This window comes from Pseudomonas sp. HOU2 (assembly GCF_040729435.1).
GTDB lineage: Bacteria > Pseudomonadota > Gammaproteobacteria > Pseudomonadales > Pseudomonadaceae > Aquipseudomonas.
In genome coordinates, this window is sequence record NZ_CP160398.1 from 749,040 (window position 1) to 1,207,962 (window position 458,923).

Annotated in this window: 422 protein-coding genes, 10 tRNA genes and 12 pseudogenes (2 of these 444 only partly in view); 223 read left to right on the forward strand and 221 right to left on the reverse strand. The window is 60.1% G+C overall.

Features of this window, described 5'->3' with window-relative positions; translation table 11 throughout:
* The 3 genes from ABV589_RS03145 to miaE form a co-directional block, all read right to left on the reverse strand.
* Positions 1–692, reverse strand: the 5' portion of a protein-coding gene (locus tag ABV589_RS03145) for an ATP-binding protein (RefSeq protein ID WP_367084820.1). Its footprint begins 595 nt before the window's first position; only the first 692 of its 1,287 coding nucleotides appear in the window; the start codon lies at positions 690–692; its stop codon lies off the left edge, out of view.
* Positions 693–1,400 (reverse strand): response regulator, encoded by a 708-nt coding sequence (locus ABV589_RS03150; RefSeq protein WP_367084821.1) that lies wholly within the window; start codon positions 1,398–1,400, stop codon positions 693–695.
* 147 nt (positions 1,401–1,547) lie between these two features.
* Positions 1,548–2,156 (reverse strand): tRNA isopentenyl-2-thiomethyl-A-37 hydroxylase MiaE, encoded by a 609-nt coding sequence (gene miaE / locus ABV589_RS03155; protein WP_367084823.1) that lies wholly within the window; start codon positions 2,154–2,156, stop codon positions 1,548–1,550.
* A 159-nt stretch (positions 2,157–2,315) separates the two neighbouring features.
* On the opposite strand from miaE, the gene ABV589_RS03160 reads away from it, so the two are divergent.
* Positions 2,316–3,179 carry a universal stress protein gene (locus ABV589_RS03160; protein WP_367084824.1) on the forward strand — a complete coding sequence of 288 codons (864 nt, stop codon included), beginning with the start codon at positions 2,316–2,318 and terminating at the stop codon, positions 3,177–3,179.
* Positions 3,180–3,407: 228 nt separating this feature from the next.
* On the opposite strand, the gene ABV589_RS03165 is transcribed toward ABV589_RS03160, so the two are convergent.
* Positions 3,408–3,878: a DUF1289 domain-containing protein gene (locus tag ABV589_RS03165; RefSeq protein ID WP_007965774.1), complete on the reverse strand. Its 471-nt coding sequence runs from the start codon at positions 3,876–3,878 to the stop codon at positions 3,408–3,410.
* 467 nt (positions 3,879–4,345) lie between these two features.
* Between ABV589_RS03165 and acnB the strand changes: the two genes are divergently transcribed.
* Complete coding sequence (gene acnB, locus ABV589_RS03170) at positions 4,346–6,955, forward strand: bifunctional aconitate hydratase 2/2-methylisocitrate dehydratase (RefSeq protein ID WP_027613175.1); 2,610 nt, start codon at positions 4,346–4,348, stop codon at positions 6,953–6,955.
* Between the two features lie 177 nt (positions 6,956–7,132).
* Here acnB and ABV589_RS03175 read toward each other — a convergent pair whose 3' ends face one another.
* The 4 genes from ABV589_RS03175 to ABV589_RS03190 form a co-directional block, all read right to left on the reverse strand.
* Complete coding sequence (locus ABV589_RS03175; RefSeq protein WP_367084825.1) at positions 7,133–8,785, reverse strand: SulP family inorganic anion transporter; 1,653 nt, start codon at positions 8,783–8,785, stop codon at positions 7,133–7,135.
* A gap of 142 nt (positions 8,786–8,927) precedes the next feature.
* On the reverse strand, positions 8,928–10,208 hold the full coding sequence (locus ABV589_RS03180) for an HAAAP family serine/threonine permease (RefSeq protein ID WP_367086166.1): 1,281 nt from the start codon (positions 10,206–10,208) through the stop codon (positions 8,928–8,930).
* A gap of 252 nt (positions 10,209–10,460) precedes the next feature.
* Complete coding sequence (locus tag ABV589_RS03185; protein WP_007965765.1) at positions 10,461–10,631, reverse strand: hypothetical protein; 171 nt, start codon at positions 10,629–10,631, stop codon at positions 10,461–10,463.
* A 46-nt stretch (positions 10,632–10,677) separates the two neighbouring features.
* Positions 10,678–10,872 carry a hypothetical protein gene (locus ABV589_RS03190; protein WP_367084826.1) on the reverse strand — a complete coding sequence of 65 codons (195 nt, stop codon included), beginning with the start codon at positions 10,870–10,872 and terminating at the stop codon, positions 10,678–10,680.
* Positions 10,873–11,102: 230 nt separating this feature from the next.
* Between ABV589_RS03190 and ABV589_RS03195 the strand changes: the two genes are divergently transcribed.
* The 5 genes from ABV589_RS03195 (at position 11,103) to ABV589_RS03215 (ending at position 15,340) form a co-directional block, all read left to right on the forward strand.
* A complete protein-coding gene (locus ABV589_RS03195) occupies positions 11,103–11,486 on the forward strand; it encodes a tautomerase family protein (protein WP_367084828.1) in 384 nt (127 codons plus the stop codon).
* A 207-nt stretch (positions 11,487–11,693) separates the two neighbouring features.
* The gene (locus ABV589_RS03200) at positions 11,694–12,218 is read left to right on the forward strand and encodes a cysteine hydrolase family protein (protein WP_367084830.1); all 525 of its coding nucleotides are present in this window, start codon (positions 11,694–11,696) and stop codon (positions 12,216–12,218) included.
* Between the two features lie 139 nt (positions 12,219–12,357).
* Positions 12,358–13,326 carry a 2-hydroxyacid dehydrogenase gene (locus tag ABV589_RS03205; RefSeq protein ID WP_007965759.1) on the forward strand — a complete coding sequence of 323 codons (969 nt, stop codon included), beginning with the start codon at positions 12,358–12,360 and terminating at the stop codon, positions 13,324–13,326.
* A gap of 156 nt (positions 13,327–13,482) precedes the next feature.
* Positions 13,483–14,550 (forward strand): phosphotransferase family protein, encoded by a 1,068-nt coding sequence (locus ABV589_RS03210; protein WP_367084831.1) that lies wholly within the window; start codon positions 13,483–13,485, stop codon positions 14,548–14,550.
* A gap of 22 nt (positions 14,551–14,572) precedes the next feature.
* Positions 14,573–15,340 (forward strand): SDR family oxidoreductase, encoded by a 768-nt coding sequence (locus tag ABV589_RS03215; RefSeq protein ID WP_007965755.1) that lies wholly within the window; start codon positions 14,573–14,575, stop codon positions 15,338–15,340.
* A gap of 201 nt (positions 15,341–15,541) precedes the next feature.
* Here ABV589_RS03215 and ABV589_RS03220 read toward each other — a convergent pair whose 3' ends face one another.
* The 6 genes from ABV589_RS03220 to ABV589_RS03245 all read right to left on the reverse strand — a co-directional run bounded on the left by ABV589_RS03220 (position 15,542) and on the right by ABV589_RS03245 (position 22,296).
* Positions 15,542–15,763, reverse strand: coding sequence for a hypothetical protein (locus ABV589_RS03220; protein ID WP_045122399.1), 222 nt, complete (start codon positions 15,761–15,763; stop codon positions 15,542–15,544).
* 877 nt (positions 15,764–16,640) lie between these two features.
* Positions 16,641–16,898 (reverse strand): DUF1652 domain-containing protein, encoded by a 258-nt coding sequence (locus ABV589_RS03225; protein ID WP_123588182.1) that lies wholly within the window; start codon positions 16,896–16,898, stop codon positions 16,641–16,643.
* A 134-nt stretch (positions 16,899–17,032) separates the two neighbouring features.
* Positions 17,033–18,529, reverse strand: coding sequence for a helix-turn-helix transcriptional regulator (locus ABV589_RS03230; protein ID WP_367084834.1), 1,497 nt, complete (start codon positions 18,527–18,529; stop codon positions 17,033–17,035).
* A 189-nt stretch (positions 18,530–18,718) separates the two neighbouring features.
* Positions 18,719–19,612 (reverse strand): LysR substrate-binding domain-containing protein, encoded by an 894-nt coding sequence (locus tag ABV589_RS03235; protein WP_367084836.1) that lies wholly within the window; start codon positions 19,610–19,612, stop codon positions 18,719–18,721.
* 6 nt (positions 19,613–19,618) lie between these two features.
* Complete coding sequence (locus tag ABV589_RS03240) at positions 19,619–21,832, reverse strand: molybdopterin cofactor-binding domain-containing protein (protein ID WP_367084837.1); 2,214 nt, start codon at positions 21,830–21,832, stop codon at positions 19,619–19,621.
* Complete coding sequence (locus tag ABV589_RS03245; protein WP_367084838.1) at positions 21,832–22,296, reverse strand: (2Fe-2S)-binding protein; 465 nt, start codon at positions 22,294–22,296, stop codon at positions 21,832–21,834. The genes ABV589_RS03240 and ABV589_RS03245 overlap by 1 nt, the downstream gene beginning before the upstream one ends.
* A gap of 118 nt (positions 22,297–22,414) precedes the next feature.
* Between ABV589_RS03245 and ABV589_RS03250 the strand changes: the two genes are divergently transcribed.
* The 9 genes and pseudogenes from ABV589_RS03250 (at position 22,415) to ABV589_RS03290 (ending at position 32,337) form a co-directional block, all read left to right on the forward strand.
* Positions 22,415–23,305 carry a LysR substrate-binding domain-containing protein gene (locus ABV589_RS03250; RefSeq protein ID WP_367084839.1) on the forward strand — a complete coding sequence of 297 codons (891 nt, stop codon included), beginning with the start codon at positions 22,415–22,417 and terminating at the stop codon, positions 23,303–23,305.
* A 337-nt stretch (positions 23,306–23,642) separates the two neighbouring features.
* Positions 23,643–24,572 (forward strand): amidohydrolase family protein, encoded by a 930-nt coding sequence (locus ABV589_RS03255; RefSeq protein WP_086792694.1) that lies wholly within the window; start codon positions 23,643–23,645, stop codon positions 24,570–24,572.
* 4 nt (positions 24,573–24,576) lie between these two features.
* On the forward strand, positions 24,577–25,482 hold the full coding sequence (locus tag ABV589_RS03260; RefSeq protein WP_003224037.1) for an amidohydrolase family protein: 906 nt from the start codon (positions 24,577–24,579) through the stop codon (positions 25,480–25,482).
* Positions 25,483–25,761: 279 nt separating this feature from the next.
* Entirely contained in the window at positions 25,762–27,147 is a 1,386-nt protein-coding gene (locus tag ABV589_RS03265) for a UbiD family decarboxylase (protein ID WP_367084840.1), read from the forward strand.
* 11 nt (positions 27,148–27,158) lie between these two features.
* Positions 27,159–27,774 (forward strand): annotated as a pseudogene (locus tag ABV589_RS03270) (UbiX family flavin prenyltransferase).
* Between the two features lie 75 nt (positions 27,775–27,849).
* The gene (locus tag ABV589_RS03275; protein ID WP_367084841.1) at positions 27,850–28,890 is read left to right on the forward strand and encodes a GTP-binding protein; all 1,041 of its coding nucleotides are present in this window, start codon (positions 27,850–27,852) and stop codon (positions 28,888–28,890) included.
* A 258-nt stretch (positions 28,891–29,148) separates the two neighbouring features.
* Positions 29,149–30,504, forward strand: a complete 1,356-nt coding sequence (locus tag ABV589_RS03280) for a nucleobase:cation symporter-2 family protein (protein WP_367084842.1) — start codon at positions 29,149–29,151, stop codon at positions 30,502–30,504.
* Between the two features lie 13 nt (positions 30,505–30,517).
* The gene (locus ABV589_RS03285; RefSeq protein WP_367084843.1) at positions 30,518–31,906 is read left to right on the forward strand and encodes an amidohydrolase family protein; all 1,389 of its coding nucleotides are present in this window, start codon (positions 30,518–30,520) and stop codon (positions 31,904–31,906) included.
* A 221-nt stretch (positions 31,907–32,127) separates the two neighbouring features.
* Positions 32,128–32,337, forward strand: a complete 210-nt coding sequence (locus ABV589_RS03290) for a hypothetical protein (RefSeq protein WP_007965250.1) — start codon at positions 32,128–32,130, stop codon at positions 32,335–32,337.
* An 8-nt stretch (positions 32,338–32,345) separates the two neighbouring features.
* Here ABV589_RS03290 and ABV589_RS03295 read toward each other — a convergent pair whose 3' ends face one another.
* The 3 genes from ABV589_RS03295 to ABV589_RS03305 all read right to left on the reverse strand — a co-directional run bounded on the left by ABV589_RS03295 (position 32,346) and on the right by ABV589_RS03305 (position 36,322).
* On the reverse strand, positions 32,346–33,260 hold the full coding sequence (locus tag ABV589_RS03295) for a DHH family protein (RefSeq protein WP_367084844.1): 915 nt from the start codon (positions 33,258–33,260) through the stop codon (positions 32,346–32,348).
* Between the two features lie 140 nt (positions 33,261–33,400).
* Positions 33,401–34,684 carry a Zn-dependent hydrolase gene (locus tag ABV589_RS03300; RefSeq protein ID WP_367084846.1) on the reverse strand — a complete coding sequence of 428 codons (1,284 nt, stop codon included), beginning with the start codon at positions 34,682–34,684 and terminating at the stop codon, positions 33,401–33,403.
* Positions 34,685–34,837: 153 nt separating this feature from the next.
* Entirely contained in the window at positions 34,838–36,322 is a 1,485-nt protein-coding gene (locus ABV589_RS03305) for an NCS1 family nucleobase:cation symporter-1 (protein ID WP_367084847.1), read from the reverse strand.
* Positions 36,323–36,957: 635 nt separating this feature from the next.
* Here ABV589_RS03305 and hydA point away from each other — a divergent pair.
* The 3 genes from hydA (at position 36,958) to preA (ending at position 41,247) form a co-directional block, all read left to right on the forward strand.
* A complete protein-coding gene (gene hydA / locus ABV589_RS03310) occupies positions 36,958–38,397 on the forward strand; it encodes a dihydropyrimidinase (RefSeq protein ID WP_367084849.1) in 1,440 nt (479 codons plus the stop codon).
* 207 nt (positions 38,398–38,604) lie between these two features.
* The gene (locus ABV589_RS03315) at positions 38,605–39,972 is read left to right on the forward strand and encodes an NAD(P)-dependent oxidoreductase (RefSeq protein WP_367084850.1); all 1,368 of its coding nucleotides are present in this window, start codon (positions 38,605–38,607) and stop codon (positions 39,970–39,972) included.
* Positions 39,973–41,247 carry an NAD-dependent dihydropyrimidine dehydrogenase subunit PreA gene (gene preA / locus ABV589_RS03320; protein ID WP_003224016.1) on the forward strand — a complete coding sequence of 425 codons (1,275 nt, stop codon included), beginning with the start codon at positions 39,973–39,975 and terminating at the stop codon, positions 41,245–41,247.
* A gap of 277 nt (positions 41,248–41,524) precedes the next feature.
* On the opposite strand, the gene ABV589_RS03325 is transcribed toward preA, so the two are convergent.
* The gene (locus ABV589_RS03325) at positions 41,525–42,145 is read right to left on the reverse strand and encodes a TetR/AcrR family transcriptional regulator (protein WP_007965266.1); all 621 of its coding nucleotides are present in this window, start codon (positions 42,143–42,145) and stop codon (positions 41,525–41,527) included.
* 138 nt (positions 42,146–42,283) lie between these two features.
* Between ABV589_RS03325 and copC the strand changes: the two genes are divergently transcribed.
* Both copC and copD read left to right on the forward strand, forming a co-directional pair.
* Positions 42,284–42,646 (forward strand): copper homeostasis periplasmic binding protein CopC, encoded by a 363-nt coding sequence (copC, locus tag ABV589_RS03330; protein ID WP_367084852.1) that lies wholly within the window; start codon positions 42,284–42,286, stop codon positions 42,644–42,646.
* A gap of 3 nt (positions 42,647–42,649) precedes the next feature.
* The gene (gene copD, locus ABV589_RS03335) at positions 42,650–43,507 is read left to right on the forward strand and encodes a copper homeostasis membrane protein CopD (protein WP_367084854.1); all 858 of its coding nucleotides are present in this window, start codon (positions 42,650–42,652) and stop codon (positions 43,505–43,507) included.
* A gap of 110 nt (positions 43,508–43,617) precedes the next feature.
* On the opposite strand, the gene ABV589_RS03340 is transcribed toward copD, so the two are convergent.
* From ABV589_RS03340 to ABV589_RS03360, 5 genes are all read right to left on the reverse strand, one after another.
* Positions 43,618–44,760, reverse strand: a complete 1,143-nt coding sequence (locus tag ABV589_RS03340) for an HlyD family secretion protein (RefSeq protein WP_367084855.1) — start codon at positions 44,758–44,760, stop codon at positions 43,618–43,620.
* Positions 44,757–46,412 carry an MFS transporter gene (locus tag ABV589_RS03345; protein WP_367084856.1) on the reverse strand — a complete coding sequence of 552 codons (1,656 nt, stop codon included), beginning with the start codon at positions 46,410–46,412 and terminating at the stop codon, positions 44,757–44,759. The genes ABV589_RS03340 and ABV589_RS03345 overlap by 4 nt, the downstream gene beginning before the upstream one ends.
* 180 nt (positions 46,413–46,592) lie before the next feature.
* Positions 46,593–47,393: a sulfite exporter TauE/SafE family protein gene (locus tag ABV589_RS03350; protein ID WP_367084858.1), complete on the reverse strand. Its 801-nt coding sequence runs from the start codon at positions 47,391–47,393 to the stop codon at positions 46,593–46,595.
* Positions 47,394–47,402: 9 nt separating this feature from the next.
* Entirely contained in the window at positions 47,403–48,647 is a 1,245-nt protein-coding gene (locus tag ABV589_RS03355; RefSeq protein ID WP_367084859.1) for an FAD/NAD(P)-binding oxidoreductase, read from the reverse strand.
* Positions 48,648–48,814: 167 nt separating this feature from the next.
* Entirely contained in the window at positions 48,815–49,156 is a 342-nt protein-coding gene (locus ABV589_RS03360; protein ID WP_003224002.1) for a metalloregulator ArsR/SmtB family transcription factor, read from the reverse strand.
* Between the two features lie 90 nt (positions 49,157–49,246).
* On the opposite strand from ABV589_RS03360, the gene ABV589_RS03365 reads away from it, so the two are divergent.
* Positions 49,247–50,110, forward strand: coding sequence for an MBL fold metallo-hydrolase (locus tag ABV589_RS03365; RefSeq protein WP_367084861.1), 864 nt, complete (start codon positions 49,247–49,249; stop codon positions 50,108–50,110).
* A gap of 86 nt (positions 50,111–50,196) precedes the next feature.
* Here the strand turns inward: ABV589_RS03365 and bkdR are convergent, their stop codons facing one another.
* On the reverse strand, positions 50,197–50,685 hold the full coding sequence (gene bkdR / locus ABV589_RS03370; RefSeq protein ID WP_016985245.1) for a Bkd operon transcriptional regulator BkdR: 489 nt from the start codon (positions 50,683–50,685) through the stop codon (positions 50,197–50,199).
* 185 nt (positions 50,686–50,870) lie between these two features.
* Between bkdR and ABV589_RS03375 the strand changes: the two genes are divergently transcribed.
* From ABV589_RS03375 to ABV589_RS03395, 5 genes are all read left to right on the forward strand, one after another.
* Entirely contained in the window at positions 50,871–52,106 is a 1,236-nt protein-coding gene (locus ABV589_RS03375) for a 3-methyl-2-oxobutanoate dehydrogenase (2-methylpropanoyl-transferring) subunit alpha (protein ID WP_367084863.1), read from the forward strand.
* Between the two features lies 1 nt (position 52,107).
* Entirely contained in the window at positions 52,108–53,166 is a 1,059-nt protein-coding gene (locus ABV589_RS03380) for an alpha-ketoacid dehydrogenase subunit beta (protein ID WP_003224000.1), read from the forward strand.
* Positions 53,167–54,447: a dihydrolipoamide acetyltransferase family protein gene (locus ABV589_RS03385; protein WP_367084864.1), complete on the forward strand. Its 1,281-nt coding sequence runs from the start codon at positions 53,167–53,169 to the stop codon at positions 54,445–54,447.
* A gap of 4 nt (positions 54,448–54,451) precedes the next feature.
* Positions 54,452–55,825 carry a dihydrolipoyl dehydrogenase gene (gene lpdA / locus ABV589_RS03390; RefSeq protein WP_367084865.1) on the forward strand — a complete coding sequence of 458 codons (1,374 nt, stop codon included), beginning with the start codon at positions 54,452–54,454 and terminating at the stop codon, positions 55,823–55,825.
* 319 nt (positions 55,826–56,144) lie between these two features.
* Entirely contained in the window at positions 56,145–57,164 is a 1,020-nt protein-coding gene (locus ABV589_RS03395; RefSeq protein ID WP_007965596.1) for a branched-chain amino acid aminotransferase, read from the forward strand.
* 169 nt (positions 57,165–57,333) lie between these two features.
* On the opposite strand, the gene ABV589_RS03400 is transcribed toward ABV589_RS03395, so the two are convergent.
* The 3 genes from ABV589_RS03400 to ABV589_RS03410 form a co-directional block, all read right to left on the reverse strand.
* Complete coding sequence (locus ABV589_RS03400) at positions 57,334–58,155, reverse strand: TIGR03915 family putative DNA repair protein (protein ID WP_367084866.1); 822 nt, start codon at positions 58,153–58,155, stop codon at positions 57,334–57,336.
* On the reverse strand, positions 58,152–59,372 hold the full coding sequence (locus tag ABV589_RS03405; protein ID WP_367084868.1) for a putative DNA modification/repair radical SAM protein: 1,221 nt from the start codon (positions 59,370–59,372) through the stop codon (positions 58,152–58,154). The genes ABV589_RS03400 and ABV589_RS03405 overlap by 4 nt, the downstream gene beginning before the upstream one ends.
* 136 nt (positions 59,373–59,508) lie before the next feature.
* Positions 59,509–60,267 (reverse strand): metalloregulator ArsR/SmtB family transcription factor, encoded by a 759-nt coding sequence (locus ABV589_RS03410; protein ID WP_007965601.1) that lies wholly within the window; start codon positions 60,265–60,267, stop codon positions 59,509–59,511.
* Between the two features lie 78 nt (positions 60,268–60,345).
* On the opposite strand from ABV589_RS03410, the gene ABV589_RS03415 reads away from it, so the two are divergent.
* Positions 60,346–61,449: a cytochrome P450 gene (locus tag ABV589_RS03415; RefSeq protein WP_367084869.1), complete on the forward strand. Its 1,104-nt coding sequence runs from the start codon at positions 60,346–60,348 to the stop codon at positions 61,447–61,449.
* On the opposite strand, the gene dmeF is transcribed toward ABV589_RS03415, so the two are convergent.
* A complete protein-coding gene (gene dmeF, locus ABV589_RS03420) occupies positions 61,446–62,375 on the reverse strand; it encodes a CDF family Co(II)/Ni(II) efflux transporter DmeF (protein WP_367084871.1) in 930 nt (309 codons plus the stop codon). The two genes, ABV589_RS03415 and dmeF, sit on opposite strands and share 4 nt — an antisense overlap.
* A 12-nt stretch (positions 62,376–62,387) precedes the next feature.
* Positions 62,388–62,663, reverse strand: coding sequence for a metal/formaldehyde-sensitive transcriptional repressor (locus ABV589_RS03425; RefSeq protein ID WP_367084872.1), 276 nt, complete (start codon positions 62,661–62,663; stop codon positions 62,388–62,390).
* Positions 62,664–63,285: 622 nt separating this feature from the next.
* On the opposite strand from ABV589_RS03425, the gene ABV589_RS03430 reads away from it, so the two are divergent.
* Together ABV589_RS03430 and ABV589_RS03435 are read left to right on the forward strand one after the other, a co-directional pair.
* On the forward strand, positions 63,286–63,663 hold the full coding sequence (locus ABV589_RS03430) for a DUF6124 family protein (RefSeq protein WP_367084873.1): 378 nt from the start codon (positions 63,286–63,288) through the stop codon (positions 63,661–63,663).
* A gap of 156 nt (positions 63,664–63,819) precedes the next feature.
* A complete protein-coding gene (locus tag ABV589_RS03435) occupies positions 63,820–64,089 on the forward strand; it encodes a hypothetical protein (protein WP_329697335.1) in 270 nt (89 codons plus the stop codon).
* A 122-nt stretch (positions 64,090–64,211) separates the two neighbouring features.
* Here the strand turns inward: ABV589_RS03435 and ABV589_RS03440 are convergent, their stop codons facing one another.
* Together ABV589_RS03440 and ABV589_RS03445 are read right to left on the reverse strand one after the other, a co-directional pair.
* Positions 64,212–64,550 carry an FKBP-type peptidyl-prolyl cis-trans isomerase gene (locus tag ABV589_RS03440; RefSeq protein WP_367084874.1) on the reverse strand — a complete coding sequence of 113 codons (339 nt, stop codon included), beginning with the start codon at positions 64,548–64,550 and terminating at the stop codon, positions 64,212–64,214.
* 189 nt (positions 64,551–64,739) lie between these two features.
* The gene (locus ABV589_RS03445) at positions 64,740–65,048 is read right to left on the reverse strand and encodes an RcnB family protein (protein WP_007965617.1); all 309 of its coding nucleotides are present in this window, start codon (positions 65,046–65,048) and stop codon (positions 64,740–64,742) included.
* 426 nt (positions 65,049–65,474) lie between these two features.
* Between ABV589_RS03445 and ABV589_RS03450 the strand changes: the two genes are divergently transcribed.
* Both ABV589_RS03450 and ABV589_RS03455 read left to right on the forward strand, forming a co-directional pair.
* On the forward strand, positions 65,475–66,767 hold the full coding sequence (locus ABV589_RS03450) for an MFS transporter (RefSeq protein ID WP_367084876.1): 1,293 nt from the start codon (positions 65,475–65,477) through the stop codon (positions 66,765–66,767).
* A 12-nt stretch (positions 66,768–66,779) separates the two neighbouring features.
* A complete protein-coding gene (locus ABV589_RS03455; RefSeq protein ID WP_367084877.1) occupies positions 66,780–67,547 on the forward strand; it encodes a substrate-binding domain-containing protein in 768 nt (255 codons plus the stop codon).
* Here the strand turns inward: ABV589_RS03455 and ABV589_RS03460 are convergent.
* Entirely contained in the window at positions 67,537–68,451 is a 915-nt protein-coding gene (locus tag ABV589_RS03460) for a LysR family transcriptional regulator (protein WP_367084879.1), read from the reverse strand. The genes ABV589_RS03455 and ABV589_RS03460 overlap by 11 nt on opposite strands.
* A gap of 249 nt (positions 68,452–68,700) precedes the next feature.
* On the opposite strand from ABV589_RS03460, the gene ABV589_RS03465 reads away from it, so the two are divergent.
* On the forward strand, positions 68,701–70,509 hold the full coding sequence (locus ABV589_RS03465) for a monovalent cation:proton antiporter-2 (CPA2) family protein (protein ID WP_367084881.1): 1,809 nt from the start codon (positions 68,701–68,703) through the stop codon (positions 70,507–70,509).
* Between the two features lie 174 nt (positions 70,510–70,683).
* Here ABV589_RS03465 and hcnC read toward each other — a convergent pair whose 3' ends face one another.
* From hcnC to ABV589_RS03485, 4 genes are all read right to left on the reverse strand, one after another.
* Positions 70,684–71,943 (reverse strand): cyanide-forming glycine dehydrogenase subunit HcnC, encoded by a 1,260-nt coding sequence (gene hcnC / locus ABV589_RS03470; protein ID WP_367084882.1) that lies wholly within the window; start codon positions 71,941–71,943, stop codon positions 70,684–70,686.
* Positions 71,936–73,345: a cyanide-forming glycine dehydrogenase subunit HcnB gene (gene hcnB / locus ABV589_RS03475; protein WP_367084884.1), complete on the reverse strand. Its 1,410-nt coding sequence runs from the start codon at positions 73,343–73,345 to the stop codon at positions 71,936–71,938. The genes hcnC and hcnB overlap by 8 nt, the downstream gene beginning before the upstream one ends.
* Positions 73,342–73,656, reverse strand: coding sequence for a (2Fe-2S)-binding protein (locus ABV589_RS03480; RefSeq protein ID WP_007965626.1), 315 nt, complete (start codon positions 73,654–73,656; stop codon positions 73,342–73,344). The genes hcnB and ABV589_RS03480 overlap by 4 nt, the downstream gene beginning before the upstream one ends.
* A 494-nt stretch (positions 73,657–74,150) precedes the next feature.
* Complete coding sequence (locus ABV589_RS03485) at positions 74,151–75,092, reverse strand: hypothetical protein (RefSeq protein ID WP_367084887.1); 942 nt, start codon at positions 75,090–75,092, stop codon at positions 74,151–74,153.
* A 307-nt stretch (positions 75,093–75,399) separates the two neighbouring features.
* Here ABV589_RS03485 and ABV589_RS03490 point away from each other — a divergent pair, with 307 nt between their 5' ends.
* Positions 75,400–76,083, forward strand: coding sequence for a response regulator transcription factor (locus ABV589_RS03490; RefSeq protein ID WP_007961935.1), 684 nt, complete (start codon positions 75,400–75,402; stop codon positions 76,081–76,083).
* Positions 76,061–77,455 carry a HAMP domain-containing sensor histidine kinase gene (locus ABV589_RS03495; RefSeq protein ID WP_367084888.1) on the forward strand — a complete coding sequence of 465 codons (1,395 nt, stop codon included), beginning with the start codon at positions 76,061–76,063 and terminating at the stop codon, positions 77,453–77,455. The genes ABV589_RS03490 and ABV589_RS03495 overlap by 23 nt, the downstream gene beginning before the upstream one ends.
* Before the next feature lie 231 nt (positions 77,456–77,686).
* On the opposite strand, the gene ABV589_RS03500 is transcribed toward ABV589_RS03495, so the two are convergent.
* Genes ABV589_RS03500 through ABV589_RS03510 form a run of 3 tightly spaced genes read right to left on the reverse strand, consistent with a single transcriptional unit; the run spans position 77,687 to position 79,944 of the window.
* Positions 77,687–78,097: an SRPBCC family protein gene (locus ABV589_RS03500; RefSeq protein ID WP_367084890.1), complete on the reverse strand. Its 411-nt coding sequence runs from the start codon at positions 78,095–78,097 to the stop codon at positions 77,687–77,689.
* A 30-nt stretch (positions 78,098–78,127) separates the two neighbouring features.
* Entirely contained in the window at positions 78,128–78,925 is a 798-nt protein-coding gene (locus tag ABV589_RS03505; RefSeq protein ID WP_367084892.1) for an SDR family oxidoreductase, read from the reverse strand.
* The gene (locus ABV589_RS03510; RefSeq protein ID WP_367084894.1) at positions 78,922–79,944 is read right to left on the reverse strand and encodes an aldo/keto reductase; all 1,023 of its coding nucleotides are present in this window, start codon (positions 79,942–79,944) and stop codon (positions 78,922–78,924) included. Before ABV589_RS03510 ends, ABV589_RS03505 begins: the two co-directional genes overlap by 4 nt.
* A 112-nt stretch (positions 79,945–80,056) precedes the next feature.
* Here ABV589_RS03510 and ABV589_RS03515 point away from each other — a divergent pair, with 112 nt between their 5' ends.
* The gene (locus ABV589_RS03515; protein WP_367084896.1) at positions 80,057–81,019 is read left to right on the forward strand and encodes a LysR substrate-binding domain-containing protein; all 963 of its coding nucleotides are present in this window, start codon (positions 80,057–80,059) and stop codon (positions 81,017–81,019) included.
* Positions 81,020–81,575: 556 nt separating this feature from the next.
* A complete protein-coding gene (locus ABV589_RS03520; protein WP_367084898.1) occupies positions 81,576–82,235 on the forward strand; it encodes an isoprenylcysteine carboxylmethyltransferase family protein in 660 nt (219 codons plus the stop codon).
* Between the two features lie 105 nt (positions 82,236–82,340).
* Here the strand turns inward: ABV589_RS03520 and ABV589_RS03525 are convergent, their stop codons facing one another.
* Both ABV589_RS03525 and ABV589_RS03530 read right to left on the reverse strand, forming a co-directional pair.
* Positions 82,341–83,009: an HAD-IA family hydrolase gene (locus ABV589_RS03525; RefSeq protein WP_367084900.1), complete on the reverse strand. Its 669-nt coding sequence runs from the start codon at positions 83,007–83,009 to the stop codon at positions 82,341–82,343.
* 78 nt (positions 83,010–83,087) lie between these two features.
* Complete coding sequence (locus ABV589_RS03530; protein ID WP_367084901.1) at positions 83,088–83,501, reverse strand: response regulator; 414 nt, start codon at positions 83,499–83,501, stop codon at positions 83,088–83,090.
* Between the two features lie 199 nt (positions 83,502–83,700).
* Here ABV589_RS03530 and ABV589_RS03535 point away from each other — a divergent pair, with 199 nt between their 5' ends.
* Positions 83,701–84,642, forward strand: a complete 942-nt coding sequence (locus ABV589_RS03535) for a class I SAM-dependent methyltransferase (protein WP_367084903.1) — start codon at positions 83,701–83,703, stop codon at positions 84,640–84,642.
* A gap of 187 nt (positions 84,643–84,829) precedes the next feature.
* Complete coding sequence (locus ABV589_RS03540; RefSeq protein ID WP_367084905.1) at positions 84,830–88,780, forward strand: hypothetical protein; 3,951 nt, start codon at positions 84,830–84,832, stop codon at positions 88,778–88,780.
* Positions 88,781–88,948: 168 nt separating this feature from the next.
* On the opposite strand, the pseudogene ABV589_RS03545 reads toward ABV589_RS03540, so the two are convergent.
* The 3 genes and pseudogenes from ABV589_RS03545 to ABV589_RS03555 all read right to left on the reverse strand — a co-directional run bounded on the left by ABV589_RS03545 (position 88,949) and on the right by ABV589_RS03555 (position 91,408).
* A pseudogene (locus ABV589_RS03545) lies at positions 88,949–89,309 on the reverse strand (DUF6124 family protein).
* Positions 89,310–89,446: 137 nt separating this feature from the next.
* Positions 89,447–89,818 carry a hypothetical protein gene (locus tag ABV589_RS03550; protein ID WP_367084907.1) on the reverse strand — a complete coding sequence of 124 codons (372 nt, stop codon included), beginning with the start codon at positions 89,816–89,818 and terminating at the stop codon, positions 89,447–89,449.
* Positions 89,819–90,628: 810 nt separating this feature from the next.
* Complete coding sequence (locus tag ABV589_RS03555; protein WP_367084909.1) at positions 90,629–91,408, reverse strand: LuxR C-terminal-related transcriptional regulator; 780 nt, start codon at positions 91,406–91,408, stop codon at positions 90,629–90,631.
* A gap of 111 nt (positions 91,409–91,519) precedes the next feature.
* On the opposite strand from ABV589_RS03555, the gene ABV589_RS03560 reads away from it, so the two are divergent.
* Entirely contained in the window at positions 91,520–92,635 is a 1,116-nt protein-coding gene (locus ABV589_RS03560; protein WP_367084910.1) for a polyamine ABC transporter substrate-binding protein, read from the forward strand.
* Positions 92,636–92,798: 163 nt separating this feature from the next.
* Complete coding sequence (locus ABV589_RS03565) at positions 92,799–93,917, forward strand: P1 family peptidase (RefSeq protein ID WP_367084912.1); 1,119 nt, start codon at positions 92,799–92,801, stop codon at positions 93,915–93,917.
* A gap of 91 nt (positions 93,918–94,008) precedes the next feature.
* Here the strand turns inward: ABV589_RS03565 and ABV589_RS03570 are convergent, their stop codons facing one another.
* The gene (locus tag ABV589_RS03570; protein ID WP_367084914.1) at positions 94,009–94,596 is read right to left on the reverse strand and encodes an NAD(P)H-dependent oxidoreductase; all 588 of its coding nucleotides are present in this window, start codon (positions 94,594–94,596) and stop codon (positions 94,009–94,011) included.
* Between the two features lie 86 nt (positions 94,597–94,682).
* Here ABV589_RS03570 and ABV589_RS03575 point away from each other — a divergent pair, with 86 nt between their 5' ends.
* On the forward strand, positions 94,683–95,321 hold the full coding sequence (locus ABV589_RS03575; RefSeq protein WP_367086167.1) for a TetR/AcrR family transcriptional regulator: 639 nt from the start codon (positions 94,683–94,685) through the stop codon (positions 95,319–95,321).
* A 192-nt stretch (positions 95,322–95,513) separates the two neighbouring features.
* On the opposite strand, the gene ABV589_RS03580 is transcribed toward ABV589_RS03575, so the two are convergent.
* On the reverse strand, positions 95,514–96,200 hold the full coding sequence (locus ABV589_RS03580) for a GNAT family N-acetyltransferase (RefSeq protein ID WP_367084916.1): 687 nt from the start codon (positions 96,198–96,200) through the stop codon (positions 95,514–95,516).
* A gap of 242 nt (positions 96,201–96,442) precedes the next feature.
* On the opposite strand from ABV589_RS03580, the gene ABV589_RS03585 reads away from it, so the two are divergent.
* A complete protein-coding gene (locus ABV589_RS03585; RefSeq protein ID WP_367084918.1) occupies positions 96,443–96,766 on the forward strand; it encodes a YXWGXW repeat-containing protein in 324 nt (107 codons plus the stop codon).
* Positions 96,767–96,807: 41 nt separating this feature from the next.
* Positions 96,808–97,020, forward strand: a complete 213-nt coding sequence (locus tag ABV589_RS03590) for a hypothetical protein (RefSeq protein WP_367084920.1) — start codon at positions 96,808–96,810, stop codon at positions 97,018–97,020.
* A gap of 15 nt (positions 97,021–97,035) precedes the next feature.
* On the opposite strand, the gene ABV589_RS03595 is transcribed toward ABV589_RS03590, so the two are convergent.
* Complete coding sequence (locus tag ABV589_RS03595) at positions 97,036–97,596, reverse strand: YceI family protein (RefSeq protein ID WP_367084921.1); 561 nt, start codon at positions 97,594–97,596, stop codon at positions 97,036–97,038.
* Positions 97,597–97,694: 98 nt separating this feature from the next.
* Positions 97,695–99,053, reverse strand: coding sequence for an MATE family efflux transporter (locus ABV589_RS03600; protein WP_367084923.1), 1,359 nt, complete (start codon positions 99,051–99,053; stop codon positions 97,695–97,697).
* Between the two features lie 126 nt (positions 99,054–99,179).
* Here ABV589_RS03600 and ABV589_RS03605 point away from each other — a divergent pair, with 126 nt between their 5' ends.
* The 3 genes from ABV589_RS03605 (at position 99,180) to ABV589_RS03615 (ending at position 102,147) form a co-directional block, all read left to right on the forward strand.
* Entirely contained in the window at positions 99,180–99,749 is a 570-nt protein-coding gene (locus ABV589_RS03605; protein ID WP_367084925.1) for a chorismate mutase, read from the forward strand.
* Between the two features lie 124 nt (positions 99,750–99,873).
* The gene (locus ABV589_RS03610) at positions 99,874–100,275 is read left to right on the forward strand and encodes a hypothetical protein (protein ID WP_367084927.1); all 402 of its coding nucleotides are present in this window, start codon (positions 99,874–99,876) and stop codon (positions 100,273–100,275) included.
* Between the two features lie 228 nt (positions 100,276–100,503).
* Positions 100,504–102,147, forward strand: coding sequence for a diguanylate cyclase (locus ABV589_RS03615; RefSeq protein ID WP_367084929.1), 1,644 nt, complete (start codon positions 100,504–100,506; stop codon positions 102,145–102,147).
* A gap of 49 nt (positions 102,148–102,196) precedes the next feature.
* Here ABV589_RS03615 and ABV589_RS03620 read toward each other — a convergent pair whose 3' ends face one another.
* The 3 genes from ABV589_RS03620 to ABV589_RS03630 form a co-directional block, all read right to left on the reverse strand.
* On the reverse strand, positions 102,197–102,892 hold the full coding sequence (locus ABV589_RS03620; RefSeq protein ID WP_367084930.1) for a hypothetical protein: 696 nt from the start codon (positions 102,890–102,892) through the stop codon (positions 102,197–102,199).
* Positions 102,893–103,009: 117 nt separating this feature from the next.
* Positions 103,010–104,095, reverse strand: a complete 1,086-nt coding sequence (locus ABV589_RS03625; RefSeq protein ID WP_367084932.1) for a polyamine ABC transporter substrate-binding protein — start codon at positions 104,093–104,095, stop codon at positions 103,010–103,012.
* Positions 104,096–104,146: 51 nt separating this feature from the next.
* A complete protein-coding gene (locus ABV589_RS03630; protein ID WP_367084933.1) occupies positions 104,147–105,448 on the reverse strand; it encodes an FAD-binding oxidoreductase in 1,302 nt (433 codons plus the stop codon).
* Positions 105,449–105,608: 160 nt separating this feature from the next.
* On the opposite strand from ABV589_RS03630, the gene ABV589_RS03635 reads away from it, so the two are divergent.
* Positions 105,609–106,493, forward strand: a complete 885-nt coding sequence (locus ABV589_RS03635; protein ID WP_367084935.1) for a LysR substrate-binding domain-containing protein — start codon at positions 105,609–105,611, stop codon at positions 106,491–106,493.
* On the opposite strand, the gene ABV589_RS03640 is transcribed toward ABV589_RS03635, so the two are convergent.
* Together ABV589_RS03640 and ABV589_RS03645 are read right to left on the reverse strand one after the other, a co-directional pair.
* On the reverse strand, positions 106,490–106,876 hold the full coding sequence (locus ABV589_RS03640; protein WP_367084936.1) for a cytochrome c family protein: 387 nt from the start codon (positions 106,874–106,876) through the stop codon (positions 106,490–106,492). The genes ABV589_RS03635 and ABV589_RS03640 overlap by 4 nt on opposite strands.
* A gap of 161 nt (positions 106,877–107,037) precedes the next feature.
* Positions 107,038–108,369, reverse strand: coding sequence for a PLP-dependent aminotransferase family protein (locus tag ABV589_RS03645; protein WP_367086168.1), 1,332 nt, complete (start codon positions 108,367–108,369; stop codon positions 107,038–107,040).
* A 94-nt stretch (positions 108,370–108,463) separates the two neighbouring features.
* Here ABV589_RS03645 and ABV589_RS03650 point away from each other — a divergent pair, with 94 nt between their 5' ends.
* Positions 108,464–109,357 carry a DMT family transporter gene (locus ABV589_RS03650; protein ID WP_367084937.1) on the forward strand — a complete coding sequence of 298 codons (894 nt, stop codon included), beginning with the start codon at positions 108,464–108,466 and terminating at the stop codon, positions 109,355–109,357.
* A 105-nt stretch (positions 109,358–109,462) separates the two neighbouring features.
* Here ABV589_RS03650 and ABV589_RS03655 read toward each other — a convergent pair whose 3' ends face one another.
* On the reverse strand, positions 109,463–110,908 hold the full coding sequence (locus tag ABV589_RS03655; protein WP_367084939.1) for a SulP family inorganic anion transporter: 1,446 nt from the start codon (positions 110,906–110,908) through the stop codon (positions 109,463–109,465).
* 157 nt (positions 110,909–111,065) lie between these two features.
* On the opposite strand from ABV589_RS03655, the gene ABV589_RS03660 reads away from it, so the two are divergent.
* Positions 111,066–111,368, forward strand: a complete 303-nt coding sequence (locus ABV589_RS03660) for a hypothetical protein (RefSeq protein WP_367084941.1) — start codon at positions 111,066–111,068, stop codon at positions 111,366–111,368.
* A gap of 6 nt (positions 111,369–111,374) precedes the next feature.
* Here ABV589_RS03660 and ABV589_RS03665 read toward each other — a convergent pair whose 3' ends face one another.
* Positions 111,375–111,833: a GNAT family N-acetyltransferase gene (locus ABV589_RS03665; RefSeq protein ID WP_367084942.1), complete on the reverse strand. Its 459-nt coding sequence runs from the start codon at positions 111,831–111,833 to the stop codon at positions 111,375–111,377.
* Between the two features lie 143 nt (positions 111,834–111,976).
* On the opposite strand from ABV589_RS03665, the gene ABV589_RS03670 reads away from it, so the two are divergent.
* Positions 111,977–112,618, forward strand: coding sequence for a TetR/AcrR family transcriptional regulator (locus tag ABV589_RS03670; protein WP_367084944.1), 642 nt, complete (start codon positions 111,977–111,979; stop codon positions 112,616–112,618).
* A 268-nt stretch (positions 112,619–112,886) separates the two neighbouring features.
* On the opposite strand, the gene ABV589_RS03675 is transcribed toward ABV589_RS03670, so the two are convergent.
* Together ABV589_RS03675 and ggt are read right to left on the reverse strand one after the other, a co-directional pair.
* Positions 112,887–113,420, reverse strand: a complete 534-nt coding sequence (locus ABV589_RS03675) for a cysteine hydrolase family protein (RefSeq protein ID WP_367084946.1) — start codon at positions 113,418–113,420, stop codon at positions 112,887–112,889.
* A 67-nt stretch (positions 113,421–113,487) separates the two neighbouring features.
* Positions 113,488–115,215 carry a gamma-glutamyltransferase gene (gene ggt / locus ABV589_RS03680; RefSeq protein WP_367084947.1) on the reverse strand — a complete coding sequence of 576 codons (1,728 nt, stop codon included), beginning with the start codon at positions 115,213–115,215 and terminating at the stop codon, positions 113,488–113,490.
* A 150-nt stretch (positions 115,216–115,365) separates the two neighbouring features.
* On the opposite strand from ggt, the gene ABV589_RS03685 reads away from it, so the two are divergent.
* The gene (locus ABV589_RS03685; RefSeq protein ID WP_367084949.1) at positions 115,366–115,881 is read left to right on the forward strand and encodes a methylated-DNA--[protein]-cysteine S-methyltransferase; all 516 of its coding nucleotides are present in this window, start codon (positions 115,366–115,368) and stop codon (positions 115,879–115,881) included.
* Positions 115,882–116,008: 127 nt separating this feature from the next.
* On the opposite strand, the gene ABV589_RS03690 is transcribed toward ABV589_RS03685, so the two are convergent.
* From ABV589_RS03690 to ABV589_RS03705, 4 genes and pseudogenes are all read right to left on the reverse strand, one after another.
* Positions 116,009–116,599: an NUDIX domain-containing protein gene (locus ABV589_RS03690; protein WP_367084951.1), complete on the reverse strand. Its 591-nt coding sequence runs from the start codon at positions 116,597–116,599 to the stop codon at positions 116,009–116,011.
* 153 nt (positions 116,600–116,752) lie between these two features.
* Positions 116,753–117,754 (reverse strand): annotated as a pseudogene (locus ABV589_RS03695) (chitinase); the annotation flags it as partial.
* A gap of 40 nt (positions 117,755–117,794) precedes the next feature.
* Positions 117,795–118,430, reverse strand: coding sequence for a lytic polysaccharide monooxygenase auxiliary activity family 9 protein (locus ABV589_RS03700; RefSeq protein WP_367084953.1), 636 nt, complete (start codon positions 118,428–118,430; stop codon positions 117,795–117,797).
* A 223-nt stretch (positions 118,431–118,653) separates the two neighbouring features.
* Positions 118,654–119,091, reverse strand: coding sequence for a hemerythrin domain-containing protein (locus ABV589_RS03705; RefSeq protein ID WP_108590489.1), 438 nt, complete (start codon positions 119,089–119,091; stop codon positions 118,654–118,656).
* A 148-nt stretch (positions 119,092–119,239) separates the two neighbouring features.
* On the opposite strand from ABV589_RS03705, the gene ABV589_RS03710 reads away from it, so the two are divergent.
* Complete coding sequence (locus tag ABV589_RS03710) at positions 119,240–119,665, forward strand: GNAT family N-acetyltransferase (RefSeq protein WP_367084955.1); 426 nt, start codon at positions 119,240–119,242, stop codon at positions 119,663–119,665.
* Between the two features lie 110 nt (positions 119,666–119,775).
* On the opposite strand, the gene ABV589_RS03715 is transcribed toward ABV589_RS03710, so the two are convergent.
* Complete coding sequence (locus ABV589_RS03715) at positions 119,776–120,126, reverse strand: hypothetical protein (protein ID WP_007966590.1); 351 nt, start codon at positions 120,124–120,126, stop codon at positions 119,776–119,778.
* 134 nt (positions 120,127–120,260) lie between these two features.
* Here ABV589_RS03715 and ABV589_RS03720 point away from each other — a divergent pair, with 134 nt between their 5' ends.
* The 8 genes from ABV589_RS03720 (at position 120,261) to ABV589_RS03755 (ending at position 125,008) form a co-directional block, all read left to right on the forward strand.
* The gene (locus ABV589_RS03720) at positions 120,261–120,590 is read left to right on the forward strand and encodes a DUF6388 family protein (RefSeq protein ID WP_367084957.1); all 330 of its coding nucleotides are present in this window, start codon (positions 120,261–120,263) and stop codon (positions 120,588–120,590) included.
* A gap of 25 nt (positions 120,591–120,615) precedes the next feature.
* The gene (locus tag ABV589_RS03725) at positions 120,616–121,320 is read left to right on the forward strand and encodes a YoaK family protein (RefSeq protein WP_367084959.1); all 705 of its coding nucleotides are present in this window, start codon (positions 120,616–120,618) and stop codon (positions 121,318–121,320) included.
* Positions 121,321–121,541: 221 nt separating this feature from the next.
* Positions 121,542–121,934 (forward strand): sulfurtransferase complex subunit TusD, encoded by a 393-nt coding sequence (gene tusD / locus ABV589_RS03730; RefSeq protein ID WP_367084961.1) that lies wholly within the window; start codon positions 121,542–121,544, stop codon positions 121,932–121,934.
* A gap of 1 nt (position 121,935) precedes the next feature.
* Complete coding sequence (gene tusC, locus ABV589_RS03735; protein WP_047295096.1) at positions 121,936–122,292, forward strand: sulfurtransferase complex subunit TusC; 357 nt, start codon at positions 121,936–121,938, stop codon at positions 122,290–122,292.
* Positions 122,292–122,585, forward strand: a complete 294-nt coding sequence (gene tusB, locus ABV589_RS03740) for a sulfurtransferase complex subunit TusB (RefSeq protein WP_007966599.1) — start codon at positions 122,292–122,294, stop codon at positions 122,583–122,585. The genes tusC and tusB overlap by 1 nt, the downstream gene beginning before the upstream one ends.
* Positions 122,582–122,917 (forward strand): TusE/DsrC/DsvC family sulfur relay protein, encoded by a 336-nt coding sequence (locus ABV589_RS03745; protein ID WP_367084963.1) that lies wholly within the window; start codon positions 122,582–122,584, stop codon positions 122,915–122,917. Before tusB ends, ABV589_RS03745 begins: the two co-directional genes overlap by 4 nt.
* Positions 122,914–123,915 (forward strand): glycosyl transferase family protein, encoded by a 1,002-nt coding sequence (locus ABV589_RS03750; protein ID WP_367084965.1) that lies wholly within the window; start codon positions 122,914–122,916, stop codon positions 123,913–123,915. The genes ABV589_RS03745 and ABV589_RS03750 overlap by 4 nt, the downstream gene beginning before the upstream one ends.
* Positions 123,916–124,006: 91 nt before the next feature.
* The gene (locus ABV589_RS03755) at positions 124,007–125,008 is read left to right on the forward strand and encodes a glutathione S-transferase family protein (protein ID WP_367084967.1); all 1,002 of its coding nucleotides are present in this window, start codon (positions 124,007–124,009) and stop codon (positions 125,006–125,008) included.
* 135 nt (positions 125,009–125,143) lie between these two features.
* Here the strand turns inward: ABV589_RS03755 and cysG are convergent, their stop codons facing one another.
* The 6 genes from cysG to ABV589_RS03785 form a co-directional block, all read right to left on the reverse strand.
* A complete protein-coding gene (gene cysG / locus ABV589_RS03760) occupies positions 125,144–126,538 on the reverse strand; it encodes a siroheme synthase CysG (RefSeq protein ID WP_367084969.1) in 1,395 nt (464 codons plus the stop codon).
* Complete coding sequence (serS, locus tag ABV589_RS03765; protein WP_003223852.1) at positions 126,539–127,819, reverse strand: serine--tRNA ligase; 1,281 nt, start codon at positions 127,817–127,819, stop codon at positions 126,539–126,541.
* Positions 127,820–127,834: 15 nt separating this feature from the next.
* Positions 127,835–128,209, reverse strand: a complete 375-nt coding sequence (gene crcB / locus ABV589_RS03770) for a fluoride efflux transporter CrcB (protein WP_007966609.1) — start codon at positions 128,207–128,209, stop codon at positions 127,835–127,837.
* On the reverse strand, positions 128,209–129,531 hold the full coding sequence (locus ABV589_RS03775) for a replication-associated recombination protein A (protein WP_003223849.1): 1,323 nt from the start codon (positions 129,529–129,531) through the stop codon (positions 128,209–128,211). Before ABV589_RS03775 ends, crcB begins: the two co-directional genes overlap by 1 nt.
* Positions 129,532–129,722: 191 nt before the next feature.
* Complete coding sequence (lolA, locus tag ABV589_RS03780) at positions 129,723–130,343, reverse strand: outer membrane lipoprotein chaperone LolA (protein WP_047601668.1); 621 nt, start codon at positions 130,341–130,343, stop codon at positions 129,723–129,725.
* A gap of 67 nt (positions 130,344–130,410) precedes the next feature.
* Positions 130,411–132,819, reverse strand: a complete 2,409-nt coding sequence (locus tag ABV589_RS03785; protein ID WP_081755236.1) for a DNA translocase FtsK — start codon at positions 132,817–132,819, stop codon at positions 130,411–130,413.
* 309 nt (positions 132,820–133,128) lie between these two features.
* On the opposite strand from ABV589_RS03785, the gene trxB reads away from it, so the two are divergent.
* The 4 genes from trxB (at position 133,129) to infA (ending at position 135,927) form a co-directional block, all read left to right on the forward strand.
* Positions 133,129–134,088 (forward strand): thioredoxin-disulfide reductase, encoded by a 960-nt coding sequence (trxB, locus tag ABV589_RS03790; RefSeq protein WP_367084972.1) that lies wholly within the window; start codon positions 133,129–133,131, stop codon positions 134,086–134,088.
* A gap of 62 nt (positions 134,089–134,150) precedes the next feature.
* Positions 134,151–134,831 carry a leucyl/phenylalanyl-tRNA--protein transferase gene (gene aat, locus ABV589_RS03795; RefSeq protein WP_045122183.1) on the forward strand — a complete coding sequence of 227 codons (681 nt, stop codon included), beginning with the start codon at positions 134,151–134,153 and terminating at the stop codon, positions 134,829–134,831.
* A 57-nt stretch (positions 134,832–134,888) separates the two neighbouring features.
* Positions 134,889–135,596 (forward strand): arginyltransferase, encoded by a 708-nt coding sequence (locus ABV589_RS03800; RefSeq protein WP_003223840.1) that lies wholly within the window; start codon positions 134,889–134,891, stop codon positions 135,594–135,596.
* 112 nt (positions 135,597–135,708) lie between these two features.
* Positions 135,709–135,927 carry a translation initiation factor IF-1 gene (gene infA, locus ABV589_RS03805; RefSeq protein ID WP_002553999.1) on the forward strand — a complete coding sequence of 73 codons (219 nt, stop codon included), beginning with the start codon at positions 135,709–135,711 and terminating at the stop codon, positions 135,925–135,927.
* A 1,002-nt stretch (positions 135,928–136,929) separates the two neighbouring features.
* Here the strand turns inward: infA and clpA are convergent.
* Positions 136,930–139,200, reverse strand: a complete 2,271-nt coding sequence (gene clpA / locus ABV589_RS03810; RefSeq protein WP_367084973.1) for an ATP-dependent Clp protease ATP-binding subunit ClpA — start codon at positions 139,198–139,200, stop codon at positions 136,930–136,932.
* A gap of 30 nt (positions 139,201–139,230) precedes the next feature.
* The gene (gene clpS / locus ABV589_RS03815; protein ID WP_027614670.1) at positions 139,231–139,614 is read right to left on the reverse strand and encodes an ATP-dependent Clp protease adapter ClpS; all 384 of its coding nucleotides are present in this window, start codon (positions 139,612–139,614) and stop codon (positions 139,231–139,233) included.
* Positions 139,615–139,838: 224 nt separating this feature from the next.
* Here clpS and ABV589_RS03820 point away from each other — a divergent pair, with 224 nt between their 5' ends.
* Complete coding sequence (locus ABV589_RS03820; RefSeq protein ID WP_367084974.1) at positions 139,839–140,120, forward strand: cold shock domain-containing protein; 282 nt, start codon at positions 139,839–139,841, stop codon at positions 140,118–140,120.
* A 61-nt stretch (positions 140,121–140,181) separates the two neighbouring features.
* On the opposite strand, the gene icd is transcribed toward ABV589_RS03820, so the two are convergent.
* Positions 140,182–141,438, reverse strand: a complete 1,257-nt coding sequence (gene icd, locus ABV589_RS03825; protein WP_003223831.1) for an NADP-dependent isocitrate dehydrogenase — start codon at positions 141,436–141,438, stop codon at positions 140,182–140,184.
* A 481-nt stretch (positions 141,439–141,919) separates the two neighbouring features.
* Here icd and ABV589_RS03830 point away from each other — a divergent pair, with 481 nt between their 5' ends.
* The 22 genes from ABV589_RS03830 (at position 141,920) to nuoN (ending at position 168,138) form a co-directional block, all read left to right on the forward strand.
* On the forward strand, positions 141,920–144,145 hold the full coding sequence (locus ABV589_RS03830) for an NADP-dependent isocitrate dehydrogenase (RefSeq protein ID WP_367084975.1): 2,226 nt from the start codon (positions 141,920–141,922) through the stop codon (positions 144,143–144,145).
* A 196-nt stretch (positions 144,146–144,341) separates the two neighbouring features.
* The gene (locus ABV589_RS03835) at positions 144,342–144,788 is read left to right on the forward strand and encodes an NUDIX hydrolase (protein ID WP_041073236.1); all 447 of its coding nucleotides are present in this window, start codon (positions 144,342–144,344) and stop codon (positions 144,786–144,788) included.
* Between the two features lie 59 nt (positions 144,789–144,847).
* On the forward strand, positions 144,848–145,972 hold the full coding sequence (mnmA, locus tag ABV589_RS03840; RefSeq protein WP_367084976.1) for a tRNA 2-thiouridine(34) synthase MnmA: 1,125 nt from the start codon (positions 144,848–144,850) through the stop codon (positions 145,970–145,972).
* A complete protein-coding gene (gene hflD / locus ABV589_RS03845; RefSeq protein ID WP_367084977.1) occupies positions 145,969–146,592 on the forward strand; it encodes a high frequency lysogenization protein HflD in 624 nt (207 codons plus the stop codon). The genes mnmA and hflD overlap by 4 nt, the downstream gene beginning before the upstream one ends.
* Before the next feature lie 127 nt (positions 146,593–146,719).
* Positions 146,720–148,090, forward strand: a complete 1,371-nt coding sequence (purB, locus tag ABV589_RS03850; RefSeq protein WP_027614666.1) for an adenylosuccinate lyase — start codon at positions 146,720–146,722, stop codon at positions 148,088–148,090.
* Between the two features lie 86 nt (positions 148,091–148,176).
* Positions 148,177–149,349: a cupin domain-containing protein gene (locus ABV589_RS03855; RefSeq protein ID WP_003223820.1), complete on the forward strand. Its 1,173-nt coding sequence runs from the start codon at positions 148,177–148,179 to the stop codon at positions 149,347–149,349.
* Positions 149,342–149,767 carry a GNAT family N-acetyltransferase gene (locus tag ABV589_RS03860; protein ID WP_003223818.1) on the forward strand — a complete coding sequence of 142 codons (426 nt, stop codon included), beginning with the start codon at positions 149,342–149,344 and terminating at the stop codon, positions 149,765–149,767. The genes ABV589_RS03855 and ABV589_RS03860 overlap by 8 nt, the downstream gene beginning before the upstream one ends.
* A 262-nt stretch (positions 149,768–150,029) precedes the next feature.
* Positions 150,030–150,767 (forward strand): secretin N-terminal domain-containing protein, encoded by a 738-nt coding sequence (locus ABV589_RS03865; RefSeq protein WP_367084978.1) that lies wholly within the window; start codon positions 150,030–150,032, stop codon positions 150,765–150,767.
* Between the two features lie 473 nt (positions 150,768–151,240).
* Positions 151,241–152,566, forward strand: coding sequence for an isocitrate lyase (gene aceA / locus ABV589_RS03870; protein WP_003223815.1), 1,326 nt, complete (start codon positions 151,241–151,243; stop codon positions 152,564–152,566).
* Between the two features lie 638 nt (positions 152,567–153,204).
* Positions 153,205–153,618, forward strand: a complete 414-nt coding sequence (locus ABV589_RS03875; RefSeq protein ID WP_003223812.1) for an NADH-quinone oxidoreductase subunit A — start codon at positions 153,205–153,207, stop codon at positions 153,616–153,618.
* A gap of 10 nt (positions 153,619–153,628) precedes the next feature.
* The gene (locus tag ABV589_RS03880; protein WP_003223809.1) at positions 153,629–154,303 is read left to right on the forward strand and encodes an NADH-quinone oxidoreductase subunit B family protein; all 675 of its coding nucleotides are present in this window, start codon (positions 153,629–153,631) and stop codon (positions 154,301–154,303) included.
* A gap of 69 nt (positions 154,304–154,372) precedes the next feature.
* A complete protein-coding gene (gene nuoC, locus ABV589_RS03885; protein WP_367084979.1) occupies positions 154,373–156,157 on the forward strand; it encodes an NADH-quinone oxidoreductase subunit C/D in 1,785 nt (594 codons plus the stop codon).
* Positions 156,158–156,159: 2 nt separating this feature from the next.
* On the forward strand, positions 156,160–156,657 hold the full coding sequence (nuoE, locus tag ABV589_RS03890; RefSeq protein WP_003223804.1) for an NADH-quinone oxidoreductase subunit NuoE: 498 nt from the start codon (positions 156,160–156,162) through the stop codon (positions 156,655–156,657).
* Positions 156,654–158,009, forward strand: coding sequence for an NADH-quinone oxidoreductase subunit NuoF (gene nuoF / locus ABV589_RS03895; protein WP_367084980.1), 1,356 nt, complete (start codon positions 156,654–156,656; stop codon positions 158,007–158,009). Before nuoE ends, nuoF begins: the two co-directional genes overlap by 4 nt.
* Positions 158,010–158,144: 135 nt before the next feature.
* The gene (gene nuoG, locus ABV589_RS03900) at positions 158,145–160,859 is read left to right on the forward strand and encodes an NADH-quinone oxidoreductase subunit NuoG (protein ID WP_367084981.1); all 2,715 of its coding nucleotides are present in this window, start codon (positions 158,145–158,147) and stop codon (positions 160,857–160,859) included.
* A complete protein-coding gene (nuoH, locus tag ABV589_RS03905) occupies positions 160,856–161,863 on the forward strand; it encodes an NADH-quinone oxidoreductase subunit NuoH (RefSeq protein ID WP_007964859.1) in 1,008 nt (335 codons plus the stop codon). Before nuoG ends, nuoH begins: the two co-directional genes overlap by 4 nt.
* Positions 161,864–161,874: 11 nt before the next feature.
* Positions 161,875–162,423: an NADH-quinone oxidoreductase subunit NuoI gene (nuoI, locus tag ABV589_RS03910; protein ID WP_003223795.1), complete on the forward strand. Its 549-nt coding sequence runs from the start codon at positions 161,875–161,877 to the stop codon at positions 162,421–162,423.
* Positions 162,424–162,432: 9 nt separating this feature from the next.
* A complete protein-coding gene (nuoJ, locus tag ABV589_RS03915) occupies positions 162,433–162,933 on the forward strand; it encodes an NADH-quinone oxidoreductase subunit J (protein ID WP_003223793.1) in 501 nt (166 codons plus the stop codon).
* A gap of 3 nt (positions 162,934–162,936) precedes the next feature.
* Positions 162,937–163,245, forward strand: coding sequence for an NADH-quinone oxidoreductase subunit NuoK (gene nuoK, locus ABV589_RS03920; protein ID WP_003180046.1), 309 nt, complete (start codon positions 162,937–162,939; stop codon positions 163,243–163,245).
* Positions 163,242–165,095 (forward strand): NADH-quinone oxidoreductase subunit L, encoded by a 1,854-nt coding sequence (nuoL, locus tag ABV589_RS03925; RefSeq protein ID WP_007964862.1) that lies wholly within the window; start codon positions 163,242–163,244, stop codon positions 165,093–165,095. The genes nuoK and nuoL overlap by 4 nt, the downstream gene beginning before the upstream one ends.
* Positions 165,096–165,134: 39 nt before the next feature.
* Complete coding sequence (gene nuoM / locus ABV589_RS03930; protein ID WP_027614661.1) at positions 165,135–166,667, forward strand: NADH-quinone oxidoreductase subunit M; 1,533 nt, start codon at positions 165,135–165,137, stop codon at positions 166,665–166,667.
* 7 nt (positions 166,668–166,674) lie between these two features.
* Positions 166,675–168,138, forward strand: coding sequence for an NADH-quinone oxidoreductase subunit NuoN (gene nuoN, locus ABV589_RS03935; protein ID WP_027614660.1), 1,464 nt, complete (start codon positions 166,675–166,677; stop codon positions 168,136–168,138).
* A 190-nt stretch (positions 168,139–168,328) separates the two neighbouring features.
* On the opposite strand, the gene ABV589_RS03940 is transcribed toward nuoN, so the two are convergent.
* Positions 168,329–168,793, reverse strand: coding sequence for a GNAT family N-acetyltransferase (locus ABV589_RS03940; RefSeq protein WP_367084982.1), 465 nt, complete (start codon positions 168,791–168,793; stop codon positions 168,329–168,331).
* 751 nt (positions 168,794–169,544) lie between these two features.
* Between ABV589_RS03940 and ABV589_RS03945 the strand changes: the two genes are divergently transcribed.
* Positions 169,545–170,870, forward strand: a complete 1,326-nt coding sequence (locus ABV589_RS03945) for an OprD family porin (protein WP_367084983.1) — start codon at positions 169,545–169,547, stop codon at positions 170,868–170,870.
* A gap of 184 nt (positions 170,871–171,054) precedes the next feature.
* Here the strand turns inward: ABV589_RS03945 and ABV589_RS03950 are convergent, their stop codons facing one another.
* The 4 genes from ABV589_RS03950 to ABV589_RS03965 form a co-directional block, all read right to left on the reverse strand.
* Positions 171,055–171,210, reverse strand: a complete 156-nt coding sequence (locus tag ABV589_RS03950; RefSeq protein WP_367084984.1) for a DUF2474 family protein — start codon at positions 171,208–171,210, stop codon at positions 171,055–171,057.
* Entirely contained in the window at positions 171,197–172,213 is a 1,017-nt protein-coding gene (gene cydB / locus ABV589_RS03955) for a cytochrome d ubiquinol oxidase subunit II (RefSeq protein ID WP_367084985.1), read from the reverse strand. Before cydB ends, ABV589_RS03950 begins: the two co-directional genes overlap by 14 nt.
* A 3-nt stretch (positions 172,214–172,216) precedes the next feature.
* The gene (locus ABV589_RS03960; RefSeq protein ID WP_367084986.1) at positions 172,217–173,620 is read right to left on the reverse strand and encodes a cytochrome ubiquinol oxidase subunit I; all 1,404 of its coding nucleotides are present in this window, start codon (positions 173,618–173,620) and stop codon (positions 172,217–172,219) included.
* A 106-nt stretch (positions 173,621–173,726) separates the two neighbouring features.
* The gene (locus ABV589_RS03965) at positions 173,727–176,051 is read right to left on the reverse strand and encodes an FdhF/YdeP family oxidoreductase (protein WP_367084987.1); all 2,325 of its coding nucleotides are present in this window, start codon (positions 176,049–176,051) and stop codon (positions 173,727–173,729) included.
* A gap of 354 nt (positions 176,052–176,405) precedes the next feature.
* Between ABV589_RS03965 and moaA the strand changes: the two genes are divergently transcribed.
* Positions 176,406–177,404 (forward strand): GTP 3',8-cyclase MoaA, encoded by a 999-nt coding sequence (gene moaA / locus ABV589_RS03970; protein ID WP_367084988.1) that lies wholly within the window; start codon positions 176,406–176,408, stop codon positions 177,402–177,404.
* A 36-nt stretch (positions 177,405–177,440) separates the two neighbouring features.
* Positions 177,441–178,340, forward strand: a complete 900-nt coding sequence (locus ABV589_RS03975; RefSeq protein WP_367084989.1) for a bestrophin family protein — start codon at positions 177,441–177,443, stop codon at positions 178,338–178,340.
* A 215-nt stretch (positions 178,341–178,555) separates the two neighbouring features.
* Here ABV589_RS03975 and glp read toward each other — a convergent pair whose 3' ends face one another.
* Together glp and moaB are read right to left on the reverse strand one after the other, a co-directional pair.
* The gene (gene glp, locus ABV589_RS03980) at positions 178,556–179,761 is read right to left on the reverse strand and encodes a gephyrin-like molybdotransferase Glp (RefSeq protein ID WP_367084990.1); all 1,206 of its coding nucleotides are present in this window, start codon (positions 179,759–179,761) and stop codon (positions 178,556–178,558) included.
* Positions 179,758–180,297 carry a molybdenum cofactor biosynthesis protein B gene (moaB, locus tag ABV589_RS03985; protein WP_007964888.1) on the reverse strand — a complete coding sequence of 180 codons (540 nt, stop codon included), beginning with the start codon at positions 180,295–180,297 and terminating at the stop codon, positions 179,758–179,760. Before moaB ends, glp begins: the two co-directional genes overlap by 4 nt.
* Positions 180,298–180,582: 285 nt before the next feature.
* Here moaB and ABV589_RS03990 point away from each other — a divergent pair, with 285 nt between their 5' ends.
* The 8 genes from ABV589_RS03990 (at position 180,583) to ABV589_RS04025 (ending at position 188,631) form a co-directional block, all read left to right on the forward strand.
* On the forward strand, positions 180,583–181,476 hold the full coding sequence (locus ABV589_RS03990) for a LysR family transcriptional regulator (protein WP_367084991.1): 894 nt from the start codon (positions 180,583–180,585) through the stop codon (positions 181,474–181,476).
* Positions 181,477–181,695: 219 nt separating this feature from the next.
* On the forward strand, positions 181,696–182,541 hold the full coding sequence (gene fdhD, locus ABV589_RS03995; RefSeq protein WP_367084992.1) for a formate dehydrogenase accessory sulfurtransferase FdhD: 846 nt from the start codon (positions 181,696–181,698) through the stop codon (positions 182,539–182,541).
* Positions 182,538–183,029, forward strand: a complete 492-nt coding sequence (gene moaC / locus ABV589_RS04000; protein ID WP_367084993.1) for a cyclic pyranopterin monophosphate synthase MoaC — start codon at positions 182,538–182,540, stop codon at positions 183,027–183,029. Before fdhD ends, moaC begins: the two co-directional genes overlap by 4 nt.
* Positions 183,020–183,271, forward strand: coding sequence for a MoaD/ThiS family protein (locus ABV589_RS04005; protein ID WP_367084994.1), 252 nt, complete (start codon positions 183,020–183,022; stop codon positions 183,269–183,271). The genes moaC and ABV589_RS04005 overlap by 10 nt, the downstream gene beginning before the upstream one ends.
* 2 nt (positions 183,272–183,273) lie before the next feature.
* Positions 183,274–183,735, forward strand: coding sequence for a molybdopterin synthase catalytic subunit MoaE (gene moaE, locus ABV589_RS04010; RefSeq protein ID WP_367084995.1), 462 nt, complete (start codon positions 183,274–183,276; stop codon positions 183,733–183,735).
* A gap of 240 nt (positions 183,736–183,975) precedes the next feature.
* Positions 183,976–185,319: a chromate efflux transporter gene (gene chrA / locus ABV589_RS04015; protein WP_367084996.1), complete on the forward strand. Its 1,344-nt coding sequence runs from the start codon at positions 183,976–183,978 to the stop codon at positions 185,317–185,319.
* 516 nt (positions 185,320–185,835) lie between these two features.
* Positions 185,836–187,200 (forward strand): glutamine synthetase family protein, encoded by a 1,365-nt coding sequence (locus tag ABV589_RS04020; RefSeq protein WP_367084997.1) that lies wholly within the window; start codon positions 185,836–185,838, stop codon positions 187,198–187,200.
* Positions 187,201–187,347: 147 nt separating this feature from the next.
* On the forward strand, positions 187,348–188,631 hold the full coding sequence (locus tag ABV589_RS04025; RefSeq protein ID WP_367084998.1) for an FAD-binding oxidoreductase: 1,284 nt from the start codon (positions 187,348–187,350) through the stop codon (positions 188,629–188,631).
* A 127-nt stretch (positions 188,632–188,758) separates the two neighbouring features.
* Here the strand turns inward: ABV589_RS04025 and ABV589_RS04030 are convergent, their stop codons facing one another.
* Positions 188,759–189,544, reverse strand: a complete 786-nt coding sequence (locus ABV589_RS04030; protein WP_367084999.1) for a DeoR/GlpR family DNA-binding transcription regulator — start codon at positions 189,542–189,544, stop codon at positions 188,759–188,761.
* A 252-nt stretch (positions 189,545–189,796) separates the two neighbouring features.
* Entirely contained in the window at positions 189,797–190,690 is an 894-nt protein-coding gene (locus ABV589_RS04035; protein ID WP_367085000.1) for a LysR family transcriptional regulator, read from the reverse strand.
* An 84-nt stretch (positions 190,691–190,774) separates the two neighbouring features.
* Between ABV589_RS04035 and ABV589_RS04040 the strand changes: the two genes are divergently transcribed.
* Positions 190,775–191,551: an NAD(P)H-dependent oxidoreductase gene (locus tag ABV589_RS04040; protein WP_367085001.1), complete on the forward strand. Its 777-nt coding sequence runs from the start codon at positions 190,775–190,777 to the stop codon at positions 191,549–191,551.
* Between the two features lie 158 nt (positions 191,552–191,709).
* Here ABV589_RS04040 and ABV589_RS04045 read toward each other — a convergent pair whose 3' ends face one another.
* The 3 genes from ABV589_RS04045 to ABV589_RS04055 form a co-directional block, all read right to left on the reverse strand.
* Positions 191,710–192,729 (reverse strand): AbrB family transcriptional regulator, encoded by a 1,020-nt coding sequence (locus tag ABV589_RS04045; RefSeq protein WP_367085002.1) that lies wholly within the window; start codon positions 192,727–192,729, stop codon positions 191,710–191,712.
* Between the two features lie 141 nt (positions 192,730–192,870).
* Entirely contained in the window at positions 192,871–193,293 is a 423-nt protein-coding gene (locus tag ABV589_RS04050) for an HD domain-containing protein (RefSeq protein ID WP_367085003.1), read from the reverse strand.
* Positions 193,294–193,307: 14 nt separating this feature from the next.
* On the reverse strand, positions 193,308–193,688 hold the full coding sequence (locus tag ABV589_RS04055) for a hypothetical protein (RefSeq protein WP_367085004.1): 381 nt from the start codon (positions 193,686–193,688) through the stop codon (positions 193,308–193,310).
* A gap of 168 nt (positions 193,689–193,856) precedes the next feature.
* Here ABV589_RS04055 and ABV589_RS04060 point away from each other — a divergent pair, with 168 nt between their 5' ends.
* The 4 genes from ABV589_RS04060 to ABV589_RS04075 all read left to right on the forward strand — a co-directional run bounded on the left by ABV589_RS04060 (position 193,857) and on the right by ABV589_RS04075 (position 196,461).
* A complete protein-coding gene (locus ABV589_RS04060) occupies positions 193,857–194,387 on the forward strand; it encodes a PAAR domain-containing protein (protein ID WP_367085005.1) in 531 nt (176 codons plus the stop codon).
* Entirely contained in the window at positions 194,384–195,277 is an 894-nt protein-coding gene (locus ABV589_RS04065) for a glycine zipper family protein (RefSeq protein ID WP_367085006.1), read from the forward strand. Before ABV589_RS04060 ends, ABV589_RS04065 begins: the two co-directional genes overlap by 4 nt.
* Positions 195,278–195,284: 7 nt before the next feature.
* On the forward strand, positions 195,285–195,815 hold the full coding sequence (locus tag ABV589_RS04070; RefSeq protein ID WP_367085007.1) for a hypothetical protein: 531 nt from the start codon (positions 195,285–195,287) through the stop codon (positions 195,813–195,815).
* 214 nt (positions 195,816–196,029) lie between these two features.
* A complete protein-coding gene (locus tag ABV589_RS04075) occupies positions 196,030–196,461 on the forward strand; it encodes a hypothetical protein (RefSeq protein WP_367085008.1) in 432 nt (143 codons plus the stop codon).
* A 77-nt stretch (positions 196,462–196,538) separates the two neighbouring features.
* Here ABV589_RS04075 and ABV589_RS04080 read toward each other — a convergent pair whose 3' ends face one another.
* Positions 196,539–196,823, reverse strand: coding sequence for a hypothetical protein (locus tag ABV589_RS04080; protein WP_007962462.1), 285 nt, complete (start codon positions 196,821–196,823; stop codon positions 196,539–196,541).
* Positions 196,824–197,399: 576 nt separating this feature from the next.
* Between ABV589_RS04080 and ABV589_RS04085 the strand changes: the two genes are divergently transcribed.
* From ABV589_RS04085 to ABV589_RS04100, 4 genes are all read left to right on the forward strand, one after another.
* Positions 197,400–197,690: a fructose-bisphosphate aldolase gene (locus tag ABV589_RS04085; protein WP_367085009.1), complete on the forward strand. Its 291-nt coding sequence runs from the start codon at positions 197,400–197,402 to the stop codon at positions 197,688–197,690.
* Between the two features lie 233 nt (positions 197,691–197,923).
* Positions 197,924–199,018 carry a pentapeptide repeat-containing protein gene (locus tag ABV589_RS04090; protein WP_367085010.1) on the forward strand — a complete coding sequence of 365 codons (1,095 nt, stop codon included), beginning with the start codon at positions 197,924–197,926 and terminating at the stop codon, positions 199,016–199,018.
* Positions 199,018–199,710 carry a nucleotidyltransferase domain-containing protein gene (locus tag ABV589_RS04095; protein ID WP_367085011.1) on the forward strand — a complete coding sequence of 231 codons (693 nt, stop codon included), beginning with the start codon at positions 199,018–199,020 and terminating at the stop codon, positions 199,708–199,710. Before ABV589_RS04090 ends, ABV589_RS04095 begins: the two co-directional genes overlap by 1 nt.
* Positions 199,711–199,988: 278 nt before the next feature.
* A complete protein-coding gene (locus ABV589_RS04100; RefSeq protein ID WP_367085012.1) occupies positions 199,989–200,810 on the forward strand; it encodes an FRG domain-containing protein in 822 nt (273 codons plus the stop codon).
* A gap of 174 nt (positions 200,811–200,984) precedes the next feature.
* Here the strand turns inward: ABV589_RS04100 and ABV589_RS04105 are convergent, their stop codons facing one another.
* The 4 genes from ABV589_RS04105 to ABV589_RS04120 all read right to left on the reverse strand — a co-directional run bounded on the left by ABV589_RS04105 (position 200,985) and on the right by ABV589_RS04120 (position 206,481).
* Positions 200,985–201,533: a cupin domain-containing protein gene (locus ABV589_RS04105; RefSeq protein ID WP_003226097.1), complete on the reverse strand. Its 549-nt coding sequence runs from the start codon at positions 201,531–201,533 to the stop codon at positions 200,985–200,987.
* Positions 201,534–202,022: 489 nt separating this feature from the next.
* On the reverse strand, positions 202,023–203,306 hold the full coding sequence (locus ABV589_RS04110) for an FAD-binding oxidoreductase (protein ID WP_367085013.1): 1,284 nt from the start codon (positions 203,304–203,306) through the stop codon (positions 202,023–202,025).
* Between the two features lie 51 nt (positions 203,307–203,357).
* The gene (locus ABV589_RS04115; protein ID WP_367085014.1) at positions 203,358–204,848 is read right to left on the reverse strand and encodes an aldehyde dehydrogenase; all 1,491 of its coding nucleotides are present in this window, start codon (positions 204,846–204,848) and stop codon (positions 203,358–203,360) included.
* Positions 204,849–205,104: 256 nt separating this feature from the next.
* A complete protein-coding gene (locus ABV589_RS04120; protein ID WP_027611689.1) occupies positions 205,105–206,481 on the reverse strand; it encodes a glutamine synthetase family protein in 1,377 nt (458 codons plus the stop codon).
* A gap of 282 nt (positions 206,482–206,763) precedes the next feature.
* Between ABV589_RS04120 and ABV589_RS04125 the strand changes: the two genes are divergently transcribed.
* The 5 genes from ABV589_RS04125 (at position 206,764) to ABV589_RS04145 (ending at position 212,075) form a co-directional block, all read left to right on the forward strand.
* Positions 206,764–207,525, forward strand: coding sequence for a gamma-glutamyl-gamma-aminobutyrate hydrolase family protein (locus tag ABV589_RS04125; protein WP_367085015.1), 762 nt, complete (start codon positions 206,764–206,766; stop codon positions 207,523–207,525).
* Between the two features lie 348 nt (positions 207,526–207,873).
* On the forward strand, positions 207,874–209,016 hold the full coding sequence (gene potA / locus ABV589_RS04130) for a polyamine ABC transporter ATP-binding protein (RefSeq protein WP_108591816.1): 1,143 nt from the start codon (positions 207,874–207,876) through the stop codon (positions 209,014–209,016).
* A gap of 29 nt (positions 209,017–209,045) precedes the next feature.
* Complete coding sequence (locus ABV589_RS04135) at positions 209,046–209,927, forward strand: ABC transporter permease subunit (protein ID WP_367086169.1); 882 nt, start codon at positions 209,046–209,048, stop codon at positions 209,925–209,927.
* Entirely contained in the window at positions 209,924–210,799 is an 876-nt protein-coding gene (locus ABV589_RS04140; protein ID WP_007962456.1) for an ABC transporter permease subunit, read from the forward strand. Before ABV589_RS04135 ends, ABV589_RS04140 begins: the two co-directional genes overlap by 4 nt.
* Before the next feature lie 178 nt (positions 210,800–210,977).
* Positions 210,978–212,075, forward strand: a complete 1,098-nt coding sequence (locus tag ABV589_RS04145; RefSeq protein ID WP_007962454.1) for a polyamine ABC transporter substrate-binding protein — start codon at positions 210,978–210,980, stop codon at positions 212,073–212,075.
* Between the two features lie 303 nt (positions 212,076–212,378).
* Here ABV589_RS04145 and thpR read toward each other — a convergent pair whose 3' ends face one another.
* Complete coding sequence (thpR, locus tag ABV589_RS04150; protein WP_367085016.1) at positions 212,379–212,918, reverse strand: RNA 2',3'-cyclic phosphodiesterase; 540 nt, start codon at positions 212,916–212,918, stop codon at positions 212,379–212,381.
* A gap of 105 nt (positions 212,919–213,023) precedes the next feature.
* Between thpR and ABV589_RS04155 the strand changes: the two genes are divergently transcribed.
* Positions 213,024–213,218: a hypothetical protein gene (locus ABV589_RS04155; RefSeq protein ID WP_367085017.1), complete on the forward strand. Its 195-nt coding sequence runs from the start codon at positions 213,024–213,026 to the stop codon at positions 213,216–213,218.
* Between the two features lie 698 nt (positions 213,219–213,916).
* On the opposite strand, the gene ABV589_RS04160 is transcribed toward ABV589_RS04155, so the two are convergent.
* Positions 213,917–214,270, reverse strand: coding sequence for a DUF1428 domain-containing protein (locus ABV589_RS04160; RefSeq protein ID WP_367085018.1), 354 nt, complete (start codon positions 214,268–214,270; stop codon positions 213,917–213,919).
* 2 nt (positions 214,271–214,272) lie between these two features.
* Positions 214,273–215,352 carry a hypothetical protein gene (locus tag ABV589_RS04165; protein WP_367085019.1) on the reverse strand — a complete coding sequence of 360 codons (1,080 nt, stop codon included), beginning with the start codon at positions 215,350–215,352 and terminating at the stop codon, positions 214,273–214,275.
* A 371-nt stretch (positions 215,353–215,723) separates the two neighbouring features.
* Between ABV589_RS04165 and ABV589_RS04170 the strand changes: the two genes are divergently transcribed.
* On the forward strand, positions 215,724–215,996 hold the full coding sequence (locus tag ABV589_RS04170) for a hypothetical protein (RefSeq protein ID WP_108589666.1): 273 nt from the start codon (positions 215,724–215,726) through the stop codon (positions 215,994–215,996).
* A 45-nt stretch (positions 215,997–216,041) separates the two neighbouring features.
* Here the strand turns inward: ABV589_RS04170 and ABV589_RS04175 are convergent, their stop codons facing one another.
* Positions 216,042–216,248 carry a hypothetical protein gene (locus tag ABV589_RS04175; protein ID WP_367085020.1) on the reverse strand — a complete coding sequence of 69 codons (207 nt, stop codon included), beginning with the start codon at positions 216,246–216,248 and terminating at the stop codon, positions 216,042–216,044.
* 240 nt (positions 216,249–216,488) lie between these two features.
* Between ABV589_RS04175 and ABV589_RS04180 the strand changes: the two genes are divergently transcribed.
* From ABV589_RS04180 to paoC, 4 genes are all read left to right on the forward strand, one after another.
* On the forward strand, positions 216,489–218,243 hold the full coding sequence (locus ABV589_RS04180) for an L-lactate permease (RefSeq protein WP_367086170.1): 1,755 nt from the start codon (positions 216,489–216,491) through the stop codon (positions 218,241–218,243).
* Positions 218,244–218,520: 277 nt separating this feature from the next.
* Positions 218,521–219,144, forward strand: coding sequence for an aldehyde dehydrogenase iron-sulfur subunit PaoA (gene paoA, locus ABV589_RS04185; RefSeq protein ID WP_367085021.1), 624 nt, complete (start codon positions 218,521–218,523; stop codon positions 219,142–219,144).
* Positions 219,141–220,097 (forward strand): xanthine dehydrogenase family protein subunit M, encoded by a 957-nt coding sequence (locus ABV589_RS04190; RefSeq protein ID WP_123588337.1) that lies wholly within the window; start codon positions 219,141–219,143, stop codon positions 220,095–220,097. Before paoA ends, ABV589_RS04190 begins: the two co-directional genes overlap by 4 nt.
* Entirely contained in the window at positions 220,094–222,289 is a 2,196-nt protein-coding gene (gene paoC, locus ABV589_RS04195) for an aldehyde oxidoreductase molybdenum-binding subunit PaoC (protein WP_367085022.1), read from the forward strand. The genes ABV589_RS04190 and paoC overlap by 4 nt, the downstream gene beginning before the upstream one ends.
* Before the next feature lie 181 nt (positions 222,290–222,470).
* On the opposite strand, the gene ABV589_RS04200 is transcribed toward paoC, so the two are convergent.
* Positions 222,471–222,893, reverse strand: a complete 423-nt coding sequence (locus tag ABV589_RS04200; RefSeq protein WP_367085023.1) for a cupin domain-containing protein — start codon at positions 222,891–222,893, stop codon at positions 222,471–222,473.
* 198 nt (positions 222,894–223,091) lie between these two features.
* Here ABV589_RS04200 and ABV589_RS04205 point away from each other — a divergent pair, with 198 nt between their 5' ends.
* The gene (locus ABV589_RS04205; RefSeq protein ID WP_367085024.1) at positions 223,092–223,985 is read left to right on the forward strand and encodes a LysR family transcriptional regulator; all 894 of its coding nucleotides are present in this window, start codon (positions 223,092–223,094) and stop codon (positions 223,983–223,985) included.
* A 360-nt stretch (positions 223,986–224,345) separates the two neighbouring features.
* Here the strand turns inward: ABV589_RS04205 and ABV589_RS04210 are convergent, their stop codons facing one another.
* Positions 224,346–225,305 (reverse strand): aldo/keto reductase, encoded by a 960-nt coding sequence (locus ABV589_RS04210; protein WP_367085025.1) that lies wholly within the window; start codon positions 225,303–225,305, stop codon positions 224,346–224,348.
* Positions 225,306–225,417: 112 nt separating this feature from the next.
* Between ABV589_RS04210 and ABV589_RS04215 the strand changes: the two genes are divergently transcribed.
* A complete protein-coding gene (locus ABV589_RS04215) occupies positions 225,418–226,191 on the forward strand; it encodes an alpha/beta fold hydrolase (RefSeq protein ID WP_367085026.1) in 774 nt (257 codons plus the stop codon).
* A gap of 348 nt (positions 226,192–226,539) precedes the next feature.
* The gene (locus ABV589_RS04220) at positions 226,540–227,406 is read left to right on the forward strand and encodes a CAP domain-containing protein (protein ID WP_367085027.1); all 867 of its coding nucleotides are present in this window, start codon (positions 226,540–226,542) and stop codon (positions 227,404–227,406) included.
* Positions 227,407–227,590: 184 nt separating this feature from the next.
* Here ABV589_RS04220 and ABV589_RS04225 read toward each other — a convergent pair whose 3' ends face one another.
* Both ABV589_RS04225 and ABV589_RS04230 read right to left on the reverse strand, forming a co-directional pair.
* Positions 227,591–228,037, reverse strand: a complete 447-nt coding sequence (locus ABV589_RS04225; protein ID WP_367085028.1) for an NUDIX hydrolase — start codon at positions 228,035–228,037, stop codon at positions 227,591–227,593.
* Between the two features lie 88 nt (positions 228,038–228,125).
* Positions 228,126–228,293, reverse strand: coding sequence for a hypothetical protein (locus ABV589_RS04230; RefSeq protein WP_367085029.1), 168 nt, complete (start codon positions 228,291–228,293; stop codon positions 228,126–228,128).
* 182 nt (positions 228,294–228,475) lie between these two features.
* Between ABV589_RS04230 and ABV589_RS04235 the strand changes: the two genes are divergently transcribed.
* Positions 228,476–228,931: a nuclear transport factor 2 family protein gene (locus ABV589_RS04235; RefSeq protein ID WP_367085030.1), complete on the forward strand. Its 456-nt coding sequence runs from the start codon at positions 228,476–228,478 to the stop codon at positions 228,929–228,931.
* Positions 228,932–228,985: 54 nt separating this feature from the next.
* Here the strand turns inward: ABV589_RS04235 and mqo are convergent, their stop codons facing one another.
* Positions 228,986–230,632, reverse strand: coding sequence for a malate dehydrogenase (quinone) (gene mqo, locus ABV589_RS04240; protein WP_007962427.1), 1,647 nt, complete (start codon positions 230,630–230,632; stop codon positions 228,986–228,988).
* 447 nt (positions 230,633–231,079) lie between these two features.
* The gene (locus tag ABV589_RS04245) at positions 231,080–232,693 is read right to left on the reverse strand and encodes a methyl-accepting chemotaxis protein (RefSeq protein WP_367085031.1); all 1,614 of its coding nucleotides are present in this window, start codon (positions 232,691–232,693) and stop codon (positions 231,080–231,082) included.
* 189 nt (positions 232,694–232,882) lie between these two features.
* Here ABV589_RS04245 and ABV589_RS04250 point away from each other — a divergent pair, with 189 nt between their 5' ends.
* Both ABV589_RS04250 and ABV589_RS04255 read left to right on the forward strand, forming a co-directional pair.
* On the forward strand, positions 232,883–233,197 hold the full coding sequence (locus ABV589_RS04250; protein ID WP_007962425.1) for a DUF2388 domain-containing protein: 315 nt from the start codon (positions 232,883–232,885) through the stop codon (positions 233,195–233,197).
* A gap of 80 nt (positions 233,198–233,277) precedes the next feature.
* Entirely contained in the window at positions 233,278–233,688 is a 411-nt protein-coding gene (locus tag ABV589_RS04255; RefSeq protein WP_367085032.1) for a hypothetical protein, read from the forward strand.
* Here ABV589_RS04255 and ligD read toward each other — a convergent pair whose 3' ends face one another.
* From ligD to ABV589_RS04275, 4 genes are all read right to left on the reverse strand, one after another.
* The gene (gene ligD / locus ABV589_RS04260) at positions 233,689–236,307 is read right to left on the reverse strand and encodes a DNA ligase D (RefSeq protein ID WP_367085033.1); all 2,619 of its coding nucleotides are present in this window, start codon (positions 236,305–236,307) and stop codon (positions 233,689–233,691) included. It abuts the gene before it with no gap.
* 17 nt (positions 236,308–236,324) lie between these two features.
* Positions 236,325–237,278, reverse strand: coding sequence for a class I SAM-dependent methyltransferase (locus tag ABV589_RS04265; protein WP_367085034.1), 954 nt, complete (start codon positions 237,276–237,278; stop codon positions 236,325–236,327).
* A gap of 10 nt (positions 237,279–237,288) precedes the next feature.
* Positions 237,289–238,668, reverse strand: a complete 1,380-nt coding sequence (locus ABV589_RS04270; RefSeq protein ID WP_367085035.1) for an iron-containing redox enzyme family protein — start codon at positions 238,666–238,668, stop codon at positions 237,289–237,291.
* 251 nt (positions 238,669–238,919) lie between these two features.
* Positions 238,920–239,696 (reverse strand): tellurite resistance TerB family protein, encoded by a 777-nt coding sequence (locus ABV589_RS04275; RefSeq protein WP_367085036.1) that lies wholly within the window; start codon positions 239,694–239,696, stop codon positions 238,920–238,922.
* A gap of 250 nt (positions 239,697–239,946) precedes the next feature.
* On the opposite strand from ABV589_RS04275, the gene pcsA reads away from it, so the two are divergent.
* Positions 239,947–240,669: a phosphatidylcholine synthase gene (gene pcsA, locus ABV589_RS04280; protein ID WP_095136599.1), complete on the forward strand. Its 723-nt coding sequence runs from the start codon at positions 239,947–239,949 to the stop codon at positions 240,667–240,669.
* Between the two features lie 137 nt (positions 240,670–240,806).
* Here the strand turns inward: pcsA and ABV589_RS04285 are convergent, their stop codons facing one another.
* Together ABV589_RS04285 and ABV589_RS04290 are read right to left on the reverse strand one after the other, a co-directional pair.
* On the reverse strand, positions 240,807–241,619 hold the full coding sequence (locus tag ABV589_RS04285) for a class I SAM-dependent methyltransferase (protein ID WP_367085037.1): 813 nt from the start codon (positions 241,617–241,619) through the stop codon (positions 240,807–240,809).
* A 30-nt stretch (positions 241,620–241,649) separates the two neighbouring features.
* Positions 241,650–241,922, reverse strand: a complete 273-nt coding sequence (locus tag ABV589_RS04290; protein ID WP_007962415.1) for a DUF4242 domain-containing protein — start codon at positions 241,920–241,922, stop codon at positions 241,650–241,652.
* Between the two features lie 228 nt (positions 241,923–242,150).
* Between ABV589_RS04290 and ABV589_RS04295 the strand changes: the two genes are divergently transcribed.
* Positions 242,151–242,612 (forward strand): GNAT family N-acetyltransferase, encoded by a 462-nt coding sequence (locus ABV589_RS04295; RefSeq protein ID WP_367085038.1) that lies wholly within the window; start codon positions 242,151–242,153, stop codon positions 242,610–242,612.
* Between the two features lie 42 nt (positions 242,613–242,654).
* Here the strand turns inward: ABV589_RS04295 and ABV589_RS04300 are convergent, their stop codons facing one another.
* Positions 242,655–242,918 (reverse strand): DUF2790 domain-containing protein, encoded by a 264-nt coding sequence (locus ABV589_RS04300; RefSeq protein ID WP_007962410.1) that lies wholly within the window; start codon positions 242,916–242,918, stop codon positions 242,655–242,657.
* Between the two features lie 297 nt (positions 242,919–243,215).
* Between ABV589_RS04300 and ABV589_RS04305 the strand changes: the two genes are divergently transcribed.
* From ABV589_RS04305 to ABV589_RS04320, 4 genes are all read left to right on the forward strand, one after another.
* The gene (locus ABV589_RS04305; RefSeq protein WP_007962407.1) at positions 243,216–243,956 is read left to right on the forward strand and encodes a response regulator; all 741 of its coding nucleotides are present in this window, start codon (positions 243,216–243,218) and stop codon (positions 243,954–243,956) included.
* Positions 243,953–245,254, forward strand: a complete 1,302-nt coding sequence (locus ABV589_RS04310; RefSeq protein WP_367085039.1) for an ATP-binding protein — start codon at positions 243,953–243,955, stop codon at positions 245,252–245,254. Before ABV589_RS04305 ends, ABV589_RS04310 begins: the two co-directional genes overlap by 4 nt.
* 197 nt (positions 245,255–245,451) lie before the next feature.
* The gene (locus ABV589_RS04315) at positions 245,452–246,498 is read left to right on the forward strand and encodes a class I SAM-dependent methyltransferase (RefSeq protein ID WP_367085040.1); all 1,047 of its coding nucleotides are present in this window, start codon (positions 245,452–245,454) and stop codon (positions 246,496–246,498) included.
* A 153-nt stretch (positions 246,499–246,651) separates the two neighbouring features.
* Positions 246,652–247,494 (forward strand): NAD-dependent protein deacetylase, encoded by an 843-nt coding sequence (locus ABV589_RS04320; RefSeq protein ID WP_367085041.1) that lies wholly within the window; start codon positions 246,652–246,654, stop codon positions 247,492–247,494.
* Positions 247,495–247,621: 127 nt separating this feature from the next.
* Here ABV589_RS04320 and ABV589_RS04325 read toward each other — a convergent pair whose 3' ends face one another.
* Entirely contained in the window at positions 247,622–248,497 is an 876-nt protein-coding gene (locus tag ABV589_RS04325) for a LysR substrate-binding domain-containing protein (protein ID WP_367085042.1), read from the reverse strand.
* A gap of 265 nt (positions 248,498–248,762) precedes the next feature.
* Between ABV589_RS04325 and ABV589_RS04330 the strand changes: the two genes are divergently transcribed.
* Genes ABV589_RS04330 through ABV589_RS04340 form a run of 3 tightly spaced genes read left to right on the forward strand, consistent with a single transcriptional unit; the run spans position 248,763 to position 251,335 of the window.
* Positions 248,763–249,461 carry a CoA transferase subunit A gene (locus ABV589_RS04330; protein WP_003226174.1) on the forward strand — a complete coding sequence of 233 codons (699 nt, stop codon included), beginning with the start codon at positions 248,763–248,765 and terminating at the stop codon, positions 249,459–249,461.
* A gap of 24 nt (positions 249,462–249,485) precedes the next feature.
* On the forward strand, positions 249,486–250,151 hold the full coding sequence (locus tag ABV589_RS04335; protein WP_367085043.1) for a CoA transferase subunit B: 666 nt from the start codon (positions 249,486–249,488) through the stop codon (positions 250,149–250,151).
* An 11-nt stretch (positions 250,152–250,162) separates the two neighbouring features.
* Positions 250,163–251,335, forward strand: a complete 1,173-nt coding sequence (locus ABV589_RS04340; protein WP_367085044.1) for an acetyl-CoA C-acetyltransferase — start codon at positions 250,163–250,165, stop codon at positions 251,333–251,335.
* 247 nt (positions 251,336–251,582) lie between these two features.
* On the opposite strand, the gene ABV589_RS04345 is transcribed toward ABV589_RS04340, so the two are convergent.
* Both ABV589_RS04345 and ABV589_RS04350 read right to left on the reverse strand, forming a co-directional pair.
* Positions 251,583–252,902, reverse strand: coding sequence for an Nramp family divalent metal transporter (locus ABV589_RS04345; protein WP_367085045.1), 1,320 nt, complete (start codon positions 252,900–252,902; stop codon positions 251,583–251,585).
* A 158-nt stretch (positions 252,903–253,060) separates the two neighbouring features.
* Positions 253,061–253,597, reverse strand: coding sequence for a chalcone isomerase family protein (locus tag ABV589_RS04350; protein ID WP_367085046.1), 537 nt, complete (start codon positions 253,595–253,597; stop codon positions 253,061–253,063).
* A 146-nt stretch (positions 253,598–253,743) separates the two neighbouring features.
* Here ABV589_RS04350 and ABV589_RS04355 point away from each other — a divergent pair, with 146 nt between their 5' ends.
* Both ABV589_RS04355 and ABV589_RS04360 read left to right on the forward strand, forming a co-directional pair.
* A complete protein-coding gene (locus tag ABV589_RS04355; RefSeq protein ID WP_367085047.1) occupies positions 253,744–254,526 on the forward strand; it encodes a hypothetical protein in 783 nt (260 codons plus the stop codon).
* 207 nt (positions 254,527–254,733) lie between these two features.
* Complete coding sequence (locus ABV589_RS04360; protein WP_367085048.1) at positions 254,734–255,300, forward strand: hypothetical protein; 567 nt, start codon at positions 254,734–254,736, stop codon at positions 255,298–255,300.
* A 3-nt stretch (positions 255,301–255,303) separates the two neighbouring features.
* Here the strand turns inward: ABV589_RS04360 and ABV589_RS04365 are convergent, their stop codons facing one another.
* The 4 genes from ABV589_RS04365 to ABV589_RS04380 form a co-directional block, all read right to left on the reverse strand.
* Entirely contained in the window at positions 255,304–256,020 is a 717-nt protein-coding gene (locus ABV589_RS04365) for a prolyl oligopeptidase family serine peptidase (RefSeq protein ID WP_367085049.1), read from the reverse strand.
* A gap of 176 nt (positions 256,021–256,196) precedes the next feature.
* The gene (locus tag ABV589_RS04370; protein WP_367085050.1) at positions 256,197–257,309 is read right to left on the reverse strand and encodes a succinylglutamate desuccinylase/aspartoacylase family protein; all 1,113 of its coding nucleotides are present in this window, start codon (positions 257,307–257,309) and stop codon (positions 256,197–256,199) included.
* Positions 257,310–257,508: 199 nt separating this feature from the next.
* Positions 257,509–258,288, reverse strand: coding sequence for an ABC transporter substrate-binding protein (locus ABV589_RS04375; protein WP_007968774.1), 780 nt, complete (start codon positions 258,286–258,288; stop codon positions 257,509–257,511).
* A 318-nt stretch (positions 258,289–258,606) separates the two neighbouring features.
* Positions 258,607–259,035 carry a rhodanese-like domain-containing protein gene (locus ABV589_RS04380; protein WP_367085051.1) on the reverse strand — a complete coding sequence of 143 codons (429 nt, stop codon included), beginning with the start codon at positions 259,033–259,035 and terminating at the stop codon, positions 258,607–258,609.
* A gap of 102 nt (positions 259,036–259,137) precedes the next feature.
* Here ABV589_RS04380 and ftrA point away from each other — a divergent pair, with 102 nt between their 5' ends.
* Positions 259,138–260,112 carry a transcriptional regulator FtrA gene (gene ftrA, locus ABV589_RS04385; RefSeq protein ID WP_367085052.1) on the forward strand — a complete coding sequence of 325 codons (975 nt, stop codon included), beginning with the start codon at positions 259,138–259,140 and terminating at the stop codon, positions 260,110–260,112.
* Between the two features lie 134 nt (positions 260,113–260,246).
* On the opposite strand, the gene cobF is transcribed toward ftrA, so the two are convergent.
* Together cobF and ABV589_RS04395 are read right to left on the reverse strand one after the other, a co-directional pair.
* A complete protein-coding gene (gene cobF / locus ABV589_RS04390; RefSeq protein WP_367085053.1) occupies positions 260,247–261,002 on the reverse strand; it encodes a precorrin-6A synthase (deacetylating) in 756 nt (251 codons plus the stop codon).
* Positions 261,002–261,592, reverse strand: a complete 591-nt coding sequence (locus ABV589_RS04395) for a histidine phosphatase family protein (protein WP_367085054.1) — start codon at positions 261,590–261,592, stop codon at positions 261,002–261,004. Before ABV589_RS04395 ends, cobF begins: the two co-directional genes overlap by 1 nt.
* Positions 261,593–261,907: 315 nt before the next feature.
* Between ABV589_RS04395 and ABV589_RS04400 the strand changes: the two genes are divergently transcribed.
* The 8 genes from ABV589_RS04400 (at position 261,908) to ABV589_RS04435 (ending at position 270,198) form a co-directional block, all read left to right on the forward strand.
* A complete protein-coding gene (locus ABV589_RS04400; protein ID WP_007968763.1) occupies positions 261,908–262,762 on the forward strand; it encodes a MurR/RpiR family transcriptional regulator in 855 nt (284 codons plus the stop codon).
* Positions 262,763–262,764: 2 nt separating this feature from the next.
* Entirely contained in the window at positions 262,765–263,409 is a 645-nt protein-coding gene (locus tag ABV589_RS04405) for an isochorismatase family cysteine hydrolase (protein ID WP_367085055.1), read from the forward strand.
* Complete coding sequence (locus tag ABV589_RS04410) at positions 263,406–264,737, forward strand: glutamine synthetase (RefSeq protein WP_367085056.1); 1,332 nt, start codon at positions 263,406–263,408, stop codon at positions 264,735–264,737. Before ABV589_RS04405 ends, ABV589_RS04410 begins: the two co-directional genes overlap by 4 nt.
* Positions 264,721–265,473: an N-formylglutamate amidohydrolase gene (locus tag ABV589_RS04415; RefSeq protein WP_367085057.1), complete on the forward strand. Its 753-nt coding sequence runs from the start codon at positions 264,721–264,723 to the stop codon at positions 265,471–265,473. Before ABV589_RS04410 ends, ABV589_RS04415 begins: the two co-directional genes overlap by 17 nt.
* A gap of 88 nt (positions 265,474–265,561) precedes the next feature.
* Entirely contained in the window at positions 265,562–266,911 is a 1,350-nt protein-coding gene (locus tag ABV589_RS04420) for an APC family permease (protein WP_367085058.1), read from the forward strand.
* A gap of 119 nt (positions 266,912–267,030) precedes the next feature.
* Positions 267,031–268,047 carry an arginine N-succinyltransferase gene (locus tag ABV589_RS04425; RefSeq protein ID WP_367085059.1) on the forward strand — a complete coding sequence of 339 codons (1,017 nt, stop codon included), beginning with the start codon at positions 267,031–267,033 and terminating at the stop codon, positions 268,045–268,047.
* Positions 268,048–268,108: 61 nt separating this feature from the next.
* Complete coding sequence (gene astA, locus ABV589_RS04430) at positions 268,109–269,143, forward strand: arginine N-succinyltransferase (RefSeq protein ID WP_367085060.1); 1,035 nt, start codon at positions 268,109–268,111, stop codon at positions 269,141–269,143.
* Between the two features lie 185 nt (positions 269,144–269,328).
* A complete protein-coding gene (locus ABV589_RS04435) occupies positions 269,329–270,198 on the forward strand; it encodes an oxaloacetate decarboxylase (RefSeq protein ID WP_007968750.1) in 870 nt (289 codons plus the stop codon).
* Positions 270,199–270,749: 551 nt separating this feature from the next.
* Here ABV589_RS04435 and ABV589_RS04440 read toward each other — a convergent pair.
* Both ABV589_RS04440 and ABV589_RS04445 read right to left on the reverse strand, forming a co-directional pair.
* The gene (locus ABV589_RS04440; protein ID WP_367085061.1) at positions 270,750–271,985 is read right to left on the reverse strand and encodes a M20/M25/M40 family metallo-hydrolase; all 1,236 of its coding nucleotides are present in this window, start codon (positions 271,983–271,985) and stop codon (positions 270,750–270,752) included.
* Between the two features lie 126 nt (positions 271,986–272,111).
* Positions 272,112–273,185: a diguanylate cyclase gene (locus ABV589_RS04445; protein ID WP_367085062.1), complete on the reverse strand. Its 1,074-nt coding sequence runs from the start codon at positions 273,183–273,185 to the stop codon at positions 272,112–272,114.
* A gap of 283 nt (positions 273,186–273,468) precedes the next feature.
* On the opposite strand from ABV589_RS04445, the gene ABV589_RS04450 reads away from it, so the two are divergent.
* The 6 genes from ABV589_RS04450 (at position 273,469) to ABV589_RS04475 (ending at position 281,301) form a co-directional block, all read left to right on the forward strand.
* The gene (locus ABV589_RS04450; RefSeq protein WP_367085063.1) at positions 273,469–274,920 is read left to right on the forward strand and encodes an NAD(P)/FAD-dependent oxidoreductase; all 1,452 of its coding nucleotides are present in this window, start codon (positions 273,469–273,471) and stop codon (positions 274,918–274,920) included.
* Between the two features lie 21 nt (positions 274,921–274,941).
* Complete coding sequence (locus ABV589_RS04455; protein WP_367085064.1) at positions 274,942–275,868, forward strand: alpha/beta fold hydrolase; 927 nt, start codon at positions 274,942–274,944, stop codon at positions 275,866–275,868.
* A gap of 184 nt (positions 275,869–276,052) precedes the next feature.
* Positions 276,053–277,552 (forward strand): glycolate oxidase subunit GlcD, encoded by a 1,500-nt coding sequence (gene glcD, locus ABV589_RS04460; RefSeq protein WP_367085065.1) that lies wholly within the window; start codon positions 276,053–276,055, stop codon positions 277,550–277,552.
* Entirely contained in the window at positions 277,552–278,601 is a 1,050-nt protein-coding gene (gene glcE, locus ABV589_RS04465) for a glycolate oxidase subunit GlcE (protein ID WP_367085066.1), read from the forward strand. The genes glcD and glcE overlap by 1 nt, the downstream gene beginning before the upstream one ends.
* Before the next feature lie 2 nt (positions 278,602–278,603).
* The gene (gene glcF / locus ABV589_RS04470; RefSeq protein ID WP_367085067.1) at positions 278,604–279,824 is read left to right on the forward strand and encodes a glycolate oxidase subunit GlcF; all 1,221 of its coding nucleotides are present in this window, start codon (positions 278,604–278,606) and stop codon (positions 279,822–279,824) included.
* Between the two features lie 88 nt (positions 279,825–279,912).
* Positions 279,913–281,301 carry a VOC family protein gene (locus ABV589_RS04475; RefSeq protein ID WP_367085068.1) on the forward strand — a complete coding sequence of 463 codons (1,389 nt, stop codon included), beginning with the start codon at positions 279,913–279,915 and terminating at the stop codon, positions 281,299–281,301.
* 109 nt (positions 281,302–281,410) lie between these two features.
* Here ABV589_RS04475 and ABV589_RS04480 read toward each other — a convergent pair whose 3' ends face one another.
* The gene (locus ABV589_RS04480; RefSeq protein WP_367085069.1) at positions 281,411–282,088 is read right to left on the reverse strand and encodes a type 1 glutamine amidotransferase domain-containing protein; all 678 of its coding nucleotides are present in this window, start codon (positions 282,086–282,088) and stop codon (positions 281,411–281,413) included.
* A gap of 405 nt (positions 282,089–282,493) precedes the next feature.
* Here ABV589_RS04480 and ABV589_RS04485 point away from each other — a divergent pair, with 405 nt between their 5' ends.
* The 14 genes and pseudogenes from ABV589_RS04485 (at position 282,494) to ABV589_RS04550 (ending at position 300,683) form a co-directional block, all read left to right on the forward strand.
* Positions 282,494–283,009, forward strand: coding sequence for an Hcp family type VI secretion system effector (locus tag ABV589_RS04485; RefSeq protein ID WP_003226246.1), 516 nt, complete (start codon positions 282,494–282,496; stop codon positions 283,007–283,009).
* 133 nt (positions 283,010–283,142) lie between these two features.
* Positions 283,143–285,185: a type VI secretion system tip protein TssI/VgrG gene (tssI, locus tag ABV589_RS04490; protein WP_367085070.1), complete on the forward strand. Its 2,043-nt coding sequence runs from the start codon at positions 283,143–283,145 to the stop codon at positions 285,183–285,185.
* The gene (locus ABV589_RS04495; protein WP_367085071.1) at positions 285,175–285,915 is read left to right on the forward strand and encodes a DUF4123 domain-containing protein; all 741 of its coding nucleotides are present in this window, start codon (positions 285,175–285,177) and stop codon (positions 285,913–285,915) included. Before tssI ends, ABV589_RS04495 begins: the two co-directional genes overlap by 11 nt.
* On the forward strand, positions 285,912–290,951 hold the full coding sequence (locus ABV589_RS04500; RefSeq protein ID WP_367085072.1) for an RHS repeat-associated core domain-containing protein: 5,040 nt from the start codon (positions 285,912–285,914) through the stop codon (positions 290,949–290,951). Before ABV589_RS04495 ends, ABV589_RS04500 begins: the two co-directional genes overlap by 4 nt.
* Complete coding sequence (locus ABV589_RS04505; protein WP_258675145.1) at positions 290,948–291,418, forward strand: hypothetical protein; 471 nt, start codon at positions 290,948–290,950, stop codon at positions 291,416–291,418. The genes ABV589_RS04500 and ABV589_RS04505 overlap by 4 nt, the downstream gene beginning before the upstream one ends.
* Before the next feature lie 176 nt (positions 291,419–291,594).
* Positions 291,595–292,800 (forward strand): annotated as a pseudogene (locus ABV589_RS04510) (RHS repeat-associated core domain-containing protein); the annotation flags it as partial.
* A gap of 561 nt (positions 292,801–293,361) precedes the next feature.
* Positions 293,362–293,760: pseudogene (locus tag ABV589_RS04515) on the forward strand (DUF2247 family protein); the annotation flags it as partial.
* A 27-nt stretch (positions 293,761–293,787) separates the two neighbouring features.
* Positions 293,788–296,213: pseudogene (locus tag ABV589_RS04520) on the forward strand (RHS repeat-associated core domain-containing protein); the annotation flags it as partial.
* Positions 296,214–296,638: 425 nt separating this feature from the next.
* The gene (locus ABV589_RS04525) at positions 296,639–297,259 is read left to right on the forward strand and encodes a hypothetical protein (RefSeq protein WP_367085073.1); all 621 of its coding nucleotides are present in this window, start codon (positions 296,639–296,641) and stop codon (positions 297,257–297,259) included.
* Positions 297,260–297,577: 318 nt separating this feature from the next.
* Positions 297,578–298,371: pseudogene (locus ABV589_RS04530) on the forward strand (RHS repeat-associated core domain-containing protein); the annotation flags it as partial.
* Between the two features lie 264 nt (positions 298,372–298,635).
* A pseudogene (locus tag ABV589_RS04535) lies at positions 298,636–298,827 on the forward strand (HNH/ENDO VII family nuclease); the annotation flags it as partial.
* 8 nt (positions 298,828–298,835) lie between these two features.
* Positions 298,836–299,282, forward strand: coding sequence for an SMI1/KNR4 family protein (locus ABV589_RS04540; RefSeq protein WP_367085074.1), 447 nt, complete (start codon positions 298,836–298,838; stop codon positions 299,280–299,282).
* Positions 299,283–299,685: 403 nt separating this feature from the next.
* Complete coding sequence (locus ABV589_RS04545) at positions 299,686–299,982, forward strand: Imm50 family immunity protein (protein ID WP_367085075.1); 297 nt, start codon at positions 299,686–299,688, stop codon at positions 299,980–299,982.
* Positions 299,983–300,185: 203 nt separating this feature from the next.
* Positions 300,186–300,683, forward strand: a complete 498-nt coding sequence (locus tag ABV589_RS04550) for a hypothetical protein (RefSeq protein WP_367085076.1) — start codon at positions 300,186–300,188, stop codon at positions 300,681–300,683.
* Between the two features lie 38 nt (positions 300,684–300,721).
* On the opposite strand, the gene ABV589_RS04555 is transcribed toward ABV589_RS04550, so the two are convergent.
* Complete coding sequence (locus ABV589_RS04555) at positions 300,722–301,534, reverse strand: VanW family protein (protein ID WP_367085077.1); 813 nt, start codon at positions 301,532–301,534, stop codon at positions 300,722–300,724.
* A 215-nt stretch (positions 301,535–301,749) separates the two neighbouring features.
* Between ABV589_RS04555 and ABV589_RS04560 the strand changes: the two genes are divergently transcribed.
* Positions 301,750–302,556, forward strand: coding sequence for a glycosyltransferase (locus tag ABV589_RS04560; RefSeq protein ID WP_367085078.1), 807 nt, complete (start codon positions 301,750–301,752; stop codon positions 302,554–302,556).
* 327 nt (positions 302,557–302,883) lie between these two features.
* On the opposite strand, the gene ABV589_RS04565 is transcribed toward ABV589_RS04560, so the two are convergent.
* The 7 genes from ABV589_RS04565 to ABV589_RS04595 all read right to left on the reverse strand — a co-directional run bounded on the left by ABV589_RS04565 (position 302,884) and on the right by ABV589_RS04595 (position 310,439).
* On the reverse strand, positions 302,884–303,468 hold the full coding sequence (locus tag ABV589_RS04565; protein ID WP_367085079.1) for a hypothetical protein: 585 nt from the start codon (positions 303,466–303,468) through the stop codon (positions 302,884–302,886).
* A gap of 85 nt (positions 303,469–303,553) precedes the next feature.
* Entirely contained in the window at positions 303,554–303,736 is a 183-nt protein-coding gene (locus tag ABV589_RS04570; RefSeq protein ID WP_367085080.1) for a hypothetical protein, read from the reverse strand.
* Between the two features lie 11 nt (positions 303,737–303,747).
* A complete protein-coding gene (locus ABV589_RS04575) occupies positions 303,748–303,990 on the reverse strand; it encodes a hypothetical protein (RefSeq protein ID WP_007961359.1) in 243 nt (80 codons plus the stop codon).
* 156 nt (positions 303,991–304,146) lie between these two features.
* Positions 304,147–305,217, reverse strand: a complete 1,071-nt coding sequence (locus ABV589_RS04580) for a lipocalin-like domain-containing protein (protein ID WP_367085081.1) — start codon at positions 305,215–305,217, stop codon at positions 304,147–304,149.
* The gene (locus ABV589_RS04585) at positions 305,207–307,678 is read right to left on the reverse strand and encodes an FtsX-like permease family protein (RefSeq protein ID WP_367085082.1); all 2,472 of its coding nucleotides are present in this window, start codon (positions 307,676–307,678) and stop codon (positions 305,207–305,209) included. Before ABV589_RS04585 ends, ABV589_RS04580 begins: the two co-directional genes overlap by 11 nt.
* On the reverse strand, positions 307,675–308,328 hold the full coding sequence (locus ABV589_RS04590) for an ABC transporter ATP-binding protein (RefSeq protein WP_367085083.1): 654 nt from the start codon (positions 308,326–308,328) through the stop codon (positions 307,675–307,677). The genes ABV589_RS04585 and ABV589_RS04590 overlap by 4 nt, the downstream gene beginning before the upstream one ends.
* Positions 308,329–308,741: 413 nt before the next feature.
* Positions 308,742–310,439 (reverse strand): sulfatase-like hydrolase/transferase, encoded by a 1,698-nt coding sequence (locus ABV589_RS04595; protein WP_367085084.1) that lies wholly within the window; start codon positions 310,437–310,439, stop codon positions 308,742–308,744.
* A gap of 389 nt (positions 310,440–310,828) precedes the next feature.
* Between ABV589_RS04595 and ABV589_RS04600 the strand changes: the two genes are divergently transcribed.
* The 18 genes from ABV589_RS04600 to ABV589_RS04685 all read left to right on the forward strand — a co-directional run bounded on the left by ABV589_RS04600 (position 310,829) and on the right by ABV589_RS04685 (position 330,151).
* Positions 310,829–312,181 carry a UDP-glucose/GDP-mannose dehydrogenase family protein gene (locus tag ABV589_RS04600; RefSeq protein ID WP_367085085.1) on the forward strand — a complete coding sequence of 451 codons (1,353 nt, stop codon included), beginning with the start codon at positions 310,829–310,831 and terminating at the stop codon, positions 312,179–312,181.
* Positions 312,178–313,215, forward strand: a complete 1,038-nt coding sequence (locus ABV589_RS04605; protein ID WP_367085086.1) for an NAD-dependent epimerase — start codon at positions 312,178–312,180, stop codon at positions 313,213–313,215. Before ABV589_RS04600 ends, ABV589_RS04605 begins: the two co-directional genes overlap by 4 nt.
* Positions 313,216–313,233: 18 nt before the next feature.
* The gene (locus ABV589_RS04610) at positions 313,234–313,980 is read left to right on the forward strand and encodes a sugar transferase (protein ID WP_367085087.1); all 747 of its coding nucleotides are present in this window, start codon (positions 313,234–313,236) and stop codon (positions 313,978–313,980) included.
* Positions 313,980–314,627: a CpsD/CapB family tyrosine-protein kinase gene (locus ABV589_RS04615; protein WP_007961335.1), complete on the forward strand. Its 648-nt coding sequence runs from the start codon at positions 313,980–313,982 to the stop codon at positions 314,625–314,627. The genes ABV589_RS04610 and ABV589_RS04615 overlap by 1 nt, the downstream gene beginning before the upstream one ends.
* A gap of 21 nt (positions 314,628–314,648) precedes the next feature.
* Complete coding sequence (locus ABV589_RS04620) at positions 314,649–315,674, forward strand: polysaccharide biosynthesis/export family protein (protein WP_258675161.1); 1,026 nt, start codon at positions 314,649–314,651, stop codon at positions 315,672–315,674.
* Between the two features lie 17 nt (positions 315,675–315,691).
* Entirely contained in the window at positions 315,692–317,284 is a 1,593-nt protein-coding gene (locus ABV589_RS04625) for a Wzz/FepE/Etk N-terminal domain-containing protein (RefSeq protein ID WP_367085088.1), read from the forward strand.
* On the forward strand, positions 317,281–318,372 hold the full coding sequence (locus tag ABV589_RS04630) for a glycosyltransferase family 4 protein (RefSeq protein WP_367085089.1): 1,092 nt from the start codon (positions 317,281–317,283) through the stop codon (positions 318,370–318,372). Before ABV589_RS04625 ends, ABV589_RS04630 begins: the two co-directional genes overlap by 4 nt.
* On the forward strand, positions 318,369–319,739 hold the full coding sequence (locus tag ABV589_RS04635; RefSeq protein WP_367085090.1) for an O-antigen ligase family protein: 1,371 nt from the start codon (positions 318,369–318,371) through the stop codon (positions 319,737–319,739). Before ABV589_RS04630 ends, ABV589_RS04635 begins: the two co-directional genes overlap by 4 nt.
* Positions 319,736–320,704, forward strand: a complete 969-nt coding sequence (locus ABV589_RS04640; RefSeq protein ID WP_367085091.1) for a glycosyltransferase — start codon at positions 319,736–319,738, stop codon at positions 320,702–320,704. The genes ABV589_RS04635 and ABV589_RS04640 overlap by 4 nt, the downstream gene beginning before the upstream one ends.
* Positions 320,697–321,833, forward strand: coding sequence for a glycosyltransferase family 2 protein (locus ABV589_RS04645; protein WP_367085092.1), 1,137 nt, complete (start codon positions 320,697–320,699; stop codon positions 321,831–321,833). The genes ABV589_RS04640 and ABV589_RS04645 overlap by 8 nt, the downstream gene beginning before the upstream one ends.
* A gap of 13 nt (positions 321,834–321,846) precedes the next feature.
* Positions 321,847–322,848, forward strand: coding sequence for a polysaccharide deacetylase family protein (locus tag ABV589_RS04650; protein ID WP_367085093.1), 1,002 nt, complete (start codon positions 321,847–321,849; stop codon positions 322,846–322,848).
* Entirely contained in the window at positions 322,845–324,149 is a 1,305-nt protein-coding gene (locus tag ABV589_RS04655) for an oligosaccharide flippase family protein (RefSeq protein ID WP_367085094.1), read from the forward strand. Before ABV589_RS04650 ends, ABV589_RS04655 begins: the two co-directional genes overlap by 4 nt.
* Positions 324,146–326,065, forward strand: coding sequence for a hypothetical protein (locus ABV589_RS04660; protein WP_367085095.1), 1,920 nt, complete (start codon positions 324,146–324,148; stop codon positions 326,063–326,065). Before ABV589_RS04655 ends, ABV589_RS04660 begins: the two co-directional genes overlap by 4 nt.
* 176 nt (positions 326,066–326,241) lie before the next feature.
* Positions 326,242–326,931, forward strand: a complete 690-nt coding sequence (locus tag ABV589_RS04665; protein ID WP_285375832.1) for an N-acetyltransferase — start codon at positions 326,242–326,244, stop codon at positions 326,929–326,931.
* Positions 326,932–326,935: 4 nt separating this feature from the next.
* Positions 326,936–328,120, forward strand: a complete 1,185-nt coding sequence (locus tag ABV589_RS04670; RefSeq protein WP_367085096.1) for a GNAT family N-acetyltransferase — start codon at positions 326,936–326,938, stop codon at positions 328,118–328,120.
* Positions 328,092–328,883 (forward strand): ChbG/HpnK family deacetylase, encoded by a 792-nt coding sequence (locus tag ABV589_RS04675; RefSeq protein WP_367085097.1) that lies wholly within the window; start codon positions 328,092–328,094, stop codon positions 328,881–328,883. Before ABV589_RS04670 ends, ABV589_RS04675 begins: the two co-directional genes overlap by 29 nt.
* Positions 328,884–328,996: 113 nt before the next feature.
* Positions 328,997–329,689 (forward strand): N-acetyltransferase, encoded by a 693-nt coding sequence (locus ABV589_RS04680; RefSeq protein WP_367085098.1) that lies wholly within the window; start codon positions 328,997–328,999, stop codon positions 329,687–329,689.
* A 261-nt stretch (positions 329,690–329,950) separates the two neighbouring features.
* The gene (locus tag ABV589_RS04685) at positions 329,951–330,151 is read left to right on the forward strand and encodes a hypothetical protein (protein WP_007961298.1); all 201 of its coding nucleotides are present in this window, start codon (positions 329,951–329,953) and stop codon (positions 330,149–330,151) included.
* 115 nt (positions 330,152–330,266) lie between these two features.
* On the opposite strand, the gene ABV589_RS04690 is transcribed toward ABV589_RS04685, so the two are convergent.
* Positions 330,267–331,073 (reverse strand): class I SAM-dependent methyltransferase, encoded by an 807-nt coding sequence (locus tag ABV589_RS04690; RefSeq protein WP_367085099.1) that lies wholly within the window; start codon positions 331,071–331,073, stop codon positions 330,267–330,269.
* A gap of 350 nt (positions 331,074–331,423) precedes the next feature.
* A complete protein-coding gene (locus ABV589_RS04695) occupies positions 331,424–332,326 on the reverse strand; it encodes a LysR family transcriptional regulator (RefSeq protein WP_367085100.1) in 903 nt (300 codons plus the stop codon).
* Positions 332,327–332,455: 129 nt separating this feature from the next.
* Between ABV589_RS04695 and ABV589_RS04700 the strand changes: the two genes are divergently transcribed.
* Positions 332,456–333,472 carry an alpha/beta hydrolase gene (locus tag ABV589_RS04700; protein WP_367085101.1) on the forward strand — a complete coding sequence of 339 codons (1,017 nt, stop codon included), beginning with the start codon at positions 332,456–332,458 and terminating at the stop codon, positions 333,470–333,472.
* A gap of 207 nt (positions 333,473–333,679) precedes the next feature.
* Entirely contained in the window at positions 333,680–335,107 is a 1,428-nt protein-coding gene (locus tag ABV589_RS04705) for a mechanosensitive ion channel family protein (RefSeq protein WP_367085102.1), read from the forward strand.
* Between the two features lie 199 nt (positions 335,108–335,306).
* Here the strand turns inward: ABV589_RS04705 and ycaC are convergent, their stop codons facing one another.
* The 5 genes from ycaC to ABV589_RS04730 form a co-directional block, all read right to left on the reverse strand.
* On the reverse strand, positions 335,307–335,930 hold the full coding sequence (gene ycaC, locus ABV589_RS04710) for an isochorismate family cysteine hydrolase YcaC (protein WP_007961287.1): 624 nt from the start codon (positions 335,928–335,930) through the stop codon (positions 335,307–335,309).
* 67 nt (positions 335,931–335,997) lie between these two features.
* Positions 335,998–337,836 carry an amidohydrolase gene (locus ABV589_RS04715; RefSeq protein WP_367085103.1) on the reverse strand — a complete coding sequence of 613 codons (1,839 nt, stop codon included), beginning with the start codon at positions 337,834–337,836 and terminating at the stop codon, positions 335,998–336,000.
* Between the two features lie 30 nt (positions 337,837–337,866).
* Entirely contained in the window at positions 337,867–338,493 is a 627-nt protein-coding gene (locus tag ABV589_RS04720; protein WP_367085104.1) for an antibiotic biosynthesis monooxygenase, read from the reverse strand.
* Positions 338,486–338,902, reverse strand: coding sequence for a DoxX family protein (locus ABV589_RS04725; protein ID WP_367085105.1), 417 nt, complete (start codon positions 338,900–338,902; stop codon positions 338,486–338,488). The genes ABV589_RS04720 and ABV589_RS04725 overlap by 8 nt, the downstream gene beginning before the upstream one ends.
* A gap of 161 nt (positions 338,903–339,063) precedes the next feature.
* On the reverse strand, positions 339,064–339,987 hold the full coding sequence (locus ABV589_RS04730; RefSeq protein ID WP_367085106.1) for a LysR substrate-binding domain-containing protein: 924 nt from the start codon (positions 339,985–339,987) through the stop codon (positions 339,064–339,066).
* A gap of 181 nt (positions 339,988–340,168) precedes the next feature.
* Here ABV589_RS04730 and ABV589_RS04735 point away from each other — a divergent pair, with 181 nt between their 5' ends.
* Complete coding sequence (locus tag ABV589_RS04735) at positions 340,169–340,600, forward strand: AraC family transcriptional regulator (RefSeq protein ID WP_367085107.1); 432 nt, start codon at positions 340,169–340,171, stop codon at positions 340,598–340,600.
* A gap of 134 nt (positions 340,601–340,734) precedes the next feature.
* Positions 340,735–343,560, forward strand: a complete 2,826-nt coding sequence (locus ABV589_RS04740) for a winged helix-turn-helix domain-containing protein (protein WP_367085108.1) — start codon at positions 340,735–340,737, stop codon at positions 343,558–343,560.
* Here the strand turns inward: ABV589_RS04740 and ABV589_RS04745 are convergent.
* Complete coding sequence (locus ABV589_RS04745) at positions 343,516–344,973, reverse strand: winged helix-turn-helix domain-containing protein (protein ID WP_367085109.1); 1,458 nt, start codon at positions 344,971–344,973, stop codon at positions 343,516–343,518. The two genes, ABV589_RS04740 and ABV589_RS04745, sit on opposite strands and share 45 nt — an antisense overlap.
* Positions 344,974–345,133: 160 nt before the next feature.
* Positions 345,134–346,084 carry a GlxA family transcriptional regulator gene (locus tag ABV589_RS04750; protein ID WP_367085110.1) on the reverse strand — a complete coding sequence of 317 codons (951 nt, stop codon included), beginning with the start codon at positions 346,082–346,084 and terminating at the stop codon, positions 345,134–345,136.
* 212 nt (positions 346,085–346,296) lie between these two features.
* On the opposite strand from ABV589_RS04750, the gene ABV589_RS04755 reads away from it, so the two are divergent.
* Positions 346,297–347,019, forward strand: coding sequence for a pirin family protein (locus ABV589_RS04755; RefSeq protein ID WP_367085111.1), 723 nt, complete (start codon positions 346,297–346,299; stop codon positions 347,017–347,019).
* Between the two features lie 49 nt (positions 347,020–347,068).
* Here the strand turns inward: ABV589_RS04755 and ABV589_RS04760 are convergent, their stop codons facing one another.
* Both ABV589_RS04760 and ABV589_RS04765 read right to left on the reverse strand, forming a co-directional pair.
* Entirely contained in the window at positions 347,069–347,554 is a 486-nt protein-coding gene (locus ABV589_RS04760) for a hypothetical protein (protein WP_367085112.1), read from the reverse strand.
* A gap of 180 nt (positions 347,555–347,734) precedes the next feature.
* Positions 347,735–348,610 (reverse strand): LysR family transcriptional regulator, encoded by an 876-nt coding sequence (locus tag ABV589_RS04765; protein ID WP_367085113.1) that lies wholly within the window; start codon positions 348,608–348,610, stop codon positions 347,735–347,737.
* A 173-nt stretch (positions 348,611–348,783) separates the two neighbouring features.
* Between ABV589_RS04765 and ABV589_RS04770 the strand changes: the two genes are divergently transcribed.
* Together ABV589_RS04770 and ABV589_RS04775 are read left to right on the forward strand one after the other, a co-directional pair.
* Positions 348,784–349,782 carry an NAD(P)H-quinone oxidoreductase gene (locus ABV589_RS04770; protein WP_367085114.1) on the forward strand — a complete coding sequence of 333 codons (999 nt, stop codon included), beginning with the start codon at positions 348,784–348,786 and terminating at the stop codon, positions 349,780–349,782.
* Between the two features lie 109 nt (positions 349,783–349,891).
* A complete protein-coding gene (locus ABV589_RS04775) occupies positions 349,892–350,836 on the forward strand; it encodes an alpha/beta fold hydrolase (RefSeq protein WP_367085115.1) in 945 nt (314 codons plus the stop codon).
* Here ABV589_RS04775 and ABV589_RS04780 read toward each other — a convergent pair.
* Positions 350,833–352,644: an ABC transporter ATP-binding protein gene (locus tag ABV589_RS04780; protein ID WP_367085116.1), complete on the reverse strand. Its 1,812-nt coding sequence runs from the start codon at positions 352,642–352,644 to the stop codon at positions 350,833–350,835. The two genes, ABV589_RS04775 and ABV589_RS04780, sit on opposite strands and share 4 nt — an antisense overlap.
* Positions 352,645–352,844: 200 nt before the next feature.
* Between ABV589_RS04780 and ABV589_RS04785 the strand changes: the two genes are divergently transcribed.
* Entirely contained in the window at positions 352,845–353,258 is a 414-nt protein-coding gene (locus tag ABV589_RS04785; RefSeq protein ID WP_367085117.1) for a VOC family protein, read from the forward strand.
* A 57-nt stretch (positions 353,259–353,315) separates the two neighbouring features.
* Here ABV589_RS04785 and ABV589_RS04790 read toward each other — a convergent pair whose 3' ends face one another.
* Positions 353,316–353,645 carry a hypothetical protein gene (locus ABV589_RS04790; protein WP_367085118.1) on the reverse strand — a complete coding sequence of 110 codons (330 nt, stop codon included), beginning with the start codon at positions 353,643–353,645 and terminating at the stop codon, positions 353,316–353,318.
* A gap of 167 nt (positions 353,646–353,812) precedes the next feature.
* Here ABV589_RS04790 and ABV589_RS04795 point away from each other — a divergent pair, with 167 nt between their 5' ends.
* The 3 genes from ABV589_RS04795 (at position 353,813) to ABV589_RS04805 (ending at position 354,973) form a co-directional block, all read left to right on the forward strand.
* On the forward strand, positions 353,813–354,088 hold the full coding sequence (locus ABV589_RS04795; protein ID WP_367085119.1) for a hypothetical protein: 276 nt from the start codon (positions 353,813–353,815) through the stop codon (positions 354,086–354,088).
* 69 nt (positions 354,089–354,157) lie between these two features.
* Positions 354,158–354,361 (forward strand): hypothetical protein, encoded by a 204-nt coding sequence (locus tag ABV589_RS04800; protein WP_367086171.1) that lies wholly within the window; start codon positions 354,158–354,160, stop codon positions 354,359–354,361.
* A gap of 183 nt (positions 354,362–354,544) precedes the next feature.
* On the forward strand, positions 354,545–354,973 hold the full coding sequence (locus ABV589_RS04805) for a hypothetical protein (protein WP_367085120.1): 429 nt from the start codon (positions 354,545–354,547) through the stop codon (positions 354,971–354,973).
* A 360-nt stretch (positions 354,974–355,333) separates the two neighbouring features.
* Here the strand turns inward: ABV589_RS04805 and ABV589_RS04810 are convergent.
* The 13 genes and pseudogenes from ABV589_RS04810 to thrS form a co-directional block, all read right to left on the reverse strand.
* A pseudogene (locus ABV589_RS04810) lies at positions 355,334–355,534 on the reverse strand (SIS domain-containing protein); the annotation flags it as partial.
* 9 nt (positions 355,535–355,543) lie between these two features.
* Positions 355,544–355,854 (reverse strand): annotated as a pseudogene (locus ABV589_RS04815) (hypothetical protein); the annotation flags it as partial.
* Positions 355,855–355,912: 58 nt separating this feature from the next.
* Positions 355,913–356,128: pseudogene (locus ABV589_RS04820) on the reverse strand (tail assembly protein); the annotation flags it as partial.
* 341 nt (positions 356,129–356,469) lie between these two features.
* Complete coding sequence (locus ABV589_RS04825) at positions 356,470–356,688, reverse strand: hypothetical protein (RefSeq protein WP_367085121.1); 219 nt, start codon at positions 356,686–356,688, stop codon at positions 356,470–356,472.
* Between the two features lie 544 nt (positions 356,689–357,232).
* Positions 357,233–357,309, reverse strand: a tRNA-Pro gene (locus tag ABV589_RS04830).
* Between the two features lie 87 nt (positions 357,310–357,396).
* Positions 357,397–357,753 (reverse strand): MerR family transcriptional regulator, encoded by a 357-nt coding sequence (locus ABV589_RS04835; protein ID WP_003179985.1) that lies wholly within the window; start codon positions 357,751–357,753, stop codon positions 357,397–357,399.
* Positions 357,734–358,036 (reverse strand): integration host factor subunit alpha, encoded by a 303-nt coding sequence (gene ihfA / locus ABV589_RS04840; RefSeq protein ID WP_002553164.1) that lies wholly within the window; start codon positions 358,034–358,036, stop codon positions 357,734–357,736. The genes ABV589_RS04835 and ihfA overlap by 20 nt, the downstream gene beginning before the upstream one ends.
* A 3-nt stretch (positions 358,037–358,039) precedes the next feature.
* Positions 358,040–360,418 (reverse strand): phenylalanine--tRNA ligase subunit beta, encoded by a 2,379-nt coding sequence (pheT, locus tag ABV589_RS04845; protein ID WP_367085122.1) that lies wholly within the window; start codon positions 360,416–360,418, stop codon positions 358,040–358,042.
* 26 nt (positions 360,419–360,444) lie between these two features.
* Entirely contained in the window at positions 360,445–361,461 is a 1,017-nt protein-coding gene (gene pheS / locus ABV589_RS04850) for a phenylalanine--tRNA ligase subunit alpha (RefSeq protein WP_003226365.1), read from the reverse strand.
* A 109-nt stretch (positions 361,462–361,570) separates the two neighbouring features.
* The gene (gene rplT, locus ABV589_RS04855) at positions 361,571–361,927 is read right to left on the reverse strand and encodes a 50S ribosomal protein L20 (RefSeq protein ID WP_002553161.1); all 357 of its coding nucleotides are present in this window, start codon (positions 361,925–361,927) and stop codon (positions 361,571–361,573) included.
* 28 nt (positions 361,928–361,955) lie between these two features.
* A complete protein-coding gene (rpmI, locus tag ABV589_RS04860; protein WP_002553160.1) occupies positions 361,956–362,150 on the reverse strand; it encodes a 50S ribosomal protein L35 in 195 nt (64 codons plus the stop codon).
* Positions 362,151–362,210: 60 nt separating this feature from the next.
* Entirely contained in the window at positions 362,211–362,762 is a 552-nt protein-coding gene (infC, locus tag ABV589_RS04865) for a translation initiation factor IF-3 (protein WP_170929410.1), read from the reverse strand.
* On the reverse strand, positions 362,762–364,684 hold the full coding sequence (thrS, locus tag ABV589_RS04870) for a threonine--tRNA ligase (RefSeq protein ID WP_007961251.1): 1,923 nt from the start codon (positions 364,682–364,684) through the stop codon (positions 362,762–362,764). Before thrS ends, infC begins: the two co-directional genes overlap by 1 nt.
* A 382-nt stretch (positions 364,685–365,066) precedes the next feature.
* Between thrS and ABV589_RS04875 the strand changes: the two genes are divergently transcribed.
* Both ABV589_RS04875 and ABV589_RS04880 read left to right on the forward strand, forming a co-directional pair.
* Positions 365,067–365,366, forward strand: coding sequence for a hypothetical protein (locus tag ABV589_RS04875; protein WP_003226370.1), 300 nt, complete (start codon positions 365,067–365,069; stop codon positions 365,364–365,366).
* A gap of 292 nt (positions 365,367–365,658) precedes the next feature.
* Positions 365,659–365,871 (forward strand): cold-shock protein, encoded by a 213-nt coding sequence (locus ABV589_RS04880; protein WP_003179963.1) that lies wholly within the window; start codon positions 365,659–365,661, stop codon positions 365,869–365,871.
* Between the two features lie 72 nt (positions 365,872–365,943).
* Here the strand turns inward: ABV589_RS04880 and ABV589_RS04885 are convergent, their stop codons facing one another.
* Positions 365,944–366,261: an I78 family peptidase inhibitor gene (locus ABV589_RS04885; RefSeq protein WP_007961248.1), complete on the reverse strand. Its 318-nt coding sequence runs from the start codon at positions 366,259–366,261 to the stop codon at positions 365,944–365,946.
* Positions 366,262–366,429: 168 nt separating this feature from the next.
* Positions 366,430–366,735 carry a hypothetical protein gene (locus ABV589_RS04890; RefSeq protein ID WP_367085123.1) on the reverse strand — a complete coding sequence of 102 codons (306 nt, stop codon included), beginning with the start codon at positions 366,733–366,735 and terminating at the stop codon, positions 366,430–366,432.
* 132 nt (positions 366,736–366,867) lie between these two features.
* Here ABV589_RS04890 and ABV589_RS04895 point away from each other — a divergent pair, with 132 nt between their 5' ends.
* A complete protein-coding gene (locus ABV589_RS04895) occupies positions 366,868–367,080 on the forward strand; it encodes a hypothetical protein (RefSeq protein WP_007961246.1) in 213 nt (70 codons plus the stop codon).
* Positions 367,081–367,113: 33 nt separating this feature from the next.
* Here the strand turns inward: ABV589_RS04895 and ABV589_RS04900 are convergent, their stop codons facing one another.
* The 8 genes from ABV589_RS04900 to ABV589_RS04935 all read right to left on the reverse strand — a co-directional run bounded on the left by ABV589_RS04900 (position 367,114) and on the right by ABV589_RS04935 (position 374,753).
* Complete coding sequence (locus tag ABV589_RS04900) at positions 367,114–368,142, reverse strand: nucleoside hydrolase (protein WP_367085124.1); 1,029 nt, start codon at positions 368,140–368,142, stop codon at positions 367,114–367,116.
* A gap of 45 nt (positions 368,143–368,187) precedes the next feature.
* A complete protein-coding gene (rbsD, locus tag ABV589_RS04905; protein ID WP_367085125.1) occupies positions 368,188–368,592 on the reverse strand; it encodes a D-ribose pyranase in 405 nt (134 codons plus the stop codon).
* A complete protein-coding gene (gene rbsK, locus ABV589_RS04910) occupies positions 368,589–369,506 on the reverse strand; it encodes a ribokinase (protein WP_367085126.1) in 918 nt (305 codons plus the stop codon). Before rbsK ends, rbsD begins: the two co-directional genes overlap by 4 nt.
* Before the next feature lie 24 nt (positions 369,507–369,530).
* On the reverse strand, positions 369,531–370,550 hold the full coding sequence (locus ABV589_RS04915) for a LacI family DNA-binding transcriptional regulator (protein WP_367085127.1): 1,020 nt from the start codon (positions 370,548–370,550) through the stop codon (positions 369,531–369,533).
* 3 nt (positions 370,551–370,553) lie between these two features.
* A complete protein-coding gene (locus ABV589_RS04920) occupies positions 370,554–371,531 on the reverse strand; it encodes an ABC transporter permease (protein WP_367085128.1) in 978 nt (325 codons plus the stop codon).
* Positions 371,528–373,081: a sugar ABC transporter ATP-binding protein gene (locus tag ABV589_RS04925; protein ID WP_367085129.1), complete on the reverse strand. Its 1,554-nt coding sequence runs from the start codon at positions 373,079–373,081 to the stop codon at positions 371,528–371,530. Before ABV589_RS04925 ends, ABV589_RS04920 begins: the two co-directional genes overlap by 4 nt.
* A 58-nt stretch (positions 373,082–373,139) precedes the next feature.
* Positions 373,140–374,096, reverse strand: a complete 957-nt coding sequence (locus ABV589_RS04930) for a sugar ABC transporter substrate-binding protein (RefSeq protein WP_367085130.1) — start codon at positions 374,094–374,096, stop codon at positions 373,140–373,142.
* A 201-nt stretch (positions 374,097–374,297) separates the two neighbouring features.
* Complete coding sequence (locus ABV589_RS04935; RefSeq protein ID WP_367085131.1) at positions 374,298–374,753, reverse strand: hypothetical protein; 456 nt, start codon at positions 374,751–374,753, stop codon at positions 374,298–374,300.
* 349 nt (positions 374,754–375,102) lie between these two features.
* Between ABV589_RS04935 and ABV589_RS04940 the strand changes: the two genes are divergently transcribed.
* The 3 genes from ABV589_RS04940 (at position 375,103) to ABV589_RS04950 (ending at position 377,354) form a co-directional block, all read left to right on the forward strand.
* The gene (locus tag ABV589_RS04940; protein ID WP_367085132.1) at positions 375,103–376,191 is read left to right on the forward strand and encodes an asparaginase; all 1,089 of its coding nucleotides are present in this window, start codon (positions 375,103–375,105) and stop codon (positions 376,189–376,191) included.
* A gap of 178 nt (positions 376,192–376,369) precedes the next feature.
* Positions 376,370–376,660, forward strand: a complete 291-nt coding sequence (locus ABV589_RS04945; RefSeq protein ID WP_007961224.1) for a DUF1654 domain-containing protein — start codon at positions 376,370–376,372, stop codon at positions 376,658–376,660.
* 4 nt (positions 376,661–376,664) lie between these two features.
* Entirely contained in the window at positions 376,665–377,354 is a 690-nt protein-coding gene (locus ABV589_RS04950; RefSeq protein ID WP_007961223.1) for an endonuclease, read from the forward strand.
* Between the two features lie 54 nt (positions 377,355–377,408).
* Here the strand turns inward: ABV589_RS04950 and ABV589_RS04955 are convergent, their stop codons facing one another.
* Both ABV589_RS04955 and ABV589_RS04960 read right to left on the reverse strand, forming a co-directional pair.
* Positions 377,409–378,320, reverse strand: coding sequence for a siderophore-interacting protein (locus ABV589_RS04955; protein WP_367085133.1), 912 nt, complete (start codon positions 378,318–378,320; stop codon positions 377,409–377,411).
* Positions 378,321–378,406: 86 nt separating this feature from the next.
* Positions 378,407–378,775 (reverse strand): SPOR domain-containing protein, encoded by a 369-nt coding sequence (locus tag ABV589_RS04960; protein ID WP_258675230.1) that lies wholly within the window; start codon positions 378,773–378,775, stop codon positions 378,407–378,409.
* Positions 378,776–379,025: 250 nt separating this feature from the next.
* Here ABV589_RS04960 and csrA point away from each other — a divergent pair, with 250 nt between their 5' ends.
* Entirely contained in the window at positions 379,026–379,220 is a 195-nt protein-coding gene (csrA, locus tag ABV589_RS04965; protein ID WP_003179932.1) for a carbon storage regulator CsrA, read from the forward strand.
* Positions 379,221–379,446: 226 nt separating this feature from the next.
* On the opposite strand, the gene ABV589_RS04970 is transcribed toward csrA, so the two are convergent.
* The 3 genes from ABV589_RS04970 to ABV589_RS04980 form a co-directional block, all read right to left on the reverse strand.
* A complete protein-coding gene (locus ABV589_RS04970) occupies positions 379,447–379,902 on the reverse strand; it encodes a DUF2214 family protein (protein WP_367085134.1) in 456 nt (151 codons plus the stop codon).
* 36 nt (positions 379,903–379,938) lie between these two features.
* A complete protein-coding gene (locus ABV589_RS04975) occupies positions 379,939–380,202 on the reverse strand; it encodes a hypothetical protein (protein WP_367085135.1) in 264 nt (87 codons plus the stop codon).
* Between the two features lie 204 nt (positions 380,203–380,406).
* Positions 380,407–380,483, reverse strand: a tRNA-Val gene (locus ABV589_RS04980).
* Positions 380,484–380,667: 184 nt separating this feature from the next.
* On the opposite strand from ABV589_RS04980, the gene ABV589_RS04985 reads away from it, so the two are divergent.
* Positions 380,668–381,951, forward strand: coding sequence for an FAD-binding oxidoreductase (locus ABV589_RS04985; protein ID WP_367085136.1), 1,284 nt, complete (start codon positions 380,668–380,670; stop codon positions 381,949–381,951).
* Between the two features lie 148 nt (positions 381,952–382,099).
* Here the strand turns inward: ABV589_RS04985 and ABV589_RS04990 are convergent, their stop codons facing one another.
* The 23 genes from ABV589_RS04990 to leuC form a co-directional block, all read right to left on the reverse strand.
* Complete coding sequence (locus ABV589_RS04990; protein ID WP_367085137.1) at positions 382,100–383,071, reverse strand: XdhC family protein; 972 nt, start codon at positions 383,069–383,071, stop codon at positions 382,100–382,102.
* 1 nt (position 383,072) lies between these two features.
* Positions 383,073–384,308, reverse strand: coding sequence for a cytochrome c (locus tag ABV589_RS04995; RefSeq protein ID WP_367085138.1), 1,236 nt, complete (start codon positions 384,306–384,308; stop codon positions 383,073–383,075).
* A gap of 2 nt (positions 384,309–384,310) precedes the next feature.
* Positions 384,311–384,850, reverse strand: coding sequence for a (2Fe-2S)-binding protein (locus tag ABV589_RS05000; protein ID WP_367085139.1), 540 nt, complete (start codon positions 384,848–384,850; stop codon positions 384,311–384,313).
* Complete coding sequence (locus ABV589_RS05005; RefSeq protein ID WP_367085140.1) at positions 384,843–387,674, reverse strand: xanthine dehydrogenase family protein molybdopterin-binding subunit; 2,832 nt, start codon at positions 387,672–387,674, stop codon at positions 384,843–384,845. The genes ABV589_RS05000 and ABV589_RS05005 overlap by 8 nt, the downstream gene beginning before the upstream one ends.
* 504 nt (positions 387,675–388,178) lie before the next feature.
* Positions 388,179–388,255 (reverse strand) — tRNA-Asp (locus tag ABV589_RS05010).
* Between the two features lie 94 nt (positions 388,256–388,349).
* A tRNA-Asp gene (locus ABV589_RS05015) sits at positions 388,350–388,426 on the reverse strand.
* Between the two features lie 56 nt (positions 388,427–388,482).
* Positions 388,483–388,558 (reverse strand) — tRNA-Val (locus ABV589_RS05020).
* Between the two features lie 168 nt (positions 388,559–388,726).
* A complete protein-coding gene (locus ABV589_RS05025) occupies positions 388,727–389,503 on the reverse strand; it encodes an SDR family oxidoreductase (RefSeq protein WP_367085141.1) in 777 nt (258 codons plus the stop codon).
* A complete protein-coding gene (locus tag ABV589_RS05030; protein WP_367085142.1) occupies positions 389,500–390,711 on the reverse strand; it encodes an O-succinylhomoserine sulfhydrylase in 1,212 nt (403 codons plus the stop codon). Before ABV589_RS05030 ends, ABV589_RS05025 begins: the two co-directional genes overlap by 4 nt.
* 73 nt (positions 390,712–390,784) lie before the next feature.
* Complete coding sequence (gene purF / locus ABV589_RS05035; RefSeq protein ID WP_003226416.1) at positions 390,785–392,290, reverse strand: amidophosphoribosyltransferase; 1,506 nt, start codon at positions 392,288–392,290, stop codon at positions 390,785–390,787.
* A 41-nt stretch (positions 392,291–392,331) separates the two neighbouring features.
* The gene (locus ABV589_RS05040) at positions 392,332–392,892 is read right to left on the reverse strand and encodes a CvpA family protein (protein ID WP_007961197.1); all 561 of its coding nucleotides are present in this window, start codon (positions 392,890–392,892) and stop codon (positions 392,332–392,334) included.
* 98 nt (positions 392,893–392,990) lie between these two features.
* Entirely contained in the window at positions 392,991–393,644 is a 654-nt protein-coding gene (locus tag ABV589_RS05045; RefSeq protein WP_367085143.1) for an SPOR domain-containing protein, read from the reverse strand.
* The gene (folC, locus tag ABV589_RS05050; RefSeq protein WP_367085144.1) at positions 393,628–394,935 is read right to left on the reverse strand and encodes a bifunctional tetrahydrofolate synthase/dihydrofolate synthase; all 1,308 of its coding nucleotides are present in this window, start codon (positions 394,933–394,935) and stop codon (positions 393,628–393,630) included. Before folC ends, ABV589_RS05045 begins: the two co-directional genes overlap by 17 nt.
* Positions 394,932–395,852, reverse strand: coding sequence for an acetyl-CoA carboxylase, carboxyltransferase subunit beta (accD, locus tag ABV589_RS05055; protein ID WP_041066058.1), 921 nt, complete (start codon positions 395,850–395,852; stop codon positions 394,932–394,934). The genes folC and accD overlap by 4 nt, the downstream gene beginning before the upstream one ends.
* A gap of 200 nt (positions 395,853–396,052) precedes the next feature.
* Positions 396,053–396,697, reverse strand: coding sequence for a phosphoribosylanthranilate isomerase (locus ABV589_RS05060; protein WP_367085145.1), 645 nt, complete (start codon positions 396,695–396,697; stop codon positions 396,053–396,055).
* 64 nt (positions 396,698–396,761) lie between these two features.
* A complete protein-coding gene (gene truA, locus ABV589_RS05065) occupies positions 396,762–397,586 on the reverse strand; it encodes a tRNA pseudouridine(38-40) synthase TruA (RefSeq protein WP_367086172.1) in 825 nt (274 codons plus the stop codon).
* A 277-nt stretch (positions 397,587–397,863) separates the two neighbouring features.
* Entirely contained in the window at positions 397,864–400,500 is a 2,637-nt protein-coding gene (locus ABV589_RS05070) for a FimV/HubP family polar landmark protein (protein WP_367085146.1), read from the reverse strand.
* A 209-nt stretch (positions 400,501–400,709) separates the two neighbouring features.
* Positions 400,710–401,720 (reverse strand): aspartate-semialdehyde dehydrogenase, encoded by a 1,011-nt coding sequence (locus tag ABV589_RS05075; protein WP_367085147.1) that lies wholly within the window; start codon positions 401,718–401,720, stop codon positions 400,710–400,712.
* Between the two features lie 271 nt (positions 401,721–401,991).
* On the reverse strand, positions 401,992–403,104 hold the full coding sequence (gene asd / locus ABV589_RS05080; protein ID WP_003226428.1) for an aspartate-semialdehyde dehydrogenase: 1,113 nt from the start codon (positions 403,102–403,104) through the stop codon (positions 401,992–401,994).
* A 66-nt stretch (positions 403,105–403,170) separates the two neighbouring features.
* On the reverse strand, positions 403,171–404,253 hold the full coding sequence (gene leuB, locus ABV589_RS05085; protein WP_007969236.1) for a 3-isopropylmalate dehydrogenase: 1,083 nt from the start codon (positions 404,251–404,253) through the stop codon (positions 403,171–403,173).
* Positions 404,254–404,308: 55 nt separating this feature from the next.
* Positions 404,309–405,076 carry a class I SAM-dependent methyltransferase gene (locus ABV589_RS05090; RefSeq protein ID WP_367085148.1) on the reverse strand — a complete coding sequence of 256 codons (768 nt, stop codon included), beginning with the start codon at positions 405,074–405,076 and terminating at the stop codon, positions 404,309–404,311.
* A 145-nt stretch (positions 405,077–405,221) separates the two neighbouring features.
* Positions 405,222–405,866 (reverse strand): 3-isopropylmalate dehydratase small subunit, encoded by a 645-nt coding sequence (leuD, locus tag ABV589_RS05095; protein WP_367085149.1) that lies wholly within the window; start codon positions 405,864–405,866, stop codon positions 405,222–405,224.
* A 10-nt stretch (positions 405,867–405,876) separates the two neighbouring features.
* Positions 405,877–407,295: a 3-isopropylmalate dehydratase large subunit gene (gene leuC / locus ABV589_RS05100; protein ID WP_367085150.1), complete on the reverse strand. Its 1,419-nt coding sequence runs from the start codon at positions 407,293–407,295 to the stop codon at positions 405,877–405,879.
* 141 nt (positions 407,296–407,436) lie between these two features.
* Here leuC and ABV589_RS05105 point away from each other — a divergent pair, with 141 nt between their 5' ends.
* Together ABV589_RS05105 and ABV589_RS05110 are read left to right on the forward strand one after the other, a co-directional pair.
* Positions 407,437–408,327 (forward strand): LysR family transcriptional regulator, encoded by an 891-nt coding sequence (locus ABV589_RS05105; RefSeq protein WP_108591687.1) that lies wholly within the window; start codon positions 407,437–407,439, stop codon positions 408,325–408,327.
* 68 nt (positions 408,328–408,395) lie between these two features.
* Positions 408,396–411,674 (forward strand): PAS domain S-box protein, encoded by a 3,279-nt coding sequence (locus tag ABV589_RS05110; RefSeq protein WP_367085151.1) that lies wholly within the window; start codon positions 408,396–408,398, stop codon positions 411,672–411,674.
* Between the two features lie 48 nt (positions 411,675–411,722).
* Here ABV589_RS05110 and ABV589_RS05115 read toward each other — a convergent pair whose 3' ends face one another.
* The 10 genes from ABV589_RS05115 to gltX form a co-directional block, all read right to left on the reverse strand.
* Positions 411,723–412,166: an Hsp20 family protein gene (locus ABV589_RS05115; protein WP_007969230.1), complete on the reverse strand. Its 444-nt coding sequence runs from the start codon at positions 412,164–412,166 to the stop codon at positions 411,723–411,725.
* A gap of 121 nt (positions 412,167–412,287) precedes the next feature.
* Positions 412,288–413,247 carry a tRNA-dihydrouridine synthase gene (locus ABV589_RS05120; RefSeq protein ID WP_367085152.1) on the reverse strand — a complete coding sequence of 320 codons (960 nt, stop codon included), beginning with the start codon at positions 413,245–413,247 and terminating at the stop codon, positions 412,288–412,290.
* 168 nt (positions 413,248–413,415) lie between these two features.
* Entirely contained in the window at positions 413,416–413,853 is a 438-nt protein-coding gene (locus ABV589_RS05125) for a thioesterase family protein (protein ID WP_097088660.1), read from the reverse strand.
* Between the two features lie 46 nt (positions 413,854–413,899).
* Positions 413,900–414,733 carry an alpha/beta fold hydrolase gene (locus ABV589_RS05130; protein WP_367085153.1) on the reverse strand — a complete coding sequence of 278 codons (834 nt, stop codon included), beginning with the start codon at positions 414,731–414,733 and terminating at the stop codon, positions 413,900–413,902.
* Positions 414,734–414,763: 30 nt separating this feature from the next.
* Positions 414,764–415,303 (reverse strand): TetR/AcrR family transcriptional regulator, encoded by a 540-nt coding sequence (locus ABV589_RS05135; RefSeq protein WP_007969225.1) that lies wholly within the window; start codon positions 415,301–415,303, stop codon positions 414,764–414,766.
* Between the two features lie 180 nt (positions 415,304–415,483).
* Positions 415,484–415,559 (reverse strand) — tRNA-Glu (locus tag ABV589_RS05140).
* 81 nt (positions 415,560–415,640) lie between these two features.
* Positions 415,641–415,716, reverse strand: a tRNA-Ala gene (locus tag ABV589_RS05145).
* A 53-nt stretch (positions 415,717–415,769) separates the two neighbouring features.
* Positions 415,770–415,845: transfer RNA gene (locus ABV589_RS05150), tRNA-Glu, on the reverse strand.
* A gap of 79 nt (positions 415,846–415,924) precedes the next feature.
* Positions 415,925–416,000 (reverse strand) — tRNA-Ala (locus ABV589_RS05155).
* A gap of 258 nt (positions 416,001–416,258) precedes the next feature.
* Complete coding sequence (gene gltX / locus ABV589_RS05160) at positions 416,259–417,740, reverse strand: glutamate--tRNA ligase (RefSeq protein WP_367085154.1); 1,482 nt, start codon at positions 417,738–417,740, stop codon at positions 416,259–416,261.
* Positions 417,741–417,969: 229 nt separating this feature from the next.
* On the opposite strand from gltX, the gene ABV589_RS05165 reads away from it, so the two are divergent.
* Together ABV589_RS05165 and ABV589_RS05170 are read left to right on the forward strand one after the other, a co-directional pair.
* On the forward strand, positions 417,970–419,019 hold the full coding sequence (locus ABV589_RS05165) for an HlyD family secretion protein (RefSeq protein ID WP_367085155.1): 1,050 nt from the start codon (positions 417,970–417,972) through the stop codon (positions 419,017–419,019).
* Between the two features lie 49 nt (positions 419,020–419,068).
* Entirely contained in the window at positions 419,069–420,559 is a 1,491-nt protein-coding gene (locus ABV589_RS05170) for an MDR family MFS transporter (protein WP_367086173.1), read from the forward strand.
* A 139-nt stretch (positions 420,560–420,698) separates the two neighbouring features.
* Here ABV589_RS05170 and uvrB read toward each other — a convergent pair whose 3' ends face one another.
* Entirely contained in the window at positions 420,699–422,714 is a 2,016-nt protein-coding gene (uvrB, locus tag ABV589_RS05175) for an excinuclease ABC subunit UvrB (RefSeq protein ID WP_367085156.1), read from the reverse strand.
* A gap of 337 nt (positions 422,715–423,051) precedes the next feature.
* Between uvrB and ABV589_RS05180 the strand changes: the two genes are divergently transcribed.
* Both ABV589_RS05180 and ABV589_RS05185 read left to right on the forward strand, forming a co-directional pair.
* Positions 423,052–424,248, forward strand: a complete 1,197-nt coding sequence (locus ABV589_RS05180; protein ID WP_367085157.1) for an amino acid aminotransferase — start codon at positions 423,052–423,054, stop codon at positions 424,246–424,248.
* A 225-nt stretch (positions 424,249–424,473) separates the two neighbouring features.
* Complete coding sequence (locus ABV589_RS05185) at positions 424,474–424,674, forward strand: hypothetical protein (RefSeq protein WP_007969217.1); 201 nt, start codon at positions 424,474–424,476, stop codon at positions 424,672–424,674.
* Here ABV589_RS05185 and ABV589_RS05190 read toward each other — a convergent pair.
* Complete coding sequence (locus ABV589_RS05190; RefSeq protein WP_007969215.1) at positions 424,671–424,901, reverse strand: hypothetical protein; 231 nt, start codon at positions 424,899–424,901, stop codon at positions 424,671–424,673. The two genes, ABV589_RS05185 and ABV589_RS05190, sit on opposite strands and share 4 nt — an antisense overlap.
* 219 nt (positions 424,902–425,120) lie before the next feature.
* On the opposite strand from ABV589_RS05190, the gene ABV589_RS05195 reads away from it, so the two are divergent.
* Positions 425,121–425,196: transfer RNA gene (locus ABV589_RS05195), tRNA-Asn, on the forward strand.
* Between the two features lie 207 nt (positions 425,197–425,403).
* On the opposite strand, the gene ABV589_RS05200 is transcribed toward ABV589_RS05195, so the two are convergent.
* Positions 425,404–426,927 (reverse strand): nucleobase:cation symporter-2 family protein, encoded by a 1,524-nt coding sequence (locus tag ABV589_RS05200; protein ID WP_007969565.1) that lies wholly within the window; start codon positions 426,925–426,927, stop codon positions 425,404–425,406.
* Positions 426,928–427,181: 254 nt separating this feature from the next.
* On the opposite strand from ABV589_RS05200, the gene ABV589_RS05205 reads away from it, so the two are divergent.
* On the forward strand, positions 427,182–427,466 hold the full coding sequence (locus ABV589_RS05205) for a BrnT family toxin (protein ID WP_367085158.1): 285 nt from the start codon (positions 427,182–427,184) through the stop codon (positions 427,464–427,466).
* 3 nt (positions 427,467–427,469) lie between these two features.
* On the forward strand, positions 427,470–427,802 hold the full coding sequence (locus tag ABV589_RS05210) for a BrnA antitoxin family protein (protein WP_367085159.1): 333 nt from the start codon (positions 427,470–427,472) through the stop codon (positions 427,800–427,802).
* Positions 427,803–427,804: 2 nt separating this feature from the next.
* On the opposite strand, the gene ABV589_RS05215 is transcribed toward ABV589_RS05210, so the two are convergent.
* Both ABV589_RS05215 and xth read right to left on the reverse strand, forming a co-directional pair.
* The gene (locus ABV589_RS05215) at positions 427,805–428,632 is read right to left on the reverse strand and encodes an arylamine N-acetyltransferase (protein ID WP_367085160.1); all 828 of its coding nucleotides are present in this window, start codon (positions 428,630–428,632) and stop codon (positions 427,805–427,807) included.
* Positions 428,633–428,732: 100 nt separating this feature from the next.
* Positions 428,733–429,527, reverse strand: coding sequence for an exodeoxyribonuclease III (xth, locus tag ABV589_RS05220; protein ID WP_367085161.1), 795 nt, complete (start codon positions 429,525–429,527; stop codon positions 428,733–428,735).
* A gap of 127 nt (positions 429,528–429,654) precedes the next feature.
* Here xth and ABV589_RS05225 point away from each other — a divergent pair, with 127 nt between their 5' ends.
* Positions 429,655–430,239 carry a GNAT family protein gene (locus ABV589_RS05225; RefSeq protein WP_202370427.1) on the forward strand — a complete coding sequence of 195 codons (585 nt, stop codon included), beginning with the start codon at positions 429,655–429,657 and terminating at the stop codon, positions 430,237–430,239.
* Between the two features lie 89 nt (positions 430,240–430,328).
* Positions 430,329–430,634: a hypothetical protein gene (locus tag ABV589_RS05230; RefSeq protein WP_003226473.1), complete on the forward strand. Its 306-nt coding sequence runs from the start codon at positions 430,329–430,331 to the stop codon at positions 430,632–430,634.
* A gap of 77 nt (positions 430,635–430,711) precedes the next feature.
* Here the strand turns inward: ABV589_RS05230 and ABV589_RS05235 are convergent, their stop codons facing one another.
* The 4 genes and pseudogenes from ABV589_RS05235 to ABV589_RS05250 all read right to left on the reverse strand — a co-directional run bounded on the left by ABV589_RS05235 (position 430,712) and on the right by ABV589_RS05250 (position 434,101).
* Entirely contained in the window at positions 430,712–432,280 is a 1,569-nt protein-coding gene (locus ABV589_RS05235; RefSeq protein WP_367085162.1) for a sensor domain-containing diguanylate cyclase, read from the reverse strand.
* Positions 432,281–432,516: 236 nt separating this feature from the next.
* Positions 432,517–433,041: a hypothetical protein gene (locus tag ABV589_RS05240; protein ID WP_367085163.1), complete on the reverse strand. Its 525-nt coding sequence runs from the start codon at positions 433,039–433,041 to the stop codon at positions 432,517–432,519.
* Between the two features lie 148 nt (positions 433,042–433,189).
* Positions 433,190–433,300 (reverse strand): annotated as a pseudogene (locus ABV589_RS05245) (PAAR domain-containing protein); the annotation flags it as partial.
* A gap of 135 nt (positions 433,301–433,435) precedes the next feature.
* On the reverse strand, positions 433,436–434,101 hold the full coding sequence (locus ABV589_RS05250) for a ribonuclease T2 (protein WP_367085164.1): 666 nt from the start codon (positions 434,099–434,101) through the stop codon (positions 433,436–433,438).
* Between the two features lie 165 nt (positions 434,102–434,266).
* On the opposite strand from ABV589_RS05250, the gene ABV589_RS05255 reads away from it, so the two are divergent.
* From ABV589_RS05255 to ABV589_RS05265, 3 genes are all read left to right on the forward strand, one after another.
* The gene (locus ABV589_RS05255; protein ID WP_367085165.1) at positions 434,267–434,737 is read left to right on the forward strand and encodes a hypothetical protein; all 471 of its coding nucleotides are present in this window, start codon (positions 434,267–434,269) and stop codon (positions 434,735–434,737) included.
* Between the two features lie 124 nt (positions 434,738–434,861).
* The gene (locus tag ABV589_RS05260) at positions 434,862–436,133 is read left to right on the forward strand and encodes a hypothetical protein (protein WP_007969577.1); all 1,272 of its coding nucleotides are present in this window, start codon (positions 434,862–434,864) and stop codon (positions 436,131–436,133) included.
* Between the two features lie 154 nt (positions 436,134–436,287).
* Positions 436,288–437,073, forward strand: a complete 786-nt coding sequence (locus ABV589_RS05265; protein WP_367085166.1) for a transporter substrate-binding domain-containing protein — start codon at positions 436,288–436,290, stop codon at positions 437,071–437,073.
* Positions 437,074–437,204: 131 nt separating this feature from the next.
* Here the strand turns inward: ABV589_RS05265 and ABV589_RS05270 are convergent, their stop codons facing one another.
* The 6 genes from ABV589_RS05270 to ABV589_RS05295 form a co-directional block, all read right to left on the reverse strand.
* Complete coding sequence (locus tag ABV589_RS05270) at positions 437,205–437,420, reverse strand: hypothetical protein (RefSeq protein WP_150369173.1); 216 nt, start codon at positions 437,418–437,420, stop codon at positions 437,205–437,207.
* A 102-nt stretch (positions 437,421–437,522) separates the two neighbouring features.
* Positions 437,523–438,230, reverse strand: a complete 708-nt coding sequence (locus ABV589_RS05275; protein WP_256578444.1) for an EAL domain-containing protein — start codon at positions 438,228–438,230, stop codon at positions 437,523–437,525.
* 208 nt (positions 438,231–438,438) lie between these two features.
* The gene (locus tag ABV589_RS05280; RefSeq protein WP_367085167.1) at positions 438,439–440,373 is read right to left on the reverse strand and encodes a methyl-accepting chemotaxis protein; all 1,935 of its coding nucleotides are present in this window, start codon (positions 440,371–440,373) and stop codon (positions 438,439–438,441) included.
* Positions 440,374–440,818: 445 nt separating this feature from the next.
* Complete coding sequence (locus ABV589_RS05285; protein ID WP_367085168.1) at positions 440,819–441,181, reverse strand: hypothetical protein; 363 nt, start codon at positions 441,179–441,181, stop codon at positions 440,819–440,821.
* 497 nt (positions 441,182–441,678) lie between these two features.
* Positions 441,679–442,611, reverse strand: coding sequence for a DUF4435 domain-containing protein (locus ABV589_RS05290; protein WP_367085169.1), 933 nt, complete (start codon positions 442,609–442,611; stop codon positions 441,679–441,681).
* On the reverse strand, positions 442,612–443,979 hold the full coding sequence (locus ABV589_RS05295; RefSeq protein ID WP_367085170.1) for an AAA family ATPase: 1,368 nt from the start codon (positions 443,977–443,979) through the stop codon (positions 442,612–442,614).
* A gap of 223 nt (positions 443,980–444,202) precedes the next feature.
* Here ABV589_RS05295 and dusA point away from each other — a divergent pair, with 223 nt between their 5' ends.
* Entirely contained in the window at positions 444,203–445,198 is a 996-nt protein-coding gene (gene dusA / locus ABV589_RS05300; RefSeq protein WP_103520640.1) for a tRNA dihydrouridine(20/20a) synthase DusA, read from the forward strand.
* A 52-nt stretch (positions 445,199–445,250) separates the two neighbouring features.
* Here the strand turns inward: dusA and ABV589_RS05305 are convergent, their stop codons facing one another.
* Entirely contained in the window at positions 445,251–446,084 is an 834-nt protein-coding gene (locus tag ABV589_RS05305; RefSeq protein ID WP_367085171.1) for an undecaprenyl-diphosphate phosphatase, read from the reverse strand.
* A 508-nt stretch (positions 446,085–446,592) separates the two neighbouring features.
* On the opposite strand from ABV589_RS05305, the gene ABV589_RS05310 reads away from it, so the two are divergent.
* The 3 genes from ABV589_RS05310 (at position 446,593) to ABV589_RS05320 (ending at position 450,042) form a co-directional block, all read left to right on the forward strand.
* Positions 446,593–447,333, forward strand: coding sequence for a winged helix-turn-helix domain-containing protein (locus tag ABV589_RS05310; protein WP_007969589.1), 741 nt, complete (start codon positions 446,593–446,595; stop codon positions 447,331–447,333).
* 279 nt (positions 447,334–447,612) lie between these two features.
* Positions 447,613–448,257 (forward strand): helix-turn-helix domain-containing protein, encoded by a 645-nt coding sequence (locus ABV589_RS05315; protein ID WP_367085172.1) that lies wholly within the window; start codon positions 447,613–447,615, stop codon positions 448,255–448,257.
* Between the two features lie 390 nt (positions 448,258–448,647).
* On the forward strand, positions 448,648–450,042 hold the full coding sequence (locus tag ABV589_RS05320) for an undecaprenyl-phosphate glucose phosphotransferase (protein WP_367085173.1): 1,395 nt from the start codon (positions 448,648–448,650) through the stop codon (positions 450,040–450,042).
* Positions 450,043–451,151: 1,109 nt separating this feature from the next.
* Here the strand turns inward: ABV589_RS05320 and ABV589_RS05325 are convergent.
* The 6 genes from ABV589_RS05325 to galE all read right to left on the reverse strand — a co-directional run bounded on the left by ABV589_RS05325 (position 451,152) and on the right by galE (position 457,349).
* The gene (locus ABV589_RS05325; protein WP_367085174.1) at positions 451,152–453,230 is read right to left on the reverse strand and encodes a YjbH domain-containing protein; all 2,079 of its coding nucleotides are present in this window, start codon (positions 453,228–453,230) and stop codon (positions 451,152–451,154) included.
* Positions 453,227–453,988, reverse strand: a complete 762-nt coding sequence (locus ABV589_RS05330; RefSeq protein WP_367085175.1) for a capsule biosynthesis GfcC family protein — start codon at positions 453,986–453,988, stop codon at positions 453,227–453,229. The genes ABV589_RS05325 and ABV589_RS05330 overlap by 4 nt, the downstream gene beginning before the upstream one ends.
* On the reverse strand, positions 453,985–454,650 hold the full coding sequence (locus ABV589_RS05335; RefSeq protein WP_247269289.1) for a YjbF family lipoprotein: 666 nt from the start codon (positions 454,648–454,650) through the stop codon (positions 453,985–453,987). Before ABV589_RS05335 ends, ABV589_RS05330 begins: the two co-directional genes overlap by 4 nt.
* Positions 454,651–454,658: 8 nt before the next feature.
* Positions 454,659–455,720: a polysaccharide biosynthesis/export family protein gene (locus ABV589_RS05340; RefSeq protein ID WP_232966796.1), complete on the reverse strand. Its 1,062-nt coding sequence runs from the start codon at positions 455,718–455,720 to the stop codon at positions 454,659–454,661.
* Between the two features lie 144 nt (positions 455,721–455,864).
* The gene (locus ABV589_RS05345; RefSeq protein WP_003226528.1) at positions 455,865–456,101 is read right to left on the reverse strand and encodes a hypothetical protein; all 237 of its coding nucleotides are present in this window, start codon (positions 456,099–456,101) and stop codon (positions 455,865–455,867) included.
* Between the two features lie 231 nt (positions 456,102–456,332).
* A complete protein-coding gene (gene galE / locus ABV589_RS05350; protein ID WP_210559161.1) occupies positions 456,333–457,349 on the reverse strand; it encodes a UDP-glucose 4-epimerase GalE in 1,017 nt (338 codons plus the stop codon).
* 389 nt (positions 457,350–457,738) lie between these two features.
* Between galE and galU the strand changes: the two genes are divergently transcribed.
* Both galU and ABV589_RS05360 read left to right on the forward strand, forming a co-directional pair.
* Entirely contained in the window at positions 457,739–458,572 is an 834-nt protein-coding gene (gene galU, locus ABV589_RS05355) for a UTP--glucose-1-phosphate uridylyltransferase GalU (protein ID WP_047600100.1), read from the forward strand.
* Positions 458,573–458,609: 37 nt separating this feature from the next.
* A protein-coding gene (locus ABV589_RS05360) for a mannose-1-phosphate guanylyltransferase (protein WP_367085176.1) crosses the window boundary here: on the forward strand, positions 458,610–458,923 show its 5' portion. It continues 91 nt past the right edge of the window; the window shows 314 of its 405 coding nt (coding positions 1–314); its start codon is at positions 458,610–458,612; its stop codon lies beyond the right edge, outside the window.

Genomic DNA, 458,923 nt, shown 5'->3' on the forward strand with positions numbered 1-458,923 from the left:
AGTTCGAACGACAGCCGCGCAATCGGCGTACGCAATTCGTGGGACACCGCGTTGGTCAGTTCGCGCTGATTGGCAATCAGGCTCTCGATGCGCGCCGCCATCAGGTTGAAGTGTTCGGCCAGGTCGCGGATGTTCGAGCGCTTGGACAGCTGAATGCGCACCGACAGATCGTTGTCGCCAAAGCGCTCGGCGGCCAGACGCAGTTTTTCCAGATCGCGCCAGTGCGGACGCACCCAGAAAAACAGCACGATGCCGATCAGCACCGCGAGCATCGCGTAAGCCACCGCGATGTAAAACGGCATCAGACTCGGCTCGGGCGGCAGCTTGATGCTGAGCAGTTGCGAGCCACCGTCGATGTTGCTGATGAACTGGGTGTAATTGTCGCGAATCACCAGCAGGTTCTGCGCCAGTTCGGCCTTTTCCTCGGGGCTGAGATCCAGTTGATCGGCCTCGATCAGCTTCAGCGACAAGCCGTAATGCGGGCGCAACGCCTCCAGTTGCCGCTCGCGCGCCGCACCCTGCTGATCACGCATGTGCTCGACCAGTGACCACGCCTGACCCCGCACCGCCTCGCGGTTGTAGGCCTGCATCTGGTTGTCGAGCAAGGCGTTGAAGGTGTGCTCGACGGTTTGCAGGGCCAGCACCAACCCCACCGTCATCACCAGAAACAGCCCGAGGAATAACCGCAGCATCTACAGCTCCCACGCGAACGGATTGAACAGATAACCCTTGCCCCACACGGTCTTGATGCACACCGGTTCGCGGGGATTGTCCTTGAGTTTGTTGCGCAACTTGCTGATGTACACGTCGACGCTGCGATTGAGCCCATCGAAAGCGATACCGCGCATGCGGTTGAGGATGTCATCGCGGGACAAAGTCTTGCCGGCGGCGCTGGCCAGCAGCCACAGCAATTCGAATTCCATGGTGGTCATCTCGATGATCTCGCCGGCCAGACGCACATCGCGACAGCTGCGATCGATGCGCAAACGGCCGAACTCCAGCGCACTGACCACGCCGGTCTCCGGTACCTGGCGCCGCTGCAAGGCGCGCAGCCGCGCGAGCAATACCGGCGGTTTGATCGGTTTGATCACGTAGTCATCGGCGCCGGACTCCAGACCGAGGATGTGGTCGAGATCGTCCTCCTTTGCGGTGAGGATGACGATCGGCGTGTCCGACACGCTGCGAATTTCCCGGCACACGTGCAGGCCGCTCTGCCCCGGCAGCATCAGGTCTAGCACCACCACTTTGGGCTGGAACTCGAGAAACGCGGCCACCGCCAGATCACCGCGATGCACCGCGCGCACCTCGTAGCCATGCTGCTCGAGAAAGTGCGCAATCAGCGTGGCCAGACGCTCATCGTCTTCGACCAGCAGGACTTTGCCAAAACCCAGGTTATCCATAACGACCGTCTGCCAACCCATGTGTGAAGTGGGCGACAGTATGGCGGCAATCGGTGGCAAGGCGTTGTTTCAGGCAGTAAAAACCGGCCGCGGGGGCCGGTTTTTGGTGATATTTCATACTCTTAAGAGTTTTTAACAGTTTGTGTTTCAGGCCGCGGCCGGCACACCACTGTGAAAGCGGAACTCTTCATCCGGCGACTCGATCAGCTCCTGCTCGGCCGCGCGAACCCTGTCGATCACCTGAGCGATGTCTTTCGCGTCGCCGTACTGGTAGGCCAGTTTCAGATAACCCTGAAAATGCCGCGCCTCGCTTTTCAGCAGGCCGAAATAGAACTTGCCGAGTTCTTCGTCCAGATGCGGCACCAGCGCCTCGAAACGCTCACAACTGCGCGCCTCGATAAACGCGCCGACCACCAGCGTATCCACCAGTTTCACCGGCTCGTGGCTGCGCACCACTTTGCGCAGGCCCGAAGCGTAGCGCCCGGCGTGCAACTGGCGCAGCTCGATCTTGCGGCGCTTCATGATGCGCATGACTTGTTCGTGGTGCACCAGTTCTTCCCGGGCCAGACGCGACATCATGTTGATCAGGTCGACGTGGGAATGGTACTTGGCAATCAGGCTCAGCGCGGTGCTGGCGGCCTTGAACTCGCAGTTCTTGTGGTCGATCAGCAGGGTTTCCTGATCGACCAGTGCCGCCTGGACCCAGGCGTCGGGCGTGCGGCAGCCAAGGAATTCGTGGATTTCGGGAAGGATCATGGGGCTCACGGTAAAAGGTGTACGAGCAAAGGCCGCCGATTATACCGGCCTGCCCGCAGACCACCAGTCGCAGGCGTTGATATGCATCAAGTCGCAGGCGCATGAGCAGCAACTATAGTTGTGCAACGCCGTGCCTTTTCTTTGCTGGAGACTCCGCTCATGCAAGCCATTCGCAGCATTCTGGTGGTCATCGAACCCGAACATTCGGAAAGCCTGGCGCTCAAGCGCGCCAAGCTGATCGCCGGCGTGACCCAGGCGCACCTGCACCTGCTGGTGTGTGACCGCAAGCACGACCACGCCGGCATGCTTGGCGTGCTCAAAGCCGCACTTTTAGCAGATGGCTATAGCGTGACCACCGAACAGGCGTGGAACGAGAGCCTGCACGAAACCATCATCGATGTGCAGCAGGCCGAAGGCTGCGGTCTGGTGGTCAAACAGCACTTCCCTGACAGCTCCCTGAAAAAAGCCCTGCTGACCCCGGCCGACTGGAAGCTGCTGCGTCACTGCCCGACCCCAGTGCTGCTGGTGAAAACCTGCACGCCGTGGAAAGACCGGGTGATTCTCGCGGCGGTCGATGTCGGTAACGCCGATGGCGAACACCGGCATTTGCACACTACGATCATCGATCACGGCTACGACATCGCCAGCCTGGCCAAAGGGCATCTGCATGTGATCAGCGCCCATCCCTCGCCGATGCTCTCGGCAGCCGACCCGGCGTTACAGCGGAGCGAAACCATCGAAGCGCGTTATCGCGAGCAATGCCGGGCGTTTCAGGCGGAGTTCGATGTCGATGATGAACACCTGCATATAGAGGAAGGCCCGGCGGATGTGCTGATTCCGTTCATGGCGCACAAGCTGCAGGCGGCGGTGACTGTGATCGGCACCGTGGCGCGGACCGGGTTGTCAGGCGCGTTGATCGGCAATACCGCCGAGGTGGTGCTGGATGCGCTGGAAAGCGACGTGCTGGTGCTCAAGCCGCAGGAGGTTGAGGATCATCTGGTGGAGTTGGCGGTGAAGCATTAAGGACTGCGGTGGCTGAACCGGCCCCTTCGCGAGCAGGCTCGCTCCCACAGTTGGAATGCATATCCGTGTGGGAGCTGGCTTGCCAGCGATAGCGGTGGGTCAGTCAACATTGACATTGGATGCACTGCCCTCATCGCTGGCAAGCCAGCTCCAACAAGATCTGTTGGCGCCTGCAGGATCTGCATTCCACTCCGATTCATTGTGGGAGCGAGCCTGCTCGCGAAGCTTCTAGGCGCCGAAGGCGTCTTTCAGGAAGCCCGGTGCGATATAGCGCTGATAATGCGCTTCCGACAGCAGGAAGAATTCCCGATCAATGGCATCGCGCAACTCCGGCAGGTTCCAGTCGCGGAACTCCGGCAGCAACACCATCCCGTAGGCTTCCAGATTAATGATCACCCGCGCCCCGCGCGCAATCAGCTGATACGCCCAGCAATATTCCGACTGATGCGGCACGAAGCGGATCTTGCGCTGTTCCAGCTGCTGGCGCAGGCGCGCCGGATCGAAGATCTCGACCTTGCTCGCCATCACTTGTGACAGCAATTGTTCCAGCCGCAACCACACCGCACGCTTTTCCTCCTCGCCGTAACCATTCCAGTGGATCACTTCGTGATGGAAACGCTTGCAGCCACGGCACACCAGATCGCCGTAAACAGTGGAGCAGAGGCCGACGCAGGGGGTCTTGATGGTCTGATTGGGCATAAATTGGCAAAACACTGAAACGCGGAACAGGCCGGCATGTTAGCCCTTTGTCGGGCATTGATCACCCCTCAAACGTCAGGGGCAAGCGCTGGCTCGCGGTTTACCCTGCCCGTGCACAACGCCACCAAAGTCCAATAGAGCCTGACTTACCTTTAAATTTTTTTTGCCGTAGAATCAGCCAGCCTTTTAAGGCGCCAATGTCCGTTAGAAGCTGTTTTCAAAGCGTCACGAGCACAGTCGTTCCTTCAGAGCGGTGTTGGCGAAGGGTTTTTCCAGCGGGGAAAAGCCCAACGCCAACCCTCATCAGCTCCCCGTTCTGCAGGCGTAAAACTTTGAAAGCAGCTTCTGTAAGGAATTGCCGGTAATTCTGGCCAAACGACTCACAACGTCGTGCGGTGCATGAGTACGGCAATTTCGGGATGAGCGTCCCGGACACCCATTTGGGACCACTGATGAGGGTAATAACTGTGCTTGAAGCCTACCGCAAACATATCGAAGAGCGTGCAGCCCTGGGTATCGTTCCCCAGCCGCTTAACGCCGAACAAACTGCAGGCCTGGTCGAGCTGCTGAAGAATCCTCCGGCTGGCGAAGAAGCTTTCCTCGTTGACCTGATCACCAATCGCGTACCACCAGGAGTGGACGAAGCCGCTTACGTCAAAGCCGGTTTCCTGTCGGCCCTGGCCAAAGGCGAAGTCACCTCCCCTCTGCTGGACAAGAAGCGCGCTGTAGAACTGCTCGGCACCATGCAGGGCGGCTACAACATCGTGACTCTGGTTGAACTGCTGGACAACGCCGAGCTGGCGCCAGTGGCTGCCGAAGAACTCAAGCACACCCTGCTGATGTTCGATGCCTTCCACGACGTGGCTGAAAAAGCCAAGAACGGCAACGTTCACGCCAAAGCCGTGCTGCAATCCTGGGCTGACGGCGAGTGGTTCAAGAAGCGCCCGGTGCTGGCCGACAAGATCAGCCTGCGCGTGTTCAAGGTCACTGGCGAAACCAACACCGACGACCTGTCCCCTGCACCAGACGCCTGGTCGCGTCCTGATATCCCGCTGCACGCCCTGGCCATGCTGAAAATGGCCCGTGACGGCATCGTTCCGGACGAGCAAGGCAAGACCGGCCCGATGAAGCAGATCGAAGAAATGCGCGGTCAAGGCTTCCCGATCGCCTACGTCGGTGACGTGGTCGGTACCGGTTCCTCGCGTAAATCGGCGACCAACTCGGTGCTGTGGTTCTTCGGCGACGACATCCCTTACGTGCCAAACAAGCGCGCTGGCGGTTTCTGCTTCGGCAGCAAAATCGCTCCGATCTTCTACAACACCATGGAAGATGCCGGCGCACTGCCAATCGAGTTCGACGTGTCGAACATGAACATGGGCGACGTGATCGACCTGTACCCGCACGCTGGCAAAGTCTGCAAGCACGGTACCGACGAAGTCATCACCACCTTCGAAATGAAGACCCCTGTGCTGCTGGACGAAGTCCGTGCCGGCGGTCGTATTCCGCTGATCATCGGCCGTGGCCTGACCGAGAAGGCTCGTGCCGAACTGGGTCTGCCGGCATTCGATCTGTTCAAGAAGCCGGAAGCACCGGCTGAAAGCACCAAGGGCTTCACCCTGGCGCAGAAAATGGTCGGCAAGGCGTGCGGTCTGGCAGAAGGCAAAGGCGTTCGTCCTGGCACCTACTGCGAACCGAAAATGACTACCGTAGGTTCTCAGGACACCACCGGTCCGATGACCCGTGACGAACTGAAAGACCTGGCGTGCCTGGGCTTCTCCGCTGACCTGGTGATGCAGTCCTTCTGCCACACCGCGGCGTATCCGAAGCCGATCGACGTGACCACCCACCACACCCTGCCTGACTTCATCATGACCCGCGGCGGCGTTTCCCTGCGTCCGGGCGACGGCATCATCCACTCGTGGCTGAACCGCATGCTGCTGCCGGATACCGTGGGTACCGGTGGTGACTCGCACACCCGTTTCCCGATGGGCATCTCGTTCCCGGCCGGTTCCGGTCTGGTCGCGTTCGCCGCAGCCACCGGCGTCATGCCGCTGGACATGCCGGAATCGATCCTGGTGCGCTTCAAAGGCAAAATGAAACCTGGCATCACCCTGCGTGACCTGGTTCATGCCATTCCTTACTTCGCCATCCAGAACGGTCTGCTGACCGTCGAGAAGAAAGGCAAGAAAAACGCCTTCTCCGGCCGCATCCTGGAGATCGAAGGCCTGGAAGGTCTGACCCTGGAGCAGGCGTTCGAACTGTCCGACGCCTCGGCCGAACGTTCGGCTGCCGGTTGCACCATCAAGCTGTCGAAAGAGTCGATCACCGAGTACCTGCAGTCCAACATCACCCTGCTGCGCTGGATGATCGGCGAAGGCTACGGCGATGCGCGTACCCTGGAACGTCGTGCACAAGCGATGGAAGCCTGGATCGCCAACCCTGAGCTGATGGAAGCCGATGCCGACGCCGAATACGCCGAAGTCATCGAAATCGATCTGGCCGACATCAACGAGCCGGTACTGTGCGCACCAAACGATCCGGACGACGCCCGTCTGCTGTCCAGCGTGGCTGGCGAGAAGATCGACGAAGTGTTCATCGGTTCGTGCATGACCAACATCGGTCACTTCCGTGCTGCCGGTAAACTGCTGGATCAGGTCAAGGGTCAGCTGCCAACCCGTCTGTGGCTGTCGCCGCCGACCAAGATGGACGCTCACCAACTGACCGAAGAAGGCTACTACGGCATCTACGGCAAGGCTGGCGCACGCATGGAAATGCCAGGCTGCTCGCTGTGCATGGGTAACCAGGCACGCGTTGAGCCGAACAGCACCGTGGTCTCGACGTCGACCCGTAACTTCCCGAACCGTCTGGGCGACGGCGCGAACGTCTACCTGGCTTCGGCCGAGCTGGCGTCCGTGGCTTCGATCCTGGGTCGCCTGCCGACCGTCGAGGAGTACATGGAATACGCTGGCAAGATCGACAGCATGGCGGCCGATGTCTACCGCTACCTGTCCTTCGACCAGATCGCCGAGTTCCGTGAAGCGGCTGCGAACGCCAAGATTCCGGTCGTTCAAGCCTAACGCTGCAACGCAATGAAAAACGCCGCCCATCGTGAGATGTGCGGCGTTTTTTTATGCGTGCTCTCAGCAGATAAATACATTTGTGTTCGACATTCCCCTGTAGGAGCTGCCGAAGGCTGCGATCTTTTGATCCTGCTTTTTAAGATCAAGAGCAAAGATCGCAGCCTTCGGCAGCTCCTACAGGGTCAGGTCAGGTTTCACGGCTTGATGGACCGCACCATCAACGCTCAGCCCACTGAGTATCACCCCATTGGCCGTTACCTCCGGCAACGCCTCCAGCACGGCCAGCGCCTCATGCTTGAGCCGCGCCAGAATCAGCCGTTTGCCCTCCTGATGCACCCGCAGGAAAAACTCCTGCATCGCCTCGATGCTGGTGCCGTCCAGGTCAGGGGTTTCCTCCAGACTCAGGATCACTGTGTGCAGCGGTGCGTCCGAGTGACGAATCAAGCGCAACGCCGCACCAAGAACCCGCTCGACGTTGGCAAAGAACAACGCCTCACTGGGCCGCACAATCAGCACTCCGGGCTCGGTTGTCGCCGTCGGATGACGTTGCACATCGACAAAATCATGCCCGCCATCAATGCGCCCGAGCACCTGAATGTCCGCCGCCGACATCTGTTTGAGCATCAGCAGCACGCTGATCGCCACCGACACCAGCAAGCCGTCGAGAATGCCCAGCAGCAGCACCGCCGCCACCGCACACAACACCAGCAGCCGATCCCGGCGCCAGACGAAGTAGCGCCCCAGCGGCTGCAGGCTCAAGCCACGCGCCAGCGCATGAATCACGATGGCCGCCAGAATCGGTTCCGGCGTCAGGGCGATCCACGGCAGCACCGTCAGCACGATCACCAGCACCACCAGCGCCGCCACCCCACCGGCCCAGCGAGAAGTCGCCCCGGCGGCCTCGTTCGCCGACGTCGCCGAATACCCCGCCCCCGCCGGCATGCCATGGAACAATCCGGACAACAAGTTCGCTGCGCCGAGTGCCAGCAGATCGCGATTGGAAGTGACACGATCACCGTGCTTGAGGGCGAACGAACTGATCGAGCCGTACGACTCGGCATACAGAATCATCACCAGCGCGAACCCCACCTCCCCCAGCCGCAGCCAGTCGGCAAACGGCAGCAGCGGCAGGCTTGGCACCTCCAGGCTCAGGTCGATCAAGCCAATCATGCTCACGCCATGGGCCGGCAGGTTCAGCCATTGCCCGGCGACGATCCCGATCACCACCACCAGCAAACCGCCGGGGACCCGTGGAAAGCGCGAGAACAGCCCCAACAGCACCAGTGCCACCGCTGCGACAGCCGCCGCCGGCCAGTTCCATTGCGGCAGTTGTTCAAGCAATTGCGGGGCGAAGCGCACCAGATTGGCGTCGGTCAGGTGCACGCCGACCACGCTGGCGACCTGCTTGAGGATGATGGTCAGCGCGAGGCCGAAAGCGAATCCGCGCAATACCGGTTTGGCGATAAACGCGGTGACACTGCCGAAACGGAAGATCCCCGCCAGCAAGAACAGCCCGCCGGTGACCAGCACCAGCCCGACCGCCAGCGTCGCGCGCAGTTGCGGGTCGCCATTGGCCATCGTCGCCGTGGCCGCCGCCAGCACCGCTGCCGAAGATGACGTAGCAGAAACAATGGCAAAGCGGCTGGTGCCAAACAACCCATAACACAGCAGACCGGCAAACAGCGCAATCACCCCGGCCTGCGGCGCCAGCGCGGCGATGGTCGAATAAGCGACCGCTTCGGGCAACAACAGCCCGGCAATCGACAGACCGGCGAGGATGTCCTGCCAGCGATTGAGGGGTTCTACAGATTGGGGCGCGCTCGACAATCCACGGTCTCCAGACGAAAAAAAGCCGCTGTGCGCATCACGCACAGCGGCCACTGTAGCTGAAAAGCGAAAGATCGCAGCCTGCGGCAGCTCCCACAAGGTATTCCTGTTGTAGCTGCCGCAGGCTGCGATCTCTTGATCTCTAAGCGGTCAGCGAATAAATCAACGCCGAAATCGCCACCAGACCCACGGCGGTAACAAACACGTTCGACGCCTGACCGCGATAACGCGCCATCGCCGGCACTTTACGGATCGCGTACATCGGCATCAGGAACAGGATCGCCGCGATCACCGGGCCACCGATGGTCTCGATCATCCCGAGAATGCTCGGGTTCAGGGTAGCGACGATCCAGCACACCACCAGCATGAACGCCGCCACGATGCGATCCAGCGCCTTGGCGCCCGGACGCTTGCCGCTCTTGACGATCAGGCCCTTGAGGCCTTCGCTGGCACCGATGTAGTGGCCGAGGAACGACTTGGAAATCGCCACGAACGCAATCAACGGCGCCGCGAAAGCGATGGTCGGATTGCTGAAGTGGTTAGCCAGGTACGACAGGATCGACAGGTTCTGCGCCTTGGCTTCGGCCAGTTGTTCCGGCGACAGGGTCAGCACGCAACTGAAGACGAAAAACAGCACCATCACCACCATCAACAGGTGGGCGCGGAAGAGGATCTGCGAACTGCGCTGGTCAGCGTTGACGCCGTAACGACGCTTCTGGTCCACCGCAAAGGCCGAGATGATCGGCGAGTGGTTGAACGAGAACACCATCACCGGAATCGCCAGCCACAGCGTGTGCAGCAGCGCCGACGGCGCCGGTACTTGCGAAGCGGTGGTGAGAATGCCGCCATTCCAGTGCGGAATCAGGTACACCGCGAGGAACAGCAACGCAACGATGAACGGATACACCATCAGGCTCATCGCCTTGACGATCACCTGCTCGCCGCAACGCACCACGGCCAGCAGGCCGAGGATCAGCACGAACGACAGCAGCGCGCGCGGTGGCGGCGTGATGTGCAGTTGGTGTTCGAGGAAGCTGGCGACCGTGTTGGTCAGGCCGACGCTGTAGATCAGCAGGATCGGGAAGATGGCGAAGAAGTACAGCAAGGTGATCAGCGCACCGGCCTTGATGCCGAAATGCTGCTCGACCACCTCGGTGATGTCGGCGCCTTCGCGACCGGAAAGCACGAAGCGGGTCAGGCCTCGGTGGGCGAAGAACGTCATCGGGAAGGCCAGCAGCGCGAGGATCACCAGCGGCCAGAAGCCACCCAGACCGGCGTTGATCGGCAAAAACAGGGTACCGGCGCCAATGGCCGTCCCGAACAGTCCCAACATCCACGTGGTGTCATGGCGATTCCAGCTCGACAGTTCAGCTGGTGCTGCCGTTTCATAGCGTTCGTCGACGCTATTGGCCTGATCATTCATCCGGTCGGATCTCCGCATTCCGGTCACTTGCCACTCGGTCAGGACGCGTCGGAAAAAACCGACAGACATGCTCCGGCCGAAACAGGGGCGCGATTCTCCGCGATAAATGAGCAGAAGCAAAGACTTAGCTGAGGAATGGTTGTGCGGAGCAGATCAGCGAGTTGTCGTTTTCGGGAAAATGGCTGTCGGCTCCGGATACGTGAAATGTCGTTTTCCGGCAAGTTTCAACGTCATACGAGCGAGACGACTTGATCAGATCGATCGAGCCAGCATGAATCCGAGTGACATGCAAAACAGGCCGAACGCCAGCATTCCCCAGATTGGGTACATATCGCCCTTGTTTTTGATGCGCATTCTTTCTTCCCACTCATCGTGTTCACGTTCCAGTTGTTCCATTCTGGCTTTGCGATCATAGGTACTCATGTGGTTTTCCTTTGGATCATGGGTCGGACGGTTGTGAAACGAACAATCAAAACTTGAAGAAAACGCCTGCTACTGCGGTGATTGCTGTCACCACCCCAGCTATAACTGCGAGCGGATATAAATTTGTCTCTCTCTTAAGCTTTTTTTCCTCCGCCAATAGCTTTTTCCTTTCGGCCACAAGCTTTCTTGACTCATTCTCCAGCCTGTCGAGTTCCAGATTTTCAAGATCGTTCTTGAGCATTCGCCTTCCTTGGCTGCCGGCAGTCCCTGCCCGGGCTGCTTTGTGCCCACATGATTTCGCGTTCATCACCCTTCCGATAGCAGATGCATCTGCCAGATTCGTAGGCAAAATCCGCGAAAATTGTAGGTAGCCTCGTACAAAAACAGCGGCGAATTCATCACCCCACACTTTCAATCTGGCCGACATGTTCTAGCGTGAGAGGAGTCCCTTGCCCAACGGAGTCTTTGCCCATGCCCCTCGTGCGCGTCGAAATCAAAAAACACTCTGACCCCACCTTCGCCAAACGCATCGGCGAGCAGATCTACGCCGCCATGCGCAGCACCATCAACGTGCCGGAGCACGACAACTTCCAGATTCTCAACGAGCATGATGGCGAACATTTCATCTTCGACCCGCAGTACCTGGGCATCCAGCGCAGCGATCAGTTGGTGATCATCCAGATCACCCTCAATGAAGGGCGGACGCTGGAGCAGAAAAAAGCCCTGTACCAGACCATCGCGCACAGCCTGAACAGCCAACTGGGCATCCGCCTGGAAGACGTGTTCATCAATCTGGTGGAAGTCAAAAAGGAGAATTGGTCGTTCGGCAACGGCATCGCTCAATACGCCAGTTGACAGCCCTTCGCCGCCGCCAGCATGATCGGCGGCATGAACCTTCGCCCGCTGCACCTCACCCGTACCACCACGACCGCCACCGGCGGGTCGTGGTGTTGCTGCCTGAGATGAATCCAGCGCAGTGAACCCAAGGCCCCGCCAGCAATGGACGGGGCCTTGTTGTTTCTCCCGTCCGTGCGGCACTTGCAGCCCTCAAGGAGAAACACCATGCCCGCAGCACTGTTGATCATCGATATGCAGGTCGGTCTGTTCCATGGCCCGGAAAAACCCCACGACGGCGAGCGCGTGCTCGCCAACATCCAGCACCTGATCCACCAGGCCCGCCAGCAACACGTGCCGATCTACGCCGTACGCCACACCGGCCCGGCAGGTTCGCCGATTGCCGCCGGCAGCCCCTTCTGGCAATTGCTGCCGGAACTCGATCTGAATGCCGAGTCCGACCATGTGTTCGACAAGTCCCGCCCCAACGCCTTCCATGGCACTGATCTGGCGCAGCAACTTAAAAGCCGAAATGTCGAAGATCTGTACCTGGTCGGCATGAAAACGCAGTTCTGCGTTGACGCCACCTGCCGCGCCGCTGCCGATCTGGGCTTCAAACCGTTGCTGGTGACCGACGCCCACACTTGCATGGACACCCCGGCATTACCCGCCCACGTCATCATCGAGCACCATAACGCCACCCTCGGCGGGGCATTTGCGCGGCTGATCAACAGCGCCGACGTGAGCTTCTGACGAAGCGCCCGCGCGCTCCCCGTTTCAGCTCCTACACTGGCTGAAGCGGGGCTGCGGCCATCATTGCCAAACCGCTCTGGAATCAGCACTCTGACACGACTTTCGCGACCGAACCGCCACTGATCACAGGAGCCGCGCAATGCCCGCCACCGTTCTGGTACTGGTTGAAACCATCAATGACTATTTACCGATTCTCGAGCATCAGGGCTTTCATCTGATCCTCGCACCAACCCCTGCCGAACGTGCGCAAGCCATCGCCAGCCACGGCGCACGGATCGACGCGGTGCTGACCCGTGGCCCGCTGGGACTGACCGCTGAGGAAATCGCCGCCCTGCCAGCACTGAAAATCATCACCGTGATCGGCGCCGGTTATGAACACGTCGACCTGCAGGCTGCCAGCGATCGCGGGATCACCGTGACCAACGGCGCCGGGGTCAACGCTTCGTCGGTGGCCGATCACGCGATGGCGATGCTGTTGGCGCTGGTGCGCGACATTCCGCGCTGCGATGCGGCAGTGCGCCGGGGTGAATGGCCAAAAATCATGCGCCCTTCGCTGGCCAATAAACGCCTGGGCATTCTCGGCCTGGGCGCGGTGGGCATGGCGATTGCCAAGCGTGCCCAGCTCGGTTTCGACATGCAGATCAGTTATCACAACCGTCAACTGCGCAGCGATGTGCCTTATGCGTTCTGCTCGACGCCAACCGAACTGGCACGCGCCTCGGACTTTCTGATCATCGCTACGCCGGGCGGCATCGGCACCCAGCATCTGGTGACTCGCCCGGTGCTCGACGCCCTTGGCCCGAACGGTTTCATTGTCAACATCGCCCGGGCGAGTGTCATCGCCACAGCGGATCTGATCACTGCCCTCGAGCAACGGCGAATTGCCGGCGCCGCACTGGACGTGTTCGATCACGAACCGCAGGTGCCGGATGCACTGAAAGTGCTGAGCAACGTGATTCTCACGCCGCACGTTGCCGGCCTGTCACCCGAGGCCACCCAAGGCACGGTAGAGCTGGTCGGCAAAAACCTCGTGGCGTTCTTCTCCGGGCAACCGGTGCTGACGCCGATCGCCCTGCCCCCCAGGCTCAACAACCAGCGCGTGCATTGAAAAGCGCCGGCAGCGCCCTGCTGCCGTACCTATTCGAAACGCTGATTATCCTGCAACACGCTAACCTATAAGACCGCTGCGCGCTTGTGGCCGCCCGAGTGCGCCATTAGATTAGCCAATGATGTCTGGCCTCCAAAATAAGCAGAAGGGATAAGCATGGCGCTTACTGACCAGTCCACCCGTATCCGCGCTGGCGAAGAACTCGATGCCAGCCTGATCGATCCGTACCTCAAGGCGCACATTCCGGACCTGACCGGCACCCCGCAGATCAGCCAGTTCCCCGGCGGTGCGTCGAACCTGACGTACCTTCTGGAGTACCCGCAGCAGGAATTCGTGCTGCGCCGGCCGCCGTTCGGCCACAAGGCCAAATCCGCCCACGACATGGGCCGCGAATTCCGCATCCTCAATCAACTGCGCGACGGTTTCCCGTACTGCCCGAAAGCCTACGTGCACTGCACCGACGAGTCGGTGATCGGCGCGGAGTTCTATGTGATGGAACGGGTCAAGGGCATCATCCTGCGCTCCGACCTGCCGCCAGAACTGGGCCTTGATGCGGCCAGGACTGAAGCACTGTGCAAGAGCTTCATCGACCGTTTCGTCGAACTGCACCGGGTTGACTACAACGCCTGCGGCCTCGGCGATCTGGGCAAGCCTGAAGGCTACGTCGCCCGTCAGATCAAAGGCTGGAGCGAGCGCTACGAAAAGGCCCTGACCCCGGATGCGCCGCACTGGGAGCAGGTCAAAACCTGGCTCAACGACAAGATGCCGGCCGACCATCCGACCTCGAGCATCGTCCACAACGACTATCGCTTCGACAACGTGATCCTCGACCCGGACAACCCGATGCAGATCATCGGCGTGCTCGACTGGGAACTGACCACCCTCGGCGATCCGCTGATGGACCTGGGCAACACCCTCGCCTACTGGATTCAGGCCGATGATCCGGCACCGGTGCAACTGATGCGCCGCCAGCCGAGCCATGCTCCGGGCATGCTGACCCGCCGCGAGTTCGTCGATTACTACGCCGAACGTGCGGGTATCCGGATCGACAATTTCGACTTCTACTACACCTACGGCCTGTTCCGCCTGGCAGGCATCGTGCAGCAGATCTACTACCGCTTCTACCACGGCCAGACCCAGGACAAACGCTTCGCGCAGTTCATTCACATGAACAAACTGCTGGAGCACATGAGCCTGCAGGTCATTGCAAAATCGAGCCTCTGACGGCCCACACCAAGGAACCCTTATGTCCAAGACTCAGTTGTTCGACCTCGACGGCAAAATCGCATTCGTCTCCGGCGCCAGCCGTGGCATCGGTGAAGCCATCGCCAAACTGCTGGCCCAGCAAGGTGCCCACGTGATCGTCTCGAGCCGCAAGCTCGAAGGCTGCCAGCACGTCGCCGACGCCATCATCGCTGCCGGCGGCAAAGCTACCGCCGTGGCCTGCCACATCGGTGAAATGGAACAGATCAGCCAGGTATTCGCCGGGATCAAGGAACAGTTCGGCCGCCTCGACATTCTGGTCAACAACGCGGCGACCAACCCGCAGTTCTGCAACGTGCTGGACACCGATCTGGGCGCATTCCAGAAGACCGTCGACGTGAACATTCGCGGCTACTTCTTCATGTCGGTAGAAGCCGGCAAGCTGATGCGCGAGAACGGCGGCGGCAGCATCATCAACGTCGCCTCGATCAACGGGATTTCACCGGGCGTGTTCCAGGGCATCTATTCGGTGACCAAAGCGGCAGTGATCAACATGACCAAGGTCTTCGCCAAGGAATGCGCGCAATTCGGCATCCGCTGCAACGCCCTGCTGCCGGGTCTGACCGACACCAAGTTCGCTTCAGCGCTGGTGAAGAACGATGCGATCCTCAAGCAGGCACTGACGCAGATCCCGCTCAAGCGCGTGGCCGATCCAAGTGAAATGGCCGGCGCGGTGCTGTATCTGGCGAGTGATGCGTCGAGCTACACCACCGGGGTTTCGCTGAATGTGGACGGTGGGTTCCTGTCCTGATTTCTCTGACAAATGATTAACCCTGTGGGAGCGGGCTTGCCCGCGAAGACGTAGTGTCAGGCACCATCGCTTTGAATGACACACCGCATTCGCGGGCAAGCCCGCTCCCACAGGGGTTCTCTGTCAGTCAATGACTTTGGGCCATTACCTGACGAAGCGCACCTACAACTTCCGCAACAGCAAACGCGCAGCGCCACAGCGCTACTGCGTGACACACCGGGTGGTGGTGATATGCCGAGTGACCTGCTCGTCAACGTACATATCGCCGGACACCTGAGTGTTTTCCAGCGTCTGACAAGTACGCACCGGCGGCGGTGGAGGTGCAGCAGGAGGCGGTGGTGGCGGACTGGCGCAGCCACTGAGCAGCGCAACGGAGAAAGCCAGCGACAACGGCAGATACACGCGTTTCCCAGGATTATTCATAGGACGATCCGCGGTGAATGGAAGAGCCACTTCCGCCATTGCGCACGAATACCGCGGATGACGGAAGACCTGACCACTCATTCTTTATAGCCGACCACCCTGTAAGCGCCAGTGAAATGGAGGGGGATGGGGGAACTGGCTGTCGATTTTGTGGGGAGCAAAGCTGAGTGGGAGGGATACATCAGCAAGAAATGTGTTCTCTGCAAGGCCGCCATCGCTGGCAAGCCAGCTCCCACAGGTGTGAGTATTTCTGCCAGAAACAGGCCGACTGTGAGGCCGCCATCGCCGGCAGGCCAGCTCCCACAAGGATTGAGTATTTCTGACAAAACTAGGTCGGCTGTCAGGCCGCCATCGCCAGCAGGCTGGCTCCCACAAGGATTGAGTATTTCTGCCAGAAACAGGTCGGCTGTCAGGCCGCCATCGCCAGCAGGCCGGCTCCCCCAAGGAGTAGTATTCCTGCCAGAAACAGGTCGGCTGTCAGGCCGCCATCACCAGCAGGCTGGCTCCCTGAAGCCCCAGATCAAAAGATCGCAGCCTGCGGCAGCTCCTACACTGGCCGAGTGTCAGCTCGCCGAAAGCTTTTGATCTGAGGGCCCGTCGGCAGGCTGAGTGGAGGGATTTATCCGGGGGTGGGAGCGCAGCGACCGTTTGGCGCAGCCAAACACAGCGAGAGGAGGTGCAGCGAAGCAAACCGTAGGCGCTGCCCCCCGGATGAATCCCGCAGCGAAGGAACCCGAGCCCAGGCGAGGGCCGAACGTCAGGGTAAAGCCTTTTGGGTTACCTTTTCGGCGTTTGGAAAAGGTGACCCGCCGTAAGGGCGGAACCATAGGAGGCCGTTACCGCAGCAACGGATATACACCCCAAACCCCCTAAAACCCTAAGCCATATCCGGATCCCGAGCAGCCCGCAAAGAATTACTCTCCAACTCATACCGCAACTCATCCACCAGCGCCGCCACCGACTCCGGCGTACGCAACGCATCAAGCTTCAACCCGCTGATCACCAGATCCACCTGCCCCGAATCCGGGTGATACAACTTCACTGTCAGCGAATGATCCCCATCCACTGAACACTCGCACGCCAATGGCGAAAAACTCTGTTCGAGGCTGGCGCGCAACTGCGCAAGATTCATCATGGAGCCTGTTCCTTTAGCTGTTTCGAAGGGAGACGATCCCAAGCCGACAGGCTCGTATCGCACCCCAACAGACTAAGAACTGCCCCACCGCACCAGAACCTGCATTTGCACCGCATCAATTAGTGCATTTGCACCTAACGCTGGCCCTTCGTGCCGCGCTCGCCAGAAAACAGCCCGCGCTCCCGCGCCCAGACAATCGCCTCGCTGCGACTGTGCACATCGAGCTTGGAATACACCGTCGCCACATGATTGCGCACCGTATTCGGCGCCAGCTTCAGGCGTGCGGCGATCTCCTTGTCAGCCAGCCCTTCGCAGATCAGTCCCAGCACATCGCGCTCGCGCGCCGTCAGGTCAGTGAACGACACGCTCGGCAGTTGCGGCGAGTTGACCTTCTTCACGTTGGCCAGTTTTTCGATCAGCGTCCGGCTGAACCACGAAGCATCCTTCATCACCTCTTCAATCGCCGCCACCAGCTCCAGCTCGGTGCGCTTGCGTTCAGTGATGTCCATCAGCACCAGCAAATAGCACGGCGTGTCCTGGATATTCACGGTGTCGGCAGACACCGCGCACTCCAGCAGATCCGCATCCTTCTTGCGCACCCGGACGTCGACCCGATCAACCCGACCGCTTTTCGCCAGGGCGGTCAGCAGTCGGGCCCGCGCGCCATCGTCGTCGATGAAATGCAGTTGGGTCACGGTTTTACCGACGACATCGTCACTCTCGTACGCCAGAGCGTCGAGGAACGCCTGATTGACATCGATCACCTGCTGCTCTTCGGCGGTGCAGATCAGAATCGGCACCGGGGTCAGGCGGAACGCCTTGGCAAAACGCTCTTCACTCTGACGCAGCGCCACCTCGGCCTTGTGGCGCAGCTCCATGTCGACGAAGGAAAACAACATGCAATCCTCATCATTGAGCACCAACGGCTGCCCGGCAACGATCACTTGCTTGCTGCCGCCATCGGGCAGGTGCAGTTGCGCCTGCATCTGCGGAATGGTCGCCACATCGCGCAGGCGCTGGATCGCCAGATCTCTTTGCTCGGCCTGTTCGAAAATATCGATTTCATAGGCTGAAGTGCCGATCACCTGCTCGCGGGTGTAACCGGTCATCTCCAGAAACCCCGGATTGACCTTGATGTAGCGCAAATCGCTGAGGCGGCAGATCACCGCCGGCGCCGGGTTGGCGTTGAAGGTCTTTTCGAAGCGCTGCTCGGCGTTGGCCCAATCGGTGACGTCGCTCATGATCAAGACCAGCGACTCCGGCTGCCCTTCGCGGTCGGTCAGCACCATGCTGCGCACGCTGTGCACCCAGACATGCTCGGGATCTTCCACGGCGCTCAGCTCGATCAACAGATCACTGAAGACTTCGCAACGGGCGACGCGGCTGATCGGATAGTTTTCCGGGGGGATCACGTGATTGTTGCGATAACGCAGAGTGAAACGTTTGGCGTACTCATCGGCATTTACGCCCAGCTCACCGATCCGGCTGACACCGTGCATCGCCAGCGCCGCCTCGTTGGCCCAGAGGATGCTCTGATCGAGCTCCAGCAGAATCACCCCGTCGGACAGCCCGGCGATGATCTGCTGCAGCTGGCGACGGTTGGTTTCAGTGGTCAGGACTTCCTGGCTCATTGGATCTCCACAGGGAATGCACGTGTGAAGATTACGACCGCAGGCAATCGTGATCGTGCCGAACATAAATTCCCGCACCATCACAGTCCCCCTGTGGGAGCGAGCTTGCTCGCGAATGCGGTATTTCAGTCAAATAATTCGTCGGCTGACACACCGTCTTCGCGAGCAAGCTCGCTCCCACAAGGGGGATCAAGGTTGGCCTGACATGTCCACCAGCTCGCGCAACGTATCGAGAAACAGCCTGAGCACCGGCGAAGCATCATCCGCCCGGTAAGTGGCATACAACGGCACCTCCGGCAGCGCAGGGGTCAGCTTGCGAAACACCAGCCCCGCCGGTGCCAGTTGCTCGATCGAAGCCGGCAGCAGCGCCACCCCAAACCCGGCGCGTACCAGGCTGAGCAACGTCTGCACCTCGATCACCTGCTGGCGGATCTGCGGCGTGAAACCGGCCTGAATACAGCACTGATAGAGAAAGTTGGCAAACCGCGACTGCTTCAGCTCCAGCGCGACAAACGGCTCCTGCGCCAGATCCGCCGGCGCCAGCACTTCGCGGCTGGCCAGCGGATGATCAGCCGGCATCACCACATGAATCGGCTCGTAGATCAGCAGTTCATTGCGCAACAGCGGATCGTCATAACCGACGCGGAACACGCAAGCGTCGATACGTTTTTCCTTCAGCGCCTTGACCTGCGCCGCCGGGGTCATTTCATGCAGCCGCCAGTTCACCTGCGGATAGCGCTCGCGAAACAGGTGCAGGGCCTTGGGCAGCACACCGACCATCACCGAACTGATCATGCCGATCTCCAGCTCACCGAGCTGCCCGCGCCCGGTCTGACGGGTCAGGTCCAGCGCCCGCTCAAGCTGTTCGAACACCAGCGGCGCCTGCTCCTTGAGCATCTGCCCCGCCGCTGTCAGCTCGACCCGATGGTGACTGCGCTCGAACAGCGGCGTGCCGAGTTCTTCTTCCAGCAGACGAATCTGCTGGCTCAGCGGCGGCTGGCAGATGTGCAGACGCTCGGCGGCGCGACCGAAATGCAGCTCATCGGCCAGGGCCATGAAATAGCGCAGCAGACGCAGGTCCATGGCGGTTTACCCCAGACTCAACGGCGTTGAACGCTGGCGCACGCCGGTCAGGCTGAACAGTGCGTTGGCGATCGCAGGCGCTACGGAAGGGCTACCCAGTTCGCCGACGCCACCGGGTTTGCCTGGCTCACCCTCCAGCACCACGATGTCCGTGGCGGGCATGTCCGACATGCGCGTCACGCGGTAGTCGTGGAAATTGCTCTGCACCACCCTGCCCTGTTGAATGTCGAGCCGATCAAACAACGCATGGCCGAGGCCCCACATCAGGCCGCCGTAGATCTGCTCTTCGACGCCGCCAGGTGACACCGCCAGACCGCAATCGACCACGCAGGTCAGCTTCTCGACTTTCGGCTTGCCATCGACCGTCGCGACCCGCGCCACCACCGCGATAAAACTGGTGTAACCCTGATTGGTGGCAATCCCCAACGCAGTGCCCGGCGGCAGCGGCTGGCCCCATCCGGCACGCTCGGCGACCTGTCTGAGCACCGCCACATGCCGTGGCCGCTCCTGCATGTTGGCCAGACGGAACGCCAGCGGATCGGCGCCCGCTGCGTGGGCCAGTTCGTCCATGAAGCTCTCGACGGCGAACACGTTGGGAATGAAACTCACCGATCGATACCAGCCACTGGGCACATGGCTTTCGTGCTTGACCCAGTTCAACTGCAGATGCGGCGGACGATAGGCGAAGTCCCACGCGGTGATCGCTTCGGTGGTGCTGTAATCCATGTGATCCGGGCGTTCGAAATAGCCCGGCTCCCACTGCTCCGGCGAGGCCGGTGACACCGCGTGCAGTTGCAGTGCGTTGAGTTTGCCTTGGGCATCCAGCGCGCCTTTGACCCGGTGCAGCGTCGCCGGGTGATTGAACAATGCGTGCATCTCGTCTTCGCGGCTGTTGAGTAACTTCACCGGCACGCCGGTCTGCTGCGCCAGATACGCCACTTCGAACAACCAGTATTTGGCCTCCCGCGCACCGAAGCTGCCACCGGACACCAGCTCGTTGATGGTGACCTTGCCTTTGTCGATGCCGCACACGGTTTGCGCGGCTTCCAGCGCCGAAGACGGCACCTGCACGCCGCCCCAATAAGTGATCGCCTTATCTTGCACGTGCGCGGTGATGCAGATCGGCTCGAGCGGGTTCTGCACCTTGTACGGCATGCGGTAATCGGCTTCGAGCAGTTGCGCCGCGTGCGGCCATTGCGCGTCGACATCGCCATGCGTCATGGCCGTGACGGTTTGGCTGTGCGGGTCGGAAATAGCCGCAGCCTGGGCCTTGGCCAGTTCCGCGCTGTCGAACCCGGCCAGTGGCGAGTCGCTCCATTTGATCTCCAGCACCTTGCGGCCCTGCTGCGCCGCCCAGAACGTGTCGGCCAGCACCGCCACGCCTTCCAGGTTGCCACCGAGTACATCGGGCCGCCCCGGAATCGCAAGCACCTGGCGCACGCCCGGCACCTGCAATGCCGCCGCCGAATCGACGCTGAGCACTTTCGCGCCGACTACCGGCGCGCGCTGAATCACCGCCACCAGCATCTCCGGCAACTGCACGTCGATGCTGTACTTGAAGCGCCCGCAGACCTTGGCCGCGGCATCCCGTTTGTGCCGCAGTTTGCCGATGTACTTGAACTGCGCCGGATCCTTCAGCGTGACGTTGGCCGGTGCCGGCAAATGCGCCGCCACGCCGACCAGTTCGCCGTAGCCGAGGCTGCGTTTGCTGGCCGCGTGAATGACCCGGCCTTCTTCGGTACTGCAGCTGTCGGGGCTGACTTTCCATTGCTTTGCGGCCGCCGCGATCAGCAGCGCCCGCGCCGTGGCCCCGGCCATGCGCAAGCGCTCGTATTCCAGGGAAACACTGGTGCTGCCGCCCGTAGAGAAGACTTTCCAGACCGGGTGAATGTAGGTGTCGAAAAACGGATCTTCCGGGGTGATCACCTGCACGGTCATCGGGTTCACATCCAGCTCTTCGGCCACACACGCGGCCAGCGCTGTTTGCGTGCCGGTGCCGGAATCGTGCTTGTGCACCACCAGTTTCACCGTGCCGTCGGGGAAGATCCGCACCCAGGCGTTGGGTTCGAATTCCGTGGCCGGGGCCGGCGCCTTCGGGTCGCTGGCGGCGCTGCCGAATGGCAGGTACAAGGCAATCGCCAGGCCCGAAGCGAGCGTCGCCGTTTGCTTGAGAAACACCCGCCGGGACGGTTCGAGCAAGGTGTCGTCGCGCAGGCTCATCATGCCTCCTTCGGCGCGTTCGCCGCACGTTTGATCGCTTTGTTGATTCGCGCGTAAGTGCCGCAGCGGCAGATATTGCCGCTCATCGCATTGCGGATCGAATCGTCGCTCACCGCCGCGCCGGTGTTGAGCAGCGCGGCGGCGGACATGATCTGCCCGGATTGACAGTAGCCGCATTGCGGCACATCTTCGGCGACCCAGGCCAGTTGCAGCGGATGGCTTTCGTTCGGCGACAAACCTTCGATGGTGGTGATGCTGTGGCCCGCGACGGCGGCCAGCGGCAACTGGCAGGAACGCACCGCGACGCCGTCCAGATGCACGGTGCAGGCACCACACAGGCCCATGCCGCAGCCGAATTTGGTGCCGGTGAGTTTCAGTTGGTCACGCAGTACCCATAACAAGGGCATGGAGGGGGACGCTTCATCCAGCTCGCGTCGTTCGCCGTTAACCGTGAATGCGATCATTGTCAGGCTCCAAAAGAGCGGCCCGTCTTTGTGCGGGCCTGGTCACCGATTATTGGAACCCCGGGCAAATCGCGGCCAGCGACGATTTCTGCCAACCGCTGTTAGCAGGACTAACAACATGTACAAGCGATACCCGTCAGTGCAGTCCATGAGTGCGTTCATCCACGCGGCGCGCAGTGGCAGTTTTTCCAGCGCGGCGCGCAAACTTGATCTGACTCATAGCGCGATCAGCCAGCAGATTCGCGCACTGGAAGATTTCATCGGTCAGCCGTTGTTTGTGCGTGAAGGCGGCGGCAGCAACCTCACCGACGCCGGGCAGCTGTTTGCCAGCGTGCTGTCGGACGGTCTGGCGCAGATCGACCGCGCACTGTCCTCGGTGAAAAACCGCAGCGTGGCGCAGCGCCTGACTCTGGATGTGGACAGCGAGCTGGCGCAGAGCTGGCTCAATCCGCGCCTGCCGGAGTTGCTCGACGGACTGCCGGATTACGAGGTGACGCTGCTGTCGATGCCGCGCAGTGATCGCAGCACGTTCGAGCGGGTCGATCTGGCGTTGCGTTACGGCTATGGCGATTGGGATGACTGCGAGATGACGCAGATCTGTGGCGATCGGGTGTTGGCGGTGGCTTCACCGGCGTTGCTTGAGCGTTATGGTTTGCAGTTGCCGCTGAGCCCGGCGCAGATTCTTGAACTGCCGCTGTTGGGCTATACGCGGCGCTCGTGGATTCCGTGGCTGGACGCAGCCGGAATGCCGCCCGAGGAGCCACCGGCGCGGGTGGTTTTCGATAATGCGGCGAACCTGATTGCGGCTGCCGAAGCGGGTGTCGGTGCCGGGCTGGTGCGTGGATTGCTGGCTGCCGATGCGTTGCGCAATGGGCGGCTGGTGGCGCTGAACGAGGCGCAGATTGCCGCGCATTACAACCTCTACGCCGTGTGGCCGCACGGGCAGGCGGAGCGGGTGGCGCCGGTGGTTGAGGTGATCAGGCAGTTGGCTGCGCGTACACAGTCCTGACGCCATCGCTGGCAAGCCAGCTCCCACAGGTTTTTGTGATGTGACACAGATCGGATCAACACTTCGATCACTGTGGGAGCTGGCTTGCCAGCGATGGCGTCGGCACATTCACCCTAAAACCAAAACCATATCGCCCAAGTATCACCACCGCGCCCAATTAATATTGTACGAACCCTCCCCCGCCTTCCAATACTCGCCCTCAGCAACCACCCACCCGGGCCGGATGCGAACAGGCGAGGGAATGCGCGAGTGCTGCGCATAGAAATGGCCGATAGCCCGGGCCGTGGATGCCGAGAGCCGCAAGGCTCCCTTCCCCGCTATCAGGAGATCGACTTCAATGATCATCGATATCAGCTGCTATCCCACGGATCTCGTGGACCTCGCCTGGAGGCATGACGGTGACCCGTTCACCGGCGAGCGTCTGCTGGAGATGATGGATGGCCCGTACATGGTCAACGGCAAACCTCGCCGTATCGACAAAGCCTTCATCCAGCCGCCGCAGGGCAACACCATCTACACCTGGACCGACGGCGAACTCTCGGGCCGTGAATCCATCGACGCCTACATGGCCTACACCCTGAAAATGGTCCAGACCTACCCCGATCGTTTCATCGGCTGCTTCGTCTACAACCCGCGCTGCGGCGTGGAGAACGGCGTCGAGGCGATCGAGCGCTACGTCAAGCAACACGGTTTCAAGATGGTGCAGATGCAGGCAAACATGCACGCCTACCGGCCTGACCGGGCGCTGGACTGGGTGCGCCCGTGCTTCGAGAAATGCGCCGAGCTGGGCATTCCGGTCAAGCTGCACACCGGCGACGGGCCGTACAGCATCCCCTCGGAATGGGTGCCGATGATCAAGGAATTCCCCAACGTGAATTTCATCATGGCCCACTTCGGCGTGCAGACCGGCGGCGTCTACGTGTTCGAACCGATGCAATGGGCGATGGAGCTGCCCAACGTCTATTGCGAATCGGGCTGGTGCCTGCAATCGCGGATCGTCGAGTTCGCCAAGGTCTTGCCGACGCACAAGATCCTGTTCGGCACCGACACCCCGCCGAACGAACCGGGCATGTGGCTGCGCCTGCTCGAAGTGCTCTGCCACGAACCGCCGCAGGGCCTGAACCTCGACGAGGACACCCTCGAAGAATATCTGGGCAACAACACCGCGCGGATGATCGGCCTCGAACCGACCCCGCCGCCGCGTTCCGTTTCCGAAGCAGAGGCGCAGCTCAAGCGCCCCGTCACCACGCAACTGGCCAGGAGCTGAACCGATGATCATCGACACCCATCTGCATCCCACCAATCTGGTCGATGAGGCCTGGCGCCACACCGGCGAACCGTTCACCGGCGAGCGCATGCTCAAACTGATGGACGGCCCGTACATGATCAACGGCAAACCGCGCCGCATCGACATGGGTTTCATCCAGCCACCACCGGGCAACACCGGTTATCGCGACGGCAACCGCCGTGGCCGCGAGGGCGTGCGTGACTACATGTCGTACGTTGCCGAACTGTGCGTGAAGTACCCGGATCGCTTCATCGGCAACTTCAACTTCAACCCGCGCTGGGGACCGGAAAACGGTGCGGCGGAGCTGGAATTCCACATCAAGGAATACGGCTTCAAGATGCTCAAGCTGCACGCCAACATGCACGGCTATCGTCCGGATCGGGCGCTGGACTGGTTACGCCCGGCGATGAAGGTCTGCGCAAAGTACAACATCGTGGTGCTGATCCACACCGGCGATGGCCCGTACACCATTCCGACGATGTTCTACCCGATCATCCGTGAGTTCCCGATGGTCAATTTCATCATCGGCCACTTCGGCATCCAGACCGGCGGCAACTACTCGTTCGAGGCGTTCTGGATGGCGATGGACACGCCGAACGTGTACTGCGAATCCGGCTGGTGCTTCCAGTCGCGGATCGTCGAATTCGCCAAGGAACTGCCGCGCAACAAGATCGTGTTCGGCACCGACTCGCCGCCGAACGAACCGGGCATGTGGCTGCGCGAGCTGGAGGTGTTGTGCTCACCGGCACCGCAGGGCCTGGGCATCGATGAGGATCATCTCGAAGACTACCTGGGCAACAACATCGCCCGGTTGTGCGGGATCGAGCCGACGCCACCGCCAAAGGATCTGGTTGAGGCCGACATACGCCTGACCACCACTTATCTCTGATACCGCTGTTCGCTGAAGCCATGCTGAATCCTTGTGGCGAGGGAGCTTGCTCCCGCTGGGTGGCGAAGCCGCCCCCAAAGAACAAGGCCTGCTGCGCAGTCCAGCGGGAGCAAGCTCCCTCGCCACAGGGATCTGCTCAGCACCTTAGTGAACAGTAGAGGCAACACAGCGACTTTACAGGCACGAAGATGACCCGGCGTTCCCTCGACCGGCAGGCCAACGGCTGCTCGATCGAACGCCCTCTCACCCCTGCGTGCCTGCTTTTTACGAGGTGAAACCATGACCCGTTCGACGCTCGGCGATTCTCAGGACTTTCACGCGTTCATCGATGCCTATCGCCGTGAATACCCGGACGATGTGCTGACCATCACCCAACCCGTTTCTGCCGATCAGGACATCACCGCCCTGGTCGATGCCCTCGCCGCACAGGGCCGCGATCCGCTGCTGATCTGCGAACACGTCGGCGGCCTCAAGGTGCCGGTGGCGACCAATCTGTTCGCCTCCCGCACCCGCATCGCCCGGTTGTTCGGCGTAACGCCTGCACAACTGCACGAAACCTTCCAGCGCCGCGCCAACCAGCCCATCGCCCCGCGCTACGTGGAAAGCGGTCCGGTGCTCGATGAAGTGTTCGAAGGCGAAGCCGTGGATCTGGCGCTGCTGCCGATGCTCAAGCATTTCGACAGCGACCGCGGCCCGTACATCACCAACGCGATCATCATCGCCGAGCACCCGCAGACCGGCATCGCCAACATGAGCTACCACCGCTCGATGCGCCACGCCCGCCAGTCCCTGGCGACCAGCCTGCACTCGCGTGGACACCTGTGGCGGATGCTGCAGACCGCCCGCGAGCGCGGCGAAGAATTGCGCGTTGCAATGGTGGTCGGCGCGCATCCGTTGTTCATGCTCGCCGCTGCCGCACGCCTGCCCTACGGCAGCGATGAACGCGCCGTCGCCGGGGGCCTGTTCGGCGCGCCGCTGGAGCTGGTGAAAACCCCGCGCTACGGCATCGGAGTACCGGCTTACGCCGAATTTGTCCTGGAAGGCGCCATCGACCCGACGGCCTACGCCGAGGAAGGCCCGTTCGGTGAGTTCAGCGGTTATTCCTCGGATCGCTCGACCAACAACGTGCTGCGCGTCGACACTCTGCTGCGGCGCAAGGACGCCTGGCTGGTGGACGTGATGGGCGGCCGCTACGCCGAACACCTGACCCTCGCCCGGCTGCCCCGCGAAGCGGAGATGAGCGAGAAGCTCAAGGCGCGTTTCCCCGCTGTCACCGCCGTGCATTACCCGAATTCCGGCACGCACTTTCATTGCTACGTGGCACTGGATCAGAGCCGCGACGGCGAGGCACGGCAAATCATGCTGGCCCTGCTCGGCTGGGATCCGTACCTGAAAAACGTGATCGCGGTGGACAGCGATATCGACATCACTGACGACAGTCAGGTGTTGTGGGCGCTGGCCACGCACTTCCAGCCGCATCTGGATATTTTCGTGATCGATGGCTTGCCCGGCAGTCCGCTGGATCCGTCGTCTTCGGTCAACGGCACCACTTCGCGCATGGGCCTTGATGCCACACGCGGTTCAGGCTTCGACGGTATCAAGGCGCAGCTGGATCAGGATGTGCTCGAACGTGCGCGGGTGTTGCTCAAAGGCCTGGCATCGTGAGCCGTCAGCGGATGGTAGTGGGCATCAGCGGCGCGTCCGGCTTCATCTACGGCGTGCGCCTGCTGCAATTGCTCGCCGAACTGGACATTGAAAGCCACCTGATCATCAGCCGCGCCGCGCTGCTGACCATGGCCCACGAGACCGACTACAAACTGGCTGATGTCACTGCACTCGCCAGCCACTACCACCGCGCCGATGACGTCGCCGCCGGGATCGCCAGTGGCTCGTTCCGTTGCCTGGGCATGGTGGTCGCGCCGTGTTCGATGCGCACCCTGGCGGAGATCGCCACCGGCACGTCTTCCGGGCTGATCGGCCGCGCCGCCGACGTCACCCTCAAGGAACGCCGCACCCTGGTGCTGATGGCCCGCGAAACCCCGCTGACCCTCGCCCACCTGCGCAACATGACTGCCGTCACCGAGATGGGCGGGATCATCGCCCCGCCGGTGCCGGCGTTTTACGCGCGGCCCGAGAGTCTTGGGCAAATGGTCGATCACAGCCTTGGCCGGGTACTCGACCTGTTCGGCCTGGATGCCGGCGTTGCCTGCCGATGGCAAGAACCCCCCCGGCCCCTGTGGGAGCTGGCTTGCCAGCGATAGCAACAGGTCAGCCGGCATCACTGGTGAATGACACACCGCCATCGCTGGCAAGCCAGCTCCCACAGTTGATCGCACTCCGACAAAAAACACAGGTAAGGAGCTCCAGATGAACACCCCCTTCAACGCCCCAACCCCCAACACCAAAATCCCCGTGACCATCCTCACCGGCTTCCTCGGTGCCGGCAAAACCACCCTGCTCAACTACATCCTCAAGGAAAACCACGGCCGCAAGATCGCCGTGATCGAAAACGAGTTCGGCGAGGTCGGTATCGACGGCGATCTGGTGCTCAGCTCCGAGACCGAAGAAATCTACGAAATGGTCAATGGCTGCGTGTGCTGCACCGCCGAGGTGCGCGAGGATCTGGTGCGCATCGTCCGCGAACTGGTGGCGCGCCCGGTGCGCCTCGATCACATCCTGATCGAGACCAGCGGTCTGGCCGATCCATATCCGGTGGCACAGAGCTTTTTCATCAATGACCCGATTGCCGAGGAAGTCGAACTCGACGCGATCGTGACCATGGTCGACGCCAAGCACATCGCCCAGCACCTGGAAGATCTGCAACTGGATGGCGTCGACAATCAGGCGGTGGATCAGATCGTCTGCGCCGACCGCATCGTCATCAACAAGGTCGATCTGGTCAGCAGCGACGAGGTGGAAATCCTGCGCGGCAAGATCCGTGGTTTGAACGCCACCGCAGATCTGGTGACCTCCACCCATGCACAGATCGATCTGACGAAAATCCTCGGCATCGGCGCGTTCGAGTGCACGCAGAAGCTCATGGAAATCGGCGCCGAGCCTGAGCATCACGAGCATGACCACCAGCATGAATCGGATGACCACGAACACGACCCGAGCGTGTCATCGGTGGGCATCGCCGTGGACGGCGCCGTCAACCTGATGGCGTTCCACCGCTGGATCAGCGAGCTGCGCTCGTCCCAGGCCGACAACCTCTATCGCATGAAAGGCGTGCTCGCCGTCGCCAACGAAGACCAGCGCTACGTGCTGCAGGGCGTGCACAGCCTGGTGGAATTCCGCGCCTCGACCGCCTGGGGCACGGAGCCCCGTTCGAGCAAGATCGTGTTCATCGGCCGCGACCTGGACCGCGCGGCGCTGAACCAGGGCTTTGCCGCCTGCCTGGCAGGCTGAGCAAGGCACCGGAGCCGGTGGATGGCGGCTTCGCAGCACGAATGACTGAAACCACTCAATTGACGGTGACACCGAACCTGTGGCGAGGGAGCTTGCTCCCGCTGGGTCGCGAAGCGGCCCCTGAACAGCATGGGCCTGCTGCGCAGTCCAGCGGGAGCAAGCTCCCTCGCCACAGGTGTCATCACGACGCCAATCAATTGATCGGCATCAGACGAATACCCCTCTCTACCGCATAAAAACAGCCAGAGGTGATTCCCCATGTCGTCAGCCACTCCTTCCTCCACCGTGCACCCTGTCGACCGGATTCTGCCGGTACGACAGATGCTCACCCTCGGCCTGCAACACATGGCCGTCTCGTACATCGGCGCCATCGCCGTGCCGTTGATTGTTGCCAGCGCGCTGAAAATGTCCCACGCCGACACCGTGGTGCTGATCAGCACCACGCTGTTCTGCTCCGGCATCGCCACCCTGTTGCAGACCGTCGGCTTCTGGAAATTCGGCGTGCGTCTGCCGATCCTGCAAGGCGTGGCATTCAGCAGCGTCGGCCCGGTGATCGCCATCGGCAGCAACCCCGACGTGGGCTTCGCCGGAGTTTGCGGCGCGGTGATCGGCGCCGGGATTTTCACCCTGCTGATGGCGCCGTTCGTGGGCCGATTGCGGCGGTTTTTCCCGCCGGTGGTCACCGGCTGCATCGTCACGGTGATCGGCTTGCAGCTGTTCCCGATCGCCTATGAATGGGTCGGTGGCGGACGCAACGCGAGCAACTTCGGCGCCCCGGCATTTCTCGCGGTGGCGGTGGTGGTGCTGCTGACCATTCTGCTGGTCAATCGTTATGGCAGCCCGCTGCTGCGCAACATGGCGGTGCTGGTGGGGATGCTGGTCGGCGCCGGTCTGGCCTACGGTCTGGGCATGGGCAATTTCCACAGCGTCGAAGACGCGCCGTGGCTGACCGTGCCCTACCCGTTTTACTTCGGCCTGCCGACCTTCAGCCTGATCCCCATCGCGACCATGGTGGTGGTGATGATCGTGCAGATGGTCGAATCGATGGGGTTGTTCGTGGCCATCGGCGACATCGTCGACAAACCGGTGGAAGACAAGCAGGTGATCAACGGCCTGCGCGCCAATGGCCTGGCCAGCACCATCGCCGGGATGTTCGCGGCATTCCCGTTCATCGCCTTCATGGAAAACGTCGGCCTGGTGATCCTGACCGGTGTGCGCAGCCGCTGGGTGGTCGCCGTCAGTGGCCTGCTGATGTGCTCGATTGCGCTGGTGCCCAAGGCCGGGGCGATCATCGCGTCGATGCCGACGGCCGCGTTGGGCGGTGCCGGTATTGCGATGTTCGGTGTGGTCGCGGCGGCGGGCATCCAGACCCTGGCCAAGGTCGATTACGAACGCAATCGCTTCAACGTGCTGATCGTCGGTTTCACCATCGCCGCTGCGCTGGTGCCGGTGCTCGCCCCTTCCCTGTTTAAACAAATGCCCGAGTGGTCACAGCCGTTCCTGCACAGCAGCGTGGTCATCGCCTGCCTGGTGTCGGTGCTGCTCAACGCGGCGCTCAACGGCGTCAGCGTGCCAGACACCACAGCCGGCAAATCCGCCTCGCACATTCTCTGACTGGAGCCTGCCCATGACTCAACTTCAAAACATCCTGATCAAAAACCCCGTGGCGGTGATGACCGGCCTGCGCGGCCCGCGTGCCCGCGCCGGGGCGGCGGACATTCGCGTGGTCAACGGACGCATCGCCGAAATCGCCGCTAACCTTGAGCCGCAACCCGGCGAGCGGGTGATCGATGCGCGCAACTGCGTGGTCTATCCGGGCTGGATCAACACCCACCATCACCTGTTCCAGAACCTGCTCAAAGCCGTGCCCGAAGGCTTGAATCAGGATCTTCAGGGCTGGCTGGCGAGCGTGCCCTACCCGCGTCTGAATCGCTTCACCCCGCAACTGGCGCGGATCGCCGCCCGCCTGGGCATGGTCGAATTGCTGCTGTCCGGGGTGACGACGTGCGCCGATCACCACTACCTCTACCACGCCCACGGCAGCACCGAGACCGGGGATCTGCTGTTCGATCTGGCCGATGAGTTCGGTCTGCGTTTCGTGCTCTGTCGCGGTGGCGCGCTGGAATCGGCCAGTGCGCATCCGGGCTTCTCGAAAACCGCGCTGCAACCGGAAAGCCTCGAGCAAATGGTCGGCGACATTGAGCGACTGAAATCGCTGTATCACCAGGACACCCCGGACGCCCTGCGCCGGGTCGTCGTCGCGCCCACCACGCCGACCTTTTCGCTGCCGCCGACCCTGCTGCGCGAACTGGCGCACACCGCCCGCGGCCTCGGTTTGCGTCTGCACACGCACCTGTCGGAAACGCAGAACTACGTGAATTTCTGCCGCGAGAAATACAACTGCCTGCCGGTGGAGTTCGTCGCCGAACACGAATGGCTCGGCCCCGACGTCTGGTTCGCCCACGCCGTGCACCTGCAACCCGGCGAAATCCGCATGCTCGCCCAGACCGGCACCGGCATCTCGCACTGCCCGGTGAGCAACGCTCGCCTCGGCAGCGGCGTCGCGCCAGTGCCGCAAATGTATGAAGCCGGCGTGCCGATTTCCCTCGGCGTCGACGGCGTGGCGTCCAACGAATCCGGGAGCATGGTCGGCGAAGCCAACACCGCATGGCTGATCCACCGCGCCGAACAAGGCGCCTCGGCGACCACCGCCGAAGACGTGATCCACTGGGGCACGGCGGGTGGTGCACAGGTGTTGGGGTTGGGCGCGGTAGGAACGCTGGAAGTCGGCCAAGCGGCGGATCTGGTGATCTACAGCCTTGATCATCCACGGTTCTTCGGTTTCCACGATCGCGCAGTTGCCCCGGTGGTCGCGGGGGAACCGATCACGGTGAAATACAGCCTGGTGGGCGGCCGGATCGTGGTCGACAACGGCGTGATTCCGGGGCTGGATATCGAACGGATGCGCGCCGAAGCGTGGGAAGGAGTGCAGGCGATGATGAATATCGACGATTGACCGCGGATCCGCATGCAATGCAAAACCCTGTGGGAGCTGGCTTGCCAGCGATGGCGGACGTTCAGTGAATGCAGCGGTGACTGATCCACCGCTATCGCTGGCAAGCCAGCTCCCACAAAAGAGTGCTGCATTCGCGACTTCCGGGTTTCTCGACTAAGGTTACCCCCTCATCGGATTGAGCCCCTGCCAGCTTCACCGGGCTCTTGATCAAGGAGAGACTGATGACGTCGCGTCGCAACATCGAACAGACTTATCGCACCTGGTCCAGCCCGATTTTGCTGGAGCTGAAAAAGCGCGAACACCAAATGGCGCCGGTCGAGCGTCAGGCGCTGGAGAATGTTTTGGTCGAACGGCGGTTGCTGGATGTGGGCAACCCCAACGGCCCTGACAGACGCCAGGGCATTGCGGGCAAAAATGACCGACCCGGTTGAGCACCGCGTCAGAGCAGGAGGTTAAGCCCCAACTGCAGCAGTTCCTTGCGCAGCATCGACGGTTTCACAAGCGCCATGCCCGCCTGCCATCGCAGCGGCAACAACCGATCCAGCTTCTGCTGGCTGAGCAGCGGCTCAGCCAGCAAACAACTCTTGCCGTCACGGATGCTGATGACGTTCAGCAACCAGTCATCGCCCTGCCCGGCCATCCAGCGGCTGATCTCGACATGCCGTTTTCCAATCAGGGCATCGGCATCCCATACGGTCATCTGGGCGAAAACCTGCGGCAGGTTGCTGTCCGGGTTGAATCGCTTCAGATCCGCCGCTAACGCTGCCTGCAGGTCTGCTTCGATGGCGGCCTGACATTCGAGGAAATACTGCTCGGGCCAATTCGCCGGCAGATTCGCCCGCGGCGCCAATATTTCATAAGCCTCGATATCCAGTTCGGTGGTCATCTGCCCGCTGAAGTTGAGTGTGTTGTCGAGGATTGCCGTGGCCAGTAATGCCGCGCTGTGCACGCTGATTCGCGGTAGCAGGCCGGCGCTTTGCCAGCGCTGAAAAACCAGCGTCGCCGCTGCGCCGATCGGGCGGATATCGGCGGCGCAACCCAGTCGCTCAGCCCAGTACCGTTCAGAACCGGGATGATGGTCGATGACCTCCACCACTTGGTCGAGCACCACCAGCGGGTCAAGGTGCTGATAGTCGGACACATCGACCAGCACGAATTCGTCGTTTGCTTGTGGAGAGTAGCGGTGAAACTCGGCACCCCAGCTCAGAACGGTCGGCGACACGCTGCCGTTGGGTCTGGCACTGCTGACAGCACGGGCGGAAATGCCTTGCAGGTTGAGCAACTCTGCGTAAGCGATACAGCAGGCGTAGGCGTCGATGTCCAGATAGGACGCGCCGGAGGTGATGATTTTCATGGGGCGCAAACGTCGCACATTTCCATGACATTGGGGTGACATAAAAAGATCGCAGCCTTCGGCAGCTCCTACAGGTTGAATGCAATCCAACTGTAGGAGCTGCCGCAGGCTCGGGCCGCGATCGGACGATCTTTTGATCTTCAGGCCGCGGCTTTACCGGCGGCCACCATCGCCGAAGCCGCGAGCATCGCCCGCAACAACACCGCACACCCGGCCGCCAGATCATCCGGCGCGGCGTTTTCGATTTCGTTGTGGCTGATCCCGCCCTCGCACGGTACGAAGATCATTCCCGCCGGGCCGAGTTCGGCGAGGAAGATGGCGTCGTGGCCGGCGCCGCTGACGATGTCCATGTGCGACAGGCCGAGGCCTTGCGCCGCGCCGCGTACCGCCTCGACGCAGCCCTTTTCAAAGTACAGCGGCGGAAAGTCTGCGGTCGGGGTCAGTTCATAGGTCAACCCGTGCTCTTCGCAAGTGGCGTCGATGACTTGCTTGACCTCGGCGATCATCGAATCGAGGCGCTCTGGTTGCAGATGGCGGAAGTCGAGGGTCATGCGCACTTCGCCGGGGATGACGTTGCGCGAGCCGGGGTAGGCTTGTAGGCAACCGACGGTGCCGCAGGCGTGGGGTTGATGGCCGAGGGCGGCGCGGTTGACCGCGCCAACGATGACCGAGGCGCCGACCAGGGCGTCCTTGCGCAGGTGCATCGGCGTCGGGCCGGCGTGGGCTTCGACGCCGCGCAACTTCAGGTCGAACCACTTCTGCCCGAGCGCGCCGAGCACCACGCCGATGATTTTCTGCTCGTCTTCGAGGATCGGGCCTTGCTCGATGTGTGCTTCGAAATAGGCACCGACCTTATGCCCGCTGACTTTGCGTGACCCGGCGTAACCAATGGCATTCAGGGCTTCGCCAACGCTGACGCCGTCGGCATCGACTTTAGCCAGGGTTTCTTCGAGGGTGAATTTTTCCGCGAACACCCCGGAACCCATCATGCACGGGGCGAAGCGCGAGCCTTCTTCGTTGGTCCAGACCACCACTTCCAGTGGCGCTTCGGTTTCCACGCCGAGGTCATTGAGGGTGCGCAGCACTTCCACCCCGGCGAGCACGCCGAAGCAGCCGTCGAACTTGCCGCCGGTGGGCTGGGTGTCGATGTGGCTACCGGTCATCACCGGTGGCAGGTTCGGATTGCGCCCCGGGCGACGGGCGAAGATATTGCCGACTTCATCCACCGTGACGCTGCACCCGGCGTCCTTGCACCACTGCACGAACAGGTCACGGGCCTGACGGTCGAGGTCGGTCAGGGCCAGGCGACAGACCCCGCCCTTGACCGTGGCGCCGAGCTTGGCCAGTTCCATGAGCGAGGCCCAGAGGCGGTCGCGGTTGATGTGCTGATGGGTGGATTGCAGAACGTCTACGGCTGCGTTCATGTTGATCTCCTCAGGCAGTTCTTATGGTAATTCTGTGGTGTTTTCCAGGCCGCCATCGCTGGCAAGCCAGCTCCCACAGGATTTGAGTGAACTCATGGTTTGTGTACGACTTGATCCTTGTGGGAGCTGGCTTGCCAGCGATGAGGCCCTCATTCACACCGCTGTTTTCACGACCGACGGATTAGCCCGCATCACGCACAACCCGTAATAAATCACCCCGCCCAGCGCCGAACCGGTAAACCAGCCATAGCTGTAAAACCAGCTGAACGCATCGCTACCCAGCGACAGCAGGGTCAGCACCACCGGCACGCCAAACGCGGTAAACCCGGCCCAGTTCCACGCCGGATAGACGTCGTCGCGGTACAGCCCGGCCAGGTCCAGTTGCTGCTTCTTGATCAGGAAATAGTCCACCACCATGATCCCGGCGATCGGCCCCAGCAGGCTCGAATAGCCCAGCAGCCAGTTGGAATACACGGTTTCCAGGCTGACATCGGAGACGATCAGCCCGAGCTTTTTCAGCAGCTCGTGGGCCATCAACGCCAGCCCGACGAAGCCGGTGAGCAACACCGCTTTGGTGCGGTTGATCACCTTGGGCGCGATGTTCTGAAAGTCGTTGGTCGGAGAGACAATGTTCGCCGCGGTGTTGGTCGACAGCGTGGCGATGATGATCAGTGCCATGGCTACCGCGACCCACAGCGGACTCTGGATATGGCCGATCAGGCTGACCGGATCCGACACGGTCACGCCAACCAGTTTCACCGAAGCGGCGGTCATTACCACCCCCAGCGAAGCGAACAGAAACATGGTCAGCGGCAGGCCGAAAATTTGCCCGAGGATCTGGTCTTTCTGGCTCTTGGCGTAGCGGCTGAAATCGGGAATGTTCAGCGACAGCGTGGCCCAGAAGCCGACCATCGCCGTCAGCCCGGCGGCAAAGTAACTGACCACGCTCGCGCCTTCCGGTCGTTTCGGTGGAATCGCCAGCAGCTCGGTCATCGACACATTGGGCATCGCCCACACCAGCAAGCCAATACCCACCGCCACCAGCAACGGCGCGGACAGGGTTTCCAGCCACTTGATCGACTCGGCGCCACGGATCACCACCCACAGGTTCAGCGACCAGAAGATCATGAAACCGATCACCTCCCCCGTGCCGCCAAGGGATTTCCAGCCCTCGAAGATCGAGCCGAGAAACAGGTGAATCGCCAATCCGCCAAACATCGTTTGAATCCCGAACCAGCCGCACGCCACCAGTGCGCGGATCAAGCACGGCACGTTGGAACCAAGCACGCCGAATGACGAGCGCAGCAGCACCGGGAACGGAATGCCGTACTTGGTGCCGGGGAAAGCGTTGAGGGTCAACGGGATCAACACGATGACGTTAGCCAGCAGAATCGCCATCAGCGCTTCACCGACGGTCAGGCCGAAATACGCAGTGAGCACGCCGCCGAGGGTGTACGTCGGCACGCACACCGACATGCCGACCCAGAGCGCGGTGATGTGCCATTTGTTCCAGGTTCGTTCGCGCACCTTGGTCGGTGCCATGTCGTGGTTGTAACGGGGACTGTCGAGGACGTCGCTGCCGGCTTCGAGTTCGAACAAGCCGTCGCGCTCGGTCACTTGCGATCTGTTCTGTTGCATGGCTGCTCCACGGTTATTTTGATTATTTTTGCTCATCGGTTGAGTGGGCGGACGCGCCGCACACCGGGCGATGGCCGGAGTACTTGCATGTGGACACGCACTTCACGAACCGGCCTGGCTTGTCAGCGCCAGCACTCAATAAACGTGCCGACTGTTGTGCCGAGTTTCCCGACCTGTCCGTATAGCGCTTTCAACTGTTTGATGTTTAAACGCTTTTATTCAAATTATTGAAGCATGTTGCTTACTTGTTTCATCTCTCGCCCAAAACACCAAGCCAAGTTACTCGAACAGCCAGGTTCAAAGTGGTGCACGGTTATTTCCAGCAAAGCGTCTGGGCCGCGACTTCTTAGCGTTCAAGCAGCTGATTTGCCATGACAAATCTCGCTCAAATCTGGTTCCTGTCAAGTGCGTCAAAATGGTGAAAGCTCTCACCATTTTGGTGATTTATAATTTTAATCTTTATATTTCAGTGCCTTATGTAGGTTATAAGCTTATAAAAAATAATCTTGCTCATTCGACTAACACCAGCTAGTTTTTATTCCTGACAGCGCTGGCAGGAATATATCTTCCAGCATCGACGCTTTATAAAACATATAGAACCGGTATAAGCCGGTCATGCCTGCGAGGTAGCTGCAATGTCTCTGTTGATCCGTGGCGCCACCGTTGTTACCCATGATGAAAGTTATCGCGCCGACGTCTATTGCGCCGACGGCGTGATCAAAGCCATTGGTCAGAACCTGGATGTTCCCGCCGGTGCCGAAGTGCTCGACGGCAGCGGCCAATACCTGATGCCCGGCGGCATCGATCCGCACACCCACATGCAACTACCGTTCATGGGCACCGTGGCCAGTGAAGACTTCTACAGCGGCACCGCCGCAGGTCTGGCCGGCGGCACTACCTCGATCATCGACTTCGTGATTCCCAATCCGCAACAGTCGTTGATGGAAGCGTTTCACCAGTGGCGCGGCTGGGCCGAGAAGTCGGCATCGGACTATGGCTTTCACGTCGCGATCACCTGGTGGAGCGAGCAGGTGCGCGAGGAAATGGCCGAGCTGGTCAGCCATCACGGGATCAACAGCTTCAAGCATTTCATGGCCTACAAGAACGCGATCATGGCCGCCGACGACACGCTGGTGGCAAGCTTCGAGCGCTGCCTGGAGCTCGGCGCCGTGCCGACCGTGCACGCGGAAAACGGCGAACTGGTCTATCACCTGCAACGCAAGTTGATGGCCCAGGGCATCACCGGGCCGGAAGCGCACCCGCTGTCGCGGCCATCGCAAGTGGAAGGCGAAGCGGCGAGCCGGGCCATTCGCATTGCCGAGACCATCGGCACACCGCTGTACCTGGTGCATGTTTCGACCAAGGAAGCGCTGGACGAAATCACCTACGCCCGCAGCAAGGGTCAACCGGTTTACGGCGAGGTGCTCGCCGGACATCTGCTGCTCGACGATAGCGTCTACCAACACCCGGACTGGCAAACCGCCGCCGGTTACGTGATGAGCCCGCCGTTTCGCCCGCGCGGGCATCAGGAAGCGCTGTGGCATGGCCTGCAAAGCGGCAATCTGCACACCACCGCCACTGACCACTGCTGCTTCTGCGCCGAGCAAAAAGCCGCCGGGCGCGACGATTTCAGCAAGATCCCCAACGGCACCGCCGGCATCGAAGACCGCATGGCGGTGCTGTGGGATGAAGGGGTCAACAGCGGACGTTTGTCGATGCAGGATTTCGTTGCCCTCACTTCCACCCACACCGCGAAAATCTTCAACCTCTATCCGCGCAAAGGCGCGATCCGCGTCGGCGCCGATGCCGATCTGGTGCTGTGGGACCCGCAAGGCACCCGCACCATTTCCGCCAAGACCCACCATCAGCAGGTGGACTTCAACATCTTCGAAGGCAAGACCGTGCGCGGCGTGCCGAGCCATACCGTCAGCCAGGGCAAAGTGGTCTGGGCCGACGGTGACCTGCGCGCCGAGCGCGGGGCCGGGCGCTATATCGAACGGCCGGCGTATCCGGCGGTGTTTGATTTGCTGAGCAAGCGGGCTGAGATGCACAAGCCCACAGCGGTTAAACGCTGATCCGATTCCCTGTGGCGAGGGAGCTTGCTCCCGCTGGGTGGCGAAGCCGCCCCAAAACCAGGCAATGCGCTCATCCTGATACCCAGGAGTGAATGGTTTTGGGCCTGCTGCGCAGTCCAGCGGGAGCAAGCTCCCTCGCCACAGGACATGACGAAAACCACTGCCCATCAGAGGCAGAGAACCTCAATAACCGTGAGGCAAAAAACCGTGATCGAGACCCTGAACCATCTCCCGCATCCGCACGAAAGCGCGGCCGCCCTCGCCGGCCATTTCACTGATCTGGCGCCACCGCTCAACGCCCGGCAGGCGCATCTGGAAGCCTCGCGCTGCCTGTATTGCTACGACGCACCGTGCGTCAACGCGTGCCCCAGCGAGATCGATATTCCGTCGTTCATCCGCAACATCCATCAGGACAACGTGCCCGGTGCAGCGCAGAAAATTCTTTCGGCGAACATCCTCGGCGGCAGTTGTGCCCGGGTCTGTCCGACGGAAATCCTCTGTCAGCAAGCCTGCGTGCGCAACAACGCCCAGGAATGCGCGCCGGTGCTGATCGGCCTGCTGCAACGCTACGCCGTGGACAACGCGCACTTCACCGAGCACCCGTTCCAGCGCGCCGCCGCTACCGGCAAACGCATTGCCGTGGTCGGTGCCGGGCCGGCGGGTTTGTCCTGCGCCCACCGCAGCGCGATGCACGGGCATGACGTGGTGATTTTCGAAGCACGGGAGAAGGCTGGCGGCCTTAATGAATACGGGATCGCCAAGTACAAACTGGTCGACGACTACGCGCAGAAAGAGCTGGATTTCCTTTTGCAGATCGGTGGTATCGAAATCCGTCATGGACAGAAACTCGGCGAGAATCTGACCCTCAGCGAACTGCATCAGCAGTTCGACGCCGTGTTCCTCGGCCTCGGCCTGAATGCCAGCAAACAGCTCGGTCTGCCCCACGAAGACGCCCCCGGCCTGCTCGCCGCCACCGACTACATCCGCGAACTGCGCCAGGCCGATGACCTCACGCAACTGCCACTGGCTGAGCGCTGCATCGTCCTCGGCGCCGGCAACACCGCGATCGACATGGCCGTGCAAATGGCCCGCCTGGGAGCGCGTGACGTGAATCTGGTGTATCGCCGTGGCGCGGCGGACATGGGCGCCACCGGTCACGAACAAGACATCGCCAAGGCCAATCAGGTGCGCCTGCTGACCTGGGCACAACCGCAGGAAGTCCTGCTCGACGAGCAGGGCCATGTGCGCGGCATGCGTTTCGCCCGTACCGATCTGGTCGACGGTCGTCTGCAAACCACTGGCGAAACCTTTGAGCTGGCCGCCGACGCGATCTTCAAAGCCATCGGTCAGGCCTTCGACAGCAGCGCCCTCGCCGACCCGCTGGCCCGCGAACTCAAGCGTCAGGGCGAACGGATTCAGGTCGATGACAACCTGCGCACCAGCATTCCCGGCGTGTATGCCGGCGGCGACTGCACCAGCCTCGATCAGGACCTCACCGTGCAAGCGGTGCAGCACGGCAAACGCGCCGCCGAGGCGATCAACGCACAACTGATGCTCAACGTGGAGGCTGCGTAAATGGCCGATCTCTCGATTGTCTTCGCCGGTATCAAAGCCCCCAATCCGTTCTGGCTGGCCTCCGCGCCGCCGACCGACAAGGCCTACAACGTGGTCCGTGCCTTCGAGGCCGGCTGGGGTGGCGTGGTCTGGAAAACCCTCGGTGAGGACCCGGCAGCGGTCAACGTCTCGTCGCGCTACTCGGCGCATTACGGCAACAACCGCGAAGTACTGGGCATCAACAACATCGAACTGATCACCGACCGCTCGCTGGAGATCAACCTGCGCGAAATCACCCAGGTGAAGAAGGACTGGCCGGATCGTGCACTGATCGTTTCGCTGATGGTGCCGTGCGTTGAGGAATCGTGGAAACACATCCTGCCGCTGGTGGAAGCCACCGGTGCCGATGGCATCGAGCTGAATTTCGGTTGCCCGCACGGCATGCCCGAGCGCGGCATGGGCGCGGCGGTCGGTCAGGTGCCGGAGTACGTCGAGCAGGTCACTCGGTGGTGCAAGACCTATTGCTCGCTACCGGTGATCGTCAAGCTGACGCCGAACATCACCGACATCCGTGTCGCCGCCCGCGCGGCCCATCGCGGTGGCGCCGATGCGGTGTCGCTGATCAACACCATCAACTCGATCACCAGCGTCGATCTGGAACACATGGTCGCCCTGCCCACCGTCGGCAGCAAAAGCACCCACGGCGGTTACTGCGGTTCGGCGGTCAAGCCGATTGCGCTGAACATGGTCGCCGAGATCGCCCGTGATCCGCAGACCCAGGGGCTGCCGATTTGCGGCATTGGCGGCATCGGCAGTTGGCGTGACGCTGCAGAGTTCATGGCGCTGGGCAGCGGCGCGGTGCAGGTGTGCACGGCGGCGATGCTCCACGGTTTCCGGATTGTCGAGGAGATGAAGGACGGGCTGTCGCGCTGGATGGACAGCCAAGGCTACGCCAACATCGCCGAGTTTTCCGGGCGCGCGGTGGGCAATACCACGGACTGGAAGTACCTGGACATCAACTATCAGGTGATCGCCAAGATCGACCAGGACGCGTGCATCGGTTGCGGGCGCTGCCACATTGCTTGCGAAGACACTTCACACCAGGCGATCAGCAGCCTGAAGCAGGCCGACGGCACGCATAAATATGAAGTGATCGATGATGAGTGCGTGGGCTGCAATCTGTGCCAGATCACCTGCCCGGTGGCGGACTGTATCGAAATGGTGCCGATGGAGACGGGCAAGCCGTTTCTGGACTGGAATCATGATCCGAGGAATCCGTATCACGTTGCCGTCTAGATTGCCTGCTGATCCAACAGCCCCCTCACCCTAGCCCTCTCCCCCTGGGAGAGGGAACCGACCGGGGGATATTGACGAACTGCACCGACGTGAAAGTCTTGCGTGAATCCATCACCGAAACAGATAGAACTCCGCTGTGAATCCATAACCGAAGCTGCTAGAGCTGCGCTCTGAATCCATAATCGACCCGGTCTTTCAGGTCGATGTACCTCTAAATACACCTCGGTCGGCCCCCTCTCCCTCCGGGAGAGGGCTGGGGTGAGGGTCAGCTTTTGCTTCAGGGCTCCAACCCGATCCCGCGCAATATCACACTGGTCACCGTCTGCACCGCCCGCTCGAACTGCATGTCCGACAGCGGCTGATGCTCGTTCAGAATATTCACCTGATGATCGAAGTCGGCGTAATGCTGGGTCGAGGCCCAGATCATGTACAGCAGGCTCGACGGCTCCACCGGCAGAATCCGCTTGTCCTCGACCCACTGGCGGATCTTCGCTTCCTTCATTTTCGCCCAGTCGTACAGGCTGACATCCAGCGCCTCGCCTAACGTTGGCGCGCCGTGGATGATCTCGTTGGCCCAGACTTTCGAGCCGTGCGGCCGGCTGCGCGAGTGGTTCATCTTGGCGCGGATGTAGCTGCTGAGCACCACCCGCGGGTCATCGAACATCTCGAAGCACAGCGCGTCCTGCTTCCACACTTCCAGCAGGTCGAACAGCACTGCGCTGTACAGCTCGCTCTTGGTCGAAAAGTAGTAATGCAGGTTGGAACGCGGCAGTTGCACTTCGGCAGCGATGTCGGCCATGGCGGTGCCGCCGAAGCCTTTTTCGGCGAAGACTTTTTCCGCCGCCAGCAGGATTTTCTCGACGTTACTGCGGCGAATCTCGATCTTGTGATTGCCCATGAGGGCTCCCTGACAACAGCGTTGCCCAAGACTAGCATCCGCTCTGGGGCGCGGGCGACCATTGCAAACAAAACTTCGTATGAAGGTCGGCGCATGGCTAAACTGACTCTTCTTTGTCCTGCCTCAGAGGTATCCGCGATGCTGTTCAAGAATGTCCTGACCACCACTGCCCTGCTCGCTTCGCTGTTCGCCGCATCTTCGGTTTTTGCCCACGCCCACCTGAAGAGTGCAACCCCGGCCGCCGACAGCACCGTCGCCACGCCGGCCGATCTGCGCCTGACCTTTTCTGAAGGCGTCGAAGCCAGTTTCACCAAAATCAGCCTGACCCACGACGGCGCCCCGGTCGCGATCAAACCTTTGAGCACCGAAGGCGACAAGAAAACCCTGATCGTCACCCCGGCCGCACCTCTGAGTGCCGGTGAGTACAAGGTCGAATGGCACGCAGTGTCAGTTGACACACACAAGAGCGAAGGCGCCTACCAGTTCAAGGTTGGCCAGTAATTCATGAGTGAAGCGCTGGTGCTGTGCCGCTTTGTGCATTTCAGCGCGGTGTTGATGCTGTTCGGGGCCTGGCTGTTTCGGCCGTTATTGCTCAAGACGCCGGTGCCGGCGCTGGATCGGCATCTGGCAGGACTGGCGCGCTGGCTGACGGCGATTGCCTTGGTCAGCGGCATTACCTGGGCGCTGTTGATCACTGCAAGCATGGCCGGTTCGGCGGCGGCAGCGTTCGATCCGGACACGATTGGCGTGGTGCTGGGCAATACGTTTTTCGGTCAGGTCTGGCGTTGGCATCTGCTGATCAACGCGCTGTTGCTGGCGTTGCTGTTCACCCCGTGGCGCTCGAACCTGGCGTTGCGCCTGGGCCTGAGTGCGCTGCTCCTGGCGACCCTGGCGCCGGTGGGTCACGGCGCGATGCTCGATGGGCTCAGCGGGCAACTGCTGATTCTCAATCAGATCGTACATCTGACATGCGTGGCGGCGTGGCTCGGCGGGCTGTTGCTGCTGGTGTTGATCCTGCGTCAACCGAGTGAAGCGATGAGCCGGATCCTGCAACGCTTCAGCGGTGTCGGTTATGCGATCGTTGGCGGGCTGCTGATCACCGGGTTGATCAATGTGCGCGTATTGACCGGGCAATGGTGGCCGACGCCGCTGTTCAGCGGGTTTGCGTTGATCCTGCTGGTCAAGGCGTTGCTGGTGCTGGGGATGCTTGGCTTGGCGCTGTTCAACCGCTTGCGGATTGATGATTGCCAGCAGCGCATGGGCGCGCTCAAGCGCAGTGTGGTGCTGGAGTGGTTATTGGGGATGGGCGCTGTGGCGGCCGTTTCCCTGCTCGGTACCCTGCCGCCGATGATTGCTGCCTGAAGCCCCCTGTGGGAGCTGGCTTGCCAGCGATGGCGGTGTGTCAGGGACTGATATTTCGGATGTACCGACGTCATCGCTGGCAAGCCAGCTCCCACAGGGTTTTGTGTTGCTCAATGCGGTTGTGTGTCACCCGCTGCGGTGTCGATGCTGACCACCACCGACATCCCCGGGCGCAAGCGTTCCTCTTCCTGCTGCCCTTCATCAATGGTGATCCGCACCGGCACGCGCTGGGCGATTTTCACGAAGTTGCCGGTGGCGTTGTCGGCCTGCAACAGGGCGAATTCCGAGCCGGTGCCCGGCGAGATGTGCTGCACGTGTCCGGTGAATTTGCGGTGGTTCAGCGCATCGACAGTGAAGCGCACCGGTTGCCCGACCCGCACGTTGTCCATCTGGGTTTCCTTCATGTTGGCGATCACCCATTTCTGGTTCGGCACCAGCGCCATCAACTGTGCCCCGGAGTTGACGTAGGCGCCCAGGCGCACGCCGATCTGCCCGAGCTGGCCGTCACGCGGGGCGACGATGCGGGTGTTCGACAAGTCGATCCGCGCCAGTTGCACCGCCGCTTCCGCGCTGGCCACCGCGGCTTCCAGCGAACCGCGATTGACGATCACCGTTTGCAGATCCTGCCGGGCGATTTCCAGATTGGCCTTGGCCTGCGCCACTGCTGCAATGCTCTGTGCATTGGCCGCGAGCGCTACGTCCATCTCGCGCTTCGACACCGAGCCGTCACTTACCAGCTCCTTGTTACGCCGCAGATCCGCCTCGCTTTTGCGCAACTGCGCTTCGCTGTCGGCCACCACGGCCTGACGCAACTTGATCGTTGCCTCGGCGCTGTTGCGTTGCTGCACCACGTTGGCCAGCGCAGCCTTCTGCACCGCCAGTTGTGCCAGCGACTGATCGAGGCGCTGCTGATAAATCCGGTCATCCAGTCGCACCAGCAGGTCGCCGGCCTTCACGTACTGGAAGTCCTGCACCGGCACTTCGAACACGTAACCGCTGAGCTGCGGGCCGATGATCGTCACCTGACCGCGCACCAGGGCGTTTTCAGTGGTTTCGACCGCACTGCTGAACGGCGGCAACTGCCAGGCGTAGAGCACGATCAGCACGCCGACGATGGCAATCGCGGCAAAGCCCAGTGACGAGATGATCCGCACCCGCAACGAGCGCGGCTCGGTGTTCGGCGAGGACGGCGGTGCCACGCCTTCCGGGGTGGCGGCGATGGCATTGGTGGTTGTGGTGGTCGGTTCGGTCATGAATGGGAGGCACCGCTAGGAGGTACGGAAGGCGCTGGGTCGACGGCTTTGGTGGTACTCATCAGCCACAGCGCACGAATGGACAGCCAGATCATGGTCAGCACCGCAATCACGGCGATCAGCATGAATACATCGTTATAGGCCAGCACGTTGGCTTCGCGAGTCGCCGCGTTGGACAGGCTGCGAATCCCGGCCAGATTGCGCAGGCTCGGATCGGCCAGCAAGGATCCGTAAGCCGACCCGCCGCTCTGCACACGGGCAGCCACCAACGGATCGGACAGCGCAAGGTGTTCGACCAGATGACTGGAATGAAATTTCTCGCGCACGATCTGGAAAGTGCCCAACAACGCCGCGCCGAGCAAGCCGCCGAGGTTGTTGCAGATCCCGAACAACACCGAAAAACTCACCAGATTGCGTGGGTTGGTCAGCACGTTGCGGGTGCCGAACACCATGGTCGGGCCGAGGAAAAACGTGCTGCCGAAGGCCAGCAGAAACTGGCTGAAATACAGGTTTTGCGGGCGGGTCAGGTTGTTGGAAAAACTGTCCATCACGGAACCGGTGGCCATCAGCGCCAGCGAGATGATCAGCGGCATCAGCAGGTGCTTGGGATCGATGGTCAGGGCGCTGGTTGCCAGCCCGGCGACGCTGCCGATCAGCATCACCACGTACAGGCTGTGCAGCTGCTCGTAGCCCATGTTGAGGTTCTGCATGAAACCGACGGCGCCTGTGGATTGCTCCGAAGTGACCATGCGGATCAGGGTCACCGCCAGCGCCAGACGGATCATCGTGCCGCTGCCGAGCCAACGGGTCATCAGCATCGGGTTGCTGCGATTGTGCTCGATCGCCAGGCCGGCGAGGATCAACGCAATCGAGGCGGCCAGCGCATAGCCGATCCAGTTCGCCTCCAGCCACCAGTCGATGCGCCCCAGCGACAACACCGCGCAGAGCAGCGCCACGCCGCTGGCGAGGATGGCGAAGGTGAGAAAGTCCAGCGGTTCGAAGGTTTTGAAACGGTCACCGGGCGGCAACTTGAGCATCAAAACGCAGCCCAGCGACAGCAAGGCCATGCCCAGTTCGAACAGGTACAAACCGCGCCATTCGGCAATCTGCAGCAAGTCTTCGGAAAACAGTCGCGCCAGCGGCAGGGCCAGTTGCGAGGCGCCCAGACCCAGCACCAGCGCCTTCAACCGCCACTTGGCCGGAAATGCCTGGATCATGTAATACAGGCCCAACGAACTCAGCGCCGCGCCCACCATGCCGTGCGCCGCCCGCACCGCGATGGCCGAGTTCAGGTCGTTGACGAACAGATGACCGAAGGTCACCAGCGCATACAGCACCAGAAACACCTCGGTGAAGGCGCGCAGGCCGAACTGCTGGCGAAACTTCACCAGCAGCAAGTTCATCGACACGTTGGTCATCACGTAGGCGGCCGGCAGCCAAGCCATCTCCGCCGTGGTCGCGCCGAGCGCGCCTTGCAGATAAGGCAGGTTGGCGACCACCAGCGAGTTACCCAGACCGCCGGTCACCGCCACCAGCAGCCCGACCAGCGCATAGGCCAGCCGCTTGCGGTTGGAGTGCAGCGGCGTCGAGGGGGAACCGGGCAGACTGGGCTTCTCGTGCGGCTGCCAGTTGCGCGGGGCGTATCGATCCATTGAGAGGCCTTGTCTGGGGATGTCTGAGTTTGCCGCAATCAACGACAAAACACACATCCCCTGTAGGAGTGAGCCTGCTCGCGATAGCGCAGTGTCAGTCAGCATCAATGTTGAATACTAAACCGCTATCGCGAGCAGGCTCACTCCTACAGGGGCAAATGTTGGGCGGGTTTTTTTGTATCAGGCGCGCAGCAACATGTAAGCCGCGACCACCAGACATACGCTGGCAAACCCCACCTGCAACGCCCGCGCCGGCACCCGCGCGCATAATTTGCGGCCGATGATCATGCCGACGATGCTAGCGACGATAAACGCCGCGCCAAGGCTGTCGATGCGCACCCCGGCATGGAACGCGCCGATCACGCCAATCGCCGAAATCAGGCTGATGACCATCAACGACGTCGCAACGATGCCGCGCATCTGCACATCGGTCAGTTGCTTGAACGCCGGGACGATGAGGAAGCCACCGCCGACACCGAGCAAGCCCGAAACCACGCCGGTCACCGCACCCAGCGCCGCCAGGGTCGCGGTGCATTTGGCGGTCCAGTCGAAACGCCCGGTCTCTTCATTAAGCATGCAGTTCTTCTGCCCCCAACTCGCGTGGCCGTGATCGCTCGGTCCCGTTTGCGCACGCTCACGGCGCAACATGCGCCAGGCCACCATGACCATCAGCAGGCTGAAGAGGATCATCAGGATCTTCTCCGGCAACTGATGCGCAAAATAGATGCCCAGCGGCGAAAACACCGCACCGAGAGCCGCAATCAACAGCGCCGCGCGATAGCGCACCAGGCCATGACGCAAACCGTCGATGGCACCGACTGCCGCCGCACTGCCGACGGCGAACAACGCCACCGGTGCGGCCTGGGTCATGCTCCAGCCGAGGCCCAGCACCAGCGCCGGCACCGCGAGAATCCCGCCGCCCGCGCCGGTCAACCCGAGAATCAACCCCATCACTACGCCAAACAGACTTGCCAGCAACATAGGGAGTTCTCAGTCGACTTTGGACAAACCGGTCAGCCACTCGCGGCCCTTGAGCATGCCGTTCCAGTAGAACCACGGCAGCAGCGTCGCCTTGAGGAACCATGCCGAGCGGCGCGGCACGGTCGCATCGAGGGCGAAGGTCGGCAGCAACTTCCCGCCGTAGCCGAACTCGGCGAGGATCACCTTGCCCTTCTCCACCGTCAGCGGGCACGAACCGTAGCCGTCGTATTTCAGTGGCAACGGCTGCTGCTTGCGCAGGGCCAGCAGGTTTTCCGCGACCACCACAACCTGCTTGCGCACGGCGGCAGCGGTTTTCGCATTGCTGGTGCCGCAGATATCACCGAGGCCGAACACCTCGGGGTAACGCAGATGCTGCAGGCTGTGCGGATTGACTTCGCACCAGCCGGCGGCGTCGGCCAGCGGGCTTTGGGCGATGAAATCCGGCGCGACTTGCGGCGGCACCACGTGCAGCAGATCGAAATTTTTTGCCTGCGTGGTGACGTTGCCGTCAGCGTCCTTGACCTCGAACCACGCGGTTTTCGCCGGGCCGTCGACCTTGACCAGATTGCTGTTGAAGGCCAGGTGCGCGTTGTATTTCTCGATGTACTTCATCAGCGGCGGGACGAACGTCGCCACGCCGAACAGCGCCGCGCCGGCCAGATTGAATTCGACGTTGATGTTGTTCAGCACGCCGGATTTGCGCCAGTGGTCGCACGACAGGTACAACGCCTTCTGCGGCGCCCCGGCGCATTTGATCGGCATCGCCGGCTGGGTGAACAGCGCCTTGCCGCCGCGCAGTTTCTGCACCTGATCCCAGGTGTACTGCGCATGCTGATAGCTGTAGTTGGAGGTCACGCCGTGCTGGCCGAGGCTTTCCTGCAGGCCTTCGATCTTCTCCCAGGCCAGCCGCAGGCCGGGGCAGACGATCAGGTTCTGGTAAGTGACGGTGCGTTGATCGTTGAGGGTGAGTTGACGCGTGTCGGGATCAATCGCGGTGACTGCCGCCTGAATCCAGGTGGCCTGACGCGGCATCACCTTGTTCATCGGCCTTGCGGTGTCCTTGACGTCGAAGGTGCCACCGCCGACCAGCGTCCACGCCGGTTGGTAGTAATGCTGGGCGCTCGGCTCGATCACGGTGATGTTCAGCGTGGGATCACGCTTGAGCAGACTGGCGACGAAGCCGATGCCGGCGCTGCCGCCGCCGATGACCACGATGTCTGCACTGATGGATGGGCCCCAGTGTTGATCGTTCATTGCTTGTTCCTTATTGCTGACGCAAGGATTTCTTGGCCTTTGCACAAAACCGTGTGGGAGCTGGCTTGCCAGCGATAGCGGAGTTTCAGTCGCCATCAATGTTGGCTGACACGCCCTCATCGCTGGCAAGCCAGCTCCCACAGGGTAAGTGATGTATTGGCTGACATTTATGGGTGACCCCAGCTCTTGAGCACCGCCCCGCAATACAACCCGGAGAGGGTCTTCATCACCTGAATCACTTCAGGGCTGGCCAGTCCGTAGAAGATGTATTTGCCTTCGCGGCGGGTCGCCACCAGCCCTTCATCACGCAGGATGCCCAGTTGCTGGGACAGGGTCGGCTGGCGCACGCCGGTCATTTTTTCCAGCTCGCCGACGTTGCGCTCGCCCTGGGTCAACTGGCACAGGATCAACAGACGATCCTCGTTGGCCAGCGCCTTGAGCAGCGCGCAGGCCTTGGAGGCGGACGCCCGCAACTGGGCGACTTCACATTCGGTCAGACTGGATTGCATTTGCACGATGCCTTCAACGTCACTTAAGCTGTGAACATTATGTTTTTAGATAAAGTGTTGCAACCCATTTCCCCGTTCAGGTTGGTGTCCATGCCCGCGCAGATTGAAGCTTTCCTCGACCCCGCCTCCTCGACCTACAGCTATGTGGTCTATGAAGCTGATGGCGGGCAGTGTGCAATCGTCGATCCGGTGCTCGATTATGACGGCGCCGCCGGACGCACCTGCACCATGCAGGCCGATAAAATCATCGCCTTCGTCCGTGAACACAGTTTGCAGGTGCAATGGCTGCTGGAAACCCACGCCCACGCCGATCACCTGTCCGCCGCGCCGTACCTGCGCCGCGAACTGGGCGGCAAGATCGCCATCGGCCAGTCGATCAGCAAGGTGCAGAACGTGTTCAAGGCGCTGTTCAACCTGGAACCGGAATTCTGCGTCGACGGCTCGCAGTTCGATCACCTGTTCGCGCCGAACGAGTCGTTCATGATCGGTAACCTCAAGGCCACCGCCCTGCACGTCCCCGGCCACACTCCGGCAGACATGGCTTACCTGATCGACGGCGAACAGATCCTGGTCGGCGACACGCTGTTCATGCCCGACGTCGGCACGGCTCGCTGCGACTTCCCCGGCGGCGACGCGCATCAGCTGTTCAACTCGATCCACAAACTGCTGGCCTTCCCGGCCAGCGTTAAACTCTACGTCTGCCACGATTACCCGCCCGAGGGCCGCGCCGCGCAGTGCCAGACCACCGTCGGTGAGCAGCGCAAGAGCAATATTCATGTGCATGACGGGATTGATGAGGCGGCGTTTGTCGAGATGCGCACCAAACGTGATGCCGGGCTGGGCATGCCGACGCTGTTGTTGCCGGCGATTCAGGTGAATGTGCGGGCGGGGAACATGCCGCCGGCCGAGGATAATGGTGTGGTTTACCTGAAGATTCCGGTTAACAAGCTTTAACGTCAAAAGATCGCAGCCTTCGGCAGCTCCTACAGAGGAACCCGTTTCCCGTGTAGGAGCTGCCGCAGGCTGCGATCTTTTGATCTTCAGGACCCGAGGGTCAACCCATTCGCCGGCAACGGCAACGCCGTCTTGTACCGCACCTGCTTCAACGCAAAACTCGACCGAATATTCGCCACCCCCGGCACCTTGGTCAGAAAGTCCATCATGAAGCGCTCCAGCGACTGAATCGTCGGCACCAGCACCCGGATCAGATAGTCCGGGTCGCCGGCCATCAGGTAGCACTCCATCACCTCGGGGCGGTCGGAAATCGCCTCTTCGAAATGCTGCAACGCCTCCTCGACCTGCTTCTCCAGGCTGACGTGAATGAACACGTTCACGTGCAGGCCGAGCAGATCGGCATCGAGCAGCGTCACCTGCTCGCGAATCAGCCCTAATTCCTCCATCGCCTTGACCCGGTTGAAACACGGCGTCGGCGACAGGTTCACCGAGCGCGCGAGGTCGGCGTTGGTGATGCGCGCGTTCTCCTGAAGGCTGTTGAGAATGCCGATGTCAGTACGGTCCAGTTTGCGCATGAGACAAAACCACCTGTTTTTTATGTTTATGCAGAATTTCTATCTGCAAATCGTCTCCAGCGCAACGAAACAGAGAGAAATATTCTTCTGGCCCGGGCCTATGATTGTTGTAGGACAAGATTTCTTTCACCCAAGAATGATTGCCAGCTCACTACAAGAAATTCACAAGATCGAGCGTAGAAGCCATGACCCAAGCGTATGAACCGCTGCGTCTGCACGTCCCTGAACCTTCGGGCCGCCCAGGCTGCAAAACCGACTTCTCCTACCTGCATCTGACCGATGCCGGCACGGTGCGCAAACCCTCCATTGACGTAGAACCCGCCGACACCGCCGACCTGGCCCGTGGCCTGATTCGCGTGCTCGACGATCAGGGCAACGCCCTCGGCCCCTGGGCTGAAAACGTGCCAGTCGAGATCCTGCGCAAGGGCATGCGCGCCATGCTCAAGACGCGGATCTACGACAACCGCATGGTGGTCGCCCAGCGGCAGAAAAAAATGTCGTTCTACATGCAAAGCCTTGGCGAAGAAGCCATCGGCAGCGCCCAGGCCCTGGCCTTGAACATCGACGACATGTGCTTCCCGACCTACCGCCAGCAAAGCATCCTGATGGCCCGCGATGTGCCATTGGTCGACCTGATCTGCCAACTGCTGTCCAACGAGCGCGATCCGCTCAAGGGCCGGCAGTTGCCGATCATGTATTCGGTCAAGGACGCCGGTTTTTTCACCATCTCCGGCAACCTCGCCACCCAGTTCATTCAGGGCGTGGGCTGGGGCATGGCCTCGGCGATCAAGGGCGATACCAAAATCGCCTCGGCGTGGATTGGTGACGGCGCTACCGCCGAATCGGACTTCCACACCGCCCTCACCTTCGCTCACGTTTACCGCGCGCCGGTAATCCTCAACGTGGTCAACAACCAGTGGGCGATCTCGACCTTCCAGGCCATCGCCGGGGGTGAAGCGACCACCTTCGCCGGACGCGGCGTCGGTTGCGGCATCGCCTCGCTGCGGGTCGATGGCAACGATTTCTACGCGGTCTACGCCGCTTCCGCCTGGGCCGCCGAGCGCGCCCGGCGCAACCTCGGCCCGACCATGATCGAATGGGTCACCTACCGCGCCGGCCCGCACTCGACCTCCGACGATCCATCCAAATACCGTCCTGCCGACGACTGGAGCCACTTCCCGCTGGGCGACCCGATTGTCCGCCTGAAGCAGCACCTGATCAAGGTCGGCCACTGGTCGGAAGAAGAACACGCCGCGGTCAGCGCCGAGCTCGAGGCCGAAGTGATTGCCGCGCAGAAACAGGCCGAACAGTACGGCACCCTCGCCGGCGGGCAGATTCCAAGCGCCGCGACCATGTTCGAAGACGTCTACAAAGAGATGCCGGAGCACTTGAAGCGCCAGCGTCAGCAGTTGGGGATCTGACATGAACGATCACAACAACAATATTCAGTTGGAAACCGCCATGACCACGACCACCATGACCATGATCCAGGCCCTGCGCTCGGCCATGGATGTGATGCTTGAGCGTGACGACAATGTGGTGGTGTTCGGGCAGGACGTCGGCTACTTCGGCGGCGTATTCCGTTGCACCGAAGGCCTGCAGACCAAGTACGGCACCTCGCGGGTATTCGACGCGCCGATCTCCGAAAGCGGCATCGTCGGCGTGGCCGTGGGCATGGGCGCTTACGGCCTGCGTCCGGTGGCCGAGATCCAGTTCGCCGACTACGTCTACCCCGCTTCCGACCAGATCATTTCCGAAGCGGCACGCCTGCGTTATCGCTCGGCCGGCGAGTTCACCGCGCCGATGACCCTGCGCATGCCCTGCGGCGGCGGCATCTACGGCGGCCAGACCCACAGCCAGAGCATCGAGGCGATGTTCACTCAGGTCTGCGGCCTGCGCACCGTGATGCCGTCCAACCCGTACGACGCCAAGGGCCTGCTGATCGCCTCCATCGAAAACGATGACCCGGTGATTTTCCTCGAGCCTAAGCGCCTGTACAACGGCCCCTTCGACGGCCACCACGACCGCCCGGTAACCCCGTGGTCGAAACACCCGCAAGCCCAGGTGCCGGACGGCTACTACACCGTGCCGCTGGATGTTGCCGCCATCACCCGTCCGGGCAAGGACGTGACCGTGCTGACCTACGGCACCACCGTTTACGTCTCGCAAGTGGCCGCCGAAGAATCCGGCGTTGACGCCGAAGTCATCGACCTGCGCAGCCTGTGGCCGCTGGATCTGGAAACCATCGTCAAGTCGGTGAAGAAAACCGGCCGCTGCGTGGTGGTACACGAAGCCACGCGCACCTGCGGTTTTGGCGCCGAGCTGGTGTCGCTGGTGCAAGAGCATTGCTTCCATCACCTGGAAGCGCCGATCGAACGCGTCACCGGTTGGGACACCCCCTACCCGCACGCGCAAGAGTGGGCGTATTTCCCAGGGCCGTCCCGAGTGGGCGCGGCGTTGAAACGGGTCATGGAGGTCTGAATGGGCACGCACGTTATCAAGATGCCGGACATCGGCGAAGGCATCGCAGAAGTCGAACTGTCGCAGTGGCACGTCAAGGTCGGCGACCTGGTGGTTGAAGACCAGGTGCTGGCGGACGTGATGACCGACAAGGCAATGGTCGACATTCCGTCGCCGGTCCACGGCAAGGTGATTGCCCTCGGCGGTCAGCCGGGTGAAGTGATGGCGGTCGGCAGTGTGCTGATCAGCATCGAAGTTGAAGGCGCCGGAAACCTGAAAGAGTCCGCCGCGCCAGCACCGGTTGCTGCGAAGGAAGCACCTGCTGCGCCGACAGTTGAAACAGCTGTCGAGAGCAAACCTGTGGCTGCTGCCGCATCGCGCCCGGCACCGGTTTGCCAAGGCCCGATGGTTGCCCGCGAGGCGGATGAACGTCCGCTGGCCTCGCCGGCCGTGCGCAAACATGCGCTGGATCTGGGCATTCAGCTGCGTTTGGTACGCGGTTCCGGCCCGGCCGGTCGTGTGCTGCACGAAGACCTCGAGGCCTATCTGGCGCAAGGTCAATCGAATGCTTCGGCGCCGGCAGCCGCCGCTTACGCCCAGCGCAACGACGAAGAACAGATTCAAGTGATCGGCATGCGCCGCAAGATTGCCCAGCGCATGCAGGACGCCACCCAGCGTGCCGCGCACTTCAGCTACGTCGAGGAAATCGACGTCACCGCGATTGAAGAGCTGCGCGCGCATCTGAATGAAAAACACGGTGCCAGCCGGGGCAAGTTGACCTTGCTGCCGTTCCTCGTCCGCGCATTGGTCGTTGCCCTGCGCGACTTCCCGCAGATGAACGCCCGTTACGACGACGAAGCCCAGGTCATCACCCGCCTCGGCGCGGTGCATGTCGGTGTCGCCACGCAAAGCGATGTCGGCCTGATGGTGCCGGTGGTGCGACACGCCGAAGCGCGCAGCCTGTGGGACAGCGCCGCGGAAATCTCGCGCCTGGCTAACGCCGCACGCAATGGCAAGGCCAGCCGCGATGAACTGTCCGGCTCGACCATCACCCTGACCAGCCTCGGTGCGCTGGGCGGTATCGTCAGCACCCCGGTGCTGAACCTGCCGGAAGTGGCAATCGTCGGCGTGAACAAAATCGTCGAACGCCCGATGGTCGTCAAAGGCCAGGTGGTGATCCGCAAGATGATGAACCTCTCCAGCTCCTTCGATCACCGCGTGGTCGACGGCATGGACGCGGCGCTCTTCATCCAGACCATCCGTGGTCTGCTCGAACAACCCGCGACCCTGTTTGTGGAGTGACGCAATGCAAACCTTGAACACCACGCTGCTGATCATCGGCGGCGGCCCCGGTGGTTACGTCACGGCGATTCGCGCCGGACAACTGGGCATTTCGACGATTCTGGTCGAAGGCCAGTCGCTCGGTGGTACCTGCCTGAACATCGGCTGCATTCCGTCCAAAGCGTTGATTCACGTGGCCGAGCAGTTCCACCAAACCCGCCATCACAGCCAGCATTCGGCGCTGGGTATCAGCGTTTCGGCGCCGACCCTCGACATCAGCAAAAGCGTCGAGTGGAAGGACGGCATCGTCGATCGCCTGACCACCGGCGTCGCCGCACTGCTGAAAAAGAACAAGGTTCAGGTCATCAATGGCTGGGCCAAGGTCATCGACGGCAAAACCGTGGAGGTCGGCGACACGCGCATTCAGTGCGAGCATCTGGTGCTGGCGACCGGTTCGACCAGCGTCAACCTGCCGATCCTGCCAATCGGCGGGCCGATCATCTCCTCCACCGAAGCGCTGGCACCGAAGTCCGTGCCTAAACGTCTGGTGGTGGTGGGCGGCGGTTACATCGGTCTGGAGTTGGGCATTGCCTATCGCAAGCTCGGCGCCGATGTCAGTGTGGTCGAGGCGCAGGACCGTATCCTGCCGGCCTACGACGCCGAACTGACCCAACCGGTGCACGAAGCGCTGAAGCAACTGGGCGTGAAGCTCTATCTCAAGCACAGCGTGCTGGGTTTCGACGGCACCTTGCAGGTGCGTGACCCGAACGGCGACACCCTGAACCTGGAAACCGATCAGGTGCTGGTGGCGGTCGGTCGCAAGCCGAACACTCAGGGCTGGAACCTCGAAGCGCTGAACCTGGACATGAACGGCTCGGCGATCAAGATCGACATCCGCTGCCAGACCAGCATGCGTAACGTCTACGCCATCGGCGACCTGAGCGGCGAACCGATGCTCGCGCACCGGGCCATGGCTCAGGGCGAGATGGTTGCCGAGCTGATCAGCGGCAAATCCCGCGAATTCAACCCCACTGCTATCGCTGCCGTGTGCTTCACCGACCCGGAACTGGTGGTGGTCGGCCAGACCCCGGACGAGGCCAAGGCTGCCGGGCTGGACTGCATCGTTTCCAGCTTCCCGTTCGCCGCCAACGGTCGGGCGATGACCCTGGAGTCGAAAAGCGGCTTCGTGCGGGTAGTCGCGCGGCGTGACAATCATCTGATTGTTGGCTGGCAAGCAGTGGGCGTTGGGGTTTCGGAGTTGTCGACCGCGTTCGCGCAAAGCCTGGAAATGGGCGCGCGTCTGGAAGACATCGGCGGCACCATCCATGCGCACCCGACCTTGGGCGAAGCGGTGCAGGAAGCGGCGTTGCGGGCTTTGGGGCATGCGTTGCACCTGTAACGCCCAGCTTCTGTGGCGAGGGAGCTTGCTCCCGCTGGGCTGCGTAGCGGCCCCAAACCCTGCCATTGCGGTACATCTGATGTACCGCGATGGCCGGCTTTACCAGTGCTGCGCACTGGAGCGGGAGCAAGCTCCCTCGCCACAAAAGAGCAGAAAGATAGAGGAATGATGGGAATTTAATAAGCAAGCTACGATTTTTGCCTATCCCCCCATCGTCCGGGCTGCGAAACCGCTCAAGAATGAAGTATTGTTGTGCCCATCCAAAAAAACGTCAGAAGCCTTGAACCGTTTCGGCGGTTGTTCAGTGATAGAGGGTGTCATGGGTAACGAAAGCATCAATTGGGACAAGCTGGGTTTTGACTACATCAAGACCGACAAACGCTATCTGTCGTACTTTCGCAATGGCGAGTGGGACAAAGGCACCCTGACCGAAGACAACGTGCTGCACATCAGCGAAGGCTCGACGGCCCTTCACTATGGCCAGCAGTGCTTCGAAGGCCTGAAGGCCTATCGTTGCAAGGACGGCTCGATCAACCTGTTCCGTCCGGACCAGAACGCCGCGCGCATGCAACGCAGCTGCGCCCGCCTGCTGATGCCGCACGTCTCCACCGAGCAGTTCATCGAAGCGTGCAAGGACGTGGTTCGCGCCAACGAGCGCTTCATCCCGCCATACGGCACCGGCGGCGCGCTGTACCTGCGTCCGTTCGTGATCGGCGTGGGTGACAACATCGGCGTGCGTACTGCGCCGGAGTTCATCTTCTCGGTATTCGCGATCCCGGTTGGCGCCTACTTCAAGGGCGGCCTGACCCCGCACAACTTCCAGATTTCCAGCTTCGACCGCGCCGCGCCACAAGGCACCGGTGCGGCCAAGGTCGGTGGCAACTACGCCGCCAGCCTGATGCCGGGCTCCCAGGCCAAGAAAGCGCACTTCGCTGACGCCATCTACCTGGATCCGCTGACCCACAAGAAGATCGAGGAAGTCGGTTCGGCCAACTTCTTCGGGATCACCCACGACAACAAGTTCATCACCCCGAACTCGCCGTCGGTGCTGCCAGGCATCACCCGCCTGTCGCTGATCGAACTGGCGAAAACCCGTCTGGGCCTGGAAGTGGTTGAAGGCGACGTGCTGATCGACAAGCTGTCGGACTTCAAGGAAGCCGGCGCCTGCGGTACCGCTGCGGTGATCACGCCGATTGGTGGCATCAGCTACAACGACCACCTGCACGTGTTCCACAGCGAAACCGAAGTCGGCCCGGTCACCCAGAAGCTCTACAAAGAACTGACGGGTGTGCAGACCGGCGACATCGAAGCGCCAGCAGGCTGGATCGTCAAGGTTTGATCTGACGGTTAGATGTACAAAAGCCCTCCATCAAGTGATTGATGGGGGGCTTTTTCGTTCTGAGGATCAAGATCAAAAGATCGTCCGAACGCGGCCCGAGCCTGCGGCAGCTCCTACACAGATATCCTGTAGGAGCTGCCGCAGGCTGCGATCTTTTGATCTTTTGATTCTATTTCAACGCAATCCGCTTCCCGCCTCGCGCAGCAATCCCGCTCGCCTGTCCATTCTGCTGCTTGCCCATCCGCGCCTGGGTAATCAGCCCGGGAATCAACTCCCCTTCCGGCAGATTCTTCCAGAACCGCACCGGCAAATGCCCTTGCATGACCTTCTCGTTCAACCTCGCCGGATTGAAGATGTGGCTGTAGTACGTCAGCCATAGCTCGCCGTGCGGATCATCGATGTTCTGCGCCAGTTGCTGCCACTCCAGCGGGCACTGGCGCTGATGAATCAACTGTTCGCCATCGTAATACACCCCGTCACGCGGGGTGGCAATCAACCAGCGATGGCGGCCCATGCGCCTGACGAAATGTTCGCTGGCGCTGTGCAGGATGTCGTGGGCCGGTTCGTGCCACGCCACGTATTGCGGGCCTGGCTGATCCTGCGGGCGTTCGATGAACCGCACGAACGCGTGCAAATGGTGGGCTTCGCGGTGTACCTGCTTGATCCGCCGCTGCAACTCGCTGCCGAGTTTGTCACCGGCCATCATCGCTGTGCGGTCGCCGTGGCTGACTCGCCACAGCACTTCATACAGCAGACTCCAGCGCTGGTCGCCCCGGTAGCGCGCGGCTTGCTCCAGGGTATCGAGCAGCGCACGGGGGATGCGTGCCTGAAACGGCCCCTGCCCCTCGGGCACCGACACGTCACTGGCAAACAGGTCGCTGACACCCTCCGACGCCCAGCTCACCAGACTCGGGTCGACTTCATGGCTGAGCAGCCAGCGCGCCTGTTGGCGCCAGGTGTCGAACAGGTCGTCGCAATCGAGATTGATCATCCCCATAACCCCATCTGCTGCGGCTGCGGCCGGTCGCGCAGTTGCTGGTAGAGCATGTGGCTGGTGACCTCCGCCTGCTGCGGATGGTAATCGCTGGTGATGATGAACGGCTTGGCCTTGGCCAAAACACAGCGCATGCGTGCCACGTCTTCGTAACGGATGCGCCGTTGCTGGCGCAATTGCACCAGACGTTCGGTGGTACGCAGGCCGATGCCCGGAATACGCGCGATCAGCGACGGCTCGGCGCGGTTCAGGTCCAGCGGAAACACGTCGCGATTCTGCAGCGCCCAGGCCAGTTTCGGGTCGATGTCCAGCGCCAGATTACCCGGGCCCTTGAGCAACTCATCAGCGTTGTAGCCGTAGCTGCGCAAGAGGAAATCAGCCTGATACAGACGGTGTTCGCGCATCAGCGGTGGCGCGGCCAGTGGCACGCTTTTCGGACTGTCGGGAATCGGGCTGAAGGCCGAATAGTAGACGCGCCGCAAGCGGTAGTTGCCATACAACGACTGCGCGCTGTGCAGGATCGTGCTGTCGTCGGTGTCATCGGCGCCGACGATCATTTGCGTACTCTGCCCGGCGGGGGCGAATTTTGCCGAACGCGGTTCGTTGAGCACCGTTTGCACGCCGGTGTAAATGGTGTTCATCGCCTGCTTGATCGAGCCGATCTGCTTCTCCGGCGCCAGGGTTTGCAGGCTGGCATCGGTGGGCAGTTCGATATTGACGCTGAGACGGTCGGCATAGCGCCCGGCCTCCTCGATCAACGCCGGGTCGGCCTCGGGAATGGTCTTGAGGTGGATGTAGCCGCGAAACTCGTGCTGTTCGCGCAACAGCTTTGCCACGCGCACCAGTTGTTCCATGGTGTAGTCCGCCGAGCGGATGATCCCTGAACTGAGAAACAGCCCGCTGACGCAGTTGCGTCGGTAGAAATCCAGGGTCAGCGTCACCACTTCCTCGGGGGTGAAGCGTGCACGCGGCACATCGCTGGAGCGGCGGTTGACGCAGTACTGGCAGTCGTAGAGACAGAAGTTGGTCAGGAGGATTTTCAGCAGCGATACGCAGCGACCATCCGGCGTATAGCTGTGGCAGATACCCATGCCATCGGTCGAACCCAGCCCGCTCTTGCCTTCGGAGCTACGCTTGGGCGCGCCGCTGCTGGCGCAGGAGGCGTCGTACTTGGCGGCGTCGGCGAGAATGCTGAGCTTGTCGATGATTTGCATGGCGCGGGCTCTTTACTGTGTGGATATACAGTATAGGTCCGAGCACGGGGTTACAAGGTGCTAGAGCGCACCTCGTCGGGCGGAAGCTCAAGATCAAAAGATCGCAGCCTTCGGCAGCTCCTACATCGATTGAGATTTATCGGAGGTTCGTGATTACTGTAGGAGCTGCCGAAGGCTGCGATCTTTTGATTTTCGCGTCTAACGGCAACTCAAGACCAAACCGCAGGCCCATTTCCTTTCGCCCCGCCACGGTCAGCGCCAACGCCCGACTGTCCAGATCCTGCGTCACCCATTTGCGTTTCAACGCCATCTGCAACAACGCCGCGCCCAACGAACCGCCCAGATGCGGCCGGCGCATGCTCCAGTCCAGGCACGGGCAAGCAAACTTGCGGCGCAGGGTACTCAAATCCTGAACCTCGATACCCAAACCCTCAAACAACGCCTCACCACTGTCGCTCAGCCGATAAGCGCGCTCGTCGGTTTCCACCAGCCATCCCGCCTCAAGCATGCGGTCGTGCAGCAACACCGCCAGCGTGCCGGCCATGTGGTCGTAGCAGGCGCGGGCGAATTGCAGGCGATCCGGGGTGTGCGGCTTGAAGCTCGGCGCGGCGTTCTGGCCGATCACCATCAACGCTTCCAGCGCCTGCGCCACGCGCTGATCGGCGAGGCTGTAATAACGATGGCGGCCCTGCACATGCAGGCGCACCAGCGATAGATCCTTGAGTTTGGCCAGGTGTGCACTGGCGGTGGAAGCGCTGACCTCGGCAACGGCGGCCAATTCAGTGCTGGTGCGGGCGTGGCCGTCCATCAGCGAGCAGAGGATCTTCGTGCGTGCCGGTTCGGCGATGGCGGCCGCCACCTGCGAAACGCCGATGTCTTGATGTTCTGCGTGCATATTTCGCTCCCCGACGAATCGTCGTCGCTGCGAACTGAAGATACTCGCATCACTTTCCCGACGACAAGGCTGTGAACCATGGACCCGATCATCGCTGCGACGCATGCCGATCCCTACCCCTACTACGCCAAACTACGCGCCGAGGGCGGACTGACCTTTGATCATGGATTGAAGCTGTGGGTCGCCAGCAGCGCCCGAGCAGTGTGTGCGGTGCTGGCGCATGCCGATTGTCGGGTGCGACCGCTGCAGGAGCCGGTGCCCAAGGCGATTGCCTCGGGGCTGGCCGGCAAGGTGTTCGGGCAGTTGATGCGGATGAACGATGGCGAACGTCAACGCTGTCCGCGTGCGGCAATCGAGCCGTCACTGCAGTTGATAGATGACGAGCAAGTACAGGCACTGGTGGCCGCGCGTCTGATGACAGCGGACGCCGACGGCTTGTATAAGGCGATGTTTCGCGGCCCGGTGTGTGTGGTCGCGGCGCTGCTCGGCTTCACCCCGGCGCAGGGCCGGGCCATCAGTGAGCTGACCGCGGATTTCGTCGCCTGCCTGTCGCCGCTGAGTAATGATCTGCAACTGGCGGCGGCGCATGCGGCGGCGGAGCATTTGCACGGATATTTCATCGAGTTGCTGGCCGAAGCCGATAGCGAGTTGCTCAAGGCTATCGAGCAGCGATTTGCCGGTGACGGGGAAAGCCTGATCGCCAACCTGATCGGTCTCTGTTCGCAGACGTTTGAAGCAACTGCCGGGCTAATCGGCAATGCACTGTTAGTGCTGCGACGTCAGCCCGAGTTGCGCGATGCCTCTGTGGACGCGCTGTTGGCCGAGGTTCAGCGCTTTGATCCGCCAGTGCAGAACACTCGGCGGTTTGTCGCGCAGACTTGTGAGATCGATGGTGTGCGGCTTGAGGCCGGCGAAGTGATTCTGTTGCTGCTGGCCTCGGCCAACCGCGATCCTTTGTTGAATGCAGAGCCCGAGCGGTTTCTGCTGGATCGTCCTGACCGGCGCAGTTTCAGTTTTGGCAGCGGGCGGCATCAGTGTCCGGGGCAGACACTGGCGCTGAGCATTGCCGCTGCGACTGTCAGAAAAATCCTTGATCAGGGTATGAATCTGCAACAACTGACGTGGCATTACCGCCCATCCCTCAATGGGCGGATACCACTGTTCGACGCGCTACAGCCTTAGGCGCTGCGCAGCTCGATGGTCAGGTGCGACAACTCATGCACCGGCGCCAGCCGCTCGCGAATCGCCTCCGCCGTCACACCCGCCGCCGCGACCACACTGACAATCGCCGCCCGCGACTGCGGGCCGACCTGCCAGACATGCAGATCGCTGATGCGCACATCGTCAGAGGTTTCCAGCAGCTCGCGGATCTCCGCTGCCACCGGCTCGTCGGTGGTGTCGAGCAGCACCGCGGCGCTATCGCGCATCAGGTTGTAGGCCCACTTCGCGATGACAATCGAGCCGACAATCCCCATCGCCGGGTCCAGCCATACCCAACCGAGATAGCGCCCGGCCAGCAACGCGGCAATCGCCAGCACAGAGGTCAGGGCGTCGGCCAGCACATGGACGTAGGCCGAGCGCAGGTTGTTGTCGTGATGGTGATGATGATCGTGGCCGTGGTCATGCTGATGGCCGTGGTCATGGCCGTGATGGCCCATCAACAGGAAGGCGCTGAGGATGTTTACGCCTAGCCCGACGATGGCAATCACTGTCGCTTCGCCGAATGCCACGCTGGTCGGTTCGAACAACCGAAAAACCGACTCGCCGGCAATGCCCAGCGACACCAGGCCCAGCACCATGGCTGAGGCGAAACCGGCCAGATCGCCGACCTTGCCGGTGCCGAAACTGTAACGGCGGTTGTTGGCATTGCGCCGGGCGAATCCGTAGGCCGCCGCAGCGATGCCCAACGCGCCGGCATGGGTCGCCATGTGAAAACCGTCGGCCAGCAGGGCCATGGAGCCGGTGAGGTAACCGGCGGCGATCTCGCCGATCATCATCACGAAGGTCAGCGCCACCACCCACAGAGTGCGGCGGGCGTTTTCGTCGTGGGACGCGCCGAGGAACTGGTGATCGTGGCTGAAACGGTCAGCGTTTGGGGTCAGGCTCATGATGCGTGTGCTCTATTTGGCATAACGGCGGATGGCTTGCAGCAGATCTTCCGCGCCCTGGGCGCGCTGTTCGTCAGTGAGATCGGGATGGGCCACGTGCTCACGGGTGTGGGCCTCGATGAACTGCTCCATCAACCCGTTGACCGCCCCACGAATCGCCGCCACCAGATGCAAGGTCTTGGAACAATCGGCATCGCCCTCCAGAGCTTTTTCAACGGCCAGCACCTGCCCGGCAATCCGCCGCACGCGGTTGAGCAGCTCGTCTTTGTGTTCGTGAATGTGCGACATACCTATACCCCCTACCCCTATATGGCAGGCATGGTCGCCGATGGCTTGGGTAATCGCAAGTTCGGTGAGCATTCAAGGGATGAACGGGATGCTGAAAGCGACTTCAATCTCCTGTAGGAGTGAGCCTGCTCGCGATAGCGATATGTCTGATCACATAGATGTTGAATGTGCCGCCCTCATCGCGAGCAAGCTCACTCCTACATCAGTTTGGTGGTGTTGCCTGCTCTGCGCCGGACGCAGACTCCCCTGTAGGGGCCAGCCTGCTGGCGATGTCACGCTGAAAAATGCAGCATCATTTCGGCATCATCCAGCAGGCTACATCGCCTTGCGCCTTTGCCTACAACTACGCCAGAATCCGTCGGCTTGTGCGGTTTGGGGGGCGTCGGTAACGTGGTTCGCGTCACTGAATGGTCAGTGATCGGGTTTAGTCGCTCGGTGTTACCTCAAGTTCGCAAGCTGTTATTCAGTCAGGCATCTCTACGCCTGCGCTCAATGGCGGCTGTGCGCAGGGCGCTCTCGGGCGCGCCGGTAATGCTTGGGTACTGGTCGACTAACCTGCGTACAGCTGCCACCTATTGTTTAGTCGCAAGTACGTGTCAGCCTCATTGAGGTTACCCAGCAAATGTTTAAAGTGACGCCAAATCCGCCTGAAGCGGACGCAATACCTGACCCCGAATCAACGTCCCCCTACTCCGACCCCAATTCCAGAAAACTTCACGAAGCCGCCGAACGCGCCCTCGACCACTACCTGAAACCGCCATCCCCACAACCGCGCAAACCCAGCCACATGTTCGTTGTCGCGCCAGACATGCACAACGAAGAGCTTCTGGCCCACGCCTGCGAATCCATGGCCTCGGCCAGCATCATGCTCAGCGACTTCGCCAGCCTCCTCGACACGCCCTACCGCAACACCCTGCTCGGCATCCAGCAAGTGGTGATGCTAGGCGAACTCGCCGTCAACCGTGCCCTCGACAACCTCGAGCCCCCGATCAGAAATTGAAAAGCGTCCCTGTGGCGAGGGAGCTTGCTCCCGCTCGGCTGCGCAGCAGTCGAAAATCCGGACTCGATTCAGAACGATGGGGCTTGGGGTCGCTTCGCAACCCAGCGGGAGCAAGCTCCCTCGCCACAAGGAAAACGGCGCAAAGGAGAATTTCACATGACCAATAAAACAGATGCCCACGTCGTCGCCGCATTAGTCGCCATGGGCCTCAACGAACGGGATCGACGCTGGGCGCAGAACGCATGCCTGGTGTTGTTTGAAAGCGAGCGGGAAACAATTGTGGCCTCGGCCGTGGCCGCTCTGGGGAAACTCGACGAGCTTGAAATGGAGGCTGTACTCCCAGCGCTGCAGCGGGTGAAACGCCGGTTTCCGTCACTTGCAAGGACAGTGGCTGAGACGCTGGACGCGATGGCAATTGCAGCCTGAGTGATCGTGGCGAGGGGGATCGCGAAGCGATACCTCAAGAGAAGGCCTGCTGCGCAGTCCATCGGGGATAAATCCCCTCGCCACAGATTGCATGGACATTGATTGATCGGCGTTTAGCCGCCTCAATCCTCCCGCGTCAAAACCTCCAGCAATTCAATCTCGAACACCAGATTCGAATTCGGCGGAATCTTGCCCATCGTTCGCTCGCCGTAGCCCAAATGCGCCGGCACCAGCAGTTTGCGCTTGCCGCCCACTTGCATCCCCATCAGCCCTTGATCCCAGCCCTTGATCACCCGGCCCGTGCCAATCACGCACTGGAAAGGTTTGCCACGGCTGTGGGAAGAATCGAACTCGCTGCCGTCTTCCAGCCAGCCAGTGTATTGGGTGGTAATCAGCGCGCCTTTGACGGCAGACTTGCCCTCGCCCACTTGGAGTTCGATTACCTGCAGTTCATCCGTCATGACATTCACTCAATTGCTTAACTGGCGGCCGTTTTCCCAGAAATGCCGGTGATTGGCAAGCCGATGGCGCAGAGCAACGCTATTACCCCGCGGATTGTGAATCTGGCGATGCAGGAGGCCAGACACCGCAGGATTTTGGGGCGGGAAGCCCTGCACGAGTGCATGCGCAGGGCCTTTGAGTCGGGGGGATTAACGCTCGACAGGTTGCATCTCAACGATAGTGCCATTGGTGATCATGACCATCACGTACTTGTCATTGATCTGCACCCACTGCGCCTGGTCGATCGGTGCTTTCAAACCTTTCTGTTTCCAGTTCTTCAGTGCTTTGTCACTGCGCTGATAGATGTCCGGGGCGCGGTCGTTGACCTTCAATTCACGGTCGCTGGTCGGCGACTGGACGGTGGGTTCGCTTGAGGTTTGCGCCGCTTGAACAAGTGGGCTGATCCCGGCAATGCCGGCGACGAGGGCCAGGCTGGCGATTAGGGTTTTGCTGTTCATCGGTGAACCTCCTTCAGATGGGTGATGCCTGTACTCCGACTGCTGAGTCAGGAAATCATTCCTTGTTTTTTTGCCTGGGCTGGTTAGGGGATTGTAGTTGGCAGGCAGAACGTCATCGCTGGCAAGCCAGCTCCCACAGGTTTTTTTGGCGGTGCCGGAACAGTGGGCACACCGCAGAAACGGTGGGAGCTGGCTTGCCAGCGATGGCGTCGGCATATGCAACATCTCCACGACTGACACACCGCTTTCGCGAGCAGGCTGGCTCCCACAGGTTAGACGGTATTTTCAGGATTGATCCGCTTTGCACATCAATCCATGCCAACAATGCAATTAACATCCGGTTACACCTGCGCGACCATCCGCCGCAATAACAACCGTGCGCCGCTTCCACGTCGCGCACGTCATAAAAGCGGTGGAGATTTTTCTATGACAGCCTCAATCCCACACGGCGGCTCGCGAGCCGGCGCCATTTTCCGGGTCACCTCGGGCAACTTCCTCGAACAGTTCGACTTCTTTCTGTTCGGCTTCTACGCCACGCAGATTGCGGCGGTGTTCTTCCCGGCGAGCAGTGAGTTCGCTTCACTGATGATGACTTTTGCCGTATTCGGCGCAGGCTTTCTGATGCGTCCGCTGGGGGCGATCGTGCTCGGCGCCTACATCGATGACGTCGGTCGGCGCAAAGGTCTGATCGTCACCCTGTCGATCATGGCCAGCGGCACGATCCTGATTGTGCTGGTGCCCGGATACGAGACCATTGGTCTGTTCGCCCCGGCCCTGGTGCTGATCGGACGACTGTTGCAAGGCTTCTCCGCCGGTGCGGAACTGGGCGGTGTTTCGGTGTACCTGTCCGAAATCGCCACGCCCGGCCGCAAGGGCTTTTTCACGGCCTGGCAGTCGGCCAGTCAGCAGGTGGCGATCATTGTCGCTGCGGCGTTGGGCTATGCGCTGAACGCGTGGATGGCGCCGAGCGTGGTGGCCGATTGGGGCTGGCGCATTCCGTTTTTCGTCGGTTGCATGATCGTGCCGTTCATCTTCCTGCTGCGCCGTAACCTGGCGGAGACCGAAGAATTCGCTGCACGCAAACACCGCCCGAGCATGAAGGAAGTGTTCCGCACCCTCGGTCAGAACTGGGGCGTGGTGCTCGGTGGCATGCTGATGGTCGCGCTGACCACCACCGCGTTCTATCTGATTACGGTGTACGCGCCGACCTTCGGCAAAACCGTGCTGCACCTGAGCACTTCCGATGCACTGTTGGTGACCTTGCTGGTCGGCGTATCGAACTTCTTCTGGCTGCCGATTGGCGGCATGTTGTCCGACCGCATCGGCCGGCGCCCGGTGCTGATCGCCATGGCGCTGCTGGCCCTGGCCAGTACCTATCCGGCGCTGTCGTACCTGGTGCAGGCGCCGAGCTTCAGTCACATGTTGCTGTCGCTGCTGTGGCTGTCGTTCATCTACGGCATGTACAACGGCGCGATGATTCCGGCGCTGACCGAGATCATGCCGGTGGAAGTGCGGGTGGCCGGTTTCTCCCTCGCCTACAGCCTGGCGACCGCGATTTTCGGCGGCTTCACCCCGGCGATGTCGACCTTCCTGATCCAGTACACCGGCGACAAAGCGGCACCGGGTTACTGGATGAGCGTCGGCGCACTGTGTGCGTTGTGCGCCACGTTGTACCTCTATCGCCGCGCGGGCGGCCGTTTGCAACCGGTTGCCGCATAAGGAGCAATCACCTTGAAAAAACTGATCAATCTCAGCGCCATCGCCCTCTTCGCTTTCAGCGCCCTGGCCCATGCTGAACAGCTGAATGTGATGACGTCGGGCGGCTTCACCGCCGCCTACAAAATCCTCGGCCCGAAATTCGCAGCCGCGACCGGCAACACCCTCGATACCCAGCTCGGCCCGTCGATGGGCAAGGCGCCGGAGGCGATCCCCAATCGCCTCGCCCGTGGCGAACACGCCGACGTGGTGATCATGGTCGGCTACGCCCTTGACGACTTGATCAAACAGGGCAAGGTCGACCCGGCCTCGCGGGTCGAACTGGCGGATTCGCGGATCGGTCTGGTGGTGCGTGAAGGCGCGCCGAAGCCGGACATCAGCAGCGTCGAAAGCCTGAAGAAAACCCTGCTCGACGCAACATCGGTGGCCTACTCCGACAGCGCCAGCGGCGTGTACATCGAGAAAGAGCTGTTCAACAAACTCGGTGTTGAGGATCAACTGAAGCCGAAAGCGAAGATGATTCCGAAAATCCCGGTGGGCTCGGTGGTCGCTACCGGGGACTATCAACTGGGCTTCCAGCAGGTCAGCGAATTGCTGCCGGTGCCGGGGGTGAGTTTTGTCGGGAAGATTCCGGAATCGGTGCAGTCGGTGACGCGGTTTGCCGCCGGCATCCCGGTCGGCGCGCAGCATCCGAAAGAGGCCAAGGCCTTGCTCGACTACCTCGCCGCGCCTGCCGCTCAGGCTGACGTGCAGGCCACCGGGCTGGATTCGGTCAAGCGCTGATCGTTGGCGGCTGGACTTTCATTTCCACCACCAGCCGCTCCAGTTCCAATGCTGCCGGGGTCAACGTGCGACCCCGGCGCTTGATGATGCCGACACTGCGCATCACTTGCGGATCGGTCAACGGCACTCGCGTCAGAATCGGATGATCCGGTCCGGGCATCGCCATCAACGGCACCGCCGCCACTCCCAGCCCCGCTTCCACCAGACCGATCATCGTCGTCACGTGTCGCGTCTCGCAGATGCTTTGGCGCTGCGGCACCACGCTGCTCAAGGCCTGATCGAGCAGGAAACGGTTGCCGGACGTCTTGTCGAGCGAGATGTAGTCCTGCTGATAGAACTCGTCCCAGCTCACGCTGCTGCGTCCGGCCAACGGGTGATCGCGACGACAGGCGACCACATAGCACTCCTGCACAAGCGGTTCGAAATCGACTTTGGCATCCTGCGTGCCGAGGAAACTCAAACCGAAATCCGCCTCGCCATTGACCACCGCGCTGAGCACATCGTGGGCGCTGGAGTCGAGGACTTTGACCTTGATCCGTGGAAATTGCTGGTGATAGCGGGCGACCACTCGCGGCATGAAGTAATACGCCGCCGACGGCACGCAGGCAACGGTAACGTGGCCCAGACGCGTGGAAGCCACTTCACTGATGCCCAACAACGCCACATCCAGATCATCGAGCAAGCGTTCGACGCTGGGCATGAACCCGCGCCCGGCCTGGGTCAGGCTGACCTTGCGCGTGGTGCGCTCGAACAGCTTTACGCCCAGTGCGTCTTCGAGCTTTTCGATGCGTCGGCTCAACGCCGGCTGCGAAAGGCGCACTGTGTCGGCAGCCTTGCGGAAACTGCCCTGCTCGACCACGGCGCGAAAAGCTTGCAGGTCGTTGAGATCGAAGTTGATGGCCATGGCGGAACTCGCAGGAATTGATTCGCAAAGGCTATCAATGTAACCAACTGATGCAAATTATTACAGACTCACACCGCCCCCTGTAGGAGCTGCCGCAGGCTGCGATCTTTTGATCTTGATATTGATCCTCAAAAACAACATCAAAAGATCGCAGCCTGCGGCAGCTCCTACAGGGATCTTCGGTGGATCTTGAATCGATTCAGCCTTTATCCTTGTTGCCCCCGCCGTACCGCTGTCAGGAGTTGTGTCATGCCCCATGAAGGCAATCTGTTACAAGCCGCTGTCGTGTTTCTCTTCGCAGCGGTGCTCACCGTGCCCTTGGCCAAACGCCTGCAACTGGGCGCGGTGCTCGGTTATCTGTTGGCAGGGGTGATCATCGGCCCGTCGGTGCTCGGTCTGATCGGTAATCCGCAGAGCGTCGCGCATATTTCCGAACTGGGCGTGGTGTTGCTGCTGTTCATCATCGGCCTTGAGCTGTCGCCACGGCGCTTGTGGGTGATGCGCAAATCGGTATTCGGCGTGGGTCTGGCGCAGGTGCTGCTGACTGCAGCGGTGATCGGCGTACTGGCGTTGTACGTGTTCGGTCAGCCGCTGAACAGTGCGATTGTGCTCGGCCTTGGCCTGGCGCTGTCGTCCACCGCATTCGGCCTGCAAAGCCTGGCCGAGCGCAAGGAACTGACCAGCCCGCACGGGCGGCTGGCGTTTGCGATTCTGCTGTTTCAGGACATCGCGGCGATCCCGTTGATCGCGCTGGTGCCGATGCTCGCCGGCAGCGCCCACGCCAGCAGCAACGCGGAAAGCCTGAACCACGGTCTGCAAGTGCTCGGCGGGATCGCCGTGGTGGTGGTCGGCGGGCGTTATCTGTTGCGTCCGGTGTTCCGCGTGGTGGCGAAAACCGGTCTGCCGGAGGTGTCCACCGCCACCGCATTGCTGGTGGTGATCGGTACGGCGTGGCTGATGGATCTGGTTGGCGTGTCGATGGCGCTTGGGGCTTTCCTCGCTGGCCTGCTGCTGGCGGATTCGGAATATCGCCATGAACTGGAAGCGCAGATCGAGCCGTTCAAGGGCTTGCTGCTCGGGCTGTTTTTCATCAGCGTCGGCATGGGCGCCAACCTAAGTCTGCTGCTGAGTGCGCCGATCACCGTGCTGGGCCTGACGCTGCTGCTGATCGGCTTGAAGTTGCCGCTGCTGTTTGTGGTCGGGCGCCTGGCGGGTGGGCTGACCAAAGTCAGTGCGATTCGCCTGGGCATCGTGCTCGCGGCCGGCGGGGAATTTGCCTTTGTAGTGTTCAAGATCGGTCGCGACCAGGGCCTGTTCGAACCGCGCCTGTATGACCTGCTGGTACTGACCATCACCCTGTCGATGGCATTGACGCCGTTGCTGTTGTTGATCTGCGCACGGCTGGTCAGCCCGAAAGTGCAGCCGGTGGAAGTGCCGGAGAAATTTCGTGAGATCGACACTGAAGCACCGCGCGTGGTGATTGCCGGCATGGGCCGGATGGGCCAGATCGTGGCGCGGATTCTGCGCGCGCAGAACATTAAGTTCGTGGCGCTGGACACCTCGGTGGAAACCATCGAACTGTCGCGCAGTTTTGGTGGCGTGCCGGTGTTCTATGGCGACCCGATGCGCCCGGAAATCCTCAATGCGGCGAAGGTGGGCGAGGCAGAATATTTTGTCATTGCCACGGATGACCCGGAGACCAACATCAAGACCGCCGAGATCGTGCGCAAGCTGTATCCGCACATGAAAATCATCGCCCGGGCGCGCAACCGTCAGCATGTGCATCGTCTGGTGGATGTCGGCGCCGAAGCGATTCGCGAGACCTATTACTCAAGCCTGGAAATGAGCCGGCGCACGCTGGTCGGGCTGGGTCTGACCCAGGCCCAGGCCGATGCGCGGATCAAGCGCTTCAAACATCACGATGAGCAGGTGCTGGAAGCCCAGCACGCGATCTACGACGACGCCGCCAAAGTCCTGCAAACCGCCCAGGAAGCCCGGGCGGAGCTGGCGCGATTGTTCGAGTCGGATCAACTGGAAGAGGAAGCGCGCAAGGCCTGACCTCCTTGCCCAGATCCAGATTTCGTACCGACAGGCCTGACGCCTTCGCGGGCAAGCCCGCTCCCACAGGTTTTGTGAACGCCCGAAAACCCTGTAGGAGCTGCCGCAGGCTGCGATCTTTTGATCTTGATCTTAAAAGATCGCAGCCTGCGGCAGCTCCTACAGGGGATTGGGTCAGGCCAGCTCTAATTCGCGCTCTTGCTTGACCGGTGCAGTCTCAAACCGGTCCGCGAGGAACGGCGTGATATCCAGCGGCAGCGTTTCCTGGTTGACCAGTTTGTCCAGCAGCACCCCGGTAATCGCCGAGGTCAGGATGCCGGTGCGAAAGTGCCCGCAGGCATTCAGGTAACCCTCCACCCCGCGCATCGGCCCCAGGATCGGCAGTTCATCCGGCGAGCCCGGGCGCAAGCCGGCCCAGGTGCGCTTGAGATTGACGTCCTTGAGTTCTGGCAGGCAACGCACCGCGCCCTGCACCAGCCCGGCGATTTCCGGGTAGGTGGTGGTGACGTCGAAACCTTTGTCTTCGGTGGTGCTGCCGATCAGGATCTCGCCGTTGTCCTTCTGCGCCACATAGCAGTCGCTGGTGGTCAGGCAGCCGTTGAGGATCTTCGGCATGCGCTCGGTCAGCAGGATCTGGCCCTTGACTGGCTTGACCGGAATCCGCACACCGGTGGCCCACTCACTCAAGTCCGCCGCCCAGGCACCAGCGGCGTTGATCAGGGTCTTGCAGTGGAACACGCCCTCTTCGGCCGTCTGCACGCCCGTCACGCGGCTGCCGTGGTGCAACACACCGGTGACGTTGGTGTTGACGTAGATATCGACGCCATTCTGCCGCGCGCCTTCCATGTAGGCATCGGCGAGGCGGAACGGGCTGACCTGGTGATCGCAGAGAAACTCCAGCGCACCCCGGGCCTCGTGGCTGACGCTCGGTTCGGCTTCGCGCAGTGCAGCCTGATCGAGCCAGCGCACCTGATCGGCCAGATGCGGAATACAGCTGACAATGTGCTCGGCGTAGAGCCGGTCCTCGTCGTCATAGATGACGAACTTCAGCCCGGTCTTTTCAAACTTGAAATCCATCCCGTGCTTGTCGATCAACTCGCGGTGCAGTTGCGGGTACAGCGCGTTGGACTGCAAGGCGAAATCGAAGAACGACTCTGGCAGGATGTGCGGCGTACTGGCGTCCACCGCGACCGCAGCGCCCTGGGTTTCACGTTTGCGGTTGGCCGACATCATGCGGAAGAAAATCACCCCGCAGCCCAGCCCCACCGACTCGCCGATGGCCCACAAGCCGCCGGCCGAAGCGCGGGTCGCATTGCCCGGGCGCTTGGCGTCGATCAGCGCGACCTTCAGATTTTCGCGTTTGGACAATTGATAGGCGCAGGACGCCCCGATCACGCCGCCGCCGGCAATGACCACGTCATAGAACTTACTCATGGGAAGCGGCCTCCGTGCCGACGGACTGGAACGCGGAAAATGGAATCGGATCAATCGGGAAACGCGGACGCAGCCAGCCAACGTCCTTGCGCCCGGTGGCCTGACGCAGACGGTCGCTGCAATAGCCGACGCACATCCGGCCCTGACAATCGCCCATGCTCACCCGGGTGCGCATCTTCAGGCTGGCGATGTCCTGCACGCCCTGCTCCAGCGCCAGATCGATGTCAGCGCGGGTCGCATGTTCGCAGCGGCAGATCACCGTGTCGGCGGCCGGCAAAGCGGTCTGGCCGACACCGCGTTCGGTGTAGCGATCGACCGCCGCACGGAAGCGCACGATGGATTTGAGTTTGCCCAGGTAACGGTCGCGGCGAACCCGTGCCAGTTCTTCTTCGATCACCCCGCGTTGCAGGAGGATCGAGGTCGCGGCGATCTTGCCCGCAAGCATCGCCGCTTCACCGCCGCGAATCCCGCCCATGTCACCGGCCAGATGCACGTGCGGTTCGTTGCTTTGCTGCCACACATTGGAATTGGCGCGCAGGTAGCCGTCGTCGCTGAAACCGTGATCGAGGCCCATCTGCTGACTGAGTTGGGTGCGCGGGATGAAGCCGTAACCGACCGCCAGGGTCTGGGCTTCGAAGCGCTCGACCTGAGTCAGATCAGGTTCCCAACTGGCCGAATACGGCGCGACAGTCACGCTCTTCAATTCACCTTCGCCGTGGGCTTCGACAACGCCCCAGCCGTAGTTCATCGGAATGCCATGCAGCTTCAGATAGGCAAGCATGCTCAGGCCGTCGAGGAACAGCTGCGGTTTGTTCAGCAGCGCCAGACTTTCGCGGGCGATCTTGCCGAACGCGCAGGCTTCATAAACGCCCGCGACCTTGACCCCGGACGCATGCAACTGGGTCGCCACCAGCGGCAGCAGCGGCCCGGTGCCGGCAATGATCACCGGCCCTTGCGGCTTGACCACGCCACTTTTGATTTGCAGTTGCAGGCCGCCGAGCATGATCACCCCCGGCAGGGTCCAGCCGGGGAACGGCACGCTGCGCTCGTGGCAACCGGCGGCCAGCAGCAATTGCGGGTATTCGATCTCGTGCAGTTGCTCATCGCCGTCGAGCACCACCAGCGCACGGGTGCCTTCGGCGCCGACCACGCGGTGATTGAGGCGCACGTCGATCAGCCCGGATTGCTCCTGGAAATCACCGTGCAATGTGCTCAGGGCTTCGGCATAGCGCGGCCCCAGATAATCCAGTTGCACGCCGTCACGCAGCGGCCCGCGATAGACCACGCCGCCGAGGCGCGAGGCTTCTTCGAGCAAGGTGCAGCGCACACCATGGCGCGCCAGTTCGATGGCCGCCGCCATCCCCGCCGGACCACCGCCGACGATCACCGGTTGCAGGCTCATACAACCTCCTGCTCGTTGATGCGGTTGACCTGGGTTTCAATCTGCATGCCGTCGCGCACCACGGTCTGGCAGGCGCGGCGCTTGTGGCGGCCGTTGATTTTCACCAGGCAGCACTGGCACACGCCCATGCCGCAGTAGGCACCGCTGATCTGGTTGTGATCGTTGCGTGCGACCTGGCGCACGCCGAGGGACTGAATGACGCTGAGGACGGTTTCGCCGATAGCCGCGCTGACCGCTTGGCCGTTGATGTGGACGGTCATATCCGCCTGGGTCAGGGGCTGGATATCGAAGGTGCGTTCTAGGCAGTGCATTACGATGTTCATCCGTGAAAAGGTTCAGGGTGGGGTTACGTCAGCTCCTTGCTGCGCTCTGCCTGGCGACCCGTTCTGTTTGTTTGATGGGGGTCTGCCAGGCTACTCCATGAGCGCAGCAAATTGCGCACCGGAGCACTGTAGTCGATACCGCGACAAGGGGCCTGGATCATTTAAGTTAGGTGATATTGCGAGAGTGAATATTGATCCAGGTCGACAAATCCTCCTCCCCTCACACGAACAATGTAGGAGCTGCGCAGGCTGCGATCTTTTGATCTTGATCTTAAAAATAAAAAGATCGCAGCCTTCGGCAGCTCCTACAGGTGAAAGGGCCAGACATGAAAAAGCCGCTTTCACCGTGAAGTGAAAGCGGCCGAGGCAGGGGCCTCAACAGAGCAAATGGATCAGTGTACGAACAGGGCGATCAGGATGATGATCGGGATCGGTACACCGAGGAAGAACAGAAGTAGAGAGCGCATGGTGATTCTCCTTGTTTAACGGACTGGAGGCAGCGTGGTCGTGGTGGCGTAGGTTTCGACTTCGACATACTCGACCGCGTCCCGGCGACGACCGCCGAAGGTGGCTGCGAGGCTGGCGAAGAACGCACCGGCCAACAGTGCAATGAACATCCACAGCGAAGTCCAGGCAGCGACTTTGGCAGCGGTGTCGGCAGCCTGTTGGGCTTTGACTTTGGCGTCAGCGATGGCTTTCTGAGTGCGGGCATAGACGTCGTCGACACGTTTCTCGGCGTCGGCCTGACTCAGGTTGGTCCGTTGTGCGACCAGTTGTGCGAGGTAGGTACGGTCTTCAGGGCTGAGTTGGCCGTTGGCCAGGCTCTGGGCGAAGATCCGGGTTACCGCGCCGTGGGCGGCGTCATCGCTGACGGACGCTGGGCGGTCATCACGGAACAGGCTGTCGACGAAGTAACCGTACTGGTCGCTGTTGGTGTTGGCTGCGGCAGTACCGGCCGCTTGAGTCGCGGCAGCCGCTGCGCCACCGGCAACACTGGCACCGGCCTGCACACCTCCGCTGATTACACTGCTGACCGAACCGACCACCAGCACAGCGGTGACCAGCGTGGCCACGCACCAGGCGAGGAAACCATGGGCGGTATCACGGAAATACACTTCATCACCGTGCATGTTGGCCCACTTCACCCGCAGACGACCGGCGATATAGCCACCGAGGCCTGAGGCGATGATTTGCGTCGCCGCCAGCCAGACAATCGTCGAAATCCCCAGACCCTTGGCGCTGATGCCTTCCCCGGCCCAAGGTGAAACGGCAGAGAATCCCAAACCGAAGCCAAGCAGCACCAAAATCATCGACAGTGCTGCGGCCGCCGCTGCGCCCGCGAAAATCGCGCCCCAGGACACGCCTGACACGTTGCTCGACTCTCCTTCGAAGGCAGGATAAAACCCATCAGGGGATCTATTCATTGTTGTAGTGCTCCAGGCATGAAAAATGGTGTTACAACTCGTCACCAGATGAATTGCAGCGACCGTGCCATTCGCCAACTTTAAATAAATCGTTATTTTTCAACAGGTTAAAAAGACTGAACTTCTTAGGACCATGCAATTTGCAACAATCGGCCGAAAGCAGCGGGTTTTATGCATTGAAGACAAATCCGCAACGCTGTCGGAATTTGCAGGAGTGACAGGCTATACATGAAAGTTAATTTAAAGCGTGCCGGAAAATACTTGGCAAAATGCTGCCATTCCGTTTGAACCGATCAAGGCCTGCTCTATGACTCGTATTTTGACCATCGAAGACGACGCCGTGACTGCCCGTGAAATCGTCGCCGAACTCAGCAGCCACGGCCTGCAAGTGGATTGGGTCGACAATGGCCGCGAAGGCCTCGACCGTGCCGTCAGCGGCAACTATGACCTGATCACCCTCGACCGCATGCTGCCGGAACTCGATGGCCTGGCCATCGTCACCACCCTGCGCACCATGGGCGTGGCGACGCCGATTCTGATGATCAGCGCGCTCTCCGACGTCGATGAGCGCGTGCGCGGCTTGCGGGCCGGCGGCGATGACTATCTGACCAAACCGTTCGCCACCGACGAGATGGCGGCGCGCGTGGAAGTGCTGCTGCGCCGCCAGAACAGTGTCGCCACCCAGGCCACCACGTTGCAGGTGGCCGATCTGGAACTGGACTTGATCAGCCACGAAGCACGCCGCGCCGAGCAGGTGCTGACGCTGCTGCCGACCGAATACAAGCTGCTGGAATTTCTGATGCGCAACAGTGGGCAGATCCTGTCGCGGATGATGATTTTCGAAGAAGTCTGGGGCTATCACTTCGACCCGGGCACCAACCTGATCGACGTACACATCGGTCGTCTGCGCAAGAAGATCGACGCGGCGGGCAATGTTCCGTTGATTCGCACGGTACGGGGCTCGGGTTATGTCATTGCCGAACCCGTCTGACGGCTGGCGCTCCTCCAGCAGTCGACTGCTGGCGCTGTACAGTTCGCTGTTCGTGGCCTGGAGCGCGATCCTCATGGGGGTCATGTATTTCGAGGTCTCCGGTTACCTCGACAACCTCGCCAAGCATTCGCTGATGCAACGTCAGCATCTGTTTTCGCACTTTCGCGGTGAGCAACTGGAAGAAGCCCTCGCCGCCAGCATGACCTTCGATATCCGCGGCATCGACGCCTATGGCCTGTTCGACGCCCAGGGCGTGTACCTCGGCGGCGCCCTGCAGCAGTTGCCCGAAGGTCTGCCGCTGGATGGCAAGATCCACACGCTCGACGACTGCGCCGACTCCGACGACCCGACCCTGCCCGCCGACAGTTGCGACGCGGTGGCGACCCAGACCCGCGACGGTCGCTGGCTGGTGTTGTTGCGCGATAACGGTTCGTTGTTCGCGGTGACGCGGATCATCCTGCATGCGTTGTTCTGGGGGGTGTCGCTGACGATCCTGCCGGGGATTGCCGGTTGGCATCTGCTGCGCCGCCGGCCGATGCGCCGTATCCGGGCAATTCAGGACAGCGCCCAGGCAATTGTCGCCGGCGACCTGACTCACCGCTTGCCGCTGTCCAATCGCCGCGATGAACTGGACATGCTCGCCGCCATCGTCAACGCCATGCTCGATCGCATCGAACGGCTGATGCATGAAGTCAAAGGCGTGTGCGACAACATCGCCCATGACTTGCGTACGCCGCTGACGCGTTTGCGCGCGCAGTTGTATCGCATGCAGCAGCAGGCCGGTGAAGGTTCACAGGAAGCGGCGCAACTGGATCTGGTGCTGGCGGAAGCGGATACGCTGATGGCGCGGTTTCGCGGATTGCTGCGGATTTCCGAACTGGAAGATCGCCAGCGGCGCTCGGGTTTCGTCGAGCTGGACCCGGTGCAGTTGCTGGAAGAATTGCATGAGTTCTATCTGCCCCTGGCCGAGGAAGGTGAACTGCTGTTCGTGCTGAACATGCCGGAAACCCTGCCGCCGCTCAATGGCGACCGGGCGTTGTTGTTCGAGGCCCTGGCAAACCTGCTGAGCAACTCGATCAAGTTCACCCCGGCGGGCGGCACGGTGATTCTGCGTGGCGTGAATGATGGCGGGCATACGCGCATCGAGGTTCACGATTCCGGGCCGGGGATTCCCGAGGCCGAGCGCGAGGCGGTGTTCCAGCGCTTTTATCGCGCCGAGGGCGGGCAACCGCAGAGCGGCTTTGGTCTGGGCCTGTCGATTGTGGCGGCGATTGTCAGCCTGCATGGCTTCAATCTTGAAGTGGGCAGCAGTGAGCTGGGCGGGGCGAAACTGGTGCTCGATTGTCGGCAGAGTTTGATCGCCAACTCCTGATCCCCTGTGGGAGTGAGCCTGCTCGCGATGATGGTGGATCAGCCAACCTATTTGTTGAATGACCCACCGCTATCGCGAGCAGGCTCACTCCTACGATCCGCGGTCCTGAAAACATGCGATCCCCTGTGGGAGCTGGCTTGCCAGCGATGACGGTGCTTCAGTCGATATCGGTATTGACTGGACCGCCGCTATCGCTGGCAAGCCAGCTCCCACAGGTTTTTGTTGGATTGATCAGGCCGGGTAATTGGCCCGCAGTGCTTCAAGCCCACCCTGATAGATGCCGCTGAACAGCGCCACCACTTCCTCATCGCTCACACCCTTGGCGTTGAAGCGACCCGACCATGTCACCCGGGCGCCCTGCCCCTGGGCTTCGACCTTGATCGTCGCCAGGTAATCGGTGGCCGGGAACGGCGCCTGTTCGATCGAGTAACTGTAAGTCCTGGCGGTGTTGTCGAACGCTTGCAGGCGCTCGATCACCACGCCGCCATCGGCGGTTTGCAGGGTGCGCACGCGACCGCCTTCGCTCAGTTCACTGTTGGGAATGAAAGGCAGCCAGTCCGGCAGCGTGTTGAAGCCGCCGATCAATTGCCAGACCTGATCGGCCGAGGCCGGAATGTCGATGGTTGCAGATGCAGTTGCCATAAATAAAAGTTGCTCCAGAAAGATTCGGGTTCAGATCGCCATGCTGTCGACAACGCCGCCATCGACCCGCAGGGCCGCGCCGGTGGTGGCCGAAGACAGCGGCGAAGCGATGTAAGTCACCAGATGCGCGACTTCTTCGACATCGGCCACACGCTGGATGATCGAGGTCGGGCGAGCCTTCTGCACAAAGGCATCGGCTTCATCGCGCAGGCTGCGGCCGGATTCGGCAGCGGCGTCCTTGAGCATCTGCTCCAGGCCATCGGTGAAGGTCGGCCCCGGCAGGATCGCATTGACCGTGACGCCAGTGCCAGCCAGACGCTTGGCCAGACCATGGGACACCGCCAGATTGGCGCTTTTGGTCACACCATAGTTGAGCATGTCGGCCGGCGTCGCCACGCCGGATTCCGAAGACAGGAAAATGATCCGCCCCCAACCCTGCTCGACCATCGCCGGCGCGTAATGCCGCGACAGGCGCACGCCGGAAATCACGTTGACCTCGTAGAAACGCGTCCACTCGCTGTCCGGGGTGTCGAAAAAATCCACCGCATCGAAAATGCCGAGATTGTTCACCAGAATGTCGGCGCGCGGCTCGGCGGCGAACAGTTTTTCCGCGCCTTCGGCGGTGCCCAGATCCGCCGTCAGACCGCGCAATTGTGCAGCCGGCACCTTCTGCCGGATGCTCGCCAGCGCCTGCTCGACCTTGGCCGTGTCCCGACCGATCACCACCACTGTGGCGCCGGCTTCGGCCAGCGACTGGCTGATGCCCAGACCTATACCGGCGGTGCTGCCGCTGACGATCGCCAGTTTTCCACTCAGATCTATTTTCATGCTTTCACCTCATCGATTGGCAACGGTGCACGTTCGGACACCAGTTTTGCGTCACGCATGGCCTGCCAGAAACCGGCGGGAATCAGCGCCGACAATGCCGCGACATCTTCAGCAATGCGCCCCGGTTTGCTCGCACCCGGAATCACCGCAGCAACGGCGGGATTGGCCAGCGAGAATTGCAGGGCTGCCGCTTTTACATCGACGTTAAACGTAGCGGCGATACGTTTGATCTGCTCGACCCTGGCGATGATCTGCGGGCTGGCCTTCTGGTATTCAAAGTGCGCGCCGCCGGCCAGAATCCCGGAACTGTACGGGCCGCCGACCACGATCTCGACGTTCTGCGCCAGCGCCGCGTCCATCAGACGTTGTAGCGCACGGTCGTGATCGAGCAAGGTGTAACGCCCGGCGAGCAGGAAACCATCCGGTTGCGCTTCCGTCAGATCGAGGGTCAGTTCGCACGGCTCGACCTTGTTCACGCCCAGGCCCCAGCCCTTGATCACGCCTTCTTCGCGCAGTCGGGTCAGCACTTTGAAAGCGCCGGTGCGGGCCTGATTGAAGTATTCCAGCCATTGATCACCGTAGAAGTCCTGGGCGATGTCGTGGACCCAGACGATGTCCAGGCGATCGGTCTGCAGGCGTTTGAGACTGTCTTCGATCGAGCGCGGCGTGGCGTCGGCGCTGTAATCATTGACGATTTTGTTCGGCCGACCGTGTTCGAACACCCCGCTTTTTTCGCCCAGATCACGGGCGGCGGCGTCTTCGACTTCATCGAGAATCACCCGGCCGACTTTGCTGCTGAGCACGTAGTCATCGCGCTGGTACTGCTTGAGCGCCTCGCCGAGGCGGATTTCCGAAAGCCCCGAGCCATAAAACGGTGCGGTGTCGAAGTAGCGCACACCGGCATCCCACGCGGCGTGCACGGTGGCTTGCGCTTCGTCTTCGGGGATGGCTCGGAACATGTTACCCAGTGGCGCGGTGCCGAAGCCCAGTGGGCCGGGCAATTTGTCTTTCAAGCTCATTGCGTTGTCCTCATAGGTGTCTGGTCTGTATGACCGTTGAGCAGATCCTAGATTGCCGGACTTAGACCGTCCAAGACATAATGCGCAGCACTTGAGTCCCCAAAGGTCTGACATGATCGACATCCGCCAATTGCGCTACTTCGTTGCCGTCGCCGAAGAAGAACACGTCGGCCGCGCGGCCGAACGACTGCATATTTCCCAGTCGCCGCTGAGCCGGCAGATCGCCCAGCTTGAAGAGCGCCTGGGCCTGACCCTGTTCGAGCGCAGTCAGCAACGCATCCGCCTGACCCGCGACGGCCAGACTTTTCTTGCCGAAACCCGCGCCCTGCTGACCCACGCCAGTCGCCTGGAATCCCTCGGCAAACGCCTGGGGCGTGGTGAAGAAGGCGGTTTGTGCATCGGTTACAGCGAGAACGCCATGCACGCCGGGGTGCTGCCCAATGCCCTGCGGGTGTTGCGGGTGGATCGGCCGAATGTGCACGTCGCGTTGTACAACCTGAGCTCTGCTGAACAACTCGAAGGCCTGCGTCAGCGTAGTCTCGATATCGCTCTGGTGAGTGAGCCGCCGACCGATGACGATCCAGACCTGCTGGGGTTTCAGGTGCTCGACGATCCGATGTTGCTGGCGCTGCCGGAACAGCATCCGCTGGCCCGTCAGGACGCGCTGCACCCGGCGGATCTGGCTGGGCAGGAATGGATCGGCGTGCAAGCGCGTCAGGGCGCGGGTGATGAGTTCGTCAGTGCCTGCATCCGCGCGGGATTCACTCCCGATGTGCGCATGCAGGCCACCGAGCCGTTCACCGCGCTGGGGCTGGTGGCATCGGGGCTGGGGATCGCGATGATTCAGAAAGGCCTGAGCCACAACGCTCCGCCCGGGGTTGTGCTGCGCGAAGTGCCGTGGCTGGCGTTCACCACACCGCTGTGGGCGGCGTGGCATCGGATCAATTTGCGGCCATTGGTGGAGACGTTTCGCAAAGTCCTGACGGACCCAACCCCTTCTGACCAATCCACTCGCGCCAGTGGGGGGCAGCCTGCTGGGGATGGCGGTGGCATATCCGGCATCGCTGTCGACTGACAGTCCGCTTTCGCGAGCAGGCTCGCTCCCACCGGTACAGCGGTGACGGCGGAATTTGTGCCTGGCGCCAATTCCTGTGGGAGCTGGCTTGCCAGCGATGGCGTTGGCTCAGCCACATCCTTGCTAGCTGACACACCGCTATCGCTGGCAAGCCAGCTCCCACAATGGAATGGCGGTGTGCCCGGTCTCTGCAGGCAGCACAAAACCTGTGGGAGCTTGCCTGCAAGCGATGGCGGCGGGTCAGTCACATCCTTGCTAGCTGACACATCGCTATCGCTGGCAAGCCAGCTCCCTCAGGTACAGCGGTGACGGCGTAATTTGTGCCTGGCGCAAATCCCTGTGGGAGCTGGCTTGCCAGCGATGGCGTTGGTATGTCCGGCATCACTGTCGGCTGACAGTCCGCTTTCGCGAGCAGGCTCGCTCCTACAGGTCTGGGGGGATTTCCGATTTCGGTTCGGCCCCGCCCTTTGTCAAAAGATTGCAGCCTGCGGCAGCTCCTACAGGGAGGTAGCGGTGGATCTACACTCAGGTGATGAGTCGTTGCCGTGAGGTGCCCATGAAAATGTCTGCGCAAATGACCGTGGTCGCGGTGCTGGCCACCCTTGCCTATCTGGGGCTGGCGGTGTGGGGCATTGGCGGGCCGGCGGTGTTCTTTTCGCATGGGGCGCTGGTGCTGGTAGCGCTGGCCACGGTGCTGATGGTGGTGGCGTCGCTGTTCACCGATGTGAACATGAGTTCCGGGGAGCGCGAGGACCGGGCCAATCGCTGGGTGATTCCGGCGTTCGGCGTCATTGGTCTGGTCAGCGGTTTTCTCCCGGCGTACTGCGATCGCATCGACTTCTGGACCTTCGGCGCTGAAGGCGTGCGTTGGCTCGGCGCGTTGCTGTTTATCGTCGGTGGCGCGCTGCGGCTGTGGCCGGTGTTTGTGCTGGGCCGGCGGTTCAGCGGTTTGGTGGCGATTCAGCCGGGGCATCGCTTGGTCACCGACGGCATCTACACGCGCCTGCGCAATCCGAGCTATCTGGGGCTGGTGGTCAATGCCGTGGGCTGGGCGCTGGCGTTTCGTTCCAGTGTCGGGTTGATGCTGGCGGCGCTGACGTTGATTCCGCTGATTGCGCGTATTCACTCGGAAGAGGCGCTGCTGCGCGGGCAGTTTGGTGCGGAGTACGAGGCTTATTGCGCGCGTAGCTGGCGGCTTCTGCCTGGCATCTATTGATGCCCGTGTAGGAGCTGCCGCAGGCTGCGATCTTTTGATCTTGCTTTTGAAAATCAAAGTCAAAAGATCGCAGCCTGCGGCAGCTCCTACACGGGCGGCGTTGTGTCAGGTTTTTTGCAGGCGCAGTTGGTTTTGGCTATCGACGGTGACGCTTAGCGACTCATAGCTGTCGGTAGTCGCGTGGCGGGTTTCGAGCGGATGCTGGTGGGTGGTGGTGATGATCATCAGCGCTGCTCCGGCAGCTTCAGCGGCCTGGATACCTACGGTGGCGTCTTCGAAGATCAGACAGTCGGCAGGCTCGATCCCGAGGCGCTTTGCCGCCAGACGGTAACCCGCCGGATCAGGCTTGCCAGCGGTCACATCCTCAGCCGTGATCATCACTGCAGGCTCGGCAATTCCCGCCGCCGCCATCCGCCGCAACGCCAGATCCCGTGGTGCCGAAGTCACCATCGCCCAGCGCTCCTTTGGCAAGGCATCGAGAAACGCCGCCGCCCCGGGAATCTGCACGATCCCTTCCACGTCGTCGATTTCCGCCTGCGCGATAAACGCCGCTTGCGCCTCGGCGTCTACCCCCGGCAGGTTCAGGCGGCGGATGGTGTCGATGGCGCGAGCACCGTGAATGGTCGGCAGGAAGCTCTCGACATCAACCCCGTGCCGCTCGGCCCACGCGGCCCAGACCCGCTCGGCGGCGGCGATGGAATTGAGGACGGTACCGTCCATGTCGAACAGGAACGCGCCGAACGCGCGGTCGAAGACGTTATCGTGAGCAGACAAAAGGTCGCATCCTTTGACAGAACTGGGCGATTGGCCGGGCAATGTAGCATTTTTGCCCGGCCATTCGTCCCGAATGGCTCAGTGCAGACGCGCGGCCTTGGACTTGAACGCGCTGTCGACACAGTCGAGCAACTGGCCGATGGCCCAGGGCTTCTTGATGAACGCCACCGGGTGCTTGACCCCGGAAGTCTCCGGGGTTTCATAACCGGACATGACCATCACCGGTTTGTCCGGCCAGCGCTCGCCGACCAGGTTGGCCAGCCCTGCCCCGTTGATTTCACCGGGCATGGTGATATCGGTGAGCAGCAGCGCGACTTCCGGCGCATGTTCTTCCAGATACAGCTTGGCTGCATCCGCGCTGGTTTGCGGCTCGACCTTGAAACCTTCCTCCTGAAGAATTTCGCAGAGAAACTCCAGAATCAACGGGTCGTCCTCAACCACCAGAATCAACCCGCCAGGAAGGAGCGCGCTCGGTGTCGGTGTTGGACTCATGAACTGGCACTCCCTGAATTGCATTAACGACTTAGCGGCTTGAATCCGCTGCTTATCTGGTATGAGCAGCGCGCCCTGCATAAATTCATTTTTGATACAGGTCTTTTCTTAACAGTCCTGATCAGCCTGCGCCGACGGGCGTTCGTCAGACGGTTTTTGTGGTTAAAATGCCGGCCCTTTTGCTTGCCGACCGTGACTGATGAACCCTGAAGCCCTCGCCACACTCCGAGCCCATCTGTTGCCGGCACTCGCCGCGGCACCGAGCGAAACCCGTCGCCTGTTCCATGGCCGCGGACGTTGCTGGCCAGGGCTGGAACAGTTGACGGTGGACTGGCTGCAAGGCGTGGTGCTGGTCTCGCTGTTCAAGGAGCCGCTGCCGGAGCAACTCGAAGCGCTCAAGCAATTGCTGCTCGACCTCAGCACCTCAGCCGAATGGCAACAGTGCGGCGCACACACCTTGCTGCTGCAACATCGGTATTTGCCACAAAGCACCGCCGAATGGTTGCTGGGCAACGAAATCGACGAGATGAGCATCGTCGAGGGCGGCTTGCAGTACCGCGTCGACCTGGGTCGCAAGCAGAACGCCGGGCTGTTTCTCGACATGCGTTACGGGCGCAACTGGGTGCGTGAACAAGCGGCGGGCAAACGGGTGCTGAACCTGTTCGCCTACACCTGCGGGTTTTCCGTGGCGGCTATCGAAGGTGGCGCCAGCCATGTGGTCAACCTCGACATGTCCCGCGCCGCCCTGAGCCGTGGCCGCGACAATCACCGCCTGAACGGGCATGACCTGAGCAAGGTGAGCTTCCTTGGCCACGACCTGTTCAAGTCCTGGGGCAAGGTCATCAACAGCGGCCCGTACGATCTGGTGATCATCGATCCGCCGTCGTTCCAGAAAGGCAGTTTTCTGCTGACCAAGGACTACCAGCGCGTGCTGCGCCGTTTGCCGGAATTGCTCACGGCGGACGGCACGGTGCTGGCGTGCATGAATGATCCGTCGTTTGGTTCGGACTTTTTGATTGATGGCGTAATGCAGGAAGCGCCGAGTCTGCGCTTTGAGCAGCGGCTGGAGAACCCGCCGGAGTTTGCGGATGTTGATCCCGAGAGCGGTCTTAAAGCGCTCGTCTTCAAACGCCTCGATTGACGTTACCTCCCGGGAACACCGCGGCCCCGCGTGGGAGCCAAGTGGTCTGGGAGGGAAATCGGTGATCACGTCGTGACCGCTACCACTCGTCGCAAACACGCCCCTACCTGTCAGATCTGACAGTAGCCAAATCCCCCGTTTGATCGCTCAATCACTCCACCGCCCCCCTTCGGCAGGAGTTTCCGTCATGCTCGTCCAACCCAAAAAGGCCATCGGCACACGCGCCCTGCTCGACCCCGAAATCCCCGGCGCCAAGTTGCTACCGGACGGCAAGTGGGCCATCAACCGCGCCGCCGCACTGCTCAATTTTCCGGCTCTGGGCCTGAAGGTGCAGGTCCCGGTCTGGTCGAACAAAAAAATCGGCGACAAGGTCGAGCTGCTGCTCAACAACGTTCCGGTCGACCAGCAAACCGTTACCCAGCCGGCCGAGCAGACCCAGCGCACCACCCTGTTCGTCGCACCGGGCCGCTTTCAGACCGGCGCCTGGGAGCTGGCCTATCGGGTGACACGAGTCGCTCAACAGCCGGAGCCTTTTGCTCCGCCGCTCCAACTCGCGGTCAAACTGGAAATCCCCGCCGGCCAGGACACCAATCCAGAACAGGGCCACTCCAACCTGCACATGGCTTTCAGGCCACCGGAAATTGTTCAGGACGGTGTCGACAAGGACACCGCCGAAAAGGGTGTGGAGATTATGGTGGTTGCCGTACCCGGCAGTGGCTCCAACCTGCCTTATCCCGACATCGCCGTGGGCGACGTGATCATCGCGAGCTGGGGCGGCAAGCTGGTGGCGTCGGCGCCGGTCACTCAAGCGCAGATCGACGACCCGCTGAATAACCCGATCGTCATCCATATCAGTAAAGACATCATCCTGGCGGCGGGTGATTCCGGGAACGAAGGGCTGGCGGTGTCATTCCTGGTCAGAGACTTTGTCGACAACGACTCCGAGGACTGGTGCAAGGAAGCGCGCATTGTCGTCGACACCGGCAACTCGCGGCTGGATGCGCCGATTCTCAAACAGGCTGACGGCAACGAACTCGACCTCGACCAGTTAGGCAATGAACAATTGCTGCTCCAGGTCTTTGCTGCATCGTCCGACGACTTCAAACTCGACGACATCATCATCATGCACTTGCAGGGCACCACCCTCGACGGCGACCCCGTGGCGGTCGACGCTTGCCAGCGCATCGACAAAAACCCACCGCTTGTGGTCGAGGTGCCGATGGACAACGACGGTGCCCGGGCACTGGCAAAAACCCAGGGGGTGTTTTTCTTCGATCTGGAACGTGACGGCCGCATCATTCAACGCTCCAGAGGCCGCTTCATCAACATGAAGGGTGAACCCAAACGCCTGGCAGCCCCCATCGTCGAAAGCGCCGTGAGCGGTGCGCTGGATCCGGACCTGGCGAACGTGATCGTGCGCTTCCCCTTCGATCCGCTGATCACCGCGGACAACGCCATCGAACTGCTCTGGAGCATCACCCAGGCGGATGGCACCGCTTTCGAACCCGAGCTGGACTGGATCTTTCCGACCCTGCAGGAGACCAATGACCCCGACGGCTTCATCGTCATCATTTCAGGCCCCGACTACCTGAAACCCGGCGAAGGCGGCACGCTGAAGGTGTCGTATAACCTGCTCAGCGAAGGCGAGAACGACGAGGTCATTCGCCGGCCTTCCCTGCCCGCCGCGCCGCTGAACATCGGCGAGCCCAGGCTTGAGCTGGTTCCGCCCATCCTGCTCGGTGAACAGGACGGTGCGCTGGAACCCAAGGACCTGCCCAACGGCATCAGCGAAGTCACCTGCCCCAACCCGGTGAACAATCCGACCCTGCCCAAGGATGTGGTGCACTGGCAATTGCATGATGCGTCGAACAAGTTGCTGTTCGAAGACCACAAGACACTCAATGCCCTGAGCGCCGGCAAAGACGTTAAATTTCCGCTCAACGCCGCGTTTGTGCAGCAGTACTTTGAAGCCCGTCGCGGTGAACAGTTGAGTGTGCGCTACCACATCGTTCGGGATGCGACGGACAAGATCAGTTATTCGAATCCGTTGGTTTTTGTCGTCGGGGAAGTGGTGGAATTGGTACCACCAACTATTGACTCGGTGAAGGGTTTACCTGGCGAGGTGGAAATCCCGGATGGCACCACGACCGTCGACACCACCGTCAAGCTGTCAGGGGCCGGGGCCAAAGGTCAGAAAGTCCAGATCAAGGATGATGAAACCGACAAGGGAGAGGTGACGGTTGATCCTGCGACAGGCCGCTGGGAATTGATTGTGACGGGTTTGAGCGAGGGTGATCACCGCTTTACCGCCATCGCCAGGTATGGCAGTGAGCAGGCCTCGAATCCGTGGGTCGTGGTCGTGACCGAAAACGTCCCGCTGACCATCAGATCAATGAAAGACCAGAGCAACTGGGACATCCCCGATAACGGCTATACCGTGCACACCATCATCACGCTCGAGGGCTTCGCGCCTGTCCGCCAGAAGGTGGAAGTTTTCCTCGGTACGATATCCAAAGGCCTCGCGGAGGCTGGCCCCGACAGGATCTGGACCCACACCGTCAGCGGGTTAACGCTCAACGTGCTGCACACCCTCAAGGCCGTTGGCCAATACGCGAATAATCCGACGTCGAACCTCTGGCGTTTAACCGTGTTGAATGGCGTGAGGCCCGCCATCACCGCCGCGCATGATTCCAACGGGCAGCCAATCAGCAATGGTGGCAACACTGTTGACCGCACTGTTCATCTGACGGGGACGGCGAATACGTTTCTTGAGGTGGAGATTTACGACGGTGCCATCTCCACTGGCAAAAAGGTCAGGGCCAATGACAAAGGTGAATGGACGGTTGAACTGACGGGGCTGACGATTGCACGCCATGATTACAAGGCCAAGGCGTTGTATGGCAGCGGGACGGAGTCGGGAGTGTGGGCGGTGAACGTGGTGGCAGCTGCTGCACCTACAATCACCTCAGTGCAAGACGAAAGCAAATGGGACATCCCCGACTACGGTTATACCGTCCACACCAATATCATGCTCGAGGGCTTCGCGCCTGACGGCCAGAAGGTGGAAGTTTTCCTCGGTTCAATCTCCAAGGGGCTCGCGGAGGCTGGCCCCGACAGCATCTGGAACCACACCGTCAGCGGGTTAACGCTCAACGTGCTGCACACCCTTAAGGCCGTTGGTCAATACACGAACAATCCGACGTCTAACCTTTGGCGTGTGACAGCGTTGAATGGCGTGAGGCCCGCCATCACCGCCGCGCATGATTCCAAAGGGCAGCCAATCAGCAATGGTGGCAACACTGTTGACCACACTGTTCATCTGACAGGGACGGCGAATACGTTTCTTGAGGTGGAGATTTTCGACGGTTCCTCCTCCACTGGCAAAAAGGCCAGGGCCGATGACAAAGGTATATGGACGGTTGAGCTGACGGGGCTGGCGATTGCACGCCATGATTACAAGGCCAAGGCGTTGTATGGCGACGGAACGGAGTCGGAGGTGTGGACGTTGACCGTGACGGACAGCGCTGCACCGATTTTCGTCGACCCTTCGACCATGCTTCTTCGCGGGGTGCGACTGATCAATGACTACGGATGGGCTCGAAAGCCTGAAACGGAGTCAGTACGTCGGCGTGAGGCAACCGGCGGCGTCCCGCCCTATAAGTACACATCGACGGTTCCAGCCATCGCAAGCGTAACCGATGACGGGATAGTGACCGGCCTCCGGGAGGGGTGGACTGTCATATGGGTGAGAGACCAGAATGGCGCCCAAGCACAATTCAACGTCCAATGCAGCGAAATAACAGTATACAAGGTAGTGAAGTCGTCGACCCCCGTGCCCGGAACCTACGCAGCGATTTCTGGATGGATAGCCTCAGTGCGAGGAGTGACGACTGAGTTTCTCATCCGCTCATTGATGAATCACTTGAGTATCGAATACCCAGACGCTAGTGTTGTATTGAATCCATCCGAGCCACACGCCCCATGGCCGTACTGGGCTTATTACTTCCACTCCCCGGACTCCGACATCATTCGCGTCATATCTGCGGTATCTCCTGAAAATAAACGCTTCGACTCCTCTTCAATACTTTCGCCCCCCGAACGAGTCTCCGGATACGTCCTCGCGTTAGTCCCTGTCTGACAGGCCTCAAGGCCACTGATTATGAACAGGAAGAGGACGGATTTATTTGATGGCAATTGCGAGCAGGCTCACCACTACAAGGGATCTTTGCCGGGCACATAACCTGTGACCCACGCAGATCCCCTGTAGGCCTTCACCTGCTCACGATGAGGCCAGACCTATCAGCGCCTATTCCTTGGGCACAACATTATCCAGCGCCTGATTCACCGCCAACTCACCGAGCATCACCACCTGCGCAATGCCCAACGCCGTATTGCGGCTCGGCCCCTCCAGCGTCCCGGCGAAATCACCCAGCATCACCGTGGCCGAGGCCAGGGATTCGCAGGCGTTGGCCAGCAGGGATTCGGTATCGGTTTGCGGGTTGACCATGTACATGCTGCTGGGGGGTGTAGGGCGTCGCCATGATTTGCGATGGTGCCAGGTAGTGGTCGAGGGCGCGTTCGGCGGCTTCGTGGAGTTTTCTGGAGTTGCGGGATTCGTAGGGTGATACCGGGTCTGTGAACGGCGGATTGGGTGGGGTTTCGGGCATCGGCTGGAACTCCGATCAAGGCACTTTGAATGGATTACTCACTGTAGGAGCTGCCGCAGGCTGCGATCTTTGATCTTGATCTTGAAAAACAAAATCAAAAGATCGCAGCCTTCGGCAGCTCCTACATGGGTGACCGATTAGTTCGGGACGCGGCGGCCGTCCAGTATTCGGTTGACCATCAGTTCACTGAGCATGATTACCTGATGCAGCATCAGCACGGCCCGGCGCTGTGAGTGGTCGACGATGTCGCCGATATCGCGGGCCATGTCACTGGCGGCGGCCAGCGATTCGCAGGCTTCGACGAGCAAGGTTTCTTCGTCCACGGTGGGGTCGATGAGGAAGATTCTGTTCGACTTGCATGACGAGGCTGAAGGGATCGAGATCTTCAGTGCGCCGGGGTTGAGGTAGAAGTTGATGGCGCGGTCGGTTGCCGCTTTTATCTTCTGCGGGTCGAGGGCCGGGTCGTACGGGATTGAGGTGTCCGGGGGGTTGGGTGTGGCTTTGAACATAGGTCACTCACTGTTTTAAATAAATGAGGAGCTATCACTCTCGCTACCAAACGAAGGGTGGCGGCCATTTGTGGGTTGGTAGACCGGTCAAAACAGTAAACCCGGCGCTCCCGAAAGAGCCCCACGCATGGCCACCATAAAGCAGAGTCCCAAAAAAGGATCTGTAATGTGGCGCACGACTGTAATGAAACGGGCTACCAAACCCGATCACTGATTTGCAGTGACAGGGAAACGATATAGCCCGGCCCATAGCCGTGTAAGCCGGCGGATTCTGGCGTACGCGTAGGTAACGGCGCAAGGCGTTGTAGCCGTTAGGGCGTAACGGTTCGTGTATTTTAAACGTGGTTGCAGGGGTGCGTTTATGGTGTGTGGAGAGCCGGGTTTGCTCCTGTAGTTTTGATGTCGTCTGACAGACCGCTTTCGCGAGCAGGCTCGCCCCCACAGTTGGATTGAGTGCATTCAGTTGGGAGGTTGGTCGGCTTCCATCGCTGGCAAGCCAGCTCCCACATGACCGAGGGCATTCAGGCGGGGATTGGTTGGCTCATAGGCCACCATCGCCAGCAGGCTGGCTCCCACAGTTGGATTGAGTGCATTCAGTTGGGAGGTTGGTCGGCTTGTAGGCCGCCATCGCTGGCAAGCCAGCTCCCACATTTTGACCGAGGGCATTCAGGTGGGGATTGGTTGGCTCATAGGCCGCCATCGCCAGCAGGCTGGCTCCTACTGTTGGATTGAGTGCGTTCAGTTGGGAGGTTGGTCGGCTTGTAGGCTGTCATCGCTGACATGCCAGTTCCCGCAGGGATTTGTGGTGATTCAGGCAGGGGGTGGGCGAAGCACCAGCGCGAACAACTCGCCATGCCCGTTCACATTGAGCTTATGATAGAGATTGCGCCGATGCACCTTCACCGTCTCCGGCGATATGCCCATTTGCTGGGCAATGGCCTTGCTCGAGAAGCCCTGCAGGATCAGGCGCGCGGTGTCGACTTCACGGGTGGTCAGGCGCGCATCGAAGCGGTCGAGCAGCGTTGCCAGATCCCCCGCCACCGGCTCGGTGCCAGCGCCTTGCGGCGGCAACAGCTGCACATGACGACGCATCGCCGCCAACACCCAGTCGCGCACACAGAGCAAACGGCCCTGCTCGGCCAGATCGAAAGCCGACGCGCGCCCGAGTGACAGGCCCAGTACGCCGCCCTCGACGTTGATCATGAACTGCAATTCGTCCTCACCGACCACCGAACGAAAATAGCTCTGGTAATACTCGCTGTGCAGGAACTGGTCCGGCGCCACCGAGGCCAGACTGTGCAGGCCATCGGCGATGCCGGTCGAGGCGGTTTGATAGAACGGATCGAGCAAATACATCCCGGCGCTGTAGCTGGCCAGTTCTTCCTGCTCATCGGCGCGGCCCTTGCTGTCGAAGTCGATCAGCAATCGCGGTGCCTGCCCCGCCTTCATCAGCGCCACCAGCGCGTTGTCCAGCGGCACCAGCAGCCGCAGCGTGTCGACCAGCGCGCGCCAGAAAGCGTCCTGGCCGACGGCGGCGAACACTCGCGCCAGACTCTGATGCACCGGCAACTCCTGCAACAACGCGTCCACGCTCTACCCCTTTTGAGTAACCCATGATGGGAATGGGTCAGGCGTGCCCGCCCCGATAGGCTGAGCACTCCTGTCAATCACCGGCCTGCCGCAGGCCAGGAGTGCCGCATCATGCGTTGTCGTCGTGGCTATATCAACCGGGGCATCAACCTAGGCCTGCTCGCCTGTTTTGGCATCGCATCCGCCGCCAGTGCCGCCGATGCGCCGAGCGTGCACGTCTACAACTGGTACGACTACATCGGCCCCACCACCCTGGCCGACTTCAAGCGCGACAGCGGCATTCAGCCGGTTTACGACACCTTCGACAGCGCCGAGGTGCTCGAAGGTAAATTGCTGACCAGCCGCAGCGGTTACGACGTGGTGGTGGCGAGCAACTACAGCCTGCCGACGCTGATCAAGGCCGGCGCCCTCGCCCCGCTGCCCCGCGATCAATTGCCGGGCTGGAACAATCTGGACAACGACCTGCTGAGCAAACTGGCCCACAACGACCCTGGCAATCAATACGCCGTGCCGTATCTGTGGGGCACCAACGGCATCGGCTACAACGTCGACAAGGTGCGTGCCGCGCTCGGCGACAAGGCGCCGCTGGATTCCTGGGATCTGCTGTTCAAGGAAGAGAACCTCGCCAAGCTTGGCCAGTGCGGGGTGGCGATGCTCGACTCGCCGTCGGAGATGCTCCCGGTAGCCCTGCACTACCTCGGATTACCGCCCAACAGCACCAACCCCGAGGACTATCAGAAAGCCGAAGCGTTGCTGCTCAAACTGCGCCCGCACATTGCCTACTTCAACTCGTCGAAATTCATCAGTGACCTGTCCAACGGCAACATCTGCGTGGCGGTCGGCTGGTCCGGCGCGATGCTCGAAGCCAAGACCAATGCCGAGCAGGCGCACAACGGCGTGAAGATCGCCTACAGCCTGCCCAAGGAAGGCGCGCCAGTGTGGTTCGACACGCTGGTGCTGCTCAAGGACGCGCCGAACCGCGCTCAGGGCCTGGCGTTCATCGACTACCTGTTGCGCCCGCAAGTGATCGCGCCGATCAGTGATCACCTGACCTATCCCAACGGCAACCGCGCCGCGACCCCGCTGGTGGCCGAGGCCACGCGCAATAACCCCGCGGTTTACCCGACCGCTGCGGCGATGGCGACCTTGTACACCCTTGAACCGCTGCCCAAAGCCATCGAGCGGGTGCGCACGCGGGTGTGGAGCAAGGTCAAGAACGGCCAGTAACCCCAACACATTTCCCTGTGGGAGCGAGCTTGCTCGCGAATGCGTCGGGTCAGTCAACATCTCCTTTGAATGACACACCGCATTCGCGGGCAAGCCACGCTCCCACAGGGTTTTGTGTTCAGCCCCGCTCATTCATTTCTGCCTTGTTATAGAGAGACAACCCATGAAACCCCGTGCCCGTGACCTCAACATCCACATCGGCCAGCTGCAACCCGGCCCGCTCAACGCCATCACCGATGTCCCCGGCGTGCGCGTCGGCCACAGCAACGTGCGTGGACGCAGCGACAGCGGGCGCGATATCTGCACCGGCGTGACCGTGATCGAACCGCGCCGTGGCTCGACCAACCAACAACCGTGTTTCGCCGGGGTGCATGTGCTCAACGGCAATGGCGACGCCACCGGCCTTGAGTGGATTCGTGAAGCCGGGCTGCTGACCAGTCCCATCGCCTTCACCAACACCCACAGCCTCGGCGTCGTGCGCGATGCGTTGATTGCGCTGGATCGCCAACAGCAACCGGACGACGGGCGCCTCTACTGGAACATGCCGGTGGTGCTGGAGACCTTCGATGGTCTGCTCAACGACATCAATGGTTTTCACGTCAAGCCCGAGCATGTCGCCGAGGCGCTGAGTGCCGCGCATGACGGCGCCGTTGAGGAAGGTGCAGTGGGTGGCGGCAGCGGCATGATCTGCCATGAATTCAAGGGTGGCATCGGCAGCGCCTCACGGCGGTTGAGCAGCGCTCAGGGTGGCTGGACGGTGGGCGCAATCGTCCAGGCCAACCACGGTATTCGTAGCGAGTTGCGGGTCGACGGTTATCCGGTGGGTCGCTACATGGAACAAGTGGATTCGCCGTTCCTGCGTGCTGCGCTGCCGCATCCGGGCATGGGTTCGATCGTGGTCTGCCTTGCCACCGATGCGCCACTGCTGCCGCATCAATGCACGCGTCTCGCGCAACGCGCCAGCCTCGGCCTGGCGCGCAGCGGCGGTGGTAACGAAGACCACAGCGGCGACATCTTCATCGCCTTCGCCACCGGCAACCAACACGTCCCGCCCGCCGCGTACGAAGGCAAAGGCGCGCCGACCTGCGACAGCTTGCGCATGGTCAACAACGACCACATCAGTGAGCTGTTCCTCGCCGCCACCGAAGCGGTGGAAGAAGCGATCATCAATGCACTGCTCGCCAGCGAGAGCACCAAGGGCAACGGGCATGCAGTGCCGGGGCTGGATTCAGAAACGCTGCTCGCCTCCCTCGCCAGGGCCGGCTGGCCCGGCTCCCGCTGACCTGTAGGAGCTGCGGCACGCTGCGATCTTTTGATCTTGCATTCAAAAATCAACAGATCGCAGCCTTCGGCAGCTCCTACAGGGGTGCGACTCAGGTGAACATCTGGGCGCCGAGGTGCCGCGCCGTCTGCAGATGTTCCTGCGGGTCACGCACTTCCGATTCCACCATCAGCGTCGAACTGACCACCGTCGCCCCGCAGTAATCGAAAATCCCGTGCTCGATCTGCGCCTTCATCGCCGGCCCGTAACCGTGACGCTCGTAGGCGCGCTCATCCGCGCCGGCGAGGCCGACCAGATGCACGCGCAGGCGCTGCAGCTTCTTCACATGCTTGAGGTCGCCGGCGAAATCAAACGCCCAGCCATTGCTGAACACTCGATCGATCCAGCCCTTGAGCAGCGCCGGCATCGACCACCAGTACACCGGGAATACCAGCACCAGCGCGTCGGCTCGATCAATCCGTGCCTGCTCCGCCAGCACGTCGGCGGGTGGTTGTGCTTCACGGTGATGCACGGCGAAATCCGCCGCGTCGAACACCGGCTGAAAACCCTCCGCGTACAAATCGGCGATCTCATGGGTGTTGGCCGAATCGGCGCGGGTCAGGCCTTGGGCAATCTGCGTCGCCACGCTGTGGGTCAGCGAACGCGGCTCGTGATGCGCCACAACAATCAATGCATGCATGGGAATTCTCCTGTAAGTTTGCGCTGACCAAGGGCTATGTACTCTTGGTAAGTTACGAACAGTAAGTTACGTTTGGTATATTAATGATGTCAACCACTGAAATGACCGAAGCCGATTCCCCTGCCCAACCGCGCCGTCGTCTGTCGCGCGAAGATCGCAATCGCCAGTTGCTCGATGTTGCCTGGCAGATCATTCGCGCCGAGGGCACCGATGCGCTGACTTTGGGTTATCTGGCGGAGAAGGCCGGGGTGACCAAACCGGTGGTCTACGACCACTTCACCACCCGCTCGGGCCTGCTCGCGGCGCTGTACCGGGATTTCGATACGCGCCAGACGGCAGTTATGGACGCCGCCATCGACAATTGCCCGCCGACGCTGATCGATACCGCGACGGTGATCGCCACGGCGTATGTCGATTGCGTGTTATTGCAGGGCAACGAGATTCCGGGGGTGATTGCGGCGCTGGGCAGCACGCCGGAGCTGGAGAAGATCAAGCGCGATTACGAAGTGATCTTCCTCGAAAAGTGCCGCAGCGTATTGCAACCGCTGGCGGCTGGCGGTGAAATCACCCAAGCCGGTTTGCGCGCCATGCTCGGTGCCGCCGAGGCGTTGTCGAATGCCGCCGCCAGCGCTGAAATCAGTGCCGGGCAAGCGAAGGACGAATTGTTCGCCACCATCATCGCCATGGTGGAACGGGCCGCCGCCCGTGCGACTAGTGGTACTTGAGTCGGACCCTGCGCGTTCCCATGATGAAGGTACGCGGTCGCTTCACTCCTGAGCGGCGGCGTAGGGAACGGGTGTTCTGAACCCCCAATCAAGCCCGTTCCTTGTTTCATGCGCAGCTTGAGCCTCGTGGGCTCTACTTCTCCCCATCAAAGAGCCTTGAGGCTCTTTTTTTGTCTGTTTTTTGCACCGGGATCAGTGCAGTGTCAGGCGCTGACGGACAAACTCTTCGACGTGCCGGGTCGTTTGATCCAGATGCCGGTCGCGCTGTTTCTCGGCATCGAGCATCGCGCGCTTGCCATTTTTCTGCAGCAGGTACGTGTGGATCTGCTGCACTTCCAGCGAGCGATAGATCGGCGTGGTGTCGATAAAACCGCGCAGGCCGTTGCTGCGGTAATGCCGGGTGCTCATCAGCACCTGGGTTTCGCGCGCACCGATCACTTCGAAGCCCAGCGCCTCGAAGTACGGCACCTTGCCGACACTGCAGGTCAGCTCCGCATGCGGATAACGGCTGACCATCTCGCCGATCATCGCCCGCGCCACACCCTGTCGCCGATGCCCTTCGCGTACCGCCATGTAGGCGACGCTGCAGGCCTCCCAATCGCCTTGCACCGGCAGGTACAAGAGGAAACCGGTGACCTGCTCCGGGTCGTTCTCGGCCGTCGCCACCAGCAATTCCACCTCGGTGCCCTTCTCGCCGTTCAGCGCTTCCAGATACAGATGCACCTCATAACCGACCGCGTACTGATAGACGTTGTACAGCAGATTGCTCGGGCCGAGACCGACCGCGCTGATGTCGGTCAGGTAATCGACCACCAGTTGCAGAATCTGGCTGTTGACGCTTTCGGGGCATGGGGTTTTGTAGTGGGTGATGCGTGGCATGACAGCTGAACTCCGGCGGAAAACCGCGACATCATACCCCGTCCCGCCACCCGCTTTATGCAGGAGCTGCCGCAGGCGGCGATCTTTTGATTTTTAAAAACAAGATCAAAAGATCGCAGCCTGCGGCAGCTCCTACAGGAAAGTGGAGAAAATTTCATCTGCTGCACAGCGGATCTTTTGCCGATCTGGCGTCCAATTCTGCAACTGCGTTCTCTTTTTTACGCAGGCCTTGAGGAGTTGTCATGAGCGTGTTGCGTTCACTGTTCAAATGGCGAAAGGCCCTGCTGCTGGTGCCGATGACCCTGGCCGCATTGGCCAGTGCGCCAGTGTTTGCCCAGCAAGTGGTGATCGTTCAGCAAGCCCCGCCGCCGATGCGCATGGAAGTGATGCCCGGGCCGCGTCCCGGTTATGTCTGGGATCAGGGACACTGGCGCTGGGAAGGACGCGGTTATGTGTGGATGCCGGGGCATTGGCAACCGGTGCGCCACGGCGCGCATTGGCGGCCCGGCCACTGGCAGGCACGCGGGCCGAACTGGTTCTGGGTTGAAGGGCGCTGGGTGCGCTGATTGCCCGTCGACCTGCACACTTCTTCTATAGGGAACACCCCATGTCCAGAAGCGTTAAAGCCTTGCTCGTCGCCTCGCTGGTGGCCATCACCCTGTCCGGGTGCGTCGTCGCCCCCGCCCGGCCGCGCCGGCCACCGCCACCGGTGGAAGTCGTACCGGTGATGCCTGCGCCGGGCTATCACTGGGTCGCCGGGCATTACCGCTGGGGCGGCAACGAATGGCGCTGGGTGCCGGGGCACTGGCGCGCGTATTGATTGCCAGCGGTGGCGTCACTGCTGTGGCGCCACTACCTTGAACTTGATCGCGATGTCGTTGGACACCACGGTATCCGCCCACTCCCCCGCACCGAGCCCGAACTGGTCACGCTTGAGGACCAGTTCGCCGTCGAAAATGCCGATCGCGCTGTCCGGTTTCAGCTCGACCGGCACCTCCACTTCGCGGGTGATGCCCTTGAGGGTCAGACGTCCGGCGATCAGATAGTGATCGTCCGTCACCCGGCTGAAACGGCTGGATTCAAATACCGCCACTGGAAAGCGCTGGGTATCGAACCACGCCGGCTTCACCAGCTCGGTGTTGGCGTCCTCGCTGCCGGCGTCGATGCTGTTGAGGTCGATGTGCAACGTGGTGTGGGCGCTGGCGAGGTTGTCGCTGTCGAACCGCAGCGTCGCGTCGAACTTGCCGAAGGTGCCATAAACCTGATTGCCAAATTGCTTGTAAATGAAGCTGATCTTGCTGGCGGTAGTGTTGACACGGTTGTATTCAGCGGCATGCGTGCAGGTCATGACGAACAGGCTGGTAAACACTGCCACAGCGGTGAATCGGGCACGCATGGGATTCTCCGGACAGGGCAAACCTTCAAGGCCTCGTTTGACTTAAGCAAACAACCCGCGGTTGCGCCATGTCATTTGTCTGCCGGTGTGGCTCAGGCTCAGACCAGCCGCTCGATCTTCTGATGCTGCCAGACCAGCTTGTAATACAGCGTCTGCAATACCAGCATGCCCAGATACGCCACCGGAAACGCCATCCACACACCCTGCAAACCGTACTGCCCGTCCAGCCAGTAAGCCGCCGGCAACTGCACGCCGACCACGCAGACAATCGCGATAACGACCGGCACCAGCACCGTACCGCTGGCGCGCATGATGCCGCCGATGATCGCCTGGAAGCCGAACACCAGCAGGCTCCACAACATGATGTGCAGCAAGTGCTCAGCCATCGCCCGGGTCGAATCTTCGGTCAGGAACAGTCCCAGCAACCAGTGCGACAACAGGTAACCGAGCACGATCAAACCGCCGGTCAGGCACACGTTGATCAACAGCCCGGTGCGCAGGATCGCTCCCAGGCGTTGCAGTTGCCCGGCACCAATGGCCTGGGCGCCGAGGATCGACGCGGTGATGGCAATCGACAGCGCCGGAAACTGCACGTAGTTGACGATCTGCGTCACCGCGCCATAGGCCGCCGTCGCCTGCGAGCCGTGCTGGTTGACCAGCGCCAGAATCACCAGCTCCGACAGCGACAACACGATCATCTGCACCCCGGTCGGCAGGCCGATGCGCAGCACCTTGCCGAGGATCGCCGCATCCAGCCGCAGTGCCGCGAAGAACTCACGGTCCGGCGCCAGCGGATGGCGCTTGCGAATCAGCCGCCAGGCCAGCCACGCCATCGCCGACAGGTTACCGGCAAGCCCGGCGAAGGCGGCACTTTGAATGCCCAACTGGGGCAAACCGAACCAGCCACGGATCAGCGCCGGGGTCAGCGCCAGCCCGACCGAGGTCGACACGATCAGCGCCAACAGTGGCGACACGGTGTCGCTGACCCCGCGCAGTAATTGCGTGAACAGCACAAACACCAGCATCGACGGCAGAATCCACATCATCACGTGCGCATACGCCACCGCGTCGTCCAGCACATCCGCCGGCGTCCCCAGCCCCTGCAAGGCCTGCCGCGCAAACACACTGCCCAGCACCGCCGCGAGCAAACCGATCAACACCCCCAGCAACAGCGTTGCCCCGGCGATCGCCTTGACCATGTGCGCCTCACGCGCGCCCCACGCCTGGCCGATCAACACCCCGGCGCCCGCGCCCAGGCCGATCACCAGCGCGATGAAGAAAAAGATGATCGGGAACATCCCCGACACCGCCGCCAACGCCTGCGTCCCGAGCATCTGCCCGATGTAGATACTGTTGACCGTGCCCGACATCGATTGCAGGAAGTTGGACAGCACCATCGGCGCGAGGAACAGCAGGTAGGTTTGCCAGAGGGGTTTGCTGATGGCGGGGGTTTGCATTGAGGATCGGTCTCGGGGTGGGAGATGCGAGGGATATTACGCTAGATGGGCGAGTTAAAGTCGGTCGACATCACCTCCGCTCAAGGCTTAAATGTCGGCACTATTTTCCGTGGAACGCGCCTGCCCATGACCCCATTGCGAAATGCCCTGACCTGTTCCCTGCTGGTGGTTTTCAGCCACATTGCCGGCGCGGCCGAGGCCCCTGCCCCCGCCCAATCGTTGCGTTCGTTGCTGACAACCTTGAACGAACGCCTGAATATCGGCGACCTGGTGGCGCTGACCAAATGGGACAGCGGCAAGCCGATTCAGGACAGCCCGCGCGAAGCCCAGGTCATCGCCAATGCCCGCACCCTGGCGACCGAACATCAGCTTGACCCCGAAGAGGTGGCCCAGTTGATCGCCGCACAGATGGAGGCGAACAAACTGGTGCAGTACGGATTGCTTGCGCAATGGCAGGCGGCCGGTGCGGCGCCGGACACCCCGCGACCGGATCTGGCGAAGCAGATTCGTCCGCGCCTGGACGAGTTGCAAACCCGCCTGCTGCAACAGTACGCCGACTTCGCGCCGCATCGCCGCGACCCGAATTGCCCGGTCTGGCTGGCCAAGGCCCGGCAGGGCCTGACCCACGATGCACTGCATGATCTGGCCCTGATCCGCGCCACCGGGGAGCTGTGCATTCGGGCACAGAAGCTCTAGATCAGCCGTTGCGGCACACATCGCTGGCGTCGATAGTCACCATCACGTCAATGAAGTTCTCATACAAAATCCGCGGCGTAACATCAGCTCCATACCAACCCAATACACCCCGGAGCACACGATCATGAAACGCCAGACCATCCTCGGCATCGCTTTCTCGGTTCTCGCAGTTAACGCTTTTGTAGCAACGCCCGCGCATACCCTGGTCGCTGAAGGCGGCTCGGACAAGTTGATTGAAAGCCGTTTGGCTGAAGGTGGTTCTGATCGTCTGCTGGAACGCCGTGTGGCCGAAGGTGGCTCGGATCGTTTGCAAGAACGTCGCGTGGTTGAAGGTGGCTCGGATCGTCTGCTGGAACGTCGCGTTGCCGAAGGTGGCTCGGATCGTTTGCAAGAACGCCGCGTGGCTGAAGGTGGCTCGGATCGTTTGCAGGAACGCCGCGTGGCTGAAGGTGGTTCGGATCGTTTGCAGGAACGCCGCGTTGCCGAAGGTGGCTCGGATCGTCTGATCGAAAGCCGCAACGCATGAAACAACGGTTTTGAAGCAGTCAAACAAAGCCCGGCCTGATCAGCCGGGCTTTTTCATTTCATCGTTTGCAGGCGTGGTTCTTTTCAACAATCAGCGTCAGAAAGGATCTTGCCCTATAGAGCATCCGGGGAAACTTCCGACGATGCTTAACCGAAGCGACCGACTGGCAGCCCGACGCTTAATGCGCATACCATGCGGCCACAACTTCCAAACAGAATTTGCCTGCCCATGCTCAAAGCCAGTCTGCGAAGCCACCTGACCCTCTGGTTCGCCGGTTTGTCCCTGCTGACCCTGGTGAGCGTCGGCTTCTATGTCGGGCATATCGCCACCGAACAGATGAAGCAGGCCAGCGGCAATGCCCTGCTCAATACCGCGCGCTCGGCGGCGACGTTGCTCGGTGACCAGTTGCGCGAGCGCCAGCTGGAGGTCTACCTGCTCAGCCGTGCGCCGCATCTGGAGCGTGGCGATCTCGACAACCCGGCGATTCTCAAATCGATGCAACTGCGCACCCAGGCCCGTGCCGAGTATGCCTGGATGGGCGTGACCGATGCGGATGGCAATGTGCATCAAGCGGTCAATGATCTGCTGGTCGGGCAATCGGTGCAGCAGCGGCCATGGTTCCAGGCTGGCCTGCGCGGTGAGTACACCGGTGATCCGCACGAAGCGGTGTTGCTGGCCAAACTGCTACCGCGAACACCCAACGGCGAACCGCTGCGTTTCATCGACTTCGCCGCCCCGATCCGCAACGCCGACGGTCAGGTAATTGGCGTGCTGGGGGCGCACGCGCACTGGAGCTGGGTCACGCGCATCGTCGAGTCGGCAGCGTTCTCGCATAAAAATGCGTCGCCGGATATCGAAGCGCTGATCATTGATCACGACGGCAAGGTGCTGTATCCGGAAGCCTTGATGGGCCAACAACTGGCGGTGAATGATTCGAAGTTTCCGGGCTGGTCGGTCGGCAACGGTTACCTGACCAGCATGGTCACCGTACCGACGCCTTCGAGTACCGCGCTGTCCTGGTCGATTGCCGTGCGCCAGCCACTGGACACTGCTTTGGAGCCGGCACACCTGCTGCTCTATAAATTGTTAATGCTGGGTGTAGCCGCCGCAGTGGCGTTCGGGCTGGTGGCGTATTACCTGGCGCAGTACCTGAGCCGGCCGATCGAGCAACTCGCGCACTCGGCCAAACAGGTGCAGAACCAGCAGCCCGGCGTACACTTTCCGCTGCAGCACCCGGTACGGGAAATCGCCCAGCTTGGGCAGTCGATCGACGCCATGACCCGATCGCTGCTGGCCAAGGAGCGCGAACTGCAGGAAGCCAACGCCTCGCTGGAAGCCACCGTCGCCCAGCGCACCGCCGCATTGATGCAAGCCAATGCCGAACTGTTGAGTCTGGCGACCCACGATGCCCTGACCGGCGTCTTCAACCGCCGCCGCTTCGATGAAAAACTCAGCGAATACAGCCTGCTGTTCCGCCGTACCGGACGACCGTTTGCCCTGCTGCTGATCGACGCCGATCACTTCAAGCGCGTCAACGACACCTACGGCCACGCAATCGGCGACGACGTTCTGCTACAGTTGGCGCAACTCATTCAGGTCAGCGTGCGTGCCACCGATTTCGTCGCCCGTTACGGCGGCGAGGAATTTGCCGTGCTGCTGCCGGAAGTTGCCCAGCCTGATACTCCGGAGGTGGTCGCTGAGAAAATCCGTGCCGCCGTGGCCCTAGCGCACTTCCCCAACATCGGACAAGTCACCGTGAGCATTGGCGTCGCTCTGGCCGATCCGGCGGACAACAGCCACACGATGCTGATCAAACGTGCCGATCAGCAGCTGTATCAGGCGAAAGCGGCGGGCCGTAATCAAATCGCCTGATCAGTGATCACAGCGAGGTGCAATGAGTCGAATTGTCCTCGCCGAAAAATCAAGGTTTCAAATCATCGACAAGTTTTTTCATCACCAGATCGGAAACATGGGTGAACGCCGTGCGCAATGCCTCGGGATCGGTCGCATATTGCTCCGGTGTATAGGCGATGGTGTTGGCGTCGTTGAACACTGAAATGGTTTCGAAATTACGCCACACCGCAGAACCATTGCGCTTGATGGAAGCATTGGCGCCAATAACCGGGTACAGCACGGTGCTGTAGTTCTTCAGGGAAAGCCCCCACTGCATCACGAGGATTTCCACCTCGGCGTCAGCCTGCTCGCCCTCACCCACGACAGTGAAGACTCGTTCCTGCTGGATGCGTTTGACGAAACTCTGGCGGATCAACTGACTCAGGTCGATACCGTTGGCTTTCATGTTGTTCTGGATCGCTCGGGAAATATCGCCGGTCAGCACTTCGCCCGTTTTAGTGCCAGCCACGGAGCCTGCGCCCGTCAGTGCGGCTGTACCGGCAGAGGATGCACCGGCCACCATGCCGGTTGCTGCTCCGGTACCCGCGCCCAGACCTGCACTCCATGCCTGAGTCATGCTGGTGTACTGGAAATTGTCGACCGCGACAAACACCGGCAACACCTTCACGGTCTTGATCTGCTGGCGGTCTTCAGTGCTGAGGTTTTTGGTCACGCAACCAGAGAGCAATGCCAGCGCACAAACAATACCGAGAATCTTCTTCATATCAGGCAGGATCCAGAACATGGGTGACAGTCGTATCGCCCGCCATCCGCATTTCTTGAATCCCGCACGTGCTGGCGAGCCAGGCTTGCGTGCCTGACCCGGATCAAGCGAGCGAACTCAGGTATTGGTCTTCAACTTGGTCCACAACCGCGTCGACAACCGTGCAATCGCCGCCGGGAGCTCTTCCACAGTGAACAGCCGTTGCATCACTTCCCTGGGCGGGTAGATCGCCGGATCCTGTTTCACGTCCGCGTTGAGGTACTGATCCGCCGCCGCATTGGGATTGGCGTAGTGAATGCTGTTGCTGATGTTGGCCACCACTTTGGGGTCAAGCAGATAGTTCATGTAGGCGTAGCCGTTCTTTTCGTGCGGCGCGCTTTTGGGCATGACCACCATGTCGAACCACAGGGTCGTGCCTTCTTTAGGGATCGAATAGGCGATGTTGATGCCGTTTTTCGCTTCCCTGGCGCTGGCGGCGGCCTGAACGATGTCGCCGTTGAAGCCGATCACCGCGCAGACATTGCCGTTAGCGAGGTCGCTGATGTACTTCGAGGCGTGGAAGTACTGAATGTACGGGCGAATCTTCAGCAATTGCTGTTCGGCTTGTTTGTAATCCGCCGGTTCATGACTGTGTGCTGGCAAGTGCAGGTAGTTGAGCGTGATCGGCAGCACCTGGGTCGGGTTGTCGATAAACGCCACACCGCACTGACTGAGCTTCTTGATATTTTCTTCGTTGAAGAAAAAGTCCCATGACTGGGTGATATCGGTGTTGCCGAAAATCGCCTTGATCTTCTCGACGTTGTAACCGATGCCGGCGGTACCCCACATGTAGGGGTAGCCGTACTGGTTGCCGGGATCGTTCACTTCAAGTTTTTGCAGCAGCACCGGGTCGAGGTTTTTCCAGTTCGGCAGCTGCGACCGGTCAAGTTTCTGAATCGCTCCAGCCTTGATCAGTCGCGACAGAAAATGGTTCGACGGGCTGACCACGTCATAACCGGTGTTGCCGGTCATCAACTTCGACTCCAGCACTTCGTTGCTGTCGTGAATGTCGTAGGTGGTCTTGATCCCGGTGGCCTGGGTGAAATTGGCCAGAGTGTCCGGGGCGATGTAGCTGTTCCAGTTGGAGATGTTCACGGTTTCGTCGGCACAAGCGGCCGTGCTGGCCGCGAGCAGGACTGCCAGGGAAAGTGGGTGAATGCGCATGGTCTGTCACCTGTGTTGAGTGGCTTTTGTTGTTGTGCGGTAGGCGAAACTTCAGATTTCTGTTCTGGCCCGGACTGCCTCCACGCGCATGCGCAGCATGGCACCGATGTCGAAAAAAGGTCGCGGTGGCAACCAACCGGGTTCGGCGCGCTGCATCACCGATTGCAGCAGCGGTGAATCGACGCCCGACGCCAGTTCCGCCAGCAAGCGCCCCCACAGCGTGCCGCGCGCCACCCCGGAACCGTTGCAACCGGCGACGGCAAACACGCCCTCTTCCACCTTCTGAAAAAACGCCTGACCGCTGCGAGTCGCACTCAAATGACCGGTCCAGGTGTACTGGATGTCTTGCGCGCCGAGAAACGGAAAGCGTCGTTGCAGGCCGCGCACATGGTGTTCGCGGCGCTGCACCCGTTCGCTTTCTGACAAGTCGCGCGTACGGTATTCGGCGGTGTTGCGGATCATCACCCGCCGGTCCGGGGTCAGCCGCACCGTGGCGCCCAGCGGCCGGGTCGAGAGCACGCCCCACGGCTCGACGGCGCCGATCGCCTGAAATTCCTGATCGCTGAGCGGCCGGGTGAGACTGGCGCTGAGTTCCATCGGGAAAGTGCCACTGTCATGAATGCCGACCCGGGGAATGAATGCGTTCAGACACACCAGCACCCGCTTGGCTTCGACGCTGCCACCCACGGCGTTGGCCCGCAGCCGGCCGTGGCTGATGCGCTCCAGACCTCTGATGTCGGCGTGCTCGTAAACGCTGATATTGCCCGGCAGCGCATTGAGCAGGCCCTTCACGTATTTGCCCGGTTGCAACAGCGCATTGCCGTTGCCGCACCAGATCCCCGCCGCGTAGTGCCGGGTGCCGAGTTTTTGCGCCAGCGCATCGCTCTGGAGAAATTCTGCGCGGGCACCGAGGGCACGCAAGGTCGCCAGTTTGGCGTCGACATGGCTGAGCTTGGCGGCGTCGCTGACAGCGAAGAAATAACCGTTGTCGCGAAAGTCGCAGTCGATGGCATGTTGCGCGATGGCCTGGCGCACCGCATCGCTGGCGGCACGGGAAATCGCCGTGTCGATTTCGAACCCGGCAAAGCCTGGCGCGCCGATCAATTCACTGTCGGCCGGATGTTCGTGGGCCACGACAAACCCAGAGTTGCGCGCCGAAGCGCCCTGCGCCGCACGCTGGCGGTCAACCACCACGATCCGTGCCTGCGGGTGCATTTGTGCCAGGTTGTGCGCGGCGCTGAGGCCGGTAATGCCGCCGCCTATCACCAGCCAATCGGCTTTCTGCGCACCGCTCAGGCGACCGCGCTCCGGCGAGCTGCCGGCCTGGGCGATCCAGCCACATACGTTTTCCATTGCTGACCTCATTCGACTGTCGTTGCACGGCTTGCCTTTCACCTTTGCTCATGCGTGAATCGCATGGAGAAAGCACAAGGTTCGCCGCCAGAGCTAAAATCTATAAGGTCTCGGCTTGCCCAACCAACGTTATAAAATCATCGAGCCATTCTGAAAACGCATGGATAAAATCCGCCACGTGCCCTCCCTGCAGGCCATGCAGACGCTGGTAGAAGTCGCCCGTTGCGCCAGCTTCACCCAGGCCGCGCAACAGCTGTGCCTGACCCAAAGCGCGGTGAGCCGGCAGATCCAGCAACTGGAAAGCCATTTCAATGTCGCGCTGTTTATCCGCACCAGCCGCAGCCTGCGCCTGACCTCGGAAGGCGAACAGGTGCTGGCCAGCGCCATCAACATTCTCGAGCAACTGAAAACCCTCGAAGAACGCCTCGCTCCACAGCAACGCCCGTTCCGCATTCGTATGCATGTGTCACTGGCGGTGCGCTGGCTGCTACCCAAACTCAGTGACTTCTATCTCCGCCACCCCGAGGTTTCGCTGGCGATCGAAACCGTCGCCACCGAGGTTGTGGAACCGGCCAGTGACAGCGACGCCTACATTCTTTACTTGCCGCAGCCAAACAATGACGCGGATTGCCTGACGCTGTTCGAGGAAACGCTGGTGCCCGTCTGTTCGCCCAATCTGGCGAACGCGCCGCGCTCGGTCGAAGACTTGCTGGGGTTCGCCTTGCTGCATCGCTCTGCCGATCGGCAGGCCTGGATTGAATGGCTGATGGCCAACGGCGGCAAGCCGCTGGAAAGTTACCGGCACATCCCGTTCAACCTCGACGAGTTGGCACTGGATGCGGCGGCACGAGGCCTGGGCGTGGCGGTGACCGACATGACGCTCGCGGCTGAGTCCATCGAGCGTGGGGTGCTGGTGGTGCCGTTCGGACCACCGCTGAAGACGGGCGGAATTTACGCGTTGTGCCTGCAGCCGGCAGCGGCATCAAACCCGGCGTGCGCGGTGGTCACGCAGTGGTTCGCCGGGCAGGCCGAGAAAATTCTTTAGTTGGCGAATTGCTGCAGATACGCCAACAAATTATCGATCTTCTCTTCGTCACTCAGCCCCCAGAAAATCATCCGCGTGCCCGGCACTACGCCCTTTGGATCCTTCAGATACGCCGTCAGCGTATCGCGATCCCAAGTCTTGCCGGAGTTCTTCATTGCGTCGGAATACACGTAATTGGCCGAGGTCCCGGCGGGTCGGCCGATGATTCCGTTGAGTTGCGGGCCGAACCCCGGTCGCGCGTCCGGCCCGACCTGATGGCAGCCGCCGCACAGCCGCGGAAAGATCTTTTCGCCGGCGGCGGGATCGCCTGCGGCGTGGGTGGTCGAGCTGAACAGCACGGCGGTTGCGGTCAGGGCAAGAAGCAGTGAAACGGTGTTTTTCATCGGGCGTTCCAAAACGGTGTGATGCAATTGAGGCAAGGCTAACACTTTGTGGCGAGGGAGCTTGCTCCCGCTGGGTTGCGTAGCGACCCCAGTCTGGGCCTGCCATGCAGGCCAGCGGGAGCAAGCTCCCTCGCCACAGGGGTATTCACAGCAGGTGTTTTTTACAGATAAGCGCCGATGACCTTTCTGACGGTGATCAATGCCTGACGCAGGACATCCATCGGCACCGACCCCAACGCCAGCCGAATCGCGTGCGGCACATGCGCTGACACCGCGAACGGCTCGGCGGTGGTCACCGAAATCTGCTCGCGCATCAATTCCACGACAATCTGATCGGCACGCACGTCCTCCGGCAGCGGCAGCCACAGGAAATAGGAGGATGGATGACCGATGCAAGTCAGCCCTTGCAGCAACTCGGCGGCGAGCATTTGCCGGGCCTTGGCGTCGTCGCGTTTTTGTTGTTCCAGCAGGGTCACGGTGCCATCGTCGAGCCAGCCGCAAGCCATCGCGGTCATCACGCCGGGGGTGTTCCAGGTGGTGGCGCGGATGATCCGCTCCAGCGCCGGCACCGCGTGCAGCGGTGCGGCAATGAAACCGACGCGCAGGCCAGTGGCAATGTTCTTCGACAGGCCCGAGACATACACCGTGCGCTCCGGCGCCAAATCAATCAGGGTACGCGGTGGGTTTTCCACCAGAAAGGCGTAGGCCGCGTCTTCGATGAGCGTCAGATCATGGCGGCGGGCGAGCGCGACCAATTGCTCGCGCTGTTCGATCGGCGTCACCCAACCCAATGGATTGTGCAGCGTCGGCATGCTGTAAATCGCACGCACCGAACGGCTGCGGCAAAGTTTTTCCAGCGCCATCAGATCCGGCCCGTGCTCACCGGGCGGAATCGCCACCACTTCCAGATGCAGCGCTTCGGCCAACACCTTGAAGCCGGAATACGTCAGCGCATCCGCTGCAATCACATCACCGGGTTTGAGCAAGGCCATCAGCGTCACCGCTAACCCTTGCTGGGCACCGTTGACGATCAACACCTGCCCGGCATCGACGTGCACCCCGCGAGCCTGCAAATGCTGCGCAACCGAAGCGCGCTCATGCTGGCGCCCGGCGTGGGGTTGATAACGCAGCAAGGCTTCCAGATCACCGGACAGCGCCAACTGGCGTAACGCCGTCCGCAACAGGTCGGCCTGACCGGGCAGCGACGGGTAATTGAAATTCAGATCGATCATGCCGACCGCGACGTCTTTCTGATCGATGCCCTGCCCCGGCGCCAACGAGGTTTCGCGCACAAACGTCCCGCGCCCGGTCTCGCCGCTGACCAGCCCCATCGCCTCAAGCTCGGCATATACCCGCGACGCGGTGACCAGTGCCAGCCCAGCACTGGCCGCCAGTTCCCGGTGAGTCGGCAGTCGGGTTCCCGGTGCCAGACGCCCCGCGCGAATGTCCGCGGCGTAGGCGTCAACGAGGGTCTTGTAGCGCGAGCGCGGCATACTGGATGTATCCATGACAATTATTTGATTGTGCTGATTCTCGGCCCCAGGATGGCTCGAAAGCAACCCACCTTTTTTTTGAGTGTGACCTTGTATGGAACGGACTTCGAACCCGGTTAACCCGGCGCTGGAAAAAACCAGCGGCTGGATCAATGGCTTTATCGGCGTGGTGATCTTCAGCGGATCGCTACCGGCCACGCGTCTGGCGGTGCTGGAATTCGATCCGGTGTTTCTCACCGTGGCGCGCGCGGCCATTGCCGGCGTGTTGGCGGTCATTCTGTTGTGGCTGTTTCGCGAACGGCGCCCGGCACGCGATCAATGGTGGTCGTTATTGATTGTGGCGTTGGGCGTGGTACTGGGCTTTCCACTGCTGACGGCGTTGGCGCTGCAACACGTGACGTCAGCGCATTCGATTGTGTTTGTCGGATTGCTGCCCCTGGCGACGGCGATTTTTGCCGTGCTGCGTGGCGGCGAGCACCCGCGACCGGTGTTCTGGGTGTTCTCGATTCTCGGTAGCGGCTTGGTCGTTGGCTTCGCCCTGTCACAGGGACTGACTGCTTCGCCCACCGGTGACCTGCTGATGCTCGCGGCGATTCTGGCCTGCGGTCTGGGATATGCCGAAGGCGCGAAACTGTCGCGCGTGCTCGGCGGCTGGCAGGTGATCTGCTGGGCGCTGGTGTTATCGCTGCCGGTGATGGCCTTGCTCAGCCTGTGGCTGGCGCCCGCCTCGTTCAGCCACGTCAGCCTTTCGGCCTGGATATGCCTGGCCTACGTGGCGCTGTTCAGCATGCTGATCGGCTTTGTGTTCTGGTATCGCGGCCTGGCCCAAGGCGGGATCGCGGCGGTCGGTCAACTGCAATTGCTGCAGCCGTTTTTCGGCCTGGCGCTGGCGGCGACGTTACTGCATGAACAGGTCAGTGTCGGCATGCTGGTGGTGACGCTGGGCGTCATCCTCTGCGTAGCCGGCGCCAAAAAATTCGCCAGATAACCGCACCGCCCCTGTAGGAGCTGCCGCAGGCTGCGATCTTTTGATATTGATCTTTTGAAAAACAAGATCAAAAGATCGCAGCCTGCGGCAGCTCCTACAGGGGGATCAGTGGTGTTCGACGCCCGCGCGCTTGAGCAGCTTTTTGCAGCGCTCGGACAGATGAAACACCTGCAACTCTTTCCCGGCCTTGGCGTATCGCTCACGCAAGGTTTTCAACGCGGCAATCGCCGAGTAATCGACAAAGCTCAGATGCCGGCAATCCAGCGTCACCCGGGCCGGGTCATTGGCCGGGTCGAACTGGTTGAGGAACGGCGTGGTCGAGGCGAAAAACAGCGTGCCGTGCAGGCGATAGAGTTTGCTGCCGTCGACTTCCAGATGCTCATCGGCGTAAAGCTCGCGGGCCTGCTGCCAGGCGAAATTCAGCGCGGCGATGATGATCCCGCAGAGCACGGCGGTGGCCAGGTCGGTGAACACGGTGATGGTGGTTACGGCGATGATCACCAACACATCGTTGAGCGGCACCTTGTTCAACACCCGCAACGAGGCCCAGGCGAAGGTCTGTTGCGAGACCACGAACATCACGCCCACCAGCGCCGCCAGCGGAATACGCTCGATCAACGGTGACAGAAACAGGATGAACAGCAGAATCAACACCCCCGCCACCACCCCGGACAAACGCCCGCGACCGCCGGAGCTGAGGTTGATCACGGTCTGGCCGATCATCGCGCAACCGCCCATGCCACCGAACGCCCCGGAGACCACGTTCGCCGCACCCAGCGCGACGCATTCGCGATCCGGGTAACCACGGGTTTCGGTGATTTCGTCGGTGAGGCTCAGGGTCAGCAGGGTTTCCAGCAGGCCCACCAGCGCCATCAGAATCGCGTACGGAGCGATGATGCGCAGGGTTTCCAGCGTCCACGGGATGTCTGGCACGGCGAAGGTCGGCAGACCGCCGGCGATGTGCGCCATGTCGCCAAGGGTGCGGGTCGGCAGGCCGAACAGATAGACCAGCAGGCCCACGCCGAGGATCGCCACCAATGCCGGCGGCACCGCGCGGGTCAGGCGCGGCAGAATGTAGACGATGGCCATGGTCAGCAGTACCAGCCCGGTCATCAGGTACAGCGGCGTGCCGCTGAGCCAGTGTTCGCCACTCTTGAAATGCTCCAGTTGCGCCAGCGCAATGATGATCGCCAGACCGTTGACGAAGCCGAGCATCACCGGATGCGGCACCATGCGCACCAGTTTGCCCAGGCGCAACAAGCCGAACGCCATCATGATCAGACCGCCGAGCAACACCGTCGCCAGCAGATACTGCACGCCGTGTTGCACCACCAGCGCGACGATCACCACCGCCATCGAACCCGCCGCCCCGGAAACCATTCCCGGCCGTCCGCCGAACAACGCGGTCAGCGTACAAATGATGAAGGCGCCGTACAGGCCCATCAGCGGGTTGAGATGCGCCACCAGCGCGAACGCAATGCATTCGGGCAACAGGGCAAACGAGGTGGTGAGTCCGGCCAGGACATCGGCGCGCAGACGTTTCGGTTTCATGGCTTACCTGACTGATCGGCCGACGAATGTGGCCGCTGATGTTCGTAAAAAGTGGGGAGCGGATGTTACGGAATAGTTCGGAATCGGGCCAGCGATCGCTGACACCCGTCGACGCACGATTTATGCTGGCGCGCTTGTGCCTCCACCGAGTATGACCATGACTGCATTGCTGACCGCCCGCGACGTTTGCCAGCGCTTGCGCGAGGCTGCGCTGGGCGTGCTGTCCCTGCGGACTGCGGAGAAACCGGGCGATGCCGGCCTGGTTGCAGTCGATATCGAAGGCTGGCAGTTGCTGCTGGACTTTGAGGGCGGACGCTTGCACCACTGTGAACATTGCCGCTGCCCGGATGGCCGCGAGGGTACATTGGCGACGTGGCAGCGTTACGGCACCAATCCGGTCAACCTGCTGAGTACCTGGGAATTGGCACAGGTCGAGCGGTTGCTGACGCGGCAGCGTTGAACCCGATCAGCCCTGACGCAGATCGAGCATATAAGTGTAATAGCCGGTATCACGCACATAACCCAGCGACTCGTACAAACCCTGCGCCGTAAAGTTGTCGGTGGCAGTTTCCAGCACCAGACCTTTGGCGCCAGTCTGCAACGCAAAGTCGCGCGCGGTGTTCATCAGTAACCGCCCGACGCCGCGCCCCCGAGCGGCGGGCATGGTGAACAGGTCGCTGAGCAACCAGGTGCGATGGGCATCGATCGAGGAAAACGTCGGGTACAGCTGCACAAAACCCAGCGCTTCGGCGTTTTCATTCTGGGCGAGAAAAATTGCCGATTCGTCGGCGGCCATGCGCTCGGCGACGAAGGCTCGCGATTGCTCAAGGTTCGACGGCTGTTGATAGAAACCGCGATAAGCGTCGAACAGTTTTGCCACCGCCTCCAAATGCGCCGCCGTAGCGCGCAGTGCCTTGATGGCCATGTTCCCTCCCCCGGTTTTTTTGATGATCGAACCAGCATAGCGCTCTTGAGCGAGTTAGCTGGCCTCACCGTTATATAGTTTTGTATATTGCGAAACCGAATTTGTCAGTATCTGCCCATGCCAACCATTTACATCGTGTTCCCATGAGTGCCATCCGCGTACGCAACGAACAACTGATCCTCGCCGCCGCCAGCGAAGAGTTTGCCGCCAACGGCTTCGACGCCACCCAGACCCGCGACATCGCCGCCCGTGCCGGCGTGCCCAAGGCCAACCTGTATTACTACTTCCAGACCAAGGAAAATCTCTATTCCAAAGTCCTGCTGGGATTCGTCGAACCGCTGCTGGAAGCCTCGGCGGCGCTGCGCGAAAGCGACGACCCCATGATCGGCCTGCGCGCCTACGTCGCCGCGCGTATCCGCATCGCCCGCGAACACCCGGCCATCGCCAAGGTCTTCAGCGGCGAACTGCTGCTCGGTGGCCGCCAATTGCCGGACGAATGCCGCGACCTGCTGCACGCCGAAGCCCGACGCAATGTCGAATGCCTGCGCAGCTGGATCGAGCGCGGCTTGCTGGCGCCGGTGGATCCGGAGCACCTGATGCTGTTCATCTGGTCGGCAACCCGCACCTACACCAATATTGGCTGGCAGATGGGCTGCATCACCGGACGCGCAGTGCCGCAGGATGAGGACTATGAGACGGCCGCAGAGACGATTACGCGGATGGTGCTGGAGGGCGTCGTGGCACCGCGGGTTGGGGAGATTCGTGGGGTTCTGTTTGCGACTTGAATAGTCAGGGCTGCTACGCACCCCAGCGCGAGCAAGCTCGCTCGCCACAGGGGATTTGGGCTGGGCATGGGAATCTGTGCACATCACCGGCCATTGTGGGAGCCAGCCTGCTGGCGATCATCTTCATTGACAGGTTCACCGCCATCGCTGGCAAGCCAGTTCCCCAAGGATCGGTGTTGTTCAAAGACTTTGTGATCCATGCCAAACTCTGTGGGAGCTGGCTTGCCAGCGATGAGGCCAGTAAGACCGACAGAGGAATTTTCGGGCCTCAGAAAATGATCCCGGCTGCAGGTTTAACGTCGATGCGACCGGTAGCGCCGGTCAGGTGCGCCAGATCCTTGTTGTGTTCGGCGATGATGTCTTCGGCGCTCATGTTGCCGTTGTCGACCGTGGAGTGAGCGTCCGCGACGAGCACCACGTCGTAGCCCAGTTCGTGCGCCCTGCGCACGGTGGCGTTGACGCAGTAATCGGTTTGCAGGCCGCAAATGATCAGACGTTCGAAGTCTTCTCCGGGCAGCAGCTTTCGCAGATCGGTCTGATAGAACGAATCCCGGGTGGTTTTGCGTACGCGCAGGTCCTGCGTTTCAGTCAGCAGGCTTTCGGCCAGTAGCCAGCCTTCGGCACCATGGGCCAGCGGGCTGTCCTTTTCTTCATGCTGAATCAGCACCACCGGCACACCGGCCGTGCGCGCGCGAGTGCTGAGCTGGTTGATGGTATCGATGACGCGGCGAATGTCGAAGCACTGGTACTCGCCCGAGCAGAGAGCCTGTTGGACGTCGATGATCAGCAATGCGCTAGACATGATGGGTCTTCCTTGATCGATACTCGAGACAGGGGCCGGGCCTGAGCCCGCCCCCTTTTTACGCCTCTCAGTAGCCCAGCGACAACCCGGTATTGCGCCGTGGATCGTTGGCCCCGTAGAAACGGTTCTTGCCCACCGGTTTACCGCCCAGCGACGGCGCGCCGACGAGGATGGCCGCGATGTGGTTGGCATCCTGTGGCCCTGCAAACTTGTGGCCCCAGCTCTCGAGAATCTTCTTCGTATCGGGGCTGGCCGCGAAGTCTTCGAGGTTGGTTTCTTCAGGCATCCATTGCTGGTGGAAACGCGGCGCGTCGACCGCCTCTTGCAGGCCCATGCCGTAATCGATGACATTGAGCATGGTCAACAAGGTCGCAGTGATGATGCGGCTGCCACCCGGGGTGCCGACTACCATCACCACTTTGCCATCCTTGGTGACGATGGTCGGGCTCATCGACGACAGCGGGGTTTTGCCCGGGGCGATGGCATTGGCCTCACCCTGCACCAGACCGTACATGTTCGGTACGCCGACCTTGGAGGTGAAGTCGTCCATTTCGTCGTTGAGGATCACCCCGGTCTTGCTCGCCATCACGCCGGCGCCGAACCAGTCGTTGAGGGTGTAAGTCACCGATACCGCGTTGCCCCACTTGTCGACGATCGAATAGTGCGTGGTGTTGTTGCCTTCATGCGGGACGACGCCGGGTTTCAGTTCGGCGGAGATCCCGGCCTTCTGCGGCTGGATCGCGTTGCGCAGCTTGGTGGCGTAGTTTTTGTCCAGCAGATGCTCGATCGGATTCTTCACAAAATCCGGATCGCCCAGATAGCTGTTGCGGTCCACGTAAGCGTGGCGCATCGCTTCGATCTGGTAGTGCATGCCCTGGGCCGAATGGAAGCCCAGATCCTTCATCGGATAGCCTTCGAGGATGTTCATGATCTCGCAGATCACCACCCCGCCGGAGCTTGGCGGTGGCGCCGACACCACGTGGTAACCACGGTAATCGCACTCAACCGGCGCCAGCTCGCGGGTCTTGTATTTGTCGAGGTCGGCCTGGGTAATGATGCCCTTGTTGGCCTGACTGGACGTGACGATGGCGTCGGCCACCCAGCCTTTATAGAAGCCGTCGGCGCCTTTTTCGGAAATGGTGCGCAGGGTTTTCGCCAGATCCTTCTGCACCAGTTTCTGCCCGACCTGCATCGGCTCGCCGTTGTGCAGGAAGATCGAGCCGGAATCACGCATGTCCTTCTTGAACACATCGGTGGCATAGTCCAGCAGATCGACATCGCCCTGCTCCAGCTCGAAACCGTCTTCAGCCAGTTTGATCGCCGGGGCGATCATATCCTTGCGCGGTTTGGTGCCGTACTTGCTCAGCGCCAACTCCATACCTGAAACGGTGCCGGGCACTGCCACGGCGAGATGACCGCGGGTGCTCAGGTCCGGGACGACGTTGCCGTCCTTGTCCAGGTACATGTTGGCAGTCGCCGCCAGCGGGGCTTTTTCGCGGAAGTCGAGGAAGGTCTTGCGTCCGTCCGCCAGTTGAATGGTCATGAAACCGCCACCGCCGAGGTTGCCAGCCGCGGGATACACCACCGCCAGCGCATAGCCCACAGCGACCGCTGCATCCACCGCATTGCCGCCGTTTTTCAACACATCGACGCCGACATGGGAGGCCAAGTGTTGGGCGGTGACCACCATGCCGTTCTCGGCGGCCACCGGGGCCACCGAAGCGGCGTGGGCCATCAGGCAGCTCAGTGCCAGTGAAGTCGCGATCAGCGTTTTGGCCAAAGGTTCGTACTTCATGAGTCGATCTCTTTTTTGTTATTGGATTCTGTGCAGAACAGAGGGGAACGCTGCAAAAGCACCTAGCAGTATGGTCGCTATTACGATTTGCGCCTCCCCGCTCAGGCAGTATGCTGAGTGCCGCTGTCCCGCCGCCCCGGAGTTTTGCCCATGTCCTACACGTTCATCACCCTGCCCTCGCCGGTCGGCGAATTGAAGCTGGTCGCGAACGGCTTGCGACTGGCGGCCATCCTCTGGGAAAACGACAAACCGGGCCGGGTGCGCCTCGGTCCGATGAGCGAAGCGCCGGACAATCCGTTGCTGCAGCGAACCGCGCAGCAGCTTGAAGAATACTTTGCCGGCAAGCGTGATCGCTTCGACCTGGAGCTGGATTTTGTCGGCACCGATTTTCAGAAAAAGGTCTGGGGGGCGTTGCTGACCATTCCGTTTGGCGAAACCCGCACTTACAGCCAGATCGCCGAGCAGATCGGCAATCCCACCGCCGTGCGCGCCGTGGGTGCAGCGAATGGGCGCAACCCGATTTCGATTGTCGCGCCGTGTCATCGAGTGATTGGTGCGTCGGGGAAATTGACCGGGTTTGCGGGTGGGCTTGAGGCCAAAGAGCGGTTGCTGGTGCTGGAGGGTGGTGAATGGTCTGATGTCGGTAGAACAGGCGACCTGTTTTAACCCTGCAAATGCCATCGTGTGGCGAGGGAGCTTGCTCCCGCTCCAGTGCGTAGCACTGGCAAAAACCTGGGGCCGCTGCGCAGCCCAGCGGGAGCAAGCTCCCTCGCCACAATGGATTGACGCTGAATCAGGTGTTGAAAAGGTTATTCATTGCTGCGTACTGCAACAGCATGATGGTCTTGGCATCGCAGATCTCGCCACGCTGGAACGCCGCGAGTGCTTCATCGAAGCCCCACTCGAGCACTTCCAGTTCTTCGGTTTCTTCTTCCAGGCCACCGCCCTCACTGACCTTCGACTTCGCGTCGTACTCGGCAATGAAGAAGTGCAGTTTCTCGGTCACCGAACCGGGGCTCATGTAAGCCTCGAATACCTTCTTCACGTCGTGCACGCGGTAGCCGGTTTCTTCTTCGGCCTCGTCGCGAATCCGCTGTTCCGGTGCAGCACCTTCCAGCAACCCGGCCGCTACTTCGATCAGCAATCCATCGTGACCGTTGACGAACACCGGCAAACGGAATTGGCGGGTCAACACCACGGTGCGTTTTTCGCGGTTGAACAACAGGATCGCCGCCCCATTGCCACGGTCGTAGACCTCGCGGGTCTGCCGCTGCCAGTCGCCGTTATTGCGCAGGTAGTCGAAGGTGATCTTCTTCAACAGGTACCAGTCGTGGGACAACACCTCAGTGTCGACAATGTTGACCCGCTCGGCTGTCTTGGTCATGACGCCTGATCCTTGTGTCATCGGAAAACGCCCATATTCGATTAATCGCGCGCACAAAAAAAGCCCGGCAGCGCTACCGGGCTTCTTTATTTGCGGTTAACGGGCGAGGCGCGACAACGCGTCGTCCGTTTCCTGCTCCGCTGTTCGGGCGCCATGAATCAGCGGCCCATAACGCCGGCTGAACTCCCAATTGTACGGCACGCGATCCTTGCTGACGCCGTTGTCCCAGTTCACCGACCAGGTCATCAGGCCCTTGATCGGCAGCCCTTTGATCGCCAGACGCTTGAGCGCATTGCCCACCGCGGTGCTGTCGATCACATAACCGGTGGCGGCCGCATCGACGTTGGCCGGCAGGCCGATGACGAATTTGTCCGCCGGGATTTTGGTGAAGCCCCGGGTGCCGGTCACCAGACTTTCGGTCAGGTAATAGAGGAAGTCCTCTTTCAGCGCATCGTTGTTCTGCGCGATCCATGCACCATTGCCATTATTGGCTTCCGGCACCCAGACCCCGTCGCCACCCTGGTTGTAGAACTGCGGCGCGATGAAGTCGTAATAGCCTTCCAGTGCCTGCAGGTAACCGACGTACTTGCCGTTGGTGGTCAGATACGGAAACTCCGGGGCCATGCTGATGATGAAGTGCTTGCCCTGGCCTGCGTAGTGATCCTTGACCAGTTTCAGTGCAGCCGGCAGCACGGTCTTGTTGGCAGCGAAATCAATCGCGCTCTGTTCAAGATCGATGTCCAGCCCGTCGAAGCCGTAGGTTTCCACCAGACGGATGATTTCATTGGCCAGTGGTTGCTCCTGTCCGGCCCGCAACTCGATGTGCGCGTCGGCGCCACCCAGGGACAGCAGCACCGCCCGCCCCTGGCTGTTGAGCACGCCGACCTGACGCCGGAACTCGGCATCGGAGACGTTGTAGGGCTTGAAGGTCGGAATTCCGCTGCCCTTCATGAACGCCACGGCGACCACGTTGTACTCTTTGGGCACCGCTTCCAGAGCGATTTCGGCGAAACGGCCCTGACGGTAGCCGTCACTCTGACCCGCCGGCCAGTTGTGCCAGAAGCCCATGAGTATTTTTTTGCCGGCAATGCTCGGCATCAGCGAAGCCGCGTCAGCCGCCTGGTTTTGCACGAATGTGAAGTCGATATTTGACATGTTCTAATCCTTCAGAACCTGTGGGTTGAGCGTAACGCCGTTATTTGAAGTCGACGTCGAACGCCTGATAGAACGCGTTACCGGTGTTGGCGACGATCCACATCAGCACGATGACGTGACGGCCCTTTTTGTTGGCCGGCAATTTCACCGAATGATTGACCTTGGCCTTCAGTTCACCCGGATAGCTGTAATACGGCACCTGAGTGTAGAAGTCTTCGGCGAAAGGCTGCGCTTCGAGCTGCGCACGGGAAATACGTTGCTTCGGATCCCAGCCATCCTTGGTGATCATCCAGCGGTAGCCGCGGGTGGTGTGCGGCGCGGTGTATTCCCATTTCACTTCCAGCGTCTGGCCCGGGGTGACACTGAGCAGTGGCCAGCTGAACGGACGGTTGAGCTTTTTGCTCATTTCCTCGTCGGTGAAGTTCACGCAGTCACGGGCATCGGTCTTGCCACCGCTGAGGATGTAACCGTCGGCAGGCGGCGTGACGCTGTCACTGTCGCTGCCATACGGCGCAGGAAAAGGCCCTGCGGTCAGCGCCGGGAAGTTCTTGCCGGCTTCCATTTCGTTGACCTGCCAGGCACCGAGCAATCCTTGCTCGATGGCTACCGCACCGCGGCTGGCTGGGGAGGTGACGCGACCGTGTCGCAGTTGGGTTTGAGCTTGTGGTTGGTTCATGTTTTTCACTCCGTTGATTTAAGAACTCTCCTGTCCGAGGAGAGGCCTTCAAGCTAACGGAGGTGGATTTTTTGTCCATCGGCGGTTTTGTCGCAGTCAATCGGCGTCCCAGTCGGAAAACGCCGAAAATACTGGATGAATATACAGTCATTTGCGAAAACGCCCACCTGACGCATGGCTAAAGGCCTACACGCCGGCACAGCAAAAACCTGCAATCATCCCCTCACTCCAGTTGTGCCTGGTATTCCTTTTCGTATTGTCCTGCGAGTTGCTCTTTCTGCTTTTCGTTGAGCAGCTTGCCGGCCATCTGGAAGAACTTCTGCTCTTCTTCCTTCAGATGGTGGTGGACCTTGTCCGACAGTTTTTTCGCGGTGGCCAGCCAGGCCGGGCTGGACATCTCGGTCTCGTCCAGTTCTTCCATCATCTCGTCCATTTCATGGTGCTCGGAGATGGCATGGCGACTGAGGTCGACACCATTGTCGAACTCCATCAACGGGATGTAGAAGTGGCGTTCTTCAGCGGTTTCGTGGGCCTGCAGCTCGGCTTTCAACTGTTTGTAGGCTTCAACCCGCTCCGGGGTGTCACCGCTGGTTTCGACCAGGGCTTTGGCGTAATTGCGCTGGCGGTCGTGGCTTTCGCGAAGGGCTTCGAAAATGTTCATGGAGGTTCCTCATCAACCGCGTTCGAAATGACGCTGTAAACGCTAGACCCCGGCGCAACAAAGACGGTTCCAACGGGTTGAGGAAGGGACCTGGAAGACGCACGTCAGGCAGGATAGGCTGCGCACTCACCTCACAAGGAAGTCGCCCATGAAGTTGCGAATCGAGTTGTCGCAGAACCCCACGGAAGAGCAACGCAAGGCCATTCTCGAGCCTTTGATTGCCTATAACGACGCCCAGACCGGCGGCTCCAAGTCGGAGCCCTTCGCCCTGCTGGTGCGCGATGAGCACGACGCAATTCTCGGTGGGTTGTATGGCCGGGTGATTTTTACCTGGATGTACATTGAATTGCTGTGCGTACCGGAACAGGGTCGCGGGCAACGCATCGGTTCGGAATTGATGGCCATGGCGGAAAATCTGGCCAGAGAAAAGAACTGCATGGGAATCTGGCTGGACACCTTCGATTTTCAGGCGCCGGCGTTCTACGAGAAGCTGGGATTCAGCCAGTTTGGCGAGATTGTCGACTACCCGCCGGGGCATAGTCGGCATTATTTCCAAAAGCGCTTGATCGGTTGAATTCACTGGCCCTATCGCGAGCAGGCTCACTCCTACAGGATCGGTGGCGAACACAAATCCAGTGTGGGAGCCAGCCTGCTGGCGAAGACGGCAGCCGCTTCAGCGCAATATCAGAGACAGGTCGCCAACCCCGCCAATCGGCGCTTGGCAACAAAATCATCTTTCTGCGCGTAGTAATTGAGCACCGTGCCCGACGCATCGCTGGTCACATCGACAAACGACTCCGCCGAACGCGTGTACACGGTCGAGCCGCCCTTCTTGCCCGGTTGCAGGTACGCCCCGGCATCCACACCAAACACCGCTTCGTCCTGCCAGGCGAATTGCACGCACTGAGCCACGACTTTCTCGGGCTTGTCCGAGGTCAGAACCTTATACGGGGCTTTGGTGCGAGAATCGTCCATCACCGAACCCGCGCAGCCGGCCAGCACGCTCGCGGCCAGCGCTACCATCAGAATTCGCATTGCATTCGCTCATTCAGAAAAAAGCGGACTGTATCACCGCAACAGGCAAAATCGTTCTGCTTTACTGCATTTATAGCGCGACACGCACCGGCCGCTCCGGCACCCTAGGGTCATCAGCCTCACAAGGAACCTACATGGCGCCCACCGACCAGCGACATGAACAAGCCCTGAAACTGTTTCTCGACGCACGCCCCGAACTGCGCGAATCCCTCGATCATCTCAATCCGCTGCTGGCCCAGGCCAAGGGCGAAACCCCGGCGCAATATCGTGAAGAACGCCTGCACGAAGCCTTCGAGGCCGAGGCGGAGCATCAAGGCCTGTTTGCCTGGGAATTGACCTTGCTCCTGACGGCGGCAACGCCCGAGGACTATCAGGCCCAGCGCATGGAGGTGCACCGCGAGGTGGCGGAAATGGCGCACATGAGCTGGGCGGATTACTGCGATCTGTATGGGCTGGAACCGTAACCACTGCGCAAGGATATCGTCACCGATGCTGCCTTCGACCTCGACTCACCGCGCCACGTCCGGGCATCTGCATCGGCAGAAATGGCGTGGCCGCATCGGTCTGGCACTGGTGGCCAGTCTGTCAGTGCTGGCGGGCATGACCGACGCAATCGGCTTCATGGCCAGCGGCGATTTCGTGTCGTTCATGAGCGGCAACACAACGCGCCTGGCGGTGGCGATCAGTGACGGCGATCTCGGGCTGACGTTACGCCTGACCATCCTCGTCGTCACCTTCGTGATCGGTAATGCCTTGGGGATCGTGATCGGGCGCCTCGGTGGGCGGCGCACATTGCCCCTGTTGCTGTGCATCGCCACCCTGCTCTGCCTGGCGGCCGCCTGGCCGTACGACACGCAACTGCCGGCGCTGCTGGCGGCGATCATCGCGATGGGCATGCTCAACGCGGCGGTCGAGGAAGTGAATGGTCTGCCAGTGGGCCTGACATACGTGACCGGGGCGCTGTCGCGGTTCGGCCGTGGACTGGGGCGCTGGATGCTCGGCGAACGCCGGAACGGCTGGCGGGTGCAACTGGTGCCGTGGAGCGGGATGTTCATCGGCGCGATTCTCGGCGCGGTGCTGGAACAGCATTTCGGGCTTCGGGCATTGTTCGCCAGCGGCTTGCTGGCGGCGGTGCTGGGCGTACTGACCTTGAGCATTCCGCGGCGCTGGCAACTCGGCTATATGCCCCGTTGATCGAAACCTTACTCAAATCCCCTGTAGGAGCTGTCGAGTGAAACGAGGCTGCGATCTCTTGATCCAGCTTGTAAAGATCAACAGATCGCAGCGTGCCGCAGCTCCTGCATGGATTCGCACCCTATGACCGATAGCAGCAGAAATCGGTGTGTGCAACTTGGGTTTCGCGGCAGCCTCGATAAAGCTTTATCATGGCCGCAGTTTTGCTGATCGAGTCCGTCATGAAGTTCGCCATTGCGCTGTTTTCCGCCGCCCATGCGCCCTCCTCGCGTCGCGCCCTGCTGTTTGCGCAGGCTGCGCTGGCCGGCGGGCATGAGATTGTCCGGCTGTTTTTTTATCAGGACGGTGTCTACAACGCCTCCGACGCGGTGGTCACCCCGCAGGACGAGCTGGACCTGCCCAAACAGTGGCGCGCGTTCATCAGCGAGCAGCAACTGGACGGTGTGGTGTGTATCGCCGCCGCCCTGCGCCGTGGCGTGCTGAATGACGAAGAAGCCAAACGCTACCAGCGTGATGCCGTGGCGGTCAGCGCGCCGTGGGAATTGTCCGGCCTCGGCCAGTTGCACGATGGGGTGCAGGACGCCGATCGACTGATCTGTTTCGGAGGCGCGTGAGATGGCCAAATCCCTGTTGATCATCAGCCGCCAGTCGCCGTGGTCCGGCCCCGGCGCCCGCGAAGCGCTGGACATCGTACTGGCCGGCGGCGCGTTCGATCTGCCGATCGGCCTGCTGTTTCTCGATGACGGCGTGTTGCAACTGGCCGCCGGGCAGAACGCCAAGGCCCTGCAACAGAAAGACCTCAGCGCCAACCTGCAGGCGCTGCCGATGTTCGGCGTTGAAGAACTGTTCTACTGCACCGACAGCGCCAGCGCCCGTGGCCTGAGCACGCTGTCGCTGGACGAAGCGCAGCCACTCGGCGCCAGCGAAATCACCGCCCTCATTGACCGTTACGACCAGGTGATCACCCTCTGATGTCGACTTTGCATGTGTTGTCTCATTCCCCGTTCGGCGACGAGCGCCTGAGCAGTTGCCTGCGCGTGATCGGCGCTGCTGACGCGTTGCTGTTATCCGGCGATGCGGTCTACGCCCTGCAACCGGGCACTGCGCCATTCGCTACGTTGAACGCACGCCGAGTCAAGCTGTTCGCCCTCGCCGAAGACCTGCTGGCCCGCGCCATCGTTGCTCCCGACTGGGCTGAAGCCATCGATTACCCGGCGTTCGTCGAACTGTCGATCCACCACGACAAGGTCAACAGTTGGCTATGAACTCGATGACTGTCGGCGCCCGCGCCATCGAACTGGACAAGGACGGCTTTCTGGTCGACCTCGATGACTGGTCCCAAGACGTCGCCAGCGCCCTCGCCGCCGCTGAAGACATCGAACTAACCCCCGAGCACTGGGAAGTCCTCGACCTGCTGCGCAGCTTCTATGCAGAATTCCAGTTGTCGCCGGCCACCCGCCCGCTGATCAAGTACACCGCACTCAAACTCGGCCCGGACAAGGGCAACAGCCTGCACCTGAACCGACTGTTCAAAGGCACCCCTGCCAAACTCGCCGCGAAACTGGCGGGCCTGCCCAAACCGACGAATTGCTTATGACCGACTTTCCAGCGCTGACCCTCGAAACGCCCGCCGAGCACCCGTTCGCACAATTCGTGCGGATCCTCGGCAAGGGCAAACGCGGCGCCCGCGACCTGACCCGTGAAGAAGCCCGGGAAGCCATGGGCATGGTGCTCGACGACAAGGTCGAAGACACCCAGCTCGGGGCCTTTCTGATGCTGCTGCGGCACAAGGAAGAAAGCGCCGAGGAAATGGCCGGTTTCACCGAAGCCTTGCGCGAGCGCTTGCAGGCACCAACGCTGAACGTCGATCTGGACTGGCCGACCTACGCCGGCAAGAAACGTCATCTGCCGTGGTATCTGCTGTCGGCCAAGTGCCTGGCGCAAAACGGCGTGCGAATCTTCATGCACGGCGGCGGCGCGCATACCGCCGGACGTCTGTACACCGAACAATTGCTTGGCGAGCTGAACATCCCGCTGTGCCGCACCTGGCAGCAGGTCGGCAGCGCGCTGGACAATGGAGGCCTGGCGTTCATGCCGCTGATGGACTGGGCGCCGCAGTTGCAGAAGATGATCGACCTGCGCAACACCATGGGCCTGCGCTCGCCGATCCATTCGCTGGCACGCATCCTCAATCCACTGCGCGCCCGTTGTGGTCTGCAAAGTATTTTCCACCCGGGCTATCAAGCGGTGCATCGCGAGGCCAGCGGTCTGCTCGGCGACACGGCGATCGTGGTCAAAGGCGACGGCGGCGAAATCGAGATCAACCCGGATGCCGACAGCCATCTGTACGGCACCAAGGGCGGCGAGAGCTGGGACGAGGAATGGCCGCAACTGTCGAGCCAGCGCCACGTCAAACCGGCCTCGCTGGACGTTGAACATCTGAAAGCGGTGTGGCGCGGCGAGAGGGTCGACAGCTATCCGCAATTGGCCCTGATCTCGACCATGGCCCTGGCCCTGCGTGGCCTCGGTCAAAGCCGCGAGCAAGCGTTCGCAACCGCCGAGCAGTACTGGGCCGCACGCAACAAATCGATATAACCGATCATAGACGCCCGATCTTTGCGCTTTTTGTTCGAACTCATCGGAATAGACTCGGCTCCAACGCTTATTGGATACAGGAGTCTTGATCATGGGTTTACTCGTCGACGGCCACTGGCAGGACAAGTGGTACGAAAGCAGCAAGGACGGCGCGTTCCAGCGCGAACAGGCGCAACGCCGTAACTGGGTCACTGCAGACGGACAGCCCGGGCCGAGCGGTGAAGGCGGGTTTGCCGCCGAAGCCGGGCGTTATCACCTCTATGTATCCCTCGCCTGCCCGTGGGCGCACCGCACGCTGATCCTGCGCAAACTCAAAGGGCTGGAAAGCCTGATCGATGTGTCCGTGGTCAGCTGGCTGATGCTGGAAAACGGCTGGACCTTCGACAAGGCGCTTGGCTCGACTGGCGATAAGCTCGACCACTTCGACTTCATGCATCAGCGCTACACCGCCGACGCGCGGGACTACACCGGCCGCGTCACCGTGCCGGTGCTGTGGGACAAGAAGCTCAAGCGCATCGTCAGCAATGAATCGGCGGAAATCATCCGCATGTTCAACAGCGCCTTCGATGGCCTGACCGGTAACGAGCTGGACTTCTACCCGGCGCCATTACGCGGTGAGATCGATGCATTGAACGAGCGGATTTATCCGGCGGTGAACAACGGCGTGTATCGCGCCGGCTTCGCCACCTCGCAACAGGCTTATGAAGAGGCGTTCGATGAGGTGTTTGCAGAGCTGGATCATCTGGAGCGGGTGCTGGACGCCAACCGCTACTTGACTGGCGAGTACCTGACCGAAGCCGATGTGCGCCTGTTCACCACGATGATTCGTTTCGATGCGGTGTACCACGGGCACTTCAAGTGCAATCTGCGGCGGATCGCCGATTATCCGAACCTGTCGAACTGGCTGCGTGAGCTGTATCAGTGGCCGGGGATTGCCGAGACGGTAGATTTTCAGCACATCAAGAATCACTACTACGGTAGCCACAAGACCATCAATCCGACGGGGATTGTGCCGAAAGGGCCGAAGCAGGATTTCAGCGGGGCGCATGATCGGGCACGTTTGGCTGGCAAAGGAGTCTGGCGCAGGGGCTGAGATTTTTATTGTTTTTTTGGGGCCCCATCGCTGGCAAGCCAGCTCCCACAGGGATTTTGGTGATGCTGAAGATTGCAGTTTCAACACAAAAACCTGTGGGAGCTGGCTTGCCAGCGATAGGGGTCAACTCGATTTTCAGACTTGCGCCTGAGCGCCTTCAAACCACGCCAGTTTCTCGCGCAGTTGCACCACTTCACCGACGATCACCAGCGTCGGCGCATGCACTTCATGCTCCGCCACCAGGCGTGGCAGGTCGGCCAGCGTGCCGGTGAAGACCCGCTGATTGACCGTGGTGCCCTGCTGAATCAATGCCGCCGGGGTATCTGCCGAGCGACCGTGCCTGATCAACTGTTCACAGATCACCGGCAGGCCCACCAGCCCCATGTAAAACACCAGCGTCTGCGCCGGTGCGACGAGGTCGGCCCACGGCAGATCGGTGGAACCGTCCTTCAGGTGACCGGTGACGAAGCGCACCGACTGCGCGTAATCGCGATGGGTCAGCGGAATCCCGGCATACGCCGCGCAACCGCTGGCCGCCGTGATCCCCGGCACCACCTGGAATGGAATCCCGTGGGCCGCCAGCTCTTCGATCTCTTCACCGCCACGGCCGAAGATGAACGGATCACCGCCCTTCAAGCGCACCACGCGTTTGCCGGCCTTGGCCAGATCCACCAGTTGCTGGTTGATCTGATCCTGCGGCACCGCATGATCGGCGCGACGCTTGCCGACGTAAATGCGTTCGGCATCGCGACGGCACAATTCGAGAATCGCCGGCGCGACCAAACGGTCGTACAGCACCACATCGGCTTGCTGCATCAGGCGCAAGGCGCGGAAGGTCAGCAGATCCGGATCACCGGGTCCCGCGCCCACCAGATACACCTCACCAGTGGTAACGGTCGCCTCGCCATCGATCTTGGCCTGCAACAGACGCTCGGCTTCAGTGCCCTGCCCGGCCAGTTGTCGATCGGCAATCGGGCCCTGAAACACGTCTTCCCAGAAACCACGGCGCTGCTGCACGTCCGGAAACAGGTTTTTCACCTGATTGCGGAAACGCGCGGCAAGACCGGCCAACTGGCCGTAGGTCGAAGGAATCCAGGTTTCGATCTTGGCGCGAATCAGCCGCGCCAGCACCGGCGCATCGCCACCGCTGGACACCGCAATGATCAGCGGCGAACGGTCGACGATCGCCGGGAAGATCACGCTGCACAGATGCGGCGCATCGACCACATTGACCGGCACGCAACGCCGATGGGCATCGCTGGAGACCTGAGCGTTGAGCGTTTCATCGTCGGTAGCGGCGATGATCAGCCCGCAACCGTCCAGGTCCGTTTCCACGTAACCACGCAGCAGACATTCGCCACCGCTGGCGCTGACCAGTTCGCGCAGTTGCGCTTCGATTTCAGGTGCGACCACCCGCAGCAGCGCACCGGCATCGGCCAGCAGGCGGGATTTGCGCAAGGCAATTTCCCCCCCACCGACGACCAACACACGACTGCCGCGCAGGTTGTGAAACAGCGGCAGATATTTCATTTAGCCGATGACCTCAAGGCCACCCATGTACGGCTTCAGCACGTCCGGCACGCGGATCGAACCGTCGGCCTGCTGGTAGTTTTCCAGCACGGCAACCAGGGTACGACCGACCGCCAGGCCAGAACCGTTGAGGGTGTGCACCAGCTCAGGCTTGCCGGTTTCCGGGTTGCGGAAGCGCGCCTGCATACGGCGGGCCTGGAAATCACCGCAGTTGGAGCACGAGGAAATTTCGCGGTACTTGTCCTGGCTCGGAATCCACACTTCGAGGTCGTAGGTCTTCACGGCGCTGAAGCCCATGTCGCCGGTGCACAGCGCCAGGGTGCGGTAAGGCAGACCCAGCAGTTGCAGGACTTTTTCGGCGTTGGCAGTCAGGCCTTCCAGCGCTTCCATCGAAGTCGACGGCTCGACGATCTGGACCATTTCAACCTTGTCGAACTGGTGCTGACGGATCATGCCGCGGGTGTCGCGACCCGACGCACCGGCTTCGCTGCGGAAGCACGGGGTGTGCGCGACGAACTTGATCGGCAGCAGTTTCGAGTCGACGATTTCACCGGCCACAATGTTGGTCAGCGACACTTCGGCGGTCGGGATCAGGTACAGATCGGCTTCGCCTTCGCGAGCGATCTTGAACAGGTCTTCTTCGAACTTCGGCAGCTGACCGGTGCCTTGCAGCGCCGGGGCCTGAACCAGATAAGGCGTGTAGGCCTCTTCGTAGCCATGCTCGTTGACGTGCAGGTTGATCATGAACTGCGCGAGGGCGCGGTGCAGACGGGCGATCGGGCCGCGCAGCAGGGCGAAACGCGCGCCAGACAGCTTGGCCGCGGTTTCGAAATCCAGCCAGCCGAACTTCTCGCCCAGTGCAACGTGGTCTTTCACTTCGAAATCGAACTGCGTCGGCGTGCCCCAGCGGCGCACTTCAACGTTGTCGTCTTCGTCCTTGCCGACCGGTACCGATTCGTGCGGCAGGTTGGGGATACCCAGCAGGATCGAGTCCAGCTCGGTCTGGATCGCGTCCAGCTCGACCTTACCAGCGCTCAGCTCGCCCGCCATGCGCTCGACGTCTGCCATCAGAGGCGCGATGTCTTCGCCGCGCTGCTTGGCCTGACCGATGGATTTGGAACGCGCGTTACGCTCAGCCTGCAGTGCTTCGGTGCGGGTCTGGACGGTCTTGCGCTGTTCTTCCAGCGCTTCGATGCGCGCGGTATCCAGGGCAAAGCCACGGGAAGCCAGGCGGTCCGCTACGTCCTGAAGGTTGCTACGTAACAGTTTGGAATCGAGCATGTCGGTTTCTCGTTATCAAAGTTTGGTCAAGGACAGGCCGGCCCACGTCGCGAGCAGCCCGCCGAATACGCTGATCGCCGCATAGCCCAGGGCCAGCGGCACTTGCCCGCTTTCCAGCAGGCGCACCGTATCCAGTGAAAAGGATGAAAAAGTCGTCAGCCCCCCGAGGAAGCCGACCATCAACCCGGCGCGCACCTCGATCGGCACCTCCGGGCGTATCAAAAACAGGCCGTACAACACGCCAATCAGCAGACAGCCCACGATATTAACGGCCAGCGTCGCGGTATAGAAGTGCCGCGGCCAATTGGCACTGACCCAATTGCCGGTGGCGAAGCGCAACAGCGTGCCGGCAATCCCGCCGACGGAGACCGCAACGATCAATGGAAGCACTATTTTCTCCGCTGTCTTGGGCTTAAACGGTCGAGTTGCGCGAGGTGGTTGAGCTTCTCGCCGATCTTCAATTCCAGGCCACGGGGCACCGGTTGATAGAACGGGATCGGCTCAAGCTCTTCCGGGAAATAATCTTCACCGGCGGCATAAGCGTCCGGTTCGTCGTGGGCGTAACGGTATTCGTCGCCATAGCCCAGTTGCTTCATCAGCTTGGTCGGCGCATTGCGCAAGTGCAGCGGCACTTCCAGCGAACCGTACTCGGCAGCGGCGCGCAGCGCGGTCTTGAAGCCCATGTACACCGCGTTGCTTTTCGGCGCACAGGCGAGATAAGTGATGGCCTGGGCCACCGCCAGCTCGCCTTCGGGGCTGCCAAGGCGCTCCTGCACTTCCCACGCCGCCAGGCACAGGCTCAGCGCGCGCGGGTCAGCGTTGCCGATGTCTTCGCTGGCCATGCGCACCACGCGCCGCGCCAGATACAACGGATCGCAGCCGCCATCGATCATCCGCGCGAACCAGTACAGCGCGCCATCGGGGTTGGAGCCGCGCACTGACTTGTGCAGCGCCGATATCTGGTCGTAGAACGCTTCGCCGCCCTTGTCGAAGCGCCGCCGGGTATCGCCAAGCAGGCTTTGCAGCAGCTCGGTGCCCATCTCGCTGTTGTCTTCAGCCAGGTCCGAGGCATTCTCCAGCAGATTGAGCAGGCGCCGGCCATCGCCATCGGCGGCCGACAGCAGCATCTGGAAGCCTTCATCGCTGAGGGTCAGGTTGCGCTTGCCCAGCCCGCGCTCTTCGGTGAGCGCGCGATGCACCAGTTTGCGCAGCGCCGTCTCGTCGAGGCTTTTCAGCACATAGACGCGAGCCCGCGACAACAGCGCGTTGTTCAATTCAAACGAAGGGTTTTCGGTGGTGGCGCCGATGAAAATCAGCGTGCCGTCTTCGACGTACGGCAAGAACGCATCCTGCTGCGATTTGTTGAAGCGGTGCACTTCATCGACGAACAGAATGGTGCGCTTGCCGTACTGCCCGGCCTGCTGCTTGGCGATTTCAACGGCCTGACGGATCTCCTTGACCCCGGCGAGTACCGCCGAGACCGTTTCGAAGTGCGCATCCGAGACTTCCGCGAGCAACCGCGCCAGGGTGGTCTTGCCCACACCCGGCGGGCCCCAGAAGATCATCGAATGCAGGGCACCTTGCTCCAGCGCCTCACGCAGAGGCTTGCCGCGAGCGAGCACGTGCTCCTGACCGACGTACTCATCCAGATTGGTCGCGCGCAAACGCGCGGCCAGTGGCTGGGCAATCGGTGCACTGCGAAACAGATCCATCACGTAGCGTTGAAACCTCTGATTGTCTTAAGCCTGTTGGAATAACTGTGGCGAGGGAGCTTGCTCCCGCTGGACTGCGTAGCAGTCCCCGCTTTTGATTCAAGAGAGGGGCCGCTTCGCGCCCCAGCGGGAGCAAGCTCCCTCGCCACAAAGGCTCCAAGCCACAAGAACCCGACCCGGGATCCGGGGGGTTATTCCTGGATAACGTCAGCACCCTTCGGGATGTCGAACTTGAACTTCGACGCCGACACCGCTTCGTTGGCCTTGACCCCGGTGAACAGGATGTTGGTGCGCTGACCAACGCTGTCGATCAGTTGCATGTCATTGACCAGGCCGTTGCGGAACGACAGGCGCAGGCTGTCGAACAGGGTGTCCTTGGTCTTCGGCTTGAGGGTGAAGTCGATCACGCCGCCCGCCTCTTTCGCGCTGATCTCGAAGCTCTGGCTGATCTTCGACACATCACCGGACAGCAGCAGCGCCGGGGTCTGGGTCAGACGCTCGTCGAGCTTCTTGATGGTGGCCTGTTCCAGGTCCGGGTCCCACAAGGTGACTTTCTTGCCGTCGGAGACCATGGTCTGCTCATTCGGCGCTTCGGTATGCCAGTAGAACAGGCCCGGACGCTGCAGAACCATGTCGCCACGGGTTTCCTGCAACTGCGTGCCGCTGCCATCGAGGGTCAGCTGCGAGAAGTTCGCGGTCAGGGTTTTAGATGTTTCGAGCAGTTGGGTCAGACGCGCCACGTCCTTGTCATCGGCGTGGGCCGTGAGCGTGGTCAGCGCCAGTACTGGCAACAGCATGCGGATAAGACGCATGGGAGTCCTCTTGAATACTCGTTGGGAGAGCGGCGGCACATCATTGTCCCGCCCTTTGCTTTTGCAATCAGTCGCGAACCGGGCCCGGGGCCAGAACTTCACGCGAACCGTTGGTGTTCATTGAGGTGACGACCCCGGCCATTTCCATGGCTTCGATCATGCGCGCAGCGCGGTTGTAACCGATCTTCAGCTTGCGCTGTACCGCGGAAATCGACGCCCGGCGGCTTTCCAGGACGAACTGCACGGCTTCGTCATACAGCGCGTCGGTCTCCGGATCATCACCGTCGCCGCCACCGCTGCTGCCTTCAAAGCCGCTGCCCGCCTCTTCGACACCGTTGAGGATGTCATCGTTGTATTCCGGTGCGCCACGCAGTTTCCAGGCTTCCACCACGCGGTGTACTTCATCGTCGGAAACGAACGCGCCGTGCACCCGGATTGGCAGGCTGGTGCCCGGTGGCATGTAGAGCATGTCACCGTGACCGAGCAGTTGCTCGGCGCCGCCCTGATCGATGATGGTCCGCGAGTCGATCTTGCTCGACACCTGGAACGCCATGCGTGTCGGAATGTTGGCCTTGATCAGACCGGTGATCACGTCCACCGATGGCCGCTGGGTCGCGAGGATCAAGTGAATACCGGCGGCACGCGCCTTCTGCGCAATACGCGCAATCAGTTCTTCAACCTTCTTGCCGACGATCATCATCATGTCGGCGAATTCGTCGACCACTACGACGATGGTCGGCAGCTTCTGCAGCAGCGGCGCTTCGTCGTGAATGCTTTCGCGCTTGTACAGCGGATCGCTCAACGGCTCGCCAGCGTCCTGGGCTTCCTTGACCTTGGCGTTGAAGCCGGACAGGTTACGCACGCCCATTTTCGCCATCAGCTTGTAGCGACGCTCCATCTCGGCAACGCTCCAGCGCAGGGCGTTGGCGGCGTCCTTCATGTCGGTCACTACCGGGCACAGCAGGTGCGGAATGCCTTCGTAGATCGACAGCTCGAGCATTTTCGGGTCGATCATGATCAGCTTGGCGTCGTCCGGGCCGGATTTGAACAGGATCGACAGGATCATCGCGTTCACCCCCACCGACTTACCGGAACCGGTGGTACCAGCCACCAGCAGGTGCGGCATCTTCGCCAGGTCGGTGATGACCGGTTTGCCACCAATGTCGTGACCCAGGGCCAGGGTGACCGGCGATTTGAAGTTGTCGTACTCGGGGGTAGACAGCACTTCGGAGAAACGCACGATCTGCCGGTCTTCGTTGGGAATCTCGATACCGACCGTGGTCTTGCCCGGAATCACCTCGACCACCCGCACACTGGTCACGGCCAGCGAACGTGCAAGATCTTTCGCCAGGTTGGCGATACGGCTGACTTTGACGCCGGCCGCAGGCTGGATTTCGTAACGGGTAATCACCGGGCCAGGATGGATCGAGTCCACGGTGACTTCGACGCCGAACTCCTTGAGCTTGATCTCCAGCAAGTGGCCGACCGCCGCCAGGGATTCCGGCGAATAATTGAGTTGTTTCTTTTCCGCAGGATCGAGTATCGAGATCGGCGGCAAGGTGCCTTCCACGGCGCTGTCGACGAACAACGGCGCCTGTTTCTCTTTCTGCACGCGCTTGCTTGGTTCTGGCGCCTTGACCGGAGCCGGGGCAATGACCGGCGGCACCTGCTTCTCGCGATCGGACATGTGCTTGCTCAGGGCCTGCTCACGCTCGATCAGGCGCTCTTTGACCTTGGCCTGTTCACGCTTGTCGGTGACGGTCGGCGCCACCACATCGTGGACGCGGTCATCGACTTCACGCAGTTGCGCAACCAGTTGCTTGCGCTCGGTACGCGCCGACCACCAGCGGTTGACCGCGCCCTGGAACAATTCGAACAGGTCCAGGGTGATCTTGCCGGTGACGTCCATCACCTTGAACCACGACAGATCGGTAAACACGGTCAGACCGAACAGGAACAGCGCAATGAACAACAGCGTGCTGCCCTGGATATTCAGCGCGTTTCGCGCCAGGTCACCGAGACTTTCGCCCAGCGCCCCGCCCGCACCCGCCGGCAGACCGGTAGCGGCATGAAAATGAATATGCGCCAGCGCGGCGCCCGACAGCACCAGGAACACCAGACCGATCAGGCGCCATGAGAACAGCCAGCCGCTCCACTGCCACGGCTCGTGACGTTGACGGAAGATCTGATAGGCCTTGACCGCCAGCAGCAACGGGAAGATGTACGCGAAGTAACCCAGCACCATGAACAGGATGTCGGCGCTGTAGGAACCGGCCGGGCCGCCGAAGTTCTGCACGTCGTCGATCTTGCTGTTGTGGCTCCAGCCGGGATCATCCTTGCCGTAGGTCAGCAAGGCCATCATCAGGAACAGGCACAAGGCACCGATGGCGATCAATGCACCTTCCTTGAGCCGGTAGTGCAATTGCTGGCGCCAGAGCGGAACGACTGTTTTTGGTGCTGCGGTGGATTTCTTCAAAACGCTTCTTTTCCTGCGCCCGGGGCGCGTCCATCTATTGAATGACGATAAAAAACTGCCCAACCCAGGCAGGTAAAAAAGTGAACCGGCGCATCTGAGACTACTTTTAACACTGTGCCGCAGCTTTTATAAACACAGCCATAAACACAGCGCCCTACAAATATTCTGTAACAGCCCGGCATTGTACGGGTTTGTGCGGCTGATGCCATGCTTCAAAACCCATAGCAGAGCATAGCCATTGCCACAAATCCTGCGGTTCAATTTGAGCATGCATTGCCTTTTGTGACAAAGGCTTATGAGGTGTATTTGATGAACGCAGCGAAGCATTCACGCCTGATCATTCTCGGCTCCGGCCCTGCCGGTTACAGCGCCGCCGTGTACGCCGCCCGGGCCAACCTCAAACCCGTGGTGATTACCGGGCTGCAGGCCGGTGGTCAGCTCACCACCACGGTCGAAGTCGACAACTGGCCCGGCGACGTCGAAGGCCTGACCGGCCCGGTGCTGATGGAGCGCATGCAAAAACACGCCGAGCGCTTTGCCACAGAGATCGTTTACGACCACATCCACACCGCCAAGTTGCAGCAGCGCCCGTTCGAACTCATTGGCGACAGCGGCACTTACACCTGCGACGCGCTGATCATCGCCACCGGCGCCTCAGCGCAGTATCTGGGCCTGTCTTCGGAAGAAACCTTCGCCGGCAAAGGGGTTTCGGCTTGCGCGACCTGTGACGGCTTTTTCTATCGCAATCAGGTGGTCGCCGTGGTGGGCGGCGGCAATACCGCGGTCGAGGAGGCGCTGTACTTGTCGAACATCGCCAGAGAGGTGCATCTGATCCACCGTCGCGACAAGTTGCGCTCGGAGAAAATTCTCCAGGACAAGCTGTTCGAAAAAGCCGCCAACGGTAACGTTCGCCTGCACTGGAACCAGAATCTGGACGAAGTGCTGGGCGACGCCAGCGGCGTTACCGGCGCCCGTCTGCGCGACAGCCACACCGGGCAGACCCGCGAACTGGCACTGGCCGGCGTGTTCATCGCCATCGGCCACAAACCCAACACCGACCTGTTTCAGGGCCAATTGCCAATGCGCGACGGCTATCTGCTGGTCAAGGGCGGCAGCGACGGCGACGCCACCTCCACCGAGATCCCCGGCGTCTTCGCTGCCGGCGATGTGGCCGACCACGTCTACCGCCAGGCCGTGACCTCGGCCGGCGCCGGTTGCATGGCGGCACTGGACGCGGAGAAGTATCTGGACGACATTCCTGTCATTTAACGGCACACTTTAGCGCGGGCCTCAGACCCGCACCGCCCTCCCCTTCTGCAAGCCTGGACGCCATGCTGACTTGGTTACAACGCAATTCCCTGACTTTCCCGCCCCTGGATAAGGCCATGCGCGATCCCAATGGATTGCTGGCTGCCGGTGGCGACCTGTCCGCCGATCGTCTGGTGCAGGCCTACCGGCACGGCTGTTTTCCATGGTTTTCCGAAGGTCAGCCGATCCTCTGGTGGTCGCCGGATCCACGCACCGTGCTGTTTCCCGACGAACTGCATGTCTCGCGCAGCCTCGGCAAACTGCTGCGCAAGCAACGCTACCAGGTGACCTTCGATCAGGATTTCGACGCCGTGATTCGTGCCTGCGCCGCACCACGGGACTACGCCGACGGCACCTGGATCACCGAAGCCATGCAGGACGCCTACCTCGAACTGCACCGCCGCGGTTTCGCCCACTCGGTCGAGGTCTGGGATCAGGGCCAACTGGTCGGCGGCCTGTATGGCCTGGCGATGGGTCAGCTGTTTTTCGGCGAATCGATGTTCAGCCGCGCCGACAACGCCTCGAAATATGGCTTTGCCACGCTGGTGCAGCATCTGAAAGACGCCGGATTTGTCCTGATCGACTGCCAGATGCCGACCGATCATCTGCACAGCCTCGGCGCCCGGGCGATCCCCCGCCAGGAATTCGCCGACTATCTGGCTCGCCACCTGGATCAACCCAGTCGTGCCACCTGGGTTTGCTGAGCGACTTTTGCGCGCGTGGCTTACACTTAATTCACCAGCTTATCCCGAGGGTTGATCATGACCGAGTTGGCGCGTTTGAAGTTTTATGCCACTCAGCCTCATTCCTGCAGTTATCTGCCCGAGGAGCAGGCGACGACGCTGTTTCTCGACCCGAGTCAGCCCATGGATGTGCACGTCTACGCAGACCTGTCGGAAATGGGTTTTCGTCGCAGCGGCGATCATCTGTATCGGCCCCATTGCCAGAATTGCAATGCGTGCGTGCCTGCGCGCATCCCGGTGTCGCAGTTCAGCCCCAACCGCCAGCAGAAACGCATTTTCAAACGCAACGCCGATCTGCAGGTACGCCCGGTAAAACCGCACTTCAGCGAAGAATATTTCGACCTGTACCAGCGCTATATCGAACAGCGGCATGCTGACGGCGACATGTACCCGCCGAGCCGTGACCAGTTCTCGACCTTTCTGGTGCGCGATCTGCCCTTCTCGCGCTTCTACGAATTTCGTCTCGACGGACGGTTGCTCGCCGTTGCGGTGACCGATCTGCTGCCCAACGGCTTGTCGGCGGTCTATACCTTTTACGAGCCTGACGAAGAGCGTCGCAGCCTGGGGCGCTTCGCGATTTTGTGGCAAATCGCCGAAAGCCAGCGCCTGGGACTGGAAGCGGTGTATCTCGGTTATTGGATCAAGAACTGCAAAAAGATGAACTACAAGACCCAATATCGCCCCATCGAATTGCTGATTAATCAGCGCTGGGTGATCCTGAACTGATCGCAAGCCGTAAACCCCTTGGCTTGAACCCCCTTTTTCGGGCACAATGCACGCCGCTTTTGCCTGGCGCAGTTGCACCGGGCCATTCATTGGACACCGAGGGCTTTACTGCATGTCGAAAGAAGACAGCTTCGAAATGGAAGGCACTGTCGTCGACACCCTGCCCAACACCATGTTTCGTGTGGAGTTGGAAAATGGGCACGTCGTAACCGCGCATATCTCCGGCAAGATGCGCAAGAACTACATTCGTATTCTTACCGGTGACAAAGTGCGCGTCGAGCTGACGCCCTATGACTTGAGCAAAGGGCGCATCACTTACCGCGCTCGTTAATCAAGTCAATACAGAACGCCCGGTTTATGCCGGGCGTTTTTGTTTGTCTGCGATTTGGGTTTGGGTTTGGGTTTGTGAGCATATCCGTTGCTGCGGGGGTTGCTGATTACGGTTCCGCCCTTACGGCGGGTCACTTTTTCCAAACGCCGAAAAAGTAACCAAAAAGGCTTCCCCCGGCGTACGGCACTTCGCTGGGGCCAGTGTTCCCTCGCTACGGTGCCCATCAGGGGGCATCGCCTACGGTTTGCTTCGCTGCACCTCCTCTCGATGTATGCGGCTTCGCCGCATGGCGCTGCGCGCCTACCCCCCCTGATGGACACCTTCGCTCGGCCTGCCGAAGGGACTGCAGATCAAAAGCAACGTCAAAAGCCACAGCCAAAGCCAAAGCCAAAGCCAAAGCCAAAGCAGATCAAAAGATCGCAGCCTTCGGCAGCTCCTACAGGGATTGGGTGTATTCAGTTTGGGATTTGGTCGGCTGTCAGGCCGCCTTCGCGAGCAAGCTCGCTCCCACAGAGGGATGGGGTGTGGTCAGTTAGAGACTGGTCGGCTCGTAGGCCGCCATCGCCAGCAGGCTGGCTCCTACAATTTAGAGAGCGTGCACCCCATGCGGCGAAGCCGCCCCACTCAACACGATGAGCGTTAGCTCGAGTACAGCTTTTGATCTGAGGGCCCGTCGGCAGGCTGAGTGGAGGGGTTTATCCGGGGGTGGGAGCGCAGCGACCGTTTGGCGCAGCCAAACACAGCGAGAGGAGGTGCAGCGAAGCAAACCGTAGGCGCTGCCCCCCGGATGAATCCCGCAGCGAAGGAACCCGAGCCTAAGCGAGGGCCGAACGTCAGGGTAAAGCCTTTTTGGTTACTTTTTCGGCGTCTGGAAAAAGTGACCCGCCGTAAGGGCGGAACCCTAATCAGCAACACCCGCAGCAACGGATATACACCCAAAACCATAAGACAACAAAAAAGGCGCCCGAAGGCGCCTTTCGCTTTACAACAGACCAACAACCGTCAGGCCATCTCCGCCGTAGTCTCGAAGTCAAACGTCAACTCACCATCCTTGATGTCGATGTGCACCACACCGCCATGCTCGGCCAGTTCGCCAAACAGAATTTCTTCCGCCAGCGGACGCTTGATCTTGTCCTGGATCAGACGCGCCATCGGACGTGCGCCCATCGCCGAGTCATAACCACCGGCTGCGAGCCAACTGCGCGCCGCATCGGTAACCTCCAGCAACACACGCTTGTCTTCCAGCTGCGCCTGCAGTTCGGTAAGGAACTTGTCCACCACACTTTTGATGACCTCATGACTGAGGCGACCAAACTGGATAATGGTGTCCAGACGGTTACGGAACTCCGGCGTGAAGCTCTTCTTGATCACTTCCATCGCATCGGACGAGTGGTCCTGATGAGTGAAACCGATTGAAGCCCGCGCTGCCGTTTCAGCACCGGCGTTGGTGGTCATGATCACGATCACGTTGCGGAAATCCGCCTTGCGCCCGTTGTTGTCGGTGAGCGTGCCGTGGTCCATCACCTGCAACAGCAGGTTGAAGACTTCCGGATGCGCCTTCTCGATTTCATCGAGCAGCAATACGCAGTGCGGTTGCTTGGTGATCGCTTCGGTCAACAGACCGCCCTGATCAAAGCCAACATAGCCCGGAGGCGCACCGATCAGACGCGATACGGTGTGGCGCTCCATGTACTCGGACATGTCGAAGCGCACCAGTTCGATGCCCAACGCCTTGGCCAGTTGCCGCGCAGCCTCGGTCTTACCGACACCGGTAGGACCGGCGAACAGGAACGAACCGACTGGCTTGTCAGGCGACTTGAGTCCGGCGCGGGACAGCTTGATCGCGGTGGACAGCGAATCGATCGCCGCATCCTGACCAAATACCGTCAGCTTCAGGTCACGCTCCAGGTTGCGCAGCAGTTCCTTGTCGGAGCTGGTGACGTGTTTCGGCGGAATCCGCGCGATCTTCGCCACGATGTCTTCAACCTGCGGCACTTCGATGCGCTTGACGCGCATTTCGACCGGTTGCAGGCGCTGGTAGGCACCCGCTTCATCGATTACGTCGATGGCCTTGTCCGGCATATGCCGGTCATTGATGTAGCGCGATGCCAGTTCAGCAGCGGCGCGCAACGACTCATCGCTGTATTCGATGTTGTGGTGCTGTTCGAAACGCCCTTTCAGGCCGCGCAGGATACCGATGGTGTCTTCCACCGACGGCTCGATGACATCGACCTTCTGGAAGCGTCGTGCCAGCGCACGATCCTTCTCGAAGATGCCACGGAATTCCTGGAACGTAGTCGAGCCGATGCAGCGAATGTCGCCAGACGACAGCAGCGGCTTGAGCAGGTTCGAGGCATCCATCACGCCACCGGACGCAGCGCCCGCACCGATGATGGTGTGGATCTCGTCGATGAACAGGATCGCCTGCGGACGTTTTTTCAGTTCATTGAGCAGCGCCTTGAAGCGCTTCTCGAAATCACCGCGATACTTGGTGCCCGCGAGCAGAGCACCGAGATCGAGCGAATAGACGACGCTGTTGGCCAGCAGATCCGGCACCTGGTTGTCGACAATGCGCTTGGCCAGGCCTTCGGCAATCGCGGTTTTACCCACGCCTGCCTCGCCCACCAGCAACGGATTGTTCTTGCGCCGACGCGCGAGAATCTGCGCGACACGCTCGACTTCCATCTCGCGACCGACCAGCGGATCAATGCGACCCTGGCGCGCGAGTTCGTTGAGGTTGCTGGCATAAGCATCCAGCGGATTGCCTGAAGAAGAAGACTCACCGCCCTCGTCGTCCTGCATATCTTGTTCACCTTCAGAGTGATCGCCGTGCCCTGGCACTTTGGAAATGCCGTGGGCGATGTAGTTGACGACATCAATGCGCGCAACGCTCTGCTGTTTCAGCAGGAATACGGCCTGACTCTCTTGCTCACTGAAGATTGCAACCAGCACATTGGCGCCGGTTACTTCGCGTTTGCCCGAGCTCTGCACATGAAAGACAGCACGTTGCAGTACACGCTGGAAGCCCAGGGTTGGCTGGGTTTCGCGATCTTCGTCGTGGACGGGGATCAGTGGCGTGGTGGAGTCGATGAACTCCTGCAGGTCGTGCTTGAGTTTGTCGAGGTTTGCGCCGCAGGCACGCAATACGGTGGCGGCAGCCTCATTGTCCAATAGGGCCAGCAGCAGGTGTTCGACGGTCATGAATTCATGACGCTTCGAACGAGCCTCCTTGAAGGCAAGATTGAGGGTGACTTCGAGCTCGCGGTTTAACATAGCTTCACCTCATACCCAAGTGGTCGGCGATTAACCGTCCTTCTCGATTTCACAGAGTAGCGGATGCTGGCTTTCCCTGGCGTACTGGTTGACCTGCATGGCCTTTGTCTCGGCGATGTCGCGGGTAAACACTCCACATACTGCCCGTCCTTCTGTGTGAACGGCCAGCATGACCTTGGTCGCCAGCTCGCGATTCAGGTTAAAAAACACCTCGAGCACTTCGACGACGAAATCCATCGGTGTGTAGTCATCATTGAACAAAACCACCTTGTACATCGGCGGCGCCTGTAACGCAGGCTTTGCTTCCTGAACAGCAACGCCTGCCGAATCGTCGTCGTGCTCCTCTGGATGATCCTTTTGGAGAAGCGGGCGATCCTGATTGAATGTTAGTCGAATCTGGCTGATTGCATGCATGGAAAGAAAGGTTCGTCAGTTGTGCAAATACAGTGGTGGGGGCGGCTGTACACCTTTTCAACTCCGACTGCCCGGTCACCTTGACTATCGGGAAAACGGTGTTACAACCAATAGAGCCCACAGTGGGTAAAAAAGATCCGCGGAGTCAATCCTTTTAACGGATTAGATTGCGGATGTCCTGGATGATACTCCAGCGATGGAGTCTGTTGCAGAGGGATTTGAGCATGGCTGTCGGCAAGGTCAAGTGGTTCAACAATGCCAAGGGATTCGGCTTCATCAATACCGATGCCCGTGAAGGACGTGACGAGGACGGCAAAGAGGTCGATTTCTTTGCGCACTACTCGGCCGTTGAGATGGACGGGTATAAAACTCTCAAGGCCGGGCAGATCGTCAGTTTCGACATCGTCCAGGGTCCCAAAGGCCTGCACGCGGTAAAGATCAAAGCGGCGCCCGTGGCGAGTGAAGCGGCTACGCCTACTCCTCATAAAGAAAAGGTGTCGGGCTGACATAACCGTCACCCGGTCATGAAAAAACCGCCCGAAGGCGGTTTTTTTGTACCTGCACGATTTACATGTGCTTGATGATCGCCTCACCGAAGCCCGAAGAAGACACCAGCGTGGCACCTTCCATCAGACGTTCGAAGTCATAGGTCACGGTCTTGGCCTTGATGGCGCCGTTGGTGCCCTTGATGATCAGGTCAGCCGCTTCGGTCCAGCCCAGATGACGCAACATCATCTCGGCCGACAGGATCACCGAGCCCGGGTTGACCTGGTCCTTGCCGGCGTACTTCGGCGCGGTACCGTGGGTCGCCTCGAACATGGCCACGGTGTCGGACAGGTTGGCGCCCGGCGCGATACCGATACCACCCACTTCCGCCGCCAGGGCGTCGGAGAGGTAGTCGCCGTTGAGGTTCAGCGTGGCGATCACGTCGTACTCGGCCGGCCGCAGCAGGATCTGCTGGAGCATGGCGTCGGCGATGGCGTCCTTGACGATGACTTCACGGCCGGTTTTCGGGTTCTTGAATTTCATCCATGGGCCGCCATCGAGCAGCTCGGCGCCGAATTCTTCCTTCGCCACCTCGTAACCCCAGTCCTTGAAGGCACCTTCGGTGAATTTCATGATATTGCCCTTGTGCACGATGGTCAGCGACTTGCGGTCGTTGTCCACCACGTATTGCAGGGCCTTGCGCACCAGACGTTTGGTGCCTTCCTTGGAAACAGGCTTGATGCCGATACCGCAATCCTGGTCGAAACGGATCTTGGTGACGCCCATTTCTTCTTTCAGAAACTTGATGACCTTGGTGGCCTCAGGCGAGCCGGCCTTCCATTCGATACCGGCATAAATGTCTTCGGAGTTCTCGCGGAAGATCACCATATCGACGTCGCCAGGCTTTTTCACCGGGCTCGGTACACCTTCGAACCACACCACAGGGCGCAGGCAGACATACAGATCGAGTTGCTGGCGCAGGGCTACGTTGAGGGAGCGGATGCCACCACCGACCGGGGTGGTCAGCGGGCCCTTGATGGAGACCACGTAATCTTTGACGGCGTCCAGGGTTTCCTGGGGCAGCCAGGTGTCCTGGTCATAGACCTGAGTCGCTTTTTCGCCAGCGTAAACCTCCATCCAGGAAATCTTGCGCTTGCCCCCGTAGGCCTTGGCCACGGCAGCATCAACCACTTTGATCATCACCGGGCTGACGTCGACGCCAATGCCGTCACCTTCGATGAAGGGGATGATCGGGTTATCAGGAACATTGAGAGAATGGTCTGCATTGACGGTGATTTTGTCGCCGACGGCTGGAACCTGAATCTTCTTGTAACCCATGCTGAACTCCATTGTTTGGATTGAACATCTGGCTTGGTTCGAGCGTAACCCAGTTAAATCAACACGCAAACCCTCTGTTCACGGCGCGGGCACATCTGGTTTCGTACAAGCCTGAAAGCAAAGGGAAAAGCGCCAAACTCGAGCATTCGCAGAGACTCTACGCCCCACCCTGCCCTGCGACCTTTAGACCAATGGACGAGACCGGTTGCATATGAACCATCGGCAGATTGCCAGCTACCTATGTATAATGCCGCCCGCTGACCAAAGGGTCACGACGGCTGGCCTCTCTAGAACGAGACTTTCCGCCTGATTGGTCGGGTTGTTACCGCAGCCTGACTGCTTGACGCTCTACTGATGCACCCAACATCACCGCGAAGAATCTCGACATTCGGTTCATGGATGACTTTGAACGAACGCGCTTACCCGGCGCCCCTCGAGTTTCTGCGCACGCTTTAGCAAAGAAGAGAGAGTTAATCCGAATATGCCCACCCGCTCGAAGATCATCTATACCTTCACCGACGAAGCTCCAGCCCTCGCCACCTATTCCCTGCTGCCGATCATCGAGGCTTACACCGCCTCGGCCGATATCGCCGTGGAAACCCGCGATATCTCTCTTGCAGCGCGCATCCTGGCCAGCTTCCCCGAGCAACTGGGCGACAAAGCCGTAGCCGACCACCTCGCCGAACTGGGCGACCTGGCCGTTACGCCTGAAGCCAACATCATCAAGCTGCCGAACATCAGCGCTTCGGTACCTCAGCTGCAAGCGGCAATCAAAGAGTTGCAAGCCCAGGGTTACAACCTGCCGGACTACCCGGAAACCGTGACCAACGACGCCGAAAAAGAAGCCAAGGCGCGTTACGACAAGGTCAAGGGCAGCGCCGTGAACCCGGTTCTGCGTGAAGGCAACTCCGACCGCCGCGCTCCGTTGTCGGTCAAGAACTACGCGCGCAAGCACCCGCACAAAATGGGCGCCTGGGCCAAAGACTCCAAGTCCCACGTCGCTCACATGAGCACCGGCGATTTCTACGGCAGCGAAAAAGCTGCCCTGATCGACGCCGCTGACGCTGTGAAGATCGAACTGATCGCCAAAGACGGCACCGCCACTGTCCTGAAAGAAAAAACCAGCGTTCAGGCTGGCGAGATTCTCGACTGCGCCGTGATGAGCAAAAACGCCCTGCGCGCGTTCATCGCCGCTGAAATCGACAGCGCCAAGGCGCAAGGCGTGCTGCTCTCGGTGCACCTGAAAGCGACCATGATGAAGGTCTCCGACCCGATCATGTTCGGCCAGATCGTTGCCGAGTTCTATAAAGACGCCCTGACCAAGCACGCTGATGTGCTGGCCCAGATCGGCTTCAACCTGAACAACGGCATCGGCGACCTGTACGCGCGCATCAAGACCCTGCCGGCCGAGCAGCAAGCACAGATCGAAGCCGACATCGCGGCGGTCTACGCTGCGCGTCCGTCGCTGGCGATGGTCAACTCCGACAAAGGCATCACCAACCTGCACGTGCCGAGCGACGTCATCGTCGACGCCTCGATGCCAGCGATGATCCGTGACTCCGGCAAGATGTGGGGCACCGACGGCCAGCTGCATGACACCAAGGCAGTGATCCCGGATCGTTGCTACGCAACCATCTACCAGGCTGTGATCGAAGATTGCAAAGCCAATGGCGCGTTCGATCCGACCACCATGGGCAGCGTGCCAAACGTTGGCCTGATGGCGAAGAAGGCCGAAGAGTACGGCTCGCACGACAAGACTTTCCAGATCAAGGCAGACGGCGTGGTTCGCGTCACCGACAGCAAGGGCAACCTGCTGATGGAACAGGCCGTCGAAGCCGGCGACATCTTCCGCATGTGCCAGACCAAAGACGCGCCGATCCAGGACTGGGTCAAACTGGCCGTCAACCGTGCTCGCGCCAGCAGCACCCCGGCGATCTTCTGGCTGGACCCGATGCGCGCCCACGACGGCGTAGTGATCGAGAAGGTTCAGGCGTACCTGAAGGATCACGACACCAGCGGTCTGGACATCCAGATCATGGCGCCGGTCGATGCCATGAAGTACACCCTGCAGCGCACCCGCGAAGGCAAGGACACCATTTCGGTGACCGGCAACGTACTGCGCGACTACCTGACCGACCTGTTCCCGATCATGGAACTGGGCACCAGCGCCAAGATGCTGTCGATCGTGCCGCTGATGAACGGCGGTGGCCTGTTCGAAACCGGCGCCGGCGGTTCGGCGCCGAAGCACGTGCAGCAACTGGTTGAAGAGAACTTCCTGCGCTGGGATTCGCTGGGCGAATTCCTCGCACTGGCAGCGTCCCTCGAGCATTTGGGTGTGAATTACAACAACCCGAAAGCGCTGGTTCTTTCGAAAACCCTGGATCAGGCCACCGGCCAGTTCCTCGACAACAACAAGTCGCCATCGCGCAAAGTCGGCAACATCGACAACCGCGGCAGCCACTTCTACCTGGCGCTGTACTGGGCTCAGGCCCTGGCCGCCCAGACCGAAGACGCTGCACTGCAAGCGCAGTTCGCGACCCTGGCCAAAACCCTGACCGAGAACGAGGCGACCATCGTTGCCGAACTCAACACCGTGCAGGGCAAGCCAGTGGACATCGGCGGTTACTACCACGCCGACGCCGAGCTGATCAGCAAGGCCATGCGCCCAAGCGCAACCTTCAACGCGGCGATTGCTGCGCTGGTTTAAGGTTGTAATGCTGCAAAGAAACCCCGGCCCAGTGCCGGGGTTTCTGTTTCGGAATGCAACACAAAACCCTGTGGGAGCTGGCTTGCCAGCGATAGCAGTGGATCAGACACCTTCAATGTTGAATGATAAGCCGCCATCGCTGGCAAGCCAGCTCCCACAGGGAATCGGGTTTAACCTGGATATTGAGGAAGGTTTTATGGAATGGCTCCCCCACATCACCGTCGCCACCATCGTCGAAGACAACGGCCGCTTCCTGATGGTCGAAGAGCACAAGGCCGGGCGTAATGTGCTCAACCAGCCCGCCGGCCACCTCGACCCGGACGAAACCCTGATCGACGCCGCCATCCGCGAAACCCTCGAGGAAACCGGCTGGGACGTCGAACCCACCGGCGTGATCGGCATTTACCTGTACACCGCGCCGAGCAACGGCGTAACTTATCAACGCGTGTGCTTCAGCGCCAAAGCAGTGAAACACCACCCGGACTATCAACTCGACGACGGCATCGTCGGCGCCAAGTGGTTGACCCGCAGCGAATTAATCGCCCAGCGCGACAACTGGCGCAGCGAGCTGATCATCCGCTGCATCGACGATTATCTGGCCGGCCATCACTTCAGTCTCGAACTGATCCGCCCTTCTCTTTAGCCTTGAGGCCGTGAGCCTGCTAGAATCGCGTCCTTTTTCAAGACACTCATTGAATCCCTATGCGTGATCCAGCCCCTTCTGACACATCCAAGAAGCGCGTCATTGTCGGCATGTCCGGCGGCGTGGACTCTTCCGTTTCCGCTCTCCTGCTGATCGAGCAGGGTTACGAGGTGGAAGGCCTGTTCATGAAGAACTGGGAAGAAGACGACGGAACGGAATACTGCACCGCCATGGACGACCTGGCGGATGCCCAGGCCGTGTGCGACAAGATCGGCATCAAGCTGCACACCGCCAACTTCGCCGCCGAGTACTGGGACAACGTGTTCGAGCACTTCCTCGCCGAATACAAGGCCGGTCGCACGCCGAACCCGGACATCCTGTGCAACCGCGAGATCAAGTTCAAGGCGTTCCTCGACTACGCCATGATGCTCGGTGCCGACCTGATCGCCACCGGCCACTATGTGCGCCGTCGTGACATCGATGGCCGCACCGAACTGCTCAAGGGCCTCGACCCGAACAAGGACCAGAGCTACTTCCTGCACGCTGTCGGCGGCGAACAGATCGCCAAGACCCTGTTCCCGGTCGGTGAACTGGAAAAGCCCGAAGTTCGCGCCATTGCCGAGAAATACGAGCTGGCGACCGCCAAGAAGAAGGATTCCACCGGGATCTGCTTCATCGGTGAGCGTCGTTTCAGCGACTTCCTCAAGCAATACCTGCCGGCACAACCGGGCGAGATCAAGACCACCGAAGGCGAAGTCATCGGCCGTCACCACGGTTTGATGTACCACACCATCGGCCAGCGTCAGGGCCTGGGCATTGGCGGCCTGAAAGACGCCGGCGACGAGCCGTGGTACGTGCTGCGCAAGGATCTGGACAGCAACGAGCTGATCGTCGGCCAGGGCAACAACCATCCGTGGCTGTTTTCCAGCGCCCTGCTCGCCTCGGAAATCTACTGGGTCAATCCGATCGACCTGAGCCAGCCGCTGCGCCTCACCGCCAAAGTGCGTTATCGCCAGAGCGATCAGGCCTGCACCCTGGAAAAAACCGCCGCTGGCTACCGCGCCGTGTTCGACGAACCGCAGCGCGCGGTGACCCCGGGCCAGTCCGTGGTGTTCTACGACGGTGAAATCTGCCTCGGTGGCGGCGTGATCGAAGTCGCCGAGCCGTGGAGCGGCCAGGCATGAGCCCGACTCAGGAACAACTGACGGCGCTGGGCGGGGTGTTTCTCGCCGCCGTACTGGTCGACCGCATCGCCAAGTCCGGCCAGACCAGCGAGGCCGGCCTGAGCTGCATGCTCGGCAGCCTGCTGGTACGCGACCCGAAGGACACACTGGATGTGTACGGTGGCGACGACCTCAATCTGCGCGAGGGTTATCGGGCATTGATCGGCGCCCTCGAGCGCGACCCAAGCACCCTGCAGCGCGAGCCGCTGCGCTATGCCCTGTCGATGCTCGGCCTCGAACGTCAATTGGCCAAACGTGACGACATGCTCGACACCATTGGCAAGCGCCTGCCGCAGATCCAGTCGCAGGTCGAACACTTCGGCCCGGCTCACGAAAACGTGATTGCTGCTTGCGGCGCGCTGTATCAGGACACCCTGAGCACCCTGCGCCAGCGGATTCAGGTGCATGGCGACATGCGCAACCTGCAGCAACCGAGCAACGCTTCGAAGATCCGCGCCCTGCTGCTGGCCGGCATCCGTTCGGCACGCCTGTGGCGACAGCTCGGCGGCCACCGTTGGCAGTTGGTGATCAGCCGGCGCAAGCTGCTCAAAGAGCTGTATCCGTTGATGCGCAGCGAATAAATCGTCGCGCAATAAAAGCTTTGTAGTCTGTAGCGCGTAATACGCCGGTCAGTTGGCAACGGACCGGCGGATTTTTTCATGTATGATACGCGCCCCATTTCGTTGCCCGACTGTCCGAGAACACCCCATGCAGCTCTCTTCGCTCACTGCGGTTTCCCCTGTTGACGGCCGCTACGCCGGCAAAACCCAGGCCCTGCGCCCGATTTTCAGCGAGTACGGCCTGATCCGTGCCCGCGTCCTGGTTGAAGTGCGCTGGCTCCAGCGCCTGGCCGCCCACGCCGGTATCCCGGAAGTGCCCGCCTTCTCCGCCGAGGCCAACGCCGTTCTCAATGAACTGGCCGAGAACTTCTCGCTGGAGCACGCCGAGCGCGTTAAAGAGATCGAGCGCACCACCAACCACGACGTCAAGGCGATCGAATACCTGCTCAAGGAGCAGGCGGCCAAACTGCCGGAGCTGGCCAAGGTCAGCGAGTTCATCCACTTTGCCTGCACCAGCGAAGACATCAACAACCTGTCCCACGCCCTGATGCTGCGCGAAGGCCGTGACGACGTGATGCTGCCGCTGATGCGCCAGACTGCCAACGCCATCCGCGAACTGGCGATCCGCTTCGCCGACGTGCCGATGCTGTCGCGCACCCACGGTCAACCGGCCTCCCCGACTACTCTGGGCAAAGAGCTGGCGAACGTGGTTTACCGCCTCGAGCGTCAGATCGCTCAAGTCGCTGCCGTGCCGCTGCTGGGCAAGATCAACGGCGCCGTTGGCAACTACAACGCGCACCTGTCGGCCTACCCGCAGATCGACTGGGAAGCCAACGCCCGCGCCTTCATCGAAGACGAGCTGGGTCTGGGCTTCAACCCGTACACCACGCAGATCGAGCCGCACGACTACATCGCCGAGCTGTTCGACGCGATCGCGCGCTTCAACACCATCCTGATCGACTTCGACCGTGACATCTGGGGCTACATCTCCCTGGGTTATTTCAAACAGCGCACCATCGCCGGCGAAATCGGTTCGTCGACCATGCCGCACAAGGTCAACCCGATCGACTTCGAAAACTCCGAAGGCAACCTGGGCATCGCCAACGCGCTGTTCCAGCACCTGGCGAGCAAGCTGCCGATTTCCCGCTGGCAGCGCGACCTGACCGACTCCACCGTACTGCGCAACCTCGGCGTGGGCTTCGCTCACAGCGTGATCGCCTACGAAGCCAGCCTCAAAGGCATCAGCAAGCTTGAGCTGAACGCTGACAAGATCGCTGCCGATCTGGACGCTTGCTGGGAAGTCCTGGCCGAGCCGATCCAGACCGTAATGCGCCGCTACAACATCGAAAACCCGTACGAGAAGCTGAAAGAACTGACCCGCGGCAAGGGCATCAGCCCTGAAGCGCTGCAGACTTTCATCGACGGCCTGGACATGCCAGCCGAAGCGAAAGCCGAGCTGAAACAGCTGACTCCGGCCAACTACATCGGCAACGCAGTAGCGCAAGCCAAACGCATCTGATTCACCGCTTGACCCGTTTGAGACGCCCGGCCGCGCCGGGCGTTTTTATTCCCGTCTGAAAAATGCTTTTTTTCAATAGGTTACACATGAATCCTGATACTCCTCTTCAACTTCTGGGCGGTCTCACGGCGCGCGAATTCATGCGCGATTACTGGCAGAAAAAGCCGCTGCTGATCCGTCAGGCCATCCCTGACTTCGAAAGCCCGATCGACGCCGACGAACTGGCCGGCCTGGCCCTGGAAGAAGAGGTCGAGTCGCGCCTGGTGATCGAGCACGGCGAGCGCCCGTGGGAGCTGCGTCGCGGCCCGTTCGCCGAAGACGAATTCAGCAAGCTGCCGGAAAAAGAGTGGACCCTGCTCGTTCAGGCCGTTGATCAATTCGTCCCGGAAGTCAGCGAGCTGCTGGAAAACTTCCGCTTCCTGCCGAGCTGGCGCGTCGATGATGTGATGATCAGCTTCGCCGCCCCGGGTGGCAGCGTCGGTCCGCACTTCGACAACTACGACGTGTTCCTGCTGCAGGGCCACGGCCAGCGCAACTGGAAAATCGGCCAGATGTGCGACTCCGAGAGCCCGCTGCTGCAGCACGCGGATCTGCGCATCCTCGCCGAATTCCACGAGACCGAGGAATGGGTGCTGGAACCGGGCGACATGCTCTACCTGCCGCCGCGCCTGGCCCACTGCGGTGTCGCCGTGGACAACTGCATGACCTACTCGGTCGGCTTCCGCGCCCCGAGCGCCTCGGAAGTACTGACCCACTTCACCGACTTCCTCAGCCAGTTCCTGACTGACGAAGAACGCTACACCGACGCCGATGCGAAACCGGTCAGCGATGATCCACATCAGATCCAGCACGACGCACTCGGCCGCCTGAAAAGCCTGCTCGCCGAGCACATGAGCGACGAACGCCTGCTGCTGACCTGGTTCGGCCAGTACATGACCGAGCCGCGCTACCCGGAACTGGTGGTCGGCCCGGAAGACGTTGAAGAAGATGACTTCCTCAACGCTCTGCAGGACGGCGCGGTGCTGATCCGCAACCCGAGCGCGCGTCTGGCCTGGTCGGAAGTCGATGACGACCTGCTGCTGTTCGCCAGCGGCCAGAGCCGTTATCTGCCGGGCAAGCTGCGCGAGCTGCTGAAGATGATCTGCGCCGCCGATGCACTGCACGTCGACAACCTCGGCGAGTGGCTGAACGATGAAGACGGTCGCGGCCTGCTGTGCGAGCTGGTCAAGCAGGGCAGCCTGGGATTCGCCGATGAATAAGATTCGCGTACGTGTCGCAGACTGGCAAAAGGACAACGCCGAGATCCGGCGCATTCGTGAAACGGTGTTCATCGCCGAACAATCGGTGCCACCCGAGCTTGAATGGGACGCCGATGACGCGACCGCCGTGCATTTTCTGGCGTTCGAAGGCGACTTTCCGATCGGCACCGCCCGCCTGCTGCCCGACGGGCACATTGGTCGGGTTTCGGTGTTGAAGGACTGGCGCGGGATGAAGGTGGGCGATGCGCTGATGCAAGCGGTCATCGCCGAAGCCGAAGCCCGCGGCCTGCAGCAGCAGATGCTCAGCGCCCAGGTACAGGCCACGGCGTTCTATGAGCGCCTGGGCTTCAGCCTGGTCAGCGAGGAATTCCTCGAAGCCGGGATTCCGCATGTCGATATGGTTCGGCATTCGGCTTGATCGGGTGTGATCGCATACCTGTGAAACCCTGTGGCGAGGGAGCTTGCTCCCGCTGGGGCGCGAAGCGGCCCTGAAAATCCGGGGTCTGCTACGCAGCCCAGCGGGAGCAAGCTCCCTCGCCACAAAAAGCGGCAGATGAACACCCTCAAAACGCCCCGCCATCTTCGGATGCCGGGGCGTTTTGCTGTCTACGATTCAACTTGCCCCACCCCGGGCCGACAAACTGGCAATATCAAGCCTTTCGAAAGCGGAGATAACGGACATGTCCCTACGCACCCTGCTCACCACCCTGCTGCTCGGCTGCAGCCTGTCGGTGATGGCAGCCACAGAAATCGTGCCTCTCAAGTACCGCACCAGCGCCGACATGCTGCCGATGGCGCAGGATTTCATCGGCAAAGATGGCCAGGTCAGTGCTTATGGCAATCAACTGATCATCAAGGCCGAGCCGGACAAGATTCAGGAAGTCAAAGCGCTGATCACCCAGCTCGACACTGCGCCCAAGCGCCTGCTGATCACCGTCGACACCAACGAAAACAACCAGCAGAACACCGGCGACCAACAAACCCGGATCATCAATTACAGCACCGCCAGCCGTGACGGCGGCATCCAGCAGATTCAGGCCAGCGAGGGCGCGCCGGCGCTGATCCAGGTCGGCCAGAGCGTGCCGATCACCAGCAGCCAGAGCAACTCCTACGGCGATTACAGCAGCCAGACCCAATACCGTAACGTCACCCAGGGCTTCTACGTGACGGCTAGCGTCACCGGCGACATCGTTCACCTGGCAATCAGTACCAACCGTGACCGCATGAGCCAGGAACGTCCCGATGTAGTGAACGTGCAAAGTACCGACACAACGGTCAGCGGACGCTTGGGCGAATGGATCACCCTCGCCGGCATAAACCGTGAAACCCAGGCCGACAAACAGAGCCAAAGCCGCAGCTACTCGACTCAAGGCCGGGATGACATGACGTTACGGGTGAAAGTCGACGCCCTGGACTAAAGCACCGAAAACTGACTGATTAGTCGTATTAGACGAAAGATGTAGTGCTTGAAAAAAAGCACTACAAAACGTTTGACGAGCCAAAAAAGCGAAGGCATGATGGCCTCGCTCCCGCTAATCAGAGGCCCTGGCAAGGGCCTTCGAAGCGACGTTCGCACCTACCCCGCGAACCGCTTCGTGTCTGTACCGCCCACAAGGTGTGTTTGACGAGGTTGCCGACTGGAACGAAGTTGTCCCGAGGGACGGAAGCGTAATTAGGTAACCCGGCTTCACGCTGCAGACCGTATAAAGGCCCACGACGCCCGCATGCGCCCGCAGTCCGCCACTACCTGCTCACTTCCCCTCGAGCCCATCGTTCATCCCGTCGCCTACCCCGCCGAATCCGACTTGACCACCTAAGCTTCTGGTCAGCGAGCGCAGGAATTTTCCACCGCAGAACAACTTTTCATAAAGACGCGACGAGGTTTATCTCCATGGCACTGACACGCGAACAGCAAATTGCAGCCCTTGAAAAAGACTGGGCTGAAAACCCGCGCTGGAAAGGCGTGACTCGCACTTACTCCGCTGCTGACGTCGTCCGTCTGCGTGGCTCGGTTCAACCTGAGCACACCTTTGCGAAAATGGGCGCCGAGAAGCTGTGGAACCTGGTGACCCAGGGTGCCAAGCCGTCCTTCCGCCCAGAGAAAGATTTCGTCAACTGCATGGGTGCCCTGACCGGCGGCCAGGCTGTTCAGCAAGTCAAGGCCGGTATCCAGGCGATCTACCTGTCGGGCTGGCAAGTGGCTGCGGACAACAACTCCGCAGAATCGATGTACCCGGACCAGTCGCTGTACCCGGTGGACTCGGTGCCAACCGTGGTCAAGCGCATCAACAACTCGTTCCGTCGTGCCGACCAGATCCAGTGGAAAGCCGGCAAGAACCCGGGCGACGAAGGCTATATCGACTACTTCGCGCCAATCGTGGCTGACGCTGAAGCCGGTTTCGGCGGCGTACTGAACGCCTACGAGCTGATGAAGAGCATGATCGAAGCAGGCGCCGCCGGCGTTCACTTCGAAGACCAACTGGCTTCTGTTAAGAAATGCGGTCACATGGGCGGCAAGGTACTGGTTCCGACTCAGGAAGCCGTACAGAAGTTGACCGCTGCACGTCTGGCTGCCGACGTTGCCGGTACGCCGACCATCATTCTGGCCCGCACCGACGCCAACGCCGCTGACCTGCTGACTTCGGACTGCGACCCGTACGACCAGCCGTTCGTGACTGGCGAACGTACTCAGGAAGGCTTCTACAAGGTACGTGCCGGTCTGGACCAGGCGATTGCCCGTGGCCTGGCTTACGCGCCATACGCCGACCTGATCTGGTGCGAAACCGCCAAGCCGGATCTGGAAGAAGCCCGTCGCTTCGCTGAAGCGATCAAGAAGGAATACCCGGACCAACTGCTGTCGTACAACTGCTCGCCTTCCTTCAACTGGAAGAAAAACCTGGACGACGCGACCATCGCCAAGTTCCAGCGCGAACTGTCCGCCATGGGCTACAAGCACCAGTTCATCACCCTGGCCGGCATTCACAACATGTGGCACAGCATGTTCAACTTGGCGCACGACTACGCCCGCAACGACATGACTGCCTACGTGAAGCTGCAGGAGCAGGAATTCGCTGACGCCGCCAAGGGTTACACCTTCGTGGCTCACCAGCAGGAAGTGGGCACCGGCTACTTCGACGACATGACCACCGTGATTCAGGGTGGCTCGTCCTCGGTGACCGCGCTGACCGGTTCGACCGAAGAAGAACAGTTCCACTGATTCGGCTTCGCTGAGCAACGGCCTTTGCGGATCGTATAGAGAGCTAACCGCAAAGCCGCAAGACTGACGCCCCGACTGGTTCGGGGCGTTTTTTTGCCCGCAGATTCCCCAAACACCACAAAACCCCTGTAGGAGCTGCCGAAGGCTGCGATCTTTTGATTTTGCTTTTTTAAAAACAAGATCAAAAGATCGCAGCCTTCGGCAGCTCCTACAGGACCGGTGGGAAGCTACGGGACAAAACATTGATCCAGAGCGGTACACACGTCGGAAAAATCAGCTAAAACTGGCGCCTCCGCTACTTGCAGTAACGGGCATATAAGACAACTTCCTGATTACTGCACCGCTAAACAGTTACAAAACCAGTCCAAACGATATTAATTATCATTTAGCAGCAACTATGTTCGTTACATTTCCTACAAAACATAATTCATCGAAACCCGGCTAATGCCCGCCACGCACGGGTTACAGGGCAGCGGAGGTGCGCTATGTCCTTATTCCAATAAATAATTTCGCTATAGGAATTTTACTTGCCGGGTGTTTAGCCATAAAATCAGCGCGATTGATTGCTGCGACATATCGTCACTGCCTATTTCTTTATCAAGCTCAGAGACCTTTGCTCTCTGTTAAGGATTACCAGCATGCCCGAAGCGACAGGACTCATGGCCCACAACTGGGGCTTTGCCATTTTCCTTCTGGGTGTCGTCGGCCTGTGTGCCTTCATGCTTGGCGTCTCCAGCCTCCTCGGGTCAAAAGCCTGGGGCCGCAGCAAAAACGAACCGTTCGAGTCCGGCATGCTACCTACAGGTGGCGCCCGCTTGCGGCTCTCAGCCAAATTCTATCTGGTCGCGATGCTGTTCGTGATCTTCGATATCGAAGCCCTCTTTCTCTTTGCATGGTCTGTGTCCGTCCGCGAAAGCGGCTGGACCGGATTCGTCGAAGCTCTCGTTTTCATAGCAATTCTGTTGGCAGGTCTTGTCTACCTGTTCCGAGTGGGCGCCCTTGACTGGGCTCCGGAAGCTCGTCGCAAGCGGCAGGCGAAGCTGAAACAATGAGGCTTTGGCAATGCAATACAATCTCACCAGAATCGACCCCGATGCTCCTAACGAGCAGTATCCGATCGGCGAACGGGAAACCGTTTCCGATCCGTTAGAGGATCAAGTCCACAAAAACATTTTCATGGGCAAGCTCGAAGACGTGCTGAGTGGCGCGGTCAACTGGGGGCGTAAAAACTCCCTGTGGCCGTACAACTTCGGCCTTTCGTGCTGCTACGTGGAAATGACCACCGCCTTCACGGCGCCCCACGACATCGCGCGCTTTGGCGCCGAAGTGATCCGGGCATCACCGCGTCAGGCCGACTTCATGGTTATCGCCGGTACCTGCTTCATCAAGATGGCGCCGATCATTCAGCGTCTCTACGAGCAGATGCTCGAGCCGAAGTGGGTTATCTCCATGGGTTCGTGCGCCAACTCCGGTGGCATGTACGACATCTACTCCGTGGTTCAAGGGGTGGACAAGTTCCTGCCCGTGGACGTCTACGTACCTGGCTGCCCGCCTCGTCCAGAAGCATTCCTGCAAGGCTTGATGCTGTTGCAGGAATCGATCGGACAGGAGCGTCGTCCGCTTTCCTGGGTCGTTGGCGACCAAGGCGTTTATCGCGCCGACATGCCTTCGCAAAAGGAACAGCGCCGCGAACAGCGAATCGCAGTCACCAACCTGCGCAGCCCTGACGAAGTCTGATCCAGTCTGTTTCAAAGAAACGAGAAGCTGGCTTCATTCTTTACGTTGACCGAAAGCGAAAAAATAACCATGACTACAGGCAGCGCTCTGTACATCCCGCCTTATAAGGCAGACGACCAGGATGTGGTCGTCGAATTGAACAACCGTTTTGGCGCCGAAGCGTTCACCGCTCAGTCGACCCGCACCGGCATGCCGGTGCTGTGGGTGGCGCGCGCCAGACTCGTCGAAGTCCTGACCTTCCTGCGTAACCTGCCCAAGCCGTACGTCATGCTCTATGACCTGCACGGCGTGGACGAGCGTCTGCGCACCAAGCGTCAAGAGCTGCCATCGGGCGCCGATTTCACCGTGTTCTATCACCTCATGTCGCTTGAGCGTAATAGTGACGTGATGATCAAAGTCGCCTTGTCCGAAAGCGACCTGAGCTTGCCGACCGTCACCAGCATCTGGCCGAACGCCAACTGGTACGAGCGTGAAGTCTGGGACATGTACGGCATCGACTTCAAAGGCCACCCGCACCTGTCGCGCATCATGATGCCGCCGACCTGGGAAGGTCACCCGCTGCGCAAGGACTTCCCGGCGCGCGCCACCGAATTCGATCCGTTCAGCCTCAACCTCGCCAAGCAGCAGCTTGAGGAAGAAGCCGCGCGCTTCCGTCCTGAAGACTGGGGCATGAAGCGTTCCGGGGCCAACGAGGACTACATGTTCCTCAACCTGGGCCCGAACCACCCTTCGGCGCACGGTGCGTTCCGCATCATTCTGCAACTCGATGGTGAAGAGATCGTCGACTGCGTACCGGACATCGGTTACCACCACCGTGGCGCCGAGAAGATGGCCGAGCGTCAGTCCTGGCACAGCTTCATCCCGTACACCGACCGTATCGACTACCTCGGCGGCGTGATGAACAACCTGCCGTACGTGCTCTCGGTCGAGAAGCTGGCCGGCATCAAGGTGCCGGAGAAGGTCGACGTCATCCGCATCATGATGGCCGAGTTCTTCCGGATCACCAGCCACCTGCTGTTCCTGGGCACCTACATCCAGGACGTTGGCGCCATGACCCCGGTGTTCTTCACCTTCACCGACCGCCAGAAGGCGTACACGGTGATCGAAGCCATTACCGGTTTCCGTCTGCACCCGGCCTGGTACCGCATCGGTGGCGTTGCCCACGACCTGCCGCGCGGCTGGGACAAACTGGTGAAAGACTTCGTTGAATGGCTGCCAAAGCGCCTCGACGAGTACACCAAGGCGGCCCTGCAGAACAGCATCCTCAAGGGTCGGACCATCGGCGTCGCGCAGTACAACACCAAAGAGGCCCTGGAATGGGGCGTCACCGGTGCCGGCCTGCGTTCGACCGGTTGCGACTTCGACCTGCGTAAAGCACGTCCGTACTCCGGCTACGAGAACTTCGAATTCGAAGTCCCGCTGGCCGCCAACGGCGATGCCTACGATCGCTGCATGGTCCGCGTCGAAGAGATGCGCCAGAGCATCAAGATCATCGACCAGTGCCTGCGCAACATGCCGGAAGGCCCGTACAAGGCGGATCACCCGCTGACCACGCCGCCGCCGAAAGAGCGCACGCTGCAGCACATCGAAACCCTGATCACGCACTTCCTGCAAGTTTCGTGGGGCCCGGTCATGCCGGCCAACGAATCCTTCCAGATGATCGAAGCGACCAAGGGCATCAACAGTTATTACCTGACGAGCGACGGCGGCACCATGAGCTACCGTACCCGGATCCGTACTCCGAGCTTCCCGCACCTGCAACAGATCCCTTCGGTGATCAAAGGCAGCATGGTCGCGGACTTGATTGCGTACCTGGGTAGTATCGACTTCGTTATGGCCGACGTGGACCGCTAAGCATGAACAGCACGCTTATCCAGACAGACCGTTTCACCTTGAGTGAAACCGAGCGCTCGGCCATCGAGCACGAGCTGCATCACTACGAAGACCCGCGCGCGGCGTCGATCGAAGCCCTGAAGATCGTTCAGAAAGAACGCGGCTGGGTGCCGGATGGCGCCCTGTACGCGATCGGCGAGATCCTCGGCATTCCGGCCAGCGACGTTGAAGGCGTGGCGACGTTCTACAGCCAGATCTTCCGTCAGCCGGTTGGCCGTCACATCATTCGCGTCTGCGACAGCATGGTCTGCTACATCGGCGGCCACGAGTCGGTGGTCAGCGAGATCCAGAACAATCTGGGCATCGGCCTGGGTCAGACCACCGCCGACGGTCGTTTCACCCTGCTGCCTGTCTGCTGCCTCGGCAACTGCGACAAGGCACCGGCGCTGATGATCGACGACGACACCTTTGGCGACGTGCAGCCTGCCGGCGTGGCCAAACTGCTCGAGGGCTACGTATGACCCTGACATCTTTCGGTCCTGCCAACCGCATCAAGCGTTCGGCCGAGACTCACCCGCTGACCTGGCGTCTGCGTGACGACGGCGAAGCCGTGTGGCTCGACGAATACCAGGCCAAGAACGGTTACGCCGCTGCGCGCAAAGCCTTCGCCGACATGGCTCAGGACGACATCGTCCAGACCGTGAAAGACGCCGGCCTCAAAGGTCGCGGCGGTGCAGGCTTCCCCACTGGCGTGAAGTGGGGCCTGATGCCCAAGGACGAATCCATCAACATCCGCTACCTGCTGTGCAACGCGGACGAGATGGAGCCGAACACCTGGAAAGACCGCATGCTGATGGAGCAACTGCCCCATCTGCTGATCGAAGGCATGCTGATCAGTGCCCGCGCACTGAAAACCTACCGTGGCTACATCTTCCTGCGTGGCGAGTACACCACCGCTGCCAAGCACCTCAAGCGTGCCGTGGAAGAAGCCAAGGCTGCAGGCCTGCTGGGCAAGAACATTCTGGGCAGCGGTTTCGATTTCGAACTGTTCGTCCACACCGGCGCCGGGCGTTACATCTGCGGTGAAGAAACCGCACTGATCAACTCCCTCGAAGGCCGCCGCGCCAACCCGCGCTCCAAGCCGCCCTTCCCTGCCGCCGTCGGCGTGTGGGGCAAGCCGACCTGCGTGAACAACGTCGAAACCCTGTGCAACGTGCCGGCGATCATTGCCGACGGCGTGGACTGGTACAAATCGTTGGCCCGCGAAGGCAGTGAAGACATGGGCACCAAGCTCATGGGCTTCTCCGGCAAGGTCAAGAATCCGGGCCTGTGGGAACTGCCATTCGGCGTCACCGGCCGCGAGCTGTTCGAAGACTACGCCGGCGGCATGCGCGACGGTTACAAGCTCAAGGCCTGGCAGCCAGGTGGCGCTGGTACCGGTTTCCTGTTGCCGGAACACCTCGACGCACAGATGTACGCCGGCGGCATCGCCAAAGTGGGCACCCGGATGGGTACCGGCCTGGCGATGGCAGTGGACGACAGCGTCAACATGGTTTCCCTGCTGCGCAACATGGAGCAGTTCTTCGCCCGCGAGTCCTGCGGCTTCTGCACCCCGTGCCGTGATGGCCTGCCATGGAGCGTCAAGCTCTTGATGGCCATCGAAGAAGGCCGCGGTCAGCCAGGCGACATCGAGACCCTGCTGGGTCTGGTCGGCTTCCTCGGCCCAGGCAAGACCTTCTGTGCTCACGCACCGGGTGCCGTGGAGCCGTTGGGCAGTGCCATCAAATACTTCCGTCCAGAGTTCGAAGCCGGTATCGCGCCTGCAAGCGCCGCCGTCCCGCCTCTGGCAAGGCCGATCGTAATCGGCGCGTAAACGCTTAAAAGGCGAAGGGTCCGTGCCCTTCGCCTTTCGTCCGATGACGCCTTTCGGGGCTGACTGGATTCGGACGGATAACAAGATTCCATTAGCCACGCCCGCTGACACCGGGCCAACGAAGACCTTTGAACCATGGCCACTATCCACGTAGACGGCAAAGCGCTCGAAGTCGACGGGGCAGACAACCTGTTACAGGCATGTCTGTCGCTGGGCCTCGACATCCCTTATTTCTGCTGGCACCCCGCGCTTGGTAGCGTCGGGGCCTGCCGCCAGTGCGCGGTCAAGCAGTACACCGACGAGAACGACACCCGTGGTCGCATCGTCATGTCCTGCATGACCCCTGCCACCGACAACACCTGGATCTCCATCGACGATGAAGAATCCAAGGCGTTCCGCGCCAGTGTTGTCGAATGGCTGATGACCAACCACCCGCACGACTGCCCTGTGTGCGAAGAAGGCGGTCACTGCCACCTGCAAGACATGACGGTGATGACCGGCCACAACGAGCGCCGTTATCGCTTCACCAAACGCACCCACCAGAACCAGCAACTCGGCCCGTTCATTTCCCACGAAATGAACCGCTGCATCGCCTGCTACCGCTGCGTGCGTTTCTACAAGGACTACGCCGGTGGCACCGACCTCGGTGTATTCGGCGCCCACGACAACGTGTACTTCGGTCGCGTTGAAGACGGCACCCTCGAAAGCGAGTTCTCCGGCAACCTCACCGAGGTCTGCCCGACCGGTGTGTTCACCGACAAGACGCACTCCGAGCGCTACAACCGTAAATGGGACATGCAGTTCTCGCCGAGCATCTGCCATGGCTGCTCCAGCGGTTGCAACATCTCCCCGGGCGAGCGTTACGGCGAACTGCGTCGCATCGAAAACCGTTTCAACGGTTCGGTGAACCAGTACTTCCTGTGCGACCGTGGCCGTTTCGGTTATGGCTACGTCAACCGCACCGATCGTCCACGTCAGCCGCTGCTGGCCGACGGCACCAAACTGAGCGTCGACGCTGCGCTGGACAAAGCCGCTGATCTGCTGCGCGGGCGCAACATCGTCGGTATCGGTTCGCCACGCGCCAGCCTCGAAAGCAACTACGCGCTGCGTGAACTGGTGGGCGCCGAGCACTTCTACTCCGGTATCGAAGCCTCTGAGCTGGAGCGCATCCGTCTGGTCCTGCAAGTGCTCAAAGACAGCCCGCTGCCAGTGCCGAACATGCGCGACATCGAAGACCACGACGCCGTGTTCGTCCTCGGTGAAGACCTGACCCAGACCGCCGCCCGTATGGCCCTGGCCCTGCGTCAGTCGGTCAAGGGCAAAGCTGAAGACATGGCCGAAGCCATGCGCGTTCAGCCGTGGCTTGACGCCGCGGTGAAGAACATCGGTCAGCACGAACTGAACCCGCTGTTCATCGCCAGCCTGGCCGAAACCAAGCTCGACGACATCGCCGAAGAATGCGTTCACGCCGCTCCGGACGATCTGGCGCGCATCGGTTTCGCCGTGGCTCACGCCCTGGACGCCAGCGCCCCGGCCGTTGAAGGTCTGGACGCCGAAGCACTGGAACTGGCCAAGCGCATCGCCGACGCCCTGATCAAAGCCAAACGTCCACTGATCATCGCCGGTACTTCGCTGGGTTCCAAAGCGTTGATCGAAGCGGCGGCGAACATCGCCAAAGCCCTGAAGCTGCGCGAGAAGAACGGTTCGATCAGCCTGATCGTGCCGGAAGCCAACAGCCTTGGCCTCGCCATGCTCGGTGGCGAATCGGTCGACGCGGCGCTGCAAGCCGTGATCGATGGCAAGGCCGACGCCATCGTCGTGCTGGAAAACGATCTGTACACCCGTACTTCGAAAGCCAAGGTCGATGCCGCGCTGAACGCTGCGAAAGTGGTGATCGTTGCCGACCACCAGAAAACCGCCACCACCGACCGCGCACAACTGGTTCTGCCAGCGGCGAGTTTCGCTGAAGGCGACGGTACGCTGGTCAGCCAGGAAGGCCGCGCCCAGCGTTTCTTCCAGGTTTTCGATCCGCAATACATGGATGCGAGCATTCTGGTTCACGAAGGCTGGCGCTGGCTGCACGCCCTGCGCTCGACCCTGCTGAACCAGCCGATCGACTGGACGCAACTCGACCACGTCACCGCTGCCGTGGCGTCAAGCACCGAGCAACTGGCGCGCATCGTCGATGCCGCGCCGTCTGCCGCGTTCCGCATCAAGGGTCTGAAACTGGCGCGTGAGCCGCTGCGTTATTCCGGTCGCACCGCGATGCGCGCCGACATCAGCGTTCACGAACCGCGCACCCCGCAGGACAAAGACACCGCGTTCGCCTTCTCCATGGAAGGTTACTCGGGCTCGACCGAACCGCGTCAGCAAGTGCCATTCGCCTGGTCGCCGGGTTGGAACTCGCCGCAAGCCTGGAACAAGTTCCAGGACGAAGTCGGTGGTCATCTGCGCGCTGGCGATCCGGGCACCCGTCTGATCGAAAGCACCGGTGATTCGCTGAACTGGTTCGCTGCTGCTCCGCGTGCATTCAACCCGGCGCCGGGCACCTGGCAGGCCGTGCCGTTCTACCACTTGTTCGGCAGCGACGAAAACTCGTCGAAAGCCGCGCCGGTGCAGGAACGCATCCCGGCTCCATACGTGGCTTTGGCCAAATCCGAAGCGGATCGCCTGGGCGTCAACGACGGTGCCCTGCTGAGCCTGAACGTGGCCGGCCAGACCCTGCGTCTGCCGCTGCGCATCAATGAAGAACTGGGCGCTGGTCTGGTGGCCTTGCCTGCGGGCATCGCCGGCATTCCACCGGCATTCGCCGGCGTGTCCGTCGACGGTCTGCAGGAGGCAGCGCAATGACCTGGTTCACCCCTGAAGTGATCGATGTGATCCTGACGGTCATCAAAGCCATCGTGATTCTGCTGGCCGTTGTGGTCGCAGGCGCGTTGCTCAGCTTTGTCGAACGTCGCCTGCTGGGCTGGTGGCAGGACCGTTACGGTCCGAACCGCGTTGGCCCGTTCGGCATGTTCCAGATCGCCGCCGACATGCTGAAGATGTTCTTCAAGGAAGACTGGACCCCGCCGTTTGCCGACAAGGTGATCTTCACCCTGGCACCGGTGGTGGCGATGTCCGCCCTGCTGATCGCGTTCGCGATCATCCCGATCACCCCGACCTGGGGCGTGGCGGATCTGAACATCGGCCTGCTGTTCTTCTTCGCCATGGCCGGTCTGTCGGTCTACGCGGTGCTGTTCGCCGGCTGGTCAAGCAACAACAAGTTCGCCCTGCTCGGCAGCTTGCGTGCTTCGGCGCAGACCGTGTCCTACGAAGTGTTCATGGGCCTGGCCCTGATGGGCATCGTGGTGCAGGTCGGCTCGTTCAACATGCGCGACATCGTCGAGTACCAGGCGCAGAACCTGTGGTTCATCATTCCGCAGTTCTTCGGCTTCTGTACCTTCTTCATCGCTGGTGTGGCCGTGACTCACCGTCACCCGTTCGACCAGCCGGAAGCGGAACAGGAACTGGCCGACGGTTACCACATTGAATACGCCGGTATGAAATGGGGCATGTTCTTCGTCGGTGAATACATCGGCATCATCCTGATCTCGGCGCTGCTGGTCACCCTGTTCTTCGGTGGCTGGCACGGTCCGTTCGGCATCCTGCCGCAACTGTCCTTCGTCTGGTTCGCACTGAAGACCGCGTTCTTCATCATGCTGTTCATCCTGCTGCGCGCTTCGATCCCGCGTCCGCGTTATGACCAGGTGATGGATTTCAGCTGGAAATTCTGCCTGCCACTGACCCTGATCAATTTGCTGATAACCGCTGCGGTTGTGTTGTGGAACACACCTGCGGTTGCGGTTCAGTGAGGATTTGACCCATGTTCAAATATATTGGCGACATCGTTAAGGGTACCGGTACCCAGTTGCGCAGCCTGGTCATGGTCTTCGGCCATGGCTTTCGCAAGCGCGACACCCTGCAATACCCGGAAGAGCCGGTCTACCTGCCGCCACGCTACCGTGGTCGCATCGTCCTGACCCGTGACCCCGATGGCGAAGAGCGTTGCGTAGCCTGCAACCTGTGCGCCGTGGCGTGCCCGGTCGGTTGCATCTCGCTGCAGAAAGCTGAAACCGAAGACGGTCGCTGGTATCCGGACTTCTTCCGTATCAACTTCTCGCGCTGCATTTTCTGCGGTCTCTGCGAGGAAGCCTGTCCGACCACCGCGATCCAGCTGACCCCGGATTTCGAGATGGCCGAGTTCAAACGTCAGGACCTGGTGTACGAGAAAGAAGATCTGTTGATCTCCGGCCCCGGCAAAAACCCTGATTACAACTTCTATCGTGTTGCAGGTATGGCAATCGCTGGCAAGCCGAAAGGCTCCGCACAGAACGAAGCCGAACCGATCAACGTGAAGAGCTTGCTGCCTTAAGGAAGAACGATGGAATTCGCTTTCTATTTCGCATCGGGTATTGCGGTGGTGTCCACGCTTCGTGTGGTCACCAACACCAACCCTGTGCACGCCCTGCTCTACCTGATCATCTCGTTGATCGCCGTGGCCATGACCTTCTTCGCACTCGGCGCGCCGTTCGCCGGCGTGCTGGAAGTGATCGCCTACGCCGGCGCCATCATGGTGCTGTTCGTGTTCGTGGTGATGATGCTGAACCTGGGCCCGGCCTCGGTTCAGCAGGAACGCACCTGGCTCAAGCCCGGCATCTGGGCAGGGCCGGTGATTCTCGCCGCCCTGCTGCTGGCCGAACTGCTGTATGTGCTGTTCGCTCACCAGAGCGGTCAGGCCATCGGCCACACCACCGTCGATGCAAAAGCCGTGGGCGTCAGCCTGTTCGGCCCGTATCTGCTGGTGGTCGAACTCGCCTCGATGCTGCTGCTCGCCGCAGCCGTCACGGCGTTCCATTTGGGCCGTAACGAGGCGAAGGAGTAAGACATGCCTGCTATCCCTCTCGAACATGGATTGGCCGTTGCCGGGATCCTGTTCTGCCTTGGTCTGGTCGGCCTGATGGTCCGCCGCAACATTTTGTTCGTGTTGATGAGTCTGGAAGTGATGATGAACGCCTCTGCCCTGGCCTTCATCGTTGCGGGCGCCCGCTGGGCGCAACCGGATGGACAGATCATGTTCATCCTGGTGATCAGCCTGGCAGCCGCCGAGGCCAGTATTGGTCTGGCGATCCTGCTGCAACTGTATCGCCGCTTCCACACGCTCGATATCGACGCTGCCAGTGAGATGCGCGGATGAACCTAATCTTTCTGACTTTTGTATTCCCTCTGATCGGTTTCCTGCTGCTGTCGTTCTCCCGTGGACGCTGGTCGGAAAACCTCTCGGCGCTGATCGGCGTGGGTTCCATTGGCTTGTCGGCGATTGTCGCCGCCTACGTCATCTGGCAATTCAACGTCGCGCCTCCCGAGGGCGGTCACTACACCCTGGTGCTGTGGAAGTGGATGGCGGTCGAAGGCTTCAAGCCTGACTTCGCCCTCTACATCGATGGCCTGTCGATCACCATGCTCGGCGTGGTGGTGGGCGTAGGCTTCTTGATCCACCTGTTCGCGTCCTGGTACATGCGCGGTGAAGCGGGTTACTCGCGCTTCTTCTCGTACACCAACCTGTTTATCGCCAGCATGCTGTTCCTGGTACTCGGCGATAACCTGTTGTTCCTGTACTTCGGCTGGGAAGGCGTGGGCCTGTGCTCGTACCTGTTGATCGGTTTCTACTACAGCAACCGCAACAACGGTAACGCCGCACTCAAGGCGTTCATCGTGACCCGGATCGGCGACGTGTTCATGGCCATCGGCCTGTTCATCCTGTTCCAGCAAGTGGGCACGCTGAACATCCAGGAACTGCTGGTGCTGGCACCGCAGAAATTCCAGGTCGGCGACTTCTGGATCACCCTGGCGACCCTGATGCTGCTGGGTGGTGCGGTCGGTAAATCGGCGCAACTGCCACTGCAAACCTGGCTCGCGGACGCGATGGCTGGCCCGACCCCGGTGTCGGCACTGATCCACGCTGCAACCATGGTAACTGCCGGTGTCTACCTGATCGCCCGTACCCACGGCCTGTTCACCCTGGCGCCGGAAATCCTCCACCTGGTCGGCATCGTCGGTGGTGTGACGCTGGTTCTCGCAGGTTTCGCCGCACTGGTACAAACCGACATCAAACGTATCCTCGCCTACTCGACCATGAGCCAGATCGGCTACATGTTCCTGGCGCTGGGCGTTGGCGCCTGGGATGGCGCGATTTTCCACCTGATGACCCACGCCTTCTTCAAGGCCCTGCTGTTCCTTGCTTCCGGTGCGGTGATCGTTGCCTGCCACCACGAACAGAACATCTTCAAGATGGGCGGTCTGTGGAAAAAACTGCCACTGGCCTACGCCAGCTTCATCGTCGGTGGTGCTGCACTGGCCGCCCTGCCACTGGTCACCGCAGGCTTCTACTCCAAGGACGAAATCCTCTGGGAAGCGTTCGCCAGCGGCAACCACGGTCTGCTCTACGCGGGCCTGGTCGGCGCGTTCATGACTTCGCTGTACACCTTCCGCCTGATCTTCATCACGTTCCACGGTGAAGCCAAGACCGAAGCCCACGCCGGCCACGGCATCTCGCACTGGCTGCCGCTGTCGGTACTGATCGTGCTGTCGACCTTCGTCGGCGCCATGATCGTGCCGCCACTGCATGGCGTACTGCCTGAAAGCGTTGGCCATGCCGGTGGCGAAGCCAAACACAGTCTGGAAATCGCCTCGGGCGCCATCGCTCTGGCCGGTATCCTGCTGGCGGCCCTGCTGTTCCTCGGCAAGCGTCGCTTCGTAACGGCAATCGCCAACAGCGGCATCGGCCGTTTCCTTTCGGCCTGGTGGTTCGCTGCCTGGGGCTTCGACTGGATCTACGACAAACTGTTCGTCAAGCCGTACCTTGCGATCAGCCATGTACTGCGCAGAGACCCGCTCGACCAGACCATCGGTCTGATCCCGCGTATGGCCAAGGGTGGTCACACCGCCCTGAGCCGCACCGAGACCGGTCAACTGCGTTGGTATGCCGCCTCGATGGCTGCTGGTGCCGTGCTGGTAATCGGCGCCATCGTGCTGGTAGCGGTCTGATATGAACCTTGCGAATTTGCGAAAGGAAACGAGCCCGTCATGATTCTGCCTTGGCTAATCCTGATCCCCTTCATCGGCGGCCTGCTGTGCTGGATGGGTGAGCGCTTCGGCGCTACCCTCCCCCGCTGGATTGCGCTGTTGACCATGACCCTGGAACTCGCCCTCGGCCTCTGGCTGTGGGCCCACGGTGACTATTCATTTGCTCCGGCGCCTGGCGCCGATCCGACCTGGGCGCTTGAGTTCAAGCACGTCTGGATCCAGCGCTTCGGCATCAACGTGCACCTGGCCCTCGACGGCCTGTCGCTGTTGATGATCCTGCTGACCGGTCTGCTGGGTATCCTCTCGGTACTCTGCTCGTGGAAAGAGATCCAGCGTCACGTTGGCTTCTTCCACCTGAACCTGATGTGGATCCTGGGCGGCGTTGTCGGCGTGTTCCTCGCCCTCGACCTGTTCATGTTCTTCTTCTTCTGGGAAATGATGCTGGTGCCGATGTACTTCCTCATCGCGCTCTGGGGTCACAGTTCTTCGGACGGCAAGAAAACCCGGATCTACGCAGCGACCAAGTTCTTCATCTTCACTCAGGCTTCCGGCCTGATCATGCTGGTGGCGATCCTCGGTCTGGTGCTGGTCAACTTCAACAACACCGGCGTGATTACCTTCAACTACGCCGACCTGTTGAAGACCAAGATGTCGATGACCACCGAGTACATCCTGATGCTCGGCTTCTTCATCGCCTTCGCGGTCAAGCTGCCAGTCGTACCGTTCCACTCCTGGCTGCCTGATGCGCACGCCCAGGCGCCGACTGCCGGTTCCGTCGACCTCGCCGGTATCCTGCTGAAAACCGCGGCCTACGGTCTGCTGCGTTTCGCCCTGCCGCTGTTCCCGAATGCCTCGGCCGAGTTCGCGCCGATCGCCATGACCCTCGGTCTGATCGGGATCTTCTACGGTGCATTCCTCGCTTTCGCGCAAACCGACATCAAGCGTCTGATCGCCTTCTCGTCCGTTTCCCACATGGGCTTCGTGTTGATCGGCATCTACTCCGGCAGCCAACTGGCACTGCAGGGTGCAGTGATCCAGATGCTGGCGCACGGTCTGTCGGCCGCGGCCCTGTTTATCCTCAGCGGTCAGCTGTACGAGCGTCTGCACACTCGTGACATGCGTGAGATGGGCGGTCTGTGGTCGCGTATCGCGTACCTGCCGGCGATCAGCCTGTTCTTTGCAGCCGCCTCGCTGGGTCTGCCGGGTACCGGTAACTTCGTCGGCGAGTTCCTGATCCTGATCGGCACCTTCGCCAGTGCGCCATGGATCACTGCGATTGCCACCTCCGGTCTGGTGTTCGGTTCGGTCTACTCGCTGATCATGATCCACCGTGCCTACTTCGGTCCGTCGAAATCGGATTCGATCCTGCACGGCATGGACGGTCGCGAACTGACCATGGTGCTGGGCCTTGCGGCGCTGCTGATTTACCTCGGCGTCTACCCGCAACCGTTCCTCGACACTTCCGCCGCCACGATGCATGGCGTGCAGCAGTGGCTCGGCACCGCCTTCACTCAACTCGCTTCGGCCCGGTAAGAGCGCTATGGAATTCACGATTCAACACTTTATTGCGCTTGCGCCACTGTTGATCACCAGCCTCACCATTATCGTGGTGATGCTGGCAATCGCCTGGCGCCGCAACCACTCGCAGACCTTCCTGATCTCGGTCGCCGGTCTGAACCTGGCCTTGCTGTCGATCCTGCCAGCCCTGAAAGTCGCGCCTCTGGCCGTGACCCCATTGCTGCAGATCGACACCTTCGCCTGCCTGTACATGGCGCTGATCCTGGTCGCCACCCTCGCCTGTGTGACTCTGGCCCACGCCTACCTCGGCGATGGCGGTTCGGGTTACCCGGGCAACCGTGAAGAACTGTACCTGCTGATCCTGATGGCCGCCGCCGGTGGTCTGGTTCTGGTCAGCGCGCAGCACCTGGCCGGTTTGTTCATCGGTCTGGAACTGCTGTCGGTACCGGTCTACGGTCTGGTGGCTTATGCCTTCTTCAACAAGCGTTCGCTGGAAGCCGGCATCAAGTACATGGTGCTGTCGGCCGCCGGTTCCGCGTTCCTGTTGTTCGGTATGGCGCTGCTCTACGCTGACGCCGGCACCCTGAGCTTCAACGGTATCGGTCAGGCACTGGCTACCACCAACCTGCCGAGCTCGCTGGCGCAGCTGGGTCTGGGCATGATGCTGATCGGTCTGGCGTTCAAGCTGTCGCTGGTACCTTTCCACCTGTGGACGCCGGACGTGTACGAAGGTGCTCCGGCGCCGGTGGCCGCGTTCCTCGCCACGGCGTCGAAAGTTGCCGTGTTCGCGGTGATGGTGCGTCTGTTCCAGATCTCCCCTGCCGCGAGCAGTGGCGTGCTGAGCGATGTGCTGAGCGTGATCGCCGTCGCCTCGATCCTGTTCGGTAACCTGCTGGCCCTGACCCAGAGCAACCTCAAGCGTCTGCTCGGTTACTCGTCCATCGCGCACTTCGGCTACCTGCTGATCGCTTTGGTGGCGAGCAAGGGTCTGGCGGTGGAAGCCATCGGCGTGTACCTGGTCACCTACGTGATCACCAGCCTCGGCGCGTTCGGCGTGATCACCCTGATGTCCTCGCCGTACAACGGCCGCGACGCCGACGCGCTGTACGAGTACCGCGGCCTGTTCTGGCGCCGTCCGTACCTGACCGCCGTATTGACCGTGATGATGCTGTCCCTGGCCGGTATCCCGCTGACCGCTGGCTTCATCGGCAAGTTCTACATCATCGCCACCGGTGTCGAGTCGCACCAATGGTGGCTGGTCGGTTCCTTGGTACTGGGCAGCGCCATCGGCGTGTTCTACTACCTGCGCGTGATGGTCACCCTGTACCTGATCGAACCGAACCTGCGTCGCCACGACGCCCAGCTGCACTGGGAACAGAAGGCAGGCGGCGTGATGCTGCTGGCCATCGCCGTGGTCGCGTTCTTCCTGGGTGTATACCCGCAGCCATTGCTGACTCTGGTTCAGCAGGCGGGTCTGGCGGGCTGATATTCGGCTGGCTGGAAACGGAAACGGCACCTTCGGGTGCCGTTTTTGTTTTACGGATTCCATGTAGCAATAAATAACCTGTGGCGAGGGAGCTTGCTCCCGCTGGGACGCGAAGCGGCCCCGCTGTTCAGCTGAGAAGCGGGGCCTGCTACGCAGTCCAGCGGGAGCAAGCTCCCTCGCCACAATGGCATCACAGTTTCTTCACCATCGGCACGCAGGCCAGTTGCAGGCCTGAAGGTGATTGATAAACCGCACTCTCCTCCCCGACATAACCGCAGCGACGATAAAAGTCGACCGCATTCAATGTTGCGTCCAGGCACACCTCGGTCAGCCCGAGATCCCGCGCCAAATCTTCGAGAAAGAACAGAACACGCTTGCCCAGCCCACGCTGCATGACATCCGGGCGAATGAAGATCGCGCCGATTTCCCGGTGCTCCAGATCGAGCATGCCGGTTGCCACGGGTTCATCCTCGATGCAGCCCAGATAGAAATGCTTTTGCATCAGCGTGTCGTAACCGTCCTCAGCGCAACCCTTGGTCCACTCGAGTATCTGTTGCTCGCTGTAGGCACCGATGCATTGATGTCGGATGGCCTGTCGCCGTATCTCGAACGCTATCCGGGCATCGTTCGGGGTGACTCTTCTGATGTCGAACATTTCTCTCTCCATGAGCCATGTGCGGACGGGAATGAACCTGCGAAGGTAACAGCCATTTCCGCACAAATGTGGATCATTGTGGGAGCGTGGCTTGCCCGCGAAGGCGTCGGCACATTCAATATCTTCATTGCCTGCCCCTGCGCTTTCGCGAGCAGGCTCACTCCCACAGGTTACGCGTCGTTCACAGCCCCTGTGCCCACCCTCGATTACTGTGGGAGCGTGGCTTGCCCGCGAAAGCGTCGGCACATTCAATATCTTCAGCGACTGACCCACCGCTTTCGCGGGCAAGCCCGCTCCCACAGGTTACGTGTCGTTCACAGCCCCTGTGCCAACCCTGGATTACTGTGGGAGCGTGGCTTGCCCGCGAAAGCGTCGGCACATTCAATATCTTCAGCGACTGATTCACCGCTTTCGCGAGCAAGCTCGCTCCCACAGGTTACGTGTCGTTCACAGCCCCTGTGCCCACCCTGGATTACTGTGGGAGCGTGGCTTGCCCGCGAAGGCGTCGGCACATTCAATATCTTTAGCGACTGGCCCACCGCTTTCGCGAGCAGGCTCGCTCCCACAAGTTTTGTGGCGCTCACACAATCCATACAACCACATGACGAAATTGTAATTGCCCCATCACCTTGGCGTTATCCGCAGCTTGCAACGATGTGACCCGGCGACCAATGCCGGCGGGCCCTGCCCCGTCGAACAATAAAACCACGCCGACGCACGTTCCCGTTCTGCCGAACCCAAGGAGTGTTTGATGGTTAACAATACAAAAATGTCGATGGCCGCTTTAGCGGTGGTGGTCGGCTCAGGGCCGTCCATGGTGTTTGCAGAAGACCAGCCCGAAGGCTTTGTCGAAGGCAGCAGCCTGACGGTGCTCAACCGCAACTTCTACTTCAATCGTGATCATCGCAATGGCCAGTCCAGCCCGACCGGCAACGGTTATTCCGAAGCCTGGGCGCACGCAGTGATCAGCAAGTTCGAATCCGGTTTCACCCAAGGCACCGTCGGGGTCGGTGTCGATGCGTTTGCCCTGCTCGGCTTGAAACTCGACACCGGCGACGGACGCAACGGCGGGCGCAGTTCGTTCGATGTGCTGCCGGTCAACCGTGACGGCCAGGCGCGGGATGAATACACCAAGGTCGGTGGCGCCGCCAAAGTGCGGGCCTTCGACACGGTGATCAAGGTCGGTGATGTGTTCCCGGCCAACCCGGTGGTGGCCGCTGGTGATTCGCGCTTGTTGCCGGAGAGCTTTCGCGGCGTGACGGCGAGCAACACCAGCATCGACGGTCTGTCGATCCAGGGCGGTCGTCTGCACGCGATGAGCCAACCGGTGTCCAGCGACATGCGCGAAAATTTCGCCACGTTTTACGCCGGTCCGGTCAACTCGCCGTGGATCGCTTACGGCGGCGGCGATTATGTGCTGAACAAAAACCTCAGTTTCAGCCTGTATTCCAGTCGCCTCAAGGACGCCTGGAACCAGTACTACGCCGGCACCGCATGGATCTATCCACTGTCGGACGAGTTGTCGCTGTTCGGCGGCCTGAACTATTACAAAGCGGTCGACGAAGGCAAACAACTGCTCGGCCAGTTCGACAACAACATCTGGAGCGGCCGCGTCGGCGTGAAACTCGGCGCGCACTCCGTCGCCCTCTCCCACCAGCGCAACAACGGCAACGACGACTTCGATTACCTGCGCCAGTCGGACTCGATCTTCCTCGACAACTCGATCCAGTACAGCGACTTCAACTCGCCGAAAGAACGTTCATGGATGGTGCGCTACGACCTCGACATGAGCCCTTACGGTGTGCCGGGGCTGTCATTCATGACCCGTTACGCGCGTGGCACCGACGCCGACTATTCCAACGCCAACGCCGTGTACATGCGCCGCGACGCCGAAGGCAATCCGCTGACCGACCAGAAGCGCTGGGAGCGCGACGTCGAAGTCAAATACGTGGTGCAGAGCGGCTCGATGAAAGACCTGTCGCTGCGTTTGCGCCAGGCCACCACCCGCGCCACGGCGTTCGAGTCCGACCTGGATGAAGTGCGGGTGATCGTCGAATACCCGCTGGCAATTCTCTGAGTTTCCCGAGCAATACCATTCACCTTTAGAAGCTCCTTGCTCCTTTGGTCAGAGGTGAATTTTTTGGCGTCCTTCGGGACGCCTTTTTTATGTCTGCCGATTTCACGCCGCTGCCACAGGTTTGATCAGCGATTGCAGAACGCCGGGCACAAAAAAACCGGAGCCAAGGCTCCGGTTTTTCAGGTCAGTGGGTCCTCATTCCCGCTGCATACATCGCCAGTTTCAGCACACTCGCCACCACCGCGAGCGATACCACACTGCCGAACCAGATCAGCAACAACCAGCCCAGACGCTTGTACCAGCGGGAGGATTTGACCTCACGCGATTCAATGGTAGCCATCGCCAATCCTCACTTTGCCGCGGAATACGTAGTAGCTCCAGAAGGTGTACATCAGGATCACCGGCAGGATGAACAGAGCGCCGATCAAGGCGAACAACTGGCTCGACGGCGGTGATGCCGCCGCCCACAGGCTCACCGATGGCGGGATGATGTTCGGCCAGATGCTCAGCGCCAGACCGATGTAACCGAGCAGCATCAGCACCAGAGTGAACACGAACGGCCAGTGGGTATGACGCTGACGCAAGGTGCGCAGCAGCCCGAACAACGCCAGCAGCGCCAGCGCCACCAACCCGGCGAATACCATCAGGTGTCCGCTGGTCGACCAGCGAGTGGCCAGCTCCGGGTGCAACTTCAGCGTCCACGCACCAATCACCACCACCATCGCCGTCAGCAACCACGCCAACGGCCGGGTGAACAGACGCATCCGCGACTCGAGCATGCCTTCGGTCTTGACCAGCAGCCAGGTGCTGCCCAGCAGCGCATACGCCACCACCAGACCGACGCCGCACACCAGCGGGAACGGCGCCAGCCAGTCCAGGCCGCCACCGGCAAACTGCCGATTCACCACGGGAATGCCCGATACGTACGCGCCGATCGCCACACCTTGGGAGAACGTCGCCAGCAGCGAACCACCGATAAACGCCTTGTCCCACCAGTGACGCTTTTGCGGCGACGACTTGAAGCGAAACTCGAACGCCACACCTCGGAAAATCAGCCCGCAGAGCATCAGGATCAGCGGCAGGTACAGCGCCTCCAGAATCACCCCGTAGGCCAGTGGAAACGCGCCATACAGCGCCGCGCCACCAAGCACCAGCCAGGTTTCGTTGCCGTCCCACACCGGGGCGACGGTGTTCATCATCACGTCGCGCTCCTGCTCATCGGGGATCAGCGGAAACAGGATGCCCAGGCCCAGATCGAAGCCGTCCATGATCACGTACATCATCACTCCGAAGGCGATGATCACACCCCAGATCAACGAGAGATCGATACCTTGAATACCCATGACTCAATGCTCCTTCATCGGGGCGGTCGCCGCCGAAATGGGCCGCCGCGGGGTCTGCAACTGATCGCCCTCCGGCGGATGTTCGTGATGCGGCTGCGGGCCCTTGCGCACCAGTTTCATCATGTAGCCGATGCCCACGGTGAACACCGAGCAGTAGATCACCACGAACAGCAGCAGCGAGGTGCTCATCTGCGCCACCGAGTGGTGCGACGCGGCGTCATGGGTGCGCATCAGGCCGTAAACCACCCACGGCTGGCGCCCGACTTCGGTGGTGATCCAGCCGGCCAGCAACGCGATCAACCCGCTCGGCCCCATCAGCAACACCAGACGCTGGAAGCCGCGATGCTGATAGAGCCTGCCGCCACGGCGCAGCGCCAGACCGAGCACACCGACGAGGATCATCAACATGCCCAGCCCGGCCATCACGCGGAAACTCCAGAAGATGATGGTCGAGTTCGGCCGGTCTTCTTTCGGGAAGCTCTTGAGCGCCGGGATCTGCTTGTCGAGGCTGTGGGTCAGGATCAGGCTGCCGAGGTACGGGATTTCCAGCGCGTATTTGGTCTTCTCCGCCTGCATGTCGGGGATGCCGAACAGCACCAGCGGTGTCGGGCCGTTGTCGGCGTTTTCCCAGTGGCCCTCGATGGCGGCGATTTTTGCCGGTTGATGCTCCAGGGTGTTCAAGCCATGGGCGTCACCGACCACCGCCTGAATCGGCGCCACGATCAGCGCCATCCACAACGCCATGGAAAACATCCTGCGCACCGGCGCGGTATTGTTGCCGCGCAGCAAATGCCAGGCCGCCGACGAACCAACGAAGAAGGCCGTGGCGACGAACGCGGCGATCGCCATGTGCGCCAGACGGAACGGGAACGACGGGTTGAACACAATCGCCAGCCAGTCCAGCGGCATCACCCGCCCGTCGACGATTTCGAAGCCCTGCGGGGTCTGCATCCAGCTGTTGGAGGCGAGAATCCAGAACGTCGAGATCAACGTGCCGATGGCGACCATCACCGTGGCAAAGAAGTGCAGGCCACGGCCGACGCGGTTCCAGCCGAACAGCATGACCCCGAGGAAACCGGCTTCAAGGAAGAACGCCGTCAGCACCTCATAGGTCAGCAACGGCCCGGTGATGCTCCCGGCGAAGTCGGAAAAGCCGCTCCAGTTGGTGCCGAACTGGTACGCCATGACCAGCCCCGAGACCACGCCCATGCCGAAGTTGACGGCAAAGATCTTCGACCAGAAGTGGTAGAGATCGCGGTAAGTGTCGTCACGGGTTTTCAGCCACAGGCCTTCGAGTACCGCGAGGAAACTCGCCAGGCCGATGGTGATCGCCGGGAAGATAATGTGGAACGAAACCGTGAACGCGAATTGAATTCGCGCCAGGTCCAGTGCCTCAATGTTGAGCATGATGATGTCCTCATCCAGGCTGAAAAGCGGCAGCACGTCGCCGCGCCAACGCCAGGCGCGAACGCCTGCAGCCAGTCAAATTGCCAGTATTTTTATAAGTAGCGGGTCAGGCCAGCGACGACGGGATCAGGTTGCTGACCTTGGCCGCTTCGAGGCGAATCGCGACGAATTTCGAGGTCGGCGTGTAGGTCCGGTCGCCGTAGCTTTCCAGCGGCACCAGCGGGTTGGTTTCCGGGTAGTACGCCGCCGCCTGACCGGGCGGAATGTCGTAGGCGATCAGGGTGAAACCGCTGACCCGACGCTCGCGCTCGTCATCCCACAGCGCCACCAGATCGACCTTCTGCCCCGGTTCGAAACCGAGTCGCTGGATATCCTGTTCGTTGGCGAAGATCACGTCGCGCATGCCGTAGACCCCGCGATAACGGTCGTCGAGGCCGTACAGCGTGGTGTTGTACTGATCGTGGGAACGCATGGTCTGCAGGATCAGATCCGGCTTGACCGGCAGGTTGCGCACGCCTTCGCTGATCAGGTGTTCCGGCAGCACGCACGGGGTGAACTGGGCCTTGCCGGACTCGGTGTTCCAGACCCGATCCGAGGCGTCGTTGCCGAGGTGGAAGCCGCCCGGGGTCAGCAGTTTTTCGTTGAAGTTCTCGAAGCCCGGAATCACATCGGCGATCAGGTTGCGGATGCGTCCGTAATCGCCCACCGCCCACTCCCAGTCGATTGGATGCTTGCCCAAGGTCGCGGCGGCAATCCCGGCAATGATCGCCGGCTCGGACTTCAAGTGCGCCGACTTCGGTTTCAACTGACCGAATGACAAATGCACCATGCTGAAGGTGTCTTCCACGGTCACGCCTTGCGGACCTTCGGCCTGGATGTCGATGTCGGTGCGACCGAGGCACGGCAGGATCAACGCGTCGCGACCGGTGACCAGATGGCTGCGGTTGAGCTTGGTCGAAATGTGCACGGTCAGGTCGAGTTTGCGCATCGCTTCGTGGGTGCGCGGGGTGTCCGGCGTGGCTTGGGCGAAATTGCCGCCCAGACCGATAAACACCTTGGCCTCGCCCCGCTCCATCGCACCGATCGCCATGACGGTGTTGTGGCCGTGCATGCGCGGCACTTTGAAGTTGAAGCGTTTTTCCAGGGCGTCCATCAGCTCTTTCGGCGCCAGTTCGTTGATACCCATGGTGCGGTCGCCCTGCACGTTGCTGTGACCACGCACCGGCGACAGACCGGCGCCCGGACGGCCAACGTTGCCGCGCAGCAGTTGCAGGTTGATGACTTCCTGCAGGGTCGGCACCGAATGCACGTGTTGGGTCAGGCCCATGGCCCAACACATGATCACGCTTTTGGCGCGGCCATACATGCGCGCCGCCAGTTCGATGTCGTGCAGCGGCACACCGGACTGTTCGAGAATGTGCTCCCAGGTCGTGGCGTCAACTTCTGCCAGATAGCTGTCCAGACCCGAAGTGTGCTCGGCGATAAACGCATGGTCGAACACCGGTTCGCCGCCGCTGACCTGGGCTTCACGCTCCCACTGCAGAAGGAATTTGACCATGCCGCGAATCATCGCCATGTCGCCACCCAGCGCCGGGCGGAAGTACGCGGTGTTGGTCGCTTCCCAGCCGTTGCTGAGCATCTCGATCGGGTTCTGCGGGTTCTGGAAACGTTCCAGGCCACGCTCTTTCAGCGGGTTGATGCACACCACTTGTGCCCCGCGTTTCACCGCTTCGCGCAGCGGTTCGAGCATCCGTGGGTGGTTGGTGCCGGGGTTCTGACCGATGACGAAAATCGCGTCGGCGTGATGCAGATCCTCGTAGACCACTGTGCCTTTACCGACGCCGAGCGTCTCGCCCATGCTCACCGCACTGGCTTCGTGGCACATGTTCGAACAGTCCGGGAAGTTGTTGGTGCCGTAGGCGCGGACGAACAACTGGTAGAGAAACGCCGCTTCGTTGCTGGCCCGGCCCGAGGTATAGAACTCGGCCTCGTGCGGCGATTTCAGGCCCTTGAGGTGTTCGGCGATCAGCGCGAACGCGTCTTCCCAGCTGATTTCCACGTAGCGATCAATACGCGCGTCGTAACGCATCGGGTGGGTCAAACGGCCCTGATATTCCAGCCAGTAGTCGCTCTGCTCGGCCAGGCTCGATACCGTGTACTTGTTGAAGAACGCCGGGTCGACCAAGCGCCCGGTGGCCTCCCAGTTCACCGCTTTGGCGCCGTTCTCGCAGAACTTGAGCATGCTCGCACCGGGCGCTTCACCCCACGCACAGCCCGGGCAGTCGAAGCCGCCATTCTGGTTGGTCTTGAGCATGGCGCGGATGTTTTTCAGGGCGTTTTCACTGCCCAGCCAGCTTTTGGTCAGGCTGATCACAGCGCCCCAACCGGCAGCGGCACCTTTGTAAGGTTTGTAACGGTCGACTTGTGACATGGGACATCTCCATGACGATGCACACAGGCGTGAACCTGATCTCGGTTAAATATCCGACCGTCTTTCAACAATAAAAAGCGGTCGTTTCATTTGCCGGAGCAAGGATATGAACCGCTGCAAAACATTGTCTAATCGCTATTTATGACCACATTATCGAAATCCTCTATCACTGGGAAAAACCCTTTATTTACGGGGCGTTGCGAAACTAAAGCGGCAACTTTCGAGCGAAAATAATTGATCATCGACGCGCTCAATCAAGCATTCACAAACAGTGATTGGACGTGGTCTGAAGTTGCCCATAACCTGCAGCAACCTGGTCCGTAAATGCGGACTTTTCACTCTTGCGAGGCTGTCATGTCAGAGCGTGTCCTGATCGATGGTTACAACCGCCGCGTCGACTATCTGCGCATGTCGGTCACCGACCGCTGCGACTTCCGCTGCGTGTATTGCATGGCCGAGGACATGCAGTTTCTGCCGCGTCAGCAAGTGCTGACCCTGGAAGAGATCTATCAACTGGCGCAGAGCTTCGTGGCGCTGGGCACGCGCAAGATTCGCCTGACCGGTGGCGAGCCGCTGATCCGTCCGGGCGTAGTCAAGTTGTGCGAGCAGATCGCCGCCCTGCCCGGCCTGCGCGAGCTGTGCATGACCACCAATGGCTCACAGTTGGGCAAACTCGCCGCGCCGCTGTTCGACGCCGGGGTCAAGCGCCTGAACATCAGCCTCGACAGCCTCGACCCGGAGCGCTTCCGGCAAATGACCCGCACCGGTGATCTGGCGCAGGTGATCAACGGCATCGATGCGGCGCGCAAGGCCGGTTTCACCCGCACCAAACTCAACGTGGTGGTGATGCAGGGGCGCAACGATCAGGAGATCAACGATCTGGTGAGCTTTGCCATCGACCGCCAGCTCGACGTCTCCTTCATCGAGGAAATGCCGCTGGGGATCATCAGCGAACACAGCCGCGCCGAGTCGTTTTTCTCCAGTGCCCAGGTGCGCGAGAAGATCGCCGAACGCTTCACCCTGATCGACTCCGCCGAGTCGACCCAAGGCCCATCACGCTACTGGCGGCTGGCCGAAGCGCCGGACATTCGTCTGGGGTTCATCTCGCCGCACAGCCATAATTTCTGCGGCACCTGCAACCGGGTGCGGCTGACTGTCGAAGGACGCCTGCTACTGTGTCTGGGTAACGAGCATTCGGTGGATCTCAAAGCTGTGCTGCGTGCGCATCCCGGGCAACCGGAACGTCTGGAGAAAGCCATTATCCAAGCCATGAAGCTCAAGCCGTATCGACACAACTTTGAAGTGAACGACGACGTGCAAGTGGTTCGCTTCATGAATATGACCGGCGGTTGATCCGCCAATTTCCATGCTTAACCGGGATCGCCCAGCATGATCGTCAGACCCAAGGTCAACCAGTTCGCCATCCTCTTCACCCTCAAGGGATCGATCGCCAAACGCATCGCCCTGCGCACGCTGATGGTCACCCTGCTGGCCTCGGCCATCGTGCTGATGGAAATCCTTCACCCGAGCAACTTCACCAAGGTCAACGCCACGCCGTTCACCTTGCTCGGGCTGTCACTGTCGATCTTCATGAATTTTCGCAACAACGCCTGCTACGACCGCTGGTATGAGGCGCGCAAGGCCTGGGGCGAGGTGATCGTGCACATTCGTTCGGTGATCCGCGAGACCCATGTCATCCGTGAGTCGGTACAACGCAAGCCGTTACTGCTCAACCTCTGCGGGTTTGCTCATGCGCTGAACGCGCGGTTGCGTCGGGAAAGCGAAGCGGCGGCCAGCAGCAAGTGGATCACCCCGCAACACGATGCGCGGGTGCCGGACTACAGCGGAAGGATTCTGCAGCAGGTCGGCCAGCAGTGCTCCGACCTGCATCAAAGCGGTGAACTGAGCGAGTGGCGCTACATGCTGCTGGCCAATCACCTGACCAGCCTGACTCAGGCGCAAGCGGTGTGCGAGCGGATCAAAAACACCCCGCTGCCCTTCCCCTACACCTTGCTGCTGCACCGCACGATCTACCTGTTCTGCATCCTGCTGCCGTTCGCCATGGCCGAACCGCTGGGCTGGCTGACCCCGCTGTTCACGGCGATTGTCAGCTACACGTTCTTTGGTCTGGACGCGATTGCCGATGAACTGGAAGACCCGTTCGGCCGCGACGAAAACGATTTGGCGACCGACTCGCTGGTACGCACCATCGAGCGCGATATTCTCAGCGAACTGGGTGAAACCGACCTGCCGCCGATGTTATTGCCGGTGGACTACGTCCTGAGCTGATCACATTTCTCCAAACACCAAAAAAACTGTGGGAGCTGGCTTGCCAGCGATGAGGCCGGGTCAGCCAACATCAGAGTGACTGACTTGCCGCCATCGCTGGCAAGCCAGCTCCCACAGGGTTGCATTACAAAAAAGATCGCAGCCTTCGGCAGCTCCTACAGTGGAATGCGTTTCCTGTAGGAGCTGCCGAAGGCTGCGATCTCTTGATCTTCGTCTTAAAACAGTTCGCTGAAGGGAATGAAGCGCAGCGGATCGCCAATGCCGTGGGTTCTGTTTTCCGGCACCTCCACCAGCCCATCGGCCCAGGTCGCTCCGAGCAAAACACCGGAACTCTGGTTCGGATACAACACCGCACTGCCCGCCTCCAGCCGCACCCGCAGATACTCCCGACGGCTGCCAGCCTTGTTCCAGGCGAACCCGGCATTCACCGTGAAGCTCAATGGCATGACCTCTTCAACGCCCTGAATACGCAGCAGATACGGCCGTGCCAGCAGGCCGAAGGTCACCAGCGCCGAGGTCGGATTGCCCGGCAGGCCAATCACCGGCACCGTGCCGAAATGGCCCACGGTCAACGGTTTGCCTGGCTTGATCGCCAGCTTCCACAGCAACGGTTTGCCGTCCTCGCGCAGCACCTGCCCGAGGCAATCGGCATCACCGGCGGACACGCCACCGGTGGTCAGGATCAGGTCAGCCGCCACTTGCAGTTGCTCAAGTTTGAGCCGCGTCTGCGCCGGACGATCCGGGAGGATCCCGGCGTCGATCACTTCGCAGCCCAGTTCCTTAAGCCAGTGGCCGAGCAACACGCGGTTGCTGTTGTAGATGCTGCCGGGACGCAGCGGCAGGCCCGGCTCGACCAGTTCGTCACCGGTGGACAGCAGCGCCACCTGCGGGCGCCGTACCACGTGCAGCTGCGCGAGCCCCTGCCCGGCAGCGACCGCCAGTTCGAACGGCCCGAGGCGTTTGCCGGCACGCAGCAGGATGTCGCCGACGCGGTTTTCCTGTCCTTGCGCACGAATGTTCTGCCCCCCCTTCAACGGCTGCAAAAAGCGTACGCGACCGTCCTCCAGCACTTCGACGTTTTCCTGCATCTCGACGCAGGTGGCGCCCGGCGGCAGTGGTGCGCCGGTAAAGATCCGTGCGCAGGTGCCGGGCAATAGCGCGTCCGGCGCCTGGCCGGCGTAGACCTTCTGCGACACCTTCAACGGCTGGCGATGCAGATCGGCCAGGTTCAACGCATAACCGTCCATGGCACTGTTCGGCCACGGCGGCAGGTCGAGTGTCGCCACCAGATCACTGGCCAACACCCGTCCGCGCGCCTCGTCGAGCGGCAACATTTCGCTGTCGGCCAGACGTTGCTCATTGGCCATGCCGAGCAACTGGTCGAGGGCGTCCTCGACCGGCATCAACGCTGCCTTGCTCATCCGCGCGGCCCGCAAGCGGCTACGGATTTGAGGTGCGGCACGAAGTTGCACGGGCGATGACGGTTATCCAGTTGCTCGGCGAGGATGCCTTCCCACGCGGTGCGGCAGGCGCCGGTCGAGCCCGGCAGGCAGCACACCAGCGTGCCGTTGGACAGCCCGGCCAGCGCGCGGCTTTGCACGGTCGAGGTGCCGATGTCGAGAATCGAAATGGCGCGGAACAACTCACCAAACCCATCGATCTGCTTGTCGAGCAGACAAGCCACCGCTTCCGGCGTGCTGTCGCGTCCGGTGAAGCCGGTGCCGCCGGTGATCAGCACCACCTGAATGCTGTCGTCGGCAATCCACTGCGCGACCTGGGCGCGGATCTTGTACAGGTCATCCTTGAGCAGGTTGCGTTCGCTCAGGGTATGACCGGCCTCCAGCAATCGGCTGACCAGCAATTGGCCGGACGTGTCGCTCGCATAATCGCGAGTATCGCTGACGGTCAGTACGGCAATGTTCAGGGGGACAAACAGGGCATCCGCTTTCGCACTCATGGAAATCTCCGGCAATAGTTGATCTCATTGCCGGGCAGCCTAAGTGCCACTTATGAGTACTGTCTAATCACTCTGGCCAACCACATTATCGAGCTGCTCTATCGGTGCCGTTGACCGCGGCCGAAGCCTTTGAAACCATGGGCGATAGAGCTGATCGATAGGCTTTTCAATTCTTCCGATTGGACGCAGATACAGGCAGGTGAGATCGTCGCACCTCGCGTTTTTCGTGCGCTGCGCGCATCTGCGTCAATACTCAATCCAATTTCTCAACGAGCAGGTGCCTTCGTGGACATCAAACAACTCAAGTTCCTGATCGCACTGGACGAAACCCGACACTTCGGCCAGGCCGCCGCCCGCTGCCACATCACCCAGCCGACCCTGTCGATGCGCCTGCGCAACCTGGAAGATGAGCTGGATCTGGTGCTGGTCAATCGCGGTCAGCGCTTTGAAGGTTTCACTCAGGCCGGCGAACGGGTACTGGCCTGGGCGCGCACCCTGCTGGCTGCGCATGACGGTCTGTTCGCCGAAGCGGCAGCGTGCCGCGGGCAACTGGTCGGTAGCTTGCGCCTGGGTCTGGTGCCGCTGAGCAATTTCAATCCGGTCAATTACATTCAGGGTTTGTCCGGAACCTATCCCGAGCTGAAATTCAGTCTGTCGTCGGGGAGTTCCGACGAGATCATCGCCGGCCTTGGCAACAACCAACTGGACCTGGGCGTGTGCTACCTCGACCACGTCAACCCGAACTATTTCGATTTTTTCGAGATCGGTGAAACCCGCGTCGGGCTGCTCTACGACAACCGTCACTTCCATTTCGAAGGCTCGGAAATGAGCTGGGAAGACGCCGCCGAACTGCCGCTGGGGATGATCACCACCGGCATGCATTACCGCAAATCCATCGACCTGAGTTTCCGCAGTCGCGGGCTCAATCCGCAGCCGATCATGGAAAGCGATTCGACCTATCAGCTGCTACAGGCGATTCACCAGGGCTTCTGCTGCTCGATCATGCCGCTGGACAGCGGACTGGAAGAGCCGATCGAACACCTGTCGTTCATGCAATTGCCCGATGCCAGTGTGCTGGCGCCGCTGGGACTGGTGATGCGCAAGACCGAACCGCGTTCGGCGATTGCCGAAAAGTGTTTCGCCGAGGCGCGGAAGATGTTTGGGGTTGAGGCAATTTAACCAGATACACGCCCCCTGTAGGAGCTGCCGAAGGCTGCGATCTTTTGATCTTGATTTTGGTTTTTAAGATCAAGATCAAAAGATCGCAGCCTTCGGCAGCTCCTACACGGGAGGCTGTGGTGATAGATCAGCCCGATCACCGCATCAGAACAAGCGATTGGACGCACTTTCACCACGCCCGTAGCCTGAACCCACTTCAGCGCTTCGGGACTTTTCAAGATGCTCTGCCACGTCGAAACTACCACCGAACCCAACACCGAACCCAACGCCCCCGCACCGCAACCGTCACAGGTGGCGTTTCGTGAATACCTGCCGCACGCCCCGCTCTCGCACGTCGCCCTGGCCGCGGAAATCGCTCTGGCGATCACCTTCAATGGCCTGAGCCAGGCGGTGATGATGGTCTCGCCCGGCAACCTCGAAGACTTCATCCGGGGCTTCGCCCTGAGCAACGCGATTATCGACAGCGTTGACGAGATCTACGACATCCGCCTGAGCCATTTCGATCAAGCCTGTCAGGCTGACGTGCAGATTTCCAGCCGCGCGTTCTGGGCGCTGAAAGATCATCGTCGGCAAATGGCCGGCACCAGCGGCTGCGGCATTTGTGGCGTCGAGGCGCTGGAGCAGGCGTTGCCGCAACTGCAGATTCTGCAACCCTGCGCGCTACCGCCGGCTGCGCATTTCGACGGTATCCGCCAACGTATCGAACAGGCCCAGCAACTGGCCCGCAGCAGCGGCGCCCTGCACGCGGCGCTGTACTTCGATGCCAGCGGTGAAGCGCTGCTATGCCGCGAAGACATCGGCCGGCACAACGCCCTCGACAAGCTGATCGGCGCGATGCAAATCGCTGACGTCGATGCGCGTCAGGGCTTCGTGGTGGTCACCAGCCGTTGCAGCCTGGAGCTGATCCACAAAGCCGTGCGGGCCCGCCTCGGCACCCTCGTCAGCCTGTCCGCCCCCACCGCGTTGACGGTGCGTTGGGCACTCAAGCATCGGCTCAATCTGATCCACGTTCCGCACCGCAACGCCCCCCGAATCTACAGCCCGATCCAGGAGCTTTCAGCATGAGCAACACCCTCACCCACCTCGACGATCAGGGCCGCGCCAACATGGTCGACGTCAGCGACAAAGCCGCGACCCGCCGCGAAGCCACGGCGCAAGCCTGGGTGCAGATGCGCCCGGAAACGCTGCAGATGATCCAGGCCAACGGTCACCCCAAAGGCGACGTTTTCGCCGTGGCGCGCATCGCCGGGATTCAAGCGGCCAAGCGCACCCACGAACTGATCCCGCTGTGTCACGCGCTGCTGCTCAGCTCGATTCACGTTGAACTCAAGGCCTGCGAACCGGACCGCGTGCAGATCACCAGCACCTGTCGCCTCACCGGCCAGACCGGCGTCGAACTCGAAGCCCTGACCGCCGCCAGTGTCGCGGCGCTGACGATCTATGACATGTGCAAAGCGGTGGACCGGGCGATGGTCATCGGCGACATCCGCCTGCTGAGCAAACAGGGCGGCCGCTCCGGACACTTTCAATGGGAGGACGCGCAATGCTCCTGATCAACTACTTCGCCAGCTACCGTGATCGCCTGAATCTGGGCGGGGAAAAAATCCCCCTGAGCGACAACCTGCGCAGCATCGAGGATGTGCGGCAGATGCTCATGGCGCGCGGTGAGGAATGGCGCGAAGTGCTCGGCGCCGGCAACCTGATGTGTGCGTTGAATCAGGAGCTGTGCCAACCGAGCGCGGCGATCGAAGACTTCGACGAGATCGCGTTTTTCCCACCGGTCACCGGGGGCTGAGCATGACGGTTCGAGTCCAGTACAAAAGCTTCGACGTCGGCCAGTTGACCGCCGACCTGCATGCGCGCAATCCACGGGTCGGCGCGGTGGTGAATTTCATCGGCTATGTGCGTGATCTGAACATCGGGCAGAGCGTGAACGAGCTGTTTCTCGAGCACTATCCGGGCATGACCGAAAAAGCCCTCGAACAGATCGCCGAAGAAGCGCGCCAGCGCTGGCCGCTGCTGGGGGTCGAGATCGTGCATCGGGTCGGTGCGCTGGCGGTCAGCGAGCCGATCGTGTTCGTCGGTGTCAGCAGCAAACATCGGCACATGGCGTTCGAGGCCTGCGCGTTCATCATGGACGTGCTCAAGACCCGCGCGCCGTTCTGGAAGCGTGAGAGCACAGCGCAGGGTTCGCATTGGGTCGAGGCGCGGGAGAGTGACCAGAATGCGGCGCTGCGCTGGAGTCTGGCGCATACCTGAAGAGCAAAAGCCCCTCACCCTAGCCCTCTCCCCGAGGGAGAGGGGACTGGTTGGGGGATATTGAAGAAATTCACCGAATTGAAAGATTGGCTCTGAATCCATAATCGACTCGATCTTTCAGGTCGATGGATAACGCCAGACACCTCGGTCGGCCCCCTCTCCCTCTGGGAGAGGGCTGGGGTGAGGGTTGAAAGTCTGATTAGATAGCCACTCCGCCAGAATTAAACTCCGGAGTCTCGTTTGAGCACAGCGCCCAACAACCTGCCCCGCCCCGCTCCCGTCACGCTGCGCCAGGCCTGGCGCTTCTGGCTGAAACTCGGCTGCATCGGTTTCGGTGGCCCGGCCGGGCAGATCGCGATCATGCATCAGGAACTGGTCGAGCGCCGGCGCTGGATCTCCGAGCGACGTTTCCTCCATGCACTCAACTACTGCATGTTGCTGCCCGGCCCCGAGGCCCAGCAACTGGCAACGTACATTGGCTGGCTGTTGCATCGTACCTGGGGCGGGGTGATTGCCGGGGCGCTGTTCGTGCTGCCGTCGCTGGTCATCCTGATTGCGCTGTCGTGGGTGTACATCGCGTTTGGCGATGTGCCGGTGGTGGCCGGGATCTTCTACGGGATCAAACCGGCGGTGACCGCGATTGTCTTGCACGCGGCACATCGCATCGGCTCGCGAGCGCTGAAAAACAGTTGGCTGTGGGCGATCGCCGGGGCGTCATTCGTGGCGATTTTTGCCTTCAATCTACCGTTCCCGCTGATTGTGCTCGGTGCCGCGTTGATCGGCTATGCCGGCGGGCGACTGGCACCGCAGCGCTTCGACAATCGCGGGCAGCGCAGCAGCGGCAAATCCTTCGGCCCGGCGCTGATCGATGACGACACGCCAACACCTGAACATGCGCGCTTCAGCCTGCCGAAGCTGTGGCGTCTGCTGCTGGTTGGCGCGGCACTGTGGTGTTTACCGATGGCGCTGCTGACCGCACTGTTCGGCTGGGACGGTACGTTGACGCAAATGGGCTGGTTCTTCACCAAGGCTGCGCTGCTGACCTTCGGCGGCGCTTACGCAGTGTTGCCGTATGTCTATCAGGGCGCGGTCGGGCATTACGGCTGGCTGACGCCGACGCAGATGATCGACGGCCTCGCCCTCGGCGAAACCACGCCCGGGCCGTTGATCATGGTGGTGGCGTTTGTCGGTTTCATCGGCGGCTACGTGCAACCGGCGTTCGGCGCGGAACATGCGTTCGCCGCCGGTGCACTGGCGGCGACGCTGGTGACCTGGTTCACCTTCCTGCCCTCGTTCCTGTTCATCCTCGCCGGCGGGCCGCTGGTGGAATCGACCCACAACGAACTGAAGTTCACCGCACCGTTGACCGCGATCACCGCAGCGGTGGTCGGGGTGATTCTCAACCTGGCGTGTTTCTTCGCTTACCACGTGTTCTGGCCGAGCGGTTTTGCCGGGCACGCGGATCTGTTTTCGATCGGACTGGCGCTGCTGGCCGCACTGGCGCTGTTCATTTTCAAGCGCGGTGTGATTGAAGTGTTGATCGTTTGCGCACTCGCCGGGCTGGGCTTGCATCTCATGCGCTGAACCCTGGCCTGCGAATCTCCCGTTTACACGCCCGCGAATTCCCCCTTACTATCCGGGCACACCGGTGGACGGGGCCAGCCCGCCACCGACGTTTTCCGCCAACGGAAACACGCGTTATGAGTACGTCACCACAACAACCAGAAAGGTTGAACGTCTCCGCTGTGTGCGCCCTCTGTCACAGGGGCCGCGCATGAATCGCATCGTCAATCTCCCCATGGCCCTGCGCCGTTCCAAGCTGCGTCATTCCGCACGCCCGCCGGATATCGATTGCTGATTTCTGTCAGCCAGAAAAGATCCATTGTGGTGAGGGAGCTTGCTCCCGCTGGACTGCGTAGCAGTCCCCTGCCTTTGAATCAAAAAGCGAGAGCCGCTTCGCGCCCCAGCGGGAGCAAGCTCCCTCGCCACAGGTTCTGTATCAAGTCTGACTGATCTCCGTTTGATATCCCTGCCGGGACGCGCTCCATGCGCCCGGCCCGATTCTGCGCGCCCATACGGCGCCATCGTGAGTGATTGACCATGAAATTCGCAGCCATCGAAGACGCACGCCTGTTCCTTGAACAAAACCCCGACATCGACATGATCGAACTGTTCATCCTCGACGCCAACGGCGTGCCACGCGGCAAGTTGTTGCACCGCGAAGAACTGCTCGCTGTCTATGAAAGCGGTCGTCCGCTGCCCAGCACCATCCTCGGTCTGACCGTGCAGGGCGAAGACGTGGAAAACTCCGGGCTGGTGTGGGACGTCGGCGACATCGACTGCCGCGCCTACCCGCTCGAAGGCAGTCTGGTGCGCTTGCCGTGGCGACAGATTCCGACCGCGGCGGTGCAGGTCAGCATGCACCCGACCGAGGGCTTGCCAGCGAGCATCGCCGACCCGCGTCATCTGCTGATCAAAGTCATCGACGGCCTCAAAGCCGAGGGTTATCACCCGGTCATGGCCTGCGAGCTGGAGTTCTATCTGCTCGACGCCAAACGCGATCACAACGGTCGCCCGCAACCGGCACTCGATGCCGACGGTGGCCGACCGCGACACACGCAGGTCTACGGTTTGCGTGAACTGGAACAGATCGAACCGTTCCTCGCCGACCTCTACAGCGCCTGCAAACTGCACGGCATTCCGGCGCGCACGGCGATCTCGGAATACGCCCCGGGCCAGGTGGAAATCACCCTCGAACACGGCGACGCATTGCTCGCGATGGATCAGGCGGTGCGTTACAAACGCCTGGTCAAAGCCGTGGCACACAAACACGGCATGCAGGCGACATTCATGGCCAAGCCGTTTGATGATCTGGCCGGCACCGGCATGCACATGCAAGTCAGTCTTGCTGATGGCGAGGGGCGCAATCTGTTCGCCGCCGAGGACCCGGCGGGCACCCCGCTGCTGCGCACGGCGATTGGCGGGATGCTCGCCTCGCTGCTCGATACGCTGCTGCTGTTCTGCCCCAACGCCAACTCCTACCGCCGCTTCCAGGCCAACAGCTACGCGCCGTTGGCGCCGACCTGGGGCGTCGACAACCGTACCGTCAGCCTGCGCGTACCGGGCGGCCCGGCCAACACCCGGCACATCGAACACCGCATCTGCGGCGCCGATGCCAACCCGTATCTCGCAGCCGCCGCGATCCTCGCCGGCATCCATCGCGGGATTCGCGAAAAGCTTGATCCGGGCGCGCCGGTCGAGGGCAATGGCTACGCGCAAGCCAAGACGTTGCTGCCGACCGATTGGCTGACCTCGCTGCAGGCGCTGGAAAACTCGGTGTGGGCGCGGGATGCCCTGGGCCAGGAATTTCTCGGGGTGTATCTGGCGGTGAAACGTGCCGAGTACCGGCAGTTCATGGCCGAGGTGGGTGAGCAGGATTGGCGTTGGTATCTGACCGAAGCCTGACATACACCCTAAATCCTGTGGGAGCTGGCTTGCCAGCGATGGGGCCGGCAAATTCAGCATCTCTGGTGACTGATACTCCGCTATCGCTGGCAAGCCAGCTCCCACAGGGTCCTCGATTTGACTTGCGAATTTTGTGTGGACACCGACATGACCCAACGCTGCAATTCCTACTACACCGCCACCCTCAACCAGGACACCGACTACCCGACCCTGCTAGGTCGACATCAAGTCGATGTGGTGATCATCGGCGGCGGTTTCACCGGCGTAGCCACCGCCGTCGAACTCGCCGAAAAAGGCCTGAAAGTCGCCATCGTCGAGAGCCACAAAATCGGCTGGGGCGCCACCGGACGCAATGGCGGACAAGTCACCGGCAGCCTCTCCGGCGACGGTGCGATGCGCAAACAGATGCGCCCGAAACTCGGTGATGAAGTCGACGATTTCATCTGGCACCTGCGCTGGCGCGGGCATGAAATCATCCAGCAGCGGGTGGAGAAGTACGGCATCCAGTGCGACCTCAAACACGGCCATCTGCACGCTGCTTACAAGCCGAGCCATATGGACGGTTTGCGCCAGGATTACGACGAAGCCGTGCGCCGGGGCATGGCCGACGAGGTCAGCCTGCTCGACCGCAGCCAGGTGCGCGACCTGCTGCAAAGCGACCTCTACCATGGCGCGATCAAGAACACCCGCAACATGCACCTGCACCCACTCAACCTGTGCATCGGCGAAGCGCGGGCGGCGGAAAGTCTTGGTGCGCTAATCTTCGAAAACAGTGAAGTGCTGGAAATCATTCACGGCAAAACCCCAGGCGTGCGCACCGCCCATGGCCAGATCGACGCCAATCAGGTGATGCTCGCCGGTGACGTCTATCACAAGCTCGAACCGGGCCAGCTCAAGGGCAAGATTTTCCCGGCCATGGGCGGCATCGTCACTACCGCACCGCTGGGTGATCTGGCGCGGCAGATCAACCCCGAAGACCTCGCGGTGTACGACTGCCGTTTCGTCCTCGACTACTACCGCCTCACGGCCGACGGGCGCCTGCTGTTCGGCGGCGGCGCCAACTACAGCGGCAAGGATTCACGGGACATTGCCGCCGAGCTGCGCCCGTGCATCGAGCAAACCTTCCCGGCGCTCAAAGGGGTGCAGATCGACTACCAGTGGAGCTGCGCGATGGGCATCGTGATCAACCGCATCCCGCAACTGGGCAAGCTTTCGGATAACGTCTGGTATTGCCAGGGCTACTCGGGACACGGCATCGCGACGACGCACATCATGGGCGAAATCATGAGCCGCGCGATCACCGGGCAGATGGAGCAGTTCGAGACCTTTGCGCAGTGCCAGCACATTCGGGTGCCGATGGGGGATTTGCTGGGCAATCCGTTGTTGGCGGCGGGAATGTGGTATTACCAGATGCTTGAAAAGTTGCGTTGACCGGACTGGCCCCATCGCTGGCAAGCCAGCTCCCACAGTGTCCGTGTCGGACTAAACCTCATGTACACCACCAAAACCTGTGGGAGCTGGCTTGCCAGCGATGAGGCCAGCAGCCTCACTACAAATCTCAGTCCGGCAACTGCTCCACCACAATCCCCAACCGCCGATAATCCTCGACACTCCCCGACGCCACATGACGCTCGGTAATCAGCGTATGCAGGCGCGTGCACGAAGCCACCACGAACGGCTCCACTGCCCCCAGCTTGTCCGCCGTGGTCACCGCAATCACCCGCGCCGCGCTGTCGAGCAAGGCCTGCTTCACCGGCACTTCATCGAAATGCAGCGAGGTGATGCCCACCTCCGGGTGAATCGCACAGACGCCGGTAAACGCCAGATCCGCCTTGATCCCGGCCAGCATGCGCACCGCCTCGTGCCCACCGGCCGACATCGTGCGCGGGTTCAGTTGTCCCCCGGCCAGAATCACTTTCACGCCCTTGTACTCGGACAGGGCAATGGCCGTCATCGGCGCGGCGGTCACTGCAGTGATCTGAATATCCGCGCGCAACGAACGCGCCACCTGCAACGCGGTCGAGCCGGAATCGAACAGCACAATCTGCCCGTCCTCGACCTTTTGCGCCGCCAACTGCGCCAGACGCACCTTCACCTCATCAGTTTCTTCCAGCCGGGTGAAGTAATCCTTGCCACTGTCCTTGGGCCTTGGCAGCGCCCCGCCATGCACGCGCTGCACCAGGCCGGCGTGGTCCAGTTCGGCGAGGTCGCGGCGGATGGTGTCTTCGGACACGGCGAAGTGCTGGCTCAACTCGGAAGCCATGACCTTGCCGTCGCGTTCGAGGATCAGGAGGATTTTCTGCCGACGCAGGGACGGCAGTTCAGTGACCGAATGATCGTGCATGGTTTTGCCTGTTTATGCTTGTAGTTGCAGGTTTTGCCGAGACTAGCGAAAGCCTCGGGCAAACACAAACCGGCCGGTATCAATTGTTTCGATCATTGGAATCAACATGCCGAATTTTTTCTTTGCCGTGCGTCTGTTCAGAATGGCCTCAATTTAAAAAGGCTCAGGATGACCAGCTGATGAATCTCAATTTTGCGTTTGCGTGCATGATCGTGGTGTCTTTTGCGATTGCTCTGGGGCACGCCTGATACCTCACACCGACGCCGCCAGATGCTCACGCAACCATTTGTGCGCCGGGTCGCGATGCGCGCGCTCGCCCCAGAACATCGCCATCTCGTAGCCCGGCACCGGCAATGGCGCATCGACTACCTGCAACACCGGGTTGCCGCGCACCAGCCGTGACGGCAGCATCGCCACCAGATCGGTACTCGCCAGCACCGACATCACCATCAGAAAGTGCGGCACCGACAGCACCACTTTGCGCGCCAGACCAACCTCGGCCAGCGCCTTGTCGGTCACCCCGAAAAAACCCCCGCCCTCGCGCGACACCATCACGTGTTCCAGCGCACAGAACTGTTCGCGAGTCGGCTTACGCGTCAACCCCGGATGCCCGACGCGACCGGCCAACACGTAATGCTCGGTGAACAGCACCCGCTGATGCAGATCCAGCGGCGCCTCTTCGGTGATGTGCAGCGCCAGGTCAAACACGCCCTGCTCCGCCTGCTTCACTAACTGCGCCGGCATCAGGTCGAGCACCGCCAGCCGGGTGCCGGGTGCCTGAGTGCGCAAACCGCTGAGCGCGGGCAGCACCACCGTCGACTCGCCGTAATCGGTGGCCGCGACTTTCCAGATGTGGCGGGCCTGCGCCGGATCGAAGGCACTGGCCGGCGCGACTGCCCGCTCCAGTGCTTCCAGCGCCTCGCGCAACGGCTCGCGCAATTCATCGGCCCGCGCCGTCGGGCGCATGCCCCGTGGCCCGGGCAGCAACAGTGGGTCGCCGAAGATCTCGCGCAGCTTGGCCAGGTGCACGCTCACCGACGGCTGCGACAGGCTCAAGCGCTCTGCGGCGCGGGTTACGTTGTGTTCTGCCAACAACACGTCTAGGGTCAACAGCAAGTTGATATCCAGACGTCGTAAATTATTCATGGCTATACCTGACATATCAGACATTCATTTCCAATATACCGATCAAGGATTGATCCTGCCTGCATTCAACCAAGGAGTTGCACCATGAATGTGCTACTGGTCTACGCCCACCCCGAACCCACTTCGCTCAACGGCTCGCTCAGAGACTTTACCGTCCAGCGTCTGCAAGCCGCCGGCCACACCGTGCAAGTCTCCGACCTGTATGCGATGAACTGGAAGACCACGATCGACGCCGATGATGCTCCCGGTCGCGATGAGAGCCGCCCCTTCCACGCTTCGATCGATTCGAAACTGGCTTACCAACAGGGCCGGCAGTCGGCCGACATCGCCCGCGAGCAGGAAAAACTATTGTGGGCCGACGCGCTGATCCTGCAGTTCCCGCTGTGGTGGTTCACCATGCCGGCAATCCTCAAGGGCTGGGTCGAGCGCGTGTACGCCTACGGGTTTGCCTACGGTGTCGGCGAACACTCCGATGCGCGCTGGGGTGAGCGTTACGGCGAGGGCAAGATGAAGGGTAAACGCGCGATGCTGCTGGTCACCACCGGGGGCTGGGATTCGCACTACAGCCCACGCGGAATCAATGGGCCGATTGATGATTTGCTGTTTCCGATTCAGCACGGCGTGTTGTTCTACCCCGGTTTCGACGTGGTGCCGCCCTTCCTGGTGTACCGCGCCAGCCGCATGGATCAAGCGCGGTTTGCCGAGACCTGCGAGGCGCTGGGCACGCGTCTGGATGAGTTGTGGAGCACGCGGCCGATCGCGTATCGGCAGCAGAATGCCGGGGATTACGAGATTCCGGCGTTGACGCTCAAGGATGATGTCGTTCCGGGTGAGGAAGGCTTCGCCGCGCACACTCGGTAAGGATCACTGAACCTTTGTGGCGAGGGAGCTTGCTCCCGCTCGGCGACGTAGTCGCAAAACCTGCGATTTCGGTGCACCTGAAACACTGCGGCGTCGGGGTTTGGGGCCGCTTCGCAGCCCAGCGGGAGCAAGCTCCCTCGCCACAGGGGGGATGTGCTTCAGACTTCCTCCCGCGCCCGCCGCACCTGCACCAGCAACGCCGGCGCAAAGTGCAGCAGCACCATCCGCGCCAGATGGTGAGTCAGGATGAACACCACATTCAGCCCGCCGGCAAACGCGACAATCGCAATCGTCTCGATCGCCCCTGGCATGTACGCCAGCCACAGCGACAACGGATCACTGCTCAACCAGCGCGCCGCCACTTCGGCAAATGCCGCCGCCACCACGATCATCAAGCCAACCGATACCAGCGCCGTGCGACCATGCCGTCCCAATTCCGCAAGGCCAAGTCCCTGAAAGCGCGAGCCGATCCGCACGCCAAGAATCAGCGCCGCCAGGTTCAGGCTCCAGTCCGGCATGTGGAAGCCGTGCAGCCATCCCGATTTCACAAACACCGCCGTCAGCAGAATCGCCGTCAACATGAACGGCGCCGGCACGCCGATCACCAACAGCAAGCGCCCGATGACGATGCTCGCGCCGATCAGCGCCAACACGGTCAATGCCATGCCCGTGCTCAACGGAGCGCTTTCAATCACCGCCACCGAGGCCTGCCCGGGAATCAAAAAGCTCACCAGCACCGTGATCAACAGCAAGCGCATCAGGTGCACGATAATGACTTTGCTCGAGGCCTTTTCCGACTCCAGCAAATCGAACACCGCCGCCAATGCACCGGGATACACCGCCAGTAGCGCGTCGGTGCGATTCCATCCCGCGCCGCGAGTCAGCCACCATCCGGCGAGGGCGATCTGCACCGTCAGACACAGTAGCAACACGCCAAGGCTTGGCAACATCGCCGAAGCCGTCGCACTGTCCCACGCCTCGAACATCAACCCGGTGGCGATGCCCAGCGTGACCTGGATGTAGCCCAGACCATAAGGGGTTGCGGGGGCAAAACCGGTGCGAGTGGTGACCAGCGCGGCAACGAGGATCGCCCCCAGCAACAGGCCGTGAGGAACACCGCTGAACTGCAACGCAGCGCCAACGGCGGCCGCGATCAACAAACACAGAATCGATTTCATATTCGCCTTCCTGGCTATTCAACTGACCCAACACATTCCACATGTAGGAGCTGCCGCAGGCTGCGATCTTTTGATTTTGCTTCTAAAAATCAAAGTCAAAAGATCGCAGCCTGCGGCAGCTCCTACAGGGGGGATTCGTTCTTACGTGCGCAACCGCCCGATCGCGCGGCGGTATTTCTCGATCCGTTCCAGATCCTCCCAACTTGGCGAGGCAATCCGCGACAGGTCGCTGTTCTCTTCCAGATCCGCCAGTTTCACCGCCCGGCCAATCGGGTTCTGCGCCGCACGCTCGACAAAATCCTCATAGGACTCGCCAGGCACTTTGGTCACGGATTCAATCGCGCTCAGCACCTCTTCACTGAAACCTTCCTTACGCAAATCATCGAGGCTGATGCCGCAATCCTCGACCACATCGTGCAGCACCGCGACGATGCGTTCTTCCAGCGTGGTCATGCGCAACATGACTTTCAGCGGATGCAGAATGTACGGCGCACCGCCCTTGTCGACCTGACCGGCATGGGCGGTGGCAGCGATGGCGATGGCGCGTTCGAGGGTCTGGGTCATGGGGATTTCTCGGGTTAGATGCCGTAACGGCCGCCGACGTGGATATTGCGTTTGAGCCAGTTGCCAATTGTTTTCAAGCGTCCCACTGGCCGGGAATGTTGCTCAAGAATCATGGACACCAATGACGCCTGATCCGTCCCCGGATACGCATCGACCAATTGCGCGACCCACGCACAATCGGCTTTCTTCAGATGCTCACGCCACTCGCCAGGCCAGCCATCCAGCTCATCCAGCGCCAACCACCGAGCCCCGCCCTGATTTGCATGCCCACCGCCAATCGATTGCTCGAAGCAGAATGGCGTCCCCGGTCGGGACAGGTCAACGCAGAAAATGTAGATGTCTTGAGTTGGGTGCTGTGGCGTGGGGGCGTTGTTGCGGCTGCCGATTTCGATCATGCGCGGTTCCGTCCGTGGGTTAGGCTTTACAACTTGTTTCGCAGTCTACGTCGTGGTGCCGATGGGGGGAACCATTGGCGATGAGATGCGGACGGACAACTGAAATGGTTCAATCCACCCTCTTTTGTGTAACATTTCCAAAACAGCGTATTTACAAGGATGTTCACCGTGTCAGGAAAACCTGCTGCTCGAGTTACTGATCCAACCTCCTGCCCGCTCCCTGGGCATGGAGTCAATCCAATCGCCGTGGGCTCACCCGACGTTTTTATGGATGGCTTACCTGCAGCCCGCCAGAACGATAAGAGCGCTTGTGGCAGCCCGATCGTGGGAGACGTCGCTTCCACCGTGCTCATCAACGGCATGCCTGCTGCAACCGTGGGAAGTGTCGGAGGTCACGGCAATAAAGTAATCGCCGGCTCATCAACTGTAATTATCGGAAATTCGCACACGCCCGCGGAATTCGTCCCTCCATCAGCCATGCCTCTCTGGGCCATGAAATTTGACGAAAAATTTTGCATCGTTGGGAGTGACGGCCAGCCCCTCGCCAATGTGCCATACCACATCAAGGACGAAGCAGGCAGGGTTTATACAGGCTTCTCTGATGAAACTGGGCACACACCTCGTATCGCAACCAGCAAGCAAGAAACTCTTGAAGTTACAACCGGTGTAGCCGCGCTGGAAAAATGGGAGGAAGCATGACGGAGTTTTCTTGCAAAGTACCAACAAACAAGCAGGCGAACTCCGTTAGCAACGTACCCGGCTATTTGATGCCGGCGAATATTCATTTATTTGTTGTGGTAGACGAAATCGGCAAGGACGGATTTTTAGTCAGAAAAATTTACTCTTCCCCCGATAATCCTCATCTGATCGCAAAAAACCTTTCCGAACTTCAGATCAAAAACGAAATCTGGCCAGAAAAGTATGGGATGCGTTCTGTTGCGCCGAATTCTGGGGCCACGGTAGCCCAACATGTTTACAGTAGTCGAAAGTACCCCTCAGGCTATATTTCCACGAGTTCTGAATTCCCGAATGGATCACCAAGATTCGAAGGAAAAACTGTTTATATTGATATTGAAAAAGCCAAAGCTGCAGGCGCAAAACTGGTAACAACTGAAGAAATCCTAAAAGCGCTAGAGGACTACAAAAAGCACGCACCAAAAAATGTAGCAAAAATCGATGAAATTGCCGGCTGGGTAAAGAACATCGACAAAGAAGTACTGGTTCAAGCAGATAAAGTACCAGCAAGAGCGGTCTTTACGCCGACTTCACACCAAGTCACAAGTGCCTTTATAAAAGGAGCAAGAGTTGTGCGGGTGTTCGGGATTGCATTTACTGCATACGACCTGAAAGTCGCGACTGAAGAATCAATCAAACAAAACAGTATCAAGCCTATTTCCGTTGAGGTCGTCAAACAGGCGGGAGGCTGGGGCGCGGCGATAGCTGGCGCCAGGATTGGCGTGGTGGCCGGAGCAGCGGTAGGAATCGAGACAGGCCCCGGTGCAATTGTCAGCGGCGCTATCGGAGGCATTATATTTGGCACTGCCGGGTATTTAGGTGCTACTTGGTTAACTGAATATATGCAAGAGTGAGAGCCGCATGAGATTCATCAAAAAAATAATGGCACTGATAAAGCCAGAACCTAGGCAAGAGCAAATAGCCGGGTACAGCAAACAGGAGCTTAAAAGCTTGTTTGCTCGGCCTTTAGCACAGACCAACCTACCCGTTCAGCCTCCCACTACTTCATTGGAAGGCGCTGATATCTGCGCATTTTTTTCGCAGTTCCTAATCGACCCTAAAGATTTGGTTGAATTTGAATCACTCGTCGAATCTCACTTCAGAAAAAATACTGAAAGAACCTTCAATGATCTTCCGGTATTTGAATACGAAAGCGCATTGAGCGGAGACCGACTGATATTTTTCGCATCTACTAGAGAATTCAACTCCGTCACGATTCGTTTGATAACTAACAACTTTGACTTTTTAACGATACTTAGCCGCAAAAAATTTGCGGTTCCTCCACCATGGGTTGCTTTTGAAGGCTACGAGCCTTCTTGGTGGGGGGGAGCATGCAAGGTGCTCAAGAATATTACAACAACAATTACTTTTTCAGTTTTTTCACTCAATTGAGCGACATTGAAAAGCAATCTTATTATTCGAGGTTTCGCGCAACTGATGAGTGGATCGAAAGGTTAGAGTTAATGTACGACACAGAGTGAGTTGAACAGGAGCACCTTCGCGCACTCTCACCGGAATGGTTGATGGAACCTTCCGAGAGAAGCCAATATCGAAACCATAAGCGCCCCGCTCACGATCAAACACGGTGCCATGGGAGAGTTCCACGATGAACATCCGAATGTTGCTTCTGATCGCCACCTTCGTCGTCATCCCCACCTGCGTCATGGCCGAAGGCTGCGACGTCCAGACCCAATCCTCCAGCGCTTCGGTGCCAGCGGTGGAAACCCACAGCTGCTACGAATACGAAGGCATGCCCGTCAGTTCCATCGACTGGTCGTGCAGCAATGAAAGCAAAGACATGCTCAGCAGTACGAAAACCAAGGTCGAGCACTGTGCCGACCACTATCAGGCCACGTGTATCGCCACGATCACCCAGGAATCCCTGGCCAACCCGCACTCCACCAGCAAAGACAAAAACGCCAAGTCGCTGAACATCCCCGATAACGCCCAAGTGACCACGTATTACTACGACGTGGAGCATTTGGCCCAGGCGCGAATTGATTGTGAGAATGGTGGCGGGCAATGGAAGGCAAAGTAAGCGTTTGATATCTGTGTTTGCGACAGGCAAAGAAAAGCCCGGCTCTAAGACCGGGCTTTTTTAGTGCGTGACATCCGTTAACCACCGCCGTTACCCCCACTGCTGCTACCGGTCGGTTGACCCGCAGGGCTGGGCTTGGAGGCAGAAGGCACCGGCCCATTGTCGGTCTTGCCACCATCACCACCCTTAGGCAGCGAATTGGCATCCGGATCGGCGTTAGTGGCAGGAGACGCCGGGTCGCGAGTCTGGCTGTTGCCGTCGTTCGCCGTTGGGGTCGGCGTCTCGCCCGCCGCGATCGCATACAGCGAACTGCCGGACAGCAACGCCGCGAGGGTAAACACCGCAATTTTATGGTTCAGCATGGTGGCTCTTCCTTTGCGTGGTGAGTTACAACATTGGAAGAAGGTGCGCGGCGAAGGTGCGGTGTGTCGGACGAATGGTTATCGCCCGGTAGATTCGCCCAATTTCGATATCTGAAAACTTCGTAGGAAAGCACTCCACGTGGCGAGGGAGCTTGCTCCCGCTGGGCTGCGAAGCGGCCCCTAAACCCGATAGTCCGTTTCTCCCGGATATGCCACAGGCCGCGAATTACGCCGACTGCGTCGCCGAGCGGGAGCACGCTGCCTCGCCACAGGTACGCGTTTCACATCCTACAGGTTGGTTGTGACTGGTGAAATTAATGCCTAGAGTGGGGTTGTCGCTGAGCAAATTCAGCACCAGGGTTTCGCAGCCCTGACGATACGTGTAGTAACCTAGCGCCTCCTAAAAACGGTGGCGGTCGCACTAGCGCCCGAAATCCGCTCAATGGTGGCTGTGTGTGGGAGACCTTCGGGTCTGCCGGGTTCCTCGTATCCTCGGTCTGCGAACCCGCACATGGCTACCACCCTTCGACTCGCAGCGAATGGCAGTGGCTTCTCTCCCAGATACGAGGAAGTTTTATGCCTACGGACAAGCCGCTCCACCACTACGCAAAAATGTCCCACCCCGCCACCGATAATGCCGTACTTCTCATAGACGCCGATGCCCCATTGCGCGAACTCCACGCCTGCCTCGCCGAACGCCTCAACGCCGTCCTCAAATACCTCGACCTCATCGCCTGCACCAGCCTCCCCGATTACGCCGAACATGACATCAACACTGTGACCAACATCGCCAGGATCATGGTGCAGGATGTCAGTGATGTGTTTCGGGTGATTGAGCAGCGTGGGTTTGGTGCATCCGCAGAGTAGAGCGATCACCAGAACATAAAAAGCCTGCGATGCTGCAGGCTTCTGATCTGATGGTTATTCGGTCCTACAAAAAACGGGATGTCACGAGGGCCCCAAATGAAATAATTCAGACTCGCGTTGGTCGTGAAAAAGTTCTAAAATTCTAAAAAATTTGCAACTCTGGATTTAAAGCTTTACAAGATGCTTTAACAATGAACTCACTTACATATCCCTCAAGGATGACGAGCGCAGCGATGGACGATACAACCAACGATAGCCAAAAACCAACAGATCGCGTACATGGCCCGCGAACCAAGCGCATAAAAAGCTATTGGGAGCCAATATACGACCCAAAATTTAAAGGTACGACTAGCGTTTTTCTGTGGGATACGCGAAAGACAACCGGGGTTAAAGCAGCGCTTTGTAAATCTGAAACTCTTAAAAAATTGCTATCAACAGTTGGAGCCAGAGGCTGGACGATTAAATCTTATGGATTTACCGATTGCGACTTTATCGGACACTTCGACCCAGGACTTGCATTTAACAGCTGTAACTTTGAAAACTGCGACCTAGGCTCAACTACTTGGAGAGGAACCAAGTTTACCAACTGCACATTCAAAAAATGTTCATTTACACTAGCCACATTTGAACAATGCCAATTCAATAGTTGCAGCTGGACTAACTCAGGACTCTCAGGAACAGAAACCAAACTCTTTGACACTGTGGTGGGAAATCCCGAAAACTTCATCAACTCTGGATACACTAACTCAGACATTAACGTCCTTAGTCAAAATGGCAGCACAACACCTGCCTATCAACTAATGCGACTCGAAGAAACAAAAATGAAACTGGCTCGCGCAGTTCTTTCAAACAACGAAAGAAATGCCGAGGACTCCGTCTATTACGAGTCCGTGAAAGTTTATCTTCTTCAAGCGCTCAAAGCAAAACAACAACAACTACTACATCAATACAGCAACAAACAGAACAGAATTCGCAGCGCAGGAAGTATATTGCTATGCAAACTTGAAGAGTTTGTAATTGGCGTTTCTGGCATGCTGAATGGCTGGGGAGGAAATCTCGCCCGAGCAACTTTCATCGGAATAGTACTGATGGCGATATTCGCTGTAGCCTACTTCACATTAGGGCGACAAGAGACGACTCCACTCACATGGAAATTAGCACTGATAAAATCTTTTGACATCACGCTACTTGTAGGCTACACAAAACACGCCACTGCGGCCCTAGGTTGGAAAACTCAAGCTTTATATGGTGCCAACGCGCTGCTAGGACTCTGGTGGTATGCAATATTCGTCCCCACAGTAATCAATCGAATTTGCAGGGTACGCTAATGGCGATTTTGGCACTAGCACTATATGGAAGCCGTGCTCGCGGCGATAGCAATGAACATTCTGACATTGATTTCTTTGCAATCACCGATGATAGCGACTATAAAATGATGGTTACCGGAAATACTAACATTGCTTGCTACCCACTAAGTTTAGCCGTAGAAAGAGCTAAAGATGGAGATTTGTTTATATTGCACATATGCCTGGAGGCAAAAGAATTATACAGCACCAACTCTGAGCTTTCGGACCTGCGAGATTTATTCCAATATAAAAACGATTATGAGCGTGAAATATCCATGGCATCGGATCTCGCATGGTTTCTGGTTGAGTCAGGGTCAAACTTTCGAAATTTCACGCTCCTAAATAAACGAATAGCTTGGTGCGTTCGCACTATCTTGATAGCAAAATCTGCCGAAGCTAGATCGGCGGTATTCTCCTCTCTAGAGCTAGCTAAGCTTTCAGGCACTCCTCGAACAGCGAAGCTGATACAAGGAAAAAACGAAACCGTCTTCCGACCCGAACTAATACGAGAGCTAGTCTTATTCTTGCAATCTTTTGGAAAACCAAAGCCAAACTTATCGGGTACGAGCAAGATCGATGACTATGCTTGGCTCTTCACACAATCAAAAAACATCATGGGACTAAAAACCTTACAGTCAGTTCAGGGAGATGCAACTTCAGAAAATTACACATAAACCAGAAGACTAAAAACTGAAGATGCGAGATATCGCAACTTAGACATCACCATATTCAGAAGCAGCGAGCTACATTAGACGCACACACAAATCGAATTTTCAGTACAAGGATGCAACCTCACCAACTTGCTGCCCCAAAAGCCACCTTAACCGCACTAACAATAGATATCCCAATACCAAAAATAAAAAACTCACGCAGTTAATTTCGGAACTTTTAACGACATCACCATCCTATTGAAACCGCCAATCTAAATCCTTATCTCAAGGCAGAGCGAACAATGCATACACATCAACACCTAGAGGAATTCTGGAACTTATTTTTACGTGAAGCTTTCAATACTGATTTTGGCGGGCCTGAATTAATATTTCGTGGCATAACAAACAAAGACCACTCACTAATCCCATCTATCGGGCGCCACAGACGCGAATATACGGACAACAATATTTCGACGCTGGAAGACACGCTCATGACAGAGTTCAAGAGGCTTTCGATACCTGAACTAGACACACCACCAAATAATGATTTCGAATGGATGTTTCTTGCTCAGCACTATGGACTGCCGACTCGACTCCTTGATTGGTCAACAAATCCACTTGTCGCGTTATTCTTCGCGGTAGAAAAAGACGACGACACAGACGGAGCCATATACATAACCCCGAGAGCTGTAACAGACCAATACGAACTCTTTGACTTTAGGACTGCCAATTACACAACCGAACACAAGAAAGCCCCAGCTAGCCTATTTGCAATTCAACCGAATCAAGGGACAGTTATTTTCGTGCGACCCAAGTACAAAGACCGTAGATATCAAAACCAAAAATCAGTTTTCTCATGCCCTCAAGACCCTTATACACCATTAGAAATAGAAAACATGATTAAGATTAATTTTGATAAAAACCTTAAACCACAACTCAGAGAAAGACTCAAAAAAATGGGAGTTTCGACTTCTTTCATCTACCCTGGACTTGCAGGAATCGCGTCAGAGGTTAAAAGCCTTAACTACGACCCTGTACATTCTGGAAAGCACCAAATAGTGACAATGACATGCCATATCGACTTGAGCGCCCTACAACAATCCAAACAAGACCTCCACGACTGACCCATATCACCTCCTTAAAACTAAAGCCATGCATAACTTTATTCTTGGGGAGAAACGAGATTTTTAAACCCTCAATTACTAAAAGTGACACTTAAAAAGTCGGAATCTGAGCGATACCGACTTATCGTTATTTATAGTAGGCAATTTAAATTAAAGCATTCGACATCTCAGATATCAAAAATTCGCCGGCGTATTCGCACTTATAATCTCAGCCTCATCCGCCCCGATATTCCGGAACTTATGCGGCAGCGTGGTCGGGAAGTAATACCCATCACCGGCATTCAACACGCTCACCTGGCCATCCACGGTCAACTCCACTGTGCCACGGGTTACCAACCCACACTCCTCGCCTTCCGCATGCACAATCGGCTCTTCCCCGGAACTCGCACCCGGCGCGTATTGCTCGCGCAGCAGGCGCATCTGGCGGCTGGGCACTGAGGCGCCGATCAGCAGCAGGCGCAAGCCGTGGCGGCCCAGATCGGGTTGTTCGTTGGCGCGGAAGACGTATTGGTGTTCGCGCGGGGGCTGGTCGAAGGTGAAGAAGTCGGCCAGGGACATCGGGATGCCTTCGAGCAGCTTTTTCAGCGAGCTGACGGAGGGGCTGACGCGATTCTGTTCGATCAGGGAGATGGTGGCATTGGTCACGCCGCTACGCCGGGCCAGCTCGCGCTGGGAGAGTTTGTAGCTTTCGCGTACTAGTTTGAGTCGAGAACCCGTATCCATGACAGCCTTATGTGAGAACGACTTAAGGGCGATGGGGGTGGGTGGCGGGTGACGCGCCGAGGGCGCGGATCACGTTGCTCCCGTGTCCCGGAACCGTGAAAGGCGGCTATTAAATCACGTTTGCCGGTGTTGCTCAGCAGGTTCGATGGACGGTGCAGCAAAAGTCCTTGTTTCCTTGGTAATACAGTCACTGTGGGAGCGAGCCTGCTCGCGAAAGCGGTGTGTCAGACGACAGGGAGGTTGGCTGATATGGCCTCTTCGCGAGCAGGCTCGCTCCCACAGTTGGATCTCTTTTGCGTCAGTTGGCTGGTGATGTTTGTCAGGCCGTCATCGCTGGCAAGCCAGCTCCCACAGGGTTTGCAGTGTTTCTGAGGGAGTGTTGGTGCCTGTACTGGCGCCATCGCGAGCAGGCTCACTCCTACAGTGGGCACGTTGGTGTTTCAGGTAAAAAACCGGCGGGGTCTTGGGGACCGCCGCCGGGGAGGTAACCTAGATGCCGAAACGGTCGCGCAACGAGTAATAGACGGCGCCGAGGGCGGTCAATGGGGCGGAGAAGGTGCGGCCGCCGATCATTGGCATGTGTGGCAGGGAGGCGAAGGCGTCGAAGCGTTCGGCGTCGCCGCGGATCATTTCCGAGATCAGTTTGCCGGCCAGGTGCGAGCAGGTGACGCCGTGGCCGCTGTAGCCCTGCATGTAGTAGGCGTTTTTCTCGATGCGGCCGAATTGCGGCATGCGTGACATGGTCAGCAGGAAGTTGCCGGTCCAGCGGTAGTCGATTTTCACGTCCTTGAGCTGCGGGAAGGTCTTGAGGATCTTCGGCCGGATCAGCTGTTCGATGTCGTCCGGTTCCCGCGCGCCGTAGACCACGCCGCCGCCGTACAGCAGACGGTTGTCGGCCGTCAGACGGTAGTAATCCAGCAGATAGTTGCAGTCTTCGACGCAGTAGTTGTTGGTGATCAGGCTGCGCGCCTGCTTCTCGGTCAGCGGTTCGGTAACGACAATCTGCGAGCCGCACGGCATGCTTTTCGCGGTTACGCGGTTGTCCAGACCTTGTGGCAGGTAGGCGTTGCCGGCGATCAGCAGGTACTTGGCGCGCACCTGGCCTTTGGCGGTGCGCACCACGTTCGGCTCGCCGTATTTTATTTCCACGGCAGCGGACTGCTCGTAGATCTTGCCGCCCAGACGCACGATGGCTGCCGCTTCACCGAGGGCCAGGTTCAGCGGATGCACGTGGCCGCCCTGCAAGTCCAGCAGGCCGCCAACGTAGGCATCGGAGCCGACCTCGCGACGGATGTCAGCGGCATCGAGCATCTTCAGGTTCTTGTTGCCGTAACGTTCCCAACTGCGCTTCTGCTCGGCCAGGCCGTTGAGTTGTTTCTTGTTCATCGCCGCGAAGATCCCGCCCGGGCGGTAGTCGCATTTGATGTCGTATTCCTTGATCCGCGAACGGATGATGTCGGCGCCTTCGAAGATCATGCTGCCGAGGATTTCCGCCGTCTTGTCACCGTAGCGCTCTTCGATCACATCGACGTCGCGGCTGTAGGAGTTGACCAGTTGCCCACCGTTGCGACCGCTGGCGCCGTAGCCGACTTTCGCCGCTTCGAGCACCGTCACTTTATAGCCCGCTTCGGTGAGGAACAGCGCCGAAGAAAGGCCGGTGTAACCAGCGCCGATGATGCAGACATCACACTCGACCGACTCTTCAAGGGTCGAGAAGTCGATGACTTCGTTGCGGGTGGCGGCGTAGTAGCTGTTGACGTGTTGTTGCTTCATTTTATTGTTCTCCGAGGGTCGCTCATCAGAAGCGACCACCGCTGTAGAAAATCAGAGCTTGATCCAGGTCGCTTTCAGCTCGGTGTACTTGTCGAACGCGTGCAGCGATTTGTCGCGGCCATTGCCCGATTGCTTGAAGCCACCGAACGGTGCCGTCATGTCGCCGCCGTCGTACTGGTTGACCCAGACACTGCCGGCCCGCAGGCCACGGGCGAAGGTGTGCGCCTTGCTCAGGTTGCTGGTCCAGACGCCGGCGGCAAGGCCGAAGATGCTGTCGTTGGCGATCTGCAGCGCTTCTTCAACGGTGTCGAAGGTGATCAGCGACAGCACCGGGCCGAAGATTTCTTCCTTGGCGATGGTCATGGCGTTGGTCACGCCGTCGAAAATCGTCGGCTCGATGTAAGTGCCGCCGGTTTCTTCGAGGGTGCGTCGACCACCGGCGATCAGCTCGGCGCCCTGCTCGCGGCCGATGCTGATGTAGCGCAGCACGTTGTCCAGTTGCCGCTGATCGACGACGGCGCCGACGGTGGTGGCCGGGTCAAGCGCGTGCCCCGGTTTCCACGCTTGCAGCGCCTCCACCAGCAGCGGGATAAATTGCTCGCGGATCGAACGTTCCACCAGCAAGCGCGAACCGGCGGTGCACACTTCGCCCTGGTTGAAGGCAATGGCGCCCGCCGCAGCTTGTGCTGCCGCGCGCAAGTCCGGGGCGTCGGCAAACACCACGTTCGGGCTCTTGCCCCCAGCTTCGAGCCAGACGCGTTTCATGTTGCTTTGGCCGGCATAAATCATCAGTTGCTTGGCAATCGCCGTGGAGCCGGTGAAGGCCAGCACGTCGACGTCCATGTGCAGCGCCAGCGCCTTGCCGACGGTATGGCCGAAGCCCGGCAGCACGTTGAACACGCCTTTCGGAATGCCCGCGTCCAGCGCCAGCTGGGCGATGCGGATCGCGGTCAGCGGCGACTTTTCCGAAGGCTTGAGGATGAACGAGTTGCCCGCCGCCAGCGCCGGGGCGAATTTCCAGCTGGCCATGATCAGCGGGAAGTTCCACGGCACGATCGCAGCGACTACGCCGGATGGCTCGCGGGTCACCAGACCGAGCTGGTCGTGCGGGGTGGCGGCAACTTCGTCGTAGATCTTGTCGATGGCCTCGGCGCTCCAGCGGATCGCATTGGCGGTCGCCGGGATGTCGATGCTCATCGAGTCGCTGATCGGTTTGCCCATGTCGAGGGTTTCCAGCAGCGCCAGTTCTTCCTGGTGTTGCAGGATCAGATCGGCGAAGCGGATCAGAATGCGTTTGCGCTCGGCCGGGGCTTTGTTGGCCCACACGCCGGAGTTGAACGACTGGCGTGCGGCTTCGACGGCGAGGTTGGCGTCGGCTTCATCGGTGCTGGCCACGGAGGCGAGGAAACGGCCATCGACGGGGCTCAGGCACTCGAAGGTATCGCCACTGATCGCCGGGCGGTATTCACCGTTGATGAACGCGCGGGATTCGATTGTCAGGGACTGGAAGCGTTGTTCCCAGTCGTTGCGGGTGGTGGTCATGGTTGTGGCTCGACAAGGGGGAATTGGGGTGTCGTGTCTGGCTTGAGATAGCTGCCCTCACCCTAGCCCTCTCCCAGAGGTAGAGGGAACCGACCGAGTTGTCTCGGGAGTTGCGCCGACCTGAATGACCGAGTCGATTATGGATTCGGTAAAGCAGGTTCAGGTCGCAGGATTTCGCAAGCATCGCCGGGTCAGTCCCCTCTCCCTCCGGGAGAGGGTTAGGGTGAGGGGCCTTGGCTTTTGCGGGCCGAAACCATCACACCGTATGCAGATACCAGTTGTACTCAAGGTCGGAGATCGAGTTCTCGAACTCGGCCAGCTCGCTTTCCTTGCACGCGACGAACACGTCGATGTACATCGGGTCGATGTACTTGGCCATGACTTCGCTGTCGTCCAGCTCGCGCAATGCATCACGCAGGTTGTTCGGCAGGCTCTGTTCGTTCTGCTCGTAGCTGTTGCCTTCAACCGGCGCGCCCGGCTCGATCTGGTTGGTCAGGCCGTGGTGGATACCGGCCAGCACCGAAGCCATCAGCAGGTACGGGTTGGCGTCGGCACCGGCCACGCGATGTTCGATGCGCACGGCGTCGGCCGACCCGGTCGGCACACGGACTGCAACCGTGCGGTTGTCGATGCCCCAGCTCGGCGAGTTCGGCACGTAGAACTGCGCGCCGAAGCGACGGTACGAGTTGACGTTCGGGCAGAGAAAAGCCATTTGCGCAGGCAGGGTCTCCAGCACACCGCCGATCGCGTGTCGCAGCGCGGCGTTCTGCTCGGGATCCTCGCTGGCGAAGATGTTGTTGCCTTCTTTGTCCAGGATCGAAATGTGTACGTGCAGACCGTTGCCCGCCTGACCCGGATACGGCTTGGCCATGAAGGTGGTGTCCATCTCGTGGTCGTAGGCGATGTTCTTCACCAGACGCTTGAGCAGCACCGCGTAATCGCAGGCCTTGATCGGGTCGGAGACGTGATGCAGGTTGACTTCGAACTGCGCCGGGGCGCTTTCCTTGACGATCGCGTCAGCCGGGATGCCCTGCTCTTTCGCGCCTTCGAGGATGTCTTGCAGGCAGTCGACGTATTCGTCGAGATCGTCGATCAGGTACACCTGAGTCGACACCGGACGCTTGCCGGAAACCGGCGAACGTGGCGACTGCGGACGGCCGTTCACGTTGTCCTGGTCGATCAGATAGAACTCGAGTTCGAACGCGGCGCAGATAGTCAGGCCCAGTTCATCGAACTTGCGCACCACGTTGGCCAGCACTTCACGCGGATCGGCGAAGAACGGCTCGCCTTCGATCTCGTGCATGGTCATCAGCAGTTGCGCGGTTGGACGCTTCTGCCACGGCTCGATGCTCAGGGTGCCCGGGATCGGGTAGCAGATGCGGTCGGCGTCGCCGATGTCCAGACCCAGGCCGGTGCTTTCCACCGTGGAGCCATTGATGTCGAGAGCGAAGAGCGAGGCCGGCAGGTTGATGCCTTTCTCGTAAACCTTGTGAAGACTGGTGCGCTCGATGCGCTTGCCGCGCACCACACCGTTCATGTCTGCAATCAGAAGGTCGACGTACAAAACCTCAGGATGTTTCTTAAGGAATGCGTTTGCTTCGTTGAGTTGAACGGCACGCAGAGGGACCGACATGATGCACCTATTTAGCTGTTAATTATTATGTTCACTGCTGTTTCGCCGAGCCAGTCAATCCGAAAGGCAAAGTGAAGTCAATAGCGAACACCTGGCCGCTCAGCGTTTATTTTTCGGGCTTTTTTTAACACTCACGTGCCAATGCAGGCGCCACAAGGCCTGGAATCATGAAGATTTGATGAACGGCGTTTAGAATTTTTTACATGGCAGTTGTTAATTAAAATCAACGAGGCTAAGCTCCGGAAAAGCTCGTTCAAGTGTCAAACTTCGAGGTGAATAAAAATGGCATTCAAGCCATTGATCGGCGTTACTGCGTGCGTCAAACAGATTGGCCTGCACCCCTATCACATCAGCGGCGACAAGTACGTACGTGCTGTCAGCGTTGGCGCTCAGGGTCTTCCAGTGGTCATTCCTTCCCTTGGCAAACTGACTGAAATCGAAGACCTGCTCGGTCAGCTCGACGGTCTGTTGCTGACCGGCTCACCCTCGAACGTGGAACCCTTCCACTATCAAGGCCCGGCCAGCGAACCCGGTACGGATCACGATCCGGCGCGGGACGCCACTACCCTTCCTTTATTGCGTGCAGCCATTGCGGCGGGCGTTCCGGTACTCGGTATCTGCCGTGGCTTCCAGGAAATGAACGTGGCCTTCGGCGGCAGCCTGCACCAGAAAGTGCATGAGCTGCCGGGCATGCTCGATCACCGTGAAGCCGACAGCCCGGACGTGGCCGTGCAGTACGCACCGGCGCATGCCGTGAGCGTGCTCGCTGGCGGTGTGTTCGAGGCGCTGGAGTTGCCGGGCGAGTTCCAGGTCAACTCGATTCACAGTCAGGGCATCGACCGCCTCGCCCCCGGCCTGCGTGCCGAAGCGGTGGCGCCAGATGGCCTGATCGAGGCGATCTCGGTCGAGCACAGCCCGACCTTCGCCCTCGGCGTGCAATGGCACCCGGAATGGCAGGTGCTGGACAACCCGAACTACCTGAAGATTTTCCAGGCGTTCGGCGCGGCTTGCCGGCAACGGGCGGCGCGACGCAACCAGCGCTGACACCACCCAGGATTCCAAAACTGTTTACTGCCCCCACGGGGTCGGCGGCGGCGCGTGTGCGCATCCGTCATCCGTGAAAACAACAAACCGTAATAACAACAAGTACGACCCAGGCAGCCAGGACGGCGGCGCCGACCAGGTCAGGGTACCCGCAGCCAATGCGATCCCTGTAGGAGCTGCCGAAGGCTGCGATCTTTTGATTTTGTTTTTCAGGATCAAGATCAAAAGATCGCAGCCTTCGGCAGCTCCTACAGGGGCCATGTGTGGCGAGGATTGTTTTCCCTGGCTTGCAATCCACTTAAGCCCGGCCACGTTGGCCGAGCGAACGAAACCTGTTGGGAGTTTCACATGGCAAACGCCTCCAGCACTTACCGGAAGGCACTTGAAGGCCACCAGCAACCGAAAAAGGTTCTGGTGAAAGTCGATCGTGTCACCAAGAAGTTCGACGAAACCACGGCCGTGGACGATGTGTCCCTGGAGATCCATCAGGGCGAAATCTTTGCCCTGCTCGGCGGCTCCGGTTCGGGCAAATCGACCCTGCTGCGCATGCTCGCCGGTTTCGAGCGGCCGACCGAAGGGCGGATTCTGCTCGACGGTGTGGACATCACCGACATGCCGCCGTACGAGCGGCCGATCAACATGATGTTCCAGTCCTACGCGCTGTTCCCGCACATGACTGTGGCGCAGAACATTGCCTTCGGCCTCAAGCAGGACCGTTTGCCGGCCAGCGAAATCGATGCCCGCGTCGAAGAGATGCTGCGCCTGGTGCACATGACCCAATACGCCAAACGCAAACCCCATCAGTTGTCCGGCGGTCAGCGCCAGCGCGTCGCCCTCGCCCGCTCCCTCGCTAAACGTCCAAAGCTGTTGCTGCTCGACGAGCCGATGGGCGCGCTGGATAAAAAGCTGCGCTCGCAGATGCAACTGGAACTGGTGGAGATCATCGAGCGCGTCGGCGTGACCTGCGTGATGGTGACCCACGACCAGGAAGAGGCCATGACCATGGCCGAGCGCATCGCGATCATGCACCTCGGCTGGATCGCCCAGATCGGCAGCCCGGTGGACATCTATGAAGCACCGGTCAGCCGCATGGTCTGCGAATTCATCGGTAACGTGAACGCCTTCGACGGCACCGTGGTGGAAGACCTTGAAGGTCACGCGATCATCCACAGCCCGGACCTGCAGCAGAAGATCTATGTCGGTCACGGCGTCAGCACCTCGGTGCAGGACAAGTCGATCACCTACGCGATCCGTCCGGAAAAAATGCTCGTCAGCACCCTCAAACCCGAAGTCCGCTACAACTGGTCCGAAGGCAAGGTGCATGACATCGCCTACCTCGGCGGCCACTCGGTGTTCTACGTCGAGCTGCCCGGCGGCAAGATCGTCCAGTCGTTCATGGCCAACGCCGAACGCCGTGGCGCGCGTCCGACCTGGGACGACAAGGTCTACGTGTGGTGGGAAGACGACAGCGGCGTGGTACTGCGCTCATGAGAACCTTCAATCAGCAATTCCTGCGCCTGGTGCCCAGCGGGCGAAAATTCGTCATCGGCATCCCGTTCATCTGGCTGTTTCTGTTCTTCATGCTGCCGTTCTTCCTGGTGATGAAGATCAGCTTCTCGGAAGCCGCGCTGTCGATCCCGCCGTACTCGGAGATCTACACCTACGCCGAACAGAAATTCCAGTTGATGCTCAACATCGGCAACTACACCATGCTCGGCGAAGACGAGCTGTACCTGTCCGCTTACCTCGGTTCGCTGAAGGTGGCGGCGCTGAGCACGATGATGTGCCTGTTGATCGGTTTCCCGATGGCCTACGCGATCACCAAAGCGAGCAAGGAAGCGCAAAACGTCCTGCTGCTGTTGATCATGATGCCGACCTGGACCGCGATCCTGATCCGCGTTTACGCGTGGATGGGCATCCTCAGCAACAACGGTCTGCTCAATGCGTTTCTGATGTGGACGGGGCTGACCGATCACCCGATCGAGATCCTCAACACCAATACCGCGGTGTATATCGGCGTGGTGTATGCCTACCTGCCATTCATGGTGCTGCCGCTGTACGCCAACCTGGTGAAGCACGATGGCAGCCTGCTGGAAGCGGCGTCGGATCTGGGGTCGAGCAACTTCAACAACTTCTGGAAAATCACTGTGCCGCTGGCCAAGAACGGCATTATCGCCGGCTGCATGCTGGTGTTCATTCCGGTGGTCGGCGAGTTCGTGATCCCCGAACTGCTGGGTGGCCCGGAGACGCTGATGATCGGTCGCGTGCTGTGGCAAGAGTTCTTCAATAACCGCGACTGGCCGGTGGCGTCTGCGCTGGCGGTGGTGATGCTGTTGATCCTGATTGTGCCGATTCTGCTGTTCAACCGCAGCCAGGCCAAAGAGATGGAGGCACGGGGATGAAACGCTTCGGTTTTTCCAAGTTCATGTTGATCTTCGGCCTGATGTTCATCTATCTGCCGATGCTGATTCTGGTGATCTACTCGTTCAACGCCTCGAAACTGGTGACGGTGTGGGGCGGCTGGTCGGTGAAGTGGTACGTCGGCCTGCTCGACAACACGCAACTGATGGGCTCGGTGGTGCGCTCGCTGGAAATCGCCTGCTACACCGCGATTGCCGCCGTCGCACTGGGCACCCTCGCCGCGTTCGTCCTGACGCGCGTTACGCGCTTCAAGGGTCGTACGCTGTTTGGCGGTCTGGTCACCGCGCCGTTGGTGATGCCCGAGGTGATTACCGGCCTGTCGCTGTTGCTGCTGTTCGTGGCGATGGCGCAGTTGATCGGCTGGCCGCAGGAGCGTGGCATTGTCACGATCTGGATCGCCCACACCACGTTTTGTGCAGCCTATGTGGCGGTGGTAGTCTCCGCCCGCCTGCGTGAACTGGATCTGTCGATCGAAGAAGCCGCGATGGATCTGGGGGCCAAGCCGTTCAAGGTGTTTTTCCTGATCACCATTCCAATGATCGCGCCGTCGCTGGCAGCGGGCGGGATGATGTCGTTCGCCCTGTCGCTGGACGATCTGGTGCTGGCGAGCTTCGTCTCCGGCCCGGGTTCGACCACGCTGCCGATGGAGGTGTTCTCGGCGGTGCGTCTGGGCGTCAAGCCTGAGATCAACGCTGTGGCGAGCCTGATTCTGCTGGCGGTGTCGCTGGTGACTTTCCTCGTCTGGTACTTCGGCCGCAAGGCAGAGGCCAGCCGCAAGAAAGCGATTCAGGAAGCGATGGATCAGACGGCGAATGAGGCGTGGCAGCAGCCGCAACGCGCCGCCACCGCCTAAGCAACAACGATGAACAACTGTGATGAACAACTGTGGCGAGGGAGCTTGCTCCCGCTTGAGTGCGCAGCGCTCACAAGATTTTGGGGGCTGCTTCGCAGCCAGCGGGAGCAAGCTCCCTCGCCACAGGTTTACGTACACCCGATGTGTGTTTTTGAATAAAAAGAATGGAGTTTCACCGATGAAAATGTTTGGCAGGACTCTGCTGACACTGTCCTTAATGGGCGCAATCGCCACGGGCGTCCAGGCCAACGACAAGGTGCTGCGTGTTTACAACTGGTCCGATTACATCGCGCCGGACACCGTCAAGAAGTTCGAAGACGAGACCGGCATCCGCGTGACCTACGACGTGTTCGACAGCAACGAGACCCTCGAGGCGCGTTTGCTGGCGGGTAAATCCGGCTACGACATCGTCGTGCCGTCCAACAGTTTCCTGGCCAAGCAGATCAAGGCCGGGGTCTATCAGCCGCTCGATAAATCAAAACTGTCGAACTGGAAGAATCTCAACCCGGTGCTGCTGAAAAACGCCGCCGCCAGTGATCCGGACAACGCTCACGCGTTCCCGTACATGTGGGGCTCGATCGGCATCGGCTACAACCCGGACAAGGTCAAGGAAGTGCTCGGTGCCAACGCCCCGACCAACTCCTGGGACCTGCTGTTCAAACCGGAAAACGCCGAGAAGCTCAAAGCCTGCGGCATCAGCTTCCTCGATTCGCCGACCGAAATGATCCCGGCCGCCCTGCACTACCTGGGCTACCCGGTGAACGACAAGGACAAGGCGCACATCCTCGAAGCCGAAGCGCTGTTCATGAAGATCCGCCCGTACGTGGCGTACTTCCATTCCTCGAAGTACATCTCGGACCTGGCCAACGGCAATATCTGCGTGGCGGTCGGTTACTCCGGTGACGTGCTGCAGGCCAAGGCCCGCGCGGTGGAGGCCGGTAACAAGGTGCAGATCGACTACAGCATTCCGAAGGAAGGTGCCGGCAGCTTCTACGACATGGTCGCCATCCCGCGTGATGCGGCGAACGTCGACAACGCCTACCTGTTCATGAACTTCCTGATGCGCCCCGACATCATCGCCGAGATCACCAACAGCAACGGTTACAGCAACGCCAACGCGGCCGCCACGCCACTGGTGGACGAAGCGATCCGCAACGACCCGGGTTCGTACCCGTCGCAAGCGGTGATGGCGACGCTGTACGCGGTGCCGGATCAACCGATTGCCACCCAGCGGATCATGACCCGCGGCTGGACCCGGGTGAAGCTCGGCAAATAATCCGGCTGATTGAAGATTGTGACAAGACTGGAAAACCTGTGGGAGCTGGCTTGCCAGCGATGGCGATGAGTCAGTCAACGACGATGTTGGATGTGCCGCCCCAATCGCTGGCAAGCCAGCTCCCACAGGGTTGAGCGCTCACATTGAAAATTGTGGCGAACACCATTTTTTCGTGAGGGCAGAATTTGCGGTTTCCCGTTCACGCAGCGCCTTACCACCGCTGCACCCTGCAATGAACGGCCTCACCTGGCTCCCTCGGCTCAGGTGAATTTCAGGCGCCCTCGGGCGCCTTTTTTTCTGCGCTCAATTCAGTGGCCAATCCTGCAGAATCCGGTAGCGACCCTTGTGCGATTCGAACAGGGCGAAGCGCTCGGCGCGCAGGAAGAATTCCGGCGGCGTGGCGGCTTCCGGTGCCGCTGCGCGGTAGTCCCGAGCCAGGGTCAGGTGCGGGCGAAACTCGCGTGGTGATTCTTCGAAGCCGAACGGCAGCATCGCCTGTTCGAGCGCATACAACAGACGCAACAAGGCCGGCGGGGCCTGCTCCGGCGCCAGAGATAGAATCCCGGCCCGATGCCAGACCTGCAGCCGATCCAGCGCAATCCGCAACGGCTCACCCGGCGTACGCACTTTGCCGGCGGCCTCGCAGACTTCATGGATCTGCGCCAGCGGCACGGCGCCGAGAAACAACAGCGTCAGATGAAAGTTATCCGCCGGCACCGGTTTACCAGTACGCAGCCCCAAGTCGCTACGCCACTGAGCGATAGTCTTGCGCTGCGCCGGTGGGCAGTCGAGGGCGAAAAACAGTCGCTTGAACGGTTCATCCCTACGCGCATCATCGGTCATGGCCCTGCTCCTTCGCTCGTCGATCAGCCGATTCTACACAGCCTTTTCTGACGACTCGCGACAGCCGGCTATAGTTCAAGGATTGCCATCGAACCGGAGGCCGCCATGCGCGAGATCCTCAGCAAAGAACCGTGGTGGGCCAGGCCACCCAACCCCGGGCAGGATGAAACCGAACTGGAATGGGGCTGGCTGGTGCATTACAGCGAGGGTGAACCTCGATTCGAATTCGTCCGCGAACGGCCGACGGAAGAACAAATCCGCAACCGCAAAGGCTGCCGGATCACGCCCTCTGCAGAGTGATCACAATTTCCTGTAGGAGTGAGCCTGCTCGCGATGGCGGTGGGTCAGCCATGAAGATATTGGCTGTGCCGACCTCTTCGCGGGCAAGCCCGCTCCCACAGGGTTTCGCAGGACGACGACAATCGTGCGCACGCCACAGATCCAAGGTGGGAGCGAGCTTGCTCGCGAAAGCGGTGGGTCAGCAAAAGAGATATTGGCTGTACTGACGCCATCGCGAGCAGGCTCACTCCCACAGGGTTTCGCAGGATGACGACAATCGTGGGCACGCCACAGCTCCAGGGTGGGAGCGAGCTTGCTCGCGAAAGCGGTGGGCCAGCAATGAAGGTATTGGCTGTGCTGACGCCATCGCGAGCAGGCTCGCTCCCACAGGGTTTCGCAGGATGACGACAATCGTGGCCACGCCACAGCTCCAGGGTGGGAGTGAGCCTGCTCGCGATGGCGGTGGGTCAGCAATGGAGATATTGGCTGTGCCGGCCTCTTCGCGGGCAAGCCCGCTCCCACAGGGTTTCGCAGGACGACGACAATCGTGCGCACGCCACAACTCCAGGCTCGCCCCACAGTTTTATGGCGTATGGATAATCGCGGCATCTCAGCAGAACCTGTGGGAGCGTGGCTTGCCCGCGAAGAGGCCGGCACATTTTGCAAACCCGTTGACTGAAACTCCGCCATCGCGAGCAGGCTCACTCCTACAGGCCATATCAGGGTTCAAGAAGGTTTTTGAAGCCGCCAAAGATCATGCGCTGACCATCAAACCCCATCGGGTTGACGTCCGGTTGCATGCGCGGGTCTTCCATCATTTTCGCCATGCCGGCATCACGGGTGGCTTTGTCCGGCCAGATCAGCCAGCCGGCCGAAACGGTCTCGCCTTCCTTGAGTTTTACCGCCATCGGGAATGACGTGACTTTGCCCTCCGGCACGTCATCGCCCCAGCACTGAACCACCTCCTTCGCTCCGTATTCCTTGAACAGTTTCTCTGCGATCTCACAATGTTTTTTGTACTGCTCGCGATTGGCATTCGGCACAGGCGCGACAAAGATATCGATGTAAGACATGTTCATTCTCCTTGTACGTTGGGTTCGATCTGCCGGGTAGTCGATTGCGGCGGCTGCCATTCGACACGATTCACACCCAGCCCGACCGACGGTTGCTCTGTACCACCAAGGCTGCCCTCGACTTGCCCGGCAATATGCAGCGTTCCGGCCATGACCCCGGTGGTCGGGTTCTGCAGCAATTTCGCCCAGGCCTTATCGAACGTGCTGCCCAGGCTGCTGCGAATCAGCGCTTCGCTGTCGGGCCGGTCGTTGGCCTGGATGATCGCGCGGATACCCGCCACGCCGATCGAAATCACCCCGCCAACCAGTTTCCCCGCTGCGGCCGCCACCGCACTGGCCGCCCCGCGAGGGGCCATTTCCGCTTCCATCCGCTGGCTGGCGCGCTTGGCTACGGGGGCCATGCCGGCGTCGGTCGAGGCAATCCCCTTGCTGCCGCCCTCGGTGTGGATCTTGTCGATCAACGCGGCATACGCCGGCAAGGTGTTCAGCGGCTCGGTGCTGATGACCTGATACAACGAAGCATCCCGCGCCGGCGGCGGGCCGAGGGCTATGGCCGGAACCTTCTGCAGCCGCCCGTTGAGCTGTGCAACCGGCACGCCATAACGCTGGGCGATGAGCGGCATCTGCTGGGCCATCAGTTGTGCATAGAACGCCGTGGCCTGCCCGAGGATCGCGTCCGGATCGATCTCCACCGCCACCGGCGCCAGCACCCTTTCCTGATATTGCTCAAGCAGATAGCTCGCCAGGCGCTTGGCTGAAGCGTCCTGTTCGCCGCCGGCACTGATGGTGTACCAACTGACCTTCATCGACAGCCATTCCTGGGTCCAGTAGCTGCTGAACCACGGAATGAAATTTTCTTCAGTTTGCTGATAGACGCGAGTGCGCCAATGTTCCATCGAGCCACGGGCAAATACTTTGACTTGCTCGGTGGATTGCTGCGAGGCGCTGACGATGTCGCGGTCGATCTGCTGCCAGGTGGCAGGTGACACCACCACGGCCGGCTGCGCCACCGGGGCCCGGGCCGAGGTGGCGCAGCCAGCCAACAGACACAGTGCGGCGACGACCAGCGCACGCAGGTTCACGGTGGTGAGGTCCTTGAGTGGAGGGAGACAGCATTGAGTATAGGTGTGTCAGTTTCCGAGGATGTTGGCTGTACCGACGCCATCGCTGGCAAGCCAGCTCCCACAGAGATCTTCAGTGGCCATAAATCCAATGAACAGCCGAAAACCTGTGGGAGCTGGCTTGGCAGCTCCATGGAGATTTTCAGTGGCGATGAATCCAATAAACACCCGAAAACTTGTGGGAGCTGGCTTGCCAGCGATGAGGCCAGTCAATCCACCCCACCTCTCAACCATCAACGCCGTCGATATTCACCATCGCCACGATTGCCTTCCGCCCGCCGCCCGGCGAAGGCACGATTGACCCATCCGAGACGCAACGAGGAGTACCCATCATGATTCGCACCATCACCCTCTCCGTGAGCTTCCCGGTGTTCGGCAGCAACTACTACGACCAGCAGGTCGTCTCGCGCAAGACCCAAGCGCTGCTGTTCAACGAAGATTTCGACGATGTGCTGATGCCCGCCGCAAGCAATCACTTCAGCAATGAGGTGGTCGGCATCAACGATCAGTTCCGCTTTCTGAGCGACATACTCGCCACCCATTTGCTGGATCTCGAGGCCACCGCGCCTGCGCAAACCAGCGTCCGGGCGAGCGCTCATTTTTAATCGACGAGGGCGTTCCCGTTGCAGGAACGCCCTTTGGATTTCTACTCAGTCATCGTCGCGATCACGATAGTAACGACGCCCGTCGCGACGACCATCGTCGCGGTCATCCCAACGCCGATCATGGTCGTCATAGCGCCCGTGATCACGGTCGTAATGTCGTCCGTGGCGATGATCATCATCAAAATCCGCCACACAGCCAGCCAGAAAAACAGCAGCGGTTACCGTCAACAGCAAAGTTGTTGCACGCATCATTCAAACTTCCCTAACACCAAAGTCTTGACCACGAACGGCTGTCACTGCCCACGCCTTCAGGACGCAGTGCGCGCAGCCGCTGATACGACCGGACAAACGGACTTTGATTCACTGCCCGTCCACGACCGTTGATCGGCCCGCCGCCGGCATCCGGGCAGCGGCGAAATGCCACCTATACTGCTGCTTAGCGACTCCCACGCAACGGATCTGCGCCTCGATAACAACAAGCAGAGGTGGACCATGGTCTGGCAGCAAATCTACGACCCGTTCGGCAACCCGCTGATCTCCACGCTCATGGCCGCGGTGCCGGTGGTGGTGATGCTCGCGGCGCTGGCGTTCTTTCACGTCAAGGCGCATCTGGCCGCATTGTTGGCGTTGGCTTCGGCCCTGCTCATCTCGATCTTCGCCTTCGGCATGCCGGCGAGCATGGCCGGCTCGGCGGCGTTGTTCGGCGCGGCCAATGGCTTGCTGCCGATCGGCTGGATTGTGCTCAACATCATCTTTCTGCACCGCCTGACCACCGAGAACGGCTCGTTCAAAGTGCTGCAGGATTCTCTGGCGCGGATCACCGATGACCGGCGTTTGCAGTTGCTGCTGATCGCGTTCTGCTTCGGCGCGTTTTTCGAAGGCGCGGCCGGGTTCGGTACGCCGGTGGCGGTGACCGGGGCGATTCTGATCGGCCTCGGTTTTTCGCCGTTGGCCGCCTCGGGGCTGGCGTTGATTGCCAACACCGCCCCGGTGGCGTTCGGCGCACTCGGCACGCCGATTATCACCCTGGCCAAGGTCACCGGGCTGGACGAAATGGAGCTGTCGATGATGGTCGGTCGGCAGCTGCCGCTTTTCTCGGTGCTGGTGCCGTTCTGGTTGATCTGGGCGTTTGCCGGGTGGCGCAAGATGCTGGAGATCTGGCCGGCGATTCTGGTGGCCGGGATCAGCTTCGCGGTGCCGCAATTCCTCGTGTCGAACTTCCATGGGCCGATGCTGGTGGACGTGATCGCCGCGCTGATTTCCATGGCCTGCCTGACGTTGTTTCTGCGAGTCTGGAAACCGGCGACGGTGTACACCTCGGCCGCCCTCTCGGGGCGAGTCGACAACTCCCGGGTCGAGGAAGAAAAAGTCAACGCCAGCCCCGCCTTCAGCGATCAGGCGCGCCCGGCGGTGATGCGCGCGTGGATGCCGTGGATCATCCTCACGGTGTTCGTGTTTGCCTGGGGCACCCAGGGCTTCAAGAACATCTTCGACGTGCGCCCGGCGCTGGACCCGGTAACCCATTCGGTGAAACTCGATGCGCAAGGCAAACCGCTGAATGAGGCCAACCCGATTTTCTCGCCGGCGCTGACCTTTACCACCCTGCACCTGCAAGTGCAGAAAGTCCCGCCCGTAGTGGCGGCGCCGAAAGCCGAAGAAGCGATCTACAAGTTCACCTGGTTCACCGCCACCGGCAGCGGCATTCTGCTGGCGGCAATCGTTGGCGGGTTGCTGATGGGTTACTCGATCCCGCAGTTGATCAGGCAGTACCTGCGCACGTTGTGGGTGGTGCGCTTTTCGCTGATCACCATTGCGGCGATGCTGGCGCTGGGGTTCCTCACGCGCTATTCGGGACTTGATGCAACCATGGGCCTGGCGTTTGCCGCGACCGGGGTGTTCTACCCGATGTTCGGCACCCTGCTCGGCTGGCTCGGCGTGGCATTGACTGGCTCGGATACGGCGTCGAACGTGTTGTTCGGCGGGCTGCAACGGGTGACCTCGGAACAGCTGGGCATCAGCCCGGTGCTGATGGCGGCGGCCAACAGTTCCGGCGGGGTCATGGGCAAAATGGTCGATGCGCAATCGATCGTGGTCGCCTCCACCGCCACCCGCTGGTATGGGCACGAGGGCGAGATTCTGCGCTACGTGTTCTTCCACTCGATCGTGCTGGCGGTGCTGGTGGGCGGGCTTGTCACCTTGCAGGCGTATGTGGCGCCGTTCACGCACATGGTGGTTGGCGGGCATTAATCACAATCCCTGTGGGAGCGGGCTTGCCCGCGATGGCGGTGTGTCATTCAAGCAATGCTGACTGACACGACCCCATCGCTGGCAAGCCAGCTCCCACAAGGTCAAGCGTCGCCCAGCTCATTAATGAATCCTGCGCATAACTCTATAGCGCAAATCCGCAAAAACCTTTTCCCCTCCACGCAGGTCATTCCAAGAACGAGACCGGCAAACATGCCGGCGCGCCCCTATGGGCCCTTCAATCCCTGCCGTCCTGATTAAGCCAGAGAGGAATCGAAGCATGACGATTTCCCGACGAAGATTCCTGATCCTCGGCGCGGTCACCGCCGCCGCGTTTGCAATGCCCCCCTTCATCAGCCTCAAGGCCTATGCGGCCACTCTGGAGCAGCCCGCCATGGCCAAACTGACGATCAACGTCAACGGTAAACCCCAAGCCCTTGAGGTCGACAACCGCACCACCCTGCTCGATGCCCTGCGCGAGCACCTGCACCTGACCGGCAGCAAAAAAGGCTGCGACCACGGCCAGTGCGGCGCCTGCACCGTCATCGCCGACGGCCGCCGGATCAACTCCTGCCTCACGCTTGCGGTGATGCACGAGGGCAGCGAGATCACCACCATCGAAGGCCTCGGCATGCCCGACAACCTGCACCCGATGCAGGCCGCGTTCATCAAGCACGACGGTTATCAATGCGGCTATTGCACGCCGGGGCAGATCTGTTCGGCGGTGGCGGTGCTCAAGGAAATCCGCGAGGGCATTCCCAGCCACGTCAGCCCGAGCCTGGCCGAAGCCCCGCAACTGATTGCCAGCGAATTCCAGGAGCGCATGAGCGGCAACATCTGCCGCTGCGGCGCCTACTCCAACATCATTGAAGCCATCACTGAAGTCGCGCAGGAGCCAGCATGAGAGCGTTCAATTACAGCCGCGCCGACTCCCCCGCCGCAGCCGCAACGCTGGCGGCGCAGGTCGAAGGCGCGAAGTTCATCGCCGGCGGCACCAACCTGCTGGACCTGATGAAACTCGACATCGAAACCCCGCTGCACCTGATCGACGTCAACCACCTGGGCCTCGATCAGATCGAAGCCACGCCTGAAGGCGGATTGCGCATCGGCGCGCTGGTGCGCAACACCGATCTGGCCGCCGACAGCCGCGTGCGCAAGGATTACGCTTTGCTCTCCCGCGCCCTGCTCGCCGGCGCTTCCGGGCAGTTGCGCAACATGGCGAGCACCGCCGGCAACCTGCTGCAACGCACCCGCTGCCCGTATTTCTATGACGTCAATCAGGCCTGCAACAAACGCCAGCCCGGCAGCGGCTGCGCGGCGATTGGCGGGGTCAGCCGGCAACTGGGACTGATCGGCGTCAGCGACGCCTGCATCGCCACCCACCCCAGTGACATGGCGATTGCCATGCGCGCCCTCGATGCGCAGGTTGAAACGGTGAAGCCGGACGGCAGTACGCGCAGCATTGCCATCGCCGATTTCCATCAACTCCCCGGCAACACGCCGAACATCGAAACCAGCCTCACGCCCGGCGAGTTCATCACTTCGGTAACCCTGCCGGCCCCGGTTGGCGGCACGCACATTTATCACAAGGTGCGCGATCGCTCGTCGTACGCTTTCGCGCTGGTGTCGGTTGGTTTGATCCTGCAAAAGGACGGCAGCGGCCGTGTGGCGGTCGGCGGTATTGCGCCGAAACCGTGGCGGGTCGAAGACGCCGACGCGCTGCTGCCCAAAGGCGCAAAAGCCGTCAGCGAACGCCTGCTCGACGGTGCCACGCCAACCCACGACAACCAATTCAAACTGACCCTGGTCGAGCGCACGCTCGGCTCGGTGTTGGCGCAAGCGAGGGATGAAGCATGAAGTTCGACACGCCCGCCACCACCAACCCGATCGACCAACTCAAGGTCGTCGGCAAACCCACCGACCGCATTGAAGGCCCGCTGAAAACCAGCGGTCAGGCACCGTATGCCTACGAGCAGCACGAGGCCGTGGCGAATCAGGCTTACGGTTTCATGGTCGGCTCGGCCATCGCCAAGGGCCGCATCAGTCACATCGATCTCGACGCCGCCGAAGCCTCGCCGGGCGTGCTGGCCATCGTCACCGCCGCCAACGCCGGCAAGCTCGGCAAGGGCAAATACAACTCGGCACCGCTGCTGGGCGGGCCCGAGGTGCAGCACTATCACCAGGCCGTGGCGCTGGTGGTCGCCGAAACCTTCGAACAGGCCCGCGCTGCGGCGCAATTGGTCAAAGTCGATTACGTCACGGCCAAAGGCGAGTTCGAGCTGGCCAACGTGCTTGACCAAGGCGTCGAAGACGACGAGTTGCCCGACGTCACCCACGGCGATTTCGACAAAGCCTTCGCCGCCGCGCCGGTGCAGTTCGACCAGACCTACACCACCCCGGACCAGTCCCACGCGATGATGGAGCCGCACGCGACCCTGGCCGCGTGGAAAGGTGATCATCTGACCTTGTGGACCTCCAATCAAATGATCGCCTGGAGCGTCGGCGACGTCGCCACCACCCTTGGCCTGCCCAAGGAAAACGTGCGCCTGATCTCGCCGTACATTGGTGGCGGCTTCGGCGGCAAACTGTTCATTCGTGCCGACGCGATTCTCGCCGCCCTCGGTGCGCGCCTGGCCAATCGCCCGGTGAAAGTCGCCCTCGCCCGCCCGCAAATGGCCAACAACACCACCCACCGCCCGGCCACGATCCAGCGCATTCGGATGGGCGCCACGGCGGACGGCAAGCTCAGCGCCATCGCTCACGAAGGCTGGTCGGGCAACCTCAAGGACGGCAAGGTCGAAGTCGCCGCGCAACCGAGCCAGCTGCTTTATGCCGGGGAAAACCGCCGGGTGACCATGCGCCGGGCGCCACTGGATCTGCCCGAAGGCAACTCCATGCGCGCGCCGGGTGAAGCGCCGGGGCTGATGGCGCTGGAAATCGCCATGGACGAGATGGCCGAGCAGCTCAAGCTCGATCCGGTGCAGTTCCGCATCCTCAATGACACGCAAGTCGATCCGGTGAAAACCGAGCGTCCGTTTTCCCAGCGCCGGCTGATCGAATGCCTGCAGACCGGCGCCGAGAAATTCGGCTGGAACCAGCGCAACGCCAAACCCGGCAGTCGTCGTGAGGGTCGCTGGCTGATCGGCATGGGCGTCGCCGCCGCGTTTCGCAACAACCTGCTGCTGAAGTCCGGCGCCCGGGTGCGGCTGGAGCGCGACGGCAAGGTCACGGTGGAAACCGACATGACCGACATCGGCACCGGCAGTTACACCATCATCGCCCAGACTGCGGCCGAGATGATGGGCGTACCTCTGGCGGATGTGACGGTGCATCTGGGCGATTCGAACTTCCCGGTGTCGTCCGGCTCCGGCGGCCAGTTCGGCGGCAATTGCTCGACTGCCGGGGTGTATGCCGCGTGCATGAAACTGCGCGAAGCCGTCGCGAGAAAACTCGGCATGGCCGGCGATGAGGTCGAGTTCGCCGACAGTCAGGTCCGCGCCGGCGGCAAGACCCTGGCGCTGCGTGATGCGGCAAAAGATGGCGTGGTCGAAGCCGAGGACAGCATCGAGTTCGCCGACCTCGCCAAGCAGTATCAGCAATCGACTTTCGGCGCGCATTTCGTGGAGGTTGCGGTGGATGCAGCGACCGGCGAAGTCCGCGTGCGGCGCATGCTCGGGGTGTGCGCGGCGGGACGGATTCTCAACCCGAAAGCCGCGCGCAGCCAGGTGATCGGCGCGATGACCATGGGCGTCGGTGCGGCGCTGATGGAAGAGCTGGCGGTGGACAAACGGCTGGGCTTTTTCGTCAATCACGATCTGGCCGGATACGAGGTGCCGGTACACGCCGACATCCCGCATCAGGAGGTGATTTTCCTCGACGAAACCGATCCGATTTCGTCGCCGATGAAAGCCAAGGGTGTGGGTGAATTGGGGATTTGCGGCGTGAGTGCGGCGGTGGCGAATGCGATCTACAACGCCACCGGGGCGCGGGTGCGTGAGTATCCGATTACGCTGGACAAGATCCTCGATTCGTTGCCGGAGATGATCTGAGCAACCTGGAAAAGCCCCTCACCCTAACCCTCTCCCAAAGGGAGAGGGGACTGACCGAGTTGTCTTATGGGATGCGCCGACATGAGAGGTCGTGTCGATTATGGACTCAGCGTAGTGCTCACAGACATCCCCCAATCGGCCCCCTCTCCCTCCGGGAGAGGGCTGGGGTGAGGGAACCGCGTCACTCGGATCGCAAATACTGCTCAGCACTCACCTGCTCCATCCACTCCACCACTTCACCTTCCAGCACTTCGGCAATCGCAATGTGCGTCATCGCCGTGGTCGGCGCGGCGCCATGCCAGTGCTTCACCTGCGGCGCGATCCACACGGTATCGCCGGGGCGGATCTCGCGAACCGGTTGCCCCCACTCCTGCACAAAACCCGAACCGGCGGTGACGATCAGCGTCTGACCCAACGGATGGGTGTGCCACGCCGTCCGCGCACCCGGCTCGAAAGTCACCGTGGCACCGCTGACTCGCGCCGCCTCGCTACCCTTGAACGGCGCGTCAACGCGCACAGTGCCGGTGAACCAATCCGCCGGGCCTCGGGCCGAAGCTTGTGAGCCAGTCGGGGTGACAGTGACGCCTGAGATATGTGCATTCATCACAAGACTCCAAATCTGTAAGAGATCTCCCTGTAGGAGCTGCCGCAGGCTGCGATCTTTTGATGTTGGTTTTGAGGATCAAGATCAAAAGATCGCAGCCTTCGGCAGCTCCTACAAAGGAACTTGCGTCACTTTAGCGGGCCGTACTCTTCAGATAATCGACTAGAATTCGAAATAACTTATGCAGGACACTCATTAATGCTTCGAGAAAACGCCAGTGACCTGCTCGCCTTCCTCGCGGTGGCCCGCGAGCGCAGTTTCACCAAAGCCGCTGCCAAACTGGGCGTTTCGCAATCGGCGCTCAGCCACACCATCCGCGCCCTCGAAGCGCGCCTTGGCCTGCGCCTGCTGACCCGCACCACCCGCAGCGTCTCGCCCACCGAAGCCGGCGAACATCTGCTGCAGACCATCGGCCCGCGTTTCGAAGAGATCGAATCTGAACTGGCGGCCCTGAGCAACCTGCGCGAAACCCCGGCGGGAAAGATCCGCATCAGTGCCACCGACCACTCGCTGAACTGGCTGCTGCGTCCGGTGCTCAAGGAATTCCTGCCCCAGTATCCGGACATCGCCGTCGAGGTGATCTGCGATTACGGTTTCGTCGACATCGCCGGGCTCGGTTTCGACGCCGGGGTGCGCCTGGGCGAAGACGTCGCCCAAGGCATGATCGCCACCCGCATCGGCCCGGACATGCGCATGGCGGTGGTCGGCTCGCCAGCCTATTTCGCCAAGCGGGAAAAGCCGCAAACGCCACGGGATCTGACCACCCACGCCTGCAACAACCTGCGTCTGCCCACCAACGGCGGGCTGTACACCTGGGAGTTCGAGAAGGACGGCGAAAGCCTCAAGGTGCGAGTATCCGGGCAAGTCACCCTGAACGGCGTCTACCCGCTGCTCGACGCCGCACTGGACGGTTTTGGCCTGAGCTACATCCCGGAAAACATCGTCGCGCCGTATCTGGCCGACGGGCGTCTGCTGCAAGTGCTGGCAGACTGGTGCCCGACTTTCGCCGGTTACCACCTGTACTACCCGAGCCGGCGGCAGGCGGCGCCGGCGTTTGCGTTGTTGGTGGAGGCTTTGCGGTATCGCGGGTGAAAAATCTGCCGGGACCTATCATTTTTTATAGCAACCCGCCGCCCCCCACTGGGCTTTCGCCTTTTTGTTCGCGGCCTCCAGAGAGCTGGCGGTGACAGTAGTATTTTGCCCGCGCTGCATTCCAAGACAGATGTATTCGGCACTCGCGGCGTAAGCGCCCAATGACATCAACAGAAAGCATACCGCAACGCGACCGACGAGCCTGTTGGCTGAAGCGTTCATGATCTGCCTGCTTTATTCAAGCCAGTGAATCTGCATGATCATGTGCTGGGGTCGCCCTTCCAACTGTCAGACCTGACAGTCTTTCAGACGCGTTCGCGATAAAGCTGCGCGTTAAAGCCTTGATCTGTCACAGATGGATCAGCCCAACAGCGCAATCAACTGATGCCGCTGCGCATCGGTGAGCATCGGCCCGAATCCGGCCCCGGCGTTGTCGGCCATGTAGCGCGGATTGCCGGTGCCGGGAATCACGCAGGTCACCGCCGGGTGCGACAGTAGAAACTTCAGCGCCAGTTGTGCCCAGCTGTTGACCTGCACGTCTGACACCCACGCCGGCAGCGGCTTGCCCTTGAGCCGCGCGAGCAACCCGCCACCGCCGAATGGCCGATTGCAGATCACCGCCACCCCGCGCTCGCGGCACAGCGGCAGAATGCGTTTTTCCACGCCACGGTCGTCGAGGGCGTAGTTGATTTGTAAAAAGTCGAGCTGTTCGGCCTTGAGTGCAGCTTCGACTTCATCGTAGGCCGACGGCGTGTAATGGGTGATGCCGATGTAGCGGATGCGGCCCTGGGCTTTCCACTCGCGCAGGGTCGGCAGATGGGTTTGCCAGTCCAGCAGGTTGTGGATCTGCATCAGGTCGATGCGCTCGGTACGCAGCAGGCTGAAGGATTTTTCCATCTGCGCGATGCCCTCCTCGCGCCCGCGTGTCCACACTTTGGTCGCCAGAAAGGCCGGCGAGCGTGGTTCGTGGATCGACAACAACTCGCCAGTGGTCTGCTCGGCGCGGCCGTACATCGGTGAGCTGTCGATCAGCGTGCCGCCCTTTTTGAACAGCTCGTCGAGCACTGCCGGCAATTGCTTGTAGGCGGTGTCGCCGGGCGCGACGTCGAAGCCGCGATACGTGCCCAGGCCCACCATGGGCAGCCGCTCGGAGCTTGAAGGGATGGAGCGGGTCTGCATGGTCTGGTCTCCTGCCTGGCTCGGCGAAATGGCAGTCGGCGGCGTGGCAGTGGCCAGCGCCCGGTCGAAGGTGAAGACCGCCGAAACCCCGGCAGCCAGCGTGAGCAATCGGCGACGGGAGCAACCCTCAGTGTGGCTCATGCTGGTTCCCCTGCTGCGTGAATCTGTTGCACGTTGTGTGCGACGCCTGCCCGTCCGCTGCGCTGGACTACACTGCGACAGCGAACACCCGCGCCCCGTTAAAGTTAGCCGAATGTCCAGAAAGCTGATGTCACTCGTCGCCTTGCTCATCGCCCTCTACCTGTTGCTGTGCGCAGCGCTGTTCATTTTTCAGCGCTCGCTGATCTACTTTCCCCAATCCGGCAGCGCCGTCACCGCGCCGGATTCCCGGATGAAATTGGCGATGCCGGATACCGATGTCTGGGTGACCGTTCGCGAGCATGCCGGGCCGAAGGCGCTGATCTACTTCGGCGGCAATGCCGAAGACGTGTCGCGCAATCTGCCTTCGTTCAGTGAGGCTTTTCCCGACTACGCGGTGTTTTTGCTCAACTATCGAGGGTTCGGCGGCAGCGGTGGCTCACCCTCCGAAGAAGCGATTGCCGAAGATGCGCTGGCGTTGTTCGATCAGGTGTACGCCAGCCATCCGCAGATCGCTGTGATCGGACGCAGCCTGGGATCGGGGGTGGCGGTGCGATTGGCCAGTCAGCGCCCGGCGACACAGCTGATTCTGGTGACGCCGTACAACAGCCTCGAAGAACTCGCCGTCCGGCAATACCCGTGGGTGCCGGTGAAGTGGCTGCTCCGGGATCGTTTCGAATCGGGCCGCTACGCCGTGCACGTTCGCGTGCCGACCTTGCTGCTGGCCGCCAGCGATGACGAGGTGATTCCACGGGCCAGCACACAGCGACTGCTGGAGAGTTTCCCCAAAGGCGTGGCGACCCTGCGGGTGGTGCCGGATTCGGGGCACAACTCGATTTCCGAGCGGGTGCAGTATCTGCGGTGGATGCAGGAAGTGCTTCATCGCTGATGGCTGTTTATTGTATTGTCTGGACTGGCCCCTTCGCGAGCAGGCTCGCTCCCACAGAGGTACGCATTGCAAAGGTGGGGCGAGCCTGCGCGCGAAGACGCCAGTGCAGACAACACCAATCCAGGATTGCCCTGCCCTCCTTTTGACAGTGCGATCCCCTGTGGGAGCGAGCTTGCTCGCGAAGGGGTCAGTGCAGACAACACAAAGTCCGGCTCGCCTGCCCCGCATCAGCCCCGCAAAAAAGCCAGGTGGCCAGCATGAACCAAGTCCCGAAAGCCCAGTCCTAGTGGCGCCGTATTCTGCGACTGCCCACTTCAGCACTGTCCTTTTCCCAGAGCCTGCCGTCCCATGCGCCATGCCGTTCGCTCATCACGCTTTGTTTCGCTGTGCCTGCTGATCCTTGCCCCACTGTTCACCGAGACCGCCCACGCCAGCGAAGAACGGCAACTGGTAGCGGCCATCAACGACTACCGCGCGCATCCGCAACGCTGCGAACGCCGCCCGGTCCAGCGCCTGGCACCACTGGCGCTGAAATCGAATCTGGCACTGCCGATCGGCTATGGCTACGGCGGTGGCTTGCGTGAGACCTTGAAGTCCTCGGGGTATTCGGCGGTGGCGGTGCGCAGTATCCGCATTGTCGGCGCCGGGGATGCCGAGGAAGCCTTTGAACAGTTGCAAAACAGCCATTGCACCGCGCTGCTTGACGCCCAGTACGCCGACATCGGCGTCAGCCGCTCCCGTGGTGAATGGCAAGTGGTGCTGGCGCAACCGGTGCTCGACAGCCGTGTCGGTGACAACCGCAGCGTCGGCAAAGCCTTGCTCGCCGAGGTCAACGCCGCCCGCGCACGCCCACGGATGTGCGGACGCCAACGCTTCGCCGCCGCCCGTCCGCTGAGCTGGAATCCCGCGCTGGGTGCCGCCGCACAAGGGCACAGCAAGGCCATGGCCTACGGCAACTATTTCGCCCACCGCGACCCAGACGGCGACCTCCCGGCGGATCGCGCCCGGGCGGCGGGTTATCGGGGGCGGCAGATCGGCGAAAACATTGCCGCCGGGCAGAGTTCGCCGAGCAAGGCGATGGCTGGATGGCTGGCCAGCCCCGGGCATTGCGCCAACCTGATGAACCCGATGTTCACCCAGGTCGGTGCCGGGTTTGCCAGTGAGGCGCGCAGTGATGAAGGCGTGTACTGGACGATGGTGTTTGGTGCGCCTTGACTTTTGGGGTTGATGCGGCTGGCCCCTTCGCGAGCAAGCTCGCTCCCACATGGGTTCAGCGTAAACCGGACTCAATGTGGGAGCGGGCTTGCCCGCGAAGGGGTCGGTACGGACAACATCAATCACTCGGGCCGCCGCACTATTTGTAATCGGAAAAGTATGAAATCGAGACCTTCGCCGGATCTCAAACAAGCAATCCGGCGCTCTTCAGCAGCTCATGCAATCCCTTTGGAACCAATGGCCCGTGCTCGCTGAAACTTGCACTGTCATGCCAGCGGATGATGAAGGGAGCCCCGTCGCTTTCATGGCCATGAATTTGCGCACGTTCATACGTGCCAGGATCGGCAAACGTCGCATCGTAGACCTGGACAATCTCATGCCCCGGTTTGCCGTTGTAGACGAACAGACTTTCAAGTGTGCCGAGCAGTCGTAAGTCGGACATGGACAGGCCCAGCTCCTCCTGGACTTCACGCACAATAGCCTCGGCACTGGTCTCGCCGAATTCGATACCACCGCCAACAGGCCGAAAACAGATTTGCTGGCTGACCGGGTCACGAAATTCGTTGACCAGAATTTTGCCGTTATGGTGAAAAACACAGATTGCGAGCGCGCGAATACGTCGTTCGTCCATGGGATGAGGTCCGTTTACAGATGTGAAGCGCAGAATTTAACCACGATTCGCGCTGCACATCTGTGGACGCCTAATGCAGCAGGTCACCTCAGACCGGAGAGATCGTCGCGAGCATTCCGATCAGAATGGTCAACGTCAGAAACCCACCCAGGAAAATCGCCATCTTGTTCATGCTGCTCTCCTCAATACTGAGCGTGCGGTGCACCGGGCGCTTCGGGATGAAGGACTGCCGCAGGTGACCGGACTGCAGGGCCATTTTGATCGCCTGACTGAACCGGAAACAGAGGCAGATCCAACAGAAAAATACGGATCAGATGCTCATCTGATCCGCTCCGGACATGGTCTGGTATTCAGATCGGCACACGAAGGTTCGTAATCCGCCGCTTTGAACTAGAGTGATTGCCGTCGCGCGAAGAATAACAATTCCAGGAGTGGTCAATGTCCGAACTGAACCTGCAACCCAACGCCGCCGAATCCCTGAAATGCTGGCACGAGATGATCCGCACCGGCAATCTCAAGGCCTTGCCCGAATTGCTCGACCCGAACGCGGTATTCCGCTCGCCCATGGCCCACTCGCCCTACCCCGGCGCGCCAGTGGTGACGATGATCCTCAACACCGTGTTCGACGTGTTTGAAGATTTCAAATACCACCGCGAACTGGTGACTGCCGATGGCTTGAATGTGGTGCTGGAGTTCAGTGCCAGGGTGGGGACGAAAGAGTTGAAAGGCATCGACATGATTCGCTTTGATGAGAGCGGGAAAATTGTCGAGTTCGAGGTGATGGTGCGGCCATTGAGCGGGTTGCAGGCACTTGGAGAAGAGATGGGGCGGCGGCTTGGCGCCTACCTGGCAAACGCTAAACCTGCGGCAGCTCCTACAGGATTTGGGGCATGAAAAAGCCCACTGACCGTTACCGGTGCAGTGGGCTTTTGTGCGAATGGCGTCTAGTTACAGCGCCATGTCACGTGCAGCATTTTCCTTCGGTGCTTCAGCTTTTTCAGCTGCAGGTGCGGCCGGAGCAGCAGCCTGACCAATCACCGGAGGGGTTGGCAGTTCGAGGATCTTGGCGGTGTACGCCCACTCTTGTGCCACTTTGGCCGGATCGTTGTTCAGCTGGGTGCCGTAGCTTGGCACGATCTGGTGCAGCTTGGCTTGCCACTCAGGGGTGGCGACTTTGTCTTTGAAGACTTTCTGCAGCACGCTCAGCATGATCGGTGCAGCGGTCGACGCGCCTGGCGATGCACCCAGCAGGCCGGCGATGGAGCCGTCTTGTGCAGCAACGATTTCGGTGCCCAGTTTCAGCACGCCGCCAGCGGCTTCATCACGCTTGATGATTTGCACGCGTTGGCCGGCCTGCCACAGGCGCCAGTCTTCGGCTTTGGCGTTCGGGAAGTATTCCTTCAGCGCGTTCAGACGGTCTTCATCCGACAGCATCAGTTGACCGGCCAGGTACTCGACCAGCGGGTATTCCTTGATGCCGACCTTGGTCATCGGCCAGATGTTGTGGGTGGTGGTGCTGGTCAGCAGGTCCAGGTACGAGCCTTCTTTGAGGAACTTGGTGCTGAAGGTCGCGAATGGGCCAAACAGGATGACACGCTTGCCGTCCAGAACACGGGTGTCCAGGTGCGGAACCGACATCGGTGGTGCGCCAACCGAAGCCTTACCGTAGGCCTTGGCCAGGTGTTGCTCGGCGATGGCCGGGTTATCGGTCACCAGGAACGAGCCGCCGACCGGGAAGCCCGCGTATTCCTTGGCTTCAGGAATGCCCGACTTCTGCAGCAGGTGCAGAGCGCCGCCGCCCGCGCCGATGAACACGAACTTGGCGTCGGTTTCGGTCTTGGTGCCGTCTTTCAGGTTTTTGTAGCTGACGCGCCAGGTGCCGTCGGCATTCTTGGTGATGTCTTCGACTTCACTCGACAGCTTCAGGTCGAAGTTAGGCTTGGTCTGCAGGTAACCGGCGAACTGGCGGGTGATTTCGCCGAAGTTCATGTCGGTACCCAACGGGCTCCAGGTGGCCGCGATTTTCTGGTTCGGGTCACGCCCTTCCATCATCAGCGGGACCCACTTCTTGATCACAGCCGGGTCTTCGGAGTACTGCATGCCGGCGAACAGCGGGCTCGCTTGCAGGGCTTCGTAGCGCTTTTTCAGGAACTTGATGTTGTCATCACCCCACACGAAGCTCATGTGCGGCGTGGTGTTGATGAACGAGCGAGGGTTCTTCAGAACGCCTTGCTGAACCTGCCAGGCCCAGAATTGACGGGACACCTGGAACGCTTCGTTGATCTCGACGGCTTTCGGGATCGTCACGTTGCCTTTGTCGTCTTCCGGGGTGTAGTTCAGCTCAGCCAGGGCGGAGTGACCGGTACCGGCGTTGTTCCAGCCGTTGGAGCTTTCCAGGGCGACGCCATCGAGACGTTCGACCATTTCCATCGACCAGCTCGGTTCCAGCTCATTGATCCACACACCCAGGGTGGTGCTCATGATGCCGCCGCCGATCAGCAGAACGTCGACTTTCTTTGCTTCTGCAGCATTGGCGGACGACATCCCCATCGCCAAAGCCAGCCCGAGCAAGGCTGTGTTCACTTTCTTAAACATCCGTTGCACCTATGATAAAACGCCTTCCGCCCGCCGCTGTTGTGGGTATGAGGGCCTTTTGTCGCGACACTCAGGCCAGGGTCGCGGACACCTTCACACTGCAATTTTGACGGGTGGGCACACAAGGCCGACGTACCGCATCGACCTCAGTTAATGTCCCTTCTGAACTGACTTTTTATCATTATTGGCTTCAGCTACTTGAGCGACAGGGATTCCGTCAGCCTGCCAAACGGCAAGCAAACTGAATAAGGTCAAACCAAGTTGGCGCGAAGAATATCACGTCAGGGCAAACCCGCGCGTCTGTTCCCGACTTGAGAGTCTTTTTCCGCTGTGGGCGTTATCGGCCGGTTTGGACTGAACATGATCGCCGAAACCTGCGGTGGCTGAGCTGACCCCATCGCGAGCAGGCTCACTCCTACAGGAAATGGGCTGCTCGCGATGGCGGCACTACAACCGAAACCGATCCACCGACTGCGCCAGCGCCCCCGCCAGACTCGACAGCTCATCGGTAGTATTGGCCGTCTGCCCGATCACCTTGCTGTTGCCCTCGGACATCCCGGCGATCATTTCCACCTGATGGGCGATTTCGTTGCTGGCCTGGCTTTGCTCGCCGATGGTGCGGGTGATGTCGTTGACCAGTTGCGTGGTGCTGAGGGTGGCGTCGAGGATCTCGCGGATCGCCCGTTCGACTTCAGCGGTGACCGCCATGCCCTTGTCGACCTGGGCCACGCCGGCCTCCATGCTGCTGACCGCCTCGCGTGTGCTATGCTGGATGCGTGCGACCATCGCAGCGATTTCCTGGGTTGAGGCACTGGTGCGTGCCGCCAGGCTGCGCACTTCGTCGGCAACCACGGCAAAACCCCGGCCCTGCTCGCCGGCCCGCGCCGCCTCGATGGCGGCGTTGAGCGCCAGCAGGTTGGTCTGATCGGCGATGCTCTTGATCACCTGAATGATGTTGAAGATGCCTTCGGACTCCTGATCCAGCGTACGGATGACCTGCGCCGACTGTTGCGCCGAGCGGGCGATGTCGTCCATGTCGCTGACCACCTGATGGATCACCTGCCCGCCGCTCTTGGCCAGCGACTCGGCCTGATTGGCCATGCCCAGCGCGCGCTCGGCATGACGGGTGATTTCCTCGATACTGGCGGTCATCTGGCTCGCGGCGGCGGCCATGGTGCCGGCCGCGGCGCTTTGCTGCTGACTGCTGTCAGCGACCTGATGGCAGCCGTGGCTCAGTTGCTCGCTCATGCCGCTGACGCCATGGGCGTTGCGCCGCACCACGTCGATCATGTTGCGCAGGTCGCGCTGCATGGTCGCCAGGCTGCGGATCAGCGTGCTGGCCTCGTCCTTGCCGGGCGGTTCGTTGATCGGCTCGCTGAGATTGCCGTGGGCGATGCTTTGTGCAATATGGTTGGCGGATTTCAGCGGGCCCATGATGCTGCGGGTCACCCAGCGCCCTTGCGCCACCAACAGCAACAGACTGGCGAGCAACACCACGCCGAGGGCGAGGTTGGCATTGCGAATGGCGCTGTCTGTGGCCTGGCTGGTGTCGCGGGTATTGCTTTCAATCAGTTCGCTGAGGGCGGCCATCTGCGTTTCGAGTTGACTGAACGCGACATTGAACGTGCCGAGTTCCCGCTGCGCGCTGTCCGGGTTGTCCAATGCGAGGCCGACGATGCGCTCGGCGGCCTCGATGTAGGTGTCCAGGCTGGGCTTGATCTGCTCCAGCGCGGTCTTGATGGTGGGGTTGACCGGCAACTTCAGGTTTTCTCCCAGCACGTCGCGAAAATGCGTGGCGTGTTCGTTGATCGAGTCCCGCACCTCGCCAGCCGTGCCGGTGCTTTTGCCCAGGCCCACCAGCATTGCCGAGTACACATCGGCCCGCAGCGCGTCGTGCATCATGTCGGCTTCCATGTGATTACGCAGCGCGCTCATGCTCACCGCGTTGTCGTTCACCGCTGCGGACATGCGCGTATTCCCCACATAGCTGACCAGACTCACGATCAGCGCCGTCAACAGACTGGTTGCAATCAGCAGCCGCAAACGCAATTTGATCGACACCGTGGGTTCCTCCCCTGAGGCGCGCCGAATGCGCCTTTCAGGATTTCAGTTAAGCTTATTTGTGCAGATGTGCCGCTTCAGAGCGTTTCAGCAAGTATCCGCGTGTTCAAACGGAACTCCGGCAAAGGTCGCACCTCTGAGATTATGTAGTCCTTCCTTTTTGCTTCGCGCTTGTGGAGGAACATCGTCATGCGCAAGTTAGTGCTCATTTCTTCTCTTCTGCTGTGCCTCCCTGTCGGCTCGGCTCTGGCCCGTGTCGATGCTGGCGATGTCGCCACCTCGGCGGGCGTTTCCGCATCGCTTTACTCGACCTTCAAGGATCACAAAATGGTGATCCCGGCGCGCGACGACCTGTCAGCGTTCGTCGCCAGCGGCGGGGCCATCCGTGGGGTTTATCTGGAGTCGGTGCTGCAACAGGTGCGGCACGACAACCCCGGCCTCAATGCCAGCGATGAAGACCTCGCCAACGCGATTCTGGTGCATTACGAAGGCCTCAATCAGTAGTTGCCAGGGACGCAGCGGCCGATGGACGGCAGCTAAGGGCGCATAGGCAAAACCGTCTGACGGCCTCTATGATGGAGGCCATGACGACTCTTGCGCCTGCTGCGCCTTTGCGCTCACCCTGCCCGCCCGGCGCCTGCGATTGCGGGCGCGACGCGTTGCTGGAAGTGCCTGGCATGGATCTGCGCATCCTGCGCCTGACCCGCGAGCAGGAAAAAATCCTCCTCGCCCGCCTGGAACAACTCAAAGACCTCGCGGATCTGCGGCATCTGCAACAGCGCATGCACGAGCAATTGGGCCTGCGCGTGGAAATCGCTCCGGGGTTTCATGAGGTGCGCAGCATGCTCGGCATCGAGATTCAGATCGAAGACCTGCCGGGGCTGTGCCGCAAGACACGCAAGTCGATTCCGGCGGCCATTCGCCGGGGCCTGAACAACCATCCAGAAATCGCTTTCGAACTGCTCAACGCCCACGACTTGCTGCGCGACACCTGATCATCTCTTCATGCCAACCCGCTTGCGCATCTCTGCGGTGATGCTCTGGCGGGTTTTCTTCAGGTCGGCCCACGGCTCGTCGCCGACCTCGTTCAGACGCTCATGAACATTGCTGATGTTCCACTGATTGCCGCCCTTGATCTCGGCCACCTCTTCGCGAAACAGCGGTACCGACACCGGCAGTCCCTCCCGGGTGCGCGCCGCATAGGCACAAATGGTGGTGGCGCCCAGACCGTTGCGCAGGTAATCGATAAAGATCCGCCCGACACGGTTTTTCGGCCCGGACACCGCGGAAAAGCGTTCCGGCAACAGCTTGGCCATATGGCTGACGATCGCATGGCTGAAATCCTTGACCTCGTCCCAGCCATGCTTGCGGGTCAACGGCACCACCAGGTGAATACCCTTGCCGCCACTGGTCTTGAGAAAGGCTTTGAGCCCGAGTTCATCCAGCACGGTGAGGGTCAGCGCCGTGGCTTCGACCATGCTTTTCCACGGCAGCGCGGGATCCGGATCAAGGTCGAGAACAAACCGGTTAGGCTTGTCCAGATCGACGGTGGTGGCGTTCCAGGTGTGCAATTCGACCGTGCTCATCTGCACTGCGCCGATCAAGGCTTCGGCGTTGTTGATCAGCATCACCGGTTGGCCGGTGACGTCCTTGTCCAGCGTGGTGATGCCGGGAATCGCCAGGCGCTCGGCGTTTTTCTGGAAAAACAGTTCGCCGGCGATGCCATCCGGTGCCCGCACCAGTGCGACCGGGCGATCCTTGAGCTGCGGCAGAATCCACTCGGCGACGCTGGCGTAATACTCGGCCAATTGCATCTTGGTGGTGCCGCTGACCGCATCGATCACCCGGTCGGGGTGGGTGATGCGCACTTTGCCGCTGGCGAGGCCCAGCTGGGACGGCGCCGCTTCGGCTTTCTTCGGCTCAGTGGCTTTCTTTGATTCTGCTGTTTTCTTCGACGAGGCAGCTTTTTTCGACGGGGTGGCTTTCGCTGAAGTCTTCACGGGTTTCGCGCGCTCCTCGGTAATCGACCTGGCCGGTTTGTCATTGCGCAGACCATGGAATACGGCGTGACGTACCGAGCCGTCCTTGGTCATTTCGGCGAACGCCACTTCTGCCAACAGATTCGGTTTGAGCCAGTGCACGCCTTTGGCCTCGAAGCCGCTCGGCGGATTGACCACCGCCGCCTTCTTGACCTGCAACGGCTTGAGCTGGGCCAGGATGCTTTTCAGTGTGGTTTCGTTGAAACCGGTGCCGACCTTGCCGGCATAGCGCAACTCGCCACTGTCGCGATCATGCAGGCCCAGCAATAACGCGCCGAAGGCACTGCGCGCGCCTTTCGGATCGGTAAAGCCGACGACCACAAATTCCTGCCGATGCTTGCACTTGAGCTTGATCCAGTCACTGCTGCGCCGCGACACGTAAGGCGAGCCGAGACGTTTGCCGATCAACCCTTCCATCTGCATCTGGCAGGCGCTGTTGAGCAGTGCGTCCGCCGTTTCATCGAAAGCTTCGGAGAAGCGCAGCAACGGCTGCTCATGCCCGCCGAGCACCGTGGACAACGCCGCGCGACGCTCCTCGACCGGCACTTCGCGCAGGTCGACACCGTTGAGGTACGGCATGTCGAACAGGTAGTACATGATGCTGGCGCTGCGCCCGGCTTCGAAGGCGTTTTGCAACGCCTGAAAGTCCGGTACACCCTGCTCGTTGGTGACCACCACTTCGCCGTCTAGCCATGCGGATTCGAGCCCCAGCTCAGCGAGGGCTTGCGCCTGTTGCGGCAGTTTGTGCGTCCAGTCGTGACCGTTGCGGGTGAACAGTTGCACCTGATCGTGATCGATGCGCGCCATGATCCGGTAGCCATCGAACTTGATCTCGTAGCTCCACTGCCCTTCCGGTGCGCTGTCGACCAGCGTCGCCAGTTCCGGCTTGAGCTGCGCCGGCAGTTTGGCCTTGCGCGCACCGGTGAGCGTCCCGGACGCCGCTTTGCGCGGTTTCGCCGTTGCCTTTTTCGCCGGCTTGACTTGCTCGGCGGCGAGCTTGGGTTTGCTGATCAGAGTGCGTTCGCTGAGCACGCTGTGCGGCTCCGCGCTGAGCACATCATAGTCGTCTTGCGGGCGCGCGGCGCTGTCCTGATGTTTGATCAGAAACCAGTTTTCCTTCTTGCCCGGCATGTGCGTGCGCACCAGATTCCAGATCCCGGATAGCTTCTCGCCCTGCAGCTCGAACTTGAGTTTGCCCTTGGCGTAAGCCTTGGCCGGATCCTCCTGCGGAATCCACACGCCACGATCCCAGACGATCACATCGCCGGCGCCGTAATGCCCCTCGGGAATGCTGCCCTCGAACGTCGCGTAATCCAGCGGATGGTCTTCGACGTGTACCGCCAGACGCTTGACCTTGGGGTCGAGCGACGGCCCCTTGGGCACCGCCCAGCTTTTCAGCGCACCATCGAGTTCGAGGCGAAAGTCGTAATGCAGGTGCGAAGCGTCGTGCTTCTGGATGCAAAACTGCAGCGCATGCTCAGTGGCCTTGCTGCGGCCACGGCGCCTGACCGCGGCGGGTTCCGACGTCGCGGAAAAGTCACGCATGCGGTTGTAGTCGTCAAGGTTCCTGGTCATGGCGCACCTGCCTTGTGTCAGCCAATGCGGGTCACGGTCAGCGCGACCACGGCGATCCGGTCCACGCGCTGGTAACCGGGGTTCAACAACTCTTCACCGAACACGTCGGGATCCAATTCGCGATAGGTCCAGCCGAATCGCGTCGAATCCAGGCGCGGCACCACGGTGTCGAAAAACGGATCGCGGCCATCGACCACCGCCACGCCGGTGTACAGCAGCAACGAGCCACCGGGGGCCAGCCGATTGAGCGCCTGCTCGACGATGCGCAGCGACAGCCCGGCGCCGAGCGAGCCACCGCCATGCCGATAGGCACGACCGGCCGGATCGGCCATGTACGGCGGGTTGGCGACAATCAGGTCGAAGTTGCCTTCGGTGCCCTGCAGTACATCACTGGCCTGCACCTCGACATTGGCGACCTCGGCCAATGCTGCGTTGATCGCGGTCAGGCGCAGCGCGGCGGGGTTGATGTCAACCGCGAGCACTTGCGCTTCACGCCGGGCGCGAGCAATCAGGATGGCGCCGACGCCGGCACCGCAGCCGATATCCACCGCGCGTTGAATCGGCCCGAAGCTCTGTTGCAGATGCGCGTGAATCAGTTGCGCAAAACGATAAGTGTCAGGGCCGAAAAACACCGAATCGGCGGCATCGGTGGGAAAGCCGGAATGCACGAACAACAAGTCATCCAGGCTCGACCAGCGCACCCGGCTCTTCAAGCGGCCGTCGTAGACGTCAATCACTTGGGCCTCCTGCAATTGCCGCTGTTCATCGGCGGACAACAGCCCCGGTTCAAACGGGCGCGACCAGCCGAACACGTCGCGCAGGGTATCGGCGACCTGCCCTTCGTCACGCTGATTGACCCGCTGATGGGTCAGGGGCGTCGGCGTGATGAAACGGTAGCCGTCGGCCTGCAAGCGCCGGCCGAGCTGCAGCAGCGTCAGGTCATCGGCGGACAGTTGTTCTTCCTGATTCATGAAGATTTCCTTAGCGCAGACTGGATTTGAGTTCGATGAAGCGACGTGTCGCCAGCAGCCCCGCCGGGTGAGCATGGCGGGCCGGTGTCAGCCACGGGATCAGCGTGGCCATTTGCGCGTGTCCGTCCTGACCTTGCAGCGCAAATGTCAGGCGCTGCACATCGGGATCGTGTTCGGGCACGGCGGCGTCGGGGGTGGCGATCTGACGGCTGCGTCTTGGTGCTTTGCGTTGCTCGGCCGGTGTCCAGTCACCCGCGATCCAGTCGTGCAGCAGCTGCTTTTCATACGGGCTGAACACGCCGAACATTGCCGCGCCGTCGCCGTCGATCAACTGCCAGAAACGGCTGGCTTGTGGATCTTCGTTGCGTTTGATCCAGCCCTTGTCTTGCATCGCCTGCAGGAAACCCGGTAGCTGCTCGGGAGTGGCCAGCCACTGATTGACGGTTTTGCCTTCGAAGCGGCAGTAGTCGGAGTGCATGTGCTGACCGAACGGGCGCTTGCGTTCGAGCATCGCCAGCACTTCCTGCTCCAGGTCAAAACCCTCGATGATCGCGCGACTGCCCTGCCCAAGGTCGTTGAGTCGATAGCCCAGCGAAACACGGCGCAGGAATTCGTCGCGATCGGCTTCCAGCGGCAGCAGGTCGAGCACCGACTGCACGGCTTTTTGCGCATGGCCGGTGCTGGCGTTATCGATGGTCACATGCAGGGTGAAGTAGTACGGATCGATGCCCAGCTCGCTGAGTTCATAGGCACTGATCAGCAAGTGCAGCGGCAATTGTTCGTAGCCGAGGTTGTAGCCGATCACCTCCGGCAGCAAGCTTTCGCCACAGGCACCGAGCGCCAGTTGCAGCGCGCCTTGCAGATAGCGCTCATCAGCGATGGTGCTGGCGTCCTGCAGGCCGTGTTCGGCGAGCAATTTGCGGTAGATCACCACGTGGTTTTGCGCAGGATTACCGTCGCCCAGTTCTTCCAGATAGGTACACAGCAACCCGTCGAAACGCGGGTCGCGCCACTGCGGCAACAAGCCGTACAGCCACGCGCCATCGACCAGTTTGGTCGGCGCGACGGCTTGCAGAAAGTACAACGCGTGAGCCTTGTTGCTGAAGAACTGACGCGGTCCGCCGGCCTGACGCTGTTGCAGGTAATCGGCGTACTGTCGGGCAACTTCTGTGCAGTGCCCGGCGACCCAGTTTTGCCACGCCGACGGATCCTGCGGAAGTTCTTCGGGCAACAGCGCGGCACGTTGCAACTGCTCGGCGAGAAAATCCAGCGCGAGGGTTTCAGGCGCATCCTCAAGCAACAGCGCCTCATAAATACGCCGCAGGTCACCGTCGGCAGTGATGGGCTGTTGCTGCGCACTCGGCGCATGCAGAGGGGTCAGGGCAGTCATGTCAGTGTTCTCACTCGGTTGGCCGGTCAGGGCGTTGTTTCACGCCTCTACATCAGCAGAGCAACCGCTACGGAGAAAAATTCAATCGACATGAAAATTGCCCTGACGGACGGCGCTGATTAGCGCCAGTTCTCTTTCACTTGATCACTTGATCACTTGATCACTTGATCGCTTGATCGCTTGATCGCTTGATCGCTTGATCGCTCGATCGCTGTAGGAGCTGCCGAAGGCTGCGATCTTTTGATTTTGCTTTAAACCGTCCCCTTGGCCTGTTGTTCCAGATGCACCTGCAATTGCGGGTCAATCTTCAGCGCGGCAGCCAGTTCATCCAGGTAGTTGCGTTCGGCGTCCTGTTGATCGTCGACCAGGATCACGCTGACCAAATACATTTCAGCGGCCATGGCCGGGTCATCGTTGGCAGCCGTGGCGACTTCGTTGGCATCCAGCGGTTTGGCAACTTCGCTTTCGAACCACTGCTGCAATTGCGGATCGTCGGTGTGCTTGCTGATTTCACTGTTGATCATCTGTTGTTCCCGGGCGTCGATCTCGCCATCAGCCTTGGCTGCCGCGATCAGCGCCCTCAGCACAGCATGCCCGTGTTCCTCGACTTCGGGCCCGGCCAGCAGATTCGCCGTTTGCGGGATCTGTTGTGGCGCCGCCGAAGCCTGACTGCGTTGCCAGGCCTGATACGCCTGGAACGCCATCATCCCCAGCGAGGCCAGCGCCGCGTAATTGGTGCCGCCAGAACGACTTTGTGTACCGCCGCCACCGAGTGCACCGCCAAGTGCACCGCCCAGGCCACCACCGCTACCGCCGCCGAGCAGGCCACCGAGCAAACCGCCCAAGCCGCCCAAGCCGCCCAGCCCGCCAGACTGCGCGCCACTGGCGCCGGTACTCGCGCCGCCACCCAACAGACCGCCAAGCAAGCCGCCCAACCCACCCAGCCCACCGCCGGCCGAACCAGCACCTTGTTGTCCCGCCGAGGCCTGGCCCCGCAGCAGTTGTTCGAGCAAATCACTGGTGTTCATGATCTCGTCCTCAGCCATTGGCAATAAACGCGTCAGGCAACAATAGACCGCCGGCGCTGACGCGCCAGCACCGTTTGGCTGACGCTGACAGATTTCGCCGAGGTATTTTTTGTGCGGGCAGCTAAGATTCAAAGGTGGTGAACCTTAACCCGGCCAAACCGGTCGATAGCTGCAACCCCGACCCGGTTTGCCGGCGCCCTTTGCCCAAGGGTGATACCCGGCATGCTTCATTTTTCTGGAGAACGCCCCTGTGATATCGACCGTACACATCGCCAGGCTCAAAGCATGGGGCGCCCATGGTTTTACCGCGACCGGCGTGGTCACAGCCTTTCTGGCGACCCTCGCCCTGCTGGAGAACCAGCCGACCCACTGCCTGATGTGGCTGGGCGTGGCATTGATCGTCGACGGTCTCGACGGGGCGTTGGCGCGCAAGGTCAATGTGCAGTCGGTGCTGCCGAGCTTCGACGGCTCGATCCTCGATCTGGTGATCGACTACCTGACCTACGTGTTCATTCCGGCGCTGTTCATCTATCGCTACATTCCCCTGCCCGACTACACCCTGCTGCTGAGCGTGTCGCTGATTCTGGTGTCGTCGCTGTTCTGCTTCTGCAACGTCAACATGAAGAGCAAGGACAACTATTTCGTCGGCTTCCCCGCCGCGTGGAACGTGGTCGCGCTGTGCCTGTACATCATCAATCCGGGGCCGTGGATCACCTTTCTGACCATCATCGGTCTGGCGCTGCTGACCGTCACCCGCATGAAATTCCTGCACCCGTTCCGCGTACGCCGGTTCATGCCGATCAACATCGCGGTGACGGCGATCTGGCTGTTGTGCAGCCTGTCGCTGGTGCTCAATCACCCGGTGATCAATCCGCTGGTGATGGGTTTGTGGCTGCTGGCGTCGGCGTACTTTCTGGGGATCTGCATCTGGCGTACGGCGCTGGAGTGGTTTGACGGGGCGCATTTGAAATAGCACCAGACCTGCCAAACACGAATACCTGTGGGAGCTGGCTTGCCAGCGATTTCGTACTGTCAGTCGACATCGTTTTGACAGGACGGCCGCCATCGCTGGCAAGCCAGCTCCCACAGGGATTGGCATTGTTCCGCCATTCAGCGTTTGGTAATGACCACCTCCAGATACTCGCTCGGCACCACCAGCGACTTCTCTCCCACGCGGTTCGAGCGGGTCAGCAGATCCGCCAGATCACTCTCCAGCGCTTGCCCGCTTTCCGGTGGCAATGCCGCAAAGGCCTTGTGCACCGGCCCGTACCAGTGACGGAAAATGTCGATAAAATGCGCCGCCGAGCGATAGCGAAAATTGAAGGTGCGGCGGGTGACCTGCAGCAGAAACTCGCGCTCATTGAAGTGGCTGTGCAACCACGCTTCAGTGCCCCAGTTCGACGGCGGCTGGGCCACGGCGGGGGGCGGGACGTGGCGACCGAGAATCTTGAACATCTGGCCGACGAAGCCTTCCGGCGTCCAGTTCGCCAGACCGATGCGCCCGCCCCTTCGGCAGACCCGTGCCAGTTCTGCAGCTGCAGTGGCCTGATCCGGGGCGAACATCACGCCGAAGGTCGACAGCACCACATCGTAACTCTCATCGGCAAACGGCAATGCTTCGGCATCGGCGACCTGAAAAATCACCTCCAGATGTTCGGCCCGTGCCCGATCCTGTCCCCGCTCCAGCAGCGCCGCGACATAGTCGGTCGAGGTCACCTGACAACCACGTCGCGCCGCCGCCAGTGTGGCGTTGCCATTGCCGGCGGCGACATCCAGCACCTCCTCGTCGCAGTGCAGGTCGCAGGCCTCGGCGAGGTTTTCGCCGACGATTTGCAAGGTGGTGCCGATCAGCGCGTAATCGCCGCTGGCCCACGCGACTTTCTGGCGCTCTTTCAGACCCGTCAGATCAATGGGAGTACTCATCAATCGTGCTCCGCAGCAGGTTGGAGGACTTCATTCGGCCGTGGTCGGGTCAATGACCGTCATCACCCGCGCCACGCTGTTGGCCGGGAATCCACCCAGCCTGGCGTGCTCGCGCACCTGCTCTTCGTCAGGAGCGATGTAGACGCAATAGATTTTGTCGGCGGTGACGTAACTCTGCAGCCACTGCACCTGTGGCCCGAGTTCACGCAACACCTGGCAGGAGGTTTGCGACACGGCCTGGAGTTCTTGCGGCGACAGCTTTCCGGCCCCTGGAATCTCGCGTTCAATCACGAATTTCGGCATGGCAACCTCGCGTTCTTTTTATCAGTGACAGGGCCGGCAGTGGCCCTGCTCATCCACTATCGCGCCGAGGGTCGATGGCGTCCCTGCCAATCGTCCGAAGAGCCCGCAAAACCGCGGCCTGGCCGATGAGTGGCGGTTTTTTGTAAAGGCCTCGAGACACTCCGAGATTGCCATTGCATGGGGCAATCGGCTTTTATGCCTTCCCGTCTTCCGTGAATGGATTCCATCATGTCCCTGCGTCTTGAATGGCTCGTCGATCACCCACAGCACAGCGACACTTACGCCGCGTGGATTCACCGCCAGTTCGCCTACGAATATGCCGAGCAACCCTTGGCCGAATGGCAACGCGAGTTCGCTGCCGGCCAGAACAATGGCGACTGGTCGTGCCTGATTGCGCTGGACGGCGAACGTCTGCTCGGCGGTGCGGCACTGGCCCGGGCGGACCTGGACCTGCGCCCGGATCTCGGCCCGTGGCTGGCATGCGTGTTTGTCCGCCCGCAAGCTCGCGGCCAGGGGCTGGCAGAACGGTTGATCGACGGCATCAGCCAGGCGGCGAAACAGCGTGGCTTCGCACGTTTCTATCTGCACACCCAGAGCAAGCAGGACTATTACGCCAAACGCGGCTGGACAGTGCTGGAGCGCTTTCGCGCGTGGGACAACGAGCAATGGCTCATGGTGCGCGACCTGTGAGCCATTGATATGCGGGCAGCGACTGTCGATGCATCTGAGCACTCAGTTCTGGTTGTTGCAGCCGTCGGCGAATTTGCGGTAATCCAGCACCTGGGTTTTTCCGGCCGAATCCAGGTACGTCATGCGCGCATCGACAACGCCGCAGGTCACCGCGTTGTCCTCGGTCATCGACAGCACTTTCTGGATGTCCAGGTGCGTGCCGTAGGTGTAGGTGTGCGGGCTGACATCGGCTTCGGCCCGGGCCGACAGGGTGCAGATGTTCAGGGCGGCGAACAGGCAGGCGGCGACAACGGTTTTGTGCGTCATGGTGGTTTCCTCAAGGCTTGTATGGGTTGAGCCGAGGCAAGTTGTGCAGGCCTCGATGGAGCCTATTTGAGGCGCGAGAGGTATCGCGTCTGTGTCAGCAAACGCCCGTTATCAATCGCTGTGTATCCCCACCGCCCGGAGATACACAGCGATACAAAACCCCGAAAAAAATCGCGTTTTTGCCTGTGTATGTATCCGTCAGGACGCCAGATACACTGCAATACACACCCGGGCAGGCAAGCCGGCGCAGGCTCGATAGACTGCATGGCATTGCCCTTTGATAGAGGTTCTGCACCGATGGAACATGTCGATCACATTCTCATCGTCGACGACGACCGCGAGATCCGCGAGCTGGTCGGCAATTACCTGAAGAAGAACGGACTGCGCACCACCGTGGTCGCCGATGGTCGGCAGATGCGCAGTTTTCTCGAAGCCAACACCGTCGACCTGATTGTGCTCGACATCATGATGCCCGGCGACGATGGCCTGCAGTTGTGCCGCGAATTGCGCGTGGGCAAACACAAGGCCACGCCGGTGCTGATGCTCACGGCGCGCAACGATGAGACCGACCGCATCATCGGCCTGGAAATGGGCGCCGACGATTACCTGACCAAGCCGTTCGCCGCCCGCGAACTGCTGGCGCGGATCAACGCGGTGCTGCGGCGCACACGCATGCTGCCGCCGAATCTGGTGGTCAGCGAAAGCGGTCGCCTGCTGGCCTTCGGCCGCTGGCAACTGGACACCTCGGCCCGGCATCTGCTGGACAAGGACGGCACGCTGGTCGCCCTCAGTGGCGCCGAATATCGTTTGCTGCGGGTGTTTCTCGATCATCCGCAGCGGGTGCTCAGCCGTGATCAATTGCTCAATCTGACCCAGGGCCGCGAGGCCGATTTGTTTGACCGTTCGATTGATCTGCTGGTCAGCCGTTTGCGCCAGCGCCTGCTCGATGATGCGCGTGAACCGGCCTACATCAAGACCGTGCGCAGCGAGGGTTATGTGTTTTCGCTGCCGGTGGAGATCCTCGGAGCCTCGGCATGAGTCTCAAGCTGCATTGGCCACGCACCCTGGCTTCGCGGTTGTCGCTGATCTTTCTGGTCGGACTGATCCTGGCCCAGGGCCTGTCGTTTGGCGCGCAGTATTACGAGCGTTTCCAAAGCGCCAGAAGCACCATGCTCAGCAATATGCAAAATGACGTTTCGACGTCGATTGCGATCCTCGACCGCTTGCCCGCGCAGGAACGCCTCGCCTGGCTGCCACGACTGGCTCGCACCAATTACGATTATCGGTTGGACAACGGCGACCCCGGCGCCCCGCTCGACGCCGAGGAGGTACCGGTGGCCGCGACCTCGATCAGCAGTGCAATCGGCGGCGCCCATCCGCTGTCCTTCAGCCGTTTTCCCGCGGAGAAAAAACACTTCCAGGCCCATTTGCGCCTCAGCGACGGCAGCCCGCTGACCATCGATGTGCGTCCGGCCATGCCGCCGCTGTCGCCGTGGCTGCCGGGGGTACTGCTCGGGCAACTGGCGCTGCTGATCGCCTGCACCTGGCTGGCGGTGCGCATCGCGATCCGCCCTCTCGCGCGGCTCGCCAACGCCGTGGAAAGCCTCGACCCCAACGCGCACCCGGTAATGCTCGACGAACACGGTCCGACCGAAGTGGCCTACGCCGCACGGGCCTTCAACGCGATGCAGGCGCGCATCGCCGCGTATCTGAAAGAGCGCATGCAACTGCTGGCAGCGATTTCCCATGACCTGCAAACCCCGATCACCCGCATGAAGCTGCGCGCAGAGCTTATGGACGACTCGGTCGAGAAAGACAAACTGTGGAATGACCTCGGCGAGATGGAACATCTGGTGCGCGAGGGCGTGGCGTATGCCCGCAGCATCCACGGCTCGACCGAGGAAAGCCGGCGCATCGATCTCGACTCGTTCCTTGACAGCCTGGTGTTCGACTATCAGGACATGGGCCAGGACGTGCAACTGAGCGGCAAAAGCGCGGCGGTGATCGATACCCGTCCCCAGGCCCTGCGCCGGGTGCTGGTGAACCTGACCGACAACGCACTGAAATTTGCCGGTGCCGCGCAGTTGCAGGTCGACACCGACGACAGTCTTAGCATCAAGATCCTTGATCGCGGACCGGGCATTGCCGAAGCCGAGTTGCAACAGGTCATGCAGCCGTTCTACCGGGTGGAAAACTCGCGCAACCGCAGCACCGGCGGCACCGGCCTGGGCCTGGCGATCGCCCAGCAACTGGCCATGGCCCTCGGTGGCTCGCTGACCCTGAGCAACCGCGAGGGCGGTGGGCTGTGTGCGGAGCTGAAACTGCCACTGCGCTGATCCCCACACTGGAATCTGCATGGGACACAAACGCTGCATCTTGTCCCAGCCCGACTAGACTGATTCATTACCCGGTCGAGGGGGAATGCAGGACGACGTCAGCTGTGCCCTGCCCACTTTTGTGACCACCGCCCTGCGGCCCATGCCTCGACAACGTTTTGCCACCGGACGGTGATCCTGTATCAGGAGCACTCGTGATGGACGAAACACGACTCAACGCATTCATGGGCAAACTGGTCAACGACATGGGCGGCGCCGCGATGCTGGCGAACGTCATCGTTGGCGAAGAACTCGGGCTGTACCGGGCGATGGCCAACAGTCAACCGATCACCCCGCAAGCCCTCGCCGAAAAAACCACCTGCAACCCGCGTCTGGTGCGCGAATGGCTCAGCGCCCACGTCGCATCCGGCTACATGGAACATAACGATGGCCAGTTTCGTTTGCCGGAAGAGCAGGCGCTGGCGCTGGCGGTCGAGGATTCGCCGGTGTATGTCGCCGGCGGACTCGGTGTGGTGGCCTCGTTTTTCCACGACAAGGACAAACTGGTCAAAGCCATGCGCGGCAACGGCGCCCTGCCTTGGGGCGATCACCACCCGTGCATGTTCAGCGGTACCGAACGCTTCTTTCGCCCCGGCTACAAAGGTCACTTGATCGCTGAATGGCTGCCGGCGCTGGACGGCGTGGTCGCCAAACTCGAAGCAGGCGCCAAAGTCGCCGACATCGGCTGCGGCCACGGCGCCTCGACGGTGATCATGGCCCAGGCGTTTCCCAACTCGCGCTTCGTCGGTTTCGATTATCACGCGCCGTCGATCACCGTCGCCACCCAGCGCGCCGAAGAAGGCGGCGTCAGCAGCCGGGCAAAATTCTTCCAGAACAACGCCAAAAGCTACCCCGGCGACGACTATGACCTGATCTGCTACTTCGACTGCCTGCACGACATGGGCGACCCGGTCGGCGCCGCACGGCATGCGTTCGAATCATTGAAGGACGACGGCACGGTGCTGCTGGTCGAGCCGTTTGCCAATGATGCGCTGGACGACAACATCACCCCGGTCGGTCGGCTGTTTTACGCCGCGTCGACCTTTATCTGCACACCGAATTCGCTATCGCAGGAAGTTGGCCTGGGGCTGGGTGCGCAGGCCGGTGAAATGCGCTTGCGCAAGGTGTTTACCGAAGCCGGGTTCAAGCATTTTCGCCGGGCGACGCAGACACCGTTCAATCTGATTCTGGAGGCGCGCAAGTAAACCACCGCTGTAACCTGTGGCGAGGGAGCTTGCTCCCGTCGGTTTGCGAAGCGACCCTGAAAACAGGCCTGCTGCGCAGTCCAGCGGGAGCAAGCTCCCTCCCCACAGGGTTAATGCTAACCTGCGGGCATCGTCCTCCCCGGAGTGCTGACCATGCTCGACAGCCCGATCCGCGAACACTTCGACACTCTGCACCAGGCCATGGCCGATGGCGGCTTTGTGGTGCTGACCGGCGCGGGCATCAGCACGCCGTCGGGCATCCCGGATTACCGCGACAGTGAGGGTGTACGCCGTGGCCGACAGCCGATGATGTATCAGGAATTTCTCGCCGCCCCGGAATCCCGTCGCCGCTATTGGGCACGGGCCATGCTCGGCTGGCCACGGGTGCGCCAGGCGCGACCGAATGCAGCGCATCAAGCGCTGGCCGAGTTGCAGCGCCGGGGGCTGATCAACGCCTTGATCACGCAGAACGTCGACACCCTGCACGATCAGGCCGGGAGCCAGGACGTGATCGAATTGCACGGCAGCCTGCACCGGGTGGTGTGCCTGGACTGCGGCCAGCGCAGCGCGCGTGACGACATTCAGCAGCGGATGGTCGAGCAGAATCCGTATCTGGCCGGGGTCGATGCGGTGCAGGCGCCGGACGGCGATACCCTGCTCGATGCGGCCTTCGAAGCGCGTTTTCAGACTCCACAATGCCCGTATTGCACGGGCGAACGGATGAAACCGGACGTGGTGTTCTTCGGCGAGAACGTGGCCCAGCCGACAGCAGCGCGGGCCATGGCCGCAGCGGAAAGTGCCGAGGGCTTGCTGGTGGTGGGTTCGTCGCTGATGGCGTATTCGGCGTTTCGTCTGTGCCGGGTGATTGCTGATCGGGGCAAGCCGTTGCTGGCGATCAATCTGGGCAAGACCCGCGCCGATGATCTGCTGGATCTGAAGATCGAGGCGTCATGCGAACAGCTGCTGCCGTTGCTGGTGCAACGCCTGACCACCTGAACCCAAAAATCCCCTGTAGGAGCTGCCGCAGGCTGCGATCTTTTGATCTTGCTTCTAAAAACAACGTCAAAAGATCGTCCGAACGCGGCCCGAGCCTTCGGCAGCTCCTACAGGGCCAGCATTACATTCAGTGTTCGGCTTTGAGGATGTCGAACAGTGCCTGCGCCGCTGCCGACAGCTCATTGCCCGGCTCCGTGAGCACACCAATCGCCCGCTCCACCGAGTCATTCAACGTCAGACAATGCGCGCCCAGCTCCAGCATCTGTTCGGCACACAACGCTGGCACCGCACTCACCCCCAGCCCGCTGGCGACCATGCGCCCGACGGTTGCCAGTTGATGGCTCTCGAATTCCACCGGCAGTTTCATGCCCCGGGCCTGCAAGTGTTCTTCGAGCATCACCCGCACTGTCGACGGCCGTTGCAGGGTAATGAACGGTTCCTGCAGCAAGGTCTGCCAGTCGATCTGCGTGCGCCCGGCCAGCGCTGAATCCTGCGGCACCACCGCGACGAAGCGATCAATGTACAGCGGGGTGAATGTCAGCGAGGTGTTCTGCATCGGTTCGAATGCCACACCCAATTCCACCTGGCGGTCGCGAACCATTTCCAGCACTTGCTCGTTGATCACGTCGTTTACCGTGACATTGACGTTCGGATAGCGCGCGCGAAAGGTCTTGAGGATCGGCGGCAGCAGGTTGCCGGCAAACGACGGCATCGCCGCCAGCGTCACCCGCCCGCGTTGCAGGCTGAAGCGCTGACGCATTTCGTCTTCAGCGTTGTCCCAGTCGGCGATCAGACGCCGGGCCAGCGGCAGCAACGATTCGCCCTCGGCAGTCAGCGCCACGTTGCGCGTGTTGCGGCTGAACAACCGCCCGCCCAGCCCCTCTTCCAGCGCCTTGATGGTCAGGCTCAACGCCGATTGCGACAAGTGCAGACGCTCGCAGGCCACGGCGAAACTCAGGCTCTGAGCCACGGCGAGGAAAGCGCGGATCTGTTTGATGGTCATACTGGATACCTTACCGTTTCAACGTCGTAGCCACTGTAGGAGCTGCTGAAGGCTCGGGCCGCGTTCGGACGATCTTTTGATCTTGATCTTTAAAAACAACATCAAAAGATCGCAGCCTTCGGCAGCTCCTACAGGGTGATGATGTCAACTATTGAGTTTTATCTATCAATCAACCTTAAAAATCAACTTAACAAATATATCCCCCGGCGAGACACTCCAGTCATTCGGCTAGCCAGCCGCCCGACAAACAATAAAAGAGGTGCATATGGCAGGTTTCGACAAGCGCGTGAGTTCCTACGAGGAAGCTCTGGCCGGTCTTGAAGATGGCATGACCGTGATCGCCGGCGGCTTCGGCCTGTGCGGCATCCCGGAAAACCTGATCGCCGAGATCAAGCGCAAGGGCACCCGCGACCTCACCGTGGTTTCCAACAACTGCGGCGTCGACGGTTTCGGCCTCGGTGTGCTGCTGACCGACCGCCAGATCAGCAAAGTCATCGCCTCCTACGTCGGCGAAAACAAACTGTTCGAAGAGCAACTGCTCAAGGGCGACATCGAAGTCATCCTGACCCCGCAAGGCACCCTCGCCGAGAAAATGCGCGCAGGCGGCGCCGGCATCCCGGCCTTCTTCACCGCCACCGGCGTCGGCACCCCGGTCGCCGAAGGCAAGGAAGTGCGCGAATTCAACGGGCGCAAGTACCTGATGGAAGAGTCCATCACCGGCGACTTCGCCATCGTCAAAGGCTGGAAAGCCGACCATTTCGGTAACGTCATCTACCGTCACACCGCGCAGAACTTCAACCCGCTGGCGGCCACCGCCGGCAAGATCACCGTGGTCGAAGTCGAAGAAATCGTCGAGCCCGGCGAGCTGGATCCGTCGCAGATCCACACCCCCGGCATCTACGTCGACCGGGTCATTTGCGGCACGTTCGAAAAGCGCATCGAACAGCGCACCATCCGCAAATAATTCAGGCTGACGGAGAATAAAAACATGGCACTTACCCGCGAACAAATGGCTCAGCGCGTCGCCCGTGAAATGCAGGACGGCTACTACGTGAACCTCGGCATCGGCATTCCGACCCTGGTCGCCAACTACATTCCAGAAGGCATGGAAGTCATGCTGCAATCGGAAAACGGCCTGCTCGGCATGGGCCCGTTCCCGACTGAAGAGACCATCGATGCCGACATGATCAACGCCGGCAAACAGACCGTGACTGCGCGCATCGGCGCATCGATTTTCAACTCCGCCGAATCCTTCGCGATGATCCGTGGCGGGCATGTCGACCTGACCGTGCTCGGCGCGTTCGAAGTCGACGTCGAAGGCAACATCGCCTCGTGGATGATTCCCGGCAAACTGGTCAAGGGCATGGGCGGCGCGATGGATCTGGTGGCCGGCGCCGACAACATTATCGTGATCATGACCCACGCCTCCAAGGACGGTGAGTCCAAGCTGCTGACCAAATGCAGCTTGCCGTTGACCGGCGCCGGCTGCATCAAGCGCGTGCTGACCGACCTCGCCTACCTGGAAATCGAAAATGGCGCTTTTGTCCTCAAGGAACGCGCACCTGGCGTCAGCGTCGAGGAAATCGTCGCCAAAACCGCTGGTAAACTGATCGTCCCGGATCACGTACCGGAAATGCAGTTCGCTGCCCAGTGAGGAATTCGAAAATGCAAGACGTCGTAATTGTTGCCGCCACCCGCACCGCGATCGGCAGTTTCCAGGGTTCGCTGGCCAGCGTGTCCGCCGTGGATCTGGGCGCTGCGGTGATCCGCCAGTTACTTGAGCAGACCGGTCTGGACGGTGCGCAGGTCGATGAAGTGATCATGGGCCAGGTGCTGACCGCCGGCGCCGGCCAGAACCCGGCGCGTCAGGCCGCGATCAAGGCCGGCCTGCCCCACGCCGTGCCGGCCATGACCCTGAACAAGGTCTGCGGCTCGGGCCTCAAAGCTTTGCATCTGGGCGCGCAGGCGATCCGTTGCGGCGATGCCGAGGTGATCATCGCCGGCGGCCAGGAGAACATGAGCCTGTCCAACTACGTGATGCCGGGCGCACGCACCGGTCTGCGCATGGGTCACGCGCAAATCGTCGACACCATGATCAGCGATGGTCTGTGGGATGCGTTCAACGATTACCACATGGGCATCACTGCCGAGAATCTGGTCGATAAATATGCGATCAGCCGCGAGCAGCAGGACGCCTTCGCCGCCGCCTCGCAGCGCAAAGCCGCTGCGGCCATTGAGGCCGGACGCTTTGTCGATGAGATCACCCCGATCCTGATCCCGCAACGCAAAGGCGATCCGGTCGCGTTCAAGGTCGACGAGCAACCGCGTGGCGACACCACCGCCGAATCGCTGGCGAAACTGCGTCCGGCGTTCAAGAAGGACGGCAGCGTCACCGCCGGTAATGCTTCGTCGCTGAACGACGGCGCCGCTGCAGTCATCCTTATGAGCGCCGAAAAAGCCAAGGCTCTGGGCCTGGCGAAAATCGCTGCATACGCCAACGCCGGTGTGGATCCGGCAATCATGGGCATCGGCCCGGTCTCGGCCACTCGCCGCTGCCTCGACAAGGCAGGCTGGAATATCGGCCAACTGGACCTGATCGAGGCCAACGAAGCGTTCGCCGCGCAATCGCTGGCCGTGGCCAAGGATCTGCAATGGGATCTGGACAAGGTAAACGTCAACGGCGGCGCCATCGCCCTCGGTCACCCGATCGGTGCGTCGGGCTGCCGCGTGCTGGTGACGCTGCTGCACGAAATGATCAAGCGTGATGCGAAGAAGGGTCTGGCGACCCTGTGCATCGGCGGCGGTCAGGGTGTGGCGCTGGCGCTGGAGCGCGCTTAACCCCCGAGTTCACAGCGGGTGGTGGATCCACGACATCCGCCGCTGGCTGGCAACAAAAAACCCGGTGCGATTCGCGTTGCACCGGGTGTTTTTTGCCTGAATTTCGTGTCTATCTTCAGGGCCCTATCGCTGGCAAGCCAGCTCCCACAGGGTCTGTGGCGTACAACGAATTTGAATCCACCCTCAATCACTGTGGGAGCTGGCTTGCCAGCGATGAGGCCAGTTCAGGCAACAGAAAAATCAGGGTTCACACCACCATCTGCAGAATCAACCACGCATTTGCCCCACTGATCACCGCAAACAGACCCCACGCCAGCACCCGGGTCGGCAGCCTGTTCACAAACGGCCCCATCAGTTGCTTGTCACTGGTCATGCGGATCAGCGGGTACAACGCAAACGGCAGTTGCAGGCTCAACACCACCTGACTCAACACCAGCAACTTGCCCACCGCGTTGTCGCCCATCAGCCACACGCCGATGAACGCCGGGATCAGCGCCAGCCCACGGGTGATCAACCGCCGCTGCCAGCAGGGAATACGCAGGTTCAGATAACCCTCCATGATCACCTGCCCGGCGATGGTCCCGGTGAACGTCGAGCTCTGCCCCGACGCCAGCAACGCCACGCCAAACAGCACACTGGCCAGCGCACCGCCCACCAGCGGGTCGAGCAGGTGATAGGCGTCCTGAATGTCCACCACGTCGGTATGCCCGGACTGGTGAAAGGCAGCCGCCGCCAGAATCAGAATCGCCGCATTGACCAGCAGCGCCAGCGCCAGCGAACCGATGGTGTCGATGCGCGCCAGATTCACCGCGTCCTGCTTGCTCGCCAGATCCGTGCCGATCATCCGCGTCTGCACGATCGAGGTATGCAGGTAGAGGTTGTGCGGCATCACCGTGGCGCCGAGGATACCGATTGCCAGGTACAACGGCGCGGCATCGCTGATCGCCGAGAGCGACGGTTTGAACCCGGCGAACACGTCTGGCCAGTACGGTTTGATCAGCACCAGTTCGACGAAGAAACACACGCCGATGGTCGCCACCAGCACCAGCATGATCGCTTCCAGTCGGCGAAAGCCACGGTTCTGCAGGGCCAGCACCAGCAGCGTGTCGAAGGCGGTCAGGGCAATGCCGAAGGTCAGCGAACAGCCAAGCAATAAATGGAAGGCCAGGGCACAGCCGAGCACTTCGGCCAGATCGGTGGCGATGATCGAGATTTCCGCCAGCACCCATTGCAGGCGCGCGGTCGGGGTGCTGTACCGCTCGCGGGACAATTGCGCCAGATCGCGACCGGTAGCGATGCCCAGCCGCGAGCACAGGCATTGCACGACCATCCCCGCCAGACTTGCGAGCAACACCACAAACAGCAGGCTGTAACCAAAACGCGAACCGGCCTCGATCGCGGTCGCCCAGTTGCCCGGATCCATGTAGCCGATAGACACCAGCAAGCCAGGCCCGGCAAAACGCAGCACGCGTTTGAAGAACGAAGCGTTCGGATCCACCGCGACACTGCCAGCCACTTCCGGCGGGCAGAACGGCGCGGTGGCGATTTTGGGTAGGCTGAATTTCACGCACACATCCAGAAACAAGTCGGAAAGACGCAGCTTAGACGTTTCAGTTGAACCCTTGAAGAGCAAAAGATCGTCCGAACGCGGCCCGAGCCTTCGGCAGCTCCTACACTGGAATGCGTTCCCCTGTAGGAGCTGCCGAAGGCTGCGATCTTTTGACTTTAATGGCTCATGCCCAGTAACTGCTGACGCAACTCGGGGTTACGGGTGCGCGGATCCAGCCAGATATCGAAAAACGCCCGGGCAAACTGCGGATCATCGATTTCATGCTGCAACTGCTGACCGATAAAAAACCGCGCACCCTGCCCCGGCAGATACACGCCCGTAATCCGCGTGCCGGCCTGCACATCGACGAACGATTGCTGCATTTGCTCTTGCCACCTGGACAGTTGTGCGGGACTGACGCTCGAGCCTGCCAGCCGTTTGATTTCATCGACACTGGCCTGCACCAGATCGTCACGGGAGATCTTGCGCCGATAGATCAGCTCCAGAGCGAAGGGCTGCTCGGTGGACAACGGGCGCGCCGCGCTCCACATCCGCGCGTTGTACACATCGAATCCGAACACACTGAAATCGCCGCTGCCGATGATTTGCGCCCCGGGCACCGCGTCCTGCCAGTTGGCCCAGGTCGGCGTCAGCAGCAACGCCCACAGACCAATGCCACAACAACCACGCAACACCCTAGGTGCTCTGTTCATCGTGGCATCGACTCCGGTAAATCCTGATAGTCAGAGCATAGTCGGCGATCCACACCAGCACTTTGTATACAGTTTTTGTAGAACAATGCAGCAATCGGTGAGCGGCAATGCTAACGTGGCCTCTCTCATCCGACGGAGCCTCCCGCGTGCTGATCCTCAAACTGCTACTGATCCCCGGTTTTCTGCTGCTGATTTCCCTCGCTGGCAAGCGCTGGGGGCCGAGCGTGGCCGGTTGGCTGTCGGGGTTGCCGGTGGTGGTCGGGCCGATTCTGTTTTTCCTCGCCATTGAACAGGGACCGCAATTTGCAGCGCAATCGGCGGTCGCGGCGCTCTCGGCGATGTTTGCCATGATTGCGTTCTGCGTCACCTACGCGCAGGTCGCGCAGCGAGCGAACTGGCCGTGGGCGCTGACGGTTTCGCTGTCGGTGTGGGCGGCGCTGGCGCTGGTGCTGTCGCTGATTCCGGCGTCGCTGCCGTTCTCGATCGCTGCGGCAGCCACTGCCCTGCTCGCCGCGCCGTACCTGTTCCCCGACGTGCAGCCGGTACTGAATGGCCCTGCGCCGAAATCCGACAAACTGATCTGGCGAATGATTGCCGGGGCGGCGTTGACGCTGTTGGTGACCCTGCTCGCCAGTACCGTGGGCGAGCGCTGGAGCGGCTTGCTCGCGGTGTTCCCGGTACTGGGCAGTGTGATGGCAGTGTTCTCCCAACAGACGCGCGGCCCGGCGTTTACCACGGCATTGCTGCGGGCGACGGCGACCGGCATGTACTCGTTTTCGGCGTTTTGCCTGGTGTCGGCGCTGACCCTGCCAACCCTGGGCCTGAGCGGATTCATCGCCGGTGTTGCGGTGTCGGTGGCGATGCTCGGCGTTACCCGCAAACTGCTGGCCCGCCCAGCACCAGCCAAAAGCCCACAACCCCAAGGCTGACGTAATTCACTGTGGCGAGGGAGCTTGCTCCCGCGGGCGTGCGCAACGCCCCTATGATTTTTACGACTGCTGCGCAGCCGAGCGGGACGGTGCGGCGATCCGACAAGCTCCCTCGCCACAAATGTTCGACAAACCGCGCTGGAATGCCAGGCACGCTCCGTGGGATCATCGCCGCCCTGGCGCGACCAACCCCCTCCGGAGATTTACATGTCATTGCTCAGCAAGAAAGCCGTCGTCCTGTTGCTGGCGGCGGTCGCCGGTCTCGGCGCCATCAATGCCCAGGCCGCCAAGGCCAAGGAAAAAGCGGCGACCAACAGCGTGTCGATGCTCGACGGCAAGTTCACCTTCGTCCTGCCCAAAGGTTTTACCGCCGACCCGCTGCCGGCCGGGCCGACCGGTGCCAAGGGCACGATGTACACCAATCAGGCGACCAAAACCGTGGTCATCGCCGCGGAAAACCAGATCGCCGGGGGCACCAGCGTCAAGGACAACGACAACGAATTTCTCGATGGCAGCCTGGCGAGTTTCATCGATGACCAGCGCAAGGCCCTGCCGGACTTCAACAAGCTCAGCGAAAAAAGCCTGACCCAGAAAAGCAGCGGCCTCGGCGTGCGTCAGGTCGACAGCACCGCCACTCAGGGCGGCGGCCAGACTCTGAACACCACCCTGCTCGCCGCGTCCGGCAAACGCATGGCGCTGGTCCAGGTGATTTCCCGGGCCAGCGACAAGAGCGGTCACGATGCGCTGGTGAAAACCATCCTCAAGGACAAGTGATCCTTACGGATTGAGTTGCTGCAGCCAGGCATTCAAGTCGCGCAGCTCGGCCGTGCTGATGCTGTGGCCGACGCCGGGATAGGCGTGAAACTCGGGCTTATAGGCGAGTTTCTGCAGCAGCGCATCGGCCTCGGTGCCGTCGTGGTACGGCACTCGATCATCGGCGGTGCCATGGCCGATGAAGATGTGCAGCGGCAACGGTTGCTGCTGCGCCTTGAGTTCGCCTTTCAACACCGGCAACAGCCGTCCACTCAACGCCGCAATGCCGCCGACCGCCACCGGCGGACGCAAGCCCACTTCGTAGGTCATCATCGCGCCCTGACTGAAACCGATCAGGTACACCTTGTCCGGGCTGGCGTGATATTTCTGCGCCGCCTGCGCGACAAACGCCCGCAACTTCTGGCCGCTGGCCTGCAGATCATCGGTCTCACCGTTGTAGGCACCTTCGCCTTTCTTGCGAAACCACTGGAAACGTCCTTCGCCCAGCGCCAGCGGTGCCTGCACTGACAGGTAGTTGTACTGCGCCGGCAACTGAAACTTCATACCGATCAGATCGGCTTCGTTACTGCCGTAACCGTGCAGGAAAATCACCAGCGGCCGGGTGTTCGCGTCCGGGTGAACCTGCTCGATGTATTTCAGTGGCAGGTCGCTTTGCAGCGTGGTCTGCGCGTGAACGGCGCTGGACGCCAGGAGGGTCAACAGGGCAAACGCCTTCAACATAAAGCCTTCCTTCGCGGAGTGTCGGGTTCGGAGACAGCCTAACATTGTCTGAAAGGTGTGGTGTCGCGGATGCCGCCATCGCTGGCAAGCCAGCTCCCACGGGTTTTGTGAGCACCACCGATCACTGTGGGAGCTGGCTTGCCAGCGATGAAGCCAGCAAAAACACCGAAGATCTGTCAGTCGTTGATCAGCTTGCCCACCCGAATCGGCTCACGCCCTGCCACCTTGGCCTGCCAGATCCCCGGTTGGGTGTAACGCCCACGATCAATCGCAAACAGCACGCCGCTGGTGCCGGCGCGGACGGTGGTGAGGCGGTCATTCAACGGGTCCACCACCTCGAACAGCGCATCGCCCTTCTCCACCCATTCCCCGGCATTGCGCAGGAAACTGACCACGCCATGGTGCGGCGCGAACAGATATTCGGTGCCTTCGAACGGCATGCCTTCGCAGCATTCCTGCGGTGCCGCCGGCCATTCGCCGCTGATGAAACCCTGCTCGGCGAGAAAGCCGAGAATCGCTTCACAATTGGCCTGCGCCTGATCAACCCGGGTGTCGCCCATGCTGCCCAGTTCCAGGGTGGTGGCAAGATTCGCCGGAGGAATCGCCGCGTTCGGGAACGCCCGCGCCAGACGCAGCCACGGCGACGAGCACGACTCGTCGAACGAACTGCCACCGGAGTCTTCACACAGCAAGGCGACGCCAGCCTTCAGTCGCGCCGCCAGCGATTGCCAGCGCGGCCAGTGTTGCGGCAGTGCGTAAATGTGAATCGCCGCGTCAAAATCGCAATGCAGATCAAGGGTGATGTCGGCGTCGCAGGCATGGCGCAGCAGCAAGCGGTGCAGCGCTTCCAGTTGCGAGGCCGGGGCCGGCAGTTCGTCGAGCACCTGACCCATGGTCTGGCGGATCAGCGCGATATTGGCTTCGGCATCACTGCCCAGCCGCTCGCCGATTCGCGCCGCCACTGGCGCGCTGAGTTCAACGAACGAGCGGTTGAAATTCTTCCCGCTGCCCAGCTCGAAGCGCCCCATGTGGCTGCCTTGCAGATGCTGGTCGAGGCCGATCGGATTGGCCACCGGCACCAGCTCGATCACCCCTTGCAGGCGACCCTGGTGTTCCAGTTCGCTGAGGCGCTGCTTGAGTTCCCACGCGGTGCGCATGCCCGGCAGTTCGTCGGCGTGCAGACTGGCCTGGATATACACCTTGCGGCTGCCGGCGCCGTAACGGAAGACGCTGAGGGAACGTTCGCTGCCCAGATGGCTCCAGGGCAGGACATGGTCGATGCGTTGCATGGGAAAACTCCTGAATGGCTGGATCACGCAGATCCCCTGTAGGAGTGAGCCTGCTCGCGATAGCGGTGTGTCAGGCACTAAAGTGGCTGAATGTTAAACCGCTATCGCGAGCAGGCTCACTCCTACAGGGTTCTCCTATGAATCAGAGCACAAAAAAAGTGGCCACCGCATTCACGGGGCCACTTTTTTCTATAGCGTATTAATGGCCGTACACGTCAAAGTCGAAGTACTTGTCCTGGACTTTCTTGTACTCGCCATTGGCGCGGATTTCGGTGATGGCCTTGTTGAATTTCTCCGCCAGTTCGGTATCGCCCTTGCGCACGGCGATGCCGGCGCCACCGCCGAAGTACTTGGCGTCTTCATAGGTCGGGCCGACGAATTCGAAGCCTTTACCGGCATCGGTCTTCAGGAAACCGTCGCTGAGGTTGACCGAGTCGGCCAGCATCGCGTCGAGACGACCGGACTTCATATCCAGGTTGGCTTCCTGTTGCGAGCCATAGCGCACCACTTCAAACCCGGCGTCTTTGGCCATGTCGGTGGCATAACGGTCGTGGGTACTGGCGCGCAGCACGCCGACCTTCTTGCCCTTGAGCTGGGTCAGCGGATCAGTGATGCCCGAGCCTTCCTTCATCACGAAACGCGCCGGGGTGTGGTAGTACTTGATGGTGAAATCGACGTTTTTCTTGCGGTCGTCGGTGATGGTCATCGAGGACAGGATCGCGTCGATCTTCTTCACTTTGAGTGCCGGGATCAGGCCATCGAATTCCTGCTCGACCCATACGCATTTGACGTCCATCTGTTTGCACAGGGCATCGCCGATATCGACGTCGAACCCGGTGAGTTTGCCGTCAGCGGTTTTCATCGAGAATGGCGGGTAAGCGGCTTCAATCCCCAGACGAATCGGTTTGGCGTCTTCGGCTACAGCGGTCAGGGACAACATCGACAGTGCCAGGGCACCGAACATCACTAGCTTCTTCATTTATTACTCCTGTGTGCGGAGGCTTTTATTGGCAGCTTTCGATTGGGCGTTCGGTCATGGCCAATTAGCGGCAAAAACCGACGTGGCCGGCAGTCTATGGCGGCGCGCACAGGGTAAATTGTGTTTAGGCGACAAATACTTACAGAAAATCGGCGCACGCGTTGACCGGGATCAACGCTGCGCCGACATGGTGCAAAGGCTGTAGGACAAATCTTTGAAAACGACAAAAATTGCCTTTGTAGGAGCTGCCGCAGGCTGCGATCTTTTGCTCTTTAAAAGTCAAAAGATCGCAGCCTGCGGCAGCTCCTACAAAAGCATTCAGCATTCACATCCAATAGGCGCCTTGGCGGTTTGAGTAGCACTCAAGCTGAACCCTTCATCCAGCCACCCAGTCACACCGCCAATCATCTCCTTGACCGGGTAACCCAACGCCGCCAGTTTCACCGCAGCCTTGTTGGCGCCGTTGCAGTGCGGGCCGGCGCAATAGACCACGAACAACGTGTTCGTCGAATACTCCGCCAGGCCTTCGGCGGTCAGCGAGCGGGTCGGAATGTTGATCGCGCCCGGCACGTGACCGCGCTCGAACGCCAAACGACTGCGCACATCGACCAGAACAAAATCGACTTCACCGGCCTCCTGGCTGCTGTACACGTCAGAACAATCGGTTTCAAACGTCAGACGGTTGCTGAAATGCATCAGGGCAATCGCCGACGGTGCGGCAGGAATATCGCGAACCAGGCTGGTCATGTTGTGTGGCTCCTTCATCTGTTGGTGTGTGAGCAGACTTTATCGGGCCGGCACTTGGCGCTACAGTGGCGCGCAAGACACTCACCGGGAATTTTCCGCCAAATGCCTGACTCACCTGGATTGGTTGCGATTCTGGCCTACGACGGCCTCTGTACCTTCGAGTTCGGCATCGCCGTGGAGATTTTCGGCCTGCCCCGGCCGGAGTTCGATTTCCCGTGGTACGAGCACCGTATCGTCGCCGTCGATCAAGGGCCGATGCGCGCCATGGGCGGGATTCACGTATTGGCCGACGGCGGCCTGGAGCTGCTGGCGCAGGCGCGCACCATCATCATTCCCGGTTGGCGCGACCGCGCGGCCCCGGTGCCGCCGGCATTGATCGACGCCTTGCGACAGGCCCACGCCCGGGGTGCGCGGTTGCTGTCGATTTGCTCCGGGGTGTTTGTGCTGGCCGCCAGTGGCTTGCTCGACGGTCACGGTGCGACCACGCACTGGCGCTACACCGAGGAACTGGCGCGGCGCTTCCCGGCGATTGCGGTGGATCCGGATGTGCTTTACGTCGACTCCGGCCAGTTGATCACCTCGGCGGGCAGCGCCGCCGGGATCGATGCCTGCCTCTATCTGCTGGCGCGGGACTTTGGCACCCAGGTCGCCAATTCAGTGGCCCGGCGCCTGGTGATGTCGCCGCAACGCACCGGCGGTCAGGCGCAGTTCATCCCCATGCCAGTCAGCGCGACACCCCGCAACGACTTGTCGCGGGTGATGCAGTGGGCCCGCGAACGCCTGCACCAACCACTGGAAGTGCGCGATCTGGCCAGCGAAGCGGCCATGAGCGAGCGGACCTTTCTGCGCCGTTTCACCGAGGCCAGCGGGCAATCGCCCAAGGCGTGGCTGCAACACGAGCGACTGGCCCGGGCGCGGGAGTTACTGGAGAGCAGCGTGCACAACACCGAGCAGATCGCCCAGCGCTGCGGTTATCGCTCGGTGGAGAGTTTTCGTGTGGCGTTTCGCAGCGTGGTCGGGGTGCCGCCGTCGGTGTATCGGGAGCGGTTTGGGCGTGGGCTCAAAGCGATTTCCTGAGATGAATTTCCGGACGCCATCGCTGGCAAACCAGCTCCCACAGGCTTTGCGTCGTACACACCACCTTGTTTCAACTCAGAAACCTGTGGGAGCTGGGCTTGCCCGCGATGAGGCCTGCACCGACAACCTACAAATCAAGGCTTGCGCAACAAATAGGTATCCATGATCCACCCATGCTCGGCCCGCGCCGCTTTGCGCGTGCGCTCGATCTGCTCCGCCACATCCTCAAGCTTGCCACTGATCAGAATCTCATCCGGCGTGCCGAGGTAAGCGCCCCAGTAAATCTCGGTCTGCTGATCCGCCACATGGTGGTAGGAATCTTCAGCGTCGAGCATCACCACCAGGCTGTCCGTGTCACTCACCTGCCCCGCCGCCAGACGCCGGCCCGTGGTAATTTCGATTGACCGGCCAATGCTGTTCAGCGGCACCTTATGCTGCGCCGCCAACGCCTGAACGCTGGTAATTCCGGGGATCACTTCAAACTCGAAAGCACAGCGGCCTGACGCCAGAATCGCCTGCAGGATACGAATCGTGCTGTCGTACAGCGCCGGGTCGCCCCACACGAGGAAACCGCCGCATTCGTTGTCAGCCAATTCTTCATTGATCAGCCGCTCGAAGGTTTCTTGCTTGGCGCGGTTCAGGTCATCGACCGCGCGGGTGTAGTCAACGTCGCCGCGCTCGCGCTCCGGGCTGTGGGCTTCGGCGAAGCGATACCCAGGATCGGTGATGTAGCGCGCGCAGATTTCCCGTCGCAGATCAATCAATTTGTCCTTGCTCTGGCCTTTATCCATCAGAAAGAACACGTCGACCTGATTCAGCGCCTTTACCGCCTGCATCGTGATGTAGTCGGGATTTCCGGCGCCGATGCCGATGACCAGCAGTTGTTTCATCACAGCGCTCCCGCAAGATCGATACCCGACAAGCGTAGCCGCCAGATGCCGTTGAACCGCAGTTCAACGACTGACAACGGTTCAACATCAATCGCGTTGAACGCTGCGCCCTGCACCACCTGCAGCAATGCTGCGCGCACCACAAACGGATGGGTGATGGCGACGATATGCCCCGGCGCACCTTGCAGGCTGGCCAGCCACGCCGCCACACGCTCGCCCAATTGCCTTACCGACTCGCCACCATGGGGTGCAGCCTGCGGATCACTGATCCACGCCTGCAAAGCCTCGGCCTCGCGCCGTTGCAGATCCTTGATCGCTTGCCCGTGCCAGCGCCCCCAATCGCAATCGCGCAGCGCTTCGTCCACTTGCGGCGCCGCACCGAACCATTCGGCAGTCTGGCGGGTGCGCAATTCCGGCCCGCACAACACACGGTTGGCGCTGGCGAATTGTGTGGCCAACGCACCGGGCGCCAATGGCAGATGTTCAACAGGCTCGTTCGTAGGAAAACGCGACAATTTCTGTGCGACGGTTCGAGCGTGGCAAATCAAAGTCAAACGGGTGGATTGCACGGTATTGCACTCGATGGACATCCGGTAAATCGGCGGCAAACGGCCGGTCTTGCGGCAATTGTGCCGTAAACCGGGCGTTGCAGGGGATCCCGGGAATTTCTGGCCTGACATGTTGAAGGCGAAAAAACGGCAATGTCTGACACGCCGATGGGCAATGGACTACAAGGATCGGCGACAACTGTGTAGGCCTTGTTGCACATGGCTCTGAGGTTATTTAAACGCTGAATCGCTACCGCTAAAAATTCACTAGACATGTAACCTGAGTTACATAAATACTGTTTTAACGGATTATGAAACGAATTCAACACCCTTCCCCTTCATCCAGCAGGAGCCCGGATGCCGCCTCTCAGAGACTTGATCACCGATCCCGGCCTGGAGCTGACGCCGTCTGAGCGCAAAGTGATTCGCGCCCTGCTCGACCAGTATCCACGCAATGGCCTGGGTCCGATGGCGCGTCTGGCCGAGCACGCCGGCGTCAGTGATCCGACCATCGTACGGCTGGTGAAGAAGCTCGGATTCGGCGGTTATGCCGAGTTTCAGGACGCCCTGCTCAGCGACATGGATCACCGCCTGCGTTCGCCGCGCACCCTGTTGCAGCCCCGTTCGCACCTGAACAAGGATGATGCCTGGGGCCATTATCTGGCCGACAGCCAACGGCTGATGGTGGAAACCCAGGCCCTGACACAACCTGAAGACGTGCGCATTCTGCTCGACTGGCTGCTCGACACCCGGCACCAGATCTACTGCTTCGGCGGGCGCTTCAGCAGCCTGATGGCCAACTACCTGCTCAATCACTTGCGCCTGCTGCGACCCGGCTGCTTTGCCCTGGAAGACAACGCGCAACTGCCCGACCGCCTGTTCGATCTGCAACGCCAGGACGTAGTGCTGCTGTTTGACTATCGGCGCTACCAGTCCCAGGCCCTGCGGGTTGCCTCGGCGGCGAAGAACAACAACGCGCGGGTGGTGTTGTTCACCGACATCTATGCCTCGCCGCTGCGCGAATTGGCTGACCTGATCATCAGTGCTCCGGTGGAATCGGCCTCGCCGTTCGACACCATGGTGCCGGCGCTGGCCCAGGTCGAGGCGCTGATTGCCTGCTTGACCCTGCGCAGCCCCGATCTGGCCGATCGCCTGGAAGGCATCGACGCCCTGCGCAACGACTTCAACACCCATCTGCTGGAGGATAAATAAGGATGTTCAGTCTTCCCCACCGCTCGCCGCGGGATTTGCCGTTCGTCATCGACCACACCGCGTTGCTGCTGGTGGACATGCAGCGTGCCTGGCTCGAACCGCAGTTCGACCCGCACCTGAACGGCCCGGATGCCGAGTATTTCCTGACCCGCGCGCACATGCAGGTGGTGCCCAACCAGCGCCGTTTGCTCAGTGCCTTTCGCGAAGCGCGGCAGAACGTGTTGCACACGATTATCGAAAGCCTGACCGCCGACGGTCGCGACCGCTCGCTGGATCACAAACTGTCGGACATGCACCTGCCCAAGGGCAGCACCCAGGCGCGGATCATTGATGACCTGACCCCGGTGGAAAACGAGATCGTCCTGCCGAAAACCTCGTCTGGGGTGTTCAACTCGACCAACATCGATTACGTGCTGCGCAACCTCGAAACCCGCCACCTGATCATCGCCGGCATCGTCACCGATCAGTGCGTCGACATGGCCGTGCGGGATGCCGCCGACCGCGGCTATCTGGTAACACTGGTCGAAGACGCCTGCGCCACCTACACCCCGGCGCGGCATGACGCCTGCCTGAACGCGATCAAGGGCTACTGCTGGATCACCGACACGCAAACCGTGCTCGGCCGCTTGCAGGAGATGCGTCCATGAGCGAGCGCCTGACGCCGTTGCCGATGACCACCATCGTCACCACCGACCTGATCGGCATCACCCGTGGCCGCTCGTTTCCCACCGATCAGCTGGAGCATTATCAAGCCGCCGGGTGCGGCTGGGTCCCGGCCAACAGCGCACTGACGCCTCAGGACATTATCGCCTCGACCAACCCGTGGGGCGCATACGGCGATTTGCGGTTGATTCCGGATTTGAGCAGCCGCGTGACGGTCGGTAATGGCCCGGACGCCGCGGCACCGGCGCTGGACTTCATCCATGGCGACATCCGCGAGACCGATGGCCAGCCGTGGAGCACCTGCCCGCGCACGCTGCTGCGCGATGAAATCGAGCGCTATCGCGACGACCTCGGCTTGCAGGTCAACGCGGCGTTCGAGCACGAATTCAACCTGCATGCCGGCTTCGCCGAACACCTGGCGTTTTCCCTTGAAGCCCAGCGTCAGGGTGCAGAGTTCGGCGGCTGGCTGCTCAGCGCCCTGCGCGCCGGCGGTGTCGAGCCGGAAATGTTCCTGCCCGAATACGGCAAGCACCAATACGAAATCACCTGCCGGCCGACCCTCGGCGTGGCGGCGGCGGATCGTGCGGTCAACGTGCGCGAGATCACCCGCGAAATCGCCCGGCAAATGGGCGTCGACGTCAGCTTCGCGCCAAAAACCAAGGCCGACGCGGCGTGCAACGGTGTGCACCTGCACGTCAGCCTGCTCGACCTGCAAGGTCTGCCGCTGCTTTACGACGCCGGCACCAGCAACGGTCTGTCGACCCTCGGCCAGCATTGGGCCGCAGGGATCCTGCATTACCTGCCGGCGCTGTGTGCGTTCACCGCGCCGACGCCGGTGTCGTACGAACGCCTGCAGCCGCACCACTGGAGCGCGTCGTACGCGTGTCTGGGGCAGCAGAACCGGGAAGCGGCGCTGCGCATCTGCCCGACCGTGAGCCTGGGCGGCAAATCGGTGGCGACGCAGTACAACCTGGAATTCCGCGCCATGGACGCCACCGCCTCGCCGCACCTGGCGATGGCCGCGCTGCTGATCGCCGGACGGCTGGGCATCGAACAGCGTCTGGCGCTGAACGCGATCACCGATGAAATTCCCGATTCACTCAACGACGAGCAACGCAAGGCTCGGGGCATCGTTGCCCTGCCCGCCTCGCTGGCCCAGGCGCTGGATTGCCTGCGTGACAGTGCAGCCTTCAATCAATGGCTGCCCAAGCCGTTGCTCGACACTTACCACGCCCTTAAAACCGAGGAACTGGCGCTGACGGAACAGCTCTCGCCCGCTGACCTGTGTGAGCACTATGCACGCCTGTACTGAATCCGCCGAGCTGGGGTTGTACACCCGCCCGGTCTACAACCTGAGCCGCGAAGATTCATCGCATCCGGTGATCCTGGTGTGCGAGCACGCCAGCCGCTACATCCCCGAGGCCCTGAACAATCTGGGCCTGGACGATGCAGCCGCGCGCGAACACATCGCCTGGGACATCGGCGCACTGCAACTGGCTGAAAAGCTCTCGGAGACACTCGGCGCGACACTGTTGAGCGCCAACTATTCACGGCTGCTGATCGACCTCAATCGGCCCCGGCATGCCCCCGACAGCATTCCGGCGCAGAGCGAGATTTATCAGGTGCCGGGTAACCGCGAGCTGGACGAAGCCACTCGCGAATACCGGCGCCAGACCCTGTTCAAACCGTTTCACGCCCGGCTGCAGACCCTGATCGACCAGCGCGTTGCGCAAGGCCAGGCAGTACGGGTAGTCGGGATTCACAGTTTTACCCCGGTGTATTACGGCCAGCCGCGCCCGCTGGAAGTCGGCGTGCTGTTCGGTCAGGCCGGCGCCTATGCGCAACGGCTGATCGACGGCCTCGGCCAGTACCCGCTGAAAGTCGCGGGCAACCAGCCCTACCGGGTTGATCCGCTTGGCGACATGACCGTGCCGGTGCACGGAGATGCCCGAGGACTGGAATCGGTGTTGATCGAGGTGCGCAACGATCTGCTGCGCACCCCGGAGGCGGTTTCGCTGTGGGCCGAGCGCCTGGCGCCACTGCTGTAACCAATCCGCTAGAGACTGCTGACGCTGTAAACGATGGACCGATATAACAACTAAAAACGCTGGATAGGCTGACAAGGAGTTGCGCTTCATGGAAATAGAAGAGTTCGGCTACAAACAGGAGTTGAAACGTAGCCTGACACTGACCGACCTGGTGGTGTACGGGATGATCTTCATGATCCCCATCGCCCCGTTTGGCGTGTATGGCTACGTGAATGCCGAGGCACCCGGGATGGTGCCGCTGGCCTACATCATCGGCATGGTGGCGATGCTGTTCACCGCGCTGAGCTATGGCAGCATGGCCAAGGCGTTTCCGATCGCAGGCTCGGTGTATTCCTACGCGCAACGCGGCCTCAATCAACACGTCGGTTTCATCGCCGGCTGGCTGATGCTGCTCGACTACCTGCTGATTCCACCGCTGCTGTACGTCTACGCGGCGATGGCGCTGAACCATCTGTACCCGGACATTCCGAAGGTCGGCTTCATTCTGGCGTTTCTGGTCAGCGCGACGTTCGTCAACCTGCGCGGGATCACCTTCACCGCGCGGATGAACATCATCTTCCTGCTGGCACAGCTGGTGGTACTGGGAATCTTCCTGTTCTACGCCTGGAACGCCCTGCACAACGGCGGCGGCAACGGCGAGCTGACCCTGGCGCCGCTGTATCACCCGGAAACGTTCAACTTCGCCCTGCTGATGCAAGCCGTGTCGATTGCCGTGCTGTCGTTCCTTGGCTTCGACGCGATCTCGACCCTCGCCGAAGAAATCAAGGGCGATCCGGGCAAAAGCGTCGGCCGCGCAGCGCTGATCACTCTGGTGGTGATGGGCGTGATTTTCGTCGTGCAGACCTGGATCGCCACCGATCTGGCCGCCGGCATGGGCTTCAAGTCCGCCGACACCGCGTTCTATGAAATCGCCGAAATCGCGGCCGGCAGCTGGCTGGCAACCCTGACCGGTGTGGCCACGGCGCTGGCCTGGGGCGTTGCGGTGGCGATCACCTCGCAAGCCGCGGTGTCGCGTCTGCTGTTCGGCATGGCCCGCGATGGCAAGTTGCCGAAAGTGCTGGCCAAGGTGCACCCGAAGCACAACACCCCGTACCTGAGCATTTATCTGGTGGCGGTGCTGTCGCTGGTGATCTGCTACCTGTTCATCAATTCGGTCGACACCCTGACCTCGCTGGTCAACTTCGGAGCCCTCAGCGGTTTCATGCTGCTGCACCTGACAGTGATCAACTACTACTGGCGTCGGCAGAAGTCCGGTCAGGTCGTGCGCCATCTGATCTGCCCGGTGATCGGCTTCATCATCGTCGCCGCCATCATGTACAACATGGGCGTCGATGCGCAGAAACTCGGCCTGATCTGGATCGCTTTGGGCCTGGTGTATCTGTTCTTCCTGAACAAGCTCGGCGCCAGCACCGCGCTGCCTGACCCGAGCAATGGCTGACAAGAAAAAGAGCGGCGTCTGACAACAAATCAGGCGACCGCCGCTTTAAAGCGTGGCAACCGACAGTGATAGTCAGGTTCGGTGGGGATCACCGGACCCTTTGATACAGGAGTGCATCCATGCTGGTCTTACGCCCAGTCGAGACAACCGACCTGCCGCAATTGCAACAGCTGGCCCGCGACAGCCTGGTCGGCGTCACGTCGCTGCCGGATGACAGCGAGCGCCTGCGGGATAAAATCGCCGGCTCCTGCGCCTCGTTCGACAGCGACATTCAGGCGCAAGGCCCGGAGAACTACTTCTTCGTGCTGGAAGACCTCGACACTCAGCGGCTGGTCGGCTGCTCGGAGATCCTCGCTACTGCCGGTTTCAACGAACCGTTCTACAGCCTGCGCAACCGCCACTTCACCAGTGCCTCGCGGGAGTTGAACATTGAACACGGGGTGCCGGCGCTGTCGTTGTGTCACGACCTCAACGACCACACCCTGCTGCGCGGTTTTCACATCGACAACGCGTTGGTGCGCAGCGCATTTTCCGAATTGCTGTCACGGGCGCGGCTGCTGTTCATCGCCGCTCATGCACAACGTTTCGCCGAGGCGGTGATCACCGAGATCGTCGGCTACAGCGATGAGAACGGTCACTCGCCGTTTTGGGATGCACTGGGCAAGCACTTCTTCGACCTGCCCTACGTCGAGGCCGAGCGCCTGTGCGGCCTGCAAAGCCGCACGTTTCTCGCCGAACTGATGCCGCAATACCCGATTTACGTACCGATGCTGCCTCCGGCAGCACAGGAATGCATCGGCCGGATTCACCCGGACGGCCAGGAAGCGTTTGACATCCTCGAACGCGAAGGCTTTGAAACCAACAGCTACATCGACCTGTTCGACGCCGGTCCGACCCTGTATGCGCGCACCGCGAACATCCGTTCGATCGCCCGCAGCCAGACCGTCACCGTCCGCCAGCAAGCGCAGATCGGCGCCCGTGGCCATTACCTGCTGAGCAACGACGCCCTGCATGGATTCCGGGCCATCGTCGCCGAACTGAACTACCAGCCCGATCAACCGCTGTCGCTGACGCCGGCACTGTGCGCGGCGCTGAAAGTTACCGATGGCAGCACGGTCAGGCTGACAGCCCTGTGAACCGCGCCCGGTTGCATACCCAACGACAGTGCCCGAACAGGCGCGTACAAGGAGTTACCGCATGATCGTCCGTCCGGTCAAAGTCAGCGACCTGCCAGCGCTGATGACCCTGGTGCAACAGGCCGGTCCGGGGTTTACGACCCTGCCGGCCAATGAGGATCGCCTCGCCCACCGGGTGCGCTGGGCTCAGCGCGCGTTCGCCGAACAGGTTGAACGGGCCGACGCCGATTATCTGTTCGTGCTCGAAGACGACGACCTGCGGGTGGTCGGTGTCAGCGCCCTGACCGGCGCAGTAGGCCTGCGCGAGCCGTGGTACAACTATCGGGTCGGTCTAACTGTGAGTTCGGCACCGGATCTCAACATTTCGCGGCAGATCCCCACACTGTTTCTCAACAATGAGCTGACCGGCCAGTCGGAGCTGTGTTCGCTGTTCCTGCATCCGCAACACCGCCAAGGCAGCAATGGTCGGCTCCTGTCGTTGGGGCGCCTGCTGTTCGTGGCCGAATTCCCGCAGTTGTTTGGCGAAAAGATGATTGCCGAACTGCGTGGCAGCGCCGATGAACTCGGCTGCTCGCCGTTCTGGGACAGCCTGGGCCGACACTTTTTCAAGATGGACTTCAGCCATGCGGACCACTTGTCGGGGCTGGGCAACAAGTCGTTCATCGCTGAGTTGATGCCGCGCCAGCCGTTGTACACCTGCATGCTCACCGAGCAGGCACAAGCCGTCATCGGCCAGCCGCACCCCAACACCGAACCGGCGCTGAAGATCCTGCGTGCAGAAGGCTTCACGCATAAGGGCTACATCGACATCTTCGACGGTGGCCCGGTGATCGAGGCGCCGATCGGCAGCATTCGTACCGTGCGCGACAGCCTGGCGCTGACCCTGAGCCTCGGCACCCCGGACGAACAGGCCCCGTTATGGCTGATCCATAACCGGCGCCTGGAGAACTGCCGCATCACCGTGGCCCCCGGTCGTCTGGTCGGCAATAGCCTGGTGGTCGATCGCCTCACCGCCAAGCGCTTGCAGTTGCAACCGGGCAATTCGGTACGCGCGGTGCTGCTGCCCAGGCAACAGCAACAGGCGGTAGCCGCCTGATCCGCGGTTTTGCCAGTGAAAATCCGCTGACTGCCGATGAAACCTTTCAGCCGCTGGATCCTTTATCAACGCCTCACTCGCAAATTCGTCATGAACCTTGACCCATTCGCGTGATAGCCTTTTCATTCTTCGGCGTTGACACCTTTGCTCAAGCCGTTCCATTCCTTTGTATTGGTGGAACTCGTATGACCAGGCTTTCCCATCAAGATTTGCGCCGTAACTTCCGTCAATTGCTGGCTTCCGACACCTGCTACCACACCGCCTCGGTGTTCGACCCGATGTCCGCGCGCATTGCCGCCGACCTGGGTTTTGAAGTGGGGATCCTCGGCGGCTCCGTGGCCTCATTGCAGGTGCTCGGCGCCCCCGACTTTGCCCTGATCACCCTCAGCGAGTTCGCCGAACAGGCCACCCGCATCGGCCGCGTCGCCCAACTGCCAGTGATCGCCGACGCCGACCACGGCTACGGCAACGCCCTCAACGTGATGCGCACCATCGTTGAACTGGAACGCGCCGGCGTCGCCGCCCTGACCATCGAAGACACCCTGCTGCCGGCGCAATTCGGCCGCAAATCCACAGACCTGATTTCGGTCGCTGAAGGCGTCGGCAAGATCCGCGCGGCGCTGGAAGCCCGGGTCGATTCGGAAATGGCAATCATCGCCCGCACCAACGCCGGGATCCTGCCGAATCAGGAAATCATCAGCCGCACCAAGCAATACCAGGCCGCTGGTGCCGATGGCATCTGCATGGTCGGGGTGCAGGACTTCGATCAGCTCGAGCAAATCGCCGAACACCTGACGGTGCCGCTGATGCTGGTCACCTATGGCAACCCGGCCCTGCGCGACGACAAGCGCCTGGCCGAACTCGGCGTACGCGTGACCATCGACGGCCACGGTGCGTACTTCGCCGCGATCAAGGCGACTTACGACAGCCTGCGCGAACAACGCCAGATCTTCACCCAGGCCTCGGACCTGAGCGCCACCGAACTGACGCACACCTATACCCAGCCTGAGGATTACATCCTCTGGGCCAAGGAATACATGAGCGTCAAGGAATAAGCTGCGGTCAGGACTGGCCTCTTCGCGAGCAAGCTCGCTCCCACAGTGGATCTTCAGTGAACACAGCATTGGTGTTCGGCACAGATCCCATGTAGGAGTGAGCCTGCTCGCGATGACGTCGGCACATTCAACACCCATTTAGCCTGCCCCCCGCCTTCGCGAGCAAGCTCGCTCCCACAGTGGATCTTCAGTGAACACAGCATTGGTGTTCGGCACAGATCCCATGTAGGAGTGAGCCTGCTCGCGATGACGTCGGCACATTCAACACCCATTTAGCCTGACCCCCCGCCTTCGCGAGCAAGCTCGCTCCCACAGTGGAACTTCAGTGAACACAGCATTGGTGTTCGGCACAGATCCCATGTAGGAGTGAGCCTGCTCGCGATGACGTCGGCACATTCAACACCCATTTAGCCTGCCCCCCCGCCTTCGCGAGCAAGCTCGCTCCCACAGTGGATCTTCAGTGAACACAGCATTGGTGTTCGGCACAGATCCATTGTGGGAGCGAGCTTGCTCGCGAAGGCGTCAGTTGCAGCACCGCCCCACCGCGGGAGTCAGCGCTTGGCCAGCTCCATGATCATCCGCGACAACAGATAAATCCGTGGCGTCACGCTCGCCACTTCGGCGTATTCCTCCGGCGTATGAATATTACCGCCGACTATCCCGAAGCCGTCCAGCGTCGGCGTGCCCACGCCGGCTGACAGGCTGGCATCCGCCGCACCACCGCTGCCCTCTTCGGTCAGCTTGCGGCCGATCTCGCCGTAAATCCCTTGCGCCATGGCCATCAAGCGATCCGACTCCGCCGTCTGCGGCATCGGCGGCAACCCGCGTTTGAGGCTGGTGGTGACTTCTGTTTCGGCGATCAGCTTGTCCTGCGACACTCGCGCCAGGTCTTTCTCGATCCGGTCGAACTCTTCCGGCACCGCTGCACGCACGTCAGCCTTGGCGGTGGCGTGATCCGGAATCACGTTGGTGCGATCACCGGCCTGGAGCACGGTGAAGTTGATCGTGGTTTTCTTCGCTTCGTCGCCGAGTTTGCCCAGTTGCAGAATCTGGTGCGCCGCTTCCATCGCCGCGTTCCGCCCCAGTTCCGGCGCGACCCCGGCATGCGCCGCCTTGCCCTTGACCTCGACCAGCGCCGTCGCGCTGCCCTTGCGCCACACCACCAAGCCATCGGCCGGACGCCCCGGTTCGAGGTTGAGGGTCACGTCGTGGGCCTTGGCGGTTTTCTTGATCAGGTCGGTGGCGACGTCCGAGCCGGTTTCTTCGCTGGCGTCGAGCAGGAAGGTGATTTGTGCGTAGTCCTTGAAGTCGAGGTTCTTCAGAATCTTCAGCGCGTAGATCCCGGCGACGATGCCGCCCTTGTCGTCCATCACCCCCGGCCCGTAGGCGCGACCGTCCTTGATGCGGAACGGGCGCTCGGCGGCGGAGCCCTCTTTGAACACCGTGTCCATGTGCGCCATCAAGAGGATTTTCGCCTTGCCGGTGCCTTTGAAGGTCGCCAACACGTGGTTGGATTTTTCCGGGGTGTTGGGCACCCGTTCGATGGTCGCGCCGAGCTTTTTCAGCTCCTCGATGGCGATCTCGCTGACTTGTTTCAGGCCCGGTTCATAACCGGAACCGGAGTCGATGTTGACCAGCCGTTCCAGCAGTTTCAGGGCTTCGGGTTGATACTGTTCGGCGTCGGCCAGCACTTGCTTGTGCGGTTCGGCGAAGGCGCCGGCGGAACTTAGGGCGAGGGACAGGCCGAGACTGGCGGCCAGCAGCGAGCGGGAAAATGAGAACGTCATGAATCGATCCTTGTTTCGCGTCGGGGGGGATTGAACCGTACCTGACATCGACGCAAGGCTCTATACCGGATGCGACATCTCTGCGGCCGACAACGAACACCTGTAGGAGGAAATTGTGCTGGGCAGTCAGACCGAATCGAGCAGTTCCTGCTTCGGCAGATCATCACTGTTGCAGATCACCCGATTGCGCCCGCTCGCCTTGGCCTCATACAGCGCCTGATCCGCATCATTGAGCCAACGGGTCGCATCGCCGTGCGCCGGTTCGTAAGCCGCCAGACCAATGCTCAGACTGACCTTGAGCGCCGGGTTCTGCTCGTAACCCAGGGTGGCGAAACGCTCGCGCAAGGCCTCCATCGCCTGCGCGGCATTGAACAGCGGCAGGTCGGGCAGGATCACGCAAAACTCGTCGCCGCCATAGCGCCCGGCGACGTCCGCAGCGCGCAGGTTCTGCTTGAGCATTTTGCTCAACTGGCGCAGCACGATGTCACCCGCCACATGCCCGTAGGTATCGTTGATCGCCTTGAAGTGGTCGATGTCGATCAACGCGATCGCTGCGCCCTGCTTCTGCCGGCGGCAACGTTGAAAGGCGATTTCTAGTTGATCCTTCCACGCGCCGTGGTTGAGCAGCCCGGTAAGGCTATCGGTGCGGCTCAGCGCCAGCAGTTCACGCTTGTGCAGACCCAGCGTGTAGGCCTGGCGAAAGCAGATCCAGCCCAGCGCCAGCGGGTACAGCATCAGCAACGGCAGACACGCATACAGCTGCAGAGGCGAAGTTTGCGGGATGAACGCCGGGGCGAAAACCACCAGGCCGACGCCGATACCGAGGATCTGCGCCGCCAGGCCTGCGGCGAGAAAACGCAAACCGCCGATGGCGACATTATTCATCGCCATCATCGAAACGGTGGTGGCACTGGGCAGTGGATTGAAGTGCATGGCGGCGACCCAGAAGCCGCCCATAAAGGCGTCAACCAACAGATTGCGGTGTTCCGCATGGTAAGGAACGCTGGCACGACGAGCCCATTGAAACGCCAGGTGCGGCCAGAGCAGGCCGTTGAACAGCATCAGCGCCCAGACCCACAGCGGCGGATCGAGCGGGTACATCGCCGCGCTCACGCACAACAGCCCCAGCACCAGTCCTAGGGTTCGCGATGTATAAAGCCTCCTGGCCAGTGAAAGTCCCTTTCCCCCCTTTTTTCGCATAAGGGCCTCGACCACTCGACGGAACCTGCGCACACCCTCAGACGGATGTGCTGGAAGTCTAACAGGCAGCCGTTAAATAACCATCACCGGCCAGCCCCGCGCCTTCACTCACTTAACTGTGGGAGCGAGCTTGCTCGCGAAGGCGGCAGTTCAGTAGACATCCCCGTATCTGACACTCCGCATCCATCAAAACACCACCCGGAGCAAACCCGCTCCCACCCGGCAAATATTTAGCTATACCTGAAAGGATGAAAACGGAAAAACAACTATAAGAAGGAGGCCCATGCACACCTACCGAGTGTTGATCATCGGCAGCGGATTTGGCGGCCAATGTGCGGCGGTCAACTTGCTCAAGGCCGGGATCGACGATTTTCGCTTGCTGGAAAGAAGGGACTTTTTCGGCGGCACCTGGTGCCAGAACACCTACCCCGGTGCGGCGGTGGATGTGCCGTCGCCGCTCTACTCGTTGTCGTTTGCGCCATTTCCCTGGACACAGATGTTCGCCGCCCAGGCCGAACTGCATCGCTACACCGAATACGTCATCGAGCGCTTCAGCCTGCGCGAGCGGGTGGCGCTGCAAACCAACGTCGAACGCATCGAATGGGACGACACCGAAAAGCGCTGGGCGGTGCACACCAGCAAAGGGATTTTCTACGCGCAGTTCGTGATCAACGCCTCCGGACCGTTGAGCCAACCGGTGATCCCGCCCTTCCCCGGCCTGGATCGCTTTGAAGGCAAGACTTTTCATACCAACAATTGGGATCACAGCTACGACTATCGCGGTAAACGCGTGGCCATCGTCGGCAGCGGCGCCAGTGCCGCCCAAGTGATTCCGGCGATTGCCGCCGAGGTCGAGCAATTGCACGTGTTCCAGCGCACGCCACATTGGGTGCTGCCGCGTGCCGATCGCACGTTCGGGCCTTTCCAGCGCTGGCTGCTGGGTGTCAAACCGGCGTACAAGCTGCTGCGCTGGCTGCTCTACTGGCAATTCGAAACCCGGGTGATCGCCTTCAAATATTCGAAACCGGCAATTCACCTGGTTCAGCGTCAGGCCCTGCGTTTTCTCAAGCAACAAGTGCCGGACCCGGTTCTGCGCGCAAAACTCACCCCGGACTTCACCATCGGCTGCAAGCGCATCCTGCTGTCCAGCACCTATTACCCGGCGCTGACCCGGCCCAATGTCACGCTGCACAGCCGCGAACAAGGCATCGCCGAAATCGATAAAAACGGGATCACCACCACGGACGGCCAGCAAATCGACGTCGATTTGATTGTCTGGTCTACCGGCTATGACGCCACCGACGGCGTGGTCTCCTACCCAGTGACCGGCAAGCACGGCGTGCAACTCAAGGACGTCTGGGCGCAGTACCCGCGCGCTTATCTGGGCACCAGCCTGCCGGACTTTCCCAACCTGTTTATCGTCACCGGCCCGAACACCGGCATCGGCCATACCTCGGCGCTGTTCATCATCGAAGCGCAGATGAACTACATCCTCGACTGCATCCACACCCTGCAGTCAAAAGGCCTGCGCAGCATCGAAGTGCGCCCCGAAGCGGAACGTACCTACACTGCAATGATCCACCGTGAGATGGAACGCACGGTGTGGAAGTCCGGCGGCTGTCACAGTTGGTATCAGAGCAAGAGCGGTCATGTGATCGCGATATTTCCGGGCTTCAGTTTCAGCTACTACCGGTTGACCCGGGCGCTGAAACCGGCTGACCACATTCTGTCCTGAATACGTAAAAGGAAGACGTCGATGCTTGTGCTGTTTGTCGCTCTCGCGGTTTTTGTGGCCTGGAGCTGGTTGAGTTACCCGGCGGTCGGGCATTGGTTGTATGACCTGAGCACGGCGCTTGAGGCCAAGTTGTACAAGTTGCACAAAATCGAGGTGCCGATTGCCGAAATGACCGTCTCGACCTGGCAAGGAGGCCCTTATGAGGCGGCCAGCGCGATTCTGATGCTGCACGGCTTCAGCGCCGAAAAAAACCTGTGGCTGCGCTTCGCCAGGCACTTTGTCCGCCAGTACCGGGTGATCATTCCGGACATCGCCGGTCATGGGGAAACAGGGTTCAAGGCCGGGGGCGGCTACGACATTGCGCTGCAGGCCAAGCGCATGATCCAGCTGCTGGACGTGTGCGGCGTGGAGAAAGTCCACGTGATCGGCAACTCCATGGGTGGCTACATCGCGGCATGGCTGGCCGCGACTTATCCGGAGCGGATTGCCTCGGTGGCGCTGATCGACCCGGCCGGCGTCACTGCACCGCAGGCCAGCGACATGGAGCGCCACCTCGCCCGTGGGCATAACCCGTTCCTGATCAATTCCCGGGAAGAATTCCGCCAGTTCTATGCGATGACCATGGCCTCGCCACCGTGGGTGCCCGGACTGGTGCTGGACGCCATCGCCCAGCGATACGAACGCCAGCGCGATGAACTGGAAGAGATCTTCCGTGACTTCCGCGCCAGCCCGCCGATGGAGCCGAAACTGGCCGATATCAAATGCCCCGCGCTGCTGCTGTGGGGGCGCAAGGACCGCTTGATCGACGTCAGCAGCGTGCCGGTGTGGAGCAAGGGCATCGCCAATTTGCGGGTCGAAGTGTGGGATGGCGTCGGGCACATGCCAATGGTCGAACAACCGGGGAATACCGCGCGGTTGTATCGGGAGTTTCTGGGCAATCAGCGATGAAACCCACAGCAGTCATTGTGGCGAGGGAGCTTGCTCCCGCTGGGGCGCGAAGCGGCCCTGATCCTGCGAATGCGACTAGCCTGTCTCGACACGGCATCGATCTCAGGTCTGCTGCGCAGCCCAGCGGGAGCAAGCTCCCTCGCCACAAAAAGCTCTCTTGGCGGTATAGGTTCGGAAGGTCGAAATGAACATTCTCTACGACGAACGCCTCGACGGTCCGCTACCGGAAGTGAACAAGGCCGAGTTGCTGAAAACCCTGCAGCGCGCCCTCCCGGATCTCGACCTGCTCTGGCGCGAAGACGAACTCAAGCCGTACGAATGCGACGGTCTGTCGGCCTATCGCACCACGCCGATGCTGGTGGCCCTGCCCCGGCGACTCGATCAGGTGCAAACCCTGCTCAAACTCTGCCACCAACACAACGTGCCGGTGGTGGCCCGGGGTGCCGGCACCGGGTTGTCGGGGGGTGCGCTGCCGCTGGAAAAAGGCCTGCTGCTGGTGATGGCGCGCTTCAACAACATCCTGCACATCGACCCGGCAGCCCGTACCGCGCGGGTTCAGCCCGGGGTGCGCAATCTGGCGATTTCCCAGGCGGCCGCGCCGTTCGGCCTGTATTACGCGCCGGATCCGTCGTCGCAGATTGCCTGCTCGATCGGCGGCAACGTCGCGGAAAACGCCGGTGGCGTGCATTGCCTCAAGTACGGCCTGACCGTGCATAACCTGCTGAAAATCGAAGTGCTGACCATCGAAGGCGAGCGCCTGACACTGGGCAGCGACGCCCTCGACGCGCCGGGTTTCGATCTGCTGGCGTTGTTCACCGGCTCCGAAGGTTTGCTGGGGATCATCACCGAAGTCACGGTCAAACTGTTGCCAAAACCGCAAGTCGCCAAGGTCTTGCTGGCCAGTTTCGACTCGGTGGAAAAGGCTGGCCGCGCCGTGGCCGACATCATTGCCGCGGGGATCATTCCCGGCGGCCTGGAGATGATGGACAACCTCGCCATCCGCGCCGCCGAAGACTTCATCCACGCCGGTTACCCGGTCGATGCCGAGGCAATCCTGTTGTGCGAACTCGATGGGGTCGAAGCCGATGTCCACGAGGATTGCCTGCGGGTCCGCGAGGTCATGACCCGGGCCGGTGCCAGCGAAGTGCGTCAGGCCCGCGATGAGGCCGAGCGCGTGCGCTTCTGGGCCGGGCGCAAAAACGCCTTTCCGGCGATCGGCCGCTTGTCGCCGGACTACTACTGCATGGACGGCACCATCCCGCGCCGCGAATTGCCCGGCGTGTTGCAAGGCATCGCCCGCCTCGGCGCCGAATACGGCTTGCGCGTGGCCAACGTGTTTCACGCGGGCGACGGCAATATGCACCCGTTGATCCTGTTCGACGCCAACCAACCGGGCGAACTGCAGCGCGCCGAAGCGTTGGGCGGGAAGATTCTGGAATTGTGCGTGCAGGTTGGCGGCAGCATCACTGGTGAACACGGCGTTGGCCGCGAGAAAATCAATCAGATGTGCGCGCAGTTCACCAGCGCTGAGCTGACCCTGTTCCACGCAATAAAAGCCGCATTCGACCCGCAAGGCCTGCTCAACCCCGGCAAGAACATCCCGACCCTGCACCGCTGCGCCGAATTCGGCGCGATGCACATTCATGCCGGGCAACTGCCATTCCCCGAACTGGAGCGTTTCTGATGGCTGACGTCGACGCCAGCGGCGCGCTGCTCGAGCAGGTCAACCAGGCCCGAGCCAACGCCACACCGCTGAAAATCCAGGGCGGTAACAGCAAGGCGTTTCTCGGCCGCGAGGTGGCCGGTGAAGTGCTCGACGTCCGCGCGCATCGCGGGATCGTGCGCTATGAACCGACCGAGCTGGTGGTCAGCGTGCGCGCCGGCACGCCGTTGCGCGAGCTGCTCGCGGCGCTCGACGCGGCCGGGCAGATGCTGCCCTGCGAGCCGCCAGCCTTCGGCGACAGCGCCACGGTGGGCGGGATGATCGCCAGCGGACTGTCCGGGCCACGGCGGCCATGGTCAGGTTCGGTGCGCGATTTTGTCCTCGGCACCCGGGTCATCACCGGCCTCGGCGAGCACTTGCGCTTCGGTGGCGAAGTGATGAAAAACGTCGCCGGCTACGACCTGTCGCGCCTGTTGACCGGCAGTTTCGGTTGCCTCGGCGTGCTGACCGAAGTTTCGCTGAAAGTCCTGCCGAAACCGCGTCAATGCCTGAGCATCCGCCTCGATATCGATTGCGCGCGGGCGCTGACCAGACTGGCCGAATGGGGCCAGCAACCGTTGCCGATCAGCGGCGCCTGTCATGACGGGCAAAGCCTGTATCTGCGCCTTGAGGGCGGCGAAGGCTCGGTCACTGCCGCGCATCAACGGCTCGGCGGCGAGCCGCTGGATTCGACGTTCTGGCGCGACCTGAACGAGCAACGCCTGAGCTTTTTCGACGAAGGCCTGCCGCTGTGGCGCCTGTCGCTGCCGAACAATCTCGGACCGCAGGACTTGCCCGGCCAGCAGTTGATCGACTGGGCCGGTGCGCAACGCTGGCTGAAGTCCGATCACGAGCACATCCAGATTCTTGCTCAGGAACTCGGCGGGCACGCCACCTGCTTTACCCATGGCGCCAGCGACACGCCGTTCCAGCCGCTAGCCCCGACGCTCATGCGTTATCACCGGCAACTCAAGGCGCAACTCGACCCGCAAGGGCTGTTCAACCCCGGCCGGATGTACGCGGAGTTCTAGCCATGCAAACCACCCTCAGCGAAGAGTCCCGACAACTGCCGCGTGCCGCCGAGGCGGAAAAAATCCTCCGCACCTGCGTGCATTGCGGGTTCTGCAACGCCACCTGCCCAACGTATCAATTGCTCGGCGATGAACTCGACGGGCCGCGCGGACGCATCTATCTGATCAAGCAAGTGCTCGAAGGCGCACCCGCTACCGAGCAGACACAACTGCATCTGGATCGCTGCCTGTCCTGCCGCAACTGCGAAACCACCTGCCCGTCTGGGGTCGATTATCACAACCTGCTGGATATCGGCCGGGCGGTGGTCGATCAGGCGGTGCCACGCCCCGCTGCCCAGCGTTTGTTGCGCGAGGGCTTGCGCGCACTGGCGCCGAATCCCGGAGTGTTCAAGGGTCTGCTGCGGGTCGGCACGACATTCCGCCCGTTGCTGCCGCGCCTGTTCGAAAGCAAGTTGCCGCAGCGCTCGCCAGCGTCTGTCACACGCCCAGCACCGCGCCATGCACGGCGGGTGTTGCTGCTCGAAGGCTGCGTGCAACCGGGCCTGTCGCCGAACACCAACGATGCGACGGCGCGGGTGCTTGATCGGTTGGGAATCAGCGTCACCCCGGTGGCCGAGGCCGGTTGCTGTGGCGCGCTGGACTATCACCTCGACGCCCAGGCCAAGGGCCTCGACCGCGCGCGGCAGAACATCGACGCGTGGTGGCCGCACCTGGAAAACGGCGCGGAAGCCATCGTGCAGACAGCCAGCGGTTGCGGCGCGTTCATCAAGGATTACGGGCATCTGCTGGCACAGGATCCGCGCTACGCCGACAAGGCGCGGCAGATCAGCGAACGGACGCTGGATCTGGTGCAAATACTCGCGCAGGAACCCTTGGAGAAAGTATGCGCCGCCAGTCAACGGCGGATCGCCGTACATTGCCCCTGCACCTTGCAACACGCGCTGAAACTCGGCGGCGCGGTGGAAGCGCTGTTGGTCCGGCTGGGTTTCAACCTCACGGCGGTGCCGGACGGGCATTTGTGCTGTGGTTCGGCCGGCACCTATTCGCTGACCCAACCGACCCTCGCCCGGCAACTGCGCGACAACCGCCTCAACGCCTTGGAAAGCGATCGCCCGGACTTGATCGTCACCTCCAACATCGGCTGCCAGAATCATCTGGCCGGCGCCGGACGCACGCAGGTTGTGCACTGGATCGAACTGGTGGATCAGTCGTTGGCAGAATGAAGTTCGTAGGATTCTTCGTTTGCCGCCGTCGGCGAAGGCTGCGATCTTTTCCTCCATCCAAACCGTGACCGTGGCAGGAATTTTTTTCATGACCGTGCAGCCTTTCGTCAGCCCCGACCTGATCCGCCAACGCTTCTCCAAAGCGATGTCCGACATGTACCGCGAAGAAGTGCCGTTGTACGGCGCGCTGATGGAACTGGTGGAACAGACCAACCGCGAAGTGCTGGCGGCTCAGCCGGACATCGCACGGCAGCTCGACAGCACCGGTGAAATCGAACGGCTGGACATGGAGCGCCACGGCGCTATCCGCGTCGGTACAGCCAAGGAGCTGGCGACCCTCGCCCGTTTGTTCGCGGTGATGGGCATGCAACCGGTGGGTTATTACGACCTGACCCCGGCGGGTGTGCCGGTGCACTCCACGGCGTTTCGCGCGGTGCATGAAGCGGCGCTGCAGGTCAGTCCGTTTCGAGTGTTCACTTCGTTGCTGCGTCTGGAACTGATCGAAGATCCCGAGCTGCGCACGTTTGCCGAATCGGTGCTGAATCAGCGTTCGATCTTTACCCCTGCGGCATTGCGCCTGATCGAGCGGGCTGAGTCAGAGGGTGGGCTGAATGAGCCTGAAGCGGAGGAATTTGTCCTGCAGGCCCTGGAGACCTTTCGCTGGCATCACAGTGCAACCGTCACCGCCGCGCAGTACCAGACCCTCAGCGCTCAGCACCGTCTGATCGCCGATGTGGTGGCGTTCAAAGGCCCGCACATCAATCACCTGACCCCGCGCACGCTGGACATCGACACCGTTCAGGCGCAAATGCCGGTGCACGGCATCACCCCGAAAGCGGTGATCGAAGGTCCGCCGCGTCGGCAATGTCCGATCCTGCTGCGCCAGACCAGTTTCAAGGCGCTCGACGAGCCGATTACCTTCACTGACCAGATTGGCACTCAAGGCAGCCACAGCGCGCGCTTCGGCGAGATCGAGCAGCGTGGTGCAGCGCTGACGCCCAAGGGTCGGGCGCTGTATGACCGCCTGCTGAATGCCGCCCGCGATGAACTGGGCGATTTCCCTAACGAAGGCAACGCCGCACGCTACAACGCGCTGATGGCTCAGCACTTTGGCGAATTTCCTGACAGCGTCGAGGGCATGCGCGCACAGGAGCTGGCGTACTTTCGGTATTTCCCTACGGAAAAGGGCCTGGCAGAGGGCAGCCTCACGTCGACGTCGCTGGAGGATTTGCTCCGCGAGGGCCATGTGAAAGCTGAACCGTTGGTGTACGAAGATTTCCTGCCGGTAAGTGCGGCGGGGATTTTTCAGTCGAACCTTGGGGATGCCGCGCAGACGCACTATGGCGAACACTCGAACCGCCAGGCGTTTGAACAGGCGCTGGGGCGTGCGACCATTAATGAATTGGGGTTGTATGCCGAGACGCAGCGGCGTTCAATTGAGGAGTGTGCCCAGGTTTTGGACCTGAAACTGTTCTGACTGTGGCGAGGGAGCTTGCTCCCGCTGGGCTGCGAAGCGGCCCTCGTTTTGGGAGCGCTGCGCACTCCAGCGGGAGCAAGCTCCCTCGCCACAGAATCAAATGTTGCCTCTAGCGCAATCGTGACAACAACGCGAACGCCGTCTCCTCCGACGACGCCGGATTCTGCCCCGTCAGCAACAATCCATCTTCACGGGTGTAGCTCGACCAATCTGCGCCCTTGGAGAAAATCCCGCCCTTGGCCTTGAGTTCATCCTCCACCAGAAACGGCACCACGTTGGTCAGCCCTACTGCCTCCTCTTCACTATTGGTAAAGCCTGTCACCTGCTTCCCCTTGACCAACGGCTGACCGTCAGCGCCTTTGGCATGGCGCAGCACGCCGGGCGCATGGCACACCGCTGCGACTGGCTTGCCACCGTTGTAAAACGCTTCGATCAAGGCGATGGAATGGCGGTCTTCAGCCAGGTCCCACAGCGGGCCGTGGCCGCCGGGATAAAATACGGCATCGAAATCCGCAGCCTTCACCGTCTCCAGTTTGACCGTGGAGGACAGTGCCGACTGGGCGGCGGAGTCCTTGCGGAAGCGATCGGTGGCGGCAGTCTGTGCGTCCGGCTCGTCACTCTTCGGATCCAGCGGTGGCTGACCGCCCTTGGGCGAGGCCAGCGTCAGTTGCGCGCCTGCGTCCTTGAACACGTAATACGGCGCGGCGAATTCTTCCAGCCAGAAGCCGGTTTTCTTGCCGGTGTCACCCAATTGATCGTGGGACGTTAAAACCATCAGGATTTTCATGTCGTTCTCACTCGATGGGGGGAATGTGCAGACGCCGTCGGCGCGCTCGTGAGTGATTGACCGTCGTGCAGGACGAATCGTTTCAAGCGCTCGACGCTGGCCCTTGGCCTTACTGCGCAACTTCTTGCGCACTTGTTCGGTGAAAAAAGCGACTCATCGCGCTACAGGCCTTGACTGGCGTGGCTTACAGCCAAGTGCGCAACTTCTTGCGCAGTACTGCGCAAGAAGTTGCGCACTTTCCCTCTCGATTCAGCAAAAAAAATCGGCCAAACCGCAGACTAGAGCCACTTCACCCCCGGCTGTCGGGACCTTCGACAAACCTGGCACGCTCCTTGATAACAGTCAGGCACCCACCGGGCGATTTCGCCCCGGGCACCCTAAATTTATCCGCAAGGAGAGCACCCCATGGCAACACCAGCGTACATGTCGGTTACCGGCGAAAAACAAGGCCTGATCACTGCCGGCGCCTTCACCGCCGACTCCGTTGGCAACACCTACCAGGAAGGCCACGAAGACCAGGTCATGGTTCAGGCTTTCAGCCACGACGTGATCATCCCGCGTGATCCACAATCCGGTCAGCCAACCGGTCAGCGCGTTCACAAGCCAGTGATCATCACCAAGGTCTACGACAAGGCTTCGCCTCTGCTGCAAGCCGCTCTGACCTCCGGCGAGCGCATGAGCGAAATCGTTATCCAGTGGTACCGTACTTCTGCTCAAGGTACTCAAGAGCACTACTACACCACCAAACTGGAAGACGCGATCATCGTCGCCATCAACAACAAAATGCACAACTGCCAGGATCCAGGCAACTCGCACTTCACCCACCTGGAAGAAGTGCAGTTCACCTACCGCAAAATCACCTGGACCCACGAAGTATCCGGTACTTCGGGTTCCGATGACTGGCGTGCTCCAGTCGTTTAATTACGGCTGATCGTTACAAGCATCGACCAGCCCTGCTGGTCGATGTTGTTTACGCCCCTCCAGAATTTCGCGTACGTTGAGCCGCTTTTTGCGGCCGTCGACGAGCGCCGCTGTACAGCACGAGGAACAAGGGATGTTCGCGCCGGCCAATGAAACCCACTTTGCCCTGACCATCGAAGGGCTCTCCGCCGATTTTCAGGTATTCACCCTGACCGGCCGGGAAGCCATCAGCCAGCCTTTTGTCTTTGAGGTGGAGCTGGTCAGTGAGCAGCCGTCGCTGGACCTCGAAACCCTGCTGCACAAACCGGCCTTCCTGCAGCTGTCGCCCGATGGCAGCGGCATCCACGGCCAGATCTACCGCGCCGCGCAAGGCGATTCCGGCAAGCGCCTGACGCGTTATTCGGTAACCCTGCGCCCGCAACTGTCGTACCTGGCGCACCGCGTCAACCAACGCATCTTCCAGAACCTCACGGTGCCGAAAATCATTGGCTTGGTTCTCGAAGAGCACGGCATTCAAAGCAACGCCTACGAATTCAAGACCGGTTCGATCTATCCCGAGCGCATCTACTGCGTGCAATACGATGAATCGGACCTGCATTTCATCCAGCGCCTGTGCGAGGAAGAAGGTATTCACTACCACTTCCAGCACAGCGCCACGGCGCACAAGCTGGTGTTCGGCGATGACCAGACGGTGTTCCCGAAACTCCAGCCTGTGGCCTACCAGCAAGATTCCGGCATGGTCGCCAGCAACCCGGTGATCAAGCGTTTCGACCTGCGCCTGGAAACCCGCACCAGCCGCACCACGCGCCGCGATTACGATTTCGAAAAACCGCGCCTGACCCTGGAAAGCGAGAACCGTGGCGACGCCCTGCCCGACCTCGAAGACTACGACTACCCGGGCCGTTTCATCGACCGCGAGCGCGGCAAACACCTGGCCAAACGTGCCCTCGAACGCCACCGCAGCGACTTCCAGCTCGCCGAAGGCAAGAGTGATCAGCCACTGCTGGTCAGCGGCCATTTCCTCGCCCTGACCGAGCACCCAAAGGCCAAATGGAATGACCTGTGGCTGCTCACCGAAGTCCTGCACGAAGGCAAGCAGCCACAAGTGCTCGAAGAGTCGGTGACCAGCGACACCACTGCCCTCAAAGACGATTTCCACCAGGGCTATCGCAACCGCTTCCAGGCGACCCCGTGGGACGTGCCGAACCGCCCACCGTTGCGCCACCCGAAACCGCGCATCCTCGGCAGCCAGAGCGCCGTGGTCACCGGCCCCAAAGGTGAAGAGATCCACTGCGACCAGTACGGTCGGGTCAAAGTCCAGTTCCACTGGGACCGCGAAGGCCAGGCTGACGACAAGACCAGTTGCTGGCTGCGCGTCTCCAGCGCCTGGGCCGGTGCCCAGTACGGCGGCATCGCCATCCCGCGCATCGGCATGGAAGTGCTGGTCACCTTCCTTGAAGGCGACCCCGATCAACCACTGATCAGCGGCTGCCTGTACCACAAGGAAAACACCGTCCCGTACGATCTGCCGGCAAACAAGACCCGCAGCACGTTCAAGACCCTGAGCTCGATGGGCGGCGGCGGTTACAACGAACTGCGCATCGAAGACAAAAAAGGTCAGGAGCAGATCTTCCTCCACGCCCAGCGTGACTGGGACGAAAACATCGAGCACGACCAGAAGATCCGCGTCGGCAACGAACGCCACGACACCGTCGAGCAGAACAGCTACACGGAATTCAAGGCCGAAGAACACCACACCGTCTACGAAGACCGCAAAGTCGAAGCCCGCGCCAACGACCACCTGACCGTGGGCGTGAACCAGCACATCAAGATCGGCACCGGCCAGTTCATCGACGCCGGCCAGGAAATCCACCTGAGCAGCGGTATGAAAGTCGTGCTCGAAGCCGGCGCCGAGCTGACCCTGGTCGGCGGCGGCAGCTTCATCAAGATCGACGCTGGCGGCGTGACCATGAGCGGCCCGACGATCAACATCAACTCCGGCGGCAGCCCCGGCAGCGGCACCGGTGCCGCCCCGCTGATGCCCGGCGTGCTGAAACAGGCCGACGCCGACAAGGCCGGCCAGGTCCTGACCCCGGCCCAGATCAACACCCTCAAACGTAACGCGCCGTTCTGCGAAGAATGCGAAAAATGCAAGGCAGGTGCCTGTGCCATCTGATCGACTGACACCCGAGGACTGGCTGGCGCAACAGCCGCTGCAAAATGGCGAGCGTTTGTACTTGATCATCAGCGCGGCGAGCGATGCCGAGCCGCTCAAGCCCTTCTATCAGCAAGATGCCGCACCACAACTGCAGCCTATTTGGAGTGGAACGCCTTACGCCGATTGGCTTCCCGTAATGCCGTATCTCGCCGAGATCAGCCCCAACGCCAGTTTTCTGCAATGGATTACTGAAACCGATGCCTTGGATTGGGGTTGGCTAGCGGTATCTACCTGCGCGCCGGAAACGGTGCTGGAGCATTTGCGCAGCCTGACTCAGGTAAAAATGCCGGACGCTACTGAAGTGTTTTTCAGGTTCTGGGATGGTCGACATTTTCATCCGATCATCGAAGGTTTAGGTACTACGGCAGGTGAGTTGCTGCCCGTGTTCCAACGTTACCTGATTAACGGACAGACTCTCGAAGTCGGCCGAAGAGCGGTACCTCCCGCAAAAGAGTGGCCCTGGTGGGAGATTCCCCAAACGCTATTGGATGCCCTCGCTAAAAAGGATCACACCACTGTCGTCGAGAACCTGATGCAGTGGCTATCAGAGGATTGTCCGGAGTTGTACTTCGAATTCCCCGAAGCCAACCTGCGTAGAAAGGTCGAGCGCTTCGTACGCCAAAACCCAAATACAGAAGAAATGGCAGAGCGTCTTGCCGCTGAGCTGACAAAGGAAGTCACGTCATGAATACCCCGATTGGTACATTGGTCCTGCGCGTGCTGGATGCCAAAACACCTGACGTGAGCCTGATTCTCAAAGACTTCAAAAACTGCCTGAGCGATTACAAGGATTGGGCTGACGGTTTCTGGACAGGCTGGGCGCTAGATGTCGACCAGACTTTCAAGGTCGGCAATGAAGTCAGCGTGACTAAGCGCAAGACTAAAACCGGCGCCGTGGAAACCTATGCGACCTGCCCACTGGTGGGTGATTTCACACTGATCCATATGTTTGAGTCTGCGCGATTTGTCCCTATCGGCAATACTCCGGTGAAACTCGAGCCTGTGACCAAGGGCACCTTCTACGACGACGTTACCGGACCGGTTATCGAAACCATGATCGGTCCAAGCGGCATCAAGGTGGTTGAAGGCTGCAAGAAGGGTCAGACCTATCGCATCACATTCTTTCCCAATGTTTCGCAGAACGACGTCAAAGCACTCTATGACTCCTATCAAGGCGTTATCGGCAAACTTGACAGCTGGCTGCAAAGCGAATGGTCGAGCAAGTTTCAGCCGCAATGGGCCAGCTACTCGGCGGCAGACCGCGCCGGGCGTTCGGTCATTTTGCTCAAACGGGCACTGGATGGTTTTGAGAAAGCTCTGCTTCGTCTGTGGGACGACATCAAAAGCCTGTTCGAGCTGCTCGCTAATCCGCAAAAAAACTACGCGAAACTCAAAAAATATCTCTCGGACATCGAAATCGACAAGCTCTATGCTGCGTCGAAAGAGTCCATCGCTTCAGGGTTGCTGATCCTAAGCGACGAGCCGCTGATGTTCATCTACGTCTCGGCGATTGTGGCGTGGGTCGGCATGCTCCCGCCGCAGGTAATCGTCGACGTAATGACGGCAATTGCTTCGGAGTTTCTGATCAACGTACTGGTGGGCATCTGCCTAACGGGTGGTGCCGGACTGGCTGTAAGAGCAGGGACAAAAGTCCTATCCACGGTCAAGTCGGGAGAAGCGGTCAAGTACCTGGAAGATCTTGCCTCCACTCTAATGACGCTCAGCAATGAACACGCCCTGCCCGCCCATGCTGAAGTGTCGAAGCCAATCATCGCCAGCGCCAAAAATGTACCGATGAAGCCTGCCAAAACGGCAGCATTGAAGATCGATGAGGCAGCCACTGAAGCGCCCAAGCCCAAACCCCAACCAACCAAGGCCGCACCGAAAAGCCAGGTAGCGGAGCAACCAGCAAAAGGCCCGCTGCCGAAAACTTCAGATACACCGAAACAAGAGGTCAAGGACGCCTCCTCGTTTCCTCGGGACAAAAAGCAGAAACAAACTTCGCTTGAGCCAAAGGAAAAGATCGACGACGCACCTGATCAATCCAAGACACCCGACGACAAAAGTGCTTCGTGTGCAAAAAAGACATGCACCAATGGCTGTCCGGTTTCGATGGTCACCGGCGAAGAATTGTTGACACTTACCGACGGCGAACTCGGCGGTTTGCTGCCCTTCACCTGGACGCGTCTCTATCGCACCAGTGCGGCGGAAATGGATTGCGGCCTCGGCTTTGGCTGGAGCCATGCCCTCGCCCAACGGGTCGACATCAATGGCGACGAAGTCGTCTGGACCGACCACGAAAATCGTGTCACGACTTTTCCTATGCCGAGCGAGCAGCGTCCGGCCATCACCAACAGCCTTTCGGAAGCCGCGATTTTCATCGGCAACGATCCTTCTGAACTAATCCTCACACAGGCTGGTGAACGTAAGCAGTTCTATCACTTCCGCTTCAACAGCAAAGGCGCGACGCTGATCGCCATCAGCGACAAATACGACAATCGCCTGCACATCACCCGTGACATCCACGGCCGAATCAAGCGAGTGGATAACGGGGCCGGTCGAGCCCTTTTGGTTCGGTATGACCGCAAGCACATCGTCGCCATCGACCATCAGCAATTCGTCCCGGCAGACAATCTGGAAGATGCATGGAGCACCGTCCAGACGCTTATCACCTACACGTACGATGCTCAACAACGCCTGATCAAAGCCACAAACGCTGCCGGTGAGTCGGAGCGTTACACTTACAACGAACAGAATGTCATTCTCCAGCGACAACTCGCCGGTGGCGCCAGCTTCTACTGGGAATGGGAAAAGGAAGGCAAGTCAGCGCGTTGCATCCATCACTGGGCCAGCTTCTCGCAGATGGACGCGCACTACGCCTGGGATGACAAAGGTAGTGTTACGGTTACCAACGCCGATGGCAGCGAAGAGGTCTACACCCACGACGACAAGGCTCGGCTCGTAGCCAAGGTCGATCCGGATGGCGCGGAACACCTCAAGGCTTACGACGATCAAGGCCGGTTGATCGCCGAAAAGGATCCGCTGGGGGCGGTTACTGAATACCAGTACAACGAAGCGGGTCGACTGGTCGCGGTCATCCCGCCGGAAGACATGCCGACCTCCTACGAGTACTACCACGGCTACGTCCGTGTGGTTAACCGTGGCCCGGCCAAATGGATTTACTGGCGCAATGAACAGGGCGATATCACCGAACAAATTGATCCGGATGGCAACTCAACGCACTACAGCTACGATCGCCAGGGACGCTTGCTGGAAATCAGACACCCTGATGGCAGCCGTCATCAACTCGGCTGGAATAACCTCGGCCAGTTGCTGGAGGAGCGCCTGCCCGACGGCGGTCAACGCAAATATCGCTATGACGCACTCGGTCGGCAGATCACACGTCAAGCTGAAACCGGTGCAATCACCCACTACCAATGGGACGCTGCAAATCGACTGGCACAGGTCATCCTGCCCGGTGGTGCCACCCGCGCGTTTACCTACAACCCGTACGGTCGCGTCACGGCTGAACGCGACGAACTGGGCCGTGTAACCCGTTACGAGTATGCCGATAACCTGCACCTGGTCAGCCGTCGTATCAACCCGGACGGCAGTCAACTGCGTTATCGCTACGACAATGCGCGCCTTCTGCTCACCGACATCGAAAACGAACGCGGCGAACACTATCAGCTGGATTACTACTCGAACGGGCTGATCCAGCAAGAAACCGGTTTCGACGGACGCCGCACTGCCTACGAGTACGACCTCAACGGCCAGTTGTTGAAGAAAACCGAATTCGGCGATGACGGCAGCGAACTGGTCACCGAGTACCAACGCGACGCTGCCGGCCGACTGCTGGTGAAGACCCTGCCCAACGGCGAGGAAATTCACTATAGCTACGATGCACTTGGCCGTCTGGTCAACGTGGACGATGGTCATTGGCCGCTTGCTTATGAATATGATGTGCAGGATCGGCTGATCACCGAGCATCAGGGCTGGGGCACCACGCGTTACGAATACGACAGCATCGGACAGCTCAATCACTGCCGCCTGCCGGATGGCAGCACACTCGATTATCGCCACCAACCTGGTGGGCACTTGAGCAGCATCGACCTCAACGGCACACGCCTGACTTCCCACCAGTTCAGCGCCGGTCGCGAACAGCAACGCCAGCAAGGTCTGCTGCTCAGCCAATACCAATACGATGAACAAGGTCGCCTGCAAGCCCACAGCGTCAGTCAACGCGACAAAAACCTGTTCCAGCGTCGCTACAACTACGACGCCAACGGCAACCTCGCCGGCATCGACGACAGCCGTAAAGGCAACCGCAGCTACCATTACGATCCGCTTGATCGCTTGATCAACGTACGTGGCGCAACACCCGAAAGCTTCGCCCATGACCCGGCAGGTAACCTGCTCGGTCAGACTGACATGCCGGTTGCCACCCTGGCCAACGTCAAAGGCAACCGCCTTTTGATGCAGGGCGACCGCCACTACGACTACGACGCCTACGGCAACCTGATCCGCGAGCGGCGCGGCGCTAAACAGAAACTCGTTACTGAATACCGGTATGACTGCCAACATCGTCTGATTGGCGTAAGTCTGCCGGGGGGCAGTACGGCGTCATACAAATACGACGCCTTTGGCCGCCGTATCGAAAAAACCGTCGACAGCCATACAACCGAATTCCTGTGGCAAGGCGAACGTCTGATCGCCGAAAGCGCCGACAACCGCTATCGCACCTATATCTACGAACCCGGCAGCTTCCGCCCCTTGGCGATGCTCGACGGCGAGGGCCCACTAAAGGCCACGCCGTTCTACTATCAACTCGACCACCTCGGCACACCGCAGGAACTTACCGACTACAGCGGCGAGATCATGTGGTCGGCGAAATTCCGCGCCTATGGCAACCTTGCGGCACTGGATGTCATCGAAATCGACAACCCCCTGCGCTTCCAGGGTCAGTACTTCGATGCAGAGACGGGGTTACATTACAACCGGCACCGCTACTACAATCCGAACACAGCGCGGTATCTGACGCCGGATCCGATCAAGCTTGCGGGTGGGTTGAATAACTACCAGTACGTGCCAAATCCTACGGGGTGGGTGGATCCGTTGGGTTTAAGCTCAACTTGCCCAGGACCTGATTGCGAATTACCGACGAACTCTGCGAATGCTATAAAACCTGACCACTTACCTATGAGTCAGGAAAAATTCGATGAAATTATTGATATGAACAAGGCAGATCGCCCCCCAAGCCCCAATGAGTACCTGCCGGACAGTTATGTAAATGCGCACCGAGAGCTCTTTGCAAAAGAAGGAGGGTCGTTCGTAGTTATCGAAAGCTGGATCACGGATTCAAGATATCCTAGCTTTCCACAACGAAAATTTGTAGGACTATCCTCAGAAATGGACGAAGTTGTTGCAAAATACAGAGCAGCAGGAAATGACTGGAATGTTCTCAACAAAGAACTCAATCTAGGTGCAAAATCCCTAGAAGGTGAAGGCATCTACATCGTTAAAATAAAGCCCAATGATCCGAGGTTCAGCTACGAGATGCCAAACGGTCGTGAAAATGGGGCTTACCCTAACGAATGGGTTCCAGGAGGAGCTACCAAAAGCGGAACCAAGGAAGCAGCTCTAATCGGCTCAGAAAATGTCACTCACAACAGTGATATTGGAACACTGTTGAAAAACTTCGATGACTGGAAAAAGCTTCAATGAAGACCACTTTTGAAACTGCATTAGATCTTCACGAGATTTCTGACTTCTTTAAAGGAAATGGACAATATTTCGCTCGAGGCTCGGACTGGGGAGACCATCTTTTTATTAGCAACTGGCAGGAAATGTGCAGCGTTTTAAAGAACCAGAAAGCCGCACAAAACTTACTTACATCGGTATTTGAAGATTATGCAAAATATTTAAAGGAAGATTATTCAGATGCCGAAGGATTATTCTCCAACATAAGCGCCTACTACACACTCAAAAACAAAATAGCCTTTTTATCAAGCAATAGTTACGACCTAATCGAAAGTCTTGACGAGAGAAGCAAGAAAAATATAGGAAAACTATTTCGTCTGCTTAGGCAGCAATATGATTTAAAAAACAAGGATCTGCCAAAGTACACATTTGATGAGGAAATTAAACGATTAAGACTCAAGGGATGCACTCTTAATCTTGAACAGCTTTGAGAAACCTGCAGATCACGACTTCGGCATAGCTGAGGATAGATATTTAAAACAATTCAAAATCTAAAACTCTTCTATTTCCCTAAATACCGCATTAAATTAGTGGATTAAGGGGACAGATTTATTTTCCAGCCTGCCACTTTTCAATCAAATAGAGATTGAAACCCCTCCATTTGCGAAACGTCGACGACGGCCATTGGCCGCTCGCCTACAAGTACGACCTGCAAGACCGCCTCATCGAGGAACACCCAGGCTGGGGCACCCTGCGCTACGAGTACGACAGCGTCGGCCAGCTGAGCCATTGTCGCCTCCCGGATGGCAGCAAACTCGACTACCGCCACCTGTCCGGCGGACGCCTGAGCAGCATCGACCTCAACGGTTCACGCCTGACCAGCCATCAGTTCAGAGCCGGTCGTGAACAACAGCGCCAGCAAGGCCTGTTGCTCAGCCAGTACCAGTACGACGAACAAGGCCGACTGCAAGCCCACACCGTCGGCCAGCGTGATAAAAACCTGTTCCAGCGTCGCTACAACTACGACGCCAACGGCAACCTCATCGGCATCGATGACAGCCGCAAGGGCAATCGCAGCTATCACTACGACCCGCTCGACCGGCTCATCAGCGTACGCGGTGCTACGCCGGAAAGCTTCGCCCACGATCCGGCGGGTAACCTGCTTGGACAGAACAACGAAGGCACCGCCAACCTCGCCAACGTCAAAGGCAACCGCCTGCTAATGCAGGGCGACCGCCATTACGACTATGACGCCTACGGTAACCTCGTCCGCGAACGTCGCGGCGCCGGGCAGAAACTTGTCACTGAATACCGCTACGACTGCCAGCACCGTCTCATAGGCGTCAGCCTGCCGAGCGGCAAAACCGCGTCCTACAAATACGACGCCTTCGGCCGACGCATCGAAAAAACCGTCGAAGGCCAGACAACCGAATTCCTGTGGCAAGGTGAACGACTGATCGCCGAAAGCGCGGAAAACCGCTACCGCAGTTACATTTATGAACCGGGAAGCTTCCGTCCATTGGCGATGCTCGACGGCGAAGGCCCGCGCAAAGCCACGCCGTTTTACTACCAGCTCGATCATCTGGGCACGCCGCAGGAACTCACCGACTACAGTGGCGAGATCATGTGGTCAGCGAAATACCGTGCGTACGGCAATCTGGCAGCACTGGACGTCAAAGAAATCGACAACCCGCTGCGCTTTCAGGGACAGTATTTCGACGCAGAGTCTGGCCTGCACTACAACCGGCACCGCTACTATAATCCGGGCACTGGACGGTTTTTGACACCGGATCCGATCAAGCTTGCAGGCGGTTTGAATAGCTACCAGTACGTGCCTAATCCTACGGGATGGGTGGATCCGTTGGGGTTGAGTGTCTGTCCCGATAATAATTCCTCATCCACAGGTAGTGCGAAAAACCCATCGACCGCAGCCACTATTGATGAAGGCACTCCGAATTCACCTAAACCTCAGGATCAATCGGGTTACAACGCGGCACGCTTTGAGCGCCTTCGCGCGGGATATGCCGCCGACGAAATTAAAAGTGCTAAACCCGTCGGCAGCGCTTTAAAAGACGATCCTATGCACCTAGCGCCTAGTTACGTAGTTGACCAAATACCTGATAAAGGGAGAGTATTCCCTCTCCGCGGAGGTGACGGTACAAATAACACTCTCACACAAATGCCGGGATCGATGAATAACAAACCCGGAATCTTTGAGTGGATTGTTAATTCAAAGATGGAATTAACACATCCAAGATTCATACCTGACGGAAGAATAACCGGCACCCCGAATCAAATACCATCGAGGTTCCAAAGTAAACAAATGAATCTACTACCCCTAAACGGCAACTACATATCTTCCAAAACCCCTTGGTTAAATTGGTCTCAACTAAACTTTGGCCTGAAAAAAGGCTTCATCAATGAGCAAGGTATTTCTGACTATATCTGCAATGGACTGACAAAAACATCTCCTCCAGAGGCCTATGAAATCGCCACTTTGAACGCGACAGAGCATCAATTACTGCGAGAATTATTGCAAACCCTCATCAACAAAGACTCGCATCAAGTAGAAAGTGAAGAAGAAGCAATCAAACCTTGGATTTATTTGACTCTTTCTTATTTATACGAGAATAAAGACCTATCAAAAGACCCCTTTGAAAGCATAGAAGAATTATATGCAGATCTTGACTACCCGGAAGAAATTGCACCAATAGTTAGATATATGCCATTACCTGAAGGTGTAGTCGGCTCTGAGGAACAACTATACGAAAACTGGAAAACAATATTATCCAATTACGAAGATTACTTTCAGAACAGGCTCAAACAACACTGATGCTCAGCATCTATGATCGAGATGTAGAACGCCGCCGGCGAAGCCGAGCGCTATCGCTACAACGATCAGCACGTGATTCTGGAGCGCCAACTGGCAGGCGGCGCGGCCTTCTACTGGGAGTGGGAGAACGAAGGCAAACTGTCTCGTTGCATCCGTCACTGGGCCAATTTCTCGCAGATGGAAGCGCATTACGCCTGGGACGATAAAGGCAGCGTAACTGTAACCACGCCGATGGCAGCGAAGAGGTCTACACCCACGACGACCAGGCGCGACTGATCAGCAAGGTCGACCCGGACGGCGCCGAACACCTCAAGGCGTACAACGACAAAGGTCAGTTGATCGCGGAAAAGGATCCTTTGGGTGCCGTCACCGAATACCGGTACGACGACAACGGACTGATGACTGCCGTCATCCCGCCGGAAGACGAAGCGACCACGTATGAATACATCAATGGTTTCGTCAGCGATGTTCATCGCGGCAAAGCCAGTTGGAAGTACCAACGCAACCGTCAGGGCGACATCACCCAGCAAATCGACCCGGACGGCAATGCCACGCTATACAGCTACGACGCCCAAGGTCGCCTGCTGGAGATCCGCCACCCCGACGGCAGCCGCCATCAACTGGGCTGGAACAACCTCGGGCAGTTACTGGAAGAGCGCCTGCCGGACGGCGGTCAACGCAAGTACCGCTACGACGCACTGGGTCGTCAGATCACTCGCCAGGAAGAATCCGGCGCCATCACCCAATACCAATGGGATGCGGCCAACCGCCTGGCACAAGTCACGCTGCCGGGCGGTGCAACACGCGCCTTCACCTACAACGCCTATGGCAACGTCACCGCCGAACGCGACGAACTCGGGCGCGTCACGCGATATGAGTATGCGGACAATCTGCACCTGGTCAGCCGCCGCATCAATCCGGACGGCAGCCAACTGCGCTACCGCTACGACAACTCGCGTCTGTTGCTCACTGACATCGAAAACGAGCGCGGCGAGCATTACCAACTCGATTACTACTCGAACGGCCTGATCCAACAGGAAACTGGCTTCGACGGTCGCCGCACCGCCTACGAATACGACCTCAACGGCCAGTTGCTGAAGAAAACCGAGTTCGGTGATGACGGCAGCGAACTCGTTACCGAATACCAACGCGATGCCGCTGGCCGTTTGCTAGTCAAAACCCTGTCCGACGGCGAAGAAATTCACTACAGCTACGACGCCCTCGGTCGCCTCGTAAACGTTGACGACGGCCACTGGCCGCTCGCCTACAAGTACGACCTGCAAGACCGCCTCATCGAGGAACACCAAGGCTGGGGCACCCTGCGCTACGAGTACGACAGCGTCGGCCAGCTGAGCCATTGTCGCCTCCCGGATGGCAGCAAACTCGACTACCGCCACCTGTCCGGCGGACGCCTGAGCAGCATCGACCTCAACGGTTCACGCCTGACCAGCCATCAGTTCAGAGCCGGTCGTGAACAACAGCGCCAGCAAGGCCTGTTGCTCAGCCAGTACCAGTACGACGAACAAGGCCGACTGCAAGCCCACACCGTCGGCCAGCGTGATAAAAACCTGTTCCAGCGTCGCTACAACTACGACGCCAACGGCAACCTCGCCGGCATCGACGACAGCCGCAAGGGCAATCGCAGCTACCATTACGACCCGCTCGACCGACTCATCAGCGTGCGCGGCGCTACACCGGAGAGCTTCGCCCACGACCCGGCGGGCAACCTGCTGGGTCAGAACAACGAAGGCACGGCCAACCTCGCTAACGTCAAAGGCAACCGTCTGCTGATGCAAGGCGACCGTCATTACGACTATGACGCCTATGGCAATCTGATCCGCGAACGTCGTGGCACCGGCCAGAAACTCGTCACTGAATACAGATACGACTGCCAGCACCGTCTCATTGGCGTCAGCCTGCCGGGCGGTAGCACCGCGTCCTACAAATACGACGCCTTTGGTCGCCGCGTCGAAAAAACCATCGACGGCCACACCACGGAATTCCTGTGGCAAGGCGAACGTCTGATCGCTGAAAGCGCCGAAAACCGCTACCGCAGCTACATCTATGAGCCCGGCAGCTTCCGCCCACTGGCGATGCTCGATGGCGAAGGCCCGAGCAAAGCCACGCCGTTTTACTACCAACTCGACCACCTCGGCACACCGCAGGAACTCACCGACTACAGTGGCGAGATCATGTGGTCGGCCAAGTACCGCGCCTACGGTAACCTCGCGGCGCTGGACGTCAGCGAGATCGATAATCCGTTGCGCTTCCAGGGTCAGTATTTCGACGCTGAGACGGGCCTACACTACAACCGGCATCGCTACTACAATCCGGGGACTGGACGGTTTTTGACGCCGGATCCGATCAAGCTTGCTGGGGGGTTGAATAATTACCTGTATGTCTCAAACCCCACAGGCTGGGTGGATCCTCTTGGGCTTAATCAGTGTCCGGGTAGCGGCAGATATTTAGAAAAACCCGCAGAAGCTGATGGTTCTTTAAACATTGGTGCCGGTACAAATCCGATAGAGGGTTATTACAATATCGATATTGATCCTAAAGCTCCGGGAGTACACGCTGGGAATGCAACGGATTTGTCGGGTATAAAATCAGGATCACAAAGTCATATCAACATGGATAACCCTTACGGCTACGACCCTTTAAACCCAGAAATATTAAGGGTATTATCCGAAAATGGAAAAATCACTATTACAGGCAGCGCATTCGCAAACAAATACACAAAGAAATCACTAAAAAGAATAGATGAATTAGGGCTAAGAATAGTTTCACAAACCAAAGTCGACCCAAAAGGCTTTAAAACAATTGACGGCAAGCAAATCGAATCAAAACAACTTGATCAGTTTGTAATCGAGAGGGCAAAATGAATTTCTCAGTTGACATTACAGAATCCTTTGGCGCTATCGATTTCGATAATGCCGGCGGAGTTATTTCACATATAAATATACCCCCGAACGAAAATATTCAAGATAAATTTCGACTCGAATTATTTAACTTTGTACTTAACTTAATAGACAAACCGGTAATTTCTTCAATAGAAAACCAGAATCCAAATTTTCTAGAAAAGATGGACGAGGACGGATTCCTGGTCATCAAGAAAGCTATTATCACATTTGAAAAAATAAAAGGTCACGAAAAATTAATACGCCTATTGAACCAGGAAAGTGGCTACTTGACACACGAATCTTACGGCCCAAAACTAGAGAACAAAGATAAAATATACGACATCGGCGGAAGATCGTTTTCAACTCCTGAATTATTAATTAACCTCGCAATAATTTCACCAAAAAAAGTAATCCTCGACTTCAGCGCTTCAAACCACACCTATATACCCACATACGAAGAACTTCAGAAATCAGTAGGAATATTGAACTCACAAGCAAATCGTTCCCAACCTGAAATCCAGGGAGTATTCGATACTAACTTTAGCAATTCTCATATGATAAACGACTTTGACGCAGGCTATCGAGTATACAAATTATAGAAAAGTAACGAACCGGGGCCATATGGAAGAGATTATTCAGGAGCTTTTGCTCAAAGTTTCAACCAGAGGTATCCTCACGAAAAACTGAATGTATAAATAGTTGCAGCACGCACAACAAGAACCGTAACTGATGGATAGCATTTTTATAGACAAATCAAAGGACAAAAACAGGCAAGAAAAGTTTACAGATTTATTTCGCTTGCAAAAAAGGGACAGATTTATTTTCCGGCTTGCCCCCCTTTTTTTGATTCAAAAGTTTTTTGAAGACAGCCTTTCTTAGCCCCCTTTTCAGAAAATAAATCCGTCCCCTTTTTTCTCAGCTATCACTACGACCCGCTTGATCGGCTGATCAGCGTGCGCGGCGCTACGCCGGAAAGCTTCGCCCACGATCCGGCGAGTAACCTCCAGGGTCAGAACAACGAAGGCACGGCCAACCTCGCCAACGTCAAAGGCAACCGTCTGCTGATGCAGGGCGACCGTCATTACGACTATGACGCCTATGGCAATCTGATCCGCGAACGTCGTGGCACCGGCCAGAAACTCGTCACTGAATACAGATACGACTGCCAGCACCGTCTCATCGGCGTAAGCCTGCCGGGCGGTAGCACCGCGTCCTGCAAATACGACGCCTTTGGTCGCCGCATCGAAAAAACCGTCGACGGTCACACCACCGAATTCCTGTGGCAAGGCGAGCGGCTGATCGCCGAAAACGCAGAAAACCGCGCACCTACATCTACGAACCAGGCAGCTTCCGCCCACTGGCGATGCTCGATGGTGAAGGTCCCCTGAAGGCGACGCCGTTCTATTACCAACTCGACCACCTCGGCACCCCTCAAGAGCTCACCGACTACAGCGGCGAAATCATGTGGTCGGCGAAATACCGTGCATATGGCAATCTGGCAACCCTGGACGTCGCAGAAATCGACAACCCTCTACGCTTCCAGGGTCAGTATTTCGATGCCGAGACGGGATTACATTTCAACCGGCACCGCTACTACAATCCGGGCACTGGACGGTTTTTGACGCCGGATCCGATCAAGCTTGCGGGTGGATTGAATAACTACCAGTACGTGCCAAATCCTACGGGGTGGGTGGATCCGCTGGGGTTGAACTGCGTCCCTGGAGAATGTCCCGATGAGGTGCCAGCTCCCGAAAAAGATGTTCGCAAATTTTCCAGCACCAAGTACAAACCAGAGGAGGTATTGGGTCGTAAGGTCTATAAAAATACTATGGACGTAGAGCCTGGGGTTCCTACTACAATTGACAAGAGCGTTGACCCTAGAATACGCAAAAAAATCGAAGAAGACGGATGGAGTAACCTGGACCTGATGAAAAACGGAAACGCTCCCATTGGTCCAGATGGGAAATACATCAACCTTCACCACGTTACAGGCGATGAGCCAGGGCCGATGGTGGAGTTAACCGGAACCGTACACAAGAAATACCATAAAGAACTTCATGGCACTATTGAAGACGGTGATAGCTTCAGGAATGACCCAAAGCTAGAATTACAGTATTCAAAATTTAGAAAAGCATATTGGAAAGAACGAGCCAAAGACTTTGAGTGAGGAAACCCATGCATAACTATCAAGATTTGATAACAAAGCTCGACAACTCCGACGAAGAAACTTTTTGGCTCGGCTCCGCCACTACTGAGCAAATTAAAAAGCTCGAAATCATTTTAGACATAAAACTACCTGAAGATTTCGTTGATTTCTTGAGTGTATGCGGTGGCGGTGGAGCAGCAGGCTCAGAAATATGTGGAATTGAGAACAATGATGCGACCTTAGATAATGGCGGAACTGTAAATTACAGCACCGTGTATTGTCGATCAGAATTTGAACTACCTAGAAACTTCGCAGTGATTTACTTAAAGGATGACGAAGTTTGCTGGGTAATAGATTGTGGACCCACAGGAAACGGCCAGATCATTAGCTACGATCTGTTTAAGAAAAAACCGTCAAAAAAAATAGCAGATAACTTTTATTCATTCTTTAAAGAATACGTCGAACTTAGAACCTGACTTATTCAACCCTGAACTATCTGATAAGCGGCAAGGGGCATTCTACATTCGATTTTCTAGACGTGGTCTAGCCCCGAACAGATATCTGTATCTCGGTCTCCGAAGGTGGCATGTACATCAATCACCTTGCCGAGGTGTAGGGACTTAAAGGCAAATGAACAGATTTATTTTTCGACCGGCTCCCCTTTCGATTCAAAAGGGATTGAAAATAAACTCGTCGCCCTTTTACTTCATTTCAATCAACGACCAGTTGAAAACTCTATAACAGGCGAAGCATCTAGTAAAGCCTACTACATATTTTGAGCAATCTAAAATGTGGACATCATCAAAATGGAACAAAAAGCAGTGGACGTCGATTTTCGGAGAAACATATTACCCCTCAAGCATGCGTACGTCATACGTAATGCTGGACGGAAACTCTATATGCATAAAATTATCCAGCAAAATAGAGCAAGCAGCCCCTAAAAAGTGGCTGACAAAGAATTACAACGAGTATGAGTTTCAGCTCTACATAGTAGACATAGAAAATTTTAATGTAGAGAATTTCAACTTCAGCGGCACCACCACCTTAACAATCGAGGGAAAATCCTCAGACTACAAAGTCACAATTAAATTTGAAAATAACTGCGTAGCCACATGCCAAGCAAAAAATATTAGTATAGCCAATATTAAGGCATACAACAATGACGGCGCAGTGTAGCACAATGCGATCACTGACACTTTTTTAGACAGTAGTGCATTCAGGCATTACCGACAATGTCGGGTACAGATCACAGTTTCTTTTTACATAGCCGCGATTATCTTACAATCTAATCGCCTTCATAAACATGACTCTTTGGCTCTCTATTTTCAGGCAGAAACTATACCCATTACTTTGCGGCCCTTCGGTTTACATGAGCACCCATGAATAAACATCAAATCACACTCGCCAATAACTGGACCGCCACCTTCGAAAACAACGGTGAGTTCCGCATGGGAGCCGAAGGCTGGAGCTTAGTCCTGCAAGGACCTGACGGCAGAAATATCAATTACTTCGCGGACAAGATCATTTTGGTCAACGATGACGACGGCACCCAAGCTAATTCGTGCATTCGTCTATCCAGCGACGGTGTCTACGGTTATTTGAGTACAGCCGTTGATAGCTGCTGGGTGATCGATTTCTCGCGGTGCATGATCGCCCCGCACCGAGTGAGCATCCATCACTACCATGACGCCTATGACGAAAGCGTGGCAGCTTACGAACAACCCGCCTTCAAGCGTGTGAGGCAATACATCAGTGTGGTTGGAAGGTACATCTATCTGACCTTCCCGCTGACCAAAGATGAAGACTTCCCCAAGGTATGGGAAGAGTATCTATCCATACGCAAACGCCAACTGGATGAGCTCTATTTCAGAAACTGATCAGTGGGCGCCAATATCATCGTAGCTATTTGTGCGCCCTACCCGATCAACTCGTCCATCACCTCATACTTAACCACCACCCGATTCCGATACAACCTCACCCTCTCCACCAATTCCCCCACCTGCCCCTTCTCCCGCACTTCCCGCCAGATTTCATTCTCCCGATACACCCGCTCGCCCTCGCGCACAAACCGGTGCCCTTCCTGAAACACGTGATACCGATACTCCCGCACCCGATCGCACAACAATTCCCCCTCCAACTGCGTTTCCCCCACATTCAACTTCAACTGAAAACTCCGATCCGTCGGGTTGTGCAGTACCAGGTCAACGTAGTTGTAGAAAATCGCCGCGCCGGAACCGAATGGCAGCACCCGCCCCTCATCCGGGAATGGATCGAAGCTGTGGTTGGAGCGCTCGACAACGATCAGTGGTGAGTGGATCGCCATCCAGTGGATCAGGTTGCTCAGTTGGCAGATTCCGCCGCCGACACCCCGTCGTGCTTCGCCGAAGGACAGTTCCATGCCTTCGACGTAGCCGCGTTTGCGGGTTGGGCGGCCGACGAGGCGGCAGAAGGAGAAGTGTTCGCCGGGGGCGATGATGAGGCCGTCGATGGCGGCGACGGCGAGTTTGAGGTTGATGACTTTGTTGTGTTGCAGGGCGAGGTCGGAGTCGCCGAGTTTGCGGATGAGTTTCGAGGTGTGTTTCAGGTAGCGGAATGGCAGGCGATCAGCGCCGGCCACAAGGCGTGCGTAGCGTTTGCTGGAGCAGTGCCAGGCGATCTGGCGGAACAGTCTTTTTTGCCACACGCGCAGCCAGTACAGGGCCGGGTGGTAGAGGGAAAGTGGTTTCATCCGTGGGGCGACGGCAGGTGCCGTTTCTTCCTTGAAGCATCTGAGGGGCGCGCAGTTTAGCCTGTGGGACGGCTTGCGTCGTGCGCGAGATGCCGTGGCTCGACACACTTCGAATGGCTTGCTGAACGGCAAATTAAGCTTCAACTAAGCTTGCGTCGCTAGCATCCCGGCCCGAGAGACACCTGTCGCCGATCAACCGCGGATGAGCTTCCCGAATGAGCCAGTTTGATTTACCAGCCGTTACGCAGCCGAATTTCAGTCTTGTATTGGTAAATTACAAAACCCCGGACATCACCCGGATGTGCCTGGAGTTGTTGCGCGAGCATGTCCAGGAACAGCGCATTCCGGTTTGGGTGGTGGACAATGATTCGGCGGATGCCAGCCTGGATTACTTGCGCTCGCTGGACTGGATCAATCTGATCGAGCGCCCCTCCCCCGGTAAAGAAGCGGGACATATTGCCCATGGCAAGGCGCTGGATCTGGCGCTGGAGAAAGTTGAAACCGACTATCTGTTTCTGCTGCACACCGACACCTTTGTCTACGACAAGGAAGTCTTTGCGATGATGTTGCGTGAGTGCACAGCGTCTGCGGATATCGCCGCAGTCGGGTGTGTCGAGCAAATCAATCGTGGGATTGTCAGAGATACCTGGCGACTTACTTCGCGGTTTTGCAAACACTATATTCGCCGGGTGAAAACTGCGTTGGGTCTGCGCAGTAAAGAGCCAAAACCTTATCGGGAAACTCACCTGAAGAGTTTCTGCACATTGTGGAACGCCAAGTTGATGAAGTCCCTGGATCTGAACTTTTGCATGGATGACCGGGTGCCCGGTTACACCCTGCAGGATCGAATGGTCGCTCTGGGCTACGGCATCAAGCTGTTGTCACCGCGCAAGATTTTCCGCTATCTGGATCACATTCAGGCAGGAACCGTCGCAGCCGCCGGCACCTACGGCAAAAACCACCGCCGAACCAGAATGTACGAAGCCACCCTCAAACGCTTTGAGGGGCAGGCCTCGGCATAATCGCGAACAAAAAAAGGGCGACTTTATAGTCGCCCTTTTTTTATCTGAAATTGTATACATCCGCTCCGAAGAGGTGTTCGCCCAGTGTAATGGCCTGGCAATCCATGCACCGGTAAAGAGCCCTGACACTGGGCGAACGGGAAGGATTTTAATAGAAGTTGGCGCATATGTCGTCATGCATAAAGGTAAATTTTATGTACGAAGAAGTTAATAGATATTTATCGACGAATGCTTTCGCGAAACTTTCAAGCTGCTGCATCACTCGTTTCAGATGATTGTTCTCATACAATAATCTGTACAAGAACAATCATCTTGTAGAGTTAATGCTCAGCTTTCGTGCTGACTGGTCACTTTTAATACATCGGTATAAGTGACAACTACGCTCTGCCCTACTTTCAAATCTTTCAGCTTGGCTTGGATTTCAGGCTTTTTCACGTCAAGGGTTTTCGACTGGCCCGCCGGGTTTTCCAGCGTCACTTCGTTTTTCTTCAAATCAATTTTGGTGATTTTCAGTTGCACCTGAATCTGGCGATAGGCCTCGCCACCCGGATTATCCGTGCCGGGAGCCTTGCGCAGCTCGCCGCTGCGCTCGACGGTGCCAGGCAGACCTTTATCCACATCGGTATCGAGGTAAGCCGCCACCGAGCGCTGCACTTCGACTTTTACCAGATCGCCGACCTGAAGGTTGGCGAGGTTTTTCGCCTTGTCGCTGAGCTGTACGTGAACCTGACGACCTTCAGCACCTTCGAGCACAACCTGATGGTTGGCCGCATCGACGGCCAGCACTTTGGTGGTGACCTGATCGGCCTCGACGGTGGCAGACAGCGGTATATCGGCCGCCATTACGCCGAAGCTGGTGGCGGACAGAACGGTTGCGAGGGTGATGGCCTTGGCCAGAGAGTGGAGCTTCATAAGCAGTACTTTCCCTGTAATGAATGGCAGCAACCGGCGCCAACGCGTGTTTGGCGCCGAATGTGCCACTGAGCATAGACGCTGTTCAGGGCTTGGCTTTGGTTTCTGACGCGGCGGTCTCCTGCGCGGTGGATTCGCCACTGGCGGTGCCCTTGCCGCTGTCCTTGCGCTGTTTGGGATCGGTCGGGCGCAGGGCGTCGTTGTCGCGTTCGGTTTCTCCCGGTGGCCGGGGTTCGTCGGGGTGTTCGCTGGGGGATACGGGTTTCATGGCGGGGCTCCTCAGGCTTCGGGGTCATCCAGTTCATTGGCGACGTTTACGGCCGGCGAATCCTTGTGCAGGTCGTCGGCCTTGGCACGCAGAATCTGCCACTGCTCCAGATCGATCGCGCCCTGGCCGAGCAGGTCGTCGGCAATGCGTTGCAGATCAAAGTAATGAGCGTCGGGGGATTGCTGCCAGTAGGTCTGATCGTCGAACAGACGCTGCCAGGTGGTGAGGTCTGGGGGTTGCAGGTCGTCGCTCATGGTCAATCCTCCGCGGGTATTGCTTTGTAGAGGCTGCGCAATGAAACGGAGTTCAACCCAATCCCTGTAGGAGCTGCCGAAGGCTGCGATCTTTTAAAAGATCAAAGTCAAAAGATCGCAGCCTGCGGCAGCTCCTACATGAATGGCAGTCAGCAGTCAGTACCCGGTCATTTCCAGATAGCCACGCCCGCCATGGCTGCCGCTGATCCGCACCGGCCCTTCCCAGTACGGGATGCGCAGGTCCATCCTGGCCTTGGGGTTAAGCGCGTCGAGGCCGATGTCGAGGTGTTTGTCGGGAATGCTGATCGACCAGCGCACGGGCATCTGGCGGCCGGCGACTTTGGCGGTGTCCTGAGGGGTGAGTCTGATCTGCTCGCCGCCCAGGGTTTCGGCCCGGCCGTCGGTGCTGATCCAGGTGCCGGTCAGAAACGGCGCACCATCGGTTTGCCGGGTGCGGAACAGCATCAGCGATTCGCCGCTGTCCAGGTGCAGGGAAAACCAGTCCCACCCGGTCTGATTGGCCGCCAACGGCTGGCTGCTCCACTCACGGTCCAGCCACGCCGGGCCGCTGACGGTGTAGGTCTGGCCGTCGATTTGCAGGGTGCCGCTGGCCTGAAAAAACGGCTGACTGTAGTAATACGAGGCCTGGCCCTGTTCGGATTTGCGGCTGAAACCGTTGTCACCCTGCAACACCAGCGGCCGACTGGAGGTGAGGTGCAGTTGATAGCTGAAGGCTTTGTCGCTGGCACTGAGTTGCAGATCGGTCAGCGGATCTTGCGCCTGACTGGCGAAGCGCCAATCATCGATCCACGCCTCGAACGGCGCCACGTTCACCCCGGCTTGCCCCACTCCGCCCCGGGCATAGCGCTCGGCGGCATGGTGCGCGATGGCCGATGTCACCGCGGCATGTCCGAGCCAGATCGTCTGATTGGCCCAGCCCGGTTGTTCTGCCGCAGGCTTTAAGGCGCTGCGAAACAGCGTCCACTGCACGCCGAAATCGTGACCCTGCCGGTCCTTGAGATTGGCGGTGACATACCACCACTCGATGCGAAAACCATCATGCGCGCCATGATCCGCCGGGAAGCTGAACACCCGCCCCGGCACCACGGCGGTGAACTGCGCAGCCTGATCGCCAAGCCCGGCAAAACCCTTCTGCTCAGGCGCAGGCTGATCGCAGCCGCCCAACAGCAGCAGTGCGAACAGCAGCGCAACCCGGTTAATCCTCATGGGCAAACGTCCTCAGCAGATCCGCCGGTTGCGTGCGGTACAACGAATACAGCGGCCATGCCGAGGCTAATAGCGTCGCCAGCAATGCCAGCCCGAGCAACTGCAGCAGTTGCAGCGGGAACACCCGCAACGGCAAACGCCAGCCGAATGCCTGCACATTGATCACCGCGTCCAGACACCACGCCAACGCGATCCCCAACGGCAACGCCAGCACCAGCGTCAAAACCGCCAGCAGCCAGGTCTGACCGAGGTTGAGCAGCATCAACTGGCGGCGTGTCACACCCAGTGCCCACAGCGGCGCCAGTTGCCCGAGGCGGCTCTGGCTCTGGGTCAGCAAACTGATGAACAGCGCCACACCGGCCACCGCCAAAGTGAGGCTGTTGAGCGCGGCGGTGGCGGCGAAAGTGCGTTCGAAAACCTGCACCGACCACCCCTTGAGCCGCGCCTGATCGACGATGCGGCTGTCATCGATCTGAAAGCGCGTTTGCAATGCGCGCAAAAACGGCGGGATGTCGGGCGGTGCGATGCGCAAGTTGAAACGGTTCGGTGTCAGTGACGGCCACAGCCGCAGCAGATGATTGCTGTTGACCAACACGTGTCCCTTGGGATTGCCGTAGTCGGCGTAGATCCCGACGATCCGCGGCGACCACGCCCCGCCTGGTGTCGGCACGCTTAGATGGTCCCCCGCGCGCACCTTCAGCCGTCGCGCCAGTTGTTCGCTGAGCATCACCGCGTCGTCCGTTGCCAGATGCGCCCACGGATCACCGGCAATCGCCTCGAGCAACGGCCAGTGCTGGCGATAGTGCGGATGATCGATCACCCCGAACACATCCGCCGGCCAGCCCTGCAGGGTCACTGCCACCTGCCAGTTGGGCAGCACCGCACTGACGTTCGGTTGTTGCTTGAGCCAAACGTACATTTCACGGGATTGCGCCGGATTGACCGGGTTGAGGTACAGCTCGGCACTGAGGCGTTGTTCGAGCCAGTCGTCGAAGGTCTGGCGAAACCCGGCGGTCATGCTGCCGGCGCCGATGTTGGCCGCCAGTGCCAGCAGCAACGCCATCAGTGCCAGACTCAGCGCCGGCAGTTGCTGGCGGCAATCGGCGAGAAACCACTGACCGAGTACCGAACGGCTGCGCCCGAGCAAAGGAGTAAGCACCGTACTGAGCAGCACCGGCAACGCCAGCGCGGCCCCCAGCAGCAGCCCGGCCATCAACACAAAACCGCTACCGAGACTGTTACCGAACAGCAACGCCAGCAGCGCAATCAAGCCCAGCAGCGCCGCCAGCCAACCCTGACGGCGCAACCAGCGCGCATGTTGCTGATGCCAGGCTTGCGGATCTGCCACCGCCAACAGCGGCAAACGAGCCGCACGCAGCAGACTGTTGGCACCGGCGAGCAACGCACCGAACAGGCTCAAGCCAATACCGCTGAACCACCACCATGGACTCAGGCGCAACTGCCCCGCCACTTCCGCGCCGTACAGACCGCGCAGGCTGGCGGCGACATCCGGCAGCAACACGCTCGCCAGCCAGTAACCGCTGATGACCCCGAACACCCCGCCAACCAGAGCCAGCACACCGAGTTCGACCACCAGACAGCCGATCAACATCCGCGCACTGACCCCGCAGGCGCGCAACGTGCGCAGCAGGCCGCGACGCTGTTCCAGCGCCAGACCGATGGCCGCGTGCACGATGAACAGCCCGACCACGAACGACAGAAATCCCAGGGCATCCAGATTGAGGTGAAAGCTCTCGGTCAGGCGCGCCAGATTGTTTTCCTCGGCGCTGCTTTTGAGCTGCAGCCTGCCATTGAACGCGGCCGGCAGCTCGGCATGAAAATCCTTCGCCAGTAACAAACGCGACAGTTGCCCGGGCTGTTCGAGCACGGTTTGCGCGACACCGATGTCGACCAGCAATACGCCCGGCGCCATGTCCTTTTGCGCGTGCAGCGGCGGCAGCGCCTGGCCGCTGGCGGCCTGCGGCGTGGCGCCTTCGCTCAGGCCCAAGGCGTGCAGGGTTTCCGGTGAAATCCAGGTGCTGCCCGGCGGCGAGAAGAACGCGACGTTGCGCTCGATCGGCATCGCCTGCCCGGCCACCGCAGCGTCCACCGGCAGCGACACCGGCTCGATGCCCATCAGTTGCAGGCGCTGATCCGGGTGATCCTTGAGTACGAGCCGGCCCTGCAGCAGCGGGGAAACCGGCCAGCCTGCACGGCGCAGATCAACGAACCATTGCTGGGGAAACGTCGCGCCATTGGGCGTGCCGAGGCTAGCCTGCGGTTCGCCGCCAATCATCTGGCTCGCCCGGGCGTAACTGTCGCGGGCCTGACTGTTCAGCGCCTCGACCCCGGTCAGCAGACTGGTGGCCAGCCACAATCCGGTCAGCACACTGAAAAACTGCACCGGATGCCGCCGCCAGTGACTGAGCAGCGCACGCAGGGTTTGCCAGAACACGTTCACGTCAGGCGGCCATTGGATAACACTACCCGCTGCGCCAGTCTCGCCGCCACGCGTGGGCTGTGCGTGACCATCAGCAGCGTGGTCGGCGTGTCGTCGAGCAGTTCCAGCAACAGGCGCAGTACTTCGTCGCTGGTGGCTTCGTCGAGGCTGCCGGTGGGTTCGTCGGCCAGCAGCAGTTTCGGCCGCGACGCCAAGGCCCGGGCCAGCGCGACCCGCTGCTGCTGGCCGCCCGACAGTTGTTCGGGATAACGCTTGAGCAACTCGCCCAGCCCCAGACGCTGCACCAGATGCGCCTGCCAGCGCGGCTCATGACGCCCGGCCAGGCGCGCCTGAAACGCCAGATTGTCCTCGACCCGCAGGCTACCGATCAGGTTGAACTGCTGGAACACCAGACCGATTTCCGTGCGGCGCCAATTGGCCAGTTGCGCCTCGTTCATCTGCTCCAGCCGATGCTCGCCGCTGTGGATGCTGCCGCGATCAGGCTTGTCGAGGCCGGCGATCAGATGCAGCAAGGTGCTTTTGCCACTGCCGGATTCGCCCATCAGCGCCAGACTGCTGCCGGGTTCGAGCGTAAGGTCGACGCCTTGCAGCACCGGGAGCGGGCCTTGGGGGGTGAGGTAACTTTTGAACACGCCTTGAACCTGAAGCATGCCGCCATCCGTTGGGTCAGTGTGGGGCAAGGATAGCGGATTGCGGCCTGAGCAGATCAGTGCTGTTTGCACTGGCCCCATCGCTTGCAGGCAAGCTCCCACAGGGATTGCGGTGGTTCACAAATATTGGTTTCACCATCAAACGCTGTGGGAGGCATCTTCAGATCAGTGGTGCTTGGACTGGCCCCATCGCTGGCAAGCCAGCTCCCACAGAGATTGAGGTTGTCCACAAATATCAGCTTCACCATCAAACGCTGTGGGAGGCATCTTCAGATCAGTGGTGCTTGGACTGGCCCCATCGCTGGCAAGCCAGCTCCCACAGGGATTGAGGTTGTCCACAAATACTGAGTACACCCTAAAACACTGTGGGAGCTGGCTTGCCAGCGATGAGGCCAGTGAAACCGGCACAAATCTCACTCCCCGGTCGCCACACTGGTCGCCGCCGCACCCGGTGTGACGATGGTCTTCAGATCAATGTGCTTCCACTCAGGCTTGGCGCCCAGCCGTGCATTGAAGCGGTAGTTGAAGGTGAAGTCGTCCGCCGTCGGCAGCGTCAACGGTTTGCCGTACAGCGCCTCGACTCCCGCCAGGTCGTAACCCATCAACTGCAGCAGCGTCGGAAAAATGTTGTAGTGGCTGGAGCGGTCCTTGTTCGTCGGCAACGCTTGCGCCCAGTCCGGGCCGAGCAGTTGATCGCCCTGAATCACCACCAGCGGCACCAGCCCTTCTTCCTCCACCGGATCGCCGCCGCAGTGGGTATTGAGCCCGGGGTTGCCACGTTCATGCAGGTCCTGGCCGTGATCGGAGGTGTAGATCAGCAGCGCATTGTGCAAATTGGCCTGGGCAAACACCCTTGCGAAGAACTCGCCGACGTTCCATAACACCGTGTTCTTGTAGGCGTTGCGGTACAGCACCCAGTCATCCGGCTGGCCGTTGAAACCGTCGCGCTTGCCGGTATCCGCCACTTCGGTGAACTGCCCGCGCGGCAGCGTCGGCCGATAGGCCATGAAGGCGTCCGGGTATTTGTCGTGCACCGGAAAATGCGCGCCGACCTTGTTGATCACCACCAGCTCCGGCTGATCGTCGTTGAGCAGTTCGATCAGCTTGGCGGCGGCGGCCATGTCGCGATCGCGCACGCTGGTCTGGTCAAACTGGACGAACTCGTCGATGTCCTTTTTCTCGGTGTCGGTCATCAGGTTCTGCAGATTGCCAGCAGTGCGCTGAGCGTCGATGTACACCGTGCGCAACCCGGCCTTTTTCGCGTACTGCCAGATCGACGGCAGCGTGCTGTTGATCCGCATGTAATCGGTACGGGTGCCGCCGTAGCGCAGGGTGACGTTGGTGTCGGCGCTGCAATTGGCGATGGATGCGGCGTAGCCGTAATTGAAGATGTCGACGCCCGGATGTGCCTGATTAAGGTTGCTGTGCACGCCGAACGGCGCGTTGATATCCAGATAATTGCCGGAGATGCTTTCATCGATGATCAGCACGATGTCGTGATTGACCGCCACTGCATTGCGCGCCAGCGTCACCGGCTCGCGCGGGCCGACCGTGTTGTGCAGCGCTTCATAGGCGAACAGGTTCAGATAGGCCAGCGGCGTGTACATGATCGGCAAACCGCGCGCGCCCTCGCCCGCGCGCAGGAACAACACCGCGCTCAACAGCAGCACGCCACACACCGGCGCCGCCACCCGCACTGCATTGGGCACCGCCAGCGCATGGCGCGGCTTGAGCCCGACACCGAACAGCAATAAAAGCCCACTGAGCGCGCCATGAATGATCGCGTCGCGATACTGGTAGGCGGCTTCCTGGATGAAGCCGCCGGAGTACACCAGCGAGACAAAACTGCTGTAGCTCAGGTAATCCGCGGTGACCCGGGTATACACATCGAAAAACACCGCCGAGACAAACAGTGTTATTGCGAACAAGTGGCGAATGAGAGCCTGACGAATATAAGCCGTTAGATATAACGCTAAAGTAAGCGCCAAAAACATCGCGCCAAAAAGAAGTACAGCAAAACCGACACCGATAGCATTTAACCGGTCAATGTAATATTCGGAATAAAGCAGCAAATAAACAATTAAAAGTACTTCTTTGGCATATCTGAACATGGCGATACCGCTCGTGCAAAACGGCAGGGAGTCAAAGGTTTGTCGGTCAGAACCTGACACTAGCACCCAGCCATCAAAGCGCAAGAATTGACTGTTTTCTTCAGAAAGCGTCAAAAAACCGGTGACTCAAATCTGACACACACCGAACGCTGCAAGCCCTTAAATTAGCGGCTTACAACCGTTTATCGCTTATTTTAAATCTGAACAAATCTGCAAAAAAACAACAAATCCAATCGCAGCAATGACTTGATGGCCAATCGCCAAAAAACGCTCAAGTGTTATACAGGTGCAACATGTCATTTTGCTGACACGCTTTCCAAACGCTGCGCTATACCCCTTTTACAGTCTTCTTCCGAACTTCTTCTTTTCGCTCTATCGAGGGTGCGCAGATGGACGTGAGCGTATTTGGCACCGGCTATGTCGGATTAATTCAAGCCGCCGCACTTGCAGATGTAGGGCATCGGGTTTTATGTGTCGATATTGATCCCAACAAGATCAAGCAACTGCAACAAGCTGTGCCACCTATTAGTGAGCCAGGTCTTTCCAGCACCCTTGAAGAAAACATCAAGGCCGGCCGCTTGCTCTTTAGCACCCAGGCCAGCGACGCGGTGGAGCATGCCGAGCTGATTTTCATCGCCGTGGGCACGCCGGCCGATGAAGACGGCTCCGCCGACCTGACCCACGTGCTCAACGTCGCCCGTGAGATCGCTTCGCACATGGAGGCTGATCGCACCCTGATCATCAAGTCCACGGTGCCGGTCGGCACAGCGGACCAGGTCGCCGCCAAGGCCCACGAAGAATTGCAGCGCCGTGGCCGCAGCAGCCTCAAGGTCCGCGTGGTGTCCAACCCCGAATTCCTCAAGGAAGGCAGCGCCCTCGCCGATTGCATGCGCCCGGACCGGATCATCGTCGGCACCCGCGATGAAGCCGCCCGTGAGCAGATGAGCGAGTTGTACGCGCCGTTCTGCCGCAACCGCGAAAAACTGATGTTCATGGACAACCGCAGCGCCGAGCTGACCAAATACGCCGCCAACGCGATGCTCGCCACGCGCATCAGCTTCATGAACGAACTGGCCAACCTCACCGAACTGCTCGGCGCCGACATCGAAGCGGTGCGCAAAGGCATCGGCTCCGATCCGCGCATCGGCTATCACTTCATCTATCCCGGTTGCGGTTTTGGCGGCTCGTGCTTCCCCAAGGATCTGCGTGCCCTGCTGCACACCGCCGAACACAACGGCATGCCACTGAAATTGCTGCGCAGCGTCACCGACGTCAACGACAGCCAGCGGCACATCCTCTTCGGCAAACTCAAGGCGCAATTTCCGCAGGGTCTGGCCGGCAAGTCGATCGCGATTTGGGGTCTGGCATTCAAACCCAATACCGATGACATGCGCGAAGCCCCCAGCCGCTACCTGATGGACGCGCTGTGGGCCGAAGGTGCCAGCGTGCAAGCCTACGATCCGGAAGCCATGTCCGAATGCCGGCGCCTGTACGGCTATCGCAACGACCTGCACCTGTGCGCCACCCGCGACGACACCCTGGAAGATGCCGATGCGCTGGTGATCTGCACCGAGTGGAAGAACTTTCGCGTAGTGGATTTCGAGTTGCTGGCGAGCAAGCTGCGCTCGAAGGTGATTGTCGACGGCCGCAACCTCTACAACCCGGAACACGTGGCCGCCGCCGGTCTGCATTACAGCGGCATCGGCCTGCGTCACATCGCTCCGGAAGGACTGCGCCCATGAAAATCCTGGTCACCGGCGCAGCCGGCTTCATTGGCGCCCATTGTGTGTTGCGGCTGATGCGCGACGGGCATGCGGTGGTCGGCCTGGATAACTTCAACGGCTACTACGACCCGCAGCTCAAACACGATCGGGTGCAATGGGTGCGCGATCAGGTCGGGCATTTCCCGCTGGCGCGGATCGATCTGGCCGATGCCGCGGCGATTGAGGCGCTGTTTGTCCGCGAGCAACCGCAAGTGGTGATCCACCTCGCGGCGCAGGCCGGGGTGCGCTACTCGCTGGAAAATCCGAAGGCCTACCTCGACAGTAACCTCTGCGGTTTCCTGAACATTCTCGAAGGCTGCCGGCACCATCCGGTCGAGCATCTGATCTACGCCTCGTCGAGTTCGGTGTATGGCGCCAACCAGCACACGCCGTATTCGGTGCATGACGGGGTGAATCACCCACTGTCGCTGTACGCCGCAACCAAAAAAGCCAACGAGCTGATGGCCCACAGTTACAGCCACCTGTTCGGCATTCCCAGCACCGGCCTGCGCTTTTTCACCGTTTACGGGCCATGGGGCCGGCCAGACATGTCGCCGATCCAGTTCGCCCGCGCGATCACCGAAGGCACGCCGCTGAAACTGTTCAACTACGGCGAGCACCAGCGCGACTTCACCTACATCGATGACATCGTCGAAAGCATCGCGCGCCTCACCGATCATCCGCCGCACAACCACCCGGAGTGGGATCGCGAACACCCCGACGCGGGCAGCAGCATGGCGCCGTGGTGCCTGTTCAACATCGGCGGCCACCACCCGGTGGAGCTGAAAACCTACCTGGCGCTGATGGAAAAACACCTCGGCCAGAAAGCCATTGTCGAGCTCTTGCCCCTGCAACCGGGCGATGTGCTCAACACCTGTGCCGAGACCGATGATCTGGCCCAGGCCACCGGGTTCCAGCCCCGGATCGAGCTGGATGAAGGACTGGGGCGTTTCATCGCCTGGTTTCGCGACTACTACCCCACTGCCTGTCGCCCACGCGCCGCTCGCGGCTGAACATCAGCGGAGGACCCCATGACTGGACATGAACAAGGTGTACCGATCAATCAGATGCGTCGCGACAAGCGCATGGATCCCGAGCACCGAATGCGCCTCGATTCCGCCATCCACATGCAGGGCCGTGGCTGGTTGACCGGCCGCGACGGTGGCCGGCCATGGACGTTGTCACGCACCAACCGGGTATTGGCCTGCTTCGGTGCGCTGCTGATTCTGGTGGTGTTTTCGCCACTGCTGCTGGGCCTGGCGCTGGCGATCAAATTCACCAGCCCGGGCCCGGTGATGTTCGTGCAGAAACGCACCGGTTATCGCGGCCGCACCTTCGGCATGTACAAGTTCCGCACCATGGTCTGCAACGCCGAAGAACTCAAGGAATCGCTGCGCCACCTTAACAAGCACGGGGTCGACGCCATCGATTTCAAGATCGACAAGGATCCACGCATCACCGGCATCGGCGGTTTCCTGCGGCGTACCAGCCTCGACGAACTGCCCAACCTGTTCAACGTGGTGAGCGGTGACATGCGCCTGGTCGGCCCGCGGCCGACCTCGTTCAACGCCTATCGCTACAAGGACAGTCACCTCGCGCGCCTGAGCATCTACCCCGGCATGACCGGCCTGTGGCAGATCTCCGGGCGCAGCAACATCGACTTCGACCAGCGCGTTGAGTTGGACCTCAGCTATATCGCCGAGCAAAGCCTTTTGCTTGATCTGAAGATCTTGTTGAAAACCCCCTTCAAAGTATTCAGCGGCCACGGAGCAAGCTAATGGACGGTTCAACCAACAAAAGCCTGAGCATTGCCAACCCCAGCGAATCGAACCTGATTTCGACCGTGCTGGATCTGGATCTGCGGATCCTGTTCCTGACCGCCGCCAACCCCGGCGCGGGCACCACCACCAGCGCGCTGGCGCTGGCCAGCCAACTGGCGCAGATGAGCAGCGGCCAGGTGCTGCTGGTCGATGCCAGCCAGTCGGCAGGCAACCTCACGCAGCAATTGAACCTGGGCAAGGAGCGCGGCCTGCGCGACCTGCTGTTCAACCCGGACAACCCGCCGCTGTTGCAGGACTGCGTGGTGCAGGTGTCGAGCCTGCCTTTTCATGTGCTGCCCAATGGCCGGCCGATCCGCACCCTGGAGCACCTGACCGCCGAGCGTCTGAGCCCGCTGCTCGACCGCCTGGGCACCCAGTATCGCTTCGTGGTGATCGACGGCGACGCGGTGTATTCCGCCGCCGACACGCTGGTGCTCGCCACTCAGGTCGACGGCGTGGTGTTCGTGGTGCGCGCCGAGGACACCCGCTGGGAAGTCGCCCAGGCCGCCGTGCAACGCCTGACCCAGGCCGGGGCAAAAGTGGTCGGTAGCGTGTTCAACCGGCGCAAGTACTACATGCCCAAGTGGCTCTACAAAAACCTGTAAGCAAACGCGAAGGATGACGCCATGAACGCCAAGATACTTGTTCTGCTGATGCTGCCGCTTGCAGGCTGCTCCAGCAACTCCGAAACCCAGAACATGCCGGTGAACATTCTCACCGCCACCCCGGCCAACGCCCAGGCCACCGACATGCCGAAGGTCGAACAGACCCTGCGCCCGCAAGACGTGCTGGATGTGATCTTCCACATCAGCACCAGCGGTTCGGACGCCTACCGCGTGCAGTCGGGTGACCAGATCGGCCTGAACTTCACCGCCGCCAGCCAGCTCAACGGCAACCAGTTGGTGCTGCCTGACGGCACGATCAACCTGCCGGGCGCCAACACCTCGGTGAAAATCGCCGGCCTGACCGCCGATGAGGCGCGCGATGAAATCCAGCGTGCCTACCAGCGCAAACAACTGTTCCAGCCCAACCGCAATCAGCTGACGGTGCAGGTCATCAGCCCGCTGACCAACGAGCAGAACCTCAAAAGCGCGCTGAATCACCCCGCCACCGGCATGAGCCGCGAGATCACCGTGGGCAATGACGGTTATGCGAGTTTTCCGGAAATCGGTGCGGTGCCGCTGCAAGGCATGACCATCAATCAACTGGAAACCTTCCTCAACCAGAAGTACGCGCAATTGCCGGGGCGGATGAGCGTCGATGTGATGCTCAAGTCCACCGCCGGCAACGAGATCTACGTGCTCGGCGAAGTCGGCCAACCGGGTTCCTACCCGATCCGCCGTCCGGTGTCGGTGCTTGAGGCGCTGACCCTGGCCCGTGGCACCAACGTCAAGGCGCGGCTGGACTCGGTGGTGATCATGCGGCGCAACGGCAACCAGGTGCAGGCCGTGCACTACGACGTGGAAAAAGCCCTGTCGGGCGACGCGTCGCAGATCGCCTACCTGCAACCGGACGACATGCTGTTCGTGCCGAAAACCAAACTGGCGAGTGCCGGCGATCTGGCCAGGCAACTGGCCGACGTGGTGCTGTTCCAGGGCGTGGGCTTCAGCTTCGGCTACCGCGTCGACAACAAAGGCAGTAACAACAACTGACTCTCAGGTGACCGATCATGAATCCAAAGGAAAACTACCTGCATGAGTTCTTCAGGATCTTCTTCGCCAACAAGCAATTGGTGAAACGGGTCTTCCTGATCTTTGCAGTCATCGCGTTGCTGCTGCCGCTGGTGCTCAAACAGAGCTTCGATATCACCGCACAGGTGATCGTGCAGTCGAAAAAACTCTCCCAGGGTGACGCCACCACGTCACTGACGGTCGATAACGCCACCTTCATTCCGCCGTCGCTGGCGGACATGGAAACCGAAAGCAACATCCTCCGGTCCCCGGCGCTGATCCGCCAGACCATCAGCGAGCTGCGCGACAAGGGCGAGTACAACCCGCCGGTGGGCATCTTCGCCAAACTGGTGAGCGAACCGTTCCGGCGCTATGTCACGTCGCCGCTGCGGCAGTACCTGATCAACCCGCTGCGCAACATGCTCGGGCTGCAAACCGATCCGGTGCGTGACACCGTGCTCGACGGCCTGACGCAAGATGCGATCAACAGCCTGAAAATCGAGACCCTGCCCGGCTCCAACGTGATCTCGATCGTCTACAGTTTCCCCGATCCGCATCAGGGCACGACGTTCGTCGCCACGCTGTTGCAGAACTATCTGGGCAGCCGTCAGGCGCTGCAATCGATCGACCTGCCGCAATCCTTCTACGAAACCAAGAAGCACCTGTATCAGGTGCGACTCGACGGGCTGGAAGGTAATCGGCAAGCGCTGCTGGAAAGTGTTGCATCATCCGATCCGAAGGAAGAAATCACCTTCCGCCTGAACGCGATCAACACTGAAGAGCAAGCCCTGAACCTGTACCAGGATCGTCTGCTACAGAGCCAGCGCTGGCTCGAATACCTGAAAACCGCGTTGACGGCCGCCAGCAGCAACAAGCTCAACGACTACACCTTCCCCTTCACCTTCACTACCACCGTCGATAACGTGGCGTTCGAGGATCGGGAAATCAAACAGTTGGGCGAGCAACTGACCACCCAAGTCAGCCGCTACATGAATGACCTCGCGGTGTTCCAGCCCGGCAGCGAGCCGATGCTGCTGACCCGTGAGCAGATCGCCCGCACCCGCCAGCAGTTCCTCAAAGTGGTGAGCAACCGCATTCAGGAACGCACCAACGACCTGGCCGTGGTGCAACAGGTGATCGATCAGAAAACCGCGCGCATCGCCGAGTTCAAGAACCGCATCCACACCTTGCAGCAGACCCAGAGCAAGCTGCGGCAGATGGACACCGAAATCGACGCGCTGCACACGGCGTTCTCGACCTACGCGCAACGCTTTGCCGAAAGCAGCACCGCGGGTTCGCTCAACGACGACCTGTCGAACGCCAAGGTGCTCAGCCCGCCGTTCGAGCCGACCGAGCCGGCGTTCCCCAAACCGCTGCTGATCATTCCGTTCGGGCTGTTCACCGGTCTGCTGCTGGCGATTGCCCTGGTCTATGTGCGTGAGTTCTTCGATCACCGTTTCAAACACCCGGCGCAAATCACCCACGAACTGGGCCTGCCGGTGTTGCTGGTCATCAACGACGAGAACGTGCTGCCGAGCAATCCGCACAAGAACTGGACCGTGCCAAGCTTTGTGCACTGGGTGCGCAATTGAACACGCCCTCCACCCCGAATGCCGCGCTGCCGATCATTCACTTGCTCAGCAGCGGCGGCTTCTATGGGGCCGAGCGCATGTTGCTCGATCACTGCCTGGCGACACCGGGGCAGCATCAGGTGCTGTTTCTCGATGCGCCGCCGGCATTGATCGCGCGCTTTCGCGAGGCCGGGGTGGACTGCCGTGGCTGCTCCGGGCTCGGCGAGTTGTTGCGCCACCTGCGGGCCCGGCGCAGCGAACGGCCGCTGATCAACACGCACAATTTCAAAGGGCTGTTGTTCGGTTGGGTCGCGGCGACGCTGTTGCGTTTGCCGCTGGTCATTACTCAACACGGCTTCACCCCGCGCAGCCGCAAGCAGAAGTTCTACACCTGGCTGAGTCTGCAGTTGTGCCGCACGGCGTCGGTGGATCGCGTGGTGTGCGTGGCCGAGAGCATCGCCGTGCTGCATCGTCAGGCCAGCGTGCAGGCGGACAAACTCCAGGTGATCCCCAACGGATTGCCGGCCGCCGACGCGCTGATCAGCACCACTGACAGCCAGCGCTGGCTCACCGGTTACGTCGGGCGCCTGAGCAGCGAGAAAGGCCCGGACCTGTTTCTCGATGCGCTGATTCCGCTGTGTCACCAGCATCCGCAACTGGACGCGGTGATGCTCGGCGACGGCCCGGAACGTGAGGCGCTGCAGGCGCGGATCGACGCCGCAGGTTTGCAGCAACGAATTCGCCTGCCCGGTTACCAGACCGCCATGCAACCGTGGTGGCAGCGCCTGGATGCGCTGGTGATCAGCTCGCGCACCGAAGGCACGCCGATGATTCTGCTCGAAGCGATGCAGGCCGGCGTGCCGGTGGTGGCGTTCGCTGTCGGCGGCATTCCCGATGTGCTCGAGCACCGACATAACGGTCTGCTGGCGACACCCGCCGACAGCGCCGACCTCGCCCGTCAGCTCGACAACCTGCTGAGCGAGCCGAAGCTGGCCCGGCATTTGTGCGACAACGCAAAGCGTACGCAACAGGATCGCTACGACCTCAAGGCCCTGGCCGAACGCTGGTCGCAGCTGTACATCCGCACGGCACGGGAGGCACGCGCATGATTTTCCCGCTCTCGATCGTCACGCTGCTCGGCATGGTCTGCATCGGTCTGCTCGCCAGCCCCTATCCGTTTCTGGCACCCGGCGCGGTCATTGGTCTGGTGGCTTTCACGGTGTTGTATCGCAAGCCGACCTGGGGCCTGCTGGGCATTGCCGCGCTGGTGCCATTCGAGGGTTTCTTCAAGGACAGCGCGCTGTCCGGGAGCAAACTGATCGGCGCTTCGCTGGCAGTGATCCTGATGCTGCAACTGGCCATGCATCAGATTCCGTCCGAGCGTCTGCGCAGCAATATCTGGCGGTTTCTGCTGTGGTTTCTGGTGCTGTATTTCCTCAGTCTGCTCAACACCGATGACTTGGGTATGTCGCTGGGGCATCTGCGTGAACTGAGCGTCGGCCTGATCCTGTTTGTCATCACCCTGCTGATCGGCCGCGAACTGAACCTCGACCTGTTCGCCCGTCTGGTGACCCTGAGCGTCAGCGCCACCTGCGCCATGGCGATGTTCTCGACCAAATTTCAGGATCAGGGGCGTGCCGCCGGGCTGCTGGAAGACCCCAACGCCTTCGCGCTGCTGATCGCCTTCGCCATTCCGCTGGCGCTGCTGCTGGTGATTCGCGGGCCGAATCTGCTGCACCGTTTGTTCTGGGGCGCTTGCTGCCTATTGCTGCTGGGCGGCATGACCAAGACCGAGTCGCGCTCGGGGCTGGTGGTGGTGGCCTTGAGTCTGTTGATCGGCTGCTGGCACTACCGCACGCAACTGACGCGCATTCGTCCACGGCACCTGGGCTTTGCCATGCTCGGCGTAGCCATCGTGATTCCGCTGGCGATCTACGCGATGCCCGCCGGTTACCTCGCGCGCATTCAGTCCCTGAGCGTGTTGAGCGCCGGGGCCAAGGGTCACGACGACGAATCCCTCGGCCGGCGCGCCTCGTACATCGTGGTCGGCGGGCAGATGATCCGCGAGAACCCGCTGCTCGGCTCCGGCCCCGGCACCTTTCCGCTGCACTACGCGACCACCGGCTACGCCAAGGCGTTTTCCGCCAACCGCAAGATCGGCGACCTGTACCGCCGTGCCCACAACACCTACCTGGAAATCTTCAGTGAACTGGGAATTCCCGCCGGCCTGCTGTTTGTCGGCATGCTCGGCCTCGGTCTGTACAACCTGATACGCGCTCGCGCTGCATGGATGCTGCGACGCGACTGGCAGGAGGCGGACCTGATGACCCACCTCGGGGTGAGCTTCCTGTCGCTGACCCTGTTCCTGATGTTCCTCAGCGCACCGAACCAGAAATACGTTTGGATCATGCTCGCGCTAACCAGTGTGCTGCGCCTCAAGGCCGAGCAAGCGCCATCGACGGAGGCCCGGGCATGAACCGGATCAGTATCGTTATCCCGATGTACAACGAGGCCCGGCACATTGGCCGCACGCTGCTGGCCGCGCAAAAAGCCGCACATGCGGCCGATGTCGACTGCGAGTTGATCGTGGTCGACAACGGTTCGAGCGACGACGGCCCGCACATCGCCCGCCAGTTCGGCGCGCAGGTGCTGGTGCTGCCAGGCCTGCTGATTGGTGCGCTGCGCAATCGCGGTGCGCTGCTGGCAAGCGGCGAGTGGATCGCGTTTATCGATGCCGACGTCGAAATGCCCGAAGACTGGCTCAAGCCCTTGTTCGAACTGGAGGCCAGCGCGCAAGCCGACGTGTTCGGCCTCGACCTGCACACACCCGCCGCCGCGCCGTGGTACGCCGCTGCCTGGCAACGGCGCACGCTGAGCCCGACGAGTCAGGCGTCGCACGCAGTGGACTGGCTACCCAGCTCCAACCTGCTGATGCGCCGGCGCTGGTTCGAAAAGGTCGGCGGCTTCAACGAACACCTGCGCACCGGCGAGGACAAGGAGTTCACCCTGCGCCTGCACGAACAAGGCGCACGGCTGCTCTCGGTGAACAACAACGTGGCCCTGCACTGGGGCTACGAGATGAACTGGCGCGAGTGGATGGGCAAGGAAATGTGGCGTCAGGGCAGTCATCTGCAACTGCTGCGCACCCACGGTTTCAGCCTGCGGCTGTTGCGCTTTCCGCTGCTGTCGCTGATGGCCTGGCTGCTGGACCTGCTGGCGATATCCGCGCTGCTCAACGGTTTTCCGCATCACGCGGCAATCATGGTGTCGCTGACCCTGATTCCGGCGCTGGTGCTGAGCATTCGTCAGAGCTCACGCCATCACGACGTGGCCCTGACCCTGCAACTGTGGGGCCTGCACTGGCTGCGGCTGCACCTGGCCGGGGCCGCGTTCATTCTCAGTCTGTGTCATTGGAACGCCAGGAGGCCTGCCCGTGGCTGAATTCATTTTCTGGCTGTGCCTGCTGCTGCCGGTGTACGCCTATCTGGGTTACCCGCTGCTGCTGACCGTGCTGGCGCCGCTATTCCCGGCCTGGCGCCACAGCCCGGCGCCGCCGCTGAACATCAGCATCGTGATCGCCGCGCACAACGAGGCGCGGCACATCGAGCACAAATTGCGCACGCTGCTGGCGCAGGATTATCAGCCGGCGACGCTGCAGATCATTCTCGCCAGCGACGGCTCCACTGATGACACCGTGGCCTGCGCGCACAAGGTGGTTGATTCGCGCATCACCGTGCTCGACCTGCCGCGCCAGGGCAAAGCCGCGACGCTGAATGCCGGCGTGGCGCTGGCGACTGGCGATATTCTGGTGTTCACCGATGCCGATAACCAATGGTCGCGAGAAACCCTCGGCTACCTGCTCGCTCCGCTGAGTGACCCGAGCGTCGGCGCCTGCGCCGGGCACATGGTGATTCCGGTCACCGGCGGCGGCTTGAGCGTCGGCGATAGCCTGTACCGGCATTACGAAGGCTGGCTGCGTCGGGTGGAGAATCGCACCGGCTGCATGGTCTCGGCCGACGGCGCCCTGCTCGCCCTGCGCCGCGAGCTGTTCCAGAACGTGCCGGCGGAGGTCAACGACGACTTCTTTCTCAGCACCTGTGCACCGGTGGCCTTCAAGCGCATTGTGTACGTGCCCGAGGCGCAAGTGATCGACCACGGTGTCGACGAAGCGGACAAACAGTTCCGCCGCCGTCAACGCGTCACCGTCGGTGGCCTGCAAAGCCTCGCCCAGCGCCGTGAGCTGCTCAACCCACTCAAACATGGCCTGTATTCGATTGCGCTGATCAGCCACAAACTGATCCGCCGCCTGGCACCGATCCTCCTGCTGCCGTTGCTGCTGAGCAACTTCTGGCTGTGGAACGACCACGGTTTCTATCGACTGGCCCTGATCGCGCAACTGTTCGGCTACGCCGTCGCGATCGCCGGGCTGCTGGATTCACAACACCGGTTACCCAAACCGTTCCGCCTTGCGGCATTCCTGCTGGTGACGCTGGCAGGCATGAGCATCGGCCTGTGGCAGTTCCTGCGCGGCCACCGTTACGCCCAGTGGAACCCTGAACAAAACCGTTGAGAGGAGCGAAGCCATGGCGATCAAACAACTGATAAAACGCACCAGTGGCTGGCTTTACCTCAACTCCTCCGTGGGACGAAACCAGTTGCACGGTGCCGGAGTGATCCTGATGTTGCACCGGGTGCTGTCCAACGACCGCGCCGCCGACCTGCCGCACCGCAATGAGCTGTGTGTCGGGCCGAAAGCCTTCGAACACCTGCTGGTGTGGCTGCGCCGGCATTTCGATTGCGTACCGTTGATGGACATCCTCACGCCCACCGCACTGCGCAGCGAACGCCCACGGGTGGCGCTGACCTTCGACGATGGCTGGCGCGACAACGCGGTCAATGCCTTCCCGCTGCTGCAAAAACATCAGGTGCCGGCGAGCATTTTCCTCTCCACCGATTTCATCGGCAGCCGTCAGCGCTTCTGGTGGGAAAGCCTTGGCGAAACCCTGTGGGGCAGCCACGGCGAAAAGGCCCGCATGCACTTGATCGAATGCCTGCACATGATCCACCACCCGGTGCCGGTGCTGGTGGATGATATCGACGTCGATCGCCGCAGCCTGTCGCTGCTGCATTACCTGCAAGGCCTGAAAACCCTTGAACCGGCGATGCTCGAACGCCTCCCCGACGAATGTCCGCCCGAAGCGCAGCCCCAAGCGCTGGACTGGCATCAGGTGCGCGCGATGGAAGCTTCCGGGCTGGTGCGCTTCGGCCCGCACGGCGCCAGCCACGCGATCCTCACCGAACTGGACGATGTGCGCCTGAGCGAAGAAATCAGCCGCAGCCGTGATGCCTTGTACAACGGCTGCAACCGACCGCTGCCGGTGTATTGCTACCCCAACGGTAACAACGACGAGCGCGTGCGCAAGCAGATTGCCGCGCACGATTACCCGTTCGCCCTGGGCACCGGCACCGGCATCTATCGCGGCGAAGGTGATCCGCTGAACCTGCCGCGCTTCGGCGTCAGCCAGCGCACCGCGCGCAATCCCGAGTTGTTGTCGTGGCGCATCTTTCGCGGAAACCGGCCATGAGCCGCAGCCATTACCTCAAGCACCTGGCGCTGAGCATGGGCACCAAACTGGCGATGATCGCCTTGCGCCTGCTGCGCAACGTGTTGCTGGCGCGGATCCTCGGGCCGAGTGAACGGGGGTTGTTCGCGCTGCTCAGCACCTTGCCCGACCTGATCAGCGCCGCCACCAGTGGCGGGCTGAATTCGGCCGTGGGTTATCAGGCTGCCAAGCAACGGCCCATGGGGCTGCTGCTGAGTCAGGTGTTGGTGTTCGGTTGCTTGCTCGCGGGTCTGCTGACTCTGCTGGTGGTGGCGCTGGTGCGCGAGTTCGGCAGTGAGCTGGATGTCACCGTGCAGCTCGGCCTGCTGGCCTGGCTGTTGCTGCTGGCGGTGCCGCTGACCGTGCTGAAAAGTGGCCTGCTGACCCTGCACAACGCCTCCGGCGGCGTGGTCGCGTTCAATGCCTTGCGCCTGACCGAATCACTGGCGCCGCTGCTGCTGTTTCTCGCGCTGTTCTGGATGTGGAAAAGCGCGGCGCTGGAAGCGGCGCTGATCAGCTGGCTGGCCGGGATCAGCCTGGTGGTGCTGGCCGGTTGGGTCTGGCTCAAACGGGCGCAACCGCTGCAACTGCAATGGGATCGCGCCAGCCAGAACGAACTGCTGCGCTACAGCGCCCGCAGCCATCCGGACCTGCTGTTCCAGCAAGTGATTCTGCGCTCGGATTACCTGTTCATCGGCGCCCTGCTCGGCAGCACCGCGCTAGGTCATTACGCCATGGCCAGTGCCGCCGCCGAACTGCTGCTGATCGTTCCGGAAGCGGTGACCACGCCGCTGATGAAGCGCCTGCTGCAACAGGACGAAGGCATGGACAAGGTCACCCCGCTGGCCCTGCGCCTGACCGCCACGGTGATGCTCGGCGCGTGCCTGACGATGGCGCTGATCGGCAACTGGTTGATCGTCACCCTGTTCGGCATCGCCTACCAACCGGCGTATCCGGCGCTGCTCGCCTTGCTGCCGGGGCTGCTCGGCCTGTGCTACGCAAGCATCCTGCGTCTGGACCTGCTGGGAAAAAACCGCCCCGGCACGGTGTCGCTGCTGATGGGCCTCGGCGCCCTGCTCAATCTGGCGCTGAACCTGGTGTTGATTCCGGCCTACGGCATCGTTGGCGCAGCGGCGGCTTCATCAATTGCCTATCTGGCCGTCACCGTGGCGATGCTGGTGTTGTACTGCCGTTTGAGCGGTGTGGCGTTCTGGCAAACTTTGATCATCCTGCCCAGTGACATCGCGCCGATGTGGCAGATGCTGCAACGGAAGGCCGCATGAAAGGCCTGGTCCTGCTGCTCGGTCTCGGCCTGTCGCTGGACGCCTTTGCCGCGTCGATGCGCTGGGGCGAGATCCGCGACGGCAGCCTGTACCTGCAAACCGATCGCCCGGACAGCGTGACCATCCGCTGGACCCCGGCGTGGCAGGCCGACGCCAACGAAGAGCATCTTTACCTGCTCGACGGCCAGGGTAAGTTGCAGGGCGAGCGCTTGATCAAGGCCAGCGAAACCCGTGGCACTCAGAGCTGGCCGTTACTGCCCGGCTCGGCCAGTTATCGTCTGGAAATTCCCGGCTACAGCTTCCGCAATTACCGGGTCGAACACGATGAGCACACCGTGGCGCTGTTCGAGCCGGCCAAGGTGCATTTCAGCGCGCAGACGCAGAACGGCGACGAGTTGTATTTCAAGGTGGCGCCGGGGGAACACGCGGTACTCGCCGGCAAGTTCCATGGCGGAGTAAATGCTCTGCAAGCGCAACGGGTGGGCGATGATCGGCCGCTGACGCTAGCGCTCAAACCCTATCGCGCCTATTGGCAGTTCGATCAACTGGCGCTGCCGGTCAGCGAGCGCGAACAGATCTGGCGCCTGCGTCTGCAAGGCAGCGGCAAAGCGGCGTTCTGGCTCGACGGCACGGCCAATCGGTTTGCGCAGAATCCGCAGCAACTCAAACCCGTGCGCGAAGAGACCGGCCAGATCCACCTGACCCTGCACGACAAAATCCTCGGGCGCACCCCGGATCTGGGCATCGCCCTGCCCTACGTAATGCCGCCCGCCAGTAGCCATGCGGTGCTGGATGCGCTGAAACCGAGCGCCGCCAGCTACTACAGTTTTGTCGATGTCACGGCGAAAAATCCGCACTTCGAAGACGCGTTTCGTCTGGCTTATCAGGAGCGCTTCGGCATCCGTCAGGACATCACCCTGCTCGCCGGTAGCCAGCGTCAGGCTGACTTGCGCGCCGATATGCAAAGCAATGGCGGCCTCGATGCATGGCTGGCCGGCACCCGCGCGCTCGGCGGCAAAGGCACGCACTACATCGGCTTTGCTGATGAGCCGAACCTCAACTATTCGAGCTTCGAACAATACCGGGCGATTTTCGCCAGCATGGCCAGACAGGTGCGCAGTGATCCGGCGAATGCCAGGGCCGGGGTGCGCATCGCCATGCCGGCCAGTTCACGGCTGGTCAACGGGCCGTTTGCCGATAACGCGGCAGACAAGCGCGGCATCGACTGGGCGCGGCGCTTGCTCGGTGAATCCGCCGAGCAGATCGACGCACTGGCGTGGCACGAATGGATGATCCGCGACCTGCTCGCCACCCGGGTCTATCGCGACAGCGTGCGCCGCGCCGCCGAACTGGTCGGCCTCGATGGCCACGGCCAGCCGCGCAAGGCCTTGCTGCTGGATCAGACCAATATGTCCAGCGGCTCCAGCCTCAGCCCCTACGATCAGGAAACCCACTACGCCTCGCTGTGGTGGGCCTCGGTGGTGATCAACGCCTCGCAGGACGGTTTGCTGACGATGCTCAACTGGTTTCAGGCCGCCGACGAGCCGCAGTACCCCAAGGGCATGATCCGGGTTTTGGGCGCTGAGCGTTTCGAGCTGAAACCGGTGGGTCTGGCCCAGCAATTCATCGCTCAGCATTGGCTGCACCAAGTACTGTGGCTGGAGAACGATGCGTTTGAAGTCGACGTGCTGGCGATGGCCGACGACGACCAGCGTGGCCTGCTCGGTGTGAACAAAGGCACGCGGTTGCAGCGTGTCGACCTGAGCGGCGCCAGATGCCCGCTGAACAGCGGCGCGTTGCGTTACTTCGGCGCAGACAACCGCAGTCGCGACGCGCCGTTTGCCTGCCGCGACGGACGCGTCAGCTTCGACTTGCCGGGGCAAACCCTGTTCGCGTTGAGCTGGAGCGCGTCATGAACCCGAATTTCAGACAATGCATGGCGAATACAAAATTGTGGCGAGGGAGCTTGCTCCCGCCGGGCTGCGAAGCGGCCCCGATACTTGCGCCCCCATTGGCGACTGCTGCGCAGCCGAGCGGGAGCAAGCTCCCTCGCCACAGTCGTTCGCCCTGCGATATCGCCGGAGTACAGAACATGGGTACCGTCAGCAAACTCAGCCAGCACATCAAACAAAAAGGCCTGCGCGCCACCCTCGCCAAGGCGTGGAAGCACTACGTGTTTTTCCATCAGGAATTGCTGTGGATGGAGCGCGATCTGGTCAGTCCGGTACCACCGCACAGCCTCAAACCGTATCCGCCACTGCGGGTGGTGAAGATCACCGCCGACAACGCCAGCGCCTTCGCCCGCTACTTCGGCGATCGCGTCGGGACCATGGCCGAGCTGGCCAACGAAGGCCACACCGGGCACATGCACCTGGACGATCAGGGCGATGCCGTGGCGTTCATCTGGGGCAGCGCGCGGGACTATTTCGACCGGCATTACTACGGCTGCCTGTTCCCGGTGAAACCCGGCGAGTTCTTCGAATTCGGTGGCGAGCTGACCCGTGCCTACTGGGGCACCGAACTCTCGGTGGACCTGCAACTGGAACTGTGGAAAGCCATGGCGGCCCAGGGCTGCGACAAGGTGGTGGACGTCTGCGAGTTCCACAACGTCCCGGCGCTGAAACTGCACCTGCGCATGGGTTACACCGAGCAAGGCCGGATCATGAACGTCTACACCCTGTTCGGTCGCTGGCGCTTCTACCGCGAAACCCGCTACAGCGGTTCGCGACTGGATGCGCTGCGCAAACCATCCCGCCCACCTGTCACAGCCACGGCGGCCTGAGCCCATGACGGCGCGATTCGAATGGCGCACTTCATTGTGCGCGGCCGACTTCCCGACAGCAGCGTACGAAGCGCTGCGTCTGCGGGTGACGGATCACACACCGTTCAACCACCTGGGCTGGTTGTGCGCGGCGGAGCAGGCACTGGGCGCGGGTGAGCGCCTGCACATCCTGCTCGGTTGGGATGCGGACGAATTGCGCCTGTGCCTGCCACTGGTGGCGGGCCGCGAGCGTTTTGCCGGCGTGCCATTCCGCGTGCTGCATCACTTGGGCTATCCGTTGGCGGACCGGCTGGCGCTGCTGTCATTACTCAAGGGCGAAGACATGCGCGAAGCCTTGCGCCTGATCCGCCGACAACTGCCGCACGCCCTGCTGCAGCTCAACGAACTGTCCGAGCCGGCGGGTGAGGAAAGCGCCCTGACCGCATGGATGGCTCACAGCTCTGCTGGCGAACGCCGTCTCAGTTGCCGGGTGCCGGTGCATCTGATCAGCGACGCCGATCATCAGGAGGTCTCCGGCGACCCACGCTACAAGCTGCGGCGCGCACGCAAACGAATTGCCGCGTGTGGCGCCCAGGTGCGGCGCATCAGCCCCGACGCGCTGAGCATGGGTCCACTGTTGCAAGCGATCAGCGAAGTCGAAGCGGTGAGCTGGAAAGGCGACGAAGGCGTGGGGATCTTTGCCAGCGAGCGCAGTCGGCAATGGATCGAACGCGCCTTCACCGCCCTCGCCGGCCAGGGACTGGTGCGGGTAGTGACGCTGGAACTCAACGGGCGTTGTATCAGCTATCGCCTCGGCTTGCTGGAACAGGGCCGACTCTACGATTACAACCTTGCGTTCCTGCCGCAATACGCCGATCTGGGCAGCGGCCGGGTGCTGCTTGAGGAATGGATTCGCTGGGGGCTGGACGAGCATTGGCGCTGGATCGATGCCTCGCGGGTCAGTCTGGAAAACTCCAGCCACCAACTGCACGAACGCATGACCGGACAACTGGAACACTGGCGCTGGAGTTTCTATTCCTGGCGCCCCAGCGGGATGTTGCTGGGGCTGGGGTTGCGGCTCTGGCAGCGCTTGAAACCGACGGTGCAGCAATGGCGCGCGCGACGTGCGGCCAGACCGGCATCGGCGCCCACACCTGTCGTCATCACCACGGAGGGCGATCATGCCTCGCCAAGTCATAGTCAACGCTGACGATTTCGGTTTGAGCCCGAACGAAAACGCGACGATCTTCGCCGCGTTTCAGGCCGGGGTCATCAGCTCGGCCACGGCCATGGCCAACATGCCGGCCTTCGAAGCAGCCTGCGCGATGGCCCGGCATCCGTCGCTGCAAGGTCGGGTCGGGTTGCACTTCAACCTGACTTACGGGCGGCCGCTGAGCAGCTCGATCCTGCGCAGTCGCACCTTCTGCGATGGCCATGGCGTGTTCGATCTGAGCCTGCCACGGCACAGCTTTTTGCTCAGTCGCGAAGATCGTGACGCGGTGCGTGAAGAGTTGCAGGCGCAGTGGCAGCGCTGTGTCGAACATGGCGTGCGACCTAGCCATATCGACTCGCATCAGCACGTACACAACATCTGGCCGATCGGCGAAATCGTCGCGCGCTTTGCTGCCCATCAAGGCGTGCCGATTCGCCTGGCGCGCAACCTGGGGCAGAACCTCAGCCTGCCGAAACGCGTGTTCAAAGGCTTGCTCAACTGGCGCTTGCAGAGTCTGGCCGGAGCCACGGCGGACTATGTGTGCACGCCGGTGGACCTGCGCAACGATCCCGCGCCGACCGACGGCGTGCTGGAAATCGTTGCCCACCCGAATGAGCTCGGGAGCGATTTCGGGGATGCCTATCTCAATCCCGGAGAGTCCCTGAGCCGCGTGCTAGAGCAGCGGCTGCCGGGCGTTCCACGGGTTTCCTATGCCGACCTGAACAAGGACTTTCTACGCGGTGCTGCGGCACTCGATTGATCTACATAACTTGCAATACTTTCGAAGATGGCGCTTCGAAACGGCGTTGCAGGTGTGATCTATACCCACAAAAGCAACATCCACCACACCGGGCTTCGGCCACGGAGGGCAACATGAGTGTTATCGAAAAACTGCGCGAACGCATTCGTCAAAAGGGCCTCGGCCGACTCTTCGCCACCTTGTGGAAGCGCTACGTGTTCTTCCATTGGGAGCTGCTGTGGATGGAGCGCGATCTGGTCTCCCCGGTGCCACCGCACAAGCTGCGTCCGTACGAAGGTTTGCGCAAAGTCGATATCACCCAGCTCAACACTGGCGCCTTCGCCAAACACTTCGGCGACCGCGTCGAGACCATGGCCGAACTCGCCGCCGAAGGCCACACCGGGCACATGTACCTGGATGCCGACGGCCACGCGGTGGCGTTCATCTGGGGCAGTATTCGTGACTATCACGACCGTCACTATTACGGCTGCTGGTTCCCGGTCAAACCCGGCGAGTTCTTCGAGTTCGGCGGCGAAATGGCCCGGCCGTATTTCGGCACCAGCCTGTCGGTGGACGTGCAAGTCGCGCTGTGGGAAGCGATGGCCGCCCAAGGCTGCGACAAAGTCGTCGACGTCTGCGAAACCCATAACATCCCGGCGCTGAAACTGCACATCCGCATGGGCTACCACGAACAGGGCCGCGTCACCCACGTCTACGGCCTGTTCGGCCACTGGCGCTTCTACCGCGAAACCCGCTACGACGGCTCACGCCTGGAACCCCTGCGCAAACCCGGACGGCCGGTGGTGAGTGCGACGGCGCAGGCTTGATCAATCGTTAGAGGTGTGGCGGCCATTTGGCCGCCTTCGCGAGCAGGCTCGCTCCTACAGTGGATTTGTGTACGACACCGATCAAATGTAGGAGTGAGCCTGCTCGCGATGAGGCAGGTAGCTGTTCGCTATGTTTTGTGCGTAACACAGGACTTTGCCCACACCCGAAAAAGAATCGCCCTCCTGACCTAAAGGCTATGCCTGACTGTTGCCAATGGCGTGATCAAGTAAATTGGCGCAAAAACACAAGGGAGCAGAACGTTGAGCCACAAACTCATCAGCCTGGAGTTGCCGTCATTACTCGTAGATGTCGCGGCCATTCGTGAATATCTGAAACAAGTGCTAAGCGATGACGACGATGAAGAGTTGCTTCGAGCCATCGGCTATGTGGCAGAGGCTTGCTCGAACATTCAGAAGGGTCAAACGGGCAAAGTTGGTTCAGATTCTTTCAGCCAGACTTGAGACCTTATCGACGCCTTCGCTGGCAAGCCAGCTCCCACAGGGTGTTGTGCAAGTCCCAAAAAACTGTGGGAGTCTGGCTTGCCAGCGATGAGGCCCGTTGGATCGATGGAAAGCTTCAGGCCTTGCTGGCGACAAGGGTAAAGCACAGCGGCATCTGCGCTGGCTGATTCAGGTACTGGTCGTACACCTCTTCCCGGTTCGAATGTGCATATTCCCTGAAATGCGCGATGTTCAGGCCGGCGGCGATGGCACCGCTGAAAATGGCGCCGAGGGTGTGCACGAACCAGTAGGACTTGGCAGCCTGCTGCTCGACCTTGCCAACGTAGACGATCGGCTCTTGCTGCACGAATGGCTCGGCACGGAAGTAGGAGCTGGCGAGGCGGTACGGGTCTTCGGCGTCGGGGTCGACCATTTCCAGAAACGGATGGGTTTCGTAGATCACCAGTTTGCCGCCCGGTTTGAGGGTCAGCGCGACATGGCGAAAGAACTCGCCGATGTCGGGCATCCAGTTCAGCACGCCGATGGTGATCAGTGCCACGTCGAAGCGGTTGTGCAGTGCGGCCGGCAGGTGATGGATATCGCTTTCGATGAATTCGGCGTGGTGTGGCGAGCGCTGGTTCAACTCGCGGGCCTGTTCGAGAAACGCTTCCGATTGATCGACGCCGACCACACTGCGCGCACCGAGGGCGTACAGCGACAGGCTTTCGCGGCCGTTGTTGCAACCGAGCTGAATCAGCGCTTTACCGTCGACGCCGACCTGCTCCAGCACGCCACGCAAGGTGTCGTCGAGACAGGAGAAATCAGCCTTTGATACGTCGTTCAACAGCGCTTGCCATTCCGCCGATTCACGATGATGGCGAGCAGAATCGTTCCACGCCTGTCGATTGCTGTCGATGGCGGTTTTATTGTCGGGCACTTCCATGGCGCACTCCGGGCGATGCTCGTGATTGAGCGGCTCCGAGTCTAGAACAGCCCGATCAGGACGGTTGTTGCGACTTTGTAAGCCACACCGCCGTTCCACTGTGGGAGCTAACCTGCTAGCGATGGCGCCGACACAACCAACATCGTCAGTGCCTGAACCACCGCTATCGCGAGCAGGCTCGCTCCTACACGGGTTATGCGGGCAGTTCGACGTTATCCAGTGCCTTGTTCACCACATGCGCAATGCCAACCCGAATTGAAATACACCCCGTGTAGGAGATGCGGCACGCTGCGATCTTTTGATCTTGCTTCAAAAAAACAAAGTCAAAAGATCGCAGCGTGCCGCAGCTCCTACAGAGAGTGGGTGGTTGTCGGGTTCAGGCGTTCGCGCAGAAATTCGACCAGCGCCTGCACCGGCCGCGAGGCCTGGCGATGCTGCGGGTACACCGCCGACAGGGTCAGCGGTTCGGGGCGGTAGTCGTCGAGCACCGGCAGCAGCCTCCCGTCCTTCAGCGCCGCGCCAACGATGAACGTCGGCAGATAGGTAATCCCCATGCCCTGCACCGCCGCATCACGCAGCAGCTCGCCATTGTTCACCCGCATGCGCCCGGTGACGTTGACCAGCAGCGGCTTGCCCTGCCCCGCGTTGAAGCGCCACTGCACCGAACGTCCGTGGCCGTATGGCAGGCAATCGTGGCTGTGCAGGTCTTCGGGGTTGAGCGGTGTGCCACGTTCGGCCAGATACGCGGGGCTGGCGCAATACACCCGTTCGATGGCGGCGATGCGTCGGGCGATCAACGTCGAGTCTTCCAGCACACCGATGCGCAGCGCCAGGTCGTAGCCTTCGCCGAGCAGGTCCACCGGGCGGTCGCTCAAATCCACCTCCACGGTGACATCGCGATAGCGCTGCAGGAACAGCGGCAGCAGACACCCCAGATGCGCCACGGCAAACGACAGCGGTGCACTGACGCGAATGGTCCCGCGCGGCTCGGCAGTCTGCCCGGCGATGCCCTGCTCGACCTGTTCGACTTCGCCCAGCAGACGCAGCGCCGACTCGTAGTAGCTCTGGCCCAGTGGCGTGACGTCGAGGCGTCGGGTGGAACGGTTCAACAGCCGCACACCGAGGCGCTCTTCGAGCTGCATCAAACGGCGGCTGACGAACTGCTTGGACAGGCCCAACTGATCGGCCGCAGCAGTGAAACTGCCGGAGTCCATGACCTGGCAAAAAATACGCATGTCTTCGAACGGGTTCATTGTCACTCTCTGGTAGACAGTCAAACGCTTTATAGCCGCTTTTTCACTTTTCGACAGCTCATTAATCTGTGCTCACGGTTTGAAAACAGCCCGACATAACACCAATAACTTTCGAAAATGGAATTGAGCATGAACATCAAAAAAACCCTGGCCGCATCCCTCCTCGCCCTCTCCATCGGCAATGCTTTCGCGGTTGGCAGCCCGGGAGTGGAACACCAGACCCAGGCCTTCCTCGAAGCCCTCGCCGCCGGCGGTAGCAAACCGTTGGAGCAACTGAGCCCGAAGGATGCCCGTGCGGTGCTGACCGGTGCGCAAGCGTCGGTACAAGTCGACCTGTCCGGAGTTGAAGTCAGCGACAAGGCAATCAAGGTCGATGGTCAGACGATCAACCTCAAAGTGGTGCGGCCGGCCAAGGTCAAAGGTGAATTGCCGGTGTTCATGTTCTTCCACGGTGGCGGTTGGGTGTTGGGCGATTACCCGACCCACCAGCGCCTGATTCGCGATCTGGTGGTCGGCTCTGGAGCGGTCGCGGTGTACGTCGATTACACGCCGTCGCCGGAAGCACAGTACCCGACAGCGATCAACCAGGCCTATGCGGCGACCCAATGGGTCGCGGAAAACGGCAAGCAGATCGGGGTCGACGGTAAGCGTCTGGCGGTGGCCGGCAACAGTGTCGGCGGCAACATGGCGGCGGTCGTGGCGCTGATGGCCAAGGAACAGCAAACCCCGGCCCTGCGCTTCCAGCTGCTGATGTGGCCGGTGACCAACGCGCAGTTCGACGATGCGTCGTACCAGCAGTTTGCCGAGGGCCATTTCCTCACCAAAGGCATGATGCAGTGGTTCTGGGACAACTACACCACCAACCCGGCCGAGCGCGCACAGATCCACGCCTCGCCACTGAACGCCAGCAGCGAACAGCTCAAGGGCCTGCCCGCCGCGCTGGTGCAGACCGCCGAATTCGACGTGTTGCGCGACGAAGGTGAAGGTTACGCACGGCATCTGGATGCAGCCGGTGTGCCGGTGACGTCGGTGCGTTACAACGGGATGATTCATGACTTTGGCTTGCTCAATCCGCTGAGTCAGATTCCCGAAGTGAAAGCGGCCGTGCGCCAGGCCGCGGCTGAGCTGAAGACGCATCTGAACTGAGGCCCCCTCACTCGCCACACCTGACAGTGTGGCGAGTTTTTTGTCTGCAAGAACCCTTGTGGTGAGGGGATTCATCCCCGATGGGTTGCGAAGCGACCCCGCCGCTAACCAGAAAGGCAGGGGACTGCTGCGCAGTCCATCGGGGATGAATCCCCTCACCACAAAAGCCTCTTCAACACCAACGTTCATGCAGTTCCGGAGATCGCCATGTCCATCCTCCTCACTCACCCCCTGTCCTGGAGCGCCGCCCTGCTGCTGCTCGACGCGCTGCTCTGGCACCTCGCCCCGTTCAAGCATCGCGCACCGAGAGTCGGCATTCGCCTGGCGCTGTTTCTGGGGTTCAGCGCATTGATCATCAACGCCGAGATCAGCCCGTTGCAGGCGCCGCTGTTCGCTGACGACCGGGTGATGCAACTGGGCGCGACCGCGCTGGGGATTGTCTGGTGGGTGTACGCTGCGCGGGTGCTCACCGAGGTGATCGGCCTGATCCTGATGCGGCGTATCGGCCACAGCGGTCGGCTGTTGCAGGACGTGATCGGCGCGCTGGTGTTTCTGGCGGCGATCGTCGCGGCCGCCGGCTATGTACTGGAACTGCCGGTCAAAGGTTTGCTGGCGACTTCCGGGGTGGTGGCGATCGTCGTTGGTCTGGCGTTGCAAAGCACCTTGAGCGACGTGTTCTCGGGGATCGTGCTCAACACCACCAAGCCGTATCAGGTGGACGACTTCGTGGTGATCGACGGTGTCGAGGGCAAGGTCATCGACATCGACTGGCGCGCCACGCATCTGTTGACCAGCACCGGCACCCTGGCCGTGGTGCCGAACTCGGTGGCGGCCAAGGCGAAGATCGTCAATCTCAGTCGCCCGACTAACCTGCATGGCGTCTCGATCAGCATCAAGGTGCCGAATCACATTCGCCCGCGGCGGGTGCTCGACGCCCTCGACCGCACCTTGCAGGGCAGCAGCAGCCTGCTGCTCAATCCGCCGCCCAAAGCCGTGTTGAAAGAGGCCGGTGAAGAGATGTCCGAATACGTTGCCAGCGGCTTCATCAGTGAACTGGGCAAGAAAGGCGAAGTGCGCAATCAACTGTTCGACCTCGCCCACCGGCATCTCGAAGCGGCAGGTATTTCCCGGCACCCTGATGGCGTGATCGAACCCTCGACCCGCGCCCGGGCGTTGCTCGATGAAGTGAAAATCTTCCGCTCGCTGAGTCATGAGGAACGTGATCGCCTCGCCGAATCGATGGTCGCGCAGCAGTACGCGGCCGGTCAGGTGGTGCTGGATCTGGATGAAGTGCCCGACAGTCTGTTTGTCATCGCCACTGGCGTGGTCAGTGCAACCGTGCCCGATGGCAGCGGACAGACCGAGGCCGGGCGCATGGGGCCGAGCGAGGTCATGGGCGAACAGAGCATCCTCGCCGATACGCCGTCGCAAGCGACGTTCACCGCACTGACATCAAGCATCATCTACCGCCTCGACAAAGCCCTGACCCGTCAGTGCATGGAACAGCGCAGCGAAGTCGGCCAGGCGTTGAACAAATTGCAAGCCGTGCGACAGCAGAACAGCCGGCTGGCGTTGATGGCCAAACCGGTGGCGGTGCGCAAGGGTGGTTTTCTGGCTTGGCTGCAAAAACGCTAGCCCTGTCAAACAGGTGAACGCCAAACCTTGTGGCGAGGGAGCTTGCTCCCGCTTGAGTGCGCAGCGCTCACAAGATTTCGGGGACTGCTGCGCAGCCCAGCGGGAGCAAGCTCCCTCGCCACAGAGGATGGTGGATTGCGCCACTTTTTACTGCACATGAAAATGCCCGCAATCAAGCGGGCACTTTCAGTTCAAGCAATTACTTGGCCGTGAACTTGGTGTAGCTGTTGATCAGGTTACGATAGTTCGGCAGGCGTTCGGACAGCAGATGCGCCAGGCCTTCCATGTCGTTACGCCAGTCGCCTTGCAGCTCGCACGCCACCGAGAACCAGTTCAGCAAGTGTGCACCGGCCGCCGACATCCGCGCCCACGCCGCTTGTTGCACGGTGGTGTTGAAGGTGCCGGAAGAATCGGTAACCACGAACACTTCGAAACCTTCGGCGATGGCCGACAGGGTCGGGAATGCCACGCAAACGTCCGTCACCACACCGGCGATGATCAGTTGCTTGCGGCCGGTGGCCTTGATTGCCTTGACGAAGTCTTCGTTGTCCCAGGCATTGATCTGGCCTGGGCGCTGAATGAACGGTGCATCGGGGAATTGCTCGCGCAGTTCAGGCACGATCGGGCCGTTCGGGCCGGCGTCGAAACTGGTGGTGAGGATGGTCGGCAGCTTGAAGAACTTGGCGATGTCGCCCAGCGCCAGCACGTTGTTCTTGAACTCGTTGGGGGTGAAGTCCTGCACCAGCGAGATCAGACCGGTCTGGTGATCGACCAGCAGCACGACCGCATCATCTTTGTTCAGACGCTTGTAGGGAACGCTCATGGGAAACTCCTTGGGATGGATGTTGCAGGAAGCGCCGTGCCGGTTGGCCGGCGCTTTTTTGTAGGGATCAGAAAGCGAAACAGGAACAGCCGAACGCGCCCCAGAAACCGGCGAAGTCGCTGACCGGTGCGTTCGACAGTCGGGCCTTTTCATGGCTGTGCGCGTGCACCGCGCAGGCACCGACGCACTGGTGCACCTGCGCCTGCAAAGGCGAGTTCGGGCGCCAGTGGCCCGGCACTTTGACCACCGGCGACCAGTCCGGCAGCACGGGGATCGAGCGTGGACCGAGGTCTTCGAAATCGCCGGCGGCGTAGACGATCTTGCCGCCGACCACGGTCAGCACCGACTCGATCCACTTGATCGCTTCTTCCTCGACATGGAAGAAGTCCGCACTCAGCGCCGCCAGATCCGCCAGTTGCCCGACCTTGATCTGGCCCTTCTTGCCCTGCTCGGAGGAAAACCAGGCGCTGCCGTGGGTGAACAGTTCCAGCGCGGTGGTGCGTGGCAGACCTTCTTCGTACAAGGCCAGGCCGCCGACGGTGCGGCCGCTGACCATCCAGTACAGCGAGGTCCACGGGTTGTAGCTGGACACCCGCGTGGCGTCGGTACCGGCGCCCACCGGCACGCCTTCGGCAAGCATGCGTTTGATCGGCGGCGTGGCTTCGGCGGCTTTCGCGCCGTAACGGTCGACGAAGTATTCGCCCTGGAACGCCATGCGATCCTGAATCGCGATACCGCCACCCAGCGCCCTCACCCGTTCGATGTTCTGCGGGGTGATGGTTTCGGCGTGGTCGAAGAACCACGGCAGACCGTTGAACGGAATGTCGCGATTGACCTTCTCGAACACGTCGAGCATGCGGCTGATCGACTCGTTGTACGTGGCGTGCAAACGGAACGGCCAGCGCTGCTCGACCAGATGGCGCACCACCGGTTCCAGCTCCTGCTCCATGGTCTGCGGCAGGTCCGGGCGCGGTTCGAGGAAGTCTTCGAAGTCGGCGGCGGAGAACACCAGCATCTCGCCGGCGCCGTTGTGCCGCAGGTAATCGTCGCCCTGGTGCAACTTGACGCTGCCGGTCCAGTTCTGAAAGTCGGCCAGCTCTTCTTTGGGCTTCTGGGTGAACAGGTTGTAGGCGATGCGCACGGTCAACTGGTCGTCCTTGGCCAGTTGCTCGATCACCTGATAGTCGTCGGGATAATTCTGGAAACCACCGCCGGCATCGATCGCGCTGGTCAGGCCGAGGCGATTGAGTTCACGCATGAACTGGCGGGTCGAGTTGACCTGATATTCCAGCGGCAGCTTCGGCCCCTTGGCCAGCGTCGAGTACAGAATCATCGCGTTGGGTTTTGCCACCAGCATGCCGGTCGGGTTGCCGTTGGCATCACGCACGATCTCGCCGCCCGGCGGGTTCGGCGTGTCGCGGGTGTAACCGGCGACGCGCAGTGCGGCGCGGTTGAGCAGCGCGCGGTCGTACAGGTGCAGAACGAACACCGGGGTGTCCGGCGCCGCCTGGTTGAGTTCTTCAAGGGTCGGCATGCGTTTTTCGGCGAACTGGAATTCGTTCCAGCCACCGACCACACGCACCCATTGCGGAGTCGGCGTACGGTCGGCCTGTTCCTTGAGCATGCGCAGTGCATCGGCCAGCGACGGCACGCCTTCCCAACGCAGTTCGAGATTGTAGTTGAGGCCGCCACGGATCAGGTGCAGGTGCGAGTCGTTGAGGCCGGGGATCACGCAGCGCCCGTGCAGGTCGATCACTTGCGTGGCTGCACCGCGCAGGGCCATGGCCTGGGTGTCGTTGCCAACGACGACAAAGCGGCCGTCCTTGATCGCCACGGCACTGGCCAGCGGCTTGCTGCGGTCTACGGTATGAAATTGGCCATTGAACAGAATCAGATCGGCGTTCATCGCAGTTCCTTTCGAGTAGATGAATGGGGTTCAGCGTGACGGCTGTTTCGCCGGTTCGAGGTGGGCATGGGCCTGGCCGGCCTCCAGCCACGGCGCGAACAATCGGGTCACGCGGGGCATGAACACGTACACCACCGACAGGACGATGGTCAGGGTGATCAGGAACGTGGCGACCACGTAGTTGGCAAGCAGCGGGTGCAGCTTGAGCAGCGGCCCCCAGATCAGCGGCACCAGCAGCGTGTGCGGCAGAATCACCAACAGGGTGATCACCGCTTGCTTCCAGCGCGGCGGCGGCTTCGCGGCATCGGCCAGCGGCGCGAACCAGAATTCGTTGACCGGTGCGACTTCAGTCTGGTCGCCATCGGCGAGCATCGGCGCCGCCTCATCCACCAGCGCCTGACGCTGCGGCGATTCCAGCCACAGCTGCATGGCCTCGGTGGAGCAAAAGCGCAGGACGCAGGTGTAGGTGTCGAGACCGGCCAGTTTGCCGCGCACCACGTCGACCCCGAGGTGACCGTCGCGCTGCCCGGCGACCCGGACGATGTTGCGCAACCATGCTTCGTAAGGCTGTTCAAACCCGGCCTTGACCCGGTGCTTGACGATCAGGGTCACGGTTTCACCGACCCCCGGTGCTTTTGGACTCAGGGCTTCAGGCATAACGCAGCACTCCGGGCAGACGAACATTGAGCGCCAGGCGTCCCGGCCCGGCGATAAACACAGTGGCGAACAGGATCAACAGCAACCAGCCGAACTGCCCCTCGGCCACACTCCATTGCGGATGCACGACCAGCAGCGCCACCAGCAGAACAAAGAGAATAGGCAAGCAGGCCAATCGCGCCAGCACCCCGCCGACGATCAGCAGCGGACAGAGGACTTCAGCGAAAATCGCCAGACAGAGCGTGAGGTGCGCGCCGAGGTGGAACGGGTCTTCGATCTGCTGCAATTGCGCGTTGAAGTTCAACAGCTTGGGCAAACCGTGGACCCACAGCAGGAACAGTCCGCCGCTGACCCGCAGAAACAGCAGACCGATATCCTGTGCCTGTTCATCGCGTGGTGATGCGCTCATGACCCTACCCTTTAATCCTTATCGGGTTGAATCATGCTCCTTGCAGGCGCAGGAAAATTGGATGGATGTGCTGTAGGAGCTGCCGCAGGCTGCGATCTGTTGATTTTGTTGTTGAAGATCAAAAGATCGCAGCCTTCGGCAGCTCCTACGCAGAGAAGATGTCAGGCGGGTGGGATATCCAGCGGCGCCGCCATGAACTGGCTGATCCGCGAGCGCAGCCAGCGCTCGGCCGGGTCGTTGTCGTGCACCCCGCTCCAGGCCATCGACAGCTGGGCGGCGTCGATCGGGAACGGTGGATCTTCAGCGCGCAACGCGCAGCCTTCGACCAGCGCACACGCGGCGTAGTCCGGCACGGTGGCAATCATTTCGGTGCCGGCCAGCAGCGCACGCAACCCGCTGAACTGCGGCACACCGAGCACCACGCGCCGACGGCGGCCGAGCTTGGCCAGGTCCAGGTCGATGTTGCCGCTCAAGTCACCGGAGAACGACACCATCGCGTGCGGGCGCTCGCAGTATTCGTCGAGGGTCAACGGCCCGGGGCGGTCGTCGCCGCGCAGGACCTTGCAGGGAATGTCGCGCAGTTTCTTGCGCTTGGCGTTGGCCGGCAGATCGGTGGTGTAGCTGACCCCGACCGAGATTTCCCCGGACGCGAGCAACGCCGGCATCAACAGATAGTTTGCGCGGCGCACCACTACGACAATCCCCGGGGCCTCTTGCTGAAGCTTGCGCAGCAGCGGCGGAAACAGACCGAACTCGGCGTCGTCCGACAGGCCGATGCGGAACACGTCGCAACTGCTCGCCGGGTCAAATTCCTTGGCCCGACTGACTGCGCCCGAGATTACGTCCATCGCCGGTTGCAGCTCCTGCAGAATCGCCAGCGCGCGGGCGGTCGGTTCCATGCTGCGGCCGTTGCGCAGCAGCAACGGATCATCGAACAGGTCGCGCAACCGCCCCAGCGCGGCGCTGACTGCCGGTTGGCCCATGAACAGTTTTTCGGCGACGCGGGTCAGGTTCTTTTCGAACATCAGCGCTTCGAAAATCACCAGCAGGTTCATGTCGACGCGACGCAGATCGTTACGGTTCATGGGCTGCAATTCCTTCTAAGACCAGTCGCAAGTGCTGAGCACTTTACCCGATCAACGGCGGTTTGCATCCGGGTCAGGCCTGCGAATTAACAACGATTAACTCGTCAGCCTGCCCCTCCCGTCTTAACAATGAAGGCCTCTGCGCAGCGTTGTTTTTGCCCCCACGACACGGACTTTGGCCATGGCTCTTTTACAGCAATCAGTCGCCCTCGCCCCTGCCAGCGAAACCCGCAAGCCGCTCATCGGCGGCCTCAGCCCGCAACGGGAACGGCAGGTCAAACAACTGATCCTCGAACGCCTCGGAGAAAGCCTGGAAGTGGCCGAGCTGGCACGCGCCTGCTCGCTGTCACGCAGCCATTTCTCCCGGGCGTTCAAGGCCAGCACCGGCCAGGCACCCCAGGACTGGATCCGCGAACAGCGCATCGCCCGCGCCAAGCTGCTGATCCGCCACACCGGCCTGAGCCTGACGCAGATCAGCCTGGAATGCGGCTTCTGCGATCAGGCACATTTCTGTCACATGTTTACTCGCAGCGAAGGGATCAATCCATTCGCCTGGCGCTGTCAGGTCATGCGTGAAAACAAGGACACCCGGACCCGGTCCATGACCTTTTGAGCGTTACGCAGGCGCCTGGCGTTGCACTGATGGCCAAACCTGAGGAATATGCTGCGATACCTTGCACCCGACGATCTGCATCTTCACGCAGCGTCCATTTGCCAGGATTGCCGCATCACCGCAGGAGTGTGCTGTTGAGTCTTTCCCCGAATCAGGCCATCGGCTTCGGCCCCTATCGGATCTACACCGGGCAGCGGCTGGTCATGGAAGGTGACCAGCCGCTGCGTCTGGGTCGGCGCGCCATGGATATTCTGCTGATGTTGCTGGCGCATGCCGGGGAAGTGGTGAGCAAGCAACAACTGCTCGCCGGTGTATGGCCGGACAGTGTCGTCGAGGACATCAATCTGCGGGTGCACATGGCCGCCCTGCGCAAGGCGCTGGGCGACGGTCAGGCCGGCCAGCGCTATATCGTCACCGTGGCCCAGCGCGGCTACAGTTTCGTTGCCCCGCTGACGGTGCAAGCCAACGGACAACGGCCGCTGGAGGCGGCTCCCGGTCGCCACAACTTGCCGCTGCGCCACACCCGGATGATCGGTCGCCAGCCGCTGGTCGACAGCTTGATGCAGCAACTGCCGCGACAGCGCTGCATCACTCTGGTCGGCCCCGGTGGAATCGGCAAGACCACCGTCGCCCTGCGCGTCGCCGAGCAGTTGCTCGGACGCTATCGCGATGGCATCCGCCTGCTGGATCTGGCGCCGCTCAACGACCCGGCGCTGATCGGTTCGCAACTGGCTACCCTGCTGGATCTGGCAGTGCACGACGGCGATCCGCTGGCAGGGGTGATCAACCATTTGCGCGAGCGCCAGATGCTGCTGGTGATTGACAACTGCGAACACCTGATCGATGCCGTGGCACTGCTCGTCGAGAACCTCCTGCGCGGGGCGCCGCAGGTGCACATCCTGGCCACCAGCCGCGAAAGCCTGCGCGCTGAAGGCGAGTTCGTGCAGCGTCTGGAATCCCTCGACTGCCCGCCTGCGACGAGTGTTCTCGATCGCGAACAGGCGATGGCTTTTGCCGCCCTGCAACTGTTTGTCGAACGGGCGATGGTCGCCCATGAACACTTTGAATTGAGCGACGCCGACTTACCGCTGGTCATGGAGATCTGCCGGCGTCTGGACGGTATTCCGCTGGCCCTGGAACTGGCGGCAGCACAGGTCGAAAGCCTCGGCCTGAGCGGCTTGCTGCAGCAATGGCAGGATCAGCTGCACCCACTGGCGGCGGGCAATCACCAGCGCCATGCACGACACCAGACGCTGCACGCCACGCTGGACTGGAGTTTCAACCTGCTCACCCCTTGCGAACAGACTTGCCTGCGCCGCCTCGGGGTGTTTCGCGGCAGCTTCAGCCTGACATCGGCCGCGGCGGTGATCGTCGGTCAGCACATCGACCCCACCCAGGTACTCGCGTCGGTCACGCAACTGGTGGCTAAATCGCTGCTGAATGTGGATGTCGGCGATGAAGAAGTGTTTTATCGCCTGCTCGACACTACCCGCCACTACGCACTGGAAAAACTCGAACACAGCGGCGAGCGTGAAACCCTTCGCGAACGTCATGCCGAGCGTTGTCTGGCCCTGATGGAGCAGGCGCGGACCGAGTGGGAAAGCACCCCGACCCTGAAGTGGATCGAGCGCTATGCCCGAAGTCTGGAAGATCTGCGCGCTGCCCTCGACTGGAGCTTGCACGGCAACGGCTCGCGCCATCTCGGCATCCGCCTGACGGCGGCGTCGGCCGCGCTGTGGCAAGAGCTGTCATTGCTCAAGGAATATGGCGCTCATGTGCGCCAGGCGTTGACCTTGCTTGAAAGCGCCGAACAACCCTGCCCGCGCCTGGAGATTGCTCTGCAACTGGCACTCGGCAGCGCCTGCTACCACACCTGGGGCGGTTCGCCGGAGACCATCAAGGCGTTCACCCAGGCCAATGCACTGGCGCAACAGCACCACGATGTCGCCGGGCAATTGCGCGCCATTTCCGGGCATTTGGCGGTCAATCTCAGTTGCGGGCATTACCAGGCGGCCTTGCTGCAAAGCGAACAGTTCGACCGTCTCGGCGGCCACGACGATCCTCTGTTGACGTTGAGCACTCACCGCTTGCGCGTCCTCGCCCTGCACTTTGCCGGCGACCAGCCGCAGGCGCGGATCAGTGCCGAGCAAGTGATCCAGAGCATGGCCCACAGTGGCTATCGCAACCGCTTCACCCACGGTTTCGGCGTGCAGTACGACCAGAGCGTGGCTTCGCTGACCATTCTCGCCCGTGTTTTGTGGCTGCAGGGCTTTGCGGAACAGGCATGGCGCACCGCTCGGCAAGCGCTGGACATCGCCGTGCAGATTAACCACGGCACTTCGATCTGCTACACCCTGGCGCTGGCCAGCTGTCTGATCGCCCATTACAACGGCGATACCAAGACTGCCCGTGAACTGTTGCAGCTGTTGCTGGAGCAGGCCCAGAAGCACTCGGTGCTGCTGTTCTATCGCTGGGGACGGCACTATGCGCAGGTAATCGATGAGCGCCTGGCCCAGCCCGACGCTCCGGCGGATAACGGGCTGATCAAGGAGCTGATGGTCACGCTCGACGCTCGCCATATCGATGACGCGTTGCTGGAGCGGGCGCACAGTGGCGCGGCAGGTTGGAGCACGGCCGAGGTGTTGCGGGCCGAGGCTGAGCGGTTATTGGCGGATGAGGCGAATGTGGCGGATTGTCCGCAGGGACGCCTCAGCGAGCAGGCAGAACATCTCCTGCAAAACGCTCTCGCGATCGCCCGCTCTCAAGGCGCGCTGGCCTGGGAGCTACGCAGCGCCACATCTTTGGCCCAACTGTGGCAGCGTCAATCACGCCACCGCCAGGCACTGGAGCTACTGACCCCGATCTATCAGCGCTTCAGCGAAGGTTACGCCACCCCCGACCTGCGCAACGTGCGCTTATTGCTCGACGCGTTGCGCAGCCAGTTGTCCGTCCGCGCTTGATCGATTGCGCCCGTTGTAACGGACACGACGCTGCAGGTTATCCACCCGTTCAGCGCTGATTTCCCACTGTTCGCGGACATAACAGCGAAGGGTGTTGAGCATGCGGTAGCGCAGCGAATCGCCACCCCGCTCGATCGTCAACCATGATTTGGCGGCCAGGCGTTCGATCACCGCCTGCAGATGTACGCCGTCAATGACCCGCAGCGCGGCTTCCTCGGTGAAGGCCATCTTGAACACCGACAGACGCTGTAACACCCGGCGTTCGCAGGGGCGCAGATCCTGATAACTCCAGTCCAGCGCTGCGCTCATGGACTGATGCCGGGGCATCGCGGTGCGCCGGCCGTGACTGAGCAGGCGCAGGCCGTTGTCCAGCTGCGCTTGCAGCCCCACCAGCGCCAGCGCATCGATCTGCGCCGCCGCCAGTTCGATGGCCAGCGGTAAACCGTCAAGCCGCCGACAGATCGCGCACACGGTGTGCAGATCCTGCTCGCGCAGGCTGAAATCGTGCTGCCGGGCACGCGCGCGGCTGATCAGCAATTGCACCGCCGAATAGCCCATGAGCTCGTCGATACTGGTTGGCACCGATGCCTTGGGGAAGGTCAATGACGCAATCGGTTGCAGGGTCTCGAGATTGGCCTGCAGCGGTTCACGGCTGGTGACCAGTAGCACCAGTCGCGGCGCCGCCAGCAGCAACCGCTCCACCAGCGCCCGGCACGATTCACGACGCCGCTCGCCGTTATCCAGCACCAGCAAGGCATGACGCGAGGCTAACGTCTCGAACGAGGTGTCGAGGGTGTGCAGCAGGTAGTCGAGCAACGACGGCGCATCCTCGGCAATGGACAGGTCGATGTACCAGACACCGTCGCGGTAATGCTGCAACAGCAACTCGGCCACCCGCAGCGCCACCGTGGATTTGCCGATGCCGGCCGGGCCCGTCAGCGTCATCAGGCGACACAGCGGCAGTTGTCGCACCAGACTGCCGACCAGCGAATCGCGGCCGATGACCGGGGTCAAGCGTGCGGGCAGGTTGTGTTGCGGCGCCTGCAGGGTTTCGAACACCACTTGCGCGACGCTGTCGCCGTGCACCGGGGCGATAAAGCTATAACCACACTGCGGCACGTTGACGATATAGCACTGGCCGTTCTCACCATCGCCCAACGCCCGGCGCAACGCGGCGATGTGCACCCGCAAGTTGATCTCTTCAACCACACTGTCCGGCCACACCCAGGCGATCAACTGTTCCTTGCGCACCACGCGACCGGCGTGTTCGACCAGCACCTGCAAAAGATCGAGGGCGCGCCCGCCCATGCGCAACTGTCGATCCCCGTCGAGGATCAACCGTTGGCGCAGATGAAAGGCGTATGGCCCAAAATACAACACCGATGCAGCGGGTAAGTCGTTGTGGCTGTGCATGCCGTTTTCCAGCGCCAGCGCGCGCGGGCAGCATGCCCTCGACGTCCAGCACTTCTCCCTTCCAAGCGTTGCCGTTTATCTTGGCAGCTGCAGGTGACGGCACAACCTCCGTACGGGGCGCAACACGGACATCCGGATGCACCGCACGGACACAACCGCTCTAGCTGAACTGCTCGCGGTATTGTGCCGGGGTCAGGCCGAGCTTTTCAGCGAACAGAAAACGCATGTGGCGCACACTGCCGAAACCACTTTTGTAGGCCACGGTCTTCAACGGCAGCTCGGTGGTTTCCAGCAGATTACGCGCGCAATCAATGCGGGCGTTTTGCAGAAACTCCATCGGCGTCATGTTCACATCCCGCGCGAACAGCCGCGCAAAGTGCCGGGTGCTCATGTTCGCCAGCCCCGCCATGCGCTCGACTGTAAACGCTTCGTCGAGGTGATCCAGCACATGGTTCTGCACCCGGGTGATCGCGGTTTCCTGTGGTGCCACCGCGGCCATCAACGGACTGAACTGCGCTTGCCCGCCCTGCCGTTTCATCACCACCAGCAGCACCTTGGCCACGTCCTGGGCGACTTTTTTCCCGTGATCCCGGGCAACCACGGCCAACGCCAGATCGATGCCGGCGGTCACGCCTCCCGAAGTGATCAGATTGCGGTCTTCGGTGTAGATCTGATCGGTCTCCACCCGCGCCTCGGGGAACGCCTTGATCAGCCGCTCGGTGTAATTCCAGTGGGTAGTCACGCGATAACCGTCGAGCAGCCCGGCATGCCCGAGCACAAAAGCCCCGGTGCAGATCGAGCCGTAGCAACCGGCCTGCCCCACCGAGCGTTGCAACCAGGCGAGCAGCGCCGGATGTTTTTCGTTATAGGCGCCCGGTCCACCCGGTACCAGCAGCAGGTCGAAGGCCTGGGCCGGGTCGTCGATATGAGAGTCGGTCTGTACCTGTACGCCATTGGAAGCCCGCAGCATCCCGCGTTCGGTACCCAAGGTGATCAGTTGGTAGTGATCTTCGGCTTTCAAGTAGCGATTGGCGACCGAAAACACCTCCATGGGGCCGGCCATGTCGAGCAGAAGAAAGTCGGGAAACAGCACCATTGCCACGGTTTTCATGGGTGAACATCACTGAAATCAAGGAAAAGGAAGCAAGCCTCGCATTATGGCCACGTGCGTAGAGAGCGGCGAAAAGAATGCGTGATCGACTCCGCAAAACTGTCAACCTGAGCAGGACAGTATTTCAATTTCCACCTACTTATTACCCCAAACGATTAACAGTAACCTTCTCCTCACTCGGACGAATCAACGTCCTGCAAGGAGAATTCATCATGCTGACCCTTCGCAAAGCTTCCGACCGTGGCCTCGCCAATCATGGCTGGTTGAAATCCTTCCACACCTTTTCCTTTGCCAGCTACCGCGACCCGCGTGAACAGGGTTTTTCCGACCTGCTGGTGATCAACGATGACCGCGTGGCGGCCGGCAAGGGTTTCGGCCAGCATCCGCATCGTGACATGGAGATCTTTTCCTACGTGCTTGAAGGCGCACTGGAGCATAAAGACACCTTGGGCACCGGTTCGGTGATCCGCCCCGGTGACGTGCAACTGATGAGCGCCGGCAGTGGCGTGGCCCACAGCGAATTCAACCATTCGGCCACCCGGCCGGTGCACTTTCTGCAGATCTGGATCGTGCCGGAAGTGGCCGGCGCCAAGCCGCGCTACCAGCAAGAGCACTTCAGCGCGCAGAAAAAACGCGGTCGCCTGCAACTGATCATCTCGCCGGACGGCGCTGATGGCTCGCTGAAAGTACGTCAGGACGCGCGTGTCTACGCCGGCCTGTTCGACGGCCAGGAAAGCGCGACGCTGAAACTGCCGGCCAATCGTTATGCCTACGTGCATGTGGCGCGCGGCAGCGTAGAGCTCAACGGCGTGCAACTGCAGGAAGGTGACGGCGTGCGGATTCGTGAAGAACAGGCACTGACCCTGAGCAATGGCGTGGATGCCGAAGTGCTGGTGTTCGATCTGCGGCCGCAGGAGTTGCCGCAAATGCCATGAGGCAGGGTTTTATCATCTGCAAAAACGGCCTTCATATGAAGGCCGTTTTTTATTGTGGTGGTGGCGGCGTTGGCAACTCCGGCGATTTGGGTGTGTGGGCATCCTTGCCCGCCTGGACCGCCGCTAGGGTGGTTTGTATAGCTACGTACATGTTGGCTTGATTGGCGTAATAGGCCCCAACGACGATGGTGACTATTCCAAGTAACTGGACGGCCGTTGCTGCCCAGACGTTGGCCTTGACGGTGGCGCCCTGCCTTGCTGCTTCCTGCGCGCCGTCGGCAATTTTGCGCATTTCTTGCGTTATCAAGTCGTAGCGTTTGTCTCGTTCGACTTGAGTTTTGTCCCGTTCTCCCTGAACAGATAAAAACCCGTCAATTTTCATTGATACCGCGTCCAGTCGAGCATCCATTCGTGTCTCGATGGTCTCGATCCTGGCATTGAATTCTTCTCGACTGATGGCGCCCATGACTTGCGTACTCTGACCATTACCCGTTATGTCACTGCTTTGAAAGTGACTGAATTCCCTGGCTTCCAATTCGACACCTTTATCGGGCTACCGATACCGTCCGTGGTATGTCACTCCAGTGCAAGCGTGCGGCCTCGCACCAGCCTTTGGCAACGATAGCCCCCGGTCCTTCGGCCTACAAGCCAGCGAATTCTGCGTCCGGCGTAGGCCATTTCGTCAGACCTTGTGAGTTCGCCTAGAAAACGCGCCTTACTCGTTTTCCGACGCAAACACTTCGACGATCTGCTCGATCACCGCCCTCACCCGCGCCGTATGGCGCAGATCCGCATGGGTCACCAACCACACTTCGTACGGTTGCGGGCGGGTACGCTGTGGCCAGAGCCTGACCAGACCGTCGCGCTCGCCCATGTACACCGGAATTTCTCCTACACCAATACCCGCCGCAATCGAGCGCCGCATCAACAGGCTGGAACCGAGGCTGGCGACGATTCGCCCGCGACTGATCGGCTCCCCCACCAGGTTCAGGTCCCGGTTGCTCTGCAGATACGGTTGATAAACCACCAGGTCATGCCCGGCGAAAGCACTGCCGGGCTCGGGTTCGCCATTGGCGTCGACGTAAGCCTCTGAAGCGAATAACCCGGTTGGCCAGCGCGCGATGCGCCGGGCGATCAGGTCCGGATTGTCGGGCCGGGTGTTGCGTACGGCGATATCCGCCTCGCGCTTGGCCAGACTGAGGATCTGCGTGGAAGCGTCCAGTTGCACGCGCACGTCCGGATGCAGTTCGTGCAGGCGGGCGATGGCCGGGATCAGGAAATCGATGGCCAGCGAATCGGTGGTGCTGACCCGCACCGTGCCGGTCAGGCGATCATCCAGGCCCTGAATCTGCCGCTCAAGCTCAAGCGCCGAATGCTCCATTTTCTCCACCGACCTGAGCGCCGCTTCGCCTACCGCAGTCAGCGCGTAGCCCTCGGACGTGCGCAGGAACAGCGTCGCGCCGAGGGACTTTTCCAGCGCAGTGATCCGCCGTCCGACGGTGGCTTGATCCACATTCAATACTCGCGCGGCCCCGCGCAGTGTCGACTCGCGACAGACGGCGAGAAACACCCGTGCGTCATCCCAATTCATCTGATCTCCTGCCGATGCAAATTTGCATCACTATGCCGCCAAATCGCTGCGTTAAAGCGGCAACGATAGCCGATATCCTCACCACTGTTCTCATGCCTTGAATGCTTTTGCAGGGAATCATTGCCCCCCCTTTGAACTCCCACCTACAGACCTCCTACGCAACAGGACCGGATATGACACTGCCCAGCGAAATGACCCGTATCGAAATCACTCAACCCGGTGGCCCCGATGTTCTGCAAGCCAAACGCGTACCGTTGCCGGTTGCCGCAGCCGGCGAAGTGCTGATCCGCGTGCATGCTGCCGGGATCAATCGGCCCGATGCCCTGCAACGCGCCGGCAAATACCCGATGAAGCCGGGCATGAATCCGATCCCCGGCCTGGAAGTGGCCGGCGAAGTGGTGGCGCTGGGTGCCGGTGTCAGTCAGTTTGCCGTCGGGGACAAGGTCTGCGCACTGACCAACGGTGGCGGTTACGCCGAATACTGCAGCGTCCCGGCCGGGCAAACCTTGCCGATCCCCGAAGGACTGGATTGGGTGCAGGCCGCCGCTATCCCGGAAACGTTCTTTACCGTGTGGGCCAACCTGTTTGGCCTCGGCCACGCCCAGCGTGGTCAGCGCGTGCTGATCCACGGCGGCACCAGCGGTATCGGCACCACCGCGCTGATGCTGTGCCGCGAGTTCGGCATCGAAGCCTTTGCCACCGCCGGCAGCGCCGATAAATGCGCGGCAATCAGCAAACTGGGTGGGCAGCCAATCAATTATCGCGAGCAGGATTTCGCCACGGTCATCGCCGAAAAAACGGCTGGCCAAGGCGTTAACGCGATCCTCGACATCATGGGCGCCTCATACCTCAACGGGAATGTCAGCGCGCTGGCGATGGATGGCCGATTGGTGATGCTGGGTTTTCTCGGTGGCGGCAAGGCCAACGACATCGACCTGCTGGCGATCATGGCCAAGCGCGCGGTGATTACTGGTTCGCTGCTGCGTGCGCGAACCGCTGAGGAAAAGGCCGAGATTGCCGAGCAATTGCGCGAACACGTGTGGCCGGCGCTGGCCGCCGGACGCTGCCTGCCGATCATCGACAAGGTTTACTCGCTGAACGACGCGGCCCAGGCGCATGCGCGCATGGAAGGTGGCGACCACATCGGCAAAATCGTCCTGTGCGTGGATTGAGCCGCAGCATTTTGTAATCGTTAAGGGCGCACGGTGGTCGAAAAAATCACGCGCAGACCGAGCCTTCTGGTAAAAAGCCTTCTTTGTCTGCGCTGTGGTGAACCGTTTAATGTTCCTGTCCTTTATGACTCGTTTGCGCCGCCGCCGTTTGGCGTTCGCCTGCATGGCTGCGCTGATCATTGGCGTGCCGACGAGTTGTGCGGTGCTCGAACACACCGAGCGCAAACTGCTGTTTCGCATCGAACCGGGCACGGCCGGCTGGTATCACGGCTTGCCGGGCAGCGTGCAGGAACTCGACTTGCAGCCCAAGAGTTTCAAGGCCGGGCAGAATATTCATGCCTGGTGGTGGCCCGCAGAAAGGCCGAACGCTCCAGCGATTCTCTATCTGCACGGCGTGCGCTGGAACCTCACCGGGCAGCTGTTCCGCATCGAGCAGTTGCGCGCGGCCGGCTACTCGGTACTGGCCATCGACTACCGTGGTTTCGGCCAGAGCAAGGGTGACCTGCCTTCGGAAAGCAGCGTGTACGAAGATGCCCGTGTGGCGTGGGAACGCTTCAAACTGCTGCAGCCCGACCCGAGCAAACGCCTGATCTACGGTCATTCCCTGGGCGGTGCCGTGGCGATTGATCTGGCCGCCGAACTCGGCCAGGACGCTGCTCGGGACCATACCCCGCTGCCGGTCAAAGGCCTGGTGATCGAGTCGACGTTCACCTCTCTCGCCGACGTGGCCGCCGCCGTGGCCAACACTTCGCTGCCGGTGCGCTGGCTGCTGTCGCAGAAATTCGACTCCATCGACAAGATCGCCGAAATTCACATGCCACTGCTGGTGGTGCACGGCATGGCCGACGCGTTCGTGCCGCCGCGCTTCAGCGAGCAGCTGTTCAACGCCGCCCAACCACCGAAACGACTACTGCTGGTGCCAGGCGCCACTCATAACAACAGCATGGCGCTGGGCGGGCAGAATTATCGCAAGGCGATCGACGCGCTGATGCAATCAAAACCCGCGCCGCGCGTGGCCGGCCCCGCACTGGTACGCAACGCGCAGGACTCCTAGCGATAGCCGCGAGCCTGCAGATCGAACAGTTTGGCGTAGTGTCCGTTGGCGGTGATCAGGCTGTCGTGATCGCCCTGCTCCAGTATCCGTCCGCCCTCCAGCACCATGATCTGATCGGCGTTGCGCACACTGGAAAACCGATGGGAAATCAGCAGGGTCATGCGCCCTTCGGTGTGCTGGCTGAAATGCTCGAACACTGCCGCTTCCGCTGCCGGATCCAGCGCCGAGGTCGGTTCGTCGAGAATCAGGATGTCGGCATCGCGGCGCATGTAAGCCCGGGACAAGGCAATCTTCTGCCATTGCCCGCCCGATAACTCCTGACCGCCAGCAAACCAGCGGCCCAGCTGCGTGGCATAGCCACGGTCGAGGCTTTCAATGAACGGCGCGGCCATGCCTTCCGCCGCTGCGGCCTGCCAGCGCGATTCATCGTTGAACGCCGAGGTATCGCCCACGCCAATATTTTCGCCCACGGTGAACTGGTAGCGAATGTAGTCCTGAAAAATCACCCCGATACGCCGACGCAACGTGTTCTCATCCCAATCCTGCAAATCGCTGCCATCAAGCAGGATGCGTCCCTGGTCGGGCCGATACAGGCGCGTCAGCAATTTGATCAGCGTGGTCTTGCCTGAGCCGTTCTCCCCCACCAGCGCCACACTCTTGCCCGGCACCAGGTGCAGGTCGATGCCTTCCAGTGCAGAACGGCTGGCCCCCGGATAACGGAAACCGACGTTTTCAAAGCGCAGGCCATCGCCCGGTTGCGCGCCGACGGTGAGATGGCCGGAATCGGCCAGAACCGGTTCGGCCAGATATTCGTACAGATTCGACAGATACAGACCGTCTTCGTACAGGCCGCTGATCGCACTCAGGCTGCTGCTGACCGCACTCTGCCCCTGCTTGAACAACACCAGGTACATGGTCATCTGGCCGAGACTGATATTGCCATGCACGGCATCGATCACCACCCAGGCATAAGCCAGATAGAACGCCCCTGTACCGAGTAATCCAAGACCAAACCCCCAGCCATCGCGACGCAATGTCAGGCGCCGATCCTCGGCATAGAGCTTGGCAAAAGTGTCCCGATAGCGCTGCAGCAGCAACGGCGCAAAGCCGAACAGCTTGACCTCTTTGATGTAGGCCTCGTGGGACAGCAAGGTTTCGATGTAATTTTGCTGCCGGCTCTCCGGGGCCCGGCGGGTGAACAGGCGGAAAGCGTCGCCGGAGAAATGCGCCTCGGCGAAGAATACCGGCAACGCGCCGATCACCAGCAACAGCAGTGCCCACGGCGAAAAATGCACCAGCAGCACACCGAAGCTGATCAGCATGATCAGGTTCTGGATCAACCCCAGCGACTTCATCACCAACGCCAGCGGCCGGGTCGAGGCTTCGCGGCGTACGCGCACCAGTTTGTCGTAGAACTCGGAATTCTCGAACTGCACCAGCGACAGGGTCTGCGCCTTTTGCAGAATCAGCGTGTTGACCTTTTGCCCCAACTGCACCCGCAACAGCGACTGCTGCACCGACAACGCCCGTTGCGTACCGGATAACAGCGCTAACACGCCCGCTTCCATCAGCACATAACGCAACACCGGCCACAGCGGTGCATCGCCCTGTTGCGCGTGCAACTGCATCGCCGTCACCACCGCATCGACAATGCGCTGACCCAGCCATGCGGCCAGCGCCGGCAGAACCCCCGCAATCAAGGTCGCCAGCACCAGGCCCAGAAACAATCCGCGTGATGTTGCCCAGACCAACAGCAAGGCGCGCCGGGCCTGATCGAACAGGGCGTTGAAGCGGGAAATCAGAGGCATGGCAGATTAAGCTCGAAAGGTCATACAGGTGCCATGGTACTCCGCAGGTTTTATCCGTGCTGAAGCGCGGCGTTTTCAGAAGAAAAACATCTGGAAAACTCTGGCCGTTGCGACGTCCAATGCTTTGCTATGGTTTAACCGCCTTTCGAGGAACCTGGCGAACATCGCCGCTCTCCGCGCCTACTGCCAGGAACGACGCCATGCGAATCAATCCTTACCTGATCTTCAACGGCAACTGCCGCGAGGCTTTCACCTTTTACGAACAAGCCTTGCAGGGCAAACTCGAAGCAATCGTGACCTTCGGCGAAACACCCGCCGCCGAACACGTACCGAAAGAGCATCATCATCTAGTGATCCACACCTGCCTGAAAGTCGGCGACCAGATGATCATGGCCTCGGACACTACACCTGACCGGCCGACCGGGGGCATGAGTGGTTGCTCGATCTCGCTCAACGTCGACATCGTTGCCGAAGCCGAGCGAGTGTTTAATGCGCTGGCCAAGGACGGTCGCGTCGATATGCCGCTAGAGGCGACTTTCTGGGCCGCCCGGTTCGGTATGCTGGTCGATCGCTTCGGCGTGTCGTGGATGGTCAATTGCGAGACTGACAAGTAACGCCGACGTTTCGTCAGGCATGAAAAAGCCCAACCTCTTCAGGTTGGGCTTTTTGATTTATCGTTGGGCCAGCTCATGCCGCACGCATTGTTCGTAATAGGTCTGCTTGACCGCTGCAGGTTTGAGCTTCGACGTGCTGTTGTAGGTCTGCTCGGTAATCCCCATTGCCGTCATGCGCATCCACGGTTGCTGGAACTTGCGCACCTGCAACTGCTTGCGCGCGCCATACAACGAGATCCCCGACAGTTTCGACTGCTGCGCCCCGGCAGCGATGTCCGAGCCCCAGGTACAGGCGAACCGGTGACTCTTGCTCAACTCCCTCGCTTCAGTGGCCGAAGCGAAGGCAGCCAGGGAAAGCGTTGCAACGGTTATGACAATCGTCCGCATATAGCCAACCTAACCTTTTGAAAAAAGGCGAGTTTGCCCGGTAAGGAAAAACCTGGGGGCCAGCAATTTGCCGCATTTGCGCAGTGACAACCGTTCGTCCAACCGCCAGCACCTTGGCGCGACTGACGCCTCCAATGCGGTACACCCCTCAGCGCAAGGCCAAAAAAATGAACAAGAAGATTGCAACCCTGACGCTTGCATGCCTGATGCTGGCTGGCTCTGGCTTGACTCTGGCAAGCGAGAAAGCAGGATCAGCCGCGCCGCCCACGGCCATCCCGGGCGTGAATCAATCCAGCAACAAATCCGAATCCAACGAAGAAAAAGCCAACAAGAAAGGTGAGGAGGCCTCGGGTTCGAATTCGGGTGCAGAATCGAAAGAAACCGAGAAAGACGCGGCAACCTCCAGCGACTCGGAAGATATTCAGAGCAAGCCGAAACAGTAACCACTGGATTGAACGGCAATGAACGCCGATCATGCTGGGGATTGCCAATACCCTCAGATGAATGACCGTATGCCCAGTAAAGAAGCGCAACCCCAGACATCAGCGACCGCCGCTGACATCGAACGCTCGATCCAGGCCCTGAACAAAATGGCGGAACGTTTATGGGGCGATGGCCGAGAGGCAGAAGCGAAGGCGCTTCTGGATGCCCTGGATGCATTGAACCGGGCGCTGGACCGGATCAGGATTGGTGAGAGTCGCAGGGTTTTGCATTGAGGCGTAGCTGCGCGCATGCTCCAAACGCACCAGAATTGGATTCCCTCAACGTCCAGAGACAGTCAGCTGAACGAATGGATGCTGTCGAGCATTTTGCGGTGTCAATGTTGTAACTGCTCCGACTTGAGAGGGTGCTACCGGCATGGTCAAATGAGTAATGGCCTTTTGCTACGGTAATCTCACTTGAAACAGTATCGCGGAATAATCATATTTTTTTCGGCAATGACTTTGCTCTTTATCCTGGTACAGGTATGGCACGCAAAATCTGGCCCGGAAGAGAAAAAGCAGGAGCGGGAGCGCCAACTCAAGGGGCTCGCGCTCATCATGAGTGTCCAGTCCGGAAAAGTATCTGACGATTCAATTCGCGCCGATTCTGTGACCTACAGCGATGAAGTCATGCGTATCTCTTACACACTCACAAAAGTTACGAAAGACGAAATCGATTCTGATGAATTCGCCAAAGACGCAAGAGCGCTTGCAGCTTCTGCATTCTGTAATGAAAAAGGTTTGGGACAGTTCGTGAAATCGGGTCTTGCCATTGACCTCCTCTACAAAGATTCAACCAGCTCACCGGTAGTCGAGTTTCAGATAGGCAAATCCGACTGCCTCTGAAGCCCCTCCCTGAAGCCCGCCTCTCTCGCGGGCTTTTTTCTGCGTGTCGTACCGCAGTGAGTCCGCGCAACTAGTCATCAATCTCCCGACCAATCCCGAATGCACTCCCCTCCGCGCCCAACGGCAACCAGCGGAGCGAACGAGTGCATCCGAGTTTTGTTGCATCAAAACACCGCCCCGAACGGGTAAAGAGCTGTCATGAAATGCCTCGGCCAGGGCGCCCTGGGGGATCCCTTTCGGAATTATCCGCGAACACGCACGCGACGCTGAACGGCCAGGAGCGTTTCGGACGTCACCTCGTACTTCAATGAAGACGTCCAGTCTTTTAAACCCATGGTGCGTACAGTTCCAGGCGCTGAGACCTGCCTGGGTTAGCAGGGTCAGGTCGGACTCTCGCACCAACGAGCTGATGCTGACGTTGCAAATGGCCAAGCTGGCGAGAAATCCGAGCTCTTTGGCATTACGCAGGGCGGCCAGAGTGTCAGCTGTTTCGCCAAACTAGGATATCGACACGAACATTGTGTCAGGCTGAACCGCAACTTTGCGGTAGCGGAATTCGGTGATAAGCGCCCATGGCGAATCGCTGCGCAACTCGATGTTCAGCGAGGTCTCGTTCTCCACGGACGGCATGCCCGGGATGTAGGCCTGATCCACCGAGCCCGGGCGCCAGCCCCACTTCACGTTCGGGATGTTGTAGTTGCCGCTGGCATCGCGGATCGGCGTGTTGTCCAGGTAGATGTCGTAATCGGTTGGGACACTATCAAACTCGCCCTCGCCCACGGCGATCAGCAGCTTTAGGCTGTCGCTGGCTTCTACCGGCGACTTCGGCTTGCTGCTGCCGCCCTCTCGCCGTAGATCTCGATCTGTTGCGCTGCGCCCATGCTTTCCTCCAGGCATAAAGAAACCGCCTCGCGGGCGGTTGGTTTGCTGCTGTTCTGCTTACACTTTGTCTCCAGCCAGGATCGAGGCCGAGATGATCATCCCGCCCCATCGACGCTCGCCGATGCAGATCGGTACCGGGTTGCCGCTCGCTGTTGTGGTTTTGGCGCTGCCAAAGGCGTAGGACGGTGAGTTTTCAGGAGATGCGCTTTGCGACAAACCCTTTAACTGCGGACTCAGTATCTGAATTACGCCACCCGCAGTTGAGGCGATACCTCCGCGATCAATGCCGCGCCTTGAGCCGTAGTAGATCCGTAGGCGAAAAAGCCCACGGCGATAAGCACAATGCCCAAAACAGCGTCGAGAAGTTTACGGTTGAGGTCGCCGGGGTGTTCAAGCCCGACCTGAGGCGTCTGATCAAAGAACACGGTTTCAACAACCAGCAGGAGGTGTATCAGAGCCTGTTGCGGAATGTGATCGCCGCGGAGTTCGAAACTGCGGCATTGATGCTCAGGAGTGTCACGACACCTTTTATTATTGTTGAAAGGTGTCGCAGGAGTTCCGCAACGAAAGCTTGCGAATCCTGCACGACTCACCCGGTGAGCCAGAGGACGAAATTATTTGCCCGCAATTGCTTTGAACTGATCCCAAGCACCTGCCAGCTCTTTTCGAGCGTCGGCGACATGAGGCTGATCCAGCTCCACGAACTGGCTGTAGCGCTGAATAATCTCACGAGACTCTTGTTGCAATGTGCCTTGATCGATACCAAGTTTTTTGGCTGCAGCAAACGTTGCGACTAGCGCCTGCTCCAACGCAATTTCACGATTAGTAGCCATGTCCCCCTCCATCGGCCTCATGCCGAAGGGAAAACATAACCGAATTGACACGATAGTGCCATCAAACTGTGCCAGCACGGTCACACAAGGAGGTGCATGGCACCAGTTGAAGGTAGCTGCGTGAGACGAATCACCAAGCGTGCCCACCACCGAGGCCGACAGACTTGGCTGGACTTGTCCGACCAGCGGAGTTGAAGAGGTAGGCCATGACCAAGAGCAATGCGGAACGGTCAGAGAAAGCCGCGGCGAAGAGGAAATCAGGCTGCAGCCTTCCCGGCACGTGAAAAATAACTGGAATGTCAGCCAAGCCTAATCTTGTGAGCAGCGCTTCAATGGACCTCTGTGATAACTCTTGATTTGGTGTTGGCCCCAAATGGATAGCCTTAATCGCTTTTATATCAGACTTCTTTTTAACGAAAGACGGTCAGAGGATCGCCGGCCACGCCAGCGCGCTCATGACGAAGAGCTTTGCGCGGGTTTTGCGCAGGCACAAAAAAGCCGATCCAAATGATCGGCTTAAGTGTCTGATTTTATTCAGGAAATATGGTCGGGACGGAGTGATTCGAACACTCGACCCCTAGCACCCCATGCTAGTGCGCTACCGGACTGCGCTACGCCCCGACTGGTTTGAAACCGCCCTTCGTCTCGAAGAGCGCTCAAGAATATATCGCAAGCTTTTGAAAACTGGAAGTATTCAAACGCAGCTTTTTATTTCTTGAGCACCACCAGTACATCTTCAAGCTCAGCGATCATCTGGCGGATCATTTGCTTGTATTGGGTGGTGTCGTCTTTGGCTTCATCGCCGGACAAACGCAAGCGTGCGCCGCCGATGGTGAACCCCTGATCGTAAAGGAGCGCGCGGATCTGCCGGATCATCAGCACGTCCTGGCGCTGATAATACCGGCGGTTTCCGCGGCGTTTGACGGGGTTGAGTTGAGGAAACTCCTGCTCCCAATAGCGCAGCACGTGCGGTTTTACCGCACACAGCTCGCTGACTTCACCAATGGTGAAGTAGCGTTTGCCCGGGATGACGGGTAGTTCGTCGTTATGACTTGGTTCCAGCATAAGCCTCAACTCGGGCCTTCAACTTCTGCCCTGGACGAAAGGTGACCACACGGCGAGCCGTGATCGGGATTTCTTCCCCCGTTTTCGGGTTGCGGCCAGGCCGCTGGCGTTTGTCCCGAAGGTCGAAATTGCCGAAACCGGACAATTTGACCTGCTCGTTGTCTTCAAGAGCGTGCCTGATTTCCTCGAAAAACAGTTCAACCAATTCCTTGGCCTCCCGCTTGTTCAGGCCCAGCTCTTCATACAGACGTTCCGCCATCTCAGCTTTCGTCAAAGCCCCCATACGTCACTTCCTTAACGTGGCGTTCAACCTTTGTTCGAGCGAGGTGAGGATGTTTTGCGTCGTCGAATTCACCTCATCGTCATTAAGAGTGCGCGATGGATGCTGCCAGGTCAAGCCAACTGCAAGGCTTTTTCTATCAGGATCAATGCCTTTACCCTGATACACGTCAAACAGCCTGAGATCCGTGAGCCATTCGCCTGCATTTTCACGGATTACGTCCAATACAGCCGAGGCCGCGACGTCTTTGTGCGCGATCAGTGCAAGGTCACGACGCACTTCAGGAAAACGCGACAACTCGTGGAATTGCGGCATTTTTCCGGAAGCGACTTCAGCCAGAACCAACTCGAAGACGAAGACCGGACGATCCAGACCCAAGGCTTTGGACAGCTCAGGGTGGATTGCACCGATAAAGCCGACTTCACGCCCGTCCCGTTCGATGCGCGCGGTTTGACCCGGGTGCAGCGCCGGGTGTTTGCCCGGAGCGAACGTGAAGGTATCCAGTGCACCGGCAAAACCCAGCACCGCTTCAACGTCAGCTTTCACATCGAAGAAATCGACGGTGTCGCGACCTTGCGCCCAACCTTCCGGCAGACGGCTGCCGCAAACCACGCCCGACAGCATCGGCTCTTGCTTCAGACCTTCCAGCTGACCAACGAAGCGCAGACCGCTTTCGAACAGACGCACGCGATCCTGCTGGCGGTTCAGGTTGTGCTGCAACGCCTTGACCAGACCCGGCCACAGCGAAGAACGCATGGCCGCCATGTCATTGGAGATCGGGTTGGCCAGCAACAGCGGCTCGACGCCCGGGTTGAACAGTTCGAACTGCTTCGGATCGATGAAGCTGTAAGTGATCGCTTCCTGATAACCACGGGCAACCAACAGACGACGCAGTTCAGGCAATTCGCTGCGCGCTTCAGCCTTGGCCTGTGGCGCCAGACGCGCTTGCGGGTAACGAACCGGCAGACGGTTGTAGCCGTACAGACGCGCCAGCTCTTCGATCAGATCGACTTCCAGACTGATGTCGAAGCGATGGCTTGGTACTTCTACGCGCCACTGCCCTGCTCCGTCAGCGGAAATCTTCAGACCCAAGGCGCTGAGCAGACGCTCCACCTGAGCCGAATCCATTTCCATCCCCAGCATCTGGGTGATGCGCTGCGCACGCAGGGTGATCGGCGCGATCGACGGCAGGTGCTGTTCGCTGACGGTCTCGATGACCGGGCCGGCTTCACCACCGGTAATTTCCAGCAGCAGGCCGGTGGCGCGCTCCATGGCTTCACGGGCCAGCTGCCAATCCACGCCACGCTCGTAACGGTGCGAGGCGTCGGTGTGCAGGCCGTAGGAACGAGCCTTGCCCGCCACGGCAATCTGGTCGAAGAAGGCACTTTCCAGGAAAACGTCGCGAGTGGTGGCGGACACACCGCTGTGCTCGCCACCCATTACGCCGGCAATCGCCAGAGCGCGGGTGTGGTCGGCGATCACCAGCGTATCGCTACGCAGGCTGACTTCCTGACCGTCGAGCAGCACCAGTTTCTCGCCCTCTTCCGCCATGCGCACACGGATGCCGCCATTGATTTCGGCGAGATCAAAGGCGTGCAGCGGCTGGCCCAGTTCGAGCATCACATAGTTGGTGATATCGACCGCAGCGTCGATGCTGCGCACATCGGCGCGGCGCAGACGTTCAACCATCCACAGCGGGGTTGGTTTGGACAGATCAACGTTACGGATGACACGACCCAGGTAACGCGGGCAGGCGGCAGGCGCCAGCACTTCTACCGGACGCACTTCGTCGTGCACAGCCGGAATCGTCATGACCACCGGGCGAGCGACCGGCGTGTCGTACAGCGCACCCACTTCACGGGCCAGACCGGCTAGCGACAGGCAGTCGCCACGGTTCGGGGTCAGGTCGACCTCGATGCTGGCGTCTTCCAGGTCCAGATACACACGGAAATCTTCGCCCACTGGTGCGTCGGCCGGCAGCTCCATCAGACCGTCATTACCTTCACCGATCTGCAGCTCGGCTTGCGAGCACAGCATGCCGTTGGATTCGACGCCGCGCAGCTTGGCCTTCTTGATCTTGAAGTCGCCCGGCAGTTCGGCACCGATCATGGCGAACGGAATCTTCAGGCCCGGACGCACGTTAGGCGCACCGCACACGACCTGGAAGGTTTCCGCGCCATTGCTGACCTGGCACACACGCAACTTGTCGGCGTCAGGGTGCTGCTCGGTGCTCAGCACCTCGCCCACGACCACGCCGCTGAATACACCGGCGGCCAGGGTCACGCTATCGACCTCCAGACCCGCCATCGACAGACGAGCAACCAGCTCGTCGCGACTTACCTGCGGGCTAACCCAGCCACGCAGCCATTGTTCACTGAATTTCATCCTGCTCTCCTAAGAATTCGTTACGACTAGCGAAATTGCGCGAGGAACCGCAAGTCGTTGTCGAAGAACAGACGCAAGTCGTTCACGCCGTAACGGAGCATTGCCAGACGCTCGACGCCCATGCCGAAGGCAAAGCCGGAGAACTCTTCCGGATCGATGCCGGACATGCGCAGCACGTTCGGGTGAACCATGCCGCAGCCCATGACTTCCAGCCAGCCGGTCTGCTTGCAGACGCGGCAGCCTTTACCGCTGCACATCACGCATTCCATGTCGACTTCAGCGGATGGCTCGGTGAACGGGAAGTACGAAGGACGGAAACGTACGGCCAGCTCTTTCTCGAAGAACACCCGCAGGAATTCTTCGATGGTGCCTTTGAGATCGGCAAAATTGATGTCGCGATCGACCAGCAGGCCTTCGACCTGGTGGAACATCGGCGAGTGGGTGATATCGGAGTCGCTGCGATACACACGACCTGGGCAGACGATGCGGATCGGTGGTTGCTTGGACTCCATGGTGCGGACCTGTACCGGTGAGGTATGGGTGCGTAGCAACATGTTCGCGTTGAAATAGAAGGTGTCATGCATCGACCGGGCGGGGTGATGGCCTGGGATGTTGAGCGCTTCGAAGTTGTGATAGTCGTCTTCGACCTCAGGGCCTTCGGCGATGCCGTAGCCGATGCGGGTGAAGAACTGCTCGACTCGTTCCAGAGTCCGGGTCACCGGATGCAGACCACCGGAGGTCTGGCCACGGCCCGGCAACGTCACGTCAATGGATTCGGCAGACAGTTTGGCAGCCAGTTCGGCTTCTTCAAACAGAGCCATGCGCGCATTGAGAACGCCTGTGACACGTTCCTTGGCAACGTTGATCAGGGCGCCGACTTGCGGACGCTCTTCTGCCGGCAAATTCCCCAGGGTCTTCATCACCTGAGTCAATTCACCCTTTTTGCCGAGGTATTGAACCCGGATTTGCTCCAGGGCATTGATATCTTCAGCGCTTTGCACAGCCTCTAGTGCTTGAGAGACCAGCGCATCCAGGTTTTCCATGTACAGACTCCAGATACAAAATAGGGGAAGAGCTTGAAGGCTCTTCCCCTATTTATGACGTTTAACACCTGGCCCCACAGAGGTGAGGCCGGGTGACTGTCGGGGGTACTTAAGCCAAGGTGGCTTTAGCTTTCTCGACAATCGCAGCAAACGCCGCTTTTTCGTTCACTGCCAGATCAGCCAGAACCTTACGGTCGATCTCGATGGACGCTTTTTTCAGGCCAGCGATGAAACGGCTGTAGGACAGTCCGTTAACACGAGCACCAGCGTTGATACGAGCGATCCACAGAGCGCGGAACTGACGTTTTTTCTGACGACGGTCACGGTAGGCGTATTGGCCTGCCTTGATTACCGCTTGCTTGGCAACACGGAATACGCGGGAGCGTGCGCCGTAGTAGCCTTTAGCAAGTTTCAGAATTTTTTTGTGACGCTTACGGGCAATGACGCCACGCTTTACACGAGCCATGAGTTACTTCCTCTATTCTTGACTAAAATTAACGAAGGCGCAGCATGCGCTCGACTTTTGCCACGTCAGACGGATGCAGCAAGCTGCTACCGCGCAGTTGACGCTTACGCTTGGTCGACATTTTGGTCAGGATGTGGCTCTTGAAAGCGTGCTTGTGCTTGATACCGTTAGCAGTTTTCAGAAACCGCTTAGCAGCACCACTTTTGGTTTTCATTTTTGGCATGTTCGGATACTCCGCATTCAGTTGATAAACATAATCAGAAGGCCTGCCGTGCCCTGTTGATTACTTCTTCTTTTTCGGGGCGATGACCATGATCAGCTGGCGTCCTTCCATCTTAGGATGCTGTTCGACCGAACCGTACTCGAGCAGGTCAGCTTCAACCCGCTTGAGGAGTTCCATCCCCAGCTCCTGGTGGGCCATCTCACGGCCGCGGAATCGCAAGGATACCTTGGCCCTGTCCCCGTCACTCAGGAAACGTACCAGGTTGCGCAGTTTTACCTGGTAATCCCCTTCCTCCGTCCCTGGACGAAACTTGATTTCTTTTACCTGAATCTGCTTCTGGTTTTTCTTCGCTGCTGCAATCTGCTTCTTCTTTTCGAAGATCGATTTGCCGTAGTCCATCACCCGGCAAACCGGTGGGACTGCGTCAGCAGAGATTTCTACCAGATCAAGCTTTGCTTCTTCAGCAATACGAAGCGCTTCATCAATCGAGACGATGCCAATCTGCTCGCCATCAGCGCCAATTAACCGAACCTCGCGTGCCGAGATATTCTCGTTGATCGGGGCTTTCGGTGCAGCTCGTTTATCTTGTCTCATTTCACGCTTAATAATAATTACTCCGAATCTGGGCGACCACGCCGGGAAACCGCTTGCGCGAGAAACTCAGCGAACTGGGCGACGGGCATCGAGCCCAGGTCAGCACCTTCACGAGTACGCACAGCGACAGTCTGCATCTCGACTTCCTTATCTCCGATAACCAAAAGATAGGGAACCTTGAGCAAAGTATGCTCGCGGATTTTAAAGCCGATCTTTTCATTTCTCAAGTCGGACTTGGCACGAAATCCGCTTTCGTTGAGAGTTTTTTCAACCTGAGCGACGAAATCTGCCTGTTTATCAGTGATATTCATGATCACTGCCTGGGTTGGCGCGAGCCACGCAGGGAATGCACCTTCGTAATGCTCGATCAAAATCCCGACGAAACGCTCGAACGAACCGAGGATCGCCCGGTGCAGCATGACTGGGTGCTTGCGGCTGTTGTCTTCGGAGACGTATTCGGCGCCGAGACGGACTGGCAGGTTGAAATCGAGCTGCAAGGTACCACACTGCCAGACGCGACCGAGGCAATCTTTCAGCGAGAACTCGATCTTCGGACCGTAGAACGCACCTTCGCCCGGCTGCAGATCGTACGGCAGGCCGGCAGAATCAAGGGCTGCAGCCAATGCCGCTTCGGCGCGATCCCACAGCTCGTCGGAACCTACACGTTTTTCCGGACGAGTGGACAGTTTCATCTCGACGTCGGTGAAGCCGAAGTCGCGGTAAACGTCCATGGTCAGCTTGATGAACGCAGCGGATTCGGCCTGCATCTGCTCTTCGGTGCAGAAAATGTGGGCGTCGTCCTGAGTGAATGCACGCACGCGCATGATCCCGTGCAACGCACCCGACGGCTCGTTACGGTGGCAGGCACCGAACTCGGCCAGACGCATCGGCAGCTCGCGGTAGCTCTTCAGGCCCTGGTTGAACACCTGCACGTGGCACGGGCAGTTCATCGGCTTGATGGCGTAGTCGCGGCTTTCCGACTCAGTGGTGAACATGTTGTCGGCGTAGTTGGCCCAGTGCCCGGATTTCTCCCAGAGGCTGCGGTCAACCACTTGCGGGGTCTTGATCTCGAGGTAGCCGTTGTCACGCTGCACCTTGCGCATGTACTGCTCGAGCACTTGATACAGGGTCCAGCCGTTCGGGTGCCAGAACACCATGCCCGGTGCTTCTTCCTGGGTGTGGAACAGGCCCAGGCGCTTGCCGATCTTGCGGTGATCGCGTTTTTCCGCTTCTTCGATGCGCTGGATGTAGGCCGCCAGCTGCTTCTTGTCAGCCCAGGCAGTACCGTAAACGCGCTGCAGTTGCTCGTTCTTGGCATCACCGCGCCAGTAAGCACCGGACAACTTGGTCAGCTTGAAGGATTTCAGGAAGCGGGTGTTCGGCACGTGCGGACCACGGCACATGTCGACGTATTCTTCGTGGTAGTACAGGCCCATGGCCTGCTCGTTCGGCATGTCTTCGACCAGACGCAGCTTGTAGTCTTCGCCGCGGGCCTTGAACACTTCGATCACTTCGGCGCGCGGAGTGACTTTCTTGATGACGTCGTAATCCTTGTCGATCAGCTGATGCATGCGCTGTTCGATGGCGGCCATGTCGTCCGGAGTAAAAGGACGCTCGAAGGCGATGTCGTAATAGAAACCTTCGTCGATGACCGGCCCGATGACCATCTTCGCAGTCGGGTACAGTTGCTTGACCGCGTGGCCAACCAGGTGCGCGCAAGAGTGGCGAATGATCTCCAGCCCCTCTTCATCCTTTGGCGTGATGATTTGCAGCGTCGCGTCGCTGTCGATGATGTCGCAGGCGTCGACCAGCTTGCCGTTGACCTTGCCGGCCACGGTGGCCTTGGCCAGGCCTGCACCAATGGATGCGGCGACCTCGGCTACGGAAACCGGGTGATCGAATGAACGTTGACTGCCGTCGGGAAGAGTAATAGTTGGCATGGCGCCTCCTCTCCTAGTGGTGACCCCTACCAAAGGTCACGTGGGTTGGGATGAGCCAGTACAAGATCCGATCCAGGCCATTCAATGACGAACGCCTGCCTTACAGCGGCAGGAGCCTTGCGGCCAACCGGAAAACCGAACCAGAGTGACTGGGATTCAAATCGGAATTTTTCGCACGCTGACCGCTGCCGGGGCTGAAGGCCATCCGGAGCCTGAGAACGCTTGAGCCCGGCATGCTAGCACAGATGAGCGGTCATCGACGTCATCGAATTGAGGTGTTGCTGATTTGCGCATTTTTGCGGTGTGAAGTGAACTTGGGATATACGCTTTGCCTCAAATAAGCTGAGAATCGTCGCCGATATCAACCCAAGGAGTTTCCGACATGCGCCTTATCCGACTTTTTGCTTTCGCGGCCCCGCTGGCCCTGCTGCTGCCGCTGAGCGCCAACGCGGCCTGGCCTGCCGGCGTCAAAGCCCAATACATGAACGACTGCACCGCCGCTGCCAGCAAGAGCGTCAATCCGGCCGAAGCCAATAAACACTGTGCTTGCGGTGCTGACGTTCTGGAAAAGAAATTCACCACGCAAGAGATCGCGCAACTGATGGACAAGAACACCCCGCCAAGTGGTGAACTGGGTCAGCGCGCACTGAAAGAAATCTCGGTTTGCCGAGTGCAGAAATAAGCGCTGACGAATGTTTTTTCCGGCGTCCAGCAGGCTGAAAACCGCCAAAAAGACCCCGAAATCGATAATTTACGCAGGTTTTATAGCTTTTTTTACACCCTCTTCATTCGGCTGAAAGCCACTGAAACCGGGGCTTGCAGACATTTCAGAGGTTGAAATCGATGCAATATGAAAGCAAACAGCACGTCCGGGGGGCTACCAAAGCGAACATTTCGACTATGATACTCCGGTGTGCCCAGTTGGCCTGAGCAGCACAGTACTACTGAAAATATATGTTTCTTGGAGATACACCATGTCTAATCGCCAAACCGGCACCGTTAAATGGTTCAACGATGAAAAAGGCTTCGGCTTCATCACTCCTCAAGGTGGCGGTGACGACCTGTTCGTACACTTCAAAGCTATCGAATCCGACGGTTTCAAAAGCCTGAAAGAAGGCCAGACCGTCTCCTTCGTGGCTGAGAAAGGCCAAAAGGGTATGCAAGCTGCACAAGTTCGCCCAGAGTAATTTCCCGGCGCACTAAAAAAACCCCGTCCATGTGACGGGGTTTTTTATGCCTGCAACAAAAGCGCTGTGTGATCAGCCGCAGTTGACGCGGGTGACCACCAGGTTGTTGTCGGTGTTCAGATTCAAGCGATCGGAACGGTACTCCAGAGTGATCATGTCGGTAGGCTTGAGGAAGCGGGCGTTTTGTGCGCCAGCCTTGGCACGAGCCTGATCGAGCAGTTCCGGCGACGCCTTTTTACCAATGGCAAATTCCGCTGCCTTTGCTTCACAGCGGCTATGACCGGCATCGGTCGCCACAGGATCCTTTGCCGACTCGCTGGAGGTTGTGCTGCAACCGGCCAACATGGCAACGGCCATAAGTGCACCCAGAGACGCGAACTTCAAAGGCATGAAGCCTCCTTCTTTCAAATGGTTAAGCTGAGATCGTGCGACCGCCAATTCGGCGTTTGGTTTCACAACCAATGCTGTCACCCTGCCCCACGATCCGGAAAAGCGCTGAGTCTGCCTGAAGTGCGCGCACCGCATCCTCACGCAATCGTCACCGAATATTAACGAAGCTCAATAGACGTCGATGTAATCGAGCGGCGGACTCGGCCAGTTGTCTTTCAGCGCGTTGAAAATCTGCATCACCCAGACTTCATCACTGGCCGCGACATTGCCGACATACCCCGAGCCCTTGGCCCAGGTCTCCAGGCGAAACAGCAGGCCATCAATATCCTGCCCGCCGGTCACACCGGAAGAAATATAGGCAATCCCACCCTTGGTCACACGCAGCTGCGTGTGCACATCATCGCTGGCCGACGCCAGCAACTGGCGCACAGCGTCGAGTGTGAGGCCGTCGGGGGTGTTCAAATCGATCTGCACAGCACATTCCTTGGATCAGCCAGAAAAGACCAAGTGTCGCATAGCGACGCGCTCATGCCTAAGTCGCAGTGCCAAACGCCCGACAAAGTGGTTAACTCGGACGCAGACATTCCCGACTTTTCGAGCGCACTCATGAGCACCGTAAGCATCAACGCCGATATCAAGGTTCTTTGGCCTAAAGGGCACAGTTCGTATAGCCCGGGCAGTCCGGAAGAGTTGGCTTTGATCAGTATCGACTTGCTGGTCAAGACGATGGGAACCCAGGGCGCACAAACGTTTATCGCCCAAGTGTTCGAGCGGTACCAGCATGACGACGAGAGCACGCAGGACACCGAGAGAAAATAAAAACCCGCAGGCTGGCACCTGCGGGTCACAGCCTTACTTCAAGCGCTTCAGACGCTCGGTTAGCAGATCGAAGAAGCCTTGAGCATCCCCATTTTCCACCCAGAAGGCGTTCTTCGGCGCCTTCAGACCGTCATACCAGTCAACGATGGTCTGGCCAAAAGTCGGACCTTCGCGACTATCCACTACAACGTTCACCGAACGACCAGTGAACAGCTCAGGCTTGAGCAGGTAAGCGATGACGGTAGCGTCATGCACCGGGCCGCCCGGGATGCCGTAGTGCTCCATGTCACCCTTGATGTACTCGTTGAGGATGTCGCCAACAATCTTGCTTGCGTTGTTGTTCAGCGCGGCAATCTGTTTCAGGCGTGCGTCGCTGGTGAGGATCTTGTGGGTCACGTCCAGCGGCAGGTAGGTCAGTTTCACGCCGCTCTTGAGTACCACTTCCGCCGCTTGCGGGTCGGCGAACAGGTTGAACTCGGCCACCGGGGTGATGTTGCCGCCATTGAAGTGCGCACCACCCATGACCACCACCTCCTTGATGCCGTTAACGATCTCCGGCTCCTGGATCAGCGCCAGCGCCAGGTTGGTCTGCGGGCCAAGCATGGCGATGGTGATGCTGTGCGGCTTGGCTTTTTTCAGGGTGTCGATCAGGTAGTTGACTGCATTGCCTTCGGCCAGGCCCTTTTTCGGCTCATGCACGGTGACACCCGACAGGCCTTCCTTGCCATGGATGTTCTCGGCATAGATCGGCGTGCGCATCAGTGGCTTTGGTGCACCGGCATACACCGGAACGTCTTCACGCCCTGCCCACTCGCGGGCCAGACGCGCGTTACGCGAAGTCTTGTCGAGGCGCACGTTGCCGGCCACGGTGGTCAAGGCACGGATGTTCAACTCATCGGGCGAAGCCAGCGCAAACAGCAACGCAACCACGTCGTCAGCACCAGGATCGGTGTCGATGATCAGGTCGATCTTTTCAGCGGCCTGAGCGCCGGTGGCGGAGATAAAAGACAAAAGCAGCAGACTCCGAAGCAATTGATGCAGTTTTTGAGCATAGCGGTGCATGGCGCATTCCTTGTGCTGATGAAAATGTAAGGGTCGAAAACCCGGTTAAAACGTAACGCCGGCTACCAGCACGATGTTGCAGTACGGCTGACATTCGCCTGTACGAACAATCGCCCGTGCCTGTCGGCTGAGAACCTTGAATTGCTCATGCGTCAGCAGATCGCGCCGACCGAGGGCGCCCTCTTCCTGCAACTCGTCCAGCGTGACCAGGGCGGTCGGCTGCTTGTCGAGGATTTCGTTGGCCAGCACGTGGCTTTCCACCTGCATCTCGCTGAGCACGACTTTCAGGGTACTGACGAAATCCGGAACACCGTGGGTCAGCGCCAGATCAATCAATTCAACACCTGGTGGCACCGGCAGTCCGGCGTCACCGATGACCACCATGTCACCATGGCCCAGGGAGGCGATCAGCCGCGACAACGCGACGTTGAGCAGAGGAGTCTTTTTCATGCGGGTTTGAACGCCTGTACGTCGGACATGGTTGGAATGGAAGGTTGTGCGCCGGCCCGGGTCACAGACAGCGCTGCAGCGACTTGCCCGTACCGGATCGCCTCGGCCTCGGATTTGCCACTGGCGAGCGCCGCAGCAAAACCGCCAACAAAGGTATCGCCGGCGGCGGTGGTATCGACGGCCTTCACTTTCGGCGCCGGGAAATGCTCGAAACCTTTGCCATTGGCAAACAGTGAACCTTGCGCACCGAGGGTAATGATGACCTTGCCCGCGCCCATTACGATCAACTGGTTGGCAGCGCTTTCTGCGGTTTCCAGCGAATCGACCGACATCCCGCTCAACGCAGTGGCTTCGCTTTCGTTGGGGATCAGGTAGTCGATGGCGGCAAACCAGTCTGCCGGCAGCGGACGACTGGCCGGCGCCGGATTGAGGATCACCGTCTTGCCCAACGCACGTGCACGCTTGAGCGCATACCCTACCGTTGCATCCGGGATCTCGAGCTGGCAGATAACCACGTCGGCCGCTTGCAGCACCGCATCAAAACGGTCGATCACTGCCGGGGTCATCGCACCGTTGGCGCCAGCAACGATCACAATGGCGTTCTGACTGTTGTCATCGACCACAATCAGCGCCACGCCACTGGAATCTTCGACCGTGCTCACCGCCTGACAATCGATCTGCTCGGCCAGCAATGCGTCGCGCAATTGCACGCCGTAGTCATCGTTGCCAACACAGCCGACCATTGCCACCTGCGCACCGAGGCGCGCACCAGCGACTGCCTGATTGGCACCCTTGCCGCCGGAAACGGTGGCAAAGGAATGACCGATCAGCGTTTCCCCGCCCTTGGGCAGTCGTGGCGCCCGGGTCACCAGGTCCATGTTCAGGCTGCCTATTACCACTACATTTGCTGGCATACATCGCTACTCGTCAATTCGGTTTCAGCGGTACTCGGTGAATACGCCGGACAGCGGCGCAGTCGATTCGCGCAAGACAATACTCGGGGTCACGATCCGTTGATCGGTGGCCAGACTCGGGGCAGCAATCCTGCGCAACAACACTTCGGCAGCCATCTCCCCCAACTGCAGGATCGACTGGCCTACGGTGGTCAGCGCCGGGTACACATAACGGCTCATCTGGATATCGTCGAAGCCGATCACCGACAGCTCGCTCGGTACGCGGACATTGCGCTCGGCCGCCGCGCGCAGCACACCAATCCCGATCATGTCGTTACCGGCGAAGATCGCACTCGGCGGATTGCTTTCAAGCAGGATCGCTGCCGCGCTGTAACCACCGGTGCTGGTGAAATCGCTTTCCAGCATGCGCTCGGCGCGCACCTTGATGCCCGCCTCCTGCAGCGCCCGACAAAAACCGGCCTGGCGCATTTGCGCCACGCTGGTGCTCGACGGACCACCGATGGTGGCGATGTCACGATGGCCCAGCTCCAGCAGGTGCCGCGTCGCCAGATAAGCGCCATATTCATGGTCAATGCGCACCAGATCGGCGTCGACGCCATCCAGCCCGCGGTCGACGATGACCATTGGCGTCTTCACCCCGGCCAGCCCTTGCGCGAGCCCGATGTCGCCACCCGCAGAGGCGACGATCAGACCGTCAATGCGCTTCTCCAACAGCACGCGCAAATAGCTGCGCTGTTTTTCCGGATTGTCGTCAGAGTTACAGAGGATCACGCAGTAGCCGTTACGCTCGCAATAATCCTCGATGCCCCGTGCCAACTCGGCAAAATACGGGTTGAGGCTGTTCGGTACCAATAAGCCAATGGTCGCAGTGGTCTTGGCTTTCAGCGAACGCGCCACCGCACTCGGCACGTAGTCGAGGCTTTTGATGGCCGCCTCGACCTTCAACCGCACTTCCTGACTGACCGGGCGCGTCTTGTTCACCACGTGAGAAACCGTGGTGTAGGAAATTCCCGCGAGCGCCGCCACATCCTTGATCGTTGCCATCTGTCAGCCCCGTCGACTGGCGCGTTGGCTGCGATAGGTATCGAGTACCACCGCGATGACAATCACCGCACCGGTGATAATGCGCTTGGTTGGCTCGGTAGCCCCGATCTGCGCCAGACCGGCGGCCAGTACCGAAATAATCAGCACACCAAAGAAGGTACTGATCACCGAACCACGGCCACCCATCAGGCTGGTACCACCGATAACCACAGCGGCAATCACTTGCAGCTCCAGGCCGGAGCCGGCATTCGGATCCGCCGCTTCCAGACGGGAAATCTGGAATAGCGCGGCGATCCCCGCGAGTAGCCCCATCAGGCTGAACACCAGAATCTTGTACGGTTTTGGATTGATCCCGGCCAGACGCACTGCTTCTTCGTTAGTGCCGATACCGATCAGGTAACGACCAAACACGGTGCGGGTCAGCACCGCTTGCGCGATGAAGATCACCAGCAAGGCAATGATGAACGACGGCGAGATACCGAACGCGATCGGGTTCGACAGCCAGGCGAACGAATCACCAATGTACGCGGTGCGCGAACCGGTCATCTGGTACGCCAGGCCACGGGCCATTTCCAGCACACCGAGCGAAACGATGAACGACGGAATGCGCCACGCCACAGTGATCGAACCGGTCACCGTACCCGCAAGCGCCGCCACCGCCATACCCAGCAACGCAGCCGGCAACACGCTCCAGCCCCAGCCGAGAATCGCCACGCTGACCGTCGAGGCGGCAAGCGCCAGCACCGAGCCGACCGACAGGTCGATGCCGCCGATGATCAGTACAAAGGTCATGCCCACCGCCAGCACCATCAGATCGGGGATCTGGTTGGCCAGCGTGCTGAAAGTGTCATAAGACAGAAAGTGGCTGCTCATCAGCGAGAACAGCGCCACCATCGCCAACAAGGCCCCGGCCAGGCCCAGATAGGTGCCCAAACCGTAGAAATTGCCACTACGTTTGCCGGCGGAAGATGCAGTTTTCATGGGAGATCCCTAGGCGCCGCTTCATTGAGCAACGCATCACGTTTTTGGTAGCCGGCGAACGCGGCGGCAAGCAAATCATCCTGGGTCCAGCTGTCGCGCTCGAAGGTATCGATCAAACGCCCGGCCGACAGCACACCGATCCGGTCGCAGATCAGCATCAGTTCGCGCAGGTCACTGGACACCACTACCAGCGCCTTGCCCTGACGCGTCAACTCGCCCAGCAAGGCGTAGATATCGAACTTGGCACCGACGTCGATGCCGCGGGTCGGTTCGTCGAACAACAGCACCGAGCAATCACGCTCCAGCCAGCGGCCGATCACCACTTTCTGCTGGTTGCCGCCGGACAATTCCGACACTAGTTGAGTGGGACTGGAACTGCGGATACGCATGGCGTCGATCTGACGCTGCGCCAAGGAAATTTCGTCGCCGCTGTTGACGATTCCTGCCTTGGAAATCTCCGGCATGTTACCCAGGGCAATGTTGGCGCTGATCGATTGACTGAGCAGCAAGCCTTCGCCCTTTCGGTCTTCAGTAATCAAGGCAATGCCATGGTTCACCGCATCAACCGGCGAACGCACACTGACCACCTGCGCCGGCGAACCCAGCGCAATCGTGCCGCTGTCAGCCGGATCAGCGCCGAAGATCAGTCGCAGCAATTCGGTGCGCCCTGCCCCAATCAGCCCGGAAATCCCGAAGATCTCGCCGGCACGCACTTCGAAAGATACGTCGCGCACCTTGTCGGAGCGGGTCAGGCCCTTGACCGTCAGTGCCGGGGCGCCGATCTTGCGTGGGCCCATGTCGATGTGTTCGCCCAGTTCACGACCGACCATCAAGGTGACCAGTTGCTCACTGTTGTAGTTGGCCATCGGCTCGACGCAAACCAGATTGCCGTCGCGCAGCACAGCAATGCGTTGCGCGACGCGCGCCAGCTCTTCGAGGCGGTGCGAGATATAGATGATCGAGACGCCACGCGCCTGCAGGCGGGTGATCTGCTCGAAGAGCATTTCCACCTCGCGGGCGGTGAGCATCGCAGTCGGCTCATCGAGGATCAGCACATGGCAATCGCCGATCAGGTTGCGTGCGATCTCGACCATCTGCTGGTGCCCGATCCCCAGCTCGCCGACCAGGGTGTCCGGATCGATGGCATCGAGGCCGACCTGCGCCATGGCTTCGATCGCGGCTTTGCGCAATTGCTTGCGACTGATCCAGCCACCGTTGCTCGGCAGGTTGTCGAGAAACAGGTTTTCCGCCACTGACAGGGTCGGCAGCAGATTGAGTTCTTGCATGACCATGCGCACGCCAAGCTCTTCGGCCTGGGTGCGACTGCCCGGACGGTAGTCCTTGCCCTGGAATTGCATCTGACCGGTGGTTGGCGTAACCAGGCCACCAATGATCTTCGACAGCGTGCTTTTACCGGCGCCATTCTCACCGGTCAGCGCCAGCACTTCACCGCGCATCAGCGTCAAGTCGATGCCTGTGAGCACCGGTTGCGCATAGGTCTTACCGATACCGCTGACCGAGAGGACAGCGTTCGGGGCGGAAACTGACATAAAAAAATTCTCCATGCGCTCGCCCGGACGGACGAGCGCCGTTGTGTCGCCGGAAGACTTACTTGGTGACCAGCTCGACTGGCGTTTCGATCACGCCATTGACGCCGCTGTCGACTTTTTCGCCCTTGAGGATTTTCAGCGCGGTCTCGATACCGAACACGGCTTGCTTGGCAGCGAACTGATCGGCCGTCGCCAGCACACGACCATCCTTGAGCATCGGCTTGATCGCATTGATGTTGTCGTAACCGACCACTTGTACCTTGCCCGCCTTGCCGGCAGCACGCACCGCGGAAACAGCGCCAACGGCCATGCTGTCGTTACCCGCCAGCAGCGCCTTTACATCCGGGTATTCGCTGAGAATCGAAGCAGCAACCTTGTTGCCCTTGTCGATCTCCCAGTCACCGGATTGCAAAGAAACAACTTTGATCTGTGCCGCGTCCATCGCTTCCTTGAAGCCTGCGGTGCGTTGCTGGGCGTTGGTGGTGGTGGACACGCCTTCGATGATGCCGACTTCGTCACCGGCCTTCAGTTGCTTGGCCAGGTATTCGCCGACCAGACGCGCACCTTTGCGGTTGTCCGGACCTACGAAGGGCACGCTGATGTTCTTGCTTTTGACGATCTGCGGATCGAGCTGGTTGTCGATGTTGATCACGGTGATGCCGGCATCGACGGCTTTCTTGATCACCGGAACCATGGCTTTGGAGTCGGACGGGGCGATGACCAGCGCATTGACCTTGGCCAGAATCATCTGCTCGACGATACGGGTCTGGCCAGCGGTATCGGTCTCGTCCTTGATGCCGTTGGAGATCAGGTCGAAGTCGGCGGAGTGTTCTTTCTGATAGGCCTTGGCGCCGTCTTCCATGGTCAGGAAGAATTCGTTGGCCAGGGATTTCATGACCAGTGCGACTTTGGGTTTTTCCGGGGACTCGGCGAAGGCCGAAGAGACAGGTAGTGCGGCGGCTGCGGCAGCCAGCATAGCGACAGCAAGAAGACGTCCAGCGAATGGCAGCTTCATGGGTTCACTCCGATCTTATGATTATTGTGAGCAACGCTCGCGCTGGCGTAAGCTTCAGCGCTGTCTTCCGGATATTGATGTACCGGGGAAGCCGCGCAAACGTTTGCGTAGACCGAACTATGCGAATCCCGCCGCCATTTGTCAACAATCAGAAATCGTCGTTGAGTTGCGGGGCGAATCATCTGATTCGCCCCTTGCTGCTTACGCCGTAGTGCTGACCAGGTTGCCGCTGGTGGAATCCTTGGTCATTTCCTTGACCAGCGCCGCCGCCACTTGCATCAGCTCCCCGCTGGTTTGCGCGATCTGTCCCTGGACGGACATGACCGCCTGCGACTTGGCCTCCGGTGTCGGATAGCTCGCAGCCTGAGCCGCAGCCAGTTGCTGTTGCTGCTCCTGCAGTTGCTTCTGCAATTCCTGCATGCGCTTGAGCAACATTTTCACGGTGACGCTCAGATTATCGCCGCTGTCAGCGCTATCCGCCTGGCTGGCTTCTTGTGCGGAACCACCGGTTCGGACCTGATTGCTCGGTTCTTTTTCAACGCCAAGCGCCTTGTCGGACGCATCCGCTTCCGCTTGGCTCATTGCATTGATTGTCGCTGCGGTTTTACCGCCGATGGTGACTGAGCCGGGATTGGAAAAACCGATCGTCAGTGACATGTGAACTCCCTAAATGAACGTTTCCTTCAACAGCCATCGGCTTGCTCACGGGTTTCTTTAGCAGAAAACCTGAAACCGACAAGCCGTTTCGTTCGACAGGAGGCGTAGTCCCTTTCGGTGAACCGAACGCGAAAGCTTCCTTTGTTCGGAAACCCGGCCATATCATTCGCCGCATCGATGGACAATTCATAAAATCTTGATGTAAATCATAAAGTTAAACATTTCTCTAAAGCAAAGTAGCGCTGGTACAGATCCTGCTCCCTAGCCTGCACCCCGGGCATTCAGATCGGCTCGGGGCGCATCTAGATGAACCTGCATCAGCACCGTCTCACTACTAGAGAGAAAAATAATGAAATCTGCTTTCAATACCTTGGTTCCGGGCGCTTTGGCCCTCCTCCTGCTCCTGCCTACCGCCCTTCAGGCAAAAGAAGTCGAAACCCAGACCAAACTCGCCAACGTCGTAGTGCTTGCCACGGGCGGCACTATTGCCGGTGCCGGCGCCAATGCAGCCAACAGCGCCACCTATCAAGCGGCCAAAGTCGGGATTGAACAGCTGATCGCCGGCATCCCCGAACTGAGCAAACTGGCGAACGTGCGTGGCGAACAAGTCATGCAGATCGCTTCGGAAAGCATCACCAACGACAACCTGCTGCAACTGGGTCGGCGCGTATCCGAACTGGCCGACAGCAAGGACGTCGATGGCATCGTCATCACCCACGGTACCGATACCCTGGAAGAAACCGCGTACTTCCTGAACCTGGTCGAGAAGACCGACAAGCCGATCATCGTGGTCGGCTCGATGCGTCCGGGCACCGCCATGTCGGCGGACGGCATGCTCAACCTGTACAACGCCGTCGCCGTCGCCAGCAGCAAAGAAGCGCACGGCAAAGGCGTGCTGGTGACCATGAACGACGAGATTCAGTCCGGTCGCGACGTCAGCAAAATGATCAACATCAAGACCGAGGCGTTCAAAAGCCCTTGGGGTCCGCTGGGCATGGTGGTTGAAGGCAAATCCTACTGGTTCCGCTTGCCAGCCAAGCGCCACACCATGAATTCGGAATTCGACATCAAGAACATCAAGAGCCTGCCTGACGTAGAAATCGCCTACTCCTACGGCAACGTCGACGACACCGCCTACAAGGCCCTGGCCCAGGCCGGCGCCAAAGCCATCATCCACGCCGGTACCGGCAACGGTTCGGTGTCTTCGCGCGTAGTGCCATCCCTGCAAGCCCTGCGTAAAGACGGCGTGCAGATCATCCGTTCGTCCCACGTCAACGCCGGCGGTTTCGTCCTGCGTAACGCCGAGCAGCCTGACGACAAGTACGACTGGGTGGTCGCTCACGACCTGAATCCGCAGAAGGCCCGCATCCTGGCCATGGTCGCCCTGACCAAAACCAACGACAGCAAAGAGCTGCAACGGATGTTCTGGGAATATTGATTGACCTTCGCCTGAGCCTTTCCGGCTCGGGCAACTTGCTCACCACTCGCCTGCGCGGCGGGTGGTGCTGCCACCCACGCTACGCGCGACTTTTTCGCACAAAATAATCGACCTGACTTACACCAAAACCGGAAAAGCGCTGTCAGAGGATTTTCTTGAATTTTAAGCAGTTGCGAAAATGCTTACAGTTAAATACTGTATGCCCGTACAGCTTAATAAGGATAACCTCGTGGCCACCTCTCCTGATGCTCCTGACGCTTACGAACGCATGGGCATGCGCGTTCAGAAAATCATCAATTCCCCTACCGCACAAAAAGCCAAAGCCGCCTTGATCTTCCGTCTGCCGGACGAGCCTGTGGATGCATGGGAGCAACTGCTCGAGGAAATCGACGAGAACGACAACGTCACCCTCGCCTATCGCGACGATGGCGGCGTGCAGATTTTTTGGGTTGTGCCGAAGGAAGATTGATTCAATGAGTGTCCGCTGTTTTGCTTTGCTGTTGTTGTTCATCGCCTGTGGCGCCCAGGCGGGCGCGCCCCGTACTTTTACCGAGGCCAAGAAAGTCGCCTGGAAACTCTATGCACCGCAGTCCACCGAGTTTTACTGCGGGTGCAAGTACACCGGCAACAAGGTGGACTTGAAGGCATGCGGTTACGTGCCGCGCAAAAATGCCAAGCGCGCCTCGCGCATCGAATGGGAGCACATCGTCCCGGCGTGGGAGTTCGGTCACCAGCGTCAATGCTGGCAATCGGGCGGGCGCAAGAATTGCACCCGCTATGACCCGAGCTATCAGAAAGCCGAAGCCGACCTGCACAACCTGGTGCCAAGCATTGGTGAGGTCAACGGTGATCGCAGCAACTTCAGTTATGGCTGGTTGCCGGTGCAATCCGGGCAGTACGGCTCGTGCCTGACCCAGGTCGACTTCAAAGCCAAGAAGGTCATGCCGCGCCCGTCGATTCGCGGCATGATCGCGCGCACCTATTTCTACATGAGCAAGCAGTACGGCTTGCGCCTGTCGAAACAGGATCGGCAGTTGTACGAAGCGTGGGACAAGACTTACCCGGTGCAGGACTGGGAACGTCAACGCAATCAGAGCGTGGCGTGCGTGATGGGACGCGGCAATGAATTTGTCGGCCCGGTAAACCTGAAAGCCTGCGGCTGATTCTTCAGCCCAAAAGAAAAGGCCTCGAACGTGATGTTCGAGGCCTTTTTATTTTTAGCTGCCAGCCTTGTTGTAGCGCCAATAGCCCATCAGATTGAGTGACTCGCGGGGGATACCGCACTCCTTGATCAGGTATTTGCGCAGACGCATGACTGCCGCGCTTTCTCCGGCAATCCAGGCATAAAATCCTTCAGGGGCCGTATTGGCGATCTCCCAGAGGATGTCTTTGTCGATATCGACCTCGGCGAGTTCGGCAGCTTGCCCGACCGATGAATCCTCTGCCGGCAGGAACGCCTGCTGCACCGCCTCTACCATCAGCGCCCCAGCCACTACTTCTGGCGTCTGATCGCGAACCAGCCACTGCACCGACAGCCCAGGCCAATCCGGCACCGGGAGCATGTCTGGTGGGCTGTCCACTTCAAAGTAAGCCTGAGTCTGAGGCGGTTCAGCCATGGCAGCCAACTCGTCAAGAATGCCCATGGCGGCCGGCAATGCCGTGGCATCCGCCACCAGCAAAACCTCCTTGAGCACCTGCGGCGGTTTCCATTCAAACCCTCCGGCGTCCTGCGCGGAAAAATTACTGTCGGGAGCGAGAATCTGCATCGACGCTCCCGGCTGCGCACGCAGCGCCCAGCGCGACGCGGGACCGGTCTCGCCATGCAGGACAAAATCGATGTCGACCTCGCCCTGATCGACGCGCAAATGACGAATGGTGTAGGTGCGCATTGCTGGCCGCCGGCTCGCCAGCATCGAACGAAAACGCGCGTACCAGCCCTCCTCCTGCGCAAGACTTGCAGGCGATCCATCTTCAGCAGGAAAGAACAGTTTGACGCGCTGATCCGGCGCCCAGGTGGCCATGCCACCTATCGAAGGGTCGGCGAGCGTGATCCGCATCATGTGCGGACTCAACAACGTCTTGCGGTGCAAAACCGCATTGAAAAGTTTGTAGGGAGCGGCGGAGGCCATGCGGAGCTCCTTCGAGAAATCGTGATTGACTCGTATAAGACGAGTCACCGGCGATATCCTTTAGGTCGCTCCGCTGAAAGTGCTGCTTACGGCGCGAGCGGATGCTCGACGATCACCGACTCGACGTTCTGCTTCTTGGCCTTCACCAATGCCGCATCCACCTCTACCTTGCGCGCTTGCGCCTCGGCCTGGGAGTTGAACGGGCCAATCAGGATCCGGGTCTTGCCGCTGCTGTCCTTGATCACGGTCGGCACGAACGCATGTTCGATCAACCAGCCACTCAGGTCACTGACAGCCTGAGGTGTTTCACCGCGTACTTCGAGGTCCCACTGCGGGGCGGACGCTGCCGCAGGTGCGGCCGCGACTGCCGTCTTCGGCTTCTGCACGTCTACACTTTTGCCTTCACCACATCCCGCCAATGCCAGTGCCGCGACCATCCAGACCAGTTTGCGCACAACGCTTTCCTCGAAAATCACAAAGCGGCGATCTTAACATTCATAAATACTTGGCGAGGCCCGCAAAATGGGCACAAAACAACGAGATTGATGATTGCAGCCTCTGTATAGTTACGCCCTGGGAATTAATGCCGCATCTGCGCGTCAGAAAGAGGCACCCAAACCGTGAGACTTCGCACTAATCTATACGTACCACCGACCTCTGCACTGTCTGAATCAGGTGCCCTACAAAGCAATCAAGGAGAAGACCATGCTGATACTCACCCGCAAAGTCGGTGAAAGCATAAATATTGGTGATGACATTACGATCACCATCCTCGGCGTAAGCGGTCAGCAAGTCCGTATCGGCATCAACGCCCCGAAAAACGTCGCCGTGCACCGTGAAGAGATCTATCAGCGCATTCAGGCCGGCCTGACCGCCCCGGACAAGCCACAAACGCCCTGAGCCACCCCGCCGTCAGTAGCCAGTCCGTTTGCCTTCGCGCAAGACTGGCTAAAGATTCACGCGCCGTACTGCCATCCGCTCCCCAGTCCGCTGGGCACGGCGCCTGACACATCCCCCTCTCCGCTTCATTCGCTCCCGCCCCCCCTCTCCTGCAGCGCGATACTACCTGCGACTGCCAAGCCTGGCTGTCAGACATTTCCGAGAGAACACAGAGAATTGCTCCCTGCTAGCCGAACGTCACGCCGCGCGCCATGCCGGTGGCTGCAATTACCATCAATACCAACAGCAGCGCCTCGACGTGACTGATCCGTGCATACAGCTTTGCACGCCCGATATCGAACGCCTTGCCCCGCGCTAACGCTATCCGCCATTTGACCAGTGTGATCATCGGCGCCAGCTCTGCCAGCAGAATCAGCACGAACAACGTCATCTTCAAATGGAACAGCGGCTGATGCAGATAGTAGTCAGTACCCTTTTCAAATCCGCCAAAAGCACGCATACCGCCAGTGACCAGCAGAGTCAGCGCGGCAATCCCCCACAGATTATCCGCAAGCAGTACTCGCTTCGCCTCACCGACGCCAGCGGCCAGACGACTGAACGCCGTGCCACGGGTCAACACAGCCCAGAAGCCCAAGGCAAAAGCCAAGAGATGAATAGCGGCGAGAAACCAATTAACCAGCATCGACGAACTCCTTGAAAAAGCCCTGGAAAACGCCAGTCAGTAGTAGTCGAAAAAAACCGGTTTCGCCCGCACACAACTGTGGGACTGGAAAGCTTCGCGCAGGAAGCAAGGAGACAGAGCGGGGAATCCGCCGAATCGCAGGCAAAAAAAATCCCAAGCAGCTGATGGAAGCTTGGGATTTAAAAATGCATAAACCGTGGTGGTGAACGCGGGGCAGATGTTACTGAAGTTCACGATCAGCAACAACATTTTTTTGATAACCGGTCGGTTAAAAATGCCGGTAACCCGTTCAATATCCACACTTTTTCGACGGATCCAAAAATAAACAGAAAGCCATATCAGCAGATCGTGTTATTTCGAAACACGCTAAGCACCCAAGGTAACGAACGATCTGAAGATACCGAGGCAAGCGCCTGAACCACGGTTCCGGCAAATCGCAGACAACAAAAAAGGGCCCACCTTTCGGTGAGCCCTTCTAGACCGCCCAGCAGAGCGGATTTTGTTTGGTAGGCGCGATTGGACTCGAACCAACGACCCCCACCATGTCAAGGTGGTGCTCTAACCAACTGAGCTACGTGCCTGCTGTGAGGCGGCATTCTACGGAATTCCGGAGGGGTGTCAACACCTTTTTTTCACCTAACCCTATGAATATGCAAAATATTTAATTTCGGGCCGATGAAGAAGATTTTTCCGGCGGCTGGCGGAGGTTTTTCAACTCGGGTAGGATCGGCGCACTCGTAAAATATATTAAACAGAGGCTGCAGGATGGCGAACACCCCTTACCCAGAGTCTTATTACGCTGCGTCGGCCAATGCCGTACCGCCACGTCCGGCCTTGCAGGATGATGTGGAGACGGATGTCTGTGTGATCGGCGCCGGGTACACCGGGCTGTCCTCGGCCTTGTTTCTACTGGAGAACGGTTTCCGCGTCACAGTCCTGGAAGCAGCGAAGGTCGGCTTCGGTGCGTCGGGGCGTAATGGCGGGCAGATCGTCAACAGCTATAGCCGCGATATCGACGTTATCGAACGCACGGTTGGCCCCAAGCAGGCGCAACTGCTCGGGCAGATGGCCTTCGAGGGCGGCCGGATCATTCGCGAGCGCGTGGCCAAGTACAACATCCAGTGCGATCTGAAGGACGGCGGCGTGTTCGCTGCCCTCTCCGCCAAGCAGATGGGGCACCTGGAGTCGCAGAAGCGCCTGTGGGAGCGCTTCGGCCATACGCAACTGGAACTGCTCGACCAGCGCCGGATTCGCGAAGTGGTGGCGTGCGATCAATACGTCGGCGGCATGCTCGACATGAGCGGCGGCCACATCCATCCGCTGAACCTGGCGCTCGGCGAAGCCGCTGCAGTCGAGTCCCTCGGCGGCACGATCTATGAGCAATCACCAGCCGTGCGCATCGAGCGCGGTGCCAACCCAGTGGTGCACACACCGCAAGGCAAGGTCAGGGCCAAATTCATCATCGTCGCTGGCAACGCCTACCTCGGTAATCTGGTGCCGGAACTGGCGGCGAAATCGATGCCGTGCGGCACCCAGGTGATCACCACCGAACCGCTGGGCGATGAGCTGGCGAAAACTCTGTTGCCGCAGGATTACTGCGTCGAAGACTGCAATTACCTGCTCGACTACTACCGCCTGACCGGCGACAAGCGCCTGATCTTCGGTGGTGGTGTGGTTTACGGGGCGCGAGATCCGGCGAACATCGAAGCGATCATCCGCCCGAAAATGCTCAAGGCGTTCCCGCAATTGAAAGACGTGAAGATCGACTACGCGTGGACGGGCAACTTCCTGCTGACCCTGTCGCGCCTGCCGCAGGTTGGGCGCCTGGGGGACAACATCTATTACTCGCAGGGCTGCAGTGGCCACGGCGTGACCTACACGCATCTGGCCGGCAAGGTGCTGGCTGAAGCATTGCGCGGTCAGGCTGAGCGTTTTGATGCGTTTGCCGATCTGCCGCATTACCCGTTCCCGGGCGGGCAGATGTTGCGTACGCCGTTTGCGGCGTTGGGTGCGTGGTATTACGGATTGCGTGACAAACTGGGTTTCTGATCAGTTTTCTTGACTGACAAACAACTGTGGCGAGGGAGCTTGCTCCCGCTGGGTCGCGAAGCGGCCCCTCTTTCATCCAGGAAAGAAGGCCTGCTGTGCAGTCCAGCGGGAGCAAGCTCCCTCGCCACAAATATTTGCAAAATTCAGATCAGAGCTGGTCTCGGCCAATCCCGCTTCGAATCCGCAAGATATCCGCCAGCACCGCCAAGGCGATCTCAGCAGGCGTCTTGCTGCCCAGGTTCAAGCCGATCGGCGCATGAATCCGCGCCAGTTCAACTTCCCCCAAACCGCCAATCCTGCGCAAGCGCTCGAAGCGTTTCTGCGAAGTCTGCTGCGAACCCATGACGCCAATGTAAAACGCCTCGGTGCGCACCGCTTCCATCATCGCCAGATCGTCGATGCGCGGATCGTGAGTCAACGCGACCACCGCGGTATCGCGATGACAACCGCCATCAGCGATGAACACTGACGGCAACTGTCGACGAATCTCCACGCCGTTGAGCACCACGCCTTCGAGCACTTCGTCGCGCGGATCGCAAAGAATCACTTCAAAGCCGAGACCCACCGCGAACTCGGCACAGGCCTGCGCCACACTGGAGTAGCCCGCCAGCAGCAAGCGCTGGGCGGCACCCACGCGAATCCGCACCCGATCGATCTCGCGCTCGATGCGCGCGCCCTGCTCGCGATCAGCGAACAGACTGCGCGCACCACTGGCCAGATCAACTTCGCGAATCAAGCGGCGCTGCCCAAGCAACGCCGATTCGAGTTCACGCAGATGCGCCTGCACCTCGCAATTGGCGTCAAATTTCTCTACCAGTACGTCAAGAATGCCGCCACAGGGCAGACTGACCCGCGAGCGCGGATCATCACCTTCGCCGTAACGCACCACGTTGACCGCATCGAGAAACGCACCTTCAGCCACGCGCTCGAGAAAATCTTCCTCGACACAACCACCGGACAGCGACCCGATCCACAGGCCTTCATCGTTCACTGCCAGTAACGAACCCGGCGCACGCGGTGCCGAGCCGTAGGTGGTCAGCACGGTGCAGAGCCAAATACGCTGCCCCGCCACCGACCACTCCAGCGCCCGCCGCACAACCTGTAGATCGAGATGCTGCATGTCAGTGCGCCTTGTGCTCGACGGCCGGAGCGTCAGCCTGCAGCTTCTGCACGTCGCTCACTGCCAACTCTGCCGATTGACCGCCCCAGCCTTGACGCAGGTAGTTCAGCAGATCGGTCAGTTGCTCAGGCTTGAGCTTGTCGGCGAAACCCGGCATCGGTTGCATGTGTTCGAACCCGGCGAATTTCTGCTCGCCGATGCCGTCCTCGATCACCCGCACCAGGTTGCGCGGATCTTCCAGACGCAACGTGGTGTTGCCACGCATCGCCACGGCGATGTGCGGTTTGCCTTCGCCACCAGCGGCATGGCAACCGGCGCAGACGTTCAAATATTCCTGACGACCGCGTTGCGCACTGGCACTGAGCTTTTCCACGGGCACTTCGCTCAGCTCTTTTGCCGCTGGCGGCTTGTCGCCGAGCAGGAAGGTCGCCATCGCCGCCAGATCCTGATCGTTCAGGCCTTGGGTGCTGTTGTGGAACACCGGGAACATCTCGTTGAACATCGTGCCCTGCGCGCTCATGCCGTGCTTGAGGAACGTGCTCAGGTCCTGCTGATTCCAGCCGCGCGCCGCCAGATCGGTGGCGAGCAGGCTCGGGGCCAGATACCCGTTGAGGATGCCGCCGGTCAGGCGCTTGTCCAGTTGCATCGCGCCCGGCAGGCCGCGTGGCGTGTGGCATTCGCCGCAGTGACCGAGCACTTCGACCATGTACTGGCCGCGTTTCCAGGCATCGCTTTTGCCTTCGGCCGGCTCCAGCTTCAGGGCTTTGCCGTACATCATGTTCCAGCCGATCAGGCCCGGACGCACGTTGAACGGAAAGCTCAAACTGGTGACCGGCGCGGCGCGCTCGATCGGCTCGATGGTTTTCAGGTACGCGTGAATCGCATCCGAGTCTTCCCGAGGCATCAGGTGATACGAGGTGTACGGCATCGCCGGGTACAGATTGGCGCCGTCACGACGCTTGCCCTCGGTCAGCGCAGCGAAGAACTCGTCATCGCTGTATTGGCCGATGCCGTGCTCTTTGCTCGGGGTGATGTTGGTGCCGTAGATCGTGCCGAACGGCGACACGATCGGCAGCCCGCCAGCAAACGGCGCGCCACCCGGTGCGGTGTGGCACGCCATGCAGTCGGCGGCGCGGGCGAGGTATTCGCCGCGCTTGACCTGATCATCAGCGTGGGCAAACAACACCGGCGCAGCCAGCCCGACCGCCAGGGTCAGGCGGGTCAGTAGATGCTTCATGCTCAACCCTCCTTGACCAGGCCGAGATCGGTCAGCACGTTGCGGGTGGCGTTGTAGTAACGCACGTACCCGGTGCAACGGCAGACGTGATGGCCGAGGCTGTCCTCGATGACCTGTTCCAGTTTGCTTTTGGCGATCGGCTGGCGCTGCAGCTTCTCTACCAGCACCGTCGCGGCGTTGACGAAGCCCGGTGCGCAGTAGCTGCACTGGAAGGCGAATTCGTCGACGAAGCGCTGCTGGATCGGGTTCAGCTCAGTGACCTGACCGCTCTCATCGCGCTTGGCGTGGGCTTCGATGGTGCGCACGTTCTTGCCCTCGAAGTAATGCGCGCCGGTGATGCAGGTGCGCACTTCTTCACTGGTGCCGTCCGGGTTGTCGACGATCACCACGCAGGCGTGGCAGATGCCCTGGCCGCAGCCCAGGCGCGAACCGGTGAGATTCTTGTATTCGTGCAGATAGTCGATCATCGGCAGGTCATCAGGGATGTCCACCGGGCCGACGGATTGACCATTGAGGGTCAGTTGAAGCGGACGGTTAGCCATTGAGGGCCTCCTTGATGCGCGCAGCAGTGATTGGCAGATCGCGAACACGTTTACCGATGGCATGCGCCACGGCGTTACCGATGGCACCGACCACCGGGATCATCACCACTTCGGCGATACCTTTGGACGGATCGCTTGGTGACAACGGCGGCAGAATCTCCGCGGTCTGCTTCCACACCGCCACGTGACGGGCCATCGGCAGGCGATACCGATTGAAGTTCCAGTCACCCTCCCCCGGTCCGCCTTCGTACAGCGGCATCTCTTCCATCAGCGCGTGACCGATGCCCATGGCGATCCCGCCTTCGAGCTGGCCCTTGACCAGTTCTTCGACCAGCACCCGACCGCACTCGACCCACGAATGGTGATTGAGCACTTCGACTTCCGCCGAGCCTTTGTTGACCTTCAGTTCCACCAGCGTCGCGACCGGGCTGTAGTAAGTCACCGCGGCGTTGTTCAACTGAACAACCGGGTAGTTGATGTTCTGGCGATCCAGCAGGTGGAAACCTGCGGTGGTCATAAGCGCTTTCTTCGCCTTCGGCGCGCCATCGCCGTACTTCACTGCCAGACCGTCGAGCGGCAGACGCTCGCGCACGCCGTCGATGCTGTACTCGGCCTCGGCCCAGCTCCAGCGGTTGAACGCGTGAACGGTGGCGCCGGTGACCAGACCACGTTCGTGAGCGCGCTTGGCCAGCTCTTCGAAAGTCAGCGGCTGCATACCGTTGGCAGTGAGTTTGCCGTCGACCCAATGCGCATCTTCACGACGCACCACATAAGGGTTGGCTTGACCGCCGTAAGGGCCCTGACGCCAGATTTCCATGGCCGCCGGCCACAAGCCGTTGTTGAACAGCACGCGCGCCGCTTCACGGGTGGCGTGGCTGAAGTAGTAGGCCGAGTTGGTCGCGGATGACGCCGAGGCGAGCTTGCCGACCCAACGCGGGTTGCGCAGCAGGTTGTCCTGCTCGGCCTGACTCATGATGTAAGGGTTGCCGCTGGTGATCAGCTGCATTTCCTTCCATTCGGTTTCGCCAGTCTTCACGTCATGCGCCGGGCTGCCGAGGAAATCGGCGACGACCAGTGCTTGCGAAGTGGACATGCCGGTGCCGATTTCGATACCGATGTGGCGCAGGGTGATGCGCCCTTCAGCGGTGAATTCGATGCTGGCCATCGGCGCTTCGGAACCGGTGCCGAAGTCTTTCTGGCAAATGGCAAAACCCACGCCATACCAGTTGTCCGGGTCGGCGGCTTCGCGCTGTTTCTTGATCGCGTCGCGGTTTTTCCAGACTTCGTGCACCGAGGCCTTGTCGAGAATTTCGTGCAGACGCAAAGCACCCGCCGGGATCGCACCCTGAGTGTTTTTCATGCCCGAACGCAGGGCGTTTTTGCGACGCAGATCAATCGCGTCAACACCAAGGCGGTTGGCGATTTCGTCGACCATCATTTCGGTCGAGGCCATGCTTTGCAGGGTGCCGTAACCGCGCATCGAACCCGCTTCAACACCACGCGAGTGGTAAGCGGTGACCTGCAGATCGTTCTGCGGCATGTAGTAGATCGACTGCGCCGCCGTGGCACCCACCGCCGCCACTGACGGGCTGTAGTTGATGCGACCGCCACCGTCGACGCTCATTTCGGCACGGAAAATCTTGAAGCTGTAGTCGTTCTTGTCCACTGCGAGCTGGTAGCGGATGTCGAACGGGTGGCGCTTGATGCCGCTCTGGAACTGCTCGTAGCGGTCATTCGCCAGACGGATCGGCACACCGGCGCCATACAGCGCAGCGAGGGCCGCGTAGTAGACGAAGATGTTGTGGTCTTTGGAACCGTAACCCACGGTGTAACCCGGGTGCATGTTCAGGCTGGCCAGGCCGAAGCGCGACGGCGCGATCATTTTCGCGGTCTCGGTCGCAGCTTCCAGCGGGCACTGGGTGGCGACCACGAAGTGCAGGGTCTTGGTTTTCGGGTCGTACCAGCCGTTGCCGTTGTCCGGCTCCATGGCGGCCGGTTCGATCGACGGGGTCTTGTAGCGCTCATCGAACACCAGCCAGTTCTCCGGCGGTGTGTCGATCTGCTGCTTCATGCGGTCAGCGTAGAACAGACCGCGCTCAGTCAGGTTGCCGTGCAGGTTCGGCTGGGAATTCCACACCGGACGCCGGTTTTTCAGCATCGGGAACAGGATCGAGTCTTTCAGGCTGGCGAATTCGTCTTCGTCGGCCGAGGTCGGGCCACCCACGCGCACGTAGCGGAAGCTGCCATAGGGGTCGCCTTCGTAGTAAGGCACTTGTGCACCGTAACGAATCGCCTTGTCGTTGAATTTGAGTTTGTTCTTGGCCTGACGGAAACGCTCGAAATCGTTCCAGATCAGGATCGCCACCGGGTGGCCGATGAACATCGGCACTTTGCCTTCCGGCAGCAATGGGTCTGGCGCGTGTTCTTCGGGGAAGACGATACCGTCCTTGTCCAGATCAGCTGCGGTGACGATGCGGTCAGGCTGCAAGTCGGCGCCCAGCCACGACAGGTCGTAGCCTTCGTAGATTCGGTCAGCCTTGATGGTTTTCAGCAGCATGGCGTGGCCTTGCTGTTCAGGCCAGCCCGGCATGTCCTTGGAGCGAATGTCGCGGGCAAAGACTTTGCTGCCGCAGACCTTGGACAGGGCATCGTTACGTTGGCGTGCCTTGCCGTTGTTGCCGAGCCACTTCTCCGACGGCACGGTTACGCTGTTCTCCATCAAGGCAGCCAGCGCCTGACTGCTGAGCGGCGTGAGCGTGACGCTCACACCCGCCACCAGCCCGCCCTGGAGGAACGAGCGCCGGGATATATCACGGTTGGACATGGATCATCCTCTGGGCGGTTATGTGTCCGCCCTTCTGGTTATCTACTGGGAATCTCGAGTCTTGCAGAAGCCCTTCTTGGCGAAACAAAGGGCGTGTTGACAGTGCAAAGCTGACCGAAAGGTTAACTTTAAAGGTTTCTGGGCTCGCAGCAAACAACCAGTTACAAAAATTTGACTAAAGAATCAAAAAATCAATGCGACGTGGCACCGCACGAGGTCAATCCGCCATACCTATTCGAATGCGGTTGCCTACTCCATGTAGGAGCTGTCGAGTGAAACGAGGCTGCGATCTTTTGCTCCTGCTTCTACGATCAAGATCAAAAGATCGCAGCGTGCCGCAGCTCCTACAGGGATTTGTGCAGGGCCGGGTAATGAAGGGAGAGAGGGTCAAATTTCAGACACAAAAAACCCCGGTCTTTCGACCAGGGTCTTTGCTATCGATTCCGAACCAACCAGCGGTTGCTTTCGGTGTTTCAAGGCGTTCAGTGGTCCTTGAAACAGATATGGCGCAGCGGACGGGACTCGAACCCGCGACCCCCGGCGTGACAGGCCGGTATTCTAACCGACTGAACTACCGCTGCGTATCGCTTTGAGCTTGCGCTCAAGTAACTCGTTTTGATTGAAAGCTTCGGTGCTTTGCAATCGCGAACCAGACATTGCCTGACTCGTAAAATATGGCGCAGCGGACGGGACTCGAACCCGCGACCCCCGGCGTGACAGGCCGGTATTCTAACCGACTGAACTACCGCTGCGCGTCGGTGCAGGCACTTTCAGCCTACGCTCTTGCTTTCGCAAGTCTCTCGGGGAGTGGTGGGTGATGACGGGATCGAACCGCCGACATTCTGCTTGTAAGGCAGACGCTCTCCCAGCTGAGCTAATCACCCGTTTGCATCTCCGAGGCCGCGAAATTTACGCAGGTAGCGAACCTAAGTCAATAGCAGGATTGAAGTTTTTCTGAAAAAGACAAAATTGCTTCATTCCCTGAAGAAAGCAACAACCCTGAAACCGCTATCGCGAGCAGGCTCACTCCTACAGGTTTGCGGCTTCGCTTCTTAGTCCGTGTAAATCATCTTCTTGGTCATGCCGCCATCCACGACGAATTCCTGCCCGGTCACAAACCCGGCATTGCGCGACAGCAGCCACGCCACCATCGCCGCAACGTCTTCGACCGTCCCTACCCTGCCCGCCGGATGCTGCGCATGATCGGCATCGGCCAAAGGCTCGGCTCGACGCGCAGAAGGATCACGGGCATCGATCCAGCCAGGGCTGACCGCATTAACGCGAATCTCCGGCCCAAGGCTGATCGCCAACGCATGCGTAAGCGCCAACAACCCACCCTTGCTCGCCGCATACGCCTCGGAATCGGCCTCCGATTGCCGAGCACGGGTCGAGGCCAGATTGACGATCGAACCGTTGTGCGCGCGCAGATACGGCGCACAGTGCTTGGCCAGCAGCATCGGCCCGCTGAGGTTCACCGCCAGCACCCGATTCCAGTACGCCAGATCGAGACTTTCCAGGGTGATGTTGTGCGGATCGGCCACTGCCGCGTTGCACACCAGCGCATCCAGGCGACCGAACTGCCCCAACACCTCGGCGACACCCAGCGCGACCTGCCCCTCATCCGCAACGTCCATGGCGATGAACCAGGCATTCTCGCCCAGCACCTTCGCCACTTTCGAACCACGCGCGCGATCCAGATCGGTCAGCACCACTTGCCAGCCTTCGCTGATCAGCCAGGCGGCAATGCCCAGACCGATACCACGCGCAGCACCGGTGACCAGCGCCACGCGGCCATGGGTGCCCGCCTTCGGAGTAGACAACTCGATCACAACGCCGCCAGACCGCGCGACAGATCGGCCTGCAGGTCCGCCACGTCTTCCAGACCGACCGCGATGCGGATCAGGCTGTCACGAATCCCTGCTGCTTCACGCTCCTGTGGCGCCAGACGGCCATGGGAGGTGGTGCTCGGATGGGTGATGGTGGTTTTGCTGTCACCAAGGTTGGCGGTAATCGAAATCAAGCGAGTGGCATCGATAAAGCGCCAGGCGCCCTCTTTGCCACCCTTGACCTCGAAACTCACCACCGCACCGAAGCCCTTCTGCTGACGCTGGGCCAGTTCGTGCTGCGGATGGCTCTTGAGACCGGCGTAATGGACTTTCTCGATACCGTCCTGCTGCTCCAGCCATTCGGCCAATTGCTGGGCGTTGGCGCAGTGCGCCCTCATCCGCAGATTCAGGGTTTCCAGGCCTTTGAGGAAGATCCACGCGTTGAACGGGCTCAGGGTCGGCCCGGCGGTGCGCAGGAAGCCGACGACTTCTTTCATCTGTTCGCTGCGACCGGCCACCACACCGCCCATGCAGCGGCCTTGGCCGTCGATGAACTTGGTTGCCGAGTGCACAACAATGTCCGCACCGAGTTTCAGCGGCTGCTGCAAGGCAGGCGTGCAGAAGCAGTTGTCGACCACCAGCATCGCGCCTTTGGCGTGAGCGATTTCCGCCAGCGCGGTGATATCCACCAGTTCAGCCAGCGGGTTGGACGGCGACTCGACGAACAGCAGCCTGGTGTTCGGCTTGATCGCCGCATCCCAACCCGACAGATCGGCCAGCGGCACGTAGTCGACTTGCACACCGAAACGCTTGAAGTACTTCTCGAACAGGCTGATGGTCGAACCGAACACGCTGCGCGACACCAGAACGTGGTCGCCGGCACTGCACAGGCTCATCACCACCGCCATGATCGCGGCCATGCCCGTAGCGGTAGCGACCGCTTGCTCGGCGCCTTCCAGCGCAGCGATGCGCTCTTCGAACGCACGCACGGTCGGGTTGGTGTAGCGCGAGTACACGTTGCCCGGCACTTCCCCGGCAAACCGCGCAGCCGCGTCGGCGGCGGTGCGGAACACGTAGCTGGAAGTGAAGAACATCGGATCACCGTGCTCGCCTTCCGGCGTACGGTGCTGACCGGCACGTACGGCCAGGGTATCGAACGCTACGCCTTCGAGGTCGCTGTCCAGCCGACCGGCATCCCATTCCTGACTCATGCTGTCACTCCTTGCCCTGTTCTTGAAAATTAAAAGTCAGATACAAAACCGGCCCCTCAGGGCCGGTAGAAACTCAGTTGTTGTACAGATCGATGATCGCACTGACCGCCTGGGTCTTGACCTTGGAGGCATCGTTGCGTGCCTGCTCGATCTTGTCCAGGTAAGCCTCGTCGACGTCGCCGGTGACGTACTTGCCGTCGAACACCGCGCAGTCGAAGTTTTCGATCTTGATCTTGCCGCCACCCACCGCTTCGATCAAGTCAGGCAGATCCTGGTAGATCAGCCAGTCAGCGCCGATCAGATCCGCCACGTCCTGAGTCGAACGATTGTGGGCGATCAGTTCGTGAGCGCTCGGCATGTCGATGCCGTAAACGTTCGGGAAGCGTACGGCCGGGGCCGCCGAGCAGAAGTAGACGTTTTTCGCGCCGGCTTCGCGGGCCATCTGGATGATCTGCTTGCAGGTGGTGCCGCGCACGATCGAGTCGTCGACCAGCATCACGTTCTTGCCGCGGAATTCCAGCTCGATCGCGTTGAGCTTCTGGCGAACCGACTTCTTGCGCGCCGCCTGACCCGGCATGATGAAGGTCCGGCCGATATAACGGTTCTTGACGAAGCCTTCGCGGAATTTCACGCCCAGGTGGTTCGCCAGCTCCAGCGCGGCGGTGCGGCTGGTGTCCGGAATCGGGATGACCACGTCGATGTCGTGTTCCGGACGCTCGCGCAGGATCTTCTCGGCGAGTTTTTCGCCCATGCGCAGACGCGCCTTGTACACCGACACGCCGTCGATGATCGAATCCGGACGCGCCAGGTAGACGTGTTCGAAGATGCACGGGGTCAGGGACGGGTTGGTCGCACATTGACGGGTGTGCAGCTTGCCGTCTTCAGTGATGTAGACCGCTTCGCCCGGCGCCAGATCGCGGATCAGGGTGAAACCGAGCACGTCCAGCGAAACGCTTTCGGAAGCGATCATGTACTCGACGCCTTCGTCGGTGTGACGCTGGCCGAACACGATCGGACGGATGCCGTGCGGGTCACGGAAACCGACGATGCCGTAACCGGTGATCATCGCCACCACCGCATAACCGCCGACGCAACGGTTGTGCACGTCGGTTACGGCGGCAAACACGTCTTCTTCGGTCGGTTGCAGCTTGCCGCGCTGGGCCAGCTCGTGGGCGAACACGTTGAGCAGCACTTCCGAGTCGGAACTGGTGTTGACGTGACGCAGGTCGGATTCGTAGATTTCCTTGGCCAACTGTTCAACGTTGGTCAGGTTGCCGTTGTGCGCCAGGGTGATGCCGTAAGGCGAGTTGACGTAGAACGGCTGTGCTTCGGCCGAGGTCGAGCTGCCGGCGGTCGGGTAACGGACGTGGCCGATCCCCATGTGGCCGACCAGGCGCTGCATGTGACGCTGCTGAAACACGTCACGCACCAGGCCATTGTCCTTGCGCAGGAACAACCGGCCATCATGGCTGGTCACGATACCGGCAGCGTCCTGGCCGCGGTGCTGGAGCACGGTTAGCGCGTCATACAGCGCCTGATTGACGTTCGACTTACCGACGATACCGACGATGCCACACATGCGACGCAACCCCTACTTAATGGATCTGAACTGAACAACACTCACTGAGGCGTTTTGGCCGACGGCAAGAGTTGCTCCTTGAACGGAATATCAGCGGGTACGCTGATTCCGCTGGCAAGCCACTGACTGCTCCACCCGAGAATCAGGTTTTTGGACCAGTCGGCGACCAATAGAAACTTTGGCACGAGCTGTGATTCTTTCCACCACCCGTCCTGCTGTACCGGCCCCAGGCTCAACAGCCCGACTGCCACGACCACCAGCAACACGCCACGCGCTGCGCCGAAGGCCATGCCCAGGAATCGGTCGGTGCCGGATAATCCGGTCACGCGCACCAACTCGCCGATAAGATAATTGATCATTGCGCCCACGATCAGTGTGGCGACAAACATGATGGCACAGCCCGCGATCACGCGAGCCGATGGGGTTTCGATGTATCCGGCGAGGTACTCGGACAATGAGCCACCGAACATCCAGGCAACCGCTCCTGCGATGATCCAGGTCACCAGCGATAATGCTTCCTTGACGAAGCCGCGGCTCAAACTGATCAAAGCGGAGATGGCGATGATTGCAACGATCGCCCAGTCAACCAGGGTAAATGGCACAGTGCAGCCTACAGACGGATAAGGCGGCGCATTTTAGCAGAGCGCACCGCTGTCGGTAAGCTGCGATTTTCAGTGCATTTCAATCGAATCGATAGATCCTAGCCGCGCTCGGGCTGGAAGCGCACGACAAAACCCTTGAGGTTCTGCTGGCGACTCAACAGATCACGCAGACGATCGGCCTCGGCACGCTCGATCAGCGGGCCGACGAACACCCGATTCTTGCCGTCGGCAGAACGAATGTAAGCGTTGTAACCCTGACTGCGCAGAGTTTTTTGCAGGCTTTCAGCGCTGGCGCGACTCGACAGACTGGCCAGCTGCACCGACCAGCTGACCGACAGACCGTTGGCGTCGACACGGCTTTGCGTGGTGTCAGGCTTGGTCGGGGCCGCAGCGATCGGCTGAGCCGGTGCCGTTGTCGGCTTGGCCGCTGGCGCCGGCGCCGGCGCAACCGGTTTGGCGACAGGAGCAGGCGCTGGAGCCGGTGCAATCGGCATCGCCGGCGCCGATTGCTCGGCCACCTCGTCATCGCTCGGCACCGGTTCTTGCGGCAGCGTTTGCGGTTCAGGCACAGCCACCGGCTCAAGCTGCACTTGCGGCACAGCAGGCGCCTGCGGCGCGGCGGGTGCCTCGACCGTCACTTGACGTTGCTCGTCTTGGCGGGAAAACAGCATCGGCAGGAAAATCACCGCCAGTGCCACCAGCACCAGGGCGCCAACCATGCGCTGCTTGTACGCTTTATCCAGCAAAGCCATTTGCCGCTTCCTCCGTGGAGCGCCGGGCCAACCATTCAAGGGCCTCGGCGACACAATAAAATGATCCGAACAACAGAATCTCGTCGTCGCTGGTGGCCGCTGCGCACTGCCCTTCCAGCGCCGCCGCGACACTGTCATAGGACGTGACGGACGCGCCAAGGTTCTGCAATGCCGCGTGTAATTCACTGACCGGACGTGCGCGCGGCGAATCCAGCGGCGCTACCGCCCAGTGCTGGACACTAGCATTCAATTCGCCGACAACACCATCCAGGTCCTTGTCCGCCAACAGGCCGAACACCGCCAGACGCTTGCCCACCGGCGGCCGACTGGCCAGCCGCCGCGCCAGATACTGCGCTGCGTGCGGGTTATGCCCCACGTCCAGCAGCAGGTTCAGGCGCTTGCCATTGAACTCGAACGAACGGCGATCCAGACGCCCGATCACACGCGTGGCCTGCAAGGCAGCAACAATTTGCGACCGATTCCACGGCAAACCGAGCAGCAGATACGCCTGCAATGCCAGCGCCGCGTTTTCCATCGGCAGGTCGAGAAGTGGCAAATCATGCAACTCGACAGGCTGACCTTGCGCGTCAGTGCCGCGCCATTGCCAGTGGTGATCGGTGATTCCCAGATCGAAGTCGCGCCCACGCAGAGACAACGGGCACGCCAGTTCACGGGCCTTGTCGAGCAACGGTTGCGGAGGATTCAGATCGCCGCACAAGGCGGGCTTGCCCTGACGGAAAATCCCGGCCTTCTCGAAGGCCACGGATTCGCGGGTATTGCCCAGGTATTCGGCATGATCAACGCCAATGCTGGTGACCAGCGCGATATCGGCGTCCACCACATTGACCGTATCCAGACGCCCCCCCAGCCCGACTTCCAGCACCACAGCGTCAAGTTTTGCCTGTTGAAACAGCCATAACGCCGCCAGGGTGCCCATTTCGAAGTAAGTCAGGGAAGTGTCGCCGCGCCCGGCCTCCACCGCAGCGAAGGCTTCGCACAGTTGCGCATCAGTGGCTTCGACGCCATTGAGCTGCACCCGCTCGTTGTAACGCAGCAGGTGCGGAGAATTGTAGACACCCACGCTCAGGCCCTGCGCCCGCAGCAATGACGCCACGAAAGCGCAGGTCGAACCCTTGCCGTTGGTGCCGGTGACCGTAATCACCCGAGGCGCCGGCTGGCCCAGTCCCATGCGGGACGCTACCTGTTGCGAACGCTCCAGCCCCATGTCGATGGCCGATGGATGCAACTGTTCAAGGTAGGCGAGCCACTCGCCAAGGGTACGCTCGGTCATACGTTGGCAGGCACCGGTGGAACGACGATTGGCTCGACAGGAGCGGCGACGTAGGTCGGTGTCGGCTGGCCGGTCAGTTGCGCCAGCAGGTTGCCCAGGCGTGGACGCAGTTCACGACGATCGATGATCAGGTCGATCGCGCCATGCTCCAGCAGGAACTCGCTGCGCTGGAAACCTTCCGGCAGTTTTTCACGCACGGTCTGCTCGATCACGCGCGGGCCGGCGAAGCCGATCAGCGCCTTTGGCTCACCGACGATCACGTCGCCGAGCATTGCCAGACTGGCGGAAACGCCGCCGTAGACCGGATCGGTCAGCACCGAGATGAACGGAATGCCCTCTTCACGCAGTCGCGCCAGCACAGCCGATGTCTTGGCCATCTGCATCAGCGAGATCAGCGCTTCCTGCATGCGCGCACCGCCGGAAGCGGCGAAGCAGATCATCGGGCAACGGTTTTCCAGGGCATAGTTGGCGGCGCGCACGAAGCGCTCACCGACGATGGCGCCCATGGAACCGCCCATGAAGTTGAATTCGAACGCCGACACCACCACCGGCATACCCAGCAGGGTGCCACTGACCGAGATCAGTGCGTCTTTTTCGCCGGTCTGCTTCTGCGCAGCGACCAGACGGTCCTTGTACTTCTTGCCGTCGCGGAATTTCAGACGGTCAACCGGCTCCAGATCGGCACCCAGTTCGTTGCGACCTTCGGCGTCCAGGAAGATATCGATGCGTGCCCGTGCGCCGATGCGCATGTGGTGGTTGCACTTGGGGCAAACGTCCAGGGTCTTTTCTAGCTCAGGGCGATACAGCACAGCCTCGCAGGACGGGCATTTGTGCCACAGACCTTCAGGCACCGAGCTCTTCTTGACCTCCGAACGCATGATCGAAGGGATCAGTTTGTCTACTAACCAGTTGCTCATGCTTTCTTTCTCCAGTACCGGCGGCCCGAACGCTCTGGTTCGCAGCCCCGCGTATGCCCTTCAGCTAAATTCATGTGTGTGGCGATGGTCGGTGGAACGCCGCGGTCAGCGCGAAACATGACCTGCGTGCAACTCCAGAAACCCTCAGCCTCGCCTGCTTTGTGCAAGTGCATTGATGGACGGCGGCAGTTCGCCAGCCGTCACATCGAAGTAGACGCTCCCTGCGAGCTGCTACGTACGGCATTGATGAACGCGCGGATCTTCGCATGATCCTTGATGCCCTTGCTTGCCTCTACCCCACCACTGACATCGACGGCGTACGGTTTGACCCGGGCCACGGCGTCGGCGACGTTTTCCGGGGTGAGGCCACCGGCCAGGATCAGCGGCTTGCTCAACGTTTGCGGAATCAAAGACCAGTCGAACGCCTCGCCGGTTCCGCCCGGCACGCCTTCGACGTAAGTGTCGAGCAGCACGCCACTGGCACTCGGATAGGCATCGACGGCGGCGGCAATGTCGTCGCCAGCCTTGACCCGCAACGCCTTGATGTACGGACGATGCCAGCCTTCGCAGTCTTCAGCGGTTTCGTCGCCATGGAACTGCAGCAGATCCAGCGGCACGGCATCGAGGATTTCCCCCAACTCACAGCGGCTGGCGTTGACGAACAGGCCAACGGTGGTCACGAACGGCGGCAAGGCGCGGATAATCGCCCTCGCCTGCTGCACGCTCACTGCCCGTGGGCTCTTGGCGTAGAACACGAACCCGATCGCATCCGCCCCGGCCTCGACCGCTGCCAACGCATCTTCTATGCGGGTAATCCCGCAGATCTTGCTGCGAACGGCTGACATATCGAGAAAAACTCCGCGTCAAATTCGGGAAAGTCCCGGATGGTAACAAATGCGTTCGAGGGCGTCAGCCGTCAAGTTCCGAGAAACCCGTAAGGAAATGTGGCCCGATAAAACGCTCGGGCAACGGAAATTCGTCGTGATACTCGACCTGCACCAGGTACAGCCCGTACGGATGCGCTGTCACGCCACCGGAACGGCGCTCGCGGCTTTCCAGCACTTCCTTCATCCACTCGACCGGGCGCTCGCCGGCACCGATGGTCATCAGCACCCCGGCGATGTTGCGCACCATGTGGTGCAAGAAGGCGTTGGCGCGGATATCGAGAACGATCATCTTGCCGTGACGGGTCACGCGCAGGTGGTGCATTTTCTTGATCGGCGACTTGGCCTGGCACTGCCCTGCACGGAACGCACTGAAATCGTGAGTGCCGATCAGATACTGCGCGGCCTCGGCCATGCGTTCGACATCGAGCGGGCGGTGGTTCCAGGTGATTTCTTCGTTGAGATGCGCCGGACGAATCTGATCGTTGTAGATCACATAGCGATAACGCCGGGCGATGGCTTTGAACCGCGCATGAAAATGCGCCGGCATCACCCGCGCCCAACTGACACTGATGTCGTGGGGCAGATTGATGTTGGCGCCCATCACCCAGGCTTTCAGCGAACGATCGACCTGCGTGTCGAAATGCACCACCTGCCCGCAGGCATGCACCCCGGCATCGGTACGACCGGCGCATTGCAGGGAGACCGGCGAATTGGCGACTTTCGACAAGGCTTTTTCGAGCTCTTCCTGCACGGTTGCGACACCCGTCAACTGACGCTGCCAGCCGCTGTAGCGCGAGCCTTTGTACTCGACGCCCAGTGCCACGCGGTAAAAGCCTTCAGGCGCCATTTCGGCGACCGGGTTATCTATGTTTGCCAAGGTGGGACAGCCTGCTGAGGTACAAAGGCGGGCATTATAAGGCTGTGAGTCGGGGATGCCAGTCAGTTCTGTGTTGACCGATCCGGCCCCATCGCTGGCAAGCCAGCTCCCACAGTTTCTGCAGCGCATGCAATACCTGTGGGAGCTGGCTTGCCAGCGATGGCGATAGCATTGCCGCTACAAAATCCAGCCCAAACAAAAACGGCAGCCTCGATGGGCTGCCGTTCTGTTTACTGCTGACGCCGAATCAAGCCAGGTGCGAAAGCATTTCCTTGGCTTCGCCACGCTGCTTTTCGTCACCCTCGGTCAACACTTCATTGAGGATGTCGCGTGCGCCGTCGCTGTCGCCCATGTCGATGTAGGCCTGGGCCAGATCGAGTTTGGTCGCAGCTTCGTCGGTGCCGGCGAGGAAATCGAAGTCGTCCTCACCCAGATCATCACCCAAGGCCGCATCGGCTTCGGTGAAGGTCGGCTCGGCGATGCTCTGCGACAGACGATCCAGTTCGGCGTTGACGTCATTCAGTTCCGCTGCGAATGCGTCAGGCTCGGCCGCCGGGTTGCTGTCCATTTCATCAGCCAGCGACAGATCGAAATCCGCCGGCAGCTCCAGATCGTCCTGTGGTACTTCGTTGACGACCACAGGCTCGGCCGGCGACAGATCTTTCACGCCCTCGTCCAGATCCAGCAGGAAGTCATCGTCCGCCAGATCCGCCGCCGGGGCTGGCGCAGGCTCGGCACCCAGGTCCAGATCGAGGTCGAAGTCCGACAGGTCGTCGAGATTGTCTTTGATCTCGGTCTGCTGTTGCAGCACCGATTCGAAGCTCAGATCGTCGTCGGCCGGGAATTCGTCCAGCTCCACTGGCGCTTCAGGTGCGACGACAGGGGCAGGCTCAACCGGAGTAATGTTGTCGAGATCGTCCAGGCTCAGGTCGAACGCGCTGTCCAGGTCGTCTGCCGCAGGCTCAGGTGCAGGCGCCTCGGGCTCGTCGAGCAGCAGCTCCTTGACGTATTGCGCATCGAGTTCGGCGGCGGCGGCCGCTGCGGCCAGGCCCGCGACAGCGACGACCGCCATGGCCGGGAAGCGTTTTTTCAGCTCTTCGACCTTGGCGAAATTATCGCCGTTGGCCACCAGCTGACGCTCCTGACCCACGAATGCATCGCGGTCACCCTGCTGACCGTAGACTTCCATCAGTTTCAGACGCAGATCACTGCGCTGCGGCTCGAGGCTGACGCCCTCCTCCAGCAGCGCGGCAGCCTGATTCAGGCGACCGGCATTGATGTGCGACTGCGCCTTGTCCAGCACGTCATCGGAACGCTCGGCGGACGGCGCGACCAATGGCGCGGCAATCGGCTCAGCCATCACCACCGGAGCCACTACCGCAGCAGGCGCTGGCGCGGGTGCCGGGGTGTTGAGCTTGACGCTGGCAGCAGGGGTTTCCAGACCTTCGAAGCTGCTCTCCGGCAGATCCTGCTCGGCAGAGAATTCTTGCTCTTCCGCCAGGGCACGGGCCATGCGCAGGTGTTTCTCGGCTTCCTGCTGGGCTTTGCGACGACGGGCCAGCAGCAACAGCAGAAGCAGCAACACCACCGCACCGCCACCGATCAGACCCAGCAGGATCGGATTGGTCAGCAGTTCATTGAAGGTTTTGTCTTCATCGACTACCGGTTTTGGCGCAACCACTGGCGTCTCGGCAGGCGTGTCGACCGGTGGCGCAATCGCCGATTCTGGTGTTGGCGCCGCTTCTGCCGGGGTGGCTGGCGGGGTTGCAGCCAGTTCGGCGGTGATCGCCGGTACGGCAGCAGTGGCGGCTGGCGCAGCGCCCGGGCCTTCGGCCTGCATCTTCGCCAGTTGATTGTTCTTCAGCTCGATCAGGCGTTGCAGCTTGTCCAGCTGACTTTGCAGATCGGCCATGCGACTTTTCAGTTCCTCGTTGTCACGACGGGTCGTGTCGAGGCTTTCCTGAGTCACCGCCAACTTGTTGCTCAAGGCCTTGGCATCGCCGGCCGGGCCTTTGCCACGACCCTTGGCGTTTTCGGCAGAGACCAGACTCAGGTTATCCTTGGCGTTCTGCCCGGTGCCGACATTGCTGCTGCCACGCTTGGTCGCATCGAGCTGCTGCTGACCAGTGCCAGGCTTGGCGACATAACGACGGCCCTGACGCCAGGCTTCGTTCTGCGCCGCAACTTCGGCAATGGCTTTGGACTGTGGCAGCGCAGTGCTTTCCACCGAGTCCGGCAGACGCAGCACCTGACCGGTTTTCAGCCGGTTGATGTTGCCGTCGATGAACGCATCCGGGTTGAGTGCCTGAATCGCCAGCATGGTCTGCTGTACGGAGCCGCCGGTGCGCGCTTTCGCGGCGATTTCCCACAGGGTATCGCGCGGCGTGGTGGTGTATTGATTCGGGTGTGTGGCGCCGGTGGTCGGTGCGGTGATGGTCTGCGACGGCGCCGGTTGTGCGGCGGCATCAGCGGTCTGCGGCGAGAACTTCGACGGATCCAGCAGCACGCTGTAATCGCGCAGCAGACGGCCGTTGGGCCACATCACCTGCACGAGGAATTTCACCATCGGTTCCGACAGCGGCTTGCTCGACGTCACGCGCAGCACGCTTTTGCCGTTGGCGCTGAGCACCGGAGTGAACGTCAGGTCGTTGAGGAAGGCCTGGCGATCGACGCCGGCCTTGGCGAAATCTTCGGGTGAAGCCAGGCTCGGCACCACTTCGGCAGCGGTGAGATCCTTGACGTCGAGCAACTCGATCTCGGCCACCAGCGGCTGGTTCAGGGTCGACTTCAGGGTCAGCTCCCCGAGCCCGAGGGCATGCGCCATACCGGAGGACAGCGCCGAGGCGGCCGCTATTGCTAACACCAGTTTGCGAACTTGAACCATAGCCTCATCCTTTGTTTGAACGTTCCTCGGCCAGCGAGAAGATGTTGATTGCCGCTGCCGTAAGGCATTGCGCGCGACGACGACAGACTGCCGCGCGCGATCATTTCTTTGATGCCCCGGAAAGTCCCGGAGGGTGACACGTTATCGAGTGCTCCGGGCAAGCATAGCGCTCACCTAGAATCAGTCGACAAATTGTTGCCAAGTATCTTTTACAGCAGGTCTTTTATCAACAATTCAGCGACCTGCACAGCATTCAGGGCTGTGCCTTTGCGTACGTTATCTGACGTCAGCCACAGATTAAGTTCCGCCATGTCGTCAACGCCGTTGCGCACCCGACCGACATAGACAACGTCCTGCCCCACCGCGTCACCCACCGCCGTCGGATAATCGCCGGCTTCGACCAGCTCGATGCCCGGTGCGTCTTCAAGGGCCGCGTTGACTTTTGCCAGGTCAACCGCGCTCGCTGACTGCAAGGTCACGCTATAGCTATCGCCAAAAAACACCGGGGCTTGAACGCAAGTGGCGGAAATCTTTAATAAAGGCTGCTTCAGCACCTGACGCAACTCGCGCACCAGACGTTTTTCCAGCAGCGTGTGGCCTTGAGCGTCGGGCGTGCCGACCTGGGCCAACAGGTTGAAGGCCATCTGCCGATCGAAGAAAGTCGGCTCCAGCGGACGCATGTTTAGCAGTTCGGCAGTCTGCCGCGCCAGCTCGGTCACAGCTTCGCGACCTTGGGCGGACACGGCCAGATTGGCGGTGACGTTGACGTAATGCAGTTCGAGCAAATCGAGCAGCGGCGCCAGCACCACGGCCAGCGTCGTCGCCGACGGGCTCGGGCTGCTGACCTGGAACGGTGTTTTCAGACCGGCGAACACCTCAGCGTTGGCTTCCGGCACCACTTGCGGCGCCTGCTCGGCCGGCAATGCGCCGGACAGGTCGATCAGCGAGCAACCGGCCGCATGAGCACGCGCCGCGTAACTCAGGGAAACGGCAGCGCCAGCGGCGAAGAACACCAGTTTGACCTTGCTGAAATCGAACTCGTCGACTTCACGCACGCGCACGTTCTTGTTGCGAAACAGCACCGAACTGCCGGCGGATTCGCTGCTGGCCAGGAGGTGCAGGTTGCCGACCGGGAAGTCGCGTTCTTCGAGAATCTGTACGAGGGTTTCGCCGACAGTACCGGTGGCGCCGACGACGGCAATATCAAGGGTCTGGGTCATGGTTCTACCTCTGGCGAAACGGGGGGAGCGGCACTTTACCGGGTGACTGGCATGCAGGCAATTTCTGTCGGAATTTGTAGCGCCTGTACCGGCCTCATCGCTGGCAAGCCAGCTCCCACAGTGGTCGGTGTGGGGCACAGATGTTTGTACACACCTGAAACCTGTGGGAGCTGGCTTGCCAGCGATGAGGCCAGACCAGACACCGGGAAACCTCAGGCATAAAAAAACCCGCACCTCTCACAAGGCGCGGGCTCTTTCACAGCTCAAGCAATCAACGCTCAAGCAGGATCCGCAGCATGCGACGCAGCGGTTCGGCCGCGCCCCACAGCAACTGGTCGCCGACGGTGAAAGCACCGACGAACTGCGAACCCATGTTCAGCTTGCGCAGACGACCCACCGGTACGTTCAGGGTGCCGGTGACCTTGGTCGGGCTCAGCTCCTGCATGCTGATGTCGCGGTTGTTCGGCACCAGTTTGACCCAAGGGTTGTGCTGGCTGATCAACCCTTCGATATCGGCGATCGGCACGTCTTTGTTCAACTTGATGGTCAGCGCCTGGCTGTGGCAACGCATGGCGCCGATGCGCACGCAGATGCCGTCGACCGGGATCGGGCTCTTGAAGCGGCCGAGGATCTTGTTGGTCTCGGCCTGGGCCTTCCACTCTTCACGGCTCTGGCCGTTCGGCAGTTCCTTGTCGATCCACGGGATCAGGCTGCCGGCCAGCGGTACGCCGAAGTTTTCGGTCGGGTAGGCGTCGCTGCGCATGGCTTCGGCCACGCGACGGTCGATGTCGAGGATCGCGCTGGCCGGATCGGCCAGTTGATCGGCCACCGCAGCGTGGGTCGCGCCCATCTGCTTGATCAGTTCACGCATGTTCTGCGCGCCAGCACCGGAGGCCGCCTGATAAGTCATGGCGCTCATCCACTCGACCAGACCGGCTTCGAACAGACCGCCCAGGCCCATCAGCATCAGGCTGACGGTGCAGTTGCCGCCGATGTAGTTCTTGGTGCCCGCGTCCAGTTGCTGGTCGATGACCTTGCGGTTGACGGGGTCGAGAATGATGACCGCGTCATCGTTCATCCGCAGGCTGGAAGCCGCGTCGATCCAGTAACCCTGCCAGCCGGCTTCGCGCAGCTTCGGGAACACTTCGCTGGTGTAGTCGCCGCCCTGGCAGGTCAGGATCACATCGAGGGTTTTCAGCTCTTCAATGCTGTAAGCGTCCTTGAGCGGAGCAATGTCCTTGCCCACGGACGGGCCTTGGCCACCGACATTGGAAGTGGTGAAAAACACCGGCTCGATAAGATCGAAATCCTGCTCTTCCAGCATCCGCTGCATGAGCACGGAACCGACCATGCCGCGCCAACCGATCAGACCTACACGTTTCATCGCAACTACACCTTCTTGAAAAGTGGGCCGCTGCTTTGTATTGAATTTCGCAGCGGGCCCGAGAGATTACAGATTCCGCAGCGCGGCGACTACTGCGTCACCCATTTCCTGCGTTCCGACTTTAGTGCAACCGGCCGAATGGATGTCACCGGTACGCAAGCCTTGATCCAGCACCACGCTGACGGCTTTCTCGATGGCATCGGCCGCATCGTGCAGATTGAAGCTGTAACGCAGCATCATCGACACCGACAGAATGGTCGCCAACGGGTTGGCAATGCCCTTGCCCGCGATGTCCGGCGCCGAACCGTGGCAAGGCTCGTACATGCCCTTGTTGTTCGAATCCAGCGAGGCCGACGGCAGCATGCCGATGGAGCCGGTGAGCATCGACGCTTCGTCGGAGAGGATGTCGCCGAACATGTTGTCGGTGACGATCACGTCGAACTGCTTCGGTGCGCGCACCAGTTGCATGGCGGCGTTGTCGACGTACATGTGGCTCAGTTCGACTTCAGGGTAATCCTTGGCAACCTGCTCGACCACTTCACGCCACAGTTGGCTGGACGCCAGCACGTTGGCCTTGTCCACCGAGCACAGCTTCTTGCCGCGAACCATGGCCATGTCGAAACCGACGCGGGCAATGCGGCGGATTTCACTCTCGCTGTACGGCAGGGTGTCGTAGGACTGACGCTCGCCGTTGTCCAGAGTACGGGTGCCGCGTGGCGCGCCGAAGTAGATGCCGCCGGTCAGCTCACGAACGATCAGGATGTCCAGACCGGCAACGATTTCCGGCTTCAGGCTCGAAGCGTCGGCCAGTTGCGGGTAGAGGATCGCCGGACGCAGGTTGCCGAACAGGCCCAGTTGCGCACGGATTTTCAGCAGACCGCGCTCAGGGCGGATGTCACGCTCGATGGTGTCCCATTTCGGGCCGCCCACTGCGCCCAGCAGCACGGCGTCGGCAGCACGGGCACGCTCGAGGGTTTCGTCGGCCAACGGCACGCCATGCTTGTCGATGGCCGCGCCACCGATCACGTCATGGCTCAGCTCGAAGCCCAGGCTGTACTTGTCGTTGGCCAGCTCCAGCACCTTGACCGCTTCGGCCATGATTTCCGGACCAATACCGTCACCTGGGAGAATCAGAATCTGCTTGCTCATGCTTTCCTCGTGTCTTCAATCGGTACGCTTATAACGGGCGCGCCGGGAAAAATGCTTAGCGTTCGGCCATCAGCACAATCACATCTGTACTGAACGAGCCGTCGGCATCAATCTCAAAATATTCGCGCACTTCGTTGCCCATCGACTGCTGCAACTGGCGGATCGCCGCGCGCATCACCTCGGGCGTGCGCATACGCTCGACCCAACTGCTGTACTCCAGACGCAGGCGCTGACGGCTGGTGCTGCGGGTATGCAGCCCGGCCTCGCTGACCTGACGCAGCCACTCGCCGGCGGAATAATCGCGCACATGGCTGGTGTCGCGCAGCACTTCAACGCTCTGCAGATAGGTGTCGAACAATGGGCTGCCCGGCGACAGCACGTCAACGAACGCCGCCACACCACCCGGTTTCAGCACCCGACGCACTTCGCGCAGGGCCACCGCGAGGTCGCTCCAATGGTGCGCCGAATAACGGCTGAACACGAAATCGAATTCGCCATCGGCAAACGGCAGGCGCTCGGCGGCGCCGTTGACCGTGGAGATGTTGGCAAACCCACGATCCACAGCCGCAGCAGCGACCACGTCGAGCATTTGCTGCGACAGGTCGTAGGCCACCACTTCCTTGACCAGCGGCGCCACATGAAAACTCACATGACCAGCGCCGCAACCCAGATCCAGCACCCGGGCATCGCCCTGCCCTGCCAGCTCAGCCTGTAGCAGCGCGAATTCGGTGCCTTGAGCGTGAACGGCGCTGCTCAGGTAGGCGGCGGCCTGTTCACCGAATTGCTTTTGTACAACCTGGGTGTGCTGGGCGGTGCTGGTCATGGGGACTTCCTTTTGATCTTGGGATGCCTGTTCCGGCCTCATCGCTGGCAAGCCAGCTCCCACAGGTTTTGTGAACACCGCAAATCCCTGTGGGAGCTGGCTTGCCAGCGATGGGGCCAGCTCTGACTACATCAGCTTCGAATCATTACGCATCGCGAAACAACCACGGCTGACTCACACGATGCTTGGCCTCGAATGCCGCAATCGCATCACCGTCCTGCAAGGTCAGGCCGATGTCGTCCAGACCATTGAGCAGGCAATGCTTGCGGAACGCGTCGATCTCGAAGCGGTACACCTTGCCTTTCGGGCTGGTCACGGTCTGCTCGTGCAGATCGATCTGCAGTTGATAGCCCGGCTCGGCCTCGACCTGCTTGAACAATTCATCGACCTCAGCATCGCTCAGGATGATCGGCAGCAAGCCGTTCTTGAAGCTGTTGTTGAAGAAGATGTCGGCGTAGCTCGGCGCGATGATGCTGCGGAAACCGTATTCTTCCAGCGCCCATGGCGCGTGTTCACGGCTGGAGCCGCAACCGAAGTTCTCGCGGGCCAGCAATACGCTGGCGCCTTGATAACGCTCGGCGTTGAGCACGAAGTCCTTGTTCAACGGGCGCTTGGAGTTGTCCTGATACGGCTGGCCGACATCCAGGTAACGCCACTCATCGAACAGGTTCGGGCCGAAACCGGTGCGCTTGATCGATTTCAAGAACTGCTTCGGGATGATCTGGTCGGTGTCGACGTTGGCACGATCCAGAGGCGCGACAAGACCAGTGTGCTGGGTAAAAGCTTTCATGCTGCGCTCCTTAGATCAATTCACGAACGTCGATGAAACGACCGTTCACCGCCGCCGCAGCGGCCATGGCCGGGCTCACGAGGTGGGTACGACCACCGGCGCCCTGACGGCCTTCGAAGTTACGGTTGGAGGTCGAGGCGCAATGCTCGCCGGACTCCAAACGGTCCGGGTTCATCGCCAGGCACATCGAGCAACCCGGCTCACGCCATTCGAAACCGGCTTCGAGGAAGATCTTGTCCAGACCTTCGGCCTCCGCCTGGGCCTTCACCAGACCCGAACCCGGCACCACGATGGCCTGCTTGATCGTCGAAGCCACTTTGCGGCCCTTGGCGATCACAGCCGCAGCGCGCAAGTCTTCGATGCGCGAGTTGGTGCAGGAGCCGATGAACACGCGATCCAGTTGAATGTCGGTGATCGCCTGATTGGCGGTCAAACCCATGTATTTCAAGGCGCGGACGATCGAGTCGCGCTTGACCAGATCCATCTCTTTGGCCGGATCCGGCACGTTCTGATCAACGGCCAACACCATTTCCGGCGAAGTGCCCCAGCTGACTTGCGGCTTGATCTGCGCAGCGTCCAACTCAACTACGGTGTCGAACTTGGCGTCGGCGTCGGAGACCAGGTCTTTCCAGGCTTCAATCGCCTGATCCCACTGCGCGCCTGTCGGTGCGAACGGACGGCCCTTGACGTATTCGACAGTCTTTTCGTCCGCAGCCACCAGCCCCACACGGGCGCCGGCCTCGATGGACATGTTGCAGATGGTCATGCGGCCTTCGACGGACAGGTCGCGAATCGCGCTGCCGGCGAATTCGATGGCATGGCCGTTACCGCCAGCGGTGCCGATCTTGCCGATTACCGCGAGGACGATGTCCTTGGCGGTCACGCCGAACGGCAACTGGCCTTCGACGCGTACCAGCATGTTCTTCATTTTCTTCGCGACCAGGCACTGGGTGGCGAGCACGTGCTCGACCTCGGAAGTGCCGATCCCGTGCGCCAAGGCACCGAAAGCGCCGTGGGTCGAGGTGTGCGAGTCGCCGCAGACCACGGTCATGCCCGGCAAGGTTGCGCCCTGCTCCGGGCTGATCACGTGGACGATGCCCTGACGGATGTCGTTCATCTTGAACTCGACAATGCCGTACTCATCACAGTTGTCATCGAGGGTCTGAACCTGCAAACGCGAGACCTGGTCGGCAATGGCTGCGATGCCGCCCTTGCGCTCCGGCGTGGTCGGTACGTTGTGGTCCGGGGTCGCGATGTTGGCATCGATGCGCCACGGCTTGCGCCCGGCCAGACGCAGGCCTTCGAAGGCTTGCGGCGAGGTCACTTCGTGGATGATGTGACGATCGATGTAGATCAGCGCAGAGCCATCGTCGCGCTGTTTGACCAAATGCGAATCCCAGAGCTTGTCGTAGAGCGTTTTGCCGGCCATCAGACGGTTCCTCATCAGCTTGTTTCTATGCCCTGGGCTTATCAATAACCCTTTGGCTTGTGAGGCCGATCCTATGGGGTTAGATTAAATAACTCAAATTCATATTTTTTATGCTTTGGATAACCAACTGGAATACGATTCATGGATCTGGCCAACCTCAACGCTTTTATCGCGATTGCCGAGACCGGCAGCTTCTCCGGCGCCGGTGAACGCCTGCACCTGACGCAACCGGCGATCAGCAAACGCATCGCCGGACTCGAGCAACAATTGAAGGTGCGGCTGTTCGATCGACTGGGCCGCGAAGTCGGTCTGACCGAGGCTGGCCGCGCCCTGCTGCCCCGGGCCTATCAGATTCTCAACGTGCTGGACGACACCCGCCGCGCCCTGACCAACCTCACCGGTGAAGTCAGCGGCCGGCTGACCCTGGCCACCAGTCACCACATCGGCCTGCACCGTTTGCCGCCGCTGTTAAGGGAGTTCACCCGTCGTTACCCACAGGTGGCGCTGGATATTCAGTTCCTCGATTCGGAAGTGGCCTACGAGGAAATTCTCCATGGCCGTGCGGAACTGGCAGTCATCACCCTGGCGCCAGAGCCACACACACTGGTCAAAGCCACGCCGGTGTGGGACGACCCGCTGGATTTCGTGGTGGCGCCAGAGCATTCGCTGATCAGCAATGGCGCAGTGAGTCTGGCGGACATTGCCGGCCATCCGGCGGTTTTTCCCGGAGGCAACACCTTTACTCATCATATTGTCCAACGTTTGTTCGAGGCCCAGGGGCTGACGCCGAACATCGCCATGAGCACCAACTACCTGGAAACCATCAAGATGATGGTCTCCATTGGTCTGGCCTGGAGTGTTCTGCCACGCACCATGCTCGATGAACAAGTGGCGCGCGTACCTTTGCCGGGCATACAGCTCAGTCGCCAGCTAGGCTATATCGTGCACACCGAACGGACGCTGTCGAATGCGGCAAGGGCTTTCATGGCCTTGCTGGATGCGCAAATCGATCTGCCAGGGACTCCAGGCTAACTTGTGCTACTCCTATAGAGCCGCTGTCCCTGTGCCTAACGCCACCATCAGCTCAAGGCCCGTTAACAATGCCGAAATCTGTTGACCGAATTCCGCCGATGCCGCGTATTCAGGCCATTGATCCGCGACGTTCCGAGCAGAGCTGGGAGAGTGCGCCGCAATTGCTTGCCGCGCTCAACGGCGCACGGCTCGGCGCCTGGTATTGGGACATCGAGCGCGGGCAGATCAGCTGGTCGCGGGGCACTCAGGCGCTATTTGGCTTCGATCCACGGCAACCGTTACCCCAAGACCTGGAATACCTCGACCTGCTGCCCCCCGAAGACCGGGCGAAAACCGTGCGCGCCTTCCACGCAGTGATTGCCGGCGCGCCGCTGGAACAGGCGATGCACCACCGCATCCGCTGGCCCGACGGCAGCCTGCACTGGCTGGAGATCAGCGGCAGCCTGCTGCCGGACAAACACGGGCGCCCCCGAATGATCGGGGTGATTCGCGAAATCACCCACCAGCGCCAGCGCGAACAGGCTCTGAGCAGCTCCGAGAAACGTTTCGCCACACTCTTTCACCTGTGCCCGAACATGGTGCTGCTGACCCGCCAGGAAGACGGCCTGATCAGCGAGGCCAACCAGTATTTCGAAAGCCTGTTCGGCTGGCCGGTACAGAGCGCCATTGGCCGCACCACACTGGAACTGGGCCTGTGGGTACACCCCGAGCAACGCGCAGAGCTGGTGAAAAAGACCAAGGCCAAGGGCGAACTGATCAGCATGGAAGTGCAGTTTCGCGCCAGCAACGGGCAGATTCATGACGGTATCCTCAGTGCGCAGAAGGTCGAACTCGAAGGCCAGCCGTATCTGCTCAGCACGTTTCTCGATACCACCGAACGCAAAGCCGCCGAACACGCCTTGAAAGACAGCCAGGAACGCCTTGATCTGGCGCTGGACTCGGCGCAACTCGGCACCTGGGACTGGCACATCCCCAGCGGCATGCTCTACGGCTCGGCGCGGGCCGCGCAATTGCACGGGCTGGAACCGATCCCGTTTCACGAGTCATTCGAGGAATTCTTCGAAGGCGTGCCCGGCGAGGAGCGCGACAGCATGCGCGACGCCTACCGCAGCCTGCGTGAAGGCCCGGCGGGCAACTATCAACTGACTTATCGCGTGCAGCTGGCGGATGGCAGTTCGCGTTATCTGGAAAGCCGCGCCCGCCTCTATCGCGACGAAAACGGCGCGCCGCTGCGCATGGCCGGGACCTTGCTGGACATCACCGATCAGGTCGAGCGCGAACAACGCCTGGTCGCCTCCGAAGAGAAATTTGCCACGCTGTTCCAGGTCAGTCCCGACCCGATCTGCGTCACCCGTCAGGACAGCGGCGAGTTCATCGAAATCAACAACAGCTTCACCCAGACCTTCGGCTGGAGCGCTGCCGATGTGATCGGGCGCACCGCCGAAGACATCGGCCTGTGGGACGCCTCGGCGAAGAGTCTGCAACGCATCGAACGCGTCATCCGCGAACAGGGCCTGAGCAATGTCGCGATCATCGTCCAGCACAAGGACGGCCAGTCGCTGACGTGCGTGATTTCCAGCCGGCAGATCAGCGTCGGCAATCAGCCGTGCATCGTCACCACCCTGCGCGACATCACCCAACAACAGCGCTCCGAAGCCGCACTCAAGGCCAGCGAAGAGAAATTCGCCAAAGCATTTCACTCCAGCCCCGATGCGATCACCATCACCGAACGTGACACTGGGCGCTATCTGGAGGTCAACGACGGTTTCTGCCGCCTCACCGGCTATCGCGCCGAAGAAGTGGTGGGCAAGACCGTGTACCAGATCGGCATCTGGGCCGAAGAGAAACAACGCTCGGCGCTGCTTGCCGAACTGCAGATCAAAGGCCGCGTGCACCATCAGGAAATGCTCGGGCGCAACAAACGCGGCGAACTGCTGACGGTGGAAGTGTCGATCGAACCGATCACCCTCAACGAAACCGCGTGCCTGCTGCTGACCGCCCGGGATGTGAGCCTGCTGAAAAACGCCGAAGCGCAGATCCGCCATCTGGCCTATCACGATCCGCTGACCAATCTGCCCAACCGCGCCTTGCTGATGGATCGCCTGAGCCAACAGATCGCCCTGCTCAAACGCCACAATCTGCGCGGTGCGCTGCTGTTCCTCGACCTCGACCACTTCAAGCACATCAACGACTCGCTGGGCCACCCGGTCGGCGACACGGTGCTGAAAATCATCACCGCGCGACTCGAAGCCAGCGTGCGCATGGAGGACACCGTTGCGCGCCTGGGTGGCGATGAGTTCGTGGTGCTGCTCAGTGGCCTCGAAGGCACGCGCAACGAGGTCAGCGTGCAAGTGCGCGAGCTGGCCGACACCATTCGCGAGCTGCTCTCGGAGCCGATGTTCCTCGACGGCCAGCGCCTGCAGGTGACACCGAGCATCGGCGTGGCACTGATTCCCGATCACGGCTCGACCCCGACCGACCTGCTCAAACGCGCCGACATCGCCCTGTACCGGGCCAAGGATTCCGGGCGCAACACCACGCAGATGTACCACAACACCATGCAGAAAGCGGCCAGCGAACGGTTGCGCATGGAGACCGATCTGCGCCTGGCGCTATCGCGTGGTGAATTCAACGTGCATTACCAGCCGCAGGTCGATGCGCGGGACAACCGCATCATCGGCGCCGAAGCGCTGGTGCGCTGGAATCACCCGGAACTCGGCGCGCAATCGCCCACCGAATTCATCAAGGTGCTGGAGGACAGCGGCCTGATTCTGGAAGTCGGCACCTGGATCCTCGACGAGGCCTGCGAGGCGTTCAAACAATTGATCGCGTTGAGACTGGTCGATCCGCTCAACTTCAGCCTGTGCGTGAACATCAGCCCACGGCAGTTCCGCCAGAACGATTTCGTCGAACGCATCGAACACAGCATGAGCAGCCACGGCCTGCCCTGCTCGCTGCTGAAACTGGAGATCACCGAAGGCATCGTGATCCAGAATCTGGATGACACCATCATCAAGATGCGCCGCCTGAAAAAACTAGGCGTGAGCTTCGCCATGGACGATTTCGGCACCGGCTATTCATCGCTGACCTACCTCAAGCGCCTGCCGGTCGACACCCTGAAAATCGACCAGTCGTTCATCCGCGACGCGACCACCGACCCCAACGACGCCGAGATCATCCGCGCCATCGTCGCCATGGCCCGCAGCCTGGAACTGGAGGTGATTGCCGAAGGCGTGGAGACGCCGGAGCAACTGGCGTTCCTGCAGGGGCTGGGTTGCCATTTGTATCAGGGTTACCTGCACAGTCGGCCGGTGGCACTGGATGAGTTGAAAAAGATGCTCGAATGACGGGCACAAAAAAAGGGCGCCAGTGGCGCCCTTTTTTCTTGCTCGGCCTTATTGCAGAACCGGCTTCTGCGCCCCGTTGATCGGGATGCGCTTGGCTTTCGCTTCTTCCGGGATCACCCGCAACAGGTCGATGCTCAGCAGACCGTTGCTCAGATCGGCGGCCTTGATCTCGATGTGATCAGCCAGGCGGAAGGACAGCTTGAAAGCCCGCTGGGCAATGCCTTGATGCAGGAAGGTCACGCCTTCGTTGGCATCACGCTTGCCGCCACTGATGGTCAGCACACCCTTCTCGACTTGCAGCTCCAGGTCTTCTTCCTGGAAACCGGCGGCCGCTACGACGATACGGTATTGATCGTCACCGTGTTTTTCCACGTTGTAGGGTGGGTAGGTGCTGCCTGGCTCGTTGCGCAAAGCGGTTTCGAACAGGTCGTTGAAACGGTCGAAACCCACCGAGGAACGGAACAGTGGTGCCAGGGAAAATGCAGTACTCATGGTTCAAATCTCCTGAAAACAATCAGCAAGGTTTTTTGACTCCGCGACCCGAATTCGGCATCGCGTAACCCTTAGATAGGGACCGCCAAAATGATTTCAAGAGATTATTTGCAGATTTTTTTCAGGCTGCATCGGCGACCGGCAAGCCGAGTAACCGCGAGACTTGGTCCGGTTCTGTCTCGCGACGCAGCACGGTAAACAGCTCGGTCGCCTCGGGATAATTGCGCGTCAGCATCGCCAGCCATTGCTTCAAGCGACCCGGCGATTGCCGTGCAGTCATCTGCGCCTTGGCTTGCAGCCAGAAGTCCTGAATCAGCGGCAGCAGCTCAGCCCAGCTCATCTCGACCACGTCTTCGCCGGCCCGTGCGGCAGCGATCTGTTTGGCCAGATCCGGGCGCGATACCAGACCGCGTCCGAGCATGATGTCTTCGACGCCGCTGATCTCGCGGCAACGGCGCCAGTCTTCGACGCTCCAGATATCACCGTTGGCGAACACCGGCACCTTGACCACGTCCTGCACCCGCGGAATCCACTCCCAATGCGCCGGCGGCTTGTAGCCATCAACCTTGGTCCGGGCATGCACCACGATGTGCTCGGCGCCGCCCTCGGCCAGCGCGGTGGCGCACACAAGCGAGCCGTCCGGGCTGTCGAAACCCAGGCGCATCTTCGCGGTGACCGGGATGTGCGCCGGCACCGCGCGACGCACGTGTTCGACGATGGAGTTGAGCAGCTTCGGCTCCTTGAGCAGCACCGCCCCGCCCCGGGACTTGTTGACGGTCTTGGCCGGACAGCCGAAGTTCAGGTCGATGACTTGCGAGCCGAGCTCGCAAGCCAGTGCAGCGTTTTCCGCCAGGCACACCGGATCAGAGCCGAGCAATTGCACGCGCAGCGGTACACCGGCACGAGTGCGGGCACCGTTGAGCAGCTCCGGGCCGAACTTGTGGAAGTAGGCCGGGGTGAGCAACTGATCGTTGATCCGGATGAACTCGGTCACGCACCAGTCGATGCCGCCAACGCGGGTCAGCACGTCGCGCAGGATGTCGTCGACCAACCCCTCCATGGGCGCCAGGGCAATTTGCATGGGGAAAACACTACTCAGGAAGAAAAAACGTGCGGCAGTTTACTGGATTAAGCCGGTTAAACCCACGACCACCTGTAGGAGCTGCCGCAGGCTGCGATCTTTTGATTGTGATCTTTAAAAATCAAAGTCAAAAGATCGCAGCCTGCGGCAGCTCCTACAGGGATCGGGTCAGGCCAGGGACAGGATCGCCGGGCCGTAACCCTCGATGAACTCCGCCGGCATGCGCTTGGGCTTGCCGCTGGACAGCTCGATGCAGACGAAGGTGGTCTGGGCGCGCAGCAGGGTGGCGTTGTCGCTCGGGCGGATCAGTTGGAAGTGCCGGGTCATTTTCAGGCGCTGGTCCCAATCCACGATCCAGGTCGCCAGTTGCAGCTCATCACCTTCGTAGGCCGCCGCCAGATAATCGATTTCGTGACGCACCACGGCCATCGCCCGATCCAGACGCCGGTACTCGACCAGATCCAGTCCCAGACGCTGCGAGTGGCGCCAGGCGCAGCGTTCGAGCCAGGTCACGTACACCGCGTTGTTCGCGTGGCCCAGCCCGTCGATGTCCTCGGCGCCTACTTGCAGATCAATGGTGAACGGCGTTGCCCGATCCCAGCCCATGCCCCACTCCCGGTCAGATTATTCAACCGGGGCAGTGTAACGGATGTCAGGCCGATTGCCGCGCTTGAAGGCTGCGCCCGGCCAACAGTGATAACACGCCATCAACCACCCGAGGGTCGGCCAGCACGCGCTGGTGGCCGCCGCTTTCCAGGCGCAGCAGGCGGCTGTCGAACCATGATTCGTGAATCAATTGCGATTCCTTGACCGAGACGAAGTTATCGTCCTCGGCATGCACGATCAGGCCCGGCATATCCAGTTGATAGTGCGCGACATCAAGGGTCGCGGCGCGCATGCCGACGTCCTGCTCGACCTGGCGGATGAACGCCGAGCGCGCCCGCGGTGGCATGCCGACGTAGCGAGCGAAACCGCGTAGCACGCCGAGTATTCGCGCAGGGGCGGCGATGCTGACCAGGGTTTCGGTGCGCAGGCCCAGTTGCACCGCGAGCATGGCACTGGCGCCGCCCATGGAGTGGCCGATGACGGCTTGAAGAGGAGGCAATTCGGCGGCCGCTTCGAGCATGGCGCGGGCGAACAGTACAACGTTGGCTTCACGCCCCGGCGAACGACCATGGGCCGGGCCATCGAGGGCAACGACCGTGTAACCGGCCTCAACCAGCGCCGTGATCAACGCCGCAAACTGGGTGGGCCGCCCTTCCCAACCGTGCATCAACAGCACCGCCGGCCCCTGCCCCCAACGCAGCGCCGACAGGCCGAAGCGCAGGGTGATCCGCTCGGAACTCGCCAGCAATGGCAACTCCCAATCTCGCAGCGGCAGCGCGCGCGGCGTCATGAACGCTGTGCGCATTTTGCTCGCTACCTGCTTTGGTGCAATCCAGCCCAAGGTGCCATTAACGCCACGAATCCACTTCAACGTGTTCATCGCTCTCTCCTCAGGCGTGTTGCCTTCAGGTCAACGCACCGCCGACTTGGCGGCGCGCAGCAATCGATCGGATAAATCGCCCGGGCCCAGCGCTCTTGCCAGCGCCAGACCACCCACCATCAACGCCACATCGGCCAGTGCTTTGTCGGTGTCCTCGGGGCTGGACGCCAACTGCGCAATCATCAGTTCCAGGTGCTCGTTCAGCGCGATGCGGAAGGATTCCGGCAGACGCCCCAATTCGCCAATGGACGCCGGAATCGGACATGCGGCGTCGCTGGAATCACGGTGTTTGCGCGACAGATAGAACGCAGCAACCAGGGCGCGACGCTCTTCACCGGTCAGCTCGGAGTCCATGTCGGCAATCAGGTCGCGCCGCCGGCTGAGCAGTTGCTTGAACGCCTCGAGCATCATGGCGTCCTTGCTTTCGAAGTGCGCGTAGAAACCACCGACGGTCAGGCCGGCGGCGCCCATCACTTCGCCCACGCTGGGATCCGCCGGGCCACGCTGCATCAGCGCGGCGCTGGCCGCCTTGAGGATGCGTTCGCGGGTTTGAGCTTTTTTATCGTTCATCGTTGCCTCCGAATATTACGACTAGAATATTATTCGCATAATAATATTCCGCAAGTCGAGGATATGACCGCTGGTCTGAAGCACAGTGTAAGAAAAAGGAGAATTGGCCAAACGCCAGACAAACAAAAGGGCCATTCAATAATTGAATGACCCTTATAAATCCCGCATAGCGGGTAATCGTGGCGTCCCCTAGGGGACTCGAACCCCTGTTACCGCCGTGAAAGGGCGGTGTCCTAGGCCACTAGACGAAGGGGACACAAACCCTTCTGTACAGCTGATCAGCGCTGAGATCTGATCTGATTCAAGGCCGGTGTGGCCAGACCTTGAACTGTAAAATTGGTGGAGCTAAGCGGGATCGAACCGCTGACCTCCTGCATGCCATGCAGGCGCTCTCCCAGCTGAGCTATAGCCCCGGATTTTTCGCCTCGCGGCGGAGTGACATCTTGCAACATCACTTCTGTAAAACTGGCGTCCCCTAGGGGACTCGAACCCCTGTTACCGCCGTGAAAGGGCGGTGTCCTAGGCCACTAGACGAAGGGGACGCAAACCCTTCTATACAACTGATCAACGCTGAGTGTTGATCGCTTCGGAGCCGGTGTGGCCAGGCTGCGAAGTGTAAATTGGTGGAGCTAGACGGGATCGAACCGTCGACCTCTTGCATGCCATGCAAGCGCTCTCCCAGCTGAGCTATAGCCCCTCATCGTTGATGTCATCGCTGAGGACGGGGCGAATCTTAAGGGCGTATCGAAAGCCTGTCAAACTTATTTTTGAAAAATTTCAAAGTTTTTTGTCGGCATAACAATCACTTACCGCCCTCCCCCCGAAAATCCGGGAGGTTTACGCACACCGCCGACCTGCAGGAGCTGGCGCAGACTGCGGTCTTTTGCCGTTGGTCTTTAGAAGCAAGAGCAAAAGATCGCAGCCTTCGGCAGCTCCTACACAAAGCTGCAAGTGCTTAGGCGATAGCGCCCAGCAGCTTTTCCCACTCTTTGTTTTCTTTCTTCGACACACCGCCCAACAGGTCGATCGCCTGGCGCAGACGGAAACGGGTCAGGTCCGGGCCGAGGATTTCCATCGCATCGAGCACCGACACCGAACTCGCCTGCCCGGTGATCGCGGCAAACATCAATGGCATCGCATCGCGCAGCTTCAGCTCAAGGGATTCGACCACCGCCTGAATCGTCGCAGTGATGCTGTCCTTCTCCCACTGACGCAGGCTTTCCAGCTTCCACAGGATCAATTGCATCAGCTGACGCACCTGATCGCCCGACAGTTTTTTCGATTCGAACAGCTTGGCATCCGGGTTTACGCCACCGGCAAAGAAGAAGCCGCCCAGCGGTGCAACCTGGCTGAAGGTTTCAACGCGGCCCTGAACCAGCGGCGCGATCTTCATCATGTATTCGGAGTTGAACGCCCACTTTTGCACTCGCGCGGCGAATTCTTCCACCGGCAGATCTCGCAACCACTGGCCGTTGAGCCACGACAGTTTCTCGATGTCGAAGATCGGCCCGCCGAGGGACACCCGCTTGAGGTCGAAGTTGTCGACCATTTCCTGCAGCGAGAACTTCTCGCGCTCGTCGGGCATCGACCAGCCCATGCGACCGAGGTAGTTGAGCATCGCTTCAGGCATGAAGCCCATGCGCTCGTAGAAGGTCACCGAGGTCGGGTTCTTGCGCTTGGACAGCTTGCTCTTGTCCGGGTTACGCAGCAGCGGCATGTAGCACAGCTCCGGTTGTTCCCAGCCGAAGTATTCGTACAGCAGAATCAGTTTCGGCGCCGATGGCAGCCATTCTTCACCGCGCAGCACGTGGGTGATGCCCATCAGGTGGTCGTCGACCACGTTGGCGAGGAAGTACGTCGGCAGGCCGTCGGTCTTCATCAGCACTTGCATATCCATGCGATCCCACGGGATCTCGACATCGCCACGCAGCATGTCCGGCACCACGCAGACGCCTTCGGTCGGCACTTTCATGCGGATCACGTGCGGTTCGCCGTCGGCCAGACGAGCGGCGACCTCTTCCTTCGACAGCAACAGCGCGCGGCCGTCATAACGCGGGGTTTCGCCGCGCGCCATCTGCTCGGCGCGCATTTGATCCAGCTCTTCAGCGGTGCAGAAGCACGGGAACGCGTGGCCCATGTCGACCAGTTGCTGGCAATACTTCTGATAGATATCGCCACGCTCGCTCTGCCGGTACGGGCCGTGCGGGCCGCCGACGTCCGGGCCTTCGCTCCAGTCGATACCCAGCCAGCGCAGGGCGTCGAAGATCTGCTGTTCCGACTCGCGGGTCGAACGCAACTGATCGGTGTCTTCGATGCGCAGGATGAACTCACCGCCATGCTGCTTGGCAAAGCAGTAGTTGAACAATGCGATGTAAGCGGTACCTACGTGGGGGTCCCCGGTAGGCGATGGCGCGATGCGAGTGCGGACGGTGGTCATGGCATGTCTCGAAAAGAATGAAAAGCAAAACAATCAAGCGGCGAATGGTAACAGGCGACACCCGCCCCGCTCCAGCGGGCAGGGCATTTAAGCCAAGTTTGCGTCTGTAACGCCCATAGACCGTGGTGACGGCCCGAATATCAGCCATTGGCATTTACCGTTTATCGGCGGTATGCCAGATTCAGCCGCAGATAACTTTCCTTACAATTCCTCGACTACAGTTTGCCTCATGCCTGCCCAACTCAAGCGTCGTCTGTTTATTTTCCTGCTCCTGGTGCTGTTGATTGCCGGGGGCTTCTTCGCCCATTGGTTTTTCAAGGGCCGCTTTTATGAAAGCACCGATAACGCCTATGTCCAGGGCGAGATCACCCGCGTCTCCAGCCAGTTGAGCGCACGCATCGACGAAGTGTTGGTGCAGGACAACCAGCACGTGGAAAAAAGCCAGTTGCTGGTGCGCCTTGAACCCAATGATTTCCGCCTCGCCGTCGACCGCGCCAATGCCGCCCTCGCCACCCGCGAAGCCGAGCGTTTGCAGGCACAAAGCAAATTGACCCAACAATCGAGCCTGATCGCCGCCAGCGACGCGCAAGTGGCGACCACCCAGGCCACGCTTGGCCGTTCGCAGATGGATTTGTCGCGAGCCGAAACCTTGCGCAAACCCGGTTACGTTTCCGAAGAACGGGTGACCACCCTCTCCGCTGACGCCCACATTGCCCGCTCGCAAGTGGCCAAGGCCCAGGCCGATGCGCAGAGCCAGCGCCAGCAGGTCAACGCACTGACCGCCGAGATCAAACGCCTCGACGCACAGATCGCCAACGCCCGCGCCGATCTGGCGCAAGCCGAACTCAACCTGACTCGCAGCGAGGTCCACGCACCGATCAGCGGCCTGATCGGCCAGCGTGCCGCACGCAATGGCCAAGTGGTGCAGGCCGGCGCGTATCTGCTGTCGATCGTCCCGGACGAAGACATCTGGGTGCAGGCCAACTTCAAGGAAACCCAGATCGGCCACATGCAGCCCGGACAAAAAGCCGAGCTGACCTTCGATGCCTACAGCGATACGCCGATCGAAGCGCGGGTCGACAGCCTGTTCGCCGCCTCCGGTGCGCAGTTCAGCCTGCTGCCACCGGACAACGCCACCGGCAACTTCACCAAAGTCGTGCAGCGGATTCCGGTGAAACTGACCTTCAAGGCCGACAACCCGCTGCACGGCAAAATTCGCCCGGGCATGTCGGTCACCGCCACCGTGAACATCAAAGACGCCCCAGACAATGGCCGGTGATTCGCTGATCCGCCCGGTCGGCGAACCGACCCGGCGGGACTGGATCGCGGTGATGAGCGTGATGCTCGGCGCCTTCATGGCGGTGCTCGATATCCAGATCACCAACTCTTCACTCAAGGACATTCAGGGCGCGCTGTCGGCGACACTGGAAGAAGGCTCGTGGATTTCCACCTCCTATCTGGTCGCGGAAATCATCATGATCCCGCTGACCGCGTGGCTGGTGCAGTTGCTCTCGGCACGGCGCCTGGCGGTGTGGGTGTCGCTGGGGTTTCTGGTGTCCTCGTTGCTGTGTTCGATGGCCTGGAGCCTCGAAAGCATGATCGTCTTTCGCGCCATGCAGGGCTTCACCGGCGGCGCGCTGATTCCGCTGGCGTTCACCCTGACCCTGATCAAACTCCCCGAACACCATCGCGCCAAGGGCATGGCGATGTTCGCCATGACCGCGACCTTCGCCCCGTCCATCGGCCCGACCCTCGGCGGCTGGCTCACGGAAAACTGGGGCTGGGAATACATCTTCTACATCAACATTCCGCCGGGCCTGATCATGATTGCCGGGCTGATGTACGGTCTGGAAAAAAAGGAAGCGCACTGGGAACTGCTGAAAAGCACCGACTACACCGGGATTCTCACCCTCGGTGTCGGCCTCGGTTGCCTGCAGGTGTTTCTTGAAGAAGGCCATCGCAAGGACTGGCTCGAATCGAACCTGATCGTGACCTTGGGCAGCATTGCCCTGCTCAGCCTGATCACCTTCGTCATCGTGCAGATTTCCAAACCCAACCCGCTGATCAATCTCGGCATCCTGCGCAATCGCAACTTCGGTTTGTCGAGCATTTCCAGCCTCGGCATGGGCGTCGGGCTGTATGGCTCGATTTATCTGCTGCCGCTGTACCTGGCGCAGATCCAGAACTACAACGCCCTGCAGATCGGCGAAGTGATCATGTGGATGGGCGTGCCGCAGCTGTTCCTGATCCCGCTGGTGCCCAAGCTGATGAAGTTCGTTTCGCCGAAGTGGCTGTGCACCCTGGGCTTCGGGCTGTTCGGCCTGGCGAGTTTTTCGTCGGGGGTGCTCAACCCGGACTTCGCCGGGCCGCAGTTCAATCAGATCCAGATCATCCGGGCGCTGGGTCAGCCGCTGATCATGGTGACCATTTCGCTGATCGCCACGGCGTACATCCTGCCGCAGGACGCGGGGTCGGCGTCGAGCCTGTTCAACATCCTGCGCAACCTCGGCGGCGCGATCGGCATCGCCCTGCTCGCCACGCTATTGGATGCGCGCACCAAGACCTACTTCGATTATTTGCGTGAAGCGGTGGTGCCGACCAATCCGCAGGTAGCCGAGCGGCTGGCGTCGATGACCGACAGGTTTGGCAGTGACACGGCGGCGCTCGGCAAGTTGAGTGAGATCGTGCATCAGCAGGCGCTGATCATGGCTTACAACGATGCGTTTCACTTTGTCGGGATTGCGTTGGGGATCAGCATGCTGGCGATCTTGTTGACCAAAAAATTACCGCAGGGGCTGAAGGCTGGGGAATCTCACTGATTTTTGTGGTGTCTGTACCGGCCCCATCGCTGGCAAGCCAGCTCCCACAGGTTTCTATGGTGCTCACAAATTTTGTGTACGCCATCAATCTCTGTGGGAGCTGGCTTGCCAGCGATGGGGCCCGGCCGGGCGATAAAAATCAAACCGCCAAAAGCCGCTCACGCAACTTGGCAATCTCATCGCGCATCTGCGCCGCCGCTTCGAACTCCAGATCCCGCGCCAGCTGATACATCTTCTCTTCCAGCGCGCGAATGCGTTTGGTGATTTCGCTTGGCGAACGCAGTTCGGCTTCGTACTTGGCGTTTTCTTCGGCAGCCTTGGCCATGCCTTTGCGCTTCTTGCTGCGCGAGCCCGGCACGGTGGCGCCCTCCATGATGTCGGCGACGTCCTTGAACACGCCTTTCGGGGTGATGCCGTTTTCCAGGTTGAAGGCGATCTGCTTGTCGCGACGACGCTCGGTCTCGCCAATCGCCCGTTCCATCGAGCCGGTGATGCGGTCGGCGTAGAGAATCGCCCGGCCATTGAGGTTCCGCGCAGCCCGGCCGATGGTCTGGATCAGCGAGCGTTCGGAACGCAGGAAGCCCTCCTTGTCAGCATCGAGAATCGCCACCAGCGACACTTCCGGCATGTCCAGACCTTCACGCAGCAGGTTGATCCCCACCAGCACATCGAAGGTGCCCAAACGCAGGTCGCGGATGATCTCGACCCGTTCGACGGTGTCGATGTCAGAGTGCAGATAACGCACGCGCACGCCGTGGTCGGCGAGATAATCAGTGAGGTCTTCGGCCATGCGCTTGGTCAGCGTGGTGACCAGCACCCGCTCCTCGACCGCCACGCGCTTGGTGATTTCCGAGAGCAAATCGTCGACCTGAGTCAGCGCCGGACGCACTTCAACCTGCGGGTCGACCAGACCGGTCGGACGCACCACTTGCTCGACCACGCGCCCGGCGTGTTCGGCCTCGTAATTGCCCGGCGTCGCCGAGACGAAAATCGTCTGCGGGCTGACCCCTTCCCACTCGTCAAAACGCATTGGCCGGTTGTCCAGCGCCGACGGCAAGCGGAAGCCATATTCGACCAGGGTTTCTTTACGCGAACGGTCGCCCTTATACATCGCGCCGACTTGCGGCACGCTGACGTGGGATTCGTCGATCACCAGCAAGGCATCGGCCGGCAGGTAATCGTAAAGGGTGGGCGGCGCCGCACCGGCCGGGCGCCCGGACAGGTAGCGCGAGTAGTTTTCGATGCCGTTGCAGTAACCCAGTTCGAGGATCATTTCCAGGTCGAAACGGGTGCGCTGCTCCAGACGTTGGGCTTCCACCAGTTTGTTGCTGCTGCGCAGGTATTCGAGGCGCTCCTGCAATTCGACCTTGATTCCTTCGATGGCGTCGAGCAGGGTCTCGCGCGGCGTCACGTAGTGACTCTTCGGGTAGAAGGTGAAGCGCGGCATCTTGCGGATGACTTCGCCGGTCAGCGGGTCGAACGCGGAAATGCTCTCGACCTCGTCATCGAACAGCTCGATGCGGATCGCTTCCAGATCGGATTCCGCCGGATAGATGTCGATCACATCGCCGCGTACCCGGAACGTCGCCCGGGCAAAATCCATGTCGTTGCGGGTGTATTGCAGGTCGGCCAGACGCCGCAGCAAGGCGCGCTGATCGAGTTTGTCGCCGCGATCGACGTGCAGCACCATCTTCAAATAGGTTTCCGGGCTACCGAGACCGTAGATGCACGACACCGTGGTGACGATGATCGCATCCTTGCGCTCGAGCAACGCCTTGGTCGCAGACAAGCGCATCTGCTCGATGTGATCGTTGATCGACGCGTCCTTCTCGATGAAGGTGTCGGACGACGGTACATAGGCTTCGGGCTGGTAGTAGTCGTAGTAGGAAACGAAATACTCGACCGCGTTGTTCGGGAAGAACGCCTTGAACTCACCATACAGCTGCGCGGCGAGGGTCTTGTTCGGCGCCAGCACCAGCGTCGGGCGCTGTACCTGCGAGATGACATTGGCGATGCTGAAGGTCTTGCCCGAGCCGGTCACACCGAGCAGCGTCTGGTGCGCCAGCCCGGCTTCGATGCCCTCGACCAATTGGCGGATCGCTTCAGGCTGATCGCCGGCGGGCTCGAAGCGGGTGACTAGCTGGAATTCGGACATACACACCTCTGGGATCGCGGCTCGCGCAGAAAACAGCCGAGCCGCGGGGATGACCGCAAACGACCGTTGTCGCCCAAGGAAAAACGAAGATTGTGCTCAATGTGGAGCCGATTGCCTCGGCTTTCAAGGCAAACGTCTTACATCCGGTAAAGTCTCTGACAGAGTCAATCGACTAACGGTCAAGAAATAATCGGAAAAACTTGCTTGAAAAGCTGAATCGCCTGTCGCCATTGCTCGGTGATGGCCTCTATACTAGCTCCCCGTTTGTGCACCGCTCTAGTGCATTCGGCTGGAGCGCGACACGTCCCTCCACTCTCCATTCAGAGCCGCCGTAATAATGAGCCTGTTCTCCGCTGTCGAAATGGCACCCCGCGATCCAATCCTGGGCCTCAACGAAGCATTCAACGCCGATACCAGGACCACCAAGGTCAACCTGGGTGTAGGTGTTTACTGCAACGAAGAGGGGCGAATTCCCCTGCTGCGCGCGGTGATCGAAGCCGAAACCATTCGCGCTGCTCAGCACGCTTCCCGTGGCTACCTGCCGATCGACGGCATCGCCGCCTACGACCAGGCGGTGCAAAAGCTGCTGTTCGGTAACGACTCGCCGCTGATCGCTGCCGGTCGCATCGTCACCACTCAGGCCGTCGGCGGTACCGGCGCACTGAAAATCGGTGCCGACTTCCTCAAGCAACTGCTGCCGAACGCCGTCGTGGCAATCAGCGACCCGAGCTGGGAAAACCACCGCGCGCTGTTCGAAACCGCCGGTTTCCCGGTGCAAAACTACCGTTACTACGACGCCGCCACCCACGACGTGAACCGTGCCGGCATGCTCGACGACCTCAACGCTCTGCCGAACGGCTCGATCGTTGTGCTGCACGCCTGCTGCCACAACCCGACCGGCGTCGACCTGACCCCGGCCGACTGGAAAAACGTGCTGGACGTGGTCAAGGCCAAAGGTCACGTGCCGTTCCTCGACATGGCTTACCAGGGTTTCGGCGACGGCATCGACGAAGACGCCGCAGCCGTGCGTCTGTTCGCTGAATCGGGCCTGACTTTCTTCGTTTCGAGCTCGTTCTCCAAGTCGTTCTCACTGTACGGCGAGCGCGTTGGTGCATTGTCGATCGTCAGCGAATCGAAAGAAGAAAGCGCGCGCGTGCTGTCGCAGGTCAAGCGTGTGATCCGCACCAACTACTCCAACCCGCCGACTCACGGTGCAAGCATCGTCGCCGCTGTGTTGAACAGCCCGGAACTGCGCGCCCAGTGGGAAGCCGAACTGGCAGAAATGCGTCTGCGCATTCGCGGCATGCGCGAGCAGATGGTGGACCTGTTGGCCGAAAAAGCCCCGCAGCGTGACTTCAGCTTCGTCGGTCGTCAGCGCGGCATGTTCTCCTACTCCGGCCTGACCACCGAACAGGTGCACCGCCTGCGCAACGAGTTCGGCATTTACGCCCTGGACACCGGCCGCATCTGCGTGGCTGCGCTGAACCAGAGCAACATCAAAGCGGTAACGGATGCGATCGTTCAGGTCATCTGATTTCGCCTGGCAATGAAAAACGGGAAGCCTTGGGGCTTCCCGTTTTTTATTTGTCCCGGAATGATCTCCACACCCTCTAGACTGCACACAAATCAACCTGTAGGAGTGAGCCTGCTCGCGATAGCGGTGGGTCAAGCAATGATGCTTCGGCTGACAAGACGCTATCGCGAGCAGGCGAAGGCCTACAGAGTTTTGTGTTTATCCAAGAATTCTGTGAGAACCCAAATGAAAAACGACAACCTGCGCGCCGACCGTGACGACCTGGATGATTTCATCCCGCGCACTACGGCCAAACGCGAGAAAAACCTGGTGCTGCAAGTCGCCGCCGGGGTGTTTCTCGGCGGTCTCGCCCTGTGGCTGGTGCAACTGGCGGCCACCGCAGCGTACGCCAAATTGCTGCTCGGAACGATTACCTTCGGCAGTTAAGCCAGTTCGCTCGCGCGCTGACTCGCGGCATCGTCATACGCGACGTAGAGCGATTCGGCGATCTGGCTTTTGATCGCCTTGGTGCTTTCCAGGCCGAGCACGAAACCTTCGGCTTTACCGCCAGCGCGATTGAGTTCCTCAGCCGTGCCGGCCTGAGTGATTGCGTCGAAGAGTTTCTCGGCGTGGGGTCCAACGCCCTTGGGCAGACTGATTTGCGCGATGCTCATGCGAGCACCTCGTTGTTGCGGATTGCAGGCTTCATGGCGCGTACCTTTTCGGCGAATGGCCGGCAGCGCGTGTGACCACTTCCGGGCAGCCATGGTAGACCTGTGGGGCGGTTCTGGTAATCGCCAATCACTGACAAATCACCGTCCGTCCTGCTGACAGCAGAAACTTTACACCCGACGCTTGACTTCTCTTTTTGAATCAGTAACATACGCACCAATTCCGCAATAGCTCAGTTGGTAGAGCAAATGACTGTTAATCATTGGGTCCCTGGTTCGAGTCCAGGTTGTGGAGCCAAATAGCAAAGCCCCTGAATTGAAAGATTCAGGGGCTTTTTTGTGGGCGTTCGAAAAGTCAAAAGATCAAAAGATCAAAGGATCGCAGCCTTCGGCAGCTCCTACATTTGGAATGCGTTCCCCTGTAGGAGCTGCCGAAGGCTGCGATCTTTTGATCTTCAAATAAAAAGGCCGAACTGTAGTTCGGCCTTTTTCATCCAGTCAGCGATCAGACGTGCTCGCTGCTCTTCACCTGGGGCTTCGGCGCGCCATGCCCATGATCGTGTTCATCAGGCTCGATCACCGGCACTTCCTTGCCATCGCAATCATGCAGCTTGCCGTCACTGAAGTAATCGCCTTCACGCAGCGCCGCCAGGTCGCGATAACGCAGGGTGCGCTCTTCTGCCGCGGCAAACACCGACTGCTGGTCCGAGTTGCCGGCAGTGAAGTGGTTGAAGGTCAGGTTCAGCACAATCGCCATGATCGCCGACGAGCTGATGCCCGAATGGAAAATGGTCGCGAACCAGCTCGGGAAATGATCGTAGAAGTTCGGCGCGGCAATCGGGATCATGCCGAAGCCGATCGAGGTGGCGACGATGATCAGGTTGACGTTATTGCGGTAATCGACCTTCGACAGCGTACGGATGCCGCTCGCCGCCACCGTACCGAACAGCACGATACCGGCACCGCCCAGCACCGAGGTCGGCACCGCAGCGATCACCCGGCCCATGAACGGCAGCAAGCCGAGAATCACCAGGAAGATACCGCCGGTGGCCACCACATAACGGCTCTTGATCCCGGTCACCGCCACCAGTCCGACGTTCTGCGCGAAGGCGCTCTGGGTGAACGAACCGAAGATAGGCGCAAACATGCTGGACAGCATGTCAGCGCGCAGACCGTTGCCCAGACGTTTGGAATCGACTTTGGTGCCGATGATCTCACCGACCGCCAGAATGTCCGCCGAGGTTTCCACCAACGTCACCATGACCACGATGCACATCGACAGAATCGCGGCGAAGTGGAAGGTCGGCATGCCGAAGTGGAACGGCGTCGGGAAGCCGAACATCGGCCCTTGAGCGACACCAGAGAAATCGGCCATGCCGAGGAACACCGCCAGAATCGTGCCGATCACCATGGCCAACAGGATCGACAGGCGCGAGATGGTCGAGCTGCCGACCTTGCTCAGCAGCAGCACCAGCACCAGCGTCACCGCCGCCAGACCGATGTTCTGCATGCTGCCGAAGTCCGGCGCGTGGCTGTTGCCGCCCATGGCCCAGCGCGCGGCCACTGGCATCAGCGTCAGGCCGATGGTGGTGATCACGATGCCGGTCACCAGCGGCGGGAAGAACTTGGTGATTCGCGAGAACACCGGAGTGATCAGCAAGCCGATCAACGACGCGGCAATCACCGCGCCAAGCACCGACTGGAAGCCGCCCTCCCCGCCACTGCTGACGATCGCGACCATGGTCGCCACACCCGAGAACGACACGCCCTGCACCAGCGGCAACTGACAGCCAAAAAACGGTAGACCCAGGGTTTGCAGCAGTGTCGCCAGCCCCCCCGCAAACAATGAAGCAGCAATCAACAAACCAATGTCCGCCGGCGACAGCCCGGCCGCCTGGCCGATGATCAGTGGCACCGCAACGATACCGCCGTACATGGTCAGAACATGTTGCAGGCCGTAAGCCATATTCGCGCCGACCCCGAGATTTTCGTCCTCGGGCCGTTGGTGTGAAACATGGGGCGTTTTCATGTGGGGGGTTCCCTGGTTTTTGTTATGCGCACACTGTATTCAATACTCAGGACAAATGTCCATAGAGTTGTATACAACTTGTCAGTCACATAATGGATAGGTAGCCACCGAACCTTCTATCTCACTGTCTCCATCCCCCCACAAATCCGGCAACACACTCCTTCCTTCATTCGAATCAGCGCCCACCAGGCTGAAGTGTTCATGGCGACCAGCGGTGCATCGGCGCTCTTTTTTATACATATAAAGTATGCATAATGAAGTCATTCGAAATTCAGTACGACAAAAGCAAGAACGCAGCCAATAAACTCAAGCACAGAGGCGTCAGCCTTGCCGAGACCGAGCCGGTCTTTCACGACGAACGCGCGCTGACGATCGAGGACAACGACCATGACGAACAGCGCTGGATCACTCTCGGTCTCGACGGCAAAGGGCGTTTGCTAGTGGTTGCGTACAGTTATCGCGGGGCCAATGTCGTACGAATCATTTCTGCACGTGCCGTCACACCGAGCGAGCGTTGCGCTTACTTTCTGGAGACTTGAACGATGAAAGATCAATACGATTTCTCGCAGGGCAAGCGCGGCGCATTGGCGCCCGCCAAGGGCAAGACCCGCATCACCATCATGCTCGATGACGCCGTCATCGAAGCCGCCCGTAGCGTGGCGGAAAACGAAGGCTTCGGTTATCAGACGGTGATCAACAACACTCTGCGCCATGCCCTGCTGGAGGCTGGCAGCAAAACGCAGGACGTCGAGCCGCCCCACTCCGGGCAATTCAAGAAAGGCATCACCGCCGCCGACCTCAAGAGCCTGGAAAAAAAGCTCTCGGCGGCGGCCGGGGAAATCCGCCGGGTACTGGAGCCGGAGGCCAAGCCCTGAGATCAGGCCGGTACGAGCATCCGCCCCAGCGACTCTCGCACATGCGGCTGGTCAGGCAGACGCAAGCCGAACTCCTGCTCCAGCACCTCGATCAACTCATCGACATCCGCTACCTCGCGGCGCTCGCTGTCGGCGCCCATGTGATGAATCGCGAAGCTGCCGTTGTTCAGGGTCCGACGCCAGCCATCGCCAGTGCGCGCAATCATCAGCCGTTTGGCGAACGGGGACTCGGGATGGGTCGAGACGTACCAGTTGCCAAGGGTGTAATCGATGTCTTCCTGGCGTTGCAGATCAAACAGGTACATCGCGCGCCACTCGCCTGCGACATTGGCGCGTAGCATGTAGCCGTCGGCCTGTTTCTCGATACGATAGGATTCATGCGGCGTCGGCTGTTCAGCCTCGCTATCGAGCAGCAGCGGCGCAGTCGGCACCATGCCGCCAAAGCCGACATCGGTGATGTAACGCTCGCCGTCGATGATCACCAGGCTCAAGCGATGGGTACGCGCCGTCCAGGTTCCCTCGGGTTGCGCCAATACCACGCGTCCGGAGATGCCACGGGCCTCGAAGCCCAATTCCTGCAGCAACGCCAGAAACAGATTGTTCAGTTCGTAGCAGTAACCACCCCGGCCACTGTGGAGTACCTTTTGTTCGACCGATGCCAGATCGATCAGCACCGGCGCGCCAGTGATCGTCGACAGATTCTCGAAGGGAAAAACGCCGGTATGGCGCAACTGCAACTGCTGCAGGGTTGCCAGGGTCGGTGCTGGTGGGGCATCGAAGCCCAGACGTTGCAGGTATAACGCCGGATTCGCCAGACGTGGCTCGCTCATTGCTCAGTCCTTTTGCATGTGGCCGCGGATCGCTGCGCCGCTGGCCGACAGGTATACGGGATCAGGCCACGACTCCGACAATTGATTTCGCCAATCAGCGCTACCGCCGCTTGCGTGAACCGATGCGAATCCAGGTCGGAGCATGGTCGCTGGCGTGCGGTTCGTTGCGCCCCCAGGCGTCGACCCCGGCCTCGTGCAGATACGGACTGAGTGCCGGGTTGAGCAGCAGATGATCGATGCGCAAACCGGAGTTGGTTTGCCAATGCTGGCGGAAATAATCCCAGAAGGTGTAGAGGCGATCCTCGGGATACAGATAGCGCAGCGAATCAGTCCAGCCCTGATCCAGTAGCCGTTGATAACACTCGCGGCTCTCGGGTTGCAGTAGCGCATCCTTGAGCCAGGAGCGAGTGTTGTAGATGTCCATGTCGGTGGGCACCACGTTGTAATCGCCGGCCAGCACCACCGGATGATCGCTGCCTTGCAGATCCTTGGCGTAGCGGATCAGGCGTTCGAACCAGGCCAGTTTGTAGTCGAACTTCGGCCCCGGCTGCGGATTGCCATTGGGCAGGTACAGACAGCCGACCAACACCCCATGCACCGCCGCTTCAAGATAACGGCTGTGCTTGTCGTCCGGATCACCCGGCAGACCGCGACGGCTCTCCAGCGGTTGCGCATCGCGGGCGAGAATCGCCACGCCGTTCCATGACGCCTGCCCGTGCCAGATCGCGCCGTACCCCGCTGCCTCCAGTTCGGCGGCGGGGAATGCACTGTCGACCGACTTGAGTTCCTGCAGACAAGCGATGTCCGGTTGCTCGCGCTTGAGCCACTCCAGCAGGTTCGGCAAGCGTGCGCGCAGGCCGTTGACGTTGAACGTGGCGATCCGCAGGTTTTTCATCGTTCAGGCTCCGGCGAACAAGGTGTGAAAATTGTGACCCTGTGCTGACGGCGGTGGTTGCATCGGATCAACCCGCTGCGGCGTAATAAGCGCTCGCCATTGCCCCGAACTGCCGAGACTCGATTCCATGCTCACCACCCTGCAAGGCCCGCGCATCCTCCTGCGTCCGCTTCAGTACAGCGACGCCGACGCCCTGCTCCGCGCTGCCGCCGACGGCGAACTGTGGAACCTCACCGTCACCGTGGTGCCGTCGGCGAGTACCGTCGACAGCTATCTGAAGAAGGCCCTCGACGGCCGCGACGCCGGCACGGTCATGCCGTTTGTGATTGTGTTGAAGGATAGCGGCGAAGTGATCGGCTCGACCCGGTTCTGGAAGATTGATCCGCTCAATCGCAAGCTGGAAATCGGCAGCAGCTGGATTTCCGCGCGCTGGCAGAAATCCTTCGTCAACACTGAAGCCAAATACCTGATGTTGCGCCACGCCTTCGAGGTGCTCGATTGCGTGCGAGTGCAGTTCACCACCGACGAGAACAACCAGAAGTCGCGCAACGCGATTCTGCGCCTCGGTGCGCAACAGGAAGGCATCGTGCGCCACGAGCGGATCATGCCCGACGGCCGCAAACGCAACTCGGTGCGCTTCAGCATCATCGATGACGAGTGGCCGCAGGTGCGTCAGGCACTGGAGCAGAAACTGGCGGCCGACCGACACTGAGGCTCGACAACCGCTCGTCAGGCAATCGGCACCAACGGGTAAAAGCGTCAGACCAAAGTCAGGTAACCGACCCCTTCTGGAGACGTACCATGACTACACGCACACTCACCTCGTTGTTACTCGCCGGCCTGCTCGCCGCCACCTCGGCTGCCAGCTTCGCGGCGAACGACAGCTCTGGCACATCGAGTACCAACCCCGACGTCAACAAAAGCACGCCCAAGCCGCCGGACAACACCCCGGGCGCACCTGCCGGCAGTAACGGTGCGGGTAGCCCTGGTTCTGGCAACGGCACCGGCACCAATGGCGGCGCCATGGGCTCTGGCTCGGGGGCTGGCGGCGGTACAGGCGCGGCCGGGGGCGGAACCGGCGGTGCGGGCGGTGGCTCGGGCAGCTGAACGAACCGGCGTTACGGTTGGTGATGAGACCCGCGTGAGGGAGCTTGCTCCCTCACGCTTGTTGAAGCGTCGAAACCTCAGCGATCCGAACGAATCAACTCGGCAAAGCCTGCATCCAGCGACAACACCGCCGCGCGATTGCGACCGGCATTTTTCGCCTGATAAAGCGCCGCGTCTGCACGCTGAATAAACACTTCCAGACTGTCATTGCCACTCGGGATGAACGAATAGCAGCCCAGACTCACCGTCAGATACCCGGTCGGTGACCCGCTGTGGGTGATGCGTTTATCCATCACGCTGCGGCGGATCTGCCCGGCAATCGCCAATACGCCATTTATATCGGTATCCGGCAGCAGCACCGCAAACTCCTCGCCACCATAACGCACCGCCAGGTCAGCCTTGCGCTGGCAGCAATTTTTCAACACCTGCGCCACCTGCGTCAGGCAATGGTCGCCCGCCACATGGCCGTAGGCATCGTTGTAGCGTTTGAAGAAATCGATATCGAGCATGATCAGGCCGACCGGACTCGACTGCCGTGCGCCACGGGCAAATTCGACTTCCAGTGAACGCTCGAACAGGCGCCGATTCGCCAGTCCGGTCAGGCTGTCGTGGGTCGCGATCTGCTCCAGTGCGCGCTGCGCCTTGCGCAGGTTTTTCTCGATGCGCTCGCCGTCGCGCACCTGATGAATGAACACCCAGCCGAACAGTCCGACGCCGAGAATCACCAACGCCACAATCACGCTGGACTGAAAGGCCCGCTCGTACCAACCCTTGAGAATCGTGTCGCGCGAGGACGCCGCAGCGACCACCAGCGGATACGAGCCCAACTGACGGTAGCCGTACAAACGCACCACGCCGTCGACCACCGACTTGATCATCGCGGTACCGGCTGGAGCCTCGGGCAGCAGCTTCTGATAAATCCTGCCTTGCGCCAGTGACGAGCCGATCAGGCCTTCGTCGAACGGTCGCCGCGCCAGCAACGTGCCGTCCTTGAGTCCGAGAAACATGATGCCGTTGTCATCAAGGCTGAAGCTTTTGAAGAACCGGTCGAAGTACGCCATCTTGATCCCGGCCATCAGCACGCCCTGGAAATTGCCGGCACGGTCGTTGATGCGTTTCGAGATCGGGATGATCCACTCGCCATTTTCGCGGCTGCGAATCGCCGGGCCGATGTGCGCCACAGTGGAAACGTTCTGCTGGTGAAACTTGAAGTATTCGCGGTCAGCCACACCATTGCCACGGGGCAGATCGGTGAACGAGGTGATCACCCACTGGCCCTCGCGATCGAACAGGAACATGCCGTGCAACTGCTCCAGTTGCTGCACCCGACGTGCAAAAGTTTTTTGCAGACGAGGTCGCTGCGCGGCACCGTAACCATCGTCCTCGACCCAATCCACCAGACTGGTAAGCACCAGGTCGGCGGCCAGAAACGTGTCTTCGGCCTGCTGCGCCATGGCCCGGGTCAGGTTGATGGACGCCATTTGCGCAGTCGCCAGATCCTGGCGCCGTGTCTGCTCCAGTTGCAGATAGAGCAAGCCGGACAGGCACAGGCACACTGCAACGATGAACAGCGCTGCCGCCTTGCGCAGCGGCAGGCGTTTAAGCGTGCCGGGAGTCTGATGCGGGTCGTGAATGGGGATTGGCAAAAACGTGTCCTGGGCAGGTACGACAGGGGCCGCAGCCCGAAACCCTTGCTTTTCGTGAGCGTAGCCCACCGGGGTGTGCACGGCAAACCCGCCGCGCCAATACACGCCCGCCCCGTTGTATCGGCGCGCGAGGGATTTGGATGACCTCCGCACGTCGATTTATTTTCAGTTGTGGTTTTGCGGGTGATCGCCCTCGCGTATCTGCGCCGGGCAATCGCGCAGCGCACCGATGACGGCTAACGGGGTTTGTTGATTTCCCGCAGCAGATCCGCGACCGGCAGGTTCATGATGTTTGAGTAGTAGGGTTTGTAGCCGTACGCGGTGACGACGACTTTGCAGGGGATTTGTTGTTTGTTGGCGAGGAGGTGATTCAGTTCTGTTACTGAAAGATTTCTCTCAGAACTTCGGTTGCTGGAAGTTTCACTGAGGAATGCGCGAGTAAGGTAGGAAAACTTTCCCTTGTTGTTTTCATTTTTTTCCGGCCGTATCAAACCGGATGCGGAAAACTGTATGGCTTTGCCTACTGAGAAATCATGATCATCCGCCAATGCGCAATGAAGCATGCCCGAAATCATCCCAACTCGCTCCCCGCGATCAAAAAGATCCAACACATCAACGTCCGACTGATACCGGATGATGTATAGCAGCGACTTTTCTCTTTCCACAGATTCAAAGCTCAGGTTTGCGGGAGGCTTTGTGTGGTCTTTCGCACAACCAGAGCAAATAGCGAGCAAGCCGCAGAGGAGTAACCTGTACATCATGGAAAATCCTTCGTGATTGAGTCAAAAAGCATATCGGCTGCAGATTTGCTCCCCGCGATACGGGCAGTAAACAACCCCAATGCATTTGCATGATTAGTATTCATATTGACGTTCAATGAAGGGCCACAGGAGATAAGCCACTTTTCACCAAGCCGTCGAAATTCACATTCGGCGAGCCACTGGCGATCGGATTAGTGCCGTGCCCCGGGAGTGGGCAGGCGGTTGGATCGGTGATGCGGGCGGCGGGTTTTCCGCTCATGAACAGCTCCTTGCAGTGTTGCGGGTCATCCTTTTGGGGGCGCAAGCATGCGTGAATTTTCCGGGTGCTTCAAACCTTCAGGCGAAAAAAAGGCGCCCGCTCGGGCGCCCTTTCCTGTTCGTGAAACCGCTCGCATCAACGCGACGGCGGCACCCGAATATCCCCCGCCCGGCACTGCGTCTTCACGCCCTTGCCGCACGCGCCGAACTGCAGATCCTTGCCCATGCACACCCGCACTTCCGAGAGTTCCGGGCCGCTGCAGATCACCGCGATGCCATCCGCCGGGATCCCCGGATTGGCCTTGCGGAACAGGTCGGCGATTTCCTGGGCTTCGAAGTAATACGAGGAGCTGAACGGTTGCAGCTCCTGCGGGATTTTCACCGCGCCAACCGCTTTGTCCGCTTCCTCCAGATAGCCCATTGCGCCGAGACCGCTGCAGGTACCGTGCTTGGACCATTCGTGATCGAGCAGTTTCTTGGTCGGGAACAGCGTAAGGCCCTTGGTGGTTTCCGCCGCCGACAACATGGTCAGTGGCGGGCAGGATTCCGGCCAGCCGCCATTGGCGTATTGCGGCCACAGACCATGCAACACAAAGCCGTAACCCTTGCCGGAACACTGCACGTCATCCTTGTGAGTGAGGCAAAAGGTCGGCGACCAGGACAACGTCAGCAGGTAATAATCGAACTGCCCCGCCACCGCTTCCGTTTGTACTTTGCTGGCGTTCGACTGACGCGCCGAACTCAGGCCGATGCTACCGGCCGTCAGCGCGATCAGCGCCAGAATTGTAAACAGCTTTTTCATGTACCCGCTCCTTGGGACGCCTGCGTCCGTGGTTTTCGATGCTGACCAGACTTGGCCAGCGCTGATTTCGCCATGCTTGTGTTGCAAGCGCATGACGCAAGGCAAGGCCGTACGCCGTTGAACGGTCTACGATTAACAGGCAGACATCAAACCAAGGGATCCGAAATGAGTAAAGCAGACGAACTCGCCGCCAAACTCAAGCAAACCCGGCACACCCATGCGGATGCCGCGCTGGAGATCGATTGCTGGCCGGCGCAGGTCTACGATCTGTACCACCGCATCGAAGCCTGGCTGCAACCCGTCACCGAAGTCGGCCTGAAAATCCGCCGCAATCCAACCCACGTTTGCGAAAGCTCACCCGATGGCGAAAGTCACGATTACGCGATCGACCAACTGGTGATCGAAGCCAACCAGCAAACCCTGACCTTTGATCCCATCGCCCGGTTCACCGAAGACGGCGCCGGCCGCGTGCAGATCACCCTGCCCGAGCGCAACACCTACCTGCTGCGTACCGTCGATGACCATCATGAAAGCCATTGGTGGCTGCAGACGGTGGAAACCGGTCTGGAACTGGATGCGATTGCGCTGACCGAGAACAATCTGTTGCAGGTGGTGCAGGAAGGACTGGGCCTGTAATTTCTTCACGTTCACCGCTCAGAACAACAAAGACCCGCCACACTCAACGGCCAGACTTCCTAAAGAATTCTGGCCATTTGTCGTTACAGGACCACTAGTCATACTCGATGGAAATTTTGTTCGCATGGATGCTTCGACCGCACCAACGTTTACACAGTTTTTCAAGCGCAATTTCAAACGTGTTCTTAATTACTGGAGCCAGATCACCGTCACTCTGGGTTTTCTCGGCGCAGGGTTGGCAATCCTTGGGCTATACGTCTACACCCGGGCAATTGGTCGTACTGACCTTTTCCTGGCAGGTAGCGATGCCAAGTCAGCCCTTGCTATCTGGCTTTTACTGATCGTGCTGATCATGGTGGGCTACCTTGGCGTGCTCTCCGCCAGCGCATGGTTCTACGGCATTACCGTATCGATGTTCGAAAAAGTGCCAAAAAGGCACAAGCAGATCGCTGCCTGGTTGCTGCTTCCTTTGTGCTTTGGCTTTTGTACCTTCACTTTTCTGCTTTTCAAGTTCTCGAATACATTCAGCGCCGGAGGTTCGATGCTGTTTGTTTTTTCCTCGACCCTGCTCGCCTACCTTGCTCTTTTCCTGTTCAAACACTTCCGAAAGATTTTCAACAAAAACACCCGTCGAATGGGAGTCTGGAAGAAAAACGGGTTCCGACTCTTGATCGGTAGCATGATCGGCTTTGCCGTTCTGTGTGCGTCACTCCCCACATTGCTGATTATCTCGACCTACGTCGGCGAAGATAACGCGCAGGCGGTGGTGGTTGTCGGGTTGTTCTCCCTCGGCACACTCATTTTCAGTCTTGTTCCGGTTTTCATTTTTTACATCAGCAAAGGTCATGTCTTCGCGCGTATCGCTTATGGCATCGCAACAGCATTGGTGCTGTTCAGCGGGTTTCTTCTTTTATCACCAGGTGCAATGCCGAGCATCACCTACGCCGCCGCAGGAAATCTGGCTATCCGTCAGCAGCCGGCACGGTTCATTCTCGACGAAAATATCAGCCTGGGAGACGTGGATAACAGAGCGTGGAGGACCAGACTCAATGAAAAGAAAAAGGTTGAAGTCACCGCATTTCCATTGTTCGCCTTCGGCGACGTTTTGCTGTTGTGCAGCAGAGATTTGCAGCGTTTGAACCTATATGACTTGCCCCGCTACACAGGCTTTTGCATCGCCACACGCAACAGCAAGGTGACCCAGAAACCATGGCATCCCGGGCTTGCGCGTGCGCTCACCTGGCAACAGCGCGCTGAGCACGTTTTGGGTTGGGAGCATTTGCGCTTAGCTGTTTTCAAACCCATTCACGCATCACCACGAGCGCTCGAATTCAAACGCTTGAATGATCAGATGACTGAACCTGCCAAAGCTGTGGTCCCCTTCTCCGCTGACTGAAGATAGGCTGGGAAATTCTGGCGACAGCAACGGCCACGTACCGCATCAGCAAACTGCATATTGCCACCGCCAAAGAACGTGGATCAGCAGCCGGATCGTGTGTTACTAAACACCTTCCCCTGCGAATCCACTCCCTCAAAAAAGTCCGGTAAATATGCACAATCAAAAAAAATCGGCGTTGCTCGGCATTTTTCTAGCCCTTTCCTGCGTCGCTCACGCTCAGGAAAGCCCTTCGCACCTCGACAGCATCCAGCAACAAGGCCAACTGCGCGTCTGCACTACCGGCGACTACAAGCCCTACACCTTCAAGCGCACCGACGGCGACTTCGAAGGTATCGACATCGCCATGGCACGCTCGCTGGCCGACAGCCTCGGGGTCAAAGTCGAGTGGGTGCAGACTACCTGGAAAACCCTGATGCCGGACATGCAGGCCGGCAAGTGCGACATCGGCATGGGCGGCATTTCGGTGACGCTGGAACGGCAGAAAAAAGCCTACTTCAGTAACACCCTCGACAGCGACGGCAAGATTCCGCTGGTGCGCTGCGCCGACCAGTCCAAATACCAGACCATCGAGCAGATCAACCAGCCCAACGTGCGTCTGGTTGAACCGGCGGGCGGCACTAACGAAGCCTTCGTCCACGCGTTCCTGCCCAAGGCGCAACTGGCCCTGCACGACAACGTGACGATCTTCCAGCAACTGCTCGACAACAAGGCCGACGTGATGATCACCGACGCCTCGGAAGCGCTGTACCAGCAGAAACTCAAACCGGGGTTGTGCGCGGTGAATCCGCACCAGTACATGCAGTACGGCGAGAAGGCGTACCTGCTGCCGCGCGATGACATCAGCTGGAAACTGTACGTCGATCAGTGGCTGCATCTGAGCAAAGTCACTGGCAGTTATCAGAAGGTCATTGGTGAGTGGCTGGCGCTGCCGCAGTAATCGTCCAGGCACGAACTTTGTGGCGAGGGAGCTTGCTCCCGCTGGACTGCGCAGCAGGCCTTCTTTTCTGGGGCCGCTGCGCGCCCCAGCGGGAGCAAGCTCCCTCGCCACAGGTTCAGCCTCGATTTTGTTCAATCGTCATGCAACATCCCGGAGCTGTACTGGTTCAAGCTGCTACCAATACTGTTGCCACCAAACTTCAGGGTCGTTGCATTTGTGCGCCCCTCAGGCGACTGACAATCCGAGGAAAAACAACTGGTGGTGGTCAGCCCACCGGCGCCCGAACAGGCACTCAACACCGAGACAGCTGCGGCGATCAACAGCACTTTGACGACATTGGTGCGCATGGTGCGGCTCCCCTTGGGATGATCTTGTGCAAGCATCCTAGGCCTTCGCTGCACTCGGGAAGATGAAATTTTGCCGATCGACAGCACGGGTTCAGGTTCGCCTCAAATCGGCTGCCACGCCTCCAGCGGAATCTGCGCCATCGCCTCAAACGCCGGTTTGGCAAACCAGAAACCCTGCATCAGATAAATCCCGCAATCGGCGAGAAAATCCCGCTCCTCGGGGTGCTCAATGCCCTCGGCAATCACCTCGATCCCCAGTTCGGTACACATGCCCACCACGCCCCGCACAATCGCCTGACGCACACGGTCGCGGTGGATATCGCGGATCAGCGCCATGTCCAGTTTGATCAGATCCGGCTGAAAGTCCGCCAGCAGATTCAACCCGGAATACCCCGCGCCGAAGTCATCAATGGCCGTCTTGAAACCAAACTCGCGATACTCGCGCAGGATGTTCATCAAGTGCTTATTGCTTTCAACGTGCTCGCCCTCGACCGCTTCGAAGATCAACCGATCGAGCGGGAAAGCATGCGCGCGCGCCGCCTCCAGCGTGCTGCGAATGCACAGGTCCGGGCGATAAACGGCGTTCGGCAGGAAGTTGATCGAAAGAAACCCGGTGAGCCCCAACTGCGCGGCCGTGGAGATCGCCCGCACGCGGCACAGTTGATCGAAGCGATAGCGGTTCTGGTCATCGACCTGCTGCAGAACCGACAGTGCACCTTCGCCCTGCACGCCCCGGACCAGCGCCTCGTGGGCGAAGGTCGATTGATCACGCACATCGACAATCGGCTGGAAAGCGAAGGAGAACGCCATATCGGCCTCGCCTTTTTGCCGGCATCCTTGGCACCCCCCGCTGGGCTGGGGGAAAATTGGTGTATTGGTCATGACGCCCCCTGAGAGCGGGTTGCAACCATCCATGGCCCAGAAAAAAATCACTGCACGGACCGGGTGGCGCCGCTTGGCGGCCCCCGCTTATACAGGCTGACCGGTCAATTCCGGCCAAGTTCATTGCGAAATGCCATCAGGTGCGGAAATGCGCCGTCATGCGTTGCAGGTCCTGCCCCAGCGATGCGAGTTCAATGGTCGCGGCAGCGCTTTCTTCGCTGGCGACGGCCGACTGATCGGCCACATCGCGCACACTGACGATGCTGCGATTGATCTCATCGGCCACCGCACTTTGCTGCTCGGCGGCGGCGGAAATCTGCAGGCTCATTTGCTGGATCGTGCCGATCGAATGGTTGATCTCGGTGATCGCCTGCTCGGCTTTCTGCGCCAGCACCACGGTGTCCAGCGTGCGCTCGCGGCTGGATGTCATCAGCGTAGATGCCGCTTGCGTGCCCTGCTGCAAGGTGACAATCAGCGCTTCGATTTCCTTGGTTGAATCCTGGGTGCGCTGTGCCAGCGACCGCACTTCATCGGCAACCACCGCGAAACCACGGCCCTGCTCCCCCGCCCGCGCCGCTTCAATCGCTGCGTTCAGCGCCAGCAAGTTGGTCTGCTCGGCGACAGCCTTGATCACATCGATGACCTTGCCGATCTGCTCACTGTCCTGGGACAGCACGTTCATCGCCGCACCCAGGTCTTCGATCGCCACCGACAGTTCGCTGATCTGCACGGTCGCCTGCTTGACCACCGCACTGCCGTGTCGTGCCTGCTGATCGGCCAGTGTCGCGGCGGCGGATGCGTCGGTGGTGTTGCGCGCCACCTCCTGCACCGTCGAGGCCATTTCGTGCATCGCCGTAGCGACCTGGTCCACCTCGACTTTCTGCTGACGCACACCGGCGCTGGTCTGCTCGCTCATCGCCGAGAGCTTCTCGGCCGATGTCGAAATATGTGTCACGCCGTTACCAATCCCCTGCACCAACGTGTTGAGACTTTGCGCCATGTCCTGCATCGCGTTTTGCAGATCGCCCAACTCATCCTTGCGGCTGGATTTGGCTTGCACGGTCAGATCGCCCTTGGCAATCCGTCGCGCCAGCTCCACCGTCAGCGCCAGCGGCCCGGTGATCTGCCGCGAGATCAGCACCGCAGCCAACAGACCGACCACCAGCGCCAGCACGGTCAGCACCGCAATCTGTATAAAAGCACGCTGTTGATCGTCCCGCGCCAGACGCTGCTGAGTGTCCATCAGGCCAGTCATGATGCTGTCCATCGCCTGGCTCTGCTGATCCACCTGCTGACGCAGGCTCTGCTTCTGCTCGAACAGCGCGGCGACCTGCACCAGCACCTCGCGATAACGGCGCATCCCGGCCTGCGCCTCTTCAAGCTGACTCGACAGGGCCGCCGGCAAACCGCTGCGCGCCTTGCTCATGTCGGCCAGAAACGCATCGGTGGTATCCAGCAGCACCTGCTTGTTGGCCTCGCTCGGCACCGCGATATAACGCCGCAACATCAGACGAAACATCGTCATGCCATTGCGCAGATCCGCCACCGTGCGCAAGTCCGCCACCCGCGCGCTGTCGGCAGACGCCAACGCACTGGCCGTGGTGCTCTCGAACATCCCGTTGAAGGTTTCAGCGTACTTGTCCGACATCGCCCCCAACGGTTTCAGCGCAGCGCTGGTCGCCTTATCCGCCTCGACCAAACGCTTGACCTGCTGATCGTAAGCCAGCGTGGTGTCCTGCAACTGCTTCAAGGCCTGCTGGTTTTCCGCCCGCGTCAGGGTCTGCAACGCCTTGGCGATCAGCCCCTGCAACACCGTCAGCTGCGACTGATAAGCCTCGGCATAAGCGACATCCGCCGCCGCTTCATACTGCTTCTCCGACAGACGCATGTCCTGCGTCGCATTGTTGAGCGTGCCGATCAGGCGCGTGGTGTTCAGGCGATCCACCAGCACATTACTGCTGCTATAGCCAATGAAGGCCACCGCCCCCACCGCCAGCAAAAGAACGCCAAACCCGGCCCCCAACTTTCGGGAAACCTTGATGTTGCCCAGGAAATTCGATGCTTCTGCCATGTTCAGCCTCTAACGCCCTGACGCGATTCAGCGTCAGGCACAAAAAGTAGATCTCTGATAACCGGAGTTACCACTCATTCGGGGTCGTCGTCCTGGGCGAAATACGGGCCGCTTCCACTGACCCGGCTGCAACAACCTGACGCGAAAAGCCGTACCAACGGCCCACGCACCAGCGGACAAATCCAGGACTGACGCTGGATTTATCGTTTCAGCAAAGGTGTTGGAACGGATGCTATAAATTTTGGGAAAAGTTGTACAACTTTATATTTTTGTATAATCGTTGAACTTTTTTGAACGCATGATGACGCATTGCCATCATTTTTTGTGGCACATCGATATTGCTGCGGAAACAGTCTGAAAACCGCTATTTTGGACGGTTGTTTTGCGCATCGACAGAACGCCCTCCGCGACCACGACCTTGCCGCTCGCCACGGAGGGCAGCGATCTACGCCTTGAGCTCGACGTTATCCAACGCCTGATTCACCGCCAACTCCCCCAACATCACCACCTGCGCGATGCCCAGCAGCGTCTTGCGGTGGGAGACATCCAGCAATGCGGCGAAATCGTTGAGCATGGTCGTGGCGGAACCCAGGGATTCACTGGCGTTGGCGAGCAAGGATTCGGTGTCGTAGGCCGGGTTGGCGAGAAACATCGGTCTGCATTGATCACCACTGGCCATGATCTGGCTGGCCGGGGTGAGGTAGTGATCGAGGGCGCGCTCGGCGGCTTCGTGGAGTTTGCGGGAATCGAGGGATTCGTAGGGGGATGCGGGGTTGGATTCGGGTGGGTTGGGCGTTACTTTGAACATAGATGGAACCTCTAGCGCGAATACTAAAAGGAGCCATCACCCTCGCAACCAAACGATAGGTGGCGGCCATACGCGGGTTGGTAGACCGGTCGCCCACGAATGAGCCCCACGCATGACCACCATGAAATCTGAGTCATGAGAAAGGACTGCAGACGATGACGCCGTGAGTTCAGAAAGGAAGCAGGCTACCCAACTCGATCATTAGCCTGCAGAGATTTAGGGACGATAAAGCCCACGAGCAAAACGCAAAAACCGACGGAATTTTTTAAGGCGTAGGGAGCAGCTACTACTAGGTGGTGTAGCTTTTGGATAATACTGCAAAGACCGCTCAAACATGATTTCCCATTCAAACCAAAACGAGAAAACAGCTTCACCTCTAAGTCATACATGCACAAGAAACTTATAACTCTATGCACATAGAAAAAGCACAGATAAATTATTCCCAATCATCAAAGAACAGCTCAATTAATCAAAAGGGGTCAGGCGACCCCTATCTCTCATGCTGACAATGCATGAATTGACTGAACTAGTGGAAGCGGATAATCGGCAGCACCATTACTTACTTGGCGTATCCAAGCTTCCGACAACGCCGAGGAAATATTAACCTCACCGACATTATTAAATAGATTTGCATCATAACGCGCAACATCGTCGTCCGAAGAGGCGCCCACCTTATACAAACAGGCCGCAAAAAGTCTTTGTAAAATCAAAACAGCCGTATGTCCTCTGCAAAGCCGACTGCAAACTTCATCCCCAGACATCTCAGCAACACTTAGAAACTCATCAAACGCATCCCAGAACCTTAAACAAAACTTATCAAGCTTCGCCTTTCTATTAAAACTAATAGCCGAATCAATAAAATTAATATCTTGCCAAAACACCTGACTTGCGGGGTAATTTGCGCAACTTAACTCTTTCGCAGCCAAAGTAAGAGCCGCTATCTTCTTGATTGCATCAGGCAGCACTTCGCAAAATAACGCGACCGCAAGCGTTTTATATCCAGACGTAGATAAATATCGAAATCCCTCCCCTAACATTGAAGAGCTCAAAAAATAGTTCTCTATTGAGTGACCCAATGTCCAAGAAAGATTTCCGTCTGACTCATGGCTATTTATTTTATCAACAACAATCGAGCCAAAATCAAAATTCCTAAATTCTCTATCGCACAAGAAAAACAGCTTGCGATGATGAGGACTATGTTTGCAATGGCTATGTACTTTTTCTATCTTAGCGCGATTATTATTTTTTGTAATTGCACAATCACCGATAATTTCAATAGCAGAATCAACCTTCAACCTTACCTTAGGGTATAGTTGATGAAGTAAATTTTGCACATGCCCCCGGTCATCTTTCCCTTCAACAAGTATGCGGATTTTACTACTCATCCTCGACATTGCGACATATTTTGGAATATTGTATTTGAGCTCCATTCAAATCAACTCCTCATCTTCATCGCCAACAACAGCCCTAGGTCCAAGTCTTTCAGTGTAGATCGGTTCAACTTCAATCATGAACTGACCGTAATCGGCGGCTATTGACGGAGAGTGCGTACAGACAATAATTTGACGCGCGCCGAGTTGCCCCATCATTTTGCTAAGCAATTCCTCTTGCCAATCAATATGAAGAGAAAGCTCAGGCTCATCAATCAGCACTAGAGAGTCAGAACTCATCTTAGTTACAGCGTACAACATAGTAAGTAACTGTCTTTCGCCTGAAGACATTACCTTAACGCTACTCCATGTACCATCAGGAAATTTAAGCCCAACTTTAGGTATGCGCCGATGAGAATCAGGCTCGTACTTTAATTCCTTTTGATCTAAAAAAGCATTAACCGCATCAAAATATTTATTTATTTTTGCAAAGATATCTGACTGAAATTGTTGCCGCTCCAACAGAGCATCGCGATAAACAGTGAGCGCGCCTGCCGCAGAACTGGCTAATTTTTGGGACTCTCTGCTGCTACCGATTAAACGTTGTAATTCAGCATAAGCATAAGACGGACCTTGAAAGTCGTTCATTACACTAATTGCACTAGCATTAGTGAGCTCAGAAATTTCCTCGAGCAAACTCTCAGCCACTCCCGCATCGCCCTCTGCGCCACTCAAAATCGCGGAAAAAACCCGAACAAATGATTGAGAAAAGATTGAGCTTTCATATCGACCAATCTTCAACTGAGCATCGCGAATTTCTTCACGAAGATTGTGTTCGATATCTAATGGAGAAGGATAGTTAATCGCTGGTAAAAAACGGCCAAATAGATTTCGCGCAAAAGATGTAACCCTGCCGCCACTTGGTCGACCATAGACTCTCCTTTGCTCTTCTTCCTGAGAGGACCAAGCTTCGAGCATTGTGCGAAAAGCAGGGAAATACGAGGACTTAATTTTTGGGAGTTCATTCACTTCAATAAAGTGCTTCTGCCTCATCATTACATCAGAGACAAAATCCCGCCGAAGCCTATCATCCTCTAGATTATTAAGCGTTTCCAACGCTTCTACTTTTGTAAATTTGAACTCAAAAGGAGAGCGAGAGGTCACACTGTAAAACGCTCCTTCATCGTTACCTTGAATTATCTGAACAAAATTCCCATCAGAATATGTTACTCGGATCAACTCAAAGTCCAAATATATAAACCTTAGAAAGTCGTGATTTGCAATATTCGCTAGAATATGAATCAATGTTGATTTGCCAGTACCATTCTGGCCATGCAACACATTAAGAGTCTCATGGAAGTTTATATTTAAATTGTAACGCTGATGTATGCCTTCTAGTAAGACACTCTTTATGCACACCGGATCCATGGCTTTTCTCTGAAGAGATTTGAAACACAAAGCTATCAATATGCCATCAACATGTCTAGAAAATTGGTTCTCCCAGCCATCGAAAATGATTCAGTTGTCCGTCCCCCCTCAATCCGCCTGGTTTCAGGATCCGAATACGCTGCGATGCACCCCTCACGCCAACCAGACATTTAATCCTGATAAACTCCCCCACCTCCCAGCCCCACCCAATCCAGAACCGCCAATGTCCCCTATCTCCGCCACACCCGCCCCACTCTCCCGCCGCTTCTCCGTCGCCCCGATGATGGACTGGACCGACCGCCATTGCCGTTTCTTCCTACGCCTCCTGTCGAAGAACGCCCTGCTCTACACCGAAATGGTCACCACCGGTGCGTTGCTCAACGGCGATCACGAACGTTTCCTCCGTCACAACGAAGCCGAGCACCCGCTGGCGCTGCAATTGGGCGGTAGTGTTCCGCTGGATCTGGCCGCTTGCGCGCGCATGGCCCAGGAGCATGGTTACGACGAGGTGAATCTGAATGTGGGCTGCCCGAGTGATCGGGTGCAGAACAATATGATCGGTGCGTGCCTGATGGGGCATCCGCAGTTGGTGGCGGATTGTGTGAAGGCGATGCGCGATGCGGTGTCGATTCCGGTGACGGTGAAGCATCGGATCGGGATCAATGGGCGGGACAGTTACGCCGAGTTGTGTGATTTCGTCGGGACGGTGCGGGATGCCGGGTGTACCAGTTTTACCGTGCATGCGCGGATTGCGATTCTGGAGGGCTTGTCGCCGAAGGAGAATCGTGACATTCCGCCGTTGCGCTACGACGTGGCGGCTCAGTTGAAGGCGGATTTTCCGGAGCTGGAGATTGTGTTGAACGGCGGGATCAAGACGATGGAGGCCTGCCATGAGCATTTGCAGACCTTTGACGGTGTGATGCTCGGGCGTGAGGCTTATCACAATCCGTATTTGCTGGCAGAGGTCGATCAGCAGTTGTTCGGCAGCAGCGCGCCGGTGATCAGCCGTGCCGAGGCGCTGGCGCAGTTGCGGCCTTATATTGCCGAGCATTTGCAGGCGGGCGGTGCGATGCACCACATCACCCGGCATGTGCTGGGGCTGGGTACCGGGTTCCCGGGGGCGCGTAAATTCCGCCAGTTGTTGTCGGTGGATATTCACAAGGCCAAGGATCCGCTGGCGTTGCTGGATCAGGCTGGCGAGTTGCTGCAAGGGCGTTGATGCCCTCCCTCCGTAAAACGTGCCAGGCGGGTTGATCCGCCTGGCGTGCGCATCACCCCGCCGCCGCTTCCGTCCAGTTCACCCAGCCAAACACCCATGTCGCCAGAATCAACAAGCCAAACGCGATCCGATACCAGGCGAACGCGGCGTAACTGTGGTTGGCGATGAATTTGAGCAGGCCGCGTACGGCGATCATGGCGAAGATGAAGGCGATGACGAAACCGAGGGCGAACACTGGCAGGTCGCTGGCCTGGAACAGGTCGCGGTATTTGTAGCCGGAGTAAACCGCAGCGCCGACCATGGTCGGCATGGCGAGGAAAAACGAGAACTCTGTGGCGGCTTTCCGGGACAAGCCGAACAATAAACCGCCGATGATGGTCGAGCCCGAGCGCGACGTGCCGGGAATCATTGCCAGGCATTGCACGAAACCGATCTTCAACGCGTCTGACCAGCGCATGTCGTCGACGTGATCGACGCTCACCACATGGTTGCGCTGTTCGGCCCACAACATGACGATGCCCCCCACCACCAAGGCCATGGCCACAGTGATCGGGTTAAACAGGTATTGGTGGATTTTGTCAGCGAACAGTACGCCGAGGATCACCGCCGGAAGGAACGCGATCAGCAGGTTGAGGGTGAAACGTTGCGCATTGCGCTGGGTGGGCAGGCCTTTGACGATGTCGAAGATCTTCGGGCGAAACTCCCAGACCACGGCCAGGATCGCGCCCAGCTGAATAATGATGTTGAACGCCATCGCGCGTTCGCCGCCGAAGTGCAGCAGGTCGGCGACGATGATCTGGTGGCCGGTACTGGAGATCGGCAAGAACTCGGTCAGGCCCTCTACCGCGCCCAATATCAACACCTGGATAAAGGTCCAGAAATCCATTAATCCTCCGTCAGAGCGCTCTTGATGAGCGACCGGTCAACTGCATTCAGGAATTGAGTAACTGAAGTTAAACAATCGGTATAACGCGACACCCATTGCCTGATCAGGCGACGGAGAATATGTCTTATCAAAAGACACACTCAAGCCATGTTAATAATCGTCCGCCTACGAACCACTCGGAAAATATTTAGGCATTTAGATAGGAAAAAGTTCGACCAGCCAATAAAGTGTGATCAAGCTCACACTATCCCGCGATCGTGGACAGTGGCAATTGGACATGAATAAAGCCATCGCCATAGATTCAAAATAGTGGCACAATTCCACATTGCCACCATCTAACGACTAGTTCACGCTCTCGAGAAAATCAACTAAAAGCTTGAAATGCTTAATTATTGTTAGAAAACTCGGGAGCCACGTCTAAAAATCGCGTGAATGTTACCAATTGTCAGTCACAGATGAGAACCGGTGCTTTAACATCCCGATGTCAGCACCTAATTCGAGTCAAAGCATGATGCTCTCAGGGAACTTGGCGACTAGAAGTCCGCGCCCGACAAACGACGTACCCGGTGTTCTTACTCTGGGTCGTACCCGTGGCGTGGCTGAACATTTCAGGGCGCTGATCGCAAAGCACGTACGCACTGATATGGCACTCGAGGCCGGTTCGTACACTAGTTCCTATAACAATGAACTTTCTGGTTCGTATCGAGCCATCTTCATCGTTATCGACAGTCCGCAAGCGCTGGAAGACAATCTTGCGTTGATCGAGAACCTGCGTAACGAAAACTTGAAGCCGATCATTTGCGCGGTCATTACCGGTCGCGGCGCCTTCAACAAGATCAAGTACTTCCTGGCCGGTGCCGACTTCTGTATCAAGCTCAATACCCTTTCCGACGAGGGCGACGAGTTGCTCGGTGAGTTCTTCAATAGCGAAGAATGGCAGCGGGATATCAATCTGACGCTCGACCCGACGCGCATCTGCCTGCAGGGCGGCCCCCACCAGAAACTCGACATCTCGTTCGCCGAAATGAAGATTCTGGAAGCCTTTGCGCAGACCAGCAATCACATTCTCAGCCATGATGAAATCGCCGGCATCATGGGGCTCAATACCAATTTCTACGACCCGAGGGCGCTGGAAAAATCCATCAGCCGCTTGCGTGGAAAAATCAAGGACATGTATGGTACCAACGCGATTCAGAGCATCCGCGGCTACGGCTATCGCCTGATGCGGGGTCTGATATCGACTGCCTGACTCTCGGGCAGCCATTCTCTTTGCATAATCACGAAGGATCGTCATATGCAACCATACAGCTCAAGTTGTACTTCAAATCTACTAATAATCAAGCCATTGAATGAGCGCGGCTACACCGAACCATAACAATAAACTTAACAACATAGCAGCAGAACGAGTGGAACTTATCGAGGGCCATTTTGGGCCCAGACCCTGCCTGTCGATTACTTCCGAGGAAGTCATTGCTCGCCTGCCGATTTACCTTTTCGCCCATTTTGGTGCACATTTTAGGAGAGAGACATGGAAACTAGTACAACCCTCCCAAGAAAATATTTTGTCGTCGTGACCAACAGTACAACGTCGCAGCGTGAACTTGAGAGCATTCTGTCCAGCGAGCGCTTCAATTCGTTTGGCACGTCTCAGGCACAAATGTTTATTGAAGGTGCTACTTCGCCCTCTTCCGCTCCCATGCTGATGGAGTTCACTTACCCAAGGGGCACCCGGAAAAACGTTGCCCGCACGATTGAACACGACACCCAGCGCATATTGGCCACCCTCGAATCGGAATGGCTCGCAGCACAATCGGCCAATCCGTTTCAAAGTGCAGAGAGCGACAACCGCACTGCCGCCATCGAAGACGCCGCCACTTGCAACGAAACCTGGCATCTGGACAACGATCAAGGCGCACTGGTCAAGGAAGGCGTCGAGATCAGCCTTACCGGACTGGAAACCGCGCTGGTGCGCAAAATGCTCCATCACGAAGAACGCGTGGTCAGTCGAGATGACCTGATCCTCAGCATCGGCCGCGAGCCGGAGCAATATCGTGGCCTGGAAATGTGCCTGAGTCGCCTGCAGGACAAGTTCAAAAACGCGAGTAATGGTGAGCGATTATTCCGTGCCGTAAGAAACCGCGGTTATTGCCTCATTCAGGATATCGTTGCGTAAATACCGCCGATATCCGCGAACAAGACAAACAGATACAGTGCGATTACAAAAACAACAAGAGCACTCTGTTTGGTTTCACCTCTCCTGGTAAATTCAAGCTCCCTGCCTCCACCCCTCCTACAGTAACAAACACAACATAATTTATTCACCCCCTGCTCTGCGACCTTTTCTAACACCCTTGTATTTGATTATTAAAAAGTTGGCACTGTGCCATCTTGTTAGAACTCGTCAGACACCCTCTCCGGCAATAACTTAGTCTATTGATTGACGACAGTTCGGCCTATCGACGTTGTTACCTCAGGACACTCGTCCAATAACAACAACAAGCCTATCTAGCAACTCGGACTTCAACTGTCGAAACCTGAATGGACGTATTTCTGGGGATATCTCATGGAACTTTCTCTACGGATCAATCGAAATAACGGCCTCAAGGGACTTACCTTCTGGGGCCAATGGGCATTGGCGCAGGCTTTCATTGTTGCGTTGTTATTCATACTGGCTGAACGGCACACAGGCACCGTCGAGTTCTATTACCGCATGTGCGCGACACTGGCGGTATTGGCCTCGGTGCCGGCGTATACGTTCAGCGGCGTATATCGCAAGCAGGACAATTACCTGACAGGGCTGGGACGTCTGTTCATGGGCTGGTCGATGACCATGGTCGCGCTGGCCGGCATCGCGTTCGTGTGCAAGGCCGACGAGGTGTTCTCCCGCGAGGTGACGCTGAGCTGGGCGGTCTACGGCTTCCTCGGCCAGGCATTGATGTACGCGCCGCTGCATGCCTTTTCCAAGTATTACCAGCGTTCCCGCACCAGCGCGCAGAAGACCCTGATCGTCGGCACTGGCGAGCTGGCTCTGGGTCTGGCGAAGAAGATCAGCCAGGTGGAAAACCTGCCGCTGGTAGGTTTGGTCAGCAACGGCGCGACACCACAACTGAATGCGGATGCACCGCGTGTGGTCGGTGATCAGGAAGATTTGCTGGAGCTGATCAAGGACCATGACATCCGCCGTTTGTACATCACCCTGCCGCTGGCCGAGGCTGCGAAAATCGAAGCGATGTACGTCGATTTGCTCGGCGCCAACGTCGATGTGGTCTGGGTGCCGGACTTGAACAGTCTGACCCTGCTCAACCATTCGGTGAAGGTGGTGGACGGTTTGCCGGCGATCTGCCTCAACGAAAGTCCGCTGACCAGCCGCCCTACCGCTGCGCTGAGCAAGAGTCTGGTGGAAAAAGGCGTGGCGCTGCTGGCGATCATCCTGTTGAGTCCGGTGCTGCTGTTCATTGCATTGGCGGTGAAGATCAACTCGCCGGGCCCGGTGTTCTTCAAGCAGGATCGCCACGGCTGGAACGGCAAGGTGATTCAGGTCTGGAAATTCCGCTCGATGCGTGTGCACGATGATCGTGAAGTGATTCAGGCCAGCCGTAATGATTCGCGTATTACCGCGGTCGGGCGCTTCATCCGTCGCACCTCGCTGGATGAATTGCCGCAATTGTTCAACGTGCTGCAGGGGCAGATGGCCCTGGTCGGTCCGCGCCCACACGCGGTGGCGCACAACCACTACTACTCGGGGAAAATCCTCGCGTACATGGCTCGCCACCGAATCAAACCGGGGATCACCGGGCTGGCGCAAATCAGCGGCTGCCGTGGCGAGACCGACACCATCGACAAGATGCAGCGGCGGGTGGAGATGGACCTGCATTACATCAACAACTGGTCGTTGTGGCTGGATCTGAAGATCCTGGTGAAGACGCCGTTTACGTTGTTGTCGAAAGATATTTATTGATGGGCAGGTGACAAGCCAGGCGATACCGCAAGGGGACGAAAGTCCCCTTTTTTGTGGGCGGGATTTGGGCAGAGGGTCAGGCTGTTGCGAGGGTGGCAGTGCCGCCGCCTTCGCGGGCAATCCCGCTCCCACAGGGTCCGGCGGCGTTCACTCAAATCGGGCACACCACAAAATCATTGTGGGAGCTTGCCTGCAAGCGATAGCGGTGGGTCAGGCAGCACAGATGTTGAATGGGCCGACGCCTTCGCGAGCAAGCTCGCTCCCACAGGGATTGAGGTGTGGATCAAGATATTTGCTTCACCCTCGAACCACTGTGGGAGCGTGGCTTGCTCGCGAAAGCGGTGGGTCAGGCAGCGCAGATGTTGAATGGGCCGACGCCTTCGCGAGCAAGCTCGCTCCCACAGGGATTGGGGTGTGGATCAAGATATTTGCTTCACCCTCGAACCACTGTGGGAGCGTGGCTTGCCCGCGAAAGCGGTGGGTCAGGCAGCGCAGATGTTGAATGTGCCGACGCCTTCGCGAGCAAGCTCGCTCCCACAGGGATTGAGGTGTGGATCAAGATATTTGCTTCACCCTCGAACCACTGTGAGAGTGTGGCTTGCCCGCGAAAGCGGTGGGTCAGGCAGCACAGATGTTGAATGGGCCGACGCCTTCGCGAGCAAGCTCGCTCCCACAGGGATGGGGTGTGGATCAAGATATTTGCTTCACCCTCGAACCACTGTGAGAGTGTGGCTTGCCCGCGAAAGCGGTGGGTCAGGCAGCGCAGATGTTGAATGTGCCGACGCCTTCGCGAGCAAGCTCGCTCCCACAGGGATTGGGGTGTGGATCAAGATATTTGCTTCACCCTCGAACCACTGTGAGAGTGTGGCTTGCCCGCGAAAGCGGTGGGTCAGGCAGCGCAGATGTTGAATGTGCCGACGCCTTCGCGAGCAAGCTCGCTCCCACAGGGATGGGGTTTGGGTCGGGATGTGTGGCCTCACCGCAGGGCCATTGTAGGAGTGAGCCTGCTCGCGATTGCGGTGGGTCTGGCGACATGGATGTCAACTGGGCTGACGCTATCGCGAGCAGGCTCACTCCTACAGGGAGAGGGATGTGGGGTGGCTCGGGGTTTACTCGGTAATCTTCGAGAAGTTGCGATAGAACATGTCACCCTCGCGGCTATCGGTCATCGAGTGCAGCTGGAAGCTGCGATTGAGCCTGGCGCCGCCATCACGGGTCAGCGGGGCCCAGACCAGGTTGGCGCGGCGCATGGTCGACATGCTCATCATTTCGTCGAACGGGATCGACAGGTAGATGCCTTTGTCAAAACTACCCTCCCCGTACTCGGCGCTGCCGGCGGTAGTGATCGTGGCCCAGGCGCCGAAACGCACGCCATTGAAGAACTCGCGGGAGATGTCGAGTGTGCCGCCCCAGTCGCCGGCCAGATAACGACCAACACTGACCGCCGCCAACGTGTCATACGGCAAATCGGTGTAGCCGGTGATATGCCCGGTCCAGATCGAGTAATCGCGCAAACCGAAACCCTGGTCGAACTCGCGCTGACGCACGTAGTTCAGATCCGCCCCCACCGACCAGCGCTCACCGGTCGGACGGAACAGCACCTCACCGCCGACGCCGGCAAACATCGACTCCAGATAGCCGCCGTAGACCATGCCATACAGGTCCTTGTCCAACTGCTCGGCGTGGCTGACCTGGAACAACGGCATGGTCACTTCCGAGGTGGTCAGGTACTGACGCAAATCGGTGCGCACCCGCGGCAGGCCGCTCGGTGCATCGTAGGTGAACTTGTCGAAGTTGTTCACCAGGTTGGCACTGAGCAGGCCGTTCCACCAGGTGTTGCGGTTGAAGCGGTACTCGGCATCCGCGTCGGCACTGAACTGATAGAGCAAACCATCCGGGCCGCCAACGTTCTGCTTGAAGCCGAGGCCGACGCCGTAATTGAAGTGCTGCGGCGCTTCGCTGTAGAGGGTTTTCTCGTTGTGCGGCATCGCCGGGTTGATCTCGGTGGTGCGGTGCAACGACTCCAGCGGCTCCTCGTTGTTGATCACTTCGCGGAAGGTCTGACGCGGCACGCTGGTCTCCTCCAGCGGCAGGTCGTAGCGCTTGTTGACCACGGTGAACCAGTTGATGTCGTCGTTCACGCTGTTGTCGAGGATCCGGCTCGCGCGGCCGACAGCCTTGGACGAATGGAAGTAACGCTGCTGCTCGCCGTAGACGATCAGCTCGGAATCACGCTGACTGATGCGCTCGACCTTGTACCCGGCATTCTGCTGCAGGCGTTGCGACACGTCGGCCCAGTTGACCTGTTCCATCGGCGTGGTCGGCATCTTCGCCGGCAGCGGTTCCGGCGTCGGGTCGTAGGTCTTGGCCGGTGCCTTGCGGCTGACAAAATTGGTGTGGAAGGTGATGCCGAACATCGCCGTGTTGCCCCGCTCCCACGCCGCGCTGACGTCCACCGAATCGGCCACCTTGAACACCGCGCCGAAGTTGATCGGCGAGTCTTGCTTGATCACGTTGTCCTTCGGCTCGTGCTTGTAGTCGTTGCCTTCGTATTCGAGTTTCAGGCTGAGTCGATCCCACGGCGTCTGATAGCTCACACCACCGAAGAACGACGGTCGGCCGCGAAAGTACGAGCCGGAGTTGACGTCACCGGTACCCTCAAGGGCCGGTCGGGTGTCGAAGCGATCACTGACGTAGCCCAGCGGGTTGTCGAGATCACCGCGATTACCCAGATAACCCCAGGCAATACCGGCGCTGAAATCGAAATTGTCGAAGCGTTTGTTGGCGACGAAAAATTCACTGGAGAACAAGCCCGTACCACCGATGTCTCGAAAGCCCAGCGCGACTTCCGGCGCCCAGTGGCTTTCCTGCCACAGCCGGACTTTGGCGTCGACCGCCTTGTCCTTGTAGCTCTGGCTGCCACTCAGCGCCTCGGAGCCGTATGGCCGGTTGGTGATCGCGGTGTAGCGGAACGAACCTTCGAGCCAATCCAGTGGCTGCAACGACACGCTGTAGCGGCTGTAAGGCTCGGTGCGGTTGGCGTTGACGCTCAGTTCGCCGGCCGGGGCCATGCGCGCGGTCGGGGTCTGCAACAGACCGGTGCCGCCGAAATCATTTTGGGTAATACGCGGCTCGGCATGCACCAGACCGCACGGCAATAACAACACAGCTGCAAAACGTAACTTCAACGAACCACCTCAGCCAGCTGCGTGGCAATCAATTCGGCCAACTGCTGATTCAGTTCAGGAACAGGCGGATCCAGATCATCGTTTTTCACCGGCACCAGAATCTTGCTGCCGGCCACCGGGAACTGCCCGCTCTCGCGATTCCAGTGCGCGATACCCACGCGCCGCACCGCACCATTGGGCTGGATCAGCCAAAGGTAATCGGCCTCGGCATCGTCCAGCGGCGTACAGCTTTCCAGGTACTCACGCGCTTCCAGCAAGGGCTGATAAGGCAGATGGCAGGTCTCGGCAACCGCGCCCAGCACTTGCACCTCGTCGACCCGCTTCGGATAGATCAGGCGATCGCCATCGTCGAGACGAATGTTGCGTGCGAAACCGACTTCCACCGCGACCGGATCGAGGTCCGCGACCTGGCGCCCGGTGACCGGCATCTGCCGCACCTGCTCGGCCAGGCGCAGCGCCAGCGCCGCGCGACTCGGGCGGTCAAACAACGAGGCCATGCGCTGCAACACATCGAGATCGAACAACACCCCGGCCTTGAGCCGCGCCTGCTGTTCCAGCAACGACTGGCGCAACAACTCGCCGGCCAGCCAGTAACCTTCGGCATTCGGTACGGCCACGCTGATCACGTCGAGCAAGCGCCCGCCCGGCGGCAATTCCACCGGCCCCGGGTTGGCGACATCGCCGCTGACCGTGACCGCTGCCTGACCGATGCCACTGAGCAACAGCAAACCTGCCGATAACATCCGTAAGCGCTTCACGGCAGATGCCTGCGATCAGGGGTCAGTTGCACGATGCGCACGCGCAGTTGCGTGGTCAGTTGCTGCTCGCTCTGCAGGATGAAACCATCCAGCGGATCGACCCAGTAATGGTTGGTCGCGCGCAGGCCGATCGCCGGGACGTCGATACGTTCGTCGACACGCAGCACGGTGTATTCCTTGTCGAGAATTTGCAGGGTTTGCGTGGATCGGCGGGAGAACCGGCTGTTGACGATCAAGCCGACTTCCTGGCCCTTGTACAGGTCGATCCAGCGCTGACTGGTGAAGCCATCAGCGACTTGATGCAGGCCGCGCTTGAATGGCGCGTCGTCGGCCAGCCGCGTACCGTCCAGGTCGCCCTCGACACCGAGGCCGATGGTGCGCACGGCGAGGCCATCGCGCAGCAGCAACACCTGTTTGCCGGAGGCGACCCAGAACTGCAGGTCTTCACGCTCGCGCACCAGCGCCAGCACCCCGGAGCCGGACGGTGTGGTCAGTTTGACTTGCGGATACTTGACCTCGGCCACCTGCGCCGCACTCACGTCCAGCTCGTCCGGGCCGATCACCGCCGACTTGAGGTTGCGTACCGAAGCGGTCATCAGCGGGTTACAGCCACACAACATCAAGGCCGCCATCAGGCAGACGCCAACTTTCAAGGTTTTCACGGTCGGCCTTATTTGCTGTTGTTGCTGAATTCGCTCCAGTTCTTCGCAGCGGAAGCCCCGGTCCCGACAATCGATGCCGACGGCACCAGTTGGCTGATGAAGCGGTTCCAGCGCGTGACGTTGGCCGGGCCGACGTACACCACATCCTGGGGACGCACTTCAAAGTGCGAAGCGAGTGCCATTGAGGTCGGCGACTGAGCTTCCAGTTGATAGATTTTCGCCGGCTCGACATCGAGGTTTTCCACCCCGCGAATCACGTATACCGCGTTGCCGTTGGAGGTGGTCTGGCTCAAGCCGCCGACCGAACCGAGCACGTCGGAGAGGTTCATCGTCGCGGTCTTGAAACTCAGCGCACGGGGCTGATTGACTTCGCCCATGACGTAGATGCGCTTGTTGTCGTTGTACGGCAGATACAGCTGATCGCCGCCCTTGAGGAAGACGTGCTGCAACTCGGAATCCTGCTGGTTCAGCGAGTCGAGATTGAGCGGATACACCCGGCCATTGCGAGTCAGCAACAAGCCCGACAGGTCGGCGTTGTTGGTGTCGATGCCGGCAGTACCGAGGGCCTCGACCACGCTCAACGGGTTGGTGGAAATCGGCTGTGGTCCGGCCTTGGCGACGGCGCCGGAAACCACCACTTTCTGACTGGCGAAACGCAGCACCGCGACATCCACTTGCGGCTCGGCGATGAACGCCGACAGCCGGGTTTCGATGTCCGAGCGCAATTGTTGAATAGTCTTGCCGGCGGCCTGCACTTCCTTGATGAACGGGTAGTACAGCGTGCCATCGGAGCGCACCAGTCGACCGTTGGCGTCGATCTGCTGTTGTGCCCCCGATGGCGCGGTCAGCTCCGGGTGATCCCAGACCGTGATGTACAGCACATCGTTGCTGCCAATGCGGTATTCCGCCGGTGTTGCCAACAGTTCCGCCGGCACCGTTTCACGCTTTTGTGTGGCGCGAGTCATCGAGATCAGCTTGGGCGTGATCGGAATCAGCTCGACCCGACTGCTTTCGCTGGCGCCCTGGCGCGTGATGTCGCCGGTGCTCAGGTATTGGCCGGGGGAGAACATGCAACCTTGCAAAGCGATACTTGCCAACAGCAAAAGAGAAAAACTACGAGTCATAATGGCACTACGCTATTCAAGGGCGAATCTAAAAATAAAGTCACCCGACTTGCGTCGGGCGACCCTGTACTGCACTAACAAATGTTCCTGTTAGTTGTGCGTGCCGGTGGTGCCGGTAGTACCGGTGGTGCCAGTGGTACCGCCGTTGGCACTTCCGCCGCTGTTGGACGCCGCGACTGCACTGGCAACCATTGCAGTACTGGCAGCAGGCGCTGTAGAAGCCGCCACACTGCCAGATACATTGGTCACCGCAGTTAGCGGCGCTTCAGCAGCGGACGCCCAGTTGCTCAACATCGTCAACAGGGCAATCGCCATCACTTTTTTCATATCAACTCCTTTCTAACATTCGACCTGTTAAAAACCGGTCTTTGTTAGCGGTGGTAGCGTTCAAGCCCGCAAAAAGCGCGAACAAGATCCGTCGTTCTTTCACAGTCTTACCCAACTGATAAAAGTCGAACGGCAGGTTTATATCTACGGACTTGCAAAAGGCATTTCCAGCGTATTTTCCCGACGATATCTAACAGCTGACCGAAACTAACATTCAGTATTAGAACGACATCATTCGAGATAACCGCGCGGATGATTCGATTGCCAGCGCCAGGTATCGGTGACCATGTCCTGCAAACTGCGCGTGGCTTTCCAGCCAAGCTCTTTTGCGGCTTTGGAAGCGTCGGCCCAGCTCTCGGCAATGTCCCCGCTGCGCCGCGGCATCACCCGGTACGGCACGGGTCGTCCGCTGGCTTGTTCGAAGGCATGCAGCACTTGCATCACGCTGTAGCCGTCGCCGGTACCGAGGTTCCAGGTATGAATACCCGGGCGGTCGGCAATCGATTGCAGAGCTTTGAGATGGCCATCGGCGAGGTCGACGACGTGGATGTAATCGCGTACCCCGGTGCCGTCGATCGTCGGGTAATCGTCGCCGAAGATCGACAACTCCTGCAGGCTGCCGACCGCAACCTGGCTGATGTAAGGCAACAGGTTGTTGGGGATGCCGCTGGGGTCTTCGCCCATATGCCCGCTGTGATGCGCACCGATCGGGTTGAAGTAACGCAGCAAGGCGATGCTCCAGCGTGGCTCGGCCTGACTCAGGTCGCGCAGCACGTTCTCGACGATCAGCTTGGACTGACCATAAGGGTTAGTCGGAATGCCGGTGGGGAAATCCTCGCGGATCGGCATCTGCTCAGGTTCGCCGTACACCGTGGCCGACGAGCTGAACACCAATCGGAACACCCCGGCTGCGGCCATCGCTTGACACAGCGTGATACTGCCGCCGACGTTGTTCTCGTAATAATCCAGCGGCTTGCGCACGCTCTCGCCGACGGCTTTGAGCCCGGCAAAATGCAGCACCGCGTCGATCGCATGCTCGCGGAAGATCCGGTCGAGCAACGCCCGGTCGCAGACATCGCCGCGAATCATCAACGCGCTTTTGCCGCAGATACCCTCTATCGCGTGCAATGCCGCATCGCTGCTGTTGCAAAGATTATCCAGTACAACAACTTCATAACCTGCTTCAAGCAGCGCAAGTGTGGTGTGCGAGCCGATATAGCCGGCGCCACCCGTTACCAGAATCTTCATAGCGCGGTCCGTCATTGGATAAGTGACAAGTAGCCTGTCAAGTCCCTTTCATTGAATCTGTGGCGCACCACACAAATAAGGACGACAACAGCCTTAAACAAAATTAGTTCAACCGCTGGCAATAAATATTTTTGCAGGTCAAACTGTATTGCCCGGTACTTATTAGCACCCCAAGTACACTCATCACTATCAACAGATACCGACTAAAAATAACTAATAACGTTATTACCGACATCTCATAACATTGTCATGTTTTACCCTCTGCGCTAATTGCCATTAACAACCTGACTCAGGTATTAAAGTACTCGTTCAATAATCATTGAAATTTGTGCGCCTTGATAAGTGCGCGCATCCGTTGCCTGTGTTCCATGACTGTCCAGGATACTTTTATGATTCGTAAATGTTTGTTCCCCGCTGCCGGTTACGGCACGCGTTTCTTGCCGGCGACCAAAGCCATGCCGAAAGAAATGCTGCCGATCGTCAACAAGCCGTTGATCGAATACGCCGTTGAAGAAGCACGGGACGCCGGCCTGCAACACATGGCCATCGTCACCGGTCGGGGCAAGCGTGCGCTGGAAGACCATTTCGATATCAGCTACGAACTCGAACACCAGATCCGCGGCACCGAGAAAGAAAAATTCCTCGCCGGCACCCGCGAGCTGATCGACACCTGCACCTTCTCCTATACCCGTCAGGTGGAAATGAAGGGTCTGGGTCACGCGATTCTCAGCGGTCGTCCGTTGATCGGCGATGAACCCTTTGCCGTGGTGCTGGCCGATGACCTGTGCCTGAACCTGGAAGGTGACGGCGTGCTGTCGCAGATGATTCAGCTGTACAAGAAATTCCGCTGCTCGATCGTCGCCATCCAGGAAGTCCCGGCCGACCAGACCCACAAGTACGGGGTGATCGCCGGCGAGTTGATTTCCGACGGCATCTACCGGGTCAACAACATGGTGGAAAAACCGGCGCCGCAGGACGCGCCGTCGAACCTGGCGATCATCGGCCGCTACATCCTGACGCCGGACATCTTCGACCTGATCGCCGATACCCAACCGGGCAAGGGTGGCGAGATCCAGATCACCGACGCGCTGATGAAACAGGCGCAGAACGGTTGCGTGCTGGCCTACAAGTTCAAGGGCCTGCGCTTCGACTGCGGCGACGCCGAGGGTTACCTGCAGGCGACCAATTTCTGCTACGACAACGTCTACCTCAAGGGCCGCTGAGACGGCCCCGCCCACTTCTCTTTTCAGGAGGCAACCGATGAACATGGCACAGCATGCAGCAGAGATTGAACGGGAGGTGGGCAACCTCGGGGTGGTCAGCTGGCTGTCACGCCATCAGCCGTTGCCCAGCGCCAACGAGTCGTGGCTGGGCAGCATTCTGCTGGTGGAGCGCATCGGCATGTTTCCGGCGTCCGGCGACATTCGCCGAGCGCTGGCGGATCCCTATCCCCTGCTCGCCCATCTGAAACAACGCTATGCCGAACAGGCACTGGAAATGGACGACCGCGATGGCCTGAAAGTGATCTTCAGCGACTGGCGCTTCCGCGTACGCCTGTGCTGCAACGAGCCGGC

Bases quoted from the DNA above. Each gene is read 5' to 3' on its own strand.
- ABV589_RS03150 (WP_367084821.1), bottom strand. From the start codon at position 1,400: ATGGATAACCTGGGTTTTGGCAAAGTCCTGCTGGTCGAAGACGATGAG.
- miaE (WP_367084823.1), bottom strand. From the start codon at position 2,156: ATGATCCTTCCCGAAATCCACGAATTCCTTGGCTGCCGCACGCCCGAC.
- ABV589_RS03160 (WP_367084824.1), top strand. From the start codon at position 2,316: ATGCAAGCCATTCGCAGCATTCTGGTGGTCATCGAACCCGAACATTCG.
- ABV589_RS03165 (WP_007965774.1), bottom strand. From the start codon at position 3,878: ATGCCCAATCAGACCATCAAGACCCCCTGCGTCGGCCTCTGCTCCACT.
- ABV589_RS03180 (WP_367086166.1), bottom strand. From the start codon at position 10,208: ATGAATGATCAGGCCAATAGCGTCGACGAACGCTATGAAACGGCAGCA.
- ABV589_RS03185 (WP_007965765.1), bottom strand. From the start codon at position 10,631: ATGAGTACCTATGATCGCAAAGCCAGAATGGAACAACTGGAACGTGAA.
- ABV589_RS03190 (WP_367084826.1), bottom strand. From the start codon at position 10,872: ATGCTCAAGAACGATCTTGAAAATCTGGAACTCGACAGGCTGGAGAAT.
- ABV589_RS03195 (WP_367084828.1), top strand. From the start codon at position 11,103: ATGCCCCTCGTGCGCGTCGAAATCAAAAAACACTCTGACCCCACCTTC.
- ABV589_RS03200 (WP_367084830.1), top strand. From the start codon at position 11,694: ATGCCCGCAGCACTGTTGATCATCGATATGCAGGTCGGTCTGTTCCAT.
- ABV589_RS03205 (WP_007965759.1), top strand. From the start codon at position 12,358: ATGCCCGCCACCGTTCTGGTACTGGTTGAAACCATCAATGACTATTTA.
- ABV589_RS03210 (WP_367084831.1), top strand. From the start codon at position 13,483: ATGGCGCTTACTGACCAGTCCACCCGTATCCGCGCTGGCGAAGAACTC.
- ABV589_RS03215 (WP_007965755.1), top strand. From the start codon at position 14,573: ATGTCCAAGACTCAGTTGTTCGACCTCGACGGCAAAATCGCATTCGTC.
- ABV589_RS03220 (WP_045122399.1), bottom strand. From the start codon at position 15,763: ATGAATAATCCTGGGAAACGCGTGTATCTGCCGTTGTCGCTGGCTTTC.
- ABV589_RS03225 (WP_123588182.1), bottom strand. From the start codon at position 16,898: ATGATGAATCTTGCGCAGTTGCGCGCCAGCCTCGAACAGAGTTTTTCG.
- ABV589_RS03230 (WP_367084834.1), bottom strand. From the start codon at position 18,529: ATGAGCCAGGAAGTCCTGACCACTGAAACCAACCGTCGCCAGCTGCAG.
- ABV589_RS03235 (WP_367084836.1), bottom strand. From the start codon at position 19,612: ATGGACCTGCGTCTGCTGCGCTATTTCATGGCCCTGGCCGATGAGCTG.
- ABV589_RS03240 (WP_367084837.1), bottom strand. From the start codon at position 21,832: ATGAGCCTGCGCGACGACACCTTGCTCGAACCGTCCCGGCGGGTGTTT.
- ABV589_RS03245 (WP_367084838.1), bottom strand. From the start codon at position 22,296: ATGATCGCATTCACGGTTAACGGCGAACGACGCGAGCTGGATGAAGCG.
- ABV589_RS03250 (WP_367084839.1), top strand. From the start codon at position 22,415: ATGTACAAGCGATACCCGTCAGTGCAGTCCATGAGTGCGTTCATCCAC.
- ABV589_RS03255 (WP_086792694.1), top strand. From the start codon at position 23,643: ATGATCATCGATATCAGCTGCTATCCCACGGATCTCGTGGACCTCGCC.
- ABV589_RS03260 (WP_003224037.1), top strand. From the start codon at position 24,577: ATGATCATCGACACCCATCTGCATCCCACCAATCTGGTCGATGAGGCC.
- ABV589_RS03265 (WP_367084840.1), top strand. From the start codon at position 25,762: ATGACCCGTTCGACGCTCGGCGATTCTCAGGACTTTCACGCGTTCATC.
- ABV589_RS03275 (WP_367084841.1), top strand. From the start codon at position 27,850: ATGAACACCCCCTTCAACGCCCCAACCCCCAACACCAAAATCCCCGTG.
- ABV589_RS03280 (WP_367084842.1), top strand. From the start codon at position 29,149: ATGTCGTCAGCCACTCCTTCCTCCACCGTGCACCCTGTCGACCGGATT.
- ABV589_RS03285 (WP_367084843.1), top strand. From the start codon at position 30,518: ATGACTCAACTTCAAAACATCCTGATCAAAAACCCCGTGGCGGTGATG.
- ABV589_RS03290 (WP_007965250.1), top strand. From the start codon at position 32,128: ATGACGTCGCGTCGCAACATCGAACAGACTTATCGCACCTGGTCCAGC.
- ABV589_RS03295 (WP_367084844.1), bottom strand. From the start codon at position 33,260: ATGAAAATCATCACCTCCGGCGCGTCCTATCTGGACATCGACGCCTAC.
- ABV589_RS03300 (WP_367084846.1), bottom strand. From the start codon at position 34,684: ATGAACGCAGCCGTAGACGTTCTGCAATCCACCCATCAGCACATCAAC.
- ABV589_RS03305 (WP_367084847.1), bottom strand. From the start codon at position 36,322: ATGCAACAGAACAGATCGCAAGTGACCGAGCGCGACGGCTTGTTCGAA.
- hydA (WP_367084849.1), top strand. From the start codon at position 36,958: ATGTCTCTGTTGATCCGTGGCGCCACCGTTGTTACCCATGATGAAAGT.
- preA (WP_003224016.1), top strand. From the start codon at position 39,973: ATGGCCGATCTCTCGATTGTCTTCGCCGGTATCAAAGCCCCCAATCCG.
- ABV589_RS03325 (WP_007965266.1), bottom strand. From the start codon at position 42,145: ATGGGCAATCACAAGATCGAGATTCGCCGCAGTAACGTCGAGAAAATC.
- copC (WP_367084852.1), top strand. From the start codon at position 42,284: ATGCTGTTCAAGAATGTCCTGACCACCACTGCCCTGCTCGCTTCGCTG.
- copD (WP_367084854.1), top strand. From the start codon at position 42,650: ATGAGTGAAGCGCTGGTGCTGTGCCGCTTTGTGCATTTCAGCGCGGTG.
- ABV589_RS03340 (WP_367084855.1), bottom strand. From the start codon at position 44,760: ATGACCGAACCGACCACCACAACCACCAATGCCATCGCCGCCACCCCG.
- ABV589_RS03345 (WP_367084856.1), bottom strand. From the start codon at position 46,412: ATGGATCGATACGCCCCGCGCAACTGGCAGCCGCACGAGAAGCCCAGT.
- ABV589_RS03350 (WP_367084858.1), bottom strand. From the start codon at position 47,393: ATGTTGCTGGCAAGTCTGTTTGGCGTAGTGATGGGGTTGATTCTCGGG.
- ABV589_RS03355 (WP_367084859.1), bottom strand. From the start codon at position 48,647: ATGAACGATCAACACTGGGGCCCATCCATCAGTGCAGACATCGTGGTC.
- ABV589_RS03360 (WP_003224002.1), bottom strand. From the start codon at position 49,156: ATGCAATCCAGTCTGACCGAATGTGAAGTCGCCCAGTTGCGGGCGTCC.
- ABV589_RS03365 (WP_367084861.1), top strand. From the start codon at position 49,247: ATGCCCGCGCAGATTGAAGCTTTCCTCGACCCCGCCTCCTCGACCTAC.
- bkdR (WP_016985245.1), bottom strand. From the start codon at position 50,685: ATGCGCAAACTGGACCGTACTGACATCGGCATTCTCAACAGCCTTCAG.
- ABV589_RS03375 (WP_367084863.1), top strand. From the start codon at position 50,871: ATGACCCAAGCGTATGAACCGCTGCGTCTGCACGTCCCTGAACCTTCG.
- ABV589_RS03380 (WP_003224000.1), top strand. From the start codon at position 52,108: ATGAACGATCACAACAACAATATTCAGTTGGAAACCGCCATGACCACG.
- ABV589_RS03385 (WP_367084864.1), top strand. From the start codon at position 53,167: ATGGGCACGCACGTTATCAAGATGCCGGACATCGGCGAAGGCATCGCA.
- lpdA (WP_367084865.1), top strand. From the start codon at position 54,452: ATGCAAACCTTGAACACCACGCTGCTGATCATCGGCGGCGGCCCCGGT.
- ABV589_RS03395 (WP_007965596.1), top strand. From the start codon at position 56,145: ATGGGTAACGAAAGCATCAATTGGGACAAGCTGGGTTTTGACTACATC.
- ABV589_RS03400 (WP_367084866.1), bottom strand. From the start codon at position 58,155: ATGATCAATCTCGATTGCGACGACCTGTTCGACACCTGGCGCCAACAG.
- ABV589_RS03405 (WP_367084868.1), bottom strand. From the start codon at position 59,372: ATGCAAATCATCGACAAGCTCAGCATTCTCGCCGACGCCGCCAAGTAC.
- ABV589_RS03410 (WP_007965601.1), bottom strand. From the start codon at position 60,267: ATGCACGCAGAACATCAAGACATCGGCGTTTCGCAGGTGGCGGCCGCC.
- ABV589_RS03415 (WP_367084869.1), top strand. From the start codon at position 60,346: ATGGACCCGATCATCGCTGCGACGCATGCCGATCCCTACCCCTACTAC.
- dmeF (WP_367084871.1), bottom strand. From the start codon at position 62,375: ATGAGCCTGACCCCAAACGCTGACCGTTTCAGCCACGATCACCAGTTC.
- ABV589_RS03425 (WP_367084872.1), bottom strand. From the start codon at position 62,663: ATGTCGCACATTCACGAACACAAAGACGAGCTGCTCAACCGCGTGCGG.
- ABV589_RS03430 (WP_367084873.1), top strand. From the start codon at position 63,286: ATGTTTAAAGTGACGCCAAATCCGCCTGAAGCGGACGCAATACCTGAC.
- ABV589_RS03435 (WP_329697335.1), top strand. From the start codon at position 63,820: ATGACCAATAAAACAGATGCCCACGTCGTCGCCGCATTAGTCGCCATG.
- ABV589_RS03440 (WP_367084874.1), bottom strand. From the start codon at position 64,550: ATGACGGATGAACTGCAGGTAATCGAACTCCAAGTGGGCGAGGGCAAG.
- ABV589_RS03445 (WP_007965617.1), bottom strand. From the start codon at position 65,048: ATGAACAGCAAAACCCTAATCGCCAGCCTGGCCCTCGTCGCCGGCATT.
- ABV589_RS03450 (WP_367084876.1), top strand. From the start codon at position 65,475: ATGACAGCCTCAATCCCACACGGCGGCTCGCGAGCCGGCGCCATTTTC.
- ABV589_RS03460 (WP_367084879.1), bottom strand. From the start codon at position 68,451: ATGGCCATCAACTTCGATCTCAACGACCTGCAAGCTTTTCGCGCCGTG.
- ABV589_RS03465 (WP_367084881.1), top strand. From the start codon at position 68,701: ATGCCCCATGAAGGCAATCTGTTACAAGCCGCTGTCGTGTTTCTCTTC.
- hcnC (WP_367084882.1), bottom strand. From the start codon at position 71,943: ATGAGTAAGTTCTATGACGTGGTCATTGCCGGCGGCGGCGTGATCGGG.
- hcnB (WP_367084884.1), bottom strand. From the start codon at position 73,345: ATGAGCCTGCAACCGGTGATCGTCGGCGGTGGTCCGGCGGGGATGGCG.
- ABV589_RS03480 (WP_007965626.1), bottom strand. From the start codon at position 73,656: ATGCACTGCCTAGAACGCACCTTCGATATCCAGCCCCTGACCCAGGCG.
- ABV589_RS03485 (WP_367084887.1), bottom strand. From the start codon at position 75,092: ATGAATAGATCCCCTGATGGGTTTTATCCTGCCTTCGAAGGAGAGTCG.
- ABV589_RS03490 (WP_007961935.1), top strand. From the start codon at position 75,400: ATGACTCGTATTTTGACCATCGAAGACGACGCCGTGACTGCCCGTGAA.
- ABV589_RS03495 (WP_367084888.1), top strand. From the start codon at position 76,061: ATGTCATTGCCGAACCCGTCTGACGGCTGGCGCTCCTCCAGCAGTCGA.
- ABV589_RS03500 (WP_367084890.1), bottom strand. From the start codon at position 78,097: ATGGCAACTGCATCTGCAACCATCGACATTCCGGCCTCGGCCGATCAG.
- ABV589_RS03505 (WP_367084892.1), bottom strand. From the start codon at position 78,925: ATGAAAATAGATCTGAGTGGAAAACTGGCGATCGTCAGCGGCAGCACC.
- ABV589_RS03510 (WP_367084894.1), bottom strand. From the start codon at position 79,944: ATGAGCTTGAAAGACAAATTGCCCGGCCCACTGGGCTTCGGCACCGCG.
- ABV589_RS03515 (WP_367084896.1), top strand. From the start codon at position 80,057: ATGATCGACATCCGCCAATTGCGCTACTTCGTTGCCGTCGCCGAAGAA.
- ABV589_RS03520 (WP_367084898.1), top strand. From the start codon at position 81,576: ATGAAAATGTCTGCGCAAATGACCGTGGTCGCGGTGCTGGCCACCCTT.
- ABV589_RS03530 (WP_367084901.1), bottom strand. From the start codon at position 83,501: ATGAGTCCAACACCGACACCGAGCGCGCTCCTTCCTGGCGGGTTGATT.
- ABV589_RS03535 (WP_367084903.1), top strand. From the start codon at position 83,701: ATGAACCCTGAAGCCCTCGCCACACTCCGAGCCCATCTGTTGCCGGCA.
- ABV589_RS03540 (WP_367084905.1), top strand. From the start codon at position 84,830: ATGCTCGTCCAACCCAAAAAGGCCATCGGCACACGCGCCCTGCTCGAC.
- ABV589_RS03550 (WP_367084907.1), bottom strand. From the start codon at position 89,818: ATGTTCAAAGCCACACCCAACCCCCCGGACACCTCAATCCCGTACGAC.
- ABV589_RS03560 (WP_367084910.1), top strand. From the start codon at position 91,520: ATGCGTTGTCGTCGTGGCTATATCAACCGGGGCATCAACCTAGGCCTG.
- ABV589_RS03565 (WP_367084912.1), top strand. From the start codon at position 92,799: ATGAAACCCCGTGCCCGTGACCTCAACATCCACATCGGCCAGCTGCAA.
- ABV589_RS03570 (WP_367084914.1), bottom strand. From the start codon at position 94,596: ATGCATGCATTGATTGTTGTGGCGCATCACGAGCCGCGTTCGCTGACC.
- ABV589_RS03575 (WP_367086167.1), top strand. From the start codon at position 94,683: ATGTCAACCACTGAAATGACCGAAGCCGATTCCCCTGCCCAACCGCGC.
- ABV589_RS03580 (WP_367084916.1), bottom strand. From the start codon at position 96,200: ATGCCACGCATCACCCACTACAAAACCCCATGCCCCGAAAGCGTCAAC.
- ABV589_RS03585 (WP_367084918.1), top strand. From the start codon at position 96,443: ATGAGCGTGTTGCGTTCACTGTTCAAATGGCGAAAGGCCCTGCTGCTG.
- ABV589_RS03590 (WP_367084920.1), top strand. From the start codon at position 96,808: ATGTCCAGAAGCGTTAAAGCCTTGCTCGTCGCCTCGCTGGTGGCCATC.
- ABV589_RS03595 (WP_367084921.1), bottom strand. From the start codon at position 97,596: ATGCGTGCCCGATTCACCGCTGTGGCAGTGTTTACCAGCCTGTTCGTC.
- ABV589_RS03600 (WP_367084923.1), bottom strand. From the start codon at position 99,053: ATGCAAACCCCCGCCATCAGCAAACCCCTCTGGCAAACCTACCTGCTG.
- ABV589_RS03605 (WP_367084925.1), top strand. From the start codon at position 99,180: ATGACCCCATTGCGAAATGCCCTGACCTGTTCCCTGCTGGTGGTTTTC.
- ABV589_RS03610 (WP_367084927.1), top strand. From the start codon at position 99,874: ATGAAACGCCAGACCATCCTCGGCATCGCTTTCTCGGTTCTCGCAGTT.
- ABV589_RS03615 (WP_367084929.1), top strand. From the start codon at position 100,504: ATGCTCAAAGCCAGTCTGCGAAGCCACCTGACCCTCTGGTTCGCCGGT.
- ABV589_RS03620 (WP_367084930.1), bottom strand. From the start codon at position 102,892: ATGAAGAAGATTCTCGGTATTGTTTGTGCGCTGGCATTGCTCTCTGGT.
- ABV589_RS03625 (WP_367084932.1), bottom strand. From the start codon at position 104,095: ATGCGCATTCACCCACTTTCCCTGGCAGTCCTGCTCGCGGCCAGCACG.
- ABV589_RS03630 (WP_367084933.1), bottom strand. From the start codon at position 105,448: ATGGAAAACGTATGTGGCTGGATCGCCCAGGCCGGCAGCTCGCCGGAG.
- ABV589_RS03635 (WP_367084935.1), top strand. From the start codon at position 105,609: ATGGATAAAATCCGCCACGTGCCCTCCCTGCAGGCCATGCAGACGCTG.
- ABV589_RS03640 (WP_367084936.1), bottom strand. From the start codon at position 106,876: ATGAAAAACACCGTTTCACTGCTTCTTGCCCTGACCGCAACCGCCGTG.
- ABV589_RS03645 (WP_367086168.1), bottom strand. From the start codon at position 108,369: ATGCCGCGCTCGCGCTACAAGACCCTCGTTGACGCCTACGCCGCGGAC.
- ABV589_RS03650 (WP_367084937.1), top strand. From the start codon at position 108,464: ATGGAACGGACTTCGAACCCGGTTAACCCGGCGCTGGAAAAAACCAGC.
- ABV589_RS03655 (WP_367084939.1), bottom strand. From the start codon at position 110,908: ATGAAACCGAAACGTCTGCGCGCCGATGTCCTGGCCGGACTCACCACC.
- ABV589_RS03660 (WP_367084941.1), top strand. From the start codon at position 111,066: ATGACTGCATTGCTGACCGCCCGCGACGTTTGCCAGCGCTTGCGCGAG.
- ABV589_RS03665 (WP_367084942.1), bottom strand. From the start codon at position 111,833: ATGGCCATCAAGGCACTGCGCGCTACGGCGGCGCATTTGGAGGCGGTG.
- ABV589_RS03670 (WP_367084944.1), top strand. From the start codon at position 111,977: ATGAGTGCCATCCGCGTACGCAACGAACAACTGATCCTCGCCGCCGCC.
- ABV589_RS03675 (WP_367084946.1), bottom strand. From the start codon at position 113,420: ATGTCTAGCGCATTGCTGATCATCGACGTCCAACAGGCTCTCTGCTCG.
- ggt (WP_367084947.1), bottom strand. From the start codon at position 115,215: ATGAAGTACGAACCTTTGGCCAAAACGCTGATCGCGACTTCACTGGCA.
- ABV589_RS03685 (WP_367084949.1), top strand. From the start codon at position 115,366: ATGTCCTACACGTTCATCACCCTGCCCTCGCCGGTCGGCGAATTGAAG.
- ABV589_RS03690 (WP_367084951.1), bottom strand. From the start codon at position 116,599: ATGACCAAGACAGCCGAGCGGGTCAACATTGTCGACACTGAGGTGTTG.
- ABV589_RS03700 (WP_367084953.1), bottom strand. From the start codon at position 118,430: ATGAACCAACCACAAGCTCAAACCCAACTGCGACACGGTCGCGTCACC.
- ABV589_RS03705 (WP_108590489.1), bottom strand. From the start codon at position 119,091: ATGAACATTTTCGAAGCCCTTCGCGAAAGCCACGACCGCCAGCGCAAT.
- ABV589_RS03710 (WP_367084955.1), top strand. From the start codon at position 119,240: ATGAAGTTGCGAATCGAGTTGTCGCAGAACCCCACGGAAGAGCAACGC.
- ABV589_RS03715 (WP_007966590.1), bottom strand. From the start codon at position 120,126: ATGCGAATTCTGATGGTAGCGCTGGCCGCGAGCGTGCTGGCCGGCTGC.
- ABV589_RS03720 (WP_367084957.1), top strand. From the start codon at position 120,261: ATGGCGCCCACCGACCAGCGACATGAACAAGCCCTGAAACTGTTTCTC.
- ABV589_RS03725 (WP_367084959.1), top strand. From the start codon at position 120,616: ATGCTGCCTTCGACCTCGACTCACCGCGCCACGTCCGGGCATCTGCAT.
- tusD (WP_367084961.1), top strand. From the start codon at position 121,542: ATGAAGTTCGCCATTGCGCTGTTTTCCGCCGCCCATGCGCCCTCCTCG.
- tusC (WP_047295096.1), top strand. From the start codon at position 121,936: ATGGCCAAATCCCTGTTGATCATCAGCCGCCAGTCGCCGTGGTCCGGC.
- tusB (WP_007966599.1), top strand. From the start codon at position 122,292: ATGTCGACTTTGCATGTGTTGTCTCATTCCCCGTTCGGCGACGAGCGC.
- ABV589_RS03745 (WP_367084963.1), top strand. From the start codon at position 122,582: ATGAACTCGATGACTGTCGGCGCCCGCGCCATCGAACTGGACAAGGAC.
- ABV589_RS03750 (WP_367084965.1), top strand. From the start codon at position 122,914: ATGACCGACTTTCCAGCGCTGACCCTCGAAACGCCCGCCGAGCACCCG.
- ABV589_RS03755 (WP_367084967.1), top strand. From the start codon at position 124,007: ATGGGTTTACTCGTCGACGGCCACTGGCAGGACAAGTGGTACGAAAGC.
- cysG (WP_367084969.1), bottom strand. From the start codon at position 126,538: ATGAAATATCTGCCGCTGTTTCACAACCTGCGCGGCAGTCGTGTGTTG.
- serS (WP_003223852.1), bottom strand. From the start codon at position 127,819: ATGCTCGATTCCAAACTGTTACGTAGCAACCTTCAGGACGTAGCGGAC.
- ABV589_RS03775 (WP_003223849.1), bottom strand. From the start codon at position 129,531: ATGGATCTGTTTCGCAGTGCACCGATTGCCCAGCCACTGGCCGCGCGT.
- lolA (WP_047601668.1), bottom strand. From the start codon at position 130,343: ATGCGTCTTATCCGCATGCTGTTGCCAGTACTGGCGCTGACCACGCTC.
- trxB (WP_367084972.1), top strand. From the start codon at position 133,129: ATGAACGCAGCGAAGCATTCACGCCTGATCATTCTCGGCTCCGGCCCT.
- aat (WP_045122183.1), top strand. From the start codon at position 134,151: ATGCTGACTTGGTTACAACGCAATTCCCTGACTTTCCCGCCCCTGGAT.
- ABV589_RS03800 (WP_003223840.1), top strand. From the start codon at position 134,889: ATGACCGAGTTGGCGCGTTTGAAGTTTTATGCCACTCAGCCTCATTCC.
- infA (WP_002553999.1), top strand. From the start codon at position 135,709: ATGTCGAAAGAAGACAGCTTCGAAATGGAAGGCACTGTCGTCGACACC.
- clpA (WP_367084973.1), bottom strand. From the start codon at position 139,200: ATGTTAAACCGCGAGCTCGAAGTCACCCTCAATCTTGCCTTCAAGGAG.
- clpS (WP_027614670.1), bottom strand. From the start codon at position 139,614: ATGCATGCAATCAGCCAGATTCGACTAACATTCAATCAGGATCGCCCG.
- ABV589_RS03820 (WP_367084974.1), top strand. From the start codon at position 139,839: ATGGCTGTCGGCAAGGTCAAGTGGTTCAACAATGCCAAGGGATTCGGC.
- icd (WP_003223831.1), bottom strand. From the start codon at position 141,438: ATGGGTTACAAGAAGATTCAGGTTCCAGCCGTCGGCGACAAAATCACC.
- ABV589_RS03830 (WP_367084975.1), top strand. From the start codon at position 141,920: ATGCCCACCCGCTCGAAGATCATCTATACCTTCACCGACGAAGCTCCA.
- ABV589_RS03835 (WP_041073236.1), top strand. From the start codon at position 144,342: ATGGAATGGCTCCCCCACATCACCGTCGCCACCATCGTCGAAGACAAC.
- mnmA (WP_367084976.1), top strand. From the start codon at position 144,848: ATGCGTGATCCAGCCCCTTCTGACACATCCAAGAAGCGCGTCATTGTC.
- hflD (WP_367084977.1), top strand. From the start codon at position 145,969: ATGAGCCCGACTCAGGAACAACTGACGGCGCTGGGCGGGGTGTTTCTC.
- purB (WP_027614666.1), top strand. From the start codon at position 146,720: ATGCAGCTCTCTTCGCTCACTGCGGTTTCCCCTGTTGACGGCCGCTAC.
- ABV589_RS03855 (WP_003223820.1), top strand. From the start codon at position 148,177: ATGAATCCTGATACTCCTCTTCAACTTCTGGGCGGTCTCACGGCGCGC.
- ABV589_RS03860 (WP_003223818.1), top strand. From the start codon at position 149,342: ATGAATAAGATTCGCGTACGTGTCGCAGACTGGCAAAAGGACAACGCC.
- ABV589_RS03865 (WP_367084978.1), top strand. From the start codon at position 150,030: ATGTCCCTACGCACCCTGCTCACCACCCTGCTGCTCGGCTGCAGCCTG.
- aceA (WP_003223815.1), top strand. From the start codon at position 151,241: ATGGCACTGACACGCGAACAGCAAATTGCAGCCCTTGAAAAAGACTGG.
- ABV589_RS03875 (WP_003223812.1), top strand. From the start codon at position 153,205: ATGCCCGAAGCGACAGGACTCATGGCCCACAACTGGGGCTTTGCCATT.
- ABV589_RS03880 (WP_003223809.1), top strand. From the start codon at position 153,629: ATGCAATACAATCTCACCAGAATCGACCCCGATGCTCCTAACGAGCAG.
- nuoC (WP_367084979.1), top strand. From the start codon at position 154,373: ATGACTACAGGCAGCGCTCTGTACATCCCGCCTTATAAGGCAGACGAC.
- nuoE (WP_003223804.1), top strand. From the start codon at position 156,160: ATGAACAGCACGCTTATCCAGACAGACCGTTTCACCTTGAGTGAAACC.
- nuoF (WP_367084980.1), top strand. From the start codon at position 156,654: ATGACCCTGACATCTTTCGGTCCTGCCAACCGCATCAAGCGTTCGGCC.
- nuoG (WP_367084981.1), top strand. From the start codon at position 158,145: ATGGCCACTATCCACGTAGACGGCAAAGCGCTCGAAGTCGACGGGGCA.
- nuoH (WP_007964859.1), top strand. From the start codon at position 160,856: ATGACCTGGTTCACCCCTGAAGTGATCGATGTGATCCTGACGGTCATC.
- nuoI (WP_003223795.1), top strand. From the start codon at position 161,875: ATGTTCAAATATATTGGCGACATCGTTAAGGGTACCGGTACCCAGTTG.
- nuoJ (WP_003223793.1), top strand. From the start codon at position 162,433: ATGGAATTCGCTTTCTATTTCGCATCGGGTATTGCGGTGGTGTCCACG.
- nuoK (WP_003180046.1), top strand. From the start codon at position 162,937: ATGCCTGCTATCCCTCTCGAACATGGATTGGCCGTTGCCGGGATCCTG.
- nuoL (WP_007964862.1), top strand. From the start codon at position 163,242: ATGAACCTAATCTTTCTGACTTTTGTATTCCCTCTGATCGGTTTCCTG.
- nuoM (WP_027614661.1), top strand. From the start codon at position 165,135: ATGATTCTGCCTTGGCTAATCCTGATCCCCTTCATCGGCGGCCTGCTG.
- nuoN (WP_027614660.1), top strand. From the start codon at position 166,675: ATGGAATTCACGATTCAACACTTTATTGCGCTTGCGCCACTGTTGATC.
- ABV589_RS03940 (WP_367084982.1), bottom strand. From the start codon at position 168,793: ATGTTCGACATCAGAAGAGTCACCCCGAACGATGCCCGGATAGCGTTC.
- ABV589_RS03945 (WP_367084983.1), top strand. From the start codon at position 169,545: ATGGTTAACAATACAAAAATGTCGATGGCCGCTTTAGCGGTGGTGGTC.
- ABV589_RS03950 (WP_367084984.1), bottom strand. From the start codon at position 171,210: ATGGCTACCATTGAATCGCGTGAGGTCAAATCCTCCCGCTGGTACAAG.
- cydB (WP_367084985.1), bottom strand. From the start codon at position 172,213: ATGGGTATTCAAGGTATCGATCTCTCGTTGATCTGGGGTGTGATCATC.
- ABV589_RS03960 (WP_367084986.1), bottom strand. From the start codon at position 173,620: ATGCTCAACATTGAGGCACTGGACCTGGCGCGAATTCAATTCGCGTTC.
- ABV589_RS03965 (WP_367084987.1), bottom strand. From the start codon at position 176,051: ATGTCACAAGTCGACCGTTACAAACCTTACAAAGGTGCCGCTGCCGGT.
- moaA (WP_367084988.1), top strand. From the start codon at position 176,406: ATGTCAGAGCGTGTCCTGATCGATGGTTACAACCGCCGCGTCGACTAT.
- ABV589_RS03975 (WP_367084989.1), top strand. From the start codon at position 177,441: ATGATCGTCAGACCCAAGGTCAACCAGTTCGCCATCCTCTTCACCCTC.
- glp (WP_367084990.1), bottom strand. From the start codon at position 179,761: ATGAGCAAGGCAGCGTTGATGCCGGTCGAGGACGCCCTCGACCAGTTG.
- moaB (WP_007964888.1), bottom strand. From the start codon at position 180,297: ATGAGTGCGAAAGCGGATGCCCTGTTTGTCCCCCTGAACATTGCCGTA.
- fdhD (WP_367084992.1), top strand. From the start codon at position 181,696: ATGCTCTGCCACGTCGAAACTACCACCGAACCCAACACCGAACCCAAC.
- moaC (WP_367084993.1), top strand. From the start codon at position 182,538: ATGAGCAACACCCTCACCCACCTCGACGATCAGGGCCGCGCCAACATG.
- ABV589_RS04005 (WP_367084994.1), top strand. From the start codon at position 183,020: ATGCTCCTGATCAACTACTTCGCCAGCTACCGTGATCGCCTGAATCTG.
- moaE (WP_367084995.1), top strand. From the start codon at position 183,274: ATGACGGTTCGAGTCCAGTACAAAAGCTTCGACGTCGGCCAGTTGACC.
- ABV589_RS04020 (WP_367084997.1), top strand. From the start codon at position 185,836: ATGAAATTCGCAGCCATCGAAGACGCACGCCTGTTCCTTGAACAAAAC.
- ABV589_RS04025 (WP_367084998.1), top strand. From the start codon at position 187,348: ATGACCCAACGCTGCAATTCCTACTACACCGCCACCCTCAACCAGGAC.
- ABV589_RS04030 (WP_367084999.1), bottom strand. From the start codon at position 189,544: ATGCACGATCATTCGGTCACTGAACTGCCGTCCCTGCGTCGGCAGAAA.
- ABV589_RS04035 (WP_367085000.1), bottom strand. From the start codon at position 190,690: ATGAATAATTTACGACGTCTGGATATCAACTTGCTGTTGACCCTAGAC.
- ABV589_RS04040 (WP_367085001.1), top strand. From the start codon at position 190,775: ATGAATGTGCTACTGGTCTACGCCCACCCCGAACCCACTTCGCTCAAC.
- ABV589_RS04045 (WP_367085002.1), bottom strand. From the start codon at position 192,729: ATGAAATCGATTCTGTGTTTGTTGATCGCGGCCGCCGTTGGCGCTGCG.
- ABV589_RS04050 (WP_367085003.1), bottom strand. From the start codon at position 193,293: ATGACCCAGACCCTCGAACGCGCCATCGCCATCGCTGCCACCGCCCAT.
- ABV589_RS04055 (WP_367085004.1), bottom strand. From the start codon at position 193,688: ATGATCGAAATCGGCAGCCGCAACAACGCCCCCACGCCACAGCACCCA.
- ABV589_RS04065 (WP_367085006.1), top strand. From the start codon at position 194,384: ATGACGGAGTTTTCTTGCAAAGTACCAACAAACAAGCAGGCGAACTCC.
- ABV589_RS04070 (WP_367085007.1), top strand. From the start codon at position 195,285: ATGAGATTCATCAAAAAAATAATGGCACTGATAAAGCCAGAACCTAGG.
- ABV589_RS04075 (WP_367085008.1), top strand. From the start codon at position 196,030: ATGAACATCCGAATGTTGCTTCTGATCGCCACCTTCGTCGTCATCCCC.
- ABV589_RS04080 (WP_007962462.1), bottom strand. From the start codon at position 196,823: ATGCTGAACCATAAAATTGCGGTGTTTACCCTCGCGGCGTTGCTGTCC.
- ABV589_RS04085 (WP_367085009.1), top strand. From the start codon at position 197,400: ATGCCTACGGACAAGCCGCTCCACCACTACGCAAAAATGTCCCACCCC.
- ABV589_RS04090 (WP_367085010.1), top strand. From the start codon at position 197,924: ATGGACGATACAACCAACGATAGCCAAAAACCAACAGATCGCGTACAT.
- ABV589_RS04095 (WP_367085011.1), top strand. From the start codon at position 199,018: ATGGCGATTTTGGCACTAGCACTATATGGAAGCCGTGCTCGCGGCGAT.
- ABV589_RS04100 (WP_367085012.1), top strand. From the start codon at position 199,989: ATGCATACACATCAACACCTAGAGGAATTCTGGAACTTATTTTTACGT.
- ABV589_RS04105 (WP_003226097.1), bottom strand. From the start codon at position 201,533: ATGGATACGGGTTCTCGACTCAAACTAGTACGCGAAAGCTACAAACTC.
- ABV589_RS04110 (WP_367085013.1), bottom strand. From the start codon at position 203,306: ATGAAGCAACAACACGTCAACAGCTACTACGCCGCCACCCGCAACGAA.
- ABV589_RS04115 (WP_367085014.1), bottom strand. From the start codon at position 204,848: ATGACCACCACCCGCAACGACTGGGAACAACGCTTCCAGTCCCTGACA.
- ABV589_RS04120 (WP_027611689.1), bottom strand. From the start codon at position 206,481: ATGTCGGTCCCTCTGCGTGCCGTTCAACTCAACGAAGCAAACGCATTC.
- ABV589_RS04125 (WP_367085015.1), top strand. From the start codon at position 206,764: ATGGCATTCAAGCCATTGATCGGCGTTACTGCGTGCGTCAAACAGATT.
- potA (WP_108591816.1), top strand. From the start codon at position 207,874: ATGGCAAACGCCTCCAGCACTTACCGGAAGGCACTTGAAGGCCACCAG.
- ABV589_RS04140 (WP_007962456.1), top strand. From the start codon at position 209,924: ATGAAACGCTTCGGTTTTTCCAAGTTCATGTTGATCTTCGGCCTGATG.
- ABV589_RS04145 (WP_007962454.1), top strand. From the start codon at position 210,978: ATGAAAATGTTTGGCAGGACTCTGCTGACACTGTCCTTAATGGGCGCA.
- thpR (WP_367085016.1), bottom strand. From the start codon at position 212,918: ATGACCGATGATGCGCGTAGGGATGAACCGTTCAAGCGACTGTTTTTC.
- ABV589_RS04155 (WP_367085017.1), top strand. From the start codon at position 213,024: ATGCGCGAGATCCTCAGCAAAGAACCGTGGTGGGCCAGGCCACCCAAC.
- ABV589_RS04160 (WP_367085018.1), bottom strand. From the start codon at position 214,270: ATGTCTTACATCGATATCTTTGTCGCGCCTGTGCCGAATGCCAATCGC.
- ABV589_RS04170 (WP_108589666.1), top strand. From the start codon at position 215,724: ATGATTCGCACCATCACCCTCTCCGTGAGCTTCCCGGTGTTCGGCAGC.
- ABV589_RS04175 (WP_367085020.1), bottom strand. From the start codon at position 216,248: ATGATGCGTGCAACAACTTTGCTGTTGACGGTAACCGCTGCTGTTTTT.
- ABV589_RS04180 (WP_367086170.1), top strand. From the start codon at position 216,489: ATGGTCTGGCAGCAAATCTACGACCCGTTCGGCAACCCGCTGATCTCC.
- paoA (WP_367085021.1), top strand. From the start codon at position 218,521: ATGACGATTTCCCGACGAAGATTCCTGATCCTCGGCGCGGTCACCGCC.
- ABV589_RS04190 (WP_123588337.1), top strand. From the start codon at position 219,141: ATGAGAGCGTTCAATTACAGCCGCGCCGACTCCCCCGCCGCAGCCGCA.
- paoC (WP_367085022.1), top strand. From the start codon at position 220,094: ATGAAGTTCGACACGCCCGCCACCACCAACCCGATCGACCAACTCAAG.
- ABV589_RS04200 (WP_367085023.1), bottom strand. From the start codon at position 222,893: ATGAATGCACATATCTCAGGCGTCACTGTCACCCCGACTGGCTCACAA.
- ABV589_RS04205 (WP_367085024.1), top strand. From the start codon at position 223,092: ATGCTTCGAGAAAACGCCAGTGACCTGCTCGCCTTCCTCGCGGTGGCC.
- ABV589_RS04210 (WP_367085025.1), bottom strand. From the start codon at position 225,305: ATGAGCCACACTGAGGGTTGCTCCCGTCGCCGATTGCTCACGCTGGCT.
- ABV589_RS04215 (WP_367085026.1), top strand. From the start codon at position 225,418: ATGTCCAGAAAGCTGATGTCACTCGTCGCCTTGCTCATCGCCCTCTAC.
- ABV589_RS04220 (WP_367085027.1), top strand. From the start codon at position 226,540: ATGCGCCATGCCGTTCGCTCATCACGCTTTGTTTCGCTGTGCCTGCTG.
- ABV589_RS04225 (WP_367085028.1), bottom strand. From the start codon at position 228,037: ATGGACGAACGACGTATTCGCGCGCTCGCAATCTGTGTTTTTCACCAT.
- ABV589_RS04230 (WP_367085029.1), bottom strand. From the start codon at position 228,293: ATGGCCCTGCAGTCCGGTCACCTGCGGCAGTCCTTCATCCCGAAGCGC.
- ABV589_RS04235 (WP_367085030.1), top strand. From the start codon at position 228,476: ATGTCCGAACTGAACCTGCAACCCAACGCCGCCGAATCCCTGAAATGC.
- mqo (WP_007962427.1), bottom strand. From the start codon at position 230,632: ATGTTTAAGAAAGTGAACACAGCCTTGCTCGGGCTGGCTTTGGCGATG.
- ABV589_RS04250 (WP_007962425.1), top strand. From the start codon at position 232,883: ATGCGCAAGTTAGTGCTCATTTCTTCTCTTCTGCTGTGCCTCCCTGTC.
- ABV589_RS04255 (WP_367085032.1), top strand. From the start codon at position 233,278: ATGACGACTCTTGCGCCTGCTGCGCCTTTGCGCTCACCCTGCCCGCCC.
- ligD (WP_367085033.1), bottom strand. From the start codon at position 236,307: ATGACCAGGAACCTTGACGACTACAACCGCATGCGTGACTTTTCCGCG.
- ABV589_RS04265 (WP_367085034.1), bottom strand. From the start codon at position 237,278: ATGAATCAGGAAGAACAACTGTCCGCCGATGACCTGACGCTGCTGCAG.
- ABV589_RS04270 (WP_367085035.1), bottom strand. From the start codon at position 238,668: ATGACTGCCCTGACCCCTCTGCATGCGCCGAGTGCGCAGCAACAGCCC.
- ABV589_RS04275 (WP_367085036.1), bottom strand. From the start codon at position 239,696: ATGAACACCAGTGATTTGCTCGAACAACTGCTGCGGGGCCAGGCCTCG.
- ABV589_RS04285 (WP_367085037.1), bottom strand. From the start codon at position 241,619: ATGAGTACTCCCATTGATCTGACGGGTCTGAAAGAGCGCCAGAAAGTC.
- ABV589_RS04290 (WP_007962415.1), bottom strand. From the start codon at position 241,922: ATGCCGAAATTCGTGATTGAACGCGAGATTCCAGGGGCCGGAAAGCTG.
- ABV589_RS04295 (WP_367085038.1), top strand. From the start codon at position 242,151: ATGTCCCTGCGTCTTGAATGGCTCGTCGATCACCCACAGCACAGCGAC.
- ABV589_RS04300 (WP_007962410.1), bottom strand. From the start codon at position 242,918: ATGACGCACAAAACCGTTGTCGCCGCCTGCCTGTTCGCCGCCCTGAAC.
- ABV589_RS04305 (WP_007962407.1), top strand. From the start codon at position 243,216: ATGGAACATGTCGATCACATTCTCATCGTCGACGACGACCGCGAGATC.
- ABV589_RS04310 (WP_367085039.1), top strand. From the start codon at position 243,953: ATGAGTCTCAAGCTGCATTGGCCACGCACCCTGGCTTCGCGGTTGTCG.
- ABV589_RS04315 (WP_367085040.1), top strand. From the start codon at position 245,452: ATGGACGAAACACGACTCAACGCATTCATGGGCAAACTGGTCAACGAC.
- ABV589_RS04320 (WP_367085041.1), top strand. From the start codon at position 246,652: ATGCTCGACAGCCCGATCCGCGAACACTTCGACACTCTGCACCAGGCC.
- ABV589_RS04325 (WP_367085042.1), bottom strand. From the start codon at position 248,497: ATGACCATCAAACAGATCCGCGCTTTCCTCGCCGTGGCTCAGAGCCTG.
- ABV589_RS04330 (WP_003226174.1), top strand. From the start codon at position 248,763: ATGGCAGGTTTCGACAAGCGCGTGAGTTCCTACGAGGAAGCTCTGGCC.
- ABV589_RS04335 (WP_367085043.1), top strand. From the start codon at position 249,486: ATGGCACTTACCCGCGAACAAATGGCTCAGCGCGTCGCCCGTGAAATG.
- ABV589_RS04340 (WP_367085044.1), top strand. From the start codon at position 250,163: ATGCAAGACGTCGTAATTGTTGCCGCCACCCGCACCGCGATCGGCAGT.
- ABV589_RS04350 (WP_367085046.1), bottom strand. From the start codon at position 253,597: ATGAACAGAGCACCTAGGGTGTTGCGTGGTTGTTGTGGCATTGGTCTG.
- ABV589_RS04360 (WP_367085048.1), top strand. From the start codon at position 254,734: ATGTCATTGCTCAGCAAGAAAGCCGTCGTCCTGTTGCTGGCGGCGGTC.
- ABV589_RS04365 (WP_367085049.1), bottom strand. From the start codon at position 256,020: ATGTTGAAGGCGTTTGCCCTGTTGACCCTCCTGGCGTCCAGCGCCGTT.
- ABV589_RS04370 (WP_367085050.1), bottom strand. From the start codon at position 257,309: ATGCAACGCATCGACCATGTCCTGCCCTGGAGCCATCTGGGCAGCGAA.
- ABV589_RS04375 (WP_007968774.1), bottom strand. From the start codon at position 258,288: ATGAAGAAGCTAGTGATGTTCGGTGCCCTGGCACTGTCGATGTTGTCC.
- ABV589_RS04380 (WP_367085051.1), bottom strand. From the start codon at position 259,035: ATGACCAGCCTGGTTCGCGATATTCCTGCCGCACCGTCGGCGATTGCC.
- ftrA (WP_367085052.1), top strand. From the start codon at position 259,138: ATGCCTGACTCACCTGGATTGGTTGCGATTCTGGCCTACGACGGCCTC.
- cobF (WP_367085053.1), bottom strand. From the start codon at position 261,002: ATGAAACAACTGCTGGTCATCGGCATCGGCGCCGGAAATCCCGACTAC.
- ABV589_RS04395 (WP_367085054.1), bottom strand. From the start codon at position 261,592: ATGTCCATCGAGTGCAATACCGTGCAATCCACCCGTTTGACTTTGATT.
- ABV589_RS04400 (WP_007968763.1), top strand. From the start codon at position 261,908: ATGCCGCCTCTCAGAGACTTGATCACCGATCCCGGCCTGGAGCTGACG.
- ABV589_RS04405 (WP_367085055.1), top strand. From the start codon at position 262,765: ATGTTCAGTCTTCCCCACCGCTCGCCGCGGGATTTGCCGTTCGTCATC.
- ABV589_RS04410 (WP_367085056.1), top strand. From the start codon at position 263,406: ATGAGCGAGCGCCTGACGCCGTTGCCGATGACCACCATCGTCACCACC.
- ABV589_RS04415 (WP_367085057.1), top strand. From the start codon at position 264,721: ATGCACGCCTGTACTGAATCCGCCGAGCTGGGGTTGTACACCCGCCCG.
- ABV589_RS04420 (WP_367085058.1), top strand. From the start codon at position 265,562: ATGGAAATAGAAGAGTTCGGCTACAAACAGGAGTTGAAACGTAGCCTG.
- ABV589_RS04425 (WP_367085059.1), top strand. From the start codon at position 267,031: ATGCTGGTCTTACGCCCAGTCGAGACAACCGACCTGCCGCAATTGCAA.
- astA (WP_367085060.1), top strand. From the start codon at position 268,109: ATGATCGTCCGTCCGGTCAAAGTCAGCGACCTGCCAGCGCTGATGACC.
- ABV589_RS04435 (WP_007968750.1), top strand. From the start codon at position 269,329: ATGACCAGGCTTTCCCATCAAGATTTGCGCCGTAACTTCCGTCAATTG.
- ABV589_RS04440 (WP_367085061.1), bottom strand. From the start codon at position 271,985: ATGACGTTCTCATTTTCCCGCTCGCTGCTGGCCGCCAGTCTCGGCCTG.
- ABV589_RS04445 (WP_367085062.1), bottom strand. From the start codon at position 273,185: ATGCGAAAAAAGGGGGGAAAGGGACTTTCACTGGCCAGGAGGCTTTAT.
- ABV589_RS04450 (WP_367085063.1), top strand. From the start codon at position 273,469: ATGCACACCTACCGAGTGTTGATCATCGGCAGCGGATTTGGCGGCCAA.
- ABV589_RS04455 (WP_367085064.1), top strand. From the start codon at position 274,942: ATGCTTGTGCTGTTTGTCGCTCTCGCGGTTTTTGTGGCCTGGAGCTGG.
- glcD (WP_367085065.1), top strand. From the start codon at position 276,053: ATGAACATTCTCTACGACGAACGCCTCGACGGTCCGCTACCGGAAGTG.
- glcE (WP_367085066.1), top strand. From the start codon at position 277,552: ATGGCTGACGTCGACGCCAGCGGCGCGCTGCTCGAGCAGGTCAACCAG.
- glcF (WP_367085067.1), top strand. From the start codon at position 278,604: ATGCAAACCACCCTCAGCGAAGAGTCCCGACAACTGCCGCGTGCCGCC.
- ABV589_RS04475 (WP_367085068.1), top strand. From the start codon at position 279,913: ATGACCGTGCAGCCTTTCGTCAGCCCCGACCTGATCCGCCAACGCTTC.
- ABV589_RS04480 (WP_367085069.1), bottom strand. From the start codon at position 282,088: ATGAAAATCCTGATGGTTTTAACGTCCCACGATCAATTGGGTGACACC.
- ABV589_RS04485 (WP_003226246.1), top strand. From the start codon at position 282,494: ATGGCAACACCAGCGTACATGTCGGTTACCGGCGAAAAACAAGGCCTG.
- tssI (WP_367085070.1), top strand. From the start codon at position 283,143: ATGTTCGCGCCGGCCAATGAAACCCACTTTGCCCTGACCATCGAAGGG.
- ABV589_RS04500 (WP_367085072.1), top strand. From the start codon at position 285,912: ATGAATACCCCGATTGGTACATTGGTCCTGCGCGTGCTGGATGCCAAA.
- ABV589_RS04505 (WP_258675145.1), top strand. From the start codon at position 290,948: ATGAAGACCACTTTTGAAACTGCATTAGATCTTCACGAGATTTCTGAC.
- ABV589_RS04525 (WP_367085073.1), top strand. From the start codon at position 296,639: ATGAATTTCTCAGTTGACATTACAGAATCCTTTGGCGCTATCGATTTC.
- ABV589_RS04540 (WP_367085074.1), top strand. From the start codon at position 298,836: ATGCATAACTATCAAGATTTGATAACAAAGCTCGACAACTCCGACGAA.
- ABV589_RS04545 (WP_367085075.1), top strand. From the start codon at position 299,686: ATGCTGGACGGAAACTCTATATGCATAAAATTATCCAGCAAAATAGAG.
- ABV589_RS04550 (WP_367085076.1), top strand. From the start codon at position 300,186: ATGAATAAACATCAAATCACACTCGCCAATAACTGGACCGCCACCTTC.
- ABV589_RS04555 (WP_367085077.1), bottom strand. From the start codon at position 301,534: ATGAAACCACTTTCCCTCTACCACCCGGCCCTGTACTGGCTGCGCGTG.
- ABV589_RS04560 (WP_367085078.1), top strand. From the start codon at position 301,750: ATGAGCCAGTTTGATTTACCAGCCGTTACGCAGCCGAATTTCAGTCTT.
- ABV589_RS04565 (WP_367085079.1), bottom strand. From the start codon at position 303,468: ATGAAGCTCCACTCTCTGGCCAAGGCCATCACCCTCGCAACCGTTCTG.
- ABV589_RS04570 (WP_367085080.1), bottom strand. From the start codon at position 303,736: ATGAAACCCGTATCCCCCAGCGAACACCCCGACGAACCCCGGCCACCG.
- ABV589_RS04575 (WP_007961359.1), bottom strand. From the start codon at position 303,990: ATGAGCGACGACCTGCAACCCCCAGACCTCACCACCTGGCAGCGTCTG.
- ABV589_RS04580 (WP_367085081.1), bottom strand. From the start codon at position 305,217: ATGAGGATTAACCGGGTTGCGCTGCTGTTCGCACTGCTGCTGTTGGGC.
- ABV589_RS04590 (WP_367085083.1), bottom strand. From the start codon at position 308,328: ATGCTTCAGGTTCAAGGCGTGTTCAAAAGTTACCTCACCCCCCAAGGC.
- ABV589_RS04595 (WP_367085084.1), bottom strand. From the start codon at position 310,439: ATGTTCAGATATGCCAAAGAAGTACTTTTAATTGTTTATTTGCTGCTT.
- ABV589_RS04600 (WP_367085085.1), top strand. From the start codon at position 310,829: ATGGACGTGAGCGTATTTGGCACCGGCTATGTCGGATTAATTCAAGCC.
- ABV589_RS04605 (WP_367085086.1), top strand. From the start codon at position 312,178: ATGAAAATCCTGGTCACCGGCGCAGCCGGCTTCATTGGCGCCCATTGT.
- ABV589_RS04610 (WP_367085087.1), top strand. From the start codon at position 313,234: ATGACTGGACATGAACAAGGTGTACCGATCAATCAGATGCGTCGCGAC.
- ABV589_RS04615 (WP_007961335.1), top strand. From the start codon at position 313,980: ATGGACGGTTCAACCAACAAAAGCCTGAGCATTGCCAACCCCAGCGAA.
- ABV589_RS04620 (WP_258675161.1), top strand. From the start codon at position 314,649: ATGAACGCCAAGATACTTGTTCTGCTGATGCTGCCGCTTGCAGGCTGC.
- ABV589_RS04625 (WP_367085088.1), top strand. From the start codon at position 315,692: ATGAATCCAAAGGAAAACTACCTGCATGAGTTCTTCAGGATCTTCTTC.
- ABV589_RS04635 (WP_367085090.1), top strand. From the start codon at position 318,369: ATGATTTTCCCGCTCTCGATCGTCACGCTGCTCGGCATGGTCTGCATC.
- ABV589_RS04640 (WP_367085091.1), top strand. From the start codon at position 319,736: ATGAACCGGATCAGTATCGTTATCCCGATGTACAACGAGGCCCGGCAC.
- ABV589_RS04650 (WP_367085093.1), top strand. From the start codon at position 321,847: ATGGCGATCAAACAACTGATAAAACGCACCAGTGGCTGGCTTTACCTC.
- ABV589_RS04655 (WP_367085094.1), top strand. From the start codon at position 322,845: ATGAGCCGCAGCCATTACCTCAAGCACCTGGCGCTGAGCATGGGCACC.
- ABV589_RS04660 (WP_367085095.1), top strand. From the start codon at position 324,146: ATGAAAGGCCTGGTCCTGCTGCTCGGTCTCGGCCTGTCGCTGGACGCC.
- ABV589_RS04665 (WP_285375832.1), top strand. From the start codon at position 326,242: ATGGGTACCGTCAGCAAACTCAGCCAGCACATCAAACAAAAAGGCCTG.
- ABV589_RS04670 (WP_367085096.1), top strand. From the start codon at position 326,936: ATGACGGCGCGATTCGAATGGCGCACTTCATTGTGCGCGGCCGACTTC.
- ABV589_RS04675 (WP_367085097.1), top strand. From the start codon at position 328,092: ATGCCTCGCCAAGTCATAGTCAACGCTGACGATTTCGGTTTGAGCCCG.
- ABV589_RS04680 (WP_367085098.1), top strand. From the start codon at position 328,997: ATGAGTGTTATCGAAAAACTGCGCGAACGCATTCGTCAAAAGGGCCTC.
- ABV589_RS04690 (WP_367085099.1), bottom strand. From the start codon at position 331,073: ATGGAAGTGCCCGACAATAAAACCGCCATCGACAGCAATCGACAGGCG.
- ABV589_RS04695 (WP_367085100.1), bottom strand. From the start codon at position 332,326: ATGAACCCGTTCGAAGACATGCGTATTTTTTGCCAGGTCATGGACTCC.
- ABV589_RS04700 (WP_367085101.1), top strand. From the start codon at position 332,456: ATGAACATCAAAAAAACCCTGGCCGCATCCCTCCTCGCCCTCTCCATC.
- ABV589_RS04705 (WP_367085102.1), top strand. From the start codon at position 333,680: ATGTCCATCCTCCTCACTCACCCCCTGTCCTGGAGCGCCGCCCTGCTG.
- ycaC (WP_007961287.1), bottom strand. From the start codon at position 335,930: ATGAGCGTTCCCTACAAGCGTCTGAACAAAGATGATGCGGTCGTGCTG.
- ABV589_RS04715 (WP_367085103.1), bottom strand. From the start codon at position 337,836: ATGAACGCCGATCTGATTCTGTTCAATGGCCAATTTCATACCGTAGAC.
- ABV589_RS04720 (WP_367085104.1), bottom strand. From the start codon at position 338,493: ATGCCTGAAGCCCTGAGTCCAAAAGCACCGGGGGTCGGTGAAACCGTG.
- ABV589_RS04725 (WP_367085105.1), bottom strand. From the start codon at position 338,902: ATGAGCGCATCACCACGCGATGAACAGGCACAGGATATCGGTCTGCTG.
- ABV589_RS04730 (WP_367085106.1), bottom strand. From the start codon at position 339,987: ATGAACCGTAACGATCTGCGTCGCGTCGACATGAACCTGCTGGTGATT.
- ABV589_RS04735 (WP_367085107.1), top strand. From the start codon at position 340,169: ATGGCTCTTTTACAGCAATCAGTCGCCCTCGCCCCTGCCAGCGAAACC.
- ABV589_RS04745 (WP_367085109.1), bottom strand. From the start codon at position 344,973: ATGCACAGCCACAACGACTTACCCGCTGCATCGGTGTTGTATTTTGGG.
- ABV589_RS04750 (WP_367085110.1), bottom strand. From the start codon at position 346,084: ATGAAAACCGTGGCAATGGTGCTGTTTCCCGACTTTCTTCTGCTCGAC.
- ABV589_RS04755 (WP_367085111.1), top strand. From the start codon at position 346,297: ATGCTGACCCTTCGCAAAGCTTCCGACCGTGGCCTCGCCAATCATGGC.
- ABV589_RS04765 (WP_367085113.1), bottom strand. From the start codon at position 348,610: ATGAATTGGGATGACGCACGGGTGTTTCTCGCCGTCTGTCGCGAGTCG.
- ABV589_RS04770 (WP_367085114.1), top strand. From the start codon at position 348,784: ATGACACTGCCCAGCGAAATGACCCGTATCGAAATCACTCAACCCGGT.
- ABV589_RS04775 (WP_367085115.1), top strand. From the start codon at position 349,892: ATGTTCCTGTCCTTTATGACTCGTTTGCGCCGCCGCCGTTTGGCGTTC.
- ABV589_RS04780 (WP_367085116.1), bottom strand. From the start codon at position 352,644: ATGCCTCTGATTTCCCGCTTCAACGCCCTGTTCGATCAGGCCCGGCGC.
- ABV589_RS04785 (WP_367085117.1), top strand. From the start codon at position 352,845: ATGCGAATCAATCCTTACCTGATCTTCAACGGCAACTGCCGCGAGGCT.
- ABV589_RS04790 (WP_367085118.1), bottom strand. From the start codon at position 353,645: ATGCGGACGATTGTCATAACCGTTGCAACGCTTTCCCTGGCTGCCTTC.
- ABV589_RS04795 (WP_367085119.1), top strand. From the start codon at position 353,813: ATGAACAAGAAGATTGCAACCCTGACGCTTGCATGCCTGATGCTGGCT.
- ABV589_RS04800 (WP_367086171.1), top strand. From the start codon at position 354,158: ATGCCCAGTAAAGAAGCGCAACCCCAGACATCAGCGACCGCCGCTGAC.
- ABV589_RS04825 (WP_367085121.1), bottom strand. From the start codon at position 356,688: ATGGCTACTAATCGTGAAATTGCGTTGGAGCAGGCGCTAGTCGCAACG.
- ABV589_RS04835 (WP_003179985.1), bottom strand. From the start codon at position 357,753: ATGCTGGAACCAAGTCATAACGACGAACTACCCGTCATCCCGGGCAAA.
- ihfA (WP_002553164.1), bottom strand. From the start codon at position 358,036: ATGGGGGCTTTGACGAAAGCTGAGATGGCGGAACGTCTGTATGAAGAG.
- pheT (WP_367085122.1), bottom strand. From the start codon at position 360,418: ATGAAATTCAGTGAACAATGGCTGCGTGGCTGGGTTAGCCCGCAGGTA.
- pheS (WP_003226365.1), bottom strand. From the start codon at position 361,461: ATGGAAAACCTGGATGCGCTGGTCTCTCAAGCACTAGAGGCTGTGCAA.
- rplT (WP_002553161.1), bottom strand. From the start codon at position 361,927: ATGGCTCGTGTAAAGCGTGGCGTCATTGCCCGTAAGCGTCACAAAAAA.
- rpmI (WP_002553160.1), bottom strand. From the start codon at position 362,150: ATGCCAAAAATGAAAACCAAAAGTGGTGCTGCTAAGCGGTTTCTGAAA.
- thrS (WP_007961251.1), bottom strand. From the start codon at position 364,684: ATGCCAACTATTACTCTTCCCGACGGCAGTCAACGTTCATTCGATCAC.
- ABV589_RS04875 (WP_003226370.1), top strand. From the start codon at position 365,067: ATGCGCCTTATCCGACTTTTTGCTTTCGCGGCCCCGCTGGCCCTGCTG.
- ABV589_RS04880 (WP_003179963.1), top strand. From the start codon at position 365,659: ATGTCTAATCGCCAAACCGGCACCGTTAAATGGTTCAACGATGAAAAA.
- ABV589_RS04885 (WP_007961248.1), bottom strand. From the start codon at position 366,261: ATGCCTTTGAAGTTCGCGTCTCTGGGTGCACTTATGGCCGTTGCCATG.
- ABV589_RS04895 (WP_007961246.1), top strand. From the start codon at position 366,868: ATGAGCACCGTAAGCATCAACGCCGATATCAAGGTTCTTTGGCCTAAA.
- ABV589_RS04900 (WP_367085124.1), bottom strand. From the start codon at position 368,142: ATGCACCGCTATGCTCAAAAACTGCATCAATTGCTTCGGAGTCTGCTG.
- rbsD (WP_367085125.1), bottom strand. From the start codon at position 368,592: ATGAAAAAGACTCCTCTGCTCAACGTCGCGTTGTCGCGGCTGATCGCC.
- rbsK (WP_367085126.1), bottom strand. From the start codon at position 369,506: ATGCCAGCAAATGTAGTGGTAATAGGCAGCCTGAACATGGACCTGGTG.
- ABV589_RS04915 (WP_367085127.1), bottom strand. From the start codon at position 370,550: ATGGCAACGATCAAGGATGTGGCGGCGCTCGCGGGAATTTCCTACACC.
- ABV589_RS04920 (WP_367085128.1), bottom strand. From the start codon at position 371,531: ATGAAAACTGCATCTTCCGCCGGCAAACGTAGTGGCAATTTCTACGGT.
- ABV589_RS04925 (WP_367085129.1), bottom strand. From the start codon at position 373,081: ATGTCAGTTTCCGCCCCGAACGCTGTCCTCTCGGTCAGCGGTATCGGT.
- ABV589_RS04930 (WP_367085130.1), bottom strand. From the start codon at position 374,096: ATGAAGCTGCCATTCGCTGGACGTCTTCTTGCTGTCGCTATGCTGGCT.
- ABV589_RS04935 (WP_367085131.1), bottom strand. From the start codon at position 374,753: ATGTCACTGACGATCGGTTTTTCCAATCCCGGCTCAGTCACCATCGGC.
- ABV589_RS04940 (WP_367085132.1), top strand. From the start codon at position 375,103: ATGAAATCTGCTTTCAATACCTTGGTTCCGGGCGCTTTGGCCCTCCTC.
- ABV589_RS04945 (WP_007961224.1), top strand. From the start codon at position 376,370: ATGCTTACAGTTAAATACTGTATGCCCGTACAGCTTAATAAGGATAAC.
- ABV589_RS04950 (WP_007961223.1), top strand. From the start codon at position 376,665: ATGAGTGTCCGCTGTTTTGCTTTGCTGTTGTTGTTCATCGCCTGTGGC.
- ABV589_RS04955 (WP_367085133.1), bottom strand. From the start codon at position 378,320: ATGGCCTCCGCCGCTCCCTACAAACTTTTCAATGCGGTTTTGCACCGC.
- csrA (WP_003179932.1), top strand. From the start codon at position 379,026: ATGCTGATACTCACCCGCAAAGTCGGTGAAAGCATAAATATTGGTGAT.
- ABV589_RS04970 (WP_367085134.1), bottom strand. From the start codon at position 379,902: ATGCTGGTTAATTGGTTTCTCGCCGCTATTCATCTCTTGGCTTTTGCC.
- ABV589_RS04985 (WP_367085136.1), top strand. From the start codon at position 380,668: ATGGCGAACACCCCTTACCCAGAGTCTTATTACGCTGCGTCGGCCAAT.
- ABV589_RS04990 (WP_367085137.1), bottom strand. From the start codon at position 383,071: ATGCAGCATCTCGATCTACAGGTTGTGCGGCGGGCGCTGGAGTGGTCG.
- ABV589_RS04995 (WP_367085138.1), bottom strand. From the start codon at position 384,308: ATGAAGCATCTACTGACCCGCCTGACCCTGGCGGTCGGGCTGGCTGCG.
- ABV589_RS05000 (WP_367085139.1), bottom strand. From the start codon at position 384,850: ATGGCTAACCGTCCGCTTCAACTGACCCTCAATGGTCAATCCGTCGGC.
- ABV589_RS05005 (WP_367085140.1), bottom strand. From the start codon at position 387,674: ATGTCCAACCGTGATATATCCCGGCGCTCGTTCCTCCAGGGCGGGCTG.
- ABV589_RS05030 (WP_367085142.1), bottom strand. From the start codon at position 390,711: ATGAGTCAGGAATGGGATGCCGGTCGGCTGGACAGCGACCTCGAAGGC.
- purF (WP_003226416.1), bottom strand. From the start codon at position 392,290: ATGTGTGGCATCGTCGGTATCGTCGGTAAGTCGAACGTCAATCAGGCG.
- ABV589_RS05045 (WP_367085143.1), bottom strand. From the start codon at position 393,644: ATGGCTTTGCTGGATAAAGCGTACAAGCAGCGCATGGTTGGCGCCCTG.
- folC (WP_367085144.1), bottom strand. From the start codon at position 394,935: ATGACCGAGCGTACCCTTGGCGAGTGGCTCGCCTACCTTGAACAGTTG.
- accD (WP_041066058.1), bottom strand. From the start codon at position 395,852: ATGAGCAACTGGTTAGTAGACAAACTGATCCCTTCGATCATGCGTTCG.
- ABV589_RS05060 (WP_367085145.1), bottom strand. From the start codon at position 396,697: ATGTCAGCCGTTCGCAGCAAGATCTGCGGGATTACCCGCATAGAAGAT.
- truA (WP_367086172.1), bottom strand. From the start codon at position 397,586: ATGGCGCCTGAAGGCTTTTACCGCGTGGCACTGGGCGTCGAGTACAAA.
- ABV589_RS05070 (WP_367085146.1), bottom strand. From the start codon at position 400,500: ATGGTTCAAGTTCGCAAACTGGTGTTAGCAATAGCGGCCGCCTCGGCG.
- ABV589_RS05075 (WP_367085147.1), bottom strand. From the start codon at position 401,720: ATGACCCAGACCCTTGATATTGCCGTCGTCGGCGCCACCGGTACTGTC.
- asd (WP_003226428.1), bottom strand. From the start codon at position 403,104: ATGAAACGTGTAGGTCTGATCGGTTGGCGCGGCATGGTCGGTTCCGTG.
- leuB (WP_007969236.1), bottom strand. From the start codon at position 404,253: ATGAGCAAGCAGATTCTGATTCTCCCAGGTGACGGTATTGGTCCGGAA.
- ABV589_RS05090 (WP_367085148.1), bottom strand. From the start codon at position 405,076: ATGACCAGCACCGCCCAGCACACCCAGGTTGTACAAAAGCAATTCGGT.
- leuD (WP_367085149.1), bottom strand. From the start codon at position 405,866: ATGAAAGCTTTTACCCAGCACACTGGTCTTGTCGCGCCTCTGGATCGT.
- leuC (WP_367085150.1), bottom strand. From the start codon at position 407,295: ATGGCCGGCAAAACGCTCTACGACAAGCTCTGGGATTCGCATTTGGTC.
- ABV589_RS05105 (WP_108591687.1), top strand. From the start codon at position 407,437: ATGGATCTGGCCAACCTCAACGCTTTTATCGCGATTGCCGAGACCGGC.
- ABV589_RS05110 (WP_367085151.1), top strand. From the start codon at position 408,396: ATGCCGAAATCTGTTGACCGAATTCCGCCGATGCCGCGTATTCAGGCC.
- ABV589_RS05115 (WP_007969230.1), bottom strand. From the start codon at position 412,166: ATGAGTACTGCATTTTCCCTGGCACCACTGTTCCGTTCCTCGGTGGGT.
- ABV589_RS05120 (WP_367085152.1), bottom strand. From the start codon at position 413,247: ATGCAAATTGCCCTGGCGCCCATGGAGGGGTTGGTCGACGACATCCTG.
- ABV589_RS05125 (WP_097088660.1), bottom strand. From the start codon at position 413,853: ATGGGCTGGGATCGGGCAACGCCGTTCACCATTGATCTGCAAGTAGGC.
- ABV589_RS05130 (WP_367085153.1), bottom strand. From the start codon at position 414,733: ATGAACACGTTGAAGTGGATTCGTGGCGTTAATGGCACCTTGGGCTGG.
- ABV589_RS05135 (WP_007969225.1), bottom strand. From the start codon at position 415,303: ATGAACGATAAAAAAGCTCAAACCCGCGAACGCATCCTCAAGGCGGCC.
- gltX (WP_367085154.1), bottom strand. From the start codon at position 417,740: ATGACCACCGTCCGCACTCGCATCGCGCCATCGCCTACCGGGGACCCC.
- ABV589_RS05165 (WP_367085155.1), top strand. From the start codon at position 417,970: ATGCCTGCCCAACTCAAGCGTCGTCTGTTTATTTTCCTGCTCCTGGTG.
- uvrB (WP_367085156.1), bottom strand. From the start codon at position 422,714: ATGTCCGAATTCCAGCTAGTCACCCGCTTCGAGCCCGCCGGCGATCAG.
- ABV589_RS05180 (WP_367085157.1), top strand. From the start codon at position 423,052: ATGAGCCTGTTCTCCGCTGTCGAAATGGCACCCCGCGATCCAATCCTG.
- ABV589_RS05185 (WP_007969217.1), top strand. From the start codon at position 424,474: ATGAAAAACGACAACCTGCGCGCCGACCGTGACGACCTGGATGATTTC.
- ABV589_RS05190 (WP_007969215.1), bottom strand. From the start codon at position 424,901: ATGAGCATCGCGCAAATCAGTCTGCCCAAGGGCGTTGGACCCCACGCC.
- ABV589_RS05200 (WP_007969565.1), bottom strand. From the start codon at position 426,927: ATGAAAACGCCCCATGTTTCACACCAACGGCCCGAGGACGAAAATCTC.
- ABV589_RS05205 (WP_367085158.1), top strand. From the start codon at position 427,182: ATGAAGTCATTCGAAATTCAGTACGACAAAAGCAAGAACGCAGCCAAT.
- ABV589_RS05210 (WP_367085159.1), top strand. From the start codon at position 427,470: ATGAAAGATCAATACGATTTCTCGCAGGGCAAGCGCGGCGCATTGGCG.
- ABV589_RS05215 (WP_367085160.1), bottom strand. From the start codon at position 428,632: ATGAGCGAGCCACGTCTGGCGAATCCGGCGTTATACCTGCAACGTCTG.
- xth (WP_367085161.1), bottom strand. From the start codon at position 429,527: ATGAAAAACCTGCGGATCGCCACGTTCAACGTCAACGGCCTGCGCGCA.
- ABV589_RS05225 (WP_202370427.1), top strand. From the start codon at position 429,655: ATGCTCACCACCCTGCAAGGCCCGCGCATCCTCCTGCGTCCGCTTCAG.
- ABV589_RS05230 (WP_003226473.1), top strand. From the start codon at position 430,329: ATGACTACACGCACACTCACCTCGTTGTTACTCGCCGGCCTGCTCGCC.
- ABV589_RS05240 (WP_367085163.1), bottom strand. From the start codon at position 433,041: ATGATGTACAGGTTACTCCTCTGCGGCTTGCTCGCTATTTGCTCTGGT.
- ABV589_RS05250 (WP_367085164.1), bottom strand. From the start codon at position 434,101: ATGAAAAAGCTGTTTACAATTCTGGCGCTGATCGCGCTGACGGCCGGT.
- ABV589_RS05255 (WP_367085165.1), top strand. From the start codon at position 434,267: ATGAGTAAAGCAGACGAACTCGCCGCCAAACTCAAGCAAACCCGGCAC.
- ABV589_RS05260 (WP_007969577.1), top strand. From the start codon at position 434,862: ATGGATGCTTCGACCGCACCAACGTTTACACAGTTTTTCAAGCGCAAT.
- ABV589_RS05265 (WP_367085166.1), top strand. From the start codon at position 436,288: ATGCACAATCAAAAAAAATCGGCGTTGCTCGGCATTTTTCTAGCCCTT.
- ABV589_RS05270 (WP_150369173.1), bottom strand. From the start codon at position 437,420: ATGCGCACCAATGTCGTCAAAGTGCTGTTGATCGCCGCAGCTGTCTCG.
- ABV589_RS05275 (WP_256578444.1), bottom strand. From the start codon at position 438,230: ATGGCGTTCTCCTTCGCTTTCCAGCCGATTGTCGATGTGCGTGATCAA.
- ABV589_RS05280 (WP_367085167.1), bottom strand. From the start codon at position 440,373: ATGGCAGAAGCATCGAATTTCCTGGGCAACATCAAGGTTTCCCGAAAG.
- ABV589_RS05285 (WP_367085168.1), bottom strand. From the start codon at position 441,181: ATGTTCAAAGTAACGCCCAACCCACCCGAATCCAACCCCGCATCCCCC.
- ABV589_RS05290 (WP_367085169.1), bottom strand. From the start codon at position 442,611: ATGGAGCTCAAATACAATATTCCAAAATATGTCGCAATGTCGAGGATG.
- ABV589_RS05295 (WP_367085170.1), bottom strand. From the start codon at position 443,979: ATGGATCCGGTGTGCATAAAGAGTGTCTTACTAGAAGGCATACATCAG.
- dusA (WP_103520640.1), top strand. From the start codon at position 444,203: ATGTCCCCTATCTCCGCCACACCCGCCCCACTCTCCCGCCGCTTCTCC.
- ABV589_RS05305 (WP_367085171.1), bottom strand. From the start codon at position 446,084: ATGGATTTCTGGACCTTTATCCAGGTGTTGATATTGGGCGCGGTAGAG.
- ABV589_RS05310 (WP_007969589.1), top strand. From the start codon at position 446,593: ATGATGCTCTCAGGGAACTTGGCGACTAGAAGTCCGCGCCCGACAAAC.
- ABV589_RS05315 (WP_367085172.1), top strand. From the start codon at position 447,613: ATGGAAACTAGTACAACCCTCCCAAGAAAATATTTTGTCGTCGTGACC.
- ABV589_RS05320 (WP_367085173.1), top strand. From the start codon at position 448,648: ATGGAACTTTCTCTACGGATCAATCGAAATAACGGCCTCAAGGGACTT.
- ABV589_RS05340 (WP_232966796.1), bottom strand. From the start codon at position 455,720: ATGTTCTCCCCCGGCCAATACCTGAGCACCGGCGACATCACGCGCCAG.
- ABV589_RS05345 (WP_003226528.1), bottom strand. From the start codon at position 456,101: ATGAAAAAAGTGATGGCGATTGCCCTGTTGACGATGTTGAGCAACTGG.
- galE (WP_210559161.1), bottom strand. From the start codon at position 457,349: ATGAAGATTCTGGTAACGGGTGGCGCCGGCTATATCGGCTCGCACACC.
- galU (WP_047600100.1), top strand. From the start codon at position 457,739: ATGATTCGTAAATGTTTGTTCCCCGCTGCCGGTTACGGCACGCGTTTC.